The organism is Coraliomargarita algicola (assembly GCF_033878955.1).
Lineage (GTDB): Bacteria > Verrucomicrobiota > Verrucomicrobiia > Opitutales > Coraliomargaritaceae > Thalassobacterium > Thalassobacterium algicola.
Window position 1 is genome coordinate 576,714 of record NZ_CP138858.1, and the last position, 461,373, is coordinate 1,038,086.

Here is a 461,373-nt window from a genome sequence, read left to right on the forward strand (position 1 = left end):
AAAGGCCAAAGCCAATGTAGGTAAGCACATCGCCGCGGCCGCCGATCCAAAGTTGCCCCAGCCTCCGTAAATGCCTTCAGCCAACCCCACCTGACGTGCCGGGAACCATTCCCCGACCATACGAATACCAATCACGAAGCCTGCCCCCACGAAGCCCATCCCAAAACGGGCCAGCGCCAGTAATTGATAATTCGGAGCCAGCGCAAAGAGCGCACATAAGACACCGGAAGCAAGTAGCAGTAAACTGAAGGTTCTGCGCGGTCCGTAGCGATCGACTAACATACCAATCACGATTCGAGAAGGTATCGTTAGCGCGACATTCAAGATCAACAAGGCCTTCCACTGTAACTGTGTTAGATCAAAGGCCTCCTTAATCGCCATCACCATCGGCGCATGATTAAACCACACTACAAAAGTTATAAAAAACGCCACCCAGGTAAAGTGAAGCGTGCGTATGCTCGGATCTTTTAGATTGAGAATGTTGAATTTATTTTGGCTCATTATTTTTTAGCTTAGTTTGGTTGCATTGGTATAGGTAGGTGCTTGTAAAACCTGCGATATACCCAGCGCTCGCCATGCCAAGTAAGCCTAATGCACCCTAAATTGACCACGCATTCGGCTCATCCTATTTATGAATATTCTTAATGTATAATTTTAGATGTATGAATCGATAAGATTAAAATAAACGACAAACCAACACTTAGGGTAAGACCAGTAGTTTCAATGCCAGCAACGACAGCAGTGCAGTGGGAAGCCACAAACCCAAACCTAGCGCCAAAGGTCGCCAGCCGACTTGCTTCAGCATACTTGGCACCATGCCCAAACCAATCAGAAATAAGGCTGCTGCCAGCACACGTTGACTCCCAAAGAAAAGGCAATCTCCTACAGGCTTGATCTCTGGAAACAACCAAACCGCAGTGGCCATCCCCATAAAACCAAATATAAACCAAGGCATCGATAAATACGTCTGTCGCCCGCCTTTACTCGGCCGTGCCACCGAAGTAGGATTACAATAATAACCAGCCAAACACACGACTGGTAAAATCCACAGCGAACGGGCCAGCTTTACTGTCGTCGCAATCAACAGGGCATCTGGTCCATACGCCAAGCCCGCTCCCACCACCGAGCTGGTATCATGAATCGCCAGCGCAGCCCACCAGCCAAACTCCTGCTGGCTTAAACTAAAAAGGTGCCCCAACAGCGGAAATATAAGCAATGCCAACGCATTCAACGCAAACACAACCGCTAATGCCGTCGCACTATGCTGCGAGCGTGGCCGTAAAACTCCCGCCACTGCAGCAATTGCACTGCCACCGCAAATTGCCGTGCCGACGCAAATCAAAAGACCTGTTTCCGAAGGAACCCGGAGCAAACGGGTCAGCCAATGCCCACAAAACAATATCAGCCCGATACTGACAAAAGTAATTCCAAAACCGTCCAGCCCAGCCTGAGCGACCACTGGTAAATCAAGCCCCGCTCCCAACCCAATGATCGATATCTGTAAAAAGCGGTGTGACCAGTCACTCCAACGCTTGCAATCACGATTATAGCCCAGCAGGGCCATACCGATCCCCAGGCCCAATGCCACCGCACCGCTCACCTCAATGCATAGAATACATAATACCCATAGCGGAATGCTCCACTCACTGGTTATAATTTCCTTGCGCCTCAAAATCTGCATGCCGTCACTATACGATAAAGCCCCGCAAGCTGGTAATCGATAATTTCAATTTGCCATCAGCTTTATCTATACATAAGAGTGAAATTATGAAATCCACTCTGCCACGTCTGGACCCCGAATGGCTGTCCACCTTTCTGGCCATTGCTCAGCATGGAGGTGTATTAGCCGCATCACGGGCTTTGCACCTCTCTCAACCCACACTCTCCGCACGTATTCAACGCTTGGAAGATGCAGTCGGCCAAAGCTTATTTGACCGTTCCAGTCAGGGGATGCAACTGAACGAGGCGGGCAAGCGCCTGCTGCCTGTCGCGCAAAAGCTCCCCAACTTACTACGCGAAGCACTAGAAGCCGTAGATCCCCATACCACTCAATTGCTCAATAGCCCCATTCGACTCTCGGCCAGTTCCACCCTCTCCGATTTCGTTTTCCCCAAACTACTGGCTGAGTTTTTACAAACACATAGCAGCTCAGGCATAGAGCTACGCTCCGAGAACACAGACGAGGTGCTGGCAGCCGTCCGCAGTGGTCGCGTATCGCTCGGAGCAGTTGAAGGACTGACACGCGCCTCCGCAGGACTACACCTGGAGCCATTCGCGATTGATGAAATCATACCGATCTATGCCCCAGGCCAAGTAAACCGAGAGCTCAAGCAAATATTATCACAACCAGTCAGCCTGGAAATGTTGCCCCAGCTTCCCATCCTATGGCGAGAACCAGGCTCCGGCACACGAAGAGTGATAGAAGAGCATTTAACTCAACACGGCGTTCGGCTGCAATCATTGCAACCCAACTTCGTATTTGGAAGGACCATGGCGCTCAAGCATGCCACCTTAGCCGGCTTAGGCATTGCCTTCATGCCACGCAGGGTGCTGCAGCAAGAACTTGCCCTCAAACGGCTACGCCCCATCGAATCACTCGCGCTCTCAATCGAGCGGACATTCAGCTGGGTCATTCCGCCCGGCGAGCTACCACCAGGACTCTACGCCTTCTATCGCTGGGTAAACGCCTATTTCCAAACTTGAACAAGTAGCAATCCCCACCGAACAAACATAAAAACAGAATCTGTAGTTTGCAATTTTGATTCCACCCGTAAGATTGGGAGCTTATGAAAGCACTCTATATACTTACCTTCACATTCGTCTCTCTATTCTCGGCAGCATCGCTGAGCGCTCACTGCCAAGTACCATGCGGCATCTACGGCGACGAACTGAAATTCGGCGAGCTAGAACAACATGTCGAAACAATCGCAAAAGCAGCTAAGAGTATTCGCGAAATCGCAGGTAAAGAGACACTCAGTGCGCAGGACCAACAGCAATTGATCCGTTGGACCAATAACAAAGAAAGCCATGCGCAAAAGATCATTGATGAAACGGCCAATTACTTCCTAGCACAGCGCATCAAGCCCGGCGCAGACCACTACGCTGAAAAATTGGAAGTGCTGCACCACATCATCGTCTACTCAATGAAATCCAAGCAAAGTGTAGAGGCCGAACCGGTTGAAACACTCTCCGCCAAGCTCGCCGCCTTTAAGGGGCTCTACCTCGACCACAGCCACGAGCATCACACACACTAATGCTCTTCGCTGGCACAGGAATTAACTAAATATATAAAGATCAGCCATACACACGATCTGATCTTTCGATCAGATTCACCTAGCTTGTGACTTCTGGCACCAATCTCGCTACTCGGTGAAAAACAATTTCACATGAGTCGCGCTTACACATCCCTGCTTCAGTCTATCGTTTCAGTTCTCACGCTTTGCATTGGCTTCAGTGCTGAACTTCAGGCGGTCGCAATGGAGTGGCCAGAATCAATCACCTATCCTGCCGACATCACCGTTCACATCATCCGGGAAGCTCCCACAACGGAAGGCAGCCTTTATCACAGCAATCACTTTGAACTGATCTCAGACCACCCCCTCTCGCGCAAAGCACTGTGCGATGTGCTACGGGTGTTAGAAGCCAGTTATGCCAGCCTCCTAGCACTCCCCTTAGGCTTTGAATACCTGCCATCAAAACAGCGACGTGTGGTCAAGCTAGTAGATAGCCAACAGCACTATATAGATAGCGGCGGTATTTTAGGCTCGGGAGGTGTTTACCTATCCGAAAGTCGAGAAGCTGTTGTCAGATTCGAGACCCTAGGTGCAAAACGCTCTAAAGAGGGACGCATTACTTCCATCCAAAACCTCGGACTCATCGCCCACGAAGTCACCCATCAAATCCAGCACGACTGGTTGGATGTGCTGCCCATTTGGCTCATCGAAGGCATGGCAGTTTATCTAGAATCAGTGCCCTTCCAACAGGGCACTCTACTTTTTAAAAATATGCACTTTCGGTCGGAAAAACACATCCGCCGTTGCAGCGAAAATCAATACTGGATCACGGACATCCAGAAACTCATGACCCTCGACCGCGACGAGTGGAATCAACACTTTCAAAATCATCCCTCCGCACACAACCAACATTACGTCTCCGCCTTTCTGCTCACTTACTACTTTTTACACATGTCAGGGGATGAACCCGGGAGCCATCTCCGCACCTACATCCAAGCCATGAAAGTAGCCGATCATCCCGAAGCGCAGCAAAGCGCACTCACTCAACTCATGAGCGGACGCACCTACCAGATGCTCGAAAACGATCTCATTACAGCCTACGCACAAGCAGGCCTGCAAATTCAAGCACTCATCGACGCCTCATTCTAGCAAGTGATCTCCCATTAAAGAGCTGCCGCATCGGGCGACATTCAAATCTTGTCCCCAAGCGCACGATGCGCTCTACTCTTAGCATGCGTCTTACCAGCCAAGAACGTAAAAGCCTATCGGTGATCTTGCTGATCTTATTGATTGCCACCATCGGTTGGTGGATTTTTTGAGTTTTTACTCTAAATTTGCTTCGTATAGTAGTCATCACTGACTAAGCATCTAAACATGCAATTACTATTCATCGGAGGCACAGGAAACATCAGCGCAGCCAGCGTCCGTCTGGCCTTGCAACAGGGGCACACAGTGACCCTACTCAATCGTGGCACACGTTCACTTGCCGACTATGACATCCATGGTGCCGAATCGATCATAACAGATATTAATGACGAAGCCGCCACGCGCGCCGCACTCGGCAAGCGCAGCTTTGATGTGGTCGCCAATTTCATCGCGTTCAAACCATCTGATATCCTGCGCGACATCCGACTATTTTCAGGGCGCTGTGCACAGTACATTTTCATCAGCTCCGCCAGCGCCTATCAAAAGCCACTGGCTCAACCGATCATCACCGAATCGACACCACTCAAGAACCCGTACTGGGATTACTCTCGGGATAAAATTGCCTGCGAAAATGCCTGCACAACCGCCTACCGTGAGAGCGACTTCCCCATTACCATAGTCCGCCCTTCTCTCACCTACGAAACCGTGATTCCCACTGCCATTGGCGGGTGGAATGATTACACGATCGTCGAACGCATGCGTCAACGACGTCCTGTTGTCGTGCATGGAGATGGCAACAATTTATGGACAATCACCCACGCCACTGATTTCGCCAAAGGCTTCGTTGGCCTACTCGGCAACCAACAGGCGCTTGGTGAAGCCTTCCATATTACCTCGGACGAATTACTGACTTGGAACCAAATCTACGACGCAGTGGGGATTGCCGCAGGAACTGGTCCGGTCGAAAAGATACATATTCCCTCCAGTTTTATCGCCAAACTAGAGCCGCGCATGGAGGGCAGCCTACTCGGCGACAAAGCTGTCAGCACTCTCTTTGATAACACAAAAATCAAACGTGTAGTGCCTGGCTTTCAAGCCACCACCTCCTTCCAAACCGGCATCCGACGCACCCTCGAGTGGTTCGAAGAGCAACCAGAACGCATGCAAACCAATCAAGCCTGCCACGATCGACTCGACAAAATCATCGCGGCCTACCAGCCGACATTCGACGCTCTAAAGCCAATCTAATCACGCCCAGTCACCGCACACGCTGCGCTTGAATCGCTGGGCGCACATAGCCACCATGCGTCGCAAGTAGTTGCTGTGCGCATTTGGCATCGATGCCAGTACGCGCCATCACGATGGCGACTTTCATATTCCCTTCCGCCTGCTCCAAAAGTTGTGTCGCCGCAGCCTCACTATTCAAAGCACCAGCTTGCATCACGATGCGTCGCGCGCGTAATTTAAGTTTCTGATTCGAGGCAATCATATCCACCATGTGGCCTGCATACACCTTTCCCATTCGAATCATAACTGTGGTTGTGAGCATATTGAGAACAATCTTTTGTGCCGTCCCGGCTTTCATTCGGGTCGAGCCAGCAATAATCTCGGCACCGGTAGCCACCTCGATGGGAAACTCTGCCCAATCACTCAAAGCAGCTGCTTGATTACAGGACAATGAGACAGTCAATGCCCCCACTTTTCGGGCCACCTGAAGCGCTCCGATACAATAGGGAGTACGTCCACTCGCAGCAATCGCCACGACGACATCCCGGTCGGTTAATCCTCGAAGCAGTAGATCGCGTCCTCCTTGAGCAGCATCATCTTCAGCCCCCTCCGCCGGATACATGAGCGCAGAGTCTCCCCCGGCGATCACGCCTTGCACTGTCTCAAACGGCACACCGAATGTTGGCGGACACTCGGAAGCATCTAACACCCCGAGCCGTCCACTCGTACCAGCACCAACATAAAAGAGACGCCCCCCCGCAACTAAACGCGGAAAGATTCCTTCAATCGCCGCAGCGATACTCTCGGCCGCCATAGAAACCGCAATGACAGCTTGCTGATTGGACTTGGCTATCAATTGAACGATTTCCAACGAATCCATGGTATCCAACTCATTCAACGCCGGGTCCCCCGCCTCGGTGCCAAGAATTGCAAGATTCAATCCTGGTGGTGCTGCGTTTGGCACTGACTTGGATACAGACTGCGCGCTGCTGTCGACCTCTGTCAATCGTGTCGATTCGATAAAGGTCTGCTCAAAACGAAGCCCGAATGCAACTTCGTCCTGCCGTCCCAATTGACGCATCAAAAAACGGGCTCCGCCATAAACCGGCGGAAGCTTTGGGAAAATGCAATTCACTGCATCGTCTAAATCCTGATCCAACAACTGCGCCTTAAATGCTCGGCGAATCTCAGGCGAACGCCACATTCCGCCGACCAGAACCACTGAGATCGGCCCACTTGCTGTGGCTCCTTTAGATACAATCGAATAGGCATCACCCAGCAACTGCGCAAGGGCCGCGGCAACATCAGAAACAATTTGAATCGCAACAGGATCTCCTTCACTCGCTGCCACACAGACCAGTGGCGCCAATCTAGAGATACATTTTTTACCTTCGCGATAGACCTGTGGAATTAAGTCAGGAGCCGACTCTACACCGCATAATTGGAAAACCCGTTCCGTCAGACTCGTCGCCTCCCCAACACCATCATGGGCAGCCATCACCGCTTGCAAAGCACGTCGACCTATATCATAGCCCCCGCCCGCATCACCAATCAGGTATCCCCAACCGCCGACTCTCAATTCTCGCCCTTGAGCATCCATACCGTAAACAACTGTGCCGGTGCCTGCGATTAATACCAAAGCAGGCATTTCAACGCCTCCACTCCAAAGCGCTCCAAGCGCATCGTGCATGACCTGCACACGCTGCGAGCAGTGAAAAACCCTCGTGACCAGCGACTCAAATCGAGCCGTGATTTCTGGATTCGATCCCCCGGCCAGCCCCACGAAAATCCCAGCCACAGAGTCCATAGAAATGTGAGCATGTAACTCATCATAAACCTGTTGTAAAACCTGCAGCGCAGCCACCTCCGCCCCGTTTGGGTTGAGCGAACGATTCAACAAAACGTGCGCCACCACTTGCCCATTCGCTCGGAATGCGACGGCCTCAGTCTTACTACCACCACCATCGATCGAAAGATAAAGCGCCTCCGATGCTTCAGTTCCGGACGAATTTATATCTGTTTTTAAATGATTCATAACATTTTGCCAAATGCATCCTAGCGGGTTCTCCAACTCACAGTAGTAGACGAGTCAGGCATAAAAAAAGCTTCACGCACAAAACGTGAAGCTTGAAAACATCGCCCGAGCGATGTTTAAAGTTTAGCTGCAATTGATGGCGACGCCTTGAAAGAGATCTTCTTCTTAGCTTTCACATTGACCGAAGATCCATCCAGTGGATTACGCCCTTTACGAGGCGCAGAGGCACCCAAGTAAAAATTACCCACTCCTGGCAATGGAGCCACTACCGATGGCTTCACAGCGGCTTCGCCCTTCTTAGGTTTTTTCACGGCTTTAGCGGCCTTTTTGAGCACCTTCAGGTATACCGCTCCGACGGCATCCAATGTGCGTGTTGCCTCCGCTTTACTTTCTAGACCAAGCTCCTTCTGGAGCGCTTCGACAAGTTCAATCTTTGACATAGTTTTTTTATTGTTTGGGTTAAAAGTCGCCGCACCAGCGACAACAGAAAACAACAACATAAGCATATCTTGTTTAAAAACCAAGCATTTATAACACCCTTGTAACATGCCCGTCCTCACATGAGCTCAGCCTCTGTTAAAGTTTGAATTCAGCCACCAAATTTCTTTTTCTCTCCGTTAGATATGAATATAATACCGAGCTTTAGCGGGCAACACTCTTGGAATTTCACACGCCGAGGCGGCATTTTCCAAGTGCAACTCGATACCGTCGAAGACCTGCGCGCACTCAGCACACTGGACCCGAAGCTCTGGGTGGCCCTCAGCTGCCCGGTGAACGATCTCGAAATCGATCGCCGCACACTCACGCTCATCGACCACGATGCCGATGGACGCGTGCGCATTGAAGAAATGCTAACCGCAGTGCAATGGACACTCGCACGTTTATCTAACCCGGAGTCCCTCTTCCAAGGAGGCGAACTACCGCTAGCCGCCATCAACTGCGACGATCCCGAAGGCGAAAAATTGCTGGCATCTGCCAAGCGTATACTAGCCAATATGGGCGTCCCCGATGCGCCGACAATCTCCGTCGACCAAGCCGCCAACACCGAACAAATTTATGGTAAGTCGCGGCTCAACGGTGACGGCGTCATCGCCAAAGACGCCAGCAACGATCCTGAAATCCAAACTCTCATCGCAGAGATCATGGATTGCCTGGGCGCAGAAATCGACCGCAGTGGTGAGCCCGGCATCACCAAAGCCAAGCTGGACGCCTTCTTTGAACAAATGAACAGCTACGAAATTTGGTGGCGGCAAGGTGAAGTCGACACCGCACAAGGGGAAGATGTGTTTCCACTCGGCGACGCCACCCCCGATGCATTCAAGCACTTCATCGCAGTAGAAAAAAAGATCGATGACTTCTTTGCCCGTTGCCAACTCGCTGCCTTTGATCAGCGCGCGGAAACACCACTCAACCCCGGAGTCTCGCTTTATACGGAGATCGCAAATACAGACTTCTCACTACCCCGTAAGGACATTGAAGCCTTACCGCTGGCACGTGTATCGCCCAGCTCAACGGTCCCCATCCTGCAGGGGATTAACCCAGAGTGGCGCACACGTATGCGCACCCTCTGCGACAAGGTCATCCGTCCACTCGGCATCGGCCCTGGAGACACACTGGAAATCGAAGAATGGCAAGCTGTCAAAACACGCTTCGAAGCCTACCGGCTATGGCGACAATCCAAACCAGAAACTGGCATCGAAAAGCTAAAAATCAAACGTGTGCGCGCTCTATTGGCCTCCAACTTACGCGAAAAAATCTATGCTCTACTAGAAGAAGACGCCCGACTGGCCCCCGAAATGAAAGCGATTGATAGCGTTGAAAAACTGGCACGTTATCACCGCGACTTGATTCAACTGCTCAGGAATTTCGTTAATTTTTCCGAATTCTACGACGAACAAGTCTCCGCCATTTTTCAGGCCGGTGAGCTCTACCTGGACGGTCGTGAGTGCCGCCTTTGTCTGCGGGTCGACGACCCAACCAAGCATGCCGTATTAGCCACACTCTCGCGCGCATTTGTCGCCTACTGTGAATGCCGCCGCAAAGACTCGCCCACTAAATTCCACATCGCCGCCGTCTTCTCTGCAGGCGACTCTTCCAATTTAATCGTTGGACGCAACGGTGTCTTTCGCGATCGCAAAGGCCTGCTTTGGGATACAACTATCGTCCGCTTAATTGAAAACCCAATCAGTATTCACGAAGCCTTCCTCATGCCCTATGTCAGGGTCGGTCGCTTTATCGGCGAAAAAATCGAGAAATGGGCCGTGACACGGGACAAGGCGATGCAAAAACAAATGGAAACAGGCGTCGACTCCATTGCAAGCGAGCCCAACAACACGGAGTCCAAAAACACACCAGCCATCGGCGGTGTCGCCACCATGCTCGCCGCCGGAGGTATCGCACTCGGCGCGTTTGGCGCAGGACTCGCCTCACTCTTTAATACCATGAAAGCATTGACCTGGTGGGAGCTCCCCCTGGTCATCCTGGGAGTCATTCTCATGATCTCGCTGCCTTCAATGGTGATCGCGTGGCTCAAAATTCGCAAACGCACACTCGCTCCCCTACTCGACGCTTCGGGCTGGGCCGTCAATGGACGCACCTTAATTTCTGCCAAGCTCGGACGCGTCTTAACGAAACGCGCCACGCTGCCGATCAGCTCGCAATGCCAATTCGATGAACGCAGCGGCGCACGCAGCGGACTCTGGGCCGCACTAGGACTCACCCTGACCATAAGTCTTATCGTCTGGCTCTATATACTTATTTGAGAAAAATTCACTCAATCTGGAACATATAGACAACTTCGTATTAGCATTTTTCATGCTAGATCAACAAATCCGCTTGCGAAATCAGATTTTTCAGCATTAGATGCGCGAAGTGAGTCACATTAAACACATATTCAATGAGCTACATTTCAAACTCGTGCGAGTCATCGCCGAAGGCGGTATGGGCATTGTCTATGAAGCAGAACAAAAAGGTGCGGGCAAGTTTGTAAAGCGCGTCGCGGTCAAATTAATCCGCGAAGAATACTCAAAAATTGAAGAATTTCGCAGCAATTTTGTAGGTGAAGCTCGCCTGGTGGCAGACTTGATCCACACCAACATCGTACAAACCTACCATTTAGGCGAAATCAGTGGCCAATACTTCATGACGATGGAGTACGTCGACGGGATCACACTCGAAGACTTTATCGTACGCCATCGCGAAACCAATCAGTTGGTCCCGACGGACCTGGCTGCTTTTATTGTTTCTCGCATCTGCCGCGGACTTTCACACGCCCATCAACGCTGCGATAAATCAGGCCGAAACCTCGGGATCGTGCATCGCGACGTCAATCCGCGCAACATCATGCTGGCACGTGAAGGCGACGTCAAGCTAACCGACTTTGGAATCGCCAAAGCTTTCGATTTGATGTACAATGAAGAAGGCGAAGTCATTGCTGGTAAGGATGAATATCTCTCGCCCGAACAAGCTCGCCGCGAGATTACCGACGCACGCGCCGATCTATTTAGCTGCGCCATTCTCCTCTCCGAACTTCTACTAGGAGAGAATATTTTTGAGGCCAATCGCGAGGAAGCCACCCGCAAGAATATACTGGAGCTCAGCATTCCCGATTTCACGGAATTACGCAGCGAGATCGACCCACGCTTGGATGATATTCTCCAGCGCGCCTTTAAGCGCGACCGCGAGAAGCGCTACCAAAGCGCCCAAGCAATGCTCACAGCCTTAGAAATGTTTTTATACGGCGACGGCTACGGCCCCACAAACGAAAAGCTGGCCGCCTACATGCTAGACCTCTTCAATGAGGATGGCGAAACCGCATCAGAGAGATGGAAAACAGGCACGACCCCCGGCCTAGAACAAAACGAATCTGATTAACGCAATCAATCGCTCACACTATGAGTTCACAGGGGTTTCAACAAGTACAGAAGCAAACGCAATCACTCGTCTTAGCGCCACAACTGCGCAATTCGTTGAAGATTCTGCAGGCACCCGCTGTCGAGCTACGCACTTCGATTCTGGAAGAGCTACAAGCCAACCCGCTACTTGAAGAACTACCGATCGACAGCATTAGTGTCGAAGAACATCGAGAGTCAAATAACGAAAACGAACGTGAAGCCGATGAAGAACTCGACTTCAACGCAGAGGATTTCAGCGCCCTCGAAAAAATGAGCGAGGAAATGCGCGAGCATTATTCTCAGGAAAACAACGCCCAATCCCACACTTCAGAAGACGACGAGCGACGCGATTTTTTCTTAAATTCGTTGACCGAAAACGTTTCACTCCAACAGCACTTAATTGGCCAAGCCGAGCTCACGGACTGCAGCGAGCAAGAACTCGAAGCGCTACTCTATCTGATCGGCAGCTTGGATGACAATGGCTACCTAACCGAAACCATTTCAAATATCGCGCTCACGACACGTATCCCCTACGGCACAGTAACCAGCGCAGCTGCCACCCTCAAAACCTTCGACCCACCCGGCATCGGAACCGAAAACCTGGAAGACTGCCTCGCCACTCAACTCGAACTACGCGGCCGTGGTGACTCATTGGCAGCGAAAATTCTACGCGAACATTTCGACCTCCTGGTTCGCCGTCGCGTGCCAGAGCTCAAGCGCAAGACCGGCGCCAATCCCGAAGACATTCAAGATGCGATCGAAGAGATCTCGACACTTGAACCCGCCCCGGGCAAACGCTTCAGTCCCGATAGCAACAGCGTCATTCAGCCCGACGTAACCGTCTACCAAGACGAATACGACGAATGGCAAGTCGTCCTCAATAGCGACTACATCCCACGTCTGCGCATTAGCAATACCTACAAGGAAATGCTAGCCAAAGGCACGCTCAGCAAACAGGAAAAAGAATTCATGCTCGAACGTATGCGCTCCGGCAAGTTCCTGATCAATTCAATCGAACAACGCCAGCAAACCATCGAACGCATCACCCGTGAAATACTCAAATTTCAAAACGAGTTTTTCGAGGTCGGCGTCTCTAAATTGCGCCCACTCACAATGAACACAATCGCGGAAACCGTGGGCGTACACGAAACCACCGTGAGTCGCGCCATCGCGAATAAATACATTCGCACGCCCCACGGCGTCTTCGCTTTCAAATATTTCTTCACTCCTGGCTACAAGGCTGGCAACGGCGAATCTGTCTCCAATAAGACCATTAAAGATATGATCAGCCAAATCATCGAAGAAGAAAGCCCGGCCAAACCTTTCAGCGACCAAAAGATCGTAGATAAGCTCAAAGCCAAAGACATTAAAATCGCCCGCCGCACCGTCGCTAAATACCGAGAGGAACTCGGCATTTTACCCACCAATTTGCGCCGCCGCTACGACTAAGCGCAAGATTGAGAGAAAAGCTGAGAAACACCTCTTACAGCTACAGCCTCATATTCTCAACTAGCGATGTGACGCCAGTCACGCCTACTGATCGACACTCGATGGGCCCCAATCACACATCGACCGCGCTCGCGCAAATTTGTCAGGTTGAAACAGAAATCCAGGAGTGATTCGCCACAACAAAGTCTCAGCAAACTGCTAAACATTGCCAAAGCGCCCACTACACTTCCAGCAAGGCACTACCAATGGCATCACAGACAAGACGCCCACGGTGAGTCAGAGCATAATGACTGCCCTGCGACCGTAACAGCCCTTCACCTTCGAAAGACTTCAGTTTCGCTTCCAAGTCCAAACGATTGCTCGCATGATCAAATCGCTCACTAATCAGCTGCAAATCGACACCTTGATTCATGCGTAGACCAAAGATAACCGCATCGGCCATCAGCAGATCGTGATCGAGCTCGACACGCTCATTTTTCGGCCACTGCCTGGACTCCATAGCACGACACCACTCATCAAGATTGGCCGGACGTTGATAGCGCTCTCCCCCATATTGACTAGCCGCCGAAGGACCACAGCCGACCCACTCGTGCATGCGCCACGTATTCATATTATGGAGACACTCCGCGCCCTGCTGTGCAAAATTAGAGATCTCATACTGCTGGTAACCAAGCTCAGCTAGCAACTCCCACCCACGCTCATAGAAGCGCAGCTCTTTATCCTCATCGATTGATACCTTGCCCTGCGAAAGTTTCACATAGAGAGCGGTATCCTCCTCGAAAGTCAGGCAATAGGTGGAAAGATGTGAAGGGCCAAGTCGAGCTGCTTCGCGTATGTCCGCCTCCCATTGCTCAATACTCTGATTCGGAATCGCAAACATCAGATCAAGATTTGCCTGCGCAAACCCTGCGGCCTGCACGCGCTCCCAGGCTGTGTAAATTTGCTTTGGATTGTGCAGACGTCCCAACGATTCGAGCAACTTGGGGTCAAAGCTTTGCACGCCCATCGAAATGCGCGTCACCCCGAGATCACGCAGCACCTCCAGCTTATCCGCCTTCACCGTCGATGGAGCCATTTCAATTGTCCACTCTACAGGCGGCTGTCCCAGACGCTCTAATAGGGAGCGTCCGAGCCGCTCCAGATCTTTAGCCGCCAATAAGCCTGGCGTGCCACCGCCCCAAAATATCGTATCAACTGCACGATCCTGAGGCAGCTGCGCAAACTCCAGCTCCATTGCTGCAAGGTAACGATCCAAATCCCCACGACGTGGCTTCTCTTGGTAAAATGCACAAAAATCACAAGTCGAGGCACAAAAAGGCACATGGCAGTAAATGCCGATAGCTTGCGCAGTTTGACTGGGAATCATCAAGAAATAATCTACTCTGCGATCACCCCACGGCGATACTGGGTGTAGCCATTCTTCATCGAACTATATGGGTCAATGGCACTGCCCTTAAATTGCTTGTAACGCTGCATAATCTCAGGACTCTTCGCAATAAACTCGGTGCCCGAAAGCGCTAAACGCCACTCCCAGTTCCAATCGTCAATCAAGCTGAAGGGCTCCTTCAAAGGATTGACTGAACGGTCACCAATCAAACCACCTAGGTCACGCAAGTTCGAAGGCCCCAGCAAAGGCAAGACCAAGTATGGCCCTTCAGCGATGCCCCATGCGCCCAAAGCTTGCCCCACATCCTCGGGCTTGATCGGCTCAAAGCCGTTCACTGAATCTGCGGGTGTCATAATCCCCCCGATCCCCATGGTGGAATTAATCGCAAAACGCCCGGTTTCCACCCAAGCACCCTTCAATCGGCCCTGCAGTAAGTTGCCCGCCAGACGCACCGGATACTTTAAATTATCGAAAAAATTGCTCGCCCCCCGCTCAATCGGATCGGGTGTGATCGCAGTGTAGCCATCCACCACCGGCTGCAGCACATTCATGTAAACGAAGTCATTAAACTCGAAGGTGTAACGATTCACCGCCTCCAGTGGATCATAGATACTGGAGCTCGTGGTGACATCTTCATTGTAGAAGTCTTCGTCAGACAACTTGCCCTGTGCCGAGAGCGTGTGCACACATACCAGGCCTAGCAATGTAGCCCCAACCAAGCAGGATTTAGATTTTGGTGTCTTCATTGATCTCATCTTTTTGGAGTAGTTCTTTAAGTCGAGTAATCAGTTCTGCGCCGCTGCCCTTACGGAAATGATCATCTAATTGCTCCCGATAATTCGAAACAACGCTCACGTTCTCTGCGACAATGTCGTAAATCTGCCAACCGGAGTCCATTTCACGCAGACGGTAAAGCACATATAAAGTCTTATCATCCAATACGATCGTCGACTGAATCTCCATCCGCGTCGACGAGGTCGAAGTAACCTCTCCCAAGGTCACTTTAGGCCGTTTTTTACCATTTAAACCTTTAACATAAGCCTTAAGCACCAACTGCTTAATCAAATCCAGAACCTGAGCTTGCTCGCCCGCAGTCATCAAATTCCAATTACGGCCGATCGCGCGCCGGATGATCACATCCAGATCATAACTCGCCTCAATCACTTGACGCACTTTGGCCTGTTTCGCTTCGTCAGATAGACTCGCACAACAGTCCGCATAAATCACATCCAGCGCCGCATCAATGGTCCCTTGTAGCTTGGCACGCTGCGCTTCTTCAGCCGAGACAGGCGCGCTCGCCATTCCCAAAATCAGACCCAGCAGTAAAATTGCCTTATATAAATAATGTCGCATAAGAGTGTGGGTAAGTCTAATCTGACTGCTCGTCAATACCTCCGAGCGCAAATCGGCTAATCAAGCTTTCGATATCAAGGGCCGACTCCGTATCGACAATCTCGTAGCCAGGCTCCATCGGCATGCCCCCGCCCGGCGATAAGTTAATGTAGCGGTCCCCAATCAGGCCTGCGGTTTTGATCGAAGCAATGGTGTCTTCGTCCAACTCCAGCGAATTAGGTAACTCGATCGTCACAATCGCATCGAAGCGCTCATTCAAGACCACCTGTTTAACAGTGCCCACGCGCACCCCGGCGATCTCAACACGGCTGCCCGCATTCACACCACTCGCACTGCTGAAACGAGCGGTGATCGTGTAACTATCACTGCCAAAAAAACGAGCGCCACCCACCTGAATCGCTAAGTAAAGCACTGCGATCAGCCCCAGGAGCACAAAACAGCCCACGAAAAATTCAATGGTTCGATTATTCATAAATTACTGCGCACCTCCATGCGATGCAGATGATTTTCGGCCATAATTAGCCTTGCTAAGAAATCCGGAAAGCGCCAACGTCGCATCCGAATTCAAATCCTCTGGTTGACCAAAAAATTGTATCTTCCCCCCGTCCAGCCAAGCCACCCGGTCGCTAATCTCAAATACCTCGGGAATATCATGACTCACCAATAAAGCCGTAAATCCAAAACGCTCACGATAGTCCGCAATCATCTCAAACACACTGAACTTACGCTCCGGGTCCAGCCCAGTCGTAGGCTCATCGAAGAGCACAAGCTGTGGCTTGGTGATCAAGGCTCGTCCCAAAGCCACCCGCTTCTTCATCCCCCCGGAAAGTTCCCCGGGAAAACGGTCCGCCGAATCACTCAGCTCCAGATGCCCCAACATTTCATCCACTCGCTGCTTCACCTCAGCTCGCCCCAGTCGGCTCGCCTCCCGCAAGGGCAAGGCCACATTATCAAAGGCAGTCAACGAATCAAACAACGCATTGTTCTGAAACATATAACTAAACGATACGCCCCCATCACTATTCGCACGTCGACGACTGTGCGCAATCGCTTTGCCCTCCAGCTCAATCGTACCTGCATCTGCCCTCAGCAAGTTCGCAATACACTTTAAGAGCACCGACTTACCGATACCACTCTTGCCTATGATCGTCGTCACCGATGCCGCTGCGACGTCCAAATCGACCCCGTCCAGCACATGCTTATCGCCAAAGTGCTTCTTAAGACCGCGAATTTTTAGAAAGGCATCCATACTAGAGAAGAAAAGAAGTAATTAAATAGTCCGCAGCCAACACTGTCACACTGGACCAAACCACCGCACGTGTCGCCGATTCACTAACACCCCGCACCCCGGGATAGGACGCCTTACGGTGCGTATTAAATCCCCGATAGGCACAAATCGATATCGTTAACAGCCCAAAAACCAGCGCCTTGATATAACCACCCTGCACGTCGGCCCAAGTCACACTTTCAAAGACACGATTCCAATACACGCCCGCATCCAAATGCAACAGCACCGAGCCCGTCAAATAGCCCCCGAAGATCCCGATTAAATCAAAAACTGCAGTCAAAATCGGGAAACAAATCAAAGTCGCCACCAAACGCGGCCCCACCAAAAATCCCAAAGGATCGATACTCATAGTCTGCAAAGCATCAATCTGCTCATCATTACGCTGTATTCCCAGCTCCGAAGCCATGGCAGAACCCGCCTGCCCCACCACCATCAAGGCAGTTAATACCGGCCCCAACTCACGTATCAGGGAAAGCGCCACCGCAGTGCCCAGCGCCGACTCCGCACCAAATTTCACCAAGGTGTAATAAAGCTGCAGCCCCATCACCAAGCCCGTAAACAAGCCCACCGTCGCGACAATCGGCAAGCAACGCACCCCGATTTCATGAATCGCCAGCGTCAACTTAGCCAAACGCCCACGCTGCACGAAAAAACCACGCAGAGCCCCCAAGCCAAAGAGAGAGATTTCTCCCATCTCAAAGACTACACCAAGTGCCAAGCGTCCAAGCGTGCGTATCATGATAAAAGGTTTTACAAGTAGAAAAGCTGCATCCAAACAACGAACGAAGACTTATGACACAAGTTTCCCAGTCATTGGAAGCCGAACTTTATAAAATATTCAAATCCACTGCGGCCCAAGTCCAGCAGCACATTAAAACGTAGCCGGGTTGCCCCCTCGCTCGGCCCACTCCGCGCGCAGCGCTGACCGATACACAAAACAGCTCATAAGATGCAGAGCACCACGCTGGGCGCCCCCGTCCGTCGCCAGTTCCGCGACGCGGCAAGTGCTTGCTCTACAAGTGGTACGGGCGCTGGGATTCGAACCCAGGACCGTCGGTTTAGAAAACCGATGCTCTATCCAACTGAGCTACACCCGCATCTACCTGACAAGCAGCGACTTCAACAACGAAAAAGGCAAGTAAAAATTAGCATTTGTCACCCATTTTTATAACCCGCGAAATTAAGAGCATGTCTAAAGCATCAAATTCAGCAGTTTTTCAAAATGTGGCAGAATGCCAGTATCGTAATGAGTCATCGGGCGGCTACTATGTTTTGGTAAAGAGGTCAGGCAAGCAAATCCGTCGATCATTGAAGACAAAAGATCCTCCCCCACACCATTTAATCTTAACCGCGCTCATATTCGAACCACCAGAGTCCACAAGCACCCCGCGGGTATAAGCGGACACACCACATTTCACGCTCAGTCAGCTCCGCAATGCCCAGTATAGATAAGAAAAAATCATTTTGCTCTACAATCATTCTGCAATTAAATCCCAGAATACGCCCCCCAAAAAAACGGCAAACGTCATGCGATGACTCTCCCCCCAAAAACAGCCTCTCCACCGCTACCACAAACGCTTTGCCAAGTCGGCTTCGATAACGGCTTCCACCGAGTCGTCGAGCGCAGATAAAAAATCCATACCAGTAGCAGCTTCCACAGCATCGATTGTCACCAAAGACGCGGCTAACTTTCCTTCAGGATCCATGCCCTGCTCCATAATGACGGCCAATGCACGCAGACCATCCGGCTCCACCACGTCCACGATAATTTTGAAGAACGCCGCCGGAATCACCACACCACTACTCAACTGCCGGCTTGAAGCATCATAGATTGGCCCGGTGAGCACCCAGACCTCTCCGTAGTCTCGCAGATAACGTTTAGCCACCATTTGCTCCAACTCCTTCCAGGGCCCTTGATTGAGTTCAGGCCGCTGAGGTACGATATTGCTCATCAAAAAAGTCTCTTTCTGTGCACGCTCCCCAAAGACCATGTCGATCGCATAATTCGGAGCCATGTGCCCGCGATCATAACCTGAATTACTATAGGCATAATGATCCACCCGCGCGCGCGTGCGTCGATCAACATCAAAACTCTCAGGCCTCTCCGACGTATTTACGTTTTCATTACGCTGCAGACGATAGGCGACCCAATCCGGATTTCGCAATGACTCATTGTAACCGACCAGGTAGCCCTCGTTCTTTAAAATTTTGACCGGCCGATCACTCACAGGCACCCCCGCAAAAGTATAACAATCCGCCCCCTCGATATCACCCACAGACACCACATTGCCTAAAGAAGCTGGCATTTGCGAAATTACCCAGTTCAAGATTTCATCCACATCACCATTCGTCTGTTTCAGTTCGATCAGAAAGTCTAAGCCTGCAATTGCAATCTCCTGCGAACGCCGCTGCACCCCCTCATCTTGCTTCGAATACCAGAAACCAAAAATAACGGTCGCCACTACAAAAAGTAAGAGCATCAGTTTACATTTGCGCCAAAGTCGCCCCAGCAGCCCCAGCTGCCGAACCCGTCGTTTAATGGTTCCTCCTCGTGTCATAATCAAAAAAACACGACACAAAAAGCCATAAACTGACGAACGCAATCAACGAACTCTGGAAAATCCACCGACTCCCTCCTCAGGCTCACACACCATCTGTAGTGATGGCATATAACTTGACCGACTCAAACGGGGCATCCGCTTCGCTCAGCAGGCTGCAACAAGGCGGCAGGTTTATTTCCAATCAATGCTCGCGGACCAGGTGTCCAAGTCGACAAAGACCGAAGCGTGCACGAAGTCACGTGTATACTTCCAGCCATTACGCTGCGCATCCCCCATCGGGGGCCCCAAGGGTTTATCAAATTCCGGATACGTGACAAAGGTGCCGGTATCATTCCCCTGATAGCTCCATGTATAACAGAAATATGAATATGGTTCCGCGACCAGTAGATAGCAGGCCAACGGGAATGTGATAGCTGCGCGAGCCATTTGCACACGTTCCTCGCGCGATTTCTGCATAATTTCTTGATCCCGCCAATCAAAGCCAGGCCATGCTTTGATCGCTAACAGCTTACCAGACTTGGCAATGGCCTGTAGCACCTCAATATCCTCGGCCAGTGCCTCTTTCTTGCCAGGTTTGGCGCTGACAAAATGCTCTTTCATGGCGCCATCCGTCACCTGTAAGAGTCTGGCACCGACATTCTCAGGGTCCATTGAAACACCGTTCTGAATGAGAATGCTAGATGAGCCAACTTGGCGACGCGTCTCCTCAACCATCGCGCAGAGCCCATTGTTCAACGCTTCGATCTTTTCGGGCGTCAACACCTTGCGCCGACTATGATTACTAAACTTGCCGATGGCATCGATAAACACACCGTCAGCCCCCAATTCGTGAACGGCTCTGCTGGCTGTGTCCGACCACCAACGCTGGACCTCCGGCTGTGACAGATCACTGAACGTGCTGTTGAAAATACGCAGAAGTTCCCCGTCCTTACTGAGCAGTTCGCCGCCCGGCGGAAAATCATCGATCGCATCATACCCGCCGATCTTTATGGTGGAATTCCAGTAGAACAGCACCTTCGCCTCCGGGTTGCGCTTTTTTATTTCTTCCACGGCAAGCGCGAACCCCTTTTCTGTGCTGCCGTGCTTCCGCTTGGCGTGACCTTTTTCAATCGTGATTAAATCGAAATTTTCAGCGAGAAAATCCAGTTGTTCCGGAGTAAAATCATCCGACATATTTGCCAAATGGGCATAGACAGGAACGGTATCCCAATCAAACGGAACATTGTGCGCAGCACTCACGAGCACAGTAGACGGCAAAAGCAAAGCTAAGGAGATCTTCAACAATTTCTTCATAAATCAACTTTCTATGGGGTGTTCGTTCCTAGATTCACTTTGATCTCATAATTAAAAGCGAGCACATCCTATCCTTTATGCAACGCGTCCTGACATTCATAATTGGACGTTGGATGTTGGACGTTGGACGTTCGATGTTGGACGTTCGATGTTCCCATCCCCACCGCTGGTTTGCTTCGTATAAATCGGTGTTTCGATGAAAAGCATGCGCTTAAACTACGTCCTTGGCACAGCTCGTCGAGGACTAAGTCAATGACACACCACAAAGGTAATGACATGCCTCGTGTTTAGCCTCCTGCCTGCCATAACTAGGCTAACAATGCCCCAGCTCACCCAAAGCGCAAAGTTGGTCGGCTCCGGAATTACCGTTGCGGTTATTGCCCTTAGACCATCAGAAATCTGATCATCATATTTAATCATAAAAATGTAATCATCCACCGTTAGCGTGGATCCATTACTAACATTATCAAAAGTATGCCCATCCCACATCCCGTACTCAATTAGGACAAACGTATCTCCCTTCGACAGCGCGGTTCCTTCATCTAAAAGAATAGATAGTGTCACAGTTCCCAGTGTCTCAGTAAAGGCCTCCGTATACGAGTTATAAACGGTGCCTAGGCCTAAGTTTGGCGTTGAAATGGTTCCTGAATCCACAACGCCAGCACCGTTGTCGCCAATCGTAAAGCTGATGTTAGCAACATCGTATTGCTCTAGTGCGAAGGAAATCCCCAAACCAGTCTCATCAATCTCGATACGACCACCACGCCCTAAATTAATGTTCCCGACTGCACCTTCGTCCTCAACGCCCCACCCGACGATAATAGAATTAGACACGCCAACCACCGTATTCACACCGTCCACACTGAGTGTCCCCACTCCGCCTTCATAGCCCAAATTCACAGAATCGAATTGCCCCGTCCCTCCAGAGAAGAACGAGAGGCTCCCCTCCTCAAACAAGCCAATATACGCTCCCTGCGACACATTCAAAGTAGCGTTGTCTGAAACATGCACTTCGCCATATCCCTCATCACCGACAATAAAATACCCACTACTCACACTCGCGTTGTCACTAATAGTAGCCACACCTCTGGAACCGGAATTCCGCCCCAATGTGATATCATCGCCAGCGGTAACAATCGCCGAGCCGGTCACATTCCATTCTCCCTCGCCAGAATAACCTATATAAACATCATCTGTAGCATCGATCTTTACATTATCTGATAGGTTCATAACTGCTGAACCATTGACCCCAATTTTAACATCCTCGCGCGCTGTTACAGTTACATTTTCACTCAAGTTTACGACCCCAGTGCCGCTATTGCCTGATGCGATCGTAAACTGCTCAGAAATAAAACTAGCATATCCATCAGCTTCCAGCGTCCCACTCCCATTAGGACCAATAAAGATAGACGCGGTGGCTTCAGCTTGACTGTTATCACCCATGATTAAACTGCCTTTGCTCGCGTTACCGATGATCAAATTATAACTGGCGCTCACGCTCGCTGCTTCCAAGAGCGTAATTGTACCCTCCGATCCGGTTTCATACGCAACATATATATCTACAGCACTAATTGACGACTGCCCCAAAGCCGTAAGTTCCCCCTCACCAAATTCATTTTGTCCGACAAAAAACTTATCTGATACAAATTGCGCCTCATCGTCCATAAACGCCTCACCAAATCCATTCTGACCGATTACAATACGGTCAGTGGTGCTTATACTTGATTCTCCATCAATAGAGAGAGAACCGATATCTGATACTTCAGGAGCAATCGCAACTTTGGCTGTAGAGTCGGTATAATCGCCGAGATACAGCACCGCGGCATCTGCAAACACGCTACTCAACAACACAGCAACACTCCCAAGGATCATACGCTTAGCGTATGATTCAATTGATAAACAATGAATTATGTACATTTTCTGATACATCTTTTACGGTAATGATGAAAGCCGTGAAAACCGCCAATCTGGTCTCACAACCCAATGAAAGAGGCGGAACAATAACACTCTCCAACTGAATGGAAGATGAACCTTAACAAAAAATGCCTCAAAAAATACTGACGGAAGTTCGAAAGATGTCATGTCATTCCCCTTGTGCTGAGATTCTCACGATGCTCGCTGAGTTTGTAACGCGTGCAGGTCATGAATCGTAACGATCGCAGCATCTTTGATGAAGCGAAGTGGACGGCTATCGAATGCCAGCAGAGCTGCCCGAATTTCCTACGATTGGCTTTCCCTCCTCGCCTCTTGTTCCGCTAAAAATCGCTCTTTGAATTGACAAACTAGACGACTGGTCTAATTAGTGCATTCAAATGAGCGAACAAGACACCAGAGAGCGTATTCTAGATGCGGGGGTTGAGATCATGCTGGAACGGAGTTTTCACTCAGTGGGGCTGAATCAATTACTCTCTGCGGTGAATGTGCCCAAGGGCTCGTTTTACCACTATTTCAAGTCCAAGGAACAGTTTGGTGTCGAGGTGCTACGCCACTACTCCAAGCAAGCGAACAGCAAGCGCCATCAAATCCTCGCGAATCTTGAGATCTCAGAAAACCCGGTCGAACGCCTGGTTTTCATGCTCAACGCAGGGATCGAAGACATTCACGATGGAGGTTGCAAGTGCCCTTGCTTGCTGCAAAAGGTGGCCATCGAAGTTGTCAACACCAGCGAGAGCATGCGCGAGGCGCTGGCCGATGGCTTTGGCGAAATGATTGCGATCTTCAAAGAAGTCGTAGACGAAGCAGTCTCCAAACAATACCTATCCCAAGAACTGAATACAGAATCTGAAGCACAGTTCATCCTCGATCTCTGGGCAGGCGCACAGCAGCGCACTGCCATCATCCGCGATGTCGCTCCCCTGCGCCATGCAGTCGCTATCATCCGCGAGCGTTTAGCACGAAAAATATAGATTCCCTCTTTTTACGGAATAAGTAGACGACTGGTCTACTCGTATTCATTCAAATCAACATTCTTAATCACCAAAAACGAAAACATACAAAATAATGAACAATATCACACTACATACACTTGAGACTGCACCTGAAGCTAGCAAAGCGCTACTCGAAGGATCCATCAAAGCCTTCGGAATGATTCCGAACCTACATGCCGTCATGGCAGAGGCCCCGGGGCTATTGGAAGGCTACCAAGTGCTACACAAGTTGTTTCAAAATTCGTCCTTCGACAAGGATGAGCTCACGGTTGTATGGCAGACGATCAACGTGGAGCACGAGTGCCACTACTGCGTGCCGGCTCACAGCTTCATTGCGAATTCGATGGGCGTGGATTCCGCAATAACAGAAGCACTCAGAAACCGCACCGCAATGCCCAATGAAAAGCTTCAAGTCTTGCACGACACGACGCTCGCCATGGTGCGAGGTCGCGGACAGATCACTGAGGAAGAAACCCAGCGATTCTATGATGCGGGCTATGCACAACGTCAGTTGTTCGAAATCGTGCTAGGTCTTTCACAAAAAGTGATGAGCAACTACGTGAATCACATTGCGGCAACTCCAGTGGACGCGCCCTTCCAAAAATTTGCATGGGAGAAATAGTCGTCGTAGAAGCTAGAGCATAGCAGCGGGTTACCCCGCAAAAACTGAAGAGGATGCGGCGAAGGCCTCTGAACGTTTGATAAATCTGCACGCTACGACACTTCACAAATCAGTGGCGTCAAACGCCTCACAGCGTTCAAAACGGGGCAGCTCATTACATTTGTGGTCTACTTGCGATCGATGGTGGCCCCGCCAGTTGAACGCATCTAACTCCTTTGCGCCCTCCGCGAACTCGAGTGAGCGCAGGGAACGGGCGGTTAAAATACATTTTTCATCGTTTGGCATTGAACGTGGTCCTACTCGCGTTGCGCCCGGTCTTGTTGCTTCGCTCCGAACGACGTTCCCATGCCCACCGCTGGCTTGCTTCGTATAAATCGGTGTTTCGATGAGAAGCATTTAGCAAAACTACGTCAATAGCGCAGCCCATCAAGAACTAAGTCAATAACCCACCACAAAGGTAATTACATGACCTGTTTTTCAGCCCCTCATTCTTGCTCCGTGAGAGGTTAAACTCAGACGCGACACGCTGCCTCTCAAACCATGGATTGACTCATTCAATCGATAAGTTTTTCGTTTACACCGTTCGCTAATATTTAGGGTTCGATATGATTCAATCTTTCGCAGACGCCGACACACAAGTGCTTTTCCAGACGGAGAAGAATCGAAGGTTTGCTGCGATCGGTCGCATTGCCCTGCGGAAGCTCATTCAAATGAACCGAGCCAGTGACCTCGCGGATCTATCGGTGCCGCCAGGGAACCGTCTGGAGGCACTCAAAGGTAGTTTAATTGGATTTCATTCCATTCGAATTAACAGGCTATGGCGCATTGTCTTTCGCTGGACAGAACAAGGACCTGCAGACGTCCAAATTCAAGACTATCATTGACAATGCCCCTATAACGTCATACGTTACACCCCATGAATCCGCCGATCACACCGGGAGAAATCTTACTTGAAGAATACCTAGAACCAATGGGCATTTCACAAAACGCTATGGCACGCGCAATTGGAGTTGCCCCACGGGCAATCAATGAAATTGTGCACGGTAAACGCTCAATCACGCCGCAAATGTCGATCCGCTTCGGGGCGTTTTTCAAACAGTCAGAAGACTTCTGGCACGGCATCCAAGTCGAGTGCGATTTCCGCGCCTTACGCAAAGAAGCGCCCCGCCTCACAAAATATGTCCAAACCGCCGAATCGCTAATGGTCTGCCAAGATTGAAAGCTATTTTGGCACAGCGACACTAGAGGATAAAATCAGAGGCTCCCAACGAGATCATCGTTTTAACATCCACAAACAAAACACTCGACCGTTACACTCAGACGCGGCAAGCTGCCATTTTAATGATGAATCGCCCTTCTATTATCACTAATTCCTCAACAACAGCTTCGGTGCTGCACCGCACGCAACCACAAAGGTAATGACATGACCCGTTTCTCCGCTGAGAATCAAGCCGTGCCCGCTGCGGTCTTCACAAGTGAAGCCCCTACATAGGATCAGTAGCCAGCGCGATGTAACTCGCACGACGCGGGCGTGCACCCGAGGGCATAAAAAACAAGTCCGCCCCTACTTACGACTGACGAACCACCTCCTCGGCAAGCCGAGACTCCTCCTTAACCAAGGAGGAGAGTTTATACCCTTTCAATATACGACGTTCGATGTTCGATGTTCGAAGTTCAACGTGGTCCGGTTCGCGTTGCGCCCGGTCTCGTCGCTGCGCTCGGAACGATGTTCCCTACCCTTCATCGATCAGCTTCTTGAGCAACTGATCCAGCATGGCGGGATTGGCGAGGGCTTCAATCTCGCCAATGTCATTGCTCTGCTTGAGAGCTTCTTAACGAACCTCGACGACTCGCTGCTCTTGTGAGAATGCGTTTTCGATGTCGCTCCATCTTTGATTGAGCATTGTGAGCAAATCGCGAGTGCGACAGTTACCTAGACGAAGCCAAAGTAGACGACCTGTATCTTTGGGGCGCATGGCGAGGATAAAAAAGTCCTCGTCCTTGCTGATCATGATTCGTTATTCTTCGATGGCGAGATTCCACAAAGTCAAATCGTCGACTCGTCCCAAATCACGCTCTAAGGCGTGAACCGCATCATAATCTCGGCCTCGTAACCAACGCGCGAGTGTCCCCGGCAATTGGACATCTATAAGAAACTTCATGCAGCTCCGGCGATGACTACGCGATCGGTTTGACGTGCCGCATACGTAAGGGCAGCCACAATATCATCAGCCTCAAGGAATGGATAATCTTCGAGAATTTCCTCATTACTTGCACCGGCAGCAATCAAGGCGAGTATGTCACTGACACGCAAGCGGTAGCCACGGATGCAAGGGCGTCCTCCACACTTCCCAGACTCGATTGTAATGCGCTCAATTAATTCCATAAGCTATAAATGTAGGTTAAATCAGAAATCCTGCAAGTGGTAAGTCTCAAGCAAGAAATCATCAGACATAGGGGCGTCACTTGTCTGAGGTCATGAGCTTGCCGAATGGTGACGCAGGCCGCAGTAAGTGAAGCCCGGACGCTCCATCAATCAGCTTCTTGACTAGCTCGTGCAGTTCTTTGAATTGGATGAGCCCTAACTCTGCGTTTTTGCGCCTTTGCGTGAGCCGATTTCTGAGCCTGACTGACGTCCATACACACCCTGCTCTTCCGCGCATTCTAATACTTGCTCGGGGTATTTCGTCGCGACGCGCATCAAGACCTTCGCACTCGGTGGCGGTTGACGACGCCCCTGCTCCCAACCGCGGACGGTCCCAACGGGTGTATCGAGTAACTTCGCGAAGGCTTCCTGTGTCAGTCCGAGTTTAATACGCGCATGCGCCACTTCGTTCTCAGGGTTCACCACACGCACACGCGCCGGTGCCAGGTCGCCCTTCTCAATCGCCTTCATCTGACAGATCGAATCTTTCAGTTCTTTAAATAGTTCTGTGTCCATGGTCGTGCTCCTTTTTTAGTCTTCAATCAGCTCTCTAAGTATCTTGATCTCGGCCTTGCTTAAATTGTCCTGTTTGTTTTTCGGGTAAGCCAATAGGAAGAAAATAACCTCCGGCGTGCTTCGATAGTAAATGACTCGAAAGCCTCCACTCTTCCCGCCACCTTTCCGAGCTAAACGAATCTTCCGAAGTCCCCCACTACCTGCAATCAGATCACCCTTATTCGAATTCTCCAAAAGTTCGGCTTGTAACTGTTTCAGCTCATCATCTTCAAAAAGCCCACCGCTGGCTTGCTTTGTAAAGATCGGTGTTTCGATGAAAAGCATTCACCCAAACTACGTCATTGGCGCAGAAAGTCAACAGCTAAGTCAATGACGCACCACAAAAGTAATGACATGACCCGTTTTCAACCCATGACCCGTTTTCAACCCACATCCCGTTGGTCGTGTGGGCCGTCCAGAAGACGTCGCGGCATCGGTCGATCTATTGCTGAGCGATGATTCATCGTGGGTCACTGGCGCGATCTGGGATGTCGACGGTGGTGTCATGGCGGGCCGCTGTTAGATCTCGAAGTGCGGGGAGTGAGCTCTCTGAACAAACCGAGTGCCCGTTGCTTAGCAGCTCGGGCACTCGTTCCTTTAGAAAGTAAGTAACTTAGCAAAGGCCTCCTGCGTGAGCCCAAGCTCCTGATGCGCCTTCGTCACCTCATTTTCCGGATTGACCACACGCACACGCGTTGGCGCCAGATCACCCTGCTCAATCGCCTTCATCTGACGGATCGCATCCATAGCAGGGTCCATCCATAGCAGGGTCAGTCCACGTTTTCTTGATACATTAACTGTTCCCAGAGCATCCATAGCAGGGTCAGTCCACGTTTTCTTGATACATTAACTGTTCCCAGAGAGGCAGATAAAAGATGACCTTTTGTTTTCGGGTCGTGACAAATCACGGCCGAACTAGCTCTTTGCCCGAGGTGGAACCAGTTCATCCGCCTGAGATTGCTCCGAAACCTCAACCTTTGGCATCTCCTTAATCGGATATGGCAGTAAGCAAGTGCGCGTAAATTCGCACAATCGCTTCCATTTGAATTCAGTAAACTCGCCTCTGGCTTGCGGTAGAAAATCCGTATCGAAAAGCCCCAGAACCGTTTCCGAGCTCGTCCCCGTCGGAGAAGTATACGTCTCCTCCCACTGCTGCACCTCGCCCTCATTGGACTGCAGATGAAACTCTAACCAGAAGAGCATCATCAAGAGAGAATATTCACCTTCAGGATAATGGGACTCTGTTGGGCCATCGGCGATTTCTTTCGGTTTCAACTTATTCGGGTAAAGCGCCTTCAACAGTCTATAAGTGTTTCGCAGGCGCACCAACTGCCGTGGATTCGAAAAATTAAAGCAGCTGCTCAACTGAATAAACGCAGCCACCTCCTCATCACTCTCTCGCATGTGTTCGCGCTGCAAGCGGTTCCACTCCTCAAGCTCAGCTTGCTTCCGAGCCTCCTGCTCCGCCTGAGCTTGCTTCTGCTTTTCCAGTTCCGCCGCAGCCTTTTCATTCTCAGCCAACCGCTGCGCTTCATCCAACTGCTCATCCAGATCTGGCACTTCTTCACGCATCAGATCACCAAAAGGCGCCATCCCCTCTTGAAACGCATCTGGGTCGAATCCACTCGGCCCCATCCCGCCCTCGAGCGGCTCAGTCACAACAGGCGGACTCGCCTTCTGCACCCGTTGCTCTTTTGGAAACAACTTGTCATCGATAAAAGTCTCCAAGCCCTTAGACGAAGGCGTGTCCAAACGAATCGGAATCTGTATAATTTTACCTAAATAATCACGAGCAACATCCTCTTTAGTGCGACCATGCGCCACATCCGCGTAATCTTTGTAAGCCTCGCCCATCGCCTTGAAAGCAATCCGTTCATCGATCCCCACGATCACGATCACCCCATCCAAATCTGCAATCAGCCGAATCGCATCAAAAGTCTCGGAAATGGTCTTCGTATGGCAGCGATCTAAATCATCCACGAACATGATCAAACGTCTGGCCCTCCGATCAGGCTTAAGAAGTTCAACGCCTCGTTTCTTCGGCACCGCCGAAGTCGCTTTCTCAGCCGCCTTCGACTCATCGACAGATTGAGCCACGGCCTTCGACAGCCGAATATTGCAAAGCCCTTCCAACTGCTCACGAATCACCGGAATCTGCCCCAACTCCTGGCGATAGGACGGCAACTTAAAAAACGTCGCCAGCTCCGTCGCAATCGGGTGCGACCAAAGCGCTTGGCCTTCCTTAAAAAGCTGAATCGCAAAATAACAGCCCAAGCCAATCACCCCCGTTCCCAAAATCCCAGTTTCGGTAACATCTTCTTGAATGCCCCAAATGCCCGCTAAAAAAACGATCAAAACACCGAACAATTTCACCAACAGCCAAACCGTTTCGCGCCGCTTCGTCCCCCACAGAAAATTTAGCTGAATCCGAACCTTTTCGAGCCCCTTCACAGGCTTCGTCAAACGCGGCGACTCAGGCCGATAACTCCCATCGCTCAACAAACCATTAACCACCTCCTGCGCCAACCCCGCCCGAATGTCCTTCGTATGCTCATACTCCCAAGCATTGAACCAGCCAAAAAGAAACTCGTATGCCGCATAACTGCCTCGGGTCTCCTCAGAGCTCAGCTCTTTCTGCAAAAGCTGCATCACCGAACTTTTCCCAGACCCCCAATGCCCGAAAAGCCCAACCGTAATCGGCGTGCCCTGCTCCGGCATCGACAACATGTTGGCCAACCCTTTCACCAACCCATCACGATTCAACTTATCCTCTTCGGCTGGACGTTCCGCCGAGGTCGTCGCAGCCCCCGTTGGAATCGTAGGCAAAACCGAATCGGGCGCCTCAGAGCTGGATTCATCCGTTTCAGCAGACTCCGCCTTCCGTTTATACTTCGACTTGGACTTGGAAACGCCTTCTTTATTTCCAACCTCTTGATTCTGAGCGAGCCAATCGTCCAACCAAATCTCACAAGCATCTTTCGAAGGCGAACCATGTAAAAACTCCATCCACATGCGCAGCAACTCAGCCCCACCCCTGACCGATTCAAAAGCCTTGCCGATCTCAGAAGTCACCACTTGCTCCAGATCAACCGACTGTCCCTCAAACAAAGGACGCTGAAAAAAGGACCAATCAAGCGTCTCCGACGAACGTTTCAGCAACCAGCCATAGTCATTTCCCATCGCTGAAACGAAAGCAGGCCAGGCAGAAGAAGAGGCAGTTTTTGCGGCTCTAGCGCTGTCACTAGCGGCAGTGTATAGCGCGTCGCCAGCGTAGGCGGCGTCGCCGGCAGCTTTTGCAGCGTAGGCGGGACAGGGAGGATCAGTGTCGCCAATTGCGCTGGAAGCAGCGTAGGCAGCAGTGTAAACGACAGCGGAGGTGGCTCCAGCACCGCTGCTACCCAAGCTAGCCGCCAAAGCAGCTGCCCAAACAGATCTCACTGACCTCGCAGCATCTTCACCCCAAAAGTTAAAATGCCCGGCACTCCCCACCAAAGGAAAAACCCGGATTGCACAGCGTGCCGCAAAAGCAACCTGTGCCTCGTGCGGTAACTGCTCGAGTTCTTTCCGACTAGGAACCTGCTCTTCAGATTGTGACATTATGACTAATCCGTTAGCATGCTTTCAGGGCTTCAAAAGATGTCATGTCATTACCTTTGTGGTTGTCCGGGGAGCGGCAATGGGGTTGGCATCTAAATTTAATAATTTAGTTGTTCTATGCATGGTTCGAGGCCATCTTGACGAGTCTGAGAGTAACGGTCGAGCGTTTTTGATAATTTGCCGGAGAAGTTTGAAAGGATCAAAAAGAGGGCATTCCGTAGGTTTCTATATTCTAGCTGGGGACCTCAAATTGGAGCCATGTCGTTATGTTTGCAATCCTTCCAGAGACCGGGCGCCCATCGGAGTCGAAATGATTACCGTCGTCGATCAAAGGTTCACTTCATAGCGGGTGCTGCGTCCGCCTCCGATCGAGGTGAGCACTCCCTGTTGCAAGAGCTCCTGCAGGTCGCGGGTCGCGGTTGGTTTCGAGACACCTGTGAGTCGCTGATACTTACTTGCGTTGACGCCACTTTCGAAACTACTTGGTCCTGCATCCAGCATCCGCCGAACGACTTTAAGTTGACGCTCCGAAAGTGCTTCGCGGTATCGGTCAAAGAATCGGGCCTTCTTCAGCACAAAGTCGATGCGCGCCTGCGATTCGTCTAAGGCTCGCAACAGCAGATCAACAAAGTAACGTAGCCAGTCGGTCACCTCGTTGCTGCGTTGTGCGCGTTGCAATGCCGCATAATAACTCGTTTTGTCGGCTTCAATTGCCTGAGAAAGACTCATTAACAACGGACGCCCCGCTCCCTGAAACAAGGCCTTTTCTGCCACTGCGCGCCCGACCCGACCATTGCCATCCTCGAAAGGATGGATCGACTCAAAATATAGGTGAGCCAGCCCCGCGCGTATCGGTGCATGACGGATTTGATCGCGACTTGTATTAAACCATTCAACAAAGCCTTTGATTTCAGCGGGCACTAAGTCTGAAGGGGGCGCTTCGTAGAGCACTATCGGCTCATGTAAACTGCAATAATGAGCCAAATATACACGCTAATCGGCTCATTAGAACCAAGCCGATAGGCACAAGCGATGAATTTCTGTCTTAGCCACTTCCGAATTTTGCCTACTAGCCGCATCTCATTTTCCGAAGTTCAAAGCCCAGACGCCACTATCCAAACCCAGAAAAATCGTCATCGCCTCGATTTCTGTTTCCAGTTCACGGCGAAATTTCAATGAGCTTGTCGGTTCACTGACGAATTCGATCTCTACCTGGAGCCGCTCATCGATCACCTTGGCATTTGCCCAACCGATTACCTGTTCCACGCGTTTATAAATTTCCATGAACCATTCCCTTGTGTTTGCGTAAGTAATGCCCTCAACTATTGGCTCTACCGAACTTTCATCCTTTCCTGAATCTCAGAGAGCGCAATCAACTGGGCTATTTCATGAGCAAGGTGCGTGCTGAAATACAGTCCAGGTGAGCTAAAGCGTGGCAGAGAAACTTCAGCTGTCGCACTTCCATACAAATGATTCTCAACAGTGCACTTCACACAATCGACTATTTCCTTATTTATGCTAGGATCATTTCCGTAATAATAACTGAATCCTCCTGATTTCGTTTCTCGCATCAACTGTCCTACTTTACGGACAATTGGATTCGTCTCGAAATCTGATTCAATCGATATATTATCAAACCAGGCTTGGATAATCTCACGCTTCTCATGCTCAGACAGAGTATCAAACTCGTCTACCGAAAAACCACATTCCACAGGGTTAAACCCCTCTGCAACTCTTCCTTGAGTCTTCTTCTGAGAAATCACATCGCCAATAATAGCATCTACAATTGTCAGGTAAATCGAACCAGACAGGCCTTTAAAATACTTTGAACCAAGAACGATAAAAGGAAAACCACAACCATGTGCAACGCGTAATTTAAGCTCTAGCTTTGACTTCCTCAATTCGTTATTCTTTTTGCCAGAACCAACTTGATAATTCGCCCCGAGGTTAACCCCTTGGTATAAACCATCAAATTCAATAGCCAGTATAGGCTCATCAGCCTTATTACATATAACGTAGTCTACGCTTGTCTTCTTCAGGTGTTCATACTGCTCATCCGTGAGTTTAAAAGTAGTATAGTCAGGGCCCAGAAATTCCCCCCGCCCATTAATCAAGTTCAGGAATGGTAGGTTGTGGTAGATATGATAAGAATCCCCCCAAGTCTTCTCCAGCTTCTGGAAAAACTTCCTCTCTTCTTTACTCCCGAAAACTGATTTCTTAACGGACATACTATAGCCTACCCCTCATCAATCAGCTTCTTGAGCAGCTGATCCAGCATGGCGGGATTGGCTTTGCCTTTGGTGGCTTTCATGACGGGGCCCTTCAAAGCGTTGAGTGCCTTTTCGTTGCCGTCCTTAAACTGGCCGACGGCTTTGGCGTTACCGGCGATGGCTTCGCGGCAGAGGGCTTCGATCTCGCCGGTGTCGTTGCTTTGCTTGAGGCCTTTCTTCTCGACGATGGCGTCGGGCATCTCGCCGGTCTGGAACATTTCAGTGAAGACTTCTTTGCCGATCTGTTTGGAAATCACACCTTCGTCGATGATCTTGGCGAGGGTGGCGATATGTGCCGGTGTGAGCTTTGACTGACTGACGGAGTGCGCGGATTCACCATGCTCGGAAACGGCGGACAGCTCGCGGAGCAAGTCGTTGGTGATGTAGTTGGCGATTTGCTTGGGCGCGTTATGCGTCTTGAGGGCTTCTTCAAAGAATTCGCTCAGTTCGCGGTCCACACAGAGCACGGAGGTAATGGTGAACGGCAAGCCAAGCTCTTCTTGGTAGCGGCGTTGTTTGTCTAATGGACGCTCGGGCAGCTCGGCTTCGAGCTCGGCCACGCGGGCGCGGTCCATTTGCACGGGCATCAAATCGGGGTCTGGGAAATAGCGGTAGTCGTGGGCCTCTTCTTTGCTGCGCAGGGAGAAGCTGGTGCCGCTCTCGACATCCCAACGGCGGGTTTCTTGGGTGATGCTACCGCCCTCTTCCAGAATCTCGGTCTGGCGCTCGATCTCGTATTCGATGGCGGCTTTGACGTTGGAGATGGAGTTGAGGTTTTTCATCTCGGTGCGGGTGCCGAGCTTGTCGGAACCGACGGGACGTAGGGAGACGTTGGCATCGCAACGCATTTGGCCCTTCTCCATGTCGCAGTCAGAGATACCAGCATAGACGATCATGTTGCGCAAGCAGTTGAGGAAGGCGACGGCCTCGGCGGAGGAGCTCATGTCGGGCTCGGTCACGATCTCGGCCAGAGGCACGCCCGCGCGGTTAAAATCAATCACGGTTTCGAAGGCTTCGTGGGTGAGCTTGCCGGGGTCTTCTTCGAGGTGGATACGGTTGAGCGCAACCCAGCGGTGCTCGCCTTCGACATTGCGCGACGGGCCGGGGAGTTCGATCTCGACCTTACCGCCGATGCAGAGGGGCTCTTCGTTTTGCGTGAGCTGGTAGTTCTTGGGCGAGTCGGGATAGAAATAGTTTTTACGATCCCACTTGCAGACCTCCGCGATCTCGCAGCCAAGCATCAGGCCGAGCTTGGCACACTTCTCGATCGCGGTGTGGTTGAGCACCGGCAAGGTGCCTGGGAGGCCAAGCACGACGGCGTCGGTCAGTGTGTTCGGCGCGGCGCCATATTCGTAAGGTGCCGCGGTGAACATTTTCGTGCGGGTTTTGATTTGAACGTGAATTTCAAGTCCGATGACTGCTTCGTATTGCATGATAATAAATAACTGATGAGTGATGACTGATGAATAATCATTCTGTCAGCACTCATACTTTTGAATTATAAAGTTGGTGTTTGCTGCGCGTAGTCGTGGGCTTTTTCGAAGGCGTTGGCGACGGCGAACATGTCGGCTTCGCCGAAGGCTTTGCCGATGACTTGCAGGCCGATCGGCAGGCCGCTTTCAGTGAATCCGCTGGGCACGGAAATCGCAGGCAGGCCGGCGAGATTGACCGAGATGGTGTAGACATCGCTCAAATACATGGCGAGTGGATCGTCGGCGCGCTCGCCGCGTTTGAAGGCGGGCGTCGGCGAGGTGGGCGTGAGAATGGCGTCGACTTGTTCGAAGGCTTTTTCGAAATCGCCGAGGATCAAACGACGCACTTTCTGCGCGCGCAAATAATAGGCGTCGTAGTAACCGGAGCTAAGCACGTAGGTGCCGAGAATGATGCGGCGCTTGACTTCGTCGCCGAAGCCTTCGCCACGGCTCTTGGTGAACAGTGTCATGGCGTCCTTGGCCTCTTCGCTGCGGTGGCTGTAGCGCACACCGTCGAATCGGGCCAAGTTGGAGGAGGCTTCCGCAGTCGCGACGATGTAGTAAACCGGCACCGCTAGCTCAGAGTGCGGCAAAGAAATGTCTACGATTTCACAGCCTTGGCTCTTATACCAGTCGATGGCTTTTTCGATGTTGGCCTTCACTTCGGGGTCGATGCCTTCGCCGAAGAATTCCTGCGGCACGCCGAGTTTCCAAGGGCCCTTCTTGGTTTTGAGGGCTTCTGAGTAATTGGTTTCCCCCTGCGGTGCGATCGAAGTGGAATCGAGATCGTCCTTGCCGAGCATCGCTTCCATCAGGATGGCGGCGTCTTCAACCGTGCGAGCAAAGGGGCCGACTTGATCGAGCGAGGACGCGAAAGCGACCAGGCCGTAGCGCGAAATGAGTCCGTAAGTAGGCTTCATGCCGACCACACCACAGAGCGCGGCGGGTTGACGAATGGAGCCACCGGTATCGGTGCCGAGAGTGGCGATCGCCTCCCCTGCTGCCATCGCGGCAGCGCTGCCACCAGAGGAACCGCCGGGGATGGTTTCCAGGTCCCAGGGATTGGCGGTGGTTTGATAGGCCGAGTTCTCGGTCGAGGAACCCATGGCAAACTCGTCCATATTCAAGCGCCCCCAGATCACGGCACCTGCTTCACGCAGCTTGACGATGCAAGTCGCATCGTAGGGAGACACGTAGTTCTCCAGCATCTTGGAGGCGCAGCGTAGGGGCTGGTCTTTGACCGCCAGCGTGTCTTTGATACCGATCGGAATGCCATCGAGCGGGCCAAGAGCCTTGCCCGCCGCACGACGCTCGTCGGACGCCTTCGCCTGGGCCAGTGCGTCCTCCGTGTCGGTGGATAGAAAGGCTTTCACCTGTGCGTCGACCGCAGCGGTGCGATCGATCACCGCTTGGGTGATTTCGACGGATGTAGTTTCACCAGCTGCCAACATGGCAGCAAGTTCGGAAATGGTTTTGAAATGAAGGTCGGACATTCTATGGATGAATAATGACTAATAAATAATGGCGAAGAATACCTGCATTTATTCGACGACTTTGGGCACGACGACTTGGTTGTCGCGCGACTCGGGAGCCATTTTAGTCAGCACCTCGGGCGCGTAGGTTTCGCCGGGCTCATCGCCTTCGCGCCAGACATTAAAGACGCGGTGCGCGTGGGCCATCGGCTCGACGCCATCGACGTCGACTGCATTGAGCTTATCAAAGTAGCCCAGGATGTCATCCAGCTGAGTTCCCAGCTTGGCTTTCTCTGCGTCGGTCATATCCAGACGCGCTAAGTTGGCAACGTAATCGATATCGATATGTGGTGTTTCGGACATAATGCCTATCTTTGAAACGGAACGCACGCGCACAGGCAAGGGCACAAAGTAAAAAAATACGAAGAAGCGATTTAGCGGGATGCAGGCTTGCCCAATAGGCACTAGGTCCACATTATAGGCTAACGAATAATGAGTTCTACCCACAATCAATATCAAAGTCTAAGCCCCTGTCACCTACTGATATGCGAAGACAATGAAGAAAACCTACTTCTAATAGAGGCGCTGGCCGCCTCCTTTGGCTGCAATACCACGGCTGCGATCAATGGGCAGGAAGCCATCGAACGTTGTAGCGAGGCTCAATATGATGCCATTTTAATGGACTTAGCGATGCCCATCATCAGTGGACTGGAAGCGTCCAAACGAATTCGTACCAGTGATAATTTAAATAAAAATACCCCGATCATCGCGGTCACTGCGGAAGTCAGCCCACTCGCACAAAGCGCGAGCGTAAGCTTTGGCATCAATAAATACATCAGCAAACCAATAGACGCAGGCCTCCTACACCAAACGATCCAAAACTTAATTAGGTAGCACGGCAAAGCGCAATGCGAATGATGCCGTCCCCCTAAGAACGCTAAGCTTTAACCCACTTTTCGACGCGGCAATCAAAACCACCGAGGTCGACTAAATGACGCGCTTCGAGTGTTAAAGAACCGTCAGGGCTATCTAATTTGAGCGGATTAATAAAGACGAGACGCCCACCGGGCCGCAGGGTCTTCGCTGCAATTTGGTAAAATTCGGAGATGAGGCCTTTTAAATCTTCAATCCGCACACGGCGCCCCAAGGGCGGGTTTGCAATAATCAAACTGATGCTGCCGGAAGCGATATTTGCGACTTTGGCATAATTACGGAAATCTCCACGATGTAGGGTGAGCACTTCATCGGGGACGCCGGCAGCTTCGAAATTCTGACGTGCGATCTCGATAGCGCTCTCATCCAAGTCGGTGGCTATAATCGCATTAACCGCGCCTAAGCGAGCACGCTCGATGAGCTCCAGACCTGATCCACAAAACGGGTCCCAGATAAACTCGTCTGCTTGAATACCTGCCATTTGAGCCATCGCCGCAGCCAGCGGAGGATGGGTAGACGCCGGCACATCACCAACACGATAAGTGAAGCGTGGATCCGGCAAGACACGAGGTCGAAGCTCAACCGATTGCCCCACTTTTTCTGGATAAACCTCGATCGCCCATGGAGATTTACGCGGATCATTGAGCAAGTCCGGGCAAAGCGCAAAGGCGGCATTTACGATCGCCTGCACTTTACGCGGCGGCACTTTGGCGCGCATGAATTGCAAACGATAGCGAGCTTGTCCTTGGGTCAATTGACGACACAGCATTTGCGATCGTTCGGATGCAATCATCTCAGCCATGGTCTCGGTATGCTTGGCTTCGTCGCCCGCGACGACACCGAGCACGAAATTTATCGAGCCGAAGGTGCGCAGTTCATAAAGCTCCGATAAAGTGAAGGGACGCAATGCCGAAACCGCCACACAACCGGGACTGGTGCGAACGATCTTAAAACGACGCTTCAGCTTCGGATGCGCAAGGAGTTCATCGCGCACAAAGAGCTCCATGCCACGGCGGGTGCGCAAATGGATACGAAGCTTACGTGTATCTTTAATTTTCGCATCCAGGCGAATGCTCGCGGGTGCTTCTTTGCGAGCAAGTTGCGCTTTGACCTTTTGCTCTGCGAGGTGTAGAGCGTCGTGTTCGTCATGCAGGGCTTCGAGCTTCTTCAGAGTGGCTTCACCGCCGATTTTGCTCAAAGTTTGGCTGAGAGTTTTGACTTCACGCTCCCCGCTAGGCTGATCCAATAGTTCTAAAACGGCTTGCTCGCTCTTATGGCGCTCACCAAGCTTCGGCAGCGCATTGATCGCATAGCGTCGTATTTTCTCTTCGGGATCATGCAAGAGACTCGTCAGCCAGTCACGCGTCTGTTGTCTTTGAGTTTGGGTCGCTTTCTCAAGCGCCACCACGCCCAGCGCTCGAACCAATCCCACACGTGCACGCCGCAACTCCGCGCTGCCCGCGTTAAAGAGCGGCACTTCACGCTCCCACAAAGTCTCCCAGGATTCGGTGCGTAATTGCTTGTAAACTTCTTTGGCGGGATTGGCGGATGGCTTCATAAGAAAAAATAGTGAGTCGGCAACATGGGGCTCAAGTCAACAAGGTCAATAGGCGTTCACACTGAAAACATTCCAACCACCGCGAGACGCTCATCCACAGACGTAGATATCGAAGCGATTACTTTTGCCTTCTAAAGTATAACTGGGCGGCGTATTCGCCAGCTGTGGCGCAATGCGTGGGCGCTTCACCACGACACGTTTCCGTGCGCAGGAACATGCCAGGTCCAGCAGCTCATCAGCATCTGGATCGCTACCCACGAGTTGATGAAAAACATGCATCTCCTTTTTGACCTGAGCACTTTTGCTGCGAACCGGGAACATAGGATCTAAATATACAACATCAGGTCGATTCAACTCATCAAGCGCTTGCAGATGTGTCGCCGCATCTGAATCAACGAGCAGCATGCGCGCCAAGATGTCTAACAATGAATCGTCATGTTCAGCGCCCCACTCCTGAGCCACACGCAGCCCATCCTCCAGCAAGGCGCGGACTTCGGGCACGCGCTCGGTCATACGCAAGCGGCAGCCCAAACTCGCGAGCACAAAAGCATCGCCTCCCAGACCTGCGGTGGCATCGAACACCGTCGGCGTTGGACCAGAGTGAAGCCCCACGGCTTTGGCGATCATCTGCCCTTTACCCCCTCCTTTATGACGGCGGTAGCTAACTGTGGGACTGTAAAAATCTGCTCGAATACTAAGCAAACTCGCCTCATTGAGTTGCAACAAGGAAAGACCTTGGTCCGAAAAAAGAAAAAGATAGCTGGGCTGCTCCGCATGCGGCTCGATCTGCGAGCGAAGATACCGTTCAAGCATTCGTGCCTTCGCATTGGCCAGCTCAGAAGCATCCAAGCAAGGGATCGAAAATCGCTCTGCCAGTGCGCCCGCACGAGCGACTTGAGCAGAGCTGAGTGATATGATTTTAGAAACTTTCATTCGTTAACAACAGGCACGAGTCGTATCACCAGGTCGGGACCATTGAGAACAACATAGAGAAAACCATCCGGACCAGTGGCCACATCGCGCACCCGACCTTCGCCTTTAAGAATGACTTCATCACGGATGACTTGATCCCCCGCCAAGACTAAACGGTGTAGTTCTTGCGAGGCCAAGCCACCCACAAAGAGGTCATTTTTCCAATCGGGAAACTGATCGCCCTCGTAGAAATCAATCCCGCACACGGCGATCGACGGCGTCCAATAATGGAGCGGTTGTTCCATACCCGGTAAGGCAGTCTTTCCGGTGATAGGCTTACCGTTATAATTCATACCATAGGTAATCACTGGCCAACCATAATTACGACCACGCCGAATACGGTTGATCTCATCCCCCCCGCGTGGGCCATGCTCAGACTCAAATATAGCGCCCGTCACCGGGTGCGCATCCAAGCCCTGTGGATTGCGATTACCATAGGTCCAGATCGATGGATACGCATCGGCAATTTCAACAAAGGGGTTATCCGCAGGCACACGGCCGTCGTCGTGAATCCGGTGAATCTTGCCGTTGGGACGCGTCAGGTCCTGAGCCTGATCCTGGGCACCACGATCTCCGATACTGAAGTAAAGATAGCCATCTTGAAAAACAAAGCGTGTGCCAAAGTGAACACCCGAGCTGCGGTGAAACTCCGCCGGCACCTCAAAGATCAGCTCCTCATCCTGCCAACGCTCCTCGACGATACGGCCACGCACGATTTGAGTCATACAGTTTTTAGGATGATCAGCATCACGCGCAGATGCCGAAAAAGCGAGATAGACCCAGCCATTCTTTGAATAATCTGGATGTGCCGCCACCTCCAACAAACCGCCCTGCCCCTGCGTCACGACCTCGGGCGTGCCGACAATCGGTGCCCCCAGTTCGCCATCTTTCCAGACACGCAGCTGACCTGAGCGCTCCGTAATAAGCGCTTCCCTGGCTGAAAGAAAATAAATCGACCACGGAAGCTGAAGCCCCTCGATCACTGGCTCAACACGAAACTGATAACCGCCGGCACTATAAACCTCTCCCTCTTTAACCACTGGCGAGATACCAGCAGCCTCCACAGAGCGTTGCCTCATCTCATCGATGTAGATCTGCAAGGAACGAATTTCGGGCACCGAGAGACTCGAACCAAATCCAGGCATACCTGTAATCTCATCACCAGTTTGCACATACTCGATAAAATCACGTCCCTGGCCGACCACCTGCCACTCGTCGGCATCCAGTAACGAGCGGCCCAAGCCCCCGCGTAAATTTTCGCCATGACAACTCATACAATGTTGTCGGTAGAGCGTTTCCACCGCGCCTGTCCCGATACGGTTTTGCCCCCAAATAGAACACGGGAGAAATAGAAATAGTAATGAGAGTCGTCGCATAATTCCGAAGCTTGCGCGTCTTGGCAAAATTTGCAAAAAGATTGCGAGGGCGCAGATTGAAAGCCTATATACTAAGAATGAATACGATGAATCAAATGGGCAACTGGTTATTGCCAGCGGGGCAATTCGAGCCCACCGATCTATGGCAACTGGCCATAGTCGGGCTTTCACTCCTGATTTTTTCACGCATCTTCGATGTCGATGCAGAAGCGTATTCAGGGAATAAAAAATGGGGCCCCATTTTTTGGATGAGAACGAATGTAGGCTTCATCGCGACATGGCTCCTCCCTCATCTGCTGTATCGCGCTCCTTTCCACCGATCACACAGCGGCCTATTTTCGATTTTTAACGCTACTAGGAGGCAGCTGGATCGTAATTGGCTTACTTGCGAGTTTCATCAAGGATTCATTTCTAGCCCGATCTGTCGCAATGGTCGGTTATTTAATCACAGCCATCTACGCCATGGCGCAATTAGATGGACTGAGTGAGAACTTACAGGATTTTCACATCGAAATGGGAACACTCTCAGTTTCTGCCTGGGGCATCGTCACGGGATTAATTGCATTCGGCATTACGATGTGGATTAGCTTGGGACTGACACGGCTGCTCGAAACACGAATCCAAACAGTGCCCCGCCTCAGCGCGTCACTGCGCGTGCTGATCGTGAAAATGATCCGCATCCTATTTATCTTCATCGCGACCATGATTGCGCTGAGTTCAATGGGCGTGAATCTATCCTCGCTCACAGTCTTGGGTGGCGCTGTCGGCTTAGGCTTAGGCTTCGGACTACAAAAAGTAGTCTCCAATTTTGTCAGCGGCATCATTTTGCTCTTGGATAATTCCATCAAACCAGGCGACGTAATTGAAATCGAAGGCACCTATGGCTGGATCAATAACCTACGCGCACGCTACGCATCCGTCATCACTCGCGATGGCACAGAGCATTTAATTCCCAACGAAGATTTAATTACACAACGCGTAATCAATTGGTCATTCACCGACGAGCTGGTACGCATGCGTGTGCCCGTCGGAGTATCCTACAACGCAGACCCACACGAATGCATTGCGCTGATGCTGGAAGCCGCCAAGGGACATGAGCGCGTGCTGGAAGACCCCAAGCCCGTCTGCCTGCTTAAAGAGTTTGGAGATAGCTCGTTGAACCTAGAGCTTCGCTTTTGGCTCAGCGATCCGGCCAACGGAGTCGGCAGTGTAAAGAGCCAAGTGCTACTCAAGATATGGGACCTTTTTAAAGAAAACAATATTGAGATTCCATTTCCGCAGCGCGACTTACACATACGCTCAAGTGATGTCGACTTGGTTCCGCGCAACGCCCCCAATCCTGATTAAATATGGCAAAAATTTCCAAACTCCGACTCGACGAACTCTTAGTCGTCAAAGGTCTGGCCGACTCCCGCTCACAGGCCAAAGCACTCATTCTGGCCGGAAAAGTCAAAATTGGCACCGAACGCCTCGATAAGCCCGGACGTAGTTTACCTGAAGACAGTCAAGTCTGGGTGGAAACCCCACCCCGCTTTGTCAGCCGAGGCGGAGAGAAACTGGAAGGCTTTCTCGACAAATTCGAGATTTCCATGGAGGGGCTACGCTTCCTCGACGTAGGCGCTTCAACTGGCGGCTTTACTGATTGCTCGCTACAGCGCGGTGCCATAAGTGCCACCTGTGTCGACGTCGGGCGTGCACAAATGCATAATAAATTAATCCAAGACGAGCGCGTCACCAATCTGGAAAAGACCAATGCCCGCCACCTACAAATCGGCGACCTCCCCTACGACAGCTACCCACGCATCGTAATGGACCTCTCATTCATTTCGCTGACGAAGGTCTTACCGGCAGTCTGGCAATTTTTAGCAGCAGGTGGCTACCTGATCGCACTGGTGAAACCACAATTCGAAGCAGAAAAGCACGAAGTCGATGCAGGACGTGGAATCATCCGCGATGAAGCGATCCACCAGCGAGTCTTATCACAGATCAAAGATTTTGCCCTGCGTGAACTCCCCGGTGCAGAACTCATTGGCAGTATGGATTCGCCCATCAAAGGGACCGACGGCAACCGGGAGTTCCTACTCGGTCTCCGGCGCAGCGGCGAATAAGCCCCTCGGCAGCCCCTCTGTCCCCACACTAAAAACAGCCAAGCAATCAATTTTAAGCAACTTTCGCTTTGACAGCAGCCGCTGGTCGAATTGTTTCTTAGATCAAATGGAAAACGCTCCTTATCAAAAACTGCTCTCACCTATGCATATCATCATCGGATTAGTGCTTACACTCTTGGTGTACATTATGATGTCTTGCTTGCTGGTTCCTTTCACCTTCTCACCGGACGCAACCATCGCGCAGCTACAAGCTTGCCTCACTGCAGTTCCCATCGCAGCGGTATTCTGGTTCTCCTACCACATGTTCATGGTTGTTTTGATGGATCAAAAGAAACAAAAAGCCGAAGCCACTAAATAAGCGCATTCTACTTTTTTAACATTCTTTAGTTCTCAACTCTTTCTTAAAGCCGTCCATTATGGACGGCTTTTTTTTGCTGAATGATTATGCCGCTTCGAAAAATCTTCAAACGATTGGAACGCGCATTACTAGAAAGAGTAGTCATACCCATTCGAAAAATGTTTGGTCCTAATAGATATGTCTTTTGTAACCTCGGTTCTCGGAACCGGGGCGATGCCGCCCCCCCCCGACTGTGTCCTGCATAGCCGAAGGCGACGCACGGAAACAAAGTTTCGAGGCTACGCAAAGGCCAATCTTATAGATCATATATTCTTAGAAGTGGTATCAGAAGACAGAGGCCAGAGATGAATATCAATCAGTTATGGCACTTCCTGTCTCGCCAAAATGGCGCATACCGTGATTTTCATAACGAAGGGATTCACAGTGACTCGCTTCTGTTTTCTGAACTCCGACTTCTGAATTAAGAATTACACATCGTCCAATTCAGCGAGCGCATTCTCGCGCTTCTTTTTCTCCACGCGCGCGCCCACCCAGATGGCCATCTCATAGAGACCATACATAAAGCCCGTAGTGAGCGGCAAGGAGACGAAGTCGCCACCAGGCGTCAAGAAAGCCGAAAAGACCATTAAGGCAACAAAGACCACACGGCGCGCCGACTTCAGCTTCTCGACCGGGATCACGCCCAAATAAACAAGGATCACTATAATCAGCGGGAATTGAAAAAAGGCCCCCGTCGCCAACGAAAACCAAACCACCATACTATAATATTCGGAAGCCGCCCATAGCAGGTCGAAACCAAAATATAAATTCAGACGAACCGAAAACGCCAGCGTCAAAGGGAGGATCAAATAGAATGCGAAAGCCACCCCGGATATAAAAAGCAAGAAGGCAGCAAAACATGCAGGGCGTAATACAGTTCGTTCCTGATCCGTAAGCCCCGGCGCGACAAATGCCGCCAAGAAATATAAAACAAAGGGCATCGAGAGAGTCAGACCTGATAACAGAGCGATTTGGATAAAAACCGAAATCACTCCCATCGGACGATAAGTAATTAAATTAGCATTGGCTAATTCCACCGAACCATAGGCACGCACAATCGGGAATTTCAAAATTTCTGCAATGTCGCCGATAAACAAAGTCGCCAACACAACACCCAATACAAATGCCAAAAGACTACGCGCTACAGTCCAGCGAAAGTCCTCCAAGTGCTCCAGAAAGCTCATACCTTCGCCTTCGAAAGCATCGGCTTCTTCCTCTTCATGATTATCGTCATCTAAATATTGAGTCATCTAGTTCAAATTCCTAATCGGCATACTGCATATCGGGCAAACTCCAATCTGATAATTTTAAATAAATCTTAATAGAGTACGTAAGCTGTTAGCATCACTGAGCAATCTTTATCGAGTAAGATGCTAATCCATTGACAGGCAGCGCGAAATGTCTTTTCTACGAATTTTTCTCTAACTCCGTTGCCTACGGCAATGGAATTATCACAACTCGGTCCACAAAAAGATCGTAATCTTATGCCAGCTAAAAAAGCAAAAAAAGCCACCAAGAAGGCCGCAAAGCGCAAGAGCGCATCCGCGGTAAAATACAGCTACGACTTCGGTCAGAAGACCGATGGTAGCTCAAAACTCCGAGAGCTCCTCGGCGGTAAGGGTGCCAATCTCGCAGAGATGGCTCGTATCGGCCTCCCGGTTCCCCCCGGTTTCACGATCACGACAGAAGTCTGCACTTACTTCTACGACAATGGTCGCCAATACCCCAAAACCCTCGAGAAGGAAGTCAAAGCTTCCGTAGCACAAATCGAAAAAGAAGTCGGCAAAAAATTAGGAGCCGACAAAAACCCCCTACTTCTATCTGTCCGTTCCGGTGCTCGCGAATCGATGCCAGGAATGATGGATACCATCCTTAACTTGGGATTGAACGATAAGACCGTGAAGGCACTCGCCAGCGAGTCCGGCAACGAAGCTTTCGCTTACGATTGCTATCGTCGTTTCATCCAAATGTATGGTGACGTCGTCATGGGCGTGCAGGCCGTGAATGAAAACGATCACTGCCCCTTCGAAAGCTGCCTCGAAAAGCTACGCGAAGAAGCAGGTGTCAAACTCGACAACGAACTCACAGCAGAAGACCTCAAGGAACTGATCAAGCGCTACAAGGCGATTATCAAAAAACGCACAGGCACTGCATTTCCTCAAGATGCTTATGAGCAACTCTGGGGTTCCATCGGTGCGGTCTTCAACTCATGGCAGAATGAGCGCGCGATCCTATACCGTCAAAAATACGGTATCCCAGCAGCATGGGGCACAGCGGTGAACGTTCAAGCCATGGTCTTCGGCAACATGGGCGACAATTGCGCCACTGGTGTTGCCTTCACACGCGACCCAGCTAACGGTGAGAAAGTCTTCTACGGCGAATACCTCATCAACGCTCAAGGTGAAGACGTGGTGGCCGGTATCCGCACCCCCAACGCGATTGCTCAACTCAAGGAAGAAATGCCCAAGGCACACGCAGACCTCGAAGCGGTTCGCAAGAAACTTGAGAAGCACTTCAAGGACATGCAAGACTTCGAGTTCACCGTTGAAAACGGCAAGCTGTGGATGCTGCAAACACGTAACGGTAAACGCACGGGCCTCGCAGCTGTGCGTATCGCCGTGGAACTGGTTAAGGAAAAACTGATCGATCAAAAGACCGCTCTTAAGAAGATCCCTGCCGATTCCATCTCCTCTCTACTGGTTGCGGTTTTTGACCCAGCAGCCGTGAAGAAAGCCAAGGTGCTCACAACAGGTCTTCCAGCTGGCCCAGGTGCCGCTGCCGGTAAGATCTGCTTCACAGCTCCCGACGCAGAAGCAGTTGCCGCCAAGGGTGGCCACGCAATCCTCTGCCGTGTGGAAACCACACCGGAAGACCTTCGTGGAATGATCGCTGCCGACGGCATCCTCACTTCTCGTGGTGGTGTCTCCTCACACGCAGCTCTGGTCGCGCGTCAGATGAACAAGGTCTGCGTCTGTGGTGCTTCTGAAGTAGTGATCAACTACGCCAACGAAACACTCACCATCGGCGACAAGACCTTCAAAAATGGTGACGACATCTCCATCGACGGCACAACTGGTGAAATCTTCGCCGGTGCAGTTGACACCGCTCCCTCCGAAGTGGATCAAGTCCTCAACGGTAAGCTCAAAGCTGAAGACAGTTATACATTCCAAATGTATGACCAAGTCATGAAGTGGGCTGACAAGCATCGCAAGCTTGGCGTTCGCACCAATGCGGACTCACCGGATCAAGCCGCTTCGGCGATCGCTTACGGTGCCGAAGGTATCGGCCTTTGCCGCACTGAGCACATGTTCTTCGAAGGTGATCGTATCACTTTCATGCGCCAAATGATCCTCGCTTCTGACGAAGCAGAGCGTCGTAAAGCTCTCAAGAAGCTTCTCCCATTCCAACGTAAGGACTTCAACGGTCTCTTCAAAGCAATGGGCGGTCTTCCTGTAACTGTGCGCCTATTGGACCCACCTCTTCACGAGTTCTTGCCACATGACGAATCCTCCAAGCGTGAGCTTGCGAACTCGCTTGGCGTCGACATCGATGTGATCTCCAACCGTGTGCACGCGCTCCACGAATCCAACCCAATGCTGGGTCACCGTGGTTGCCGTCTGGGTATCTCCTATCCTGAAATCACAGAGATGCAAGCACGTGCCATCTTCGAGGCCGCCGCCGCTTGCTACAAGCTCAAGAAGCCTATCAAGGTAATTCCTGAAGTGATGATTCCTCTCGTCGGTTTTGCTGATGAGCTCAAGAATCAAGTCGCAGTGGTACACCGCGTGGCCGCCGAAGTCATGGAAAAGAAGAAGGTTCAATTCAAGTACCTCGTCGGCACTATGATCGAAGTGCCTCGTGGCGCATTGACCGCAGACGAAGTGGCTGAAACAGCGGAGTTCTTCTCCTTTGGCACCAATGACCTCACACAAACGGGTCTCGGAATGAGCCGTGATGATGCAGGCACATTCCTTGGTAAATACAAGGACCTGGACATCCTGCCACAAAATCCATTCGCATCGATCGATGCAGCGGGTGTGGGCCAACTGGTTGAAATCGGAGCCAAGAAGGGTCGCAGCACCAAGAAGGACCTTAAGCTCGGCATCTGTGGCGAGCACGGCGGCGATCCAGCCTCCATCGAGTTCTTCCACAGCGTTGGCCTCGACTACGTCAGCTGCTCTCCCCCACGCGTGCCCGTCGCACGCTTGGCGGCCGCACAAGCTGCGCTCAAGTAGTCTGAACTAAGTTCACTTACAAACAAAAGCCCTTCCGTTCAATCGGAAGGGCCTTTTTTTTAATCGCGCATGCCGCGATTAGAGCAGTCCTCAGAAGTTTACTGAGATATTAACGGATGATTTTTCGTTTAAATGTAGCGGACCCACGAAGCGATTTCGAGTTGCGGCAGCGCTGTAACTGTCGGTCGAAACGGCTTCGCCGATCCGCTACACACGTAGAAGTTATACCAATTCGAAAAAAGTTTGGTCCTAATATATATATTTTTTTTGTAACCTCGGTTCTAGGAACCGGGGCGATGCCGATCGCTCCCCGAAACAAAGTTTCGAGGCTACGCAAAGGCCAAGCTTATAGATCATATATTCTTAGAAGTGGTATTATATCAGCTTTTCTTTCAACATGGCTCTACCATAACTAACTGATTAACAATGGATAGCTTCTGTCCATCGAGCTCTGAATTCTGAATACAATTCAGATTAAAAAGAAAAACTAACGCGTGAAATAAACCTCCGCAGATACTTGCCCTGGTATACTATAACTGCCGACCAAGACCCGAGACTGCGGAAGGTATTGCATATAATTAAACGATCACACGGAGTTCGAAGCAGCTACGAAAAATCAACCACCGGCACGAACTGCTTGATACCCACGCGCAATGAGTTCAGCGCAAACTCGATCACACACATCACCTTGCAACTCGACTACGCGCCCCTTCAAAGTGCCCCCACAGGCGCATATCTTTTTCAGCTCAAAAGTCATTGCCTCAAGAGTGCTCAAAGGAATGTGTGAGGGAAACTCTTTTAGGGTGGTCACGGTTTTCCCACCACGTCCCGCTTTTTCCCGCCGCACTTCAACTCGGCCCTTAGACTTTTTCTTACTGGAGTTCTTTTTAGACAATGAAGGTTGAGGCTTCAACTCACCTGCGGGCAGACCAGTCGCAGTAAGCTCTGCAAAAGGATTCGCACCAAATGAATCGTCAGCTTCAGTGGAAATTTTTCCTTTTTTATGTGCACTCATAATTGATGCGGGATTGTTGGATCTGCGAGCCATGCGAGTGCTTTCACATAGCTTCGTTGGGATAGATAATGTTTAAGCTTGATCGGTGTGTCCGAGGCATTTGCGACGCGATCCAGACGGGCCAAGACGAGAACCATCGTCTCCCCCGCATCAATCGCCCGCTGCCCAGTGATGCCCTCTAGGTCTAATTGTAATTGCTCCGTATCCATAGGATATAAGCAATGCTCTGAAGCGAGAAGCGCAAGAATGTTTAACCCACTTCTTCTTTGAGCAGGTCACTTAATTCTTTTAACAACTCAGGGTCTTGCGGCGTCGTCAAACTCTTGAGTTCCTCATCGATTTTCGCTTCCTGAGGCGGACGGAAGATGCCAAGCGTCAAATGAATTAACCAATGCAAGACCCCCTCACTCTGTGGATCATTCAGATACATCAGTTCGCGGCAAAGATAAGCAGAGTCATGCAAACGAATCAGCAAACGAGGTTGATGATTACAAAAATAGTGCAAGCACTTGATCACTTCTGGTATCAGGCGAGTTTCTACCACACTCGGCATTTCCATTCGCTTGCTCGATAAACGACTCCGCTTACGACGCCGCTCGTGATACTCTTGCACCGAATTCAACTCATGTTGCTTGATGCGATTGAGTGTAAATGAAAGTGCTTCGGGTAAATGAAAACCGCGATGCCCGAGGCGATATGGAAAATATCGAGTTAATCCCTTCTCGTCACCATGGGCAAAAACGTTTTGCAGACTTCTATAGCAGCCCCCGATCCACGCTTTGTCAGAAAGGCGATCTAGAAACTCCATCAGATCGACAAAGGTAAGAATCTCCTCTGCCTCACATAGTTCCCGTAGATCGTTGTCCAAATTGGCCAAGGCGACAGGATAGTCCTGATACAAACCGAACTCCTCGACGAAGCGCATACGCTGATGATATGCCTGCTTATCAATGCCATCAAACGAGCCCAGCTCATTGCACTCTTCTTCGAAGAGAAAAGTCGCTTCGCAAATCTCCAAGAGTTGAGTGGCGCATCTCAAATCCAGCTTCTCGACCTCGATGAGCTCCTCAAAACTGAGGTAAATGTAACGGGCAATGGTGTCTCCTTTAACAGAACCCGGCCTAGACCATGCTTTAGTTCCAGTATTACGAGCGAGTGCGGAAACACTTAAATCCTCAAAAGGAGAACCTTGAGCACGATAAGCGGCCTTATCCCAACGAGCCGCCAACTTTTCAATCGGGCTTAACGCGCCTCCATGCTCTATCTGATCCTTCTTCATGAGCCCCATAGTAAGGCATCCTAACCCTAAAGACTAGAACAAATTACGTCGCACTGGCTAAATCAGCCCCCGCGTTACGATTGGTCTGCGCCATCGCATTCACATTATGAGCCAACATTTCTTCCGCCAAGTCATTATAGTCCTTACCGACCCCTTCAGCGACTTCGCGACTCTCGACCAAGCAGACCGGCAATCCTAATGTAACGGCACGTCGAACAATAGTGGCGTCGCGGATACAAGCATCGTAAATCTTCGCCTCATTAGAGACCAGTCGCTGCTTCTTAAATTGATTAAGTCGCAGTTGCATACGCATCTTAGGCACACCAATATCAACGTTCGCTTTAATCGAATTGAAGATCACTCCAGAGACACGAGCAAAATTACCCATTTCAGGCACACGGAAACCTGCTGAACGGCGGTAGAACAGAAGTAACTTTTCGATCATCAAGGTAAACCCTATCAACGACAGCGCATCTGGATTAGCAGGTACATAGAGTTCATCCGCGCTGAAGATTCCGAGTTGCGATGCGTTCAGAATATTGGGAGGGCAATCGTAAAGTATAAAATCATAGTCATCTTCGACCTCACGAATCTGCTCATTGAAGATTAAATAATGCGGATTCTGAGGGTCGATCTTATACTCGTTCTCAATATCGATCAGGTTAAAAGTGGTAGGTAATAAATCCAAACCGGGCAATTGCGCATTCCCCTGATTATCACGCACCACGTCTTTCACGATAATGTCCTTAATACGATCATCACCCGGATCGAAAATCGAAAAGACCGATCCACGCTTCTCCATGTTAATACGGTTCCAGCGTTCGATACGCAATAGCCAGATACTGGAGTTCGACTGCGTGTCGAGGTCACACAGTAAAACACGCTTGCCACGCTGAGCAAGGCATGAGGCTACGTTGACTATGAGCGAAGTCTTCCCGACCCCACCTTTGTAGTTAATGAATGCTAACTTACGTGCCATAATTTGAACTTTCCAGTATGTGTAAAAATCGTGATGTGAAACGGATATAAAGTATCTTAAAACTTAGAATCAAACTCGTCCATTGTGGGCAATTCTTCAGAGAAACCCACTGCAAAATCGCCAAATTCCTGATCTCCATCAGTGCCGGTGCGCAAGGCTGGCTCTTTCTGATTCGATAAAATTCTCTCTGAGATTGCGTTATCGATATAAATTTCGGCCCAATAGCCATTCTCAACCTCATAGTCATCCGGCACGTAACCATACTTATCTAGAATCTCAAGTATCAGCGACGAATCTGGAGTTGCAGAGAATCCGCTCAACATACCACGCTCTTCATGTGCATTGACGGCTTCGTCTACAATAAATGGAGGTACAATCCCATCGTATGAAGGATGAATATTGTGTTGCGATGCCCACTGAATCCAACGATCGCGATCAACCGAACGCTCAGTCTTGGAGAGCGCCTCGTAATAGTAAACTTTGCGACGCGTGAGACGGCGGACCAGTGCACAAGCCTTGACATCCCCATGTTCAATTTCGAGCCAATCGCCACGACGTGGTTCTTCGATAGGATTACGAGTTTGTGAGATATCCTCGGGCGCTTCAACAAAGTCTTTACCGCCAGTGAAACAATATTTCACATCAGTTTCACCGTGACGCATCACGTCCAACTTCCCCTTTTTAATTAGCTCCTCTTGAAACTTCTCCGCATCACTACGGGAAGAAGCCCACATATATTGAGTGATAGTGGTGGTGACCTTAAATTTACGTTGAATGGACATGTTGTTTATTTAGAGTGATTGATATTGTTATGATATAGATTAAAAGCGTCTTTCTTAACTGGCCGCTTGTTCAGAAGCCGTGGAATCATCGGCCTCATCGCCTGAATCGAGTCCGGGGATTGCATGAAGCATATCGGACGCGGATTGAAAACGGTCTTCAGTGTCGTAGGCCAGTGCCTGCTTCACCCAAGCATCCCAACGGGGATTGATCCCATTGACTGCCTGAGTCGGCAAGTCCAGCGATAGACTATGACGGCCGGTGAGCATACGGTAAGTGATTAAACCCACTGTATAAAGATTACTTGCGATGTCAGGCTGCTTGCCTGCCCGCTGTTCTGGACTGTAATACTCAAACGAGTTTAGCAGCGAAGGTAATGCACGACTAAAGCCTGGAAGTGGATCAAAAGGAGTCGGCTCCAGACGCACATCGTTACGAAGGAGATGAAAATCATCCCAAGCATGCCCAATCAGGTCCGTAACTCCGAGTTCAGAAATCTTCACGCCTTCGTCAGTGATCAAAACATTCGCAGGCTTCAGATCCGCATGTATAATACCTTCGTTGTGGGCATGATCCAAGCCCAGCAACAGATAATACAAGTAATAATTGACCTCTTCTTCACTGAGCGGCCCTTTATTATTACGCATGAGATCCTCAAGAGTGCGAATGGTCACTTTATCCGCAGTGAGCTCCCCCTCGATATATTCCATACGCAACCAATAAAACATGTCCTCTTCACCGAGATCATCGATGCGCAAAATATTCGGATGATCCAACCGAGTCTGAATACGTGCCGCCTGTTTAAAGACAGTCGCTCCATCTTCACCATTAAAGCCTTTAGGAATCACCTTAACCGCAAACTGCTTCCCAAGCATCTCGTGCTGAGCGAGATATACCTCTCCAATCGCACCTTTACCAATAAACTTTGCAATCTGCAAATTACCCAAGCTCATGCCCGGTTGAAGCGAGCTTAGCTCGTCGGTGAATCCCATACCTGAAATATCCATAATCATTGGGGCAAAATATTAAGTTAGAGTAGTTAAGTAGACTAGTAGATTTTTTAATTAAAAACGTTTCTTAGGCTTTGAAGGTGCCTTGAGTCGAGATGGCGCATTCGGAGCTTTTGCAGCAGGAGATGAGCCAGGTTTCTTCGGTGGCGTAATCCCTGGACGACCGGGCTTACGCGGCGGCATCGGCCGCGATGGCGCAGGCTTTGAAACTGGGGCAGGCTTCTCGGGAATCGCAGCGGGTTCCTCATCATCAATCTCTCCATTCAAGAATTGAATAATTGGGTCGTCTGGATTCCCAGTCTTAAGTTTCTCAGGGCGAGCGGGTTTGGCCGGCATTTCCTGAACTGGCGCTAGAGTTGACTCTGTCACAGGCTCTGGATGCTCCGCCACAGGCATGGGCTGCTCTGCGGCGAGCTCAGCCTCAGCCGTATGTTCAACCGCAACAGGCACTTCCTCGGCAGCATCTTGGGACTCTTCCACCTCTGGTAAAAACTCATCCGCAGATGCAATCAGCGATAAACTCACAACCAAAACAAAGTCAAACGTAATAAAGTTAATGAGGAAAAGCGTCACCGCATCACTTAAGCCGCAAACATTTGCAAAAGCTAGAATAGGCAATAGTGCTGGAATTAACAGCAAGCCATAAATCAAAATCTTATCCGAAGTTTGATTTAATTCTTGATGACGCGCCTTTGCCAGACCAAACGCTGTCATAGAACGCGCAATCGGGACGATCATTAAGAATCCCGCCAAAATAGATGAGAGTAAAGCAGCATTGGTCTTAATCCCAGAACTCACTCCACAGGCAGTCAGAAAAAAGATAAGCCCGTAAATCCCAGCATCAATCAAAGCCGCCTTCGTATTAGGCTGATCGCCACGTGCTAGCAAATTGCGAGTGATAAAGCCCACAGCCGGGCCCACCAGCACCCAAACGGCCATAGTCAAAAAGAGCGGCGCAGTGCTGACCGAATTATTAATGTGCGATGCGTAGAGGTAAGTCGCAAAAAATCCATGCAACATGATGACGACGCCCGCAATTGCCATCGTCTTAGCACTCACGACAAAGCGCTCTTCGGCCAGTTTCATTGCCTTTTTAAACAAGATGACAGCAACGGCCCCCGCCAGCAGGAAGTTCAGAACAAAAGACGCATACGTCACCATCTGAAAGCTTGTAATCGGGCCAGACTCGGACACAGGTTCCACCTCAACGGGCTGCAACAGAGCTGACTTTACTGGCTCACCCGCAGTCGACTTCAGAACTGGAGCTACTGCCTTTGGCTGCGCAGGCGGAGGGGTAACATCCCGGGTCTGCGAAAGCAGTGAGACTTTACCAGTTGTTTTCTTCGGTTCAACCTTCAGCTGCGCCTGCTTCGTTTGAGCCTTAGCTTTCGCCTTCGCTTTGACTTCAACTTTCGGCTCCACCTTAGCCTTAGCTTCCGCGACGGTTTCAACTTTTGACAGAACTGGAGTCGGCGCAAGAAGTGGTTGGCGGCCATCATTCGACTCCGAAGTTTTAACTGGTGGAATTGAAGTGAGTAATGTTGCTTTCTCAGACATAATAGTTGCGGAGGAACCGCTGACACATAGGGGATGCTGCAGTATGGCCCTGACAACTAGGCCTCGTAAAGTCACAATATCGTCAAGATGAGGTTTTTACACTTTCTTAAATCACTTATCCAACACAAAACGTAATTTCCCCTTAAAAAATAGTTAATAATCCGAGAATTTATAAGCGATATACCCCATCAATACGCATCTAACACGACAAATCATAAGCTACTTACAGACATAAATTACGTATACAATAAGGCGAAAGTTGATAAAACTAACAACTAAAATACGTAATCAAAGCATCGACCTACATCCATTCACGTCCTATATTTAGCACAAATCGGCCCCTAATCGGCCTCTGGCGACTCCATTCACCCCATCTTCAGACAGCGTACAACTCAGGCAAACAGCCTAGCCGACCGAACTGCATCAACTAGGTCGTCGATAAAACGTAATTCACTCTCAAATGTATGAAATTCGCTTCAGGCTCGAAAAGTAACTCGACGCGGCGCAAGGCATCAGCAACGTTGAAACGATGTCCTCTGGTCTGGAAGCAATTGCAAATGAATTAAGACGCTTACAACGCGATGGTGTCAATCGGGTCTTTGTTGAAGACGACACCATGCGCCTGATTACGTCCCGAGCCACCGAACAGGCCCGAGACACATCCGCCGCCGGCAACTCGCGAAGCCAGAGAGGCCCCGCATCTACCCAACACAGCGATCTAAAAGAACTGATCAACAACGCGCCACCGCCTCCTCCCCAAAGGGCCACCGAGGCTCCCAAGGCTCCACCGCTACCCGAGCCCCCCGAAATCACACTGCCCCCCGGCGATGCCACCACGCAACTCGCCTGGCTCAAGGAACAAGTGCTGGCCTGCGAAGTGTGTCAAAAGCACCTAAGCCCAGAAGGCAAAGTCGTCTTTGGCGCAGGGTCTCCCGAAGCAGATATCTTTTTCTGCGGCGAGGCCCCCGGCACCGAAGAAGAACGCACAGGGGAACCGGCCGTCGGCAAAGCAGGGCAACTACTCTGCAAAATAATCAGCGCCATGGGACTGTCACGGCAGCAGGTCTACATTACCAACATCTTAAAATGGCGCCCTGAGCACGACAAACCCTACGGCAACCGCCCCCCCACACCCGAGGAGATGCACTTCTCACTCCCCTACCTGAGAGCTCAAATAGAGATCATCAAACCCAAAGTGATTATTGCGCTGGGTAATGCAGCCGTGACGGGCCTACTCGGGCCCGATCCCGAGCGTAAGCTAGGATCCGTGCGAGGCACGTGGGCCTCTTTCGACAATATTCCAGTCATGATCACCTTTCACCCCTCCTACTTATTGCGTAACGGCACCCTCAAAACAAAACGAATGGCCTGGGAGGACATGCTCCAAGTCATGGTAAAATGCGAGCTGGATATCAGCGACAAACAACGAAGCTTTTTCCTCCCCAAAGCATAGTCGCGTAGAATAAATTTCTGACATGGCGCAAACTAAGATACAACGACACTACCCGATCGCGGGACTCGAATTTCGGGATTTTTGGGATATTTGTAGCCGCTTCCAAACCGTACATTCAGAGTATAAATACGTCTATTTCACAGTCGACGGCTTCGAATCTTTCATCGTGTTGGACGAACCTGAAGTTTCCAAAGTTCTTCAACGGCTAAAAGGCAAAGAAGAACGCGTGCGTAAATACTCTGCCCGCTTCTACACCAGTCGCACCCAGCACAGCGAAGGCTACGGAGTCTCCGAATTACAATATCGCCCCGTATCCTATGATCGCTACCGACAAGGCTTAAGCTTCTACAGCGACTCTGTAGCCAAAGCGAACTACTACCAATTCGAAGAAGAAGTCTACACAAACTACCCCTTCATTGAAGACAACGAGCCCGAAGTCGAATTCGGTAAGCCCTGCGAAGTACTCGCCCTGGTGATCGATATTCGCGGCTTCAGCATCTTTTGTGAAAAACCAGAAATCGAATCGCCCTATATTTGCGGGCTCATGTCGGCATTCTACCACATGGTCAATCGCGCCCTTCAACGCTTTCCACCGGAAATGACCAAATTCCTAGGCGACGGAGTGCTCGCAATCTGGGAGACCAGCCCAGCCGACCGCGAGATCGCAGTGCGCGAAGCACTCAACGCAGCGCTCAACCTCCGCCACACCTGGTCCATCGTCAAGGACAGTCCCCACTTCACCCACGGCGCGCCCCAGGATATCGGAGCCGGAATCTGCTTCGGCCTCGCGAGTCACCTCGAAGTGGGCAACGACTATATCGGACGCCCCATCAACATCGCCAGCCGCCTCTGCAGCGCCTGTCCCGGCGATCGCGTCTACGTGGATCGCGCAGTGCCCAACCTTCCGCTGGAAATCAAAAAACAAGAATACGTCACTCACATCAAACCATATGGGCGTCACAACGTATGGGCTTACTCCACCAAACCACAATAGCTGTCAGTTTTCAGTGACAAACATCGACTCATTTGCTAATCAAATTAATTTCATCTAATTACTATGCTTAACGGAATCTCTCCTCTCATCAGTCCCGAACTCTTGAACGCCCTGTATCGCATGGGCCACGGCGACGAAATTTTACTCGCAGACGCCCACTTCCCAGGCGACAGCTTTGGACAGCGCGTAATTCGCGCGGATGGCTTGAGCATCCCGCAACTACTAGAAGCCATCCTGCCGCTCATGCCGCTCGACCCTTATGTCGATGCCCCCCTCGCCATGATGGCCGCCGTCCCCGGTGACTCACTAGACCCCACCGTCGAGGAAGCCTATCGCAAAGCCATCGGCAAAGCCGGCGTCGACCTCAAGGTAAACATCGAACGCGTCGAACGCTTCGCCTTTTACGACCGCGCAAAAACAAACTACGCCGTCGTCATGACAGGCGAAATGGCCAAATACGGCAACCTGATCCTAAAAAAGGGCCTAGCCAATATCTAGGCCCAGCTCGTTCATCCTAGAGGACAGAGGACAGAGGACAGAGGACAGAGGACAGAGGACAGAGGCATTATAAGGCCAGCTCTGAATCTGCAAGCAGTCATGGCAGTTCTCGTCTCGCCAAAATGGCACATGCATCGACCCTCACAACTAATTATCAGTGAACGGCTTCTAATCCCTAACCACTAAATTCAGACATCTGAATTTTGAATTAAGGTTAATTCACCTGAGTTTCGAGGTATTGCTTAACCTCCTCAGTCGCATCCAAATACTCGGCCAATACTTGTATTAGGTCCACAGTGTCCCCCCGCCCCTGCCGCCTTCGAAACCAAGCTCAACAAAGCCCGCTAAAGCAAACAAGGCATGATGCAGGAGTTACTGACGGGTAAAACCCGTCTAGTAACTCCTGCATCAAATGGATAATTGAGAGTTGATAATTGATAATTACTTACGACGAAAGTGCACATCATCCCACACCTTATGAAATTATACATTATCAACTATCCATTCTCAATTAACAACAGGGTGGATAATTGATAATTAGCTGACGCACTGAACACATGGAGAACTGAAATTGATGAAAGAGAATGTAATCAAAAACAAGAGCTTCGCCTTCGCGCTGCGAGTGGTGAAGTTGGCGCAGTATTTGCAAAAGGAAAAGCAGGAGTATGTGTTATCCAAGCAAGTGCTACGTTCGGGCACAGCGGTGGGAGCACTCGTTCGTGAAGCTGAACACGCTCAGAGCAAAGCTGACTTCATTAACAAGATGAGCATTGCCCTCAAAGAAGCTAACGAAACCGAATACTGGATCGACCTACTCCACCAATCCGATTATATCGACGACAGTAATTACCATTCAATCCAGCCAGATATAGAAGAACTGCTCAAATTGCTGATCAGTATCGTGAAAACGAGCAGAGCCAAATAATTATCCATTCTCAACTATCCATTATCAATTTGCGTAGCATGACATTATCCATTCTCAATTCTCCACTATCAATTATCAACTCTCCACTATCCATTAATACTGCCGGAAAGACGAGGTTGGTGTGAGTGTCGCTCAACTTGACCTGACAACCGCAAGAACACCAAGTGAATACATCGCTTGGTTTAGTCCCATTTTGGAGCAAATCAGCGAAAGGGAAGACAATCGCGAAGCTGCACTGCTACATGAGAACGAATATAAGTTCTTTTATGAGGAACTTTTCCCACTCTACTGCCTGCTCAAGCTCAAAGAACAGGATTGGAGCGAAGCAAGGTTTCAGCCGATCAAGGGCAACCAGAGCTACGATGTCAAAGTAGAGGGACTCCCGATTGAATTCCTAGAGATTACGACAACGAATTTTGATGGTGATGAGCGCTTTCGAATGCAGCAGTTAATGACTGAAGGCTCTGTCGATGCGCTCAACCCAATTTGCCACGACGAGCGAGGCAGACCTGTCGGGATTCAGAACGAAGGTGAAATGCGGGATCATCAACAACTCATAGTCGAAGAAACTCAAAAAATTCACGAGAGAATTACCCGTAAAAACTCAAGAACCTACCCTTCCAAAACAGCGCTGCTCGTTTACTACAATGATTACAAGTGCTACCCCAGCGAAACGGACAGGTCAGCCTTTGAAGCGCTCGTTAATGAACTTCATCCGCAGTGGAGCGAAAATTTCACTGCCCTCTTTCTCGTTGGTGCAAAAGGCGAGCAGACCTTCGAGTGGCTGACTCAAGATATTAGATAAATGAAAAAAATTCCATTCACCCCCCAAAAAGACTTTCTAGCCAGACTATCAAACGCAGGCTCTCTGCAAGCACTTTCAGAGCTCATTTGGAATGGTTTGGATGCGGGTTCCGATACCATTGAAGTTGAACTAGAGCGGAACGGGATGGAGGGCCTCGAAGAGTTGCGAGTCATCGACAGAGGAACTGGCATCTACTATCCACATCTGGATTCCCTGTTTGGCGATCTCGGTGATTCTTGGAAAAAGAATAAGACACGCGAGAACGGCCGAGCCATCCATGGCAAAAAAGGGCAAGGCCGACTCAAAGCTTTCGCACTCGGGAATGAAGTCCGCTGGAGAAGCACTTACCTTGAAGACTCAAAGAAACGGGCATACACGATCCATGGACGAGACGGCGAGCTGCAGGCATCCGATCCTGTTACGGTCGATGAGAACAAACCTGTGGGCACAGAGGTGATTGTTAGTTCAATCGTAAAAAGCCACGGAGCCTTGCTTGACGAAAGCGCCCCTTCCGAAATCGCTAAGATATTTGCGCCCTACCTAAGCCAGTATCCAAATGTCAGTATCGTATACGATGGAGCAACAGTAGATCCATCTGCTCATCAAATTTGCACAAAAGACATATACCTCGACCCCATACAGCTAAGCGATGGTAAGACGGTCAACGTATCTGTATCGGTGGTCGAATGGAACATTGAGACGAAGCGCGAAATTCATCTCTGTGATGCAAATGGAGTCTCACTCTACGAGACAAGTGCATTGGGTCGGATCAGGGCACCTGGCTTCCATTTTACGGCTTACATCAAATCGGACTATTTCGTTGAACTCGACCAAGAAGGTAAGCTGATTCTGGACGATTTACTGCCGGATGTGGACTTAGTGCTAAAGAATTCAAAAAAGGCCATTAGTAAGTATTTCCGTCGCCGTCTAGCCGAACGTCAAAGTGGTGCAGTCGAAAGATGGAAAGCTGAGGAAATTTACCCTTTCGAAGAGAAGGAGCAAATCGACCCAGTCGAAGAGGCTGAGCGTCAAGTTTTCGACATCCTAGCCATCAATGTTGAGTCATACTTACCTTCGTTCGACGACGCAGACAAGAAGACGAGGAAGTTCACATTTAAACTTATTGCTCAGGCGCTGAAGCAGAATCCTGAGTCCGTCCAAGAAATTATCAGCGGCGTCCTCAACCTAAAAAAGGAAGACCAAGAAGACCTCGCAGAGCTGATGCGTCAGACGTCTCTAACTTCGATCATAAGCACTGCAAAGACAGTGGCTAATCGACTCAATTTCCTAATCGGCCTTGAGGATCTACTTTTCGACAAAGAATCGAAAAAAAATTACTGGAGAGGGATCAACTGCACAAAATCTTGGAGAATGAAGCTTGGATCTTTGATGAAGAGTTCGCGCTATCAGGCAGTGAAAAGCGACTCGACGAAGTCTTGGAAATACACATCGGAGAGCTTGGAGATCGTGGTGAACCCGTCCTTCGAGAGGGTGACAGAGAGGGACGCGTGGATCTAATGCTAAGCAGAGTCATTCAACCGCGCCACGAAGAACGCGATCACTTGGTGGTAGAGCTAAAACGCCCAAAACAAAAAATAACATCAACTGTCCTTAATCAGGTCGAAAGTTATGCGATCGCGGTAGCTCACGACGAGCGCTTCCATACCGCAAAAACGAAGTGGCGCTTTATCGCAGTCTCCAATCAATTTGATGAACATGCCCGGCGAAAAGCCCGGCAACGTAATAAACCCGAGGGGCTCGTTTTCGATGACGCTGACTTAAATATAGAAGTCTGGGCATTTGAATGGACTGAGATCATTGCCAATGCACGTGCGCGCTTACAGTTCATCAATCAAACACTTAACTACGAAGCAGACCGAGAAAGTTCGAAAGCATATCTAAAGAAGGCGCATTCGAGGTTCATCCCTGAACTCACTGAAGATGATATTAATGAACAAGAAGAGGTCACTGTGGTAGGCACTGAAAGTATATTTTAAACGTATTCTACTATTTTTAATTGGTAAGAGCATAATGTCCGTAAAAATACAAACGAAAGCAAAGGACTTCCCTACAGGTAACTCATTTAGAGTATCTAATATAACTACAGATTTAAGCTATACTTTGGTTGAACTTGCTCATGCAGCAATCACAGTCGGTCACGGTCATAACTGGAATCTAATCCTAGGTAATTCAATTGGCGGGCAGATGGAGCTAATGTGGAAATTAACTGCATTTCTAACTGCCGTTGAAGAGCGACGTCATCACGACTGGGGAGGACCAACTAGTAGGCTCACACAAACAGAACGAATGGCACGGATGGACCCCTCTGAACGTCGCGCATTGAACTACCACTTAGGCATGACTCTGTCATGCGCTTGGTCTAGGAAGCAACTAGGAACTCCTTGGCTACAACATTTAGATATCTACGGAGAACAATATGACACGGTGCTACTTGACGGACGTTCACGCCCCGATCTCATTGGGCGAACATCATCAGGGGATTGGGTAGTCATAGAAAGCAAAGGATACTCAAGTAAACCCAGTAGCAGCACCGATCCATTAAAGTGCACCATCAGTAAAGCTAAAGCTCAGGCGCAACGGGTCGTAACTATCGGAAGAGACACTCCAAGTATACTGATAGCATCATTTGCCTACTTTTATAAGGGTCGTCGAGGACACAGATTCACACACCCTGCGATAGCGATGGAAGTGTATGATCCCCCGACATTTGAGGACGACGGCGAAAAGAATACAGAAGTAGTAAATCCGATATATTTACCTAAATGGTCATCAGGACAGTTTCTGACTGACTATTACTCTAAATGGTCACCATTCTTCTCAAATAAGGACCAACTATCTGAAGACGGAAATTTGCTGCTTCGCAAGTTCGAGAACTTTGGAATCACGATCGGGATTAATAGTGAGCTGTTATGGCTTCTCCAATCATCGGAAAGACAGGAAAATTACTCCGATAAAATTGCTCAAATTCTGTCAAACTCAAACGATTTGAATAGCAAAGACACATACTCTCCTGGTGATGGAATTAGCCTTACGATGGAAAGTGAATGGCTAGAACGCTTCTCAAAAAAATAAAACTAAATAATGACGGTTCAACTACTCATTCCCGCGGCTACTGCTAAACCCACACACACATGAACATGTCAAGCGATTCTCCTTCAACCTTTGAATCGATCTTTTTTAAAGATAAGGTTGCGGTCAAAATGAGTGTTCCCGACTATCAACGCGCCTTCTCATGGGAGGAAAAGCAGATTGAATTGTTCGTGTTAGATCTCAGTAAAAACATGAACGACAGTAATGGGTATTACTTCGGGCACTTCATTGCAGAAGATCTAGGACAGCACTGGGAAATCGTCGATGGACAACAACGCATAACCACCTTTGTGCTATTTCTAATGGTGTGCCAAGAGCTTTCACCAGAAGGTTCACATGCATCCGTCTATTCGTTAATCGACCGTTTCTCAACAGTCAGCTACGATGTTGAAGCACTGAAAGCGATTCGCGCCAACTTGGGGAGTTTCCTTAAGGCTAATCAACAGTTTGATGGAAAAAATCCGCCGTCTGACGAATTTATCATTAAAGGCCTTTCATTGCAGGATACTTTCATCCGTTCCAAGAGTGCCTTTACCCGTTCTCAAAGAAGGATGGTGCTAGCGTTATTACAGTTCACAAAGGCATTCATAAATAAGAAACTGAATCGAGACATGATCTCGAATTACATCGATGTGATCATGAAGGCGCACTGCTCGTATCACCGAACAACTGACAAGTCGGTAGCCGTCAATATTTTTGAAATGCACAATACTCGTGGCATGCCCTTAACCACTCTCGAAATCCTGAAAGCTACTCTGATGAAATTTGTCTTTGATCATGGTGGCGTGGATAGCAAAGCAGATGTAGAGAAAATCCAGAGTGAGTTTGGAGCTATCTACGGAATGGAAGAAGCATTAGCGACTAAAAGCTTCCGTGGAGAGATGACAATAGAACAGCTTCTCCGCCTACATCTCAGAGTTGTGGACGATGGCACAAAAAAGGCGGCAGATGACTTTCAGTATCCTCCGCCGAATGCCAATTCTGAGGCACTTATCAACTATGTAAATACAAAGCTGCGCTACAGCGACCGCAACAACGGCCATCCTAGGACATCTGAAGAAGGCACTAAGTATGCGCATAATCTAGCAAAAGAGTTAAGGAAGTCGGTGCATATTATGAGTGAGCGCTTACCCGCCTGGGACCATGATGGGGATTTGGTTGGCGACGTATTGATTCTAGAGCGAGAGTTGAGCTGTCAGTTCTTCCTTATAATCTGCCGTAGTTTAGCAAGTCATCCAGAAGGCACCGATGGGAAGGTGGAAGAGTCGACATTGTTGCTCTGGGAGAAACTACTGTTCACTCGAGATTTCCACGGGAAGTATTACAATCTAAAAGGCAGCAGAGATAATTTCCCTGTCTTGTTTACGTCACTGATATCAGGCGAGAAAGAGGTAGCAGAAGTCATTAAAGGTTACTTGAATGAGGGCTTCCGTTCAGATCGAACAAGTAACCTTCAAAGCATTGTCACCACCTATATAAAAGAGCATAAAGACCGCATATTGAACAACGCTTTCTACACTTGGAAATCAAAGATGATTTATGCCATCTACAAGTACGAAATAAGCAAGGGGTCGAACATTCGTGAAGTAATGAAAGGCACAATCTCTGTGGAACACATTCTACCTCAAGATTGGCAATGGGCTTGGATTGACGGTGTCGAAGACCCCGTCAATCTATCACAGGATCAGAAAGACTCCCTTCTCAAAGAAGTAGGAAGCTATATAAATGGCTTGGGCAACTTATTGCTACTTACACCCAACGAAAATACCTCAGTAGGAAACAACCATCCAGCAGACAAAACTTACAAATGCGACGGAGGGTCATATGAAAGCCATAACAGCAATCGAGAGGCATGGAGATCGTCAGAGAACTGGAAGAACCTAATCGATATACGCGGCGATGAAATATTCAATTTCATGCTCCAAAATCTAATTGGCGACTCTAGAGCACCAGAGCCCTCAACAACGCCATCTACAACTGCTATGAGTATCATGCCCATCAAAAGCTAGTCACATTCTCAATTATCCACTATCCATTCTCCATTAATCCCCATGGCCGAATCTCAACAAACCGAATACAAGCAGACCTGGCGGGACGAGTATCTGAAATGGATCTCGGGCTTCGCCAATGCGGAAGGCGGCGTGCTAGTGATCGGGCGCGATGACGCGGGCAAAGTGGTCGGTCTGAAGGATGCCAAGAAATTACTGGAAGACATCCCCAACAAAGTGCGTGATCTGCTGGGGATTCTGGTCGCAGTCAACTTGCGCACGGAGGGGAAGCTGGAGTATCTTGAAATCGAAGTAGAGCCCTACCCCAACCCGATCAGCCACAAGGGGAAATACTACCTGCCCAGCGGCAGCACCTTGCAAGAACTCAAGGGTGCGGCGTTGGATCGCTTCATCCTACGCGCACAGGGCAAGACCTGGGATGGTGTGCCCGTGCCCCATGTCGGGGTGGCGGATCTCTCCAGCGCGGCCATCGCGAGCTTTCGCAAACTGGCGACTGCCAGCGGACGTCTGGAACGTAAGCTCTTGGACGAGCCCGCCCCGATCTTGATTGAGAAGCTAAAACTCACGGAGGGTGACTACCTGAAGCGTGCGGCGGTTTTGCTGTTCCATGAAGACCCGGAACGCTTTGTCACTGGGGCCTTTGTCAAAGTCGGCTTTTTTCGTTCGGAGTCGGATCTCGTCTACCATGATGAAATCCACGGTGATCTGTTCACGCAGACAGCACAGACTGTTGACCTGATACGCACCAAATACCTAAAAGCAGCGATACACTACGAAGGCTTGCAGCGCATCGAGACCTACCCGATTCCCTACGATGCCCTCCGCGAGGCCGTCCTCAACGCTCTGATTCACAGGGACTACGCCATCACAGCACCCATCCAGATCAAAGTCTTCGCGGACCGTCTAAAAATCTGGAATCCGGCCGTCCTCCCCTATGGCTGGGATCTCGCCAAACTGCTTGGCGACCACGCCTCTCACCCCTTCAATCCCGATATTGCTAACGCCTTTTTTAGAGCTGGTGAAATCGAATCCTGGGGACGCGGCATCCAACGAATTTTCGAAGCCTGCCGGCAGGGCTACGCGCCAGCACCCGTCATCAGGCTCTCAGGCCACGATCTTTGGACAGAGTTCCCCTTCTCCCCAAAGTATCTCAAGTTGATTGATGCAAGTTCAGGAGAAAAGGTGGGTGAAAAGGTGGGTGAAAAATTATCCGAAAACCGCCAAAAGATACTCGAATCAATTCAACTGGACCCAAAAGTGTCACAAAAGAAGTTAGCCGAGATTCTAGGTATCGCGACCAAAAATATAGAAACCAACATCAGCTACCTAAAACAACATGGATACCTCAGGCGAGTCGGCCCAGCGAAGGGCGGCCACTGGGAGCTATTAAAATGAAGTCACCTCAATTATCCATTTCCCATTATCAATTCTTCATTTCTCACCATGCCAGAACAACCAAGATCTGAACGTCGCCCCCATGAGCGGGTCATCAAGCTTTTCACCGACACGAGTCATCCGGATTGCCTCGGTTACCGTTTTCTTGGCGACTGGCACCAGAAGGAGAATAACCGCGATATCGAGACTGAGCGACTTCAGGCAAATTTGATGTTTCTATTATGAATCCGAAACACAGCAGGCGGTCAATCAATGCCTTGGCATGGCCATTGGTATCCGATAAACCCAATGAGTCCAAACGCACAGAATAAAGATTAACAATGAACGACACAGAATCGAAGCATCTGTCAAAGACGCACCAGTGCCCCAATTTCCCAGCGCAGGGCGTCAGCCTTTATTTGGACGACTGTTCTACCCTATTCCGAGAATTCCCCACCTGGCGTTTGGAAATTCAGCGTGAAGCAACGCAGGCCGACTTGGAGACGAATCACCATCTGGAAGAAATTGGAGAAGCCCTTTGGACAACCATGCTGGAAGTCAGCCATTGTCCCTATTGCGGGCTTGAATTACCCCAGCATTGGGACCAGCGACCCGAAGATTTAGGTCGCTCAGTGCACTTTGACGAATCCGGCTGGCACTGTCGGAAGATGTAAGCAGTTAACCATCAGTAGCGAGGCTCTGTAGACCCCGTTTGCGCCTTCAAAAGTCAAAGGTAATATCTTTCCTTGAGTTAAACTGTGTCCGACAGGGAAACTTCGAAAAGAAACGGATGGCAAAGCTCTACGGAGTCTCTGTCCCCGCGACCAGCCTCTGCGAAAAAGCGCTCACTCATACCTAGACAGTGAAAATTCTGCGCTTTACCCCGAGTGAACCTTTGTTCACTTTAAAATTCATGGACAATTCATCCACAAATGACGAGGAAAACGAAGCCATTGAGCGCGTTCTACATATTGCTCAATTACGGGCCGAGGTCGAGAATGTTGCAGGCAGCCCGATCGTCGGGGAAGGTGGCGTCGGCGGGAATCTGAAAACTCAAGAGGCCTTTTGGGAGCACATTCACGCCTTTGAAACGGCACCCGAGATGTCGCTCAACGATGCGCTACTGGAGCGGCGCGGTTTTCGTGCACCGCCGCTCGAACAACTCTTGACGGACGAGGCTCTGCATACGGCCCTCTGGAAATTGCTACATACCTTAGCTTCCATGCGCGTATTTTTTCATTGCAGCGATCACCTGTCCGACCGCGCGTTCTATTGTCTACTACTCAACGAAGTGCTCACAGCAGAGACTCAAATCATGCCCGATGGCTCAGAATGGAACTGCCGCTACGACATGACCGAATTCGCAAGCGAGGACGTGCCTGAGGCCAACGAAATCTACCTCAAATATTACGCCGACGATGCCGAGCGTGAATACTGGAACCACCAATTCCCCGACGACACGATGCCGGGCAAGGCCGAACGACCTTACGACCGTGACCGCTTCTTACCGATCCCTCCGGAAGAACAGGAATCGCATACTTAAACAAACCCACGCTCTAATCCCCGATCGCAACCAACGCATGATTCAAGGAATAACCACATTCATATAGCAGGAACTTCTGAAGCTCAAAACTGAGAATGCGCAACGAGAACGAGCGATCACTTGCCCAAACGACCGAGACTCCGTGGCTCAACCTCCGTCGGAGGTCTTTAGGATCTTGATAAAGGCATCCTGCGGAATCGATACGCTACCGATGTTTTTCATGCGCTTCTTGCCCTCTTTTTGTTTCTCGAGGAGCTTACGCTTACGGGAAATATCACCACCGTAACACTTTGCAGTCACGTCTTTGCGATAGGCGCTAATGGTTTCGCGGGCCACAATGTTACTGCCAATACCGGCTTGGATTGCGATCTTGAACATCTGCTTGGGCAGGATCTCTTTCAAACGCTTACATAGTACGCGCCCGCGTCCCTCGGCTTTGTCCAAGTGCACGATCGACGAGAAGGCGTCGACTGGCTCTCCATTGACCCGAATATCGAGTCGGCAGAGCTTCGCTTGCTCATAGCCCGCCATTTCGTAATCCATCGAGCCGTAGCCGTGAGTGATGCTCTTGAGACGATCATTGAAGTCGACCAAGATTTCATTCAGCGGCAAGCGACAAACCAACATCACGCGCTGCCCATCGATGGTCTCGGTGTGTTCGCAAATGCCACGCTTCTCGGAGACCAAGGCCAGCACATCACCAATGGAGCCAGACGGAATGTGAATGGAAGCATTGATCATCGGCTCTTCGATAAATTCGATTTCACCGGGGTCTGGTAAATTCACTGGATTATGAACTTCAATCTGAACACCGTCCGTTTTAGTCACCAAATACACGACACTCGGATAGGTCGAGATCACATCAAGATCATACTCACGGCGAATGCGCTCTTGGATAATCTCCATGTGCAGCAAACCAAGGAAGCCACAGCGGAAGCCAAAACCGAGAGCGACCGAGTTTTCCGACTGATACACAAAGGCGGCGTCGTTCAGGCGAAGTTTCCCCATACCTGCCTTCAATTTATTGTAGTCGTTGGTGTCGATCGGATAAATACCACTGAAGACCATCGGGCTGACTTCCTTATAGCCGGGCAACATCTCCTTAGTGGGATTGGCGCTATGCGTAATCGTATCCCCCAGCTTGAGGTCGGCGACGTCACGCAGATTTGTCACCACATAGCCGACATCACCAGCCTTGAGCATGTCCTGCTTAGTCATCGCAGGCGAAAACTTGCCCACTTCCTTCACCAGCATTTTACGCTCATCACTCATGGTGATGATCGAATCGTTCATCTTCACCTCACCGGAAAACACACGAACATAGCAAATCACCCCCTTATACGCATCATAAATGCAGTCGAAAATAAGCATGCGCAAGCCATCGACCTCGGCCCAACGAGGCTGAGGCACACGAGCGACGGCCGCTTCCAACAGATCTTCGATGCCGATTCCGGTTTTACCACTGGTCAAAACCGCCTCATCAGCTGGAATCGCTAAAACATCCTCTAACTGCACCATGATCGAGGGCACATCCGCACTCGGCAGGTCCACTTTATTGATCACGGGAATAATCTCCAAGCCTTGCTCCAGCGCCAAGTGAGCATTCGCGACGGTCTGTGCTTCGATACCTTGCGCGGCATCGATCAGAAGCATCGCCCCTTCACACGCGGCCAAACTGCGGGAAACTTCATAAGAGAAATCCACGTGCCCGGGGGTATCAATCAAATTAAACGCGTAGTCCTGCCCGTCCTTAGCACGATAGACCATTGAGACCGGGTGGCTCTTAATTGTTATTCCACGCTCACGCTCAAGGTCCATAGAATCGAGCAGTTGCGCCTTCATGTCACGCATTTCGACCGTGCGCGTCTTTTCGAGAATACGGTCCGACAAGGTCGTTTTACCGTGGTCGACGTGGGCGATGATGCAGAAGTTGCGAGTATGGTTGAGATCAGTCATAAGATGGGAACGGGCTAAAATCACGTTCTAATAGAAAAGTTCAACCTTCTTTCTCGAAAACAAACTTTACCTGCACGGTCGATTCTGGAAACGTCGCCCCATATGTCAGAAATATCTAAGCTTAATATCCTGGTGGTCGGCTCCGGTGGCCGCGAGCACGCCCTTGTCCAAAAATGCCTGCAAAGCCCTCTAGCAGGTAAAGTGATCGCCGCCCCCGGTAACGGCGGCATGGCTTCGGAAGTCGAATGCTTCAATCTCTGCGTCGAAGACATCCCAGCGCTGGTCGAATTGGCACAAGAGCAAAACATCGGGCTGGTCGTAGTCGGCCCCGAAGTGCCGCTCAGCCTCGGCCTCGTGGATGCCCTGGCCGCCGTCGGCATCCCTGCCTACGGCCCCAACAAGGACGGCGCCCAACTCGAATCGAGCAAAGCCTTTTGCAAAGACTTTTTCGCACGTCACAACATCCCCACCGCCGCCTACGGCACCTTTACCGAAGTTGAGCCCGCCCTAGCCTACTTGGAAGAGCACCCGGCTCCCATCGTGATTAAGGCCAGTGGCCTGGCAGCGGGCAAAGGCGTCATCATGGCAGAAACCCAAGAGGAAGCTGTCGCCGCGGTCAAAGACATGTTGGAAGGCGATGCCTTCGGCAGCAGTGGCAAGGAGATCGTGATCGAGGAAACACTCTACGGCGAAGAAGCATCGATCCACGTGATCGCATCGGGTGAACATTTTGTGTGTCTGCCCCCCAGCCAAGACCACAAACGTGTGGGCGAAGGCGACACAGGACTCAACACCGGGGGTATGGGAGCCTACACCCCGACCAGTAAAGTCACCCCTGAAATGCAGGCCGAAATCGAAGAGCAGGTGATTAAGCCCACGCTGGCAGGACTTAAAGCCGATGGCATCGACTATCGCGGCACTCTCTACGCGGGCCTAATGCTAACAGATAAGGGCGTCAAAGTGCTGGAATACAATGTTCGCTTCGGCGATCCAGAGACTCAAGTGCTACTGCCCATGGTGGCCGACGATCTCGTACCAGTGCTGCTAGCCTCGGCCAAGGGCGAGGCACTGCCCGCAAAATTACAATATCACGAAGGCGCTGCCATCGTCATCGTGCTAGCTGCCGGCGGCTATCCTGGCAGTTATGCCAAGGGACAGGAAATCACTTTCCCCGCGACACTTCCGGCTAGCAGTGCCATCGTCCATGCAGGCACCAGCCGCGATATCGACGGCACCATCCGCACCGCGGGCGGTCGCGTACTCGGTGTCAGCGGGCAGGCGCCCACCCTGCAAGCCGCCGTCGATTTAGCCTACTCGGTTTGCGATCAAGTCGAGTTCCAAGATAAATATCTGCGCCGTGACATCGGGCACCGCGAGCTCAACCGATAGCTTTACAAAGCGTCAAAAGCATACAGTCTCTACACAGCACGCTCTTGATGGCACTTGCCATCAAGAGCGTCCTTCACCTCGACTCGACCTCAACCACCAACGGATATGGCTGATAAACGTAATTTGATTCTGACGATTTGCACCGGCAACATATGCCGCAGTCCGATGGCAGAAAAACTCCTGCAACATGCCCTCGCCGCGGAAGGTGCGCCCCTCGACCAACTCGAAGTCGCCTCCGCAGGCGTCGCCGCAGGCTATGGCGACCCAGCGTCGGCCAACTCAGTAGCAGCAGTCAAAAAGGTTCAGCTCGACCTGAGCAATCATAAGAGCCAGCCCGTGACTCAAGATTTAATCGACCGCGCCTTCCTCATCCTGGGGATGACTCAATCGCACATCGACATCCTGCAGCACTACCACAGCCAGCTTCCAGAGCGAGTACACCTGTTCCGCGAATTCATGGGAGAAGACGAAGATCCCGAAATACCGGACCCTTACGGTCAAAACTTCGCAGCCTACGCGGCCTGCTTCGATTCAATGGCCGAAGCCATCCCATCGTTGATCACGTATTTAAAACAGGAATATAAAGGCTGAGCGACGCGAGGATTAGGCTAGCTGTGATGCCCCGATAAAGGGCAAGCAGCACAGCTCACTGCGATACCGCAATCGGCATCGCAGCGAGCAAGTAATTCAAAGCATTATGACGTCGCGGTCGAATCGTCTTCGGCGTCAACGACCGGTGTCGCCTCCGCTGGCTGCTCTTCGACTGGCGTTACGACCTTAGATTCTGGCGCGACCTTAGGAGCCTTCGGCTTGCGGGCTTTAAGTTCTTTAGGCTTCGCCTCTGGCATGGGGGGAGCCGCAAACAGACGCCCATCACCATATTCAGTGACGTAGCCTTCAGTAATCAACCAACGCAGGTCGAGCATCAATTGCCCGAGTTTCCTCTCATCCTCCTGGCTCAGCGCCGCCTTAGGTGTCGCCTCCGTGGAAGCTGTGGCTCCTTCAGCCAATACTGGAGCTTCTGGAGCGTCTGCACTAGACGCAGTCTCCGCGCCCTCTGCAGTTACCTCCTCTTCGGACGACTCAGTTTTTGCCTCGGCCTCCGCCTTTGCTTTCGCCTGGGCCTCCGCCTTTGCTTTCGCTTCCGCCTCCGCTTTAGCCTTCGCAGCCGCTTCAACTTCAGCCTCAGTCATTTTTAGCGCTTCAGGCTTCTGCTTCTCCGTATCGATGCCGATATACTCTTTCGGCAACTTCGACGCGGGCATGTCTGGATGCTGCTCGATAAACTCGATCAAATCACGAATCGAATCAGTGAACGATGTTTTGCTATCGCGGAATTTACGCTTCACCGCGCACACATAAGAGACCCCCTTGGAGCCCTTCTTATATACCGCAAACTTGTGACGACGTAGGCGCCCGCGAATATTATTGGCCGAATCCAATGGAAAGTGGTTTTGGCTCTCCACATAGGCTTCCACCGAGCGACGGATGTCCCCTTGCGGCAAACGCTCAATATCACGCCCGGCAAAACGAATCGAATCTCCCGAGCCGACGACCTTATCTTTGCGATGTTGCAGTAGAAAATGACGCGCCGCCTCTAAACTCTCAAAAGATTCGGGTTCGCCCTCTTGACGATCTTTCACCGTATAGCGCGCCCCCTTCTTCATCGACTCGAGCCATGCCTCAATTTGCTCGGGGTCCTTCACGCCTTCAAGCTTCGATGTAAAGCGTTCGAAAGACATGCCTGTGATACGAGCAGCATAGTGACGTTGGAGAAACTCCTGATAGCGATGGTAATTGGGCGGTCCAATCAGCTCACCAGTGATGGTGCAACGACTGACCATCTGAAAATTCCCCTTAGGCGGATCAATTTCAATCTCTTCAATATCAAAAAACTGATCCAAGTGATTCGAAATTACATAATTGATCGCATCCTCTTCAGTTTCGAAAGGCAAATGCCCCGGCACAGAATAGTAGAGCTGCTTCACTTCACCACCTTTAGCAGGCTTAGGCGAAACCACTACGATGTAACGATCTGGCTTTTCAAGTAACAGGTGCGCGATATCGAACAACTGGTATGTGCGCGCGCTGGAGCGCAAACGGTTAATCAAAGCTTCAAAAGCCTCATCCTGGGGATAGAGATCCACCTTAACAGTGGGCTGAAAATATGCAGCTGCCGCAGGACGTCCACGACCGCCTTCGCGACTATCACGTCCGTCACGTCCGTCACGACGCCCACGGCCAGCGTTTTGGTTCCCACGACGATCTACCTGACCGTCCCGCTCTCCGGCACCGCCGGGCCCCCCACGACGTGCGCCGCCGGAACGGCGATCACGGGCAGCACCGCCTCCGCGCTTGCCCTTGCCTCCCTTGCTTGGCGAATCGTAATTCTTCAGGCGTGCAGGTTTAGCGTTTTCGTCCGCCCAATTAGGACCGAAGTCGAGGCCGGAGAGTGCGTTAAGGTCGAGAGCTTGTTTCGAAGCCTCAGATTTGTTTTTTACTGGTTTTTCAGCCATGACGGTCTGGGATAAACGCGACCAATGAAAGCTTGGGCACGTGAGTTAGTTTGATGAATGTTGAGTTGATAGGGGAAAATATTTGAAGATACAAGCATGTGAACTGCCTTTTTTATAAGAAAATTTCATTTTTTTGAAATTTGTGATTGATCTACGAAAATACACACGTATCACCTTCGAACTTCGCTACGAAAAACGTAGTCCATCGGTCGAGTGGTGGAATTGGCAGACACGCATGATTAAGGGTCATGTGCCGCGAGGCGTGAGGGTTCAAGTCCCTCCTCGACCACCAGGCTTCGTCTGGAACTTGTTCCAGCAAACGAAGCCTGTCGCGGCGTAACGAAGTGTAGCCGGACAACGAAGCCCCATGAAGACTACGCCCGGGCAAGCCAGTTAGCTTCGTCTGGAACTTGTTCCAGCAAACGAAGCCTGTCGCGGCGTAACGAAGTGTAGCCGGACAACGAAGCCCCATGAAGACTACGCCCGGGCAAGCCAGTTAGCTTCGTCTGGAACTTGTTCCAGCAAACGAAGCCTGTCGCGGCGTAACGAAGTGTAGCCGGACCACGAAGCCCCATGAAGACTACGTCTGGGCAAGCCAATTAGCTTCGTCTGGAACTTGTTCCAGCAAACGAAGCCTGTCGCGGCGTAACGAAGTGTAGCCGGACCACGAAGCCCCATGAAGACTACGCCTGGGCAAGCCAATTAGCTTCGTCTGGAACTTGTTCCAGCAAACGAAGCCTGTCGCGGCGTAACGAAGTGTAGCCGGACCACGAAGCTCCAAGGAGACTACGCCCAGGCAAGCCAGATATTAAGGAGAGACTTGACAGACCTGCTAAGCTTTCAACCGATGAAGCACCAAAAAACGAAGACCTCCCCAAAATCGGAAGTAAAGACACAGAAAGTAGAGCCTTGGAAGAAGCGCTATCCGTCTCGTCAGGAAGTCATCGCAGACATGGTGCGGCGCCGTAGCCAACCCACCGCCGAGAAGTAGAGGATTTGGTAGGCTCAGACCACGAAAGCGATTTGAGACGAGCGATCAGCTCCCCTGCCATTGGATAACCGTCAGTTCGGACCGAAAAGACCTCTGAGCGAACCGAAAATAGCAGTGCAATGCCCGGATCCAAAGCTGTATTGGCTTACATGTAATCGGCGCACAACAGCATGCGATTACTTCACTTCAGAGAACTTCCAGCACCCAGCTCAACTCTTTAAAGACAGGCGTGCCACCTTTCCAGTTTTGAGAACCTAATCTTAAACGATCGGTTTTAGTAATCCCATTATCATTGAACTTCGATGATATTGAGATCGCAGGCGCTAATTCCAATTGTTGAAGACCATTCCAGTTTTCCAATGGATCTCCGGACGCGTTCTTGAAATCACTGGGCTGGAAGGTGAAGGTTTCGAGTTGATTATGCCCAGCCAGTTTGACCGATGTGGCATGTGAATCGATTCGAATGACCATTGTATTCGGCTCAGCAGATTGAACCTTCAAAGCCAGTTTAACAGTTGGTGTATCACTTTCAGGTGCCTGCCACATAGGATGATACAGCTTATTGGTTTTAAGTGCCCAATTCGTAGGATCGTAAGTAAACCACTCTTGTTTCCAATCACCTGTAAAGTCTTCAATCACCGTGCTTTCTTTCAGGGTGGCGTTGACCTTTGCCTCTTGTAAGTCTTCAGCGGTGACCATTTCAACCAATGATGAGATATTCATCGTATCCACGGTGAAGGAGCTGTAATAATAATTGGTCGCAGACTCTGGTGCATCCAGTTTGTAGGTCACATTGGCATAGGCCCAGAGAGGCATTTCTGTCGAATAGAGCGGTAGCTTGCCGCTCCAAAAACTACCATGGTCTTTGGCAGTCGCATGGTGCCAAAATTTATACCTCGGATTTAAGTCTTCATCCTTCGAGCGCGAGGGGCCGCCTTGCTGTGTGTAGTAAATATCAACAGAAGCGATTTCCTGAGAGTCGTCGACCTTCACACTGAATTCCGGAATACCGCCCTTCGCATTCAAATTAAGAATGGTTTGCGGCATTGCAGGCGGCTTGGTGGTCCCTTGGAGGTAGTGATCAATAAACCTAAAGCCTGAAATAATATATTGCCCACTATCCTGGTGATTATGCTGGGGTCCGGAGCTGATGCCGTAATCTTCGCTCTTAATTAAAGATACTGCTTCTGGCAGGTCATACAATTCACCGTGAAAATCATTGGATGGGCTGATGAAAAAGGTCGGACAAGTGATGTGACTGAGATTCACACAGTCGCCGAGCGTCGCGTTATAAATTTCGCTACTGTTCTGATAATCACTGATCCCTCCACAGGTGGGTACCGCGACTTTCAGGCGATCATCGGCTGCAGCAGTCAGCACAGTAATCTTCCCTCCCATGGAGTGTCCGTAGATCCCGATCCGATCTGGGTCGACATTGGGTTGTTCTTCCAGGAACGTGATGGCGCGTCGCGCGGCGACGGTAGCCAGAAACCAAAGGCTATTTCTGGGTGAATCAATCGCATCTAAAGTGAGCTCATGCGGGGCAATTTTCGAGGACGCACTATCAGGGTGGCGACAGGGAGCGTGGTAGCCATCGACAGCACCCCAGTCTGTAGTGAGTTTATAATCGGGGTGGTCTGTTTGATTATCCCAGAAAAGTTTCACCGTGCCGGGATTTACTTTATACTGAGAAGACGACAAGCGTCCGGCCCAAGAGATCGAGATCGTTGCGTAGCCGCGCTTAGCATTCGAAATACTTGCCCTGGCATCGGCATACTGACCACCACCATGCACATTGACAAGTGCCGGCAAATTAGTCCCGCCGACAGGATAGCCAAAGATCGCGGCGACCATCGCCTTCTGGCCCTTAAAGGTGCCGGCGCAATAACGCACAACCTTGAGCACTGTCCCCTCCTCTTCCCATGCTGCGAGTATCTCGATGTCCAATGGATCTTTACGCGGGTCAAAATCCTGCCACAGCTCTTCAAAGGTGCTGGGAGCGCGAGCACCGGGTTGCAATGAAGTGAGTGTATTAGCTGAAAGCGATACAGTAAAACTGATAAAGGCTAGATATATAATTCGGAGGTTCATTTTATTCTTGGGAGCAAATACAATACGAACTGTGTTGACTTGCGGGTCTTGAAATTTTGAAGGCGCGGCTTGTGAGCAAAAAGTTAAGCGAATGAAACTGGCTAGCGACTATTCAACATAAACGTGCTTCTGCTTAATCTCACCAACCGCAAAGGATTCAACATGGCCATCCACAAAAGCGACATTCCCTCGACCATTGTGACGATCACTGAACCCAGTCAAAGAGCTCTCAGAAATATAATCGTCGGCAGTAGAGGGAGTATATACCTTACTACCGACCGATACAAAATAATCGTTTCCCCACCCCTTACGTGAGTCTTTTTGAATCGTATCCGCGATCAACATCGTTTCATTAGGACGTTGCATAGTAATTGATCTTATTGGCGATGCTCTGATGCCATCCCCATCCAAATCTCTGGCATCCGGAACTAAAGCTGGATTCCAACCGTATGAATAGGTCGATTTCCGGACCCCATCAAACTCCATAATGTAATCCGCCGAAGGGCAATTCACCACCTCATAGATACGGTTTTGCCCTTCCCCGCCCACATAGGGAGCGATTTGATCCACCCAAGTAAGCGTAGGATCGTCGCCACCGCCAGAATACAGACTCACAAAATTTCCGTTATGATCGGAAGCATAAGCCGTCGCCCCTAAGGCTAATTGGCGCAAATGAGTGACGCATTTAGCAACCTGAGAAGCTTCGCGCACTTTGCCCACAGAGGGGATGATAATTGCTGCCAGGATGCCGACAATCGCAATCACGGTGAGTAGTTCAATCAATGTAAAGGCAGCGACTCTTTGCTGCTTAATTCTAGGATATTTAAAGGAGTATGAGGTCATTATTATTGTTGGGGTTTTAAAATTTATAGTCCGCTTGAAAGCAGAGGTCCGCGCTTACATATTCATTACGGTGAATCTAATATTCATAGTCATTTTAATAGAGTTTTAGTCTCTTAGGCCTTCTTCCCATGCGATATATTTGGAAAGAAGCGTTTGATATTTCTCAGGTTCTTCGGTGCTTAGATCTGTGATTTCAGTCTCTTCTGCTGAAAGCTTATAGAGGCTCCAATGCTTGGCATCGTCCGTGACGAGTTTGTAGCCCTCGTCGATAATATATCGATGCGAACCGCGCTGCATAAAGATAGGGTCACGCTTCTTTAAGGCTTGATCCTGCAGCACATCGACAAAGCTATCCCCGTAGAGTTTACGTTCGGACTTGCTCTCAAAGGTTTCCGGATAGCTCGCGCCGGCCAGTTCGATCAATGTCGGCATGACATCGGACAAATGAGAAAACTTATCGGTAAATCGACCGGGATTCTTGATTCCCTTGGGCCAGTGCACGATCATTGGGGTTCGAGAACCACCATTGTAGGCACTTAATTTAAACAAACGATAGGGGGTATTAGAAACGTTGGCCCAGTCACTGCCCGGTGAGACGTAGGTGCCGACGCCCCCAATATTATCCACCATTTGTCGCGAGCCTACTTTTTCGCATCCGTTGTCTGAGCAAAACATTATCAGCGTATTTTCATAAACACCCGCTGACTTCAGCTTTTCGATCACTTCACCCACTTTTTGATCCACGCGATCGATCATTGCGGCATAGGTCTGCATGACGGCGATCTGTTGCGCTTTCTCGGACTCACTCAATTGATCCCAGTCATTATGCGTGGCTGGTGAAAGCGGTGACGTCTCCGGATCAAGAAGCCCGATCTCTTGTTGTTTTTCATAGCGGGCCTTACGAATTGCACCGTAGCCAGCATCATACACACCGTCGTATTTAGCGATATCCTCAGGCCAGGCGAGCAATGGATCGTGCGGGGCACTGTAGGGAAGATACAGAAAGAACGGCCGACCGCTTTTTTCTTTTTCCCACTCATCCAGATACTCGAGCGCCTTGCTAGTAAAAGCATCGGTGGTATAAAAGCCTTTCGGAAAGTAATGCTGATAGTTCGGATCTCTAGTATTAAAAGTTAAGTCATCATCACACCAAAAACGATCACGTCCTTTACTCGCGGGCTCGGGTTCTCCCTCACGCTTGAGGCCCGGATTGAAATGGTTACTCATACCATCCCGCAGACCGTAGTAGTGATCGAATCCGCGATCAAATAGACTGATCGTGGAATGGTGCTTTCCCGAAGCGTAAGTATGGTAGCCTGCTGCGCCTAAAACATGGCCTAAAGTCGGGTTACTATAATTATGTAAGGCTTTGTAATTCGAAGCCCCCATCAGCAAGCTGACGCGGCTGGCACCACACTTAGCATCATTATAGAACCGCCGAAAGCGTATGCCTTGCTCCGCCAGTTTATCGAGATTGGGAGTCTTCACTTCCCCCCCATACGCACCGATGTCCGAGAAACCCAGATCATCCACCATGATCAAGACGATATTAGGCTTCGCCTGCCCAGCAACGACATTTAGCCAGGCGACGAATATAATCAGAATACTATAAAGAACTTTATACATTATCTACTAGCGGTAAGGTGTGAGTGTAATGCGCTTAACGCCAAATCCTCGGCCCATCAGTTTGCGGGGAGCCAGCTCCAAATGATTCACACCCACTTTAGTTATGTCCAAAACTCCCAAGGTGGCCACAAAATTGCGCTGACGCGGAGGGCCCGGTTGAAATGATTTATTCGAATCAAAACCGGATTCAAAACTCACAAAAGTGATGCTTTCATCGCCACAGGAGAGCACCCACTCGGAGTCAGCTGCATCATTTCCAGCCGAATACTCGATACTCACCAAATACTCACCGGCTGCCAAAACATTGAGCTCCCAGACCGCTTTTGCGTCTTCAGAATTCCACTCCTCCACATAATAATCATGCTTCCACTCTCCAAACTTCTCCATCCAGCGTGATTCCTCAATAGCGCAATCCTCGACGGTGGACATTTCAGCGAGCAAGGTCGCCGTTGTGATACCATCGATTTGAGTCGCTTGATTGCTGACTTGCACCGGGCCATCGAATGTCAATTTAACGACGGGAATTAAAGGCATCTCACGACCGACCTGCGATTCTAGATTCACTTCCAAAACAGTGCCTTTTTGCTGATAAGCGACTGTAGATGAATCATGCAGTAGACTCGCTCCGGTGACATTGGCCCTTAAATCTGCCAGACGGAGTATCCCCTCAACGGGCCAGTCAAACACGTGTAGATAGAGCTCATTTCCTTTTGTGGTGATATCCCCCCAACTAAAGCCCTGGTCAAAAGGTGACGCGCTCGCTCCATAGATCGCCTCCCCATTCTCAGCGAGCCACTCCCCCGAAGCCGTGAGTGCTTCAACCACCGGGGCTGGAATCGTGCCATCGCCCTTGGGGCCGACGTTCAGCATATAAGAACCGCCACGAGCGACCACCTGAACGAGACGCTCACAAATCAATTTGGGTGACTTCCAGTTTTGATCATACCAGGCGTAGGACCAGGAGTCATTGGTCGTATCCACCGTTTCCCAAACGCCCACATCCGGACGCACAGGAGGGATGTGCATATCGCCAAGCGATACGTAGTCACCATATCCACCGCCGATTCGGCTGTTGATCAGGCAATCGGGTTGCAAATCAGTTACGAGCTCTACCAGCTTCGCACTGTATTTTTTGGGCATCGAGCCTGGAGTATCAAACCAAATAACTGCAATGTCTCCATAGTTTGTGAGTAACTCCGTGACCTGCGGCACGACCTTTTCGTTGAAATAAATATCAAAGTCTTCCGGCGTATATCCGGCGGGGCGCTCCCCCTTATAATTACCTCCGTAGGGCTCTGTCCAATCCTGATTCTGTGAATAATAGAAACCGAATCGTATCCCTTCCTCCGCACAAGCATCCGCCAATTGCTTCATCAAATCCCGTTTATAGGGAGTCGCCTTGGTCACGGTAAAATCACTCGCAGCGGAATCAAAGAGTGCAAAACCATCATGATGCTTCGATGTAATCACAATGGTCTTCATACCCGCCGCCTTTGCGAGCTGGACCATCGCTTTGGCATCAAACTTTTGGGGATTAAACTGACTCGCATACGCCTTATAATCATCTACGGGGATCTCCGCCATGTGCATGATCCATTCCCCAATCCCGTAGTAAGTCTTGCCATTCCAGATACCGCCCATGTCGGAATAGAGGCCCCAATGAATGAACATCGCGTATTTGTCTTCAACAAACCACTTCAGACTAGGGTGACCGGCATTGATTGCGACCGTATCCTCACCCCACATTTCCTCCATTCCTTTTTCTTTGTCTGCGGCGTTAAGCAGTGGATAGCTGCTCAAGAGGAGCGCGAATGCAGTCGCGCAGGACTTCCATGAGATCGTCGATGTTTTCATTAATATAAATTGTGTTCAGGCTATTTTGTGAGTTGAAGCGTTTCCAATACGTCCCCGTTCTCATTAATGAGCCGAAATACAGTTTTCAGCCCCTGCCCGTCCGGGCTAAAAGTTAATTCGCCAAAGGCCCAGGAGCGGCTCTCCAAGCCAAACAGTTGATCCTCTGTATTTTTACCAAAGGCTCCCGGTCCGGGGACTCCACCCATGGTCGCAACTTCAAGCTCGTAAATCTTCTGACCATTCGGCCGCGGAATCTCAAACCCGCGCGCACCATGACGATCGCCTGATAAAAGTAGCACCAGTGAATCTGATTTGGCATCGATCCATTGGAAGATTTCTTCACGACCTTCAGTATCCCAAGTGCCCCAACTGTCTTTGCCGTCTGAAATATAATCACTCCACATCGTGCCACCACTAATGACAATGCAAGGAGAGGTGGACTCTGCCAGTTGCTGCTTCAGCCATTGTGTTTGAGTCTCCCCCAGAAAAGAATGCAACTGTCCACGTTGGGCATTTACCCGGCAGGAACGCGTGTCGAGAGCGATGTAATGAACAGGGCCGATCTTGGTCTGAAAATAGATCCCTTCCCGCTCAACATCCCGTTGAGGATTGTTCCACTGCATTCTCCAGGATTTACGCAGACCCGCGACATCAATCGGCTTCTTCTGATTGTTGAACGCTCCAGAGGTATCGTTCCCCCAATAATCATGATCATCCCAAGTCGCAGTAATCGGGACAGTCGCCGACAACTGTTGCCACGGAGCGGACAGATCGCGCAAGAGATAGTCGACATTGATCATCTGCAGATCATCCTTACGCCCGTCGACAGCCGAGTCTCCCAATATCCACATGGCACGATTTCCGCGCTCATGGATGAGTTGCATCAACTCAGGCCGATACATACCCACCTTATGAAAACAGGTGCCAAAAGCCATGCGAAACGGCTGCTCCAAGCGCTCAGTCGGCGCAGTGACAAAGCGCCCCTCCCCTAAGCGAACACCATCGGAAGCTATCACTTGATAGCGGTAAGCGGTATCCGGTGAAAGGCCCTCGCAACGCACAGAATGTACCCTCGCGGCCTCACTCGCGATATAAGTGATCGATGTATCAGAATCGACAGCTGTCAGCAGCACTTTGACAACATCAGGCTCCGGCAGGTGCATCCACACCGCCACACCCGAAGCGCTTAGATCCCCAAGCAGCGGGCCACCGATCTTCCGACGGTTGAATTGCCGACAAACCTGCGCCACCGCTTGCTCGGGTGAATCTCCAATCATCGCCGTGCGGCAGGCTGTATAAAAATCCTGCACAACCCTCGGCTGCTTCATGTATTGATTCATGATCCGTAGATCAATCTCCAGAGTGCCAATGTGCGCGTCCTTTAAAGAGACAATACGCGGTGGCGCAGTGATTTGACTGCCATAGCCCACGAGTGTGCCACCTATTGCTGTGGCGGCTAAAGCAAGGAACTCTCGTCTCGGAAGAGAATGGTAATGATTCATACAAATACAGGGGTAATTAAACAAGGCACTGAAGTATGAATCATATACGAAAAGCAAAAAAATCCTATCGCGCATTTAAGCGAGATTTCCCCCTTAAGTGTATCCAAGACAAACTTATCTTGATACATCCTTTAGCCATGCATGCGCATACATAAGAAAGGCGCAGTGCCGAAGCACTACGCCTTAACTTCATCAACCCCGTATAAAAACTATACGCTTATTTTACGGCGACGAACCATCGCCACCGACAAAACCAACGCACCAGAGAGAAGTGCAAAAGATGAAGGCTCTGGAATCGCAGCGAGATCAAATCCATTCATTGCTAAGAAAGTGCTATTAACAGCTGTGTATGTAATCTGCGCCATACCCGTGGCATCTGAGGTCAGCAAGAAATCAAACTGGAAGTCAGAAACATTAGTCATTCCCACGTTAACTGTGCTGCTTCTTCCCTGAGTAAAAATAGTCGACCCAGAGGCATCTGTCGTAAAAAGGAAAGAATTGTTCCCCCCATCCACATGGTAAGATGTTAGGGTAAAATCTTGATTCGCCTCTAGGCCAGTCAAGGTCAGCGTCATACGACTCCCCGCACCGATACCGCCGTTCTCAGGGCGAACGTCCATGCCAATATTATCATTATAGAAGTCATTCAAATTGGAATCCGTACGACCGTATGCTTGCTTCGTATCATCAGGATCCGCAGTGCCACCATTGTCATTCGCATCCGGCCAGGTAATCTCGACACCGACATTGTAAGTGCCCCCTAAACCACCTTCGGAGAAACTGATCCCATTGAAAGTTTGAAGATTCCCGGTCGTCGGAGATTCGTGATCAGAGAAAAAGTCGAGGTAACTTGAGTCAGCTCCTGTGGGGCCCTGACCTGTAGCCGAATCAGAACGACCGAAGTTTACGTTCATTTCCGCCTGCGCCAATGCAGGAAAGAGAATCGAAGCTGTGAGGGGAATCAGCATTTTTACTTGAGATTTCATGATAAGGGTAATGTGAATTGTGATACTAAGTTAGCAGAATTTCTCCGAACTACCCCAATCATACAGTAATAAAAAAATAAAACTATCGCGCATCTTCGCGAGAAATCGCATTCTGATCATTACCAGTCAGAAGCAATCGACTAGATCAGCCCCCAAATAGGCACAGTAGACTCCCCCCAGAGCGTGGCCATGGAATCAGCGCGAGCCACACGAGCCAGTAAATCAGGCACTTTATTACCTCCAATTCCAGCACCAATGACCTGAATATTTTGTTGAGGAAAGGCTGTGGCCACAGCATTCGAAACAAGGCTAACATACCCACCCGGATCGGCTCCAAATCTCGTAATCGAATCACCAAAAAATACGAGTATTTCATTGTTTTTCAATCCTGGCTCTTTGCCGCAAACTTGCGCGCAAAATGCAGCGAGCAGCATGCTAAATACAAATAGAGAAGTCCTAATCATTATAAAAAAATAGAGCGCTGGAAAATCCCAGCGCTCTTTGTTGAAATGGACATAAGTCCTTGTTAAGACTGACTAACGGCGACGCTTCGTCAGTCTTAGAGCCAAGACCCCTAATCCACCGAAAAGAGCAAAGCTGGAAGGCTCGGGAATCTGCACAACATCAAGCGCAATATTATGCGTCAAAGAATGCAAACGAACCCGATCATCAGGACCCGCGGTCACAGTCTCCGAAACAGCATCACCCACATTGATTGTAAAGCTCGACGCCGTGATATTTAACCCCAAATCACTAAAGCTATAACCACCAGTCGTAGTTGGTTGGCCAAAGTATGTATTCGTGCCATCGGTGATTGTAAGCTGTGTGTCATTGGCAGCTACACTTGACAACGTAAGCGTCGAGAACCCCACTGTCGCGGCATTCAGCGTTGGATCCGTCACTCCAGTGATACTCCCAGAAATGTAGTTCGTAAAATCGACATTCAAATTTGAGATGGCGATAGTTAATCCTTCGAACTGATCCGCATCAAATCTTTGTGTATCCAACCATCCAGTATCCGTAGCGTCTTCGCCTGCGGGTATATAACCTACGCCAAAACCACCAGAATTAGGTTCCGGATTAAGAAAGCCATCCGTAGCGGTATATGTGACAATATATGAAAAATCAATGCCGGTAGACGCATCTGAAAACGAATAAGTGACCGCATCAACGGAACTGGAGCCGTCATCAACGATCCCTGAATCCAGACTATTGCCACTTGGGTTATAAGCGGTACTGCCACTCGTATTCGTGTCCGAGCTGAGATCAAAATTAGGATTAAAGGTCACAACTTCCGCATGGCTCAGGGACACACAGGAAAGTAGTACAATTGGGATATAGGTATGTTTCATAGTAATAGAATTATGAGAAGGTTAAAACAAAGCATTATACATTAAATGTAATAATCAGAGCATCATAACACGTATGAAGAAACATTTGCTATCGCGCATTTACGCGCACGAACGAACGAGTCAGAATTATTTAATCTGCTGATAATTCGAACTGGCGATTAGATCATGACTCTTTACATTAATAAACCACGCAGTGCTTCCCCTCGGCAAAGTAGCAGTCACTGTCCACTTCGTATCTGACTTCGAAATCGAAGCACTCGATTCTACCCACGAGCGCTGCCCGGTACCCCCCGTATCGGTAGTCGAAACCAATACTGCACTGTCCAGTGTTTTCGTAGAGCTAAAGGTCACCTTCACGAGGTCTGCTTGCAAGGATGCCTCTATTTCCACACACCACGGACCGACTCCACCAACTACACTCTCCGCAAAGGCATAGCCCTCCGATCGCCTTTGCGGCGCCCGATGACCATGCCCCATCTCAGGCACAAGCGCCACCATGTGCTCACCAGAGACCCTGCCATAACACGCAGCAAAATGATTCATGGGGAAATGTTGGTCCTCCGGCCAAGATAGCCATAGTGTCGGCATAGCAACTTTGTGCATGTGCAACATCGGATCCCAAACCTCATGATACGTTTCGTTTTCAATCAAGGCCCGACCATACTGATTCGCAGCTTCCGCCAAGTCACCGCATCCATAGGTCGGGATGGCAAAGGCAAAACGATTGTCGATACCAATCACCGTGCTAGTGATCACCCCACCCCAGGAAATCCCCATCAAACCAACACGTTCGGGGTCTACACCTTTCACTGAACGAATCAATGAATTCGCTAAAATCGTATCCGCCACGGCATGATACATCCATTGGTTCTCCAAGGGCTCATCTGAGTCACGATAAATTCCATTTCTCGCTGGCCCAGCCCATTCGTGTCGTTCCCATCGCTTATCGCGACGTTGGTCCGTCTGCCCTTCAACTGCAATACTGATCGTAGCATAGCCCCGCATTGTCCACTCTTTGACCCAGTCCTTAAAGGCAGTGCCACCACCACCACCACCACCACCATGCACTAATACCATCGCAGGCACATCTTCGGTCACATTCTCAGGCATACCAATCCATGCAAACACCTTAGTGGGCTTTCCCTTCCAATCCAAGGCGTCATAATATATTGCGGCTAATGGGTCTGTCGAATCAAAGCCTTCAGCTCGATACATCTCTGGAGCGCTGGATAAATCAGCTAGGGCAGCTACTTTAGTGCGCTGCGCCTCAAAATCAATTTGTCTTGTCTCGATTAAACTTAGCTCCTCATCAAGCTTAACCAAGCGATCTTTCGAATTAACGGAGCAAGTCATCAAAAAAAGCCCGAAGCAAAGTATCACGATTCTTTTCATTTTAGATTTATAATGACAATACGTTCAGAACGAAAAAGGGCGCTGGGGAAACCCAGCGCCCTTACAGGTAAATGAGACTTTTGCTAATAACTATTTACGGCGGCGCAGTAATACAGCACCTAGAGCAAATGCACTTGCAATAAGTGAATAGCTGGAAGACTCCGGAATCGCGACCCCATCAACAATAATACCAAATGCTCGTGCACGAGAACCATCTAAATCGGTGTTGATAAAGCGAAAGTCGAACGTCGCATCCGCAAAACTGTCACCAACATTATCAAAAGTAAACGAGGTGATTGCCGTCCCGCTCGCTCCAAGCGATGTCCCAGAAAAATCATAGGAAGTGCCTGTAGTATCAAAGGCGTCTCCCGTGTCTTCCGCTCCAAGAAAACCACCAACTACCTCCTGATTTGAATCACCAAGCTGAACCTGTGCATAATCAGCCGCAGTCGCGAAAATGAAATAAATAGTCCCAGAATTGTATCCAGCGGTATTAATAGTTCCGGAAAGATCTGACGCACGAATGCCAGTATTTGTGTCAAAGTTTGTGGTGCCATCAGGTAGCGTTAAATCAACCTGAGCAAGAGTAGATGAAGACACTGTATCTGCAGGGAAGGTCGGAGTGGAAATTGAAGAGCCAGCAGAGGCATACACATTCGCAGAGCCAGAAGCAGTTGTCGTCACACCAATTCCATTAAAAAATTTATACTCCGATACCGTACCATCTCCTAGTGTAATCGGACCGACAGTGGAGCTATTCACATTAGTGCCACTCGCACTGGCACTGCCAGCAGTGAGATCAATAATCACAGAACCAGCTAAGTTTTGCTGGTCTGAGAGACGTAAAGAAGAGCCATGTGCAATATCAGCCGCAGTCACAACTGAAGCACTAAGTAGTGTAAATGATGTTATGAATAGAATTTCTTTTTTCATAATGGGGTTTTGATTTTAATGAAGGTGAGGTTAGAGTAGAATTGTTTCCAATTTACTTATTTAGAATACAGAATAATGCACAATTAGGCTATCGCGAATTCGCGCGACATGCCGTAATCAGCGTCCATTCATGATCTTTCTCTGATACGCAGCATTGGTCTCCGGCATAGAGGCGATGGCTTTCTTGAGCGCTTCGTAAGTCTGCTGTTGTTCAGCCGTGAGTTGATTCAATGGAATCGGACTGAGTTCTTCGCGATCTTTAGCGATATCATAAAAGAGTCCGTTTCCATATAGCTTATAATGCTGATTCTGCACCCCGATGAGTTCTTCATTGCCGAGTTCATCAGGAATCCAGCTCCAGGACTTTGGCCAATAATATTGAAAGATCCAGTCACGGGGCGCGCGCGCGCCAGCTTCCCCGATGCACTGCGGCCAAAAACTACGCCCATCGAGCTGAACTTCGGGCAGATCCGCGCCAGCAATTTCGGCGAGCGTCGGCAAGACATCGGAAAAATCGATCATATCGCTAGACCGTGCACCAGCCGCGATATATTTCGGGTTCCAAACAATCAATGGAGAGTGTGTGCCACGGTCATGAGGCACGCCTTTCTTACCAGACACGGTTTCCCCGAATGATTCATACTGAAGCACTCGATTGGTGCCATTGTCGGTGCAGAAAAGCACGATCGTATTGTCGGCCACTCCCGCTTGCTTCAGCCCATCGACCACTCGCCCAACACACTTATCCATGTATTGGATCATGTCTTTGAAGTTCTCCTGCTGGTTCGTATTCTCGCGATTGACGCTATCAGGTGTGGGCTTAAACGGACCGTGAACCAGCAGCATCGGATAATACACAAAGAACGGGCCTTCCCTATTCTGATCTACGAAATCTAAAATGGATTCGACGCACAGATCGGGACCGTAGTCATCATCAGCAAAGGTGACATGTTCCCCATTCACATCAAAATTAGGTTTCCAATAGCGGGAGCCATGGCCAAATTGCGTATTCCACAGGATCCACGAATCAAAGCCAGCCTCGCTGGTCGGCGTGCCACCCTTGCCGTCAAGTTGCCACTTCCCTGCAGCATGAGTGGCATACCCGGCTCGCTGCAGCATGTGCGCAAAGGTAGTTTCTGTCGACGGTAGGACTCCAAATGCTTCGTAATTACGAATACCACTGCGCCCAGTCATAATCTTCACACGGCTGGGCGTGCATTTGGGAGTCGAATACGCATGCTCAAAGGTAATGCCTTCGTCCGCCAGTTGATCCAGCCGTGGCGTCCATGACTCGCGCGCACCATAGGCCCCAAAATTGTTATCATAGGCGACATCATCGGCCATGATCAGCACAATATTGGGACGCTCTGCAGCCTGCAGACTAAACGCGCTGAACAAAGCGGCTACGACAAATATTTTCTGAATGATTAAACGCATCGCTAGCCAATTATTTGAGTTGAATATTTAACTTCAGACTATCTCCCTGAGCCAACTTCACCGTGCGATAGCGACTGCCATACTTGGACTCGGAAACGGCCTCGGGTTGGCTGGAGTTTAACTCCGCGAGCTCCGCGGGGAATTTCAGATCGAAGAGCGCATCACGCACCGCGTTCAACTCTAGTTCAATCGTCTGATCCTGCAGATTCCAATTGGCGGATGTGCGCACACCTGAGCGTGTCAACATATCGCGAAAGGAGCCCTCGCCCCACGCTTCAGGCACGGCTGGCAAAATACGCAACATATCAGAAGTCGAACCGCACAGCATCTCCATCACCGCCGCTGGTATCCCAAAGTTGGCATCCATCTGAAAGGGCGCAGAGCGTCCATACTTATGATCGAGCGTCACGCCCATCTTGCGCCAGTCATTATGATAGGTAAACAAGTTTTGGCCCAGGCAACTGCGCGCCAGAATATTGAGCGCTTCCAAAGCGCCCGCTCCATCGCCCAAGCGAGCATAGACATTCGCCATGTGAGCCAGCGACCAACCGGTCTGGGACTGGAGTCCGATCACCAGGCGCTTCTCAATCGCCACACGGCAGGCTTCGTAAATTTCCGGATTAGTCTCTTCAGTCACTTCAGTGCCCGGGAATAAGGGGTAGATGTGCGACTGATGCCGGTGCTCATAATTATCATCGAAATCAGGATGCATCCATTCACGGATGGCGCCATCTTCGTTCACTTGATACTCGGGCATATCTGCGAGCATTTCTTTCCAACGCTGCACACCGGCCGCTTCCACATTCAGATGTTCACATGCTTCGACCAGGTTATGGAAAACTTCCTTGGCAACCGCGACCGCGATGGTGGAATTGATCTGAACCTTGATCTTATAAACGTGCCCGGTTTTCGGATCTTCGATCATTTTATCTGCAGGCTGATTCTCAGGAGACTGTGCCGGCAGAAACATGTTTTTACCCTGCTCATCTTTGACGATGTAATCCTCATAGAACAAGGCGACCTCCTTCATAAACGGAATCGCACGCTCTCGCAGGAACTGCTCATCCCCAGTGAAAAGATAATAATCATAGTAAAACGAAGCCAACCAACCCGCGGCATCCGTCCAATAAATCACGTGGGGGCCAGTATGCCGTAACACCCCTGACTCCGGCGACATGAACGGTGGAATAAAAATCCCCCGACAGCCGTAAAGCTGCTGTGCATTGTGGCGAAACTCATCCAGGTGCGCATCAAAGTAATCAAAAAAGCCCATCATCGATTCCTTCAAATTACCCGGTAAAGCCTGCCAATACGCCATCTGCAGGTTCTCATTATTTCCGAGAAAAGCACTCCATGGTGGCCGGTAGTCCCCGTTCCAAATGCCTTGCAGGTTGGCAGGATACCCGCCCGATCGACTGCTGGAAATCAACAAATAGCGCCCATAGTCGAAGAGTTTCTGCACCAACTCAGGCGATGCCGGATTCTGATACGCATCCAGCAGCAGGTATTCATTCGGAGTGTCCTGTGGCCCGGCTGGGTTCAGGTTGACCTCCATCACATCAAACTTCTCACGGTGTAAGGGCGCATGACGCGCAAACAAGGTATCGTAATCCCCCTCAAGGGCCGCCAACTGTCTCTTTAAACGTGACACCGCAGCGCTCGCGGGCTCATTAGCAAAGAGTGCAACGATCAAAACGACCTCATCCGCGCCGGCGAAGCGGATCTTTTGACCATCCACTTCCGTGCTTCCCTCTCGCGTCAATACACGCAAAACCCCACCAAACTCACCGCCGTCGGAGCCATCTGCACGAAATTCGACAAATTCACCCGACACCTGCGTCTGGTAAGTGAAGCCCGGATCAAAATCTTTGCCCTGCTGATCAATCGCATCTTTCAGATCATGGATATTCAGCGTCACGCTCCCATCCACAGCACCCGCTTGATCCGCGGTAATCGACATCACCGAAACATCATCGGGAATCGATACAAACAGTTTTCGAGAGAAGCGAGTCTCACCATCCCGCCATGTCACCTCCACTTCACCGGTCTCAAAGTCTACAGTGCGCAGATATTCTTCAAACATCTGATTGGTCTCCGTGATGAGATCCATGTCAAAGGCCGGATGGTAACGCGCATTTGTCAGATTGAAGCCCACATCCTTCAGCTGACTGCGGTAGTGCTCATTCGCTTCGCGATATTTCCCCTCCAACAGCAACTGTCTGACCACTGGCAGCTCGGCCGAGACATCGGGCAATTCGCCCACGCGCCCCTGATACCACAGCTTATTGTGATTAAACAAAACACGCTCCTGATGCACGGATCCATAAACCAAGGCACCAATCGTCCCATTGCCTGAGGGCAGCGCCTCACGCCACTGTTCAGCCGGCTGGATCATGCTCATGCCACGTCCAGATGAAGCGGCACTCACCGAAGTGATCATAGCCATTATAATTAGGCCTGAAGTTATTGTCTTTTTTAGCATAGATTTTTCCTGACTCGCAATGTCCTCAATCAACAATGCGCTTAAGCAGAGCTACAAGCCCGGCGCTGGTTTATATTATTTAAGATTACACGTGGATTGATCACTCTTCAGCAAGGACCAGCTGGTCCCAAAAACACCTGCCGCTGAAGTCTTTTGATGTGCTGATTTGCAGAGTGATTTTCCGATTCTCCCCGCTATTAAAATAGGTGCTTAGCTGAACCCATTCGCCGCCCCGCGCGTCGGCGCTCAATGCCAGCTTACAGTTCTCATTAAAAGGCTCCAAAGCATCTACGATCACTTGCCCCTCTGAATCTGGGCTTAGTTTCATCCAAGCACTCAAATGGTAGCGTTTATGTGGCTCCAGAGCGATACTTTGTGTAAGCGGTCGCATCGCTTTATCTGCCTGATACCACAGAGCATAATAACCGTCAGCAGGATCCTCTAGGCTGCGATTTAAATGACTAATATGCCGTCCTTGCCACCAGGATATGGTCTGTTCCACGCCTTGTTCAAAAGAGCCATTGATGACCAAATTATCTGATGGGCCGCTGCGTGTGACTTTTATAGAGGAAATAGCATTGTCGCAGCCAAGAACACTCAAATCGATACAGTCATTTTCAAAGCGCCAGACATTGCCTAAGAAATTGTCTTCTTCAAAACACTCCACCACGGTGCCGGGAGCGACTTCAAGTGATGAAATCGCATCATTCTCGATCCCCTGTTTAGCTAAACCTGCCGTGGTATAAGCGCCAAGATCAAGCGTCCCCAGCATCCGGTTGAAATGGATATCCCGATGAAAGGTAGGCAACGGAACACCTCGCGATTGTTCCACCTTCCGGATGGTCCCATCCTCGTTAAAGTAAATCGGATCGAAACAAATAGACCGGTTATGTTCGATTCCGCCCGACAGAGCCCCACTGTGGTAAAACAAATACCACTGACCTTTGTATTCTACGCAAGAACCGTGAGTCGTTAATACACTGGTTTTATCCAACAGGACGCCTTTACTCTCCCAAGGGCCCAAAGGGTGCTCACTCATGGCATAATTCATTCGATGTCCACCGCTCGAATTGTCCGGGTAGATTAAATAATAAATCGCATTCCGCTTAAAGACATAGGGACCTTCGCGTAAGTCGTGCAGTCCTTCCTGCGCAAGCATCGCCCCTTCAATTTCCATCATATTATCCTTGAGCTTACCAGCGTAGACAGGAGCCGGGCCGCCATGGTAGAGGTAGGCCTGTCCGTCATCATCGATGAATACACATGGATCAATCTGCGGAGTCAGCCCTTCGATATAACCCTGCACCTCAAAGCCTGAAGCTGGGTCTTGACTGGTGGCGACCCCGATCTTCCAGGTTTTACGATGATCATTGCCGCTGGGATGCGGAAAGTAGAAGTAATAGGTGCCATCTTTATACGCACAGTCAGGAGCCCACATATAGCCGCCCCGCTCGCGTCCCCACGGGACATCATCCGAATGAAGAATTTCGCCATGATCCACCCATGTAATCAAATCATCCGTGGAAAACACATGATACCCGTCCATCGTGGCATAGCCCGCCGGCGGTGATGTATCAGTGGAAGGATACACGTAAAGTCGCCCATCTTTCCAAACATGGGCAGATGGATCCGCCGTAAACATATGACTCACGATCGGATTGGAACGCCGCGGCGGATCTGCCATCAAGCTGCCCACGCCCGCCAGCAGCAAAACAAGTATATGTTTTGTATATTTCATACATTCAATCGATCTGAACTAACATAATTCAAAACCCGACTGGCTTAGTGCAGTTGGACTCCTTCGACATCGACCATCACGATTTTCTCCCGTGCATCGGGCGAACGGGTCGTCATTGTCACATTCTTAAATTCTACATTTTTAGCGTGACGGATGTAGGCCCCCCATGCGGGCAGCACGCCAAAGAAGAATTGCTCCGGATAGCGCGCAATATCTTCAGCCACTTCACGCTGCGCATCCTGTTCGCTACCGTGACCGGGGTATGAAATTTCGATATTTTCCAAGTGCACATTTTCAATCAAGTGCTCGGGAATACCGGTAATCATAATCGGTCCGGCTTTGGACTTTTCTTCGTCCGTAATGCCAGGCGTCCGATTCAACTTCAGGTTCTTATAGGGAGCTGCGATGGTTTTGGCGCGATCCTCGATCGTGACCTCTGCATACACATCGCGAATCCGAACATTTCTAAATTGTCCCACCGGCACACCTTCCGGTTCGACATCGGCGCCCTGTCCTCGATCGCTGTTATTATCCTTGGTAAAATCCCGTCCACGATTCCCCAACCGGAGAAAGATCGGATTGCCAACGTTCTTCATCACTATCCGCGAAATATCTACATTTTCCAGAATACCGCCGTCCACCACTTGCAATTTGATCGCGCCCATCGGGCTATCGTAAAAATAACAATTGCTCACATTCACGTCGATAAATCCGCCACGCGAAGAGGTGCCAAATTTCAAAGCTGCCGTATTGCTGGAGACCGAACAGTTGCGAATCGTAATATTGCGGCATGGGTTCAAACTACTCTTCAAGCAGATGGCGTCATCACCGGCGATTATGTCAGAATTTTCGATCAGCACATTTTCACAACCATCGAGATCCAGACCGTCGTTATTATAATTGTTGTTCCGCATCCGCAGCGTCACACCATTGAAATGCACCTCTTTACAATCCACTAGGTGCAAGCCCCAGAAAGCGGGATTCTTGTAGGTGACACCAGAAAACTTCAGGTATTTACAATTCTCGAACCGCATCAGGCGGGGACGTGGCAGGCGTCCATTCTTCAGGCTCCCGTCCTTTGCCCGTGGAAAAGCCAGGTGTGTTCCGCGGCCATCAATGACACCAAGCCCCTCGATCGTGATATTAGAAGCGTCTTCTGCATATAACAAACAGTGAGGCCCGCCCTCCCGGGCTTCGCGTAGTTTGCCGACCGGGTAATCCGCCAGGTCCTGGCTTCCCAGAATGGAAGCCCCATAGTCCAATGACAGGACGATGTCACTTTTCAGGTGAAGCGTCCCCGTCTGGTAGTCGCCGGGTGGCAGCCAAACTGTGCCGCCGCCAGCAGCACTGCAAGCATCGATCGCAGCTTGCAGTGCCTCTGTTTCCATCGCGATACCATCCCCCACTGCCCCGAAATCCTTGACGTTATATACCGCCGCCGACGAAGCAGAGAAGCCAGCAAGTAGCACATAAAAAATGAAGTATAATGTTTTCACAATCGGGGCAGCAATGGATGGATTAATCTGACTTACAGTTCGTCGCTCACGAAGTTTTCGACATTGACCTGAACAAACTTTTGCCGCGCATCCGGAGCGCGGGTGCTCATATTCACGTTCTTAAACTCGACGTTCTTGGCATGACGGATGTAGAGGCCCCAGGATGGTAACACTCCAAAGAAAAACTGCTCCGGATAGCGAGCAATGTCCTCAGCCACTTCAACTTGAGCCTGCTCGGCAGTGCCACCACCGGGATAGCTGATCTCGATATTTTCCAATAACACATCCTCAATCATGTGGCCGGGAATTCCGGAAATCATCATGCCTTGGCGATCCAATTTGTCACCGCTCACGGTCGCCTTGATATCGCTGATATGGATCCCCTTAATGTAGCCGACAGGTGCGCCTTCCGGCTCCACATCTTTCGCCTGAATCTGTTCGGTTGGCTTTTCGTAGGTGCGCCCACGGTTCGCCAATCGAATGAAGATAGGTCCTTCCACATCATCCATCACGATGTTGGAAATTCTAACATCTTCAATGAATCCACCATCTACAGCGAGGAGCTTAATGGCTCCCATACGAGTTCCGGAGAAATCACAATCGGTCACCAGGATATTCTTAAAGCCACCACGCGATGAAGTGCCGAGTTTGAAAGCAGAAGTATGACTGATGGCACGGGTGTTGCGAACGACTACATTTTCAACGACTCGTGTTGTCGTGCTCTTTGGGCAAATACTATCATCTCCGGTGCGAATGTCGCAGTCTTCAATGAGAACATTCTTACAACCATCCAAGTCGAAGCCATCATTATTACGGTTAACGACGCTATCGATCGTGACATTACGTGCGACGATGTTGTCGCAATCGACCAAGTGAGTGCACCATGAGGCCGCATTTTTAAATGTCACATCCTCAAAATGCACCCCGACGCAATCGACAAAACGAATCAACATAGGACGATCATGATAGGCAGTGCGTTCACCGACCGGGAAATTTTCTCGGTGACCACGGCCGTTAATAGTGCCACCGCCAGTGATACGAATATTCTTAGCATTTTCAGCATAGACGAGGCATTCATCAAATGCAGGGGCTTCAATCGCGCCCTGAATATCGCGCGCGTAATCATCGAGCGATAAACTACCAAGCAGCTCGGCCTCGGGCTCTAGGCGCAGCTCGATATTACTCTTTAATTTAATCGTTCCAGTTACGTATTGTCCGGCGGGAACGAGCACAACACCTCCTCCAGTGTCAGCACAGGCATCGATCGTGGCTTGCAAGGCCTTCGTGTTTAACGCGACACCATCACCGATGGCTCCGTAGTCCTTCACATTATAAATCGACGTTGTTCTGGTAGCGCAACCAGTCGCAAGCCCGGCTGCCAGTAGCAACAATGATACTATTAGTTTTTTCATCATGATATTTTGTTTATTTAAATTCTACGTTGTTAAGTTTTACGACCACCGTGTTCGGCCAGGAGCGATTATTATAGATCCGCTGCGCACGCATTACTGAGACCTCCAAACCGTTTTCGGTTTGCTGGAAAGTAGACTGCGGTTCTGCGTCCGGCTGATACTCCAGGAACTGGCTATTCTGCCCCAAAACGGATATTTCCGTCGTCGAGGTTGCTCTCAAATCTTTCAACAGGATATGCTTACGTTCGCCGTATTTCCACCGATTTTTCCCATTTGAAAATTGAGTCATAAAGGCGTAAACCGAGCTCCCGTCCTTTGACTGTGTATAATAAATGCCGTCATCGCCAATAATCTCACAGGGACGGACATCATGAATCGATTCACCATTGATAAACATCCAAAGCGCCAACTCCCGGAATCGGCGATCCTGCTCAAAGGGAATCACCCCCAAGGGATCCGGTCCGACGTTGATCAATAAATTGCCCCCCTTGGCACGCGTTTCGATCAACATATTGATCAGTTGCCCACCAGATTTATAATTCTCGTTGGTTGGTTTAAACTGCCATTGATTCCCTAAGGTAAAGCATGATTCCCACGGCCCGGGCAGTGGCTCTTTAGGCAGCTTTTGCTCTGGCGTCTCCATCTCACCACGAGTCACTAAACACTCCGGTTGCAACTGATGAATATACTGCGTGAGTTCTTCCATCCCTCTTCCGTCGAAGAACACCACATCAATGTCACCGTAGTTCGTAAATAACTCATCCAACTGCTGCTTGTTATAATCGCCCAACTCAGTCAGACCATCGCTCATACGGCCCGCCGAACGACGAATATCCAAACCATTATTATACTGGAAAATAAAATCCTCTGGCGAAAAATAGAAACCGACTTTGATACCGTGGCGGCGGCAAGCGTCCACATAGGCCCGGACAATATCCTGCGCATATGGGGTGTTCATAATATTAAAATCAGTGGTCTTGGTATCCCACATGCAAAAGCCATTGTGATGCTTCGTCGTGAAAACCATGTATTTCACCCCCGCAAGCTTGGCGATTTCCATCCATGCATCTGGATCGTAATTTCTCGGATTAAAGGTCTTCGGCAGCTCATTGACATAGCGATTCACATAATCATCCGAGGCCCCCACCATCGAATGGCTGATCACCGAGCCTAATTGCGAATCCAATGACCAATGCACAAACATACCCAGCCCCCAGTCCATGAAAGCTTCTTCGCGCTGTGGGTCATTGAGCAAGGGCCCACGACTATACACTTGCAAAGCAAGGGCATCGTTCGCCGTCGTCCCGAGGATAGCAGCCAACGCGAGCAGTTTAATTAGTATTTTTTTCATCGAGGTATCCAACTGTATCCAAAACAAACAACAGTATCGGTGAAGAGAGGGTAAGCAGAGTATCCCATCATACTAACACCGACAGCCATTGACCACCATCGCGCGTTTGCTCGATAAATGCTGATAATTACGCATGAACGAGGTTTTCGCTCATCTGCGTAAAGAACTACCCCATCAGCCTAACTAAAATTTAGAGATCTAACACCCCCGTCAGACTTGCACTCCAAAATACTATTTTAAACTCAGCCCGAGGCCTTCCAACCACACGCGACACTCCGGCATCCAATTGACATCCTTCAGCCCATGTCCGCCTGTTTCTGAAACGATGAGGTAAGTGGAAACACCTGCGGCCTTCAGCCCTTGCTCATAGGCAATCCCACCGGGATAAAAGCTATGGTCATCCTTGGCATAAACGAGAAAAGTCGGCGCGATATCGGCCGTCATGGGAAACTCTTCGACCAATACAGGCTCCTGCTGTGCCCCTTGACCTTTGTAGAAATAGGCTCCGGAAAAGATCACGACGAACTGGGGTTCACAACTTTCGCGATCGGCGGCATCCACAGCTACATACGCAGGTGTAGCATAGTGCTGACTCAAACGAGCCACCAAGTGACCGCCCGCAGAAGAACCCACCACACCCAGTTGGTCCGGATCCACGTTCCAACGCTTTGCATTGTGGCGCACTAAGCGCATCGCACGTTGCACATCTTTAAAGGCGGCTTCACGATCGCCTGGAACAGTGTAACGCAGCATAAAAACCGAGATCCCTTGGGCATTTAACCATTCAATAATCTCTGGCCGCGGTGTCAGGTGTTTATAGCTCCCCCCAGGGCTATAAACCACCGCCGGCGTGGGCGCATGACTCTCCGCGAGATACACGACCAGATTGGCATCTTTGACATTCTCATAGCGAATTTTGCCGCGTCGTGTAATATCCAAGCGGGGTTGAATCGCCGAATAATCGCCCGTATCGTCTGGCCAGAGACGAAGCACTTCATGAGTGCCGACAATAGGATCCTCAACGGCATCGGCCTTCCTGGCTGAATCTGGCGCGTTCGCTTCAATCAATTCAATCGATTTATTGGCAAACTCTGTCCCTAAGGTTTCATAGCCTTCAACGGAGTAATGCAGGTCATTCACGATAACTTCACCTCGAGCGTTCAACCCATCGTTCAAACTGTCCGTATCAACCAAAGCCGCACGTGGGTTCGCTTTGACGACAGCAGCTTGCGCATCGCGCACCAGCATCCAATCCGGATACTTCTCACCTTTCAGGTCAAAATCGCTGAGACGACCTATCACGACATTGATATCGTCACGGCCTAAGTCCCCTGACAATTGCTCAATCAAGCCCTGCAAACTCGCGGCATAGACAGACCCGTATTGCTCGCGGGCATCGCGCTCCCCTTGCATCCAGACGAAGGTGATGCTGGCAAGCTCCTGCCCCTCCGTCGCCTCTTTGACCATCGTCATTAACTGGTCGTAAAGATCCCCCGTAGCTTTCGGTTCATCCCCTTGCGCTGGCTTCCAATTTTTATACCACCGGCGAATCGGCAGTCCACCCTGAGCGTGCTTCACTACAATGACATTATCTTTGCCCAAAGCAGCCTCCACCGCCGGAGTGAATGAAATCGCAGGATCAAGCCGCGCCATATTGGACTGCCCTGACAGGATAAAAAGATGCTTCTGCGCATTAGCGGCACTGACCGCAAGCAGAGCGATGAATAGGATTTGTATAATTTTTTTCATTGATTGTTCATTCGGGCTAAGGCCCTTTCTTTCCAAAGCACTATATCCACATCGTTATTCATACGAACTCCTGCCGTGCTACGACCGCGTGCAACATCAGACTCTAGTTGTTGAAGCAAACGGTTGGCAATTTCCGGATGGGAATTATATAGATTGATCGTTTCGCCGGGATCACGCTCCATGTCATAAAGCTGCGCCATTGGAGCACCTGCCTGAATCGCCTGTGCTTCCTTTGGGGCAGTCCACCCTCCGGAGCCCCTGGCTAACAGTAATTTCCACTTACCGGCACGATATGCAAAGTAACCGTCGATAGAGTGATGCACCACACCGGCACGCGTCGACACAATCGATCGTCCAGTCAAGGCAGGCAGAAAACTGATACTATCTTCGCCCGCCCCTGCTGGGATCGTCGCTCCCGACAGCTCGGCGGCAGTCGCCATCAAATCCGTCAAACAAAGCAATTCATCACTCTTAGCCCCTGCTGACACAACTGCTGGCCAACGCACGATAAATGGCACACGATGGCCCCCATCCCAAAGATCTGCCTTGGACCCTCGAAATTGGGCACTGACAAAATGCCCGGCCTTTTCAAGCGCTCGGTAATTGGCTCGATTTGCGGAACACCCATTATCACTGGTGACGATAACAATCGTATTTTGCCCCAATCCTGCCTGATCAATCGCCTCGGTAATTTGCCCTATGACAGCATCCGTCTGCATCACAAAATCAGCGTAGGCCCCGAGCTGGCTACGTCCCTGCCAGTCCTCGGCAGGAAGGATCGGCGTATGCGGTGAAGTCAATGCGATATACATAAAGAAGGGCTCCGTCACAGTTTGCTGCTGAATATATTGAACCGATTTTTGAGCAATATCTGGCAATACATTCACTGCTTCAAAGTCCGCCTCTGCTGGCCCCGGCCGATGAAATTGCTTTACTGTAGTGCACTCCCCCACGAAGCGATTGTTTTCAATATAAATATACGGCGGCATATCCAGTGAGGCTGAGATTCCATAAAAATAGTCAAAGCCATGATCCACCGGTCCGTCGGTAATCACCCCCTGCCAGTCGACATTATTACCGTTGCCGCTCGCGACTTTATCATTGGTCGTTGGAATTCCAAGCCCGAGGTGCCACTTCCCGATGGCAGCTGTATGATAGCCCTGTGCTTTCAATAATTCCGCAACGGTCAAGCGATCATCCGCAAGCAAGGGTGCGCTAAAACCATACAACACATGCTTCTGCAAGCGAGTGCGCCAATTGTAACGCCCAGTCAAAATACCGTAACGCGTGGGCGTGCACACTGAAGAACTGCTATGCACATCGGTAAAGATCATACCGTCTGCCGCCAATTGATCCATGTGTGGTGTCGGAATCTGACTTCGCTCCGGGTTCATACACTGCACGTCACCGTAACCAAGATCATCGGCAAGAATGTAAACGATGTTCGGCCGGGTTGCCCCTTGAGCTATCGTGCCGAAGCAAAGCAATAGAACTGCAATATAGAATTGTTTCACCGTTTTAATGATACAGTTATTCTAGTTCGAATAAGTGGAATATTCATCAATTCCTCTGGGTCTTTATGATATTTCTTGGTGCATACATGCCTGCTGACGCAGCTCTAAGGTGTGGAGCTGGATACATCCTGTATAAAGTCGACATTCTCAAAACGTAGGACAATCGCGTTTGGCCAGTTCCGCCAGTTATACAGGCGTTGCTGCCGTGGCACGTCCATACTGAGGCCCTCCGCGCTGTTCTCGAAGTGAATCGTCAAATCGATCCTGTCGCTGTAGCGCTCTTGGCGATGATCCTGACCGAGAATAGTGACCTTGGTCTCTGCATTGGCGATCAAATCAGGCAGCACAAATTGCTTACGTGTCGAACGTGGCCAAATCCGATTGTTGGGATCGGGTTGTGCTTCCGTAAATTGAGTGATGATCGCGTAGGTGTATTTTCCGTCCTTAGATTGCGTATAATACGCGTCCTTACTACCAGCGACCACACACGGACGAATGTTATGAATCGCTTCATCGTTCACAAACATCCACAGAGCTAGCTCACGAAAACGCTCCTCTTGCTCAATCGGAATCGTTCCGTCTGGTTTGGGCCCCACATTAATCAACAGATTGCCGCCTTTGGCCCGCGTTTCGACCAGCATGTTAATCAGTGTGCTGCCCGACTTTAAATTGTCATTGGTCGGTTTATACTGCCATTGATTGCCAAGCGTGAAGCAGGTCTCCCATGGTCCGGGGATCGGATCCTTGGGCAGTCGTTGCTCCGGCGTCACCATCTCCCCACGCGTGACGAGCACGTTCGGATCCAGTTCGTGACAATACTCCGCAAGCTCTGCCTTATGCCCGCCGTCAAGGAACAAGGCATCGATCGGGCCATAGTTGGTGAGTAGTTCTTTAATTTGAACTTTGGTGAATTCGATCAGCTCTTTGCGTTTCTCACTGGGCATCTTCCCACCGCGAGCAGGATAGCCCTCCCGATAATTCCATGCAAAATCTTCGGGAGAATAGTAAAAACCGACCTTGATTCCATAGCGGCGACAGGCATCGACATAGGCTTTCACGATGTCCTTTTGATACGGCGTATTTGCAATATCAAAGTCTGTGACCGCCGAGTCCCACAGGCAAAAACCGCTGTGGTGCTTCGTTGTGAGCACCATGTATTTCACCCCAGCGAGCTTGGCGAGCTGCATCCACTCGTCCGGATCATAGCGTTTCGGGTTAAAGGTCTGGGGCAGTTCGTGAATCACGCGCTCCAGATGCTTATCGGAGGCCATGTCCATGTGGTGACTAATCACCGAGCCCAACTGCGAGTCATGCGCCCAGTGCACAAAGAGCCCGAGCCCCCAATCCATAAATTCTGCTTCCCGCTCGGGCAGATTTCGCAGCTCGCCCGCCATCTTCGGCTTGCTGTAGCCCTGGGCACTAGCCGTCGAGCTGAGGCCGATCATCGCAAAGCCAACCAATAGAAAAAGGTAGACTCTACGGCGAAGTTGTTGGGGCAATATCATCATTAGTTATGAATTATAAATAAGTTAAGGTTGGCTCGTTAATTCCTCTGTATCCTGAGGCGCATTCATAAAGTGAGCATTCTCAACATCAGTTGCTTTTAATTGCTTGGTCTCTACTGGCAGCCACAAGGAAACTGCGGGCACATAGGTGATGACTAAGAGTGCGACAATCATTGAGGCAAAGAACGGCAGCATGGTTTTGGTGACTTTTGCAATTGTGGTCTGCCCCACTCCGCAGCCGATAAAGAGGCAGGTGCCGACTGGCGGCGTGCACAGTCCGATACAGAGGTTGGCAATCATCATGATACCGAAGTGCACCTCATGCATACCAAGCGCCGAGACGACTGGCAGAAAGATCGGAGTAAAGATCAGCACCGCCGGCGTCATATCCATAAAAGTGCCCACGCAGAGCAGCAGCAGATTTATGGTCAGCAAAATTAAGATTGGATTATCCGAGAGCCCGAGCAGAACCGCACTCACAGTCTGCGGGATGTTTGCCATGGTCATAATCCAGCTCATCCCGGAACTGGCCCCAATCAATAACATGACGACCGCGGTGGTAATACCTGTCTGTAGCAGCAACTCCGGAAGTTCTCTGAGCTTGATTTCGCGGTAGTAGAGCACCGTCAAAAGGAAGGCATAGACGACAGCGATCGCGGCGGCTTCCGTCGCGGTAAAGATGCCCGCGAGAATGCCACCGATCACCACAACAATCAGAAAGAGGCTGAGAAAGGCGCGCTTAAAACCGATCAACATCTGCCGGATCGTTGAACGCGGCTCTCGTGGATACTTTTTAGTGTAAGCAAACGCACCACAGACGAGCATGATGAAAAGGCCTGAAATAATTCCCGGTAGAATCCCCGCCATGAACATGGCTGCAATCGACACTGAGCCCGCGGCGACTGAGTAAACAATCATGATGTTACTCGGCGGAATCAGCAGCCCGGTCGTCGCGGCTGTGGTGGTGACGGATACATTGAACTCGCGGTTGTAACCCTTGCGATTCATCTCGGGAATCATGAAGCCGCCGACCGATGAGACCGCAGCCGCGGCCGAGCCCGAAATAGAGCCAAAGAGCATGCAGGTGAGCGTATTGACATAAGCTAAGCCACCGGGCAAAAAGCCAACCAAGGTAGCGGCAAAATCAATGAGTCGCCGCGCCATGCCGCCGCGCCCCATCAGGTGCCCCGAAAGAATGAAAAAGGGGATGGCCAATAGCGCGAAGCTATTCACGCCGTTCACCATATTAGCGGCCACCACAATGGTCGGATCGGCGCCCTCGGCGAGAATCGCCACAAAGGTCGCCAGTGCAATCGACACAGCGATTGGCACGTTCATGGCCAAGAGTAGCAGGAAGATCGCAATTAAGATCAATGCAGTTGTGCCCATTACTCAGCCCCTCCTTCAGCACTTACCTGGTTCCGATAAGCCGTAGGCGCACCCAGAACTTCGATAATATTCTCTAGCGTGAACAAGGCCATAAACACCCCCGCGATCGGCAATGCCAGATAGACATGGCCCATCTTGATGCCTAAGGCCGGAGTGGTTTGCTCCAAAATCAAGGCGTCGGAGACGACCTGCCAGCCACCGATCAAAAAGATCGAGACCGCAAAAAACAGCACCAATAAATGTGCGACCACTGCCATCAATTTTCGTATTTCGGGATGTAACTTTTCCACGAAATAATCCACTCCGAGGTGACTCTTCTGCCCGAAGGCCACCGCACCGCCCAGCAGGGACACCCAAACCAACAGGAATCGAGCCAGCTCCTCAGTCCAGTTGGCCTGCTCGCCCATCACGTAGCGTGTAAACACCCCCCAGACGACGTCCAGGACCAGTAGCGCAACCGCCAGGATCAGCAGCCCGTTGAGCGCAGTAGTCATCCACTGCTTAAATTTTAATAGAGCTTGTCGCATTAGTTCACTTGGGAAATTTGTTGAAGTAGCATGCGCACATCCGGGTGTTCGACTGCGTTGAGCATCGGCTGCACTTTTGCCTGAAAAAGTGCGGTATCGACTTCGTAAATATGCACGCCTTCAGCAGCCGCCTGCTCCATCGCCAGCTTGGTTTTCTGATTCCAGAGTTCGCGTTGATAGTCCGAGGACTCTTGCGCCACCTGCTGCACCCATCCCTGCACCTGCGGCGAAAGTTGCTTCCAGACCTTTGAACTCATCAGCAGCATATCGGGAATACGGGTATGCCCATCGAGTGAGAAATGCTTACACACTTCATAGTGCTTGTTGGAGTAGAAACTTGGGACGTTGTTCTCCGCACCATCGACGGTGCCTTGAGCCAGCGCGGAGTAGAGCTCGCCCCATGCAATCGGTGTCGGCGAGCCTCCCAGCGCTTTGACCATATCAATGGCGGTGGCACTGTTCATGACCCGGATCTTCATTCCGGTTAAGTCATCCGGAGTGCGGATGGGCTTATCCTTGGTGTAAAAATTACGACTGCCGGCATCATAATAGCAGAGTCCGCGTAGATATTTGGCCTCGCCCTTTTCCATCAGCTCATGACCGATTTCACCGTTCAGCACTTGCCAGTAATGCTCGGAATCGCGAAAGACATAAGGCAGGCTGAATGCAGCCATCGATGGGATGAAGTTTTCCAGTGCCGCGACAGACTGACAAGTCATGGCAAGCGAGCCGTTCTGAAGTTGTTCTATGCTCTGCACTTCAGCTCCCAGAACTGCACTCGGATAGATATCGATCGTGACTGAACCACCGGAAAGCTCCTCCAATCGCTCCTTCATAAAGACCAATGATTGATGCACTGGATGTGCCGTATCAAGCCCGTGCCCTAGCTTGAGCACGGTTTGTGACGCAACTCCCCCACCGCTCTTTTGAGCACGTAGAAAGAGCGCAAAGCCACTCGTGGCCAATAAAGCACCGATGAAGATGCCTGCGATCAGGGTCGATAAAGTTTTATTCATAGTCGGGGAGACTTATTCGGGGTAGCTGCCATTCTCTAACACATCGAGTCCACGGCCAGTATGTTTATAGAAATAGGGATATACGCCTTCGGCATTGTTCATATAGTCTTGCGCCGAGCCCCAGAATGAACCGTTCATAATGCCGCGATACTTCGAGGTGTAAGGGCGGCCTTCGATGCGTGCAATCGTCTCCTTTAACATCAGACGGGTGCGCCACATATCCATCAGGCGCACATGCATGAACATCGTGTCCCAAATCCCATATTCCGCTTTATGCGCTTCGCTCAGGATCTTTTCCAGTTCGGCCAGTGCGAGCTTTAGATGATTGGCAAACACTTGAGGGTTCTGATCGACGAGGTATGCATCCACGCCCTGAACGACTTGATCCAGCATACGGCTGCCATACATGTGCACCGCGACCTGATAGGTGAAGTGCGCCTGGTAAAAATTCCGGCGGTCGACAGGAATGCGCGACTCCAGCGCCTTGGTTTCACGCCAGAGCGCGGGAAAGAATTCAGCGGTCTCGGTGAGGGGTCCTTTGGTCTGCTTCATTTGGTTCGCAAAGCCCGACACATTGCGAATGTCTTCGCCGTTCTCGATGGCGCTGCTGTATTTCTTCAGCACTTCCTGAGTCAGGTATTGAAGCAGATGCTCCCCCCGGGCCCCTCTCCAACGGGTTGGATCAGGCATATTCTCACGCAGGTAAGGAATGTCATAGTAATGCAGGCGCAAGGCTGCTAAATCGGCTGCCAATTCAGGTGAAAACTGCTTCGCATACCATTGCTGCAAGTATGCGTGCATCGCTTTATCGGCAGGTTGACTCAAATAAGGCTCTGCATCCCAAAGGAAATCATTGATCGCCTGCACAGACATCGCTGCGGGGCGAATACCGCTCACATTAATGATCGCATACTTAGTGGCACCACGCTCCACATAACGACGCAATTCATTATAAATACGGGCTGGCGGCACGGCCTCCGTGGTGCGGTTTTGCGTATTCATCATCATCATGACATGATAATAAAGCCCGTCACCTGGCGATAAATCGGAGCCATCGCCCTTGTCGCGCATATACCCACGACCATCATCGGCGAACATCTTGCAGACACCGTCTGGTATTTGCAGGATCCCATCATTGTAAAAGCGGCCCAGCTCATTCCACAGCGCAGCCACAATGGTGGCATCGGGATCAAACTCGCGCACGATTTCCGTCTGCTTCTGCATGGCAGCTGCAATCACATCCGCGCGGCCCTGATCATCTTTTGGCGCAGCAGGATCGCTGTGCCAGAAGGCCCCATCCGATTCGCCGCGAAAGCCGACGATCCATGCCACCTTCTTATCAGCCAATGCTTGCGCCGATTTCCGCCAGGCATCTTCCAGGATATCCTTGTGGGTGACATAGGAAAACGGCAGGCCCTTCGGCCAATCCATCATGTTCAATCCCAAGGGAGAAATATGGTGAAAGGTGATAATGACGTCGCGGCGTTTGCAAAGATCATAGACCGTGGCATCTGAATACGAAGACGACTCAGGGATCAGCATGTTTCCCTTGGTGCGGAGCAAGGTTTCGATAATTTTATCCATCCACTCCATGGAGATCACGTTGCCGCCGAGCGGATCGCGGTGCATTCCGTCGTGCAATTCTTCATCGTTGATGAACCAACCGCGGTTCTCAAAAGTCGGTTTCTTCGAAATATATTCATCCGCCGAAGTAAAGCTCACCTCAGTGCGTTTTTCAGGAATGCTATCGGTAAAGACATACATGGGGTCGATGCCGAGCACCTCTTCGCAAAAAGTATAGATGGCAAAGATCGTGCCACGTGTGTCGCCACCGATCGCAGCAATTCCCGGGTTGTTCTTCACCTGAGCCAAGCGCAACACGTGTTGCTCCGCTCCCGCGGGAACTTGAGCATCCACCAGCGAGCTGGTATTTTCCACGGAACCAAAAATGATGACCGGCCCCGTCCAACTGCTGCGTGTGTTATTCTTAAAAATCACCGGCGGATAGCCAAACACCTTATACCAATCGCGCTCCGCATCACGGATGGCTTCTTGAATCGCAGGATTTTCGAAATCGGCCGCCGTAACCACCCACGGAGTATCACCGTTGATGGTCAGACCATCCATCGATTTAGCAGTCAGATTCGTGGTGACCAGCACGCACATTAAAAAGTGAATCCATTTCATGATATAATTCTCAAATGATTAAAAGGCTCCGCTTTGGCGGAAGAGGTTTAGGTAATAATTATCTGCCTGCGGAATGACGCCGTGCCGATCACGGATGGCTTTTCTGAGTCCACGAATGCTGGCGTAGTATTGTTCATCTGTGCCCTCGCCTGCCGCATACAATGCTTCCGCTTGAGCCAAGGCCTCGGACAAATCCGGAGCAGGCTTTTGCAGCTGTTTAAGCGCCGCCGAGGCTTCATGCCCCAACTGGATCAAGGCATAGAGACCTGGCCGGAAGGGATAGGCATGCTTGAGATACGATGAATCGGCATGACTGGACGACACCTCCCGATAAGACGGCAGTTTCTCAGACATCACTAGAAAGCCCTCGCTGTCGGTCATGCAAAAAACCGCATGAGAGGTGCCCGGCGGCACCCGCCCCTCAATACGACCGCCAGTAATCTCAGCGGGTGCTTCAAACCACATTTCACGACGTCCGCGTGAAAGCTCAAACTCGCCGCCGTTCACTGTGTAAAGCAGTTTAGCATCCACAATGCTCGATGTATCCTTGCCTGTTTCAACTTCGACCCAGATACGGTCACGGTCTTCACCGCGCGCGAGAACTTCGGGGATTTTGTCCTGATGTTCGTGGCTCTCAATCGTCGGATTTTTATAAGGGTAGCTCACCCCAGCCGCATCCAGAAAGGCATCCAGTTCACTCAATAATTCTTGAGTCAATTCCGGCATGGCATCGGCCAGGTTATTCGCCTCCCCCACATCCGCCATTGAGCCATCCTCATGATACAGCCGATAGAGCGAAACCATGGGGTCTTTATTATTCCCCGGCCCAAGATTACGATACACCTTCCAGGGGCCCTTGCGCATTGCAGCGCCAGAGGACAATTCGATCGGAAAATAGAAATAGATGCTCTCACGTGTGGTGCCATCCGCAAAACGAGCCACTGTGTCTGTGCCTTCAAATAATGGGCGAATATTACATCCATCCAGTTTTGGATTATCCGACTCAGGCAATCCAACCAGATCGACAAAAGTAGGATATAAATCGATTAAAGAAATCGGAGTATCGCAAACAGAGCCTTCGGGAACATTAGGACCACTGACAATGAATGGAATGCGCACGCCCCCTTCATGTATGTCCTGTTTCCCTTCACGCAGCGGGAAATTATCAGTGACAGTGCCCCCCGCGCGGCGCACGAGTCCCCCATTGTCCGAACTCACGATGATATAGGTATTATCAATGAGCTTGTGTCCGGGGTTACGGGGATCCTCCGTATCTTCCAAATAGCTAATTACCTCGCCAATCATCCAGTCGAGTTCATCCACCATCGTGGCATAATACGGATCTGTTTTGCCGCCCAGCCCCACATTAATCGTTCCCGGATCCGTCGGAAAATCCAGGCCCATTTTCTTGCAATAATACTCCAGACGTTCGCGGTCCCGGGTTTGGATCGGCCCATGCACGTAATAGGTGCAGTAATTCAGGAAAAAAGGCTCTGCGTGATGCTTCTCGAGCCACTTGAGCGCGACATCGAGCGTCTTGTCAAAAGGCCGCCCATCGTCACCTAATTGAAAGGGATCATCGGGGTCTTCAGTCGCCCAGCCTGTGATACGGTCAGGCTTCATCGTTTTCGCCAAACCGTTGTGCTGATTACGCAGCTGATTCCTAGGGCCCCAAATATCCGGATCCGGATAGTAAGTGCCCCCTTTTCCCAAGTCATCGACATAGCCAAGATCAAACCCATAGTCACCTGGAAACGGATACCCGTTACTACGCCCACCCAAATGCCATTTCCCGACATGGCCCGTCGTATAACCCGCCCGTTTCAGCTCTTTGGGAATGGTCATTTCCGTCAGCGGTAAGCGATAACGATAGAATGGATTTATATAGGTAAAATTGGGTGAATACGCCCGCGGCAACTTGCCCCCCATCACATGATAAATCCCCGTTTGGGCTGGATATTGTCCCGAGATATAGGCCGCCCGCGAAGGAGCACAAGTCGGCGATGGCGAATATGCCTGCATAAATTTACGCCCCCGCTGCGCCAACTTATCTAAATTAGGCGTCTCAAAAGGAGTCTCACCATCCACATCCATGCAGACAGGATCCTGCCAACCAAAATCATCAGTTAAGATGTGCACAATATTCGGTTTAGGCCGCTCGCTATCTCCAATTGCAGCCCGTCCCTCCGCTGCGTATAAATCTGCACACAGGGCAGCACATAGCGAAAAAATAAAAAGACAAAAACACTGGGGATTGTTACGGGGGTATAGCATAATTCCAAAGAGTGATACTACCCCATTACCCGCTCCTCAACAATCGCGCATTCGCTGGATAATACCAAGTATTTATTTTCCCTACGGGCTCGCGACAAACAGAGAAGAGCTTGCAAGTCGCAGGCTTGCGCTTCAATGTAAACAGACCCACTACACACTGGATCTATAGTAGTATTTGTATCTCCGCCCCTAGCGATCCACGACCAACATCGGTTCCTGCTTGAAGAACTTACACCCAATAAAAGCCATCTGCACATGCATCCTTTTGCTTGTACTTATACAAGCAAGTGGCGCAGAGTCCTCACAACCGTTCACGGAACTCTGGCTGCATGAACTGGAGGCACTAAAGCAACAAACTGAAGCCGAATTGAACGGACTGGCCCATCCCAGCCTCAATAGTGGCGTGGGTGCGGTCGGGGACCGATCCAAAGCTTATGCAGACGACGGAAACCATTATGAGTGGGTACAAATCGATCTAGAAGGCAGCTACATAATAGATACGATATTTATTATACCCACCTTGTGGCGCGATACGCGCTTCGGATTTGTCAATGACGCCTTTCCTCAGGAATTTCGTATTCTAATCGGTAATGCAGCCCATCCAGAGGGTAAGGTCATCTTTACCTACAATGCAGACGAAGCTCCCTTCACAGGGATCACGCCAATGCAAATCCCTGTGGATTCTGAAAGCGCCTCATGGGTGAGAGTGGAAACAAATCACCTCACACAGCGCGCCCTCGATGGCATGTATATCTTTCAGCTATCTGAAATCATGGTCTTCGAGGGCAACGAAGACCGCGCGCTGCGTAAACCCGTGTTGGCATCGTCTCCAGTCTATGAGAGCGCGACACGTAATGCGGGAACACTTGTCGACGGGATCTTGCCTTACCTAATTAATTCTGCGGCAGAAGAGCACAGCCGCGCTTATGTCAGTAGTATCGATGTTGGCGAAAAGCCGTCTCTTACGATCGACCTATTGGAAACCACTGAAATAACAGGTATCCGACTCCATGCAACCGATCAAGCAGACACAGTCCCAACTGCACACGCGGGTGAATTTGGCCTCCCACCGCATTTCATTGTCGAAACCGCCAATCAGGAAGATTTCAGCGATGCCGAAATAGTCTTAGATGTAAAACTGAACTCTATCTTTGAGATGGGCCCCGTGCTCAGCTGGAACTTCGCCAAACCGTCAAACGCTCGCTACATTCGACTAACCGCACTCACGCCCTATTATCATGGAAGGGAAAACCAAGACTCGCGTGTTAGTTTTGCCGAGATCGAAGTGCTTCAGCAGGGGCTCAACATTGCGCGGAATAAGCCCATCAGTACTAACTACGTCAGTGAGACCAGTGACTCCACGCTCAGCGCACTCGTCGATGGCATGAATATCTATGGCCATATTCTGCCACAGAAACAATGGTTAGAGGAATTAGCACGCCGCCATGAACTCTCTACCCTTCTCCAAGAGTTACAAGTAGAGCTACAAAAACGCTATACACAGCAGAAGTTATTTCTCAGATGGGCCATCATAGCAGCGATCTTTATGGCACTCGCGATTGTATTCACAATCCCCTACTACAAGATGCTCAGCTACCGAAAGGAAGTTCACATCCGCCAGCGTATTGCGGCCAATCTACACGATGAATTGGGGGCTAACCTGCATGCCATCGGAATGTTAGGCGATGTTGCAGAACGTTCCATAAGCACTCCCGAACGCCTCGTCGAAGCGGTCCGTCGCATTCGCGCATTGACCGAGCGCACAGGAGAAGCCGCACGCCACTGCACCAACATGCTAGAGGCAGACAATATCTGTCAAGACATCGTATTTGAAATCCAGCAAGATACACAACGCCTCCTAGGCGACCACGAAACTCACTTAAGAATCTATGGTGAAGAAGAACTTGAAACTCTGCCCCGCCGTGCTCGTATCGACCTATATCTTTTTTTTAAAGAGAGCCTTACAAATATTAACCGACATGCACAGGCCACCAAAGTATATATACGCATTGCAGCGAATCACAACAGCGTAAGACTCTCCGTTATAGATAATGGCTGTGGCATGAATGCTCCCCCAAAATCCCTACTACGTAGAGCCCGCTTAATGCGAGCCGCCATTCAAACCAAGCCCGTAAACCCTCACGGCACTCATATTCGACTCATAATAAAATTCAAAAGAACCAAACTCTTCCTATGACCAAAAAACATCAAATCATGCTGATCGAAGACAACCAGGAATTCCGTTCTGTATTGGAATTCTCGTTATCTGGAGAGTCGGATATGGAAATCGGACGTCAATGTAGCTCGGCCGAATTTGCGCTCCGTGTGCTGGAAAATGACTCCGCGGCAAAAGCACCTACCCTCATCTTGTTAGATCTAAATTTGACCGGTATGACTGGCCTCGAAGCACTGCCTGCGTTGAAGGAAATGGCACCACAGACTCCTATCATTATTTTGAGTCAATCCAACAGAGAGACAGACGTCTTAACCGCGATCGCTAAAGGTGCTTCGGGATATCTGCTCAAATCTTCCACCGTCGATCAAATTATTGATGCCATTCGCGAAGTCATCGCAGGCGGCTCATCACTCGATCCTAAAGTCGCCTCTTACTTGCTCAAGCAAATCAGAGCGCATGCCCCGGACGATGATGTAAACACCATACTCACCACCCGCGAACGCGAAGTTCTCGAACAACTCGCAGAAGGCTACGTTAAGAAAGAAATTTCAGATAAACTCGGCATTTCCTACCGAACAGTAGACACCCACATCCGTCATATTTACGAAAAGCTGCATGTAAACAATGGCCCGGCAGCAGTCAACGTCGCCCACAAGCTCGGCCTATTTCAATAGCCCGAACGGGTTTGTCACAGCCGTTCGAGGCTCGACTCACTTACTCTGCCAGAGACACCCGAAGGTCTTTCACGACCTCAGTAATAATACGCACACCTAAGCGCCCCTTACCGCGGCGACCATCGTAATTCCTCAGAAAAACCAGGTCACGCACCTCGGGCTCGCTGTACCATTTTTTACTGTAGAGTAAATCCCCTGCGGCATCTCGAAAAACCACCGAAACAAAACCTGCTTCGGCTAGTTCCGGCTTAATCGTCAAACGCTCTCCAGGCTCGATCTTCTGAGGCTGGCGATCTTCAATTTGAAAATACAAAGTTTCGTTGGCAAAGCTCACCAGTCGAAATGAATTCCGCGGAAACTCACTCAAGGAATCCTCCAAAGTATAAATTCGATAATCAAAATCACTCGACTCATCAGTTTCGGGTGAGATGACCACCAAGACACGCCCACCATTTTGCTGGATCACCGTTTCGCCACAGACTTGATACTGTGCCTCCTCGGAAACTCCGGGCTCAAGGCTGGCTACTTTCTTAAATAGCTGAAAGCGTTCCGGTCCCGAATAAACATAGGGCTTGGTGCGGCTAAGATTACGCATTTCAATCAGCTCGTATTGATCGCCATTCCGATAGGTACACCTCCTCGACGCCGCGCTTGGCCCAATCGTAGCAAGTGAAGACAACACGAACCTGATCAGCATCGCTCTGAGCAGAGACTTTCAGGGCCGAAGCCATGGTTATACAGAAAAAGAGGAGTATAGATCGAATCAACATCACGGGGTAGAATTTAGAGCCATTTAAAACTGACTATTTTGAAACGACGACCAAACAAATTGTTCGTTACGCTTAAATCTTCGGGGGCTGTGAATGCATCATTAGCTTCATCGACGTATGCAGGCAGACGTTGTACCACAACCTCGCAACTAGCCTGACTGGCGATTTCCCCATTGAGATTTCGACTCTCCCCATAAGCACGTATCCGGAATGTATCCGAGCGAGGAACCAATTTGGGAGCGATCACTTGTAAAATATCGGCTTGCTCGATGAATCCGTTAATGCCGCCCGCGGTAAAGCCAGTTCCCCCATCTGCATTCTGATAATACGTGGAATAATCTGCCGGCACACCCTCATTGCTCTCGATATCTTCATTCAAGACAGTGGCTTTGATGGCTGCCTGTAGCGCCCCCAGACGCCCCGTTTCACCAGTATCCAAGCGCCGATTCACAAAATCACTCAAGCTCATGAATGGCCCACGTAAGCGCACCTGTTTTACAATCTCAGCCGCTAAACCAGTGTCATCAGATTCATCGTCTGGCGTGCCTTGATCGTCCCAAATCAAGTTCGGATTCACTCGAGCAAATCCAGCCCATGCATCACTGGCATCTCCATTCGGACGTTGCGACTTAAGAAAGGGCACGCCCGCCCCCGAATCCGTTGCTTCAGATAAACTATCAGCCGCGAAATAATCGACCGGCAGATCTCGATTACCATCCAATATAGCTGCCCATGCAGCCACTGATGTAGAGTTCACATTGAACCCACCCTGCATCAGTATCGATGCAGCGATTTCCTTATAGCCCTCACCGTCAGCAAGCTCGCCCGCGAGACTATTGGAAGTCGCTCCCGACGCGATGTTAGGGAGTAAATTGGCATTTCCATATCGATCCGAATCTTGATCAAAAAAGCGAGTCAGTGCGTCTTCTAAATCCTCACTGGCAGTATAAGCCCCTGAATTATAACTGTAGGCTGGTGCAATCCCCGAGAAATAATATTTATCCCATAGTGCGTCGTTCAGCAACCAGGTTGAATCATAGCGCTCAACTGTCTGAGGCCCCAGCATGTCCCCATACAATTCATCCTGTGGTAAGCGAGGATTTGCATAGGAATTTCCCACCGCACGTGGATTTTCAAAAATATAGGGCGTCAACATGCCATTCCTCAACTGCGCCAAAGACGTCATCGGATCCGATGGCAGCGAAAATGCAGGAATGTAGTTACTACCAGCAGAACTATACTCATAGCCCCAAAAGCCAGAATCGCCAAATGACTCAGGTAACATGACATTCAGAGAGGGCTCGGAAATTAGATGTAAGTAACGATTCCGCTGTGGAAAGACACGGATGTCACCGATTGAACTGACTGACAGTGGATTGAAAGCCGCCATAATCTCCGTGGGCTCGGCAGTCGTATTAGTTGGCTTCATCAAATAATCCAAATAGCCTAACCAAGATTTTCTGGATGATAAACTGGCCCCATCAAAAGTAAGCTCAACCACATCGACTTGCTCTCCTGCAGAGGCCGCCGAGTTTGTCTGAATAGAGACAAATTGAGTTTTCAAGTGAGTTGAACGTTGGGTGCCAGTGCGTGCATTCGCGAGGTCGTCGTCATCAACAAGATAAGAAGTCGACCTGAAACGTCCGTTCTGAGCATCAGTCCCTGCCGTCTTTGTAGTGATCCCTAAGTTTACTTTGATAGTCGCAGCGCTCACTCCATCCACTAGAATCTCTCCTGCTTCGGGGTGTAGCCTTAAAATATTGCCACTCGTCGCGGTAATATTAGTCACGCCGGGGTAGCAATCTCCATTCGTGCCAGAAGCAGAGAACAAGCGTACTTCGCCAGGCGCAAGCACTACATCACCCGCTGGATCCATCAAAAATGAATACAATTTATCCGATGAGCCATCCCAACCGTTTTCGATTAAATAATCCGTAAGTAGCACCTCGCCGATGGCTCGTGGCCCATTATTATCAGTCACCTCGAACTCAATTGTGACTGGAATTTCCTCATTATATTCAACTTTATAGTTCTCAAACCGAATGCTCTTATCATAAGGATTCCAGAGATAATAGACTGGGTCGAAAGCGAAAGCGATCTTAGCAGTGTCGGCGACAGAGTCATACTCATAGGACGCCACCGAAAAAATTAAACGATACCCCAACATCACGGGTGTATAATTTCCACGGCTCAAATGATACAAATAGCGGCCCCCAGAATCTGTAAACTCCTGAACAAACGGATCGCCCCCCTTTGCAAATCTCCCTTCGAGAAAATCATATGCATTGCTTGCACTCTGCACCTCTGGATTATTGGGATAGAAAGGCTGTGCATTCAGGGTGAGGTTGCCTGAACTCTGCTCTAAACGCTTATATAAATTATAGTAATCCCGCAATAAATGCCAAGTCGGACCACGCGCTTTATTGACCGTAGAAGCTGTGCCATACGGAAAATGCGCATACACATAGCGACTATAAAAATCATGTCCCGGCGCCTGGCTGATCGCACCAGTGAGTGTATTTTCCACTTCCCGATTTCCACTATCACCGACAAAATCTGAATTATTGAAATAGCTCAGCCCGTTGGGACCTTGCAGCGCACCATCCATTTCAAATGCCAACGACAAGTCTTGTTTGAAGCCCCCATTGCGGACATCAGTCATCAGGCTGTGGGAATAAATCGTGAAGTCGTGGCGATTTGCATTCACCCAAGCATCATCCTCCGAGGCGGGGAACTCCAGATCCTCATCACTTTGCACCTTCTGCATGGCTCGAAACAAGTCATCATTCGCAGCCGATGAAATTGGATATGTAATTGCAGATGCCATCCCATCCCCCATCAGCCCTAAATCAGCACCGTAATTGGAACCAAATACCAAAGGATTCGAATAGGTCCCACTATTGACGACGAGATCCGATGCTGCTGGCAAGGGCTTCACCGAGGCTTTGACGCCTTCATCTTCAATCCAGTAAGCATAAGCGACATCCTCACCCGAGCTTTCCACTAGCGGAACCCGCACATCCTCGCGGTCCTCTTCCATATCAAAGAGAATGATACTCTCATTGGCATTCAAGGCTGTGCTCACATATCCAACTTGATCACTCACTCCATCGCTGTTTCCCGAAACGAGCCATTCAATAAAACCATCAGCACTTGAGCCGCTCGGTTCATCATGTGATGCCGTAGGATTCATGTGATCCGTCGCCGAATTATTCCAAACCCCCAACCAACGGCGATTGCCATCAGCAGCCTCAAGCCCGGCACTGCCAGTGCTGGAAAGAATCGAAGCAGTCGCAGTAATGCGCTGATCGGCACCAGCGGCCAACTGCAACTTCCCTAGAGCGACTTGCATAGCAAGAAGTGCTGTTTGCTCCGCTTTGATCTTCTCGCTTGAGATGACAGAACCTTGTTGTTCCACCTGAACTAATGTCGTAATGGACAATAATAGCAAAAGGATAAAAGCCATTAGGCTCAAAGCGATCACCAAGGCGAAGCCATCGTTTCTGTTCGGCACTTCACGCAAATTGACTATCTTTGAATACATTTTCGCGCTTTTGGGGGTATAAATAATAGGAGAAGCAGAAGCTAAACTTTCAAGGCTGATAATCTAGCAGAATACATATATTTGTCTATCGCGAGTTCTCGCGACGATTCAAATAGAAGCTATATATAGAGCGAATCTGAGAGCAATGACGCATCCATTCCTATCGATATTATAGAAAGGACACGCACTCTCACATCGCATCTATTCTAAGCTATCACGCAGCTCGGAAAATACATCTCCCGTCGGCTCTGCAGGCAGTGTTGCCAGCCACGCAGTCAGCTTTTGCTGCAACTGTAGAACTGTTTCCGGGTGTGCCTCCGCCAAGTTTTCGGACTCTAAAGGATCTGCAACAATATCGTAGAGCTCCATATTGGAGGGGTCACCATTCGTCAGGAATTTCCAATGGTCTGAAACAACGACATAATTCGCCCAATGAGAGGATGCTTCCGGCTTAGTGCGGCGAGTTTCAGATTTCCAAAACAAATCTTTCTCCCGTCCCGTTGTGGATTCTCCCAACAAGGTCGCAACCTGGTTGATGCCATCCGGCTCATATCCTTCGGCTAAGTCAGCACCTGCGATACTACAAAATGTTGGCAACAAATCGACCGCAGAAATCATTGACTGATCATCAATCGCCCCTTCAGGGATCTTCCCGGGCCAGCGTGCGATAAACGGAACATTGATCCCACCTTGATATAATGCGGCCTTATAGCCCTTGCGGCCTCCAGTGAGTCCCTTGGAAGCGGCGATACCGAAGCCGACTCCAGTTGCAGAATCATAGCTCATTGTTAATTCCTGCCCCTCACGTGCCCGTGCGGGCCCATTATCCGAACTAAAGATCACCAGCGTGTCGTCCGCTAGATCCAGCGCATCCAAAGCATCCAACACCTCGCCGATACGCTCATCAGCATACGCAAGCGTAGCCGCATAGATACTGTCGCCATCGTCCTCAAGCTCGGGAAACATTTGACGGTATTTAGGAATGACGTGGAACGGTGTGTGCGGCTCATGAATCCATAAGTTTATGAAAAAGGGCCGCTCTTCTGCTTTGGCCTTTTCCATAAATGCGATTGCCCGCCGAGCATCGTGATCATAGGGCATTTGTTCGCCCGATGCGTTAAAAGTGCCGTATTCATCATAACCATATTCTGAAGCCGGAGGCGAATCAGGGATCATATTGTTGGAAACATGCCACTTGCCGAAGTGAGCTGTTCGATAGCCCGCGGATTGCAGCATACGGGGAAGCATCGGTGCCGCTGGGTCCACCCAATCCGGCATGCCTCTTCGCGCATTATCCTTCACCCAGGCAAAGTGACCATCGACATTATATCGAGCAGGAAAGTGTCCGGTCATCACCGCCGTGCGACTCGGTGAACACACACCACTCGCGACGGTAAAACGATGGAAGTCAGTCCCCCCGACTGCAAGGCGATCAATATTGGGCGTCCTCACATACGGATGTCCATGACAACTCAGGTCTTCCCAGCCCCAATCATCGGCAAAAATAAACAAAATATTCGGTCGACTCGCGACAGCCTCGGAAGCTTCGACATGCGAGTATGGGAGGCTGGTGGACACCAAACTCGCAATCAGGGTGATAATCATGGGGATTTTTTTCATAAAAATTATAATAAGTTTTAAACAAATGAAGACAGTCAGTTATAGCGTTATAGCGTCCTAACGACCTCCACATCTAAGTGGTAAAAACAACGGGGTATCGTGCTCTAGATAAATACGTTCTGCAAAATTGTAAACTCTCTATCGGAGGTGAATGGTCATGCTTACACTTTGATTTTCATCCAAATTCAGCACTCGATATTGATCACCCAATTCTGACGATTGCACCTGACCGAGCTGATCACTCTCAATCGACTGAATCGCGCGGGGCAATTTTAGCGTAAACTCGGTGGCGCGCCCTGCAGTGAGTTGCAAACGGATCTCCTTCTTCGACAGATCCCACTGCGCCGAGGTAGTCACTCCCACCCGGGTCTGCAGGTCTTTAAATTGACCGGCCTCCCATTTTGTTGGCAATGCGGGTAATATACGGAGCATATCGACAGTCGAGCCACAAAGCATTTCAGTAATCGCGGCTGTAATACCAAAATTGGCATCCATTTGAAAAGGTGCTGACTGCCCCCATTTGAACGGCAAAGTCACGCCCATACTGCGCCAGTCGTTGTGGTAAGTGAAGAAATTCTTCCCCAGGCAACTGCGGGTTAAGATATCCAACGCTTCGAGTGCTTTATCGCCATCACCCAGGCGCGCATAAACATTGGCCATGTGGGCCAAGGACCAACCGGTTTGAGACTGAAGACCAATCACCAGACGTTTTTCAATCGCCACGCGTGCGGCCTCGTAGATCTCAGGATCCGATTCTTCTGTCACCTCATTACCTGGAAAGACCGGATAGATATGAGATTGATGGCGGTGCTCATAGTTGTCTGTAAAATCCGGATGCATCCACTCACGCAGCGCCCCGTCTTCGTTGATCTGATATTCGGGCATCAGAGCTAGCATTTTCTTCCAGCGAGCCACACCCTCCGCTTCGACATTTAGTATTTCGCACGAGCGGATCAGATTAGTCAGCACTTCTTTGCAAATTGCCACCGCGATCGTGGAATTCATCTGCACCTTAATCTTGGTCACACGCCCGGTTTTCGGATCCTCGATCATCATATCTGCGGGTTGATTCTCCGGAGACTGGGAAGGAAAAAACACATAGGTTCCATCCTCGCCTAGGACCGCATAATCTTCATAGAACAAGGCGACTTCCTTCATGAAAGGAATCGCACGCTCTTCCAGAAATTCGGCATCTCCAGTGAAAAGATAATAATCGTAGTAGAAGGATGCCAACCACCCAGCCGCATCTGTCCAGTGCACCACGTGCGGGGCCGTCATCCGCATCACGCCGGACTCCGGAGACATAAAAGGAGGAATGTAAATACCCTCAGTGCCCCATAATTGTTTAGCATTATAGCGAAACTCATCCAAATGCGCATCGAAATAGTCATAAAAGGCCATCATCGACTCCTGTAAATTCCCTGGTAAAGCCTGCCAATAGTTCATCTGCAAATTTTCGTTAATGCCATACAAGCCGCTCCAAGGCGCGCGGTAATCACCATTCCAAATACCTTGCAATCCGGGAGGATAACCACCCGCGGTGCTACTGGAAATCAACAGATAGCGCCCGTAATCAAAGAGTTTTTCCAAAAGCTCTGTCGAGGCCGCATTGCCTGAATAGGCATCCAGGAGCAAGTGTTCGTTTGAAGTAGAACGATCCTCAGTAGTGTTGATATCAATACCGATCGAATTGAATTTAGCTCGATGCATTTCCGCATGACGCTCAAATAGGGCCGCGTAATTAGGCTTTAAGTTAGCCAGTTGATCTTTCAAACGCGGAACCGCGGTCTCACTCGCTTCATTTGCATAGATGGCTATTAATAAAACCACCTCATCTACATTGTTAAAGTGCAAGTGTGTCTCATCAGTCACATTAAGCACAGCCTTCGCCTTGCCATCTTTAAATGCAACCGCACGCAGCACTCCGCCAAATTCACCCCCATCGGAGCCATCAGCCATAAACTCAACAAATCCATCCTCCGCGACTGTCTTGTATTTAAAACCCGGATCGAAGTAATCACCGTTCTGCTGAATCGCATCTTTGAGGTCGTGAATATCCAAAGTCACATCCCCACTCACCGAGCCTGCTTGATTGGCACGAATCTGCATGACCGATATCCCATCTGGAATAGAAACAAACAAGCTGCGTGCATATTCCGTATCCCCATCACGCCAATTAACAACAACCTCGCCCGTCTCAAAATCCACTGTCCGTGAATAGTCTTTGAAAATCTGCTGCGTTTCGGTGGTGAGCAACACATCAAAAGCCGGATGATACATCGCGTTTCTGGCAGAGAAGCCCTTCTCACCCAGCTTCTTCCGATAATAATCGTTCGCTTCAAGGTATTCGCCATCCAACATCAGCTGACGCACCACAGGCAGCTCTGCCGACATATCAGGCACTTCGTCGATCTTTCCTCCATACCAGAGCTCGTTATGGTTAAAGAGCACTCGCTCAGCATTCACCGCCCCATAAACCAACGCGCCCACGGTTCCATTTCCCGAGGGTAAAGCCTCCCGCCACTGGTCTGCCGGTGTGAGTAGCGTCATGCCACGTCGATAAGAGACCTCAGCTTGTCCAATCGAAAGTAAAGATGTTGAGAAGAGAGCAGTTCCAGCTAGTATTTTGGAGATACGATTGAGCATGTTAATTATGGGGTATAAATTTCAATATCCACGCATGGAGCGGATAGGGTAAGCTCAGTTTACACCCACAGTAACAATCGCACAATCGAGCAAATACGCGAGATAAGTGAAAAACCTACTGTCACTATCATTACTGTATCCAAAAAATAATGACGTAACAAATACACCCCAGTCCTGCTGGTAATTAGCTCACAGACATTAAGCACTTTATCTCTAACTCTCAGCTAGGAGTTTCACATCCAACACTGTGTCGGTTGCGAGGGTGATTAGCTGTTCCAATTCGATGATGCACTGGTCGTTGACCTGTTTTAAAACCGCCGCGATTGCTCCCCCCCGATAACTAACTTCAACCTTTTGAGGTCTCAGCCCCCGTGGCACCAATTGCAGTGTTTTCATCGAAAGGCTGCCCCAGTTCAGCTTGAGTTGCGCATGCATCGTGTCGGCACTAAGCTGCTGACGATACGTCCCCCAACCTTCGGCGGCAGTAAATGGAGCCTTAAAATTCTCCGGATGGATCTTTGGATTAAAACCGATGGCTCCCTTCGGCCCATGATAGGTAAAACCGCATACCGTGAGAAAGATACCATAAGATGCCATTGAGCGTGCATAGTGGTCGCCACATTCGATCTCATTATACGGATTGCGCTTCGCCGCACCATAGCGATCGTGGACCGCCTTCATGATCGCGAGACCTTTTTCCAGCAACGAACTATCGGGAGCGGCTTCGGCCACCATGTGCCAAGCGACTTGATATTCAAAGCCGTTCATACACTCGTTGAAATAGCCCCCCGGACCTGTCCACATTTCGGGGTTCTCCACACTACGCAGCGTATCGCCGGGGATGGCGTCTTTCGCACCTCCTTTTGGCCATGTCGTCATCAGGAGGCCCGCTTCGCCCTCCATTGCATACCAGCGAAAAGCTTCTTCAATTTCCCGATGTTTGAGCGCATAGCTACCCGCATCAGGGGCAAAGTTGTATTTCCAAATGCTCTCGAGCGCAGAAACCGTTTCTTTCTTCGGAATCACACGTCCCAATCCCACCTGATGCATCCAGGACTGGCCGAGCACTTGATCGATATGACAACCGACATTCGTATTAAACCCTTTACCGACAGGCGGCCCCGGCTTGTGGATGAAGTATTCACCATCAAACAAATCGCTCACAATATTTTGGTAACCTTGGTCCAGAATCTTGCGGCATTTATTCGCGAAAGCATCGTCACCGACTTCGATCGCCATTGCCTCCCCGGCAGCTAAAGCCCCCAGATACATACTACTCATCCACGCAAATTTACCGGTCCACGCCGCATCGAGTGTATTTTCCTGTGCACCGGTCATGATCCCGTCCTCGTCCGGATCTTTCGTCATCAGGTATTCAATCGACTGCTTCACACGCGGCCACAGGCGCTTCAAAAAGGCATCATCAGCGGACATCTGGTGCTCGCGATAGACGCGTAGGATCGTGCCCGCCTGACCATCTTCCGCAACCTTCTGTCTGGAATGGCCCCGATAGCCAATGCCGCCCGTTTCTTCGATAAAGGCCTGCCCGTAATCTGTCTTTTCCCGCAGACTGCGCTCCAATTCCGGGAAGATGCGCCCCATCGCTTGAGCGTAGTGAAACACATGCGTGCAGGTGCCTTCACAGCAATCCACACCTTCCCATGCCCAGGGACGCCCGTCATCAAACCAGTGAAAAGTTTGTGTGGCTAAACAATCCAGCGCAATCATGCTGCGATCGAGCAACCAATAAGGCAGTGAACTGTCATACCAGGTTCGATTCCAAAGCAAGGTGCCATCAATCAGTTCTTCACTTTTCCCGGCAATATACTCTGCCACTTCGCCAGCAGACTTGAACCAAGGCAGATAATGTCGATTGCCGAACGTTTGCCCGACGTGCCCTTCCCGCCTTTGATGGTAAGGAAAATACCAAGTGACCAGACAGGTGATGACTTGGCTTTCACCGGGCGCGAGCTCTATCGATGCCATCATACCGCCAACCAGCAATTCATCTAATGGTCGAGTCACTGCAGCCGTATCGGCTTGATCGAGTTCAGTAAATAATTGCTTCGCATCCTGCGGCTTGCCGATCGACGGCGCAGCGCTCACCCGAACGTTCGCGTCCGACAAAATGGTGAGTGCGCTTGAGCCGTAGCCATGCTCTTTGGTTATGGCTTGCGAACCTGCTACAGTGCTCAACACGGAAGTGCGCAGTGGGCTCTGTTGCAATTGGTTCCTGCGCTGACCGAATGCAGCCTCTACAGTGTATGGGCAGACGGCATTTTGCAAATAGCCCCCCAGATCCACCTTCAACTTCGCATCCGAAGTATTCGTTACGGTGTAGCGCATGGTGGTAGCCGGCAGCGCGGAGTCCTTAGTCCTTAAAGGAATAAAGGGACTGAAGGCTTCGAGCTGCACTTTCGCAGGAAAATCCGAATCCCGGTAAGTCACGCGCCCGACAGGATACTCCCCTCGAAAAGTCACTCCGGGGAATCCTTTACCATCCAGTGACCGCACGAATGATTGCTCGCCCGACTGCACCCGGATCGCAAAACCTTGAGCCACTTGTTCACCATTTTGATGTGTGTATTCCTCCCCCACAGCCACTGGATGCGGGTAGTGCCCTCCCATAGTCATGGCACTCATCTTCATCTCATGCTTTTCGCGCTTGTAGTTGGATTTAAAAATATCCCAATGCCAGAGCCGTCCATCTCCCGCCAGATACAATTGACCACAGCCGATACCACCAATCGGCATACCAATATATTTCAATTCCTCGCCTGAAAAAACCTCAGCGGCCCCGCGCTTGGTGAGCGCAGCAATCCAATTAGCGCTCAGTTTTTTATCGGCTGGTATCAGTTGTTCAAAGTCTTTCGCAGTAAAAGGCCCTGCCATTACAGGCAAACGACCAATCAACAGAAGAGCGGAGCTCAGTCCGCCCGCTTGAATAAATTTTCGGCGACTGATTGCAGTCATCGAACTGCTTTGTGCAGAGCTGTCGCCAGTAGTTTTTAGGGGGTAATGATCTACACTCATAAATAATGGGGCTCTTTAGAGCACCTACAAGCTACGTTCTTTCTTCGCTAATTCTTCTAAGATAACCGCAGCCACCCGTTCGGCAATCGCCTGCGAACCCTTCGGTTTAAAATGCACGTTCTTTGGCTGTTGCCACTCCGCCAGATTCGGCAGGCAATAAGCATGCAGGTCGTTTACTCGAATCTGGTATTCCGCCATAATTTTCACCGCGATGGCATTATATTCAACCGGTGCGTCTGGTGTGCGTAAAGGATTGAGCGTCCCTGGCACCACGGGAGTCGTGGTCGCAAAGATCAATTGAGCATCACTCTTAACTAGCTCTCTGACAATTTCCCGCAAATTTCGCTCATACTCCTGTGGTGTCGACTGTTGAGGGTCCTGCGGGTCGTTCGACTTCTCGTTCGTATGTGCACGTTTCACATGCTTCAAATCGTGCAAGCCCCAATTGAAGTGAATCACGTCCCATTGATGTGACTGCAACATTGGTTGACTGACCTTCAGTCCTACGACAGTGCCATTACAGTTGCGCGGACGCGTACCATCTGCACTCATCGGACGGTATACGTTGGCTTTACCTTGCAATAACTCGCGCACCTGACGCGTATAGCCGATCGAAATTGAATCCCCCAGAATCAATACATTCGGAAGCGCTGCATCTGGCATAAACACCCAATCGGTGTTTCGGTCGAGCTCTGCATCCGAGCCTGCCTCAGGCATCGCATGTAAACTGAGGGTGCAAGTACAAAGAAATACAACTAGACCTATCGAGAATCGTTCAATTACGTTTTTCATAATATCAGGGAAAAAGAAAAAAGCACGCTGTGTAAACAGCGTGCTCGAGAGTATCTCAATCAATGAAAAGCATTCGGCTATCGACGACGAGCTAGTCCAAGAAGCGCCATTCCAACCACGCCGAAAAGTAGCGCGGAAGTCGCAGGCTCTGGAATCGATGTCACCTCAAATACAATCGAACTGCCCAGATCACTTAGACGAATCGCTCCATTCGCATCATGCGTTGCCGTAAAGTTAATTAGATTATCCGTAACACCCGCCAAGAAGATATCTTGATTCTCTGCTGCTAACTCAATCCCTGAAGGCGATGTTCCACTGGTCTCACCAGCAGTGTAGTAAACGATATCCGATGAACCGTTGTTTACAGTCAGAATAGAATCTGTGAAACTTTCAGCTAGAAAATAGGTGAATCCAGCAGATGTGACGCTGGCGTTAACAGGCCCCGTGATGCCTCCAATCGTTCCATCGAGGTACCCACTGGTATCTATAGTGATACTACCAAAGGCAATCGTCATAGACTCGCCTGGGTTGAGTTGAAGTCGATTATTGGAACCCTCTTGGTCGACAACACCACTGTAGTTCAGGTCAAAGCTAAATGCGAGCCCTGTAGTTGCGTCCGAGAACGAATAGCTGGTAGATGCCGTGCCATCGCTGATTGCTGACTCAACTGGAGTGGCCGTGTTCGCTGAAATCGCGTATGGATTCGAGACTGCATCATCATCAAGATTGAATTCCGGATTGTAAGTGATACTCGTAGCAGACGATACGAGGGGGGCAGCTAGGGTAACGACAAAAGCGCCGACTAATGGTTTAGTTATCATAGTTTTCATGGGGTTTTATTGGGTCGTATGTTCTTTGATCGATTGATCACGAAAAAACTTTGCTAGAACTGATAATAAGCAAACTAAGTGCTTTTGAACATCGCGCAATCACACGAGACATGGAACATTTCCAGAGCGCCTTCGCGCGGACGAAAGACTCTCTTGAATTCGTGCCACATTGAGAAACATTAAACGACAACGGTTTCCAAAGTCTCTCCACGCTCATTGATTAAATGGAAGGTCGCCTGAGGGACATCATTTACCGTTTTAAATACAAACTCACCAAAGGCCCAGGAACCACTGCGAAGACCGAATAATTGTGCCGACCGATCCTTACCGAAGGGCCCTGGCCCCGGCACTCCGCCCAGTGTGGCCGCCTCGAACTCGTAGATCTTCTTATTGCCCGGTCTTGGTATCGCGAAACCGCGTGCCCCGTGACGATCGCCGGAAAGGAGGATTACTTTACTGTCTTCTTTAGCATCAATCAGCTGAAAAATTTCTTCCCGTCCCTCAGTGTCCCAAGTCCCCCAACTGTCCTTACCGGCGGAAATATAATCGGTCCACATGGTGCCGCTACTGAGCAAAATATAAGACGCAGTCGATTCTTGGAGCGTTTGCTTCAACCAATTCATCTGTTCTTCGCCGAGGAAGGAGTTCAGTTTCCCCCGCTCTTCAATGATCCGGCAGGACCGAGTATCCAGCGCAATAAAATGCACCGGGCCGATGTGTGTATCGTAGTAGATGCCCTTGCGCTCGACCTCCCGATCCGGATTGTTCCATTGGGTTTGCCACATTTGACGCAAGCCTTCGACATCAATCGACTGGCCTCTGGTTTCAGTGCCACTCGCGTCGTCGTGCCAATAGTCATGATCATCCCATGATGTGAATACAGGAACATTGGCCACCATCTGCTGCCATGGTGGCGACAGGTCGCGTAATACATAATCCACATTGATTAGATCGTAATCACACTTGCGGTCGTCGACAGCACAATCCCCTAGCACCAGCATCGCACGATTGCCTCGCTCTTGCACTAGTTGCATCAGTTCCGGACGATATAAACCGACTTTATGAAAACAGGTGCCGAAAGCGATCTGGAAGCTCTCCTCTGAGAAGTCCTCTGGAACGGTCATAAAATCGCCACTACCGAGCCGGCGTCCCTTGGAGTCAGTCACGACGTAGCTATAGCCTGTATCCGCCTGCAGGCCCTCACAACGCACCCAGTGAAAGCGCTCGCCAGGCTCCGAAGTAAACTTTTTAGACGGTCCACCCGCACGTGGACTCACCGAAACTTCTACCCCCAAGGGTTCCGGCAAGTGCATCCACACGGCGACACTGGTCGCGGTCAAATCGCCCAACATGGGGCCACCGACTTTGACTCGCTTATCACTACGACAGAGCTCAGCAAGCGTCGCCACAGGATTGGGCCCTGTCAGCGCCGCCCGTGCCTTGGTATAGAAATCCTGCACTGCCTGCGGTTGTGTGCGGTATTGATTCATGATCCGCAAATCGATCTCCAAGGTTCCTTTGTGCGCATCCCGTAATGAAACGATTCGAGAGTTTTCTTCAGCCCAAACAGGCCGTGCCACCAAGCCCGCCGCCGCCATGCCGGCATAGGCCAGAAAGTTTCTACGACCAATCACTGGGCCGGACGCAGCTAATATGTTGTCATACGATTTCTGATTCACGCTTTGCATTGATTTCTTCATTTGATTTATAATTTAAGATAATTGCGCTTGGTTCACTAGGAGCTGTGTCACTTAAAATTCTTAGTTTAATATTACCTGCTTAGCTCAGCTTGATTTCGATTTGCTGCCCGGCCTGCAAGTTCTGAGCGTCCTTGAAAGTAATCTGTATATCCCCGTCTATCATCTCAAAATCAGATGACACAGTTGCCCCCGCCAGACTCACATTGACAACTGCTGGAGGCTGCTCTGATGGCGCAAGCAAAACCAATTGTTTTAGGCTCAACTGCCCCTCGCGCAGGTCGATGGTAGCCGTCATTTTTTGCTGCTTCTTTACCTGCGTAAAGACGCCATAGCCCTCAGCTACAGTAAAGAAACTGGCGTGATCTTCAACTTGCCAGCGTGGTTTAAAGCCAATCACCCCGGCAGGGCCATCATAGTTAAAGCCCTGCAAGGCGAGTAGCGCCGACCAGACACTCAAGGAACGGCCATAGAATTTACCACACTCATCATCACCGAATGGGTTACCTGTGTAACCACAAGGCCCCCCACTGTTTGTGATTCCTTCGGTTCTTAATTGGCCATCATAGCGGTCATAGATCGCCTTGATCACCATCAGCCCTTCACGCTGCAGGCCATTATGAATCATCGACACGCCTGCCCCGTATTCAAAGCCAGTCATCACCTCATCTGCATAGCGCATACTCGGCACTGGCTGCGGTTCCTTGGGCCAGGTAAGAATCTTCAGACCGGCATCATCCAAGGTCGCAAATTGTCGTGGTTTGAGCGAGATGCCGTGAAAGTTCGAACAAAAGTTGTATTTGAGCAAAGAGGCCATCGCTTTGGTTCTGCGCTCCTGCGGATAGTTCGAGTCGATCCCGATTTGATCCGCCCACCACTCACCAAGAAGCTGGTCGATATGACAGCCATCAAAATAGTCACCGCTCCGCTGTTTGCCACGAGCCTGAATATAATATTCCCCATTCCACAGGCGTTCATTCTGTAGTTGTTTTCCGGATGCGCGTATCGCTCGCAGTGCTTTGGCTTTTGCTGTTGCTCCTTGAATATCAGCCATACGAGCCACTGCTTCGAGACTGCTCAGATACATACTGCCAATCCACGAAGAACAGCCAAACATATGTCCATCCAGTGTATTGTCCTGCCGCCCTTCCATGAAGCCATCTTTATCTGGATCCCACTGCTCAATGGCCCAATCGATGGCCTTTTCAATCTTCGGCCACTGCTGTGCTAACCAACTGTTATCCGGACTGCACAAATGTTCGCGATAGGCATTCAGCAAGGTGCCAAAGTGCCCGTCCGTGGCCCGGCCACTCAGAGAACTATGACGCATCACAATGCGCCCCTCTGGAGACATGACTGCAAAATCTTCTTCCCGCATCTTACGTCCCAACTCCGGGAACAAGCGCGCATGCCCCTGCGCGTAGTGCCAGACATGTGTGCAGTTTCCAGCGCAACAACCCACACCTTCATACGCACCGAAATAACCGTCCGCCGCCCACCAGCAGGTTTGACTCCGTAAGACTGCCAACTGCGAACCCATACGATCGAGCAGCCATACAGGTAGATTTGATGCGTAAAATGCGTCGTGAAAACGTTTTGTTCTGCGGGTTAGATCATCCAGATTTTCCCATAGATAATCAGCCACATCGACGGCATTGGACCACCAGTTTTGATACATATTACCAGAATGCGTCCAGGACTCCTTCTCCCCTTGCTTCGCCTTCGGCATATACCAAGTCAGTGTAAACCTAAGCGACTTGGATTCCCCCGGTGCCAGCTTCAGTGGCGCTGACAGTGCACCGCTGAGTGTTTGATTTGCCGCCGATGGCTTCGCAGTCAATCCCCCCTTCAATTGCCCCTCTTTCGCAAAGGTATCATAAAGCGATTTTTCAGATTCCCATGCGGCCTGTCCGGTAGCGTCAACTGCCTCGGTCTTTAGGACCATATCCGAATCCGAACCCGTTTGCGTCATGTGCAGCCACGCCGCTTTTCCGTTCTGCTCTATGCGATTCTGATTCTGCCCGTATGCCTCTTTCGATCCACGCATTCCGGTGCTGTAACCAACCATATTCTTCTGAACGGCCAGAATATCCACTGTCACAGGAGACGCGGATGGATTACTCACTTTTACCGTATAAATCGCACAGGGAATCGCCGAGCTCTTGGCATCCATTGGCGTCAATGGATTAAATACTTCCAGTTCCACCTCCACAGGTAGAGCAGAATCCTCAAACTGATAGTTTGCGAAGGGATATTCACCGATAAAGCGAAGCGACGACATAGCTGCAAACGGTCCCACCGGCTGAGTCTGCAGAGCGCGAAGAATCGGTTCTCCACCTTTTGACTGCACCCGCACTGCAATAAACGCTTCCGTCTTACGATGCTCGCTGGTATTGCAGGCAATCTGCCAAATCGCGGGTTCAGCCGAACCATTAAACTGAATCCCCCCGGCGCCGATCCCACCGACCGTAAAAGAGATGGCCTCCAACATCTTGTCCCGATAGACTTTGCTGCTGCCCCGGGCGGTCAGCGCCGGGTCGTTCAACAACTTCTGCTCCCCCGACTCACGGGCTTGCTCCAATCCAGCTAAATACTGACTCGCCTCACGCCCCACCTCATTAAGTCGAGCACCCCAGCCCGCCGCAATTAGATGGCTACGGATCTCATCAATGCCTAAGCCAATATCGTAATAGGCCACTTCATCCAACTCCACCAATGCCTCGCGACGCTCCTTCTTTGCAATCGCGCCGAAAGTCATCGGCACCATCTCTTTAGAATCATCGTAATACTTAAAATGAAAAGCTCCCCCAGTGAGGGCACATTCATGCCCATCCACATAGATTCGAAGATCCAGGTGTTCGCTCATCACCACTAGATGATACCAACGTCCTAGCTCCACCGGCTTACCTGTTGGGAGGTTCACAACCGTATTCACACGCCCGTTGTGCGTATACGTCAACGCAGAGAGATCGCGCTGAACACCCACCACATAATTGATCAAACCTTCTGATGCTCTGGAAATAATGACTGGATCATACTCACCGTCAGGTAATGCATTCACTCTAAAGAACAACTCAAGCGTAGCGGCGCCACGACCAACCGGCTTCAAGTTCGGAACCGTGACATGCATACCAGGTGCCAAACTCAAGGCCTGGCCATCCATCGCACCTTTAACAAACTGTAACTTCGAAGGGCTCTTGGCCGCAAAATTACCTAAGACATCTGAAAGATCACCATCAAAGCGCCAGTAGGCACGAATTGATTGATGTCCGGAAACGAGATCAGCGTAATTTTTGCGCTCCCCCACCATAGCCAGAGCGGGCCCTGCGGCCATGCCAGCAGCTGCAGTGCTCGCAGCGACGAGAAAGCGTCGGCGCGACATACATGCCATTGAATTCAAAGTAATATTATTTGCAGGAGTAGAATTTCGATGAGTCGATTTCATGTAACAGCGTAATAGCTCAAAATACTCACCAAACAGTGAGAACAGGGGGAGGGATAAAGCGATCAATCACTATAGACTACCTACCGCAAATTGAACATCGCGTATCCTCGCGAGAATATGGCCTCCGACGACTGATTTCCACCGATTTGCTTCTACGAAACATCAGAGCTCTCAGGTCTACAATAGTATAAAAACCAAAGACTAAAACCCCAATAACTCATTGACTTAGAATTTTTTACGAAAATTAAAATCAAAAACATCGCGTGATTGCGCGATCATTTAAAGCTTCCATGAGTTCGAGCTAAGCTTTCTTCTATTTATAATAATTCACCTAATGTTGCTAGAAGCAACTACCACAAAACTCTATAACTACGGCCGTATAAGTAATCTTGCTATGAGTCATAGAGAACCAACTACCCCCGACTGAGACAATCATAGTCTAATTATTTATATCATCCCCGTTAACGTCCATCCGCATCACCCCCTATATAGCGGAGACAGACTTTCATGCACTGCAATTGTAATAACTCAAACGAATCATGAAACCATTCATTTACATATTAGCTGCTTCAATTTCGACCATAGCTTGCACTGCAACCACAGATTCAAACAACTCAAACGACGAAGCCCAAAGACTCGAAGAAGGTTATATAGATCTGTTTGCTCGAGGTGATTTCTCAGAATGGACGACGGTCAAAGGCGAGCCCGTAAAAGGATGGTTCATTGAAGAAGGTAGGATACATCGTCCTGAAATCACTAATGGCCAAAAGCGACCCGACAGTATCATAAGTAAGCAGCATTACACCAACTTCGAACTCAGATTCGACTGGAATATAAGTAAAGGTGGTAATTCTGGCATCAAGTATCGTAGCCAAGGCGACCTCGGCCTAGAGTATCAGGTGCTCGACGATGGTGTCCATCAAGACCCCCAACTCTCTGCCGGTATTTATGCGCTAGTGCCTGCGGCCAAAGACAAACCATTTAATCCAGGCGGCCAGTGGAATTCCGGTCGAATTATCGCCAACGGAAACCACATCGAGCATTGGATCAATGATGTAAAAGTCGCAGAAATCGAGATTGGGAGCACTGCTTGGAAGCAAGCTTTTGAGAACAGTAAATACAAGAAACATACCGGCTTCGGGACCTGGACAGGTCCCATCTATCTCCAAGACCATAATGATGCAGTCTCCTTCCGAAACGTCCGTATCCGAGAACTGTAAATCACCCAACTTTATTCCGAACCTACTATCGCAGTGACACAGCCAACTGATACCCAAACGACATTTTCAGCCATAATCCGTAGCCTCAATATGCAGAAACTCACCTCACCACTTCTAGCGAGCTTCCTTCTTCTAGCAGCTTGCTCCAAAGATTCCAAGCAGGCACGCCCAGCACCTGAGCCTCTTCCTTCCGCTGCGACGCATACTGAAACAAACCACGCTGAGACAGGCACTCAGCCCACGGCAGTTCTAGTCTCCGATGACAATTCAGTGATCAACCCACGTGCCTACAGCTACGGGTATTGGATGAATGGCTTCCGCAAGAATCCAGACGATCATTCCGCTGACCAGCTCGCACTTGAAACCGGTTATTTTGGCCTCTTACTGGATCTGAATAATTTAACCGATGCCCGATTCGGCCCAATGCAAGGGCAGGACTATACCTCTGGACTGGCCAGCGACCCAGCTAACATTATAGCACTTCCAGAGGCTGAACTTTTATTACAAATCGCCAGCGAAGGACGCGTCTTCACTGCCACGCACAGTTTGACCGGACCACACAGTGACGCGCGGCGCCTACAGCGCACCATGCTGTGGGAATCGGGCCGCTATTTACAAAACTGGGAAATTCAACATCTCATTTTTGAGGACGAAGAAGGCAATACATTGAGCAGCGATGCGAGCCTGCAGGTCGTTGCTTGGCCCGACTCACTCAGTTTAACTGCGAAAATCACTCCGAAACAACCGTTCGTCGATGGCCCCAACTTTGGTATCGTCGATAATGGCTACAGCATCGTGGAAAAAGCCTACGAACTGGACAGTGCCAGCAGACGGGATTCTGAAAACTTCACACTCGAGGGCTGGGTCAAGGTTCCAAGTAACCCTCAAAAAACAAGCCGTGGATGGTTGATCAGTAAGAACGGCGGACGAGATGAAGACGGGCAAATGGGCTTCTACTTTGATGGTCGCCGCATTCAGGCTGGAATGAACATTGGCGGTGGCGCCCGCAACAGGCACCTGCTCCCCGAGTCCAGATCCAGACGCTTCGACTTGGACAACTGGCACTATCTTGCCCTTAGCTACGATGGCGAAATGATGCACTTCTACGTCGACGGGCATCTTCAAAACAGCAAGGTCATCAAGCAGGAACGTAAACCTGGAAACGCCCCGATTCGACTGGGAAGCTCAGACGAACAATCCGAGGAAATCGCCTACGGAATCTTCGATCAAATCCGCCTCTGGGATCGCGCACTTCCTCACTCCGAAATTAAAGCGCATAGCGCTCAACCGGAAGCCCTAGCTAGCAAAGATGGTCTTGAATACGAGAAAACCTTCGACAGCTCGTTTGACCCAAAGCCCATTCAATACCTGTGGAAGAACATCACCACACGTATCAAATTAAGCACTACAGATGACTCATGGGAAGCACGCTCGCCTGCGATAGAACAATGGAAAATCGAACAAACAAAAAAACTGACACTGACCTGTGATTTAACACCAGACACAAACATCGAGGACTATGCACCCGTCATCGTCCACACAGATGATGATCAGCAAATCACTTCGGTATTCAACACAGAGTTCAACTGCCAAGTCGCTGAAATTAAAACACTGAAGCGTAGTTGGGAAACAGGCTACACCGACATTCGTAACTACGACGAATTTATCCTTGAGGTTGACAATAGCAGCGAAGACGCACGTGAGACTCCTTTTATGCTCTACCTCCGTAGCGTTGCCAACATCACCGGACTGATGCCAATACTCTGCTACGAAGATGGCACTCCCACTGGAATCCCTGTCCAGCTCAGCAAAAACTGGCACGAGCGCGAACTCGGCTCCTACCTGCGTGCCTACACTCAGCTCCCCAACTTGCCGGGTAAACAAACTTACAAGCTGCGGATCGCTTATGGATTCTACGGCACCCTCCCCTCCGCATCACATGCACAGCTCTCGCTCGTCGGCTATGGTGGCAATAATCGCTGGGATCAACTCGCCATCGGTTGCTGGGGTGAAACCATTTGCTTCGATGTCGACCGCAGCTGTGTAGATGTTGCCGTCACCGACGTGCGCATGCTGATGGCACGCACCGGTGCTGATGGCCGCAAATGGGCATGGACCACTGCCGGCTGGGGCGGCGATTGGCTCTATACCCAAGATAATAACGGCAATCGCCATCACCCGGCCGCTCTCAAGACAGCCTATCTCGCCCACGGTCCATCCCTTACCGATGTGCGCTATGATGGATACTACGGCCAGCAGCATGAAATCGCGTTTGAGGCAAAAGTGCAGACCCTCCGAACCGACGACTACGCTCGCACCTTTCAAAAATTCAGCTACTCCTTTGACCAGCAAGTTTCAGCCCAGGAAGCATGGCTCTTCAAAATGGGTCGCACAGGTAATTACGCCCACCCCAAGGTCGCCTATGGCAATGCCGCAGGACTCATCTCAGAAATCGAAGCGCCTACAACACTTAAGAGCAATGATAAGCTCTTAACGAACACCCAGTTCACTGGAGAAGCCCCCTGGTGGGTCAGCTTTCCGGGCGGAGTGCAAACAAGAGATGATGGTAAAGGCAATGGCTATCGAGCACTCGTCATCCGCGACTACAAAGCAAGCTTCGGCGGAAAGGTCTACACCCGACCAAACTTCAGCATCCCCGTCCATCAGATCAATCAAGACGGCAGCGCCAATCTTGATTTCCTTCTCAAGGCGCCCGAGGGCGTCGAAAACTTCCAACCGGGCGACCGCATCGAAATGAACCTCGAATGGATTACCCTCCACCGAGAGGCAGACGATTACTACGGCTCCAACGAAGCCTACCGCAAACATCTCATCGAGAACCCCAGCTCCTGGAAGACCACCTACCGGGAAGCCATCGGCAACGATCTGGAAGTGGCTGTCACTGGCGGCACATTGCTCAATCAGTATCCGATTCAAATCCAGGCAAATGCCGAGCGAATCGACCTTGAGATCAAAGGCGGCGTCGGCTACGTTCCGATTCGATTCCAAGGCCTCAGCAGCGCAAGCGGCTACAAACTCTATCAGATCGTCGATGGCAAAGCCACCCCACTTGATCAATCCGTACACGGAAACGACTTTTGGCAAACCGATTACGATACTAAAAGCAACAGCTACAGTCGCGTCTACAACCTCCCTCTGGACGGATTAGAACGCTCAACCTGGCAACTCAGACAAGACTAGCCTTCGCACAGCTTGAAACTACATAAATCATCATTTGCAGCACACCGATTTTGTATTAAGTCTCCTAAGGATACGTAAGGTGGAAGATTCACTCAGCACGGTACAATGCACTGAAAAGTAGATCCCCGCAGTGCCCATCACGATGTATCTCACAAAACTTCGTAGTTTGCAGCGCCTGCTCAAAGTCGGGCAGTGCACGCGCACTTAAGCCTGCCGAGAACGCAAAGAATTGATACAACACTTTGAGCCACAACTTAGCGCGCAGTCGACGCCAACCAGCGCTAGGCAGACAAAAATCTGATAACAACCAATACGCCTGTTCACTGGCACAAGCATTGAGTTTCGATACCGATGCCCGCATCAAACTGTCCTCAAAATTGTCCAGGAAAAATAAAGTCACAATCAAATCATAAGATGCCTCAACGAGTGCCGCATCCATTAAAGGCTCCACTTTAAACACAATCCGCTCTGAAAACAGCCCTGCTTGGCGCAGGCGTGTTTGCGCCCGAAGCACCATGGCTTGGCTCGGCTCCACGACTGTGATACTTGCCTCGGGAAACAATTGTACAAATTGCAGCAAAAACGAGCCATCCCCCTCTCCCGCAATCAAAACACGTTGTGGCTCCATCAATCCTGCCAAGCGCATCAGCTGCCCCGTGCGCGCACGCTGCAAGGCGGTCCCCATAGGTACAGCTTTCAATGCACTGATAAAACGGAGCGATGCGCGAGTAATTCATACTGGCGTAGCAATCTGAAGATAATCGACAGAAAGCAAGCTCGGCCGACTCGCCTGCGTGCAGTCTGTTGACTCAAATGGATCTAATTTACTCAAAACGGATTCTCGACATCTAGAGGTGAAGGCCTAATTTCGGGCTCTTTTCAACCATGAAACCAAGCACTAAGCCTAATCGCCCATTCTTCTCATCTGGACCTTGCAGCAAGCGTCCTGGTTGGTCGCTCGACGCGCTCAACGACGCGCTGGTCGGCCGCTCGCACCGCGCAAAGCCTGCCAAGGCACGCATCGAGGAAGTGATCGACAAATCCGCTTCGATCCTAGGCCTCCCCGAGGGCTATGTCTGTGGCATCGTGCCCGCATCCGACACAGGCGCAGTGGAAATGGCGATGTGGTCGCTGCTAGGCGAGCGCGGCGTGGAAATGTGCGCCTGGGAGTCGTTCGGCTCCGGTTGGGTGAGCGACGTCCTCAAACAACTCAAGCTCGATAATGTCACTAAACACGAGGCTGACTACGGCCTACTGCCCGATTTTTCGAAGGTAAACTGCGATAACGACGTCGTCTTTACCTACAATGGCACCACCTCCGGGGTGAAAGTCCCCAACCTCAATTGGATTCCTGCGGACCGCAAAGGTTTGACGATTTGCGACGCCACTTCCGCCGTCTTTGCGATGGACCTCGACTATAGCAAATTGGATGTAGTGACCTGGTCCTGGCAAAAAGTCATGGGCGGGGAAGGTGCACACGGCATGATCGTATTGAGCCCACGCGCCATCGAACGTTTAGAAAGCTACACTCCAGCTTGGCCCATGCCCAAAATTTTCCGTATGACCAAAGGAGGCAAATTGATCAGCGGCATCTTTAGCGGTGCCACGATCAATACAGTCTCCATGCTCTGTATCGAAGACGCAGTCGACGGCCTGCGCTGGGCAGAAAGTATTGGTGGCTTGCCCACTCTCATCGCGCGCTCAGAAGCCAATCTCAAAGCAATCGCCGACTGGGTGGCTAAGACCGATTGGATCGATTTCCTCGCTCAAGACCCAAGCACGATATCCAATACATCGATCTGCTTGAAGATCACCGCCGATTGGTATCAAGCGCTGCCAGCCGATGAACAAGCTGCCAAGGCGAAGCAACTGGTCAACTTACTGGATCAAGAAGGCGTCGGATATGATTTCGGCAGCTATCGGGACGCCCCCGCAGGCCTCCGCATCTGGGGCGGTGCAACCGTCGACACCGCCGATATAGAAGCCCTGCTACCATGGCTCGACTGGGCATTTGCTGAGATTCAAAAATAAACAACAAATTACAGCCGATACTGTTTTATGACGGCGACTGCGGATTGTGCAATCGCTCGATACAGTTTTTGCGACAACGAGATCGGTGCGAAGTCTTATACTTCGCACCGATTCAAGGTGAGACGGCTCGACAATGCCTGTCCGCAGATCTGCGAACAACACTCTCGACTGTCATCTATCAACGGCCAAGCCCCAATGGGCAGCCTAAGATCTTACTCCGTTCGGAAGCGGTCCTATGCGCGCTGATTGACACTCAAAGCTCTTGGAGCTGGCTAGCCATCTGTGTGCGATGCCTCCCCTGCACTTGGCGTGATGCCACTTATCATTGGATCGCGACGAACCGACATCGTTTCGGAGGCAAGCCAAGCTGCCCTCTACCCACGCCCAGAGAACACAGCCATTTTTTACCCTAGTAACAAAAACATGGCGCAGACACGCCACAATTGTGCGATTCTAACCGACCCAATCGAAGGACGCATGGGATTCGAGCTCTTCCACCGTTGTGAAGCCCAAAAGCACCTTCTTGAGACCATCATAGCGGAGTGGACGATAGCCCACTTTCTTAGCGGCAATCGCCAACTCGGCATCACTGGCCCCCGCTAATATGAGGCCACGCATCTCTTCGGTGATGAGTGCCATCTCGTGAAAGGCAATCCGACCGCGGTAACCGGAATTGCGACAATGTTGGCAGCCCTGTCCTTCGTAGAAGATGGGTGATTCAACTTCTTTGTAATCGTAGAAAAACTTGCGCAGCACTTCTTCGTCGGGCGTATAAGCGCGCTTACAGTGCTCACAGATACGGGCCGAAAGACGCTGAGCCAGCACCGCCAGCAGCGAAGGTGCGACCATATAGGGCTCAATCCCGAGCTCGACTAAGCGCACCACGGCTTGGATCGCGTTATTCGTGTGAAGTGTGGAAAAAACCAAGTGCCCGGTGAGCGCCGCTTCAGTCGCGATTTTAGCGGTCTCCAAGTCGCGTGTTTCCCCCACCAGAATCACGTCAGGGTCTTGACGCAATAAAGAGCGCAAGAGCGAGGCAAAGTTCAGATCAATCTGAGTGTTGATCTGCGACTGAATAATGCCCTCCATCTGAGTCTCGACGGGGTCCTCAATGGTGCAGATGTTGATCTCCGGCGTATTGATCTCATGCAGTGCCGCATAGAGCGTGCTCGACTTGCCAGAGCCCGTCGGGCCGGTCACATAAATCATGCCGTTGGGGTTACGAATCACTTGCTTAAAGGGCTCGAGAATCGACTGCGAAATCAGCATCTGATCCAGCGAGCGAAAGTCCTTTTTACCCGTCAACGCGAGGATACGTAACACCAGCTTTTCGCCATAAATCGTGGGAATGACCGACACCCGAAAGTTCACCTGTTCGGTGCCAAGTGGCACCGAAAAACGTCCATCCTGCGGGAAGCGTGACTCCGCAATATTTAGATGACTGAGAATTTTAATGCGCGACTTGAGCGGGGCGTGCAATGCAGCCGCAATCGTAAAAGCATGCTGCAGGCGACCATCGATCCGAAAGCGGATATTGGTAGAATCTTCACGCGGCTCCATGTGGATATCCGATGCACGCTCTTTAATCGCTAAATACAGGAGTGCATCGCAGAGACCGATGATAGACTTCGACTCTCCCATGCCCTCCAGCTCTTCAGGGTTGAGCTTTGCTAGAATCGCGCCCTGACTCTGCTCCAGCAGTTCGATCAGCTCCTCAACACTTTTATCGGTGCTGTAATGCAGATCGATCGCAGCATGCACCTCCGAGCTCAGACAAAATACGGGGCTAATCTCCTTGCCGGTAATCGCCGCCAAGCGATCGATCAAAGGCTGATTGTGAGGATCCGGCATCGCCACAGTCAGCGCCGACTCGATCTCATACAGCGGCATGACGTTTCCCTTGCGCGCGATTTCGACGGGTATACTAAAAATCGCTTCTTCACTAATTATCGTGGAGAGCGGATCTACGTATGCGGATTCGATACGGTTACTCCACAGGCGGCAGCCAACTTCCTTACTGATGAGCTCTTCCTCGATCAAGTATTCGACCAAGTCCAGAGTGTTCTCATCCGCACTGAGCAGTGCGCGATCATACGCCTCATTCGAGAGCGTAACATGGTAATTTTGCAGCAACTGTTCGCGAATCGTCATACAGATTTCTTTTTCTTCTTTCGCATTTGCTTACCAAACATTTTATCAATTTCAGTCGCATCCACCAACTCACGACCAAAGACAGAATCCCTACGGTCAGTAGCCACTTCCTCCATGATTTCTTTAAGAGAATAACGCACCCCCTGTGGCACGTTTCGATGTGGCTGCTCTGTCTCTTCACTCATATACGATCACTCAAGCCAGGGCTTATTCGCCCCAAATCTCCTCGATTAAATGGTTAATCGTCTCCACGACAATTTCCTTCTTCATATCCTTGCGCAGGTAGTACGAAGCCCCGTATTCCACACTGGTTTCCACCGCTTGCCGGGAAGCGACTGATGAGGCCATCACAACAATGGCTTCTTCATCGAATTCGACAATTTCTTTCAAAGCTTCTAAGCCTTCTTTCACCGGCATATTCACATCCATCAGGACAAATTCCGGCTTCCAACGTTTATAAAGATCAATCCCTTCCTGCCCATTGGCGGCTTCGTAAATGCGCTCGAAACCGAGTTGTTTCAAGATCAGCTTAAGATATGCACGCAAATGAGCTTCGTCATCTACAATCAAGGCTGTAATAGGTCGGCTCATATTTACATCAGTTATTTAAAAGTGCTACACACTGTCGAGCATGAATCTGGGTAAAATCCCCTAGCTGATATCCTGGATTAATATAAAGGAGGTGCCTTTACCCAGTTCGCTCTTAACTTGAATCTGCATACCAAGGCGATCACACATTTGCTTCACGATATAGAGGCCGAGCCCCAAGGAGGGTTCATTGTCAGTCGGCTTCGAGGACAAGCGGACGAATTTACCAAATAACTTGGCCTGATCCTCATTTTTAATACCACAGCCGGTATCCTTGATTTCGAGCTCTAGCCGCGAGTCGACCCGGCGCGTATGGATCGTAACCTGACCGAACTTCGGCGTATACTTCACGGCATTGCTGATCAAATTACTGACACAGACATCGAGCCAATCGCGGTGGCTCTGCAGATGTAAGCCATCACTACTCGCCAAGTCCAAGCTGATACTAATATTCTTTTGCCTGGCCTGCCGCATAAATTGCTCTGCCACCGCCTCCACCACCTCGTTCAGAACTAGGTCCTCTGTTTTTACTGGGCCGTGAAAGCTCTCCATGCGCGACACATCCAGCAAGCGTTCCGTCAAATCCAACATTCGCACACCACACTTCTTAATATCGCCGACAAACTCATCCTGCGAAAAATCATCGAAGCTGTCTTCGGCCAAATCACACAAGCCAATGACCGTATTCAGTGGATTGCGTAAATCATGCGCAAGAACACCGATAAAGTCGTCTTTCTCTTTATTCAGCCCTTCCAACAATCGATTGGCCATCGCCAACTCTTCAGCCGTCGCGAGTAGTTTAAACTTCTGCGTTTCGATCAAGGAGTTGGTCTCGCTCAATGCTTTATTCTGCTCCTCGAGTCGTCGCTGCTGTCGCTTGATCGCCGCGATGCAAATGTAAGCAACGATACTGGTCACCACCAGCGCCAGCACGATATTAATCAACAACTGCTCTTTGATTGGTGCCAGCATGGCCGACTCGCTTTGCTCGACGATCAGATACCAATGAAGCTCTGGGACGTAGCGACAGTGTAATAAACGGTTCTCACCGTCACGCGAATAGCTCAACTGGCTCCCTTCATCATTCAGCAGGGTCGACACATGGCCCTGCAGCCCCTCGATGTCATTCAGATGCTTATACTTAAGCAACGGACTGTTCATCGGCCGCAGCACAATATTGCCCTCTGCATCGGTGAAATAGATCTGCCGCTCGTATTTCGCTTCGTAGCGGCTGATCAAATTATTAACGCTATTGACGGTGAGCCCCACACCTGTGGCTCCGATAAAATTGCCATCATAATCAAAGGTCCGATAGTTGATAAAGATCGTCATCTCATCGGCATTGGCCAGGTCGGCATCTACATTAATCTCGTAGGGCGCCTCCATGTCACGCACACGGTAATACCACGCATCCCGTGGCTCGTCTTCGCGGACCGTTTTTAATAAACCATAGGCATGGTAATACTTCTGCGTCTGCTCGGATACGAAGAACGACGTCACAGTGGCATACTTGATTTTGATCTCATGCAAATATCGGGTGATCGCATCGTCCTCCAATTCTCCGTTCATCGCCCAATCCCGCAGAAAGGTATCGTGCGCCATTAACGAAGCGATAAATACCGGCCGCAAGAGATCGCGTTGTATTTCTGAATACACATTGTCCGAGGTCAGGGGCAAGGTGCTCTCCGAGATCGTCTCACGTATATTTCCGCGAGTGACGAGATAGCTGCTAATACTGATCAACAAAAAGCCGGAGAGTAGAAGCAGGCTGACAAACCACGCCCAGCCAAAGCGCTTTGAAAAAATATTACCGGCCATTTAAAAAGGTTGCTGATTTTCGTCCGCGCTCATCTCGGGACGCTTGCCGTCTTTGTTAAAACGCATAGAAAGGAGCGTAGAAACGCCCTTTTCCGGCATGGTGACGCCAAAGACTGTATCCGCGTTAGAGATGGTGCGTTTGTTGTGTGTGATAATCAAGAACTGAGATTTATCCGTGAAACCATGCAGCGTATCACAGAAACGACCAATGTTAGCATCATCCAGCGCGGCGTCAATCTCATCGAGCACACAGAACGGGCTGGGCTTTACCATGTAGATGGCAAACAGCAGCGCGACCGCAGCCATGGTGCGCTGCCCACCTGATAGGAGTGTCACACTCTTTAGACGCGTGCCCGGGGGACGGGCGATGATGTCGATGCCAGACTCCAAGGGGTCTTCGGAATCGACCAACAAGAGATCGGAATCTCCACCACCCGAAATTTTACCATATGTGAATGCGAAGTTTTTCTTAACCTGCTCGAATGTCTCACGGAAAAGAGCCTGCGAGGTATCGTTAATTTGGTCGATGGTCTCGACCAGTTTGTTCTTCGAATTATTCAGGTCTTCACTTTGCCCCTGTAGGAAATCATGCCGCTCTTTCAAATCGGCATACTCACTAATCGCATCGAGGTTCACCGGCCCCATGTTGGAAATACGTCCCTTTAACTCGCCGACTTCTGCCTCGATAGTGGACCAATCAGTCTGGTCCATCTCGGCCAGCTCTTCTTCGCTAGGATCGCGGCGCTCTTGCTTCGGTTGCGCTGCAATCTTATCCGGGTCATCCATTTCGTCGAGATTGACACGCTTTTCAAACTCAACGTTACCCTCCCACAGTTCTGCTTTCCAATCGACTTGCGAGAGATCGACCTGATATTCATCCAAGGCAGTATTCTGAATAAAACCAAGCTGAGAACGCTCTTCGGCAAGACGAATTTCTAGCTTGGTCAACTCTTTATCAAAGCTACGACTCTCATTGCGTCGCCCCGAAAGGCCTTCGTCGATTTCATTGATAATCGCATCAATGCCTTGTAACTGTTCGCGATCCTTATCCAGCTCATCGTTGGCGATCTCCAGAGTCTTGGCCAGCTCTTCACTCTTGTTGGCGTGGTGTTCGCTGGACTGCTTCAACTGCGCGATCTGCTCGTTGATGGTATCGATCTCTTGATTACGACGCAAAATACGATGCTCCAAACTGGCAGTCTCACGCTGTACCTCGCTCAATGCGCGGTCGACCGACTCCAGTCGTTGCTTCTTCTCCGCGAGCTCGAGTCGCACATCGGAGAGCGCCTCACGCTTGGCATCTCGCTCTTGCCGGGCCTGATCGATGGCCACTTCCAAATCACTGCCTCCCTGGCGCTCGTCTTTGAGAGTTTGCTCCGCACCAGCAAGCTCCTCTTTGGCCGCTTCCAATTCAGCAATGGAATCACCATGTTTCTCATCCAGACGGAAAAGTTCATCTTCGGCCTGGCTGCGCGTGCGTGCGTTGTGTTCGATCTTCTGCGTTTGATTGCGCTCTTCGGCCACCAAGCCAGACACCTCGCTCGCCAGATCGCCCAGTCGTTTGCGCTGCGCTTCCACAGTCGCCTCGGCCACATTACGACGTTCATCAAGCGTATCCGCCTGCTCACGCAGCTCTTCGAGTGCTGCTCGCTCCGTCCCAATCTCTTGGCGCAGACTCCGAATTTCAGACTCCCGCTCCAACACACTGGAAGATTTTTTCCCCGTGGTGCGTCCACCGTGTATCAGCCCACGACAATCGACGATCTCGCCATCGCGGGTAGCCACCAATAGAAAATTGAAGTCAGGATGCGTCTTCCAATACTCAACAAATGAATCCAGACGATCCGCAAAGTAGCACCCCGTCAGCAAACGATCGACCGCATTTTGCAGATTCGGATCACGCACGGTGACTACGGCTTGCGCCGCAACCAAGCCCGCAGGTAATTCAACTGCCTTCGCTTCGGTGGCGGCAGGCAGATCAATCTGCAAGCAAGCCCGCCCCATAAAGTCAGCATCCAACTTACCGATCACCGACAGTGCTTTGTTAGAATCCCCGACGTAAAGCGCATCCGCAGCAGAGCCGAGCAGTGTCTTCAATGCGGTCGTATATGTGCTATCAACTTTCAGCTCCTTGGAGATGATCGAGACACTGTTTTTAGAGACCACATCACTGAGCTTATCCCCCAGAATGGCCTTGGCTCCCTCGCCGAAGCCCTCGAACTTGGCTTGCAAGCTTTCGAGCACATTTAACTGGGCCGTCTTACGCGCAATGCCGCGGTCTTGCTCCTGAATACGCTCCTGCAGGCTGCGATACTGCGTTAATATTTCGCGTGAATCAGCACGGGCTTCCTCCACCGCTTGCTCGCAGCTGGCTTGCTCCGCACGACGCTTTTCGAGCAGACGCTGGATCTCAGCCAGTCCCTGTTCCAGCGCCACCACTTCTTCTTTCAAATTCATCGCACTCTCAGTGAGTGAGGCGTGCTTGACCTGGTATGTCTTAAGGTTGACTTCAAGCGTAGTGCAACGCGAGCGTGCACGATTGATACGATTCTCCGCAGTCAACAGGTCCTGCCGGCGCTTTTGTAGCTCCCCCTCCATCGCGCCGAGTTGCTCCTGAGCCACTGCCAACTCTTGATTGCGCTCGCGAAAGATACGGTCGGAATCGTCGACCACTTCCAAGTGCATTTGCTTGTTTTCACTCTCGTCTTTGGCACGGGTAGCCAGCTCTGCCTTTTGCTTTTCCAGATCGGCAATCTCCTTCTGATACTCGGCAATACGCGCCACCATGTCCTTAGAACGAATGGTGGAAAACTCGGCCTGATTCTCGGCATTTTCTTTTTCAGAGCGCAGATTATACACCCGTTGCTGCAACTCTTCCATTTTCTGAGAGAGCCCCGCACGCTGCGCTTTCTTTTCCATCAAGATCGACTCATCGCGCTCTAGCGAAGTGGTGTGCGCCTCGACCTTCTTACGTAGCTCGGTGGCACGTTCCGCCACCTGCGTGATCGACTGACTTAAGTCAGAATGCCGATATGCGCTGTTAGCGAGATCCAGATGCGTCAACCGATGCTTGATGCGTTGATAACGGAGCGCCTTACTGGCTTGGCGTTTGAGCGAACCGATCTGGCGCGCGACCTCCTCAATCACGTCCGTTACACGGGCGAGATTGGCATCCACCAGCGCCAGCTTACTCAGAGCCTCCTTGCGCTGCGCTTTATAGAGAGTGATCCCTGCCGCTTCTTCGAAAATAGTACGTCGCTCGGCCGGATTGGTAGACAGGATCTGGTCGATCTGCCCCTGCAACATAAATGAATAAGACACACGCCCCACCCCGGTATTCGCAAACAGACGTTGAATATCCTTCAGGCGGGAGACCTTGCCATTGATATAATAATCACTGCCACCGTCGCGACTCACACGCCGTGAAATAGCGACTTCATTGAACTGTGTGCCCAGCTCCGCCTCACAGTCGGTAAACGTCAATTTAACTTCGCAGGTCGGCAAGCCCTTGCGCTTATCCGTGCCCTCGAAAATCACGTCCTGCATCGAGGCACCACGCAAAGCCTTGGCACTTTGCTCTCCAAGCACCCAACGAATCGCGTCCACGATATTACTTTTACCACAACCATTCGGGCCAACCACTGCGGTCACACCTTGGCGCAAGTCCAGGCGAGTGCGGTCGGCAAAACTCTTAAAGCCACTAATGACAATCTCTTTAAGATACATATTCTATTTTTGGATGCGGTTGCGGGGGGAGAAAAGCCGTTAACAACAAAGTGCCAAAGATCGCCCCGCAACTCTAAAAGCCTGTCTATGCATGCTTTACTGCATGACACAGAAATCAATATTCGCGCTCACCATAGAGTGCGGTGCCCACTCGGATCTGCGTCGAACCAGCTGCAATCGCGACTTCGAGGTCGCCCGTCATCCCCATCGAGAGCTCCGGCAGCGCCACATCAAAGCGCTCAGACAATGCATCCCGTAGCATGCGCAAGCGTTCAAAAGCGACACGCGCCACCTCAAGATCCTCACTCAGCGGCGCAATCGTCATCAGACCGTCCACTCGCAAATGCTCCAAGCCCAATGCCACTTCTAACACCGAGTCAGCCTCAGCCACCTTAAAGCCGTGCTTATTAGGGTCTTCCCCGGTATTACACTGCAACATGATCGCCAGCGACTTCCCCTGCTCTTCCGCAAAACGATCCAAACGGCGCAACAGCTTCAGCGAATCCACCGACTGGATTCGATCAAAAATAGCCACCGCATTTTGAGCTTTATTACTCTGCAAATGACCAATTAGCTCCCATTGGACCCGCGCCTCGCATGAGCCGCGCTTATCCGCTGCTTCTTGCACTCGATTCTCACCCACAGCACACATACCACTGCGCACCGCATACTCAACCGCAGCAAGCGGGTGATTCTTCGTTACAGGCAAGAGAGTAACGGAATCTAAAGGGCGACCACTACACTCACATGCACGCACGATTCGAGCTCGCACTGCCGATAAGTTTTTCTCAAAACTGGAGTAATCAATCATTAGTAAATCAGAAAACTTGTTAATAAAAATAGACTCATTAGTATTGCTTAATTTATTGTTGCATTCCGATAAGTCCTAATTATACAACTATCTCATGCACGTCGAAAATTTCAAAATATTCTCAGATTTAGTTGAGAGCGAGAGCTTTTCTCGCGCCGCCAAACTCAATGGTATCACCCAATCCGCGGTGAGCCAGCAATTGCGGGCGATGGAAAAACATTTCAGCATACTAATCGTCGATCGTAGTCAAAAGCAATTCCGACTGACACGCGAGGGGCAAAAACTTTACGAGTCCGCCAAGGAAATTCTCTATCTCTACGACAAGCTCAACAGCGAACTCCAAGAGATGAAGAAAGTCATTAGTGGCACCATTCACATTTCGACAGTTTATAGTATCGGCCTGCACGAGCTGCCTCCGTATGTGAAAGCATTTCTATCCAAATACCCGGAAGTCAATATCCGGGTGGAATACCGCCGCGCCAACAACGTTTACGAGGACATCCTCACCAACTCCATCGACCTCGGTCTGGTTGCCTATCCCCAAAAACATAAGCAGCTGGAAGTACTTCCCTTCCACGACGATATTTTAGTGCTCGTCGTCAGCCCGGATCACCCCTTGGCGAGCAAGAAGAACGTAACACTTGAAGAAATCGCTGAGCAAAAATTCATTGGCTTTGAGCCCGACATCCCCACCCGCAAGGCGACCGACCAGATCTTTCGCGAGGCCAACCTCGAGATGGAGCCCGTCATGGAGTTTGACAACGTCGAAACCGTCAAACGCGCTGTCGAGATCAATGCAGGTATCGCCATCCTTCCGCAGACCACAGTCAGCCGCGAAGAAGCACAAGGCCTGCTCAAGGTAATCAAATTCAAAAATAAGGTCTATAAACGCCCACTGGCACTGATCCACCGCAAGGGCCGCGTCCTGACTCCAGCGATGAAGAAGTTGATCGATCTACTCACATCGAAAGATCTGAATAGTCTGGAAAACGACACCGAAGAGGTTTAAGCAGACACGGCAGACCGCGCAACAGCTCGGGCTTCAGCGATGGAGACGCAACACCGAGTTTCGCACTCTGTGCCCCATACGCTTAAAGGGACTCCACAAGCGCCCGTGAAGCGAAACAGGCACGCGCTCCATCCCGGGAAACCCGAGCGTATCGGGCTGCTGCGTGGGGCGCTCCTCTAAGCTCGGCCAATAAGCGGTGCGAAACAGCCAATCCCACACGCTCAAGGAAATGCCAAAATTCACCCCCTGCCGACGTGCCTCCGGCAAATCATGCATGTGATGCCATATATGCATACGCGAGGAATTGAGCAAATAGCGCAAAGGCCCCCAGCTCAGATCAAGATTACTATGGTTCAAGTGCCCGATCAGCGTATTGAGCACCGCAATAATCAAAAGCACCGTGGGATCGACCCCCAAGACCACCAAGGGAAAGTAAGTGATCGATTGGTAGACCACGATTTCCATCCAGTGAAAGCGGAAATTCCCGATCCAATCCATTTCCGTAATACTATGATGAATCTTGTGAAACTCCCATAGCGCCGGCACGCGGTGCAGCAGGTTGTGCACGCACCAGTCCAGCCAGTCTTTCAGCACAAAATAAAAAAGCCCCTGCGCCCAAAGAGGCCAGGCAGCCAACAGGTTCCAAGCCTGCGCCGACTCCATGGCCGGCAACCACCAGCGAGTCAACCACACGCTGACATAGGCGAACAGGATTGAGAAATAATGCCCATTGAAAAACAACCAAAACAAATCTTGAAAGAACTCGGCTCGCAAAAAGCGCTGTCCCTGCCGCCAGGGCCGCATGCGCTCCGCCAAGGCACAAAACAGTGAGACGACCATCAGCCAGAAAAAATAGCTGCGCGTATTCCAAATAACGTCCCACATCAGCTGTAATAATGAATAAAAATGCGCCTCAGGCTGGAGCCATTACTCAAGAATCAGCTCGGGACTGGGAATCCCAAGGTCAAAGCTCGCACGGGGCACAAATTTCACACCACTCACTTCAGTGAAACGCATTTGCTCACCAATTTGCCCATCCTGCATCGCAAAAGTGCGATGCCCGGATGCCAGCAGCACACCATCAACATCAACTAAATTATCCAAACTTAGAAACTTTTCAGGCCCCGGACCATTAGGTGCCACCAAAGGATTCGTCACAATGTAATACCCTCCCCGTGTAAGTTTGGTCTCCGGATCGATTAAGAGCACATAATAATCGTCCGGTGAATCGCCCGCGTCCTGCGTGTAGGTAATTTTGACCTGAGCATAGTCCTGGCCCTCAAAGGCTATGCTTTCAGGAAGTCGCTCAAAGATCGCATTCTCATCATTGAAGACAAAAGGAATACCGATGAAGTAGTAAGGCGTCAGCGACCAAAACTGCACTGGCGGCGCAAACTGACTGCCCTTAGGAGCGATCCAGTATTGGCCTTCATACATGCCGAAACGAATATCCTTCCCCGGCACCTCGTGCATCACATTTAAATTCGTAGGATCCACAGTTTGCACCGTATCTACAATCGCCTGCGGGCCCTTATCGCTCATATGGTACGTCCAACGAAATTGCAGTAAACCATTATTATACCAGCGTTCCGTGCCACCATGCGCCTGGATCGAGTCCATCACCAACTCACGCCCCGGATTTCCTGCGGCCACGTGGCTAGACGCCTTGTCCTTAGTTTCATTGCAGCCCAACAGCCAAAGGCTGCACAAGGCGGTTGTCGTCAGTGTTAAAAGCTTTTTCATAATAGATCAGTGCTCCCTTAGACGTTTCAACAAGCCATCTATTCCCAGAATATTCAAAGTCTCCCAAAGAGTTCAAGCACATGGACCTGACGTTGCCAGATGCAGCCTCCAACGCAGCCCGTGCCCTTGGAGCTCATCTCATTTGTAACCTACGCCAGCGCTCGCTGAGCAGTTCGAAATAGGCCTGCTGGCTCGCTTTCGAGAGACCACTGCCAAGAATTCGTGGCTCCCATGGCACCGCCTCGAGTTGATGCAGCACGCGGTCTATCATTCGTAGATTCAGCCCGCAAACTTCCTTCCCCAAATACTCCAACAAGCTGTCGCGATCCCAGCCTGCGCGCCGCCCAGCTAGCGATAAGGCGCTCTCGCTAGCGTCCTTTCGGGTAATCGCGTGATTCATCATGCCATAAGCAGGTGATAACTCGATGAGGTTCCCATTCTGTAAAAGTGCCCATTTCTTTAAGTGGAGGCCGCGATTCCCCGACAGCCAGCCAAACAACACACGATGGAAGAAGCGCATCAACTGAATCTTAGGATTTGTGCAGTATTGGCGTATCAATTCAGCAATCGCCTCCAGCGAACCCTCATATTTAGCCGTGCGAGCTTTCCCCAGCAGTTGGCAGGCAGATTCCACTCGTAAACGCTGACTATTAGAGGCGCCCGTGCGGTCGAAACGCTCGGCCCACAGAACGGCCCGTCCATCCGTCGTCCGCAGCCGCCCCACCGAAGCCACCGCCAGCCCCGCGTCCTGCGCCAATTGAGTGGTCAACAGCTGATTTTCTACCTGCCCGACAGTGTCCGGAGACTCCGGTGTCAGTCGATAGCTACCATTAAGCTTCACCAGCTTAAACGCCGATTGCTTGCGCGAATACACCGCACTCGCACTGGCTCCAGAACTCGCCAGTGAATGGGGGAAACCCGCCGCCGAATTAAACTCAGCCAGTTCACTCTCGCGGTATGGCAAGGCGTCTAATTCAGGCTGTATCCGTGCCCGGTTCAAGGATTTGAGGCCCTCAGCGGTACGCCCCAAGGGCAGCGACTCAGAGCCACTCGGCAAGACTGAAATCAGCCCTGGCACATCCGCCCCCACCGCAGCCAGCAGCCCCCATTCACTCGAATCCGTAACGGGCGCAGCACGCCATTGCTCCAGCTGCATACCTTCAGGTAGTAAGCAACTCAACTCGGGCGGCAAGGTCTCCCAAGAAAGCCCCTCACACGCCACCGGCCAATTCAGGAATACTGGAGCCCCCTGGTAGCCATCCGCATAAAAAAAACGGATGCCGACTGCATCACGCTGCAACTCTCCCGCATAGACCTGCCCGACAAATAATCGCAAACTATCCATTCAGCTGCACCTCGACGCCTAAGGGACTTTTTGCCTGCAACTGAATCCTCAGGGCATCCAAAACCGCCACCAGATTACGCAAGCTGAAATCGTCGCGACCTGATTCTATTTTATAAATCACAGATGCGCTCACACCGCACAAATCCTGCAATTCGAGCTGCGTCAAACCCTGCGCCTTACGCGCCGCCGACACCATCTTTCCAAAATTAGTATTTTTCATTGTTATAAAAAGGATTATCACCGATCCATCGATTCATCATGCAAGCAAGATGATTAGATACTAATTATTCATTTTAAAAGAACAGATTTTTAATATCTCAACCCAGCGAAGATGCAATTAAGTGATAAAAATCCTACAACCATTTCAATTAAACCGATTATTGTTAATCTAAGAGGGCATTCAACTTAAATAAAGCCTCTCAAAACCCCTTATTTGTATTCACACAAGGTGAAATACTCGCCGCTGTGTAGGTGTAGTTTACGATCGTCTTTAACAAAGCGCTCAAGCAGCGCATCCCGCCCTGCCAGTGACTTTAATTCGCAATCATGCTGCTGAATGAAATCGGCCATTCGTTCGCTATCGATGCTCCATGCGATTGGCTCTCCAATCAGCTTTAAGTGATAATACAACAAACTTGGGATGGTATTTCTCTGGCTATTTCTCGGCTCCAGGGTCGAGAATAGAAACAGACTGCCCGCTCCGGTCAGCGCTCGGATGGACTTAAACAGAACATGCACCGCCTGCTCGGGCAAATACATCATCACCCCTTCGCAGATAAATAAGGTCTTACGCTCTGGCTCAAATCCGGCGAAATGACTCAGTTCGTGCTGCAGGGTCTGGTGCGCGAAGTCGACACTCAGAAAGTGCATATTAGACGCGCCCCCCGGATTCAGCCCCGCGACTTTGGCCTTCTGAGTGGCAGGATGGTCGATTTCAATGAAATTGACATGTGGATACCTTTTGTGAAATCGCCACGACAAGGTATCGAAGCCTGCGCCAAGCATGACCACTTGGGTGACGCTATCCTCTTCAATCGCCTGTTGGCTAATCGCTTCCACGTGCCGTTTGCGCAAAATATAATGCAGCGTAATGCCTGGCAAAACCAAGCGCTCACGAAACTTGACCGACCATGTAAACATCGGCGTAGCCAACTGTTTCAGGCGCTTGCGGCCCTCTTCAGTGCCCTGCAAGATTTGTTGCCCCAGCTCGACCACCTCATCTTCAACTAAATAGCTATAAGGCGAGGCTTGGGCCACGTGTAAAATGCCCTGTAGCACGGTATATGCGGTGGAACTGGCTTGATCATTCTTCACTGTGTCTGTTCTCCATAAAAGGTGATGCTTGTATCCGTATACTTGAGCTGACCTTCAAGCTGTAATTGATCCAAAAATGCAACCGTCTCCTCCAGCCGGGTGCTGGCCATATAAGCAAATGCAGTGGTCCTTATTTTTGCCTTAGAATCTTGTGGGGATTTATTCAAAGGCAGCGCATGTGCTTTAACTTTATTAAGGAAAAAATTGAGCCGATAATCAGTGGACCCATGGGCATAGGCAAAGGCGCGGTCATCGACATCACGCAGACGTTTACTTAAGATCGAAAGCAAGCTGCGCAGGTATTCCGGATCATCGTGGGCCTTATCCCAAAAGGTCTTACGGTTGAGCACCACCAGTTCTGTATTCTTCGCGGCCGTGGCATCCGCCGATCTGGCTTGCTCATCTATCAAGGACAATTCACCAAACAGAGAGCCCGTGCTCAATGTAGCCAGGTTCAGCTGATCGTCCCCTTCCTTGCGGGAAATATCCACCGCACCTGCGCTGACAATATAAGCTTCGTCCCCCTGATCACCTTCACAAAAAATTGAATCTCCGGCGCTGAAGAGTAGGTCCTGAAAACAGCCACTGAATCGTTCCAGCAAGTCGCTTTTGCCCACCATACCGCCGAAGGCCCATTGATAAATTCGCTCCAGCTCGCTGACCATCGGCACGATGTGCGCGCCTGCCGGCTCATACCAAAGCTCATCTTCGAGCGCTTCAAAGCCCATACGCCGGTACATACTCTGCGCCTCACTCCTTGCGGTTACAATAATATGGCTCACGCCCCACGAATGCCCGACATCACAACTTAGCTTAAACAAAGCTCGAAACAGATCCCTACGGTTACGCCACTTTTTAGCGATCGCCAGCATACCAGAACAGCCCAACAAGGCCCGCTCGAGTCCCTGCGCCTGAGCTTGCTCGTTCGCACGTTCACGGTATTCACTAAAGTCGTAACTTTCGTCCGCCGGCAACAACACCTCGCTATCAAAGTTCGTACGCATAGTGCCCACAGGGGTCGCCCCCTCGTAAGCAATAATATTAGCGGTATTCGGCAGGGCATCAAATTGATCAATAATGATGTCTCCACTCACACTGCCATAAAGCCCTTCTTCGACCACATAAACCTGATAGCGCAGGCGATAGACATCACTGAGTTCTTTGGCAGTAGTCGCCACTTTGATTCGAATAGACATAGGCCATTAATAACGCAGACGAATCGTGACTATTACGAGTGCTGCGGACTGAGGGTGAAAGGTAGGTAGACAAGACTATTGAAGAATGAGTCGATAAAAGTAAAAGATGAAACGCAAAAAAAATAGATCCCGAATCGCCTCGGTAGGACTAAGCGGCAGTATCATGAATGGACCACAGCATACATCATTACCCGCATGCATAAATAAAGCCGCAGGTATCTCAGCTAAGCCTCGATGTCCTGCCTGGCTTGTAAAGTGAGCGCCACAAAGGCCTCGACTGCCGGTTGAGGCGCCTCCGCCCGGTAGTGTAGTTCAGTCGCAATGGACAAGTTTTGCGGACGCAGTGGGATAAAAACACAGCCTGCGGTAAACAGGCGTCGCACACAGCTCGGCACGATCGAGACTCCAAGCCCGGCAGCCATCATCGCAGCCGTGATGGGCATCTTGCTCAAAGTTTACCTACCAGCAAGCACGCCCACCGCCCAAATGAGGTATCCGCAACTGATCGGATCCATGTTTAGCTTATTTCAGCAGCATCGCTCCTTGCGGGATTCTGCCATCACGGGCGCGCTTTGGTTTGCCGCACTCAATGCCATGCGGACGACACTGGCGATTCACGTCATGGACGCACCGATGGCTTACACGGTGCAACAAGCAGACTTGTTTGGCCTAGTCGGTCTAGCTGGCATCTTCGGCGCGAGATTGTCGGGTCGCTTCGTGCACACACTGGGCTCGCGCAACTTAATCACCAGCGGCCTAGTCCTCATCCTGTTCGCCTTCGCCGTGCGAGTGCTCTGGGGAAATACCTTAATCGGCGAGGCATGGCACTCTTTGGCAGCGCCCTAATTGCCGCCGCATTAGTGCAACATTTGCTCAGCTATAAACACCATGCCCGCAGATACTAGCTTGGTGCGACCAATCAGTATAAGCGTACAACTGCATACTTGTGGAAGCTGACAGTTACATTACAACCTTCGAGGCGATTGACGACATCTATCAAAACATCTAAAAAAAACGGCACCTTCTTGCGATAAGCATGCAATGAAGTCCACTTAACCAGCGTTAATCAGTTTCAGCGAACCTGAATTCCACTCATCACAATATTCAAAACAGTATAAGACCATGATAGCAGCCAACATATCCCCGATCGGATGTGATTGAGCCGACAAGCGAACGCCATGGTGTTCCTGAATTGACAAAGCTCCATTGAACGAAAACCCACCATCCTCCTTGCGATAATTACTGAGCAGCACTGAAGCCAAACGATTCCCAGCGGCAACGATTTCTACATGCCTATAGCGGCCTTCCAATTGTAAATCAAGTTCTCGTAGAACCCACAATGAATCCCAATTAAAACACATATTGCTCATGGCCCCAAATTCTCCATTCTCATTCTGTAGCAGTAGTGTAGAATCAATGGCTTTTTCTGCGTGCGGAACAACACGTCCGGCGTCCAAATACCCAAACATCAGCTTAAATAAACCCGCCATCCCGACCGATGCATCCTTACAGCCTAAACGCAGTGGAAAGCCCGTCTCGGGGTCTAACAAATGTTGTTCCACCGCTTGAAACATCCCATCTAAAGCGGCTCGATCCGCTTCACTTTTTTCGAGATTCGCCGTCTTGAGAAATGCGGAAATGGCACGCGACCAACTCTCACCATGCATCCAAGGATTACTCCAATCCAAAGATAGGGTCCACGCGTAGGTGTCCACCTCTCTCAAATTGACAAACTGGGCTTTAACTTCAGGAAAATCCGGACGAGAATGTAGGTATTCAATCGCCTCCAAAGCGACTCCATTGCGCTGCCCCCAAATCGATTCCCAACTATGGCTGCCTATGCGATCTGCTTCCAACTCTAGCGGGTCGCGGAAAAGACCGTCGCTCGAATCCTGACAACTTTTAAAATATTCAACTGCTTCGCGGCGCTGTGCCGCGGAGATTTGATCCAGTAGCCCTAAGCGGTGCAGAATCTTTATCGCAATTCCAGAAGCATTCAGCGCATACGGGCGCTCCATCATCGAATGATACTTCCACCGCCCCCAGCCAGCTTCCTCATAACGAACCGATTCCATCCAATCGAGCAACCCACCTCGAATCTCACTAATATAGCTTTGCATCATTCTAAGATTCGCCTATATCTCGGACATCAAGAAAGTCTCAGTATCGAGAGCTCCATCGTAAATCTTGAAGCCGGCAATACTACCTGAGAAAGGACTACTTTTTCCGTGTGGGTTGATTCCGACAGCAGTCCCCTGCCATTGAATAACAAGATCGCCATTGAGTGCTCTGGGTTTCGCCCCAATCAATACCGCATCACTTTGCCGCGCTGGCACACGCACAAGTTGAACATTCCCATCATGAATTGAGAGCATGGCATGCTGCCAAACACCCGCTTCCACTCGCCCCGGCGTATCCACATAAACCCAACGCTCGCGATCACCGCTGCGCACCCGAACCATCGAGTAGAGCTTCCCTTTTTCTTTGAGTCCCAAAATCAAACCAGACGCATTCCCAACGATAAATTGCTCTTTTCCTCCTGTGCCATCCCATTTAAACCAAAACTCCAATGCCAAGTCTGGGCTTGCGTCCAGCACCTGGCAGGGAATCTCAAGCCAATGACTCCTGCTTCCATCGAAACGCAATGGATGCCGCACCGAACCGATTGCATCGGGTAAAAACTCAGGCACCTCTCTCGACTCTAAATACACTAATTTAGCATCGCCCCCCATTCCCGTTCGATCTGAAAATTTGCCGCGTGAATAAGCTCCTTCATCAAAGTGCCAATCGCCAACGAGATCTGCGGCATACGTATTCTCCGACACAGAAGATATCAAAATCGCCGCTAGAAAAAGCGGGGTTCGCAGACTAAGCATTAAGCTGTTTAATTTCATATTAATCTAGTAGTTTAAAGTCATCCGGATCGAGCACATTTGCGGTTACAGATAACCCCGCGAGATCCCCCCGATAGAAGTGAGAAAATTGTAAATACTCCATATGCTTACACCCAATCACAGGGATAGAATTAATCGATCGGAGCGTTACGCGAAGGGCCTTCTCTCCCACGAACTCGCCATTCACATATAAGCGCATGGTTGAACCATCATACACGGCAGCGACATGGCTCCATGCATCGATTGCGAGCGGTTCACTCGAATAGCACCTGAATAAGCCTCGTTGACTAAACAACTTACCATCGGCAGAGACTCCAAAATCGAACCCTCGATTTTGATCAGATAGAATATAGCCTGCAGACGTTTGTTGCTCAGGACGCACCCAAGCCTCTACCGTCACCACACCATGCGGGAAGCCTCGAACCTGAAGAAGTACTCGATCATCCTCTCCATCAAAGTGGTAGTAGCGCTCGTGCCCACGTGGAAGTGCTGCATCAGTTAATACGGAAGGAACCGCCTCAGGAACAGAAACGCCCCACTTGCGACCTCCACCTAGCGTCGCAATATTCCACCCCGCAATGTCGCGGGGATAAACCGCGTTCTCGTCATCCATCGGCAGATTGAATCCATAGATTTCTTCTTCAGGAACTTGCAGGGTCTTAACCTCCGCGGTGAACATCGCCTTCCCCCAGCTTTCATCAAAATCGCCCTCTCGTAAAAGTCCTGGCAGTGTCACCAGCTCATCTTCATCGGACTCAGCAAGACGAGTCGATTTAATCGCGAGCGGCTGCGACCAAAGATATCGACCGTCAGCCCGAGTCAGCCGCAAGACATACAGATCTATTGGCTGATCAGCCGGTCGCGGATCTAAAGTGAAATCAATGGCCACCTTCGTCTCCTTGAAACTTACGATCTCTTTTGCAGAAACAACACGTCCATTACAAAGCAACTCTGCCTTACCGACCCAACTCCAAGTATCAAAACTACTCGAAAACTTCAATTCACTCCCCGACGACTCCACTCGTAAGGATAATGGATCTAACAGGTCCCCTAAATCGACACGCACCGTGCGGTAATCGCACATGACACCCGGACGCACCACTACGGGGTATAACTCTCGCCATTCCAGACTCTCCAACGACTCCCCAGTCGCTTCATCCGCAACAGCGGTCCAGATCCGCATGTAACGCGGGGAATCCAAACCAGGATGCGTCAGACGATATGTCATCACAGTGTGTTCCTGCGATGACAGCTCCAGCGGTGAAAAAGCTTTAATTAAATTACCATCTAAATCAGTGATCTTCGTATAACAAACCTGCGCAGGAGTCGTATATGGAAAAGCTTGAAGCTCAATTGTCCAATCGTCACCCAGACGAACCTCATTCTTATAGCTTGCAAACACTTGCGGCGGACGTGGCGGCGCAACTTCCCCACGCCAGAGACGAATATATTCGCGATTAATTTTTAAGAGCGCACCTGGATCCCATTCGGAAGGTTCAAAATGCGTGTTCTCAATATAATCGTTCCAAGTAGTTAGGCATACCCAATCGGCCTCTTCCGCGATGGCAGACTCCCAGTTATCCCGAAGCGTGCCTGTGCCAAAAAATGGACGATAAAAAGCATTGTGTGAGCCGTTGTAACCTTGGGTAATACCGGCGACAAGCAGACCACTATCAGAACGTCCAGCTCGCGCTAGCGCCTCACGCCCATTCGACAAGCGTAGATCCATATTCTCCCGTGAGATTCCGTTACTACCAAAATCATATAAGCCGTCAAATGCAGTTAAATAGCGATCAATCAAATCGCGATCATCCCATAAAGTGCCTTCGCGTTGCGGTTGAACCAGCCAGTAGGCCTCATGTCCCTTCGCCTTCAATTGCTGCACGATTTCTTCACAATCCTCCGGGGAACGCCGCGGGTGGTAGATAAAAACTACTGGCTTTCCATCAATGTAACTATTGTTGGGGTGCGTCCCCCACTTTTCGAAATACTGTGCCATATGCTCCACCACTTCTTCAACAGGAAGACGCGCACCAAAACCATCCACGCACAGTGAGATTTTAAAGGGCAAGCCCTCGGCCGCCCGATACATGCGATTCATTGACCCCGCATATGCATTGGGATGCATAATATTCACCGTAAAACCATCGATGCCATACTGCATCGCAGAGAGGATTTGAGTGCGTGTCGTGCTCGTCAGCCCCTCATTTGCACTCGTTAACGGGCTCCCCAAGTTGGATCGGTCATCCAGGCGACGCCAACCCACATTGAAATTGTCTCGATAGTCAGTAAAGTTAAACCCCCACGCAATGTAATGGGCCCATACCATTTTAGCCGATCGTCCATCACCACCAAAGGATGCCTCCTCATTGGCATGCAGAAAAGTTCCGCCTCCAAGTAGCATCGCTCCGAACAGGAAGCACCATTTTATACAATTCATTCTTTTCATTTTAAATTTCACTTATTTTTCCACATGCCACAGGTCACGTGGCCCCCAGTCGCGATACTGCAAATCCTGCAACTGCGCTGTATCTTCAAACCACTCGAGATGCCCATCGGCATAGATAATATTGGCGGCACCATCCCCGTGAGTGCCTGCACTGTTTCCACCTCCTGACGTCCGGTCGCGAATCGAACCAGGCACCATATCAAACTGTATATTTTGAAAAGGATACCGGCCGGACTCAGACCAAACTCCATCGGCGATTAGGATAGTTCGCGCAGGGTGTGTCACATTGATGGGAGACACGGGCGGTTTATTCGTCCACGGCGCAATCCCAGCAAAGTAGTTACTGAAGCCATAACTGGCTGCCTTTCTAGCCTCAGGCGCATCTGGGAATTGACGAACACGTGCGGGACAGATAAAAACGCTCTTCCCATCATAAGCACCCCCATATGGTAAGCCTTCGTTGATCGGCAAAAATCCATCCAACTTTTTCGCCCAAACACCCGAAGGCTGACTGCCCGCCGTTGCATTCATATTCGGATAGCTGCCATATTGCTGAGTGAATAACTCGACACCAATATAAATTTGCCGCAGGTTGGAAGCACATGAAGTTTTCTCTGCAGACATACGAACCCCAGAGACCACTGGAATCAGTATTCCAGCTAAGACTCCAATTACAGCAATCACTACAAGTAACTCGATAAGAGTGAAAGCACTCGACACATCTTGGCGACGAGGAACACAAATAGAATAAAACCTCATACTTTAATATAGATCGTCAAATAGAATGCCTGAAAGCGCCCCGATAGGCACAATCAATCAGACGTCAGGAAAAACACCGACGCAAACTTAGCCGCAGCGAATCTAAGCAGGCTGCCCCTATTTCAAGAAGCGAGAGCGCCCCCCGAGACAATACACGATAGCCATCGCTCCCAGAATTAAAGAAGCACTATTCGGCTCTGGAACTGCTGCGACATTGATGGCCCACTGCGTCCCCACACTGCCACTACCATCCATAGTGATAGTTAAGTCACTCAAACCTGAAATATCGAAGATCGAATACGGATCATTCTCATTGGTCCCTTCTCCGGTAAACAATCCACTAATCGTATTATATGTGCCATAGCCGGCATCGAGCGCTTCATTCGTGTCATCATCAGCTGTACCCAAATAACTAATGGAGCTGATTCCACTCGTCGAAGAGAATGTCCACGTTTCGAAGCTTTCAACATCTCGCAACATCAGCAGCACCTGATTCTGAGCTCCCGGATCGGAGAATGTCAGCGTCCACGCCTGATCTGTTGTGGCTGAAATACGATCAACAGTATCATCACCGCCCAAAACACTAATCAACTGAGGATTTAACAAGGTCTCCGTGGTAAATGGAGTTAGCAAACCACTTGTGATATTGATTGTAACACCTTCTTCAACTGCAGATCCAGATGAAAGATTTACATTGGCAGCATTTACAGAACTACAGGCGAGTGAAAGGCCCAAAGTAGCTGCGAAAAGTGTAGTGGTAACATTTAGTTTGTTCATAATCATTTTATTATTTGGTTGGGGTTAGTAATAACTCAGACAGTGGCACTAAAGTCATGCATGCGTAAAGATTTTGCAGATGCGTGATCCATGCAAAAACATGTCATTATTCCGCAAGCAAGGACTAAATACTTGCCCAATATATGCATCGACCTAGTTATAGATTCAATGCCGCTACCACTTAGTCAGGAAATACCCATCGCAGACTGGAGAAACTTACGCAGCCAGCTAATGTGGGCCTATGAATCAGCACCTCCAGACAAAACCACGACTAATTCAACCAATTTGGAGTGGTCAGTTTGGATATTTCTAAGCGGCGGTGTCCAGTTGACAACTCAAGCAGGTGAATTTCATGCCACAAAAAACGACTGCTTGATTTTACCGCCCGGCGTCGACACCCGGCAATTCGACCCCAACACCTTAATCCGCTCCGTGCATTTCTCACTGCGCTGGCCGACCAATAAGCAATTTATAAAACTGAAGCATCCTATCGTATTGAGTGGTATCAATATAGATGAATTTAATGAGAAGACCAAAGATTTACTAAATATCGTCAACCAAGTCGCCCCCAACGCGGGCAATTTAATGTCCAAAAGGAGCATCTCTATCCGTAAATTTCTACGTATTGAAAGTGTATATGCAACATGGTTAGGCGCCCTCATTGGGCTACTCTTCGACGCACCAGGCGAAATCAGCATTCTAACATCGAGCGATGAACGAGCAGTCGCGGCACGAAACATACTAGATTCTGAAGAATTCGCCGAAGGTTTTCCCGCTGAAAAGCTAATCAAAGTATCCGGATTGAGCCGAAGCCAACTAGATCGCATTTTTAGTATACAGTTCGGCGTCACACCCAAAAATTACTTCGAGAAACGCAAACATACTTGCGCCTGCCGCGTGCTTCGCAGTTCCGAGGCTTCCATAAAAGAGATTGCGTTTCAATTCGGGTTTAAATCATCCTCACACTTTTCGCATTGGTTCAACCGCCACAGCGGTCAATTCCCCAACAACTATCGCCAAACAAATTTGCTCCCAAGCCACGAACTGGGCTAGCGATTTCAACCGGGACAGAATACCGGGCAAAACAAATCGCACTAAACCTCGATTGTAATCCCGTCGGATATTTATCCCAAAATTGCAATTTAAGCGTTTGATTTAGACCAGCCCATGCCCCCGGCCTGCTTCATTAAGACTGGTGGCCACCTAAGCGCGATCAATTCCCATCAAAAAGCTATCACGTTGTTTACTACATCGAAAAACTGGTATCTTGCTAATTCCTAATCGGGAACCTTTAACTGCATTCTGAATATCAAACCAATTCAGTGAACAGTTTGCCCCGAGGATGACCGCTTTAAGTGATTGTTTTGGAATTTCATAAAAATAGTGTGTGCCTCTCATTTTTTTACCACTAAGAGAGGGGAAAATTCTTACCTCACCTTCGTACTCCCAACTTTCAGCCTTATGGCAAAATTTTGCAATTATCGATTTCGTGAGATTTCCTTTAATATAATGCTCATCGTTGATCATGTTATCTTTAACACTAGGCCTTATATTTGTGTATTCAATCCGCTCAGTAATATCAGGTAAAAAATCTGAATGAAACTTTAAGGCAATACCTCTATGGCAGTCTGCATAATGACTCCAAATAACTGGATCATTATCTTTTGTGCTGAATGAGATAACTCCATGACGTTCTTGCAGAATACTCGTTTCCAATGCCCCATATGATTTTTCATTTTCAATATAAGGCATACAATCATGGGGATCATTCAATTCACTGATTCTACCGATTTTAAGTCTTCCAGTTTGTAAAGCTTGCAAGCCGAATTCAGCAGGCAGATAGCGATATAAGAAGCCATTTGTGCTGTTTTTGTTGATTTCTTCCATAGTTTTATCGTTATCGTTAGCGTCTGAAGATGATTTACAAAAAATGAAATTCCGAGTAATAGACGCAAGCCTCCTTCTGCTTGTATTATTTTGGGCAACTGCATCTGCTAGTGTTAGTTTTAGCAGTAGTGGAGGTGTCTTTGATTCCCTTAAAATTAATGATGAAATTAATTTTACAGTGACTTCAGCACTTGAAGACACTTCATTCTTACTAGTCTTAAACGATCTCTTCACGAGTCATACATTTTCACCAGACGAAGATTTTTTGCCAACCTTTGTCAATCAGCCTACGGCACTCATTAACGGATCGGTAGAATCATCATTAACTTTAGCTTGGTTGGTTCAAGAATCACAATGGGATGATGAATACTTTCCATTTACATCAGGCTACGACCCGCTGGACCTATCGGTAGCCTATATTTTTGATGATAGCATATCACTGACTCCTGGTGACACCATCACCCTAAATGTTGGAATGATTATCAAACAGTCTGGATTCGATATTCCTGAACCCGACAGTTTAAGTAGCTCGTTAGTCGCGCACCTCATCGCAGCTAGTTTTGATCAGCGAATCTCTGACGATCAGTTGATCTCTATTATTCCAGAAGCCTCTTTTGCGATTCCAATCGGGATGCTTTGTTTAGCCACCTGCACAGCACGCATGAGATCAAAGAGGCATCACGCAAACTGCTCCAAGCAACTGGCCTGCAATACCATGGCTGAATTCGAAGCTAAATGAGAAAAGCGATCTTGCCACGATTGATGCCCTGAGGGTGGAGGCGTAGCCCTACATGAGTCCACTACTGAAGCACTCGCGAGCACTCTACTGTGATTTCGATTCAGCTTTTAGTGTATAGTGCTGTATTTGTTGCGTATTTTACTCCACGAGAACACACTTAACAATTTATTAACTAATTTAAGGATTGAAACTAACTAACCATATAAATTAGCTAAATAAGAACACGAAGTAATAGACCGATTACCTAAGTTTTCCACCCCCCCAAACATACATTTGCATAAAAGAGCTCCCATCGCGATCAACCATCGCATGAAGCGCTTGATGATAACAGTTACGCCAGCAAGCAATGAAAACTATTATAACTGGTTTCTTAATTTCATCCATGAGCGGATTAACTGCTTTGGCATGCGCGAACCCCCTTGTTTATAAAAAGTATTTCACCATCCCGACCTGCGTCGCCTCTCTGGGCTGTCTGATCGGCTTCAACTTGTTTCTGTTCAATTTCACACACCACAATGTAACTCAAGCGATCAGGTGGGAGATGAATATGCTGGTGTCCGGCGCCAGTATTTACCTGTATTTTTTGCTACATGTGCATCGACTGATTCCAGTTCGAAAGAAAAAACTAGCACCCAAAGAGTAGAGCGGGCTCTGAGCTGAGATGCTCGGAGTATTTCCGAATGGTAAATTGCCCTGGCGGGGCGCGAAACGAGACTGAATTCTGCGGAATGAAGGGTGCTGAAAAAAAATGCCCGAAGAGGTCGATTTTGTTAGTCATCTGCCAATCAAATCGTTGTCTTCGTTGACATGAAAATAGCAATTTTAGGAATTGGTCTACGTTTCCCCCCGAACTGCAACAACCTTGATTCCTTGTGGCGCCTACTGGAATCAGGTGGCGACGCAATCGTCCCGGTCCCCAAGGATCGCTGGGACCCACGTCGTTTCACAGACACAGATCTGGAGCGTCCGAGCAAAAACTACGTGGCTAAAGGTGGCTATTTACGCGATAATCCACGCCTCTTCGACCCTGCGGTCTTCGGAATGTCTCCGCGTGAAGCACACGGGCTGGATCCTCAGCAGCGAGTGCTGTTAGAGACGACTTGGGAAGCCTTCGAAGATGCCGGCATCCCAATCGAACGGCAAGATGGTGCACGCACTGGAGTATTTGTCGGCGGCTTTTGTCTCGATCATTTACTACAGATCAATCATCCGGCGAATCGTCTGCTAGCATCATCGCACTCAGCCACCAGCGCGACGATGACAATTCTGGCGAACCGCCTATCCTATGTATTTAACCTCAGAGGCCCGAGCTTCACACTGGATACAGCCTGCTCCTCATCGCTCGTCGCACTACACTGCGCCTGCCAATCGCTAATCAGTGGAGAAACGACCATGGCTCTGGCAGGTGGGGTCAATATTATGATGCGGCCGGAGTTCCCACTGATGATGAGCAAGGGACGCTTCCTCTCGGACCATGCAAATTGTCGCGCCTTTGATGCTTCGGCTGCGGGCTATGTACGCGGCGAAGGCGCTGGCATGCTGCTGCTAAAACCACTGGATGCCGCACTCGCCGATGGCGATAGCATACATGCAGTGATCGAAGGCACGGGGGTGAACCAAGATGGACGCACGCCTGGCATCTCACTGCCCAATAGCGAAGCACAGGAAGAGTTGATGCGCGAAGTGTATGGGCGTGCAGGTGTTGCTCCTGCAGAGGTCGATTATGTCGAAGCTCACGGCACTGGCACCCAAGCGGGAGATCCGCTGGAAGCGCGCGCCTTGGATGCAGTCTTTCGCGAGGGCCGTGCAACGGAACAAAAGCTATTGGTGGGCTCGATCAAAACTAATTTCGGCCACACCGAGGCCGCGGCTGGTATCGCGGGCGTAATCAAGGCTGTGCTCGTGCTACAAAAACGCCAGGTACCGCCCACCCTGCACTTCAATACCCCGAATCCGAAAATACCCTTTTCGCAATATCTTTTCCGAGTGGTGGATGCCAACGAAACACTCCCAACCGCAGCCGAGAAGCCTGTCTTGCATGTGGGGGTCAACTCTTTTGGCTACGGCGGCACCAATGGCCACGTCGTGTTGGCCTCCGCCCCACAAGCACTCGCCACAAGGCCTGCTGACGCCCCGAGCAAAGAGCCTGACTTCACCCTATTCCCTCTCTCTGCCCGTAGTCCGGAAGCCTTACGTGAGAGCGCCAGTCGACTCGCGTTCTACGTGCGCCGCAACAAAACCGCCTCGCTGCGTGATTTATATTACAGCTTAGCGTATCGCAAGTCGCTGCTCAACTACCGGATAGGCATCGTCGCGTCCGACACCCAAGACTTGCGCCAGAAGCTCATGCTAGCCTCTAATGGTGATGAGCAAGACGGCATACGCATCGGCTCAGAACCCGTCGAAGCCACTGGACCGGTCTTTGTCTACACAGGCATGGGACCGCAATGGTGGGCGATGGGACGCGAACTGTTTGCAAGTAAACCGGTCTGCGCCCAAGTGCTGGACGAAGTAGAAGCGATCTTCCGCCCGTTGAGCGGTTGGTCGCTTAAGGAAGCGATGCTGGCAGATGAAGCCGACTCGCCGATGATGAAGACGGAGGTGGCACAACCCGCCAATTTAGTCATACAACTCGCACTCACCCGACTATGGCAACAATGGGGCATCGAACCCGCTGCCGTGATCGGCCACAGCGTGGGAGAAGTGACATCGGCACTAGTGGCGGGCGTTTATACCTTGGAAGAAGCCGTCCTGATCAGCTACCACCGCAGTCGCTTGCAAGCTAAAGAAGCCGGAAAAGGAGGCATGCTTGCCGTCGGTCTGCCGGAAGCGGAAGTAAATGACTTACTGAAAGGTCGCCCGGGAGTCTCCATCGCTGCAGTCAACAGTTTCTCATCGGTCACCCTGTCTGGTGATCATGATGAATTGAAGGCCATCGCAGCTGAGTTGGAAAAAGAAGAAATCTTCCACCGCAGCTTGCGAGTAGAAGTCGCCTACCACAGTCCACAAATGGACCCGATCGAGGCTCCCATCTTGGAAGCGCTCGCGAGTTTATCCCCGAAGCCAGCCCGCATCCCGCTCATTTCTACAGTCAGCGCAGGTCAGAGCTCTGGCACCGAGTGGACAGCCGATTATTGGTGGCGCAACGTCCGCCAACCAGTGCGTTTTGCCAGTGGCATTCAAGCACTGATCGAGCAAGGACACTCTCTATTTCTGGAAGTGGGGCCCCATCCCGTATTAGGAAATTCGATACAAGAGGTGGCCGCAGATTCTGGCAGCCGAAGTCGCACAGTATTTTCGCTCCGCCGCAAAGAGCCTGAGCGTAGCACGCTCCGAAACAACTTGGCCGCACTCTTCACATTAGGGGTCACCCCAGACTGGAGCGCGGTCGGCCCTGAGGGCGGTGCATTCGTGCGACTGCCAAACTACCCTTGGCAGCGCCAACTTTATTGGCAAGAGACCGCGGATTCGGAAATGGACCGTATCGGGCTCCCCGGCCCCGTCTATCAAAATACACGCATCCACGCCGCCCAGCCGACTTGGGAGGTGGAGATCAACGACGCCTTCTTCCCCTTTGTGAAAGATCACGGCGTGCAAGGGCAAACAGTCTTCCCAGGCATGGGCTACATCGAGAGCGCTCTCTTTTTACAAGATACCGTATTGGGTGAACCGGCAAGCTGCCTGCGCGATGTAGACTTCGAAGCAGTGCTGATTATGGATCGCAGCAAATTGCAGCATCTAGTCAGTTCCATCAACGCGCAAACGGGTGAATTTACCATCAGTAGTCGCGTCGAAGGGGATCCGGAAAGCACTCGTCGCCACGCCCGTGGGCGACTCTCACCACGCCCTTTGGAAAGTGATCCCAACTATTTCCCGGCAATAGATGACTGGCGGGCACGCTGCCAGCACGAAGTGCCGAGTTCTAGTTTCTACGATCGTCTGCGTCGACGTGGTTTGGAATACGGCCCCCACTTCCGTCCAGTGCAAACTGTCCAAACAGATGGCGTCCACTTCTTGGCCGAAATCGCAGGCATGCCGGGAACAGCGGATTCCACCCATCTCATACACCCGACACTTCTCGACGGGGCCCTGCAACCAGTGCTCTACGTCGCCAGAGGAGAACGCATGGTGCCGGTATCCATCGCATGCCTACGCTTCCACGCCTCTCCTAGCGCACATAAAATTATCGCCTTCGGTCGCCTGAATCACGAGACCGACACCAGCCTAAATGCTGATGTGTTTGTTTGCGACGAATCCGGTAAACCTCTGATCACCATCGAGGGTATCACCTGTCAATCGATCGGCGACTCAGGCAATGCACAATCTCTACCGCCCATCTACTTGCCTGAATGGCGAATCTCTGAAGCGCTGCCTGAGCCAGCCGCCTCCTTCGACTGGCACGCGTGGCAAATTATTCAGGACACCTCCGCAAGCACAGCAACAGAACGCGAGCAAGCATTGTGCGCAGCAGGCGCCCAAAAACTGCCCTGGTCCCCCGATGCCGAAGACTCCGAAAATCCCGTGGACACACAGTTGAAGGCGGCTCACCAGCTTCTGTATTTGCTTCCTTCTAACGACTGCGAGCAAGCGAGCCACTCCTACATTTGCGAGACCAACTTACGTTTCCTGGCCCTGCTGCAAGCATTGAAACGAAACGCCTACCAGGGCGATCTCATCATCGTCACCGATGCCTCGCCCGCGAATGCCAGCCCAACGAGCAACGCACTCGCGGCACTAGGCGCACTCGGGCAAAATGAAATCGATGGTCTACGCACTCGCTGCATTTATCTAGAGCCCAGCGAAAGCGAGCAACAGCTCAAATTACTGGAATCGGAACTGACCAGCCAAGCCAGTGGCGAAGTTTGGCTGCGGGCCGATGAACGCCGCACGGCCGGTCTCTCAAAACAAGTCCCGCAAGCTGCCGTCATCGCCCCCGAAGATGTGCCGCTATCGGAGGCGGTTCACCTGGTTACCGGAGACGGCAAAAAGCTAAGCGATCTCAACTACCAACGCTGCCAGCGTCCAAGCCCGCAAGCCGGGGAAGTGGAACTAAGAATCCACACATCGGCGCTCAACTACAAGGATCTCTTAAAAATCTACGGAAAGCTGCACCCGCTGGTCCTACGCGATACATTTTTTGGTGAAACCCTAGGCATGGAGGTCTACGCCGAGGTGCTGGCACTAGGCCCCGACACTTCAGGCGAACTCGCAGTCGGCGACCGTGTGATCGCCCTACTGCCCGATGCCTTTCGTTCATTCGCCACAATTCCGGAAACTTTCGTAGTCAAAGCGCCGAAGGGATGGGGTGCACGGGCTGCCTCGATTCCCGTGGTCTATTTGACCGCGGTGCACGGACTAGAGAAGCTCGCCCAGCTACAACCGGGCGAGCGCGTGCTAATACACCAAGCGACTGGAGGGCTCGGCCTAGCCGCCATAGACGTGGCACGCAAGGCTGGCGCAGAAATTTTTGCCACTGCAGGTAGCGAAGCAAAGCGTGAATGGCTGCAACAGGCAGGCATTGAGCAAGTCTTTCCTTCTCGCGACCTATCCTTTGTCGAGAGCATTCTGGCAGCAACTGATGGCGAAGGAGTCGATGTCGTGCTCAGCGCGCAAACTGGTTTGGCTCAAAAAGAAAGCCTCAACTTACTTAAAGCGGGCGGACGCTACATCGATGTCGGGAAGAAAGACATCATCGACGACAGTGGACTACCACTGCGTGCCTTCAACCGCAATCTGTTGTTTGCAGCGATCGACATCGACCGTCTCTTGGTAGAGCGACCAGCTTACATCCGCAGCCTGATGCAGGGCATCGTCGCGGACTTCGAAGCCGGCACTTATAAGGGCGTCGACACCGAACTTTTCCCAGCCGCAGAGATCGAAGACGCGCTGAACAAAATGGCGCAGAGCAAGCATCAGGGGAAGCTATTGATCGACTTCCAAAACGGCTCTGTCGAAACCCGTCCGCGCGAAGCAAATCGCTCTGTAGCCCGTAAGACAGGTGCCTATCTGATTACTGGCGGCACATCCGGCTTTGGATTGGAAACTGCAAAATGGCTCTCCCGCAAAGGTGCAGGCCGTGTGGTACTACTCAGTCGGCGCGGCGATGCCGTGCCCGGGCTGGATGAGAAGCGCGCGACCATCGAAGAAGAAGGCGCCGAAGTCGTGGTGCTCAAAGGTGACGCCACCAGCGTGGCCGACCTCCAGCGAGCCTATGAAGCAATGACTGCCGGCGGCTTAGAAGCAGCCGGAGTGATCCACGGCGCCATGGTGCTGGAAGATGCCTTTCTAGAGGAGATGGACGCCACACGCTTCACCACAGGCTTTCAGCCCAAAGTTGCCGGTGCCATCGCGCTAGCGGAGGTCTTCCGCGACGCCTCGCTGGACTTCTTGGTATTCTACTCCTCGATCTCAGCTTTGATAGGCAACCGCGGCCAGGCAAATTACGTCGCTGCCAATGCCTTCCTGGATGCCTACGCACTGCGCCTACGCCGAAGCGGCATGCCCGCGTATTCGATTAATTGGGGTGCGCTCAAGGAGTCTGGAGTGGTGGCACGTTCTTCAAATCTTGCGGGCGCGCTGGAAGCTGCTGGGGTCAAAGGGCTGGGCAACGAAGAAGCCTTGGCAGCTCTGGAAGTCGTCCTACGAGCCGATGCCCCGCGCGCCGCGGCAATCGAGCTCGACTGGCAAGTGTGGAAACAAGCCCACCCCAAGTTGGCACAAGACCCACGCTTCCTCGAACACGCCGAAGCCCGATCCCACGGCTTGGAAAACGAAACTGCCCAGAAATTACTTGCGGAAGTTATAGAGCTGAAACAGGATGAAAAATCCGTGCGACTCGAGCAGGAAATCGCCGAAGTTCTTTCCAACGTGCTCAAAGTATCCGCCGACAGCGTCAAGCCGGAAGCCAGACTGACCGACATGGGCGTCGACTCGCTGCTGATGCTAGAGCTCAGCCTAGGCCTCAAGGAAAGGACTGGCATTCCATTTACCGCGATGGAGCTCCTAAAAGGCCCCAGTGTCCGGGAGTTGGCCCAGCTATTGCTGGCTCGACTCAACGGTCAAGACGCGTGATCTACCCCTGTGATTAATTAACTCTCTAAATCTCGGTTTTTCCGACATCCAATACTCATCCCTCTCTCTAATATCGTGGAACAGTCTATATCAGGCATCGACAGTATCGTCTCTTTCTCCAATAATCAGGGTGCAAAAGGTCGCGGCACCCTAGTGCACGTCTCTCGGTCAATGGCGGTGTTCGAAGTTTATAACCCTTTCTCAATCGTACAGTTGAGTGAGGTTTTAAAAGAGATCGTGATCATGCGGGGCGAACGCATCATCTACCGCGGCAAAGGTGTGGTCACCAGTATCGTCACCACTGGTTTGATGACCATTGTTTCGGCCACCTTTACCGATAGCTGGAAAGATCCCGGTGCCCTACGACCGAACAAGACCCTGGAGGACGAAATCGAAAACTTCATCCAGGGCTGGGAAAAGGGACACGACCTCTCGGCGTCCTACCAGTTAGTGGTGAACAAAATGTCGAATTTCTTCGCGGAAATCAGTCGCTGGCTGGAGGAAGTAGAAGTCGCATTACTTGAGGATTTTGATAGGAATGACAGTGAAAGCATCCAGTTCAAAAATAGTGTCGAAAAGCCTGTGATCGAGAAAATGGCGGAGTTCTATCGACTCTTCGAAATCGAAGCTTCGAAGATACCGCAGGAAGAAGTCACTTTATATAAGGCCTTTGCCCGGCGCGAGCTACACCCATTTATCCTCTGCGCCCCATTCGCCCACCGTTCGTTTACCAAACCACTCGGATACGCCGGAGACTACGAGATGGTCAACATGATGCTCAAGGAATCTCCCAGCATCGGCAATAACGCCTACGCGCAGATCGTCAATGACCTGCACGTCAACGTTCCGGCCTGCATCGCCCACTGCAATCGGATCGACTTCCTCGTGGCATCATTGGGCGATGTCGTAGAACGCGTGCAGGAAGAAATGCGCGTCTGCAATATCCTCAATGTCGGTTGCGGGCCAGCGGTCGAAGTGCAACGCTTCATTCGTGACAACGAATTGTCGGAAGAATGCGTGTTCACCTTGATGGACTTTAGTGAGGAAACCCTCAACTACACCGATGGCCGGATCAAAGATGCCATGGCCCAATCAGGCCACAAACCTGTCGTCAATATGGTGAAACGCTCGATCGACGAACTACTAAAGGACGTCCACGACAGCAACGAAGAGATCGTGCCGACCTATGACCTGGTCTACTGCGCAGGTTTATTTGACTACTTCCCAGACAACGTCTGCCGCAATTTGATCAGCCTCTACTACCGCTGGGTCAAACCAGGTGGTCGTCTGATCGCAACCAACGTAACGCCAAGCAATCCAGAACGCTACACACAAGAACACCTCCTGGAATGGTATCTCATTTACCGAGACGAAGAAACAATGGCTTCGCTCGCCCCTCACGGCACCCAACCAGTCATCGAACTGGACGAAACAGGCGTCAACGTATTCCTGACGATTCATAAAGAAAACTAATGTCGACCGTTCACTCAGAAAGCTTGATGAAGGGACGACTTTCTGTTGGCAACATTCTCAACTGGTTCTCGCAACTACTAGGCCCTTCGGAGCCAGCAGACCCGGAGCTCATGGCCGCGTATCGAGAAACGGATACACAGCGCAGAGCCATGCGTCTGCACATCGGCATCTGGATTTCAGCGATCGGCATGATGGCTGGGGTCACGCTCGATTACTTTGTTTACCCCGAGCACCTCGGCGTGCTATTTACCATTCGCTTAGTTGCGACAGCGGCCCTGTTCCTACTGCTATTCATACTCTTCAAGGCCACGAATAACCGCTCACTGGTTAAGAACTTGGGGATCGGCATGGCGCTCGTGGATAATCTCGCGTTTATCTCGATGGTCTTTTACCTCGGGGGTGCAACCTCTCCCTACTACGCAGGCGTCAACCTAGTGCTACTGGGTATGTCGGTACTACTGCCTTGGACGCTCAAAGAAACTTTCTGGGTTTGCCTAGGCTCAATTGCCCTCTATGCGATCGCCTGTGCCATCGAAGGCAATCTCTTTGATACAGGAGTCTTCTCGATATTTTTTAACAACACCTACTTCCTCACCATTACCAGTGTGATCTGCGTCATATCAGCGCACCTACAGACTCGTGCCCGCTTTAGTGATTTCCAACTACGCCACAGCCTTGATAAGCGCAACCACGAGTTGCAAACACTTGACCGTTTAAAAACCAACTTCTTTTCAAACGTTACTCACGAATTACGCACCCCACTGGCGCTCATTCTGGGGCCCATCGACAACGTCTTAAAAGGTCGGGAAAAACTGACGGACCGACAGCATGAAAATTTACTCGTAGCACAGCGAAACTCACTGCGCTTGCTAAAACTAATTAACGACCTGCTGGACCTGACGCGCATGGAACAGGGAGACAACGTGCTCTCCAAGAAAACGATCAAACTACAAGCCTACTTGATAGAGATCATTGATTCCGTGCGCCACTTGGCGACAGCCAAAGGAGTCTCTCTGCGGGTAGAGCCTTCGACCGAATCCATCTACCTCGAAGCTGATCCAGCGCGCTTGGAGAAAGTCATTCTGAACCTACTGACCAATGCCATTAAGTTCACCAGTCGCGGCGGCTCCATCAAAGTGGGGCACAAACCGCTGCCCGATGAGAAGATCGCCATTTATGTCGAAGACAACGGAGCTGGCATCCATCAAGAAGACCTGAAAAGAATCTTCGATCGCTTTTATCAGGTTTCCGGAAAAGGTGGCTCCAGTGAACAGGGAGTCGGTATCGGCTTGGCCTTGGCTAAGGAACTGGTCGAACAACACGGCGGCCAATTAGAAGTCGAAAGCGAACCTCAAAAAGGCTCCTGCTTTACCATGATCCTTCCAGGCGCACTACCTTTGAGCAGTCGTTCGCCTGAAGTCTTACCGCACGCTCCCCTCAACGAGCCTCAACCAGCGGCCCCAGCGAAGGACCGCGAGGACCTCGACCAGCCGCTGCTACAGGCCTTCCGCTCCGCCGACCGTACGCTAGTGAATCGCAACACTGAAACCGATGAAATTTCCGTCTCAGGCAGCGGCGACCAAGTCGTATTGGTCATCGAAGACGAGCCTGACATGATGCGCTACATCACCGGTCTCTTAACCGAACATTTCAAACTGGTCAGTGCACGCGATGGACGCAATCTTGAGTATCTAATCGAGACCTACGACCCGCAGCTCATCCTGCTCGACTGGATGCTACCAGGCCGTGACGGGCTCACCCTCTGTCGCGAAATTCGCAACAATCGTAGCAACGATGCTCGAAAAGTCGTCATGCTCACCGCACGTGTCGACGAGGAATCTAAAGTCCATGCACTGGAAGCAGGCGCCGATGATTTCCTACTCAAGCCATTTAGCAGCATAGAGCTCATCACACGGATCGATAATTTAATCCGCAATGCGACTCTCCAGATCCGCCTCAAGCAGTCCAACCATGAGCTGAAGCAAACCCTGCAAAAACTGCAAGAAACTGAAGCACACTTAGTGCAAAGCGAAAAAATGAATGCGCTCGGTTCGCTATCTGCAGGATTGCTACACGAGATCAATAACCCATTGAACTACGTTTTTTCGGGAATTCAGATTCTGGAAATGGAGAGCGAAAGCTTTGATCCTGAGACACGTGAGATGATCGCAGACATCAAGGAAGGTCTGGTGCGTGTGAACGATGTGATGAAGGACCTCACCACCTTCGCCTACCCCGAAAAGCCAGGCCAGATCTCCGATTTCTCACTATTGGAAGCATTCAAATCCGCGCAAAAAATCACCTCCAAGGAAACAATGGGCGTGCATGTCGAAGTCCATTTGCCCAAGGAGTTTATCATCAAAGGACAAAAGACCCAATGGATGCATGTTTTCATTAATTTACTCACGAATGCCGGCAAAGCACTCATAGAGCATCCAACTGAAAGAGAAAAAGAAATTCAAGTCAGCGCAGAGCTCAAAGACGGCAAGATCGAATTAACTTTTCGCGACAACGGCATCGGCATTCCAGAAGCCGTTCGCAAACGCATCTTTGAGCCCTTCTTCACCACACGTGATGTCGGCAAAGGCATGGGCATGGGCTTATCAATTTGCCGCACCATTATCGAAAACCACGGCGGATCAATTTCAGTCGACTCAGAAGTTGACCACTTTACCATCTTCACTATCCATATTCCAGCAACGGAGACAAACGATCCAAAATGAGCAACACCGACTCCCCTACACTCCCCGGCATCCTATACGTGGATGACGAGACCCAAGCCCTCAAGTACTTTGCGATGGCTTTCAAAAAGAACTACCGCGTCTTCACGGCCGACAACGGCAAGACCGGACTCGAAATACTGGACGCGCATCATTCCGAAATTTCGATCATCGTATCCGACCAGCGCATGCCTGAAATGACAGGTGTCGACTTTCTCTCGCAAGTTCGCGCTCGTCACCCGAGCAAAGTGCGAATTCTCACCACCGCCTACTCGGACCTGGAAAGTGCCATCCGCTCGGTCAATGAAGGTAAGATTTACCAATACGTCACGAAGCCCTGGGATTTGCAGGACTTCAAGATGGTGCTGAAACGAGCCTACGACTACCACAGTATCCTCTCTGAGCGCGATCAGCTCATGGGGCTCAAGATGAGCACCCTGCAACGCATCATTTTAGCCGATCGCTTAAAGACCCTCACCGGTGTCGCTCATTCCGGCTGCATCAAAGAATCGGCGCTCTTTATCGACACACTTTTGGGGATAATTCAGGGCTTACCCCACAGCTTCGATCTGAACCCCGCATCCGGAGGCGCTGCCATGCTGCAACACGGGCTGGCCAAGTTCATGAAACAAGAGCGTAGCGCCAACGCCCAGATCCTGAAATCCTGGCAGTCTGCCGACTTCGAACTCGAGGCATGCATCGCAGCGCTGAGCACGCCAGCAACGGATGCAGATACCAGCGAAACGATACAACTGACCGTAGAACAAACCGGCGATTCTCTGACGATCCAGTGCTCCATAGGTACCGATAAACCGCAGCAAGTGCTCAACCAGTGTCTGGGCATCCTCTGCGAAGCGGAGCCCTCTCCGCTCGCGCTCAATTTCTTTCAACTGCTGGCAGCCGCACGACATGCTGGCAAATCTGTTACACTATGCCCGAAGGCTGGCGCAGAGGACAGCGATTTGCTCTCGATTTCCGCTCAAAGCAACGAAGATGCGGAACATTTGGAAGAAATACTTGCCAAACTCTATGATCGTTGGGATTCTGCAAGCTTGGGATTCTAATTTTCCCACGGCAACTCACAAGCCGATCTAGTTCATTTTTTCCGAACCGCTCGCGCGGACCAACCATGGTAGACGTAATTAAAAATCGCCCAGGCGTCCTTTTTGTGGACGACGAGGCAAACGCACTCAAGGTGTTTCGCAGAGCCTTTGAGCGGGATTTTCTAGTATTCACAGCCTCGTCTGTCGATGCGGGGTTGGAGCTACTCGAGTCGGAGACGCAAAAAATCAGTGTGGTGATTACCGACCAACGCATGCCACAGCGCAGCGGTATCGCCATGCTGTCAGAAGTCCGTCGGCTCTACCCCGAAAAAATACGCTTGCTGACCACCGCCTATACGCAAGTTGACACACTGGTCGACGCCATCAACGAAGGAGCAGTTTATAGCTTTATCTCTAAGCCCTGGGACCTCAACAAGCTGCGCCAGGAAATCCTCTCCGCGATTGAATCTTACTCCACCGCAAACGAGCAGCGCAGCCTACTCTCGGGACGTATCGAAGAGCTCAAACAAGCGGTACTCGATGAAAAAATCATGGAGATCGGCAATGTCGCGGTCAACCTCAGCCACTACGTCGATAACGCACTCTGCCCGATCGAATTACTCATATCCAAGATCGAGGCTGATTTGCATGATAGCTCGAATACACTGGCCAAAGCCGAAGACCGCGCGACCTACCTGGATTTTCTCAAACGCATCCGAATCCACATCCGCTCCACCAGTAGCCAGATTGCACGATTACACCAGGCCAACAGTCGCTTGAATCCCGAGAGCCTCACCAAAATAGAGCTCAACACCATCTTCCAGCAGGCCATGGCTTCGAATCAAGTATTGATGAATGGCAAAAATATCCGTATCGAACGTCTTCCAGGCCCTGCGGAATGCCATATATGGGGCGACCGCGAACGCTTGGTCGACCTCTTCAACTTCCTGCTCGCCGAAGAAGTCGTGTCGCTCCCAGAATCCTCCTGTGCCAGCATCGGCATTTCCCAGCTGCCAGAGCAGAACGCGATCCGGATCACAATGGAAGACCGGGGGCCCATTCCCAACGATGTATCTCCCTCTCACCTACTCTACCCCTTCAATGTTCGCAGCGGCGACCCACGCCAAATGGGCGTGTTTCTGATCTGCGCCTACTTCATCGTGCGCAGTCATGGTGGCCGCATGGAGACTCACCGACGCGAAGGCGGCGGAGTGCAATTCTTCTTCGACCTACCAATCAACCCTATGGACTCTACAAAAATCGATTTTCATAATTGAATTGTAGATTGACTATTTAACCATGAAATAGCATATTTTACATCTCTCTTACGCAACCAACTTTCATACCAAGCATTAGTTCATGTTATTAAAAAACGTTCTTGTCGTAGACGACGAACCACTGATGCGCGAAGCTCTAGACTTGAGCCTTCGGAGTGAATTTAAGGTGGTTAAAGCTAGTTCTGGAGCCGAAGCGCTCGAGTTGAGCGAACAACAAGACTTCCCTGTTGTCGTGCTGGACCTGCGCATGGAGGGGCTCGATGGAATCGCCACCCTGAAAAAGTTGCGTCAAAAGAATGCGCACCAGAAAATCATCATTTTGACCGCGCACCAGTCCATGGACTCTGCGATTCAAGCGATCAATCTTGGTGCACACGGCTACATGACGAAGCCCTGCAACTTTCACGAACTTAAATCCCTGCTGTCAAAAGCGCATGATCGCTACTACGAAGAACAAATGCGTACAGAAGAGTTGCGCAAACGTCTGTTGGAGATGCATGACGACCTCTTCTCCTTACTCTGCCACGAGTTTAATACACCCTTAAACGGAATCATCGGCTTTTCATCCATTCTCAAAGAAGAGCTTCAAGATGAAGAGAATAAGCGGATGGCCGGCTTTATTGAGGATTCAGCAGAGAATCTGCACAGCGTATTCGTCGAAATCCTCGATCATGTGCAAAGCAAACTACCAGCTCCAGCTGAAGCCAAGGACTCCTTTGCACTAGTCGATCTCAGCAACTACCTCGATTCAAAACGCGAGGACTGGAAACGCGAATTCGAACTTATTGGCAAAATCTGGCTAAGTGAACAACTGCTGCACGGCTCCTTTCATTCGATGACTGCGATCCTTTCAAAGCTGATCCTTGCCAGTTGCCCGGTGACCGCACCTTTACAGATTAAAGCGGAGAAGCTCTCCAATCAAATTGTGTTTCACTTCACCAACCTCGATCTAGAATCCCGTTTTGGATTTCTGGACGATGCCAATACCGTATTTTCCCCCTACAGCACGTCTAAATTTGCACGTCGCAGTTTCGACTCGGGCGTGGGCCTACACTTGGCGACCGCGAAGAATCTAGCCGAAACCGCGGGTATGAAATTAGTCGCTAAGAAAAACGAGAGCGGGCTCATCGATATCGACTTGTTGGCCGATTTTGCCGACAGCTAATTAGCGGGCAATCATCCCAATCACCACGGATATTCGACCCTGTTTAAACGCCCTCTTTGCCCGGCTCTGCCGTGTCGTCTTCCTCTTCGCCGTATTTCTCAAGCGTGTAGATAAAGAGATCCTCCAGTTTTTTACGAGCCCACGGGGTCTTACGCAAAAACTTGAGACTCGATTTGATCGAAGGATCATACATGAAGCAACGCACGGGCAGACGCTCTGCCAGCCCCTCCCAACCATAAAATCCCTGCAAACTCACCAGGATTTTTTCAAGGCTGAGTCCATGTAGTGGGTTGTTAATTTGCTGCATACCGGGAGAAGGTCCAAAGTCAGCCACGAAGTCAAGCGAAGGCGATTTCCTCCATGCCTGACAGCGTCCACTCAGTCACCGAGTAATGCATCCAAAGCGACGGAGACTGGCATTTGACCATCTTTGACTGCGGTGGCCATGCGTTGGATTTGCTGCCCATGCTCTGCCCGGTAGCGCTCCATAACGATGGATTGCAGCAGTGAATCGAACCAATCGACATTCTGCTCACGGCGACGTGCTTCAAAGACACCGCTCTCTGTGAGTTGATCGCGAAAGCCTTCGATCAATTGCCAAACTCTTTCGATGCCTTCGCAGTTCAGCGCGGAACAAGTCAGCGCTTTGGGCTTCCAACCCGGCGTAAATGGGTGCAGGAAGTGTAGGACCTTGGTGTATTCGACCTTCGCCAGCTTGGCGCGCATCTTATTATCGCCGTCGGCTTTGTTGACCACGATCGCATCTGCGAGCTCAATCACCCCTTTCTTAATCCCCTGTAGCTCATCACCTGCACCGGCGATTTGCAGTAAAAGAAAGAAGTCTGTCATCGTGCGCACCGCTGTTTCACTTTGGCCCACGCCTACGGTTTCGACTAAAATCACATCGTAGCCAGCCGCTTCGCACAGCAGGAGTGCCTCACGCGTGCGTGCAGCCACTCCACCGAGTGAATTGCCGGATGGCGAAGGCCGGATGAAGGCGTTTTCGTGTCGCGCGAGATCCTCCATGCGTGTCTTATCACCGAGAATACTGCCGCCCGTACGCGAGCTGCTAGGATCGACCGCGAGCACAGCTACCTTTTTACCACGGCCACAGAGCATCATCCCCAAGGCTTCAATAAAGGTGCTCTTCCCCGCCCCGGGCGTGCCCGTCAAGCCGACACGCAGCGCCCCACCGGTATTCGGAAGGATGGCCTGCATCAGTTCACGTGCGGGCGCACGGTGCTTGGGTGCTCGGCTTTCCACCAAAGTGATGGCTTGAGCAAGCGACGCTCGATCACTGGCACGAATGCCAGCGATGAGCTTCGGAAGGTCGGGCGGTTTACGCATAATCAGATTAGAGAAGGTCGAACGCTCAAGGTCCAACATCGAATATCGATTCGTTGAAACGAATGCCAAAGGGCAGATCGATTCAGCGTGGGACGTTGAAACTTGGACGTTCCTTACTTGCTATACTTCGAACTCCAATCCACTCCGCGCATGTCTTTCTTCTCCATGAAGGCTTCATGCATAGCGAAAGCGGTACGGAGCGTCTGTGGCGTATGGCCATCTTTGACATCGTCGAAATAGGCATGCAATTGATCATGATAATCCGGGTGAGCGCACTTATCCACGATTTCACGCGCACGCTCGGCGGGATCTTTACCACGCAAGTCCGCAATACCTTGATCGGTGATCAGCACTTGCACACTGTGCTCACTGTGGTCGAGGTGAGCGACCATGGGCACGATAGTGCTAATGGCGCCTCCCTTGGCGACCGAGGGACAAGTGAAGATAGAAATATACGCATTACGGGTAAAGTCGCCAGAGCCACCGATCCCGTTCATGAGGTTGTTCCCCATCACGTGTGTGGAGTTAATATTCCCCCATATGTCGGCTTCGATCGCTGTGTTGATCGAAATCACACCGATACGGCGCACCACTTCAGGGTGATTGGAAATTTCCTGCGGACGCAGCACCATGCGTTGCTTAAAGAACTCTAGGTCTTCATACACCTCCTTCAATACAGGTGGCGATACGGTCAATGAAGTGGCACTACCAAACTTAATATCACCACTCCGCATCAGGCCGATGACGCTATCCTGAATGACTTCGGAATACATCTCGAAGGGAGGAATATTCGGATTGGCCCCCAGCGCGCCAAGCACCGCGTTGGCAATATTACCTACGCCCGACTGAATCGGTAAAAACTCTTTAGGAATACGGCCGGCCTTTAGTTCGTCTGCGAGGAAGGTCGCCACGTTTTCACCGATTTTCTTAGTCACCTCATCGGTTTCCTTAAAGCCACCGACTTCATCCGGGCGGTTGGTTTTGACGATACCAACGATCTTTGCAGGGTCGACTTTCAACACGGGGCTACCACAGCGATCGGAGCAGCTATAGATCGGCACCTCACGACGATGCGGTGGATCCAATGGCTCATAAATATCGTGCAAGCCCTCAAGCCCAGCAGGGTGCGCTTCGTTGAGCTCGATCAGAATCTTGTCCGCCACATTACAGAATGTATTGGAAGCACCCACACTGGTGGTGAGCACAATCTCGCCCTCATCGCTAACCGCAGCCGCTTCAACCACGGCAAACTTAATCTTTCCAAGGAAACCATAGCGTGCGGCTTGTGGCAGCATCGAAAGGTGCATGTCGTAGAAGCAAGTTTCCCCCTTGTTAATCTGCGCCCGCAGGTCCTTGCAGCTTTGATAAGGTGTGCGAAAGAGCACCGCATTGGCACGTGCCAACTCGCCATCCAAGCTATCGCCGGTCGAGGCACCAGTCACCACGCCGATCTTAAAATCGCGTCCCGCTTCGTGCTCCTGTTTGGCACGAGCTGCAATGGCAGTCGGAATGTCCTTGGCAGCACCGGCTGGAGTGAATCCACTGAAACCGATGATGTCGCGGTTGTTAATAAGATCAGCTGCCTCTGCGGCAGTGATGATTGGATAGGTGCTTACTGTTGGCATGACTAATTAACTAATTGAGTGCTAAAGAATAGAAGTGAAAATGAAATGATGATTAATGAGTGCCGCCAAACATGGTCAGGAAGAATCCGGCGACAAGTGCCGTTCCGATCACCCCAGCAACATTAGGGCCCATCGCATGCATGAGCAGGAAGTTGCCTGGATCCGCTTTTTGGCCTTCCACTTGACTGACACGGGCGGCCATCGGCACGGCGCTCACACCTGCAGAACCGATGAGCGGATTGATCTTATTTTTGGAAAATAGATTCATAAACTTCGCCATAAGAATGCCGGACGCAGTGGCCACTGCAAACGCGCCCACACCGAGCACCAGAATACCGAGTGTTTCTGTGCGTAGGAAACGGTCACCAGTCATGGTAATCCCCACACTGGAACCGAGGAAAATGGTAATGATATTAATCAGCTCGTTCTGAGCGGCTTTATTGAGGCGTTCAGTCACCTTACACTCGCGCAGGAAGTTACCAAACATCAACATACCGATCAAAGGCGAGGCAGGTGGCACCAATAGAATACAAGCGATAGTCACGATCACACCGAATACAAGCTTCTCCAAGCGACTGACTGGACGCAGGCTCTTCATGCGAATTTTACGTTCCTTCTCAGTGGTGAGACCACGCATGATCGGCGGTTGAATGACTGGCACCAATGCCATGTAGCTGTAAGCTGCCACTGCAATGGGAGCGAGCAATTCAGGCGCCAGTGAATTGGCCAAGAAAATAGAAGTCGGCCCGTCGGCCCCCCCAATGATACCGATCGCTCCGGAGGCCTCAGTGGAAAAACCGAGTAACTGCGCCCCCATAAAGGTGCCGAAAACACCGAACTGTGCCGCAGCGCCGAGCAGCAATACACGTGGATTCGCGATGAGTGGCCCGAAGTCGGTCAAAGCACCGACCCCTAGGAAAATAAGTGGAGGAAAGATCTCCAGCAAGATCCCCATCTGAATGTAGTGAAAGAGTCCACCGGTGTGATCACTGTGCAGCTCACCCATGGCCTGTCCTTTCACCACATGCTCCCCCGCTTGAACAGAGTTTTCGACCACACGGCCCGAGGATTCTGCCCAAACAAGTGTATCACTCAAACGAAAGCTGTGCTCATTGAACTTAAGTTCTATCGGCTTCTTCTCGCTGACGACACTTTCTTGAGTGCGCAAAATGTAAAGTAAAGTGCCCTCGCCAAAGCCTTCGACGACTTCACCATCCAGAATCAACTGCAGTGTATCAGGATCCAAATCACCCACTGTTGTGGGCATGACTTTCTCCACCGCATTTAAATAAACACTCTGCCCTGCTTGCGCAGCGACATAGACGATCTCCCCGGCATCGGGGCTACGCACAATTGCCGCCGGCTTATTGATAATGCCCTGGGTCGGCAAATTGGCCAGAATGGCACCGAAGGCGATCGGCACCAGTAAAAGTGGCTCGAACTTTTTGTAGACAGCCAAGTAAAGGAGCACGCAAACGACTGCCCACATGACGAACATGCGCCAGTCGAGGTAGCCGAAGCCAGTGTTTCCGTAAAGTCGATGAAGGAGATCGATCATTGTAATGGGGATGTGGTGGAGAAGTAAAAATATAGGGAAAAGGGGGAATTGCCGTGGTGACCTGCGCCACCACGGCAATCAAAACGACAAAAGCACTCAGGCGACTTCGACTAATGCTTGACCTTCTTCGACGCCGTCGCCGGCCTTCGCAAGAATGGCAGTGACCTTGCCAGCGGCAGGGGCGACAACGATGGTGTTCATTTTCATCGCTTCGAGTGTAACCAGCTTTTGGCCTTCTTCGACGGCATCGCCGACGTTGACATCGATGGAGACTACGACCGCCGCCAATGGACTGGTCACCGCACCTCCAGCACCTGCAGCGACAGGTGCGGCTTTAGGCGCGGGCTTAGGCGCAGCTACCGGGGCCGCCACACGTGAGCTGCCTCCCGAACTGGCTCTACGTGGCGCGGGTGCAGCGACGGCTCCACCTTCGTCTAGAATTTCGACTTCAACTTCGTAGGTCTTGCCTTCGACTGTTATATTTAAGCGTTTCATGATAATTTAATGGTGTTTAATTTTAGTAAGTATTTAGCGAACTCTGTGTGAGGAGAAGATTTGACGACGCCCCTCTTGAGCCCAACCGGGCCCCGTCGAGCGAACCGAAACGACCCGGTGTGGACGATCCCCGATCACGGTGTGGACCGCCGCAGCGATCACCGCGAGCAGTGCCGGATCTTCAGAATCATCAGCCTCCACGGCTGCGGGAGCCGCGGCGGGGGCAGAGGTCGTGCTTACAGACGAATTCGCTGCTGGCTTCGAATTAGCCTCACTTGCTTTTTGGGCCGCCTCGGCAGCCTTGGCAGCATCACGTGCGGCTTGTTTAATAAAAAAAGCGCCGATGCACGATGTCACCGCAGCTAATAGCGCGAGGACGATCATCACAAAGAGGAAGCCAACAACGACGACGTTTGCCGTCGAAGGGCTCTCCACTGGCGCTGCAGCACTGACTTGTGCGAGCGTTGAATACATTGCAAACATGAGTATATACCTTTGGTTGAGTGCTAGAAGAGACGGTTTATAGCGGGATGTTACCGTGCTTCTTAGGTGGACGTGTATCACGCTTGTTTAGAGTATTACGCAGAGCCAGCGCGATTGCCGGACGTGTTTGCGAAGGCTCGATCACATCGGTAATCATCGCATTTGAAGCGGCTTGATACGGAGAGGAAAACTCGTTGCGATAGGCTTCACACAACTCGGCGGCCTTGGCCTTGGGATCGTCGGCCTCTTTGATTTCCTTGCGGAAGAGGATACGGGCAGCGCCCTCGCCCCCCATCACAGCGATTTCCGCAGTGGGCCATGCAAAGACCATATCGGCCCCAAGGTCAGCAGAGCACATCGCGAGATAAGCACCTCCATAGGCTTTGCGCATGATCAATGTGATCTTTGGCACAGTTGAAGCCGCGTATGCGAACAACATTTTGGCACCGTGACGGATGATGCCGCCCTGCTCTTGCGCAAGACCAGGCATAAAGCCGGGCACGTCGACCAACGTCACGATCGGGATGTTATAAATATTACATGTACGGATGAAACGAGCACCCTTGTCGGAACTGTCGATGTCGAGTGTGCCCGCTTTTACCATTGGATTATTGGCAACGATACCGACGACTAAACCTTCGATCCGAGCATAGCCCACTACGATATTGCGAGCAAAATCAGGCATGATCTCGAAGAAGTCACCGTCGTCGACCAAGCGGTCGATCACCGCCATCACATCCAGCGCTTCTTTGCCCGAAGCTGGCACGATCTCGTTCATCTGCGGATCTTCGCTCATGTCGAGATCAGGAAATTCGTGAGGGGGATCGCTGATGTTATTGCTAGGAAGGAAGGACAACAACTTGGCTGTCAGCTCCATGGCGTGCGAGTCATCGTCAGCGACCAGGTGAATGTTACCCGAGATGCTGGCATGAGCAGCAGCCGAAGCGAATTGCTCCAGTTGGGCAGTTTCCCCAGTGGCCGATTTAATGACGTCGGGACCACAGATAAACATGTTGGAATTTTCCTTAGTCATAATAAGGAAATCCGTAAGTGCGGGCGAATACGCCGCCCCACCTGCGCAAGGGCCGGCGATGACAGCAATTTGCGGCACCACACCGGAAAGCAACACATTCTTAAAGAAGACTTGCCCATAGCCGCTGAGCGAATCAACGCCCTCTTGGATACGTGCCCCCCCGGAGTCATTCACCCCAACCACAGGCATGCCTGCTTCGTGCGCGAAGTCCATCAGATCGCATATTTTCTTGGCGTGAATCCGGCCCAAAGAACCACCACTCACGGTAAAGTCCTGCGCATAGGCCGCAACCGCACGACCGTCGACCAGCCCCGAGCCACAGACGACACCGTCATATGGCAATTGCTTTTTTTCCATGCCAAAACGATGGCAGGAGTGCTGAGCATGCATGCCAAACTCTTGAAATGTGCCCGGTTCAAAAAACATTTCCAGGCGCTCGCGAGCTCCCATCAGTCCTTTTTCCTTACGCTTTGCTAGCTTATCTGCGCCCCCCGCATTGCGGGCAATTTGACGACGCTCTCTCAGTTCCTCGAGAAGTTTTGGATCAATAGCCATAATCTGTCTTTGTTAGTGTTGATGTTAAAATTTAGGTTTGTGCCGCCCGATCTCTATTTAGGTTGGCAAAATTCAGTTAGAACGCCATGAGTTGATTTAGGATGGAGAAACGCGACCAACTTGTTAGCAGCGCCATCGATCGGCACCTCATGGATCAAGCGCAAACCTGCATCCGAGGCTTTCTTCAGCTGCGCCTCGATGCCATCTGTCGCAAAAGCGACGTGGTGAATGCCCTCGCCGTTCTTCTCCAGAAACTTGGCGATCGGACTGTCCGGCGAAGTCGGCTCCAGCAACTCAATATGCACCTCGCCCGCCTCAAAGAAAGCCGTCTTCACTTTTTGAGACTCAACCTCCTCTTGCCCGTGACAATGCAGACCAAGCGCTTCTTCATAATACTTAATGGATTCTTCGAGGCTGTTAACCGCGATTCCGAGGTGATCAATTTTTGTAATCATAAGTTTTCCTTTTGGTTTATGCGCCTAGAATTACAAATTAGTAGAACTTACGTCAACATATTTTTATATTAAATTAGCTTATTGACAAAATTTAACTAATTCTATCAACTTCTAGTATCACATTTATTAATCACCATGAAAACGGATAAACAAGCCAACCAACCACTCCTCTCAGAGTTTCCTGCTACCAGCGCTGAAGAATGGCGCGACGCCGCCGAGAAACTATTAAAGGGCAAGCCTTTCGATAAGGTGATGACTCGTCAAACGCCCGAAGGCATTCGCCTGGAGCCCATTTTCCGCAAGGAAGTGCTCGCCGGACTCCCCGCAGCGGAGACCTTACCGGGCTTCGACGGATATCTGCGCGGAACCTCTGCAACAGGCTACCGCAACGAGCCTTGGGAAATCGCCCAAGAGCTCCCCTACGGCACACCGAGCGAGTTTAACGATGCAGCCCGAGCCGACTTAATGCGTGGCCAAAATGCGCTCAACGTGCTACTCGACATCGCCACACTGAAAGGCATGGACCCGGACACAGCAAAGTCTGGTGAAGTCGGTGCATGCGGCCTCTCAATCGCATGCCTCAAGGACATCGAAACCGCCTTCAATGAAATCATGCCCGAAGCTGTCAGCTTCCACATCCGCACCGGTTGTGCGGGTCTGACCGTCGGCGCGCTCTTCTTTGCGTGGCTTAAAAAGCAAGGTGCTGACCTAAAAAAGATCAAAGGCAGCCTGGGAATGGACCCGATCGCGGTCAAAGCGGCCTCGGGCCAATTACCTGCCAATATATCTGAACTGTTGAGCGAACAAGCCATCATGGCCAACTTCTGCTCTAAGGAGGCGCCTGGCATCCGCGCCGTCGGCATCTCCTCGCTCCCCTATCACCAAGCGGGCGCCTCTTCCGTCGAAGAACTCGCAATCTGCCTGGCGACCGGAGCCACTTATTTAAACGAAATGATCGAACGCGGGATGTCGGTCGACGACGCTGCACAGCAAATCCGCTTCAGTTTCTGCATCGGCCCGAACTTCTTTATGGAGATTGCCAAGCTGCGTGCGGCACGCGCACTGTGGGCACAGCTGGTCAAAGCCTTTGGCGGCAACGCCGAATCACAGAAGATCGTCATGCACGCTCGCACAGGGCTCTACAACAAGACCCAAAAAGACCCCTACGTCAATATGCTACGCACCACCACCGAGGCCCTCAGCGGCGCAATCGGAGGCGTCGACAGCATGTGCGTTGGCAACTTCGACGAAGTCACCCGTGAGCCTGACACCTTCAGCCGCCGTATCTCGCGCAACACCCAAATCATACTGCAAGAAGAGTGTGAACTGACCGCAGTAGTCGACCCCGCTGGTGGCTCATGGGCCGTCGAATGGTTGACCAATGAAGTCAGCGAGAAGACATGGGAACTATTCCAAGCCATCGAAGCCGAAGGCGGCATGGACCAAGCACTCAAGAGCGGCTTCATCGCAAAAACAATTGGCGCCACAGCCAAGCAGAACGAAGCCTTACTGGGCGCACGTCGCACCAGCTTAGTCGGCACCAACGTATATCCTAACTTGGAAGAAAAAGCGCTGGAATCCCGCATTCCCGACTATGCAGAAGTGCGCAAGCAACGTGCTCGCGAAATCGCAGCTGCACGTATGGAGCTGGACGAAGCCTCCGACGCCGCCGTGATGGAAGCACTCGGCAAGATTGTCGACTCCAGCGGCGACGATCTCATGCCGATCTTAATTCAGGCAGTCGAAGCCGGTGCCACCATTGGCGAAATCAGCAAAACCATCCGCGCCAGCGTCGCCCCCGGCGAAGCGATCACACCGCTGCCTACCACCCGCTTGGCCAGCAAATACGAGGCTCTGCGTAGCGCCTCCGCCCGTTTCGCGGAAAAGACAGGTCGCGCGCCAGCCATCTTCCTTACGAACTTGGGACCACTTCGCCGCCACAAGGCACGCGCCGACTTCATCAAAGGCTTTTTCCAAGCGGGCGGTTTCGAAGTCATCTCACCCGCGGGCTTTGACACACCAGCAGACGCCGTGTCCGCACTCACCGAGTCCGAAGCCGGCATCACAGTAGTCTGTGGCACCGACGACGACTATGTCGAAAAGTTTGCCGACTATGCCAAGGCGATCAAAGCCGCACTGCCCGAAATGCAAGTGCTACTGGCAGGCTTCCCAGGCGACAATGAGGCCGCCTATAAGGAAGCGGGCATGGATGACTACATCTTCATCAAGTCCGATAACTACGAACTAAACCGCCGCTACCTCACGGGGCTGGGCGTGCTCTAGAGATCATTAGTCATAAGTGATCATTCATCATTCATCAATTATCAGCCATCAATTACTATGAAACCTGATTTCAAAAACATCAGCTACGAAGCACCCAAGCCAGCCGCCACACGGGAAGAATGGAGTGCTCAGGTAGAAAAAGAAACCGGCAAGTCCGTCAAAGAGCTCGTGACCGAAACCATGGAGCAAATCGACGTCGACCCGCTCTACGGTAAGGATGCCTATCAAGGCATGGAGCACCTCGACTACACAGCCGGGGTAGCCCCCTTCCTACGTGGCCCCTACGCCACCATGTATGCCTTCCGCCCCTGGACCGTACGTCAATACGCCGGCTTCTCCACTGCGGAAGAGTCCAATGCCTTCTACCGCCGTAATATCGCCGCGGGGCAACAAGGCCTCTCGGTCGCCTTCGACCTCGCCACACACCGTGGCTACGACTCCGACCACCCACGTGTGACTGGGGATGTTGGTAAGGCCGGTGTTGCCATCGACTCGATCCTGGACATGAATGTGCTCTTCGATCAAATCGACCTCAGCAAGGTATCTGTTTCCATGACTATGAACGGCGCGGTGCTGCCCGTGCTGGCCTTCTACATCCTGGCTGGTCTGGAACAAGGCTGCAAACTGGAAGAGCTCGCCGGCACCATTCAGAACGACATCCTGAAGGAGTTCATGGTGCGCAACACCTACATTTATCCGCCCACACCATCGATGCGGATCATTGGCGACATCTTCGAGTTCACCTCGCAAAAGATGCCCAAGTTCAACTCGATCTCCATCTCTGGCTACCACATGCAAGAAGCCGGCGCCACCGCCGACCTCGAGATTGGTTACACCTTGGCAGACGGTCTGGAATACCTTCGCACCGGCACCGAGGCGGGCCTCGACATCGACGCCTTCGCACCACGTCTCTCCTTCTTCTGGGCCATCGGTAAGAACTACTTCATGGAAATCGCCAAGATGCGCGCCGCGCGTTGCCTCTGGGCGAAACTGGTCAAGCAGTTCAACCCCAAGAACCCGAAGTCACTGGCGCTACGCACACACTCCCAAACTTCCGGTTGGTCACTCACCGAGCAAGATCCGTTCAACAACGTGACACGGACTTGCATCGAGGCCATGGCCGCTGCTTGTGGACACACTCAATCGCTCCACACCAATGCCTTGGACGAAGCCATCGCTCTGCCGACCGACTTCTCTGCACGTATTGCGCGTAACACCCAGCTCTTCCTACAAGAAGAGACTGGCATGACTAGCTTCATCGACCCATGGGGCGGCAGCTACTATGTCGAAGCGCTCACTAAGGAGCTCATGGACAAAGCCTGGGCACACATCCAAGAGTGTGAGCAATACGGCGGCATGACCAAAGCGATCGAAGAAGGCATTCCAAAACTTCGGATCGAAGAAGCCGCCGCACGTCGCCAAGCACGGATCGACTCCGGCAAGGAAACCATCGTGGGCCTCAACAAGTATCGCCTCGAAAAAGAAGACCCACTGGAGATCCTCGACATCGACAACACCGCCGTGCGCGATTCACAAATTGAGCGCCTGAAAAAGCTCAAGGCCGAACGCGATAACGACGCTTGCCAAGCCGCCCTCAAAGCGATTACCCATAGCATGGAAACCGGCGAAGGTAACTTGCTGGAGCTGGCAGTGGAAGCCGCACGTTGCCGTGCCTCACTGGGAGAAATCTCCGACGCCGTCGAAAACGTAGTCGGCCGCTACAAGGCCAAGATCCGCTCCATCAGCGGCGTCTACGCCAAGGAATTCGGAACCACAACGATTATGGAAGAAGTTAAAGAACTCATCGAAAAGTTTGAAACGGAAGAAGGCCGCCGCCCTCGTATCATGATTGCGAAAATGGGCCAAGACGGTCACGACCGTGGTGCCAAAGTGGTGGCCACCGGCTATGCCGACTTAGGCTTCGATGTGGATATCGGCCCACTCTTCCAAACACCGGAAGAGACCGCGCGCCAAGCCGTGGAAAACGATTGCCACCTGGTCGCCATGTCCTCGCTGGCCGCAGGTCACAAGACCCTACTGCCCGAGCTGATCGCCGAACTTAAAAAGCTCGGCCGTGAAGACATCATGGTGGTCTGCGGTGGTGTCATTCCCGCGCAGGACTACGACTATCTCTACGAGCAAGGCGCCAAAGCCATCTTCGGCCCCGGCACCGTCATCCCTGACTCCGCCAAGAAAATGTTGGATCTGCTACTTGCAGAATAGTTCAACAAAAATTCAATTCCCCTAGCAAAGCTCCCGACTGCAGTCGGGAGCTTTTTTTGTGACCTAGGGGCATAAACGAGCACGCGACAGAAACTACAATACAAGTCCGAAAAGTTACCTCCCCCGGAGCTAATCACGTAATATGTAATGACATTGGCGTAAAAGCGGCCCGTATAGAGCCACGTCCCCCGAGGACTGTACACTTGAAATATCCGAAACAAGCGACATGTTCGCCACATTTTATGCCCGCGCTCACCCAACAACGTACGGATGGCTATAAGCCATTCTTGTTTCTTTTTTGCCTCTTTGCTCTCGCTTGGATCACACTACTACTGTTCGCGGGTGGCATGACGACGAGTATCCAGGCAGGCATGGCCTTTCTCGACTGGCCGCTCTCGAACGGCTCCATCAACCCGGATGGCTGGTTAAGCGAATCCGACAAAATGGCGGAGCACAGCCACCGTCTGCTGGGCATGAAGATCGGCCTACTCTCGCTCGGCTTGCTGCTATGGACTTATCTGCGCGAGTCGCGTAAATGGGTGCGCACCTTGGCACGCATTCTAGTATGGGTCGTCATATTACAAGGCGTGCTCGGGGGCTCGCGGGTGCGCTTCGACCAGCTCAATATCATGAGCGATCACAATATGCTCGCTCAGAGTTTTGCTGTCATGCATGCCTGCGGCGCGATGGTCGTATTAGGCCTCTTAGTGGCACTGACACTCGCCAACACGCGCCGCTGGATTGAAGGCCGCGCGGGCCTCGACGTAGTGCTACCTACAGGCGTGAAGCGATGGGGCATCGCCGCCACCATCACCCTATTTTTGCAAATACTCGTTGGTGCTATTATGCGACACGCAGGTGCCGGATTGGCGATTGCCACCTTTCCGCTGGCCTCCAGCAACAGTCTAATACCTGCCTACTGGAACTTTGGCGTCAGCATCCATTTCGCCCACCGCGTGGGGGCGGTCATTGTAACAGCGGTACTGCTGATCTTTCTGGGAAAGGTATGGGGCTCGCCCGCAGCCAAGCGCGCCTTGGGCTACGGCGCCTTAGTGTTGGCACTCATCCTTGGACTGCAAATTTTCCTAGGGGCACTGACGATTTGGACGGTCAAAAACCCCTACGCCGCCACCTTACACCAATTAGTAGGCGCTTTTCTCCTTGCCAGCACGTGGGGGCTAACTTTTCTAGCACACCACTCAGGGCGAGCTACCAACTCTCCCCACTCTAACTAGCGCCCCCTTTACAACTACCTTGAGCCTACCGAATACACATACCAAAGACATTGCCTCCGATTCTTCCGAAACGGCGTTCTCTTTGCGCTCAAGAGTCAATGGTTATTACGAACTCACCAAACCACGCCTGAGTTTTATGTCCGTGATCACGGCGGTCATTGGCTACCTATCCGCCGATCCCACTCGTGATTTTGGAGTCTTGGCTAGTTTACTCATAGGCACCTCACTCGCAGCAGGCGGTGCTGCAGTGCTCAATCAATGGCTGGAACGCGAGGCGGACGCGCAAATGGTGCGCACTAAAGATCGCCCCATCCCATCAGGACAAATCGCTCCTTATAATGCATTGATGTTTGGTACTGGTCTCAGCGTTTTTGGGACTTACTTACTCTACGCAGGCGCCAATCCGCTGGCGGGCCTGCTCACCGCGGCTACAATTGCCTCATATGTCCTGCTTTATACACCGCTAAAAAGGTTAACCACCTGGAATACCTTAGTCGGTGCCATCCCTGGCGCGCTGCCCCCACTCATCGGCTGGGCCGCTGCGGAAAACACAATCTCCACGCTCGGTTGGATACTATTCGCGATCCTCTTTCTCTGGCAAATGCCACACTTTTTTGCCATCGCATGGACCTACCGTAAGGACTACCAGCAAGGCGGCTTCATCATGCTGTCCAACTCAGACGAAAACGGCACACGGGTCGCCCGCCAGGCGTTTGCCTTTGCCATCGCTTTAGTGATTAGCACTCTCTTACCCACTTTACTAGGCTACGCGAGCTGGGGCTATGGTGCCGTAGCCATTATCGCAGGCTGCTATATCTTACGCCCGGCATGGAGATTTCTCAAAGCAGAAGTGCGCGACAGCGCCGCCCGCCGCTTGTTTATCGCATCAATTTTCTACCTACCGGCCTTACTAATCCCATTAGTGTTAGATCTTTGGTTAATCTAGCTTGCTCTTCGACAATCAAAATTCCTAACTAGGAAATGAAATTTCTAGTATTCATTCTAATTATCGCAGCAGGCGTTGGCTTTTGCTGGAAAAACGACCTGTATTCGCTGGACGACATCCAAGCGTATTTCAAGCAAGAGCAAGCTCCGCCTCCAGTGGAGAAAAAAGCAAGTCCAACGTATCACGATGCGGAGTCCGCATTTAAGCAGGACCAATTATTTGCGGTGTTATCGAAAGACTTCATTCCTTCAAAGACTTTTGATAAAACGTTTCAGAAAACGGCACTCGGCGGCCAAGCAAAAGGCAGCTACCCACCAGTCTATACGATCAAGTGTCTCGGACGTGAAACGAGGGAGACGTACATCTTCGTAGTGGGCTACCGATTCTACAATAAACTAATGATCAATGAAAAGTTGCAACCGAGCCAATTGGGTTCTTATAGAAAGTACCTTTCCGAAGAGGATTTTCGCAACGATCTCTTTAACGAGCGCTATCAATTTAAAATGATCGATTAGCCATCAGTCTGACCACCTTCTATGTCATTTACCGAATCCTTACCGACTCTAAACGCCTGCCTCAATGGCACGGCCACTGTGCTGCTGACTGCAGGCTTTATCTGCATCAAGTCCGGTCGCGAAAAAGCGCACCGCGCCTGCATGCTCAGCGCGTTTTCGATGTCTGTCATTTTTCTGTTTTTCTACGTGCTGCACAAATGGTTGGTGCAAGGAGTCCACACCCCCTTCGAGGGCGAAGGCGCCTGGCGTAGCTTCTATTATGTAATGCTGGCCAGCCACATTTTCTTAGCGATGTTGATTGTGCCCTTGATATTGACTACACTGACACTTGCAATCCGGGGTCAGAGAGAGCGGCACCGCGCATGGGCGCGCTGGACCTTCCCGATCTGGTATTACGTTTCCGTCACGGGCGTGTTGGTCTATTGCTTTCTTTACCTCTGGTGGTAATTAAGGCGACTCCACAGTCATCACACCGCGCATGCCAGCATACATGTGAGCGGGAAAAGAACAGAGATACTCATAGTCGCCGGGCTCTTCGGGAGCGGTGAACTCGATGGTATCGCTTTCACCCGGGCCTAGCAGTTGAGTATGCGCCACAATTTGCTGCGAAAAATCTGCTGGAATGTAATCTTGATCCCGGGCTGCGGCGGCCGCGGTGGCAAAAGCGGCTGCATCAGCCTCGGCTGTTAGAAAGACAACATTATGCCCCATCGCGGCCTTGGGCATGCGGCCCACATTGGTGAACGTCAAACGAACGGGACTGCCCGCCGGCACGGTGAAAGACTCTAAGTTAAATTTCATCCGATCATTCCCTGTCATTTCAATAACGGTCACCCCATCCACAACAGAAACGGGATTCGCCGGATCCGTCACGCCTGCTGGCACAGCTCCGGCGGCATTGTGATCATGCTGCGTATGCTCCGAATGATCGGATGTGGCATCACCACAACCCGTAAAAATAAGCGGAAGGACCAATAAGCTGAATGTAAGTCTCATAGCCTTCTAGTTAGCTCAAGTTATCGAATCGTCCAGCCCGAGATGTTAAAAATTTGGACACTCAAAGCAGCCCACTTACCTGCGCAGTCCAGTATAAGTATAACTGATCGTAAAAGTAGAGTGAAGAAATACTTGTCAGGCTCCATTACGACGCTTAATCCATGAGACTTGGCTTTCTTATAGCCCCCCTACCGACTATTCAATAACCTAAGAACTCACCTCACTTGTGAAGACCATTTCAAGCGGATTCTGCCGTTTCATTCAGTATTTTAGCGCACTCATCGTGGTCGCCTTTTTAGGTGGCTGCAATTTGGACACTCGCATGTCCACTTTCGTGACCAAGGGTCCGATCGCTGAGGAGCAGCTCAATCTATTCATGCTCACCGTGTGGGTGACAGGTATTATCTTCGTGATCGTCGGGGGTGTATTCGTCTATGCCGTCATTAAATTCCGCGAGCGCCCGAACGATGACCGCCCGATGCCCTCACAAGGCCACGGCAACCCGCTGGTGGAAATCGGCCTCATCGGTGCATCGATCTTGCTGCTCGCGATCATCGCGGTGCCCACACTTCGAGCCATCTGGTTCACGCAGGAAACACCGGACGATCCAGAAAGTCGCTTGGGCGCCTGGTATCAGGGCGACGATCTAGCGGAGGAAGAGGCAGAAAATCCTCTCATTATTAAAGTGATCGGCTATCAGTGGTGGTGGGCTTTTGAATATCCACAACTCGGCATTACGACTGCCAATGAAATGATCATCCCCGCAGGTAAAGTCGTGCACCTAGAGCTGCGCTCGATCGACGTGATTCACTCATTCTGGTTGCCACGCATCGCGGGTAAGGTCGACCTGATCCCCGGGCGCACCAACTCCATGTGGATCCAAGCAGGCGATAATTTTGCCAAGTGGAAAGAAAAACAAGGACTGGAAGGCGAAGGTCCGGAACTGCGTCAAGACTACGCGAAATACCTCGAAGAGGAGATCCACGATTATTACTACGGCCAATGCGCAGAATATTGCGGCGAGTCGCATGCGCGCATGTTGTTCCGCACCACAGCGGTCGACGATCAAGCATTTGCTGAATGGGTGGCCGACGAAAAGGCAGGCCATGGCACCCCCGACGGCAAGAGCTGGGATGAGTGGTATACCGCTTACGAAGAAAATCCTGAAGAGTTAACGGGGGATCTCAATGAAGGCCTGAAACTGTTTATGGGCCGCGCGAAGTGCGCGACCTGCCACACCGTGAATGGCAACCCGCGCGCGCTCGGCGTCGCAGGGCCCAACCTGACCAATATCGGCTCGCGCCAGTCGATTGCAGCCGGCTGGCTCAATCACCGTGCCGAAGATGGCAGCATCGATGTCGAAAAACAATACGACAATCTTTACAAATGGATCCACGAGCCCGAAGTCGTTAAGCCCGGCAACCTGATGTGGAAAGCCAATGGCGGTGGCATCGGCGAGTTGATCGATGAACACGGCGAGCCCGCGCTACTGACCGACGAAGAAGTCAGCAAGCTTTCACTTTACCTTCAATCTCTCAAGTAGGCCTTTCAGATGAGTCAAACGGAAACCGCAACACCCGCCCCTAAAACCAGCCACGGTCACCAACCGCACGTGCTCAAACCTGAGCGCAGTCGCTTGGGCCTAATGCGCCCGGACCATAGCAAGAGCGTCTTCATCGACTGGTTGACCACAGTGGACCACAAGAAGATCGGCATCATGTATGGTGCCATCGCACTATTCTTCCTGTTTATCGGCGGCATTGAAGCCTTGATCATTCGCACTCAGCTGATCGTGCCGGAGAACGACTTGATCTCGGCAGAGCGCTACAATCAGCTCTTTACTATGCACGGCACCACCATGATTTTCCTCGCGGTGATGCCCTTGAACTCGGCCTTCTTCAATTTCCTGATCCCCTTGCAGATCGGTGCGCGCGACGTCGCCTTCCCGCGCATCAACGCACTCAGCCTGTGGTCATTCGTGGCCGGCGCCCTGGTCATCAATTTTGGCTGGTTGTTGGAAGCGTTGCAATTGATGGGCCTCTTCTCCGCATCAGGCCCGACTGCGGGCATGACCGACTTGGCACCTTCGGGGGGCTGGTTTGGCTACGCTCCCTTGAGCAGTAAAGAATATTCAGGCGTCGGCACCGACTTCTGGATTATGGGCCTCCAGATTCTTGGGGTGGCCTCACTCACTGCATCCATGAATTTCATCGTCACCATCCTCAACATGCGCGCACCGGGCATGAAGATGATGCGCATGCCGGTCTTCACTTGGATGAGTTTGGTGGTGGCATTTTTGATCATCTTTGCCTTCCCAGCGATTACCATCGCCCTGGGACAACTGATGTTTGACCGCACTTTTGGCACCAACTTCTTTAATGTCGCCGGGGGCGGACAACCCATCCTGTGGCAGCACTTGTTCTGGATTTTTGGTCACCCGGAAGTTTACATTCTGGTGCTGCCTGCCATGGGCATCATTTCGGAAGTGCTGCCGACTTTCTCGAAGAAACCACTTTTCGGCTATTCCATCGTCATTTTCTCGGGCGCGGTGATCGGCTTCCTCGGCTTCGCAGTGTGGTCGCACCACATGTTCACCACAGGACTGGGCAAGGTGGCCACGGCGGCCTTCTCACTCTTAACCATGGCGATCGCGGTGCCCACCGGCGTTAAGATTTTCAACTGGGTCGGCACCATCTGGGGCGGTCGTATTCGTTTCACCGCTCCGATGATCTTCTCCTTGGGCTTCGTCTGGATGTTTATGATGGGGGGCTTCTCCGGCATCATGCACGCCGCAGCCCCGGCCGATGCGCAGCAGCAAGACAGCTATTTCGTGATTGCCCACTTCCACTACGTGATCATGGGCGGCATTTTCCTCGCACTCGTGTCGGGCATTTACTACTGGGTGCCCAAGGTATTCGGCAAAATGTGGACCGGCTCACTCAGCACATGGGTGGCAGTTCTCATCGTAGTCGGCCTGAATGTGACTTTCTTCCCGATGCACTTCCTCGGCCTGCTCGGCATGCCGCGCCGCACCCACACTTACCTGGAAGGCTTCGGCTGGTCCTCTTATAATTTGGTTTGCACCCTCGGCTCCTATATCCTCGCCATCGGCATCTTGCTACTGCTCGTCGACTTGATCCGCTGCCTGCGTCGTGGCGAACCGGCTGGCAACGATCCTTGGGACGCACGCACTCTGGAGTGGGCGACGACCTCACCTCCTCAGGTTTACAACTTTGCCAAGACTCCAGTCATCCCAGCACGTGACGCACTCTGGTCGCACAAACATGGCCCCGAAGGTAAAAAGATCACCTACGAGGACGATCATGGTCATGGCATTCACATGCCGAGTAATTCATGGATGCCTCTGATCGCATCGATTGGCTTCGTGCCACTCGGATTGGGCATGACTCTGAAACAAGCCGGCGTCCCTTACATGGGCTCGTTTGCCATCTTCGGCCTCTTCGTGATCACACTGGGCCTCGCGCTCTGGGCACTCGAAGGCCCTGGTGGCTTCCACCTACACCCTGATGAAGACGATGCATAGCGTCGGCATTTCCCAATTTTCAATTTCAAATTCTTAATTCTCTAAATGTCTGACACAGCTACAGCACATCACGACGACCACGCCAGTCTGAATATCGACAACAAGAAGCTACTCATGTGGCTCTTCCTCGGCTCGGACTGCATGTTTTTCGGCACGCTCATCTCGACTCACTTGATCTATCGCAAGATCTACCCCGAGTCCTTTGACCCCACGAGCCTCTTCAGTTTGGAGCTCACCTCGTTCTCGACCTTCATCCTGCTGATGAGCTCCTTCTTGATGGCGCTGGCAGTTTCGGCCATGCACAAAGGCGAGCTCAAGAGCTTCCGCCGCAATGTGCTGGGCGTCATCTTCTTCGGCCTCATCTTCCTCGGCTGCCAAGTCTATGAGTTCGCGCACTTCGTGCACGAGGGGCTTACCCTCTCGACGAATACTTTCGGATCCACCTTCTACATGATGACCGGCACCCACGGCGTGCACGTGGCGATCGGCGTATTTTGGCTCATCTGCATGTATTTCTACTCCCACACGGGCAAGATGGATGCACACGAGAGCGCTGTGGACGTCGAGATCGCAGGCCTTTACTGGCACTTTGTCGACATCGTCTGGATCGTCATTTTCACAGCCGTTTATCTGATCGAGTTCATTTGATCGATCCATTCGCACCTGATATTCTATTAAAAAATTTTGACCATGTCTGACGTACACTACGCTCCACTTCCTGTCTCTGAGAAATCGCACAAGGACAGCGAAACCGACAAGTATCATACCTTCGTCAACCTAGCGCTCGGCCTCGCCGCCATCACCGGAGTCGAACTGGTATTGGTTTACTTGCCCTTTAATTCGACCTTCATCTTCACGGTCCTATTGACGCTCTCCTTGTTTAAATTCGTAGCTGTGATCGCATGGTTCATGCACCTGCTCTACGACAAATTGCTGCTCACACTCGCATTCGGCACTGGCATGGCAATTGCCACCGGCACTTTTATCGCGCTCGGCTCCCTCATCTCCCGTAGCGACGTCGACTTAGATGCGATTACGGGATTTTAGTATCCAATTGAAGCGACAATCGGGACGATCCATTCGCCCGATTACGTTTGATGACAGTTTTCGAGGCTCAAGGCCAAGCGTCTGACTGATTCGAAGAGCGAAAACAAACTCGTATCTCACGATTTTTTTCATTCGCAACTGAGTCGCTCGGTCACATTCTCCGCTCGATGCAATTGCACTGGCACACTGAACCGCTCCTGTTAATCACCTTACTCGGTGTGGGCTGGTTATACGCGCTCGCAATCGGTCCCCTGCGCCTACGAATCGCATCCGATGCTCGCTTTTCACTACGGCAGTGCATCCTGTTCTATCTTGGGCTGGGGCTGACCTATCTGGCAGTCGGCTCCCCACTCGATCAAATTGGCGAACAATTCTTATTCTGCGCCCATATGGTGCAGCACATGTTACTAATCTATTGTAGCACCACACTGTTCATCTATGGCACCCCGGCCTGGTTGATCGATTGGATGCTCAAACCGGAGCCCTTGCGTAAACTAATGAGCCTGCTCACACACCCCGCATGCGGTGGCCTGCTCTTTACATTCGTCTATACCATCTGGCACGTGCCCACACTCTACGAGGCGGCACTTCACGACAAGCGCATTCACATTCTAGAGCACTGGACGATGTTTGCCCTCGGGTTAATCATGCTCTGGCCCTATTTAACCAACTCCACTCGCGTGCCACGCAGGAGCTACGGCGTATGCATGCTCGCAATCTTCCTTCTGATGGTCGGCCAGTTGCCCGTATTCGGCTTTCTCTCATTTGCCAACGAGGCTATTTACCCCACCTACGCATGGGCACCTCGTATCATTGATCTGGACCCGCTCAACGATCAAATTCTAGGCGGAATCATCATGAAAGTCGTGAATATGGGATTTTCACTTACAATTCTAGGAATATCCTTTTATCATTGGGCCAAAAGTGAGGAGGAAGACGCCCCAGCGGGTGCCCACTCCCTAGAACTCTAACTTTGCAACTTTCTAAATGACCTGGGAAATTTTATTCGTCTTCGCACTGCTTGGCTTTGCGATCATAAGCTTTGTTTGGGAGCGTATCTCAGCGGATTTAACGGCATTAACCGTGTTCGGTGTCTTGTTATTTGTCAGCGTACTGACCAATAGCGAAGCCCTCCCCACACTGGATCAACTACTGAGCGTATTTGGCAATTCGGCACCACTCACGATTGCAGGCATGTTCATTGTAAGTGCAGCGCTGGAACGTACTGGCGCAATCGACTTAATCACCGCCTACCTACGCAAACTGGTCAAATTCCCCTACCGCAGCTTTTTATTTATCATGATCCTGGGAGTTGGCGGCGTATCCGCCTTCGTCAATAACACCCCCGTGGTCATCGTGCTCATGCCAGTGATTCTATCACTCTCGCGGGACATGGGCGTCGCCTCCTCGAAGCTGTTAATTCCGCTTTCCTACGCATCGATATTTGGCGGCACCTGCACCCTGCTCGGCACCAGCACCAATCTGCTCGCTAGCGGCATATTGCTCGATGCCGGCCATGCACCGATTGGCATGTTCGAATTAGCCGCCGTAGGCCTCCCGATTTTAATGATCGGCACCATTTATTTGGTGCTCTTCGGGAACAAATTACTACCGCACCGCGAGACTCTCACCTCCATCCTAAGTGACGAAGAACGCAAGGAATTTATTACCGAAGCCTTCGTCCGTGCGGGCTCCGACCTACACGGCAAAACACCACTGGACAGCGGCATGTTAAAGGGACGTGGTATCCGCCTGCTCGAAATTGTGCGACATGGTGTCGCCGTCCAAGGTGACCCTAAAAAACAAATTCTACAATACGGGGATCGACTGGTCCTCGCCTGTCGTCCATCCGGTGTAGCCGAAGCACACTCCATGAAAGGCATCACCATTCAGACGGAACTCGCGGAAGGTCTGGAAACGATTGCCACCGATGAAGGGGCACTGGTTGAGGGGGTCATCTCCCCCCACGCTTCTATCGCGGGCCTGACTTTGGGTGAAATCAATTTCCGGCAGCGCTTTCGGATGGTCGTGGTAGCCGTGCACCGTAAAGGCACCAATCAACGGGAACGCCTATTTAGCCTACGTCTCAAGGCCGGTGACACCCTACTGATGATGGGCTCCACCAAGGCAATCGACTCGCTGGCCAACAGTGACGAAATCATTATTCTCGACCGTCCACGCGTGCCCGCCCGCAGCCTACGCGCCAAAATGCCCATCGCGATTGGAACGACCGCCTCAATTGTGACCCTCGCCACCTTTAACTTGGTGCCAATCGTCGCAGCAGTTTGCCTGGGTGTCGCCATCCTACTACTATCAGGCTGCATGAAGGCCAAGGATGCCTATGCATCAGTCGAATGGAGCATTCTAATCATAATTTTTGGCATGCTCGCGCTCGGGCAAGCAATGGACTCCACTGGAGCCAGTCTAATGATCGCGCAAAACATGACCGGATTAGTCTCTAGTTTCGCGCCAGAGCACTACCAAAACGTAATCATGCTAGCCTTGATTTACATTATCACATCCACTTTTACCGAATTCCTATCCAATAATGCAGCTGTCGCGCTGATGGTCCCAATCGCCCTGGGAATCGCCGCGACACTCGGCATCGACCCGCGCCCCTTTGTCGTCGCCAGCTGCATCGCTGCGTCCGCCAGCTTCGCGACTCCTATCGGCTATCAAACCAATACCTACGTATACGGCGTCGGCGGTTACCGCTTCTTCGACTTCACCAAGGTGGGATTGCCCCTAAATTTGATTTGCTTTGTCGTCACGCTCACAGTCGTGCCCATTTTCTGGAGCTTTTAAGCCACCGCGGCTCCCATCGAGCATCAAATATAATACATCTCCGCATCCGCGTCCTTTACGATAAAATCGTCGAGCGTGTATTCGCGCATCTTTGATTCAAAGCATTCGCCAATCTCGCTCCAGATCCCTGCCACGCGCTCGCCAGAGTGCCCCGCATCTTCGAAGCTGCGCTCAAGCAACTCACCGTCGACCGCTTCAACAATCTCGATTAACGTCACCTTCTTCGGATCGCGGGACAAAGCATAGCCTCCCTGCTTGCCACGTTTGCTGACAATCAAGCCGGCATTTCGCAATTCATTGAGAATTTGCACCAGATAATTCGCCGGAATCGCTTCCGCCGTCGCCAACGTCTCGATGTGCGCAAGTTTATCCTGACCGTGGGAACGACCAAGTTGAGCCAATACACGGCAGGCATATTCAAGTTTATGAGAGAGCTTCACACGGCTTAAGTTAGGCTCATGACTAAAGAAGTAAACTTAAAAGCAAAACAGTCTGAATCCATCTACCTTTTTCTGAATCGCGCGCTCCAAGTCGAGAGAAAAGCGACAGCTTAATTTTAAGCTCTTTTTGTAGGTATAAGCACCTACTAAATAAGCACTTAACGAAGCTCAAAAAAAACTCAAAATACGGCACTTTTTAGTAGCCAGTCACCGGCTCGATCCATATAAATTTACAGCTTATGCCAGAAGATACAACGCCCGAAAATTCAGAAACCAAAGACGCTGCTGCAGCGGCTAAAAATGAGGTCTACGACTCGTCGAAAATCCAGAAGCTCGAAGGTCTCGAAGGTGTGCGCAAGCGCCCCGATATGTATATCGGCGACACCAATGAACGCGGCCTCCACCACTGTGTGTTTGAGATCGTCGACAACTCGATCGACGAGGCGCTCGCCGGCTACTGCAGCAATATCACCGTCAGCATTCACAGCGACGGCTCCTGCTCCGTCGAAGATGACGGTCGTGGCATCCCGGTCGACATCCACCCGAAATACAACATCCCATCGCTGGAGCTAGTGATGACCAATCTCCACGCAGGGGGCAAATTCGGTAAAGGCGCCTATCAGGTCTCAGGCGGTCTACACGGCGTCGGTGCCAAGTGTGTGAACGCGGTTTCGGAATGGTTCGAAGTCGAAGTTCGCCGCGACGGCAAAGTCCACAAGATGGAATTTTCCCGCGGAAAAACGACTTCTAAAATGAAGATCATCGGCGATACCAAGCGCACCGGCACGCGAATCGCCTTCTCACCGGACCCGGAAATCTTCGAAACGACCCGAGAATTTAAGTTCGAATTGCTAGGTAAGCGTCTACGTGAGCTCGCCTTCCTGAACCCCGGCATCCAAATCACTTTTGTCGATGAACGTATCAACAAGACCGAGACCTTCATTTTCAAAGACGGCATCGCGGAATACGTCACCTACCTCAACGAAAACAAAAACGTACTCCACGCCGAGCCGATCAGCTTTCACGGTGAAGCCCCCACGCCCAACCCGGATCTGGATGCCAACATCGTCGTCGATATCGCCTTCCAATATAACGATAGCTACAACGACCAAATCTACGCCTACGCCAACTCGATCCACAATATCGAAGGCGGCACCCACCTCTCAGGCTTCCGCACCGCTCTCACGCGTGTGATCAACGCCTACGGTAAGGCCAATAACCTAATCAAGGACAAGGAGCCCAACCTCTCTGGTGAAGATGCCCGCGAAGGCCTCACAGCCATCGTTTCGGTCAAAGTTCCCGAGCCGCGCTTCGAAGGTCAAACCAAAACCAAACTTTCCAATGGTGAGGTCGACGGCATCGTGCAAAAGATCACAGGCGAGGAGCTTAAATACTATTTCGAAACGAATCCTCAGGTCGCTAAAAAGTTGATCGACAAGTGTCTCAACGCCGCCCGTGCCCGCGAGGCCGCCCGCAAAGCCCGCGAAACGGTGCGCAAGGGTGCCCTCTCCTCCGGTGGCCTGCCAGGCAAACTGGCGGACTGCTCCTCCAAGGACCCCGCCATGTCGGAACTCTATATTGTGGAGGGTGACTCTGCGGGTGGTTCGGCCAAGCAAGGCCGTGACCGCGCCACACAAGCCATCCTACCGATTCGTGGTAAGCTACTCAATGTGGAAAAAGCCCGCCTCGACAAGGTGCTGGGTAATAATGAAATTCGCACCCTCATCACTGCCGTCGGCACTGGTATCGGTGATCACGAGGGCGACGGCGCCTTCGATGCCACCAAGGCGCGTTATCACAAAATCATTTTGATGACCGATGCCGACGTGGACGGTGCCCACATTCGCACCCTCCTGCTTACTTTCATCTTCCGCCAAATGAAGGGTCTCATCGAAGCGGGCTATGTCTACATCGCACAACCGCCGCTGTATAAGATTAAGCGCAAGCGCCGTGAGCAATATGTCGACAATGACGCACAGCTCAACCGCATCCTATTGGAACTCGGTTCGGAAGACGTCACCTTGGATCGTCTGCGTGATAACACCGAACTCAGTGGCGATACCATCGACCGCTTAGTGGAATGTATGTCACGCCTGGAAATGATTGGCCGCGGCGTCACTCGCTATGGTTGCGACTTTGCCCAATACCTCGATCAACACGACGGCGTAGATTATAAACTACCACGCTACATCGTCCGTATCCGCACGGGTAATGACGAAGAATTCCGCTTCCTGAAAAACGATGACGATCGCATCGCCTTCCACACAGAATTTCAACTGACCGACGAAGACGGCACAGGAACCGTGATTCGCGAGATCCTCAGCGATGAAGGCATCAAGATTCAGCAACGTATTTCCCTACACGAGATCTACGAGTCCACAGAGATGGCCAAACTCATCCGCGAAATCGCCGATGCAGGTATGGACATCAAACAGTTCAGCAAATCCGAAGAAGCTCGCTACCAAATCATCGAAAACAAGGGTGATGAGAAAAAGGAGAACATTATCGAACTCCACTCCATCATCGAGTTGATCGAAAACATACGCACCATCGGACGCCGTGGCCTCAGTATTCAGCGCTACAAAGGTCTTGGTGAGATGAACCCGAAACAACTCTACGAAACCACGATGGATCCGAAAAAACGCCGTCTGCTCAAAGTCAATATCGCCGACGCCGCCGTCGCGGACGGCATCTTCTCCATGCTCATGGGTGAAGATGTTCCAAGCCGCCGCGCCTTCATCGAAGATAATGCGCTCAATGTAGCGCACCTCGACGTCTAACCATGGCGAATAGCTAAGAACCCATAGCGAAACGCACGATTGGCGACTCATCAGCCATCCGTCATTCGCGATCCATTATTATTTTAAACGAAGTTTAAAAATCTCATGTCCGAAGAACTCACACCACACAACCCCGAGCACACACGCCCCGAGGGCACGTCGATTATCGACATCATGCAGACGGCTTACATCGACTACTCGATGTCTGTCATCGTCAGTCGCGCGCTCCCCGACGCCCGCGACGGCCTCAAGCCCGTGCAACGACGTATCCTCTACGCAATGTTGCGTGAAGGCCTGCTACACAACCGCCCCTTCGATAAGTGCGCCGGTGTCGTCGGGGAAGTCCTGAAGAACTATCACCCCCACGGTGATAGCTCAGTTTACGACACACTCGTTCGCCTCGCCCAACACTGGGTCATGCGCTACCCACTCATCATCCCACAAGGTAACTTCGGCTCCATCGACGGTGACTCCGCCGCGGCCTATCGTTATACTGAGTGTAAACTCGAAGGCATCGCCGAAGATCTGCTCAAAGACATCGACGAAGACACCGTCGACTTCGTGCCGAACTATAAGGAAAGCTCCACCGAGCCCTCGGTGCTTCCTGCCGCATTGCCCAATCTCCTGATGAATGGCTCCACGGGGATTGCGGTCGGTATGACCACGAATATTCCGCCGCATAACTTAAACGAAGTCATTGATGCCACAGTCGCCATCATCGATAATCCCAAGATCGAACTCGATGAGTTGATCAAAATCATCCCCGGCCCCGACTTCCCTGGTGGCGGATTCATTCACGGAAAATCGGGTATCGAAAGCTACCTCAAAACTGGCCGCGGCATCGTCCGCACCCGTGGTATCGCCGAAGTCGTCGAGAATAAAGGCAAAGAAGAAATCATCATCTCGGCCATCCCTTATAACGTCAACCGCGCCTCCCTAGTCATCCGTATCGCCGACTTGATTAAGGAAAAAGCAATCGACGGCATCTCCGATCTGCGCGACGAGTCGACCGAGACGACACGCATCGTCATCGAACTCAAACGCGGCGCCATCCCACGCGTCATCATCAATCAACTCTACAAGAGCACACCACTGGAAAGCTCTTTCGGCGTCATTCTACTCGCGCTCGACAACCGTCGCCCCAAGCAGATGAACATCAAAGAGATGCTCACCTGCTACATCGACCACCGCCGCGATGTCATCTACCGCCGCACCGCCTTCCGTCTGCGCAAGGCCGAAGCACGCGCCCACATACTCGAAGGCTACAAGATCGCCCTCGATAACTTGGACGACTTTGTCAAAATCATCCGCGCCTCCAAGAATCGTGAAGAAGCCAAGCAAGAGCTGATGGCCAAGTATCCTCTCTCGGAGATTCAGACCACCGCCATCCTCGAACTGCGCCTCTATCAACTCACCGGCATGGAACGCGGTAAGATCGAAGAAGAGTACCTCGCTCTGATGGCGGTCATCGAAGAGCTGCGCTCCATCCTTGAAAGTGAGCAAAAGTTGCTCATGGTCATCAAGGAAGAGCTTGGCCAGATGAAAGAGAAATACGGCAACCCACGCCGCTCGACCATCCTCTCGATTGATGGCGACCTTTCCATGGAAGACATCATTCCAAACGAAGGCTGCATGATCACCATCACCCACAAGGGCTTCATGAAGCGCACTTCGCTGGATGAATACCGCTCACAGAAACGCGGCGGCAAGGGCGTGATTGGCTCCGGGCAATATGAAGATGACTTTGTCGAACACCTCTTCACCGCGTCGACTCACGATTACATAATGTTCTTCATGAATAACGGTCGAGTCTACGTAGAAAAGGTCTATCACATCCCTGAAGGCAGCCGCACTGCCAAAGGACGCGCCATCGCCAACATCATCGAACTACAAGCAGGCGAAAAGATTGCTGCGATGATTTGCGTCAAAGACTTCAACGAATCCGATCAACGCATCGTACTCGCCACCGAGCGGGGGGTCACTAAGAAGACCCTACTCTCCGACTACAAGAACCACCGCAAAGGCGGCCTGATCGGTATCAATATCGACGAAGGCGATAACCTGATCGGCGCACGCCTCACCAGCGGCAACGACGACATCCTGCTAGTCACCAGCAACGCTCAGTCGATCCGATTCCCAGAGACCGACCTGCGCGACCAAGGCCGTGCCACACGTGGCGTGCGCGGCATCAAGCTCAAGACTGAGGCCGACAAGGTGGTTGCGATCGAAATCGTCAATCCAAGCCCAACAGGCGAGCCAGCCGAAGGTGAAGAAACCGAGCCCAAGAAGCTACTGCTAATCGCAGGTGCCAACGGCCTCGGCAAGCGCACCGAGTTCAGCGACTACCGCGTCCAATCACGCGGCGGCTCCGGTATCATTGCCATCAAGTCCGACAAAGTCGCAGGCGCACTCAGCGTCACCGAAACGGACGAGATCATGATGTTCACCAAGAAGGGCCAAGCCGTCCGCAGTCCGATCAATACCGTTCGCGTGACCGGTCGTGCTGCCAGCGGCGTCAAACTAGTCAACCTAGCTGACAAGGATGAGTTAATCGGTATCAGCAAAGTCATCGCCACTGAGGAAGACCAATCCGGCGAAGACGCAGAAGGTGGCGAAGTCACCGACGTCGAGACTAGCGATGTGGTAGAGACCACGGACGACAGTTCCGCACAGCAGGACACAAACGAAGAGTCCTAAACCACTCGTGTATATGCCTCTCCAAAGCCGCCTCCAACGAGGCGGCTTTTTTATTTACCACCAAGCAAGTAATCATCCACACTAGGTCCGCGCTCTAAATCAAATTGTTAAAGATGAATGAACCACACAAAGCCCCACTCTTTGATCGCATTGGCGGTCGAGACGGACTCCTCAAATTACTGCGGTATTTCTACGCGGATGTACGGCAACATACAGTCATAGGCCCGATCTTCAAGGCCCACATACAAGACTGGCCAGCGCATATCGAAAACATTGCAGACTTTTGGTCAGGCATCACAGGAGGCCAGGCCAAATATCGTGGTGGCATGCCAATCAAACACCTATCCCTCGGTTTGGGCGAAGAACACTTTCAAGCTTGGCTTGGACTATGGAAACGCAATTGCAGCACCCATTTAGCACAAGCAGAAGCCACAGAGATGGCCGCCATTGCTGACAAAATTGGCCTCCGCCTAAAAGCTATCATTGCAAATCACAACAAACCGACACTCGATTTGTTTTCCTAAGGTCCAGTTCGGTGTCGATCAAGCGTCCCCCAAGGTCGCAACCTCCAACTGTCCGTACAAGCCTAACGCATAGGATAACGTCACACGGTAATCGCTACGCTGCAGGCCTTCGCCCCCTTTGTTGGATTGCGAACATCCGCCGAGAAAGCCCTGTGGAGTCAAATAGGTGCGAGCAGTCTCGCGGCAACGTAAGGCGCGCTCCAAATACTCTTCGGGTAAGAAGCCGTGCTTCGCAGCTAGAGCCATCGCAGCGGCCACCCCCACAGATCCAGAGGTATCGGCCGCGACTTCAGGTTCGTCAACAAAGCAAGCCCACATGCCATTCTCGAGTTGATATTGAGCCGCAAACTCAGCCAATGTGGTCAACTGTTGTTTCAAAATCTCCGAAGGCTTCGCCTGCAATTTTAACACCTGAACATGCCCGAGCATCTGCCAGCAGAGGCCACGCACCCAATTACGGTGCGTACGTCGCCCATCCGTATAATGGCGTAAATAAATACCCTCTTTTTGCACTAAACGGTTAAAAGTCTCAACCAACAGATTTTCTGCGATGGCCTCCCACTTTGGCTCATTGCGAAGTTGCGCGATCAAGACCATCGGATAAGCCACAGTATAGGCCCCTTCACTGGAAATCATCTCCTCATCCTGCACCTGACCATTTTTAGCAATCAATTGTCGCCAAAAATCCATAGCTAAATCCACCCAGGGATGCTGCGGGTCAATACGAGCGGCATGTGCGAAAGGTAGAGTCGTTTCAATAGTATCCAGCTCATTGGCCACCCGCATACTGCGTGGAGTCTCGTATTCAAGCACTCCGGATGAAAAGCCAAAATAGTCTAAATGTTGACGAATCGCAGCAGCAGCTCGCGAGTCCTCACCGAGATCCGCATAGGCCTGCAGGGCATCCAGCACGCAACCTTCCTTCCAGCTAAAAGTCTGTATCGAAGCCAATGAAGCTAGCGCATCCATAAAAGCATCCGCCGGTCCGGAGGCATCAATCAAGTGTGGCACATGCCACTCTAGACCGTCTCGTGCACTGGCATCGGGCGCAAATAACCATAAATATCCCTCGTTAGCTAATTTTAACTGAAGCGTAAGCGTACCGTCTTCTCCAAATGCCTCCTGCGGAATTGCAATTGCAATACGTTGATAGGGGTCGGAGCAAATGACCTCACACTCAGCTATAATCCGATCCTTGCTCTCATGATAAACTAAAATACGGTTCGAACCAGAGGTTGCCGGCTCGACGACAAAGACCAAAATCAACTCTACTGTGTCAATGGCAGCGGGTGCGGACTGCCATGTCAAACGCGTGAAGCCGTCATGCTCCAAAGCCATCAAAGGACGTTGCTTTGGGCCAGTGCGCCCTTGTAGCACTGAGACTGGAGTCGAATATTCTGAATCCGATGTAAAATATAGAGAGCGTTTAGTCATGATGTAGAAGTATATCGTGATTATTTAGAAGTTTCTGAAACCTGAGCCTTCAACCAGTCAGCGAGCAGGTCTGGCCAATGATGGACCGGTAGTGAACGCTGCTTTTGAAAGCCGAAGCCATGCCCACCCTGTTTAAATATATGCAATTCCGCTGGCACCTGGTTTGCTCGTAGAGCCAGATAAAAGCGAATGCTGTTTTCTGCTTTCACACCACGATCATCATCCGCATGCACAATAAATGTGGGCGGCGTTTCGGACGTCACTTGTAGTTCATTCGACATCAGTTCGACTAAGTCTGGCGAGGGCTCCTTACCCAGTAGATTGTTGCGCGAGCCTCGATGCGTAATGGCCGCATCCATACTGACTACCGGGTACAACATCACCAAGAAATCAGGGCGGCTCGACACCTGAACCACGGGATCCTCCGCGTCGGAATCGGCCGCGAGAAAGTGCGTCGCTGCCGTCGCAGCAAGATGCCCGCCCGCGGAAGAACCAAAGACCCCGATACGCTCGGGATCGAGTTGCCACTCTTCAGTTCGCGCACGTAAGGTCTGTATCGCGCGTTGCACATCTTGCATGGGTGCCGGATGCGGATAGCCTTTAGCGGGCAAACGATACTTCAAAACAGCAGCCGCATAGCCCTGCGCATTAAACCATTTCGCGATTGCATGGCCTTCATGATTCATGGCCAACCCACCGTAGCCTCCTCCGGGGCAAATCACAACCGCGCCACCATTAGAACTGCCCTCTTCGGGCAGACTGATAGTTAAGGTCGGAATATCTTGGGACTCAGTCCCCAGTGCGCCGGGTGCGCCCTCCGGCCAAAGCGGTAGTTCATGTGCGAGTAATAAAGCCGGCACAGATGAGAGGATGAGCAATAGAATCTTTAGCATAATTAGACAATTGTTGTTAACTTTTTAAGGTATAGGTTGAAGAATAAGGTGCTCACGAAATGCTCAAAACCTGGCGCTGTCCTATCCATGCGCGAATTTCTTGCACCACATTCTCCACAAAGAATAAAGCTCCATAGTAAATACGGTCATAGTCGAAATGATTGATCGCCTCAATAATCTCCGGCAACCACTTCTCAATGAGCGCATCGTCCTGAGACATCATAACAATCCAAGCGGCAGGAATCGCATGTAACAAGGTGCCCTTCTCTGCTTTAATCGCGGGTGAAGCCTCCGCCCATAATGCGAGCTCTCGCATCGCCACAACTTCAGCCTCGGCACTAGATGCCTGAGGCTCCCAACACTCCAACATACAACGCCAATCAGGTGTAAAAGTATACTCCTGCGATGTATCAAATGCCTGATAGCGCAACACACCGACTGCTGCCAGATTCCCCATACGCTGCAAGGCTTGCAGATACAGCGCTTTATGTGTCTGATTCTGCTCTAAGCGGTAGAGCAAACGCACGGCAAATTGAGCATGCGAAGAGAACCAAGATAAGCGACTATCCCATTCGATCGAAGTAAAACCTTCAGCAATCAACTGACGTCGCGTCTGCCCGCCCTCCTGCGGTGTATCCATACAATCAATATGTAACTGCTCACTGTCGTCTCCGTCTAGAAGTGCCAGAAGCTTAGTCACCAATGCAAGATGCACAGATGAAAGACACCCTTCCAACCCATCGAAATAGAGAAAGCTACCACGTTCGAAACCTGCCTGATCTCCGGGCAAAATCCAGCCATGATCACGAATCGCCTCTATATGTTTCTGAATACGCAAGCGACAGTCCTGACGTTCAGGTTCTGAAGGAATTTCAGACGATTGATATTCCCACAAAGCTAAAATCCACGGGATGCACTGATCATTGGAAGATGCCGGATAATGGCACTGTCCGTCCGCCCCCACTCCGCGTGCAATGACACCAGGCGTGCGACACACATCCTGAAGATGATATAAGCCAGCAACCAAACGCCGTATCTCGGCCCGCGTCGTATCGTTCGGTCGAGCATGGAAGCCTTGCAGCAAGCCCAAAAGATAGTCGCCAGTAAAAAATGCCCCATCTTCAATAGGCGACCACCATGCAAGCGCATTCGGCTTAAGCTCTGCGCATTCTTGGGGAGTCGGTAACATGACCTCACCATTCAGCCCAACATAGTCATAGAGAACCCCCTCTGCACTAATAAATCGCCGCCAAATATTATCATGCACATCAGCAGACACAGAATCTGCAATTCTAAGATACGACTCATACTCAATGTTCACTTGATGTGCCATGTCTGTTCCTTCGTGTGTGAATACTTTCGATCTTAAGAAATGCCTAGTCAGCTACGAATGCTAAGGAAAAACAGAAACTATTTCTTTAATGTGTCGATAAGGAATTGCTCCATCGATGCATAACGGGGGGCTTGGCTGCCCGCATGGACGAATTCATAGTCCATCCCTAACGCCTCTAACTTCTCAGAGAGAATGGCGCCGTAGTTCGCGCTGTGCGTCGCATCTTTGATAGCCTTCCCCTTCTCAGGTGTATTGCGGTAAAAAAGATACACAGGCGGATCGTCCGGAGTCAGTAACTCATAGGGCGAATACTCTGCGATCCAGTCCTTTACATTTTCACGATCAGCGAGAAAACTACGCATTTCGGAGGTCGGGTCGCTACGGTCCCAAATATAACCGAAGGCATGTCCACCGTAAATCCCATTAGGAATCCATTCAAGAATTTGCACAGGGTCCAGTGTCGTCTGTGCCCCTTCAACCGCCGCACACCAGACGCGAGTGGATTCGCGAAGCACAGAATCACTGGCATCAGGATCGGCCAAATCATCGTGAAATGCTAACCAGAGCGAGGTGCAAGCCCCAGCCGAGCCGCCAGTCAGGCCAATACGATTCTTATCAAGATTCCAAGCATTTGCTTGGCTGCGCACAAACTGCAAAGCACGAGCCGAGTCATAGTTGGGCACATCAACTGGAGGCTCTGGATAATCACCGCGCGGCTGAATCGGCCCAGTGCCGCGCTCACTGCCCGTGTCAATAATCGTCTGTGGGAGAAAACGGTAATTGATCGCAATATAGGAAATTCCAGCATCTAGATAAGGCTGAGGATTGGCGACTTTTGACTTATCCCCCCCAAGCCAGCCACCGCCATGAATGTGTAATACACAAGGGACGGGCTTCTCTGAATCCGCCAACCAAACATCCATTACATTACGCTCATCCGGGCCGTAAGGCACGTTGGCAAAGGTGGGTTGAGGACGCTTGGAAACGTCCAATTCATTGTCATCTGTAGTGCTCATAAAAACATCACCAGCCACATCCAATGGGGCCATAGCCAAAGACAAGTTGTGACCACCAGCCCCAGCTGCCACCTTAATCTCTATAATATTCTGGCCCGCTTTTAACGCGGTCGGCACATAGACAAAGCTCTTCGGATTGCCATGTCCGTAATCAATAACCGATATCAACTCCCCATTGAGCCAAACCTTCGCAAAATAATCAACTTGAACACCCAATAAGACCGATGCGCTTTCTTCACTCTCAACGACACCACGCACATAGGCAACCGTCGGCCGATCCAACTCAAAAAGCTCACGAAAGTCAAAAGACTGCCGCGGCACAAGATCCCCTTGCCATGCGACGGATTCCGTATCGAGCTCCGGCGCAAAGGAAACATCCAGCAGTGGAAGCGCATCCTTAGCCTCAGTCTCTAAAGTGTATGGCCCCGCCCACTTCCAGGCATCTAACGCCAGCGTTTTAAATTGCAGACGAGACAACATTTCGGGTCGTACCCCCCCTGCTCTGCCAAACTCCGATCAGCATGGCTCTCTCCAGCAAGCAGCAGGTAGCCCAGGTGAATCGGTCCATTCATCCGCGTTTCCGGATCCGATTCATTGGGCAGAACCACTGTCAATCGATGCTCCTGTGCGCTCAAATCCTGCGCAAGCGTTTTATAGAGATAACCTCCCCGCGTATTAGTAAAGATATGCGCGGGTGCGCCACCGTCCACATTCGCGTAAAAGGAGCCATAGGATGTATCCATCGCCGCATACAATCCCACGTGGGTGCCTCGAAAAGGAATAGTCAAGACTGCCCCCGGCGTATTGCTGTAGAGAACCCCATTGAAAAAACGATTCCACCATTTCGGCAACGAATTTTGAGTGCTCCAACCATCTACGTAGCTGTAACTTGTCAAGGGCACCATACGCCCATCCAACAACAATGATTTCGGGCTGAGCGGCTTCGGCAGATCATCTGAAAAAACCGCCTCCGGCTGATCCAAATAAGGCTCTAATGTATCAATTATCACCTCTGCGTACAATGTATTACCGGCCGCATTCGGGTGCACGTTATCTCCGAAAAATTGGCTCCAGTCCGCTCCCGTTTTTTCAAGTTCATGCTCCACCGCCTCTTGCAGATCGACCTCTAATAAGTGATAATGCCTGGCAACCTTACGGTGACGTTTCAAATTCACACCACCTTTAGCGGCCGCCTCCAAAACGATAATAGCCGGTGGATGCGGTAAACTTCTCAAGCGAACAATCAGGCTTTCCATATTGCGAATGGCATCCTCATCGCTCAATCCGGCGTCATTCACACAAAACTCCAGCACCACCAGATCAGGTTGATGCGCTATAACATCGCGTTCCAATCTAAAAACACCTAATTCGCTCCCAGTCGCACTCATCCCAGAGTTAACCACCGACACATCACTGGCAGGAAACTGCTGCTGCAGCCAAGGCCCAATCCATCCCTTGCCCGACTGTGTGATGGAGCCCCCCAAAGCCACATAACGTAGAGGAGCCCCGTCCTTCGCGCGTTGAAAGACCGCAGCCACATCCTCTCCAACAGCAAATGCCATCAGGTTTGAAAACAGAGCCACACTAGGCAGCATAAAAAACAGAATACGAGCAAAGGGAAGCATTCGACTGAAACGTTGGAGGTAATTACAGAGCAAGACTACGTCACGCTAGATCACTTTTACCAACAACCGCAACCCAAATTGATATACATTAATCAATCGTCAATAAAACTCATGGATGCCAGCCTCGCCCGCTCGTCGCTGCTGGATCAAACAGAATAGAATATGCCCCCAAACTCGCCTCCTCTATCATTCGGGCCTGGGGAATGACCTCAAGGTGCCCGTCCACAAAAACACAATAATGCTCACCAGCTATTCGAGTATACTTCTCAGCCTGAGTCGCGTCACCATAATTAATGTTACGAATCCGCATCCCCCCAGCATACTCATCTCCATACATAGCAGCTAAGCCCGAGGTTAATGCCAGCATTTTGGCAGGCAACTCAATCGTATTTATGTTACGATCATGCAAGCCCCAAGATCCAGATGAATAACCATTAATAGCAATGTTACGAGTTGGCCGCGCCTCGCCCACTTGCTTCAACGACAGATCCGTTGGGTCCCTAAAAACCGAAGCATAAATCCGCTCCGAATTAGACCAGCCATCCACATCTTCCCCTACGTAAGGCGCGACCACCTGCTGCCAACTCAGGGACGGGCTTCCAGGGACATCAGGATCGTAGCCATTTTTACTTGTTAATGGAAACTGATTATTATGATCCTGAACATAACTGATTAATCCGGTATGGACTTGGCGAAGATTGGATGCCAACTGAGCGCTACGAGCCGCATTCAACACTTTGCCAATGCCCGCATAAACCAAGGCAGCCAGAATTGCAATCACCGCAATGGATGCAAGCAACTCAATTAAAGTAAAGCCTCGACGAGAACAACTAGTGGGGACAGTCAGCATGTAATATGAGGTAATAATATGATATACGATGAACAACTAAGCGCCCCAACTATGGCAGCAACGATTCAAATCGCTCTGAGCGTTGCGCCAGAGTCGAGGCGCAATCCCCGTCAAGAAACTGAGCGGGCAATCGAACTTCTCCAGAAAAAGAATCTACAATATCAATCGACTCGGACGATCTAGGCAAATCCGCAGCGATATGACCAAAAGCGACGACCGACTCGAGCTTGTGTGCCTTCCCGCGCAGCAAAAAACCTGAACCGCGGTTATGATGACAGAGAACATTTGTATATTTCGTAACAGCATCATTGATATCCACAACTCCTGCCGATTGCGATCCATTGAAAGCAACCTCCGACTGATACACATGGACCTCACACTGCCCATGCGAACTAATCCCCTGATCGCCGTTAAAGAGCGCACGCACTCCTTCTAATTTAAAATTCGTACACCTATTATGAAAATTAAAGCCATCATTACCGGCAAAGGCTGTAGTCAAATTCCGAATAATGACATACTGCCCACCGGACGCATGAACAGCTGGTGATCTATCAGGCCCCGTGATGACAACGCGGGCGTTTTCAGGAGTGAGCCCCTCAGGAAAACGCACAATCATTTGACCAAGCTCATTATACTTCAATGAACCGCCATGCCAAGCAGGCTTCCCCCGCCCTTCCGGATGCTCCGCCCATACCGGAAGACCGTTCACAAACAATGGCGAAGTGACATAGTGGCGACTAAACTCGGGAATCTCCAAATTCAAACGATAAGCATCCCCCACGACCTCCCAAGGCCCCGAAGTGACGTCTCGTCCTAAATTGATAACAGCACCGTTTCCTTCAATAACAAGTGGAGTCACCTCAGTCCCCCCTTTGCGAATGACAACCTCTTCCCGATAAGTCATCCCTGCCTGCAAATGAATCGTGCCCCCGGGACCATCAACTTCCCGCATCGCGCGCTCGATCGTAGCAAACGGATACATCTTACTGCCGATAGCGCCATCATCACCAAGCGAAACATCTACATAGAAATCCGCAGAATTAGCCAGAGAATACACACTAGCCCAAGCTAGAAACAACATTAAGTGGGGTCGCAATTTCATATTAGACAGCTCAAGCGACATAACGCAGGAGATAAAAATTAAAGTAACAGCAAAAACTCTATAGTATTAATTTTATTGTCAACTCTTATTCTATTGTAATCCTATGATCGAAATGAAAAGCGCAAAAGATACTAAATATCGTCAGATCGCTGAGCAACTGATCCAAGAAATCCGCGATACGATGGGCCCAGGCGATAAGCTTCCGACTGAAGTGCAATTAGCCGAACGCTTTGGCGTACATTTCATGACCGTCCGAGGGGCGCTCAAACTCCTTCAAGAGGGCGGCGTGATCCAACGCCAACGGGCAATCGGGACGACCGTCCTCAATCCACTAGGCGGCAACTGGGTTGGAATCCTTTGCGAAATGAATGTCTTTTCCCCTCATAGCCACAGCCTCTTTCACCGAAGCGTGATCTATTACTTACGCAAATATCTGCGTGAACAAAAAATTCCGTCCCGAGTATCCATTGGCGAAACTGAACCGGGGTCCAAAGCCGAAAGCAACCTAACTTCGCTTGACTTCGTTGCAGACGTGGAAGCCAATCGCTTAGCAGGCGTCATTGCCCTATCCGTTAACCCCAATGAGGCTTGGCTACAAAAACTACACAAGCAGGGCATCCCAGTCATCGGTTCCAATCAAAGATTCCTTCACAATGTATCAACTGGAGGTGAAGCCGACACACAACGCGCAGTGCGAACCTTGTTAGACTACGGACGCACCCGAATTGCCTACATGGGATGGGTGGAATCAGCTAAGGCCGACGAGCTGCCACCGCACTTAGAAGAACTCAAACAGTGCTACCCAGAGAACCTACGTAAAGACTGGATCAAATACGACATTCACCCAGAAACCCCACTGGCAGGTGCTACCGAATTCCGAAAAATTTGGACATCATCGAAAGAAAAGCCAAACGGGTTAATCGTCAACGACGAGCACATGATGCCAGACCTTGAGCGCACCCTCAAAGAATTTGAAATTCGTGTCCCAGAAGACCTGCTAATTATACGCCATCGAACCCGCGGCAATACCACCCCCTGCAACTTACCTACAATCATAATGGAGACCGACCCACAACTCTATGCCTTCCGCATGGCGGATCTATTCATCCGACTCTACGCAGGTAAGAAACTCACAAGTGTCGATACCAACGTCAGTCGCACATTTATCGATGACGAGATCCGACGCCACCCTGCCGTAATGGCACCAGGATGGAACTCTGCCGACATGAGCCAGCACTCCACCTTTTAGACCTACGCAATCGCCACAAGAACCTAAAAAGCTCAAGCAAATGATTTAAAATTTTCTTCAAACTTGCATCGAAGGGGCAACCTTGACATTTACTCTAGATTAATAGGACTCAAAAGGACCATTCTATTATTCTTTATAACTTTTGCACAATGCCCATACAAACTCCAGTCCCATACGATGCACTGAAAGCAAGCCCTCAAGCTACCCCAAAAACACAATATTCGGATCGTGTTCTAGGCCAACAAGGTCTTTCTCTCAATTTTGGCAATAATCGCTTCGGATTCCAAAACTTCGGCATCGAACTGAGCTTCGAAGACAATACATGGCTACGCTGCGAGTGGGAAGTCATGGCAGCGGGCAACCGGGGCCTAGCCAAGCTCGACCACAACATCCAGCTCTCTCTATCACAAACTGAACTGGGCCCGAAGCAACACAGAATCGACCTACAAATCCTCAACAACGGCCATGAAACGAAGCGACTACGAGGCATTCGCTTCGGTCAACTTGGAGACCATGCAAACTTCCTCCAAGGCGGCGGGCATGCCCTTGGATGGGGCATGCGCTACGCGCATACTGGTAATCTACGCACCGAACGCTACCCCTTTTGTGCGGCCGACTACCCCTTCCTGCGTCAATTGCCACCTGAGGAACGCGTGCTAGGCGACACCGAAGACCAACCCTTCCCGGCACTCTTCCTCAGCAACGATATTTCCAAGGAAAGCCTAGTCTTTGCCTTCCTCTCGCAAGAACGCGCGGTCCCAGTTTTCAACTTCAAACGTAAGTATCATTTTACTACTGGAGTGTTCGATAAGTTCGAAATTCACTGGCACTTCCCACAGTCACAAGGCTATACGATCCCCGCCGGTGAAAGCTTCAGCCCCGAATCGCTTTATCTACAATTGAGCAAAAACGTCGAAGTCGACAAAGCCTTCGAAGATTACTTAAACTACCTGGAAACGCTTAAACCTAAGCAGGCACCACTCAGCCCGGTTTACAACTCCGCACTTCATTGCACCTGGAACTACGGAGTCTTTGAAGATCAACGCGAAGCGAGCTTAATAGATACCGCTCGCTTCATCGCTGAACAGCTCCCCGAGATCCAGTTTTTTCTAATCGACGACGGCTACCTACAACATGAAGAGAAATCGTCACGCGTACACCTCGATCGCTTCTACCCCACCCCCGAGGATGCAGTCCTGCTCCCCGAGAGCTGGCCACAAGGCATTCGCGGCTTTACCGACGAACTTCGCAACATGGGCCTACGCCCCGGTATCTGGTGGACACCTATGATCCAGTTGCCCTGCCGTCTACACGACGAGCACCCAGAATGGTTTCTACGTAAGCCTGACGGAGAACTCTTTCTAATCGGCAATAATCTCGCATACCTAGATTACTCAAACCCTGATGCACTCGCCTTCCTCGACCGCACACTCGCACATATACAAGGGCAATGGAATGTCGACGCGGTCAAAATCGACTTCTGGAGTCAAAATTTCGAAACCAACTTAGCCCAGCTGCAAAACCCCGAGTGCTCGGGAATCGACCTGCGGCGAAAGTTCTTTGAAATCGTACGCAAGGACCTGCCTGATGATGGCATCATTATGAGCTGTATCGCGATGGGAATGGGGAATCCTTTCCTCTCCGAATCCGTTGACACTTTCCGTTGCTCAATGGACATCCACGATGGCTACTGGGAAGATCAGATCAACAATAGCAACTGGATGCTGCCCACTCTAAGTTTCGGTGGTCGGCGCACGGGATGCCTACTAAACACAGACAGCATCGGCTTTAACCCGGAACTCCCGACTAACGAGACAAACTTTCGGCTCACATGGAGCTATATTACCATGGGCTTAATTGAAACTGGAGGCCGTCTCGAAAAACTGGATACGGAACAACTTAGCGCACTCAAAAAGCTACTAAAACGCTGCGATCGAGGATACCCCGTCCGCTGCCCCGACCTACGCACTTACACTGGCGACCACATCCGGAATCACTCTATGTCGATTTCCCAAGAGACAGCCCAACTGGACAAAAGGGAATCCGACAATCGATCGCCTTTTTCAACTGGCACGAACACCCACGCGCTGTCTCCATCGACCGCCGCTCAATCGGCCAAAGCGCTCAAGTAGTCGCCAAAGACTTTTGGAGCAATGAATCCACAGTATGGATCAACGACTTCATAACAATCATATTAGAGCCGCACTGCGCCCGCCTGTTCGACATTTACGAGGATGTTTAAGTATTTCGAAGGGACGACGGTACCAGCTTCTGCATGATAAACCAAGCTTAGAGTATATAGCTTCATATCGGTATTTAATGCTGTTCGTTGCTATGCCATGGATATCCCCCGTGATCCAGAACAAAACTAAAAAGGCTCCAGTCGCTGATCACAACTGGAGCCTTCCGTATTTAGAGCCTTAAACTAAAGATGAATCGCTTACTCACGAGACTTCAAACGGCGGCCACCAATCACAACCCACAAAGCTGCCATTCCCATAAAGATGGAAGCCAAACGAGCTTCAGGAATCGCTGTGATCTGGAGCAAGACATCCTTATTCCCCTCATCTACGAAAATATTGTATACCCATCCGTCAGGGCCGGAACCCAAGACAAGTCCATTGTCTGTTAAATTACCAGAATAGCTGACAATCGTGTAATCACCGATCGCATCCAAGCCGAGATCATTAAGATTTAAAATACCATCCAGAATCAAATCACCACCAACGTTGATCAAATCGACAGCGCCGCCCACACCAATATCAAAGGCAAGTATCGAATCACTCGCCAAAGTTAATCCGCGGCCACCATTAATCGTCAAAGTGCCAACTTCGCCAATCAAGCCAGGATTCAGCACACCGCCTCCGCTTGTGCCAGAAGTAAAGACCACATCACGTCCAATACTGCCAGTGCCGCCCAATACAGCCGCATCCGTGACAATTACATCTGGAGAGGATTGCGCAGTAAATGATCCGTTCACCAAAAGCGTACCTTCATTCACATAGGTATGCCCCGTATGTCCAATCGATGCACCCGACAAGACCAATACACCAGTGCCCTCTTTAATGATTTGGTTACCACCAGTCGTGCTACCACCAAACTCAAGCTGCAGTCCCGCATCGACCTCAAAACTGGCACTACGATTAAGCTGCAATGTTCCAGTAAATGTGAGATCGTGATCACCTGTTAAATTGAAAAGCGAGACATTAGAGTTCTCCCAACCGCCGTTCGTGGTGAAATTGTTACTATAGGAACGATCCGAATCAACAGCCTCAAGTTTCACGACGGAACCACCCTCGTTACTGTGATTAATATATAGCGCCCCGGTTCCCAACGCATCATCATGAGCCAACCTCAGCGTGATATCACCCGCAAAACCAGTATTAATATGAGTCTCCACATCGACTGAACTAGCACCAGCAAGTGTCAGCGTAGAGTTAGCGGTTCTCCAGTTAAATGAGGATATATCCGTTAATGAGCCGATAGTTACATTCACCCCCGCATCACCAACAAGCTTACTCGCCGTCCGAAGCGTGAAGGTGGGATCAGAGGAATTCCCCTTAATGCCTCCAGCAAAATCAAAAGTTCCATACGAATTTACATCAAAATTAATATGCTCATTGTTCGCCCCACCAGAAACATCAAAGACCACAGCATTATTAAATGTCACATCTACAGGATTATAAACGCTAAAGGGACGCGTGCCACTTGCTGCTGGAGCCCCCGTCACCGTCAGGTCGGAACCATTGAATGTCCATGCCCCAGAACCACTGAACTCAACAGATGTTATACTTGTAGGGCTGCCGAGATCCACGACCTCAGTCGAGGTTAAATCAAACAAAGCTTCGCCAGTCGGCACAGTGTCGCCCGACCAATTAGCGCCTTCGCTCCAGTCATCAGACGTGGAACCATCCCAAGTTGCATCCTGAGCGCACACAAAGGTCAGGGGAGTTAGAGTGACGAACAGCGGGTAGAGTAGGTATTTTTTCATATTCAATCATTACTATAGAGTAATATAGCCTTGATCAAGACAAAAAATGCTGATCACCTATATTTCCAACCATAAATCGCCCAAAATTAGCATCGAGAGAATCACTGATCCCTCCCCCAATTTTCTCCCAATCCCCATAGACATGCGAAAACTATTGATCCACATAATTTCACTCACAACATTCATCACGTTAAATGCTGAAGTTAAGGAACTTAACAACCTAACCAGCGTAGAGTATTGGACTAGCCACGAAGGACAAAGCGCTCAGGCAACAATCACTCAGTGGCCCGATCGTGTGGCCGTCACCTTCGAGGGGGAAAAAGACGAAAGTTTTCGAATTCTGCTAACTAAACCTCTAGATTTACCCGAATGGGCCACCGATTGGACCTTCATAATGGGCAATGATGGCGGCGTTGGACGCATCAATGTCTGGGCGCTCATTACAGACGCGACGGGGCAAGAGTTTCGCTATCGCCTGATTGATCCGACTCCCGAAATGAGCGCAGGCTACCCGGTCTTCAAACAAGGTTTCCGCAAAGTCCCCATCCGCTTACACACATTCGGCTTGAAACGCCCCCAAATTGGCAACAGCGAATCTGCCACCATCCGTGCATCCAATGGACATAAACTCCCCGTCGCCCCGCTACAGCTGAAAGGCCTGGAATTAGTCGCAGGCAGCCAAGAGTCCAAAGGCACACTTTCATTCGGTGAATTTAAACTCAGTGGTGTCATTGCCAAAGAGTCATCGCTCTACTACGCATTAGAAGGCACGGAGCACTTCGGCGAAGTCGACCCGATCCCCTACATCACATTAGCAGACTTCGGACATTTCTTTGGCGAGATCTATGACGTCGAGTGGGAAATGCGTGATCAATACGACGGCCAAGCCATCCTCAGCGGCCACAAGACTTTCCGCCTCACCGAGGACGACCCCACCAGCCCCTACGCGGTGCAATTGGAGCAACGCATCGAATTCCCCGTAAAGAAAAAAGGCACTTACTGGATCCGCTCCAAGCTGCGCTGGGCTAAATCTGCAAAGAAATTTCCAGATGAAATCATTGAGAAAGACTTTCGTCTGGATGTGATTCATAGCCAGTATGACAGCAATCCTAGCTTCGAAGTCGCAATGAATCGCCCGATCCGCCTTGCTCCGGAGCGCAGCAATTTCACTTATGAAGCCAACGAAGCCTTACAGCTTCCTGTCGTATTCCACCCGGCAAATGACTCCATGAGCCAAGCGGATAGCTATCGCGTCACCATTCAAGCCTTTGCTGGCACTGGCCCGATCACTGTATTCTCAGGCCCACTAAATACTAGCGATGCGACCACGGTTCTAGCCGACCTCGCCGAAAAAACGGAAGGGGCCTGGACCCTCAAAGCGGATCTCTTACAAGACGGACGCGTGGTCGATTCGAAAACTCAATTGTTTGGCCTCAAAGCGGGCAACCAGCACTTGGTCAAAGTTCCACAAACAGATGCACTGTCGCAGTCCACAGACCCCAGCGATGGCGAGTCTCTGATTATGCTCTATGCGCAACTCCCCGACAACATGCGCGAAAAAGCCACGGACCGGTGGGAAGCGATCGAACCTTATTTAAACCGTGTCCCTGAAGTGACCGACTTACTGGAAGTGCCAATCCGCTGGCGTCACTTGGAACCCCTTCCCGGCATTATCAACTGGACCTGGATCGACACCCTGATGGATGCGGCAGCCAAGCGCAGAATTAAGATCGTGTTAGCCCCCTCATTCGTCAGTAACGAGCCCGACTGGATACCACCGGCCTTCAAACAAAATGAAGAAGGTGCCGTCTTTGGGCACCGGCGCTACTTATATAAAGGGATGCGTTCAAACCTTTGGAATGCCGATGTGTTAAGAGCCAACGTAATGCGAGTGGTCTCTGCAATGGCGAAACGCTACGCGAATCATCCTGCGATGGGGGGGTATTTAGTGCTCACCGAACACCCCGGCGATCATCCTTACACCAACTGGATCGAAGGCTACGCTCCGGAAACTTTACAAGACTACCACCGCTACCTCCAAGCAAACTGGTCAGATCTCGACACGATCAACCAGCGCTGGAACACTCACTATGATTCATGGAAAGCCATCGGCGTGCCCACGAAAGAAGCCTCGCCCCGCCAGCATCTCGACTGGCTGACTTTTCGCTATGATAGTATTTCCGACTTACTCATGAATCAAGTCCGAGCCATTCGCCAAGCGGACCCCAAACACCTGCTTGAAGTTTACGGCGATGGACTCACACCCAAACAATATCAAGAACTCAAAAAGCATCGCGTCATTCGCGCCAACGGCGGCGCCCACACGCCGGAACTGAGCGGACTCACTAAGGCGGCCCTCGCCGTATATGACATGCAGGAACGAGCCGAAGAACATAGCGTCGGGCATTGGACTGCTTATGGCCCCTACCAATTGGATGCCACTGTTTTTAATATGCTCTTAGGCGGTGGTCAAAACGCACACATGAAAATGTTTACCCGCACCAATGTACCCTTTGAGGAACTACAAGGACCAAAATTCTCAATGGGTCGCTTTAAACAGTTTATACCGATTCTGAAAGAATTACGACAAGTCGGCAAACCGCCCATCGAAGCCTACGTTCTCAACAATATTAAAGCACGCTTGGAAAAAGCTCAAAGCACGACCTTTATCAGCTTCGCAACATCATCGGTAACACGAAGCATGCTGGAATCACACCTCATTGCACCTCTGGTCGAGCTCTCGACCGCAACTCAGGGGAAACTCATCTTTGCACTGTCAGACTTCGGCGACTCATATGAAGCGCCAGTCATTGATACACTCGTTCAATATGTAGAGAACGGTGGCACATTAGTCATGACAGCTGATGCCGGACGTCGCAGTGCCGACCTCCCCGACGAGGAATGGATCCTACTGCAACGCTTCGGATGGGAGGCTCCAAAAAAGAATGGACGATACGGCCGCAAAGAACGCGTCACAACGCTAGAAAATGACATTTTCAAAACAGCGGGACAGTCTTTTGAACTCAGCGGACAACGTTGGCTCACGCATGCAACAGACGCGGATATCGCCCGCTATCAAGACGGCAGTCCAGCACTCTCCCAGAAAACGTTTGGACAAGGTCGTGTCATTGTCCTCTGGTCCAATGGCTTAGTGCCTCCAGCCGATACAAAAAATGGCGTTAATTTTATTGGACAAATTGCAGACTCAATTGGAGTTCCCCGCCCTAGCTCAGCCAGCCACCCACGCATCTTTACTAATTTGCTCAAGCACAATACGGGGCCTTCCTATTACGGACTGGCTTACCATAGTGGTAGCCACATGCCCTGGGGCCAAGAAGGCCCCGCTCTAGACGCCCAAACCAAATGGACAGTACCAACTGGCAATTACCAAATTTCCGAACTCATTTCAGATCGCGACCTCGGCATTTTTTCCGCCAGTGAGCTAGAACACCATGGGATTCCATGTGAACTCGTTCGCCATGCTGTCGCCATCTATCGCATGACCCCTCAACCTTAATTTTCAATATCTCTATGTATTCCCTCAAATCCCACACCTCACTCAGACTAAGCCTTGGCGTCCTCTCCTGTCTGGCCCACAGCTTAACCGCAGCTCCAACTGCCCCAGCATCAGCAATCATAGTCCCCAACAGCAACTCGACTGCCGCCTGGACGATTCAGGCCGACCAGCAGGATACAATTAGCATGGAGGAAAAAGATGGAGTGCTGCAAATCGACTACTCCGTCGCGATCGAAGAGCCTTCGGTTGTCTATGAAAAAACTCGTTACAAAAAGTCATTCTACCTGAATCTGAAAAATCCAGTCCCGGCGGTCGAACGCAAGGGGCGCGTCGTTTTTGAAGCTCGCGGACAAGACGGTAGCACTCAGGACCGTCGCGGCACCGTCTTCATCCACCCCGTATTAGAAGACGCACATGGTGAACGTTTCTCATACGAACCCTATCGTGTAGGACTACTTGAGCGTGGCGAGAAAGATGACTGGGCCCAATGGACCACGCGCCCATTCTTAGCAGGTGAAGCCGGAGGCGCTGTCAGCGCGGTCTACACAGCGTCAGGTGGCGATAAAAATCGATGGCCCGATGGTGAACTCCAGCTGGTTGGCTTCGAGATCCAGCTCCAGAACAACAGCAGTGCCAACCAGCCTGGCACCAAAAATGGCACCATATATCTGGGGCGCATTCAGTTAGAAACCGAACAGGTCACCGAGTCCGCCCCTTGGACATATCTAGACACCCTACTCGACCAATCTGGAGACTTCGAGTTGGCATGGGAAGTCAGCCCGGCGTTCCAAGCACTCCCAGTCAGCGAACAAAGCATCCATGTGAATTTTGATGCCGAAGATGAAGCGAGTCGAAAACAAGTCATCCGCATGCCAGAAGCTGGCAAATGGTCCAACAGCTGGATTCGTTATCAAATACGCCAATCCAAGAGCCATAACTTAGTCCACTCGGGCGCATTTCGTTGGGAAGTCAATCAACCAGTCGATGCCAATCCCCCGATAACTCCCGCAGATCCGACTCAAGCACCCGTCATTGGCTACACTCGAATCAATCCAGACAAGAACGGCTCTGGTGTTTATACATCCGATGAAGCCTTTCAGGCTCACTTCCGTATTTTCTCTGATACAAACACAGCCACCCAATTGCAGTGGACTCTGAACACCTATGCTTACAAGGAAATCATCGAAAAAGGTGACGTTTCCTTAAAGGCAGAGTCCAATGACTATCAAGACATTTGGGTCGACCTTCCCCGACCGGCAGGACACAACGCCTTCCGTCTCGAATACGCCCTCCTCAATGCCGCAGGCAATATTGTAGACAGTGGCAGCCATGTTCTCGGCATCCAACTGCCCAAGGACGATAAACTCATTCGTGCTGGTGTCATCCCACATCGAGATAAAATCAAACAGCGTCCCTACAACCGAATCACTTTCCATGATGGTCATTCCAAAAAAGGAACCGCGGATATATTGGAACGCTTTCGCCACACACTGGAAGAGGCCGGCACATTGACTCGACACATTACATTCATGATCGACCTGGCCGAGTTTCAGATTCTACCGGGTGTCTATGATTTCAATCTACCCGACCAAATCTTAAATACCGCCGCCGACTACGGTTATGGCGTCACCATACGTCTAGCACATGCAGAGAGTAAGACCCCCTACCTCTGGCTTCCTTATACACGAGTGCGTGATTTCGATGGCAGTGTCATTGAAGGACACTACGTCTACCATGCCTTCTCGATGGCTGATGGCAGCTACAAGCAAAACTGGATCGACTCCTTCCGAGCCCTCTATGACCGCTACCAAGACCATTCTGGATTTGAAGGCTACTACCTAATGAAACCCAATGGCGAATGGGTGCTACCGGAAGAAATCTGGTATGGAAAAGTCGCCGACTACTCTTGGCGCGCGGAACGAGCCTTTAAAGATTATCTGCGCAAGACACTGGCTCTCTCGCTCGAAGATTTAAATCAACGCTGGGACACGGACTATGACAGCTGGGAAGCGGTGCAACAACCCAAACCAATGTGGGAATTAGGCAGCACACCAGACCTGCGTGCCGCATGGAAAGACTTCTCTGAATTCAAACAAGATCTCCAAGAACAATGGTGCATTGAACTCGGCCTCGGCATCCGCGAATTCGACCAGAATCGCATCATCATCTCTTACGGTGCTCCCTCCAGTTTAATCGCCAAAGACGGCAGCAAACCAATCGATTATGGGCATAACGGCGGCAACAATTACCTTAAAAATGAAGGTAAATTTATCAAGGCTTGGGATCAAGGCAAGGGCACGGGATGGGTCACAGAGCCCCACCATCCGCACCGCTGGGCAGCCTATGGTGATCCCGGAGATATGGGCTGGATTCTCGATTGGTCCGTCTTCGTCATGTCGGCCCAGGCTGGCGGCGGTGGAGCCAACCTTCACGTTTACTACCATCCGAATCCCAGCTATGATTTAGCCGCACATTTCGGAGGGGAATATGCCTACGATCGCATGCTCCACTACAAGCACATCCTCGCGGAACTGCACGGTTTGAAAATTGTCGAACCGATCAAGCAAGTCGCCACATTTTACGATCCCTTCACCATCATGACGAAGCATCGCACCACCTTCCATGGGCGCGAAGCCGACATGACCCGCTGGTTCGAACTACTGACGCAAGACTCCGTCCCCTCAGAGTCCTTTCGCGAAGACAAAGTCGACAACTATAAGGTCATCCTAAGCAACCCTCTGGACCAAGTGCTGAGCGACCAATCCGTCGACACCTTAACCGCAGCTGTTCGCAATGGAGCCACACTCATCACCGGTGCCACCACCGGGCGCTATAGCGCCAGCGGCGAAGGCAAAGACTACCCACTGCTTCGAAGCCTCGGCATTCCCCTCCCTGCCGGTGATTACACCATCCGAGGCGAATCCATTCGCGCTGACGTTCTACCTGCCTTTCAAGAAGCCCTGGGGCGTGAGAACATTGCCTTCTACACGCAAGACGATATGCGCCGCGAACTCGAAAGCGACGAGATCGCCGCACACTTCACCCAATGGCCCTATCGTTGGATTCCGGAAAGTGACTATTTCGGATACTTCGCGCATAACGACATAAAAGCAGGCGAAATCCTCGCCCACTTCCCCGATGGCGGCGTCGCGCTTTCAAAGCATCAGGTAGGCAAAGGTAATGTGCTAGTCTTCTGGGGAACTCCAGATACAACACCCAAACGTAACGATAACCTACTCGGAAAACTAAGCTCATGGCTGGGAGTGACCAACCCACAGGCTGACAACCCAATTCCCTATATGCTCGAAGGCGAGCACTTGGAGATGGATCGCAACTACGCCCTGCTGTATCAACCGGAGCCTGGCACCTATCAACAAAACTTGCCCAACCTTCCCGACGGCAAATGGTTCGTCGATGAACTCAACTCCGGTGATCGTCTCGGCTACTTCGATGGAGCCACACTTCGCCAAAGTGGCATTGAACTCGACTTCGAGCCCAAAGAGTCTCCTTTAAAGATTCTTCGCTTTATTCCAGCTGAAAAAATGGGATCATCCAATTGGTTAAAGAGATACCCCGACTACACGAAATAACATGCCAATGCACGCACCAGACTTCTCCAATCGAACGCCGCTCCCCGTCCCCTATTTGGCCGACATCCCAGCGGTGCTCTCCCTGCAACCGGGGCGCCAGCTCTTCGTGGATGATTACTTGATCGACCCACAGCATACCACGATGACGCGTGCATGGCATCAGCCGGTCAAACACACGGGCAATCCAGTCATGTCCGCTGAAAGCGAATGGGAAACCAAGGCTCCCTTCCCGCCTGGAGTGGTGGCTAAGTGTGGTGGCATCTGGTTCGATGATGCCGACCACTTATTCAAGATGTGGTATATGGCCGGCTATCTAGGCTCCATGTGCCTTGCCACCAGCAAGGACGGCCTTCATTGGGAGCGCCCAGAGTATGATGTCGTTCCAGGCTCCAACTTAATCTTGCCACCCGACATCCATCCGGATTCAGGAAGCGTCCTCATCGACCAAAACGCAAAAGGAGATGAGCCACGCTATAAGATGTTGCTCCGCCAGCCGGACATGCCCGATGTAGATAATTCGAAGGCACTACTCTACGGCTCTCAAGACGGTATCCACTGGGATCGTCTGGGCCAATCGGGCTCCATGCACGACCGCAGCACGGCCTACTACGATCCACTCCAAAAGAAATGGATTCAGAGCATCCGCTTGAATCATCCGACCGCCCATCGCACACGCTACTATCATGATGGTGAAAATTTCATTGAAAGCGCCCAATGGGCCCCCGATGAAACCGTTCCTTGGCTACGCACCGATTCGCTCGACCAAGGTAAATACAATCCTGCGCAACTGTATAATTTCGATGCGATCGCCTACGAAAGCCTCCTGATCGGCTTTCATCAAATCTTGCATGGGCCGGACAATCACGTCTGCGAACAAAGTGGCATGCCCAAATTAACCGAGCTCTACCTCAGCACCAGCCGCGACGGCCAACACTGGGACCGCACAAACCGCAGCCCACTCATCCCCGCCCATCGTGAATACGGCTCATGGGAATACGGTTACGTCGAGTCCAGCGCAGGCATGTGTTGCATCGTCGGCGACGAACTATGGCTCTACTACAGCGCCTACGCAGGCGATCCCAATCGAGTCACCAAAGATTGGCGCATCAGCGGAGTCTATGCCAACAGTGCAATCGGCCTAGCCAAGCTGCGTAGAGATGGATTCGCTTCCATGCGCCCCGGTGCCCCCAAAGGCATTCTACAGACCCGAGCATTTAAGCTCAATGGCAGTCATTTATTCGTAAATGCCAGCACTGCCGGCTCAAATATGACCGTCCAAGTCATCGATTCGCAGGGCAATCCGATGCCCGGCCTCAGCCACGAAGATTGCCTCGGCTTTCAAGGCAACAGCTGCTGCACCCAGATTCGTTGGAAGAACCAATCACTCAAAGAGCTGGAATCTCAACCCATCCGCCTCCAGTTCAAAATGGATCGAGGCGACCTCTACGCGTTCTGGCTAACCTATTCCGAATTAGGTAAAAGCGGAGGTTTTACCGCCGCCGGCGGCCCAGGACTTCATGGCGAAGTCGATCAGTGAACGAAGTTTTCAAGGCACATGAACTCGGATGCGAATGGTGTTCTCAACTTGGAGTTCACCCCAGGTTATTTTATCACCTTTAATCAAATCACCATTCAGACGAATTTCCGTTTCTTCAGTTCCCGATGTCCGCTCAATATCAATTCGTTTCCCGCGAAGAACCAAATTATTCAACTGAAAACACTTTGGAGAAAGTAATGGATTTAAACTAAAGCCATCCGTAAATACGCGCAGCCCCAAGTTGAGCTCAATCGCATCACAAAACCAGGCTTTGGCCGTAAAGGCTTGTTTACACCCGGGACTATCCGATGTCGGATCTGCGTTCAGTGTATTATGCGTCAATCCCTCGGGATAAGTGTGCTCATTCCAGTAACTGCTCACAATCGATTCAAATTCATCCGCAGCATCACTCTCCTGGCACTGATTCATGATATTCCAATAATATCGATCCACGGCTGGGTAATAGGCCCCAAACTGATTCCCGTCTGCCATGAATCCCGGCATCGTCGGTGGATACATGTAAAGCCCGCGTGCGAAACGAAAGTGCTCACGCATAAAACGACCAATCCGCGCAACGGAATCAGAACGCGGCTCCGTGCCAAAGGGCGAGACATAGAGTTGCCCAAAAAGCGGATAATAATGACGAGGCGACAAATCGCTTTCGGCAACTGAATCAAGCCAGTATCCTTGCACATCATCCCAGAGCACCTCTTCCAGATCCGCACAGACCCGGTCGCATTGATCTTGGTAATCTCCACACAACGCTTGAAGCGCCCGCAATGCCTGCAAATAGAGCGAATTGTTAATCAAGCTAATATCATCTTTGGTTTGCTCCAACAGTTTTGGATAATCCGGGAAAAACCCAATTCCCGCGCTCAGACTATTGTGTTGCGAACATGCTTCGCCTGCTTGGGTGACGATTTCACGGGCAAAGGACAAATGTCGGTCTAGAGTTTGCTGATCCCCTGTCGCCGCAAAATAATTGTAGAGCATCACTACGTATAAACACTGAGCACTGGGCGCCATCGGCAATAGTAATTTAAACTGACTGTCAAAACCATGAATGATGCCTCGCTCCGGATCTGCTGTCTCCCGATAGAAGTCGAGCATCTCGCGAACGACGTCCGTTTGACCACTCCATAGCAGCGCTTCGGCATGCACCATACTGTCCCAACCCCAGACCCAATAATGCTCTGAAGCGCGAATCGCCCCGGGGCAACCTTCCACGACGAGCGACATAACAGTGGGCACACTGTTGTTTAAAGCAGAGTCCAAGATAGGGTTTCCAGTGTCAAAGCACACCCCATTCTTCATGATCCGCTCATAATTCCGCAATGCTTGATCGATGCGGGAAGCGTAATGCTTTGGTTGCGGCTCACAATTGAATGCAACAAAAAATACGATCTCGTCGGCATGCTGTGTGCATTCCTGACAGTACATGAAATCATAATGCAAAGCATAGGTTTTCAACGGCTGATCGGCTCCCATGATGATCGAGGTCTCCGCAGAAGCATCGTTCACAACATCCACCACCGAACGTCGTAGCCAAGCGTCACTTCCGATTTCCCACGGACTGATTTGCCGGCCATCCATTTGCACAGCCAAGTGCCCGTGCAACAACTGACGCGCACGCACCGTACGGTCCTGCGGGTTCTCTAAAACGCGCACACGTTGGAAGAGACAACCCTGATCCAGCACCAGCTCATGCTGCAAGCAGACATCCCCCAATTGGCACTCCGAGACATAACCGAATGGTAGGTGCTTAGTTTGATTGAACTCTAGGTAATAAATACCTTCATCAATGATCACCTGAACACGTGCCAACTTATCAAAAGCGGCAATATTTGAAGCACGAAAGAAAGCCCCGCGATAAATATCCTGCTCCCCTTGAAAAGACAGCTCCGCCAGACCACCATGAGATGCCACACTCGCCCACACACGCCCCGATGCGTAGTGATTTAAAACTAAACCAAAGCTGCTTTCCGACTCTGGAACTCCATCATTAAATTTTGTGATCATCGGGTATTCTATCAGTTCTTTGAGGGCACCTCGTGAAGTTGCATATCCGTGTAGAAAAATTTCACAGCGCCTTGTACCTCTTTCGTCGAAAGCGTAAGCCGCAGCCCCATGGCAACGGCCTCTTCCGGCGCTTGGAACATTAAGCGATAACTCCCCCACTCGCCGGTCGGCTCTGATTGGGCAATACGCTCCCACTTCAACCACTTCCCCTTTGCATCCAGAAAAAACACTCCAGCCCCACCGGGCGCCCATTTACATTCACCATCGAGCACTCCTTTCATTTGAAAAGAAGCTTCAAGAGCAGCTCCACCCGCCACAGGCATCACCTGATTCCACTGGCCCGCGCCTCGATCCGGATGCGTGGATTCAATCCATAACGCCGTTTTTCCATCTTCGACCGTGACACCCCCTTGGATATTCCCGTCTGGATTCTTAGAAGGGTTCCGAAAAAGCCATGCCTCGATCCTACCTTCCTCATTGCTTTCTAAAGTGGGGTTCAAGAGCAAGTTCTTCGACTCATGCACGCCTTCTCCCATCAGGTAATAGCGCCCAAATTCAGATGAATCCAAATTATTACGGGAGGAGCCGTGTAAGGCCATCTGCACCCTGCGCGTCATTTCATCCACCTTGGCATCGTCAAACACGAAATCCATTCCAATACGAGTCCCCGCCTGTAGTTGGAATGCGGCCTCTTGCGTAGGCCGTATCCGCCCTTCCAAGACATAGCCATACTCGGTCTGCTTTCCCACAGCATCGATGTTGATGATCGGATCGAAACGCCCAAAGCGTTGCACATGTGCCGGTGCCAGCTCGCCACTTCGCACTGGAACGATCGCATTTTGCTCAACGCCAGGCGAATACACAGGTGTTTGCTCCGCAAGTGCACGTCCATCGAAGAAAAACTCTAATGCATCTTGCAGGTAGGCACGATGAACGTCCCCTTCCGCCACAGGTTTGAAATGATCGTCCTGCACCTCGATGTAGAAATAGATTCCGTCGTTTTCCCTCCATGCTGTCTTTACAGCAAACGATAAATCACTCGGCCCTTGCCAGGAGTTAGGATCGTAATACCCAACCGGCGGGCGACCGATGTAAACCTTATCAGCAGTGTCCGCCACTTCAGCAGCCAGCGACGTCCACTCTGCTCCATCACCATCAAGTTCGATCTCATACTCGACAAGAGGAATACCACGCGCCACTCCTTCGGAAGCAAAAGTAAGTTCGCTCGATGCCAACTCAGTCTCTTCACGATCTAAACTGGCTCGAACCATGTGCTCCCCACGCGCCAAGGCACCTGCCGTCAAAGTAAATGGAATTAATTCTTCAGCTCCAGCTGGGATTTTTACCGTTGGATCGTAGCTAAATTCCGAACCTGCCGAAACCAGGCTCAGCCTAGCGTTCAATTCCTCTGACAACAAATTGCGCACTCGAACAAAACCAGACTCCTGCTCACCTGGACTCAAGAGCGAGGGGAATTCCTCAAATGCTAGAAATGGCGCCTCACGAAATTCGGAAGTAATATCAAAAACGTAGACGGGTTCTCGCCCCAAATTAATGGTCAAGATATTGCCTTCCGATTTCCACGTCAGTGGGTTTCCGAGATAATCCATTCCATGATACAAACCTTCGCGTGCCACAATAAAGGAACGCGAGGAAGGCCCGTTTGCAAAGAGAGCGGCCGTCTGTGAGCCGTCCAGATCTGTCACTCTCACTGCCGCTGCCGTCGAGACAGACAATGGAATTAACTCAACCGACTCCTGCGTCGTCAGCACACTCGCCAATGCCGCATATGCAATGCCTTTCAGGCTAGGCGCTCCCGCCGATCCCCCAGGGTGCGGGTAAAAGACTGAAGACCCCATCAACATAAACCACTTCTCCACCCCCAACGCACAATCCAATAAAATCGCCTGTGTTTGCCATGCCGCTCCCACTGCTTCCGTGGTCAGAGCAATGGCATCGGCAGAAACAATCACCACACCATCTGAGAGTTGTCGCGCACGTGGATAGCGCGCTAATAAGTCCTCTTCAGTCAGCGGTCTACCATCAATACGACGTGGCTGGTGGATTCCGCACTCAGTGTTCCAAAGCGGCGGCACCTCATCTAAGTATTCCTTCAAGATTGTTTTGGTGCGCTCAATTTTACGATATTTCTGCCATTCAGCAACCGGAGCCCTCCCAATATAATTATGAAAGGATAAAATGTCGAAATAGCCAGCGCCACCGGCCGCTAACACGTCCTCCGTCCATTCGGGATAAGTCGTCACACCGCACAATCCTACGATTTTCGCTTCAGGGTCCAATTCGCGAATAATATCATGCGCGGTCACCAAAACATCGACATAGTCCGATGGGGGCATTCCATGCGCGTTCGGCTCGTTGAGGATTTCCCAGTATTTCACCCGCCCCTTATAGCGATCGACGATCGCGCGCAGCCAATGATTCCACTGAGGCTTCTCAGTAGGCGTCACATGCGGTGGGTCGTAAAAGGGACCGACCGTCAACATCATGTCCAAACCAACCTTCAGCGCTTTGTCCACACGAGCATCTAAGTGGTTATCAAAATTCGGTAACATAGTACCTTTCGCCTTCGGCAAATAAGGTATGTGACGCTCGATGCGACCACCGATGGCTAAGTCTTCGATGTGACGGGTAAAGATCTCGTGCCCGCCCAATGGAGAACTGGCAGGACGTTCCTCCATCGGAGCGACTGGGACAGTCACGCCCAGGGGAAATACTTCACGCGCGACAAGGGAGTCCTTGTCATCGGAAATGCTCACGAAGAGTTGATACACGTCATGCACCTCAGGAAAAGATACCAGCACGGTAGTCGCGCGAATGCCGGACTCCATCATAAGTTGTGTATCGAGCACAGTCTCCTCCCCCGCTCGGACGAGGCGGGTGTGCACATAGTGTGCACTTTGCTCGGCGATCTCGTTTGGCAAAGTGATCGTCACCGGAAGTTCGGAACCAGCCTCGAAATAACCATACGAATCACGCGGAATCTCAATTTCAATTTGATCGCGTAGACTTTTTTCAGTCAAAAATGCAAGATGTCGCACAGCTTGCTGAGCGGGGCCAAGAGCAGGTCTTCCTTGCTCATAATGCGCCCGAATTTCATCTGCTGAGAGTGGAGAATCATAGATCGCGAGTTCATCCAAATCAAAGAACAAGGTATTGTTACGATATGCCTGTGCACCAATCTTCAGCCCTTCACGTGATTCCTCCGGATGTAAGGCCGTGCGCCCACGGGGCGGTTCAGGCTGGCTATAGGCACCCTCGAATTTTTGTTCACCAGCCAATTCACCATCGCAGTATAGTCGAAGTGTCTGCCCGTCTAGAACCATAACCAAATGATGCCATACATTCATCACCAAGGGAGGCGCGACTAAGTTCACATCTCCGCCAAGCTCCTGACTACGGCCCAGCCTGGCATACACACCCGCTTCATCCGCAGAAATCGCCCACCCGGACCGAAAACCATTGCCCACAGAAAACAAATTCGCACGTCCTCGATCCCCCTCTTGGGGTGAATGAATCCGTACCCAAGACTCCACGACAAGTGCATCTGTATCCGTACGAAAGAAGAGCGACTCCATCACACTATTGCCAGTGCTCCTGAAGGTCAGCGCAGGCTTGCCCTGCCAACGGCCTTCCGTCCATTTAGGAAAATCAATTGCCACTTCCCCTTGCAATACATCATCATGATAGGGAGATGCATGGGTGATCACTAAGCCCGTGCTGTCTTGTCCAGTAAGGTCCGGAACAACATCGCTGATACGTTCGAACGTGTAATGCCGAACGGATGAATCAAGTGAGCCGACTTCTAACAACGATTGCGCATGTCCGTCAGACAAAACGAAATAAAAAGCAATCGCTAACAAGCGAAATATAGGAGTATTCATACAGGCATTCATAAAGTTCGGCTGGCGATGTATAGGCACAAATGCCCCCAACGCCTTCAGCGGAAAACCAAGGCAACAACAGTAGATAAAATGAGCACGGACTAGCGCGCCGCTAATCCGTGCCAGATCAAAATCAGTCGATCGATCTACTTCATGCGCTGCTTACGAGCACCGAAAACAAATAACGAGGCGACTCCTGAAAGCAGTAAGGCATAGCTGCCGGGCTCTGGAATTGCTGAGAAGTGATTCTGAATCTCGGTGCTGGTGAGTGCATCATCATACCAAGCGACGGAATCTAGGTCACCACTCCATGGACTATTTGCATTATAAACAAATGCACCGATTTTGAGCCCACTAACAAAACCATCAATAGAGTCATCTGAATCAAATTCGGCTCCAGTTAAAGCCTGAGAAATAGTTCCTGTTGATTGATTCCCAACCCACGCATCAATCGTGTATTTTGCATCATCTCCACTCCCTAGAGTGGGATCCGTATACACAATGTTGATCGCGACGTAATACGCACTGTCAGTAGAAATACTGCTCAAAGTTTCGATACTAGAACCATTTCCAAAACGAGCCTTCAAATCGCTGCCATCTTGGTAAACATAGAAGCGATCATTATTGTTACCACTGAAAATGTGCGCTTCAGAAGAACTCGCTTCAGACGGACGCATCAGAAATTCGAGCGTATAAGAATTACCAGTTGTGATCGATACAGACATTCCGGTCAAATAGTTACCAGAACCGGGGAGAGTTGCTGTCTCATCGGCAAAACTTACACTCCCTGTGGTCGTCAAATTATTACTACCTTCCTTATCATCGGTAGCCGTCGCAGCAAATGTGTATTGATTCACGAGGTTCGCATCTAATTGCTGCATCGCTTCCAAACCACTAGCACCCGAAATCGCATCTGCATGCGCGATGCTGGAGAAAAAGCACCCAGCGAGTATAGCTGTAAATGTGGTGCTTTGAATTGTATTCTTTTGTAGTATTTTCATATGTATTATGGGGGGTTAGTGTTTTGCTCTTTTGATTATGAGCAGGTGATGAATCAAAACTTTAAACAGAACTTAAATTATTCATTCCATTTCCGGCAAACTAGGATTGTAGATACGAATGGCAGCTAAAGACTCTGCCGAGTCACTATCGCGAGCCACCAAGGTCAGGGTATGCTTGCCTGGCTCAAATCCTTGAGCTGCCACCACTAAAGTTTCCGACACATAGTCGCTCACGGCAGGCGCTTGAAAAAGATCCGCGCAGTGTGCAACGGCTTTCCAAGTAATTCGGAAATCTTCTGGCGGCGCTTCCTTTGTCATCGAACGGGCACGGGCCAATTTCGACCAATCCTCTGGCTCAATCACCACACGACCGGATTTGGAAACAAAGCGCTCACCACTACTACCAATACCATCTGCACCCGTGACTGAACCAGTGACTTCGAACTTAAAATCAGTGAGTTCCTCATTGTAATCAAATATCCTCAACGACCAATCCTCCACTACAGGGGGTGTTTCGGATGACACACGCAAAACAGCCGGCCACCAGGTCCCAGGGTAAGCGGATGCTCGTGTGAAGGCCGTTGTTCCCAACAGCTCCGAAGGTTTGCGCCCATCTATATATATTTCAATGCCAGAGGTGTTTCCTTCGTTAATCCCTGCGACTAAGTCGATCTTATTACCCTCAAATTCCAGTTCTAAGCGATCCCCCTGCCATGCAAGATCCTGCCCAAGTTTGTAGGTTTTTACTTTCTCATTCCATACACTGGGATCAGCAAAATCTGGCTGATACTGAAGGTAGTCTTGTATCAAGTGCCTCATGACAAAGATCCCCCAATCATTCAGGTGAACAACATCACGAAGTAATGCCTGCGGCTCGATTTGATTGCGATGCAAGTATTGCTTCCAAGGGCTTAAAATATCAGCGAATTCGATTTGATAGCGCTCACAAAGATCCGGAAGAAAAACGCGATTATGCTGTAAAATTCTGGCAAACCTTTTGCTCTGCATCTGGGTCTCCTCATCCTCAAGCTGCGCGGGCAAAGTCGGATGATCATTTGTCAGTAAAATATCCGTCGTCGTATTTTCTAAAGCTTGGCGAATAATCGCTTCATATGGCTCTGGCACCCGAGTATAGTCATGAAAGATCATCAAGTCCGGATAAAAACTATTGATGTCAGTCGGAGCTGTTCTAACCAAGTATTCAGCACCGAAGCCCCCAATTGCACGATGCGCAAAGACAAAATCAACGTCTGGATAGCTGCGCTTTAAGTATTCCTGCACTGGCCAGGACCACTGTGCAGTGATTGATTGTCCATAAAACAAAACGCGAACTGTGTTCCGCTGCTGCGGCGAACTTTCAGTAATCAACGCCATGGATCGTGTTAAATAACGTCCGGGGTGGACTAACGCAGGATTTTCGGGCACCGGCCACTCGGGTGATTCTTCAGCACATACCGAGTGTGCTAGACTTAGCACAAGGCTAAAACCTAAAAGTAGTTTTTTCATCAATTTGGGGTTTCTCATAAGATTGGGGTTCACGGGGCAATGCGCCCTATTCAGCGCTAGAGCAAATTGACAAAAACTCAGGGTAACACATCGGGTAAACTGACTGCTTGATTCGCACTAAGACGCTCGAACGGGTTGAATATAATAAGGTTCACGGACTTTGCCTGCGATCAGGTCGTCCAACATTTCAAAGATCGCTTCAGCCATGGCCTTCGGGTCCAATTCCATTCGAAGTATCGCTCCCTCCCATTCAGAAAGTAGAAACGAGCCCGTATTCGCATGCGAACATACCGTAATATCCCTACCAGGTTCAATTCCGTTACGGGAGAAATAGGATAAGACGCCGCGACACATCACATCGTCCGAGATGAGCAATCCATCTGGACGCTGATCCGGATGAGTCCACCAACCAACGGAATCTAACCACTGTTCCGCATACGCACGCCCCAGTCCTTCGCGTGTCGTGTCGGGAGAATCCTCCCCTCGCATCGGTCGAACAACCCGATCAACAACATAGTCCAGCCCCTTGGCTTCAATGAATTTTTGAAATTTCTTATAATCATACTTTCGCGGTGTGATGAAGCCCACACGCGCACAGCCTGATTCGATCAAACTATCCAAGCCCATCGAAATAAGCGCATCGTAGTCTAAGACCACGGTGTGGGCAGATACTGATGTACTCTGACCGTCATCAGACGTCCCGATCACAGGAATATTCTGGCTACGCAACCAGGCTTCCTGCTCCTCGCTATTGCGCCCCATTAGAATAATTCCATCGATCTTATCATCCTGTAGAGCTTCAAGCAGATCTTTGTGCACCTGTGCCTCTCCAGCAACTTTTTGATCCGACATTTCAGGCACATCTAAAAAACACGAAAGACGCTTATCACTTCGATTCGCCAGGCGCGAACTTTGCTGCAGAAACATACGTCCGAATTCCGACCCCGAGGGAGAAAAAATATTTCCGCCGAAAACCAGTGCGATCCGCTGCTGAGCCAGTGTATCTGAAACATAAATCCCACTGCCCTGCACACAGCGCAATACTCCTTTGTTCTGCAAATGCACCAAACTTTTCGACAAAGTCGCTTTCGTCACCCCCAGCGATTCCATTAAAACACGCCCCGTCGGAAGCCTCCCCCCCGGCCCAAGCTCGTGAGCAAGATTCGTCAATGCAGCAATCACATGCGGTTGCTTATTGGGACCGCGAACAGAAATGGGCGAAAGTGATTTCATGACCAAACAAGATTAAGGAGCAATAGAGATAGGGAAATTTGCCTATACTAATTCATACGTCAACACAAAATTCGGAATCACTCAGGGAGAACAATAAACTCAGCCCATTCGAGACGTCCCTCCACTTCCGGGGGCACAAACTCGACCACATTAACATCGTCCAGCAAGACAGAATGCGGCACTTCATAGTGAGACAACAAACAGACCGCTTCCGGCAACTCTGGCCGATCTTGCCCAGGAAAAGCCCAATGGCGGCAATCCTCATAAACAGGGGCTTCCACAGAATCTACCAGCACGGCATTCACACGCATCGACATCCCTGCCAGGTGCCCATCAGACACTTCCTCGGAAAAACCAAGCCGCAAGACATAGCGCGACCGACTTGAAAGGCGTCCGATTGAGAGGCGCAAAGTCACATTCTCCGCCCAACGCCCGGGGTCCCACCCGATACTTGAATTTATCAATGGAATCGGCAAGACACGGCGCTGAGGCTCCCCCGGAGCTTGCACCTGTGGGTACGTAACTGGATGGCGTCGCACGACACGCTCCAAGGTATCAGCAGCACCCAAATGATTTAGCATTTCCAACATCAAACGCCGTTCGCCTGCTTCCCCCGCCTCACGATAACATTCGTTAAACAAATACACGCCATCAGCCCCTCGCTCCAAGGCCGCACTCGCCGCCCCATACAGGACATGATAATTCCCAAAAGAAGATCCCGGATAGGCCGCCACTCCACTCTCGACCATTGCAATAATTTTCACTCGATCCCCGACCAGACGTCGCCAGATCTCAATCGGGTAATCCAAATTAGCACAGGCTCCAAAATCCGAAAGAATGACCTGATCCACCAAGCCCAGCTCCGACCATCGAGCCACATCAAACCCCAGCGCTAGAGCGCTTTGAGGCTCTGCCGGCACACGATGCCGCAGCAGAATCGGATGCTCATAACGCAACTCAGCCCGCTTCCTCAAACGATCCACCTCGCCAATAAACTCGGTCAACACACTACGCCCAGCCGCCTCAGATCCAGGCGCAAACATGAATATCCAACGCATCCAATCCAACTCAAGCCCATCCATATCATAGCGATCAAAAAGCTCCTCAACCAGCGCAAGGTGATGCGCGCGCACTTGCTCGTGCGAATAATCAAAGGCTCCCTCAAAACTACGCTCAAATCGATACGGCGCACGGCGCAGTTGCGGGTTATCCTTCCAGAATCGAGTTGCGTGCGAATTAAAATGATCCTGATCAGGTTGCTCCACACCCTCCTGAGCAAAGCCACCATGACTCTGCAGACCGTGACAGTCATTCATCCGCATTGTTAAAAACGCCTCGACCCCATGGAAGCGCGTGCGATCCAGCCACACTTGCAAATGATCTACCCCCGCAGCCACCAAAGCCGCCATACCCGCCGCCTCCTGACAACGCTCGAAAAGCGGTTGATCCAGCCCAAGATTAGGATCCGCATCGTCAATCAAGGTTTCCCAAACTCGACTAGAAAACAAAGCGCGCTGCATATTCACGCAAAAAGCCAAGCCCGCCAGTTGACACCCCTGCGCATAAAAATCAACCACACGCTCCAAGCCCTCAACCGTCATATCCTCAATCGGATGACAACGAGTAAATGCCGAGTCATCCTGATTCACATAAACCCTTCGGCTGCTCATTTCAGACACCTTTCAAACACCGAGCAACAACCCAACATCCCAGCACCCTCTGGCGTCACTAGCCCTCCAACAGATGCGCACTCTCGCAAAATAATTTGACTCATCAATGAAAACTTCCCTATACCTATTATCATGTCAAATTCTTTTCAGTTAGCTTTTAACATTCAGAGATAGTCGCCCCCTCAGAACGATGCACAGTCGGACAAAAGCACTCACAAACACACGACACCTGCTCTTATACTCGCCCTTCGTCTAAATAGAGCCAAGCTGCGTCAAAATACAGCTCACCGTTGCCAATAAAGAAAACGAATGATCGCCCCTATCGACCTCCCCACCAAAGCTTCCCCACACCCCCATGCTCAGGCTCGCTCTAAACCACAAGCACTGGCTTCTTCTGGTTTCGCCCTAGTCATCGCGCTCTCACTGATGGCGTTTGTCGTCCTGCTAATGCTCACTCTCAGCACAATGCTACAAGTGGAGAGCCAGAGCAGCCACATTTCCAAACAGCAAACACTCGCGGAACAAAACGCATTACTGGCACTAAATGTCGCCATTGGTTCCTTACAAAAGCATGTAGGCGTCGACTCAATCAGCACAGCCAGCAGCAGCATGCTCGACACGGATCCAACCACGGCAGAGATTGAAGGACAAAACGAATGGCACTGGACGGGCGTCTGGGGCGCGGACGGCTCCGAGACTGCTTGGCTCGTCAGTGGCAACGAAGGCCGCGCGATCAGTGACACAAATTACTTAACTCCGGCATCAAACAACGAAAACTTTGTAAAGCTGACTAGCGACCGCACAGTCAGCGTGCCAACCGTAGAACTCGCAAATGGCCAATACGCCTACTGGGTGGGAGACGAGAGCACTAAAGCAAAAATCACACACCCTAGCGTACAAAGCGGCAGTAATGCACTCCAAACCGCAGGAAAAATAGACATCAGCCAACAAAGTGAGTTAGCATGGACCCAAGCACTATCGAACAACTTACGCAGCACCGCACTCAACCTCAACACTCTCTCAATCGGAGCTAGCAACGAGACCGAATCGACTTCCTTGATCACTCGTCAGCACGATTTAACAGCCCACAGCTACGGCCTACTAACAAATTCAAAAAGCGGAGGCCTCAAGCAGGATCTTACACTCAGCCTCTTCGCCCCTGCGACTCCACCAAGCGGACAAATATTTCCGCCACTCCTAGGCACATCAGCCACCGATGCAGACCCAGGCGGCCCGCCATGGGAGCAACTAGCAAGCTGGGTCGCATCATCACCCGCATCGGGTAGCGACCTGCCAGTGCGCCCACAGACAAACACACAGACGGGAATCTTCCCCGTGGTGACTCAATTACAATATTATTGGCTCCCACAACTCGGCCCTGGTCCAGACTACAAGATCTACATTCAAATCATGCCAGCAGTCACACTCTGGAACCCCTACGACCGAGCCCTCGAAAGCACCGACTATCGCTTGGATATCGGACAGAGCTTCCGCAACGCCACCGTCGCCAACGACTTTCGCGCCCATCGCTTTTTGTTTCACGGAACGGAACTGGAACTCGATCCACAAGACTACTACACCCCCGACCACATCGATTCCTCCGTATCTGGCAACCGGCGTCTGACTTCCCTCGGAAAGCAAGCACTGGGAATGCGCTTCAATATTCCAAACGTTCGCCTCGAGCCCGGCCAGGCGATCACCTTTTCGCCGGTCGGCAATCAAGAACTGCAAACTTTTGGTGACGCCTACGATGCCGCCAGCAATAGTAAGAAAGACTTCGTCCCCGCTCCGAGCGAAAATCAACTGGCTCCCGGATACCGATCCGAGGCGAGCTTTTACATCGACAGCGGACGACAACTCTCGCAAGCGCCGAATCCTACACTCGGCGATCCGCGCTTCTATATCGCAGCCCACCTATCCCCCAACCGTAGCTACCGTCTACTCAAACAAGACGATGATGAAGGAACAGTCCTGACTGAGGCCTTCGGCTTGTCTGGCAACAAACCTGAAGCAGCCCCGTTCGAAGATTTTCAAACATTTGTCGCGGGCAATCCAGTCATCGATAAAACAGGCAGCACCGGCTTCAAAAGCAGTTTAAACCTAGTTCAAGCAGGCTACGACGAATCCGTCAGTTGGCTGGCGCACTTAAACCCACGCGCCGCAGCCTTAGGCCCGGTCCCATTCCTATATCATGACCGTGACCTGCTCGACATTAAATATGATAGACTCAACAATCCCTCCGTTTTCCACACAGTCTATGTGGACGGCAACGAACAAGACACCGGAATGCCCATATTAAACAACGAAGCAGGCATCGGCTATAGCCACAACGAGCAAACCACAAACCGCGCCATTCTCTTTGAAAGTCCTCCCGCCCGCGATGCATTATTCAGTATCGGGCAACTCATGCACGCCCCACTCTACAATCGTAGTATCCCTGCGGATACAATTGAAGAAATTGCCCGCTATCGACTCAGTTGGGCACGCTTCGACAACTTTCTACCCGCCTACGCAATCGGAAGCAGCAAAGCAGATCCCTATATCCCACTGGATTCACTTTCTGTCGATTGGGCCGATTACCCACCACGTAGCGGTACCGATTTTGATTCCAGCGTCGTTACCTATTCCGGGCAACATGTTGACTACGCCTACCTACTAAACCAAGCACTTTGGGATGCGTATTTCTTTTCCAGCCTACCATCTAGCGTCAGCCGCCAGCCCAGCAACAAACGCATCATAGCACTGGACCCGTATCAAACAGACACACTCGCCAGTAATGACGTCGCCGCGCATTTCGTGATTGATGGTGCTTTTAACATCAACTCGACTTCAGAAGATGCGTGGCGCTCACAACTAGCCACATTCTTTGGCGAAAGTTTGCACCTTGATCAGCCCGAAGGCTCTCCATTTCTTCGTGTACATGACAATCCCGGCGAGCCCTTCCACGCTGATTCGGATGACGAATACGATGACGCGGCCTACCACGGCTACCGAACGCTCAACAGCGATCAAATCGCCAACCTCGCGCATCAAATCGTCAAACAAATCAAATGGCGCGGCCCCTTCACATCACTTGCGCAATTCATCAACCGGTCTCCAGATCGGGACGCGCCCACCACCTTGGACGTGGACGCCTTTCGACTCAGTGGTGCTCTCGACGCGGCCTTGAGCGAGGCAGATGCCATCACCGCGACCGAAGCAACAGAGCTGGGCATAGACATCAATCAAGCGACCATCAACAAAGCACTGATCAGTAGTTCGGTCGAGACGACACCGCAGACCGCTGCCGGATTCATTGAAAAAGCACAGGAAGGCTGGCGCACAGAGTCCATTCCTGGTTGGCTCTCTCAGCCTGACTTACTCGCTCGCTTAGGCGCAATTTTCACCACACGCTCCGACACCTTTAAGATTCGAGTCATGGGACAGTCCGACAATCAAGTTACAGGCGAAAGCGTCACCGTCTACGCCGAGGCAATCATCCAGCGACTCCCCGAATTTATCAATACAATTGACTCAGCCGATACCCCGCTCGACTCCCTCAGTGCGCAAGAAAATGCACGCTTTGGGCGACGCCTGGCACTGGTCGATTTCAAATGGATCCCACAGCCCTAGCACACCCCCTCCGCCCCAAGCACGTATGCACTTCTTCAATAGATACCTTTTTAAGCTACTCGTCGGCTTCACACTCTGTAGCCAAACACTCCACGCCCAAGAGTATCCGGTTATAAACTTCAAAGTCTACCTATGGCCAACAGATCGCCCTACGCCCTCAAAGGTAGAGCGCACAAAAGGTTCCGATGCGCAAGAGATCATGCGTGCCTATACACCGCCTAAGGTCGCCTACAGTCCCAACGGCGCCGACGAAGTGTCCTTCATTCAAATAGCCAAGAAACGGATATCCCCCAGCTACCGCTACCAAGGCCCCCAACCCTTGACTTTCTTCAACGTAGTCGAGAACGCACGCCAACCACTCGGCTCCACTCGCATCGCGGACGGTATGCGCGAAGTATTACTCTTACTCTTCCCAAACTCCGATGAGAGCCCAGGCTACCAAATACTCCCACTAGACATATCGAACGACACCATTCCCGACGGACAGGCTTTGATCTATAATCTCTCAGAGCAGCCCGTGGCCTGCTTATTTAACAAACAAAAAATTGCCTTACTCCCCAACACATCAGAATTAGCCAAACTAGGCCCCGAGCACGACTACGCAGCCATCATTCGCATCGGCGCTCAAGATCACAATGGCGAATGGAGCGAACAATACGCGCAACGCCTTTTCATCGACCCACAAGGCAGTGCCCTACTCATGATCTATAAACAGCCCGACCGCGGCAATGTCTTCCGAATCATGCAAATCAAGAATAACCGGTAGTCCACTGAAAGCCAATATATCTACAATCATAGATAATACAAAGCCCTCCCCCTGATGGGACTAAAAACCCCGTCAAAATACGAAGCACGTCAGCCCAAACTCGGATAGTCTCACACAAACTTACGCCAAAGGAAAATCACTCGCACACCAAACAAATTTAAGGCGATTGAACGGCGCTCAGCGTAAAGAAGCCAGAACAGGCTGGACGGGACGCCCCGCCACTAAAAGACCTGAATCATCCACAAATCCTTCCTCGCGGCCCATCAATTCCTCTACCATTGCGGCACGCCAATAGGCGAGACGCTTCTGACTCCCCGGATCATCAGATGCCGCAAGATCGTGAAGTTCATTAGGGTCCGACTTCAAATCAAACAATTGCTCTTCTCCGCCCGCACTATGCCAAATATACTTCTCACGGCCATCAGTGAGCCACTGCATACTTCCATCAAACATTGTATGCTCTCCGTGTATCCACGCCCGTAGCGGCGCATCCGAACGCTGCTCCGCTTGAGCGAGAAAACTCTTACCGTCAATATTCTCTGGTATTTCCAGTCCAGCACAGTCCAAAAGTGTGGGCATGATATCACGTAGTTCCAACGTCGTATCACAAACCTGCCCGCGAGGAAAATCGCGAGCACTCGGTGCTTTAAGAATCATAGGCAGCCGTGCGGATCCTTCATAAGGAAATCCCTTTCGAAACAAGTGATGGTCTCCCATCATTTCCCCGTGATCCGAGGTAAAAATAATCCATGTATCCTGACCAAAACCATATTCGTTCAGCGATTCTACAATACGGTTTATTTGGTGATCAATATGCGTCATATGCCCGTAATACCCCGCGCGGGCACGTTGCATGACATCTGGGCGAAAACGCGCACGAAAGGCATCTACATTATGACTGGATTCCTCCTTCAGGAATAGATCTGCCCAATCGCCAACAGGCGGATCCGGCATCTCCATATTGAGGTACTGCTCAAATGCCCAGGCCGGTGGGTCATAAGGCGGATGGGGACGATGAAAAGAAAGATAAAGAAAAAATGGATCTTCAGAATCATGCTTCGATAAAAAATCAATGCCACGCGTAGCCACCCAATTTGTTGGATGCAAGCGCTCCTCAAGAGGCCATGGACGAGCCACGACGGAATTACAACTCACTCCATGTTCAAAATAGTCCGCATCCTGACGTCCAGTTTGCTCACGCAACCATACCACGTAATCATCATCTAAATCCGGATTGTCTTTACGCTTACGAGCAAAATGAAGAAATCCATCATGCAGCTCGACCGATTGAAACCCCAATGGATTACGCTCAGGATACACATGCATTTTCCCCACAGCATGCGTGCGATAGCCCTGCTGGCTAAACTCTCCCGCCAGAGTGGTCTCATACTCCCAGGCAATTCCGTCGCAGTAGCCAACTCGCCCATGATTCACTGGCGTCAAGCCTGTCATCAAAGAGGCTCTGGCCGGAACGCATGTCGGACAAGCCGCATAAGCGCTGGAAAAACGCACACCTTGAAGTGCCAATTGATCTAAGGTCGGGGTATGTACCACTGCATGCCCATCGATCGAGAGACAGTCCGCTCGCCATTGATCCACATGTATAATAACAATGTTTGGAGAAGTTTTAGCCATTGAATCAAAAATGCACTGATATCCCTAAGAATCCAGATAAAATCATAACACTGAATGACCTGAATCCTCAAAATATTCGATCACTAATTAAGACCAGTAGGCTTGAAGACGAAAAACTCCAAACCTTGAAAAGAATCGAAGGCAATAGTATGACTCCACTTGAAGCCCCTCACACAAACTCTCGCCAGCCAAATCGGCGGTCCTCCCAGTTGTCGCTGGCGGCGCTGGATTGCTTGAGCAAGAGCAGCAAGAGTTCTTGTTTCTTCTCGGCATAATCCGGATGGTTCCAGAGGTTGTAGAGTTCATCGGGGTCGTTCTTCAGGTCGAAGAGTAAGCCGGTTTCGCCCCGCAAGTCGTAGGTCATGGCCCACTCTTGCGAGCGTATCTGGCGCTGCGAGGTGTAGGCGGGGTTGTCGAATTCAACGTAAGCCCATTCGCGGTGTCCGGCTTCGCCATCGCTCAGCACGGGGCGATAGGAACGCCTCTGCACACAACCGGGCGCTGCGACGCCAGCAAAGTCCAGTAAGGTGGGACACAGATCGACCGAAGAAAGAACAGCCGACGACGACTCGCCCCCGCGGATCTGCTGGGGGCAACGCCAGATCGTCGGCACTTTGACCAGTGACTCAAAGAGATAAGGGCCTTTCTGATTGAGCCCATGGTCGGCTAATAAATCGCCATGATCACTGAGAAAGACGACGATGGTATCTTCAGCCAAGCCCGTCTGCTCCAGCTGTGTCATGATCCGACCAATACAGTCATCCACAAAGCTGATCATCCCATAGGTGTAGGCGAACATCGTGCGAAAGTTCTCTTCACTATCCTGATACGACCAGGGCATGACTTCACTGCTTCCCTCCACCATTTCACGCATATAAGGCGGCAGGTCATCCAGTTCTCCATCACGTATCTTGGGCGCGTAATGTATCTTTGCCGGATCATACATACGGCTATAGGGATCCGGCGTGGTATAGGGATGATGCGGGTCGGGAAAGGAACACCAAAGAAAGAAGGGCTTCTCTGAGTCTCGATTTTCTAGATAATCAATCGTCTTATCCGCGATCACTGTGTTATAGTGATGCTCTACCGGGATGGACTGCTCCCAACAGCCATGCTTAAAGTCCTGAAGGTCTTCCGCAGGGGTATAGCTGGCATTTTCTGGCAACAGTTTTTCAGACATGCCCGGATATTCGCGATCCAGCTCATTTTTGTAATGACCATACGCATAGTCTCCATGTCCATCCACCAGGTAGACATGTTCTAATCCATAATACGGCAAGGGCATCGAATCATTTTCCTGCGAGTATTGTTTTTTCTCATACAGTTGGATCGGATCTTTCAGCTCGGGATTGGAAATCTCATGCGGGCCTGCAGAAATATGGATCTTCCCGATCGATGCGGTCTGATAACCATTCTGGCGCAGCACTTCGGGAAGCGTCACGCGGGAAGGCGGCAGTGTGAATCCGTTGTAGCGCAAGCCGTGTGCTTGTGGATACTGCCCGGTAAACATGGAGGCGCGGTTTGGCATGCAAACAGGATTCGCAACGAAGGATTGATCACAGCGCACTCCTTCCCTGGCGAGCCGGTCGATGTTCGGCGTCTTCACATCGGGATTGCCATAGCAAGCCAGATGATCTGCCCGCAACTGATCCATGACAAAACAAAGGATATTGGGAGCTTTCATACGATCTAGAATGTCAGGGTGACTAAAGAGACAGGCATACGGAAATTTCAGACAGGTCCGGCCCTTCCCATACAGCGCGCTGGGCTTGCTGCGATGAACGGGGTGGCTGACAATCCTGCACAAGCTCTGGCTGAGAAAGCAATATATCGGACAACCAAGGCAATTCGACTTGAGCTCCGGCAGGCAAAGTGTTCATGCGACATCTCACTTGCAGCGTCGCTTGCGCCTGATCTGCAATGAAACATACATTCGCCCCCTGGCAGCCGAAACGAAAACTCGTTTCAATGACCTTCTCCGAGGATGATTTAGCACGCGAATTGACAAAAGTTCGCCCCACGTGCTTCCCCGCCTCTTCCAAACCACCAACTCTAAAAGTCGCAAGTGTCTGTGGAGCCGTCAGTAGGTTTCTCCCCTCTTTTGTGAACACCGCGCGTAGCATGAATGCCTGTGGATCCACCACCAAGCGAAGCGCTCCGACTGCGATGATAAATGCGCCCTCCGTGGCACCATCTGGCTGAAGAGGCGCCGAAACAGAACTGGACCAATATGCCTCCGTGTCTTGCAATTCTTGCTGTAAACACTCGATCGAGTTTTGTATGTTGACACCAAACTGAAACACATTGCGGGCATCCGGGTCCGGCGCCTCCAATCCGTCATATTCAGCGGCATAGGTCGCTGCCATCGGCTGTGCGATTTTCAAATAGGCCTTGGCGGCATTCTTGAAGGATTCCTGTCCCTTTTGATAGAAAGCCAACCAGGCAAAAAATGCAGCCATATATTCGCGGCGCAGATCGCATTCATCAATGGCGCGCTGCAAACCGCTGCGAAATGCGATGTAGTCCGCCTCTTTAAAGTTCTCCTGATTCGAGTCCAACACTTGTAAGGCCTGTCGGTAAAGGGCTACGGCTTCGTTCTTCTCTGCGATGATGCGTTCGATCCAACGTGCGTCTGGATGAAGTGCTCGATCTTGATTGGCATAATCCATCGGCGAAAAACTCCATCGCACCACATGATCTTTCCGTAAGGCAATTAAATGACTCTGAGGGTTGAGTGGCGCTCCGCTCGGTGTTCGACAGGCCAAGGTGCCTTGTTCGTAGTAAGTTTTACATCCAGCTTCATAGAGATCTTTGTAAATCTCAACCGCGGCTTCCATCGCTGCCGAACCAAAGCGCTCCTTACAAAAGTCCTGAAAAATACTTGCGACTGGCAGGCCAGGCTCGTTGATCAAGCGGCAAAATGCATACACATTAATCTCGGTAAAATTGTCCAGACAGCTCCAGGTATCAATGGTCCGGTGTTGCGACATATGCCAATCAATCCGTGCCACAGCTCCCTGACAGCCGATCTCACGTGCTTTAAGTATTCGCATCTTGATATCTTCCACCATGGGAAAGGGAGTCCGCCCCACCGCATTATACTCCATCGGCAAAGAAAACTCGATATAGGTCGGCTGTTGTTGCGCCATCGGGCCAAGCACCCCATTGAAAGGGTAACTCGCCTGGTAATCTGGCTCCACTGCTTTGGCCATCAAGGTGGTGTCGGCCCCCAAGGCCCTCGCCGCTTTGAGATAGTGCCACATGTAGGTATTTTCATCATACACGAGTGGTATCCCTTCTTCACCCACACCATGATTTCGAAAAACCACTTCGCGGTCCAGTTCATCACAAACTTCGCGCACCGTGAGAAACATTTTCTCAAAGCGTTGCCAGAGTGGAAGGTGCCCACCGACCCCATTGGCGGTAATCCACTCACCGGGCTTTTGCTCTCCGGTACAGGAAAGGAAAATACCCTTGGTCTGAGGAAAGAGTTTAAACAGCTCCCGTGTATTCCAACGCAGCAATTCCCACAGTTCGGAGTTTTCGAAATTCACCCAATCGACACCATACTTCTCAACAAAGCCAAGCGGTAGTCGCAACTCCCGCCGCCATAGATAAAAATCGAGCCCATGCGAGCTCACCTGTTCGGAGGCCGCACGTATCGTGCCTTGATATTCTTCCATGAAGGCACGCGCCGCTTCGTCCACCGGTGGTACGCCCCACTCCGTGTGATCTACGAACTGATAGCGCTGCCACTCGGCCCCCATATAGGCAATCGAGCGAACATTAAAGCGCTTGGCATAGCGGCAAACACGTTCGACATTCTCAGGTGTGAGGCTGTTCACCTCGAGACAAGTAAAGGGAAAAGACATTGTATTGATTTCGTATATGCATTTATTATGTAAATCAATCATTTTTACCGACAAGATGTGAAATCACATACTAGTCTAGGCCACACATCATAAAGATCATGACTCAACCAACCAGACGCAGAGGACGCCCCGCAGACCGCCGCGAGGCGATTTATCAGGAACTTGTCCATCGAATCGTGCAAGGACACTATCCGCCGATGCAGCAGTTGCCGACTTTACGCGATATCGCATCAGAATTCAACGCCAGCTCCCGGACAGTCCAGGCGGTCTTTAAGGACCTGGCTGAATCTGGATTCACAGACCCACAAGGCGCACGTGGCACCTTTGTCCATGAAGATCCGCCTCACCTGCACCGTCACTTACTCATACACGATGGCACCGAACAAAAAAACAGATTTCGCACTGCCCTATTAGCCGAGGCCGACAAACTGAATCAAGCGGGCTGGTCGATTGAAATCGTCCACTTACCAGTCGACTCACAACGCTCAAGCTTGATTCAAGAATTGAGCCACCGAGTCGAGCGTCAACAGTATGCTGGAATCGCCTTCACGAGCGACATTAAAGAACTGATCCACACGCCGCTCTACACCACTCCTAGCGTGCCACGCGTGGTTCTCTCTCCACACATGCAAACCTTTAGCGGCCCCTATCAACCGGATTTCAAAAGCTCCCCCCTATTTAATCAGACACTTCATAAACTTCAACAACTAGGAGCACGCCGTGTCGGTGCCTTTCTGCATGCGACAAAGCACAAGAACATCACCCAATTACACAAGGGCCTGATCGCTCATCAATTTGAAACCAAAAATGCCTGGCTGCATTCGATTCACCATAGCATGGACTGGGAAGCCTATGCGGTCATGGAACTGTTGCTCTCACAGCCCCCAAGCAAACGCCCTGACACGCTCCTGATTTATGACGACCACCTAACTGAGATGGTGACCAAGGGCCTACATGATTTTGGTTCCAAGTTAAAGCCAATCACCGTTATTTCGCATTGCAACTTCCCAATGAAACCGAAAACGCACACACCGGTGATCTGGTTTGGTTACAACGCAAATGAAATTCTGCTACGAGCCTTTCAGCTCATAGAACAGGAACGCCGGCAACCATCACAACAAAGTCGCCAAATCAGACTCACGCCGTACTTCGAGGATGAGCGATAAGCTCGGCCCGCTGCATCAATCCAACACGCGATCTAACCAACGCCAGGCCATACGATCAAATTCAGGTGACCAGTCGTGACCGAGACCTGGCAATGGGACCATCGCCTTGTTCTCGCTGCCCAATTTCTCATAGATAGCCCACACTCCGGACACATATGAGACTGGATCGACCAAACCTCCATTCATCAGCACTGGACAGGTAATTTCGGGTGCAAAATTGACAGGGTCGAAATAAGGTAAGCAACGTCCCTCTGCAGTCGCAGGCATCGCTGGCGGCGCAGCGCGGTCCATGCCATCCCGAGCCCCAGCAAACGGCTCATTCAGATCATTGGCGCTCTTAAACCATTTCAAATAAGCCACATCCCCGCTATGCGGAATCGCAGGCACTGCGGCGGCAACACGTGGGTCTAAAGCGGCGGCCACGATCGAGAGGCGCCCCCCTTGGCTGCCCCCCACCACTACAATACGATCGGGATCTACATCGGGACGCGACAGCAGATAATTGATCGCCTGAACAACGTTGAGGTAGACATCGTAATAATAAAAATCCTCCACCGGCTCATAAACTTGCCCGTCATAATACCCCGGCAGACGTGGATACTCCTCTAGATCTACCTCCTGACCGTGCACTTGAATATCCATGGCAAGATAACCATGACGTGCATGTTCCAAAGGCCGCGGCCGGGCATTGAAACCTGCACCGGGCAGAACGAGCATGGCAGGAAATGGCCCCTCGCCTTCCGGCTTGGCCAACCAACCATGGATACGTTTGTCCCCTATACCATCGAAGCTCACCTTGCAGGATTCCACGACCTCCACGCGATGGCCTTGAGGATCGTAGTCGGCGGGAATAGCCGCATGGTCTAAATTGTATTGATTGATCGCGGCAGAGTTAAAGGTCTCCATCTCTCCAAGTTCTGCATTCAGAGACACAGACTGAAGCGCGGCCAAGCCCTTCGACCAAAATTCCATAAAGTCATTCGGGCGCGTATCTGTGATCGGCATTGAGCCCACCGCAAAACCAAAAGAGCAAATCCCAGGCACAGGATCCCCCAAGCCGGAATCCAAGCGCACGCGCAGGTCATAAAAACCGGGCGTCAATAACTTAGTAGGGATACGAATAATAAACCGATTTCCCGCAATGGCTTCAGCCTGCCCCTCGGCAAACGACGTCTTAAACTGATTGCGGTTCAGCGTCCAATCCAGCGCAACGGAGCGCAAGCCCGCACGACAGTGAATGACAATCTCATCGCTTGCCTGATCAAAAAGTAAATCTTCCGATTGGCTCGACCAAAAGGCCAGGCGACTATCATGAGGCGGTGATGGCTTATCGCCATATGGGCGGGCTAAATTTGATTCCATAGCATTTAGGTTAAGAGTGAAGCAAGCAGCTAACAATAAAGTTGTAATTGTGTTTTTCATGATTCCATTGATTCGATATCAGTTTCAGGTATTCGTTAAAGCTCTCCCAAAGCATCCGGTAGAACACGTTGCCCCGAAGGGCGAATGCTCACTGGCGGAGCAATCGTAGGTGCCCGCCCTTCGACCGATTCGATCTGGCACAAGAGGCGTTGACGCAGGCGCCCCGCAATGCCGCGATAGCCCTCTAAGTCGATCAAATTCTCAAGTTCCCATGGGTCGGCTTCAAGATCGTAGAGAAAGGCTTCGCGGTACGATTCCGCACAAGCATAACTCGGCAGTGTGCGCGCATCAGTTTGCACCGCATACTTCCAGCGCGGGGTTCGAATCGCCCGACCGGTGCCATTCATATTCTCGTATTCAACGTAAGCCTCGCGGTGCCGCTCATTCGGCTCGCGACGTAGCGCCGGTAAGATCGAAGCTCCTTGCATACTTTGTGGTATTTCTAGATTTGCAGCGTCTAGTAAAGTAGCAGGCAAGTCCACTAGGCTGACAGTCTCTTCACGCTCACCGCCAGCCATAAATCCGGGCCCATGAATCAACGCGGGGATACGAATCGAACTCTCGTGCGGCGTATGCTTGTATTCGTGCGCACGGGTACGAAAGTGACAACCGTGGTCACTGGCATAAACAATCACGGTATTCTCCAGTTGGCCTGTACTTTTCAAGGCGTCAACCAAACGCCCCAGCGCTTCATCCAAGCGTTTCACCATCCCACAATAGCCCGCCATTTGCTGATCGGCGCTGCCCTTCAGTGCGGCCAAATCCGGTGGCATCCAGCGAGAGGCATACTGCTCTCGATATCCATCTGGTGCGGGATAGGCATCCTGTGGATTCTGTTGATGCGGCTCGAGAAAGGATAAGAATAAAAAGTAAGGATTCTCACGCTTTTGGCTAATATAGCGAATCGCTGCATCGGTTTGCGCGTCGACCCGATAGCCAGGCAAGGAAACGGGCTCGCCCTGCTGATTAAAGAGCCGGCAGTCATAGGCATCAGATCCAATTTCCGGAGTATTCGCCGCCAGCCAATAAGCGTAGTCTCCCTGCTTAACCGTCGGCACCGGCTCAGCGCCGCCCAAGTGCCACTTACCGATATAAGCAGTATCATAGCCCGCGCGCTTAAAATGAGTCGCCAGCGTTTCGGCATCATCCGGCAGTGCCCCGCCGTCGAGGCCAAGCTGAGAGGCGTAGCGTCCGGTTTGCAAGGACGCACGGGCGGGAGTGCATACAGGCTGACAGGTGAAACAATTTTTCAAGAATGTTCCCGCACGTGCCAGCCGATCGAAATTAGGCGTTAAGCCCAAGGGATTGCCATGCAGCCCAACGGTATCGTAGCGCTGCTGATCCGTGAAAAAGACGACGACATTCATAATGGCACCCCAAGGCTGGATTAGTCCTCGAACTCGATGCGAAGCGTGTTGTCCTCGCTCAAGCGTTCCCAAGGGATTAACTCACTTTCAAGCAATTGCCCGTTGAGGCGAATCCGTGCCTGCGCGCCATTCCCAAGAGATTCAAAGTGAATCCGCTTTCCACGCAGCACGAAGTTGTGCAATCGAAACGGACGCTCACCTGCCAGCGGATTCAAGCTAAAGCCATTCAGATAAACCCGCAGTCCGAGGTGCAGTTCAATCGCATCACAAAACCAAGCCTTGGCGGCAAAGGCCTGCTTCCCGCCGGGATTGTCGGTGGCCGGGTCGGCATTAACAGTTTCGTGGGTAAGGCCCTCCGGATAGCTATGCTCCTTCCAGAAATAAGTCACGATTTGCTCAAAATCTTCGATCGCATCACGACAGCCCGACTGGTTCATCAGATTCCAGTAGTAGCGGTCTACAGACGGATAATAGGCGCCCAACTGATTGCCATCCGCCATAAATCCTGGCATCGTGGGCGGGAACATGTAGATGCCCTGCTCGAAGAGGAAATGCTCCCGCAAGAAACGACTCATACGCGGAATTTCAGTCGCCTTCGGCACTGCTCCAAAAGGAGACACATACAACTGCCCATACAGCGGGTAATATTTTCTAGGATCTTGATCCGCTTCCCCAACGGAATCGAGCCAGTAACCGACCTCGTCATCCCAGAGAATCGTTTCCATATCGCCCTGCACTTGCGCACACAGCTCGGTGTACTCACCAGTCAACGACTCCAAGGCCTGCAGCGCTTGTAAATAGAGCGAATTATTGATCATGCTGACATCTTCCGGCGTATGCCCCAGCATTTGTGGGTGATCCGGATAGAAGCCCAGTCCCGTGCTCAGGCGACTGTGTTTCGAGCAGGCCTCCCCTGCTCTGGCAACGATCTCCTTGGCAAAAGGCAGGTGCTTGTTCAGCGTCGCCTCATCCCCGGTTGCCGCAAAGTAATTATACAGCATCACTGTGTAGAGACACTGCGCGCTCGGTGCCATCGAATGCTTTAAACTAAAATCCGACTCCATCGCATGCGCGACACCATGAACCGGGTCCGCTGTATCGCGATAGAAATCAAGCATGTCACGAACGATCTGCGTATGCCCACTCCATAGATAAGCCTCCGCATGCACCATACTATCCCAGCCCCAGACCCAGTAGCTCTGCGAAGCCTTGATCGCTCCTGGGCGATCACCGATACACAAGGCCTTCACCATCGGCGCACAATTGTTCAGAGCCGAATCCAGCGTAGGGTTCCCGGTATCGAAACGTATCCCCTCCGCCAATTCCTGCGCATACTCCGACAGCTTGGCGTCCATGCGCGCTTCACAGTCTGCATCGACTGCTACACTAGGATTGAAGGCCACGTAAAAGACGGTCGACTCAGCTGCCTCCAGACTCTCCATGTAATTCATGAAAGTGCCATGCCGCGACTCGCTACGCACCGCTCGGCTCGATCCGACCACGATCCGTGTTTCCACCGCCTCTCCACTAGCCTGATCCGTCACGATCGATTGAAAACGTCCCGCCGAATCGATTTCCCATGTCGTGTGCGAACGTCCTGCAACCGGAGCCCAAAGATGATCGTGAAACAAAAGGCGCGCCCGCACAGAAAGCTTCTCCGGATTGGACAATACAGTCACCCGCTGAAACAAGACATTTTCATCCAGCACTAAATCATGCCGTAGACGCACGCCCGCCAACTCGCACTCCGACTGATAACCAAAGGGTAAGTGTCGTGTGCGCTTAAACTCAGGAAAATACGCCAGCCCATCCAGCACCACTTGAATCCGGAACAGCTTGTTAAAGGCCGAAGTTTCCGACCCCTTGAAAAAGTCGCGATCTTCGATGCGTTGCTGCCCGTAGTAATTCAAAGCACAGATGCCTCCATGCCCAGCCAGCGCAGCCGAAATACGTCCAGAATTGTAATGATTGATCGTCAGCCCGAATCCTTCGCGGACTTCGGGTACGGATGAAATATAGTGTGTAATCATATGTTAATCTTAAGATCCTTTACCTCAAGTTTATGGCGTTCACGCCAAACTAGTTAGCATTATTATGTCAATTAGGAGAATTGCCGAGGCTACTTGTGTTATTATTTTTATCTATTTAGTAAATCATAATAATCAAGAACAAAACTGAACGGTGAACTCTTGATAAATCGGAGCCACATAAACCAGAACCACTGAACCGCGAACGCTCTCAATATACCATCGGAAGAAAGCATAACCGAAATGCTCTAACCCGAGCACTGCAGACTGCACCGTGGGTCGGAGCAATAGATTTCGCGGGCGCTCATCGGTGCCACCGCTCCACCATCAATCGACTAACATCGCAGGACTATTCACAGCCTTTCTCATGACCGCCGTATTGATATAGCCATGAACCTGAACCAAGTCACCAGCCTTCAGGGCCTCAATTTTTGTGCGGTCCACTTGGCCTTGGAAATAGACATCTAGAAAGGTTCAAATATTAGGCCTGCAGTTGTCTAAATTTTATAAAGTCGCCTTGCGCTGCAACAAGCTCCACCGGAACCTCCTATTTAATAATTTCACCGCGAATCGCCTCGACCTCAGCGTCCGGCCGAGCATCTGCGCCCTTGGAACCGATCTTCAACATTGATTAATTGGTTAGGATACTACCACAGCACAGGACAGACCGCAATGGACGTCGAGCATTGCGATCGATAATTTAAACCGCTCCAGAACAAAAGAACTCCGCAACTTAATATATATTACAAAAAGCGAATTAAAATTATGTAATATAAAACTTGACCAAATAAATGCTTATCCTGCAGTATAGAGAATCGATGATCCCGAATTAGACTGATTAAACTCATCATGCCCTACCCCATTCCTCAGATACAACGGACGCCGACTGGCACCGCACAATTAATCGTTGATGGAAAACCACATCTTATTCTTGGGGGGGAACTACATAACTCCAGCGCCTCATCGCTAGATCACCTAGACGAGCACACCTGGGAACGCGCGCAGATGCACAACTGTAATACTTTGTTTGTTCCCGTCTATTGGGAGCTACTCGAGCCGAGCGAGGGACAATTTAATTTCAGTCTAGTTGAAGGCCTCATCCAAAGAGCCCGCACACACAAATTACGCCTAGTGCTGCTTTGGTTTGCCACTTGGAAGAACGGTCGATCCCACTACGCTCCGGCATGGGTAAAGACTGACACTGAGCGCTTCTTTCGAATGCAAGTCGCCCCCAACAAGACCTGCAGCTCCATTTCCCCTATGTGTGCCGACGCGTGCCAAGCCGATTCACGTGCTTTCTCGGCGCTAATGCAGCACCTTGCCCACTTCGACGCGGAAGATCACACAGTGATCATGGTGCAAGTCCAAAACGAGCCAGGCTTGCTAGGAGCGCCAAGAGATTTCTCTCCAGCGGCAAGCGCTGCATTCCAAACATTGGTCCCGTCGGAGTTATCTGCGGCTCTGCAAGAACGCAAAGAAAACGGCAACATCCGCCCCGAAATCTTGCGCGCACTCGCTGACGCCCAATCGCAACGCTCCGATCCACAGCAAGAAAATCTAACTTGGCCAGAACTATTTGGAGATGCGGCCTGCGAAGTATTCATGGCTTGGCACATCGCTAAGTATGTCAATCAGGTGGCTCAGGCCGGCCGAGCTCAATACGACCTCCCCTGTTATGCAAACTGCTGGCTAGTGCAGCACCCCAATCAACACCCGGGCGAGTATCCCAGTGGTGGCCCCGTCTCTCGCATGATGGATATTTGGCAAATCGCGGCACCGCATCTCGATGCCTTAGCGCCAGACATCTATCTCGACAACTTCGCATCCATATGCGCCGACTATACAACGCTTAGCAACCCTCTCATTATCCCAGAGGCAGCGGACACACACGGCGAAGCATCTGCTCATGCGGTTTACGCATTTGGACAACACAATGCGATCGGCTTCGCTCCTTTCGGAATCGACAGTCTAGACGATCCACGACTAGCCGAGACCTATCAACTTCTGTCGGATTTACACCCACTAATAACAGCTCATCATAACTCAGAAAAGATGACAGCCGTCCTCCAAGGAGGCTACAGCAATTCTGGTCTGGGTCCAGAGCCTGGAATCAATCGCTCTGACAGGGTAGTCATTACACTTGAGAATTATTATGCTGAGGTTTGCTACCACGAGCCACTGCAGCCTGGCTGCCCTCCTGCAGTCGCATTAATAATCGAAGAGACAGCTGACCAACTAATTGTGGCTGGCATGGGGAACGTCGATGTGAATTTTTCGGCCCGCCATTTAGCACAAACAGATCAAAAATTAAACGTTGATTACCTCAGTATCGAGGAGGGCAATTATCGTGATGGGACTTGGATCCCGGGACGGCGTCTCAATGGCGATGAATACGTCGTCCGACTGGGGGAAAAACCCACAGTTAGACGCGTCAGCCTATATCGCTACAGATAGTCGCCGCAAGAAGACCCAGAACGAAGTAGAGACGATTCAAATAGATTGAGGTACCTAAAGTGAAAATGAAAACTCAAAATCCAACAGCAATGGAAGCGCCCCAGTCCGAGTCACTCAATCCTGCATTGGATATTTCACTCACCCCAAAACGCTCTGTTCCCGAACAGCTAGCGGAACGGCTTCGTGAAAAAATACTCAGCGGCGAGATGCCAGCGGGCTTACGCTTGCCGACGACACAGCAACTGGCAAAACAATGGGGCACCTACGTCCCAGCAGTCCACGCCGCACTGTCTCAATTAGCAAAAGAAGGATTACTGGATCGCAGGCACCGCAAAGGGACATTCGTCAAAGAGTCCGAAAGCAAGCTATCTCGCATTGGAATTATGGCGTCCAATCAACTTTGGCATGATCAAGGAGAACTGCTCTTCAGCCGAGAACTCTTTTTAACCTTAGAGAAATACTTAATCAGTAAGAATATTCGAGCAACAGTTTGGTTTGAAAACAGGAAAGGCAAAAAATCGGGCACACCGCCGCCAGCCCTTAAAAAGGCGATCCAGAAAAATGAAGTGCAGGCAATCATCACTCTAAATGCGGGACAATACAATGCGGGGTGGCTAAACGAACTTCCCTTACCTGTCGCAGGAATCAACGCACAGCTCAAACATCACGTTTCATTTAGCGAAACCAGTTTTTACGAAAAGGCGCTCACTGCACTCAAAAAGGAAGGTTGCCAGACTGCAGCCTGCATATGCGCAATTCCACCCGAAAGCCCTGATCTAGAAAAGCACAGACAAGCATTTCAACTCGCGCTCGAAAAGCATCAAATCACAACTCGTCCCGAGTGGAACAGCAATACATATGAACATCCAAAGCATCATGATGAATATGGCTTTGAAAAATTCACACAATTATGGGGCAATCAGGAAAAGCCTGACGGCTTGATCGTTTACCCGGATACAACAGCCAAGGGAGTCATGCTCGGGTTGTCGACGCATGGGGTAGAAATCCCAAACGAACTATCTGTAGCTTTTCACAAAAACGCGGAAATACCATTCCTCTGCCCTTTTCCAATTAATATGGTCGAAAACTCATGCCTCGACTGCGTCGAAGCGCTAGTGAACCAACTGATACAAATTCATAATGGAGAAAGCCCCAACAATACAGAGCTAGAATACAAAGTCTCCCCCCAGTATACATATTAAAAATTCTCAAATGCTTCTAATCTATTAACACATAATAGGTTAACCACAAAACCGAAACCCAAGAAATAGGAACATAATCCCATGACAAAAAATACAACTAAATCCCCCTATATAAAATACTCAACTCTGCTTGCGTTCGCGATTGCGGCATGCTCTCAAGCTCATGCCGATACACTATTTAGCGATGGCAACTTCAGCAGCTTCCCAACAGGTTGGACCACATCCACACCGACAGATACCTCAATCACAGTGGTCGCCGAAGCTCCCGCCACTGGCAGCAACACCAACAGTCTGCATTTTGCTGATGACTCCACCTCAGGCAGAGCGACCGCTTCAGTCGACATCGACGGCGGCATTACATTAACAAGTGCGATGACTCTGGAATTCGATATTAACATGACAATGGTCATGCAAGACTCCACGCACACTGAATACAATCAACTGTTCATGCGTGTTTACGATAGCTCAGGCACAACAAATAGCGCACATGCTGCAACAGCTTTATTGTTTTCCCGTGCTAATGGTGCAGGTAGTGCAACATCCAGATTTGGTTTTGCGAATGGCAGCGGGATTACAAGTGGCTACTTCGACCCTGAATCATGGTATCACCTGTCGATTGCCTTTTCAGAAATTGGTGGCGCCGGCACAGTGGCGACATTGACTGGAAAAGATGGAGCAAAAGTCTACAATACTTCAAACTCGGAGGTGGCGTCGTTGAAAATCACCCAAGCCTTCGGCGGAAGCGTCAGCGACTTCAAATCCCTCTTTCTCGCTAGCGCGACCGACAATTCCTATTTCCTAGATGCTAATATCACCAACATGGCGACTAGCACAATTCCTGAACCGGCATCAGCCACACTGCTAACGAGCATGCTAGTCGGCATCTTCATGATCCATCGTCGCGCGAAGAGAGACTAAACGTTTCCATTTTATCCGAAGCGCTGCGCTTCCCCCAAGTGCCTCCGCTTTTCGACGTCCGCCAGAGTGCACGTCGAAAAGCTCAAGGATCTGCAAACCGTATCAGATTCACTCATTAAGTGTGCCCAAGCATCTATGACTCAAGCATTAGATCACGCACATGCCAACTAACTGGAAATAATAAACTTACCTACAAAACCGAGCCCATGTATATTCGCTACCACAGCCTAAAAATGACACCGACACTGATCATTTCTATTCTACTAACTGGCCTGATCACTTTCATAACATGCGGATGCCAATGCAATACGGATACAAGCGATGAACCTCAACGAGCAAAATGGCATGGAGAATCACTCGGCTATCCTGATTATCGGTTTCCCGTAAATACCTTTTTCAAAAAAGATACGCGCTTTCAGCCTGGAAGAAAAGTTTATGCTTGGTACATGCCAACGACCTCCGTGCTCCCCTCATGGGATGATGCCAGCGTTGAGATACGCGAGAATAACTTTATGTGTGAAATCCAAATGGCGCAATCAATGGGAATTGATGGCTTTAGCTTGGACATCATGCGAGCCAATGAGAACTACCATCGCTCGATTGAAGCGATGTTTCGTGCCGCCGAACGACTCAATACTGGCTTTAAACTCTTCTTCGAATTCGATTATGGAAAGCCGACTATGGAGGAACGTGCCACCGACATGCAGATGCTCATCCGAAAATACTCACAGCACCAAGCCTATGAGACAGTCGATGGCCGCCCCTTGGTTGCTGCCTATGCCCCTGATGGATGGCTTACCAAAGATGGCCAAGCGGATTATGCCGCAAGTAGTCAATGGTGGCAGGATAATGTCACATCTCCATTGCACAACAGCGGCATTGATATTTACTTCGTGCCAACCACATTCCGTCAAATTTGGAGCGGAGGAGTCGATGAAGAGACTAGCCGTGCGGAATTAATGGAATGGGGAGATACCATCGATGGACTATCGTTGTGGCAAATTCAACTATCTCCGATTGGAGGAGGCATACAGAATCTAGAGCAACTAGGGCAAGCAGTCCAAGCCGCTGATAAATCATGGATGAGTACCGTTTCCATGCAGTATTGGGTTGGAGCGGGCAAGAGCATTCCAAGTTGGTATTGGAGACCCGATGACCCCGAGACCGAGAAGACAAAGAACGGTCGCTATTACGAACACGCCGGCGGCAAAGGTCTCGACGCACAATGGAATTCAATTATAAACATCCAAAAGCCAGAATGGGTCATGATGCTAACATGGAACGATTATAATGAATCGTATTTCATGCCAGTCGACGACTTGCGTAAATATCGTAATGGCACAGGTCAGGCACCCTTTGGTTGGTACAAGTCCATGGCTGGATTGGGCGAACTGAATCGTTACTACATCCAATGGTACAAAACCGGATTACAGCCGGAAATAACGGAAGATACCCTCTTCTACTCTTATCGTACCAGTAGCCACAAATTAATCGCCGAGCGAGACCCACGCCCTCCCGTCGCCTTTGGCAATGGGCCAATCAGCGACGATATTTATATGACTACAATGCTAAAAACTCCCGCAGAAGTTCGGATCTATTCTGGAGAAGAAACAATGCAATATGAAGTGCCTGCAGGTGTTCACCACCTCGTGGTGCCCTTTCAGGCGGGACGGCAATTTTTTGCACTATGGCGGGATGGAGAGCAAATCGCCGCCGGTGAAGGGACTCCAGTAAATACAACGATCCAGTATTATGATTATTGGCCGACCACGGGATTTATTCAGGCAGGACTTATAAACTCAAAATGAATTTAAAGCCTCCAGGAATACTTGATAAAAACCCGGAGGCGGTGAACCGCCACCGAAGTCAGTCTTTCCACGGCAAGTCCTCGCTCGGCTTCACACTGATCGAGTTACTGGCAGTGATTGCCATAATTGGCATTCTGTCGTCCATACTGATGGTGGTCCTCTCGAAAGCCAGAAGCTCAGCTGAAGGAGTCAAATGCGTCAGCAACCTAAGACAGCTAGGAATCATCACAAGTCTCTACATGTCGGACCATCAGCAGATGTACCCCGAGGCAAACAATTGGGGCTATCAGCTACTTCCTTACCTGTCTCCTGGTGATCCTGGAACTCTTGAGTCTGGAATTGAGTATTATTCAACAGCCATACCGGAAGACAGCATCTTATTCTGCCCCAGCGTAGCCCCTGACACTCTTGATGGAAATACAATCAAATACAGGTATGGCAGTGGCATTATCGCCTACGGAATCAATGCAACTATAGTCGCATCCTACACAAATAGCCGAAAAACTCCAATGAGCCTAGAGGCATCCAACTCAAAGCTTAAGCCATCTAAATTGATGCTCTATGGCGAGGCCAACTTACTCAATCTCTTTTGGGGATCCGATGAGCGTTGTGCCACAGGAAGGCACGGAGCTGGGATGAATGTAATATTCTGCGACTTCCACGTGGAGCGAATCACTGATTCAGTCAGTGATCCACGGTTTCAAAACCTCTATTTCGGCTACGACAGATTTTAGTCAATGCGCCCAAAAGTTTAATGCCAGGCATTAACGCACAACCCCCTCAAGAATATGAAACAAAAATATCGCTCGTTCTTTGCATTGCTCTGTCTGACGATCGGCAACTTACCAGCTGCTCCACAACTTAACATCAGCACGGTGCCAACTGTTGGCGCCATCGGAAACTCGATCTCTCGCAATCAATATTCACCGATGAAATGGGGCGGACTGGTTGGTTTCAATCGACAATGGACTTCTTTCGGTGCCTTCGTCTTTTTCGCTTGTGGGGAAATCGCAATTCCCGACATCTATTCGTTCGAAGGATTCTCAGGCAAGACCGCCAGTGAAATTGACAGCCTATTACAGTCAGAAAACGCCACTGAGCCCTGGGCGTGGGACAAACGATTTCGATCGGAATAGCTGCCCGCAGACCAGACATCACAATTATAATCTCTTCCACCAACGATCTGCTATTGACATCACCAGCAGATATCAAATCGGGTCAAGCACTTGAGAACGCACTAAAAGGCATCAGGCTCAATATGATCCAACTACTCCCACACCTAAACGAGTTGCTGGTTTACGACAATTCAAAGTCCGTCAAGAAAGACGCTAGCCCCATTCCCGAATGCCTAATAAAAATCACCGAAGGTAAAATCGAAGGTGGCAACAGTAGTCTCCTACGTAAAGACTTCCCTGACTGGGCACAACCCATTGCCATGGAAGCCATCAACACATTCGTCGGGTAACTACTCTCCCCCCAAAAAAAGGTTCATATCGAGCTCAGCGATGGCATCCGAATTGGACCTTCGTAGTTGACGAACGAATCAACTAAAGCGAAGCCATCACACCACTGCTTTCTCGCCAGGCGATATCATATCCGACCTCAATCTTACCCATTTTGCTCAAATTGGAGCCTAGCATTGCCTCCACGACACGGCGCCCAGCCTCTTCGCCTCGTAAATTCACCGTGCTGAGACTAGGCTCCATCAGCTCACCAAAGTCGCGCCCACCAAAACCAACCACACTTAAATCTTGCGGCAGATGCAGCCCTAGATTTTTAGCAGCTCGGATAGCCTGAATTGCCAATACGTTGTCAAAACCAATGATCGCTGTAGGGCGATTGCCTGACCGAAGGATGTCTTGGCTGATCTCGTAAGCCAGCCCTGCATCGTAATTGGTGCAATAATCCGGACAGCTTTTGAAATCGATTCCTGCTTTCAATAATGCTCCCCCGATGCCACGTTTCTTATAACGATCCGAGTGCTCAAAGTGCCCACTAAGTAGAGCGATTCGCCGATGTCCCAATTGAAGGAGTCCATCGGCCAAAGCATAAGCAGCCTCCTCAATGTGATCCACCACGCTCGGGCCAGTTAGATCCGATTCCATCGCCATACAATAAGGCACAGCTCGTTGCCGCAACACAAGCAAGTCGCTGTCCACCAATAAGCGCGGCAGCACCATGACGCCTGCGATCGAGTTACAAAATTCGGCCGACCATTCCCCGGGTGTCTGACTACTGATAATCACATTCGCCCCCGCGGCAGCGGCGGCCACCTGCATGCCTCGCAATAGCTCTGCATTGTGAAAATGACTCACCTTCCACGGTTCGCGAATCAAAAAGACAACAGGCTTGGGGCGCGACTCAGCACGCGTTCGCACAAAAGTGCCCTTGCCCTTAATACGATAAATCAAATCTCGATTTTCAAGCTCTGCCAAAGCTTGTCGAATCGTGCCACGACTGACACCTAAGCGTTGCTGTAAGGCAGCTTCACTAGGCAGAACTTCTCCAGCGACGTACTTCGCTTTCTTCATTTCAAGGCTCAGTGCCTCGATCACTTTCAACCTCTGAGCAGGTGGTTTTGGTTCCATAATGTCATAAACTGTATATACAAGATATTCATCTGTAAACTTCTTTATTATTGCGATAAAAAGTGAACTATCAAAGATTCAGTAAAGCACGCGCACCTTTTCCTATATATACAAGTGGATAATGATGGCTCAAAACTAGGTGCCCCAGCTAAGCCTCCCCACACATCAAATCTCCCAAAAAATGAACTCTGTAAAAGTCAGCGTCGATTCGGTATCACTGCCCACTTATCCCGAAGCCTCCGCCGAGAAGCTACCCATGTTTGCCGAAAACCGTGTGCATCAACGCACCAGCGGTAAGCCCTACCCCAACCGTGTGGTGCTAAAAACACGCCGTGCCGCATGCTGCGAGCAAGCATATCAAATGATTCGCCTGGAAAACGAATTCCTAGCCATCGAGATCCTGCCTGAGCTGGGAGGGCGCATTTATTCCGCCAAGGATAAGACCACTGGCTATGACTTCTTTTACAAACAGAGTGTCATCAAACCTGCGCTCATCGGCGCGCTCGGCTCTTGGGTCTCTGGCGGCTTGGAGTTCAATTGGCCCTACCACCATCGCCCTTCCACTTTTATGCCGGTCGACTATGAAATCGAGAATGAGTCCGACGGCGCGATCACGGTCTGGCTCTCGGAACATGATCCGATCGAGCGCATGAAAGGCATGGTCGGCATCCGCCTACGCCCCGGACATGCGATCTTCGAGACTAGGATGCAGCTCACCAATCGCACCGCAGTTCCGCGCTCATTCCTATGGTGGGAAAACGCCGCCGTGCCAGTCAACAAAGACTACCAAATCTTCTTCCCGACTGATGTTTCGTATGTAAATTTCCACTACCATCGTTCCGTCACTACCTGGCCCAAGGCATCGGGTGTTTATAATGGCATTCGACTCGGGGAAGACATCGACATCCGCCAGCATGCGAATACCAAGAGCCCCACCTCCTACTTCTCAGCGGCTTCGAAATACGACTTCTTTGGTGGCTACGATCATGGTAAAGAATGCGGCGTTGTCCACGTAGCCGACCACCACGTCTCCCCGGGGAAGAAGCTCTTCACCTGGGCTTACAACCAACTGTCTAAAACTTGGGAACGCGCGCTAACCGACACCGACGGCGAATACGCCGAACTAATGGCAGGTAGCTACACCGACAATCAACCAGATTTTGCTTGGCTGGAACCTTATGAAACTAAGAAGTTCTCACAATTCTGGTATCCGATCCACAAAATAGGTGCCCCAATTTATGCCAATACGCGCTGTGCGCTCAATTTAGATAGTGAGCGAGCCACCCTTTCAATCCTGACGACTGCGAGCTATCCCGCAGCAAAAGTCCGAGTCAGCTCTGAAGGTAAGCCGCGACTCGATACAGTTTGCGAGCTCTCACCTGCTGCGGCGATTACACTGCCAATCCAGGGACAACTCAATGGAAATGCCCTCCGCATTGAAGTTTTCGCACAAGACGGAAAAAGCATCGCCCGCTACCAGAGTGTCGCAAAAGTCGCCGAAGAAATCCCAGCACCATGGACTGACATCCCAGGCCCATCACATTTCCATGGAGCTCAAGAACTGCACCTCGCAGGCTGTCACGTCGACCAATATCGTAGCCCCAAGGATTTACCGCACGTTTATTGGGAGGCAGCCTTGCAACGGGATCCTGACTATGCGCCCGCGTTGATTGACCTTGGAACGCTTCACTACAAGCAAGGTCAATACGCCCAAGCGCGCGAGCGTCTGGAGCAGGCAAAGGCTGTGCTCACGCGGCACAATGGCAATCCACGTAGTGGTGAAGTATTCTACATGTTAGGCTTGGTGCTCAAAGCACAAGGTGAAATCGATGCCGCCTACGATGCGTTCTATAAAGCGAGCTGGAATGAAGCCATGCGCTCAAAGGCGATGACTCAGATCGCCTGCATCGATGGTATACGCAGTGAATACACAAGCATGCTAGAACATGCCGAAGCCGCACTGGAACATGCAGCGGACAATCCGCTGGCCACTTCGCTAACGATCTTGGCCGAGCTCAAGCTAGGCAACAAGACGAGCGCACTTCACCGCATCGTAAGCGCCCGAAGTAGAGACCCCTTACAGCTCATGCTAGGCTACCTCGATCACTTAGCAAACGACTTAAGCCTTGCTGAATTTATAGAGGGTCTAAAGACAGCCCACTCTCAAAACGCACTCGATCTAGCCTTCGAGTTAATCGGAGCCGGCTTCCAAGCAGAAGCCACAGAATTACTAGCCAGCCTAAACAAGCCTGCAGATCCGATGGTGCACTACACGCTCGCCAGCTTATATCTCGAAGCCGGCGACAGCAGCGAGACACAAGCAGCCATCGCCCGAGGAGAAGCCATTAATGTGCCTCACACCTACCCCGCGCGACTGGAAGAAATGGCAGTATTACGGACCATCATCGCGCATTCCCCGGAGCACACAGCCAAAGCGCAATATTATTTAGCCTGTCTGCTGTATGATAAATCACAATACATTGAGGCGGCCAAACTCTGGCAACAATCCTTGGCACTCGATGCCAGCTTTGCCCCCAATTACCGTAATTTGGCCATCGCCTACTACAGCCATCTCGACCGCAAGAGCGAAGTGCTCCACTTGCTCCACGCCGCACTCAAGCTCAGCCCCACAGACGAGCAATTAATCTACGAGACTTGCTATGTGATGAGCAAGCTGGCGACAGCACCGGAAGAACGGCTTGCCCTGCTCAAAGCACACTGTGATCCAACCACGACCGAACGTGACGACATCATATTGGAATGGGCGCGCGCACTGACTCAATCAAACCAGCCCGCGGCCGCCCTCGAATTACTCAATAACTACCATTTCACCCCCTGCGAAGGCGGCGAACACGCGGTAGTAGAGCAATATATGTTTGCTCACCACCTACATGGCCGTAAGGCCTTTGCTCAGGGCAATTACGCAGAAGCACTGCAACATTTCCGCGATGCACAACAGCTCCCACAAAGCTTAGAAGCCGGCCTCTGGAGCGAAACATGGCTGGTGCCGCATCAACTTTTTGAGGCCAACTGTCTGGATGCACTCAAGCGACACGATGAAGCGCGGCCGCTCTACCAGCACATTTTGCAACTGGAGATTGATTACTTCTCTAATATGCATCTACCCGAACTCCCCGTTTATCAAGCGCGCGCGCTACAGGCTCTCGGAAAATTCGCTCGTGCGGAACAGATTCTACGCAACTGCTTACGCGAATGGAATCAGGCACTCAAGAACAGCGATGGCGGCTACTTCGGCACCACCCCATTCTTCATTAGCTACATCGAACAAGCCGAACAAGCCCGCAGTGCGCACTTCAAATATCTAATCGCCAAAGCAAAAGCAGCACTCGGCGATCGCAGCAGCGCACAGACCGATTTAACTCTAAGCCAAGCCAACGACCCCGCCCGACTCCATGCCTGGATCGACCTAAAAGAACTTAACGCTTAAAGCAAAAACACAAACTAAACATGACACATACAATCCAAACCAAACTAAACAATAAGCTACTTTGCCTCCTATGTTATAGCTTTTATTGCCTACTCTTATCTTCTCTGAATGCAGCAGCAGAAAATAGCATGACCACCGAAAACATTGAACACACCGATACACTGAAAATTGTTCGTAACATTCAATACAGCGAGGCCGCTGGAGAAAAAGGTTACGGCGATCTCTTCCTGCCGCAGGATGTTGAAAGCCCCCGCACAGTGCTACTCATCCACGGCGGTGCCTGGAAGCACATGACTCGCCAGCGCGTACAACAAGTCGCCGCCTTCATCGCCGAGCAAGGATACGCTGTCTTCAACGTCAGCTACCGCCTCTTGCCCCAAGCCCCCTACCCAGCCTGTGAAGTCGACTGTATTGACGCCGCTAAATTCCTATTGGAAGGCGAGCATCCCGCGATTCAAGCCCTCGACCGTAGCCAAATAGTCGTCGGAGGCTTATCCGCAGGAGGTCACCTCGCACTCGTCACCGGTCTCAAACTTCCGACCGAACAAATCGCGGGCATTCTTGATATCTGCGGCCCCACGGAACTCCATGCTCCCGAGCTAGAAGGACTCATGCGATCTTCGGGGCTCGCCAAAGATGAGCCCAATAAAATGGAAATATTCAAAGCAGCCTCCCCCACACTCTTGGCTGCCGAGAAAGAATCCCTCCCTCCACTCTTAGTCCTCCATTGCCAACAAGACGGCATCGTAAACATCAAACAAGCCTACCGCATCATGGATGTATGGAACCAGGCAGGAGCCAACCTACAGGCTTTTCTCTACGAAGGAAATCCGAAGGGCGGCCACAACATCTGGCGCACTGGCAAATCCGAGCCAGATCTGCATTACAAGCTAGAGCATCAAATCATCAGCTTTTTGAATAGCTTCTTTCAAAAGTAACAGGACGATAGAGCAATATTCAGAGAGAATCAGGGAAAGACCTTTTACTGCTACAGATTCATATTCTCTGGTAGCGATGTGACACCAGTCACGTCGGCAGTCGACAGGCCCCCCAGCACAGATCGACCTTGCTCGCGCAAGGGCGCTACAGATTCATATTCTCCGGTAGAGATGTGACGCCAGTCACGTCGGCAGTCGACAGACCCCAGCACAGATCGACCTTGCTCGCGCAAGGGCGCTACAGATTCATATTCTCTGGTAGCGATGTGACGCCAGTCACGTCGGCAGTCGACGAGGCCCCTACGTATGACCAACGCATACACGCACTTACTTTTGAGAAACGCTATAACGCTCGAAAAGTTTATCGGTCGATTCTTATCGAAGTATACGTTCCAAACTCAGTCACTCACCCCGATCGGACGGCACCACGGCCCAGCGCACCCCTGCCCCGTTCACGCTGAGTTCGTTGCCATCGGCTTCGATGCTTGCGATCGTGCCAGCAAAAAGTTCGATCCGCTGGCCGGCATAATCGATGATGCCTTGGAGTTGCCGTTCGCGGCGGGCCGCCAGCAGCAATTTGCTACGCCCATCTGCCTTACGGTAAAGTCTCCAGAGAATGGCGTCCGAATAGCATTTCACCTCTGGCTGCAGCCATGCCTCGATGTGATCAATCAGTTGAGAACCGGGCTCTAGGTCTGACAAATACAAGACATTGCCAGCGGTATTTCTGGCCCCATGCGCCTCTCCTTCGATGGAAACAAGCAAGCGTTCCGCTGGTCCGCGCAAGGGATACGACACTTCGATTTGCAAGGTGCGAAATTCAGGTAGTTGGCACTGCGCATCAATCCCTGACAAATACTGCGACAAGGTGGGCATCGGCAAGCCCATCATATCCGAGAACGCGGCGTTCAACGATTTACCAGAGCTGGTAAGTGCCGGAGGTGGTCCGACAAAAACCAAACGGCCACCGTGCTGAGCAAAATCCTGAAGAACCGCCCACGCCTGGTCGGGTAGCACCGAAGCATAGGGCAAAATCAGTATACGATAGCGCCCGAGACCGGTCTGCAAAGCCTCTCCATCCACTGTAGCATCGGCCAACAAACGACAGTCGACCCAATCAAAGGCGATACTACGCTCGACAAAACGGGACGACTGGTTGAGGCAAAATGCCTTATGAGCACTTGCGATATCCGGCCGATTGATGCCGCAAACAGTTTCCCAACCATGTAAAATCCCGACCTCGACGACAGGATCAAAGCCCTTCAAATCACGCAATTGCGCCCGATTGCGCTTGGTTTCCTGGACGGTCAGATCCCAAGTGTAATGCGCGGGGTAGCGTGTCACTTCCGAGCTCTCTCCGTAGAAAATATTAAACCAGCTGATCTTAAATAAGGAAATCAAGCGGGCATTATAGTCGACCATGGCATTGGTCGCTTTCCAGTGCCAGGTGTTGACCTCCGCCTCGCCGGAAGGCGTCAGCCGCCCCAAAGAGCTGCCCAAGGTGTAGGCATAGGCCACCGACTGAGGGTCCCACCAGCAGCAATCGGTGTAACCGGCATCCATTTGATCATTCAGGCGAAAGTAATCCACCGCGCCACAGCGATAATCATTGATCCCGCCCTCGCCCTGCCAGGTATGGTGGCTGCCGAGTATCAGGTCTTCACCAAACAGCGCACGAGCCTTAGCGATCAAATTCTGCTGGGCATGGAAAACGCCCTCGTTGAGCACTTCGTAATAGTCCAGTCGCACACGTACCGCCTCGGGCTCGCAGCCTCCCTCATCCAGCAGGTAGAGTTTGTCCCGCAGCGAATACCCTTTCTTCGACTCAAAGGCTTGTGCAAAAGCATCGCCATAGAGATAAGTGCCCCAATCCCCCTCGACGGCCGGCTCATCCCAGCCAACGCCGTCCAAATGTGAGTCGCGGTGCAATTCGAGGATGTGATCGTAGTAACGCCGACAGCCCTCCGACCAAAAATCGACACAGGCTCGCTCGGTAAATCGCGCATACACCACCAGCTCACCTTGGTTAAAATCCGTAAGCTGACCACTCAAGTGCGTGTGCATCCGGCGATCTGCAGGCTTCCCTTCGATGTAAAAATGCTGACGAAACGCATAACCATTCCGGTATATTTCCCCTTCCCCATCGACCTGACTGTCTGAGATGACCACAGCATGATACTGGCCATCACTGCTGCGCACCCATGCGGCCTCTACATCCAGATAATCTGATTTAACGCCATTGGTTTTCGGGTTTTCGAAGTGTAGTCGATAGCGCCCTTCGACCAGTTTTGTTTTAGCACGCACCAAGCGCGTGGCTTGAACACCTGCAAACATCCGCCCCATTTCCTGTGCCGCCTTCAAGTGAGGCTCGCAATCAATCACCACCTTGGCACCCAGTGCATGCGCGGCATCCGTCAACACGCGGACCGCCTGCACGACTTCTGGGTCACCAAAATTAAACGAGGTCAAGCGTAGGAAGGGGCGTAGCACTTCAAAGCCGCTATTGACCAAGTCCACGGCGACCTGCTTAAGCACTTCCGGATTGCGAATCATCGGGTCGCTAAGCGTCACCCCCATGCTTTGTTCGAAATTTCTCATAATTTATTCAGTCCCCACGGACGATGCAACCACACAGGACGCATCCTGTAGGATTGAGCGGAGCTGCGTTTCACCCAGCTCTAAGACAGCCCAAGTGCCACCGCACAATTGAAAGTCCCCACCCTCGTAGACAAAGTGTTCGTTCAACTCTGCATACAACGGGGCCATACAAACCAGCACGACAGAATCAGTATCAGCGCCTGAAAAGAGACGAAACGAGGCACGCCCAAAATGTTGTAGATCGGGGCGTGAGCTTGGCACAGACTGCAGGTGACGGAAGAACTGCTCGCGGGGGTCCAAGGCATTAAACCAAGTCACCGCCCCACGGCGCACCGCGATGATTTCGCCATCCGTATCCAAACACGTTTCACTGTCCTCGCGCTTAGCTACTGGAAAACGGAAGTCGGCCTGTTCCGGTTCCCAGTCAGCATAGCCGGGCACCGGCTTGTGGGAGGTCAGCCAACTATCGTAATCCGCAAAGTCCACCGGCTCAATCCCACACAGTTCGGCAAAGCGATCCGCAAGCGACACTCCGGTTTCCAAAATTCGAGATGGCGGCGTACCTATAAACACCACTTCCACCCCAGCCTGAATACAGGCTTCAACCGTGTGCCAAACTCCTGCCGGAATCAACGACGCATGCGGAAGGGCCAACCTTGGGTAGCGACGACCACCGAGAATAAGACAGCCATCCTCAACTTGCGCGGACTCGAGTGCCTCGCTGCTCACATAATCAAAGAAACGGCTATGTTTGAGTGCTTGCTCCGACAGGTTATAGTTACAAGTCATCCACAGGCGCACGTAGTGGTATTTTGAATACTCGTGATAGGCCTGACTTTCCCATGACAGCCAAACCGCCATTTCAGACTCCGGCAGCAGATCTGCAGGCAGGGCATCGCTCAAGGCCTGCAATTGTTGCGCGTTGCGCCCGAGATCTTTCCAATGGGAATCCCATGGAAAGGTGGGAAATCCTTCTGAATAGCGACCGAGAAAAATGCTGAACCAATCGATCCGATAAAGCATTTTCATTCTGGTATAATAGTCATACCAGGTTCGACGCTGAGACTCACTCCAGTCATTCAAATAGCTGGCGGGCTTATTCAGCTCCTTACGCAAGCTATCAGCCAAAGTGTAATTATAAACCGTTTCGGAATGACTGCTCATATCCCAGCCCGTATCCGTGAACGCCGCAGTCAGCAGTTTACCCAGTTTGAAATAATCGGCACAACCACAACGAATATCCATCGCCATTCCGGAATAGGTGTGATGGGTGCCAAGAAAACAATCCTCTCCAAATTGCTGCTTCGCTTGTTCATTAAAAGCAGCTTGCGCATTAAAATTCACCGCGCCTAGACTGGTATAATAATCACGACGGGTCTGTATCGCCTCTACTGATTCCCCCTGGTCAAGATCCAGCAAACGCTCTCTCAGATCGTACCCGTTTTCCTGCTGGAAAAAATCCATAAACCCGGCCCCAGCCTTGTAACCGCGCAATGAACCACCCTTGCCCGGTTCATCCCAGGCCACGCCGTCCAAAGGTACCGCAGCATAGCGCTCAAGCAAGTGCTGCTGCGCTTCCAGATAACTCGCAGACGCCACATCAGGATACTGAAAGGTCCGCATCGCCACATAGACACGAACTTTAGTGAACGCACCTTTTTGAATACGCCCACGAATTTTGACATAGGAAGTGCGTTGTCGTGGACGATACACACTGACCGTCGCATCGTCATCTAAAGAAGGATAGGCATACTGCGAGGTAAACGAATCCTGTTGATCCAGCACATAGTCTTCTTGCGGGATTCGGTGCACCTGTCCCGTCGCATCCCATCCGTAGACGGCAGAAATCTCTTCGACCGCGAAGGGCTCTCCCCCTTCATAGGCCGGACTGACCTCGAACTGACCACGGTAACAATCACTGTCCTTCGCGACGATTTGCCACATGGCCATATCAGGGCACTCTTCCGCGCTGCGCCCGCCCCAGTGTGCCCAATCCATATCCAGCACAAATTGGAGACCGCAGCGATGGGAGGCCTCTGCAGCCGCTTGAACAGCTGCAAGCACACGTGGCTCATGCAGGTTGTGGTGCATGTGCCGGGCAAAGCAAATGATGATGCCAAAGCCGTTATCAGCCGCGGACTGAATCGCAGATGCCATGTCTTCAAAGTCATGCAGCCATTCAGGAGAGAGGAAGAGGCCCATGGCCTGTTTCGAATGTTTCATAGAAATATTTCAATCAGACACGAACAGCCGAGTCTGGGTGGCGAAAGCCGTTTCAATCATTTGCCACTTCGGGCAAAAAGAGCACTTCAGCCCAAACCAGATCTCCCGGCACGGCAGGTGCGAGGCATTCCACTAAGTTACTACCGACCTGAATCCAGTCACTTGGGATGGTATAAAAACGAATCGAATCCACAAAAGCATTGTTCCAACCATGCTGTTGGTGCCCTTGAGTCTTGGAAATACTCGTGTAGTCGGGTGCTTCGCATAACTCAATCACTTGAGTATTCCAACGCAATTCCAGTTCATCCAGCGCGGACTCTGACACGCCCTTAAATCCGAGAATCAAGGTAGCCACAGCGCTGGTCGGCTTGGGACCAGTGAAAATACGCAGGCTGATCGACTGCTCCATGCGGGCGAAGTTGGCACCAATTTCCGGCACCGTGAGTGGCACTGGCAGCACGTTGTGCATGGGCCCGCCTGGTGCATTGATACTTGGATACGTCACCGCATGACGACGCTGGCACAGTTCCAAAGTATCCAATGAACCGACATGGGCCAACAGATGTTTCAATAAATCGGGCTCACCGGTTTCGCGGTAATTTTGGTTAAAAAAGTAAACGCCGTCTGCCCCCGCTTCGAGTGCGTTCGCAGCGGCACCGCATAGAAATTCATACTCGTGCATCGAAACACTCGGACAGGCATGAGCGAGTTCTCCGACATGCGAGATAATCTTCACACCATCGCCAAGCATCGCCCGCCAAATAGGCACTGGCAGTTCATACAGATTACTTCCAGTGAAGCTGGAAAGCGTCAGTAAATCGAGACAACCATCGCGCTTCCAAGTTAAGGGATCAAAGCCCAGCGCAAAGCAGGATTCCGGATGTGCCGGCACGCGATGCGCCAATTTGATCGGATGCCCCCAACGTTTCTCAGCGGCATCGGCTAAACGGCGAACTTCCCGGATAAATTCATTGAGCAATTGCATGCCCGACTGCTCGTGTCCGGGCGCAAAGTGCATCCCCCAACGCATCCAATCCAGCTCCAGCCCATACATATCGTAACGTTCGAAAAGCTCTTTGATCAGCGCCATGTGGTGTGCACGCACTTCTGGCTTCCCATAATCAAAAGCCCCTTCCCAACTGCGCTCCAAGCGATACGGAGCCCGACGCAGTTCAGGATGTTGACGCCAGAATTCACTAGACCAATGCAAGGCCCATTCAGCCTCTCCACCGTCAACAGCTTGGTTCTGCATATGCAGAAAGGTTTCCTTTAAGCCGTGGCAGTCATTCATCCGCATGCTCAGCCAACCTTCGACTTCGTGGTGACGACAACGTTGCAACCAGATCTCAAACTGATCCAAGCCTCGCTCTCGCAGCAACAGGTGATTATGGATACCATGACCTCGCTTGAGTGCCGGTTGATCTTCTCCCAGTGCCGGATCATAATCGCCCCAAAACGTTTCCCACACCTTTGATGGGAAAAGTGCGCGTTGCACATTCACACAAAACATAATGCCCGCCACTTGCGTGTCTTCGACATAAAAATCGACCAGACGGTTCAGGCCTGCCACACTCATATCCTCAGGCGGATGTTTACCGTAGAAGTGATGATTGTCTTCGTTGAAATAGATCGTTCGTTCCATCGTCCTTACACGCGTCACTTAGTTCGCGTAGTCCTCCATATAATAGCGCCCATCCGATACACCGCGAAAGTCATCGCTACGAAAAGGAGACGCTGGTAAGCCTGCATCATCGTAGAGATTACATACCGGATTTTCGGCCCAGGCATAACGCACCGCCACGGGGTCCGTCACCTGCGGCGACCAAACCACCACAGTATCTCCTTCGATTCGAGCATGGGCCCAATGCCACTTTTGATCTTTACCACAAATGGCAAAGCCCTGCACTTCGCTCTCGGGCAGCGGAAGCACTACAGGAATAGTTTTTGCCTTAGTGAATCGCTCAAAATAACGAACGTCTACTTCCTCAGGCAATGGTTTTGCCACTAAGCCCCCGGCCATGCCATCAAATAGAACACGAATGCGATCATGCTCAATCTCTATGCCTTGGTAAACTGGGCCAGAATAAGCGATATCTTGCTTGTAGGTTTTTGCCAGTGCCGCACGAGCCAAGCGCTCACCTTGATCTTTGCGGTTCAGCGGATGAATGTCCTCCGCCAATCCTGTATCAATCAGAACTGCTTGCCCGGTATTCGGCAGTTCCAGTGCCTTGGCTTGAGCCTCACGAAACTCAGCCCAAGAACTCTCACCGGGCTGGTCTTTGGAATGTTGATAATTCGCCAACTGGCAGAAATAAAAAGGAAAGTCCCCCATCCCCCATTGCGAACGCCAATCTTCGATCATAAGTGGAAAGGTCTTTTGATATTGCATGGCTCGGCCGGCATTACTCTCGCCTTGATACCAGATAGCGCCACGCATCGCATACGGCACTAAGGGAGCGATCATTCCATTGTATAATCGGCTCGCGACATAATGCACGCTGGGAGGCTTTGAGGGTGCTTTCGGAAGTGCAGCGCGTGCCTCTCCCGCGACCGGAGCTAATTCAAATTCAACCTTAGCATCCCATTCGCCACTCAGCAGCAGCTTGCGGGGCCCCATGGACATCTCCGACGGCTTGGCAACCACACCCCCGCGGTCAGCGTGACTGAACATGCGCACAACAAGACTGTGTTTGCCTGGCGCAATTTCGCTTTGCTTACGCAGCCAGAAGGATGCCTGCTGAAATGGCATATCTTCGCCCGGTTTAGTTTCTGCCTTGAGTTCGCCATCCCAATAAACCTGATGAAAGTCACCGACTCGGCCCAGTTTGACTTCGGCCCAACCATCGGCTGAGGGCCCCTCATCCAATTCGACAGTCTTACGAAACCACACCGCGCCATTGGCCGGCATTCCCTGTGGCTGCAGCATACCGGGTAAAGTTATGGTCGACCAATCCGAGGTATCTAACTCGCTATCTACCCATGCAGGGCGCTCATTGGCAGCGCGATCGGCTCTGCCATACGCTTGCTGCCATGCGAGATAGTCTGCAAAAAATGCTTTTTCAGCTGCTGGATAGCCATCGAAGCGCTGCCAGGCGGTCTCTTTTCCTTGCTTAAGATCGGGGTCTGTATCCAAAGCCTCGGAGCGCGTCCAACTCTCTACCATGGAGCCACCCCAAGCCGAACGAATCAGGCCGACGGGCACGCCCAGGCGATGCTGCACGGACTTACCAAAGTAGTAAGCAACTCCCCCGAAATTCTCAATCGTCTTTGGCGAAGCCACCAGCCATTGACCTTCCACATCTTCCATCGGATTCGCAGAGGCCTGCTTCTTGACCTTGAACTCACGTAACATCTCATTGCTCGGCAACGCTTTTTCTGCATCGACATTCAACGAATAAAATAAGCGCAATTCCATATTGGACTGCCCGCTACACAACCAAACTTCCCCCAACAATACATCTTCAATAGTCACGGTATTTTGACCAGAAACTTCGACCGTATGTGGGCCATGGTCTAAGCTGCTCAAATCCAAGTCTAAAGCCCATTTCCCCTGCTGATTGGCAGTGGTCTGCTCGACTCGTTCTCCGATCTGCACACGCACTTCCTCGCCCGCATCGGCCCAGCCCCAGATAGGCACGGCTGCGGCACGTTGTAGCACCATGTGATCGGAAAAAATGGCGGGCATCCTGACTTCAGCCCAGCTGCCTGCCGCTAGCGCGCAGCTAGCGAGGGCAATTGTGAATAGTTTGCACTTCATGGATAAACCTCTGCTTGGTAAAATTTGAGTTCAATTGATTTCACGTCGCCATTGCCAGCGGACTTCATGGTCGAGATTTCAATCGTATTGTTTTCACCGAAGCGAATCCATGGAGTCAGATTAATATCCCAAGCTTCTCCGATATTGTGATGATGACGACGCACCCAATTTCCATTAATGATCACACCAATCATTCCAGTTTGTGCATCCATCGAGAACATAACCTGCTTACCTTCTAAGTCTTTAGGAATAAAAACCTCACGACGTAGATTCAATGCATTGGTATAAGCACCAGGCAGCTCGACTGGTGCCTGATCGCGCAGGACGTCCGCACTCGGAATCCACTGCCCGGCCAAGTCGATAGTCGTTTCGGCATCTGGCACATAAGTGAGCCATGCGTTGCCACGCACACCATTCAGCGTGCCTTCACCGCGCCCCTCAATCACAAGTGTATGTGTCGTGCCAGCTTGCAGCACTTCCGGAAACAACTCACCACGCAGGCCACGATTACTCCAATCATGAATCAGCTCACCATCCAACCAGATGCGTGCTTCATCCACAAAAGTGGTACGGTACCAACTATGTAACCACAGCTCAATACGCCCGGCAGTCCAGTCGGCAGGCACGGTAAACTGCTTACGATACACCGCGTGTTTCACATCCGCATGTGCTGGTGTGTTCCAAACACGTAGCCCCATCTTTTCCCAATCGCTGTCGTCAAAAGATTTCGTTGACCACTCAGCTGGCATTTCAGTGCCTTCAACTGCACGCCACGCCCAGTCTTCTCCCATGGCCAAGGTATTCGGAAACTCAGGTGTTTTAAAATCCACCCCGGTATCTGCACCGCCTCCGCGCCACCAATGACACTGCAAGTCAAACCACGCCAAGGGGGCGTCCACAAGATCCTTGCGAGGTGTCAAATAAGCACGTGTCTCCAGTGGATTGAATTTTAGATTCGGCACCACAGCTCCCTCCAACGCGAGCTTTTCACCTGTCATCAAATCGATCACATAGCTAGGCGCTTCCCCGTCCGCGAATTGCAACTGCACTTCCGCAGCATGGTCTTCGCTGCGATTCCACATCGTCCACACATCGTAAAGGCCGTTGTTACTCACAAACTGACGCATGAAAACATTGCTATCATCTGTCTGCTGCAACTGAGCTGCAATCGAACGCACGCCCTCATGTTCCAACAGGTTGCTGATAAAAGCACTCATTGCGCGTATTTGGCTAGTGCTCTGCGCCAAAGGTGTGCTGATACGATCATTTAGCTTAGCGCCGTGCCACTTGGTGCCTACGTGGATGATCTTTCCTTTACCAAGTGGACGCAAACCGACAGCAACGGAGCCATCCTCCCACATCACAAGATTTTGCACGTCGTCAGCAACTGGCTTGAGGTGTAAGCCGTTGGCCGTGCGTTCGAGCCACTCACCCTGTTCAAATACAGTTTGCCCTGCTGCGAGCTGCACGTTCTGCCAGGAATCTTGTGTGATCTTACCTTCGTCATCATACTTTTCAGTTGCGATCACTTCGTAGCCAGTGAGTTCACTGATCGACCACACATTAGGCTCACGTAAGCTGTGACGGCCCGTATGCCCGAAGGTCACGAATGTGCCCCCAGCACGCACATAGGCTTCGATATCCTCTAGCATGTCTGGCGACATCACGGAAGTGTTGGCATCGATAATCATCTTGTAGCGTGCCGCATGGCCACGGTCAAAATCACCATCGGTAATGGCATCGTGATCATAATGCTCGATCAATCCGACCATCGAATTCGCACTCCAATAGCCCGTGCTTAGGTTGACATTCGGATCCAAGGTCCATGGGCCACGCCAGTAGAGGGGAATATTAGACGAGTGTAGCAAAGCAACGTCTGCGGGCTCGCTATGGTATTGCCCGAAGAGTTGGATCAGTGGCGCGTCGCGCTCAAACTCAGCACGAATATCATCGTGCCACATGACGGCGCCCACGTGAATAAAGTAGTCGATCCCCTGCACCCCCTCGGTGTGCCAACGGCCAATCAATTGCTTAAACTTCGTTAAATTGTAAGCGGGGCTGCCTGGTTCGAGGGAAAACGGTAAGCGCGAACTACGCGATAAGGCCGGCAAAAATTGAGAGAAGAAAGCCGACATGTAACCTGTGTTATGGAAACTAGCCCCCATGGGCTCCATGACTCCCTTCAAATGATCGACAAAATCGTCCGGATGCATAATCGCAATGTGGCGATTAGGATCTTCTTCCCGAATCATTTCCAAGCCCATCCTGACCGACTCTGTACGTGTCCATTGACGCCACTCCCAGAAATCAGCCCACTGCGCATTCAACGACTCTCCCAGCTCTGGATAATTTGCAGGCGGAGTGGATGACAAATACACACGATAGCCCAAGTAACCACTCGGCAACTCCAAGCTAATCTGATTCGTGCCTGCCTGCAATAAGCCCTCCATCGGGATCACCGCACGATGCGGTACACCATTGGCTAATCCTTCACGCAAAACTTCTTGCCCATTCACATGCGCCGCCACATCCAGCTTACTGCTGTAGCTCATATCCCACAGGTAGAGCCACGATTTTTCATTCGCCTCCAACCATGCTTGTGGCACTTCAAAGTCACGGCGATACACAGCCAGTTCTTTCGTAGGCAAAAATAGATTACGATCCGTGCCAGGCGCTTCGATCCCCGCCCAGTCCGAGTCATCATAGTCGACTTGCACCCAATCCGATTCGACGGCTTGATCCTTGCCAGGGAATTTCACTTTCCAAGTGCCGGTTAAATCAATTGCATCCTTACCCCAACCTGCAAAAGAAGCGACTTCGGGCACATGGATATCTTCCCAAGACGCAAATTCCTTAAGCCAGCTGGCATTCACCGCATTCAAATCGCTGGCATACTTTTCCTGAAGAAAGGCACGATAGGTGCGATCCGCAGCCGGCCCGTATTCCAAAAAGTAATCGTGCCCTGCATGCGCCAATTCCAGATGAGGCTCCATCCAAGCCACCAGATTTTCGTCATTCGCATATTTCGCGACAGCATCCTGTAAAATACTCAGCAGCCCACGCCGGCCTGCATTGTCCCCCCAAGCCAAGACACCGATCGCCCCACGGAATGGGTCACCGACTGCTTTAACCGTTCCAAGAAATTGAGGCATTTTCTGAACGGTATCTTCGCGCCAGCGATCCATCGCCCAATTAGTCATCCCCATGGTGGCCAGCGATGGGTGGATACTTGTCGCCACATTCTTTTCCTTTGCCCAAGCACGTGACCAATCCCACCAACCTTCATTTAATTGGCCATCCGCAGAGTCCAACTCCATCATACTAGACCAAAGGGCGACGCCGACTTCTTGCTCCGCCATGTAATCAAACTCCTTGGTAATATCATAATCCTTTAGATCGACTCCCTCGGGCGTCGTCCATGGACGATAGTAAAACTGAAAACCATGCTGATCCCAACGGTCCAGCCACATCGGCACTTTGGCATTAGAACTGGATGCGTAGCGCCCCAGGTCCGAGCCGAAGGCCTGCGTCAACAAATGACGCATCGTGCTCGCATCGGGAGCTGAGAACACATACAAGCGATTTCCCTCGCGCAGCGCAGAAACCGTAAGCAGGTCCGCTAACTGATAGCCCGAGACTGCAACGTCTTCGATCTCCCAGTCGACTGCCAGTAGCCCCGGCAGCGTTTGTAAATCTGATAAATACTTCGCATGTGTCAGTTCAGCCTTGGCCTCATCCTCACAAATGATCTCAACAACACGTCCTTGTCCATCAACCCATTGGCGCGCGGAAACGTTCCCATAACCACGCAACGACTGCGTATCGACAACAGCGGCTTCAGAAAAATTGCGAGCGCTCAAATCAAGCGCGCTCTTTTGATTCTCTTCGAGGCACGCAGTTTGTGCGAGCGACATGAGCCCCGCGAACAAAAGGCTGGAGCAGCGAACGATGGAAGAGCGTTGAATCTTAGCAGTAAGTAATTTTTCGAGGAATGAAGACATGGTAATAAAAGTAAACTGGCACAGCAAGGCCATGCCTCCCAATCCATGAGGATTGGGAGGCCGACAAAAATGAGGAAAAAGGGAGTCAGTCCTTACTTGTTAGACTCCCGGCGTGCACGGCGCATCATAGCAAGCATGCCCACCAGTCCAGCAGCAGCTAAACCACTGACAGAGGGTTCTGGAATCGCAGCAAATTGAACAGTCAAAGAGTTACCTGCTGCATCCCAAATATAACCATCGCCGCTGCCGTATGAGCTATCGAGCTCATAGCCCGCAGGACCGTTGAAGACAAAGCTGGCACCGTTATCGGTCCATGTGCCGTCGCCTTCAAAGAGTGAGTAGACCACGCCCGTTTCCACCGTGCTCAAGTTACTGAAATCAAAGGTCAGGACGCCGTTAATAGCCACTGCCGCAGAACCGAAGTCGATCACATCCACCGACGTACCACTGATATCATGGGCGAAGGTTGCACCGCTATTCGCAGTGAAGCCACCACTCATAGTGAAGGTGCCAACAGCACCTGTATCGCCGGCAGCGAAACGGCTGCCGGCTGCATCGGCCGTGACGGATCCAGTTACAAAACCTGTGCCCCCGAGCGTAGCACCCGCTGCAACACTCACTGCTCCAGTGCCAGTTGCGGAATTACTAGTATTCATCGCTAAGAGCGTTCCTGCACTTACAGTGGTGCCTCCATCGTAATCGTTACCCGTAGCGCGAGTGAAGCGAACCACCCCGGCACCAATTTTTTCGACGGCACCAGATGTTCCACCATCGTCAGAAATCTGACCACTGAAATCAACACGTCCACCACTGGCAGCCGTGACTTGGACATTATGCTGATACGTGGCATTGATGTAGAGGTCAATCTTACCAGAAAACTCTGAATTATCAGCACTGCCGCCACCGACCACTTTGGTCGAACCGGTATTACCAGCCATTTGGATTGTATTATCTACGGCAATCGCGGCATTCGTCAGCAATTGTACGGTATCGCTAGCAGCAGAGCTGTTTCCTAGTCGAACTGTTCCGATGCCTAGCGCCGTAGCATGTTCTACATAGACATTTCCACGAGTTAGGTCGGCACTATTCCCTCCCCCTAAACCAGAATTATCACCTGTGATATAGTAATTAGCTCCATTGACACCAGCATAGCCGACACGAAGTGCAGTCGTTTCCGTACCACTTGTTGTCGTCGAACCGCTATAAATAATACTCCCTCCGACATTCTGTTGAGAGAAACCAAGCCATTTTGCTTGCGTCCTATTCGATGCACTAAAATCAAAGTCACCACTCAATTCCAAAGTATTATCCGTGCTGTTGTTTACAGTGAGCTCACCATTCCCATTGGTACGAATACTATAATCAAGTATAAAGTCTGAGCCGATGACGACGTCATCAGAACCTGCTGAGAAATCGATAACAGGAACAGAGCTATTATTAAAATCGGCCGTATAAGCAATCGTCCCACCGATAAGTGTATAACCTCCCGATGTGAAAGATAAACCATCTTTTCCAGATCGTCCCCCAACAGCCACAGTACCGTCAACCGTCACGCTACCACCAGTCCCACCAAAGACAGCGTAATCGCCCGCCGTCCAAGTGCTCGTGGCATTCGTACCTCCGCTGGCATCATTCCAGTTGGCAGTAGTGCCCGGGTCCCAAGTTCCGGAACCACCGATCCCGGCAGTGTCCCCATTGGCATCCCAGTAGGCAGTAGATTGAGCTGACAGAGTCGCGCCAGCCATAACAAGACCAGTGGCCAAGCCAGTGGCAGTGCGCAAATGCGGCATTTTCATTGTAGTGTTCGGTAGGTTCATGTGGTTATCTTTCATTGGGGTTATTGTCTATTATTACTGAAGAAATTCTCCGGGGTGCTCCGTAAAATGGAATGGCAGTATCCTCTTCGAACAGGACTCGCCCATGATCTGTCGCTCTAACTGTTCAATCAAAGCCTGCGCATAAGCATGCTCACTGGTAATCGCCTGAAAGGATGGAAAGGGGCAGAGGTAGTCGTGCATCGCATTGCGATGAAAGGCGACCTTCAGCGTCTCAGGAACCGAAACACTCAGCTCCAACATCGCAGTGATCGCGCCCTCAACTACATTATCCGGTTCAACTATCAGGCCATCCGGCCGAGACTGCTGCTGCCAAAGTCGATGAAATTGTTGATACCCAAAACGCACCAAATCAGAACCACTTAAACCTTCTTCACCCTTGGGAATGCGAATCCAGTCATCCTCGACACGCAGGTTATGATGGGCCGCCGCATCGACAAAGGCAGAATAGTAATCCTGATAGGCAGCCACCATTCTATGAACCGTGATCAACCCGACAGTCTGGCAGCCCTGCTCGGCCAAATTGTGCATCACCTGATCGAACATTAGGCTGGTATCCCCACCTACTGCATAGGGAACATTGCTGGGGGTAATCGCAGATAAAGGCAGCGAAAGCGCCTTTGCCCATTTCAGGATGTGATCGTCGCAGTCTAGTAAAATCAGACCTTGTATTTCCTTACGCTCAGCGGCCAGCTCAACATCATGCCACATGCTCCCACGCTGATCCTTCAGGCGGGAATCGGTAAAGACCCGGACCGTAACATCCATCTCCTGAAGAATACTCTGTATTTCAACTAAAACACGACGCACAAACCACTTACTGGAATGTGCCATTGACTCCAAACTCATGTACAGCCCGACATTTCTCAGAGCGACCAATTCCTCTGCCACGAAGGTGCCCTTACCATGACGGCGTATTAGCAAACGGTCTTCAACCAACTCAGCCAAAGCGGAATGTACCACCGTCGGCGTCACTCCCCAAAGCGCGGACAACTTACGCGTCGAAGGAATTTCGACCCCAGGCTCCAACTCGCCGGACTCAATAGCCGCCTTCAAATGCTCGCGAATACGCACTTTGGGTAGATCCGAATTTCGGATCGTTAACTGGGATAAGACATCATTCATCAATGCTGAGAAGGCTAATCATGCTCGTGCAATCCGGCTCGTCAAGTTAAATAAAAACAGTTTGAACAGTTGCAACAGATAGAACAGTTCAGGGAACTGGTTGCACGCGAATACGGTGCACGACAGGCATTATCTGACCGCGAACCGAGCTCGCCAACAGATCGTCCACCTCACGCAATGCACGCCCTGCTCGTTCTAAGCCAGGTGCAGTCTCGGGTTGCGATTGCATCAACTCGTTCTGATTTTGACCGACGAATTGCTTCAAATAAAAGACCTCAAAGCGCTGTTTTTCACTCACTGCCGCATCGAGCTTTCGAAAGGCCGCTGAGAATGGATTTTCCAGAAACTCTGCGGCTAAATTGATTCCGTGCTCCAACTGATCTGAACTAAAGAGCTTAGATTCACTTCCCCAAGTCACCCTTGCTGACGGCGCACTCAAGCCAGAAACCTTCAGGACATAACGGTTTAGATCCTGATTAAAGGGCAAGAAAGGCAAAATACTAGTCACCGAATCCGGGCGATCTCCCAGACCACGAACGAAACAGAAGGGATAGCGCGTGCTCTCGATTTCCAGTCCTTCAGACGACGCGGACAAGATCCGATGCCCTGCAGTCGAGCTGCCGCGGCCACTTTGCAGATCGAGCTCTAGCGTGCCGATGGCCCCCTCACAGCCCAAAGCTTTCAAGAAGGCATAAGCCATAATCAAGTGCCCATTGGGCCCTGCATGCACGCCATCCGTAGGCCCCGCAACGGGATAACTCTCTCCCAAAGCTTGCTTCGCGCGGGCCATCACATCCAGCATAATGGTGTGCACGTCGGCAAAGTCAGCCCCCTCCTCCATCGCGACCTCAGCCGCCAACTCACTGAGCTGACCGAGCGTCTGATTATATTCCTCTGCACTAATGGCAGTTTTTGGATTACGAAAAGTAAATGTATCCACAACTCCGGGCCCTCCCAACACAACTCGCCTCACACCAGACTGCTTAAAGCGGCGAACGATCTCAACCAAGCTTTGCCGATAGGTCGCGGCGACCTCATCATTAAGATAATCGTATCGCCCATCGTTCATGCCGAAACAAGTCGTCACGATCGCCGGCTCAAAGCTCTGGGCCCCCGCCTCCATTAGCTTTGCGTAACGCCCCGCCGTCATACCGCCCCAACCACACTGCACGGCACGCACCGCAGGCTCCGGCTGACAAGCGAGTAAGTAGCTTTCAAGAAAGACGCTGTAGACGCCTTGCTGGGTAATCGAGTCCCCACAAATCGCCCAAACATCGCCCGGGCGAAAGATCGGCTCCGAGCGAGTGGCTGCCGCAACGGTCAGTCCAGATCCGACCAAAGCCAACAGCACGCGGCTCACATTCATTAAATAGCTAACTTTCATCATACTCTAGTAATCCACGCCCTGCGCAGCCTCCGCCTCTAGCACTTGATCCAAATAAACACCGACTTTCTCAGCCCAAAGCTCACCATGATTCTTCAAGCCTAGTTCGCTAAAGTGTACCCCCACTCGATTCTCCCCCAGCAATGTATCCGTATCAGGCCCGACCAACGCGATCCCCTCATCCCAAATACGTTGCTGCGCCAAACGCGTCGCCGGCGATAATGGGCGCTGACTCCCCGTGTAAGAAACCTGAGCCACCATCCAAGGGATATTCCATCCCGCAACTGAACGCGTCCCATCGATCACACGGGTGAGCGAATCGTAATAGGCTTCCGATGTGCCCTTAGCATCGGCTTCGCCCTGATGCCAGAGCAAGGCACGAAAGCCATTCGGCCCGAGCTGATGAATACGTGACATCAGCCAATAGAAAGGAAATTTCCCAGGCAGCCAGCGCTTCACAGGCGCCCCACCATGGCCCGTCACCGCAACGGCAACCGGCACCTGGTAACGCGCCACCATCGCATCACCAAAATATGTCCATGGACTGCCTCCCTGGCTACCATCCGTCGAGCCTGGTTGCGGATCTTCGCTCAAGCTCCAAGACTCGCCACTAAAACTAGATACCAAACCGGTCTGCGTGCGAGCTGTCAACTTGCGGCGTTCACCGTAGTTAGTGGAATTGGATTGTCCGCAAATAACAAAAACTTCTCCAACACCCACATGCTCGACATGAACATCCGCCAACACCTCTTCGCCGCGACGCGCCTGCATCTCCAGGCGATACCAACCTCCCGCAGGAAGATCCACCCATTCCGAAAAACTCGCTGCCACCGGCTTGCCGCCCAATTCCCGCCATCGATCCGGCAATTCACCACTTAATCCCGAACCCAAAAATCGATAGACCAGTGACTCCGTTCCAACTGGCACCGCCCCCGACAAAAGCACCTGCCCCTGCATTCGGCTCCGACGCTGAAACACCTGATAATCCTTGGGAGAAAACAAGGTCAACGCACCACTCACTGATGGCTTAGGCGATTGAAAAGCCAACTCTGCCATGCGGTAGCCTGGAACCGCATCCTCGCAGCGCTCTTTCAATTCGGCAGTCTCCTCATCAAGAATCGGCTTTGCTGTAATTGAAATCTCCCGCACCTCGTGAGGCTGAAGGGTCGCCTCCCACACCTGAAACAAGCCCTTTCGCCAGGCTTTTCCTGTCTCCTCACTCGGCCCCCAGATTCGGTCACCACCCTCAATCTGAACCTGCCACCACGCCGATACACCATCCTGATACCAAGTCGTATCCGACCACAATTGCACGGTTGGCGTACGGAGGCGTTCCCCACCCAAGGAAGCGACCGCACGCACAGTAGGATCGATCACCATCAACGCTTGCATCGGTTGGGAAGTCTTGTTTTCAACCCGGATCTGCACCCCCTCTGCTGCAAAATGATAGTGAACCGAAGCTCGCTCACCCTCTGCTCGTAGCGAATTCACATCCACTTGCTCGACCCGCTCCAAATCAACAGTTGTCCCCTGATAAAGAAAGAAGCCCCTAGAGCCGCCAAATGAATTTAGATCAGGTAAACCAGTTCCCAAACGCACAAAGCTGGGGCGATGCGAATTTGCCACCAAACCATAAAACTCACCCGGTTGAATAAATCGCAGATCCAGCAAACTGCCGTCTTGCCCGACTTGCGCTTCTATGATCGGGTCTCCCTTTATAGAAATCCGCCACCGCCCCAGTTCCTCACGAATCGTAACCGTCTCTGAAAATGCACTCACGGCCAACAAAGCCGCCGGCAGATGACAAAGCAGCAAAAAAACAACAAGCGGTAGCCTGTAGAACAAGGGAGACACCAAAGCAACTCGTTTCATTTAAATAGCGTTAGATGGGGATTTAACAGAACCTGACAAGACTGGGTTCATAATTTGAATTAGAAGACCAAGTCAAACACAATCAAAAACAGTATAAACAGGACGAACAGTTAGAACAGTTAAGATTGACTTCAATCCATTCGCGTAAATAGTCTTTTAATTCTACTCATCTCCCCCCCACATAACGTACCCACAATTAATCGATCTTATTGATGAATTCTCACATTAAATCGTTGCTGAATCATATCGCATCCGATCAGCCAACTCGAATTTTGGCATTCGGTTCCTCCAATACTGAACGACTCTGCCCCGGCATGCATTGGTTCGATTGCTTTGAAATGGCTCTACATCAGAACCACGGGCCCCGAGCGCATTGCATCAACGTCGGCGTCGGCGGCAATACCACTCGCCACTTACTGGCCCGTTTCGAAAGCGACGCCGCCTTCTATAAGCCACACGCAGCATTCCTGACAATCGGCGGCAATGACTGCAAACCTGAAGAAGAACTAGATGCTACAGAGTTCGAAGCCAACCTAAACGAGCTCTGGAAACGCTTCGATGCCATAGGCACTCATGTCATCTTCCAAACCTACTATGCCGTCATATCCGACGGCAGCGAGCGCTTCCAGAAATTCTACCTTTATATGGATCTCATCCGTAAAGTCGCTCGCGAACGAGACGCCACCTTAATCGACCACTTGGCTCGCTGGGAACCGTTACGCCAACAACGCCCCGATCTCTACAAGCCGCTGATGGGCGACGCCTTTCACCTGATCGCCCGCGGCAACAAGGTCGTCGGCCTCGACATCGCCCGCACCTTTGGTTGGCAAATGCGGCCAGAAATGGAACACTGGGCGGAAGCGTTCATGATCCAACAAACAATGGATCAGTTCAGCTAAACCAATCAACTGACCACGATGCCTGACTTGCGCCCCCAGCAAAACGCCCCTTCTAGCCACAGCTACAGTGGTGGCTTCGCCCTAGTCATCGCGCTCTCCCTGATGGCATTTATATTGCTACTGTTAATGTCGTTAACAGCTGTCGTTCGCGTAGAAACACAAAGCAGTAAAATTCAAACGGAAATATCGCTCGCGCGCTCCAATGCCTTGCTTGGCTTACAAATCGCCATTGGCGACCTGCAAAAGACCGCCGGCCCGGATCAAAGAGTGAGCGCGACAGCCGACCTCAGCGGCAGGCCCCCTCTCGACACGCAGCAGCATTGGACCGGAGTGTGGGATGTCAGCAACCAAGACCCGTTTACAACTCACAGCACTCCTCCCCTGTTACAATGGTTGGTCTCTGGCCTGGATACCTCCGGTGCCAAATTACAACCGAACAGCGTCGTCAACGACCCAGTGACTCTGATAGAAAACTCTATTGTTCCGGAAAATTCGGTCATCGCCGGACGCGTGCCGCTACAATCAGTCGACGCCGTCACCAATGGGCACTACGCCTTCTGGATCGGCGACGAAGGTGTCAAAGCTAAGATCAACACCATCGACCCGCACCATGACGGCAATAGTACGGAGTCATTCTTTTCACAATTATCCGCGCAGCGATTTGGAATCGAAGCCATTAGCAGCAGCGAAAGCGGTGACGACTTGGGTGCATTGATCTCGCCTCTGGAACCTCTGACGGCACACACACTCAAACGCCTACAAAGCGGCCAAGAATTCAGCTTTCTCCACACAGACCTGGAGGCCCTACAAGCCAATCGTATTCATGATATCACGACCTACAGCTATGGATTACTGACCGACACCCAAAATGGCGGCTTAAAAAAGGATCTCAGTCTCGCCTTCGAAATGGATCTCAGTGATTTCAACAGGTACAGGCATTTTCGCCGCTGATGGCGAGTCCGCACCTTACGTTGACGATCATCTCGTCAACTACCTGTTTACTTTCGATCAATTTCAAGCCCCCTTTCCTAAGATAGCTGACCCACTCGTACGCGGCCCAACCTGGCATCTATTACGAAACTACTATCGCCTCTATAAACAAGATGACCCGGATCGCTTCGAGGACTACAAAATAGGCAATCCACTTGGCGTCGAATCACAAGGCAGCGGTTTCAAGATCGCCGCACGTTCCTATTTCCCGATGACGGAGAAAAACCAGCCGCAGGCCTCCGAACTCCCGCAAGCCTACTATGACCTACATTTGGACCCGAACGTAAATAACACCTTCGAAGCCAACACAGGCACAGAACCCATCCTTCGCGTCACGGATATGGCAATTAGCCCACTAGTCACACGTGTCCAATATTTCTTAAGTCTCCAGGCTGTCAGAATCGATCCAGTTGCCCCTGAAACTGAAGTCAAATACCGCCTCGACCTCCTGCTAGACCCGGTTGTTACATTATGGAATCCTTATAATGTCGCCCTGAGCTACGACAAATTAAGAGTCACGGCGGAAGCCTTCAAGATTCCGATGGAAATATTCATCCGCGAACCAGACACACCCGAAGAGTCAATCAATACCTATTTAGGTCTGCTCGCGAATCCGGGTAGTGATCGCTCCACCATCTCATTGGACCTAACCGATACAGAAACTTTAGCTCCGGGGGAAATCAAAGTCTATGCGGACTCCGACCTGAGTCTGGCCTCCGGTAGAATTTCCGGCGAATTGCTTCCCTACACGAAGAGCATCATTGATCAAACCGGCTATCGTTTCACTAAAATTAACCAGCAGGACTCAGATCCTGGAACAGAGTTGTATTTGGCTCCCGATAGCGACATCCGCTTAGAAGCGTCCTCAAACAGTGGTCTTAGTTTATACACAACGCTCTACCGGAACTTATCATCCGGAGAAGAACGCACAGGTATTACACTCGGCTCGATTCGATCCACCTCCAACGAAAGCACAGAGTTTAATTGGCCCCCTGCGGACCCGCCCGAGTATATAAAAATTCAAGACATCAGCGACACGATGAGTCCCAGCAAGCACCCGGTAGGCGTATTCGACATACACCTACGCCCCGAGGACACAAATGTTCCCGTCCAATTCCTCACCCATTATAATCCACGTGCCACCAGCTTTCGCCAATACACAGGCATCTACTACGACGGTGAAGATGGCACTTCACCTGGCAATTACCGCTGCGAACTAGTCACGTTCTCCAATTGGAATAATCAGGAACTCGCGATTGCCAACGACGGAAGCGGTTACTGGGGCGAAAGCGTCGCAAGTGGACAAACGAAGGTAGTCCTCTTCGAACTCCCCACCACACCACTGCATTCTCTTGCGGCCTTCCAACACGTAAACAACATTTCCAACTATACACAAGAGCCCGCCTATATCGTGGGTAATTCACATGCCAGCCCTTTCATTCCACCCAATGCGGTCACCCGCACAATTGAAGTCGACTCGACTGGGCGCACACAAGTCGACTGGTCCTACCTCTGTAACTCTGCCCTATGGGACAGCTATTTCTTTTCCAGTATCGGCCCTCGCCCAGACCTCGATCTCTCTGACAATGAGTTCGAATCTATTTTCCAATATTACCTGGACGGCCAGCCTCTGCCCAATTCACGCATGCAATTCATTGGCTCCGACTCCAGCGCGACGCTCGCCGAATTATCCTCTTCTTCCAACAACAGCAAAATTGCTGCCGACGCCTATGCAAACATCGCCACTCACCTGATGGTCGATGGGGCCTTTAATATAAACTCCACTTCAATCGAAGCCTGGAAAGCTCTGCTCAGCTCACGCAACGGTTTGGACATTCGCTACCTGAGCGGAAACAGCAGCCAAATCGCCAGCAAGCAGGATAGCCCTTTCAGCCGAACCAGTCTCCCCAGTGGTGATGCCAACGATGATTGGTCAGGCTACCGCTCCCTCAGCGAATCCGAAGTCCAAAGCCTGGCAGAAGAAATCGTAGACCAAGTACTGCTACGTGGCCCATTTACTTCCCTTGCTGATTTTGTCAATCGACGCTTGGATAATGACCTCTCAAGCGCATTAAAAGGACCGCTTCAAGCTGCGATTGATCAAACTAGCATAAACAATCAGTTTTCTGATGAAGTCGTGCTATCAGACCTCGATAGCGACATGCAATATCCCAATCACGCCGTCGGTCCGATTGCTGCGGGTGCCCCCGGCTACTTACGCCAAAGCGACCTGCTCATGACCTTAGGCCCTGTCATGAGCGCGCGATCCGACACATTTACCATTCGCGCATATGGCGACTACATCCATCCGGTCACTGGCGAAAAAACAGAAGCACTCTGCGAAGCAGTCATTCAAAGAACCCCATATTACGTGAGCAATGCAAATGATCCTACCGATACAGTGCTGGATGCGACTAACGATAAATTCGGAAGACGTTTCGTAATCCGCTCCTTTCGCTGGCTTGATAACGATCAAATTTAAGAAGTATCTATGAAAAAATTTATTTGGATATTCGTATTGGTGACGCTCGCATTCTCGCTGAGTATCAGAGCTCAAACAGAAGACGACACAATCTCCATCCGCTTCAGCACTTTTGCATGGAAAGGTACCGATACCCGAGACCTGCATTACCTTAAAAACGGGCAACTTGAACCACTTCAAATTTCCCAGGCTTTCTACAAAGGGCCCTTTGACTATACTGGCCCCAACCCAATCGTCTTCTACAAAAAAATACGCTCCGAAGACGGCACGATGATCCCCACCCCCGTGGCTTCGGCTCCAATCAATCCGGCCTTCAAGGATGTCTTCCTTCTTTTTCTTAAATCCCCCAACGAATCCGCAGATTCAGAACAGCAGCTACACATTTTAAGCATCGACAATCAATTAGCAACCTTCCCCCAAGGGGCCTATCGCATATACAACCTAAGTGAGTATGAAGTCGGAGGCATTTTCTCAGATCAAAAGTTTACAATCCCAGGCAAAGGATTCAAAACCATTGATCTTAACGGTTCCGAGCATGTGGATGTGCGTATCCATTTTAGGTACGAAAATCAACGATGAGTGGATCTCACAAATCAACACCCGCTGGCGGCACGATACACTCACTCGAAATATTGTTTTCGTCACCGACGCCCCCAACAGTCGTCGCCCCAAACTAGAACTCAAAACAATCACTCAATACTTCACCGAGTAATCACAGTTATATATGGAAAATTCATCCATCGTCTTTCGCGGCTATACACCGATTCATTGCTGCTGTGATGCCACCTGGCGGCGTTTGCCCAATGGAGAGCAAGCGGTCTTCTTTATGACCGGCGGCAACTTCGAACCGGAAAGTTCAAACTTCGTTGTCATGTGTCGCAGCCACGACGAAGGCCAAACCTGGGGCGAACACGAAATTATTCACCAAAGCGAGGCCTGCAAAGCTGACCTCGAGAAGGTGCCTCACAATATGGACCCCAACTGGAAGGATCGCTGTGTGCCGGAAATCGCGACCACCATGTCTGAAGTCATTGTCGATGGGGATACAGTTTGTGTCTATCTCCAAATTCATGATGGCCACTTCGGGCACTGGCGCACTGCAGTCACACGCAGCACAGATAACGGTCATACTTGGAGCACTCCCGAACTGTTTGAAGCGAAGCCTAAACGCTCGATGATCCGCAATCTCTATCTGACAAGCTGGGGAGAATATCTACTGCCTTACCAATTCCAGCCGACCAATGGGGATTCCGAAGAGAGCTTCATGGACGACCCCAATAAATTGGCTCAAATCAACGGCGTGCTTATCGGAACTGGCAAGAATGGTCCCTGGGAGCAAGGTGGTGAAGTGCAAGGGCCTCATGGATGGGCCGAAGTCAATGTAATCGAACTCAGCAATGAACAACTCGTCATGCTCTGCCGCAGCGATGAAGGCTACCTCATGCGCAGTGAATCTAGCGACCGCGGGCGCAGTTGGACCGAATACGTAAAAACCGACATACCGAACCCCGGCAGCAAATTCCGGCTCTTCAAGCTGAAGCAAGGTGGCATCCTCTTACTTCACAATCCCAGCAATCAAGTCCATCACCCCAACACCAAGCACCGCTGCCCTACAGGCCGAAATCCGCTTTCCATATGGATATCCAACGATAACATGCAAAGTTGGAATTACCAAGAGGACGTCTGCACTTTTCCTGGTGCGCTCTCTTACCCAGACGGAGAAATCGAGGAATCCACCTCTGGCACCTACCTTCACTTTGCCTTCGATTACAATCGTCATGATGTAATCTACATGAAGGTCGAACTCCCCAATCAGTAGTCACTTTTATGAAAAACTCCAAGATTCCCTTTCATCAGAAACTTCAAAACGAAGCCGTCTTTGGCCCCTTTTCTAAAACTTCGGATCCCAATATGATCGAAGCCATGGGCATGGGCGGCATGGACTTCATCATTCTCGATCTGGAGCATGGGCCAAACGATGTCACTACGCTCGGCAACCTGGTCCGCGCCTGCGAATGCTCCGACACCACCGCCGTCGTGCGCTGCCTGCGTTCCGATCAAATCGGGCAGGCGCTCGATCTGGGCGCACGCGTCGTGCAGATCCCTCATGTCAATTGCGCAGCCGATGCAGAACGTGCCGTCGATGCAGCTCGCTTTGGCCCAATGGGACACCGCGGCGTCTGTCGCTATGTTAGAGCAGCCGGACATAGCTCCACCGACAAACACGACTACTTCCACAACGCAGCTGACATCACCGTGATCGCTCAAGTCGAAGGCACGGAAGGTCTCAAGAATTTGGATACCATCATCGAAGTGCCCGGCGTCGATATGATTTTTGTCGGTGTCTACGACCTCTCACAATCCCTCGGCATGACTGGACAGACCGAGGCCCCCGAAGTCGTCGCTGCGTTGAAAGAAGTGGTCGCGAAATGCAGCGCCAAGCACATCCCAGTCGGCACTTTTGTCGAATCCGTCGAGAGCGCACGCAAATACCGCAGCATGGGCATTCACTACCTGTGCTACTCAGTTGATGTCGGCATCCTGATGAGCGCTTGTCAAAACCTCACAATGGATATGCGCCAATAAAAGGCTCATTCAGCCCTCAGTTCCTTAGCCTTTAAAACTCCCCCCCCCCACAATTGATTCCTAAATATGTCACGCACTAAGAAACGGCACGTTTGCCTATCTCTATTATACTTATTAATCAGTATCGCACTGCATGGCGAACACCGCATCGAAAAGGACATCAACTATCGTCCCAAGGACTTGGAACTTCCCGCTGATGACATTCGCCGTACTCAATGCCAATTAGATCTTTCGATCCCGGAAAACACACCAGACTTCGCGACCATCATTTGGCTACACGGAGGTGGACTAGCGGGTGGAAAGCCCTGCTTCTCTCCGGTCAAAGATGAAAGCTTCGCACAGGTCGCCGTCAGCTACCGAGTCACTAGGCAGGCTCCCATCCCAGCCTGTATCGATGACGCAGCGGCGGCCACCGCCTGGGTCCTCGACAATATCGAACAATATGGCGGCGATCCCAAGCGTGTCTACGTGGCGGGGCACTCGGCCGGAGGCTATTTAGCTGCATTAGTGGGAATGGATTCCAAATGGCTCGCCGAATATGGGCACTCTCCCAATGATTTGGCAGGTATCATCCCAGTCAGCGGACAAGTCAGCACACACTTCAACGTCAAAAAACTCCTTGGCGACAAAGGGCCGAAGTATCGTATCGTCGTCGACGAATACGCTCCTATGCATTTCGCGGCCGCGGACTTGCCCCCCATCTGCTTAATCGTCGGAGACCCCGACATTGAATTCAAAAGTCGGGTAGAAGAAAATGAATTACTAGCAATCAGCCTGAAAAACATCGGACATCCCTTTACCGAATATCATCAACAGCCTGGCCGTGACCACGGCACAGTGCAACGCGACGCGGACTGGATTATACCGGGTTTTATAGAACGCGCCGAAGCATGGCGTCGCGAAGGCATGATCCAGCCCAACAAGAAAATCACCGGAGAAAAAGAAATCGCCAACATACTCGATGCCTACAGACGCTTCATGATCCGCATGGATGAGATGGGGGCCAACCGTCATTTCTTTGACCCTCACATGAGTCGACTCACGGATCTATTAGAACAAACTTTTAGCATCGATGGCGTGCCTTTTGTTGTGCAAGGACTCTCTACGAATGAAGAAGGAGAAAGTATTTTAGATATCGTCGTCGCAATGTATAGCGGCACCCATTACGGCATCCGCACCCTTCGTATTCAAGGAATCGTGCAAGACGAAAGCATCGCCAGCGCAATCAAAGAGAGTGCACTCATCCACAGCTGGAAACTCTACGGCCAAAGCAGCGGGCAATGGGTCAGTGACAAAGACGGTGACTACAGCTTAATCGTCAACGTGGACAAGATCGAAAAGAATGCCACCCCCGTCAGCTTCCCCATGTGGAACGGCCCCGAACTGCGATAAGCAAAGCACCGAGTCGATGAGCTAAATGCACTCGCGGCAGCGCTGCATTCGGATAGGTATGAGATTGATAAAAAATAAACGCACGCTAGCACGGGAGATCCTGATCACGTAAGACTCGCTGCCAATCATGGAAGAAATAGGGATAACTATTGAATAGTTGAGCAATTTCATGGTAGAGGCGACGGTGCCCCAAATGATTTGGATGTACAGGATTCCCCATCAAGGCGCAAAGGTCACCTCGACAGCTAGACTGCATCGACGCCTTCCACAAGGCATAGTGATCGACCAATAGCGTCTGCTCTTGTTCAGCGACCAATCGTAGCTTCGACACAAAATGAGCACGTAGCTCACTAGTCACTTGTTGGCCACCGCTCTCGTAAACTGCTTCTTCCTCCCCGGTATATTGATTCACAACGGGAACTGTCGTACGTAAAATAATCACACACTGGGGATTATGTGCGCGGATGCGGCGAATCGCTTCAATCACCTGCTGCTGAAAAACCTCAGGAGTGACTTTGACACAGTCATTTGATCCATAACCAATCAAAACAATGTCGGGATCAAAGCGTAACACATCACGTTCGAGCCGTGCTAAGCCCCCTGCCATCGAATCACCAGAACGTCCCGAATTAATCACCGTAGCCCCCTGCGGAAACAAAGAATAGAGCCCCATACTCAGCAGCCCCACCCAGTTGCAATGTCCATAAGTCCAGTGCATCTGTTGTGTATTTGAATCTCCCAAAGCCAAAATCGTGACGTGTTGCTCTTTAAGGTGCTCCATCTCAGGGGCGAGTTGATTCGGTTGTGTTTCCATTTTAGCGCAAACCGAGCATGCCCGTGCCTCGCATCCAATGCTCCGCAATCAGCGCATCACCCACTGGGCTAGGATGCACACCGTCCACCGTCCAATCAATTTCCGGTTTTTCTGCCATCGCATCCACGAAGGCGGCATGCAAAGGCACCGCAGGACAGATCGCATAGCGCTCCGCCAGCTCACGAGCCACTTGAATATAACCTTTGAGCATTTCAGAGATTTCGGGCGCACGCGGGGGGAAGATGCCGCAAGGCTCGCAGATCACGATACGACACTCCGGCAATTCTTCTTTGACCCGAGACAAGCATTGCTCGTAACTAGCGCGGAACTCGTCCAGCCCCACCGCATCGGACACACGGTCCGGATTAAAATGGTAGCCCACATCATTCACACCGACCTTCACAGAAAGCAGATCCGGCTTCAGCTCAATCACATCCTCTTGCCAGCGCGCCGCCATACGCCGCACGGTATCACCGCTAATCCCACGGTTCAGCACCTCGGGTGCCATACGACGCCCCGCCAACCACTGGCGAATCATCCGCACATAGCCATAGCCCCAGCCCTGAGGATCATCACGACACTGATAGTCTGTGATACTGTCTCCAATAAAAAGCCAGCGTTGCTGCCTCACTTGATCTGTAGTAAAATTTTTCATACATTTATGCCGCGTCACACTCATTTGGTATTATCAGGGGTTAGAATTCTTGCGAATGATTGCTATCATATAGCTCATGCGACTACGATCAAATCCCAGTTCTCAACAAAGAAAAGATAAGCTAGGTTCGTCAACAGAGAACCTATTCATCAAAAACAAATTTCCCAAAGAAGCATTCATGCCTTCGGCACAAAAGACTTCTCCTGTAAATTACAATTTTTCGCCGTAGCTTGATTCACCAAAACCTGCTGGCGGGCAGCAGGCGAATCAAAAACGGCTACTATCTCGCTGAATCTGTGCATGTGATCCAACGCTCCAAGAGCGCCCTCCATCCTTCGAGACACTCTCCCAGACTCCATCCCCTACACGTAATAACATCCAAAGCGAACCGTCTTTGCACTCAACGATCATGTGCTCATCGAAGGATTTATTCACATGCTGATCGCATTTGCCTAAATATTAAAAACTCTACCTATCGCCACGGCTGATCACAGCATAAGCAACCGCTGACGCCGACATATCGTAAAAAACCGGTTCTCCCCAAGCGACCCGTTCCGGAAACAAATTCCAAATCGAGATAGGTAAAACCCAGTCACCATTTGCCAGCACAGTAGGCTTATTCATCATAATACCGTCCCCTAGGCGTCTTGGTTTCGACCAACAAGTCTCCACCGCATCCGGATCGTCACACACAATTGGCCATACACCATGTATACTTAAATTATGACGCAAACTACCTTATGATAGTTGACTACAATAAATATGCTGTTTTGAGTAAAAAACAAGATGCGAAACTTTATTACACTCGGACTCCTGCTAACTACCAGCTACCTGCCTCTCATTCACGCAGCGGTCAAACTCCCTTCTATTTTTTCGAAGCACATGGTCCTACAACAGGGCGAGAGTGCTCCCATCTGGGGACAGGCAAGTCCCGGGGAACAGGTCACCGTATCGATCGCTCATCAACAGGCAGAAACGGTTGCCAACGCAGACGGACACTGGCGAATTGAATTACCCCAGCTGGGATTGGACGAGGGCCCCCACGTACTCGTGGTGGAAGGGACCAACCGACTGGAGATCGAAGATGTGGTGCTCGGCGAGGTCTGGCTGTGCTCGGGACAATCGAACATGGACTTTCAAGTGAGTAAATCAATCGGTGCTCAAGAGGAAATCAAACTGCCGGAGAATCGGCGTCTACGCCAATTCAAGGTAACGGGGCCCATTTCTGAATTTCCACAAAAGGACTGTCATGGTCGCTGGATCATTGCAGATCCGAAAACAGTGGGCAACTTCTCAGGCGTCGCCTATTATTTCGGGAAAAAAATATCCACCGAACTCGGACAAAACGTTGGCTTAATCAACGCTTCAGTCGGCGGCACCGCCATTGAAGCATGGACGAGTCTGGAGGCCCTATCTCAATCACCACAATTAAAAGAGTCCGCCGAAAAGTATCACAACGAACATTGGAAAATCTTCCCCAGGAAATTGAAGCAATTTTCAAATGACTGGACGACTTGGGTCAAAACGAATCAACGAGAAGTCGTAGAACCGACGAATCTAGAGCCCTACCTCAGCGCCGACTCCAGTGGATGGGACTCCGTCGAATTGCCCGGCCCAATCCTAAATTCCAAGCTCCCCCAAGCTGGCGTAATTTGGCTGCGACGCACGGTAGAGATCGAAGACTCCAACGCGAGCCAACGCTGGGGCTTGGAGCTCGGCGACACTACAGGGCTATGTGAAATCTATTGGAACGGTCACAAAATACGAACTGAAACAGTCATAGATCTGACAAAACAGAAGAGTCCCCTACGTGCCTCCATCTCCAACAACTGGATTAAGACTGGCAGCAATCAGCTAGCGATTCGCATGTATCAACCCAAAGAAGGTTTTGCCGTCGGCGACATCCAGCGCTTCCGCCTTTCCTTCCATCAATCCCGACAAGATCTAGATGGCATATGGAAAGTCAAAGTAGAAAGTGCACTCCCAGCATTGAGTCCCGAAGCCAGAGCGAACTATCCGGAAGTCCCACCCCAACCTAAAATCAGAACTGCAAGTTTAGCCGCTGCCTGGTTCAACACAAAGATCGCTCCCCTCATTCCCTATAGCCTACGCGGAGTCATCTGGTATCAAGGAGAATCCAATGCCGGGCGTGCCTACCAATACCGAGAAGCCTTTCCGCTGATGATTCGAGACTGGCGTGCGCGTTGGGGACTCGGCGACTTCCCATTTTACTTCGCTCAATTGGCTAACTATGGGGCTAAAACGAATGAACACCCCAATAGCCATTGGGCGCAACTGCGCGAAGCACAAACCTTAACTCTAAAACTGCCCAATACGGGCCAAGCCATCTTAACAGATCTAGGAGAGTCTAGAGACATTCACCCTCGTAACAAAAAGGATGTGGGCGAACGCCTGGCGGCCATCGCACTCGCCCGAGACTACGGGTTAAACATAGAATATGAAGGCCCGAGTTATGAATCGATGACGATCGAAAACTCAGGCATACGACTTCACTTCTCGAATATCTCAGAAAGTCTGGTAGCGCATCCTGTGCCTGAAAACTACATCGTTCAATCACGCGTGAACCAAACTGCTCCTTTGATTCGTCACAGCCCCAATAGTCAGCTCGAAAGCTTTGCCATCTGCGGCGAGGATCGTCAGTGGCACTGGGCCAATGCAAGTATCGAAGGAACTACAGTCTTCGTTCACTCCCCCGACGTGCCTGATCCAGTTGCCGTGAGGTACAACTGGGAATCCAACCCAAACGGTAATCTCTACAACAGTGCCGGTTTTCCCGCAGGCCCTTTCAGAACCGACGACTTTCCCCTCTCAACTCGAGACGCAAGGTATTAACGAATGACTCATAAGTCATTCGAGGCACACTAATCGGCATCTGATATCGCTGGAGAAAGCGTTCTTTTCATCTCCGAATTTTTTAACACTAAGATTCGATAAGCTTTACGACTGCCTGGCTTCATATAAATAAGTGTCGTACTACTATCCTCTGGATTCACGACGAGACGCTGTTCATGCCGCACCTTCCATTGCCCGGCATCATCTTCAGCTCCAATTCGGACCAAAACGGTAAAATCTTCGGCAGGGCCAAGCTTCGCGTGTAAGCTTTGCCCGCGTTCAATTAACAACTGTTGTTCGTTAAAGAGACAGGCAATTTTCGACTGAGTCAAATTATACACCTGCGATTGCCCCAGCGGCACGCGCTCCAACGAGTTATCAATCGGAAAAACATCATAGCTATAGCTTTTACCCTTAACGGGGAAAAAAAGTAACAGTGCGCGCTTCATTCCGACAGGGATCACAACCGAAGCGAGTAACTTACGTCGTTTTTCACCATTCGCCAGTGTGATTTCACGATAGAACTGCAAGGGGTTCGGTCCACGGTAGTGCAGTTCACTCGAAAGGCGTAGCTCATCCGCCATAATGTCCACGGCCTCCCCCACTCCATCAGGACTGTATTCAATAATTGGCCGCGTATAACCACCACCGCGCGGATGCTCGCCCACACTCGCCATGGGGCCTCCCGGCCAAACGTATACTTGAAATGGAACATCCACAATCTCTTCTTCGCTGGACTGGGCCTTAGCGACAAAGTTTATCATAGAGAAACATAAGAGAATTCGAATCAATTTCATATTCAGAGCTATGAATAGGGAATACAGAGGCATGAGCTTATTCAATCCAATGAAAATCGACAACGATGTATCGACGTCCAAATCGCTTATTTTCGTCATTCGTCAAATCAGCGATTTGAGTATCTGCAGCATCGGCAAGATTAAAAAATTGCGGCAGTCGCTGAACAGTGGCTTCACCAAAGACTTCCGCCTGAACTGCCCCGCTGATTGGATCATTCACACGACCACACACACGTATCTTAAAAGTATCCGAGCGAACCGTTAAACCTGCACCTAGACGTGATAAAAGATCCGCTTGCGTCAACCAGCCTGGAATATCCTCACTGCGCCATCCCACTTGCGCCTCCTGAATAAACCCAGAATCCGTCCGCACATCATCTACCGTGATCTCCTCAGTCGCTTGCTGCAGCGCACCATTGATTCTCGCATCCGCAACTGTAATTCCTAAATCAGCGGCCTCATCTGCTGTAATTTGATCGGCAGCCAATAAGGCAGCCGAGAGTGCACCTCGTACACGATAGGCATTCACGCCTCCATTCGGCATATCACTGGGCGCATCTTGATCTAACGAACGATTCACAAAGCGAGCCATCGAAGTAAATGGTCCACGCCGCTTGACTTCCTTTACGATCTGCCTCGCCAAATTCTTGATTTGCGGCGCAGTCAGCGTTCGATACCCCAAGTAAGCTTCCGGACTCTCCACATCATGGATGGATGGTTTAAATGGATCACCGCTCAGGTCATTGATACGCACATAAGGCGAACCCGTTTCCTGAGTCCCATTCAAACTCTCACCATAAAACGCAGCCAGCAAAGCTCGCCATGCATTCTCCGAAGTTGAGTTAACATTGAAGGCACCCTCTAACAAAAATTCAGCAGCAACATTTCCAGCGGACATCGTAGCTGTGGCCGTCGAATCCAGCGCAACGAATCTCTGGTTCGCTGGTGTTCGACTATTCGGAGTGGGCAAACTGGAGAAAAAGTAACCATCCCACAGTGCTTGATTGAGTAAATAAGAATAATCATAATGCCGACCTACATAGTTATACCAATACTCAGTAATCGGATATTCGGTCCAATCAAGATCGACACGGTCTAGTGGAATCATTGAATCTGCCAGACTACTACCAACCGCATAGGCAGGTATCAAATTATCAATACGCGACCACTGCATACGTTGCCGTGAAATATCATTATCAATGCTGCCGTCTTCATTCGCGTCCACCGCAGTCACTCCAGAATAATATAGGGGCGCGTGCATCAATTGACCAATGCTACGCAATTCATCCCGTGCCGGTGGGGACTCATATAGAACCGCTTGCTTCGGATATATGGTATTCGTGCTAAAGCCTACACTCGCCGCGCTCCCGCTGGAAGGGACACCGGTTGTAAATTCTAAGCCATCATTCAAGATGTTATTTTGAAAGCTCGGATTATTAATTTGAGAATTCTTAAAATCAGCAAACCCAGTATCATGAAAGGAAAGTGGGATTGGTCCCTGCATCCTGCCCCGTGGATTGAATTGCGACAACCACCGCACAGTAGGATCCTCAGCAATTTCAACAAAGTTTCTCAATATTTTAAAGCCGACACTACCATTCAAATCAGGGTAACCAAGTATATCACTCGACGAGCTCATAATCGTAGGGGCACCGTTCACAAACTGTCCTCCCATTCCGAAAAATTCGCTCAACACCTCCGAATCGCTACCAGATGTCTTCACTAATTGCACGCTCTGCGAGGCAGTCCGAAGCGCCGAAACTTTGAATTTCGGCGCCACAAACGGATCGATACTAGACAGGTCCCAACCAGTATCGATGTAATAACTCGAGGTGAGCCTAAATCCTGGCTCCAGTTCGTTATCACCTTCTGCAGCTCGATACAAACGTCCTTCAGGCCCACTACTGATAAACGCATCAATAGGATGGTTACCAGACGGAGCACTAAATGTAATTGCTTCGCCCGCCTCCAAACGCAGGTCGGCAATCGTAAAGCTCAATCCAGGCATGTCATTCAGCTGACTGCTCCTGTCCGTATTTATCAAATAAAAGATTTCATCCCCATCTTTTCTCTCATCCTTTTCACTATTAGATACGGAGGTGAAGCTGCCATCCCCATCCAAATCAAGGTAAAGACTCCAATTGCCAAAAACAATATCATGGTAGGAGTAGTGACTTGGATCAAACGGGCTGGAACGCCCGAAATCGACACGATAATTGCTCACTTCCAGAGCTTTATCATAAGGGTTCCATAAAGTGACTGATGGCATCACATCGAGTAAGACTTTTCGATCAGGCGCCGCACCATAACGTGGAAGCACGTAAAGTTGTGCCTGTGTCACCACTGGGAAAAAACCTGCTTGCTCATCGGTTGTAGCCCGAACGGGCAAATCACCTGCGGCACTCAAGCTCGTATCCACCCATGATTGAAGCTGCGTCCAAAGCGGACCTCCGGGATCATTCAGCGAAGAAACACTCGGATCGTCGAGCGGATCAAACATTTGCCCTGCTGGCATTTCCGAATGATCGAACAGAGCAAGTGTCAAATCTGTCTTAAGCCCGCCATCAACAGTATTTGAAAGCACGCCAAACGAACTCGGGGTCAAATCATGAGCCAAAGAATCAAACGTACTGGCATTCGCAACTGAAAGACTCTTCAACTGCTCCAGGCTGACAGCCTTTTTCCGCAGCACCGCTTGCTCCGCAATCAACGACATCCATTCCAAGCCCTCCATTTGAGTAATATCAAGCATCTGAGCAGAAATCAATGGCATGCTCGCGTCCGTATCTGCTTGATTGATTTTCGCCTTTCCCCCTTCGTCACTTACCCAATACGCATAAGCATCTTCACCATTGAATGTCCGCAGTGGCACCTCGACCACTCCCGCTTGAAGAAACTGCACAACTTCCGTCAGAGTCGATGCCGACAGGTCCAAATCATAGTCAATAAAAGCAGCATCACTCGGCGCGAGTCCTTCGTTACCACTGACCAACCAAGAAAGTAAGCTCCCATTCGTCGCGTCCCAAACTCCAGTCCAATACGCTTGCTCCCCACTATCGAACACTGGAGTCGCGACATCTACATCCATTATCAAGGCGTTCCCACTAATCCGTTGGTCCGGACCAGTCAATCGCTGCAATTCACCCATGGCAACCTGCAGCCCTAGCATCGCGTTGGCTTGTGCCTGTAAGCGCTTTGCTGAGCTCACACTATTTGAAACCTCAACTTGAACTAGCGTGGTGATCGAAATTAGCAGCAGCACCACAAAGGCCATCAAGCTCAAAGCCAGAATCAGCGCAAAACCACCCCTGCGGCCTAAATACTTCGACTTTGATTGCATTAATAAGAATAGACGTTGGCGATAAATCTAATCAACTTATGAGTGGCTGAGGAAAAGTCACTCGAATCACGGTGGGGTAAGCTGATTTCGACAAAGGATTTTACGATACTGCTACCATATGATATTATCAAGCTAAAAATCCCTTATCCCAGCGATATGAACCTCCGCCAATCGCTGGTGATTGCTTAGCCCACCCAGCGATTGGTTACGAACAAATACACTAATATTTAAATCAACTTCAATATGCCACGACCATTAATCACATGCGCTTACCTGTGTCTAATCTCGATCGCTCACATAGGGTTTGCGCTCTCCTCCGGCCCCCAGCCAGACCAAACTCGAGTCTATAAAACAATCGGCGAAAAAGACTTCGAGCTACATATTTTTTATCCGAAAGGTCATCAACCTGCCGAGGCCCGGGCAGCGATTGTCTTCTTTCACGGGGGTGCCTGGAATAGCGGCGATCCGAACCGTTTCTACCCTCAGTGTCAGTATTTGGCGGAACGAGGCATGGTTGCAATCTCAGCGAAATATCGATTGCGTGGTAGCGACGGAACGAGCCCTGCTGAATGCGTCACCGACGCAAAATCTGCCATCCGCTGGGTTCGCAGTCACGCCAGTGCACTTGGAGTCGACCCAAACCGCATTGCAGCTGGTGGGGGTTCGGCAGGCGGGCAAATGGCCGCAGCCACCGCCACAGCTACCGGATTCAATGATCCGAGCGACGACCTGAGCATCGACTGCCGACCCAACGCACTCGTGCTGTTCAATCCAGTCATCGACAACGGACCGGGGCCCAATGCATTCGCACACAATCGAGTCGTCAAATACTGGAAAGACTTTTCTCCCCTGCACAACATCTCGGAAAACACCCCCCCGACGATCATTCTCGTCGGATCCGAAGATGGCGCAAGTAAGCCTGCAGCATGCGAAGCATTTCAGCAACGGATGCAGGAAAATGGTCGCCGCTGTGACTTACTCATCTACGAAGGGCAAACGCACGGATTCTATTTTAAAAAGCCCAAATACCGGCCCATCACCAAGGAAGTGATGGCACAATTTCTTCTCTCAATCGGATTCATCGAAAACCGCGACAATGCGATGCCCCAATAACTCCTCAACACATTCAAAAACAAAAATAGGATGCCGCAGCATACTTTATGCTTCAAAATCCGGCGATGGGAGGTCGCGTTCCATTTCATCGATTCGATAGCCAAACCCAGAACCTGTAAGCGTAGACAAATCAATTTGACCATCACGGCGAGCATACAAGCCCGGATGGACGGCAGCTTCCGGTAAGGATGCATCTGGATAAAACTGAGGCGCATTCGACTCCAGCCCCATGATCGTGCCTGCGTGTGCAGCCAATTGCGCATGTGGGATCATCGCCAGCATCGGGTTCGTTAGATCCTGTACCATCAAGGTCATGCCGTGCGCCTTCGCCCAACACAATGACAGTAATGCGCCCGTTTGCGTCTTACAGGTTTTAAGGGCTACATTGTTCCATCCGAGCTGACGCCCAAGCCGAACCATACGCCAATCGTGGGCACTCTCGTCCATGAACAGTGGCTTGCGTGCTGCGATCGAATGCACATCGATCGGGTGCTCTTCCAGTTCATATGGAAAGGGCTGCTCGACATAAAGTAACATCCCATACACACGTGGCGCATCGACTCGTAGCTTGTCCAGCATTGCATTCACATATGCCGCATCCGGAGCCGTGCAATTATAATCCGCACAGAGCCAGCGCACTCCCAGTTCCATACCTAAGTGTCCAATCGCGACTAAACGTTGAAAGTCCCACTCCGCGTCATGTCCACGCAACTTCACTTTTAAACATGTCAACTGATCACGCAGAATCCAATCACGCAGTAAAACTGGATAGGCATCGTCTGGCTCACTTCCAGTTAACTCAGCAGCATCAATGGGGTCAGTTCCGCCCACTGAGTGCCATGCGGGCATTCGTGCGGCTGGATGAACTAAAAAATCGGCGGGGTACAATCCGGCAAAGGAAACACCTTTGGCATCGGGTTCCAAGTAGTGCGATAGATCCTGACTTAAGTGCTCTTGGTCTAAGCAATCGTAAACGCCGACCTCGTGCAAATTCCCATAGGCATCATAGAGTGCGATATCAAATGCCGAGGCACACACGAGGGCCGCTAACTGTGGTAATTGCTGTTCGCTCTCACGCTCGTCATTGAACGCGGCCCGCAATTCAGGCAAACGCGTTTCAATAAACTCATAGCCCATCTCGAAAGGATGCCCCACTAGATCGGACTCACTCCATGCTTGAGCGACCTGACAAGTAAACGCTTGCAGCGCGGACTCACGCGCCGCAAAGGAAATCGCCCCCGGCCACACCCACTGCACACTCAGGGGCGTCTCCCCCCAACCTTGCGCTGTCTTTTTCGTTACAGGGTCCTCAACTGTCAATGCCACTCGCGCACAAACCACCTCAGACATCGTCTCCTTGCCAAACTGATACGGCGTGCGCGTTTTAACAGGTAGGAAATAAACTTGTATCTTAGTAATTTGCATAACAGTACGGCTTTGAATCAGGAGACATCCCAGGCAAAGACTTTAACGCTATCATGCCCCCAAGTTTCATCAATGATCAGGCGAATTGCCTTCGTCTCAACATCCAAACTAAGTCGAACCAAACGCTGAAAACTATCGGTCTCACAGGCGACTTCCTGCCACTCACTCGACTCGTTTTCCGCCATGATACGAAAGCCCCGAACTAGTGTCGGCTCAGGCTTAATATCCCAGCCATCTCTGGGATACCACAAAGGCATGTTCGCCCATTTGCGTTTAAGGTTACTGTCAAAAACGATACGTGCTTGCGACAACTGCTGCGGCGATTCGAAACGATACTCAACCCATGCCCCCTTCGCTGCGATCCATGCATTCACCTCCCCCCGATCTTCATACTCGCGATCATGGCCATTGCGTAACAGCTCCGCATCCCCTGAGGACGCCAGAAGACTTGCGGAGCGTGAAGGTTCGGGAATCGCACGCGCAAGCCCAGGTAACCAGCAGTCGTCGGCTTGTAAGCTCGCCTGTAGTTCTTCTATGTGTAGTTGCCCACATTCACGTGGCGTGCAAGCTTCCCGGATGCTCAACGAAGCCGCCGTTCCGATCGCTTGCCCTAAGAGCGCACAAGTGGCCATCACCCGCGTAGTGCACAGCGCAATGTGTGTCGCGCTGATATTGCGCCCTGCCATCATCAAATTCTCAACGTTCTTCGAATATAAAGAACGAAATGGAATGCCATAAGGGCAATTTACTTTAAACCAATCATGAGAATATTCGCCTTTTCTCAAGGAGCCTTTGGAATCATGATCATCAATGGGCCATCCACCATAAGCGACGATATCTTCGAATGCATTCGGCTGCTGCACATCACTCTGACGCAACATGTGATCCCCGACATAGCGTAAGCTCTCCCGCTTTCCGGGCAGAAATCCAAACCACTCCAAGGCTAGATTCTCAGCACCGTGCTCGCCTTGATTTTTATAGTGATCGATGAGTCCGAGTCCCAGATTCAGTAACTCCTCTTTGATCTCCTCAGAGTCGTGAATGGTATCGTCTTCACCACCCAACTCGACAAAGAAACCATTGGCCCCGCTGACCGGCTTCAGATTAATTTTTTCTACATGCTTCGGCGCTTCCTCATCATTATGGAAAGTATGAATCCATGTCGGCGGCATAAAGCGCTGCGGACTCCCCAGATCGCGCCAGACAAAAATGAGGCTCATCCCCATCTTAGTTGAACTCGCGACATCGGGCGCCAGAGGCTCATCAAATTCAGCTGCCGCCTCACGACCATCACGCATTTCAGCGCCGGCAAAGGACGACAAAATGCTATCTCCGGAACAATCCGCAAAGACCTGAGCGGACACCTCAAACCATGTTTGGGTAGTCGATTGCCATGCTCTCAATGATTCCAGACGCCCTTCGCTGGCCTTGGCCTCGGTGCAGGAGCAATTCAAAAGTAGGGTTAGGTTTGGCTCAGCCTTCGCAATGCCATGCATCGCTAAATCCCACATCTGCCAATTACCGCTGGGATTACGATAGAGCGTCTCCAGCATTATTTCTTCAATAATTCCCGTCTCACGCACACTGCGATCCCACGAGCCATATGCTCCCTGAACAGGCACTCGAATTTCACTGGATGCGTTGCCACCTAAAACGGGACGATCATGCACAAGCACAGTTTTTGTGCCGTGACGAGCCGCAGCCACCGCCGCACATAGTCCAGCCAGCCCTCCCCCGACGACGCAAAACTCTGCTTCAACTTGAATGGTTTTCATATCTATAAATATTGAACAGCTTGCTGATACGTGGGGTGAATTTCATCCCCCGCCAATTTAAATAAACTTTGGTATAATTCACTGAGATCACGGCTGAAAGGACGAACCGGATAGGTCAATAAGGCACGTGCCAGCATAACAGGATCTTCTAAGGCCAGAGCATTACCTAGCATAGTCTGGTGCGAGGCTAGCGCAGATGTCATCCCCATCGCCACATCAGGAATTTGTAGTGGCTGATCATTCGCCGATGCGATTTTCTCTCCAATCAATACCTGCGAATATTCAACACACTGGTCGTCTCGTATGCCTGCGATGGCACCTTCATTCGGTCGCGAGGTGGCTAAGCGCATTTCGCGCACGCCTGCAATCGCGGCCATAATACGAACAAATATATTCTGATCCTGACGACGGAAAGTGCTGTCTTCTTTCCAATGATTTTCCCAAAAATCGTCGTCCAATTCTCGGTCGAGATATTGCTGGAACTTATTATCCATGTTCTGACGCACCTTTCGATTGGATTGAATAGCTGCCTCCACCTCGGCAACGGTTCGATTCGGGTTATGCTTCCTACAATTCACTAGAGCATCGTCATACATCAGATGAGCCAAGCCATCTCCTTCCGATGAGAAAACCATCACTCCATACTTCCGCCATAACTTCACTAAGGTGGTCACACTGTTAGTGATATTGTCTCGCGCAAATGAATCCCACCATGGTTGCAGCTCGCACATCTTCCAATTATCATCGATATGACGATTCAGTGCTTCCAAAATGGGCTCCCCCTGCCACTGTCCATCAATGATATAACTCAGGTGATTCACTCCCGCACAATCCACCACCAAATCTTCCGCCTCCTGGTCTTCACCAAAGATACGTGAGATGTCCGACAAGTGGTTAGTAAACCCCGCACAGACACCAAGGCAGCGAATCTTCGTATGATTATTCACCATCGCAGAGAGCACTGCGATCGGATTTACGAAATTGATCAACCAAGCGTTCGGGCACTGGACTTCCATACGCCGCGCAAGATTCATCAGCACAGGAGCAATTTTCACCGCCGAAACCGCACCATTGGGCGAAATGTTATCCGAACTGATAAAGCCACGATCAAAAGACTCATGATGCCCCAACATGTAGGACTTGGGAGCACTCGCGGGTAGAATCACTCCAACCATATCAGCCCCCAACAATGCCTCGTCCAGCGAGTTGCCCCAACGAATCTGGCAATTTGCTCGCGCTCTCTCTGGCGTCTTCAACAGCATGCGCCCCATCGCCTCCGCGCGTGTCAGGTCTAAATCATAGAGAAAAACCTCTCCATTATCGAGCACTCCAACATCCGCCATCGCAGCTCGTATGACTCCGAATAAGCGCAATGCTCCTCCACCAAAAAAACAAACTTTCATAATATTCTATTGTTAAATTTTATTCTACAGATTGCTATAAAAGCTGTAAGCTCGGCTCCATTGCACGGTCTCTCCTGAAGCAAGCTCCAAGTTTATAAATTGCTCGGGGCAGATATACAATGGGTTTACATGCATTATAATCTTCGATGCCTGGGGTGTCGTCTCGATCCCAACAGACAATGAAGACGCAGAATGCACCAACTGTAACGCTCCTGAATAAGACTCAGGTAATTCATCTATAAAGGCATCAGCTGCTTTCATTTTCGGAGTGATCTCACTAACTACAGAGAGTAAGCCCCCCTCCTGTTCGATTGCAGGCTTAGGGATATCAGCGGGTACATCAAAGGGTAGTTTCAGCTGATATCCCACCGCGGTCGTAACATCATCAAAATGTATAAAATTATGGGCATAATTCCGTGTCGAGAAGGAGTGGGTGCCCGTATTGGTTAATTGGTGTGTAATAATAACACGATGCCCCTCAAGCTCCACACTCGACTCAAGTGAGTAGCCATAACCGTTCACCACTGGCAACACCTGCCGAAACACCGCACTGGTGGACTGCCACTCCACACTGGTTTGCGCAAGCTCGATGACTTCATAATTATCAAAAAAGCGATACGGATCTTCTCTCCCGCGTCGCAATGTGCCCACGCCGACTTTCATAAAAGCATCCCCCACCTTCGCATCATCGTAGCCCGGAGGACCAAACTCACCTTGCCGGTATGCCAAATCAAACTCCATCGCCAAACCACCATTGTGCTTGATCGGGTTATGCTCCACAGGACTATAGAGATAATCATGCCCATCCATGACGACCCGAAGCACATTCGCAATGGGAGAAAAACGTAATCCTTGATAGTAAGGATCGACCGCATTTGGATCCATCACTTCGACAGTCAAGACTCCATTGTCTAAGACATGTACGGCCTGGTGTCGTACTTCAAACTCAGAGAATACCTGGCAAGCGCAAGTAAGGAAGCAGGAAAAAAAACAGAATAAACGAACAAGCTGCATTGGAACGGAATTAAGCGTCATGATGTTGGTTGGGCACGAGAGTTGTTGATCCAATAAATTAAAATCAATTCACTCAGGCTTAAGGCTCGACGGCCCATTTAACTAACCGCCGATTGGCACTATCGACTACATAGATCCACTCCCGACCATTTACATCCTTGATGGCGGCGATGCCCGAAGGCTGAGAAAATAAATACGTACGCTCATTTCCAGCTAGCCCCTGATTCAAGTCAAATGCGCCCAAGAGTTCTCCAGTCGCGTCGAATTTTAGAATATGATTCCGTGTCGGATCGGTGCACCAAACCACCCCGGCACTATCAACGGTAATCCCCAGTGGATTCCTCAAGTCGGTGTAGCCTGGAGGTGAACTTTTCGCACGATGCGTCTCCCAAACAGCCGTGCCATCGGCAGCGAGACGAGTTACAATACGAGACGATCCACCGGCTACCAAGAGCCCACCATCCTCCAGCTTCGCTAAGCCGTAGCTGGAGTCAGATGAATCATCCATACTAATAAATAGTTCGGGTGCCGAATCGGGCGACCATTTATACAAAGATACATTACTATTATTTTTTGCATCAGGATTCTTTAAGCGTAGGACGACTTTACCATCATCCATGACAGCGAGATCAGACGCATAAAAATACCCGCCCTCCCATAATGGACGCCCCTCATTTAGCTGCACCGGTGCCGCCCAACCTTCGTCGGTCAGCTTGCATACAAACAGGTTGATACCGCGAACGCGTGCATTCCAGTTGGAGCTAATATATAAATCTCCATTAGCTGCGAAAGCGAAAGATTCAAATGCGAGTTGCCCATCTTTAAATTCAGGGTCAAAGGCGACTTCAACTCGATCAGTCTCACCTGGCGTTAAGCGCATGAGCTTCCCATTGGACAAGAAGTACAGATCCCCCCCATACGGTTTCAATTGTGTGTCGTTAGTCACAATGGAGGCCGCATCTTGTGCTAAGGTGTGCATGAGATCAATCGATGCCCCCAGACTGTTGTCGCTCACGGCATACTTACGAATGGCAGCCCCCGCACGGTCATCCTGATAAGCAACCGTCAATTGACCATCGGGTGCAAATTCCAGCGCCGCGATAACCGCATCGACAGATTGCTTCCATACGGTCTCCCATGCTCCCCGCTCATTCAACACAAAAGCCTGAAGCTGATCTGAACGTTCATACCCGCCGACTAGCAGTTTCTTTTCCGCATTAAATGCTAACTGGCTCAATCCGCGCTCAAGTTCCAAGCGCTGAATTTCATCTCCATCAGCTGATAGTATCAATAAATCCTTAGCAAGTGCGACGAAGATCCTCCCGTCATCACCAACACAGGCTGCGGAAACATTGCCATCGATGAGTTTCCTCTGATAAAGCCCGTCCATCGTATAGACATACACAGCATGCTGCCCGGAGGTATGATATTTAAGTAAGACTTGGTCCGTGCCATAAGCACACAGTATCATCGCGCCCCCTGGGACATTAAATTCCTTATTCGCAAGCGGCATTAAACGCCCATGACTCGACTCAACCAACAAGGGACGATTCAGGCCCTCCTGTAATAGAATCTCCCCTTCCCCCGCAGCGACGAGATTCGATACATTTCCGAGCTTACGAGAAGGTTTCAAAGTCGATTTACGAAGATCCCCGACATACATACTATAAGGCCGGTATAGTGAAAGCAGTCGAAAATCATCATCGGCAACGAACTCCCCGACCTGCTGATCCGCACTCACCCAGAGGCGTCCCTCTGCATCATATGCAATGTCATTTATAGAAGACGCTCGCCAAGTATCAGTCACCACGGCTTCTTCGAGGCGGGGACGATCCGTGGTCAACTCAGGCACGCCATGATTCTCACTACGCTGCCAAAGCCCAGGCGGGTAACGTCCACTTAGATAATACACCTGCACGGCAACTTCACGTTCAAGTAGTCCACGCGCTTTCCAATACTCTCCTTTTTCGAAAGCGCTGATAGACGCATCCAAACAAGCCAACATGGCTAAATAATCTTCCTGCGAGAGCTCTGGCGCGATTAGTTTGGAAATTAAATCTTCACGCAAGTCTTTCGCAAATTCAATGATTGGCTGCAAGTCCTCCACATATCCTTCCGGCAACCTGATGTCCAAGGCCCCCAGTCCTTCACAATCCGGAGAGCGAAATGCATACATCATAAACGGCTCTAATTCCAAGTCCATGGACTTGGCAGAGACATTGACGGAATCACCACTTGAGGCCGAATAGATGCTTGCATCGCCCACAGTAAGTGAGGTCTGAACCTTCACGTTTAAACGATTGACCAAATAAAACCACAGCACGCCTTGCTCATCGCGATGAGTCCAAATCGCAACTGGATCGCGCGCGAGCTCCGATGGCTCAAAAGGCACATCCGGCAGCGAGCGAAACTCCCGCATGAATGGTTGCAGTAAAGACGGGGTGCCAAATATCCAGCCACTCCCGCCGTTTACGAAAAAACGAACATCTGAGTTTGCCATCGCTTGCGCGTACATACCACGCTCATTCAAGCCCGAAGGCATACACGAATCGAATGCCGAGTATGGCTCTCCTCCCAACTCAGACCAATCCAAGTTGCGATTGACTTCATAATAGGAACTATAGAGCGCATAAGCGCGTCCATCCATACGGCCGACTTCTTTCAATGATTCATCATGCAAGCGGTCAGCTTTGGATGCATCGCTGACGGGTATCGAAAAACGACGACCGTATCCTTGACTAGGCGGAATAATGACAATCTCACTCTGCTTTGCATAACGTTCCCAATCCATACCAACTTCGCGCATTTGCTGGAGAATGTCGGTACTCAGCGCATGCCGACTATCCAAACCGAACCAATTCAAGTAAAGTTTTGCATCGGGTTTCGCCTGCTGAATGCGCGCTAAGATCCTTTGGTGATAGTCGTAAATCTTATCGCAACGCCATTGCACCCAGCGCTCCCGGGCAGCTCCCATCAGGAAATTATAACGTTCAGCAAATCGATTTGGATCTTCCGCATCGCCTGGCACTTGCATGCCCGTATCGCTTTCAAAATACGAAATGGTCCAATCATCATAGCCCCAATTATAATTTGGCAAAGCATTCCAGCCCTGCCACTGCCAAGTAAACATCATACGCGATGAAATACCGGTAAAAGAGTCTACATCGCCCAAAGTGTCGGCCAATTCCCCCAAGATATCAATGTACAGCTGCTGCACTTTGGGATGTAATGCATTAAATACATAGGGCTCCCATGAATGTTTATACTTACCACGGCGATCCCGGATGATCATGTCTTTGACATCATCATCTCTAAATTTCACCTCTTTGACGGTCTTCCCATTTTCCTTCGATTCCTCTTCCCAAATCCCGATCACATGCTTCTCAAACCACTTTTGCCCTGTGATATGAAACTCTGGCAAAAACTTCTCGTTAAACTTCTCCGCAACCAGAGCACCTAAGCGAACCTCATTGTCTGGACGACTGAAATACCCGTCCAGGATTCGACTCGGATAGTGGTTTCCCTGATACACATTAATGGTCGGAAACATGAGATTGGCACCGATATGGCGGTTCCACTCTCCCCATCGATTAAAGGCATTCAAATCTTGGCGAATATCCCCCGATAGACCGCCAAAAAACTTCAACCAGCGGCCATTTTCTTCGAAGTAAAATCCAAGACTGCGACCACGCGTCTCTCCCAGTGGAGCCGCAGGCAATCCAGATTCAACCAAGTCGATCTGAATACTTGCTGCGGCAGCCTTCATTCCGGGAACCAAGTTTAGCACGGCAACCACCACTTCATCTTTTGCTTTCGCATAGAAGAAGGCTTGGTGCGTTTGCATGCTCATTGTCAGTGGATACTGGTCTCCGGTTTCCACTCCCCCCGTATTCGCCACGCTCAAAGCTAAATTACCTTTTCCTGAACCGTCGTTGACCCAGAAGCCCATACTCCGGCGATCATCGTCTGGATATGTGACCGTGATCCGGTATAGACGTTGCACCTCTGGCAAACTGAATTTATACGAAAAACCATCCAGCCCCCAGTAGCCATCCCCATCATTGCCTTCACCAGAAGATTCGCGATAGCTTCCGAAATCGGTTTCCACAACACGAGTTGCCCCATCCTTTTCCCAAAATTGCCCAGCTGGATACTCTGCACTACAATCAATAGAAATCACAGGGCTCACCGTTAATTCTGCAGGCGGCTTGTCCACCCCCTGTGGATCTACAATCACAAATGTGCCGGCCTTTAAATCCGCCGGTAATAAATCGATGCCATTCGCCTGCCCCACCAGATCATACACACCCTCGGGAGGCATGGTTAACTCAACTTGCTTTTCTACCGGTTCGGCAACCGCGGCAAACTGAAGTTCCCCAGCGGGAAACAAAGCCCCAGTCTCACGGTTCCGGAACTGCAATTGATAATGGCTTGCGACACTACTACCGCCCAGAAAGGTAAAAGGCACTTGTTCGCCAGCATGTGAAATGCGCTCGCCTGATAGATAACGTATCGTCCCAGTCGCATCCTCTGCTTTGCGAATTCTCCAACTATCTGGCAGATCTCCAGGCCAAGTCACACGATGGAATCGGATGGTATGCCTCCCCGCACTCAGCCAAAAATTGGCTTCTTTGAAGCCAATGACTTTATCAACGACATCCGCCTTGGTCGAAACAGAATGCCACAACACAGTCTCGCCATCAATGATTACATTGCGTGGCCATTCTATGGGCATTCCGTTAAACCACATCTCATACCAAGCATCTTCAGGAATCTCGATATCATACTCCGCCCACCCAGAAGCCTGATTGAGCTTCCCTTCTGCCTTCAACTCCTCAGGTTTGCTCCAACTAGGCCATTGTAAATGTGAATTGGAATAACTCCAGCCTTCACGTTTAATTTCGAATGATTCAGCTGCTGGCAATTGCCCACAGAAAAGAAATAGGGTAATGCATGCTGCCGTTTGAAGCAATAGACGATTCATCATAAGAGGTTCGCGAGGTATTATGGAGAAATTGAGGCAGATTCTATGAATATTATTGCTTCCAATAAATGCCTTCGGTGGTCAATTCCCAGTCATCAGTGCGAAAAACAGGCGCTGGTAGTCCATGCTTATTGACTAGATTGGCTCCACTGGGTTGAGGGAACCACGAATAACGAACTGCAACTGGATCACTCACTTCAGGACTAGAGACGAGCACAGTATCGCCCTCAATCACTGCATTTGCATGGACCCACTTTTGATCGCGACCAGCGATAGTAAAGCCCTGCAAGGAATCTCCGCCCGATGCATGCAAGCTACCCGCCGTATGATCAAAAGACAACCGGATCGCACCATCCTCAATCTGCTGAGATTTATAAATGGGGCTTAACTTGGGTGTACCCATCTTATAGACAGTGGCCAATGCCGCCCAGGCTAAACGCTGGCCCACCGGCAGCTTATTACGATAATGCACATCATCCGCAGGCGTCATTAAATCATTAGTCACCACCATCGCAGTATAAGGCACTTCGGAGAGTGACTTTAGCTGCTGCGACTTCAACTCAGACCCGACATCTTCCACGGGTTCACCCGTATACAGCTTTCCTGTTCCATAGGCGATTTGAACGTATAGGAATGGCAAAGTTTCATTGCCAAATAAGCTTCTCCAATTTTCGACTAACACTTTAAAGCGCTCACTGTAAGCGGCGGCGACCTGTGAGTCGCTTTCGCCTTGGTACCATAGAACGCCTTTGATTGGAAGCCTGCCTAATGGCTGGATCAAACTATCATAGTTCAACGCGATCCCATCGCGTGAGCGGGTGCTTGCCACAATGTTGGGCTCACGCGGCGGTGCAGTGCCATTAGCTTCTGCTTTAGCGCTCTCACGCTTCCACTTCGTGACTTGCCCATAGAGCTTGTTGATATGCAATAGTTCCGGCACACGCTGCTCAGTATACTCACGTTCCACATCCAGCAGCACTTGCAAGGATGGTATGCTGCGATGTGCTTCACGACTGATCCAATTAGAAATCATGGTACCACCACGGTTGGCGTTCACCAATCCAATGGGATAGTTCAACGCCTGCCCCACTTCCATACCGAATGCAAAAGGGATCGCGTTCCACTGTTTCAGGTTCTGTGCATCGCCGCCCGAGACAGCCTGCTTCCAGAAAAGCCCTTTTGTCCATGGTTTGCCGGCACGATCGACACCACGATCAAAAACATATGCCAATCGAACATTTGGATTATTCGCCTCCTCCAAAACTTCTTCACTGGCAGCAGAGAGCACACTGCCCCCCATGTTGGATTGCCCCGACAGCAGCCACACATCCCCAACCACTAAATCCTTCACACGCACAGCCTTGTGACCTTCCGATTCGACGCGAAGCTCTACTGGCGCATCTTCTACTCGCAGTGGTTCGAATATCACTTCCCAATAGCCCTCTGCATCAACCTGAGTGACTTGCTGCTGCTCAGCCAGAGTCACCACAACTTCTTCTCCTGGAAAGCCCATCCCCCAAACCGGCATGGGCTCACCTTGCTGCAGCACGCCACCATTTGCAAAGACTCCTGCGACATTGAAATCTGGTTCCAATGGAGCCGTTTCTTTGGCAAGGTCTCCGGAAATAAAAAATCCAGCCTTCAAATCAGCAGGCCGTAACCACTCGTCGGCAACTTTAGCCTGGAGTGAATAGAGACCCGCTTCAGGCATAACAAACTGCACGGATTTCTCTACAAATGCTTGATTTGCGGAAAACTCGACCTGACTCGCAAATGTGACTTCATCCGTCTTTTCATTTTTCCAGTATAAGTCGTATGCAATCGCGTGTTCTTGAGTGCCTGCTTGAAGCCGAATATTTAATTTCGACTTAGGCGCCTGTATGCGACTGTCATCGATCACTGCACGTAAACGCGCACCGGCACTTTGATCCGAGGGGCGCAATTCCCAGATAGAAGGTAATACCCCGGGAAAACCATAACGCTGAAAACGTATGTAATGACTACCTTTGCTCAGATATAGATTGGCCTCTTTAAATCGCACGCCATCCCGTGGTCCGGAATCCAACTTATCCTGGCCATATGCCAGCTGCAAGCGTGTGACGACGTCTCCGTCGATATAGATATCACGCGGCCATTCTGGAGGGCAGCCCCCCAGCCACAACTCATACCAGCCAGCCTCAACAATCTCGAAATCATACTCAGCCCAACCTGGTGTCCACAGACCTTTATTCTGCTTCCGATTCAGCTCCATCTCCGCGTCTGTCCTATAAAAGTCATTGCGATCATAGCTCCAACCATCACGTACAATAGACGTAACACTATCAGCTGCATGGACGCAAAGCATCGAGGTCGCCATGAGGCTTAGTAATAAAAGTAGATGTTTCATATTTGTTATAGGACGTGATATCAATACGAGTGTATTCACTATTTCTGCGGGACTGGTGAGAATGATAGATCTCCGGGAATCGTCATGAACCCCGTAAACCAAATTTGCATACTACCGCCCTGATTTTTAACCAGCAATCGGTTCTCCCCCTGCTTTAATGTCACTTTTACTGGCTTAGGCTTCCAACGTGTGTACCACATACCGGTCGCCTGCTGCTCCTTCAAATCACCTTCAGGCCGCAATTGCTCCCCGTTCAAGTAGGCATTCGCCCACCAGTCTGTGCCCAGGTAAAAGATCACCTCCTGCTCCTTCGGGCTGTTAATGAAAGTCTGCGCAAAGCCGAAATCCAAAGCGGTAATGCCACTGCGCTGTGAGAAATTGACGCCCTCAAACTCATGAGAGCCTACGACTTCATCGGTTTGCTGCCAACGCAATTCATTGCCATATTCATTCTGGTATACCGCATCGATCGAGGGGTCTGCTTGTGGTGGATACACCTTACTAGCTCCCTGCAACAAGGCATTCGAATTGGTCTCACCACGCAAGTGTGGCGTCCAACTGGACTTAAATGGACCAACGGTCGACCATAATGTAGTCGGCAAAGGTTGTAAGACAGGTGCCAAAATCCAGGCATAAAGACCATAATTCCCGGATCCTAGGATAGTGAAATCAACGGCGCCTGCCTCCAAATACATGCGAGGAAAAACAACTTTGCTCGGCTCATTCGCCACTGTCACAGTCAAAGGCACCGCCAAACGCTGACCATCCACGGAAACAGGCATCACGCAATTACGATCACCGACAAAACCAACGCTCAAGTCATAATAACCCGAAACTGGAATATCGATTTCCAGCGTTAAAGTATCGCTGGAATTGACCAATACTTGATCAAATTTCCAATTAGAATTGAACTCTTCCGAAGGCACTAGCGCGGCGGGCGTGTCGGACTTAACCGCTGGCTGTAAATCCACCGCACTTAGAAAAGGTCGATCCGCCTCAAAACGACCACTTAATGTATTCATCAAGATCATTGGGAAACGTGCCCGGACTTGATCCTGCGGGTAACTACCAAGCTTCTCATACACAGCCATCATGGATGCCGAGCTCAGAAAGGTTCGTGTGCGCCAGTATGCTTGATCCTGGTACGACTCCCACGCGTCATCCAAAACACTGGCATAGGCAGTCCGCTCATCCAAGCTGAATGTATCAATGAAATCGGATGATGTCATTTTTGATTCAAGCTCTTGCGCATAAGCTAAACGTGAACGTAGAAAATCAAGCCGTTCCTCGGGAACGATGGTATTTCCTGCGACAATATCAGCCCCCGCAAGCGCGGAGAAGGAGCGCAACTCGTAGGGCTCTAATTCTAAACGTAGCACGCCATCTTCTAGCTCGATCGTCTGCTGACGACTAAGGCGCAGCACTTCACTCGCCCCTTTGAAATCAAGTTCGAGAGTAACAGGGTATTGTTCTCGATTGACGACATAAAATAAATAGCGATCTGCTTCCTGACGTTCCCACACGGCAACTGGATCGCGTGCAAATTCAACGGGCGTAAAAGGTGCTCGCGGCAAGTGCGAATAATCAGCCATCCAATCTGAAAAATAATCGCGGCGCCCATACAGCATGGGATAGCCCCCGTCTCTGATGATCATGGTGTCTTGCTCCGCAAGTACCGTAGACAAGCGTTCGAGGCCATTACGCCCCGCGGCATCGGAACCGGAACAGTACCACCAGCGCTTGAGCGGCATTCCCAACTTAGCAAGCGGAAACTCTCTCCCCCATTCTTGATATCTGCCAAACTCCGAAAAGGCATTTACACCGCTTCGTCCGATAGCAATATAATCCACATCCGAAAACACATCGTAACTTTCCTGATCTTCTAGGTATGTGCGGGATTTACCACGTCCATAGCCCCCGGTCGGCAGTAACGCAATGTGATCATTATCAGCTAAAACTTCCGCATCGATGCCCATGCCATCCAGGCGTTCGACCATAGAATCTGACAAACTTGGGAAGTGCGCACTATCCAGATAAGCATTACCGCACAAGAAGAGTATCGCATCCTCATTGTCTTCCCGAATGCGTTCACTCAAACGCGTCAAGAAATCAGTCACTCGCACTTTACGCCATTCCACCCAGCGCTCTTTCATCGCAGGCGCAGTCAGGTAGCGGAAACGCGTCTCGAAACGTTTCGGGTCATCCAATGCTCCCGGCACCACGATCCCAGTGTCTTTAGTAAATTCTCGCATAGTCCAGTCTTCATAGCCCCAATTCAAACTGGTTAAGCCATACAGCCCATCCCAATTCCATGGTTCAATACGCCCCGCCATGCCTAGAAACGAAGAAGTATCGCTAATCTGATCAGCTAACTCACCATAAATTGCGATAAGTTTCTCCTGCACCTGAGGATGCAAAATATTCCAAGTAGGCATCAGTGCACTCGGGGTCTCAGCTGTCCCCGCACTAAAGCCCCACCAGTTGACGGTATACAAGTCCTGTGGATGTTCCGCTCCTTGCGTCATTACGACTTGATTAAAATAGCGCTGTTTGGCCAAGAAAATCTCCGCCACATAGTCCATGCCATACTTTTCACATAGCAAGGCACTCAAACGCGGTGAGCTATACGACTGTAGTAAATACCCGCCCAACTCAGTAGAATCATAAGTCGCCTCTTGATAAGCAGTTGCATTGGGCCAAAAGGCGTTCACCCCAATATAGGCACACCACTGCATGGTACGCTGTAGGCCGATATAATCTTGCACTGCTTTAGGAGCAGTTTTGGGCGTATTAAAATGCGTATTCCAGCGCTTGATCTCTTCCATGTACAAGGCATTTACACGCCCGCTCGCTACGACCGATTGCGCTGGCAACTGGCCCTCAACTTCATAAATACGTATCGCTGCAGCCCCCGCACGTTGGCCAATGCGTGAACTGGTCAGCCCGATATGAACTTGCTTCCCGTTGGGCCAAAAGACGATCTTCTCCGTCAACATCTCTTTTGAAAGTGGTAGATAACCACCAGTCTCATAAGCATACGCGGGAGGTAAATAGCCCACATTCTTGTCAGGGTCCAAGACATCGGTAATCGACACACAAACGGAACGCCAATCATCATCCGGATGGTCAATCTCAATGATGAGCGGCTGTCCCGGATTCGGAACATTCACCAGATAAGCAAAGCCAGAAAAGTTTTCGGCAAATTGCACTGGATGCGGGTTCACTTCCGGCCCCAAGCCATTACCACTTTCCCGATACTCACCCGCCCCACTGTCCACGACATTCGTCGCACCATTCGCTTCCCAGAAATTCTCTCCGATTTGAACAGGATCACCGTTGATTGTATTCCCCACACAATCAATCTCAGCGATCAATGATTGCGTGGCATCTTGATCGCTGTGATCGGCATTCTTCGAGGCCGTATCCACCACAAAATAAGTCACTGAAGGAAATGCCCCTGTATCTAAAATTTCACCTTCGGCTTTCACCACCAGCTGGTAGACGCCTTCCAGCTCCGTTGGAATCTCAACATCCTTCGAAACAAAAGATTCACTTTCAGGAAACGACACAAGCCCGACGACGTCCGTAAAATCGGTCATTAGGTTGACTCGATGCACCTCATACGCCGAAGCAGGCCCCGCGCCTGCGGTAAATGACATTCTCAAAGGCTCACCAAGACGCAACTCACGATGCCCGACCACTTCCGCCTTCAAACGGTCCTTAGCCGCATCGCTCGCCTTGCGAATTTCCCAAGAGCGTGGCATACCACTGGGATGGCCCATCCGCCCATTTCGCTGTAAACGCATAGTATGCTTCCCAGCCAGCAAGTTTAAGTTAGCGCTCTTGGTCCAACCTTCACTGGTAACAGATGATACGGGAATTTCTAACAACTCAGCCGCCGACTTGGGGCTTTCACCAAAGGAAAGTTCCACCCGCTCTCCATCAATATAAACCTGTCGCGCGTAATTGGGTAATTGCTCAAAATACAAACCATACCAGCCATCGGCACTTACCTCAAAATCATACTCTGCCCATTGAGAGGCAGGAATGGATCCCTTGCCTGAATCCTTCCAAGGTCGACTAAAGTGAATATCCCCACGATCATACTCCAGGAGCGGACCACCGATGCTGAAAGCACGAGGCGTGGCCTCATTAGCGTGTGACGATTTAGCTAGTAGTAGGCAACTAGCTATAACTGACATGAAAATAAAAGGGGTACGGATCATGATATATAAGCTGATAGACATAAAATTCTATCATATGATAGAAGTGTCAACCAAGATTTAGTTAAAGGCACAAAAAAAGCCAAGCACTCACGATCTGAATGCTTGGCAGTAATTTAAGATCTTAGGCGAAGACATGCTTAAGGAATAGAGATCACGGCCGCTTAAATTTAGCCAATTCGGGGGGCGTCAAGGAGAACCAAAAATCATGTTTTGCAGGTAACAAACGCAGCGTATTGGTTCCGGGGCGCAAATCTAAATGCCCATTTTCCACCCGATCCCCATTGAGCAGGATTTCTTGTAGACCACGGGCCTTAAATTCAACAGTTTTCGTGCCATTGCTTTCCAGCTCTGTCAACAATGCGATCCCGGGGCCGGGACATCTACCGCCATCGGGATGGCTCAACGTTGCGGGTTCAAATCCCAGATCCCCTTCCTTCACTGCCAGAACCACATGGTCCTGCAAATGATTCTCCGGACCATCAGGGGTGTTAAAAGTTTCTTCGGTCAGAAAATACACGCGCCCGAACGTGCCATCTTCCAAACGAAAATCAACCTGAACCGCCAACGGAAGCGCCCCACCCAATTGGTTATAGCCCGTAGGTTGCGGTGCCAGCGTTATCTCTTCACTCCAAACGCCACTGGACGCCAAATCTCCAATCACTTGCCACTCCTTACCAGCGTTAAAAAGCGGAGGCAAACGCCATGTCATCCGAACCTCTCGAATGGACTCTGCTCCTGCATTCTCCATTTGAAAAGAGAGCGTTTTTTGATCTCCAGACACAGCCAGCGTGCCTTTCAACCACGGAAAATCTTCTGCCCCAATCAAGCGAGGGACCCCCTCTTCCTCAGGCCAAGGCACTGCAAACCGCCAGCCCCCCAACGGCAAGGGGATTAACTCAACAGGGCGCCCATCGACCTTCACCACCGGCGCAACTTGCCCTGGGCTTCCGTTCAAACGGAGTTCTAACGGCACTTCAGCCCCTGCCAGCGCGGGGCCCGGGCGGAGCAGTGAAAAAGCTTCTGCACCGATAGGAGACAAATGGGCACGAGTAAACTGAATTCGATATGCCGCATATTCATCCTGACGACAATACCAGGCATCCTCGAGATGCGCGTGGGCCTCCAGTTGTTTCCCTAGCAACTCCCAGGTGTTTTTTCTCGCGTGGGTATTGGCGTGATACGCCCAGGTAATATTCGGCTCAAAAGCCTGTAAGTCAGGATCACTGTAAAATTTTTGAAAAGCTTCGTCCACCGGATTCCCGTCAGCGGGCAGGACATTCGCCCCGGAAATTTCCGAGTCCTTCTCATTCCGCCGCACAGGAACATGATGATAGCCTGCGCGAAGCAACATTTGGTACAACCGTCCCCGGGCATCTGGATCAAATGCACTCGCCTGCGAATTGCTCGGATAAGCAAAACAGTTTACCGGTCGATCCAAACGGCATTCCAAATCAATCCGTGGAAGCAGCATTTCACGCCAGGTTTGAGCCGGAGCGATACAGGAGAGACGGCTATGAGTGATCGAATGAGACTGCACGGTGTGGCCGCGCGTCAAAAGGTCGCGCTCGAAGGTATTCGGCTTCCTTCCAGTCATGACGTAGAAGGAACCTTTGAATCCATGTTTCTCCAGCAGGTCCGCCATTTTGATATCTGCCTGTGGCCCATCATCCCAACGGGTGGAAATCGCCCAGTTGGCCCCCTTCGGCAATGGAAGAGTTTCCAGCTCAGGGGAAGCCATTCCTTCGATATCGATGACTTGCCGGCAAAAGCCCGGAGGTAGTAAATCGTTCGAATTGCTTGATCGAGCGGGCGATATGTCAGCTTGCGCAAAGACTGGAAGTAGTCCGCAGACGAAAACCGCGGCTCTCCGGAAGACTTCCCTATCTCTTTTTCTTTTTTCACTCATAGGAATTTTCTTTTAGTTAAAGACACATAAAAAAGCCAAGCACTCATGATCTGAGTGCTTGGCAGTAATTTAAGATCTTAGGCGAATTTACCGCCCAAGAAAACGCTAAAAACCATATCAATTAGACGCAATTAACTACGAACGACGACGAGTCACAGCAAACATGCCAACTGCGAGCCCTAGAAGCATTGCGAATGTTGTTGGTTCTGGAATCACAGAGAGCACAGTCAGTTCTAGATTATCAGAGCCATAACTTGCCTGAAATTCATAATCTCCGGAGGTCACCGTCGCACCGTCCGCAAGATTCGCAAAGACGCCCGACAACGAGGTGCCTGCAGCGACAATCGTAATGGTATCATTGATACTTAAGCCCGTCGCAACACCTACAAAATTCAGGTTTACACCTGAACCAATCGTAGCCGTTGTTCCCGCATCGAGAAAACCACTCTTAGCAAAATCGTATTCAAATGCAGAACCATCCGAGAAGGTAAGCGTCGTGCCAGCACTTCCGACACCCGCCAAAGTCGCTCCAGAAGCCACCGAAATATTGGCACTCACCGAGCCGTCTACAACTAGAGTCCCCTCGTTCACAAAAGTACCATACAGGGCATCATTATTGCCAGAGATGGTCCAAGTACCAGCACCATCCTTATAAATACGGCCGCTGCCTCCGCTATCGAGCGAACCTGCAAGAATACCATCACCTGCACCACCAAGATACAAAGAGCGACCATTGGCTACTGAAACTGCACCAGTGTTGCTTAAGTTAAGAGTTCCAGACTCAGAATTAATGCGAGTACCTGTAACAACATTGCCGAAAAGCAGCTGACCACCAAAGGTGTTATCGCCGCTAACATTGACGATCGCACCATCCCCGCCGCCGCCGCTCAAGCCGTCGCCAGAAAGCGTCGTACGCTCATTGGCAATGTTGATGCCGCCGTGAAGTCGCAGCGTGCCGCCATTGTCGATCGTTAAGCCGGTCGTGGACGTACCGTCTCCCGCGCCCAGAGCACTGGAGCTGTGAACATTGAGGACCGCACCGTTCTTAATTGAGGTCCCCAAGGAATACGTATTCTCACCACTCAGCGTCTGCGTCATACTCGTAGAGCCATTCCCCACGACCAAGGCGACCTTTCCTGTCGTGCTGCCAATAGAATCCTGAATCACTCCACTAAAGCTATAGCTGGAATCACCAGCCAAGGTAATGGGACGATTATTGTTTACAATCATTCCCACCGTACCACCGCCTCCAGCATAGTCATTGAGCCCTCCAAGAGTCACACCGGGGTTCCCAAGACCAAGCACCGCACCAGAAGCAAGCGAAACATCATTATCCGCCCCAAAGGCCCCCCCAGTTACGTCTAAGCGTCCCTGCGACACAACAACGTTTCCCGTGTAGGTAGTTCCACTCGATGAATTCGCCAACGTCACACTTCCAGCACCATCGAACGTCAAATCGGCACTCCCAGATATTTGACTGTTTATTGTTAAATTATTGGCCGCATTATTTGTCCATGCCTGCGCACGATCCCCCACGTCAAGCGTGGCCACCGAAATGTAAGTAAAGTCTGCTCCACTATCCTGGACAATTCCTCCTCCACCCAGCGAAAGCGTCGCCCCATCCATAGTAAAATTACCATTCGCCGAACCAATCTGAATTCCATACACACTAGTCGTACCGACATTTGGCGCATAAGTGCTACCACCATAGCTACCGACATCAAAACGAGCAATATCGGTCAGCAAGCTGTCTGCCGGGGCCACACCGCCCGACCAATTATCGCCATCCGTCCAAGTAACAGACGTATCACCATCCCAACTAATGACATCCGCATGTGCGGACAAGGATGTGATTAAAGAAACAGTAACAGCCGATAGAATGTATCCACTGGTAGTCCGAAGACCAAGGTAGGTTTGGGGTGTATTTTTCATAATTTTGAGTAGAGCGAGACAAATACCTATCATATGATATTAAAATGCGTCAAGAAATATTTACTGAAGCTAACGATTACGATCAAAATTTTGTTAAAATAAATCTATAATTTCATTAATTCGAAAGGTAAACCAGTTATCAGTGCTACCCGGATGGCATTTAAATAGTAAGACATTCTCGCCAGCTTGCAGTTTGATTTGGGCAAGCGAAGGCTTCCATCCATTAAACTGGGCTCCATCGCGCTCGACCGCCAGCGAGTCACGCTCAGATTCAACCAAATGCCCATTCACATAAAGATTACACCACCAATCACAACCAATCAGCACCTCTACCAGGCAGTCGGCCAGAACATTAATGACGGTTCTAGCATATGCCAACCCAGCGGATTCGACTTCAGACAAAGCCGCCAAATTAACCGTCTCACCTTCTAAGTTTGGATTCGAACGCCAAGTAATTAAACATCCATCCACCCCGGTAAATACAGCTTGCTCGCTAAAGTCCTCTGTCTCGATTGGCAGTTTTTGCTGGAATGCCTGCTTAACTTGAGCATCCGTGCCATTGACCGTGCTATAAAAGAACGGAAAGGGTCCAGCAGTCAGCCAACAGCCAGGCCCCAAGGTTCTCCAACGTGCTTGCAAACGCCAACGGTCGATTTCAAAGGATCCAAATTCAAGCTGAGTCAATTGAAGCACATGCTCCCCCTGATCCAAACGAATCCCAGTCAGGCACAATTTAACCGGATAATGTCCACATTCAATGAATAAGTCTTCATCCCAAACCACCCCATCAAGTTGCGCCTTCAATTCTCCGGAACGTTCGGCCAGAACGGATATTTCTAAATCATACAGCCCCCAAGCTGGAGCCGAAAATTCGAGCACTTGCGAATTCGCTGCAGCTTGCCTCTCCTCCAACAGATGAACCATGGCCTCTGGCACCCCATGACGCCCCGTGTCACGCTCAATTAATAATGATGGCGGCAAGTTATCAGGAATCCCATCCGCCAGTTGAATCGCCAAAACCCGTGGACCTGCCAGCATCACCCCTGCTGCCGAATCACCGACAAGTCGAATCACCGCAGTACCATCGTGAGCTTGAACGAATTCACATGCGATGCCGCCATCCTGCCCCAAAACATGAGCTCGTAATATTTGTTGATGTATTCCGGCAATTTTAAAAGCCTGCTCAGTCCAATCCTTAATGTGAAAATACAATATATCCCCCGCACCCGTCGCAGGCCCAATTAGATGCTCCGCCTCCGTATACAGCGTACGCTCAGTATTTAAAATCGCCGCAGAATTAACAGCCATCCAATCCCCAATTGCCTCAAAACAAGCAATCTGCTCGACAGGCAAAGTCCCATCCCCCTGCGGCGCGATATTCAATAGGAAATTGCCACCAAAGCGGGCACAATGGATCAAATGATCCAAAAGAGTATCGACCGACTTCAACTTAGTATCCTCGGGACACCACCCCCAATGCTCGCCCACTGTCATACACGCCTCCCATCCACGCCCCGCAATCGGCGGTGCAATATATTGCTCCGGAGTCGTGATATCTTCCGGTAGCGCAGCGCGATCATTAATCAAGATGCCCGGCTGTAACTGACGTGCCATGGCATGCAACTCCTCCGCACGCCAAACCCGAGCCCGAATCCCGGCATCCCCTAAGCCAGGCACGACGCACCCATCATACCACAAATAGTCGACCTGACCATAGTGAGTGAGCAACTCGCGGACTTGCTCATGCGTCTCATTGACCATTTGCTCCCACTCATCAGGTGCTTGAGAAGGGGCGACATGAATCGCAGGCCACTGCCAGCTCATCACTGAATAATAGATACCAACTCGTAGACCAGCCCGCCGACACGCCTGAGTCACTTCTGCAACTAAATCTCGCTTCGCGGCCGTTCGCACACTGTTAAAATCGGTCGTCTGAGTGTCCCAAAGACAAAACCCCTCATGGTGTCGTGCGCCAAAAACTACATACCCAGCGCCCGCTCGTTTAGCGACATCCACCAAAGCGTCCGCATCAAATGCCCTCGCATCAAATTGATGCGCCAAACGATTATAAGTCTCGGTAGGAATCTCTTCCCATAACATCGCCCACTCACCTCTACCCAAAATCGAGTACAAGCCATAGTGCACGAACATGCCAAATCGTGCCTCATTAAACCATTCAAAACGCCGCGAATTTGACTGCGGCAAAACAGACACATCTGAATGTTCCATCAAATTTGTAGCCGCTCGTGGTGATATATTTTCCTTGTCCGTTCTAGGCATCAATTTGCGATTTAGCTGTGAGCTTGAAATGTTAAAAATTAAGTCGAAGGGCATGCACTACAGCGAAACCATAAACAATATCATATGATATAAATCAAAACTACTATCATATAATAGATACCCAGGTCAAGTTGAGATTAACCTAAATTTCAGAGAGACTATTCCATTCTAAAGCGAACAAGTATTGCAGCCCACATCCTCATTAGAGCCCCACTTTATCTTGCATACAACAAGACTAGAATGGCGGCCGTTTTCTAAGGTCTGAAATATGCAAAATCGCGCTCGACTCAAAGCGGTGCCGTACTATCGCGACAGACCAACTTTGGTTGAATCGTAATCGCCTTGGAAGAAAGTTTCTTCTTCTTAATCTGTCCGACTAACAGACGCAGAGCTTGACGGCCCACGTCAAGCGGATCCTGATCGACCGTTGTCAGTGAAGGCATAAACATACCTGCTAGATCCAAATTACCGCAGCCGACTACCGAGACATCCTGAGGCACACGCAAACCATGACGTACCAGTGCATTGATCGCACCAAAAGCAACATGGTCGGAAGCCGCGACTACAGCCGAAAAATCCACCTGATTCGATCGCAATTGATCAATTGCAGCAACTCCATCCTCAAAGCTAAAGCCTCCATCCAGAACCCATTCGGGTCGCACTTCAATGCCCGCAGCATCCATCGCTTCCAAATACCCCTGCAACCTCCCACGGGCCGGCTCGCTATCCATATAGCCTTTGATGCATGCAATCTTACGGTGGCCCAATTCCAACAAATGCTCCGCCGCCATTCGTCCAGCCACCACATTCTCCGTGCCAACAAACGCTGTTTTCAAATTTTCCAGTGGATTATCAAATAAAACAAAAGGAACTCGATGCTCCTGCAAAGTGCGAAAGATGCGATCATCAATGTTGGAGCTACTGGGACCAATGACCAGACCATCCACTCGATATTCCCGCAGTGCACTGATATGCTGTTCTAGAGTGCAAATCTCATGGTAACTTTGACACAGCAAGCATCGCAGCCCATTCAGTTGCGCCTCCATCTCCACACCTCGGATGATACTATTAAAAAATGACATCGAGGTTTCGGGCACGATAATTCCAATAATGTCCGTACGATTCGCTTTAAGCGCACGAACCAAAGCGTTCTTATGATAACCACTCTCACGGATCGCAGCCAAAATCCGTTCACGTGTCTCTTCACCGACCATATGCTCACGACCGTTTAAAACGTGACTCACAGCAGAGCGAGAGACCCCCAATTGCTGTGCTAACTTTGTCTGCGAAATACTCATAGCCACAGAATAGACTCATCATTTCGCAAATACAAGCCTGCGACTATCTTATGATCTAAGCTTCAAGCACCCTCGATCATTTCAGGTGGCCCCCTCGAATGCTAAAAACAGGCCTGCTCACTCAAGTGGAACTGTTCCCACCCATAATGCATGCACGGCGGCAATAAAGCCCCGCTCCCGCCACCAATGAACGAGCGCTTTTTGATCCGAATACACACTCACCAATAAACGACCACGTGCATCTAAATCGTCGGCAGTGAACTCGATGGGATAAAAAGCGGAGCCATCGCCAGCATTTTCAGGTCCTGCCCACCGGCCCACGGGCCGCTCTTGCGCCCCCACGCTGAGTCGGTAATTCACATCCAAATGCTGCGGGTCGAAGCTATGCAGCAATAAGGTCCAACGCGCTCCAGTTTTCATCGAATCGCCTAAACCATAAATGCGGAAATGAAGACTTCGCGGATGGTACCAGAAGGCCTGCCCGGGGCCGAAGGCCATGACTCCATCTGCAAACTCGGATGCGTGTATGCCGGGCAGGTGCGCAAGCACTTCATCATCTGCCGCGGCACGACTGCGCGTGCCAAAGGGCAACTTCGCACCACAGTGCACCGTCAGCACCCTCGACTTTCCTTGCAGTGCAGGGTGCGCCCAGGCCTGGGCATCCAACTGCCCAAAATGCGCATCACTTTGCGCTGCGGCATTCTCACTCACAGAGACTCCAGAAGCTTCAATCTCCGCCTCCACAGATTCGGCGGGCTCGATATCCTCAACCGAACAGCCCCAGAAACGATACCAGCCCTGCAAAGGGCCAAAGGCGAGTTGATGCGTCCCGGCCTCGAGCACTCCCAAGCTGCCCTTGGCATCGTCGACACGGGCGGCCTGCTTCAACTGCACCGAAAACTCAACGGATTGGGTCAACGCTGCATCCAAGTGCAAATAGCAATGCTGTTGCTCCCCCACGCCAAAGCTTTGCAACATCCAACGGCCATCACGACGGCTCGGCGACGCTGGCTTGGCCGTGCGCAGCGATAAATCACAGCGTCCACTCCAGCCACGCGGCACCTCCAATACCGTCACGCTGCGCCCGTCGTCGAGTGCTTTGATCGGCAGTGGCTCAAAAGGCCCCGCATCGCTCAATTCGGCGTCCCACACCGCGATGGGCGTGGCACGCTCTAAAGCCTGCTTCGCGGTCACACATAGCTGACCATCCGTAACAAGTACAGACAGCTCGCCGCGACAGGCCTCAGCATAATCATCGGGCGCATCTATATCTGCAGTCGCGAAATGCCATGGCTGCGTATAGTCGTAATAAAAATATGGCAGCGCCGAATCTTCACGAATCAACGCTTTGTAAGCGGACCGCTCCAGCACCACAGCATCACCAGCCTGCCCGGGCTTACCATTCACAGTAACCCCAACCCAATTATCACGCTGACGAAACAAACGCTCTGGCAGTGCAGGCACATGACGGTCGTAATAGGCTCGCACATCCGTGCTGGTGGCAAAAACAAGCTTTTCCGTCGCTGCAAGTTCTAACAACCGCCTGAGCCCGGCACGGTTATAAGCCGTCATATTAGCCGTGCCAAAGGTCCGCCCAAATTCAAACCCAGCCACAAAGAAAAATGGCGCATCCCCCACCGGACTCCCCCCGCGCACGGTATCCTGCAAGAACTGACGAAAACGCGTCGACTCTTCCCCCGAATCGGCCGCGCGCACCCAACGCGTAAAATGCGAAGGTGACAGCACAAAATCCCCCCAATGCGTCAAATGTGGCAGCAGTACTTGGTAGTGATTCATGATGATCCCCATCACTCCGGTTTCATCGCGTACACCCGCTTTGCGAAAATCATCTTCCGCCATCCAATAGGGCGCCGTCGGCATCCCCCAATGGTTAATGGCCCACTCTCCATCGGACCAATTCTGCTCAGCGCACAATGAATGAATCACACGTATCCCCATCGCTCGACACGCCTGCACCAATGGATTACACGGCGTATAGGTCGCGATCCGATCCAAGGGCTCATAGCCTTGGCCTTGCCACCACTGTTTCAGCCCTTGCAGACGCTTCTCGATCTCAGCTTGAGATAATGTCTCCCAATTCGGATCTTCATGCGCCAATTCGGGATCGACCTTACCCACGTCCGACGCCATCACATGGGGGTGAATCACATCGCCATGTAAACGCTCATACTCTGTCCAACGCGGATCAATGGCGGAAAAAGCCGGCCCACGCGCCCCACCTGTCAGGTTGATATAATAATCCGCGCCCACACGAGCTTCATGAATCAAATCTGCAAAGTCTTCAGAGGTGAACGCACCGACTGTGATTTGGCAAACAGCCCATTCCCGATCCACCACAGCCAGCGGCCGACTCAGGACCTCCCCACTTCCAGTGGGCTTAAATTCGACCACATACTGTCCACAGGCCTCTGCCGTCCAGCTCCATGACTCCCCGGATGCCACGTGCCGCGTAGAAACGACACCGAAGCCCCCCGCAAGTCCTGAGCAAATAGTGATTTCTCCGGAGACATTCGCAGAAATCACAGCTGCTTCTCCTAGGTGTAATAAGCCTCCAGGCTGAATATAAAGACGAACGGACGTGTCGGATGCGGGCATAATGGGCTAAGTCTGAATGCGTGAAAAAAACACTAACCGAATGCAACATTAGCCACAGAATCAACAAAAATGATATACATCAATTAAAATGATGTACACACGCCACCAGCACCGAGCCCCAAATCAAAGAACCGAAGATACGGAGATAGAATTAACGACTAATATTGAAAGGGACCATCATCTCGCAACTGGCATCGAATCCGAGGTATAACCGAAACTCGCCGGGTTCAATGACTCGATCCTGACTCCGGTTTACGAAAGACAAGCGTTCAGATGGAATCGTGTAGTCAACTGCTTCGCACTGCCCGACGTCTAAGTGACTTCGTAGAAAACCAACTAAAAAGCGCTTCGGACGTGAGCTCGATGAGACCAAATCTTCGGCATAAATCTGGAGCTGAGCCACGCCCGATCGCTGCCCAGTATTTGTGATCGATACATTCAGCTGTATGTCTTCGCCTGCCTGGTAATTGATCTTGTCGAGTGTGGCACCTTCTAGCTCGAAATCAGTATAGGATAAACCAGCGCCGAATGTAAACTGTGGCTCAGCATCCATATTCAAGTAGGCCCCCGCCCACGGACGCCCGACTCGTTTACGATTATAATAAATGGGAATTTGTCCCGTTGTCTTGGGAAAGCTAACAGGTAAGCGCCCCGTCGCATCCACACGCCCCACCAACACATCCAGTAGCCCGGTTCCCGACTCGACGCCCCCATGAAAGTTAAACACTAAGGCACTCGCACAGTCGATGACTCGTTCGAGCACCAGTGGGCGACCTGATGTCACGACGACAATCAACGGACACTCCAATTTCGCTAAACCTTCGACCAGTTCGACTTGTCCATCTGGCAATTCAATCTCTGTGATACAATGATTCTCACCACTTCGCGTCGCAGGCTCACCGACAAACACAATAACAGCATCTAAACGATTCACATCTTGAGCTTGTGCATAAGCTAACATCTGGTCCATCGATGCCCGCTCATCAGACATCAACAATTGATCGGAAGACCACTCCGCTCGGGCCGCATCTGAGTAGCTACACACGTCTTCAGGATTACCATCCATAGCCCAAGTTCCCAACAATGCATCGCGTTCATGCAACAAAGGGCCGACTAAAAGTAAGCTTTGCTCCTTCCGCCCTAACGGCAAAATCTCTTTTTCATTCTTGAGCAGAACCACACTTTCCTGCACCGCCTGGCGCGCCAGGCGACGAGCTTCCGTTTGAGTTTGCACAAGATCCGATGCGACCGAAACCGATGTCAGTGGAGACTCAAAAAGACCATAAGCTAACTTGATACGCAACACACGCCGCACAGCATCGTCGATTCGCTCCATCGGCAATTGCCCCGCAGCATGCAAGGCTTCCAAACAATCGAGATAGGTAGTGGTCACCATCTCCATATCCACACCTGCATGCATTGCAATCCGGGCGGCATCCGATTCATCAGCTGCGAGACCGTGCTCTATCATTTCCCAGACCGAGGCCCAATCACTCACCACAAAGCCCTGGAAGCGAAGTCGCTCTTTGAGTATTCCCGACAACAAGCGACGGCTACCAGAAGCACTCTCTCCGTTGATTTCGTTGAAAGCACTCATCACTGTCATGCAGCCTTCTGCAAGTGCACGCTCGAATGGAGGCACATATATATTGTATAGACTGTGCTCCGTGATTTCGGTCGTATTATAATCACGTCCACCTTCTGCCGCGCCGTAGCCGATAAAATGCTTCGCACAGGCAATCAACTTCCCTTGCGATTTCATCGAACCAGTCGCCACATTTTGATAGCCTCGAATCACCGCAGCACCACACTCGCCAACATAAAAAGGATCTTCACCATAACCTTCGACGACACGTCCCCAACGAGGATCACGCGCAATATCAAGCATCGGTGAAAAAGTCCAATGCACCCCAGCACGTGAAGCCTCCAAAGCGGCCATCGCGCTACAGGCTTCAATAAGCTCTAGATTCCACGCACATGCTTGCCCCAAGGGCACTGGAAAGACAGTTCGATGCCCGTGAATAATATCTCTTCCAAAAAGCAACGGCACTCCACGGCGACTCTCCTCCACTGCGACGCGTTGCAACTCATTGAGCTCTGCCACGGTGAGACATACCTGCGCCTCGCTTCCTGCAAACGGAGTCGAAGCCAGAATTAACGAGCCAACTTTTCCACCTCGAATACGTTCTCGCAGCGCATCCATATCTGCGCACTCTGCGGTCTCTTGACACAGTTGCCCAATCTTTTCGACTAAACTTAACTGCGATAATTTATCTTCAACAAGCCTCTCGTCTACCGCCCAGCTCATAAGTTTATTTACTGTTTTTACGATAGACACGCACGTAGTCTACATAGGCATACGATGGCAAGCGATCCGCAGGATTATCCTCAAAACGCCCCACAGCATGCCCCCAATGGTTTTTATTCCCCTTCGCGGGGTCCCCATTCGCGATTTCGACTGTTAAACGAATTCCATGCGTATCATCTGTCGAAATATAATCTTTATTACGATTCACCCAAAATGGCTCGCCATTTAAATAGTAGACTTGGATGTCTTTAGTCCAATAAAGCCCCCATGTATTCCATACATTTTCGTCAAAACTAGTTAAGCCATAGGGCCGAGGTGGTTTGACGCTTTTACCGCCATCTTTGATGTGGATTGCAGCATTGAACTTATCCATCATGCTATAATCGTCTCCCTGATAAGGCACATATTCCATCACATCAATTTCAGATCCAAGAGAGGCATCGCCCGCGTATGGATTATCAGAGAAGAGCCACAGAGCAAACCATGCGGCATGAGCTTTAAACTGTGAGACATTCGCACGCCACTCTATAAAGATCCCTTCATCTCCTGGGCCGAAAGTAACACTCTCCGACTGACTGTAGGTCCCCTTTTCTGAAGTCACCAAATAAGGCGCCAATCGTTTGCCATTTTCGTAACGCGTGCGCAGCGTCAAATGACCACGACCATCCAGGTAGGCTTCTTCAGGTGCCAACGTCGAATCGCGCCAAGTGCCATCCTTACGCCAAATAGCTCCAGGACGCCAATGCTCCGCAGGAGCGGCTCCCTTCTTGCCCTCAAACTCATCATGCCAGATCAACGACCACTCATCACTCAACAGAAAAGCGTCTGTCTGCAAGTGAGCATCCAACTCGTTGGCATTCGAAAACTCCATATTGTCAATATAGATAGGCGACATGCTTCCACCACTGGCGATGGATACAATACCAACGTGCGCCCAATAGATATTGTCATCAAAGCTCGGATCGCCTGCATAATCCCATGTAAAGTGATAACTCTTACCGCCCGCGGCATTTAAGTCCAACTCAAGATCGCTCGTAATATCAAAGGCCGCGCTACCGCCCTGCCCGCCATACATACGCACTTGTAACTTAGCCCAACCAGACTCCGGCAAACTACTTTGCGGCACATACACATCAAAAGACAATGTCGTGGCTGCTTTGATTTCATGAACCAAGTCTTTACGTATCGCAATTTGATTCCAAGCGTGGCCTTTAGTTCCAATCAACTCCAAGCACTTCGCACCATCCGTAATCGCAGCATGAGGTGCTCCCGAATCAACATCCACAAGTTTCAATACAGAGCTCTCAGAGGATTCCCAAGCGGTAGAGCGACTCTCAAAGGAATCTTGCCAAGCGTTGACAGACACGCACGCAGTAAAACTGCTCAAAATGATGGGGAGTATTTTCTTCATAAATAGTGTATCAGAGATGGTTTAGGCAAACTGCACAGATCGCCACATTTCGATACAATCAACCTCCGTCAGCTGAAGCGCAAGTTTGCGCACGTTGCGAATAGCACCGCCCCCACTCAACCCATTGAAGTGGCACGATCAAAGTGCATACCAGCTCGCTACCGATTCACCTAAAAAGTTGCGTTAAGTGCGATGCCATAACACCAGAGAGTGTCTATAGCTTCATCAGCAGATAACCATATGCCTGACACTCGACAACAATAACCGCCCCCTCATCTCGTAGCTCTAAACCGAACTGAGCCAAAAGATTGGCATTAGAAAGCTCCAGAGCGGCATTGAGTGTTGCCGACAAAGGCAGAGGGCTCAAATTGAAGATGGCTAAGATCCGCTCACCGGCCAACTCTCTCGTGAAACTCAGAATTCCTTCCGGTGCTGTAGTATCCAACCATTGTGTGCTGCCTTCAGATAGCGCCTTCTCACACTTACGCAAAGCAACCAGGGACTTCACAAACTCCAGCCGAGCTTTCCCTTTCTGAGTCAGCGCATTTGACCAATCGATGACATGGTTATGCCCATGCATACGATTCGACCATAAGGTGTGACGATTCGCATCGGCCACTTCCTGTCCATTGTAAAAGAACGGCATGCCATCCAAACTAAAACCAAGCACCAATGCCGCATGAATCGCTTCATTCGGACAAAGCACCTCTTGCCTCAATTCCTTATGATCATTACAGATATCGTGATTATCAAAGGCACGTAACAAACGCGCCCCCATTCTCTCCTCTCCGAAATTCTCCAAGAGTTCACGCAACTCACTAACAGGAACATTCTTCTCCAAAACATCATTCAAGAGATAGGTATATCGAAAGCCGTAGCTCACATCAAAGGCATACTCCTGTTCAGCAATACTTGGCGGCGCCGATTCCGCTAACATAAATAAATCCGGCTTCAAGGCTTCGATGCGACGCCTACCCTCGACCCAAAAATCAAGGGGGATTTTAGAGGAAACGTCGCAGCGATAGCCATCCACATCGAATTTTAGGATAAAATGCTCCATATTCTGCCACAAGTATTCGCGCAGCCCCACGTTCTCAAAATTTAGTATCGGAAAGTTCCAATCGTTGGTCAGAATCGAACCATCCTCATGATGCTTCAAAAACTCCGGATGTTCTGAGATGAAGACTGCAGACGGGCCACAATGCAAATAGACGAGGTCTAGAATAACTTTAAGCCCCAGCTCATGCGCCCGCCTGACAAATGAAATGAGATCATCCTCTGTTCCATACTCTGAATCGATTGTATAGTAGTCTTTCTGACGATACGGATTCTTGGGATTGCCCACAGCAGATTCTTTCTGACGAGGACTCCACCCGCTCACATCCATGTCATCATCTGCCTCAACCAGAGGACACAGATAGATGATTGAAAATCCTAAATTCGCGACATGATCCAGCAGCTTCTCAGCTGCTTTCAAAGTCCCGTCTGGCGTAAAGGCCCGCAAGAAGATCTGATAGATGGTCGCCCCCCGCGCCCAATCAGTCATGGGACGCAAAGCCGTTGAATAGGTTTTGCTCGGAGAAGGTTTCATTTCGTTCAATTGAGGTGTATGCATGCTTATAATGTCATGAAGGAGCAGAATTCCAACAATTCGAATGTTGCGATCTGCGTTAATAATACTGATCATAGATCAGCATGCCCAATAATACCCCCAATCAATCCGTACAGCGCACGGTGCAGATTCTTTACCTTTTAGCGGGACAAGAAGGCGGTCTCAGCGTCCGTCAAATTGCTGACCAAATAAAAACAAAACCAAACACCGCCTACCGTTTGATTCGCAGCATGGAATTAGAAAAGCTCGTCGAACGACGGACAGAGCCAATCCGCTTTATTCTAGGTCCAGCAGTCGCGCAATTGTACCATCTCAATCAGGAGCGACACTTGCTCAGTGAAGCCGATAGACTTTTACGATACTACCAAACTCAACAAAGACGGGCCTCTTTTGTCTTTTCAGAAATGGAAGGCACTAAATTCTATACACGACTCCGCACTCCCAGAGAGCGCCCCGGCGTCCTGATTCGTCACCGGGAAAGCGTCAACGCACTGTATGAGACCAGCTCCTCCCTACTCTTCATGGCCTATGCCAATCCACTCTTACTCAGTAAAATTGAACAGAGCTACCCTTTCGAAGAATACGGAAGTCTTTACTGGAAATCGCGGGCAGAACTGAACGAATGCTTAAGACTCACTCGTAAGCGAGGCTATTGCTTTCCACAAAGTCACGGCCCTCTCGGGACTCTAATCACACTATCCGCTCCCGTCTTCGACTCTGGCAATGAAATCATCGCAGCTGTGGGTGGATACATCTCGGATGAACCTGTCAGTCAACGCGAAATCAAACGCCTCATCGAGAACTGTTGCAAGTGCGCGCATCAATTGACCGAGCTGTCTCAAACATGAGCAGATTTTAGAGAAGCGGGTCTCCATCAAGAGCCACTCAATCGACCGAAGCCAATCCCTTCGCTTGCATTCGATACTCACTCGGGGCCAGCCCAGAATGCTTCTTGAACCAAGCGGTAAACTCCGACTGATACCCAAAACCGGCAAGGTAAGAAATTTCCTTCATCGACTGACTGGACGAGCTCAGTGCGGCTCTCGCAAAACTCAATCGCCGCTGTTCAAAGTAGCGCTTAGGCGTGACCGAAAAGTCAGCGATAAAAATACGATTCAGTTGAGCGGGGCTCAGGGCAAAGGCCGCAGCCAGCTCTTGCAGCTGGAATCCATGCTCGATTGCCCGCGCGTCCAGCCAGCGACGCATATCCATGGCACGCGAGTCCTTGTGCTGTGGCAAGTGCACTGTCACCCCTTCCCTTCGTAGCAAGCACCCTGAAACAGCGGCCAACCAGCGCTGAAAACTGCCCAGCACATCCGCATAGACTCCGAAGTCTGCCACTGCCTGTGGCAAGCGATTGTATGCATCCGGATAATGCTTGCGAACTAGCCTCAACATCGGGCCGCACAGCTTACGCCAAGAAGGATTGGCTGATGCCTCCTCCACGATGGGCCCCTCAAATTCCAAAAGCAGCTTGCCGGTGATCCAACGCGCCTCGAAGTGAATCGAAAGAATACGAAGCGAATCACTAAAACGGCGTCGACTGGTCCCCGGCGGCAACAGAACCCACTGCCCTTTGCCGGCCTCCACGTCACTCCCCCCGCCTCTAACCCGGACATGCCCTTCCTCAATAAGCCAAAAAGTAAAATAACTATTATGCATTTCTTCTCCGAAGGTCTGCGGAGGCCCTTCGTAAATCCACACCAAATATGCATCCAAATACTTCCAATCGGAAAAACTAAGTCTCAAACCATCCATGCACGAAATCCATAAAGGAATGATTAAATTAGTAAAAGCTCTTTCGTTGTGAAGTTTTCCCAAAGATAAAGCATGAAAAACACATGACTGATTTCACACACAATCCGCTTCGCTACTACGCAGCTCCCGAAAAAAAATTGAACCTGGATCTAAACGTTGATCTTTGCGTCTTTGCCGGCAATTCCGGCGGTATCATCGCCGCCATCTCGGCCAAGCGTAAAGGCCTTTCCGTCGCCCTGCTCGAACCAGGCTACCACTTGGGCGGACTCACTGCGGGAGGTCTCGGACTGACTGATATTGGAAACAAATTCGCCATCGGCGGCCTCTCCCGCGAATTTTATCGCCGCGTGGGCAAAAAATACAGCAAAGACGAAGCTTGGGTCTTTGCCCCTCATATCGCTGAAGAGGTCTATCGTGAATGGTTGGAAGAAATGGAAATCCCCTGCCATTTCGAGAGCTTCCTTACTGAGGTCGAGACTGTGGATAATCGCATCATCCGGATCCACACCGAAAACGGCATCACCGTCCAAGCAAAGCAATTTATCGACGCCAGCTACGAGGGCGATCTTATGGCCATGGCAGGCGTTAGCTACACCGTGGGACGTGAAAGCAACGAAACCTACAACGAAACCTACAACGGACGACAGTGCAGGCACAAACACCAGTTCGATTTCGACGTCGACCCCTACCTCGTCGAAGGCGATCCTTCGAGTGGTCTCCTACCAGGCATCGATGACGAAGCTTTTGTCCAAGGCGCCGGCGACCAGCGTGTGCAGGCTTATAACTTCCGCCTCTGCCTAACTGACGATCCCAAGAAGAGAATTCCCTTTACTAAGCCCGACGGCTACGACCGAAAGGACTATGAACTTCTCATCCGCTATTGCGAGGCGGGTTACATCCCGGAATTCGAGAAATTCGACCATCTGATCGACGGGATCTACGACATGAACAACCACGGGGCCGTCTCCACTGACTACATCGGCATGAACCATAACTTCCCCGAAGCCAGTTATGCACAACGAGAGGGCATTTTCCAAGCTCACGTACAATGGGTCAAGGGACTCATGTGGTTTTGGCTGACCGATCCAGCCGTCGATGATAGCTTCAAGCAGAGATATCGCCACTTTGGTTGGTCCAACGAAGACTTCACAAAAACTGGCGGCTTCTCCCACGCCCTCTACATTCGCGAAGCACGACGCCTCGTCGGTGAAATGGTCATGACCGAGCACCACTGTCAGGGCGACGAAACGATCGAAGATACCATTTCGCTGGCCGCCTATACAATGGACTCTCACAACTGTGCCCGGATCGTCGTCGACGGTAAGGTCCGCAATGAAGGCGACGTGCAGGTCCACTCCGGCCCCCCCTACCCAATTTCTTACCGCTGCATAATTCCCAAGCGCGGCGAGTGCACCAACCTCTACGTGCCGTTCTGCATCTCTGCCTCACACATCGCTTTCGGATCGATCCGTATGGAACCGGTCTTTATGATTCTGGCCGAATCCGCCGCCGAAGCTGCCAGCATCGCGATCGAGGATAACATCGACTCGCAGGATGTCCCCTACGCCAAACTCAAGGAACGCCTCATCACCGCAAAACAGGTCATCACTCCCGTGCCTCGTGTCGAGAACATCCAAAACGGCGAATAACACAAGAGCTGCCTAACGAACACTCAATGTATTTATGCTGTCAGAACGGAGCGTGATTTCGACTTGAGCGATGTGGCTGGCTTCATCCCATTCAACACGGAGCGCTTGACCTTCAAGATGTATGTCTGGCTCGACAGGACTCCAGAATCGAACATAAGCGCGACCAGGGCCCTGAATCTGGACGAGAAGCTTACGGTCGTTGACCAATTCAACATCGACCAGGCGAAGTCCAACCAATGCTGTCAAAACAGGCCAGCTAGGTAACGTATTCATGGAACGCACCTCAAGCTGTTGCACTCCCTGATTTGGCCGTTCCAACGGCACTACCAGCGAGGCCGGATACACAGCACCATTCAAATGAAGAACGGGAAACGCCCCCGATTCCAACCACTCAATACGATACTCGCATCTTCCAACTCTGAAATGGCTCAAAACAGCACCGGGTAAATCAATCTTGCCCGCAGGCATCAGGTTCAGACTATCCGGACTGAGATCGAGCCCCAAAATGCCCTCGAAGATACTTTGTATGCGCGTTGATAATGTTTCGCAGAACCAACCGCCCGCACCATGCTCCGCCTCCGACAACTCAGGGCGCATATTAAAGTTTTCCGGATAGCTGGCATATTTCCCATAATGATACTCAAAGCTATCACTTAAGGCACGAAGCCCCTCCGTATGCCCCCCCATGCGGAAAAGACGCGTTAGCCCCTGCAACCAGTGAATATAAATAAACTCAAAAGGTGAGTGAAAATGGCCACTCGCTAAGCAGGTCCGGAAGAGCTTCCAGCTAGCATCATAAAACCCTGAAAATGCAGCTTGGGCCAAACGTTGGGCCATAGTAGTATCAATCAACTCGTGCCCAAACATACCATACATAAAATGCAGACCGAACAAACTAAATTGCCGATGCTGTTGACGCGTCTCGGGGTTCACCGAATCGCAAAGTAATTCAACTTCTGGGTCGAAGAATAAAGGAATAAAAGATGCCCGCACACGGTTGGCTGTGGCATGCAACTGCTCGGCAAATTCGACATCGCCACGGCGCACACTCAGAATTTCCCAATTCCTAAGCGCTTCGTACCAAATGCCCGCTTCGTTGACAGTCCATGGGTGTCCACTGCGCCCCACATCCTTCATCGGATGATCAGGCCAATAACCACGCGTACGAATAAGTCCTGTCTCCGCATCACTCTCCGCGAGAATGCGCACAATATGCTCACGACCAGCCGAATACAAATCAGCAGGCGTTTCTTCGCCACTGTGCCAGCTCAAATGCCCAATCAAAGCGAGCCAGGATACATCGTTAAATGTCCAGTCAGGGAACGAATCGTCCATGCCACCATCTAGAAAAAAGTTCGTCCCAATTCCGCCCCTAGGCGTACGGCGCTGCGGATCGGCCAAAAAACGCAAAAAACCTTCGACCAACTCATAGTCGCCACAGTAAAGCAACGCCCGCATACTCATCAAACTGGTATGCGTATCGACGTAGCCTGACGGGCTTGCACTGTGACGTAGCCGATCTTTTCCAAGTTTTAGCGTTTCAGATAAAAGCGGTGCTGTCGCAAATATCACTTCGATGTTAGGCAGGCCCGGGATCTCAGCCACAGGGCAGCGTGCCTGGATAGATTTATAATGCGCATGGCAGCGTGCCTGCACACAACTGTGATCAGAACGCGCACGCTCAAAATTCGCTACAGCACTCTGCCGAGTGGTGCCTGCGGTCATTTGAAAGCGCAAGCAATCCGAGGCCTCAAAACGCCACTGATTCTCAGTCAACTGGACCGGCGCACGGTCCCCCCCGCCGACACAAAGGTATAAGTTCCCGACGATCGGACGATCCGGCACCAGTTCTCGATTCGCAAGCGACGCATTTTCTATCGTTAATAAATCCTGCTGCGACATTCCTTCTGGGAATGGAGGATAAAATCGAGAATAACAGACACGGTTGATCATATAACCAACATGAATAACGAGTGCCCCAACCAGATCGTCCCAACCGAGGATGTTCCAACGCATGGAGTCAGCCTGATTTCGAGCACTGAAATCGAAATTCACCCAAGCGGCCCCCTTACCACTCAGTTCTAGAAAAACTGAACGCTGCTCTAAACTGAGCAGACTTCGATTGGCACAGTTCCTCCCCCATTTGTTGTCGAAACCGTATGGCAATAAACTCACCTCCTCGAAGGCATGTGGCGCATCCCCCACTCCAAAGCGAATGACCTCAGCGGGAAACAAGGCTTGGCTGCTACGGTGCCCACTCTCCCAATTCCAGCAACAGAGCTGATCCAAAGCACCTGAAGCCTGCGAATAACGCACGCTCCAGGCCCCATTACATGCCCAGTAATAGGCCCCAGGCAGACCGCCGCGGCGAGCAAGCCCCAAGCCGTCCTCAGTCAGATAGAGTTGCCGAGGCCTGGGCGGCCAAAACCCTGCAGGCGCAGCCGCGTGGGTATGCGCTAGTAAATCCCAACTCGCACTTGGCGGAACCTGATAAAAGGCAGCTAGAATGTTATTCAAACTCGAAGCGAAAAAGCCACGGAAGATCGCCCCATAGGATCGATCAAGAAACTGGCTCTCCATATATTCGCGTATCGACAAATCCCAGACTGTATCTAGCTCCAGCGTGTAGCGCAGAAAACAATGACGCGTCAACGGATAGCTTTCAATTAAGTACCCAACCGTCCATTCCGGACGGAGGCAGCAGTCACGGGCTCCTGTATTATTAAGAGGAAACTTTCTCATCGCTGCGCTCCGGCTTGGGGTAAATCAATAACTTCGTTAATAGAAACGCTTTGATAGATTGACTGCTCTCCTTGACGCACCTCTACGGTCAAAGGCACATCATAAACCGCAGCGTCCAAATCTGACTTAACGACATACTGCGTCCCACCGTTCAAAAGTTGAATACTCGCGCTGTCACGCAGTGCCACATACTTACTGACTGCTGCGAAAGTATCGATCCAAAGATCATCTCTACAGTCATTCAACTGGTCGAGTAAATCCTGAAAGTCTTTCTCCTCATCTGGCAGTGGGTCATACCCGTTATAATCATCCAGAATGGAATGTATCATCAGGACACTCCATTGCCTCTTTTGTATCTGACCTGTCAGCCAAGCGCTAAATCGATCAATCTCGAAATTTCGCCCGATTCCGTACTGATAGGTGCGCGCATTTACATGATGCTGTAGCACGAATTCCAAGGCTCTTTGATCCCTGGAATTCCCTGAAAAACAAAACGTCTGTGGACGCTGTCCCGTCTGTGCCTCAATATAGCTCAAGGCATCAACGACTTCATGTTGTAGTAATTCCTCGCTGGCATTCTTAAGGTTTGCATGTGTAGAAGAATGGTTCCCCATTTCATGCCCATCCGCCGCAATCGATCGAATTTGCTCCCAAGAAGCAAACTGACGCTTCGACGGATGGGCTCGTTGCTTCAGAGCCATGTCCGTATACTTAGGAACGATAAAGAAAGTCGCACGAATACCACTCTCTTTCAACATAGGCTGCACCACAGTTGCATGATCCAGTAAACCATCGTCAAAGGTCAGGCTGATGGCTGCATCCTTATTGTCATGATATTCGCAGATTCGAATTTCTGGAACTTCAGCCAAGACGGATCCAGCAGTCAGAAAGAGCAAGGCAAGCTGAGCAACAGTACGACTTTGGTTGATTATTTTCATAATCATTAAGATTTCTCAACATTCCCCAACTTAGTGCCTCTATCAGCAATGAGGAGAGACGCTTCAGCACCAGACACAGTCACAACTGCCCAAGTGCCACCTTCTATTTGGAAATTGAATTCGGCTCCTGCAAAATTCTCGTGTAAAGTGCCATACATCGGGGCAATACAGACCAGCACTGCAGTTTCCGGATCTTTGCCTGCATACCAGCGGTAATAGCCTTTACCATAGTGGGTAACAGCAGGCACTCCGTCGGCGCAACTAGGCACATGTTTGTAAAAGTTCTCCCGTGGGTCTAGATTGGAGAACCAGGTGAGGTTGTCTCGGCGCACACCGATCGTATCACCCTCGATATCAATGAGGCATTCCGTCTGCGAATCCGCTTTCACCGGGAAGCGGAAATCCGCCTGATCTGGCTCCCAGTCTGTAAGCGAAGGCACGGGACGTTGCGATTTTAAAACCGCATCATACTGTGTATCGTCGACTTGCTTTACACCCGCCCATTGGCAGAATTCAGCGTCAATTTTCTCATCGCTGTCCCACAAGCGGCTCGGCGGTGGGCCGATGAATATCAGTTCGACTCCCGCTTCGCGACAGGCCTTCAATGTCTGCCAGATTGCGGTCGACACCATCGAAGCATAAGGAAGCGTCAAACGGCGGTAGGCCTTACCTGATAGTATAATTTGTCCGTCGCGCACCTCGGCATTTTCCAGTGCAGGCGTGCTCACATAATCGAAATGACGATTATGCTCCAAGCCTTGTTCTGACAAATTGTAATTACAAGTCATCCACAAACGCACGTAATGCGCACGCGCCGTGCCTTGAAAGACGGGGCTCTCCCAAGAAAACCAGACGGCCATCTCCGAATACGTATCCAAGTCCGCAGGCAATACGTCGCGGAAAGATTCCAGTTGCTTCGCATTGCGGGTCACATCCTTCCAATAAGGATCCCATGGAAATGTAGGGAAATTTTCAGCACAACGCCCGAGGAAAATCATGAACCATTCAATGCGATACAGCATCTTGAGCCGGGTATAATAGTCATACCAAACCGTGCGTGGCTTCTTGCTCCAGTCGTTGACATAACTAAGCGGTTGATCCAGCTCCTTGCGCAAGCTATCGACAAGGACGTAGTTGTAGATCGTCTCCGAATGCCCGCTAACATCCCAACCGGTATCGGTGAATGCCGCTGACAACACCTCCCCTAGCTTGAAGTAATCCATCACACCGCATCGAATGTCCATCGCCATACCGGCATAGGTATGGTGCGTGCCAAGAAATGCATCTTCACCATACTGTGCTTTAGCCTGTTGATTAAACATATACTGGGCGTGATAATTCATCTCAACTATGGCGGCATGATAATCGCGACGAGTCTGAACAGCCTGAGAGCTATCACCGCCATCGAGATCCATTAAGCGCTCACGTAAGTCGTAGCCATAAGTCTCAAGAAACTTAGCAAAAAAGCCTCGTCCTGCTTTATAAGCACGAAATGAGCCGCCCTTGCCAGGCTCGTCCCAACCGACGCCATCCATCGGCACCTCCGCATAAAATGAAAGCAAGTCGGCTTGAGCTTTTAGGTATTCAGGGCTGGATACATCCGGATACTTGGTGGAGCGCATCGCGGTATAGACTTTGACCCGGGTGTAATTTGCAGGCACCTCCCCCTTTAGTTCACAATAATAACCGCCTCCGCGAGGCTTCGACAGGCTCACAGTTTGGTCATCATCGAGCGTCGGCCAATTATAAGCGCTGCCATGCGAACTTTGCTCCACAGAATAGTCTTCCGGCGACAAGAAATGCACCTGCCCCTGAGCATCCCATGCATACACCGCAGAAATTTCCTCAACAATGACCGGAGCTTTGCCTTCGTATTTAACGGTCAACGCAAACTGACCTTCATGGCAGGCGCTCTCTCCCGATACAATCTGCCACAAAGCCATGTTTGGCTCACGTTCGACTGCACGATTCGCCCAGTGACACCAGTCCATATCCAAGGCAAATCTCATGCCATGTTTATGGCTCGTTTCTGCCGCAAACTGAATCGCTGCACGCACCGCTTCATCTTCCAAAGTTTGATGCATGTGACGGCCAAAGCCGATAATAATGCCAAAACCGCCTGCCGCGGCTTCAGCAAGCGCTTCTTCCATATCGGAATAATCGTGTAACCAATCCGGAGTCAGGAATAGGCCCATGGCCTGTTGTGATAGTTTCTCTTTAGTCATTATATTGGTATGTTAGAAATTAGAGTTTATTGATCTGTAATCGTTTTAAGTTTGAGGTATGGTCGCCGGGAATTCACCACATCAGTAAGAAATACAAGAGATCGATGATCCGCATGATACATCCAGGAAGTGTTAATCTTCGGCTCCCAGTGCTCGTCGATTTTCATACTAAAATGAACTCGAATATCATCACGATCCTCACCTGCCTGAGTTATCAGCTTCGTTTGCTTTCCATTAATCACAAATGTTTCATTTCCTAGAATACAGCCAACTTCATATTCACTCAGATTAATAATTCGAAAGGCACCCATGGGAAAGACGCCTAAATCCTGATTCAGCACCAGCGTTTCCAACTTCGGTGCGTGATCCCCTGCAGCAGTATCGACTGGGCGATTCACTTCGGTAAATAGTATTAAAACATCTGTGAGCCCTGGTTTAATAAAGGCACGTGCAAAAGGCTCCCGAAAGATGCTCCCCGGTTCGGCGCCAGGACGCTCTCGAAAAAAGACGATCGGATTTGGTCCAGTATACTCATAGGGACCATTCAGATTAGACTGTCCGACACGCACGCTTACGACCTCTTCACCATTCAAGTATTGGAGACCGTTTGCTTTTGTTGTATCCCATGCTAAGCAGCTAAAACGAACCGAAACGACTTCATCCCCCGCTTGCGCGCTCAGTAAACTAGGAGCCAACGCAACGAAGCAAAATAAAATCATATTGAATTTCATAATAGTTTAGTAATGGCTAGATCGAGGCCGAATCGAGCCAACGGAAAGAACGTATGACAAAACGTCGGCCAAATTTTTTATTGAGGCTACTGGTCAATTGATCCGCTGCCTTTGTAGCGGCTTCGTTCGCGTCGACATACTCAGGCAAACGTTGCACTACAGCCTCGCACAAAACACTCACTTTCTCTGCTGAAACTGGATGTATGGAGTCACCATAAACACGAATAGTGAATGTATCTGAACGGGCATTCAAAACGGGCCCTAGTGCCATCAGAAGATCACTCTGCATAACGTACCCCGTAGCAGCAGCAGATGTGTCGCACCTGTAGCCTGCTTGGGGTACGGTATATTTGAACTGCTCAAATCGGACTCAGTAACTACTTCTGAAAAATCACTATTGATATTAGTTGCATCGATTGCCGCCTGCAAAGGTCCCATCAGGCCCGTATCATCATCAGTCAGTCGACGATTAACGAAATCCGCCAGCGAAACGAAGGGCCCCCTTAGTTTGACTTGCTCGACGATAGCTTCTGCCAGATCCGATATGTGTTGATCCGATAAAGAACGAAAGCCGCGCCATGCATCCGCACTATCTCCCCCAGGTAAGGTCATACGACTGAATGGTGACGATTGAGCAGCCGCACTGGTGAGTGAATTCAGGTTCTGATATGCGACTTCAATTCCATTCGTAGAAGCAAGCAGTGCCTTCCAAGCTTCCACTGATGTGGAATTTACATTAAACGCCCCGTCAACGAGCAGATGCTCAGCTGATTTCAGATACGCGTCAGCCGCAATTTTGGAATCTGAATTCGTATCTACCAAATCATTACTAATACCCTCCAATGAATTCAGATTTATCACCATTCTGGAGTCTGGCAGCGGCGCACCATCCATATATCCCCCCAAAGCTGACTCAAAATCCTGACTTAAATCCTCGCGGGGTGTTAAGCTGGAAAAGAAATAATCATCCCATAGTGCACGATTACTAAAGTAAGACCAATCAACCTGCGTATACGCATCCATAATGGTTTCAACCGCCTGTTTAGGGGGAATAAATGGATTTGCATAAGAATTACCAATCACATAGGCAGGCTCCTGCGCATAACGAGAGATATTGTTAACATGCTGCAATGCTGCCAACGATTGCAACGGTGCCGTAGGCAACTCAAATAGAACAACATGTTCAGTCCCGTTCATATTATCCCAGCCCCAATAACTATTACCATTCGACGCGTTAACCGGAACATAGCTGGAGCTCCAATCAGTAAATGGTTTTATATTGTAAGACCAGTTACCAATCAGCGGAAAATCATAGCCATTATTATAGCCACCGGTGATGCGAACCGGACTGATTGCACGTGGGTTATATCGAGCAAGGAATTGAACTGGATGATCCATATCGATAGCACCAGTAGGCTTCAAATACGTATCGACTAGTCCCAATGGGTGTCGGTATGGCGACGTTGTATTGGCAATTTCTTCAACCAAACCATAATATGTGGGATCTTCCTCGGGCCAGTAGAATTCACGAACAGCAGTGGGATTACGAAAGGTTCCGATACTCGTATTAATAAAGGCATGACTCCCCCACTTCAAATCAGTGCGAACGTAAAGCCTATCGTCATACCCACCGATGTCCCCTCCACCCGATTCACCGTGAAAACGCAATTTTGACCCTGGTTCGATTAGGAGCTCCTCAACTGTATATGTGCCCTCCCCCTCAGTGACCTTAATTCGCTCGAAGCGAAAAAACTCCACCTCTGACTCAACGCTACCGCTATACGGCTCTAATGTCGCTTCAAGCCCCGTAGAGCTATTGTCAGTCGCAGTGACATGGGAAAAGACCTTAACTTGACCAGGCTCCAAGGTCTGACCTTTTAGCACACATACAAGACTAGCATCATCGGAATCCAGAGAACCGTCTGCACCGTCATTCACATAAGCCAACTTGAGTGTAAAACTTTGCAAAGGCCCGCCCGGTTCCTGATACTCGACCTCAATTGGAAGAATCAAAAATCTCCACTGGACCTTAAATTCATCGAAATTAAGCGCCACATTATAAGGATTCCAAATCGTGATTAACGGACTCGCCAATAAATCAACACGATAGTGAAAACTACTTTCAGTGGCGTCATCATACACCTTCACCGCCTGTAGGCTGAGAAATAATTGAAAACGGGTTAAAACCGGATGTATTTGCATATCAGTAGGTCGTGGTATGCGTTGTAGTCCACCGTTATAATAAAAATTAGAACGATTGATGTCGTAACCTAACTGTATATCATACAAAGCTCCACCAATATTATAATTAGCACTACTAGTGCCGTCAGGAGATTGCGGAAAAAATGGACGCGCTTCAATCGAATACTGGCTGCCATCCCAAACAACCCCTTTTGGCTGATATGTCTTATAGTCAACCAAGCGGTCAGGATCGTCCTGTAAATATAGTCGATAATAATTGCGAAGTAAATGCCAGGTGGGTCCGCGTATGCCATCACCATCCTGCGTATAATCATGCGTAAACAAATATTGGAGCTCATGACCTCCAATTGTTCCTTTATGTCCTGCCGGCAGTGATTCCCCACCTGCAGCAAAAGTTGAGTCTGCGTTAAAATCATCCAAGTCCATCTCGAAGGCTAAACTCAGGTCCTTTTTGAGACCACCTTCAGCGACATTGGCCAACACTCCATAACTGGCAGTCGTTAAATCATGTATACGATTTGCCGGTAAATGACTCAATTCCGAGTCAATCGCAGAAACCTGCGACAAGTTCGACAGTCGCTCAATTTGAGATTCAGTCGTCGTATCAAAAGGATCCAGATAATCACTTACTGTAGATGGATCGCTAGCTAAATCTGAAAGTCGAATTTTTTCAACCCCAGTCCGCTGTCCAGTCATCTGAGAAAAATGATAATTCGTATCCGTCTGACCACTAACACTGCGATAAGGATCGATTAAATTAACTTTAGCTTTCACCCCTTCGTCACCGATCCAGTAAGCATAATGACCAGTAGTCTGACTCACAGTTAAATCATCGATCGGCACAAGCTCAGCGACCACTTCATTCTCAGCATTTGCGACATCTTCGAGCAGCGTTACTGACATTGTCGAAGCAACATCAGGATCAGGATTCTCACCAGAGACCAACCAAATGGGACCCGTAGCTGGTATGAATTCCGTAAGAGGATCATGATTCTCGACATTCCAAACACCAGTCCAGTGCCCCTGATTATCGATGGTGCTATTGGAATACAGTTCAGCGGTTGCAGTCACGCGTTGGTCCGGGCCAGCCGTCCGTTGTAATTGATCCAATGCCAGTTGTAAACCCAACAGGGCATTCATACGTGCCGATAATTGAGATGACTGCACATTTGCACTATTGATCTCAACGCGCAGCAGCGTAACCAGGGAGAGACAGAGCAAAACCACAAAACTCATCAGAGACAATGCAAGGACTAATGCAAATCCGTTTTGAATCTGAATCTTCTGTCTATTCGCCGTCATTTTGGTATTTTCAATTCTGATACAATTCGGCCTATAAATCATTAGGCAGTATTGCCCCCCCTCTCAAAAGAGATTCTCGAACCAGCACATAATCAACTTTATTGACCGACAGCCCTTGCTCCAGAGCACTTGCCGCCATGGTACCCGCCGCTTGACCAATGGCCATTGCGATGGGACTGACACGGAATGCAGCCATTGCTTCGTGAGTCGCACTAATACAACGACCGGCAACAATTAAATTGTCCGGTTTGGCCAACAACAAGGAACGCATCGGTATTTGATAGCGGGTGTTCTCACCGAGGTGGTTCGAATTCGTCTCGGCTTTATCGGGCGAATGAATATCAATCGGATAGCCTCCGAGTGCAATCGGATCGGGAAAATTGGTTTCTTCCAGAACGTCGGCCGCGGTGAGTGTATAAAGCCCTTCGATTCGACGCGTCTCACGAATCCCGATCTGAGCGGCACTATCCATACGGATCGCTTGCTCAAAGCCGCGACAGTGCTTCTTTAAGAATTGGAAAATCTCTAAATTTTGGCGACGCCCCTCCATCTCTGCATGACTGAGGTGGTATGGATTCGTCCCATCCACCCCTTGAATACGGGATGTGTTTACGATAACGACTCCGGGTGTCGCCGTTTCGAAAAAGAGCACAAACTCGCGCGGCACATTCACCTCTCCACGTGCTTTAGCGGCTTTCCATGTGTTGGTGTAGGCTTTCAGGCTGACACGAGGGGTCACACGTAAGCGCTTAAGCCCCTCCTCCACTCCAAGGTCGAATTCAAAGTCATCAGGTCGCTCAAAGACATCCTGACGCACAGCCTCCATATCGACATTTCCGATTTTCAGATTCATCGTCATCGGCTGCATCGCTTCGTCCTCAGGGCGCCCCTTGGCAAAGGGTGCCCCCAATGCGGCGCAAAGATCGCCATCGCCCGTGCAATCGATAAAGACCTTAGCTTTATACTTCTGCAAACCAGCCTTATTACACAAGGTCACAGCAGTCGCTCGTTGCCCAGAGGCATCGGTCTTGGCTCCAGCGAAGTGAGTATGATACAAGATCACACCCCCAGCTTCAATGATCATCGCCTCCAACTCCACCTTGAGTGCCTCACTATCAAATGGCGTCACTGTGCTGCAATAAGTGACACTATCGGGAATATGGCCGGGACTTGCATCCTTTGCCATCAGTCGCTGCACCAGTTCTTCAGCCTGCCCCGCCACCACTTGGTCACCGGCAGGATTGTGAAAACTCATCATTGGGCCCACGCCCATCGCAGTGAGCGAACCACCGAGAAAGCCGTGTTTCTCAACTAACAAGACGCGCTGCCCCGCACGTGCAGCCGCTAGAGCGGCGTGAGCCCCGGAAGGCCCCCCGCCCATAACAATGACATCGAAACTGTCTTCGTAATTCATAATAACAACGCGCTTGCGCTTAATAGGCCTCGGGATACACCGCGATTTTAATCGACTCAATGGAGCGATCTTCGTGAGGACGCCAGTAAGGCACTAATTCGATATCGTTGGCTTCGCCAAATTTCACCCATGGGGTCACATTCAACTGAAAACGATTGGATGTGATACGATGGTAACGACGCACAAAGTGACCGTTGACCATAAAACCAACAAGGCTGTGTGAATCGGCGTCCAAGTAAATTTGTGGCGTTTCGAGCCCTTCAAATTCAGCCGGAATGTGCACCATGCGCTTCAGCAGTTTAGCATCGCCACTGTCACCGGGTAAAACAACGGAATCTTCAAAATCCAGAGAATTCATGCTAACTTGCCACTCACCACTCAGGTCCATTTCCGCCACGGGTGTTGGCCAGAGCCATAGCCATGCATTGCCTCGCACACCACATAAAGTGCTGTCGGCTTTAATGACGAGCGCCAACTCATGTGTGCTGCCAGCTTTGAAAGCCTCAGAGATGTAACCATCCATACCAAATTGCTTTTTCTTATGGATGCTTTGACCATTAAGGAAAATCTCGCCTTGCCCAGCAAAATAAGCTCCGGACTTAGACTCCAAGTTCAACGAAACATCGCCAGACCAGTCTTCGGGAATGGTAAAACGCTTGCGTAATATAATGGTTTTAGGCTCTGGCCATTCAGCCGTTTCCCAAGAGCTTAGATTTTTACGGGGCCAATTCGTAACATCGACACCTTTGGCGGTATAGTCGCTGAGCGCCTCGCCCGAATCGAGCAAATGACAAGCCCAGTCTTCCGTCAAATTAAGCATGTTGTCAAAGTCAACCAGCTGAGCGGGAGTCGTGTCCTCTCCTTTCTTGGTGCCACGCCACCAATTACGCTGTAACGCAAACCAGTCCGAAGGCGCAGATTCAATTTTCCCACGGGGGGTCATAAAGACACGGGTTTGTTCCGCCTCGAGGCTGACGTCAATCAAGCCATCGACAATCTCGACTGAACTCTCATCCAGCAGATCCAGGCACCAGACCGGAGCACGGTTCTTCATTTGAAGCTTCCCTGAGATCCCGCGAGAATCATCGCTATTCCACAACACCCAAATATCATAAAGACCGTTGTTGGAAACATATTGACGCACCAAGACGCCGTCCTGCTCAGCAGACCAATCGTAAGGATGTGTATCGACCTCTCTCCATTCCATCAATTGCACAAGCAGATTAGTCAAGGCGTCATCACCCCCATTTGGCAAAGCGTGTAAGCTTTCATAACTACGATGCGCCGGATCCAGACGATCCCGTATTTTTGTTCCGCTAAACTTACATCCAACTTGGACGATATAGCCCTGCCCCAAGCGGCGCACCCCTAAGGCAACGCTGCCGTCATCCCAAAGGAGCACGTCTTGCGCATCGGCAGCGACCTTACGTAGATGTAGGCCGTTGGCACGCATACCGTCCCAATCACCGGAGAGCACAGACTGCCCAGCTGCGAGAGTAAGTTTACCTGATTCGATCACCTTACCCTCCGCATCCATCGCGTCAATTCTCTCAACTGCATAGCCAGTCAATCGCTCAATCGGCCAGGCATCTGCCTCGGTGGTTGTGTGACGGCCGGTCTGCACATAAGTGATAAATGTGCCACCTTCGCGCACATACTGCTCGATCTCGTCCACCATCGACTCACTCATGATCGAAGTATTGGAGTCAAGGATCACGCGGTAAGCGGAAGCATCACCATTCGCAAAAGATGATTCGCTCAACGCATCCGTTGGATAATAATCACGAATGTAGCCAGGCGTATTCCAGCCCCAGTAACCGGCTGATAAGAGTTTATTTGGATCAAGCACCCAAGGAAAACCATTCAACCGTGTGCTCTCTGAGGAATAGAGACCAGCCACTTGTGCTTTTTCAGCATGATACTTTCCAATCAGCTCAAAGAGAGAAAGATTGTCTGTCAAATGTTGCCGAATTTCGGGGTCCCACATCAATGTGCCGATATGAATAAAATAATCGATCGCCTGCACGCCTTCGGTCAACCACAAGCCCTGGAATGACTTGAACCGTTTCAGATCCTGGGCCGGCCCACCTGGCTCCAACGAAAAAGGCAAATCGGCACCACGCATCATAGCAGGTAACATGTCGGCATAAAACCCTGACATATAACCTGTGTTATGGAAATTGGATCCATATTCACGTGCAAGCTCTTTGACATCGTCGAAATAAGCATCTGGTGCCATTTGAACCGCCTGACGGTTCGGGTAAACCTTACGGATGGTTTCCAAGCCGTGGCGCACCGCTTCTTTACGCAACCAACAGTGCCACATGGCAAAATCATACCACTGAGCATTACGCCCGGAATCGAAATAGGGATATCCCTGCGCTTGTTCACCGGAAAGGTATACCCGATAAGATAGTTTTCCCTTCGGCAAGCGTAAGGCTAAAAGGTTATCCCCAGCTTTGACTTGTTCTGTAACATCCACAGCCGACCAATGTGGTTGCATTAATTTAAGCTGTGCCTCATCAACCAATGTATCATTTAACACGGCTTTGTAGCTATCTTGAGATGCTAAGTTTAGATCCCAAACATAAAGCCAAACTCGCTCCTGCGCGTCGATCCAGTCCTGTGAAAGTTCGAAATGACGACGAAACACCGCTGGACGGCTAGGAGTCAGCAAGCTGTGATCGCCGCCCGGAGCCTGCATGCTGGACCAGCCAGAATCATCATGGTCGGAGCGGAACCACTCCTCAGGCGCAGGCTCTGAATCCAGTTTCTTCACCCAATACCGCTCATTGTAGTAAAGTAAATCATCCTTATCAGCATGCTCAGGTGGCAGCGTTTCGTAGGCGATTTTCCATTCCCCGGTCAAATCAAATGCATCCTCACTCCAACCAGCAAACGAAGCAATCTCCGGAACTCGAACAACATCCCAAGACGCGAAATCACTCCCCCAAGCGGCATTCAAAGCATCGAGATCTGCATAGATACTCTTTAAGTATTCTTGATACCCGGCATCCGCCACTGGCCCATACTCCAGGAAGATCGAGTGATTTAGATTCTTCAGCTCACCATGTGGTTCCAACACTGTTACCACATTTTCATTATCCTGATACTTGCGCAACATGGACTCCGCGATATCGAACTGGATCTGGTTAGCCTCTTTCGCGGACCAAGAAGAAGTGCCCCGCGTGCCGAAATACGGCGAACCGAGACGCATATAAGTCCCCGCGAATTGCGGCATCGGCTGCATTTGCTGGTCGCGATAGCGATTCATCAACCAAGTGCCCTCACTCCCCTCCGCAACTTTTATATTCAAACCAAGTGGTAATCCACGCTCTTCTGCCAAAGGAACCATCCACTCCCACCACATCTGGTTATCGAGTCCGCCGGCGGTATCCATCGAATGCACTCCGTTAAAAGCGACAAAGCCGATTTGTCCTGTCTTTTCAGCGAAGTCGAACTCCTCGAGGTAATCGTAAGGCCCCTCTCCCTGAGCGTCCACATAGTCCTTGGGAGCTGTCGTCCATGGCCGGAAATGTGCTCGGAAGCCCCATTTGTCCCAGCGATCCAGATACATGGGCACCTCCATCTCAGTGCTAAATGCCCAATCAGACCAATTTGCCTCATTCAAACCGGCAAGCAGCGCATCACGCGAATCCGATGCAAGAATCCGCACTACATTCCCATTTCGTGCTGTGAGTATATACCCTTGCTCTTCTGCATGTATTACCTTTGCCGTTTGTCCATCGACTTCATACGTCTGCACCGAAACCTTAGGCAGTAGAGACAGATCGGATAGATACTTAGCCTGCAAGAGCTCGGCCTTTTCCAGCGACTCCGATTCGATCGTTAATACCGTGGCTCCACTAGAAAGGACACCTTGCTCAGCAGAGACAGTTCCGAAACCACGTAAATCCCGCTCAGGGAAGATCTCTTGAACGTTAACATTCAACTGGTCGTTACTATCATTGCAAGCGACTAAAGTGAACAATGAGATTCCAGCGAGTAGAGAAGATAATATAGTAGACTTCATGGTGGATTATAAAAAGTTAAAATTCAGAGACTAATAACGACTAAGATAGGAAAGTTGGAATGCACCGTAACGACCATCGGTTCGTCCATCGAAGATGAGTCCGACCCCAGTCAGCTCATCTTTCGGAGAAATCGTATTGCTATTCACGCCCGCAGTCTGATCGTCGAGGTCGACTTGATATTCGGCTCCCCCCTCCGGCTTAAAATAGCCAGTGACGGTCCCCCTATTGGTTTCATCATCCCACTCAAGTACCAGACGTAGGCGCCCCACTCTCGCCTCATTCACATCGTAGTCATCGACAACATTGCCGCCGTCATTAATCACTGTGGCACCGGGCCCTTCCCAAAACTCAAAATCTCCACTGGAGCGCAAAGCGAACGTCCCCCACGAATCGATAAAGTAAGAGCCTTGCAAAGGGTCTGATGAAGTAAACCCGATCCCTAAAAAGGTGTCATTCTCAACGATCGTCGCAGTGAGCTCATAATACCCAGTCCGAAAACGACATGCCAGCATCGCGCCGCCACGCGTGTTTGTTCGCCCATCCGCATACATAAAATTCGAACCATCCATACCACCCACTAGCCATGGTAAACCCGATTTATCTTCATACGTTCGACTCAGCAATACATCCGAAGCCCCGTCGAACTGGTGATCAAAAAGAACTTTCTGCCCATTTACGCAGGTCGCTAATAGAAGCAGGATATAAATAAAAAAAGGGGTATTCTTCATATAGCAGTGGGATTCAATACACGCTTGAAAAGCGGATCATGAACTATTGGGACGCTTCCCGGTGAAAACAATATGCAGAGAAATCAGGAAAGCTCAGATTATTATAGAATAATTATTGTAGAATGATATTTCGCCCATTTAGGTCAAGGTCATTCGAAATAAAATCACCCCGAAAACACATGAAAACTAGTAGCCCGAAAAATCCGACACATACACTTGAGGCAGCACCTTCGAACTGACAGGAATCAGCGGCGTCAGCCTCGCTAAGGGCCCTGAGCTCTTAGCGAGGCTGACGAATGATCGCGGTAGACTCAAACCAGGGGATCTTCGATGGGAAACATCTCCCTGAGCTTTTCGGGTAAGGAATTAATAAGGCTCCGGATACACACGCATGTGGATCGATTTGACATCGCCTTCATCGGAAGCGCGCCAATAATGAACGAGCTCGATTTCATTGCTTTCACCGAAGCGTATCCACGGGGTCACATTCAATTGAAAACGATCCGCAGTAATTCGATGGTAGCGACGCACAAAATGTCCGTTCACCATAAAGCCCACCAAACCGCGGGCATCGGCATCCAGATAAATCTGCGGCGTATCCATTCCTTCAAAGCTCGCAGGCACGTCCACCTTACGTTTGAAGAGCTCCACACCTGAATATTTAGCAGGCAGTTCAATCGCCCCCTCCCAGTCGAGTGAATTCGAGCTCACTCGCCATTCACCAGCCAAATCAATCGAAACTGCTGGTGCCGGCCAAAGCCACAGCCATGCATTGCCACGCACACCGCAGAGCGTGCTGTCTGCCTGAATCACAACCGCCAGCTCATGCGTGCTGCCAGGCTTGAACGCATCACTAGTGAAGCCATCCATACCGTATTGCTTCTTATTGTGAATGCTCTTTCCATCGAGAAAGATCTCGCCCTCACCAACAAAATAAGAACCAGACTTCGATTCCAAGGTCAGCGTCACATCGCCCGACCAGTCTTCAGGAAGGGTGAATTCTTTCCGTAAAACGATGGTCTTAGGCTCGGGCCATTCGGCAGTCTTCCATGCGCTTAATTTTTTAATTGGCCAATCGGAAATTTCGACTCCTTTGGCCGTAAAACCACTGACGTGCTCACCGGATTCCAGCACGTGATAGGCCCAGCCATCAGTTAGATCCATCATATTGTCAAAGCTCACATTCGCCGCTGGCAAATCCTCACCACGTTTGGTGCCACGCCACCAGTTACGCTGCAGTGTAAACCAGTCAGCGGGTGCATTCTCGATCTGGCCACGAGGGGTCATAAAGACACGAGTTTGTTCCGGTTCCAGTGAAACATCGATTCCCCCATAGGTGAAACTCACAGTGCTTTCATCCACCATATCAAGGCACCAGGCAGGTGTTCTATCACGCAGTTGTAGTTTCCCGTCAATTGCCTTAGATTCATTCGTATTCCACAACACCCAGAAGTCGTAGAGCCCGTTATTGGAAAGGTAATGGCTCACAAGCACACCGTCATCCTCAGCTTCCCAAGCAAATGGATGCGAGGCCACATCCCGCCATTCCATCAACTGAACCAGAAGATTAGTCAGCGCGTCATCGCCGCCTTCCGGCAAAGCATGCAGACTTTCAAAACTGCGTTGTGCCGGCTCCAGACGATCCCGAATCTTTGTCGAACTAAACTTGCACCCCACCTGAACAATATAGCCCTTGCCCAATGGACGTATCCCCATTGCGACACTACCGTCATCCCATAAGAGAACATCCTGAGACTCCTCCGCAATTTTACGTAGATGTAAGCCGTTGGCACGAACACCTTCCCAATCACCGGAAAGAACGTCCTGCCCCGGAGATAATGTTAGTTTACCTGACTCGAGCACACGCCCATCTGCGGCCATGCTGTCGACTTTCTCGACACGGTATCCAGTCAATCGCTCGATCGGCCATGCGTCCGCCTCACTCGTGCTATGACGTCCAGTCTGCACGTAAGTTATAAAAGTGCCGCCCTCTCGAACATATTCCTCAATCTCGTCTACCATCGTCTCACTCATAATCGAGGTATTCGAATCGATGATCACCCGATAGGCTGCCGCATCACCATCAGAAAAAGAAGATTCACTCAAAGCATCACTCGGATAATAATCCCGTAAGTAGCCGCGCGCATTCCAAGACCAGTAACCTGATGAAAGCAGCTTGTTAGGGTCCAAGACCCAAGGAAAGCCATTCAGACGTGTGCTCTCTGAAGAATAGAGCCCCGCGACTTCGGCCTTCTCGGAATGATACTTCCCGATCAATTCAAACAGGTTTAAATTATCCTTCAAATGCTGACGAATCTCCGGATCCCACATAAGGGATCCAATATGGATAAAGTAATCGATAGCCTGCACACCTTCGCTCATCCACAGGCCTTGAAAAGATTTGAAGCGCTTCAAATCCTTAGCCGGGCCACCTGGCTCCAAAGAGAATGGAAGATCAGCACCTCGCATCAACGCTGGTAACATATCTGCATAGAATGCCGACATATACCCCGTATTATGGAAGTTGGAACCATATTCACGAGACAGTTCCTTAACATCATCAAAATAGGCATCTGGTGCCATTTGAACAATCTGACGATTTGGAAAGACCTTGCGAATGGTTTCATAACCTTGTCCGACTTCTTCTTTTCGTAACCAACAATGCCACATGGCAAAATCATACCACTGAATATTGCGGCCTTTTTCAAAGAAAGGATAGCCCTGTGGCGCGTCTTCAGAAAGATACACGCGGTAGGAAAGTTTCCCTTTCGGCAAACGGAGTGCCAGCAGATTATCACCTGCTTTCAATTGCTCGCTGACTTCCACGGCTGTCCAGTGAGGTTGCATCAATTCCAGCACCGACTCATCGACTAAGGTATCATTGACATAGGCCTGAAAGGTGTCGTTGGAGGCTAAATTCATATCCCACACGTAGAGCCAAACTTGCTCGCGTGCATCGAGCCAGTCTTGAGAGAGTTCGAAATGACGACGCATCACCCCTGGTCGACTAGGAGTTAACAAGTTCTGATCATCACCCGGAGTGTGCATCGACGACCAACTGGAGTCATCCAAATTCGAACGAAACCACTCCGCGGGAGCAGGCTCAGAATCAAGTTTCTTCACCCAATAGCGCTCATTATAATACAATAAGTCATCTTTCCCTTGATGTTGTGGGGCCAATGTTTCATAGGAAATCTTCCACTCACCTGTCAGGTCAAAGGCGTGTTCGCCCCAACCAGCAAAGGATGCAATCTCTGGCACACGAACTGTTGTCCAATCACTAAAATCAGTGTCCCAAGCGCGATTTAAGGCATTCAGATCCGTGTAAATGGTTTGTAGATAGGCCTGATATCCGGCATCAGCGACTGGCCCATACTCGAGAAAAATAGAGTGAGCGAGATTCTTCAACTCGCCGTGCGGCTCAAGAACAGTCACTACGTTCTCACGATCTTGGAACCTGCGAAGCACCGCCTCGACGAGATCAAACTGGACCTGATTGGCCTCATCGGCTGCCCAGGAAGTAGTGCCACGCGTGCCAAAATACGGTGAACCAATCCGCATATAGCTACCACCAAATTGCGGCATAGGCTGCATTTCTTGATCTCGATAGCGGTTCATCAACCAAGGGGCCTCACTGCCTGCAGCCACGGTAATACTAAACCCGTAGGGCAAACCACGTTCTTCAGCCAGAGGTAAGCTCCACTCCCACCACATAGAGTCGTCGAGTCCACCGGCCGTATCCATCGAATGCGGTCCATTAAAAGGAAGCAGACCGACATGGCCCATTTCTTCCGCAAACTCAAACTCTTGCAAGAAATCATAGCTGCCTCCACCCTGCGCTTGGATGTAATCTTTAGGCGCGCCATACCATGGCTTGAAGTGCGAGCGAAAGCCCCACTTGTCCCAACGATCCAGATACATGGGAACTTTTGTTTCAGTCGAGAAAGACCAGTCCGACCAATCTCCCTCCATCAGCCCAGCGATCGCTACGCCACGCTGCTCAGCGGAAAGGATGCGCACGAGATTTTCTTTACGCGCTGTGACAATATAACCTTGGCCTTCCGCATGAAAGACCTGAATAGCCTGTCCATTGAAATCATGTGCTTCAACGGTGACTTGAGGAAGTAGACCGAGATCAGAAAGATACTTCGCCTGCAGCAATTCCGCCTTCTCGGGAGACTCACATTCAATGGTCAGCAAGTTCGCGCCGCTGGCAAGCATGCCATCCGTTCCAGATACGGTTCCATAACCGCGCAGCTCCTTCGCTGGGAAATTTTCACGAACTGTAACAGAAAGCTTTGAAACCGTCTCATCATTGCAACCGCCCAGAGCCAGCGCGCTCACAGCGCACAGTAAAAAAGTAAAAAAGGTGGATTTTATCATTTGTATTGTTCTTTGAGGGATAAACTAGTTTGAACATTGAAGCATCTCAGAGTGATTCAACTGCCAGTCCACCAGACCAAGCTGACGTAAATCCTGAATAGCGCCCTCAACTTGCCCAGGTTTGTAAACTTTATTAATATCCACTTTAGCGTCATTAAAAGGCGAAGCCCCAGAACTGCCCACGAAGTTAACTTCCGTGCCAGTCGGCTTGACTGAAAACTCCGGGATATAGAAATAATTGGATACCAAGTTAATTGAAGGAGAGGTTCCTTCGATTATAATTCCCGGCGATGGATTACTCTTATGCTGGTAAAACTGACTCGCCACGAAATTCACTTCCCCGACGTAATTACGTATGTGGATAAAGCGGTCAGCTTTGACAAAGCCCAATGTCAACCGCCCCGCAACGTCACCAGCTTTTCCAGTGAGCACAATCGCTTCGGGCGGTGCTTGTTCTTCATAAAAATCACTTGCGACAAAAGACTGACTGTCTTCCACGAATATACTGTGCTTCGTCAAAGTTGCTAATCGAGTCATCACCCCAAGAAAACCGCCGCGGCTTTCACCACGCACCCAAAACGTGCCCTCATAACCAACCGTCTGCAGAATTGTCGCAGCTCCTGAATCAATAAACTGAAGGTTCCCCTCTGTATTGTGTAAGATAACAGTGTCATGTGCTGCCAATCCCTCTAACCTAATCCCAAGCTGAAAAGGAAGTTCCAAATACTTACCAGTTACATAGACGGTATCATAAATCACACGTGATCCTGACTCAGACGGAAGCTGACGAATATCCGCACCTTTTCCATCGAATACACCAATTTTATAAGTGCGCACCCGCCAACCTTCATCGCGGTCCTCTTTTCGTATCTCAAGCGCAGTACGTTTGATGCGGAAGGTATCCAAGCGCAAGGAGCCTCCGGCAGAGACGACAATCGCATCCGAGTCTGGATCGCCATCAAAATAAATTTCACTATAGACCGTCCCTCCACCGAAAGAATAATCACGACCTTCCAAGCGTAAGCTACGTGTCACGCGATATTTCCCATGTGGCAAATAAACCTGAGCATGTTTACCATGAGCTTTGGCCGCTGCTATCGCGGCCTCGATGGCAGCAGTGTCATCCGCCTGACCATCACCAAGCGCACCGAACTCTTCGACGACATCAAAATAGCGCGTTGGCACTTGAACCGAACGAGGCATAAATTCCATGTCGGCATGCAAGCTGAGCGGAGAGGCGTCCAAGAGCTCGGTTGTCACATAGCTATCAGAGTCCGATAAAAACAACCGCTCCACGCCTACAATCGAATTGGCCGCATGAACTATTTGTTGTCCACGCTTAGCGTTTATTGCGGCGTTCTTTTGTTCTGCATTCTCAAAACGGTTATCAAATAGGAGCATCGGAGCACCGGACGCTTTGATCGCGGACGCATCCTGCCAATCTACAACAAGGCAATTTTCAACCGTAAACGGCGATACAGAATTAATAAACTCCAGAAAAGTCCCCGAACCCACCGAAACCGTGCGGCGGATGCTGCTGGAGTGCTCGGGGTTGGCAAACACATCCAATTCATTATTCTCGAAGCGACTGTTACGGACATAAAAATTACCATTCACACACTCCACGCCCATGCGCGTATTGTCACGAAAGGTGCATCCATCGAAGGTAAAATTGTAGTCGTTAAATTTGTTGAAAGTGATGCCAGTGCCACAGTTTTCAAAAACCATATACTGAAATGTGGTCTCCGCACTCGCGCCTCCCAGGGTGTCATCCAAGTCGCCAAAGAGAATTCCATATTCAGTGAAATTTCGCATGGTAATGAATTCATGATACAAATGCGTTTCAAAGAGCATTTTTTCCGGCAGACGGTTATCATGATACATGCCGACCCGAGCCTTGTGACCACCGTCGAAGACCAGACCTTCCATTCGATAATGCAAGACGCCACGCATGCGGAGCATAACCGCACCTGGTTTACCATCATACTTCAAAACCGTATCCGCACCATGTCCATAGATCCCGATCCCCATCAGGCGTTTCTCGCGCGGATTCCCCTCCTGAGCCTTCATGAGTAGCAACTCGCGCGTAATGCGATATTCGCCAGGGGGAAAATACAGCACGCTACCAGGGCGCATGGCAGTCAATAGTGTTTGCAATGCATCGGTATCATCGGTCTCACCATCGCCAATCGCACCATGTTCCAAAACATTGACCCAGTCACTAGCAGGCACCCAATCAATGACGGGGATTTGAGCACGACCATGAAGCATCAATGAAGTTGCCATGAAAAGTAACAGGTAGTAACAAAAGTAAACAGGTGCTCTTGGGATAGAGATCGACATATTAATGGGCATTGAGGGCAACAGGCACAGAACCGTGATGGTTCAAACAAAAGGATGAACAACACTGTAAAAAAGCATGGCCTGCCTAAGCAGACCATGCTGTGTAAATCATAGGAAAGATATTATAGCTAATCAGCCTACCTTCAGCCAACTAGACAAGAATCCTAAAATAAAAAGAACTTATCGACGGCGACGCATCGAAACCAACCCGAATGCCAGTAGACCACCAACGAACGCAAAGCTGGAAGGCTCAGGAATCGAAGTTAGCGTTAGATACTGGTAGGAATTACCTTGATCTGTGCGCCCATCAAACTGCAGGATAATCCCAGTTAAATCAGAACCGACGCTAATGGAGTTACCATTGACGCCCACTGTCTGATCATCCAAATCCACTTGAATTTCAGAACCACCATCAGCTGTAAAGTAACCAGTAATCGTCCCTACATTCGTTGTATCATTCCAGTCTAGAACCATGCGTAAAGTACCTGTAATCGGATTTGTATTAGAGCCGCTGTAATCATCCCCGAGGTTGCCACCATCATTCGCATTATTATTTGCAATTCCTTCCCAGAACTCAAAATCTCCACTAGCCCGAAGTCCGATAGTTGCCCAAGATTCTGAGAAATAGCTACCAGCGACAGGATTTGAGGAGGTAAAACCAATACCAGAGAAGCCACTATCCACAGTAAGCCCCACCGATAACTCATATACACCCGTAGTAAAAGCATATGCAAGAGCTGCACCGCCTCTGGTACTTACATCTCCATCGGCATAAATGAAATTAGGCCCATCGCCAGAAGAGCCGCCCACAGACCAAGTCGCAGTGCCGCCATCAACAGTCGTGCCGTTCAATGCATCGGTCTCTTCACCGGCATAGTCGGTAAAGTCGTGATCAAAAATAGTTGTCTGCGCATTCGAAGCGGTCAACGCGTATAGTGTCAGTCCTAGAATTGAGATATGTTTCATACTAATGGTATTGTTTGGGTTGGGTATATATTACAAAGCTATCGACGACGAACCGTGACGAGTCCAAGCGCCAGGAGGCCACCGAGAAACGCGAAGCTAGAGGGCTCAGGAATGGCGGTCAGAGTGAAGGTTTCATAGCTCCCCCCTGCAGATGTAAACCCAACACCAAGCAAATCAGCACCGGGTGAAATTGTATTACCATTAATTCCTCCTGTATTAGAATCCAGATCAATCTGAATTTCAGAGCCTCCATCAGGAGTATAATAACCGACAATAGAGCCAGTATTGGTTGTATCGTCCCAATCCAGAATCATACGTAATGTTCCGTCTGTTTGACCATTAATTCCATAGGACGCAAGCGTACCCCCATCGTTTCCACCACCAGTCCCTAGTCCCTCGAAGAATTCAAACTCACCAGTAGATCCACCCCGAAGCCCAAATGAAGCAACTTGTTGCGAGTAATAGGAATTCGTAGGAACGGTCGCAGAAACTGAGAATCCAATAGTGCTCAAACTACCTGCATTAAGTGTAGCCGTAAGCTCATAGACCCCCGTGGTAAAGGTATAAGCCAACATAGCACTTCCGCGAGTGACATCGCCATTCGCATAAATGTAAGGAGCTTCCTCAGGGTCTTTACCTGTAAAACCTGCCACAGACCAAGTGGCACTGCCGCCATCGACAGTCGTGCCGCCTAGGCCATCTGTAGCCCCACCCGCATAATCGGTAAAGTCGTGATCGAAAATAATCGTCTGGGCATTGACCAAAGTTGCCGCAAATAATGTAAGTCCAAGAATTGGTATAGTTTTCATAATATTATTAGGTTGAGTTGTAGGTTTGAAGAAAAGTAAACGACAAGAAGCTATTTCAGATGACCTCTCACAATTGCTGGAGGACGCGGTTCATCAGGTTCCTCCATAAGCGCTTCGAGCTCGGAAAACATGACTTCAACGATTTCCTGTGAATCGTATTCAATGAGATTCAGACGGTTCGCCCAGTCATAGAGCGTATCGCTGCCTTTGTTCGACTGTGACACAATCTTCACATCTTTGCCGACAGCAGCGCCAAGATGTTCCATTTCCGCACAGACTCCGCGGGCAAGCATATCGTCTTTTATAATTAATGCTTCTGGCAGGCGACCGGCATTCTTTTCATAGAGGGATAACATCATCGCCCGCCCTTCGGCTTCATAGCGATCCGGTGATACGAAATCCGGACCAGGAAGACACTGCACCCAATCGGGATTAATAACAACGCCCTTAGCACGCGCAACCCGCTCAAAGACTTCTTGATGGAGCGGCAAGGTACCCAGCAGACCAACCGAACGAGCTCCCCTAGCTTCCATGGCTCTAAAGGACTGTTCCATAAAATCCTCCATGTCTAAGTCGATCAAACCATAGCCAGAGGTACTTTGACTCAAGACAACCATCGGAACTCCATACGAACGAAGTAACCGATCCTGCTTTGGATTCCGTATGTTCGCGGCAATAATACCATCGAGACGCCCACTTGAAAGTGCATCTTCCAAATCCTGATGAATGTAATCATCTTCATCGCGACCGAGTAGGGGCGTATTCAAATAGAAGGAAAAAGCCTCGTTATGCCGCAACGCCCGCTGCTCACATGCCTGCATCAATAATCGATAAAAAGGCGAACTACCCGCCCCAAAAATATTGCGCCCGAAAACCAAACCGATCCGTTTTTGATCGATCCTCGAGGAGACATAAATCCCACTTCCCCGCTTGCGACGGATTAGGCCCATCTCCTCCAAGCGCCCCAAACTCCTGTCAATCGTCGAAACCGTCACTCCAAACATCTTCGACAACTCAACAATCGTCGGCAACTTCATGCCCGCCCCATACTCGCGTGCCATAATCGCGATTTGTTCAACAATCTGCGTCTGCTTGCGAGAAGCTTTGGCCTGAGGTGCACTGGAATGAGGTGATGGCATAGAAAGAAGTCTTACAACGTAGTAATCATATAATAGCTAAATTATTGTAGAATAATTATTGTAGAATCAATTTGAGTATGCTCTAAGTCAAGAATATTTAACAAAAGCCACATGACAGTCGCCAGCCCTAAACCCAAGCCACTCGCCAGTCTCACTGCATTCGAGCAAAAGCAACTGCACAGAGCTGTTGCTCAAGCACGGAAAGATTACGACCGAGCCAATCACATGCTGCGCACACCTTTCGCAAGCCCCGGTTACCACACAACCTACAAGGGGGAAACCGTCCACGAAACACGACAATCACTGAAATTCGCAGTGGCACTACTGGACACGGGGCGCCCAGAAGACCTAAGTGATGCGATCGACATCTTGAATCAAGTAATCTCCCTGCAGGATCAAGATTCGAATAGCGAAACCTATGGAATCTGGCCTTGGTTTCTGGAAGAATCAATTCAAGAAATGGCTCCACCGGACTGGAACTGGGCAGATTTCTGCGGCACGCAACTGGTAGAAGCGCGACTGACGCACGCGGATCGTTTGCCGACCGAAGTTTTAGCCCGCATAGATGAGTCAATCCGACACGCCGCCAACTCCATCCAAAAGCGAAATGTCCCGATTAACTACACAAATATTGTGGTGATGGGTAGCTTCGTGGTACTCATGGCCGGAGAGATTCTTCAGGACAATAAATTTACCCGCTATGCCACAGAGCGCCTGAAAGAATTCCACAGCTTCACCATCAAACAAGGAACTTTCGCCGAATACAATAGCCCCCCTTACACTAACGTCACCTTAAACGAGCTGCGCCGCCTACAGCGTTATACTCAAAGCCCAGAACTGAAAGAACGGATCGACACACTCTACACCTTGGCGTGGCAAGAGATCGCCGAGTTTTACCACCCGCAGACTGGACAGTGGTCAGGGCCCCACAGCCGATGCTATGAAACATTACTAACACCTCAAATTGAAGGTAATATCCATCGGGCCCTGGGGATGGAGAATCCGGATGAAGTCCCAAGCTTGGAACAACACCGACTATCACACCGTTGCCCGGACTCACTCCGACACTACTTTACTCAGAACAGTCAGTCCCTCCAAGAGCCACGCACCCTAACGAAAATATTTTCTCAAGATCCCCCAAGGATTGTGGGCACTACTTATCTAGAACCGGCATTCTCACTTGGTAGCGTCAATTACAGCGACTTGTTCAATCAACGCCGCTCGCTCCTTGCCTATTGGGGCGATACTAAACAGGTCCGCTCGCTCCGTATGCGCTTCCTACATGATGACTACGACTTCACGGCCATGCAGTTTTATTCAGCACAAAACCTTGGCAATATTCTAGCAGGCATCGGCTTTGCGACCGACGGCGGCGACAGGCACCCTTACTTCGACCGCCTGACGGACGGACAGTTTGAAGCCAGTGATTTGCGATTACGCTTTGAAGCCGAGGGAGTGAGAATTGATCACACTAAAGCAAGCCAAGTCAATTGCGAAGAAGGCTATGGCATCTTTGAGTTAGATGGCCTTTATTTATCGCTCCAAATGATTGAGGCATATTTCGGGAAACACCGGGGACAAATGGAAATCACCCAAACTAGCGACCGATACATAATTGACATCGTATTTTATTCCGGCCCACGCAAGACCTTCTCTTTTCCCGAGCATGGCCACAAACAACAAGTCGCCATCGCATTTAATGCCTCCTTATCGAGCACCCCAGACACATCCGCCCCAACTACTGCCTCAGTCTGCTACGATAGCAGTGGCTGGACTCAATATACATGGAATGCGCTTGAAATCGAAGTGAAAACGACACCAGCGTCTTTGGAATACATGAAAAGAAGCGTCGAATAATTCGTAATCCCCGAATCCCCCAAACGATGAATTACCCCCACCTCACACACGCATCAAAACGAAAAGCATTCACCCTGATCGAACTGCTTATAGTCCTCACTATTATCGTCATTTTGGCATCTCTTCTACTCCCCGCAATGAGTCAAGGACGCGCAGCAGCTAATAATTCGAAGTGCCTGAACAACTTACGGAGCCTGGGCATCGCCTCTAAGCTTTACACGATGGAGGATTCGCGCCAAACGAATCCGAGCATGACCACCTGGCACGATGAACTCCTTCGCTATCTGGAGTATCCGGAGGACGTCACCACGTTAATCGACCTACAAAAACTACCTCCGGAAACAGCACAAAACATGGCTCTCTGGTGCCCAGCCTTGAATTTCAATGAGGCTGATTCAATTGTGCAAAGGGACAGAAGTTGTTATGGCATCAATATGAGCTACTTTGCGTCTGGCCACAACAACAATCCGGATAAACGGATAACGGCATTTGATGTTGGCGCAGATGCTGCGGAAATTATCGCGTTCCTCGACGCCACCAGCCGAAATGTCTTCCATTCAACGCCTTCCCGCATCGGCACAGGACGACACGGCGATAACGTCAATGTAGTTTTCGTAGATGGTCACGTCGAAAGTGTCCCTTACAACGGAACAGAGACTGAACTCGACCCGGAGTGGCGTAAAATGTTCGACGGGCCCAATCGATAACCCTCTCAACTCATCCCCAAACAAAAAAGCAAATATGTTATTCGGCACCAGCTACTATCCCGAAATCACCAACGAAAACGAATGGGCGCAAGACCTTAAGAATATGCGAACAGCCTGCCTGGACACGCTGCGCATACTCGAATTCGCCTGGAGTGCAATCGAACCCCGTGAGGGCCACTACCAATTCGACTGGCTGGATCGCTTTATGGATCTCGCACACTCGATGGAATTCAAAGTCATCATTGGCACACCAACAGCTACACCTCCGCCTTGGCTGACGACGCAGTATCCAGAAATCATGATCGTCAGTCGCGACGGTGTGTCGCACAAACCCGGTGGACGACGTGACGCGGACATCTGCAACGAAATTTACCAGCACTACTGCGTCGAAATCGCCAAAGTTCTCGCTGAACGCTACGGACAACACCCTGCCGTGATTGGCTGGCAAATTGACAACGAACTCATGGGCCCCGAAGCCGCCCCACCAGAAAGTCACAGCCGCTCCGCGACCTTTCGGTTCCGCCAATACCTCAAGCGGATACACGGTGATCTCGCCACCTTGAATCAACGCTGGGGGACCCGTTTTTGGAGCCAGGAATACAGCGATTGGGGCGAGATTGGGATCCCCGCCAACAAGCGCGCCACCATGGGGCAAGTGCTAGACCACTCGCGCTTTTTCAGCGAAAGCATTCGCCACTTCATCCAATTACAATATGAAGTCATTCGACCGATAGTCGCCTCAGCTCACTGGGTATCCACCAACTCCACTGGAGTTTTCAACAGCGGCATGGACCATCAAGACTGGGCAACCACTCTCGATACCGTCGGCTGGGATTCATATTTCTCAGAAACCTTTGGTAGTAATGCGCTGGTCCACGACCTCTTCCGCACGGCCAAACATCAACCCTTCTGGATCTTTGAAACAAATTCACTGCCAGAGCCAATCAAACCAGCCTTCTGGGCCGAAATGCTCGCGCACGGCGCCCAGGGCATCATCATGTGGCATTGGCGCAACCACCCGGCTAACGCAGAAAACGAGACGCAAACATTCTGCGACTGGGGCGGCACACCGGATCCGAGGCGCGTTGCGTTCATGCAGGATATTGCAGCACGTGCGGAATTCAAAAGTCCGATCCCTCAAAACTTCCCACGCGCAAAAGCAGCAATTCTTTACTGTCCGGATTGCACCCGCACCGCGCTCACACCCGACCCCTACATACACAGCCGAAGAGAAATCGCATACCAGGAGCGCCTATTGACGCCCTACCAAGTCCTCTCCCGTCTCGGCATCGCGGTCGACGTCATTCAACCGGGCACCTCCCTCGAAGCTTATGATCTCCTCGTCATGCCCTCCGCGCAGCTCCTTTCACTCGAGATGGCAGAGGCCATTCGCGACTTTGTGAGCCAAGGCGGAACCCTACTGGGTGTCGCCAAAACAATGCATAAAGATCAGTGGGGACATAATTACAATACGCCCGGCGAACCGCTGACTGATGTGCTTGGCTTTACCATGGCGCGCAACCGGACTTTACCCAGTGAAAGCGAACGCATTCAAGCGCAGCTGGGCGAAGTCATTATCGACTGCGATCCTTTTGTGGAAATGGTCACCGCCACGACGGCTCAAGTCGAAGCCAGCTTTGTGAACGGCCCCGCCCAAGGGCAGCCTGCCAGCTTGATTCATCGCTATGAAAAAGGAACGGTGTACTACGCAGCCGCCAATTCGGAGGCTCTAATCACTGACCTCGCCCAAAAGGCTGCACGAAACGCGCAAATTGACACCTACGAATCCCCGCACAAGCGAGCAGCCATTTACCCGGATCCACAAGGTGACTGCGTGTGGTTGTTCAATCACTCATCGGATACAATCCAAATCACCGAAACTCATATCCCCTCAGGCGAATATATTCAACTCACCCCGGATGAAGCGGAACGACTAAAATAGGAAAACGGCAGAATCCACATCCCCCACTAAGAACATGATTCAACCTAAAAAGACACTCAGTTTAGCACTTCTTCTCTGTACACAATTCTTGTGCGCAGCCGACTTCAGCCAATTGCAGTTGCACAACTCGGGGCGTGGCGGAAGCAACACCCCACACGGGCTCGCACGCTTCGATAGCGAAGTGCTGGCACACGCTCCGGATACCGTCATCATTTTCTTTGGCATGAATGACTCCATTAATGACAAAGCTTCCGTGCCATTGGATAAATTCCGGGCAAATCTCACAGAAATGGTGAGACGCTCCAAGGCAAATGACATCGCTCCTTTTCTCGTCACCGTCCACCCGATCATCGCCGAGCCTCTTTATGAGCGCCACCCAGACAAGCTCCAAAGCTTCTACCTCGATCGCGGCGGCGCCAATGCAATCATCGATCGCTATAACCCCGTTATCCGAGAGGTCGCCCAAGAAACCAACACGCCGCTCATCGATTTTGCAGTGGCCGCAGCTGAACACTTGAAAGACCCACAGGCTGCGCCGATCGTGGTCCCGGACGGCGTCCACTTGGCTCCTGCCGGCAAAAAACTATTGGGCGACACCATCGCATCTGCCCTGGCCAGCTATACCCCCCAACCTAAAAAAGTAGTCTGTTTTGGAGACAGCATCACACGCCTGGGATATGACACAGAGCTCTACCTGGCATTAGACCCGGACCGCTTCCAAGCATATACAACCTCAATCCCATCGGCCAAAGCACATCCGGACCTAGAGCCCCCGACTAAACTCTTTGATGGCAAATACGAAAACATCAGCCTGGACAGTATCGAATACCGTGGTGACGTCGACGTGTTGGTAGACTTAGACAAGACTTCCATGATTCATCAAATCGAAGTGGTTTACTTCAGTGCGAAAAATTACACCCTTTCAGAAATCAACCTGTATGCGGGGCTTCAGGAAAATAAAATGACACTCATAGAGTCCTTCCCCGTCGTCCCGCAGAAAGAAGAGAGAAAAGCCCGAACAGCGACCTTTCAGTTGAATAAAGAGCTCCGCTATTTCAAAATTCACTGTAAACGAGCAGAAAGCTCAGCACGCGTCCTGATTAGCGAAATTATGATAAATGGGAAGGACCATAACTCTAGCGAATGGTAGCTCCAACAGGATTGAACCCTCAAATAATAGGATAAATACTTGTTGAGGGGATATCCTTCCAGGCGTATGCAGTTTTGATTCGATACAGATATAATCTATTCGCAGCATCCGCGTAGCGGTTCTCTGATTTACAGGCAGAGCTAATATTGGCATGACATTCAGCTATTATGTCGAACTGCCCGCGCCCATTTAAATTTTTGCGATCCCGTCTGCTCCAAGTATTTGCGCCCTTAGCATGCGCCCTGGCACTGCATGCCAGCCCCCAGCACTTGGTGTTCACGTATCAAGGTGACCCAGCGACGAGCTTGACTGCGAACTGGCAATACATCAACGCCGACATCGCGGGAGTTAACGAGGCAAAAATCTACTACGATACAATCTCTCGAGCAGGTGATGTTGAAGCGTATGCATACTCTCGCACAGTCATGTCATCAAGAATCCCCGGTCTGGAAGATCGCGAGCTCTACCACGTGCGCCTGGATGCGCTTGAAGCAGCGACGACTTACTACTTGATTGTGGGCAATGCGGCGCAAGGTTACTCCGAGGAAGTCAAAATCCGTACACTACCAGGCGACGACAGTCCACTTCGTTTCGTCACCGGTGGAGACATGGGAACCAGCGAAGCAACCCGCATATTTCTGCGTCAGGCCGCTTCACACGCCCCACAATTTGCTGTGATCGGGGGCGACATCGCCTATGCCAACGGCAATCTTAAAAGCGTAGGATCTTGGGATCAATGGTTGCAATACTACACAGAAGAGATGCGAACTCCAGATGGGCTACAGATTCCACTAGTGCTCGCAATTGGGAATCATGAAGTAAAAGGCAGCTATAATAAACCGAAATCACACGCACCTTTTTACTTTGGCTTTTTTGCGCAAGACATCGAGCGCTCATATTTTTCGATCAAGTTTAGTCCACACTTTGCACTACTCGTCATGGATAGTGGACATATCGCCAGTCATGCCAGCCAAAGCGATTGGCTGGCCAGCACCCTCGAAAGCTATCAGAATATTGAGCACGTTGCCGCAGTCTATCATGTCCCCCTCTATCCGAGTCATCGCGGCTTCATGGACTGGTATTCGCGGGAAGGCCGCACACACTGGGCACCATTGTTTGATGAATTCGGACTAACTGTCGCCTTCGAAAATCACGATCACACGTTCAAACGTAGTCACTTGATAAAAAACGAAGCACCTACAACAGATGGCACGGGCACCCTTTATCTGGGGGATGGTTGCTGGGGCCGGGAACCACGCGGAATCGATTATAGACAACGCACCTACCTCAAAAAAAGCGGCAGCATTCAGCACTTTTGGCTAGTCGACGCCGCCCCCGAGGCAATGAAATATCAGGCAATCGACATCGACAACGAGGTCTTTGACATCTACCCCAGCTCGGCCACGGATGTCTCCTACCTCGCGGCTGCAGAGGCTGTATTTGCCAACAAAAAGCCTCATTATGATCTCCCATCAGAAGCGGTGAAGTTGAGCTCAATGAAATGCGGCGCGACCACTTGGTTCTCTGGGCAGGCACAAATTACGCTTAAAAACGTGTTGGACTTTCCCATCGTGGCCGACCTTCAAACCTTCTTCCCACATGATGTGAACCTGAAAAATATTGAGAATTATAGAGATCTATCTCTGCAAGCGGGTGAGCAAATTGAACTTCCACTCGAATTAACAACGACAGCCACAGAGGGCTACCCTCGCGACCAAGTAAATTTCTACCTTCGTGTCCATATGCGAGCGGAGGATCCCGCGACTGCAGCTGAAATCAAATTCGAAAAAACCTTTGGTATACGCGCCAAAGCACCGACGGAGTCAGCTCAGACAAACTAATCTATGCGGCGTCAGAAATGCGTATGCTTGGCATAATGCTCACTCGCCGAATGGACAGCGCGAAGCCGCCCCAGCAACTAGGCAACTATTGGGCGCTGGGGAGCTCTAGGTCGACCTCGACGTCTTCATCGTAATCAACGCCAGGCAGACTAAAACCAAAGAGGTTTAAAAAGTTCTCTTGATAGCCAGCATAGTCGGACTCCGAGAAGAGTGTCTCGCTGGTGATACTTGGCCAAATGTCGGCGACTGCTTGCTGCACATCGGCTTCCATCTCCCAATCGTCGACTCGAATGCGGCCCACATCATCGAGTTCAAGGTCATCACCATAAAGGCGATCATTGAGCAAACGCACCATTTGCTCGATGCAATCCTCATGTGTGCCCTTGGCCTTCATGATCTTAAACAGGATCGAAATATAAAGTGGCACCACAGGAATCGCGGAACTCGCTTGCGTCACGACAGCCTTATTGACGGCAACATAAGCAGCGCAATCATGCTTTGCAGTGATCGCAGCGGCGGCGCGTTCAACATCTTTCTTAGCCTGGCCAATGGTGCCGTTAGTATAAACGGGCCAAGTCAGCTCTGGCCCAATGTAGGAATAAGCCACACTCTTAGCCCCAGGTGCGAGCACGCCAGCTTGATCCAGCGCGTCCATCCAGAGCTCCCAGTCTTCGCCCCCCATCACTTTGATGGTATGCTCGACATCGTCCCCCTCAGCTGGCGCGATGGTCACCTCGCAGACTTCATTTTTATCGGTATCGAGACTACGATTCGTGAAAGATTCGCCAATCGGCTTCAAGACTGACTTATAAGTCTCGCCCGTCTTGGGATCGGTACGACGCGGAGAAGCGAGACTATAAACCACCAGATCAACCTGGCCAAGATCCGCCTTAATCGTCTCGATAGTCTGCGCCTTAATCTCATCAGAAAAGGCATCGCCATTGATACTCTTGGCATAGAGCCCAGCCTCATGAGCCGCCTTTTCAAAAGCAACAGAGTTGTACCAACCCGCACTCGCGGGCTTGCCCTTAATCGATGGACGCTCAAAGAACACCCCCAGCGTAGCCGCATCGTGACCGAATGCAGCTGCGATACGCGTCGAAAGACCATAGCCCGTGGAGCTACCGATCACGAGGACTTTTTTCGGACCACCAGACTTCTTCGCCGCCTTGGCAATTTCTACCTCTTGGCGAACTTTAGCTTCGCAGCCCTTTGGGTGCGCAGTAATACAAACAAATCCTCGAATACGTGGCTTAACTATCATAAGTCTATCAGTGAGTGGTTTAGGCGATAAAAGGCCCTATCAAAACAGGGATCGCCAAAGTGGCAACCGGTAATTCACGCATTAACCTTTGCCAATACCACTGGCTTCAAAGCCGATTTCACGCAGGGCTTCGAGATCTAACAAGTTGCGTCCGTCAAACAGGAAGGCTGGTAACTGCATCTGATCGTAGATCTTCTTGAAATCAAGTGCCTTGAATTCATCCCACTCAGTCAGCACCAGAATCGCGTGCGCGTCTTTGGTTGCTTCATAAGCATCGTCACAATAGCTGACGTATTTGTTGTCCGCATCGATTCCTAGATCACGCTGGATCTGAGCGACTTCGACTTTAGGATCATAAATCGCGATATTAGCCTGCTCTTCGAGTAGATCTTTACAAATATAGATGGCAGCCGACTCACGTGTGTCGTTGGTATCCTTCTTAAATGCGAAGCCTAGAACAGCGATTTTCTTATCCGACACCGTGTTGAACATCGTCGAAATCACGCGACGGCTGAAGCGATGCTTCTGATAGTCATTCATCTCAATCACGCTATTCCAGTAAGCGGCCACTTCGGGCAGACCAAAGTGCTCACACAGGTAAACCAAGTTGAGAATATCCTTTTGGAAGCAAGAGCCACCAAATCCAACCGATGACTTGAGAAACTTCGGGCCGATGCGGCTATCTGTGCCAATCGCATGCGCGACCTCGTCCACATTGGCTTCTGTCGCCTCACAGAGAGCAGAAATGGCATTGATCGAGGAAATACGCTGCGCAAGGAAAGCGTTCGCGGTCAGCTTAGACAACTCAGAGGACCAGAGATTTGTCGTGAGCACGCGCTCACGTGGCACCCAAGTCGCGTAGACATCGACCAATGCTTGGATCGCGGCCTTTCCCTCAGGCGTTTGATCGCCGCCAATCAAGACACGATCAGGTGCTTCGAGGTCCGCCATCGCGGTGCCTTCAGCCAAAAACTCTGGGTTGGACAGGATTTGAAATTTACGGCCATTGGAATTCGATTCCAAGATACGCTTGACCGACTCCGCAGTGCGCACCGGCAATGTGGACTTTTCGACCACAATTTTATCGTTTTCCGCCACTTCAGCAATTTTACGGGCACACTTCTCAATATAGCGAAGATCCGCCGCACGCCCAGCACCCACACCATAGGTCTTGGTTGGCGTGTTCACACTCAGGAAGATCATGTCTGCCTCACGAATCGCAGTATCGACATCGGTCGAGAAAAAGAGGTTTTTACCACGTGCCCCCGCGACGATCTCGTCCAAGCCTGGCTCAAACACCGGCAATTTATCCGAATTCCAAGCGTCAATTCGAGCTTGGTTAATATCCACAACCGTGACAGTGTGCCCACTGCACTTATGTGCGATCATGGCCATGGTAGGCCCGCCAACGTATCCTGCTCCGATGCAACAAATTTTCATGATCGATTTACGTATAGCATCTTATTACCCTGACAAGGGAATTTTATAATAACTAAGCACTCTTCATGGATTGTCGTGATGCACCTAAATATAATCTATCAAAAATCCACAGCATGTCCGCGATACTGATCTTCCTCAAAGCACCGCGTAGAGGCTACGTCAAAACACGACTCGCACATCATGTCGGCTCAGAGCGTGCCTTAAAAGTCTATCGCTCGCTGGTTGCGCGTCAGTGGTCGGCCCTGCCCCCAAATGCGAAGGTCGAAATTCACTACACCCCGCACGACGCTAGCTTCGAAATGCAGAAATGGCTAGGCGACGCCCACGCTTATTACCCCCAGTCCGACGGCGAATTAGGTGCACGACTGGAACATTCCATCGAACAAGCATTCAAACGCGGCGCCCAAACCGTCACCTGCATCGGCGGCGACTGCCCGCTACTCACGGCGACACACTTTGAGCAAGCACACCGCCTGCTCGACGCGGGGCACGACGTGGTCTTCGGCCCCAGCGAAGATGGTGGCTATTACTTAATCGCAGTCAAAACACCCCTGCCGCAATTATTTAAAGACATCCCATGGAGCACCCGCAATACCCTCAAAGCCTCACTGGTTCGAGCTGACAACTTAAAGCTCAAGGTAGGACTACTAGAGACGCTCTATGACATCGACGAAGTCAGCGAACTGGAACGCGCACTCGCGAACAAGTTGATTGAACCGTAGCACCACAACCCGCGCCAGGTAACGCACCACCAAAACTAGAGGCGATACACGAGCGCAAACTTGACAATGGACACTTGTTCACCTAAACAAGTGCTCACCATGAAAGACCTAACCACGCGCCAACAGGAAATTCTCACCTTTATCGAGCACTATGAATGGAGAAATGGCTACTGGCCGAGCATACGTGAGATCCAGGAAAAGTTTAATTTCAAAAGCACCAACGCGGTCATGGGGCACCTGCGGGCACTGGAAAAGAAGGAGTGCATCGAGCGTATCCCCGGTCAAGCTCGCACCTTTCGCATCAACCGTCCCGATGCCCCCGACATGAACGAGATACCGGATGATGCGACCGAAGTCGTTGATATTCCGGTCATGGGCGACATTGCAGCCGGCTACCCGGATCGCGTCGAACCCGCAGGCGAAATTGGTCGTCTGCAAGTCGATATCGCCAGCGCAGGTTACTCCAGTCGCCGCCGCAGTTTCGCGCTACAAGTCCGCGGCGACAGTATGGTCGACGCAGAGATCTATGAGGGCGACATGGTCGTGATTGAGCCACGCGAGCCACGCGATGGAGATATCGTCGCGGCTCTAATCGATGGCGAAACCACCCTCAAGCGCTATATGAAAAAAGGCGGCGAACCTCCCTACCTCAAAGCAGAAAATAAATTCTACCCCGAACTCTACCCCGTCACTGAGCTGACTGTTCAAGGCGTGGCAAAGGCAGTCGTACGCAGTTTATAATAATCATAGGCTTGGTACCGCCATTTACTTATTAATTTGAGTTGAAAAAATACAGAGATGCCACTCGCTGTGACTTCTTTCTCTTCACGTTCAACGACACTCAACACCAGCCAAATTCATAACATGCCCGTCACATTCGATCACACTCGCATTCGCGTATCCAACCTTGAAAAGTCCATTGACTGGTACTGCCAGACTTGCGGCTTCAAAGTCCTCAAGCGCACGGACAAATCCCCCAGCGGCAATCAGCTGGCGCATCTACAAATCCCAGGCAGTGCTCACAATTTGGAACTGACGCACTCACCTGACTACGAGGTCAAGGTCCCCGAAGACTTGGTCCACACCTGCATCCGAGTCGATGATATCATCGAATACTGCAACATGCTCGAAGGCTTGGACCTCACCCTCGACCTCTGGCCCTCGGACTGGCGCGAAAAATTCAAAGATGGCAAAAAAATGGCCTTCATCACCGACCCTGATGGCTACGAGGTTGAGATTTTGGAACATTAATTCTCGCCAGAACTCGGTAAAGGACGCAAAAGCAAGCCACTCAGGTTTCCACATTTAGCGAATCGCCGCAATACGCAGTAGGTAATCACACCTTGTTTGATGATGGATCCAGTATCAAGGTCATCATGAGAACAGGAAAAGATTTAATATTAGCAACTCGGGAATTCGCCCAAGACAACTCTGCCCAAAGCTGGTCGGCCATCTTTTCAACCGCCGCACTCATGCTGCTGGCCATGCTCGCCACGGTCTTACTTCCGAGCGTTTTACTGCAGCTGCCGGCCTCCATCCTACTCGGGCTGCTCATGGTGCGCATGTTCGTGATCTATCACGACCACCAGCATCATGCAATCTTACCACGCTCCAAGCTGGCCAAGGTTTTGATGCGCTACTGGGGCATTTTTGCAATGACCCCCAGCTGCATCTGGCAGCACTCTCACAACCATCACCACAACCATAATTCCAAACTTCGCAGCACACACATCGGCTCCTATCCGGTGATGACTACGGCGCGCTATAAAAACTCCTCCAAACAGGAGCGCAGGAAGTACCTAATGATGCGCCATCCCATCACAATCCTGTTTGGATACTTTACAGTGTTCATCCTGGGCATGTGCATCGTCCCCATGCTGGAGAACATTAAATCCAATAAAGATTCTCTATTTGCACTGATCATTCACGCTCTACTCTACACAGTAGTCACAGTCGCTCTAGGCTGGCAAGTGACTCTGTTGACACTATTCATCCCCTTCTTTATCGCCAGCGCACTAGGCTCCTACCTGTTCTACGCACAGCACAACTTCCCAATGGTCATCTTCCGGGAAAAAGAAGGCTGGTCCTACGAAGGCGCCGCGCTCGACTCCTCCAGCTACTGCAAGATGGGCCCCTTCATGAATTACATGACAGGCAATATCGGCTATCACCACATTCACCACTTGAATGCAAAGATCCCCTTTTATCGCCTGCCGGAAGTCTACGCGAAACTCCCCGAACTACAAACGCCTCGCGTCACCAGCTTACACCCCAAGGAGGTCCTTCGCTGCCTAAGCCTCAAGGTTTGGGACGTAGAGCAACAAAGACTGCTACCACTCAAGGAAGCATTCGCCAGCCACTAAAGCTTAAGCCTGCTTTTCTGATTCAAGCAGTATCTTATATTCGACGGAGTCGACCAATGCCTCCCAAGTCGCTTCGATGATATTATCACTGGCACCGACCGTGCCCCAGATTTCTTTACCATCTGTCGACTCAATTTGCACCCGTATGATTGCATCTGCGCCATGCTGACTATCAAGAATGCGCACCTTAAAATCGATCAATTCGACTTCCATAATCTCTGGAAATGCAGGTGCGATCGCTTTACGCAGCGCATCATCCAACGCGCCAACAGGCCCACTCGCCTCGGCTACGGTATGATGCACTTCATCGCCAATTTTCACCTTCACGGTCGCCTCAGATACCGTCCGCTTCAAAGAAGTCTGATGCCCCACCATCACGCGATAGCCGATCAGTTCAAATTCATCCTTTTTCCCCTTCAGAAAACGATTTAGCAGCAATTTAAAAGAAGCATCCGCCGCCTCATAACCGTAACCACGAAACTCAAGCTCTTTGAGCTCAGCTAGAAAGTCCTTCAACTCTGGAGAACGCGCGTCCAGATCCACACCAATCTCCTTGGCCTTCATCATCACACTGCTACGCCCTGACATATCAGAGACTAAGACTCGCGTGCGATTCCCCACCAACTCAGGCTCGATGTGTTCGTAGCTGTGTTTCACCTTAGCTGCGGCATCCGCATGCACTCCGCCCTTGTGAGCAAACGCAGCCGGCCCAACAAAGGGCGCCGAATTATCTGATGCACGATTGGCCATCTCATCCACAAAAAGCGATAGATCCCGCAACTTACTGAGGTTCGGGGCGCAATTGAGTTCTTGCCCCATCTTTAGGATCAGATTCGGCATAATCGTCGTCAGATTGCCATTACCATTGCGCTCGCCGACACCGTTGATCGTGCCTTGAACCAGCACTGCGCCCGCTTCGACACCCGCGAGTGACACCGCCACTCCCAGACCAGAATCATTATGACAGTGCACACCGACAGCCGTCCCCGGGAAGTGCGCAACAACCTGGCTGACAATATCCTGCACTTCCGAAACAAGTTTGCCGCCATTAGTATCACAGAGCGTGAGATTGATCGCCCCGCCCCGCTTAGCGGCCTCCAGAGTTTTCAATGCATATTCGGGGTTATCACAAAAACCGTCAAAAAAGTGTTCCGCATCATAAATCACTTCACGACCACTCTCCGTCAGGAAGCGAACCGAGTCTTCAATCATCTTGAGGTTCTCCTCCGCAGTGGTGCGCAGAATCTCAACAACATGCAGCAGCCAAGTCTTACCAAAAATCGTGACAACCGGCGTCTTCGCATCCAAAAGCAGTTGCAACTGTGGATCTTCCTCCGCCCGCAGGCTCGCCCGCCGTGTGGAGCCGAAGGCAGCAATTTTAGCATGTTTGAGCGTAAGCTTCTGAGCTTCCTCAAAGAAAGCCATATCGCGCGGATTCGAGCCCGGCCATCCGCCCTCAATATAATCAATACCAAACTGATCCAGCTTCTCAGCGACTCGGATCTTTCCAGCCACAGTAAAAGAAACACCCTCGCCCTGTGTGCCGTCGCGGAGTGTGGTATCGTATATTTTAATCGCTTGTGTCATAATGCTAGCAGAATTGGAAAGCGGAGAAAAACAATGACTCCAGGCAAGCGGCGCAAACCAAAAAATTGAATGCTTCACCACCTAGGGTGCGACTGCATCGTATATCCCGCCGCTCAAGCAGCTCAGCCCCGCGGCCATTCACATCCCCCGAGAAGCGTAGTCAGAAAACAGATGCCATAGATCAGCTCTGAATATCAATTAGTTATAGCACTTTCTGCATCGCCCCAATGGCGCATGCCACAATTTCCAGAACTAACTAATTTAAAGTGGCAGGCTCACAGGGATTTGAACCCCGACAAACGGTACCAAAAACCGTTGTGCTACCATTACACCATGAGCCTAATGAAAAATAAACTAATATAAGAACAATGCGTAAGCAATGGCTTCGCAAATCAAAAAAAAGCGCTCCGCCGAAACGAAGCGTTAAAAGAGTGGCAGGCTCACAGGGATTTGAACCCCGACAAACGGTACCAAAAACCGTTGTGCTACCATTACACCATGAGCCTAATGAAGATCGGGAGAGTAGAAATCATCCTGCCCTCGTCAAGCACTCTGTTCATTTTTTTTAAGACAGTTTCTGAAGCCATAAAATGGACTTGATGTTGACCTATGAATGACAAGGCCAGAATCTACACAAAACTTCAAAACTAGGCGGCAAGTGCCTAATTTATCATGAATACGACGATTTTACTCATTCTCACACCATTTATTACGGCCGGTATCGGCTGGCTGACCAATTGGGTAGCCATCCAGATGCTCTTCCACCCGCGGGTGCCCATGCGCATCTTTTTCTGGAAATGGCAGGGCCTCATTCCACGCCGTCAGCAACAACTCGCTGAAGAATCGGCCGAAATCATTGAACGCGAGATTCTGCAGCAACACATGATTCTAAACGAAATTCGAAAAATCGAACTCGGGCCCTACTTAGAAGAGGCAGCCCATAAAGTGGTCTGGCATCGCATCGGACCGCAACTCAAAGCCATTCCTCTACTAGGCAGCTTTATAAATGACGGCACACTCGCCAAATTCGAAGTCATCGCCGCAGCCTCCATGAAGGAAGAAGCCGGCCCTCTGATTGAAAAAGTGGCCACCCAGTTCGAATCCTCGGTCAATCTAAAACAAATGATCGAAGATAATATCGCGGCCTTCGATCTCGACCGACTGGAAAGCATCGTCAATCAAGTTGCCAAACGCGAGTTCAAAACCATCGAACGTCTCGGTGCGGTGCTAGGCTTTTTCATCGGCTGTATTCAAGTCCTACTCTATTGGGCGACGGGAGCAGTCCAGTTCTAGAACCACCTATTTCTTCTATGTGATCGCGGCCACACGCATCCACTAGGAAACTATTCAATCATGACCATGATCGACACCTCTAAACTTCTTTATTGCGACTCTCGCTATCAAGCCAAGCGCCGTCATTCACGCGTAATGAACGTCGGTGGCATACAAATTGGCGGCGACCAGCCAATCCGAGTGCAATCGATGACCACCACCAACACCCAGGACGTGGATGCCACGGTCGCCCAAACACTCGCATTGGCGGAAGCTGGCTGCGAAATTGTACGCATTACAGCCCCCAATAAACAAGCGGCCGCCGCTCTCGGCGAAATTTCCAAAAAATTACGGGCCGCCAAATGCGACGTCCCCCTAGTCGCCGACATCCACTTCCTGCCAGCCGCCGCGATGGAAGCTGCCAAGCACGTCGAAAAGGTGCGTATCAATCCTGGCAACTATGCCGACAAAAAGAAATTTGCGGTGCTCGAATACACCGACGCCGCCTATCAGGAAGAATTGGAGCGCCTATACGAGTCTTTTAGCCCCATCGTGTTGCGCTGCAAGGAACTCGGCCGCGCCATGCGTATCGGCACCAATCATGGCTCCCTCTCCGACCGACTGATGAATCGCTACGGCGACTCGCCGCTAGGCATGGTCGAGAGTGCGCTGGAATTTATTCGTATCGCGGAAAGCCACAATTACTACGACATCTGCCTCTCCATGAAGTCCAGCAACCCGAAGGTCATGATCGAAGCATACCGCCTGGCGGTCGCCCGCATGAACCAAGAAGGCATGAACTACCCACTCCACCTAGGCGTCACCGAAGCGGGTGACGGCGAAGACGCCCGGGTCAAAAGCGCCATCGGAATTGGCACACTGCTCAACGACGGCCTGGGCGATACGATTCGCGTCTCGTTAACCGAAGACCCGATCTACGAAGTGCCTGTGGCCCGCGACCTAGCCGAAAAAGCGATGTCACTCTGGCAAGAACAGGCCGACCGTCCGCTCCCTGAATTAACCAAAGATCGCATCGACCCCTTCGACTTTCGCAAGCGCGCCACGCGTCCGATTACACTCAGCGAACAATGCACACTCGGCGGAGAGTCCGTGCCCGCAGTTGTCGTTAAAACACAACACCGCATCAGCGAAATCACAGACATCGTGCAAGATGTCTGTCGCACCCAGACAAAGCTCAAAGATAGCAAACTCGAATGTCTACAGCTCAGTATTCAAACACCTGAGGATTTTCAGCATTTCAGCGCCATCCACGAAGCCCTCCACAGCGTCGTACAAGCTTTCGTGCTGGAGCTCTCAGACGCCATCGACATTGAACACCTGCAAGAATTCAAATGGCCGCACGGCCTATCAGGCACCATCTTACTACAAAAGATCGCTCGTGAAGATGCCTTTTACGCCGCCAATCTCTTACAATTTTGCCGTGATCAGAGTTTTATCTTCGCCCTCGATACCAGCGCCGAAGCCTTACGCGAAGAAATTGCGGCACAACTGAAGCCCATGGGCAGCGAAGCCCTCATCCTCACCAGCAGTTTGCCCGCGGAGGACATACACCCCGTCGGTAGCTATCGCGCCCTGGTTGAAGCGGCCGAAGGCTGCGTGCCCGACGCTCCGATCTGGCTACGCAATACGCTCTATAATACTCTCGCCCCCAAAGACTACTATTCAGATCGCCTGCTGGAGAGTAGCCTATTTACCGGCGCCCTACTTTGCGACGGTATCGGCGACATGGTCAGCATCGAAACAGAGCCACTACTAGAAAAAGGCACCACCCTCGCCTATAACATTTTACAAGGGGCTCGCGCACGCATCAGTAAGACAGAATTCGTCGCCTGCCCCAGTTGCGGCCGCACATTATTCGATCTACAAAGTGTCACTCAAAAAATCCGCGCCCGCACCGATCACTTAAAAGGCGTAACCATCGCAATCATGGGCTGCATCGTCAATGGCCCTGGCGAAATGGCCGATGCAGACTTTGGCTATGTCGGCGGCGCTCCCTCCAAGATCAACCTCTACGTAGGTAAAGAGTGCGTTAAATATAACGTGCCCGCAAGCGAAGCACTCGACCGGCTCATCGACCTGATCAAAGAGCACGGCAAGTGGGTCGAACCGACCTAATCAAACGTACCCAATTATGCCATACACAGAATTCATCAATTTCGGCATCGCCGCCGCTCCAGTTCAAGCCACGGCCACGGCGACACAGTGGGATGTGATCGTGCTCATTGGATCAATTCTCTTGGCTTTAGGGTTTTCTTTTCTGTGTTCCATCGCCGAAGCCGTCTTACTCAGCGTCACGCCCTCCTACATCGAAAGCCTGCGCTCCAAGCAACCACGCCGCGCACAACGCCTGCGAAAACTCAAACTTGAAAACGTGGACCGCTCCTTAGCGGCCATTCTCACACTCAACACCATTGCCCACACCGTCGGAGCCATCCTCTCTGGAGCCAAAGCGACAGTGGTGTTCGGCAGCGCCTGGTTCGGCTTATTTTCAGCGATCATGACCTTGATGATCCTCTTCTTATCCGAGATCGTGCCCAAAACGCTGGGCGCGCTGTATTGGAAGCAACTAGTCAAGCCCACGGCTCTTTTTGTCGAAAGCCTCATCTGGCTACTCTACCCCGTCGTATGGCTCTCCGAGCATCTGACTCAGTTCATATCCGGCGGCAAAAAGGGGCATGCCTTCAGTCGCGACGAACTCATCTCCATGACACGTATCGGCGAGGCGTCAGGCAACATGCCCAAAAGTGAATCCCGCATTCTAAAAAACCTATTCCGCCTGGAGACGCTTACCGCACAAGACATTATGACACCTCGCACGGTCATTGCCGCCATGCCGGAAAGCGATAGACTCGCGCAAGCCCTTGGAACAGTCACAGAGCAACCCTTCTCACGTATCCCCATCTACAAAGAGGATAAAGATCATATCAGCGGCTTCGTACTTCGAGACGACGTCCTCATGGCCAATGCACGTGGCCAAGATTCCGGCACACTCGACCAAATCCGTCGCGACATATTGAAAGTGCAAGACTCTGTATCACTAAGCGAGCTCTTCGACCTATTTCTACAAGCGCGCGCCCACATCGCGATGGTGCTCGACGAATACGGAGGTAGCAAGGGCTTAGTCACACTCGAAGATCTCGTCGAAACTCTAATCGGCATTGAGATCATCGATGAAACAGATGATGTCGTCGACATGCGTGCCTTGGCCCGCAAACGTTGGCAAAAACGCGCCCAAGCCATGGGCCTGTCAACCGACGAACACTAAAGACCTCCCAGAGCCACCACCTCGCGTATCAGCCAATCCCCCTCCTGCTTTTTCCAGTAGATTTGATATCGAACCGTGTCACGCAGCACCTCCTGCCCATCTAGCAACACACGACAGTTCGCAGTCACGCGCGACTTGGCCTCGGGATAATTTTCACTGATATCGACCTCGTGCTTCAAAATAGAAACATTCGCCGTATTCACCTGACTCCAAGCAGCTAAAAAAGCGCGTCCCAAGGCATCCGCTCCTTTAGGAAAAGAGCGCCCCGTGAGGTATTCGATCTTGGCATCCGAGGTCAAGACAGCCGTCAACTGGCGACTTCGCCCCATCGCCTCCAAAGTAGAAACCGCGCCATCCTTTTCGACCAGATCCACGACTTGCTTCAACTGCTGACGAATTGCACGCGCCTCCCAATCCACCTGCAAATAGAAGTAGCCGCACACGAGGAGCAGTAAAGCTGCGAGGATGGCACTAGTTTTCAACTTTGATCGCCCCCTTAGTATTTAAAGTTCAGTTCAAAAGTGAACATTTCTTTGTCCACCGCACCAGCATTGCCCACACCACCGTCACTCTCGTAATCACCATACTTGGCAAGCAGAGAGACGTATTGATTGATCCGATACGAAGCGACCAAGTCAATCTCCTTACCGCCATCCTGTCCAGCCGCGCCCGACGACTCAGAGTCGAACCAGTGATAGATGACCTTAACTGGAATGCCATTCCCGATCGGCAGCGTATAGCCTGCATAGAGGTAAAGATCCTCTAGCCCATTAGCAAAGCCTCCCGTCGGCAACAGCGCGTCTGCGAAACCATTAAACTTGTGCACGGTGGCAAGAGGCGTGCGAAACTCAGCCTGCATAATTTCAAAGCCCCCACCCAGTGTGACAGCCTCGATCTGAGTCGACACATCGGCCGCATAATAGGCAGCATCATAATCCTTGCTAGAGGCTCCGGCATCCGTCTGCTCGGCAAGGCTCGCGGCATAGGTAATGGGCAACTCATCCAACATTACGGTGCCAGTCACACGCAGCCCCAAGGTTTCGTTGGATGCGTCGGCATTGCTTGCTTCATCGCCGTCAATATCATAATAAAACGCAGTCGCGACAAACGCTTTTGAAAAACGATAAGCGACATTCAATCCATATGCCTTAAGCTCATTATGCAGCCCATTCACACTGTGCTGCTCAGCGAGGTAAAATGGTTTCACAGAAAGCTTCTCGATGCCTGAATACTCCGCTGTAACGGCATCAAATGTTTGAATATTCTGGCGCCAGCCGACATGACCAATAAAGCGGTGGTCATCGAGCGCATAGATCTGACGTCCCAACTTGATGTGACCGTACTCGGCATCTTGATACTGCAACCAGAGTTGATTAAGATCCGTGCCATCCCCCGCTTCGTCGAGGGGATGAATATCGTTCACCTGCCCGCCCACACGTGTCACAGTTTCCCCCTCAATCATAGCAGTAAAACCGCTCAAGTTCGGCGTTGTGTAGCCATAGCGTAGGCGCAAGGAGTGACCGTCGCGATCGTTTGCAGGCACAGCATTCTGCAAGTCAAACGATTCATAACGCAAACGCGCATCGAGGTTAAATTTACCGGGCACGGCAGATTCGAGTTTGTAAAAAGTCGTATCTAAAAAAGATTCGGCTGTATTGGCAACGACGCCAGTGACACTCGTAGCCAGCATGAAAGCAAGCGAGGTGGTTTGATATACGGATTTCATTTTTGGATTATTTGGTTTGGAAATGTGTGGAATCACACCCCCACATACGCACCAGCTATCATGCCAAAATTTAATAAGAACACGCATTGAACATGAGCATAATTCATATCTCTTGTGAATAAAACTAACGCGTCAATTAATCTAGTTTCGCACGTTCACGGCGAAAAAACCACAGCAAAGCATGTAGACCTACATGATTCGGTTACGTATCGCCTGTCCGGACTCGAAAGCTGCTAAATTTTCCAAAAAATGTCGAATAACGCTCAGAGACTCGCCTTGGTGCCCCCCCGCAGTATGCGGGGTTATATGGCAATTCGCTAAGCGCCGCAAGGGATGCGCCTGCGGCAAAGGCTCCGGATCCGTCACATCCAGCCAGGCGGAGTGTATATGATTCGAGCTTAACGCAGCCGCCAAGTCCGCCTGATTCACCGTCGTGCCCCGCCCTATATTATAAAAAGCTGCGCCCGCTTTCATCAAACTCAGGAATTTCGCATCCACAAAATTCGAAGTCTCTGTGCTATCTGGTAGTATATTAACCACATGATCCGCCTGCCCGAGAACCTCCGGCAAAGCATCCAAAGCAAGCGTGCGCACCCGCTCACGTCCAGTCGGCGTACGTCGCACCGCAGTCACATCCATCTTAAAAGGAGCCAGCAACTGTACAAACATTTCGCCGATCGCACCATAGCCCAATATCAACACCGACTGCCCGGCCAAAGGTCGGCAGCCCGCACGCAGCACGTTCCATTCCGGAGCACCATTTTCACATGTATTCCCCGCAAGAGCCGCCGGTAAATTACGACTTTGCGCCAACATAAAAGACATCAAATGCTCCGCACAGGGCAAATCGTAAACCGACGAACTATTCGCCACCACTATATTTCGTGCCTGCACCCCAGCCCGAAATTCAGCCGTATCATAGCGAGTATAGCCCGCACTGGTGATCTGCAAAAATTTCAAGTTCGGAGCTTTTAAAACATCCTCAGGCGTCGGTTGCCCCAGCGCAATGTCCGCTTCGTAGAGAGTTTCATCCGGCTCAGCCTCCGCCAGCACCGATGTCGCAGCCACCGGAGACTCGATAAACTCATGCCCCCGAAGCCCTTCCAGCAGCAGCTGTTGCTCTGCTTCGCCAAGAGTCAAATTACACCAAATTTTCATTTTCATCATATACACGCGTTCAAGCACAGCCCATGCCTCTTCAATTAATAATGAAACACCGAATAAATCGGTATATCTGGCAGCGTTTCGCGCCCCTTCAAATCATCGAGTTCGATCAGAAAAACCAACTCTTCAAGCGCAATCGAAAAGTGCATCTCTAGCAACTTAACCGCCGCCCCCACAGTGCCGCCCGTAGCAAGCACATCATCCACCACCAAAACCCGTTGCCCCGCCTGCAAAGCATCGCAGCTAATCTCCAGGACACTCGAGCCATACTCCAGTTCATACTCCTGAGCATGTGTCTGATGTGGCAACTTACCAGCCTTACGAATCAAAACCGTGCCCGCGCCCAAAGCATAGGCCAAAGCAGAAGCGAGAACAAAACCACGCGCCTCAATCCCAACAACCACATCGATCTCCTTCCCCTCATAGCGCCCTTTTAACTGATCAATCAAAGCCCGAAAAGCCGGGCCATGCGCCAGCAAAGGCGTAAAATCACGAAAGATAACGCCAGGCTTGGGAAAGTCTGGAGTCGTGCGAATGTAAGACTCGATATTCATAATAATTTCTTGAGGACAAAACAAGTAGCCTACCCAGATCCTCAGATCGATAAAGAACGAAGTCCAGCTTGTGACGAGATTCAAGCATCCCACTCCCAGCTTCCGCAGCTCCACCAATCAACAGATCCTAGAGCTTCAGGCAGTTTTCTCCTAGCACGGTCAGAGGTCAGAGGTCAGAGGTCAGAGGTCAGAGGTCAGAGGTCAGAGGTCAGTCTGACGGCGAATCATTTAGTTATAACAATAACTAAATGAGCCATTTTGGCGAGACAGGAAATGCCAAAACTTATTGACATTCATATCTGGCCTCGGTCTTCTGACAACTCATTTCAGGAGACGGGACAGTCATGTCCCGTATTTACAGCGCTTAGGCACTGACACAAACCGCTAAGCCTGCATCTCGTTCAGACTGTAAGACGTACACATAAAACATGGTTTGCTAAATACTGAGGCATCGCGTGAGACGAAGTCATTTACGCGCGCGCGTGTTCGGAGACATCATGACTCACCCGAACAATACTCGGCTTTCGAACAATTCAGCTCAAAGTGATTTAACTAACTAATTTTCAATGCATTAGTGAAACAAAATCAATAAGGTTGAACCCTTCTAAAAACCGTCTAACGTGCATCGAAAATACACTAATAAAACTGATCACAGAAAAATGAAAAATGGAAGAAAACTAGCACTCTGGGGCGCATGCTTACAGATCGCCCCAGTATTCGCTCTTCTGGTTGCCATATTAGGGCCAGCAATTAGTATCTTTGCCTCGTTCAGTCAGTTAACTGAATTTGGACAGAATGCACAAGAGTCATCCGATGCGTTGGCTAGTAATATGAGCATTGCTATGAGTTTAACTGCGATTGGAATTATTGCGGCATTCATTGGATTATTCTTAGGATTAATTTGCCTGCTGGTCGCACTCTTTTCGCATCGATACAGAGCACCATGGTTTTTCTGGTTTATGACCATTTATTCCCTTTTTAGCCTATTGGCATTTCCAGTCGGAACAGTAATCGGAATTATCGTGTTGGTTCACATCATTCCCCGTAAAGAAGAGTTCTGGTGTGATCAAGACGGAGCTGAACAACCCATTTGACGAGTCTAATTTGCGACAACCCTCATTAATCCACAATTCACGGGCTGGGTGCCAGTCCTTCACGATTCGCTAGAAAATGAAATGCCTCACATGGAACCTCGAATGGGCTTCCCCAACCAGCAAGCGGTTGCGGATCATCCGCGACAGAATAGGTGAGGCGGATCCGGACGTGGTATGCTACACCGAGATTAATCGATCCACCCTTCCAAAAGATGGATTCGCAATTGAAGCTGAATCCGATTACGGATACCCAACCACAGGCGAGAAGCGAAAAGTAATCCTATGGAGCAAGCAACCGTGGTCCGAGTTCGATGACGGAGGTGCGTCAGGGTTACCTTCGGGTCGCTTCGTTTCAGGGGTGACAGGTTCCATTCGTTTTGTCGGTGTCTGTATTCCCTGGCGAGACGCGCACGTGAGAACAGGGCGCAAAGACAGAGAAGCATGGGAGGATCACCTTTTGTATTGTCGCGAACTCGGGCAGATTCTTGATCGATATTCTCGAGATGGGATTCCGATCTGCGTGCTCGGAGACTACAATCAGAGAATACCGAAAGGGACTCAACCGCAGCGAGCCTTTAACGCGCTAACTGAAGCTATTCCTCGTCAGTTTGATATCGCTACAGAAGGAATTTTGGATCCCGACGGAAAGAGCCTGATCGACCATTATGCGGTTTCTCCCGAACTTAGAGTTGAGGCAATCGAAGTGTTGCATCGGTTCACGCCAGATGGAACGAGGCTTTCTGATCATGTTGGCGTCCTGACCACACTCAAAATCAACAAAGCGAAATCGAGTAGCCAGGAGCACTAAGTCCCCCAGCTTTTCCGACTCACGTCGTGATCAGGTTGTCGGCTTCGCCTCGAAACAGCAGAGGCTTCAAATACGCGATGCGCCGAGCGTTCGCCTTTGACTAAGACAACTCCCGAGCGCAGCGACAAGACCGGGCCGAAGGGAACCGGAACAAGTCGTCGGCGTAGCGAACGAAGCGATGTCCTCGCCTCTCCAACTCTTTGTCCTGTGCATCCAACACCAGATTCGACAGCAAGGGAGATAAGGCCCCCCCCCGACTCACTTCGTTCGCTCCCCTTCGGCGGGACTGTAAGCATCAGCTCCTCGGTCTGATCCACACTGCTTCCGCACGGAATCTCGCGATTACGCACTTGTGCTTCTCTAGTGATTGATTTGTTATTCAGGTCTTTCACTATGGACTTTAACCATATTAGTTTATCAACATGCCGAGCAGAGCATAAAAGATGAAGTGCGGGCTCTTGCTGCAAATCAAATGATGGCCTTCCTCACAGAAGGACAAACGCGGCATTTGAGCCAAATCCGAAAACATGTTGAAAGGAGAAGAATCGCTTCATCATTTATGGAGGAACGGCTCTTCCACTCCTTGTCCTTTTGGCGTTTTTCACCAGACCCAAAGTTACACACAGAGCACCCGGCGGAACGGCCTGCCCTTCTCTGTGGAAATTCCGAATGAGGAGACAGAGCAAGCGCTGATGGATTCCCGATCGGGGCACAATCTGGATCGCTTCGAATAGTGATTGCAATCAGGTCGGGATAGGCACAGAAGACTGACTGTTTTTCAGGGCATGAAATCCTCGGAGCTCACTGCCCACAGTTATTTCACTCGATTGTCAGCCTCTGACCTACTGATCTCTACATTTTCTTTATGAGCCAAGCACCTCTCTATAACTGGTTGAACGAACGCACTGCGGGTGCACTCTTACATGTCAGCTCGCTGCCGTCGGATACGGGGATCGGCAACTTGGGGGACGGTGCCTATCGCTACATCGATTTCTTGCACGCCTCGGGCATGTCGGTTTGGCAGATCTGTCCGCTGGGGCCGACTGGCTTTGGCGACTCGCCTTACCAGTGCTTCTCAGCCTTTGCGGGTAATCCATATTTCATCGACTTGAAACCACTCGTGGCGGAAGGCTTGGTCACGGACGAAGAGTATGCACGTCTCTCTGCACTGCCTCGGGATCATGTGGACTATGGCGCCGTGTACCATGCGATTTGGCCGATCCTGCGCAATGCCTACGAGCGCTTTAAGGCGTCCAAGAAAAAGCAATTTCTAGACTATGGTTCGATTGCCAAGTTTCGTCTGGCGCAGGGGGATTGGTTAGAGGACTTCGCACTTTTTTTGGCCCTGAAAGAAGATTTTGGTGGTCGCTGTTGGTTGGACTGGCCCGCTGACTTTCGCACAGCAGCCAGCGCCCGCACACAGGAGCTTTCGGAACAGGTATTGGATGCGGCTGATGCTCATGTCTTTTATCAGTATCTTTTTTACGCTCAATTGGCAAAATTGCGCGCCTATGCGGGCAGCCATGGGATCGAAATCATGGGAGATGCCCCGATTTTCGTCGCTCTTGACAGTGCGGATGTTTGGGCGAATCCAGAGCTCTTTCAGCTAAAGAAGAACGGTCGTCCCAGGGCGGTCGCCGGCGTGCCACCGGATTATTTCGCTGCGGATGGGCAACTCTGGGGCAATCCTCTCTATGACTGGAAAGTGCACGAAAAAACGGACTTCGCTTGGTGGATCAAACGCATCCAATCTAATTTGGAGTTTTATGATATTGTGCGCTTAGACCACTTTCGCGGCTTCGAATCTTATTGGTCGGTGCCGGCGGAGGAAACGACAGCACGCAATGGCACTTGGACGCCCTGCCCTGGCATGCAGTTATTTGAGGCAATCCGGGCGGCTTGCCCGGAGGCCAAGCTGATCGCAGAGGACTTGGGCATCATTACTGAAGATGTGCGCGCGCTGCGCGAAGCGACAGGTCTCCCTGGGATGGCTGTCTTACAGTTTGCATTTGGTGGCGAGGCGGACAACGCCTACTTGCCACACAATTACGACCGCAACTGTGTCGCCTATTCAGGCACACACGATAACGACACTACGATTGGATGGTATCAATCACTCGACGCAGCGACTCAAGACCATGTTCGCCGCTACCTGGGGGTTTCAGGCCAAGAGATCGCGTGGGACTTCATTCGTTTGGCTGTGAAATCCAGTGCACACTTAGCCGTGTTCCCGCTACAGGACTTGATGAGCTTGGGCAGTGAGGCGCGGCTAAACACCCCGGGGGCGCCGATCGGAAATTGGCAGTGGCGCTATCAACCCGAGCAGTTAGATGCACTGCAAGCTGAGAGTTCGCATTATTTGCGTGAACTGATTCGACTCTACGGGCGATAATCGTAGATCCGGCGACCGCTTTTACGGGCTTTTTACAAGCGCAGCAGTGCTCTGCTGTTAGGCTATCGAATTAGCGAGGCTGAGTGTTCTTTTTATTTGCCAGCATGGGTCATGCGCACACTATAATTTGCGGTAAACCGTCGCCATGATAGAAACTATTTTGATGGTGTTCGAATCCTCAAATATGCAAAAAGAATCAAATTTCTGGGCAAAGGAGATCCTCTCTGGAGACGTCGAAAAATGGCACCGCCGTTCAGCCTTAAAGCGTTTACGCTGGCGGGTCATCATCCGCATGACGCTTGGATTGAAACGCCTGGTTGACATCGTTGGTGCACTGGCGGCGATCGTGATTAGCTCTCCGATTTTTATACTGACAGCACTGGCGATCAAGTTGGATGATGGTGGACCTGTGCTTTTTAAACAGATTCGTGTGGGAGCCGGCGGCGAGTTGTTTGAGATTTGGAAGTTTCGTTCGATGGTTTTAAATGCCGACCAGATCAAAGATGAGATCTTGGAACAGAACGCGCATGGGGATAGTGGTGTGACCTTTAAGATGAAGGATGACCCGCGCATCACCAAGCCAGGTAAGTGGATTCGTAAGTTATCGATCGACGAGTTCCCCCAGTTTTTCAATGTATTGATCGGCAACATGTCATTGGTTGGGCCACGCCCCCCGGTGCCACGTGAGGTTGCACTTTACGGGGCTCGCCACCTGCGTCGTCTGCGTGCTAAGCCTGGAATCACTTGTCTATGGCAAATTGGCGGACGGGCGGATATTGATTTCGAAGGTCAAGTTCGTTTAGATTTGCAGTATATACATTCACAGGGCTTTTGGTCGGACTTGGTTATTTTAATAAAGACGGTGCCAGCGGTGTTGCTCGGGAAAGGAGCGTACTAATATGAGTGAAATTCCCGAACTCGAGCGAACAGGTCCCGCCGAATGGCGTTTATCTCTGCCGGACTGGGGGCGACTGGATACTGTATGGGAACGTCGTCAGCCGTTTGCGTTGTGGCACGTCGGCGAGCAAGCCCTACTCTTCCACTGGTTGGATGCTGCCGTCGACCAAGGCACGGAGAAAGTAGTGCTCTACATTTCGGACCGGCCAGGCGATGTGCGTAAAGCAGTGGAAAAAGCAACTCTCTGGCCGATTGAAATCGAGATTGTGACGGTGCCCAGTGTCGCAGGACTGGACTGCCACGACTGTATCAATCACCTCCCCCGAACACCTGCGCTCCAACAGGAACCGGATGCTGGATGGGGGCTGATCAAATATTGGCATCGCTTGGAGCAGGATTGGTTGGCTAGTTTTACAGAAGAAACAAAGAGTTATGGCATTTATGCGGCGATTGGGCGCAGTTGTGAGATTGCGCCCGACGCAAAACTGAATGCCCCCTTCTGGTTGGGAAATCATGTGTCCATTGGTCCGGGGGCGGTCATCGGCCCGGGCGCCGTGGTCGAAGATGGTTGTATCGTGGCTGGCAATAGTCGGCTCGAACGGGCGCACTTAGCCGCACACACTTACCTGGGACCAGAAACCGATCTGGTGGATAGCATCATTCACCGAAATAATTTATTGAACATGAAGCACGAAGCTTACGTGCGTGGCCTGGAAGGCTTTGTCGCTTCGAGTCTACAAGCCAAAAGCAGTCAATCCCCACAGAGTCAGCCACCTTCCCTGCGCGATCGACTACGTGCACTGCGCCTGCTGTGGCGTTGGCGTGCGCGGCCTCAAGCTAAAGGTGATTTTAGTGGAATCGACGGACATTCATGGCCCACGCTCTATAGCCGGGCCGTTGAAGATCGGGGGCCTTGGTTGCGCTTGGTCGTGAAGGGCAAACTCTCGCTTTTCGGTATCACGCCGCGCGAAGCGGCCTCCATTGCAGAGCTACCTGAAGAATGGCAATCCATTTTACGCAAAGCACCCTTGGGCGCCTTTAGCTATGCCGATGTAATGGGCAGTCCTGAACCGGGAGATATGGATGAAGCACTACACTGCGTGTATCATGCTACCACCGATGAAGCTCTGTGTCGTCAACTCTTTGACAACTGGTTAATGGAAATACTGGGAAATTAAACAACGAACCTAAGGTGATCGCATGAAAGGTATGGTATTTACAAATTTCCTCGAAATGGTCGAGGATCGCTATGGTATGGACATGGTGGACACGATCATCGAGGCATCGGACCTCCCCTCACAAGGAGCGTATACGGCGGTCGGCACTTATCCACACACTGAGATGGTGAGCTTACTGATTTCTTTGGAAAAAGAAACGGGAGTTTCTGTATCGGAACTCTTGGTGATCTATGGTAGCTACCTTTTCGAAAAACTGGCGACTGGATATCCGGTCATGCTAACCGACTGTCAGTGTAGTCGCGATTTGTTGATTCGTTTGGACGGAGTGGTGCATGTAGAAGTCGCTAAATTATATCCCGACGCGGAGTTGCCTCGCTTTAAAACAGTTGAACTACCGAATGGCGACTTGGAGATGACCTATCTATCGGATCGTCACTTAGAGGATTTGGCGGAAGGCTTACTTCATGGCAGCCTCAAGCATTTTAAAGATCAAGCAAGCATCACGCGACACCCGCAAGCAGATGGCAGTGTCATCTTCAAGATCTGCTATGACGCAAATACTGAGCGTTAATGGATGAGACTCTAAAGTGGGAACGTCGGCTCAAACGTGAGCGTGCTGCGCGTCGCGAAGCGGAGCGTTTACTAGAGGTTAAAAGTTATGATCTCTATAAAAAGACTTGTGAACTCGACGAACTGGTAACCAGCCAGCAACTCACAATTGAAGCGCGCACCCGGGACTTGGCACAAACCAGTGCTCAAGCCGTCATGCTGTTTGATGCGGTCAGCCATACGGATAACGGAGTCTTGATCACGGGGCCTGAGAATACAGTGATTTGGGCCAATAAGGCGACCCAGCGCATCTCCGGCTACAGTCCGGACGATTTGATTGGCCACAAGCCAGGTGATTTATTGCAAGGGCCGGATTCTTCCGAGGAAACCAGGCAATATATGCGTGATAAAATCACTGCGCGCGAGCCCTTCGAAGTTGAAATTCTAAATTACACGAAAAAGTCTAAAAGACCGTACTGGGCACATATCCAAGCCACGCCGGTCTTCGATGAGAACAAGACTTTCAAATATTTCATTGCGATCCAATCCGACATAACTGAAGCGCGAAAGACCAAGGAACGCTTGGACCAGGAAATCGATCGAGCCAATCAGCTCGCGGAAAAGGCAGAAGAAGCCAACCAGGCAAAAACCCGTTTCCTGGCCACGATGAGCCATGAACTCAGAACACCGCTCAATGGTATCATCGGCTATTCTCAGGTGTTGGAGAACGAGCGCACACTGGATGCTAAACAAGTGAATCAGATCCGCATCATACGTCGCAGCGGCGAGCATTTACTGGCACTGATCAACGACCTATTGGACGTTTCCAAAATCGAGCAAGGTGGACACCGGCTCAGCCCGACCCGCTTTGACTTAGAAGGAATGCTTAATAGCGTTCTAGATATTATACAATCAAAGGCCGATGAGAAACAATTGCTGCTACGCAAGCTGTATTCCACTCATGATTTACTCGCGAGTGATGCACGCATTTGCCTGATTGCAGATTCACGGGCCTTACGACAGGTATTATTAAATTTACTCGGAAATGCGATTAAGTTTACAGAAGAAGGTTCGGTTTCGCTGAATGTCGACTTACTCTGGCTCAAGGACGACCGAGGACGTGTACGATTTGAGGTCACAGACACGGGGCGTGGCATTCCCAGTGACAAACGCGCGCAGTTGTTTAAACCCTTCCGCCAAGTGGATGAGGCGCGTGATGTTGTCAACGGCTCAGGTTTAGGCCTGTATATTGCTCAGAAGTTCGTCATGTTGATGGGAGGCGAGATTCAAATCGAAAGCACCGTGCTCGAAGGGAGCTGTTTTTACTTCGAGCTGGAGCTCCCAATCGAAATATCGCAGGACTCCACGCCTTCAACTGCGGAGCCGAACGATTTCAAAGGTGACGGCTTCCCGCTCGCCTATTCAGGTGCGACGAAGCGCATACTGATCGTCGACGACGTCAAAGACAACCGCTTACTGCTGAATGATTTATTGGCGCCAGTTGGCTTTGAACTGGATGTGGCTGAAAATGGGCATGAAGCCTTGCGATTGATACAAAAAAATAAATACGACTTAGTGCTTAGCGATGTGATCATGCCATTTATGAGTGGCTATGAGCTGGTGGAAGCCGTGCGTGCGGACCCTAAAATCGCATCCACTCCAATCTTTGCGATATCTGCCAGTTTGATGCAGCTCTCTGCGATGGAGAAGCAGCGGATGCGTAAATTTGATAATTTCATCGCCAAACCAGTGAATGCGAACGAGCTCTTTGATGCCATTCGTGCGCCCCTGAAGATCGATTGGCTGTATTCCAACAGTGTCAAGCGTGTGCCGACCGCAGGCGCAGGGGATGATACCACAGCGGACACAGATGCGGATCTGCTCAAACACCCGATGGAAAAGACGAAACAAGAACTGTTAATGTTGGCTCGTATAGGTGATGTTAAATCTTTGCTGCAACGATTGCCCGACTTGCAAGAACTGGATGCCGCCGCTGCCATAAATGTTGAAACTTATTTGAAGAATTATAAAATGGATCAAGTGATTACCGAACTCGAATCGTCTTTTGGAAGGATGCCACATGCTTAAGCCTCGTACTATAATGCTGGTCGACGACAGTGCTGCCAGCATCGACGTTCTATTTGATATGCTCGACAGCCAGGGGCATCGTGTGCTGATTGCGGAAAACGGAGAAGCGGCGGTCAAACGCTGCCATTTGGCCAAGCCAGATATCATTTTCATGAATACCATATTGCCGGGCATCGATGGATTTGAATGCTGCCGACGCATTCAGGCAGATGAAGCAATCGCTGCAACTCCTGTGATTATGATGTCGGATGCAGCTGATGATGGAGAGCTGAGAAGCCAGGGTTTTAAGTCCGGGGCCTGTGCTTATATCTCTAAGCCAGTGATCCAGGAAGAAGTTTCAGCAATCTTAAAAAACCAATTCGAGCTGATCGAGTTGCGTGAACAAATCAAGACGGCGGATGGCACAGAGAATCGATCTATGGAGGAGTTTGATGTTGTGGTGGACTTCATCGCTCATGACATGAAGAGTCCGATCGTCTGCATCACAGGTTTCGCTGAGGAGATGGCGGAACAGTTCGAAGAGGTGGAAGTAGACCCAGAATGGCATGAGTTTCTGGGCTACATACATCGATCCGCAAACGACATCGACCTAATCCTTGAAGCGCTGGTCTTATTTAAAAACCTAAGAACGCGTGAGTGGCAAGAGCCGGAAACGATTACACTCGAAAGTCTGTTTGACGGTGTGGTCTCCCGTTACAATCAGTGTGAAAGCAACCTGCCACTGGAGTTGGACGCGAATTATAATGACCAGTCCGTGGTCACGCACCCGGCACTACTGGAAGAGCTGATCTATATTTTGTTCCGCAATTTTGCGAATTTAATAAAAACTGAAGGTCCCTTGCAGATCACAGTGGAGACAGAGCAGAGCCATAATGGCCACCCACTCTTACGCTTAAACAGCAACACCCGCGCGATGGCGGAGTCTGAGCTTTCCCACCTGCTGGAACCTTTACAGGGAACCACGCGTAAACGAGTGAAAGACGTCAATATCCAGATGCTATGTGTGCAAAAAATGATCGCCTACTTAGCAATCAACGCATGGGCCGAACACGGTCCGGATGAGTCCTTAACGGTCTGCCTGGATCTCGAAGCTGGAAACTAAGAACATGCACCAAGAGACCGCACTTTACATCACTGAATTCACGCTCACCACAGATGTGAAGCAAGTTTCGACGATCCGTGATCGCTTCGTTAATTTTTTGAGTTCGCAAGGGCTGAATGAAAGTGAAAAGGACGGTTGGAAGTTAGTTTTTACCGAGCTCGTCAATAATGCCATTGAACACGGCAGTAGCGCGCACCCAGAGCGGAAGATCTACGTGCGCTGGTGGGCCACCATGAATTCGGTCTGGCTGGAAACCGAAGATGCTGGCGAAGGCCCTCCCAAAGAAGTGATCGACAACCCTTGCTTGCCGAAAGATCCACTCGCTGAAGGCGGCCGCGGCCTGTTTATTATTCAAGAATTTGCGGACCAATTTGACCACTGGTATAGCTCGCGCGGCTATATGGCTAAAATATGTAAGTCTTATAAGCGCTTGAATAACGTGCTGCCGTTAAATCCGGAGATGGATGCCATCTTAGACGAGCTCTCCGATTGCTATGAAAACTTATCACTGTTCGATCGGATGGCCGCGAACTTATTACAAGATGAACGAATCGATCAGTTTGTGCAGTCTGGGCTGAATATGTTTATGGATGCCCGTGATTATTCGGCGATTCACCTGGAACTCTATCAACCTAATAAAAATTCAATTTACCAATGGATCAGCTCAATTGAGTCCTACGGGCTCTTCGGACATATCAATGCAGACGCGCTGGAATCACTCCAACTGAATGACTCGATCAACTGGTCTCCCAAGCGTCGAAATTGCCCCTTCAGTCATGCTGAAACGTATCCCGTCGGGTTTTGCGTCCCCATGTATGTAGGCGACGAAATTGTTGGCTTAATCGCAGTCGGGTGCGAGCAGGAAGACCACATAATTCTGTCCAACGACATTCGTAATTTGCGGGCCTTTGCCGATATTATATGCGTCTCCGTCAGTCGTGCCTTATTGGATATTGAAAAGGATGCGCGCAAGCGGCTCGCCACGGAGATGCACATTGCGACGGAATTACAACAGCAACTCTTACCAATCAACAAAGAGATCCCGCAAATCCCAGGCTATGAACTCTTTTTTAGCAGCCTGAGCGCGTTGGAGGTGGCCGGGGATTTTGTAGAGGTCCGTCAAAACAGTGCTGGAGAGTTTTTAGGCTGCGTGATTGATGTGATGGGCAAGGGCGTCTCTGCAGCGATTTTGGCAGGAATATTCCGCAGTCAGTTTATCGCTTATTCATTCCGAGGAGGCCTCTTGGCGACTTTCATTGAGGGCGTCAATCAATCGCTGGAAAGTCAACTGGGTGGAGCGACCATGTTCATCACCGCTTTCATTTTTAAGATTAACCCCGAGTCACACGAAGTCACCTATGCGGCGGCGGGGCATCCGCCGGCCCTACTCTTCCACGCAAACGGTGCGATGGATGAACTCGTCTCCACAGGACCGCCGATGGGCCTGTTCCCCGATATCGAATATGGGCAGAAGCAAATTCAAATTGCTCCCGGAGATCGTTTGATTGCTGTGACCGACGGCCTCTATGAATGGACCGAAGGAGACGATATCTTTGGCTGGGACGCCATGGTGGATTGGTTTTCCGCCAACCACCATTTGGATTCCGAAGCGCTTTGGAGCCGTTTACAAACGAAGATGCTACAATCCCGCGAATCACAATCACTAGAGCAAGAGGATGACGAAACGCTCTTAATTTTAACACGTCAATAATATGAAAAAAGTTTTAGTAGTCGATGATGACATTGTGATGTTCCGTCTCTTTCAAGTTCAAGTAAAACGAGCAGGCTGCGATGGCTATTTCTTTTGCGATGGAAAATCAGCCCTGGAGCAGTTGGAGGAAATACAGCCTGACCTTGCGGTCTTGGACTATAACCTCCCCGACCTGGATGGAGCAGAACTCTACAAACGTATTCGAGACACGGCAGGCTTAGAGAGTATTCCCATTGTTTTTGTAACTGGCTCGGTACAGGATGAAGATTTGAAGGCAATCAAATCACTCGGCGCAGATGCGGTGCTATCAAAACCCTTTAGTCCCCGCATTTTACAAAACCTCATCAAGAAGCTCTTGAACATCGGATGAAGAAAAAGACGCTTCACCTCTTTATATTCGCAGATGCGCTTGGTTGGGAACTGGTGCAACACTATGGCATCCTCAAGAAAGTGACGCCCCATCAAAAGAAATGTGAGACATTGTTCGGCTACTCCGCAACCTGCGATCCCACCATTCTAACTGGGGCTTCGCCACGTGAACACGGCCATTTTTCTTTCTTCGTAAAGTGTGATCCGCAGCAATCCCCTTTTAAGTTGATGAGTTTTTTTAAATGGATACCGGATCGAATCGGAGGCTACCATAAAATACGCAATCGACTGAGCCGCTACTTTGCGCGGTCGAAGGGCTATACCGGCTACTTCCAGCTCTACAGTGTCCCCTTTCGTTTTTTACCCTGGCTGGATTATACCGAGAAAAAAGATATCTACGAACCGGGAGGTATCATCGGTGGGCAAGCAACAATCTTTGAAACCTGGAAACAATCGGGAAAGCAATGGAACCGATCTAATTGGCGCAATGGCGATGCGGCCAACTATGCCGAAGTCGAGGCCCTCATACGTAAGGGCGAAGTGGAACTGGCCTATCTCTTCACTGCTGGGCTGGACGCTACCATGCATCGCTATGGACCATGGGCGCCACAAACGAAGGCCGCATTCCTAGAATTTGAGCAAAAGGTGGAGTCGCTCCAGGCGCTGGCCGAGCAGCATTACGATGATGTGCGCATCGCAATCTTTAGTGATCATGGTATGACTGAGGTCACCCGAAACTCAGATCTACGACGCCGCTGTGAGGCGTTGCCACTCAAATATGGCGTCGACTATGTCGCCGTTTGGGACTCAACCATGGTGCGTTTTTGGTTCTCCACGGAGGCCGCGCGCAAGCAGATTACCGAGCTACTGAATGCCGCCAGCGAAGGTTCGATCGTGAGCGAGGCACAGTTATCTGAATGGCGCTGTGATTTTCCGGATCAGCGCTATGGCGAACTGTTTTATTTATTAAAGCCCGGCGTGTTATTCGTACCTTCATTCCTGAACATGAGTCATGTACCAGGGATGCACGGCTACTCTCCCGACGATAAAGATAGCGCGGCCTCCTGGCTCGCAAATTTCGAAACCAATCCACCCGTGAACCGCTTAGAAGACATCTATGCGGTGATGCAAGCTGCCGCCCTCGATTAATGCCCCAACTGCCCCCCCATTATATTGCTGGTCACAAACAACCCGATACCGATTCAGTCGTCGCCGCCGAAGTCCTCGCTTGGCTTTATCGGGCCAATGCCGAGGACTCCGCGGAGGCGATCCCCGTGCGGCTAGGCCCCTTGAATCAACAAACCAGTTGGTTATTCGAACAGGCAGGCAGAACACCGCCGATACTGCGAGAGAGCTGCCTGTATACGGCGGAAGAAATCGCTCGTCCAGTTCCCTGTATCGACCGTGATACACCCTTACGCGAAGCATTGGAAACCATGCAGCGCAGTTTTAGTGATTTCGTCGTCGTGATTGATGAAGCGAAACATCCAATCGGGATTGTCAGCGATCGCACGCCGCGCACAAATTACTTACTTCAATGCAATATTGAGGACTTAATCGGGACCCTGCTAGACTTCGAACACATCATCAGTGGGCTGCCGCTCAGTCAATTAAACGACACAAAACAGCCCAAAGTTCACCGGCTGGAGGTGCCACTACACAAACATAGTATCACTGGCAAATGGGACCAAGACAGTGCCATTGTGATCGGCGACCGGGACCTCCTGTTAAATGACATCGAAAACAATCCGCCCGCAGCTGTGATCCTAACCGGAATTTCAGATATGCGGGCCCAGGAAATTACCGAACGCCTCCCCTGCCCGGTTTATCTCTATCGCGGCTCTGTCATCAGTATGATGACTCGTTTGCCGGGCTGTTTTCCTGCCTCGGAGGCGATGATTGAAGACTTCGCAGCAATCGATAGTCACATGCGAGAAGACGAGATTTCGCGCTGTATCAAGAAGGCCTCGGGCGGTTTATTGGTGTTGGATTCAAATGATTGTGTGATCGGAAGCATCTCCGCGATCGACCTGTTAAAACTCAAACGACCCAAGCTCAGCCTAGTCGATCACAGCGAACGCGGCCAGGCGATCCATGGCCTCGGCGATGCGGAAATCGTAGAGATCATCGATCATCACCGCCTCGGGGATGTGGAGACGATTCAGCCGCTCAGCATTGATGTCCGTCCACTCGGCTCGACCGCCTCCATTTTATATGAGCGTATCCAAGAGGCGGGACACGACATGCCAGCTGAGATCGCAATCCTCCTACTCGGGGCACTGTTATCGGATACACTGCTGTTGACATCGCCTACTTGCACCCAGTCGGACAAGCAGCGTGCCCAGCATTTAGCACGCATCGCAGGTGTTGAGCTCCATAGCTTTGGAATTGAAGTCTTGCGACAAAACGATGAATTGGCCGATGCCACCGCAGACTCCCTAGTTAGTCGCGACTGTAAACCCTTCACGTTCGAAGGCGTTCATTTCCTCGCGGCTCAGATAGAAACCGTCGACATGTCGACACTGACAGTCGCACGTGCGACGGAGTTGAGCCAAGCCTTTACACGGCAGGTCCAGCAATCGGGAGCTGCCTTTGGTGCATTAATGATTACGGATGTGTTGCAGAGCCAGAGTCGGATAATCATCGTCAGTGAAGATCCGCACTGGCAACATATTCACTTACCAGAAGACTTGCGGCAGAGTGAACAGCCTTGGCTACTGGATCATTTCGTTTCTCGTAAAAAACAACTCATTCCACTACTTTTAACCAATATCCGGCACGCTCAGTAAGCCACTTCCATGTTGAACGCACAGCCAAACAATCGCATTTTGCACATCCCCCGCCGCTTCAGTCAGGATGAATGGGGGGGCACTGAAGCCGTGATCACGAATCTATGCGCCTCACAGCTGGAGATGGGCATGCGTCCGGAAATCCACACCTCACTGGCCTTGTCTTCGACCCCGCAAGAGGACTTCAGAGGTTTCCCAGTGTATCGTTACAAATACTGCTACCCCTTTTTAGGCTTAAGCACGGCAGAAAAGCAGCAATTGGATAAAAAAGGTGGCAACCTACTCTCATGGCCGCTGTATCGCGCACTGCGCAATGCGGATCAGGTGCGTATCTATCACGCCCATGTGACCAAACGCACCGGTGCCTCGGTGCTCAAAGCGGCAAGGTTAGCAAAGCGGCCTTGTGTAGTCACACTACATGGCAACATGTTTGATGTGCCTCAGGCCGAAGCCGACGAGGTCGTTGCATCACAAAAAGGACATTTCGAATGGGGCCGTGTCTTTGGAGCCTACTTCGGCAGTCGTACGATGTTGGACGAGGTGGATGCCATTCTGTGCGTGGGCTACTCCGAATACGCAAAAGCCAAAGAGGCACTGGGCGCAGATCGCGTGCATTTCTTGCCCAATGGCGTGCACCCCGAACGCTTCGTCGCCAGTGACGCTGAACGTGCGGCAGCGCGAGCGGAGTTAGGATTCGCAGCAGACAGCTTTATCTACGGCTGCATTTCACGTTTGGACCCTCAAAAGAACCAACTGTTATTAATCGAGGCATTTACGGCGATCGCCAAGCAGAATCCCAAAGCGGGACTCCTCATTTGTGGGCCCATGACAAACGCCGACTACGCGGCGAAACTGGAAGCCGCGGCACAGGCATCCGGCTATGCGGAACGTATCCGGATCTTACCTCCGGTCACGCCGGACACCGCAGAGCATCGCGGTCGTTTTGCCGCACTGGATTGTTTTGTGCTGCCCTCGCGGCATGAGCCTTTCGGCATTGTAGTGCTGGAAGCATGGGCTGCGGGCAAGCCAGTGATCGCTGCCAACGTGGGCGGTCTCCAACGCCTGGTCCGTTCCGGCCGAACAGGGCTTAAGTTTGAGAGTGGCCAAGCCGAGGAATTGATTGCGTGCATGCGACAAATCGCTGAACAAGCCCAAGTCCGCGCTGACTTGATCCAGTCGGCACACGCAGAAGTCAAGGCGTCCTACACGTGGCCGCAAATCGCACAGCAACTCGAAACGATTTATCAACAAGTCGAAGCCAAATATCAATGAAGCCCATACCCGATAGCATTACTCTAGTCATGCGCTCCTACAACGAGGCATGGGCCATTGAAGACACCTTAAAGGCAGTCTGTGAGCAGGATTACACGGGGCAGATTGAACTCATCGTCATCGACAGTGGGTCCACTGATGGCTCCCACGAGATCATTCGAAACTATAAGCCTAAAGAATTTATCATCCTGGAACCAGGCACTTACGTGCCTGGCAAGGTGCTAAACCAGGGCTTTCGTTTAGCCCAGAATGAATGGGTTGTGTTTCTGAACTCCGATGCTACGCCCGATAATGCTCAGTGGCTCAAGCAATTACTGCAAGCTGCGGTGAATACCCCTCGGCTGGGCGCCGCCTTTAGTCGTCAAATACCGCGCAATGATTGCCAGGCAGTTTTTGCACATGATTATGATCGCTGCTTTGGACCGCATCGAGAATCGGATCAATGGGAGCACTTCTTCAGTATGGTGAGTTGTGTGGCACGGAAATCAGTGTGGAAAGAATACCCCATACGTGAAGATCTGCAGTATGCTGAAGACGACGAATGGACTCGCCGTATGAAAGACGCGGGCTACGAGACTTTACTGGTGGTGGAATCAGTGGTGATGCACTCTCACAATTACACGCCCGCTCAATCCTATAAACGCGCCAAGGGGGATGCGCTTGCAGTCGCCCAAGCGGGGAATGTGCCCGAGACCAGCCTATCATGGCCGCTCGGTGTTGTACTCCCCGCAGTTAAAGACAGCATAAAAGATTTTAAATATTGCCTGAAACAGAGGCGATTGAACGAGGTGTTACACGCCTTCCGTGTACGCTATCAACAAAGACTAGGCCGTATTGATGGCTATAAAGAAGGCATGTCAGATGGATAAGATTACTGCAGTCATACGCTATAAGGATTCTGCCCGGACCTTACCCGAGGTATTGGAAAGCATTCAGAAACAAACACATCCCGTGGATCAAATCGTGGCGGTCGACACTGGCAGCCGCGATGATTCGACACGGCTCCTGCTTGAAGCTGGAGCGAAAATTGTGAAGTGGTCACAGCCCTACCATCATTCGAAAGTCACTAATTTCGGTTTTTCTCATTGTGAAACACCCTTTGTACTGTGCCTGAGCTCACACACCGCAATGAGTGATGCTACGATCGTTGCTAAATTACTACATTCAATGGAAGATACGCAGGTCGCCGCCTCTAGTATCTGTTGGGATGACGACGACTATTACTCCGATCGAATCACTCAAGCAGAGATTGTAGACAAGGGACTGAAGCTCGGGTCGATTTATACGAATAGCTTGGGATTGGTTCGTAAGTCCTGCTGGGACGCCTACCACTTCGATGAGTCCATAAACGGCGTAGAAGATTACGAATGGGCGATCCATCAGCTACAGGCGGGATACAGCATCGCTCGTATTCAAGCCGAGATTAGCTATCAACGCAAGGGGCACAACCGCATCCTACGCGGCACGGCACGCGTGTTCTACATTGCGAATCGCTATCGACTGCCCGTGACTTGGTTGGGTATAAAGGAGAGCAGTGTAGCACTGGCACGTAATTTACCTGGAAAAATCATGCGAAAACCATCTGCAGTGGAAACATTCGATTACCATGCTCGCCGCCTCATGGGGGCGCTTTTTTGGCGCTTCATTGATCTCAATATCAACTAGCTCGCATTATGAATATCCTAGTTATCTCCAACCTGTATCCGCCTCATGGTATCGGCGGCTATGAAGAACGCTGCATGCAAACTGTCAATGCACTGCGAAAGCGGGGGCATACTGTGAATGTGCTCACATCGGATCACCAAGTGACCGATAGGGACGCAACAGGAGAAACAGGAATCTTTCGTCAATTAAAGGTGCATGGCTTCTATGGGCACCCCTGGCTGCCCATCCATCAGCTGTATAGTTTGGAGCAGGCCAACCAACGAAGCATGCAGTCACTCATCGAGCAACTGCAGCCCGATGTCGTACACGTCTGGAATATGGGGGGCATCAGTAAGTCCCTACTCCACACTCTGGAAAATGCCAATCGACCGCTGGTTTACGACATCTCTGATCATTGGATCGCACGCAGTTTAAAAGCCGATGTTTGGCTTTCGTGGTGGAACGACGACGGCTCCGTGCTACGTAAAGCTTGGCGTGGTATTGCGACTGTGACGGGTGCCCGAAAGTTGATTAGCCGAAAAGTGCCCACGGCTTCGGTTCGCTCACTCAAATTTAAACACATCTATTTTTGTAGCCAATACATGCGGGATACTACCGCCAAGCAGGGCTACCCCGTCTCGCATGCCAAGATTGCGTATTGTGGCGTCGAAGCCGAGCGCTTCCTAAGAAAGACTGAATATAACGCACCACGTAAATTTCTCTGGGTCGGCCGCTTAGCTCAGGACAAAGACCCGATGACAGCGCTCAAAGGCTTCCTACAGGCGCGGCAGAGCAGCGGACTCCCCCTCTGCCTCGACATCTATGGTCGAGGCGAAGCTGATTTTGTAGACACATTAAGAGCCGAAATAGCTAAGGCCCAGGCGGAAGAATTCGTACAGTTAAAATCTGCCACCCACGACGAAATGCGCGGCCTATATGCACAGTATGATGCCTATATTTTCTCTAGCAACTGGGGCGAACCCTTTGCATTGACTCCGCTGGAAGCCATGTCGGCAGGCGTGCCTGTCATTATGTGTCCGGATGGCGGCGATGCCGAGTTATTGCATGATGGGGATAATGCGATTCAATTTGCAGCGGCCTCACGTAGCTCTCTAGCTGGTGCCATTTTACGACTGTTGGATTTACCGGATCATGGGCGGAACATGAGCCGCATCGCACTACAAATCGTGCAGGAACGTTTTACTGTCAAAGTCATGACTGATACCATTGAAGGCATCCTCAAGCGAGCCGTAGGGCCGACGCATGATTGATATTATTAAAGCAATTATTATTGCGGGCGGCTACTTTGTCGTCGCGCCGATTGCGGGATTCATACTGTCAAAAGACCGTCGTCTGGAAGACTTGGCGATGTATGTACTGCTGTTTCTATTGGGGCTGAAGATCGACACAACGGTATTGATGCTAGGTTCGATTGAATGGTACCGCGGCGTCACTAAAGGCTATGAGTTTACCATGATGGAAGTGGTGGCGATCGGCTTGATTTTCGCGAGTTTCTTTAATGCCAAGCGAAAGTTTATATGGCTCCCGGCCGGCACGATACTTTGGTTCATGTATGTGGCTGCCAGTAGCCTCTCCTTAATCAGCGCGCTGGAGGTCAACTACGTTTTCATGAGCTTATTAAAGCACGTAAAAGCATGGCTCATCGTGTATGCACTGGCCAACTACGTACGCAGCCGACGTGAGGTGCATGTCGTGCTCACCGGTATCTCCATTATGTTGATCTATCAGTTCTTCATTGTCGCGAAGATGAAGTGGATCGATGGATTTTACCAAGTACGGGGCTTATTTGAACACCAGAATCCGCTGGCGATGTTTACCTATATGGCCGCGCTCCCCTTACTAGCAGTGGCGATGTCGCCCGCGGTCTCCAAGACTCGTGGTTTATTTTACTTTTGGGCCTATGCCTGTTCGAGTATCATCGTGTTGGCCTCACTCTCGCGTGCAGCGCTCGCATTTTTTGCCATGGGCTCCATCGCAACGGTTGCAGTTGGCTTTTTTGACCGCATCTCGATGCGACGCATGCTGACGGTAAGTGTAATGGCACTAGGAGGCGCTTTTATTTTAGCCATGACAGCGGACACTATAATTGCCCGTTTCAATGATGAAGGGAACAGTGCCAGTGGAGAAACTCGCGAGGTCATGAATTTGGCTTCAAAGGCAATGGTTCAGGATAAACCATTCGGCGTCGGTTGGAACAATTTTGGCAAAGCCATTAATCACCCCTACCCTTATGGCGATGTCATCGACGACTGGAACCGTGATCGCGGACAAAAAGTCGACTATGATTATGCCAAAGGTGTTGTGGAAAGTCATTATTGGCTGCTCAAAGCAGAAACTGGCTGGCTGAGTTATCTAACTTTCATGTTATTCATCATCCTGGTGACAGGGCGCACACTCCCACTCATAGTGATGCGTCGCGGTAGCCTCGAAGCTGCGGTTGCAGTAGGCATACTTGTGGGCTTCGGTATCACATATGTGCATAGTAGCCTCGAACGTGTGCTGACACAAACAAAGAACTTAGCGCTCTGGATGACATATATTGGCCTGCTGGGTGCTTTAATCAGACTACCGAAACGCACTCATAGTGAAACAACTCATGCAGAATGAATACACCTAAGTTGATACTCGTCGCAGGCATCTCAGGCTCAGGCAAATCCAGTTTTGTTCAGAGCCTGGCCGAATACATCGGCTCCGAACAGAGCATTGTATTATCACTGGATAATTACTACTGCGACCTCAGTCATTTGAGCGACGCTGAACGCAATCAACGCGACTTCGATCAGCCCGATGCGTGGGAAAAAGCTCGCCTACTTCGCGATATCAGTGACTTAAAACAAGGCAAAGAAATTGCGATGCCAATCTATAATTTTGATACACACTTAAGAATGCCCACATGTCAACGGGTGCAAGCAGCGAATTACATCATCGCCGAAGGTATCTTTGCGCTTTGTTATGAAAAATTAAATGAACTCGCGAATATTAAAATATTCGTCGAGATCGACGAAAACATTGCATTACAACGTCGAATACGACGGGATACCCGCGAACGTGGCCGCAGTCAGGAGTCGGTCATTGAGCAATTCACTACAACCGTACAACCCGGAAATCGACGTTATATTTTACCAAGTTCAAATCAGGCAGATCTCATAATACCTGGTCATTTTTCGGCTACGGAGCAATTAACCTTATTCACTGAATATCAGAAGGACTCTCACACATCTTAAAGATGCCTACATTAGTTTAAGAATTTCATCGACTCTACATTTCAATGAAGAACTGCACAATTGTATCCGCAGCGGACGGAAATTACTTCTGGGGGCTACTCCTACTCACCGCCTCGATCCGAAGAGCGAAGCTGCAATGCCCCGTACATTTATTAGTGCGCGATCTTACAGACGCTCAGATGGCCTCACTGCAAGCTTTGGGAAATGTGAGTATCGAGGAAATGGATTCCAGCAACTGCCTGAACCCTTGCACCTGGAAAGCCAGTGCTCTAATGGGAGCGACGACCGAGTACATCACCTGGATGGATGCGGACTGCTTAGTCATCGGTGATATCAGTGAGTTATTAATGCCTCGCAATGGAGAGTTTCAAATCCGCGTGCGTGGCCATCAGGAAAATGCCATGACTTATCACAAGCTCTATGCCCCGGGTGAAAAAGCAGGGCCACTGCCGGCTTCAGTCCTTGCAACTTGGCAGCAAGATGTGAACGAGCAATTGGAACCACGTCTGGACACCGCGATTGTCACTAATTGTTTCGTACTACATCGTCAACATCTCCCTTTCATCAAAAAGTGGCAGCAACAAATGGAAAAGGTGATGCCCCCGCAAGACTGTGGCGTCGTGAACCAAAATCAACCCGCATACTTTATGACGGATGAGTCGGTATTTTCTTCCCTAATCAGTTTTGCAGCTGCAGCTCCACCGATCTCCGATTTTCTACTCAATCAGATTCCGGAAAAGCATGTGGCTCATTTTGGTGTCAGGCCTAAGCCCTGGAACGGTTGGGCTCAGCCGACATGGTATGCTTATGATGAGGTCATGGAGACGGTGGACTATGCGCTCGCGCATTGCCCCATGTTGCCCGAATTACCCCCATCGCTGCAACGTAAACACCGACTGCGTTCTAAAATGGGCGCCAACGCCCGACAGATCATCCCACGGATGAAGCAATTTGTGCGAAAGATTAAGCCCTAGTATCCCAGCGGCGAGTTTCCGCCTACAGTCAACGGCCAGAAAACAGATCCACGACTGGGCCTGACTATTGGGGGGCTGACAATCTCAGTTCTTATAGCCAGGCACTCAAGGCTTGATTGAACTGCGCTTGAAATTGGGCGACACTATGCCCATCACGCACACGTGATTTCAAAGACTCTATCTGAGTTGAATCGGCTTGTCGAATGGCTTCCATCGCACGCAGTCCCCCCTCAATATCACGAAAAGGGAAGCGCCATGCTACGGGTAACCAATCACACATTCCATCACGATCCGTTGCCGCCACAGGAAGCCCACAGGCCAATGCTTCTAACATCGCAAGCGGCACGCCCTCGTAACGCGATGGCATTAACAACGCATCCAGAGCCGCATAAAGTGCTGTGGGTTCATTGGTCCAAGGCAGACAATGAACATTTGCATGCTCTGCGGCCCGAGCCTGCAAGGCCTCTTCGTCGGGCCCACTCCCGAGAAAAACCAAGTGCTCGTCGGGATGCTCTTGATGACGTCGCAGGAATAAATCCAAGGCACAATCTTGCCCCTTCTGTTTGAATTCAATGCGCCCGATCTGGCCCCAGATAAAAGCACCTTGAGCTAATGAAAATTGTGCGCGGGCACTGGCCTTGGTCGGCAAATCAGTCAATGGCTCCAACGGAATGCCGTTCTCCACAATTTGAATACGTCCCCGTGCTCCGTAGCGGAGCAGCATGTCACCCAGAGTTTTTGAAATTGTAATAAAACCATCAGGCACGGCATAAAGTCCACGACAGGTAAAATCTCTGAATAAGCCTAATTTCGCGCCCATTTCAGCATGATGGTGTGGCACCGGGATGTAACTGACTAAGGGACAAGGCAAGCGCCCCTGTAAGCGAAAAATGGAACAGCCCTGTTCGATATTACCCTGTATCACAAGAATAAGATCCGGCTTGTAAGTATCGATTTGTTTTAACAGTTCGCGCAAGGTATCGCCTTCGGCATAGCGACGCAGCGCTTGAAATTTCCGACTGCGCGTAGCCGCGCTATCGATTTGGAAACGAACATCCGGGTGATTGCTTTGAATGGCTTCCAGCCGATGACGGTTCTTCTGATTATCCGGATGCAGCAAAGCTAGCACCTCCCATTGAGCTGAAGCGACAATACCAGCCATGGCATAGGCCGCCATCACTTGGTGCCCACCGAAGTCAGGGTTATCGTCGATGACTAATAGGCGGGGCACATTCATACTTCTATTTGATAGCGTTTGATTAAATTATAAATCGTTTTTTCGCTCACACCCAACTGCACGGCAGTGGCGGCACGCTTACCGTGATTCTCAATCAAAGCAAGGCGCACCGCCTCACGTTCAATCTCCGCCAGGGTTTGCCCGGCCCAGGGGTTTACAGCCTCAGTGCTCTCGGTAGCATTACGCGTGTTCTCAAAAAGAGGTAGATGCTCAGGTAGAACCGTCTCATCCGCATCGACCAACGCGGCCACTCGTAGCATGACATTGCGCAACTCTCGTATATTCCCGGGCCAATCATACTTGAGCAATTGGTCTAACGCCACATCCGAAAACTGAGGAAAGCTCTCCTCTTCTCCCATAGCGTCCGCCAAAAATTTAACAGCAAGCACGGGAATCATTTCTCTACGGTCACTTAACGCGGGAAGTTCAATTTCAAATACATTTATACGGAAATATAAATCTTGGCGAAATTGCTTCGCCAGCATTGCTGCCTTCAACTCCTGATTGGTAGCCGACATCAAGCGCACGTTCACCTTAACCGCTTCAGTGCTTCCGACGGGAAAAAAACTCTGATTTTGCAAGAACAGTAAAAGCTTCGGCTGTAGCTCCATCGGCATTTCACCGATTTCATCCAGAAACAGCGTACCTCCATCGGCCATCTCAAAGAGACCCTTTTTGTCTTTAAAAGCCCCCGAGAAAGCTCCTTTTCGATATCCAAAGAGTTCTGACTCCAAGAGTTGAGCGGGGATGCTGGCGCAGCTGATTTCAATAAAAGCACCTTGACTACGAGGACTGCACTCATGCATGCATTTTGCTAAACGACTTTTACCAGTGCCTGAAGGGCCAGTCAATAAGAGCGAATGATCACTCGCAGCAATACGTACTAATTGCTTGCGCAACTTAGCAAAGCGAGCACCCGGTAATTCTTGTTCAAAGCGTTGTATGGGACTAGAATCGTTTGAGCTCATGGTATAGGAAGCATTGGGAGAAATTCATTAAGGGCACGATCAATACCGACCCCTGGGTTCAGAGGCTGGATCATGACCAATACGGGCTCCGCTCCGCCATATTGACGAAGCCAGCGCCGGAGTGTGGCTCGCAACCAATATTCCAAGGGGGCGTCGAAAACAATTTCACCGTTGGAATAGAAGAACAAGGCCTCACTACTGCCCCCTTGTCGTGTCAGTTTGAGCTGACGCGCACTGCCTCCTGCATAGGAAATTACCTGATCATCTACAATATCCCACCCTGCCCCGCGAAAACAATAGCGGGGATCGTGTACCGCTTGTCGATTATGGGTTCCATCGAGAATAGTAATGGCATAGCGCAAGCCCTTCCAGCTATAGATCCATTTGTAGCCATCGGCTGCTCCCAGTATGTCCGATTCAAAATCCGTCAATGGAACACTGCGAGCCGTAAAACCGGGACCAGATAGTGGAAATGCAGCCATTCGTACAGAGGCATCCTCCAATTCCAAGCTACGCATATAGCCAGCCGTGAAAATCAGCAAAAGCAGAGCACTAAATAGAAGTATGACTTGTTTTTGACGCATAACGTATAATTCTGGCAATCAAGCTAGAGATAAAAAGAATTGCTGCAATCAAGAGTGTCAGCCAGGGCAACCAATCACCTAACATGGGGTAGAGTAACCAGGCCAAGGCAGGCATCCATAGGCTGGATGAAAGAATCGCGACAATAACCATAAAGAGAGAGCCGCCAATAGGCAGTGAAAATAAAATAGCCACGGCAATATAGATAAAGGCCTGTAATTCTCCTACAATACCTAAACACAGAAGCAGACTCGCCAAAGTGACGAGTGATGTTTTGCTGGGCAGCCAGATCGGCGGCAAACGCTTCCACTGCAGTAGCACTGCGGATAGCCACAATAAAAATGAAACGAGCGCAAAACGCAGTGAGGGATCATACAACCAACCACGTAAAATAGGCTGGCAGAAGTATACCGCCGTTAAAGTAATGCCTCCCCACAGCATGGAAGCCGCATTGAATAAGGAAGGCTGCGATTCGCTACTGGGCATATTCATCGTCCTCCTCCACTTTAAATAAGCTCTGCAATACGAGCGCCAGACCATGATAGAGTCCGAGCAATAGGCCCAAGACTAGCAATGCACCCCAGGTATGAAATGCACCCGCGGCACGCTCTGCGCCAAAAGCTAAGCCCCAGCCAGAAATAATGATAATCCGAGTGGTATTGGCCACCCATGCCAGTACGGGTAAGAGTAAGAGCATACTCCAAAAAAGCCCACGTTGCGGAAAGCGGAGCAAGGTCAATGCCACTCCTCCACTAAGTAATACTTGTAGCAACTGCATGCCACCGCAAGCGGCTTCAATCGAAATGGGCAGACCATCAATTTCTAGCAAAGTGCCGCTGACCATGACATCCATCCCCAACAGATCGAATAATCTCCCCGTCACCGAAGCCCCACTCAAGCGAAACCACCAACTTAATGGCGTCAGCTCCAGAAGCACCCATGGAAACGCACCCGCGCACAAGATCCATAAACGTAGCTTAGGGATCGCACTTGGAGGGAAACAAAACAACACCGCCAATCCGGCCCAGCCACATGCCATCATCAACATCTGGTTAAATAATATTCCTAGCGACAAAGTTGCCACAGAGGCATACACCCAGACACGATTCGGCGATGGATTCTCAGTGGGCCCGGGTGTCTTGAGGGCCACATACCAAGCCAATGGCACTAAACCGATGATAATCACCACGTCCGGCGACATGCGCCACCAAGCCATGTTTAGCAACCAAATCGCAGGTAGCATTAACCCGAGTAATACCGTGGCTACCTGACTGCGATGCATTTCACTCATCCGCTGTGTTTAATTCGTTGAGCCAATCGCGAAAGATAGGTTCGTTAGGCGCTAAGCGCAATAGGACATTTAAAACCTTACGTGCACTTTCGTAGTCATTTCGATCAAGCGCTGATCGATATCTGAAAACACATCCTTCCACCGAATCCGCACCTAGACTATCATAGATTCTTTCCGCATCGTCCAGCTTCCCCTTCGCCAGTGCCGCACGAGCCAATAATTCTTTGCCTGACGTAGCCTCACTCAAGTCCTTACGCTTAGAGAAAATCTCATCCAAATAGGTCCAATCTTGCTGTTCTAAGGCGGCCAATGCCGCGAGATAAGCAGCTCGATAGCCGACTGCACCAGCGGTGTCCATTACGCGGCCTAATTGCGCCAGCCCCGCTTCGATTTGTCCCTCCAGTAACAATAACTCTCCGCTCAGACCTTGCACCGCAATATCCTCGGGGTAAGCCTGACTGTGCTTCAAACCGACCGCGCTACCATACAATGCAGCCTGAGACTTGGTATCTGCATACGGCAACCAATTGAGCGCAGGCTCACCAATATACAGAGCTTCAGGGACCGGACCAGACCAGATCCGATCGGCCGCGGCCATCCACCCGTTAGCGAGCAAAAGCGAGCCTATGGCATAATCTGAAGCGAGGAAACTTTCCATACGACTCAAGGGCTGATCTGCGTTGGGCGACAAGGTCGGACGATAAGTTTGCAGAAACCGTAGCCAACGGTGCACGCGTGGATTATCATCGAAGACGACACCGCGCGGCCACTTGCCCTCAACCCGCCACTCCAGCAGTGCAATTAAACAAGCCTTCAACTCTGGAGCGACGGCGTAATTGCCCGTAGGCATGCTACGTAGCACTGCCAGTGCGGCCGCCTCCTCTCTTTCACGTATCCGCTCCAAGCACCACAACCAATAGTAAGCTTCACTATTCGAGAGTATCGCAGGTGAGCGCAGATGATCATCCAAAAAATCAGCAGACAAAAATACATCATCCGGTGTCTCGGCGAGGGTTTGAGTGATAGTGCCCCACCATTCACCGAAAGCTGGCTCCAAAGCCTCTCCACGTGGCCGAGTCACACGCTCCCAAAACCAAATTTCCCACCAAGCTCTTTGATCCCCGCTGGCGATATAACTATCCCTCCATGTCTGTATAGCTTGAGGTAGTGCAGCTGATCGTAAGTAAAAATTAGCCAGTAAGTGCCCATAAAGCGGATTTTTCGGCTCGAGTAAGAAGGCTGCGATGTAGTGGCGACGTGCCTGAGTCATATTGCCCATCCGTTCCAAAAACTCCGCACTCATCGCCCGGAGCTCAGCCGAGCGAGGCATCGCGGCATAAGCAGTATTTAGCGCTTCAAGAATGGCTGCGTTATCCGAGCCAGACAGCAATGCGATCCGGACTTGGCGATTAACCTCGTGATTCCCCTGCCCTTGCCAGCTTTTCAACTCCTCAAGTGCGCCCTCGACATCCCCGGCTCGCGCGAGTTCATCAGCATAGAGCAATCGCCAGCGCAATGGCTGTTGGCGCCGCTCTTCGGGCCACTCTTGCTTAAGCTTTTGGGCAGGTTCGGGTGCATCTAAATGCATCTGAGCGCGCATCCACCAAAGCGCAGCCGATTCATTCTCCAACAGCACTGCTGGATATTTACCGACTAAAGATTCAAGCTGTAAATAAGCGTGACTCTCTATCGCCGCTTGCACCATTAATCGTGGCCAGTTTTGCTGCGCAGCACCCGCCTGTTGCGGATTAAAGTGACTATTAAGCAGCTCTAGGGCTTCCACAGATTGCCCTTGCTCCAGCAGCGTCGCGGCATCCTGATAAATGACCTCCCATGCCTCAAGGCGGGCGTTTGCTTCCCATTTAAGATACGCATAAACGCCAAACGCGGTTGCGCCAATGAGCACAACCGCGAGGCAAAAGAAGGGCAAGATTCGCTTCAGCATAGATTCGATAGTATTTCGCCGCTCCGTCTGCGATGCATCACGAAGCCAGCAAGGCAGAGCACTGCCATCATCATCCAGAACGCAGGTTCCGGATTCGCTAGATAGGCAACATTCATCGCACCAATATCGACGGCGAATACGATGTCGTTATAGTCTTTATCGCCACCATTATAGATATCTTCAAATCCAATCAGAAGATAAGGACTGTCAGGAATCGCAAAGGCGACCACATGTTGCAGTAAATCCGGATTTGTGGATGCATCGGCGGTGTAAGTATTAGAGCCGCCGTTGGCTCCATTTGAAATCAGAAAGAAATCAACAAACGAGCCCGCCTCATACACGCCAAGATCTACAAAATCCCCGGACACCAGAGGTGTGCTATCAGAGCGATCGATGCTGCTTTGAAACTCTGGGTCATTAACAAAAGCAGGATTCATAAACGTAGCCTGCGAAGATGCATCCGGAAAAATCAATAGATCAGTGGATGTTGCCCCGGTAGCATCCTGCGTGGTGTAGCCGAGTGTGTTACGATATCCCGCTCCCTCTGCGACAAAATATACACGCACTGCCGCATCGTTCTGTAGATGCAATGCATCTGGATCCAGAGAGATCGCTGCGATATCCGACAATGCTTGATACTCACTGAGGTTCGCATTGGCAAAATCCAAGAGCACGGGTAAGTCTTCGCTTTGAAACGTAGCTGAAGCCGCATCCGAGCCCGCCTCCATGACTGGCCCGGTAATTTCGAGTCCAAAAGGACGCGCACTATCTTGAAAGTCGGCTTCCGTTTGCGCGAAACCGATTTGATGGATGAAACTAGTTGCTAGGATGAGTTTTAGAATGTTTTTCATAGTTGAGAAACCATACAGCTGGCTGCATGCCAATCCATAAGCACAAAATATAACGCACTACCAATCAATGACTTAAATGTATATAATGTATAGCCAAACGATTCCATCTATAAATAAAGGTAATTATTACAAATCAACATGGCAAGAATTACATGAGTTTACGAACTTTGAATGCAATCCAGATAAAGGCAGGTGTGGCCGATAATGCCCCTCGAATTGCAAGCGGAACGAAGCCCCCTGCTGCAGGCATCGGAAGAAAATAAACCGTAGCCCACAAACACGGGGCAAATAACAACAAGGGAGCCGCCCCCCCCAGTATGTATTTGGAATAATTAATCATGCCCAAATTAAGGTAACGTAGCGCCATCGGCAGCACTAACAACCATCCGACTAGAATGGTTGGGATCAAGGTGCCGATCGCGACGCCGACGATTCCGAAGCTAAAAGCCAGCACCACACTAATGCCCAAATTCGAAATCCCGTCCAAGAGCGACAAGCCTAGCAATTTCTTTTCGTAGCCACACATCATGAGAATACGCTTGGTGCAACTATTGGTTAACTGCGATGAAAAGACAGCAAAGAGCAAAATCTGCCCCACCAGAATGGTATCTGACTCAATGCTCTCCATACCAGTCAATAATTGGATCAGTGGCTCCAGATACACGGCACACAGCCCATATAAGGGGGTGGTGATCAGGAAGGTCAGCTTCGACGTTTTTAGCAGCAGTTCCCGCAGGCCGGCGCTATCACCCGATGCGTTTAAATGCGCCGCTGCAGGGCTCAGTGCATCTTGAAGTTGGCGAGTAAACATATTGAGCATTTCAGCGACTTTGTAGCCGGCTTGATAGGCTGCGATCACGCCCACTCCCATAGTAAAACCTAACACCGCTTGGTCGCTCTTAGCCATCAATAGATTACTGAAGGTAATCAAATACGCTGCGATGGAAAAGCCCAACTGCGATTTGACGACTCGCCACTGGAATAGTCGTGGTGAGAGCGAAACTTGGGGCAAGCGGCGCATCGCCATAACCAGAGCCCCCATATTGGGCAACAAGGTAGTAAAGACACTGACCAATATGATCACCGGAAAACTGGCCTCAAAATAGAGTGCGACCACAATACCGATGAAGTTTAAAACGACCGAGCCCGTGTTCAGCCAGTTGGCAATATCGATCCGTTGTAAGCCTCTCAGAACTTCAGGAAATAGACCGAAGGGAAAGGTCAATGCAAGTCCTGCAAAGAAGATTAGATACGACAAACTGTACATGCCGTAATCTGAATCAGGCACTTCGATCGCTTCTAGAAAGGGCCCTCGTATCGCGAAGAAAAACAGCCCCAACAGCACAGCAAGCCCCACAAAGGTCCACAGCATCGTACTCAACAAACGACTCAGCTCATCCCACTCACCGGTGGCGCTTTTTTCCGCGACAGCTTTCTGTGCGGTAAAGCCAAAACCGAAATCGAGTAAAATACCATAGCCAAAGAGAGACCACAGTAAGGACCAAAAGCCAAACTCTGCGGCCGTCAGACCGCTAAACAGGAGGCGGAAGAGCACCACTCCAAGTAATAAACGCGTGATCGTGCGCACATAATTGCTGGCTGTATTACGCCAAAAATAGCGTTTCCAGATAGGTGTTTCGACTGGATTGATTACACTCATTATTGGCCAATTGGGAAGGATATCCCGGGACTTACCCCATCGATGGTTTCAACTGAATTAGAACCTTCACGTACTGCGATCGTTGTTGCCGCAGCATTGAATGCCACCCAGAAGTAGCGTTCCAAAAATTGGAATGGTCGGTCAGGCACCCATACGATATCAAATGGCTTGAGCTCCACATTGGTAGCCTTTCCAGCAAGTATGGACTTGAAATCCACCACCGCCACTTTCGGAGCCGAGTGTGAACCACGTATAATCAGCACTTTATCCAAATTTGCATCCGAACTTGGACCTCTGGCTTTAGCGATAGCTGCCACCAAGTTGAGATTGTCTTTATAACCGATCGCTTGCGGTTGTCTCACGGCACCCAAAACGTGTACGTTCTGTGAAAGCGATGAGGGCAAGTAAACATAATCCCCATCTCTTAGGTATATATTCTGGCTCATGTCACCCTCTTTGATTAAGGCCAGCAAGTCGATTGGTAGCACCTCGCCTTTACGTAACACGAAGCTGTTGCCCAAATCCGCCAGTTCCTCCGTCGAACCACTTTGACGTGAAGAAAATAGACCGCCTGCCAGCGAAATGCCCTCCAAGACAGTCGTCGGTTGACTTAAAGGATACAGCCCTGGCTTATTTAAACGCCCGAGTAACCAGGCACGCCGACTACGCACTTCGCGCAAGGTAACGTTGACACTGGGGCTGGTGTAATCACGGCGCAGTGCTTCTTCCAGTTTCTCGCTAAGTTCCGCCACAGTTAAACCATCGGCTTTAATACCGCCCGCTAAATCATAGTAAATACGCCCATCTGGCATCACGAATGTTCGTGAACGGCTGCCACCAATACCTGTAATTTCGATCTCCAACCAGTCACCCACTCCAATTTTATATGGCGCCAAGTTCGGTTGTAGCTCCGCCGGAGTCAACTGGCGCTTTTGCTCCATGGATTTAAAGATTTCCTCTTGTGTCCGACTCTCCTCGCTTACACGTGGATCAAATACATCAACCTCCCCAGTATGACGACAGCCTGAAGTCAGTAAGAGGAAGCAAGATACGAGCATCATGACTAATCGTATCATTATTCATCCCTCCAATCAGTTCGGCGAAGCCAAGGGTTGGTAATCGCATCCGGCACATTCTCGTCGACCCAAGTCGATGTCGCACTGCTAAGGAAGTTTTGCACAGCAGTATCGAGAATCTGTTCTGCTTTATACCAAGGCCGATCATTCACATACACGATGTCACCTGGTGCCAAAGGGAAGTCCGCCTCCTTGCCAGCTAGAATCGATTTAACATTGACGACAAATAGCTCGGGAGAGCTCATGCTGCCACGGATCACTAAAATACGATCAGGCCATGCCCCTTCGGTAAATCCATTGCGACGCGTGATGGCAGACACCAAAGTTGCACGGTTGGTAATTCCCTGTGCCCCCGGAGTCGACACCGAGCCGAAAACATAGTATTCACTAGACAGGTTTGAGGCCAAGTAAATGTAATCCTGAGGCTCCAGATAAACGTTCTGCGAGAGGTCCCCTTCAAAGTAAAGTTTGGCAAAATCCACATCCAAACGTTCCCCATTGCGTATAATAAAAGAGCGATCCAGATCGGCAATCTCCACTGTCGACTGTTCAAACAGGCCAGTCTCGATGCCGCGACTGCGTGCAATCGCTTCCAATAGCGTAATGGGGCGGTCCAGAGTGTAGACGCCTTTGTCCATGATTTTCCCCAGGATAACGTAGCGTTTACTTTTCAACTCCCAGGGTGTGATAATCAATCTGGGATCACGATGATATGTCCGTAGTTTCTCCTCAAGTTTGCTTCGCAGTTCATCGATCGTCAAACCACTCACATACAGGCTATTGACTTGCAGGTAGCTAATCGTGCCATCGGGAGCAATACGCAAACCGGAACGGTTCAAGGTATCGCTGCCATAGAAACGAATATCCACAACATCGCCCGGGCCCAGGGTATAACGCTCTCGCCAGGAAACTGGTGCAGGCGCGGCCTCCTCTTCCTGTGCAGCCGATTGACCGACGACGAACAAGAAAGAAAAAATCGCGAGGAAAACTATGCGTATCAGCCTAGTCATGACTTATCCGGCTCCGGAAATCGATTGGCCCATTGATTGAGTGCTGTTAATTCCACCCATTTAATCATTCGCGACAGTGTGCGATCTGCAGCGGCATCAAGTATCAACAATCCATTCGGCCCTCCAAGTAATTTACGCAACAAATCACTTTTATTACGGGTAATCTCGCGCCCTGCGACACTGGGTGAATTCAGCAGATAATACGCGTCCATCTTTCGCAGCGCGCGCAAATCCTGCACTGTAGGTGATGCCACTAGACGGACGAAGACCAAACTGTCTTCAGCTTGTGTAGCTTCATCCAGAGCTCGTGCCCACTGCTGAATGGCAGGATGCTGTTGCAAGGCCTCAATATCATCTGAGGGCGACTCATCGATATTATAAAAAGCCACCGTTTGACCTTCTGCATGCAGAAGATCCAACAAGGCCTGCCAAAACACAGATTCGTCGGGCCCAACTTCAGTGTGCGCAAATAAAAAGTGTTTGCGCTCGGTCCCTTCGCCGGAAATGGCATGTGATACCCAGAAATCTTTCAAGGCATGTTCATTAAAGTCCAATTCGCTGCGGGGGAATAAACGCCGCATCCACCAAGTTGTTTTGGGCGCAGCCGAAGTTACATAATTAAAAATTGGCAGCGTGGATGTTGCGATCGCTACTTCCAGGGGAGTCCGCGTACTGGGCTGTAGCAATTCACCCAGAATCGCAACCAACAGTGCGAGACATAAGCCGCTGACGAATCCAGCAAACGCCAGCAAGAAGGCTTTCACATATTGCGAGCTGACCACCACCTCGCCCAGAGTCGGGGTTTGAAAGATACGCCAATACCCCGGCGCTTTACTTTCGTAAAAAGCAGCCTCTTTATGACGGCTTTCGAGTAATCCTTGTGCATCGATAAGTAAATTACGGCGGCTCTTCAACTCAGAGAGTCGCAAGGCTTTTTCAGGCAAGTCCGCCACCTCCTCCTCACGCTCTGCTAAACGTAGCGACAAGTCTTCGACTAAATTTTCCAATTCCGTGCGTTCATTCTGAAGTGCAAGAATTTCAAGATACAAGTTGTTTCCCAAATCGCTACCGGTGAAATTTTTAAGATCTTCGACCGCGGCCGTGTCGACAGAGCTCAATTGCTTGTTTATGTATTCAATCTCGTAAAGTTTCTCCTTTACCATCGGATTCTCGTCGGTGTAACGGCCACGCAAGTAAGTAAGCTCTTCACGCTTCTTTTTTAAATCTGCTTCCAGTGGGCTTTGCGTGCGCAGCTCTTGACGATAACGAGCAATTTGCACCTCCTTCGTTCGAAGTGAAATGCGAGCATTGGCTAAACGGCTGCGAATTTGCTCGAGTGCCGACAAACTCGCTTGAGTCTGCTGATCGACATCTACGAAATTGTTTTTACGGGCAAACTCCAGAATTTGGCGATTCGCTTGCTCCAATTGTAATTCAATCGAGTCGAGTTGATCGGAGATGAAAGTCTCCATCTGACGCGCCTCTTCGCGTTGCAACTGATTGGTAAAGCGTATAATTTCGTCCGCCCAAATGGTGACCGTGTCAATGGCATCTTCAGGACTGATGCGTGAGTGCGCAGTTAAATAAAACAATGAAGTATTCTTCTGTTTAACAATCTCAACCATCGCCTTCACTTCACCAGCAGTGCGCTCAGGTGTGAGCCGCACCGCAGTGCCGGTGAGCACCGCAGTGGAATACGTGGTCGAAAGCAAAGTATCGTCACTCAACTCCCGTGGTTTAAAGGCCTGCCCCGCAAGGCTCGTCTGCACAGTATTGGCGACTTCAGATTTAATCAGCTGCAAAGATACAGTATATCGATTCTCTGCTTCGAGACTACCGACGATCCAGCCGAGAATCCCGAGCACCACCGAAAAGACAATGAACCACAACCAACGCTGACGTAAACCATAGAGTAGACGCAGCGGATCAATCGGGATCGGAAATCGAAAGGTGGCTGGTGTGGCTCGCGACGGTAGGCTCATGTATCAGATATATTCAATCAAACAACTAATATGCTCAGTTCTTAACTATAAGTGCACTTAGATAGCTCTGGCAAGTTAGCTTTGCAGCGATATCCCAATCAAACGAAGCCGCGTGCTGCAGGCCTCGCTCAATCCGCGCCTGCGCCTGCTCCGGGCTTTCCGCATGTAGCTGCTCCATGGCATGTGTCATGTCAGGCACCGAATGAGGATCGAAATAGATCGCAGCCTCTCCTCCTACCTCCGGCAAGCTACCACTGTCCGAGCTCACCACACGCACGCCACAGGCCAAAGCCTCGACAACCGGGAGGCCAAAGCCCTCAATCAGGCTGGGAAAAACCAGTGCCTCTGAAGCCGCATACCACAAGGGAAGCTCTGCCTCCTCCATGAACCCGGGCATCATAATGTCTTTTGCATAAGGCGAATCTGCGACGCGCTGCTGAATAACTTCGGCCCCATGCCAGGGCGCGCCGCCTAGCACCAATTGAATCTGGCAATCACAGCTTTGACGAAAAGCTTCATACGCTTCAATAAGCCGCACGTGGTTTTTGCCTGGATGCTCCAGACGTGAAACGAAAATGAAATACGGTTGATCCAAACCATGCTTGGCCCGAAAAGCGCTCAAAGATTCCGGGCTTTGCGGGCGATAGACCTCGCGGCTTAATCCATTGTGTATGACTTCAATTCCGTCTTCAGGTAATTTAAAAAAATCGATCAAGTCCTGCTTGGTAAAATGACTCACAGCAAGCACCGCCTGGCAGCGTCGCGCCAGCCAAGGAGAGAGTTGTCGCCCAAAGATACCACGAAGCACTCCATACTTATCACGTAAACGAAAAGGGGCACAATCATGGATGGTGACCAATTGCGGAATTTGCGGACAGGCCACAATGCGACGGTAGCTGGGGATGTGCAGCAAATCGTATGCGTGTTGCTTCAACAGCCCTGGCAATTTGAATTGATGCCAAAGTACATTTTGCACACCTGAAGTCGCACTGGCCGGTATCGAAATCCACTGTGCATCTTCAAAGTCTGGAAACAAATGACGATCCGCATCAAAACCAGCCAAGTCCAATTCAATCGTATCAAACTTTCGCATACGATTGGCCAGTTCGACCACATAGCGCCCCACTCCGGATAAGCCACCTTGGATCATGCCTGCTGATAAAAGTATTTTAGGGGGCTGGCTCATGTGCTTAGGCTGGTCGTGGTTGTTTTCGCGTGACATTGTTGACGAAGCGCTTCCAGTGCTTCGTCGGAGTTCGCATAGGTCGGAAACTGGGCGGATAAATGCATGGCATCAATAATTTTGACCACCACACCTGAGGGTTGTATGATGCCGAAAGCGACGCTGGCTTGTCGCGCATCACGTGCCAATTTGGCCAATAGGCCGATTGCAGAACTATCCATGAAAGTGACAGCTGATAAGTTTAAAAAGACTGCCTTGGAACGATCCTCAGGACGGGCGACGGAGTCGATCACGCTGCGTTCCACCGCGCCTGACCAGCTAAGCCACTGCGCATCCTCGGCAGAGACATCGCCCTTGCTGTGATCCGTGGAGGTCGCAGCAGCAGCAGCAGCAGCAGCTTCCGGAGGGCATCTCTGACTGGTAATCTTGCGCTGCCGATTGGCCAGCACGATCAGATAATAAAAATCCTTGGCATAGCGCTTCGCCAAACGCTTAGGATCGCTAAACATGCGCCAGCACCATTCCATGCCAGTCTTTTGAATCCAGCGCGGGGCACGTATTTGAGTGCCGCAAATAAAGTCCAGCGAGGCGCCAATGCCAATCGATAGTGGAACGCCTGCTTCTTGATAATGCTTGGAAATCCAATATTCCTGCTTGGGGCAGCCGACCGCGACTAAAAGTAAGTCCGGACGGGTCCTTTTGACATCCGCTAAAATTTCCTCGTTGGGCCAGGAGTCCACAGTGCCAAAGGGAGGCGAGAAAGTGCCCACAACATCCATTTTAGGATAACGTTCCGCAAGTATGGCCTTCGATTGGGCTAATGTAGTGGTATCCGAGCCCAGAAAATAGACTTTCCATTCGCGCCGATGTGCTTGTTCAAACAAGCGAAAGACCATATCCGAGCCTGCCACACGCTCAGGAAGCACCGGGTGAAAATAACGTGAAAGCCAGACCAATGGCATGCCGTCGCACACCACCCGGTCTGCGTGAAAAAGTATATCTTTTAGAGGCTCATTGTCATAGGCCTGCGCAATGAAGTCGACATTGGCGGTAATATAATAACTCGGCACTTTTGCCTCCACCGTTTCCACCGCATCATCGATGGTTTCATCCATGGTGATGACATGGAACGGTAAGCCTAAGAGAAAAGCAACCTGTCGTTCTGAATGACTCATAATGTCTTCAAGTAATTGGTTAATTTACGGCCGAGCTGCTCCCAACGATAGTTTTCTTTGACGACTTTTAGGCCATTCTGCTCCAGGCGCTGCCTCAGCGCAGTCTCCCGCAATACGCGCATTAAGGCATCTGCGAAAGCCCGTGGCTCATCCGCTAACAAGATCGCCTCTTCGGGCGGAATATCGAGCCCTTGCGCTCCGAGCGTGGTGGACACCACGGGGCAGCACATGCCTAGCGATTCGACAATTTTCAATCGTGTGCCTCCACCAATGCGCAGCGGCACCACCTGTGCCCAACTGGACTGATAGTAAGGTCGCACATCCGGGACCTCTCCCACCAACTCGACCCCCTCCAAGCGTCCCCAGGCTTCGGAGCGGGCATCAGGGGACTTCCCGATGATGCGCCAAATGGCATCTGGCATTTCCGCATGGATCAAAGGCCAGATATCCTGGGCAAACCAGTTAATCGCATCCACATTCGGTGAATAGTCCAGCGCACCACAAAAGAGAAAACTAGGCGCTTCGGTGAGCTGGCGCGGATGGGTGGAAGCATCGAAGAAGACTTCATTATACCCATTGGCCAGCACAAAGATTTTTTCAGATTCGCCCAACTTCGTTTGTAAGAAATCGCGGTCATCCCAACCGCACACAATCATACCTGCAATCGCCGCATAGGCTTCACGCTCAAGCCGGGCGATCTTACTCAAATTCTCTTTACGCAAGAGGCGATCCCGCAAGCCCAGCGGCAATGTGTTCAGCTCCTCGGTTTGAAACAGCCAATCCACCCGGCTACGATCCATTACGATCTGCGAATGATGGGGAAAGAGTCCTTTAATATAAGGCCATAGCACTAAATCGATAAAGATGATGCGCGCATACTCTTGTCCGGCGACAAAGTCTTGCAGCGTTTCAAAGACGCCATCGACTTGCCAGTGTGCAACCGTAGTGGGCAAGGGGTTCATCAGACGCTCTGGAAATAGCTTTGGCCAGGGCGCATTCTTAAATGGAATCGCCAGACGGCGTTGCGTATAAGCGGCAAACGGCTCCATGTCACGCGTGGGATCTTCCTGTAAACAGGCGAAATCGATCTCAAAAGACTTCGAGAGCTCTACGAATAAATGATACACGCGCTGATAGGTGCCCCGATCCACAGGAAACGGGATATAGGGCATAAATAAAAATGCACGTGGTTTATCAGACATAAGAAGTTTACTGGGTTAACTATAATAGCCCCACCAACGCGTGTAGTGTTGAGCGGCGGTTTGAATGTTCGCTAAAGAACGCCCCAGGAATCGGCCTGCGCTTGTCAAATCAGATGGCTCCGACAGTAGACTCAACAAGGCACGCTGCAAAGCACCACGTGGGTAGTCTTTACGGGGCGACAGGTGCCCCCCTCGTTTCATTTGATCGCGCAGGGCGAGCAAGTAGTTGCGCAGGCTGCTCGTTTCAGGGAAAAGTTTACCAGAGTAGCGAGTATAGTCTGAAGACTTACGAAATGACTGCCCCAGTCGCTGACTCTCCACTTCGAGAAAGCACGCACGCCAGATCTCAGTCAGCACTGTTTGAGTCGCGTGCAAGACATCCAGTTCCGGAGTTTGAGTCGGCTGGAGCTTAAAGGCCGTGCCCTCTTGATGTAGCTCCACGATGCGCGGGTCGATGCCTGTTTCCAATTGTAGCAAGGCCTGGCGCTCACGCACGTAGGGACGGTATTTACCTCGAATCGTCAACAAAGCGTCCCCCAACGCCAACTTGGCCTTCGCCTGATTACGATGCACCACGCTGAGGTTCTGGCCGGCGGCGAGATCCGCCTTCGCGAAAAATAAACCTGAACCACGGTTCCAGAGCAAGCGAGTCGCCTCAATCACTGCAATGCTCTCCGCCTGTGCGAGCGGTAAAAAAGGTGCCAGATAATCTTTGGGGCCCATGATTTGGGTATGCGCCGTCACCAGATCAAAAAACATCATTGATCCGGGAGTGGCCTCCAGATCCGTTCGAGGTAAGCACTTGCCCTCAACATCAATGCCCAAGCGCTCGCTTTCCTCGCGCTCCCACTGCTGAACCGCGTCATTTAAAACGACATTCCCCGGTTCATTAGTGAAAATGAAATAGTCTAAATCATTAAAAAACGCGGGAGCCCCCTTTGCATCGCTGGCAATGCCCCCTTCACCTCGACCATAACCACCGCCCAACACGATTGCCTCGGGACTAGCCGCACCTAAGCCTGAAAAATACGCGCGGGTCCGTTCAAAATGTGCTTCGAGTGCAACATGCAACGAATCTGGTAATGGCACAGCAGATAACTGGGCAGATGGCATACGTCTAAAGTTTAATGCGAGTTTATTCCGGTTCGATTTCTAAAATACGATGTAAGCGGAGTAACTCTAACACACTTAAGACGGTCGGCGTGGGCTTGCGTAGGGTCAGCTTCTGATCGACTTGCTTATAGAAAAACAACAAGGCACCGATGCCAGAGCTATCGATAAAATTCACCTGAGAGATATCGACCACAGCACGCTCGCGCCCTTCCAAGCTGAGCGCCTGCAAAGCTGCCTTAATTTCGGTGGCATTTGATGCATCCAAAGCTTCCACCGACAGGGTGACCTCCAGTGTTTTATCGGTAAATGCGGTACTGATCATAGGTATGTAATATTTACCGACAAATTAAATTAGGTGAAGTTAAGTGCAACTAAAAAGGATGATTCCAAGTGTCGGCTTACTTTTAACTAATAGATACACTCTAGTCTGTCCGCAGTATAATGACGTAGTTGAGCGTTTTTAATATTTATTTACGTTCGAGCCCGTAGACTTGAGAACACTGTACCGATAAACATACACATGCGTGCCCCCCCCCCCCCCCCACACACACACACGGAGTGTCGCTCAAATGACATTCTGATTGATTAGTTAAGAAAGAAACAGTTACGTATTTGATTCACTTGGGAATCGAAAGAAATATTATGCCAGCAGATAAGAAGAAGAAAATATTCGGAGCCAAAATGTTTCTTTTGGTCGCACTCATAGTGCTTGTCCTCGGTGCGATGGGTGCCGTCATCTACTACGTTTCTAAGAATTACCGCCAACTGGAAGACTTCAATGAAGCAGTGAGCGCATTCAATAGTCAGGACTGGGAACTAGCTGAGAAAAAACTCATGGCTGCCATCGCGGCGGATCCCAACAACGAAGATGTCGTTTCGAAGCTGGCAACCGTCAACGAAAAGCTAGGTAACTGGACCGAAGCAGGCCTGTTTTGGTCACGCGCTGCGGAATTAAATGCCTTCAAGCCTGAATATGCAGAACAAGCCGCCAACGCGTTCTTTCGCTCTGGCGATGTGCAATTGTTACAAGAAGAGCTCCGCTCTGCACAACCCTTTAAAACCGACCGACAGCGCTTGTTGATGGCATTCGTGTATGCTCAGTCAGAGCAGGTGGCCGCCGCTCAAAAAATGATTGATGAGCTGGCCTCCTCTGAGTCCGCAGCAACAGAACTAGGCAAACTAGTAAGCCTACTGATCGAAGAGAGCCCCGAACGCACACCGGAGGCACGCGCAAGCTTTGAAGCTTTGGCACAAGCTGAAGATCCCGCCATTGCACTCTACGCACTCTATACACTGGCCAACGACGCGATCGGGCGCGGCGAGATGCTAAAAGCGCAGGAGTATCTAGAGCGTCGAATGCCGCTCAATTCCAAATTGGCCACGATCAGCTTGGCGAATTTTTACTATATTCAAGGCAAGTCGCAAGAAGCTGCGGCCCTCTACCGCGAACAGGTCGATGAATTGACCCCGATCGAATCGATTCGCTATGCGGAATCTTTAATCGCGCTCAAGGAGGTTGAAGCGCTACAAGAGCTGGCAAAACGATATCGCGTGGGGCGACGGGCAGATATTTTGACCGGCTACTACATGGATGCACTACTGGCCTACGAAGCGGGAGATGGCGCCACCGTCTCGGCCAAGCTTGAGGCGCTGGGCGATGAATTACCAGTCACCCCCGTCGCACAGATGTTGTCAGTTTATGATGCCGTTCAACGCAAAGATGCAAAAGAAATCATTAATCTACTCAAAGCATTTCCCTATGATGCCCATGAGCGGCTAGCCACCTATGTCACTCTAATTCGACCATTGGTGTTGGAGCTAATGACCCAGAATAACTTAACCGAGGCAGCGCAAATCGCCGAACTACTCAACATTCGTAATTTTGAAGATGTCATCTTCACGCTGGCGCAAATTGGAAATGCGGCACAAAAACAACTGTTATCACGCATCGACTTAGATCAAGCGCTGGAGGCCTATCCCGAAGAGCCTCGGCTCTGGTCCATCGCAGCGGACTTCCACCTTCGCAATGAAAACTATTTAGAAGCACAGCAAGCCAGCCAGCGATTGCTAAAACTGATTCCCGGTAGCATCTCGGGCCAATTACAAAATATAGCAGCCTTGGAATCATTGAAGCAAATCGACCAAGCTGCCACTACCTTTGAAGCGCTGTACCACGCCCATCCCACCGATCGCAGGGTCCTGATCCAGTATCTGGCATTCTGCTCGCGCAATCAACTCGCTACGAATTTATCAGACTTGCTCAATGCACTTAAAGATCACTCCGAGCATTCCCCTGCGGGTGCCACAATGCTCGCCGAAGCTGAACTGGCCCAACTTGCTGGCGACCGCGAGAAATTGCATTCCGTACTCATACAAGTCGCCGAGGACCCTCAGTTAGTGGCCAACTCTGAAAATGCAGCCATACTCTATCGCACAGCACATATGCTCGCGACCAACGATTATGAAGCCCCGGCAATCAAAGTGTACCGTAAACTACTACCACTGGCTCCCAACTCAGTGCCAGTGCTCGTGAACCTCTCCGAACTCTATGCAACTCTAGCGGAGCAAAACTCGGACGACTCTGCTGCCCAAGAGGCTCTTAAGCTGGCACAACAAGCCTATACCGCCGCACCGGAATCAGCAATCGCTCGCGAATGTTACGCGATCAGACTCCATGAAAGCGGCGCGCACGAAGAAGCTCAGAAACTGCTTCTTAATTTAATTCAACAAGGTGCCGAGTCTGCACGGATTCGCGATGCGTGGAAGGGCTCAATGGAGCAAATGATACAAGCGCTCGCAGCCAAGAACGAGATCTACAACCGCTCCAACTTATGCCAGGCTTTGCTGAATGAGTTCCCCAACAATCCAATCGCCACTCAAAACTTACAAGCGATTCAACTGGAACTTCAACGCCGTGCCACCGAAGCAAAAGATGCAACTAAGGAAGCATCCCAATAAATCAATCACATGCTTGGTCACTCAAACAGTTTAGGTGAATTCTGGTGGCGCTTACGACGCTGGACACATGAATTCCCACTGACATGTCTCATCATCGTCGTCGTATTGCTCTATGCTGCGGCACAAATCGCATTTTTTACAACCTCCAGAGAAAATGCGATTCCGCTGTGGATATTAGCACTGGTGCTGGCATGGCGAGCCATGGAGTCCATGCAACATCGCGACGTTTTTGACCTGCGCTCCCAAATAGGTGCATGGATCCTGATCGCACTCGTGCCATTCGCATTACAACTACCCGGTGGAAGCGAGTTACGAATTGGAGTCCGTTGCGCCATGATGCTATTAGCGATGTCGGTGATCACTTATAGTAATGCATTGCAAGGTACTTTACGTCTGATGCCTGTGCTGCTGTTGACTCTGGTAATCATACCAGTGCAAGAACAGCTATTTCTAGCGGTGAGTTATCCTCTACGATTAATCTCCACTATGCTGACTGTAGAAACGCTGCAAATGTTCGGCGGCGACCTCTCCTATCACTTGACGACGATTCAATTGGGAGAAATTCAACTAGCCATTACAGATGCCTGCAGTGGCATTGCACAATTAGCCGTCTTATTACTGCTTGGATATATCGTAGTGCTCATGAAACAGCATCGCCATCTGGGCCTGGCGACTCTCCATTACCTCGCACTCTTGCCAGTGGTCATTTTTGCCAATGCCATCCGACTCGTCATCACCATATTATTGTTTTACGCCATCGGAGAAAAGGCTTTTGGAAACACCTACCATGCAAGTTTAGGCTATGTCTTTGTGATTTTAGCGACTTATTTGTTCTACGCAATTGGCGGACTCTTCCCAAGCCAAACTCCTTCCGAAGAAACGCCTGAAACGCAGAGAACCATTCAAACCAAAGATTGAATCATGCCTCGCTACTTAAGGTTCATTTTACTATTTATCGGCTTCGTTCCTTATGGAGCTAAACTTCCCTACATGTTCCTGGCATGGCGTGATTCGCCACAAGATCGCTTTGACTGGATTTTTGTCGCGCTATTCACAGTATTGTTCCCTCTGGTCTGGCTTCTGACACGCAAACGGCAGGAAGTCGCCACAGTGGATTATACTGTTTTAATTGTATTAATCCCGTCCTTGATCGGCTATGCGATCACGATGTATGCAGCAATTAATGCGCTCCAAATCATTTGCGGCATCTCTATCGCATTTTCAGTCTTTTGGCTGATATATGGGGGGCAAAACGCCTACCGGGTCTTGCCCAGCTTCGGTTTGCTGTTCCTCGGAGTGACCAGCACCACCTATTGGATTAATTACTATGTAGGCGATCCTGGCATGATGTCAGGCTACATCATTAAGTTTGCAACGGCTCTGATTCTACTGGCATGGCTCACTCTTAACATATTGTGGGAGCGCAAGGTTCAGACGCGTAGCCTGCTGTATTCCGGTGCGGTTTGTTTAACCTTGCTCTACATCTGGCAAAGCGAGGAATCCTCATCCGAGCAAGGCGCGCCCGTGGTACTCGAACTCTCAGCAGGCAAGTCAGGCACCTACCTAGGACAATCCCAGGAAGTGACCGAAAGTGACATCCGCTTCTTCGGTGAAGATAGTGAGATTGAAAAATATTACTATATCGGCGACTCCGACGGAATCTACATTTTAGCCCTCACATGCGGCAGTAAGATCAACTCGATTCATCCTGCCAGCCACTGCTTACGTACTTCAGGTTGGACGATTCACTCGGAAGAAATATTCAAGACTACGCTCGATGAGGACACTGTCTATATCAGCGAAATTGTGGCGGAGTCGCAAAACATGACCTATCTTTTTTGGGTTTGGTATACAAATCCAGAGTTCTCAACGGGAAGTTTTGTGCATTTTCGTAAGGAATGGAAACGCAACGTCACTTGGAATACGTATCAATTAATGATTCCTCTGAATGATAAAGAGGATCCCCAAGCATTGATTAAAGCACGCAAGGAAATACAGTCGCTGATCAAGACCCTCGCAGCCGACTAAGCGCCGTAAGCAACATCGAACGTTTATCCACTTTACAGATCATGATCGACCACGACATCCGCACACAAAGTCAATTGCTTGACGCAAAGCAACGCTTATTGGGGGCGATTCAAAATGACCGCGGTGTAGACCTTGCTGAAATTGATTATTTGAAAATTGAGATACAGGAAACGAAACAAGCGCGACGTTCCAACAGCATGCCCTTTTTCGGCATGGCCTTGGTGATCCTGATCTTTTCAGGTGCAGGTAATTCAGGAATGACCCAATTCTTTGGCGGTTTGGCTGGGGTCATCTTTCTGATCATTGCTGTTTTAATCGTTAAAAAGTATACTCAGAGCCTACGAACTTTAAGCAATAAACTGGCCTCGCTCCGATCCGCGACAGAGTCATCCACACTTGCCGAATAGATCTCCAAAAAGATTGACCAAATCCATTTACAATCTTGCTAGATGTCGACTGAAAGCCCGCATCACCCAAGCGTGCAGTGGCGCTTGAGTGACGGAATAAATATACCATGGCAGCTTAGGCGCAAATCCATGAATTGAGGCAATGATACAGTTGCTGGAAGGGAATAAGCGAAATTCGAATCGCCCAGGTGGCTCTACGGGGGCAGCCAAATACCCGCCAGAGATGTAATAGGCACAACGGCGCTTATTGTGTAGAGTCCAAGGCGTGGGCGTGAGCTCAAGAAGTTTCAAGCGCCTGAAAAATGTATAGAAGCGCACCACTCCATCGGCATCAGTTTCGGCATGGATCAAGTTTGCAAAGGTGCGACTCAGCCAGCGGCCGTATTCTTGCGATATTTGCTGCGCATCCAGCACCGCGGGGAGTGGCATCCGCTGCACGGATCGCACTCGTTTATCACGCCGAATTTGCTTCGCATCAACTGTTTGAACCTGAGTCCGTGGGTGAGATAATGGCTTGCCATCCTGATCGACCGCCTTGGCTAAAGAATCCTCTAAGCTCAGTAAACCACAAGAAATTCGCTCCAAGAGCGGATTGGGTCTAGCACGTAAATCATGCCGCAGACTCTCTTGTAAAGGACCGACCAACGCGACAGGCACTCGCCCAAAATGCGCCACCCAGCGTCTGGATAAAGCCAGTAGATGCCAGGGGATGTTAAACGCACGCACCGGTTTTCCGAGAATGGCTCCTGTATTAAGGATCAGTTCACGATAGGTCATAGGCGCATGGCCCCCGAGGTCATATATGGCCCCACCCCTAGACTCGGCTCTGTTAGACAACACTCGAATGCCTCACACACATTCTGGATATCGATCGAATGCGTCTTCGAACACACCCATGCGGGCAGGAGCATGATCGGCAATGCATTGACCAGATTGATCAACATTGAAAACGAGGAGCCGCCGGGCCCGAAAATTAGCCCAGCTCGCAGAACTGTCACTTTGACCGAGCGACTTTTCAACACATGCTCCACCTCTAAGCGACTACGCAGATGTGGCGACAAGTCTTCATCTCCCTCTGGCATTAAGCCGCTGAGGTATATGACATGTTTCAAGCCCGCGCTCTCAGCCGCACGTATAAAGTTGTCTGCAAGTAGCAAGTCAGTGTCCTCAAACGCGCCCTGCATCAAACGTGAAGAGGGAGCCATGGAATGCACCAGATAGAGCCCAAGCTCACAGCCTTTAAGTGCTTCTGACACTTGAGGGAGTGAATACAAATCACAATGGGTCCACTCAGTTGAGTGGGACTGCCCGGCCTGCGCGACGATATTAGGGCTGCGCGTAAGTGCGCGAAAACAAAACACCTCAGACAAGTGACGTCTGAGGTGTGTTCCTACGAAGCCGCTGGCACCTGCGACGGCGACCAATGGCTTGTTGGACTGAATCTTGTTCAAGGAGAGTTGGGTTGCTGGCCTTTATGCCAAATAACTATTCAACATCCAAATCGTCTTTTCATGCACTTGAATACGCGCAATCATCACGTCCTCGGTTTGGTCGTCACCGGCATCACCAGCTGCATCGCGGGCACTTTTCAGATCAGTTACCAACTTCTGGTTCAAAGTCAGCAAGTGCTGCACCATTTCTGTGGCGGATGAATCTTCGGCGATTTCCTTAGTACCGGCCATCTTTGCCAAATTGCCTAGGCCACCAGGCGCGAGTGCACCTAATGCACGAATACGCTCTGCAATCTCATCAATCGCGGCAAACAACTCAGTGTACTGCTCTTCAAATGCGGCATGCAGCGCAAAAAAGGAGGGGCCACGAACATTCCAATGGCAAATGTGCGTTTGAGCCAGCAGTGCATAGCTATCAGCAACAACCAGACGCAAGGCTTCAACCACGGGGGCTGATGTCTCTGCTGTTTTTACGGAGGGGGATTTTGATTTCTTTTTAGCCATGCACGAACCATAGCAAAGCGATTCATAAAATCAAACGAATGGGGAATTAAAATAAAGATTCTGCCTAATCTTCACCACTCACCTAAGACAAGTCGAACGTACCTCATAGCTCAACATCGCTGCGTCATAAGCTGCGCCGCATGCCTAAGGCTAAAGTCAACGCGCCCACCCCGAGTAGCAAAGCTCCGGCTGAAGCTTCAGGCACTGGAGCGACTTCCTCATTCTCGTCAATAAAAGCCTGTATTTCGCTTTGATAGTTCGGTAGAAAGCTGAGCCCACTAATCTCAGTTTCACCATCACTGAGTGTGCCCACAAACCAATTGATACCTACAATAGTTAACTCGCCCCCTTCAAGGATCATCGCGGGTGCCCCAGAGTCTCCAAGTGAAAACTGACTTTCATATACGATACCAGGATCATCAAATGTCATGACAATGGCATCTCCCGTCGAGCCTGCGAAAGTCTGCTCAGGATAAAATATATTAATATTATTATGACCGACCGCCATGTCCAAACTAGTTGCATAATCACCTTCAGAGCGACCAAAGGTCAGCGCATTGGGTCCTGTAATCGCGGTAGGGACTTCACTGCTAATGGTTGCCGTAGAAATGTTATAATACGCATAGTCATCAGGTAGGGATGTATCCAAAGTGCCCACACGAATATCTGTATCTCCTATCTGCATTGTCGTTTCGATCGACGCGGTAAACGAGCCACCTAGCGCGGAGTTTGTTTGATAAAAAGTTACTGATTGCCCCACATTGGGCGCGAAGTGATGTGCCGTAATAAATACATTGGGGCTAATCATCGTGACCCAGCGTCCACCATCATCTCCCGTAAACGCGGGCCCTTGACTGGTATTAGCAATGGCGACCCCGGACAGGTCCAGACCTGCTGCGAAAAATGACGCATCATCCATGAAACGGTCATTCGTCAAAGGCGTATAGTCAATTATGTTGATCGCTGCAAATATGCTTGCGGGTAGGCATAATCCCAGCGCCTGAATTAGTTTAAACGGCAAAGTCCACATACACCTATAAGTACACCATCAATAATAACAGTCAACAGGAGCCCTAATACGAGTTTGATTTAAAGCTCGGTATACTTCACACTGCGCCCTTTAGCCTTTTCGACGGGATACTTTTCTCCGTTTAGCTGCATCTTTTTTTCAATGATCGCAGCGATATCCAGGCCCGCAACATTGGCAAATTCGATGGCGTAGATAAACACGTCGGCCAATTCTTCTTCTACTTTTGTCCGTAACTTTCCGCTCGCAATGTCGCTGCGCGACGCCTCGCTGCCTTGCCAAAGGAAATGTTCCATCAGCTCGGCAGCTTCGGCAGAAATTGCCATCGAAAGGTTCTTGGGCGAGTGAAATTGCTCCCAGTCCCGCTCTTTGGCAAAAGCGAGCACACGGTCTTTGATTTCTTGAATCTGAGTGTCGCTGTCGTTCATCGCGGTAAGCTGAAGCGCGCTAGGCCTTGCGCTCGGGACGTGGAAATAAAATTGCCTTCTCCCCCAGAGCCTTACCTTCGAGCGTATTGCCCCACTCTAACTGCCCTTCGAGGCGATCAAAGTCATCCGCGCCAATCAGGCCACGAATCTTATTCGAAATCTCTGGCATCACTGGTGTGAGCATCACTACAGCCAACCGTAGTGCTTCGGCCATGGTCGCTAGCGAAGTGCGCAACGCTGCCTGATCGGCCGCCGCTTCGGACTTTGCCAATTTCCATGGTGCGCGCGTCTCTGCATAGCGGTTGATTCCGGAAACAAAAGTGAAAATACGGTCCAGCGCCTTATGGAACTGGAAGTCCTCAAACAGTGGGATCAGTTCGGCACCGGTCGTCGCCCAGAGTGCTTTTAACTCTTTTTCGGGCGTGTCCTCGATTTCAGCAGCAGGCACTTTGCCCTCGGCATAACGTCCACCCATGTTGAGCAGACGACTGACCAAATTACCCAAATCGTTGGCAAGATCACTATTATAGCGACTCATAAACAGCTCGATCGAAAACTCGGAGTCTTGTCCGACATTCATTTCGCGAGTCACGAAGTAGCGGAAGGCATCGGCTCCAAATTGATCAATTAAATCGAGCGGATTGACCACTTCCCCGGTGCTCTTCGACATTTTAGAGCCTGAGCTCAGCCACCAGCCATGGACAAGGAAGTGCTTAGGCAGTTCGATACCGAGCGCTTTGAGCATAATGGGCCAATAAACCGCATGTGGGGGCACCAGAATGTCTTTTCCAATGACATGATAATCCGCAGGCCAGTGTTGTTCGAACTCATCGGTTCCATAGCCCGCCGCAGTGATGTAGTTGGTCAAGGCATCAAACCAAACATAGGTGACAAAATCGGAGTCAAATGGTAGCTCAATCCCCCACTCCAGGCGCTCCTTCGGGCGGGAAATGCAGAGATCATTGAGCGGTTCTTTCAAAAACTGCAGCACATCTGCACTGCGAAAGCGGGGATAGATCATCTGCTCATTGGTCTTGATGGTATCCACCAACCAGTCTTGATACTGAGCCAGCTTAAAGAAGTAATTACTCTCCGTCACCTCAACGACGTCGCCATAGATTTCAGGCCACTTGCCGTCGACTTTTTCTTTCTCCGTCACAAACTGCTCCTGACGAACACTATAGAAGCCATTGTAGTCGGCCTTATAGATTTCCCCTTTGTCGTAGAGCTTCTGTAGAATGTCTTGCACCGCGGCTTTGTGCCGGTCCTGCGTGGTGCGAATATAATCGTCGTTGGAGATGTGCAGCGCAGTGCAAAGCCCTTGAAACTCCGTCGCCAGCCGATCGCACACTTCAATCGGTGCCACGCCTTCTTTTTGTGCCGACATCTGCACTTTTTGCCCGTGCTCATCGAGACCGGTCAGAAACTTGACCTCGTCGCCCATCAAGCGACGAAAGCGTGCGACGATATCCGTCAGCACCTTTTCGTAGGCATGCCCGAGGTGGGGGGAGCCATTGGCATAATCGATTGCGGTAGTGATGTAGAACTTTTTGCTCATAAGAAACCGTGGAACTTGGGTGATTTCCCCAAGGGGCGCAAGCGCGGGATTTGGTAAATGCAACTAAAGCCTGCGAGCAAGCCCGCTACCACTCCCCTAGGATATCTTCAACGATCAACTGACTCTTGCCGTAATAGAAATTGGGCTGCACCACCAAGCGCACTTTGCCCTCATTGTTCTGCTGGTAGCTAGGTAAGCCTCCCGCTTCGATCATACTGCGGTCCGCGTAATAAGCAGGCCACACACGCTCTCCGACTTGGAGCCGGAAGGGGCGAATGCTCTTAACGATAGCATTGACCGTGTAAAGGTGGGCGACATGAGGTGCTAGCTCGCTGTCGCTTAAATCACTTAAAAAGCCGCCATCCTTCAAATCCAGAGTGCCGAGATACTCAGAAACGTTCAACTTTCGCTCGTAATCAGGCGCGTCATCGCCACGGCTCAATTCACCGGTCGCAGCGAAAGCACCGACTTTGAAACGTGCCAACAGTGGCGAGTGGTCGGAATAACCACTGCCCGTTTCCCCTCCAGGGTTCCATTTGATCGGTCGCCCGATCGCATCGGTATTCAGCCCGGGTAAAATTAATTTTTCAAAGCTTCCGTCGATATAACTGATACCGGAGTCGTCGTAGAGCCCGGGAGTGAGGATTAAATGCATGAGCGTGCCGCGGTGCCCGCGCCAAACCTCTGAAAAACGCAACTCGGAGGGCAACTCAAACCATAGATTATAGAGGTCGTTCTGCACGAAGCTTTCGTCCCCGTCTGAACCTAGCACATCGTTGATGCCAGTCTCCATATCGGGATAGAGAATGGAATGATTATAGTGCGAGTTCAAATCGCCTGCGATAATGACATCGGCTTGAGGGTCTGCCGCCAAACGGGCGTCCAGCAAGCGGCGCAATACCAGCGCATTTTCCACCCGGATGTGCTCTCGCTCGGGATTGGAAGCCCCCGACTTCCAGTGATTGACATACACGTAGAGCGGATGCCCCTCCACGTCGATTTCAGCTTCTAAAATATCACGAGCCTGCACCAAGGGGTGCCGTTCCACACTCTGGATGGGGAATTTGGAAAAGATCGCGTTCGTATGTGCGATTCCGGAGTCCATACCACGTGAGGGGGAGGTCACGACTTGATAGCCCTTCAGTCCGGCATCTGCGAGCGATTTGAGCAACCAAGCTGCCGAGGGATAACCCGCATATTCCTCCGACCATTCCTCTCCCAACATTGACGCAATGCTCTGCGCTTGGTGGGTTTTCAAAAAGGCATCATAATCAGCAACTGTAGACTCAGGCGTGAAATCGGCCTCCAGCTCTTCAAACAGGATAATCTCAGGCCCCTCACCTGCATTCACATGCTGGAGCACCTCGGCGATGCCTTCCAACTTCGTCTGAAACTTGCGCCGGGTATAGGCTAAAGCACCGGCATCGGGCCCCATTTTATAGTCGTCAAACATCGCCACACCATCCACGTCGAAGAGGTTTTCGACGTTATAAGTGACCACTGTAAAACTCGTCTCCGGGGCGGAGCGTTGCATCGCAGCCTGCGGAACCGCGTCCGATTTCGCCTCTTTGCCTGTGCAAGCTGTGGCAAATAAACAAGATGCCGCCAAGAGCGGCATTAAGGTTTTATATTTTAGGGCAACCATGGGTATTTTCTGTAATTGGGAGCACGCTTTTCGTTCCAAGCTTTTCGCCCTTCTTCGCCCTCTTCGGTTAAATAATAGAGCAAAGTGGCATTCCCTGCGAGCTCTTGCAAGCCTTGCTGCCCGTCGACATCCGCGTTAAAGGCTGCTTTTAAACAACGAATCGACAGCGGGCTATGCTGCAAAATATCCTGCGCCCACTGCACCCCTTCTTGCTCCAGCTGTTCATAGGGCACGATTTTATTCACCAATCCCATATCCAGTGCTTCTTGAGCATTGTATTGGCGGCATAGATACCAAATCTCGCGCGCTTTCTTGTGCCCGACAATACGTGCCAGATAGCTGGAGCCAAAGCCTCCATCGAAACTTCCGACCTTCGGCCCGGTCTGCCCAAACACTGCATTGTCAGCTGCAATCGTCATATCACACACGACATGCAATACGTGTCCGCCACCGATCGCATACCCTGCCACCAGCGCGATCACCACTTTGGGCATAGAACGAATCAATTTTTGCAGATCCAGGACATTCAGGCGAGGCACCCCATCCTTCCCGACATAGCCCCCGGCCTTGTGCCCGCGAATTTTCTGATCACCGCCCGCACAGAAGGCAAACTTGCCATCGGTTTGCGGGTTAAACCCCGTCAAAAGCACCACGCCGATAGAGGTGTCGTCTTTGGCATCCGCAAAGGCCTCAATCATTTCAGCCACCGTATCTGGCGTGAAAGCATTGCGCCGATGTGGGCGATTGATCGTTACCTTGGCGATACCATCACATTTCTCATAAATGATATCTTCAAACTCGCGGACTTTTTTCCAATTCATGTTGCTAGCTAGAACGGAAAAATCGTCGATGACAACAGTCTTGCGCTCAATAATGTGGCGGTTTTTCGTCGGCAGGCATGTCGCCTGCATGTTGAGAGTTCAACTCCGCCACCGCAGCCAGTTGCGCTTTCTGCTCCTTGGCGACTTTGACCAAGGTATCAATTCGCTGACTCAGACGATACATTTCTGCGTCCTGTTCGGCCACGTGCTTTTCGAGAAACGCGATGCGCGTCTCTAAAGATTTTTGAGCTTCTGAGCTAATATTCATACAGTTGACGGCTAACGGAAGTGATAAAGATTGAATGATCTAGCGTTTACACTCTAAGATCCAAAAATTGAAAAAGGAGATACAATGGTTAGTTCTTCTGGGATTAGAGCGAAAGCTTTTTTCTCTGCAACCCTGTTTGACGGTGGCACAGTCGCTGGGAGACGATGCGGAAATCGTCCCCTTTGCTGAGGAGTTATTAAGGGAAAAAGCCTGTGTGGATTTTGACGCACTGCAGGATTTGGTCGAGTTCGCCTATGCCAAGTCACAAGAAGAGCCTCCCCCCGTGATCCATTTACCCCGCCCACACCCAGCGCTCCCAGCAATGCCCCGGTGTCCCCGGCACGGGTAAAGTTCGAATTACCCGAGTCGATGCCAGATCTCGGCCAGATCAACGAGACTTTAGACCCAGTCAATGCCGCCGATTTTATGCGGCAATTACTCGCCTCGATCCAAGAACTTGGCAGTAGCGACTTACACCTTTGCGCGGGAGCCCGCCCCTTCGTGAGGCACAATGGTGCCTTGCAATACCTGGATCAAAAGCCACTGGAAGCGGCTGCCTCCAAAGTGTTGAACACTGTCTTATTAAACCAGGTTCAGCGAGATGAATTCGAATCCAGTCACGATCTCGACCTCGCCCTGACTCTGGGGCTGCGTAAGCGCTACCGGGTAAACTTGATGCAACATAAAGAGGGCGTGGCGGGGACCTACAGGATTATTCCAAATAAAATCCCACGGCTGAAGGACTTGGGATTTGAGGATCTAGACCCCATCCGAAAATTACTGACCTACCCCAATGGCTTAATCTTAGTCGCAGGGGCAATCTGTTCGGGCAAGAGCGTGACACTTGCCGCTATGATCGACGATATCAACTGTACCCGCGAAGAGCATTTGATCGCGGTGGAAGAACCGATTGAAATTGTCCAAACTTCGAAGTCTTGCCAGATCACACAACGAGAAGTCGGTGTGCATACCCACAGTTTTGCGGGAGCCTTAAAGAGCGCGTTACGCCAAGACCCCGACATCATCGTCATTGGTGAACTGCGTGATTTAGAGACGATCGAAATGGCCATCACCGCCTCTGAAACAGGGCACCTGGTGATCGGCACCCTCCATACCAGTGATGCGGCCAACACCTTGAACCGTGTGCTCGACGTCTTCCCAGCCTCGCAGCAAACTCATATTCGCGTGATGCTCTCACACGCCTTGCGAGGGATCATTTGCCAAAGATTACTCCCCGCGACTGACGGGCATATGGCGCTAGCCTACGAATTATTGCTCAACAACACCGCCGTCCGCACCCTCATCCACGAAAATAAGCCCGAGGGCTTGGTCAATGTGATGGAAACCGGCTCTGCGGAAGGCATGCGACTAATGGACAAGTCCGTCTTATCACTCTGGGAGAGCGATCGTATCAGCGATGATGTGGCACTAAAAAACCTGAAAAGTGAAATGAAGCGTGCGCAACTACGTGAGCTCATCATGCTGCAAAAGCCGACCTATCTAACCACCTGAATGCCTCATGCCAGTCCTCGATAAGTATCTCAACCAGCTGCTGGAAAGAGAAGGATCTGACCTTCACCTATCGGTCGGCACCCCTGTGCGCGCACGTATTGCGGGATCGATTAAAGAGATTAGCGAGGACCCGCTCACCGAGGAAAACTTGAGAGCGATGCTGAAGGAGCTATGTGACGCCGAAAGATGGGCCGAATATGAAAGCTCCAAGGAATTGGACTTCGCTTACGGAATCGATACGGGCGATCGCTTTCGTGCCAATTATTTCTATAACCATTGGGGCATCGCTGCAGTGCTACGTTTAATTCCGGCAGAAATTAAATCCTTTAAATCCCTCCAGCTACCTGAGGTAATTCAAACACTTTGTTTCGCCCGATCAGGTCTGGTCTTCGTAACGGGCCCAACCGGTAGTGGTAAATCCACTACGCTTGCCGCCATGATCGACCTGATCAACGAGCAATCCTGCAAACACATCATTACCATCGAAGATCCGGTGGAGTTTGTGCACCGCAACAAGCAGAGCGTGATCGTGCATCGCGAAGTCGGCGAACACAGCCAGTCGTTTGCCGCAGCGCTGCGCGGTGCGATGCGCGCGGACCCCGACATCTTACTGGTCGGGGAAATGCGCGATGTGCAAACCATTCGACTCGCGCTCAATTGTGCTTCGATGGGCATGCTGGTGTTTGGCACCCTACACACGAATAATGCGCCGATGACGATTGATCGTGTCATTGACGCCTTTCCAGCTGACGAACAGAACCAAGTTAGAACAATGCTTGGATCTAGTCTCAATGGCGTGGTTTCACAGCTTTTATGCAAGAAACATGGCGGCGGACGTATTGCTGCGCACGAGATTTTGCTCAAGCACGATGCTCTGGCGACGTGCATACGAAGTGGGAAAATCAGTCGCATCCGGCAAATCATCGAAAGCAGCATGCAGGATGGCATGATCACCATGGATGCATCCCTGGAGCGCTTATTACAAAACAATCAGATCAGCACTGAAGAAGCCTACATGAAGGCCAGCAACAAGGGCACCTTTGAAAAATACATGCTGGCCCGCGAAGAGCACAATACGGGCAATTTCCCTGATGGCTATGAACTATAGCCGTCAAGCTGAGCTTACTTCAAATACGACTGCACCAATCGCTCGACTCGCTCCAAACGCAAGGGCTTCGACACGAATTCCGCCATGCCTAAACGCAAGCAGCGACTTTCAACATCTTCGCCCGTATTGGCGGTGACTGCGACAATGGGTGTATTTTTATTCAAGGTACTGTTGGTCACGATCTCACGCGTCGTGTCGAAACCATCCATGTTTGGCATGCTTAAATCCATTAGAATCAGATCAAATTTTTGTTTTTGGCAGGCACTGATTCCATTCAAACCATCGTCAGCGGTGTGAACCACCACCCCAAAGCGCTGTAACATTTTGAGTATGGTTAACTGATTGATTTTATTGTCCTCAACAATCAACACATGTGGCGCATCCCCCTCTATAATTGCAGCCTCTTCATCCTCACCCGCACACTCTGCTTCCAAATTATCAATGTCACGCAGCCCCACCGATACACCCAGTTGCTGGAGTGCGGGTGTCAGCATGTGTGCCGCATTTTTAACAAACTGCTGCTCGTCGGGGCTGAGCCGGTCAATCGGGTCACGCGACTCTAGGCAGAGCACTCCGATCAAATGATAATCCCAGAAAATACTTTCGCGTTGCAGGGAAAACATCCCCCGGTTTTGTCCGAAATACCCCTCTAGAGTCGACAAGTAATCCATCCGAATGGACTCCTCAGGCATGGGGTCCAATTGTTCAATCTGCCACTGAGCAATGGTGCAAATGCTAAGCTTGGACTCTTGCCATAGGCTCAAATAAGCCCGGTCTGCATTGACGCAGAGTGCAATGTGTTTCAAGGCACGTCGTAGCTGACGCTCACGGTCATACTGCGAGTCGGAGAGCAAGCGACTCAGTTGGAAAGTCGCTTTAATTGGGTCCAGTTGTTGAAACACGTCTAATTCTTTCTATTCTTTTGACTAGCCTTGATAACGAAAGAGGCTCATCGATTGTGGCGGCAAGTCGATTTTGATCGAGTATGGGCGTCCATCCCACTCGACAGGTTCTGCATGCACGCCACCATTGTTACCAAAACCAAGGCCACCATATTCCTTGGCATCCGTATTAAGGATCTCTTTCCAGAAGCCGGCATGGGGCACACCGACCCGGAAACCTTCACGTAAGACGGGCGTGAAATTCCCGACAGCAGCAATATCATCGCTCGCCTCCTTACCTCGGCGCAAAAAGGTTAAAATACTATTTTCTGCATCCGTGCAATTGATCCACTCAAAGCCCTTTGAGTCATTATCCCCCAAGGCTAAGCTCGGAATCTCTCGATATATTTTATTCAAGTCACGCACCACCATCTGTATGCCCTGGTGATCAGGATACTGCAGCAAGTGCCAATCCAGGCATTTATTGTAATTCCATTCTGAAGACTGTCCGAAGTCACTGCCCATGAAGAGTGTTTTCTTGCCCGGCCATATCCACATCAAACCATACAATAGGCGTAACTGATGCGCCTTATTTGAAATGGGCTCCCCTGGCATCTTAAGCAACATCGACTGTTTGCCGTGCACCACTTCGTCGTGCGAAAATACTTGGGTGAAATTCTCCGAATATTGGTAGAGCATGCCAAAGGACAGCTGGTGATGCTCATATTTACGATAAATCGGATCTTTTTGGAAATACGCGAGCGTATCGTGCATCCACCCCATATTCCATTTGATATCGAAACCGAGGCCGCCTTCCGTGGTGGGCTTCGTGACACCGGGGAATGAGGTCGACTCCTCGGCAATCATCAAGGTGCCGGGATAGTATTTGTGCACGAGGTCGTTGGTTTGGCGCAGAAACTCAATCGCTTCCAGGTTTTCACGCCCCCCGAATTTATTCGGGATCCACTGCCCTTCTTCACGCGAGTAATCCAGATAGAGCATCGAAGCCACGGCGTCGACTCGCAGGCCATCGATGTGGTAGCGCTCACACCAAGCCAACGCGGTCGCAATCAAGAAGCCACGCACTTCATTGCGACCATAATTGAAAATCAAAGTGCCCCAGTCCTGGTGGAAACCTTGCCGTGGGTCTGCGTGCTCATAAAGTGCTGTGCCATCAAATTGCGCCAAAGCAAAACTATCGGTCGGAAAGTGTGCGGGCACCCAGTCCATAATCACACCAATCCCATTCTGGTGCAGCGTATCCACTAAATACATGAAATCCTCAGGCCCCCCAAAACGATAGGTCGGCGCGAAGAAGCCGGTCACCTGATACCCCCAGGAGCCATCGAAGGGGTGCTCCGAAAGCGGCATAAACTCGACATGCGTGTAGTGCATGTCCTTCAGATACTCGACGAGCTCGTTGGCTAACTCACGGTAACCGAGTGGACGGGACGCATCCTCGACCACCGCTTTCCATGAGCCCACATGCATCTCATACACCGAGATCGGTTGATCCTTCCAAACCGTATTTGCACGGCGCTGAATCCAATCCGCATCCTGCCACTCGTAGTGATCCACATCGCAAATAATCGATGCATTATATGGGGGCGCTTCAAACGCCGTGCCATAAGGGTCCGTCTTGAGCAAGGGGAAGCCCTGCCGCGCACCAATCTCGTATTTATACTTCATACCTGGCTCCAAGCCAGGGATGAAGAGCTCCCAAATACCGGAAGCTCCCAAACTGCGCATCATGTGGTAGCGTCCATCCCAGTGATTAAAGTCACCCACCACCGATACGCGCTCCGCATTGGGCGCCCAGACCGCAAAGGATACGCCGAGCACGCCATTATGCGTGCGGACCTTCGCCCCCATCTTGCGGTGCACGAAGTGATCACTCCCCTCGCTGAATAAATAGACGTCGTCCTCAGAGAGCGTTGGCAAAAAACTGTAGGGATCGTAAAATTGGCGAATTTCCCCGTTATAGCGCTCGGTGCGCAGACGATATTGGAAAAAGTCACTACGATCTTCGATAATGCCCTCGAAAAGTCCATCCTTGGTCAAGCGTTGTAGCTGGTAACGTATGCTGTCGTCAGCCACATCGACCAATTCGCAGCTCTTGGCGTCGTCTAAATACGCGCGGACGATTAAACAATTCTTTTTACCTTTTTTGTGTGGGTGCATTCCCAACACTCCGTGGGGTTGGGCACATTTGACAGCAGTGATGGATTCAATTTCTTTTTGGGTAATTTTCACGAGCTCGATTGAATGCAATCTAATACAACATGCAAGTCTCTTACATGGGTGCATAGATTCCAATCACAGGAATCGCTCAAACTCCAATATCCTTAGGCAATTGCTGTATGCCCATACCGCCATCCAGCACCAATTGGGCGCCCACCAGCGTCGGGGCGCTCGCAGAAGCCAGGAACAACACCGTCCTAGCAATCTCTTCCTGCGAGCTAGGTGCAGCCGTCGGCACGTTTTTCCGACGGCGCGCTTCAACCCCTTCCGCGAGGTGATTCCAGCGCTCGGTCCACACATAACCAAGCACTAGGGAATTCACACGCACTCCAAAACCGGATAGCTCTTGTGCCATCGCACGCGTCATACCATCCAGCGCCGCCTTACTGATGTTATAGGCACTGCGCCCATGAATACCTTGATGCCCCGCGAGCGATGATATGTTTACGATCGCCCCCCCGCCCTGTTTTTTCTGATGTTGGGCGGCGAGTTGACAGCAGCGAAACGCGCCAAAGAGATTGACCTCCATCACTTCTCTGAAGAATTCCGGGCTCTGCCCGAGAAAGCCGTCTTCATTGATTCCGAGATGCGCCGCATTATTCACCAATACATCCGGCATCCAGCCCTGCGCCGCCAAGTGTGCAAACGCGGCATCGATCTCGGACGGCACCGACAGGTCAAATGCCAATTGAAGCAACTCAGCTTCGGGATACTCAGCTTGCAAGTGCTCATATGCACTCGGCACATTGGCCTCAGAGCCGTGCAAGATCACTCGCGCGCCGGCTTCCACAAAAGCGGCTGCAATGGTGAGACCGAGATTACGAGAGGAGCCCGTGACCAGCACGGTTTTGCCAGTAAATGAAAGTAATGCGGTGGTATCAATTTTCATGCGATTAAATCGACGGGAAGAGTGATTTGTCAGTGAGAACTAGTGGATAATCCGTTAAAGGAATTCGGAAACGAGTGCCCACATGGGCATCATCACAGATGAAGGGCTCCGCAAAGGCGGCCACCTCATGCACCTGTCCAGTCATCAGGTCGAGCAAGACAGGATGCTCAAACGTGAGCTCTGAGTCAGCCCAGAAAACGAGGTCCATCTCGCGAGCGGGCTTCTTCTGTTGAGGATCTTCGGTATTCCAAAAGGCCAACAAAGGCACGCCCTCTCGCACAAAAGAGACCGCCATCGGAGTCGCCAAGACGGCGCTCTGCTGCGGATGCGCTTCGTCAGGATTCATAAAGCGATAGAAGAGCTCGCGCTGTTCACTGGCGTCGTCAAAGAGTGAGCAGACACGCTGAAAGACTTCAAAGGAATACTTCGGCTCGTAAGTCGCGCCATTAATCAAGCCCATCATCACAGGCATCTTCACTTCGCCACCGGCTTGGCGATATGGACGCCCCATCAGATCGATCGCGTGAAAATACAAGGCCATATCGAAGCCGGTCTTTAAATCGACCAGAATACGGCGCGCCACCCACTTGGCCTGCACCACCTGGTCGGTGGCATAGAGCCCGAGCCAATCGTCATTGTGTCCCTCCGTTTGCGAAGGACAGCCGTTCTCGCCTTGCCAGACATCGATGGCCTTACCGCCCGAGTATTGCTTGAGCATCCGGCGCACCAGGTCGTGCATATTCTGCAAGTTAGCCTCCGGCACCGACTGGTAAGGATGAAAAGAGAACACGTCGATGGCGTCCGTCAAACCGGCCTTTAATGCCGCTTCCAAAAAGGGAGGGTCCATCTTCGACATGGCTCCACCTACGATTTTCGCCTCCGGAATGGATTGGCGCACAGCGGCGGCGGTCACCTTGACCAGTTCGGCATACTCCGCGCCGTTGGGCTTCGATGGATGCCAGAACTGGGGAATGTTGGGCTCGTTCCAGACTTCCCAGTAGCGCACGCGCCCACGAAAGCACTTGGCCAAGGCACGCACATAATTATCCCACGCCTCGCGCACCGCATCTCCGTAGTAGAGCGGCACATGCCCCACCGCTGACTCATGCGGCACATCAGGCATGTAGAGTTGATTGCCGAAAGTAATCGAGAAAAAGGGCTCGACCCCCACCGCCAAGAGCTGATCTACGATCTCCTCCAACCAGGTAAAGTCATAGATCCCCACTTCAAGCTCACAACGACTCCAGCCCGTTTGCACACGGGCCCATTTGGCACCAAGCTTTTCCAGCAGCGGATACACTGGCTCCGGATCAAACATGAAGCGATCCAGGGTCTCAAAGCCGACACCGATTTTTGACGACTTGATCTCCGTGGCCTTGCGTACGGACATCTTTCCTAGCACTGGCATGCCACAGGCAGCAAGATCAGTGAGTTGTTCTTGTTTCAGTTTCGGCACATCTTGCACCTCAACAAAGCGGGAGGGATTTAATTCTGTGGTCATAGTGGTGGCGCTCTATTTTTTGAAGATAAACCCGCTGTCCTTGGGGCGGATGTCCGTTAAGGTGCCCTTGTAGTGACGCAGGTCATGCGCCTGATAGGGGTGCGCTTTCATCGCTTCGATATCGATTTCGACACCTAAGCCCGGCACTTGCGGAATCGTCAGGCAACCATCCTCGAAGCCCGCTTCTTCTTGTGCAATCTCCGTGCGCCAGTTCACATCGGTCGCCATGGTTTCCAGGCGACGGATGTTCATCGTCGAGGCCGCAATGTGCAGTGTCGCCGCATTCGCGACCGGACCACAGGGGTTGTGCGGGCAACATGGCAAGAAATAGCCTTCGGCAGTTTCGGCGATTCGCTTCAGTTCCGACATGCCCCCCACATGAGTGACGTCCGGCTGCGCAAAGTCCGCACAGCGTGACTCAAAAAACGAGATGTAGTCCCAGCGGCTATACAAGCGCTCCCCCGCTGCAATTGGCACGCGACTGCGACGACGCACATCTGCCAGCGCTTCCAAATTACCCGGCGGAAGCGGCTCTTCAAACCAGCCCACATTATGCGCTGCAATCATATCTGCCGCACGCACCGCGGTCGGAACATCAAAGCGACCATGTCCTTCAATCAAAAGCTCCGCCTTACCATCCACCACCTCTGCCACAGCGGCCACACAGGCTTCAGCCTTTTTCAACTCCGCGGGCGTCAGTTCCAAGTAGGCCGCACCAAAGGGGTCCCACTTCAGCCCCTTATACCCGGCTTCCATCGCAAGCTTCGCTTTTGCCGCAAACTCCTCCGGCTCCTTCGCACCCGAAAACCAGGCGTTGGCGTAGCAGGTTATACGATCACGCACCGCACCACCAAACAGCTCATACACAGGCACCCCCAGGGCCTTGCCTTTAATATCCCACAGCGCCATTTCCAAGGCACCGAGTGCCGACATATAGACCGGCCCGCCACGGAAATACACTTCACGGTTCGCCTCATCCCAGATCGACTGAATCTCAAATGCATTGCGCCCGATCACATTACGCGCGATTTCCAGCATCGCTTCGACCACCGTCTTTTCACGATATTCCAATGAGGCCTCCCCCCACCCGTAAACACCTTCGTCGGTTTCCACTTTCAGGAAGACCCAATTGGTGCGAAAGCAATCGCAAATGTAAGGAGTAATCGCAGTAATTTTCATAATCAGTAAACTTTAGTGTAAAAACAGGTAAGCTGCTCGTTCGCCCCTCAGATAACAACATTATGCGATTTACAGCCGTTCGCATAAAGTTAACAAATATGTGCATGCCGACTTCCAACGACACAGCCCAGCCAGCCAATTGGCACGCCCTACACCCGAGTCTGGAACGCTGCTACATCGGCCCACCACAAGGCAAGTCAGGCACCTTTCCCGGCACCGTGTTTACCTTGTGCAAACTTCTCGCCGGCGCAGCAACAATGAGCAAAGACGGCCATCAAATCGAAACCGACTCCCAAACCGAGACCTGGATACTCTGCTCCCCCGGCACGCGAACCCAACACTTTAGCGACGATGCGAAAATCATCTCCATCCACATCTCGCTGGGTAACCCACAAAACGGAGCCGAATGGACGGGTGCCCCCCTGATTTGTGTGCCCACCGAAGCCGCAGCCGAAGCCACCCTTGCCCGTTTAGTTCACTGTCAGCCATTACAGGCCTGCTCCCCACGACAGCGACTTGATTTACAAAGCTTGGAGCTCCCCATCACCGCGCATCTGGAACTACAGCAACACAGCCTGGAACTATTTAATTGGGCCCTCCAACTCGCCAGTCGCCACGGCATGCACTATCAAGTGCCCCGCATTCAGGACCCACGTGTGCAAAACAGTCATCAAACACTTGCCAGTCTCAGCATCCGCCAAAGTTTTTCACGCCAGGAACTCGCCGCCCAAGAGGGGCTCACCGCCGGACAACTGGACCGCCTCTGGCGCGTAGAGCTGGACATCACGCCCAATCAATATCGTGACCGCCAACGCCTCACCTATGCCTGCGAACAACTCCGCCGCAAGGAGATCCCGATCAAAGTCATCGCCGCCGAACTCGGCTTCCGCCATCTCTCCCAATTTTCCAACTGGTTCAACAGCCGCCACGGCGAATCCCCCCGCAGCTTCCGCAAGCGCCCCGGCACCAGTTAGATTTAGATAAAATCCTTTTGCCTAATGGCACTTTTAACGCTCAATGGCCGTCATGCCTAGCCCACATCAGACTTTACTCGCTCCTTCCATCCTCGCTGGTGACCACGCCAACCTTCGCAGCAGCCTTAAGGTGATCGAAGAGGCAGGCCTACAGTGGGTGCACCTCGACATTATGGATGGTCACTTTGTGCCAAACCTAAGTTTTGGCCCGCAAACAGTCAAAGCACTGCGGCCCGACTCACAGCTCTTCTTCGACGTTCACTTGATGCTGGATAATCCGCACCTCTACATCGATGCCTTCCTGGATGCGGGTGCACAGCAAATCACCATCCATGTGGAGCCAGACTATCCCGTCGCCGACACACTTGCCTACATAAAATCCAAAGGCTGCAAATGTGGCGTGGTGCTCAATCCAGACACACCCGCGGAGGACGCGAAGGAGTTTTTACCCGCCTGCGACATTGTACTGTTAATGACTGTGCAGCCGGGCTTCGGTGGACAGAGCTTTCGCCATGATGTGCTACCCAAAATTGAGCAATTCGATGCCTGGCGCAGCGAACTCGGGCTAAACTATCGCTTAGAGATCGATGGCGGCGTGGACCTACAAACGGCTCCTCTATGCACCCAACGCGGCGCAGATTCCTTGGTTGCTGGGACCGCATTTTTCAAAGCCGCCGATCAGAGCGCATTCATCCAAAAGGTCACCTGCTAAACGTCGCGAGCGCTCGCGCCTGAGCCCTCGGGGCGGACGGCCTTCGTCTGCCGCTTCATCGCCTTGGAGATCACTTCCACGTAAACGCTTTCACCCCCCTGCTCCAGCGCTTGCCCGATCGCCTGCGACAAGGCACTCACATGCACCACCACCGCAGTCTCGGCTGTGATCCCCGCTTTGCAGTTGAAATCCCAAAAGTCCTGCCCTTCTGGTAACTTCTTCTTACGCTCGCGCTTGAGGTATTTATTCACCTCTGCGCGAATCGAGTCGACCAAGCGTTCGGGTTGGATTCTGTCATGTGTCAGAGGGAATGTTTTCTTCATAAGCAGACAAAGCCTCTAGCCAATCACATGAAAAGCAACCGCTAACTCTAATTGACCGCAGTTTCCCGCCGCCTACGCTTTATTCGAAATCCATACGCAACTATAGGGCTCTAGCACAATTTCCCCTTCGAGATCATTGTAGCTTTGGCCACTAATCAAATCACACCAAGTCTCCGTCGCGATTAGATTCAACTCCACCAATGGTATCGTTTGGCGTTGGTCGGATATGTTATTTAAGGCAAACAAAGATTGATCACGGTTCAAGCTCTCGCGCCAGAATGCGAATACCTGATCCGAGAAATGCAATGTATACTGAGTGGCATTTGGATGAAAAGCAGCTTGCTTGCGGCGAATCTCAATCAAGCGTTTCATCTCAGCGAAGACAGCCTTGTGATGACGCCCATCGTCTTCCAGTGCAGCGTTGAGCTCGTCGACTGGCCATTGGTAGCGATTGATCGTACGGGCACGGCCGGTTTGTGCCATGCCCTCGCGATTATTCTCTGTGCCGAGTAGACTATGGATATAAATCGCCGGCAAGCCCTCCAGAGCCAACATAATCGTATGCGCACAGATGTAACGCGCAGTTTGCAAACCATCGGCCTCCCCGCCGATGGTCTTGGCCATCGCACTGTAAAGCGAGATATTAGCCTCATACGGCGTGAGCTCCCCTTCGGGGGTGCGACGCATCGAAATCTCACCGCCACTATCACGCAAGTTAGCCACCAAGTCGTCCAACTCTTCGGCGGACAGCAGCCCCTCCGCCGGGCGCAGTCCTATGCCATCATGCGAAGCGATAAAGTTCAGATAGGCCCGCCCGCGACGGGCCGGCGGCATAGACATCATCCAGGTCTTTAAGTGCTTACAATTGCCACTCAAAATCGAGTTCAACAACAAGGGCGGCAGCGAAAAGTTATAGATCAAATGCGCCTCGTTGTCGTTGCCAAAGTAACTGAGATTCTCGCGGTTAGGCACATTTGTCTCTGTGATTAAAACTGCAGTGGGCTCTAAGTTTTCGATCACGATGCGCAATAACTTAATCAACTCGTGCGTCTGTGGCAAATGCACACAATTCGTGCCCGACTCTTTCCAAAGAAAAGCAATCGCATCCAAGCGGAAGTAACGAATCCCCTGCTCTACATAGTGACGAATGATACGCACGATCTCATAAAGCACCTCTGGATTCTTGTAATTCAGATCGACCTGATCCTCGCTAAAGGTACACCATACATGCTTCGCGCCATCGACTGTTTTGACCTCGGTCAATAGCGGCGTGCTGCGCGGACGGACCACCATCGAGAGATCTTCATAGTCAGTGCCCTCGATAAAATAATCACGACCGGGGTCGCGGCCTTTTAGGAAGTTCTGAAACCAACGGGACTGACTGGAGCAATGATTGATCACCAAGTCGGCCATCAGGTCAAAGTCCTCCGCGATCGATTGCAAGTCCTCCCAAGTGCCCAGCTTCGAGTCGACGGCCTTGTAATCAATCACCGAAAAACCATCGTCCGAACTATAAGGGTTAAACGGCAAGACGTGCACTGCGCTCAAAGTGTCCCGCAGATCTCGCACCAGAAAATTCTTTAATTCACGCAGAGGCTTGCGCGTTTCACTGATAATCGAGTCACCGTAGGTGATCATCATGATGTCTGACTGATCCCACTTACTGGTCCCCAATGCCACCGGCGCGACTTGCTCGGACATATGAGCCGCTTCCAATAAATGATCTGTAATCTCTTCGACACGCTCGGCACCGTAAATTTCGTTCACGTGCAAGGCCACACGCTGACGCACCCGCTGCGTCTTAGGGTGCAGCGCAGGATTCACGACGATCTCAGACCCGAACTCCTGACGATCATCTTCGACCGCTTCTTTGATCTGGTGCAAAATGTCAGGCACCGCCGCAATCACTCGTTTCCAACTTGGCATAAACGGCACATCCATCGACTTGCTCGGATCCAAAAATTCCTCGCCAGCGTTGAGAATGTTTTCGGCAAAGACTTCAACCGCCGATCCCTCGGTGTGACGATCGAACTTGAGCCCATTAATCATAGCATCACTGTGGTAGCTATCCACCAAGTCCAGTGCGATGCGGAAATATGCAGCCTTAATCGTGCGCACATGCTCATGCGAAAAGACCTGCCCCTGCGTTGCCATCTTACGATAGAGCGATTTGGTAATATCACAACTCATCTTAGACAGCCCGCGACTGCGATCTTCCAAAGATAAGTCTTGATGCTTGTGATCATACGTGTCCGCCACATCCACTTGGCAAATCTGGTTGGTCGAATAGTTGCGCTGCATCTCTGAAAGCACCCCCATCTCCAAGCCCCAATCGGATGGAATACGGATGTCTTCAATCACGTCACGTTGCATAGAAAATTCCCCGGCCAATGGGTAGTGAAAACTGTCCAGGTAGTCCAAGTATTCATTCGCACCGCAAACCTTCTTCAATGCCCGAATAAGTGGCGTGACTAATAAGCGACAAACCCGTCCATTCATCGAATTGTTAGCCACACGCGCATAGTAACCCTTGCAAAACTTATAACTAAAGGAAGGATTGGCCACCGGATAGATCAAGCGGGCCAGCATATCACGCTTATAAGTCGTAATATCGCAGTCGTGCAGCGCCACCGCCTCCGCCTTGCCAGCCGCCAGCACATAACCAAACATATACCATACGTTACGGCCCTTGCCCATCTCCTTAGGTGCCAGCCCCTTTTCCTTCAATAAGGCATCAATCTTACGCAAACGCGGACCGTCGTTCCACAGCACTTCCGGCTGTTGCGGTAAACGGCTGAAAAAGTCCAACGCGTGCCGATACTCCGCTTCATTCGCGCGGTCCAGCCCCACCACAATCTGATCCAAATAGGGAACCTCCGCAAGCTCATCGAGTATCGACGAGAGCGCAGGCATCTGCAGCTCTGAATATAATGAAGGCAAAACCAGCGCCATCGGTCGACGCTTGCGGAATTGCATGAGATCCGCCTCAAGCTTTTCCAGCGGACGGTTGTTAAGCTGATGCAGTGTCGTGATCAGTCCGTGTTGATGAAAATCTCCCATAGGTAATGTAGGTATTTAGCAGTATTCGTCTAAGATAGTTAAAACCGCCGCATTCCAACCTTTAGAGGTCGGATACGGGGCATGCACCACACGCGGTGCATTGGGTGTAATATGTGGACCATCCACATGTGGAATCACAACCGCGATATCCGCAGCTTCCAACATGGCCGTATCGTTGGCACTATCGCCGAGTGCCACCAGAACCCAATCTACATCGGGTTCGCGGTCTTGATAGTATTTCAATGCGGCCGCCGAGCCGTCAGCCTTGTCGGCGCTGCCCATCAAATGCCAAAAACGCCCCCCTTGCAACATACGGATGCCATGGCTGGCTAGCGCATCCGCAAAAGCCAATCGATGCAATTCCGTATCATTCCACGTAATCGGCTCCGTCGCCAAGCGTGAGCGCGAGCGTTGTGCTTGCGGTACCGAGAGTCCCGTGCGTTCGGCCAATTCCTGATCCGTCCAGTCGGCAAAGCCCTCAAAACGATAGCCCAACTGCCGCCGCAAATCGTGCGCAGCCAGTAAAATTTCGCTACGCGGAATTCCCTTAATCTCCACCGAATAATCCCCCGGGCGTTCTTTTCGAATCGCCAGCAAGCCACCATTTTCCGCCACGATCGGCGAATCCAAATCCAACGCCTTGGCTAAATCTTCCATTTCAGCCAATGTCTTACTCGAATTCAAAACCAAGGGCACACCCAAATTCCGCAAACGCAAAATCGCCGGTGCCGCTTGAGCCCACGAGTAACTATGGTCCAAAAAAGTTGCATCCAAATCAGTGACAAAGAGTAGTTTTTTTTGCTGCCCCATCCGACTCAGAATGCCCGGTCAATATTCCGCAGAACTTGCACCCTCACAAAAGCAGGCCGCAATCCATGTGCCTCTCTGCGCCGAAGCCGCAAAGAAAGCTGTTGAACAAGAATTCGCAGGTAAAAAGAAAACATGAATCATCACAGAGCAACTACCATGCCAGTTCGTAAAACAGCACGCAAGCCCCCCGAAGAGAGAGCCCCAAGCCAGGCCAATCGCAGCCGCAAGCAACAATAATAGCCCACACCCCAAACAAACGCCCCACAGCCAATCAAATACAATCCCCTACATTCGATGTTCGACCTTCCCCGTATCCACCCCGCAAACATTCGACGTTCAATGTTCAATGTTCCCAGCGTTCCATCTTATACCAATTCTAGAATAGTTTGATCCATTAGGAATTAACCGGTAGCGCAGCTCTGTATCGGACCACATTTAAGGAGATTTTGAGTCTTGATTGAAGCATGGGTAGGGAGCTTTCGCCGAAAGCGCCGTCTTCCAGATGATAATTTTGACCCGTATAAATCGTCACCGCCAGGCGATCCCACGTGGCGAATGGCAGTTTTGGCAAAACAGCCCTACCATATAACGAACTCTCTGAGTGCCTCTTGCAGGAGAGCCATTCGGCCTGTCTCGGAGAGCATCAGACGTTCGAGACAAATCGCCAACAGAACCTGAATACGCACAGAGAAGGTGCTGCGATACCGGTTCAAACATTCTTAGAAATGGTATTACGCACCTCGCGCAGGAAAAAGACACCCGCGTTCAAAGCCTGTCGCTGCGTCCCCGCCGCCACGCCTTCCTCCACCGCCCGCGTAAAAGGCTATGTGCGCGTAGTCTCACGTGACTTCGCCTCACGCGGTCACGCGACACCGATGCGCTGCGAAATAATGCTTCAACTGTCTCTTCAAAAACTTTCGTCCACCACCACTTTTTAAAAAGCGTTCTCTTCCCTGAGCATCTTCCCGGATAGTATACGCCTCATAATAAATGAGCTTCCAAGGTCTTCGAAAAGAAGTCGCTTTTGCTTCACCAGTATTATACCCATTCGAAAAAAGTTTGGTCCTAATAGATATGTCTTTTGTAACCTCGGTTCTCGGAACCGGGGCGATGCCGATCACCCCCCGAAACAAAGTTTCGAGGCTAGGCAAAGGCCAATCTTATAGATCATATATTCTTAGAAGTGGTATTATGCTCAAATAGACGGCAACGCAAATTGCCAGTATAACCGATGTAAAGCCCCTGATCGAGTTGAGACTGCAGCACGTAAACATAGAACATAACCGATCATCCCTAAAAGAATAACCGCCGCCTGCCACGTGAGCTCTGCTCTTTACGTGGTGAGGCGAAGCCTTTTTACGCCCCCAATACCTCAGCCCAACGAGGAAAATGTATGGTTTTCATAACAAATTTACTAGTGCTCAAACATTTACTTACTAGCAAGCGAAAACTCATTGAGTGCACGAATCGCCGGAAACGGGACATCGACTTACAGCATCCCAACTTACACAATTCACCTACATACAGCAACTTACAACTCGATCGAGTAGCGTAAGTCCTTTTTCATAAAAAGTGTTATCATTCACTCAAAGACATAACTATCGAAATCGAGCAAACGACCGACAAATCACTGCATTTCATCAAACGAAGTAAACCATGGACCAAAAACGCTCTATTCCGCTAAAACACTGACCTTGCAGAGGAAATGGCACTACAAATCCTCAAAACCTGAGTGCACGAATCGCCGGAGTTGATAACTATCCATAAATTCGACAACAAATCCACTAGATACTATAAATCAAATACTTATACATCAAAACAAACAGTTACTGTGGGATTCATCAAAAAGTGTTATCATTCACTCAGATTCAAAAACCACCGCTGAGTGCACGAATCGCCGGAAACAAAATCTTGATATTACACATAATTTTGACTTACCTACTGACTATTCAGTCAACCGCAATCCCCCGACAGAACTAAAGCCTCAGTCATACAAATCAAACGGTTCCATCGAAAAACACCTCACAATCAAACAAAACACCAACCCGAGTTATCATTCACTCAGTGAATGATATAACACTGATAGATGAAATTAATTATCCCAATACTGTTTCTAGCTTCAGTCGTAGTGGCGATGTCGAGCGAAGACCCGTTTGATTCCGAAGCCCATCGCACCCAAGCAGCAGTTTTGAAACTATTGGAGATTCAAGACGAAAAAGAATTGTCAGTAGCGATTGAACAAGGGATCGCTGAACACGGACCTAATTTCATATCCCAGAAATTCTATTGGATCGAGGACCATCTGCGTGGAGCATTTAAGCTACTCGCCATGGAGAAAGAAGAATGGAAGAAATTTTCACAGCTTTTTCTGAATTACGAGCAACTGAAAGAATCTACCCCTAGTGAAAAATGGATAGGTGCTGTGCTTAACGGTGAGCCACTCGAAGGAGTTGATTCATTTTTGAGAGCAGAAGGGAAGTATAGCTACCGTATCGATGAGATTTGGATGAATCGAAACCGCGACAAGATTGTCGTTTTTTATGACCAGCGCCCCGTCGCCCATCTCGGCCATTCATGGGGTCACCTCCTCCTTCTAAAACACAACGGATCATGGGTCATTGCTCGTGACTTCACCGAAGGGACGGTCATTGGCCTGTAAAATGAAAGATCTATCCAGTCGCACCTATCAACTCCTTTCGCGCTCCGCGCTTCAGTCGCGATAGTGTTCTACGATATATAAAAAAAATAAGATTCGATGCGTTAGGGGAAGTCTGATTATTTTGAGGGAAAGAGAAAAAGGAAATCGATCATGCTGAAAGAATATCCCCAGTCAGACTTAGCCGAGTCGGCTTGAAAAAGGAAAACAAAAGACTAAACCCAAACAGCCACAAGCGATCATAAAGCATGCCATTCAGAACCACTACCCCACCACTTCCAGTCGGATATATCCAGACGAGTGGTCAACTCCGTTCGTGCCTCACTTCGTGAGCACTCTCCACGTTCAGTAAATAAATATGAATGCTCACCATCCAAAGTCCAATCTGGCAAGAGCTTGGTCGTTAGTGAAACAATTCCTGACCATAAAAGCACTATTTCTATTCCTATTACAATTTCTCGTGTGGGTGAAAGTGTTATACCGATGGCTTCTGGAAAGAAGCATCCTATTTGAAGGAATAGCAATCCTGCTAGCGTTTGAATTGCTCGTGCTGGTAGTGATCCTTTCGTGGCGTATGAAAAGAGAAAATAAGCAGCAGGGAGAAGAAATAAATCGGTTAAAACCATATGAAAAAGAAGCTGAGGATAAAGAACATCAAGAAAGACTGAAGTATGATAAAAAATACATGAAAGAGACCGAGCCTGAGTTATACAGGGCGTTAGGAAACAAGGACTGAACCAGTCGGATCACTCAATGAGGTTCGCTGAAGCTCACTCACGAGTGTCCTCTACGTTCTGAAATAATTATGAAACAAAATTGGATTATACCCCTGATTGCTGCGACTCTCTTGATGGTTGGCTGCGATAATAACAAAACGGAAATCCTCAGCACGAGTGAGCTTGCGCGGGGGCTCAATTTGATCGTAGCTCAGCTAGAACTCCCAAAGGAGTCTCAGGAGAATCGGGAGCAATATTTCATTC

The 461,373-nt window shown here is 50.7% G+C and carries 338 protein-coding genes, 4 tRNA genes and 7 pseudogenes (2 of these 349 running past the window's edge); 137 read left to right on the plus strand and 212 right to left on the minus strand.

Translation table 11 applies throughout. The annotated features are described in order from the left end of the window. On the minus strand, positions 1 to 501 hold the beginning of the coding sequence (locus SH580_RS02240) for a NarK family nitrate/nitrite MFS transporter (RefSeq protein ID WP_319833381.1). The gene continues 975 nt to the left of window position 1, outside the view; the window shows 501 of its 1,476 coding nt (coding positions 1-501); the start codon lies at positions 499 to 501; its stop codon lies off the left edge, out of view. Between the two features lie 199 nt (positions 502 to 700). Beyond that, positions 701 to 1,681: a YeiH family protein gene (locus tag SH580_RS02245; RefSeq protein WP_319833382.1), complete on the minus strand. Its 981-nt coding sequence runs from the start codon at positions 1,679 to 1,681 to the stop codon at positions 701 to 703. Positions 1,682 to 1,767: 86 nt separating this feature from the next. On the opposite strand from SH580_RS02245, the gene SH580_RS02250 reads away from it, so the two are divergent. The 4 genes from SH580_RS02250 (at position 1,768) to SH580_RS02265 (ending at position 5,627) form a co-directional block, all read left to right on the plus strand. Continuing rightward, on the plus strand, positions 1,768 to 2,703 hold the full coding sequence (locus tag SH580_RS02250; protein WP_319833383.1) for a LysR family transcriptional regulator: 936 nt from the start codon (positions 1,768 to 1,770) through the stop codon (positions 2,701 to 2,703). Positions 2,704 to 2,786: 83 nt separating this feature from the next. Then, positions 2,787 to 3,254 (plus strand): superoxide dismutase [Ni], encoded by a 468-nt coding sequence (locus SH580_RS02255; RefSeq protein WP_319833384.1) that lies wholly within the window; start codon positions 2,787 to 2,789, stop codon positions 3,252 to 3,254. Between the two features lie 132 nt (positions 3,255 to 3,386). Continuing rightward, on the plus strand, positions 3,387 to 4,382 hold the full coding sequence (locus SH580_RS02260; protein WP_319833385.1) for a hypothetical protein: 996 nt from the start codon (positions 3,387 to 3,389) through the stop codon (positions 4,380 to 4,382). Between the two features lie 225 nt (positions 4,383 to 4,607). Continuing rightward, on the plus strand, positions 4,608 to 5,627 hold the full coding sequence (locus tag SH580_RS02265; RefSeq protein WP_319833386.1) for an SDR family oxidoreductase: 1,020 nt from the start codon (positions 4,608 to 4,610) through the stop codon (positions 5,625 to 5,627). Between the two features lie 10 nt (positions 5,628 to 5,637). On the opposite strand, the gene murQ is transcribed toward SH580_RS02265, so the two are convergent. Both murQ and SH580_RS02275 read right to left on the minus strand, forming a co-directional pair. After that, positions 5,638 to 7,641 (minus strand): N-acetylmuramic acid 6-phosphate etherase, encoded by a 2,004-nt coding sequence (gene murQ, locus SH580_RS02270; RefSeq protein WP_319833387.1) that lies wholly within the window; start codon positions 7,639 to 7,641, stop codon positions 5,638 to 5,640. Between the two features lie 116 nt (positions 7,642 to 7,757). Then, on the minus strand, positions 7,758 to 8,081 hold the full coding sequence (locus tag SH580_RS02275) for an HU family DNA-binding protein (protein WP_319833388.1): 324 nt from the start codon (positions 8,079 to 8,081) through the stop codon (positions 7,758 to 7,760). A 183-nt stretch (positions 8,082 to 8,264) separates the two neighbouring features. Between SH580_RS02275 and SH580_RS02280 the strand changes: the two genes are divergently transcribed. The 3 genes from SH580_RS02280 (at position 8,265) to rpoN (ending at position 12,983) form a co-directional block, all read left to right on the plus strand. Continuing rightward, positions 8,265 to 10,403, plus strand: coding sequence for a hypothetical protein (locus SH580_RS02280; protein ID WP_319833389.1), 2,139 nt, complete (start codon positions 8,265 to 8,267; stop codon positions 10,401 to 10,403). Positions 10,404 to 10,512: 109 nt separating this feature from the next. After that, positions 10,513 to 11,514 carry a serine/threonine protein kinase gene (locus SH580_RS02285; RefSeq protein ID WP_319833390.1) on the plus strand — a complete coding sequence of 334 codons (1,002 nt, stop codon included), beginning with the start codon at positions 10,513 to 10,515 and terminating at the stop codon, positions 11,512 to 11,514. A gap of 20 nt (positions 11,515 to 11,534) precedes the next feature. After that, the gene (gene rpoN, locus SH580_RS02290; RefSeq protein ID WP_319833391.1) at positions 11,535 to 12,983 is read left to right on the plus strand and encodes an RNA polymerase factor sigma-54; all 1,449 of its coding nucleotides are present in this window, start codon (positions 11,535 to 11,537) and stop codon (positions 12,981 to 12,983) included. A gap of 220 nt (positions 12,984 to 13,203) precedes the next feature. On the opposite strand, the gene hemW is transcribed toward rpoN, so the two are convergent. From hemW to SH580_RS02340, 10 genes are all read right to left on the minus strand, one after another. Then, positions 13,204 to 14,349 (minus strand): radical SAM family heme chaperone HemW, encoded by a 1,146-nt coding sequence (hemW, locus tag SH580_RS02295; RefSeq protein ID WP_319833392.1) that lies wholly within the window; start codon positions 14,347 to 14,349, stop codon positions 13,204 to 13,206. An 11-nt stretch (positions 14,350 to 14,360) separates the two neighbouring features. Then, positions 14,361 to 15,116 carry an MlaA family lipoprotein gene (locus tag SH580_RS02300; RefSeq protein WP_319833393.1) on the minus strand — a complete coding sequence of 252 codons (756 nt, stop codon included), beginning with the start codon at positions 15,114 to 15,116 and terminating at the stop codon, positions 14,361 to 14,363. Further along, a complete protein-coding gene (locus SH580_RS02305) occupies positions 15,097 to 15,723 on the minus strand; it encodes an MlaC/ttg2D family ABC transporter substrate-binding protein (RefSeq protein ID WP_319833394.1) in 627 nt (208 codons plus the stop codon). Before SH580_RS02305 ends, SH580_RS02300 begins: the two co-directional genes overlap by 20 nt. A gap of 16 nt (positions 15,724 to 15,739) precedes the next feature. Continuing rightward, positions 15,740 to 16,195 carry an outer membrane lipid asymmetry maintenance protein MlaD gene (gene mlaD / locus SH580_RS02310; RefSeq protein WP_319833395.1) on the minus strand — a complete coding sequence of 152 codons (456 nt, stop codon included), beginning with the start codon at positions 16,193 to 16,195 and terminating at the stop codon, positions 15,740 to 15,742. A gap of 3 nt (positions 16,196 to 16,198) precedes the next feature. Then, on the minus strand, positions 16,199 to 16,972 hold the full coding sequence (locus tag SH580_RS02315) for an ABC transporter ATP-binding protein (RefSeq protein ID WP_319833396.1): 774 nt from the start codon (positions 16,970 to 16,972) through the stop codon (positions 16,199 to 16,201). A 1-nt stretch (position 16,973) separates the two neighbouring features. After that, the gene (locus tag SH580_RS02320) at positions 16,974 to 17,750 is read right to left on the minus strand and encodes an MlaE family ABC transporter permease (protein ID WP_319833397.1); all 777 of its coding nucleotides are present in this window, start codon (positions 17,748 to 17,750) and stop codon (positions 16,974 to 16,976) included. A gap of 281 nt (positions 17,751 to 18,031) precedes the next feature. Further along, positions 18,032 to 18,108 (minus strand) — tRNA-Arg (locus SH580_RS02325). A 468-nt stretch (positions 18,109 to 18,576) separates the two neighbouring features. Continuing rightward, entirely contained in the window at positions 18,577 to 19,569 is a 993-nt protein-coding gene (locus SH580_RS02330) for a DNA/RNA non-specific endonuclease (protein ID WP_319833398.1), read from the minus strand. Positions 19,570 to 19,743: 174 nt separating this feature from the next. Beyond that, entirely contained in the window at positions 19,744 to 20,865 is a 1,122-nt protein-coding gene (locus SH580_RS02335) for a putative glycoside hydrolase (protein WP_319833399.1), read from the minus strand. Positions 20,866 to 21,114: 249 nt separating this feature from the next. Beyond that, the gene (locus SH580_RS02340) at positions 21,115 to 22,794 is read right to left on the minus strand and encodes a hypothetical protein (RefSeq protein ID WP_319833400.1); all 1,680 of its coding nucleotides are present in this window, start codon (positions 22,792 to 22,794) and stop codon (positions 21,115 to 21,117) included. Positions 22,795 to 23,177: 383 nt separating this feature from the next. On the opposite strand from SH580_RS02340, the gene SH580_RS02345 reads away from it, so the two are divergent. The 4 genes from SH580_RS02345 (at position 23,178) to SH580_RS02360 (ending at position 25,633) form a co-directional block, all read left to right on the plus strand. Continuing rightward, entirely contained in the window at positions 23,178 to 23,771 is a 594-nt protein-coding gene (locus tag SH580_RS02345) for a TetR/AcrR family transcriptional regulator (protein WP_319833401.1), read from the plus strand. Between the two features lie 94 nt (positions 23,772 to 23,865). Continuing rightward, the gene (locus SH580_RS02350) at positions 23,866 to 24,414 is read left to right on the plus strand and encodes a carboxymuconolactone decarboxylase family protein (RefSeq protein ID WP_319833402.1); all 549 of its coding nucleotides are present in this window, start codon (positions 23,866 to 23,868) and stop codon (positions 24,412 to 24,414) included. A 605-nt stretch (positions 24,415 to 25,019) separates the two neighbouring features. Further along, positions 25,020 to 25,298 (plus strand): type II toxin-antitoxin system RelE/ParE family toxin, encoded by a 279-nt coding sequence (locus tag SH580_RS02355; RefSeq protein WP_319833403.1) that lies wholly within the window; start codon positions 25,020 to 25,022, stop codon positions 25,296 to 25,298. A gap of 32 nt (positions 25,299 to 25,330) precedes the next feature. Further along, positions 25,331 to 25,633 carry a HigA family addiction module antitoxin gene (locus tag SH580_RS02360; RefSeq protein WP_319833404.1) on the plus strand — a complete coding sequence of 101 codons (303 nt, stop codon included), beginning with the start codon at positions 25,331 to 25,333 and terminating at the stop codon, positions 25,631 to 25,633. 613 nt (positions 25,634 to 26,246) lie between these two features. Here SH580_RS02360 and SH580_RS21945 read toward each other — a convergent pair. The 4 genes and pseudogenes from SH580_RS21945 to SH580_RS02385 form a co-directional block, all read right to left on the minus strand. Continuing rightward, positions 26,247 to 26,576: pseudogene (locus tag SH580_RS21945) on the minus strand (DUF5615 family PIN-like protein). Further along, the gene (locus SH580_RS02375; RefSeq protein ID WP_319833407.1) at positions 26,573 to 26,800 is read right to left on the minus strand and encodes a DUF433 domain-containing protein; all 228 of its coding nucleotides are present in this window, start codon (positions 26,798 to 26,800) and stop codon (positions 26,573 to 26,575) included. Before SH580_RS02375 ends, SH580_RS21945 begins: the two are co-directional and overlap by 4 nt. A 195-nt stretch (positions 26,801 to 26,995) precedes the next feature. After that, positions 26,996 to 27,355 carry a helix-turn-helix domain-containing protein gene (locus SH580_RS02380; protein WP_319833408.1) on the minus strand — a complete coding sequence of 120 codons (360 nt, stop codon included), beginning with the start codon at positions 27,353 to 27,355 and terminating at the stop codon, positions 26,996 to 26,998. A 15-nt stretch (positions 27,356 to 27,370) separates the two neighbouring features. Further along, entirely contained in the window at positions 27,371 to 27,679 is a 309-nt protein-coding gene (locus SH580_RS02385; protein WP_319833409.1) for a type II toxin-antitoxin system RelE/ParE family toxin, read from the minus strand. A gap of 106 nt (positions 27,680 to 27,785) precedes the next feature. Between SH580_RS02385 and SH580_RS02390 the strand changes: the two are divergent. After that, a pseudogene (locus SH580_RS02390) lies at positions 27,786 to 27,917 on the plus strand (SDR family oxidoreductase); the annotation flags it as partial. A gap of 74 nt (positions 27,918 to 27,991) precedes the next feature. Here the strand turns inward: SH580_RS02390 and SH580_RS02395 are convergent. From SH580_RS02395 to gatC, 8 genes are all read right to left on the minus strand, one after another. Further along, the gene (locus tag SH580_RS02395) at positions 27,992 to 28,210 is read right to left on the minus strand and encodes a hypothetical protein (RefSeq protein ID WP_319833410.1); all 219 of its coding nucleotides are present in this window, start codon (positions 28,208 to 28,210) and stop codon (positions 27,992 to 27,994) included. 99 nt (positions 28,211 to 28,309) lie between these two features. Beyond that, on the minus strand, positions 28,310 to 30,991 hold the full coding sequence (locus SH580_RS02400) for a KAP family P-loop NTPase fold protein (RefSeq protein WP_319833411.1): 2,682 nt from the start codon (positions 30,989 to 30,991) through the stop codon (positions 28,310 to 28,312). 327 nt (positions 30,992 to 31,318) lie between these two features. Beyond that, a complete protein-coding gene (locus SH580_RS02405) occupies positions 31,319 to 31,975 on the minus strand; it encodes a Fic family protein (RefSeq protein ID WP_319833412.1) in 657 nt (218 codons plus the stop codon). Positions 31,976 to 32,071: 96 nt separating this feature from the next. Beyond that, entirely contained in the window at positions 32,072 to 32,275 is a 204-nt protein-coding gene (locus tag SH580_RS02410; RefSeq protein WP_319833413.1) for a hypothetical protein, read from the minus strand. A 47-nt stretch (positions 32,276 to 32,322) separates the two neighbouring features. Then, on the minus strand, positions 32,323 to 33,219 hold the full coding sequence (locus SH580_RS02415; RefSeq protein WP_319833414.1) for a DUF2726 domain-containing protein: 897 nt from the start codon (positions 33,217 to 33,219) through the stop codon (positions 32,323 to 32,325). An 8-nt stretch (positions 33,220 to 33,227) separates the two neighbouring features. Then, complete coding sequence (gene gatB / locus SH580_RS02420) at positions 33,228 to 34,694, minus strand: Asp-tRNA(Asn)/Glu-tRNA(Gln) amidotransferase subunit GatB (protein ID WP_319833415.1); 1,467 nt, start codon at positions 34,692 to 34,694, stop codon at positions 33,228 to 33,230. A 65-nt stretch (positions 34,695 to 34,759) separates the two neighbouring features. Next, positions 34,760 to 36,226, minus strand: a complete 1,467-nt coding sequence (gatA, locus tag SH580_RS02425) for an Asp-tRNA(Asn)/Glu-tRNA(Gln) amidotransferase subunit GatA (RefSeq protein ID WP_319833416.1) — start codon at positions 36,224 to 36,226, stop codon at positions 34,760 to 34,762. A 48-nt stretch (positions 36,227 to 36,274) separates the two neighbouring features. After that, entirely contained in the window at positions 36,275 to 36,568 is a 294-nt protein-coding gene (gene gatC / locus SH580_RS02430) for an Asp-tRNA(Asn)/Glu-tRNA(Gln) amidotransferase subunit GatC (protein ID WP_319833417.1), read from the minus strand. 129 nt (positions 36,569 to 36,697) lie between these two features. Between gatC and SH580_RS02435 the strand changes: the two genes are divergently transcribed. Further along, positions 36,698 to 37,099, plus strand: a complete 402-nt coding sequence (locus SH580_RS02435; RefSeq protein WP_319833418.1) for a response regulator — start codon at positions 36,698 to 36,700, stop codon at positions 37,097 to 37,099. 43 nt (positions 37,100 to 37,142) lie between these two features. Here the strand turns inward: SH580_RS02435 and SH580_RS02440 are convergent, their stop codons facing one another. The 3 genes from SH580_RS02440 to SH580_RS02450 form a co-directional block, all read right to left on the minus strand. Further along, the gene (locus SH580_RS02440; RefSeq protein ID WP_319833419.1) at positions 37,143 to 38,696 is read right to left on the minus strand and encodes a TRM11 family SAM-dependent methyltransferase; all 1,554 of its coding nucleotides are present in this window, start codon (positions 38,694 to 38,696) and stop codon (positions 37,143 to 37,145) included. Positions 38,697 to 38,786: 90 nt separating this feature from the next. Continuing rightward, positions 38,787 to 39,509 (minus strand): class I SAM-dependent methyltransferase, encoded by a 723-nt coding sequence (locus SH580_RS02445; RefSeq protein ID WP_425607169.1) that lies wholly within the window; start codon positions 39,507 to 39,509, stop codon positions 38,787 to 38,789. A 116-nt stretch (positions 39,510 to 39,625) separates the two neighbouring features. Then, positions 39,626 to 41,044 (minus strand): PQQ-dependent sugar dehydrogenase, encoded by a 1,419-nt coding sequence (locus tag SH580_RS02450; RefSeq protein ID WP_319833421.1) that lies wholly within the window; start codon positions 41,042 to 41,044, stop codon positions 39,626 to 39,628. 429 nt (positions 41,045 to 41,473) lie between these two features. Here SH580_RS02450 and SH580_RS02455 point away from each other — a divergent pair, with 429 nt between their 5' ends. The 3 genes from SH580_RS02455 (at position 41,474) to SH580_RS02465 (ending at position 43,510) form a co-directional block, all read left to right on the plus strand. Continuing rightward, entirely contained in the window at positions 41,474 to 42,391 is a 918-nt protein-coding gene (locus tag SH580_RS02455) for a mechanosensitive ion channel family protein (protein ID WP_319833422.1), read from the plus strand. Positions 42,392 to 42,393: 2 nt separating this feature from the next. Further along, positions 42,394 to 43,152, plus strand: coding sequence for a TlyA family RNA methyltransferase (locus tag SH580_RS02460; protein ID WP_319833423.1), 759 nt, complete (start codon positions 42,394 to 42,396; stop codon positions 43,150 to 43,152). Between the two features lie 106 nt (positions 43,153 to 43,258). Beyond that, positions 43,259 to 43,510 carry a hypothetical protein gene (locus SH580_RS02465; RefSeq protein WP_319833424.1) on the plus strand — a complete coding sequence of 84 codons (252 nt, stop codon included), beginning with the start codon at positions 43,259 to 43,261 and terminating at the stop codon, positions 43,508 to 43,510. Between the two features lie 467 nt (positions 43,511 to 43,977). Here the strand turns inward: SH580_RS02465 and tatC are convergent, their stop codons facing one another. Then, the gene (gene tatC / locus SH580_RS02470; RefSeq protein WP_319833425.1) at positions 43,978 to 44,799 is read right to left on the minus strand and encodes a twin-arginine translocase subunit TatC; all 822 of its coding nucleotides are present in this window, start codon (positions 44,797 to 44,799) and stop codon (positions 43,978 to 43,980) included. Positions 44,800 to 45,033: 234 nt separating this feature from the next. Here tatC and ppdK point away from each other — a divergent pair, with 234 nt between their 5' ends. Next, positions 45,034 to 47,784, plus strand: a complete 2,751-nt coding sequence (gene ppdK / locus SH580_RS02475) for a pyruvate, phosphate dikinase (RefSeq protein ID WP_319833426.1) — start codon at positions 45,034 to 45,036, stop codon at positions 47,782 to 47,784. A 616-nt stretch (positions 47,785 to 48,400) separates the two neighbouring features. On the opposite strand, the gene SH580_RS02480 is transcribed toward ppdK, so the two are convergent. Genes SH580_RS02480 through SH580_RS02510 form a run of 7 tightly spaced genes read right to left on the minus strand, consistent with a single transcriptional unit; the run spans position 48,401 to position 54,404 of the window. Then, positions 48,401 to 48,799, minus strand: coding sequence for a translation initiation factor (locus tag SH580_RS02480; protein ID WP_319833427.1), 399 nt, complete (start codon positions 48,797 to 48,799; stop codon positions 48,401 to 48,403). Beyond that, on the minus strand, positions 48,796 to 49,008 hold the full coding sequence (locus SH580_RS02485) for a hypothetical protein (protein ID WP_319833428.1): 213 nt from the start codon (positions 49,006 to 49,008) through the stop codon (positions 48,796 to 48,798). The genes SH580_RS02480 and SH580_RS02485 overlap by 4 nt, the downstream gene beginning before the upstream one ends. Positions 49,009 to 49,049: 41 nt before the next feature. After that, positions 49,050 to 50,078, minus strand: a complete 1,029-nt coding sequence (locus SH580_RS02490) for a hypothetical protein (protein WP_319833429.1) — start codon at positions 50,076 to 50,078, stop codon at positions 49,050 to 49,052. A gap of 43 nt (positions 50,079 to 50,121) precedes the next feature. After that, a complete protein-coding gene (locus SH580_RS02495) occupies positions 50,122 to 51,057 on the minus strand; it encodes a ParA family protein (RefSeq protein WP_319833430.1) in 936 nt (311 codons plus the stop codon). Positions 51,058 to 51,113: 56 nt separating this feature from the next. Beyond that, positions 51,114 to 51,839: a hypothetical protein gene (locus SH580_RS02500; RefSeq protein ID WP_319833431.1), complete on the minus strand. Its 726-nt coding sequence runs from the start codon at positions 51,837 to 51,839 to the stop codon at positions 51,114 to 51,116. A 54-nt stretch (positions 51,840 to 51,893) separates the two neighbouring features. After that, positions 51,894 to 52,850, minus strand: a complete 957-nt coding sequence (locus SH580_RS02505; protein WP_319833432.1) for a serine/threonine protein kinase — start codon at positions 52,848 to 52,850, stop codon at positions 51,894 to 51,896. Between the two features lie 51 nt (positions 52,851 to 52,901). Next, positions 52,902 to 54,404 carry a hypothetical protein gene (locus SH580_RS02510; protein WP_319833433.1) on the minus strand — a complete coding sequence of 501 codons (1,503 nt, stop codon included), beginning with the start codon at positions 54,402 to 54,404 and terminating at the stop codon, positions 52,902 to 52,904. Between the two features lie 529 nt (positions 54,405 to 54,933). Here SH580_RS02510 and SH580_RS02515 point away from each other — a divergent pair. From SH580_RS02515 to SH580_RS02575, 13 genes are all read left to right on the plus strand, one after another. After that, positions 54,934 to 55,857, plus strand: coding sequence for a uracil-DNA glycosylase (locus SH580_RS02515; RefSeq protein WP_319833434.1), 924 nt, complete (start codon positions 54,934 to 54,936; stop codon positions 55,855 to 55,857). Positions 55,858 to 55,879: 22 nt separating this feature from the next. Next, entirely contained in the window at positions 55,880 to 56,851 is a 972-nt protein-coding gene (locus SH580_RS02520; RefSeq protein ID WP_319833435.1) for an adenylate/guanylate cyclase domain-containing protein, read from the plus strand. A gap of 63 nt (positions 56,852 to 56,914) precedes the next feature. Then, complete coding sequence (fucU, locus tag SH580_RS02525; RefSeq protein WP_319833436.1) at positions 56,915 to 57,349, plus strand: L-fucose mutarotase; 435 nt, start codon at positions 56,915 to 56,917, stop codon at positions 57,347 to 57,349. A gap of 574 nt (positions 57,350 to 57,923) precedes the next feature. Beyond that, positions 57,924 to 58,274 (plus strand): four helix bundle protein, encoded by a 351-nt coding sequence (locus tag SH580_RS02530; protein ID WP_319833437.1) that lies wholly within the window; start codon positions 57,924 to 57,926, stop codon positions 58,272 to 58,274. A 121-nt stretch (positions 58,275 to 58,395) separates the two neighbouring features. Next, complete coding sequence (locus tag SH580_RS02535) at positions 58,396 to 59,079, plus strand: hypothetical protein (protein WP_319833438.1); 684 nt, start codon at positions 58,396 to 58,398, stop codon at positions 59,077 to 59,079. Next, positions 59,080 to 60,597: an ATP-binding protein gene (locus SH580_RS02540; protein ID WP_319833439.1), complete on the plus strand. Its 1,518-nt coding sequence runs from the start codon at positions 59,080 to 59,082 to the stop codon at positions 60,595 to 60,597. It abuts the gene before it with no gap. Further along, complete coding sequence (locus SH580_RS02545) at positions 60,588 to 61,076, plus strand: hypothetical protein (protein WP_319833440.1); 489 nt, start codon at positions 60,588 to 60,590, stop codon at positions 61,074 to 61,076. Before SH580_RS02540 ends, SH580_RS02545 begins: the two co-directional genes overlap by 10 nt. A 34-nt stretch (positions 61,077 to 61,110) precedes the next feature. Next, a complete protein-coding gene (locus SH580_RS02550) occupies positions 61,111 to 62,172 on the plus strand; it encodes a hypothetical protein (protein WP_319833441.1) in 1,062 nt (353 codons plus the stop codon). Between the two features lie 65 nt (positions 62,173 to 62,237). Next, positions 62,238 to 64,199, plus strand: coding sequence for a DUF262 domain-containing protein (locus SH580_RS02555; RefSeq protein WP_319833442.1), 1,962 nt, complete (start codon positions 62,238 to 62,240; stop codon positions 64,197 to 64,199). A gap of 42 nt (positions 64,200 to 64,241) precedes the next feature. Next, a complete protein-coding gene (locus SH580_RS02560) occupies positions 64,242 to 65,594 on the plus strand; it encodes an ATP-binding protein (protein WP_319833443.1) in 1,353 nt (450 codons plus the stop codon). A gap of 48 nt (positions 65,595 to 65,642) precedes the next feature. Continuing rightward, the gene (locus SH580_RS02565; RefSeq protein WP_319833444.1) at positions 65,643 to 65,819 is read left to right on the plus strand and encodes a hypothetical protein; all 177 of its coding nucleotides are present in this window, start codon (positions 65,643 to 65,645) and stop codon (positions 65,817 to 65,819) included. Positions 65,820 to 65,914: 95 nt separating this feature from the next. Continuing rightward, positions 65,915 to 66,247, plus strand: coding sequence for a hypothetical protein (locus SH580_RS02570; RefSeq protein ID WP_319833445.1), 333 nt, complete (start codon positions 65,915 to 65,917; stop codon positions 66,245 to 66,247). A 239-nt stretch (positions 66,248 to 66,486) separates the two neighbouring features. Then, complete coding sequence (locus SH580_RS02575) at positions 66,487 to 67,116, plus strand: hypothetical protein (protein WP_319833446.1); 630 nt, start codon at positions 66,487 to 66,489, stop codon at positions 67,114 to 67,116. Between the two features lie 147 nt (positions 67,117 to 67,263). On the opposite strand, the gene lepA is transcribed toward SH580_RS02575, so the two are convergent. Further along, positions 67,264 to 69,072, minus strand: a complete 1,809-nt coding sequence (gene lepA / locus SH580_RS02580; RefSeq protein ID WP_319833447.1) for a translation elongation factor 4 — start codon at positions 69,070 to 69,072, stop codon at positions 67,264 to 67,266. Between the two features lie 102 nt (positions 69,073 to 69,174). Between lepA and purD the strand changes: the two genes are divergently transcribed. After that, entirely contained in the window at positions 69,175 to 70,461 is a 1,287-nt protein-coding gene (gene purD / locus SH580_RS02585; RefSeq protein WP_319833448.1) for a phosphoribosylamine--glycine ligase, read from the plus strand. 105 nt (positions 70,462 to 70,566) lie between these two features. After that, positions 70,567 to 71,052, plus strand: a complete 486-nt coding sequence (locus SH580_RS02590) for a low molecular weight protein arginine phosphatase (RefSeq protein WP_319833449.1) — start codon at positions 70,567 to 70,569, stop codon at positions 71,050 to 71,052. 104 nt (positions 71,053 to 71,156) lie between these two features. Here the strand turns inward: SH580_RS02590 and SH580_RS02595 are convergent, their stop codons facing one another. Then, positions 71,157 to 72,977, minus strand: a complete 1,821-nt coding sequence (locus tag SH580_RS02595) for a hypothetical protein (RefSeq protein WP_319833450.1) — start codon at positions 72,975 to 72,977, stop codon at positions 71,157 to 71,159. A 207-nt stretch (positions 72,978 to 73,184) separates the two neighbouring features. Here SH580_RS02595 and SH580_RS02600 point away from each other — a divergent pair. Together SH580_RS02600 and SH580_RS02605 are read left to right on the plus strand one after the other, a co-directional pair. Continuing rightward, a tRNA-Leu gene (locus SH580_RS02600) sits at positions 73,185 to 73,269 on the plus strand. 555 nt (positions 73,270 to 73,824) lie between these two features. Further along, positions 73,825 to 73,968 (plus strand): hypothetical protein, encoded by a 144-nt coding sequence (locus SH580_RS02605; RefSeq protein WP_319833451.1) that lies wholly within the window; start codon positions 73,825 to 73,827, stop codon positions 73,966 to 73,968. Positions 73,969 to 74,154: 186 nt separating this feature from the next. Here SH580_RS02605 and SH580_RS02610 read toward each other — a convergent pair whose 3' ends face one another. The 25 genes and pseudogenes from SH580_RS02610 to SH580_RS02725 form a co-directional block, all read right to left on the minus strand. Continuing rightward, the gene (locus tag SH580_RS02610; RefSeq protein ID WP_319833452.1) at positions 74,155 to 76,059 is read right to left on the minus strand and encodes an acetylxylan esterase; all 1,905 of its coding nucleotides are present in this window, start codon (positions 76,057 to 76,059) and stop codon (positions 74,155 to 74,157) included. Between the two features lie 108 nt (positions 76,060 to 76,167). Beyond that, positions 76,168 to 76,902, minus strand: coding sequence for a prepilin-type N-terminal cleavage/methylation domain-containing protein (locus tag SH580_RS02615; protein ID WP_319833453.1), 735 nt, complete (start codon positions 76,900 to 76,902; stop codon positions 76,168 to 76,170). A gap of 105 nt (positions 76,903 to 77,007) precedes the next feature. Next, positions 77,008 to 78,528 (minus strand): arylsulfatase, encoded by a 1,521-nt coding sequence (locus SH580_RS02620; protein ID WP_319833454.1) that lies wholly within the window; start codon positions 78,526 to 78,528, stop codon positions 77,008 to 77,010. A 6-nt stretch (positions 78,529 to 78,534) separates the two neighbouring features. Beyond that, positions 78,535 to 80,382 carry an alpha-L-fucosidase gene (locus SH580_RS02625; protein WP_319833455.1) on the minus strand — a complete coding sequence of 616 codons (1,848 nt, stop codon included), beginning with the start codon at positions 80,380 to 80,382 and terminating at the stop codon, positions 78,535 to 78,537. A gap of 20 nt (positions 80,383 to 80,402) precedes the next feature. Next, positions 80,403 to 81,884, minus strand: coding sequence for an alkaline phosphatase D family protein (locus SH580_RS02630; RefSeq protein ID WP_319833456.1), 1,482 nt, complete (start codon positions 81,882 to 81,884; stop codon positions 80,403 to 80,405). Positions 81,885 to 82,093: 209 nt separating this feature from the next. Next, the gene (locus SH580_RS02635) at positions 82,094 to 82,870 is read right to left on the minus strand and encodes a PEP-CTERM sorting domain-containing protein (RefSeq protein ID WP_319833457.1); all 777 of its coding nucleotides are present in this window, start codon (positions 82,868 to 82,870) and stop codon (positions 82,094 to 82,096) included. A gap of 140 nt (positions 82,871 to 83,010) precedes the next feature. Continuing rightward, a complete protein-coding gene (locus SH580_RS02640) occupies positions 83,011 to 83,334 on the minus strand; it encodes an SGNH/GDSL hydrolase family protein (protein WP_319833458.1) in 324 nt (107 codons plus the stop codon). Between the two features lie 72 nt (positions 83,335 to 83,406). Then, positions 83,407 to 84,222, minus strand: a complete 816-nt coding sequence (locus SH580_RS02645; RefSeq protein WP_319833459.1) for a PEP-CTERM sorting domain-containing protein — start codon at positions 84,220 to 84,222, stop codon at positions 83,407 to 83,409. Between the two features lie 126 nt (positions 84,223 to 84,348). Then, complete coding sequence (locus SH580_RS02650; RefSeq protein ID WP_319833460.1) at positions 84,349 to 85,614, minus strand: alpha/beta hydrolase family protein; 1,266 nt, start codon at positions 85,612 to 85,614, stop codon at positions 84,349 to 84,351. 90 nt (positions 85,615 to 85,704) lie between these two features. Then, positions 85,705 to 86,547, minus strand: a complete 843-nt coding sequence (locus SH580_RS02655) for a hypothetical protein (RefSeq protein WP_319833461.1) — start codon at positions 86,545 to 86,547, stop codon at positions 85,705 to 85,707. A gap of 117 nt (positions 86,548 to 86,664) precedes the next feature. Beyond that, a complete protein-coding gene (locus SH580_RS02660) occupies positions 86,665 to 87,984 on the minus strand; it encodes a sulfatase family protein (RefSeq protein WP_319833462.1) in 1,320 nt (439 codons plus the stop codon). Positions 87,985 to 87,994: 10 nt separating this feature from the next. Next, positions 87,995 to 90,430 (minus strand): glycosyl hydrolase family 95 catalytic domain-containing protein, encoded by a 2,436-nt coding sequence (locus tag SH580_RS02665; RefSeq protein ID WP_319833463.1) that lies wholly within the window; start codon positions 90,428 to 90,430, stop codon positions 87,995 to 87,997. Positions 90,431 to 90,566: 136 nt separating this feature from the next. Then, positions 90,567 to 91,238, minus strand: a complete 672-nt coding sequence (locus tag SH580_RS21950; RefSeq protein WP_345786244.1) for a carbohydrate binding domain-containing protein — start codon at positions 91,236 to 91,238, stop codon at positions 90,567 to 90,569. 45 nt (positions 91,239 to 91,283) lie between these two features. After that, positions 91,284 to 92,150: pseudogene (locus tag SH580_RS21955) on the minus strand (family 43 glycosylhydrolase); the annotation flags it as partial. Between the two features lie 98 nt (positions 92,151 to 92,248). Continuing rightward, the gene (locus SH580_RS02675) at positions 92,249 to 93,700 is read right to left on the minus strand and encodes a glycoside hydrolase family 28 protein (RefSeq protein ID WP_319833465.1); all 1,452 of its coding nucleotides are present in this window, start codon (positions 93,698 to 93,700) and stop codon (positions 92,249 to 92,251) included. A 32-nt stretch (positions 93,701 to 93,732) separates the two neighbouring features. Continuing rightward, positions 93,733 to 95,115, minus strand: coding sequence for a glycoside hydrolase family 28 protein (locus SH580_RS02680; RefSeq protein WP_319833466.1), 1,383 nt, complete (start codon positions 95,113 to 95,115; stop codon positions 93,733 to 93,735). Positions 95,116 to 95,125: 10 nt separating this feature from the next. Further along, entirely contained in the window at positions 95,126 to 96,463 is a 1,338-nt protein-coding gene (locus SH580_RS02685) for an alpha-L-fucosidase (RefSeq protein WP_319833467.1), read from the minus strand. 231 nt (positions 96,464 to 96,694) lie between these two features. Continuing rightward, a complete protein-coding gene (locus tag SH580_RS02690) occupies positions 96,695 to 98,212 on the minus strand; it encodes a sialate O-acetylesterase (RefSeq protein WP_319833468.1) in 1,518 nt (505 codons plus the stop codon). Further along, a complete protein-coding gene (locus SH580_RS02695; RefSeq protein ID WP_319833469.1) occupies positions 98,209 to 99,726 on the minus strand; it encodes a sulfatase family protein in 1,518 nt (505 codons plus the stop codon). Before SH580_RS02695 ends, SH580_RS02690 begins: the two co-directional genes overlap by 4 nt. Positions 99,727 to 99,830: 104 nt before the next feature. Further along, positions 99,831 to 101,234, minus strand: coding sequence for an alpha-L-fucosidase (locus tag SH580_RS02700; RefSeq protein WP_319833470.1), 1,404 nt, complete (start codon positions 101,232 to 101,234; stop codon positions 99,831 to 99,833). A 21-nt stretch (positions 101,235 to 101,255) separates the two neighbouring features. Then, complete coding sequence (locus tag SH580_RS02705; protein ID WP_308986083.1) at positions 101,256 to 102,620, minus strand: TRAP transporter large permease; 1,365 nt, start codon at positions 102,618 to 102,620, stop codon at positions 101,256 to 101,258. Continuing rightward, a complete protein-coding gene (locus tag SH580_RS02710; RefSeq protein WP_319833471.1) occupies positions 102,620 to 103,147 on the minus strand; it encodes a TRAP transporter small permease in 528 nt (175 codons plus the stop codon). The genes SH580_RS02705 and SH580_RS02710 overlap by 1 nt, the downstream gene beginning before the upstream one ends. Next, positions 103,147 to 104,163, minus strand: coding sequence for a TRAP transporter substrate-binding protein (locus SH580_RS02715; RefSeq protein ID WP_319833472.1), 1,017 nt, complete (start codon positions 104,161 to 104,163; stop codon positions 103,147 to 103,149). The genes SH580_RS02710 and SH580_RS02715 overlap by 1 nt, the downstream gene beginning before the upstream one ends. A gap of 12 nt (positions 104,164 to 104,175) precedes the next feature. After that, positions 104,176 to 106,350 (minus strand): glycosyl hydrolase 115 family protein, encoded by a 2,175-nt coding sequence (locus SH580_RS02720; protein ID WP_319833473.1) that lies wholly within the window; start codon positions 106,348 to 106,350, stop codon positions 104,176 to 104,178. A gap of 18 nt (positions 106,351 to 106,368) precedes the next feature. Then, complete coding sequence (locus SH580_RS02725; protein ID WP_319833474.1) at positions 106,369 to 108,489, minus strand: sulfatase; 2,121 nt, start codon at positions 108,487 to 108,489, stop codon at positions 106,369 to 106,371. Between the two features lie 400 nt (positions 108,490 to 108,889). Here SH580_RS02725 and SH580_RS02730 point away from each other — a divergent pair, with 400 nt between their 5' ends. After that, entirely contained in the window at positions 108,890 to 110,821 is a 1,932-nt protein-coding gene (locus SH580_RS02730; RefSeq protein ID WP_319833475.1) for a histidine kinase, read from the plus strand. Continuing rightward, positions 110,818 to 111,474 (plus strand): LuxR C-terminal-related transcriptional regulator, encoded by a 657-nt coding sequence (locus tag SH580_RS02735; protein ID WP_319833476.1) that lies wholly within the window; start codon positions 110,818 to 110,820, stop codon positions 111,472 to 111,474. Before SH580_RS02730 ends, SH580_RS02735 begins: the two co-directional genes overlap by 4 nt. 40 nt (positions 111,475 to 111,514) lie before the next feature. Here SH580_RS02735 and SH580_RS02740 read toward each other — a convergent pair whose 3' ends face one another. The 9 genes from SH580_RS02740 to SH580_RS02780 all read right to left on the minus strand — a co-directional run bounded on the left by SH580_RS02740 (position 111,515) and on the right by SH580_RS02780 (position 129,797). Next, positions 111,515 to 112,069 carry a hypothetical protein gene (locus SH580_RS02740; RefSeq protein WP_319833477.1) on the minus strand — a complete coding sequence of 185 codons (555 nt, stop codon included), beginning with the start codon at positions 112,067 to 112,069 and terminating at the stop codon, positions 111,515 to 111,517. Positions 112,070 to 112,257: 188 nt separating this feature from the next. Further along, positions 112,258 to 115,788 carry a hypothetical protein gene (locus SH580_RS02745; RefSeq protein ID WP_319833478.1) on the minus strand — a complete coding sequence of 1,177 codons (3,531 nt, stop codon included), beginning with the start codon at positions 115,786 to 115,788 and terminating at the stop codon, positions 112,258 to 112,260. Positions 115,789 to 115,989: 201 nt separating this feature from the next. After that, positions 115,990 to 117,408, minus strand: coding sequence for a sulfatase family protein (locus SH580_RS02750; RefSeq protein WP_319833479.1), 1,419 nt, complete (start codon positions 117,406 to 117,408; stop codon positions 115,990 to 115,992). Positions 117,409 to 117,546: 138 nt separating this feature from the next. After that, complete coding sequence (locus tag SH580_RS02755) at positions 117,547 to 120,054, minus strand: glycosyl hydrolase family 95 catalytic domain-containing protein (RefSeq protein WP_319833480.1); 2,508 nt, start codon at positions 120,052 to 120,054, stop codon at positions 117,547 to 117,549. A gap of 213 nt (positions 120,055 to 120,267) precedes the next feature. Beyond that, positions 120,268 to 123,087, minus strand: a complete 2,820-nt coding sequence (locus SH580_RS02760) for a GH116 family glycosyl-hydrolase (protein ID WP_319833481.1) — start codon at positions 123,085 to 123,087, stop codon at positions 120,268 to 120,270. 24 nt (positions 123,088 to 123,111) lie between these two features. Then, on the minus strand, positions 123,112 to 123,879 hold the full coding sequence (locus SH580_RS02765) for an SGNH/GDSL hydrolase family protein (protein ID WP_319833482.1): 768 nt from the start codon (positions 123,877 to 123,879) through the stop codon (positions 123,112 to 123,114). Between the two features lie 77 nt (positions 123,880 to 123,956). Beyond that, entirely contained in the window at positions 123,957 to 124,700 is a 744-nt protein-coding gene (locus SH580_RS02770; protein ID WP_319833483.1) for a PEP-CTERM sorting domain-containing protein, read from the minus strand. Between the two features lie 188 nt (positions 124,701 to 124,888). Beyond that, positions 124,889 to 126,409 (minus strand): alkaline phosphatase D family protein, encoded by a 1,521-nt coding sequence (locus SH580_RS02775; protein WP_319833484.1) that lies wholly within the window; start codon positions 126,407 to 126,409, stop codon positions 124,889 to 124,891. A 79-nt stretch (positions 126,410 to 126,488) separates the two neighbouring features. Further along, complete coding sequence (locus tag SH580_RS02780; protein WP_319835035.1) at positions 126,489 to 129,797, minus strand: GH116 family glycosyl-hydrolase; 3,309 nt, start codon at positions 129,795 to 129,797, stop codon at positions 126,489 to 126,491. A gap of 593 nt (positions 129,798 to 130,390) precedes the next feature. Here SH580_RS02780 and SH580_RS02785 point away from each other — a divergent pair. Both SH580_RS02785 and SH580_RS02790 read left to right on the plus strand, forming a co-directional pair. Then, entirely contained in the window at positions 130,391 to 131,071 is a 681-nt protein-coding gene (locus SH580_RS02785; protein ID WP_319833485.1) for a 3-keto-disaccharide hydrolase, read from the plus strand. Positions 131,072 to 131,161: 90 nt separating this feature from the next. Continuing rightward, on the plus strand, positions 131,162 to 134,272 hold the full coding sequence (locus SH580_RS02790; protein ID WP_319833486.1) for a LamG domain-containing protein: 3,111 nt from the start codon (positions 131,162 to 131,164) through the stop codon (positions 134,270 to 134,272). Between the two features lie 88 nt (positions 134,273 to 134,360). Here SH580_RS02790 and SH580_RS02795 read toward each other — a convergent pair whose 3' ends face one another. Continuing rightward, the gene (locus SH580_RS02795) at positions 134,361 to 134,972 is read right to left on the minus strand and encodes a class I SAM-dependent methyltransferase (RefSeq protein ID WP_319833487.1); all 612 of its coding nucleotides are present in this window, start codon (positions 134,970 to 134,972) and stop codon (positions 134,361 to 134,363) included. A gap of 185 nt (positions 134,973 to 135,157) precedes the next feature. Between SH580_RS02795 and SH580_RS02800 the strand changes: the two genes are divergently transcribed. Continuing rightward, complete coding sequence (locus SH580_RS02800) at positions 135,158 to 136,303, plus strand: phosphoserine transaminase (RefSeq protein ID WP_319833488.1); 1,146 nt, start codon at positions 135,158 to 135,160, stop codon at positions 136,301 to 136,303. Positions 136,304 to 136,323: 20 nt separating this feature from the next. After that, complete coding sequence (locus SH580_RS22110; RefSeq protein ID WP_425607171.1) at positions 136,324 to 136,716, plus strand: thiol-disulfide oxidoreductase DCC family protein; 393 nt, start codon at positions 136,324 to 136,326, stop codon at positions 136,714 to 136,716. Positions 136,717 to 136,756: 40 nt separating this feature from the next. Here SH580_RS22110 and SH580_RS02805 read toward each other — a convergent pair whose 3' ends face one another. The 6 genes from SH580_RS02805 to SH580_RS02830 all read right to left on the minus strand — a co-directional run bounded on the left by SH580_RS02805 (position 136,757) and on the right by SH580_RS02830 (position 145,397). Then, positions 136,757 to 138,454 carry a GspE/PulE family protein gene (locus SH580_RS02805; RefSeq protein WP_319833489.1) on the minus strand — a complete coding sequence of 566 codons (1,698 nt, stop codon included), beginning with the start codon at positions 138,452 to 138,454 and terminating at the stop codon, positions 136,757 to 136,759. Then, positions 138,451 to 138,639: a hypothetical protein gene (locus SH580_RS02810; RefSeq protein WP_319833490.1), complete on the minus strand. Its 189-nt coding sequence runs from the start codon at positions 138,637 to 138,639 to the stop codon at positions 138,451 to 138,453. The genes SH580_RS02805 and SH580_RS02810 overlap by 4 nt, the downstream gene beginning before the upstream one ends. 22 nt (positions 138,640 to 138,661) lie before the next feature. Continuing rightward, on the minus strand, positions 138,662 to 139,045 hold the full coding sequence (locus SH580_RS02815; RefSeq protein WP_319833491.1) for a response regulator: 384 nt from the start codon (positions 139,043 to 139,045) through the stop codon (positions 138,662 to 138,664). 60 nt (positions 139,046 to 139,105) lie between these two features. Continuing rightward, on the minus strand, positions 139,106 to 140,860 hold the full coding sequence (locus tag SH580_RS02820; protein ID WP_319833492.1) for a sensor histidine kinase: 1,755 nt from the start codon (positions 140,858 to 140,860) through the stop codon (positions 139,106 to 139,108). After that, complete coding sequence (gene smc / locus SH580_RS02825) at positions 140,861 to 144,586, minus strand: chromosome segregation protein SMC (RefSeq protein ID WP_319833493.1); 3,726 nt, start codon at positions 144,584 to 144,586, stop codon at positions 140,861 to 140,863. A 115-nt stretch (positions 144,587 to 144,701) separates the two neighbouring features. Then, positions 144,702 to 145,397, minus strand: a complete 696-nt coding sequence (locus SH580_RS02830; protein ID WP_319833494.1) for a YggS family pyridoxal phosphate-dependent enzyme — start codon at positions 145,395 to 145,397, stop codon at positions 144,702 to 144,704. Between the two features lie 94 nt (positions 145,398 to 145,491). On the opposite strand from SH580_RS02830, the gene SH580_RS02835 reads away from it, so the two are divergent. Beyond that, positions 145,492 to 146,406 carry a LysR family transcriptional regulator gene (locus tag SH580_RS02835; protein ID WP_319833495.1) on the plus strand — a complete coding sequence of 305 codons (915 nt, stop codon included), beginning with the start codon at positions 145,492 to 145,494 and terminating at the stop codon, positions 146,404 to 146,406. A gap of 33 nt (positions 146,407 to 146,439) precedes the next feature. Here the strand turns inward: SH580_RS02835 and SH580_RS02840 are convergent, their stop codons facing one another. The 7 genes from SH580_RS02840 to SH580_RS02870 all read right to left on the minus strand — a co-directional run bounded on the left by SH580_RS02840 (position 146,440) and on the right by SH580_RS02870 (position 152,447). Further along, the gene (locus SH580_RS02840; protein ID WP_319833496.1) at positions 146,440 to 147,291 is read right to left on the minus strand and encodes a sterol desaturase family protein; all 852 of its coding nucleotides are present in this window, start codon (positions 147,289 to 147,291) and stop codon (positions 146,440 to 146,442) included. 42 nt (positions 147,292 to 147,333) lie between these two features. Beyond that, complete coding sequence (locus tag SH580_RS02845) at positions 147,334 to 148,149, minus strand: hypothetical protein (RefSeq protein WP_319833497.1); 816 nt, start codon at positions 148,147 to 148,149, stop codon at positions 147,334 to 147,336. A 133-nt stretch (positions 148,150 to 148,282) separates the two neighbouring features. Beyond that, the gene (locus SH580_RS02850; RefSeq protein WP_319833498.1) at positions 148,283 to 149,494 is read right to left on the minus strand and encodes a type II toxin-antitoxin system HipA family toxin; all 1,212 of its coding nucleotides are present in this window, start codon (positions 149,492 to 149,494) and stop codon (positions 148,283 to 148,285) included. After that, entirely contained in the window at positions 149,487 to 149,714 is a 228-nt protein-coding gene (locus tag SH580_RS02855) for a helix-turn-helix domain-containing protein (protein WP_308950995.1), read from the minus strand. Before SH580_RS02855 ends, SH580_RS02850 begins: the two co-directional genes overlap by 8 nt. 209 nt (positions 149,715 to 149,923) lie before the next feature. Beyond that, positions 149,924 to 150,808 carry a class I SAM-dependent methyltransferase gene (locus SH580_RS02860; RefSeq protein WP_319833499.1) on the minus strand — a complete coding sequence of 295 codons (885 nt, stop codon included), beginning with the start codon at positions 150,806 to 150,808 and terminating at the stop codon, positions 149,924 to 149,926. After that, entirely contained in the window at positions 150,805 to 152,004 is a 1,200-nt protein-coding gene (locus SH580_RS02865) for an N-acyl amino acid synthase FeeM domain-containing protein (protein WP_319833500.1), read from the minus strand. Before SH580_RS02865 ends, SH580_RS02860 begins: the two co-directional genes overlap by 4 nt. Positions 152,005 to 152,228: 224 nt before the next feature. Then, positions 152,229 to 152,447 carry a LysR substrate-binding domain-containing protein gene (locus SH580_RS02870; RefSeq protein ID WP_319833501.1) on the minus strand — a complete coding sequence of 73 codons (219 nt, stop codon included), beginning with the start codon at positions 152,445 to 152,447 and terminating at the stop codon, positions 152,229 to 152,231. Between SH580_RS02870 and SH580_RS02875 the strand changes: the two genes are divergently transcribed. Further along, complete coding sequence (locus tag SH580_RS02875) at positions 152,440 to 152,850, plus strand: MFS transporter (RefSeq protein WP_319833502.1); 411 nt, start codon at positions 152,440 to 152,442, stop codon at positions 152,848 to 152,850. The two genes, SH580_RS02870 and SH580_RS02875, sit on opposite strands and share 8 nt — an antisense overlap. Positions 152,851 to 153,056: 206 nt before the next feature. Here SH580_RS02875 and SH580_RS02880 read toward each other — a convergent pair whose 3' ends face one another. The 6 genes and pseudogenes from SH580_RS02880 to SH580_RS02900 all read right to left on the minus strand — a co-directional run bounded on the left by SH580_RS02880 (position 153,057) and on the right by SH580_RS02900 (position 158,889). Further along, positions 153,057 to 154,127, minus strand: a complete 1,071-nt coding sequence (locus SH580_RS02880; RefSeq protein WP_319833503.1) for a hypothetical protein — start codon at positions 154,125 to 154,127, stop codon at positions 153,057 to 153,059. Between the two features lie 12 nt (positions 154,128 to 154,139). Next, a complete protein-coding gene (locus tag SH580_RS02885; protein ID WP_319833504.1) occupies positions 154,140 to 154,898 on the minus strand; it encodes a LamG-like jellyroll fold domain-containing protein in 759 nt (252 codons plus the stop codon). 1 nt (position 154,899) lies between these two features. Continuing rightward, positions 154,900 to 157,338 (minus strand): endo-1,3-alpha-glucanase family glycosylhydrolase, encoded by a 2,439-nt coding sequence (locus tag SH580_RS02890; protein WP_319833505.1) that lies wholly within the window; start codon positions 157,336 to 157,338, stop codon positions 154,900 to 154,902. Positions 157,339 to 157,359: 21 nt separating this feature from the next. Further along, positions 157,360 to 157,971 (minus strand): hypothetical protein, encoded by a 612-nt coding sequence (locus tag SH580_RS02895; protein WP_319833506.1) that lies wholly within the window; start codon positions 157,969 to 157,971, stop codon positions 157,360 to 157,362. A gap of 27 nt (positions 157,972 to 157,998) precedes the next feature. After that, a pseudogene (locus SH580_RS21960) lies at positions 157,999 to 158,106 on the minus strand (type IV pilin protein); the annotation flags it as partial. 117 nt (positions 158,107 to 158,223) lie between these two features. Then, complete coding sequence (locus SH580_RS02900; RefSeq protein ID WP_319833507.1) at positions 158,224 to 158,889, minus strand: hypothetical protein; 666 nt, start codon at positions 158,887 to 158,889, stop codon at positions 158,224 to 158,226. Between the two features lie 162 nt (positions 158,890 to 159,051). Between SH580_RS02900 and SH580_RS02905 the strand changes: the two genes are divergently transcribed. Continuing rightward, the gene (locus SH580_RS02905; RefSeq protein ID WP_319833508.1) at positions 159,052 to 159,936 is read left to right on the plus strand and encodes a helix-turn-helix domain-containing protein; all 885 of its coding nucleotides are present in this window, start codon (positions 159,052 to 159,054) and stop codon (positions 159,934 to 159,936) included. 150 nt (positions 159,937 to 160,086) lie between these two features. Here the strand turns inward: SH580_RS02905 and SH580_RS02910 are convergent, their stop codons facing one another. Next, positions 160,087 to 160,770: a DUF2971 domain-containing protein gene (locus SH580_RS02910; protein ID WP_319833509.1), complete on the minus strand. Its 684-nt coding sequence runs from the start codon at positions 160,768 to 160,770 to the stop codon at positions 160,087 to 160,089. 43 nt (positions 160,771 to 160,813) lie between these two features. On the opposite strand from SH580_RS02910, the gene SH580_RS02915 reads away from it, so the two are divergent. From SH580_RS02915 to SH580_RS22115, 8 genes and pseudogenes are all read left to right on the plus strand, one after another. Continuing rightward, positions 160,814 to 161,509, plus strand: coding sequence for a hypothetical protein (locus SH580_RS02915; protein ID WP_319833510.1), 696 nt, complete (start codon positions 160,814 to 160,816; stop codon positions 161,507 to 161,509). A 346-nt stretch (positions 161,510 to 161,855) separates the two neighbouring features. After that, a complete protein-coding gene (locus SH580_RS02920) occupies positions 161,856 to 162,152 on the plus strand; it encodes a hypothetical protein (RefSeq protein WP_319833511.1) in 297 nt (98 codons plus the stop codon). Between the two features lie 164 nt (positions 162,153 to 162,316). Beyond that, entirely contained in the window at positions 162,317 to 168,580 is a 6,264-nt protein-coding gene (locus tag SH580_RS02925) for an SDR family NAD(P)-dependent oxidoreductase (protein WP_319833512.1), read from the plus strand. A gap of 75 nt (positions 168,581 to 168,655) precedes the next feature. Then, positions 168,656 to 170,053 carry a class I SAM-dependent methyltransferase gene (locus SH580_RS02930; protein ID WP_319833513.1) on the plus strand — a complete coding sequence of 466 codons (1,398 nt, stop codon included), beginning with the start codon at positions 168,656 to 168,658 and terminating at the stop codon, positions 170,051 to 170,053. A gap of 26 nt (positions 170,054 to 170,079) precedes the next feature. Beyond that, a complete protein-coding gene (locus tag SH580_RS02935) occupies positions 170,080 to 172,776 on the plus strand; it encodes an ATP-binding protein (RefSeq protein ID WP_319833514.1) in 2,697 nt (898 codons plus the stop codon). Further along, positions 172,773 to 173,837, plus strand: a complete 1,065-nt coding sequence (locus SH580_RS02940; RefSeq protein ID WP_319833515.1) for a response regulator — start codon at positions 172,773 to 172,775, stop codon at positions 173,835 to 173,837. Before SH580_RS02935 ends, SH580_RS02940 begins: the two co-directional genes overlap by 4 nt. Before the next feature lie 65 nt (positions 173,838 to 173,902). Further along, on the plus strand, positions 173,903 to 175,093 hold the full coding sequence (locus tag SH580_RS02945) for a response regulator (RefSeq protein WP_319833516.1): 1,191 nt from the start codon (positions 173,903 to 173,905) through the stop codon (positions 175,091 to 175,093). Between the two features lie 82 nt (positions 175,094 to 175,175). Then, positions 175,176 to 175,751: pseudogene (locus tag SH580_RS22115) on the plus strand (response regulator); the annotation flags it as partial. A gap of 550 nt (positions 175,752 to 176,301) precedes the next feature. Here the strand turns inward: SH580_RS22115 and SH580_RS02955 are convergent. The 8 genes from SH580_RS02955 to mce all read right to left on the minus strand — a co-directional run bounded on the left by SH580_RS02955 (position 176,302) and on the right by mce (position 183,809). Beyond that, on the minus strand, positions 176,302 to 176,565 hold the full coding sequence (locus SH580_RS02955) for a VF530 family protein (protein ID WP_319833518.1): 264 nt from the start codon (positions 176,563 to 176,565) through the stop codon (positions 176,302 to 176,304). A 71-nt stretch (positions 176,566 to 176,636) separates the two neighbouring features. Then, positions 176,637 to 177,605, minus strand: coding sequence for a methylmalonyl Co-A mutase-associated GTPase MeaB (gene meaB / locus SH580_RS02960; RefSeq protein ID WP_319833519.1), 969 nt, complete (start codon positions 177,603 to 177,605; stop codon positions 176,637 to 176,639). A 113-nt stretch (positions 177,606 to 177,718) separates the two neighbouring features. Further along, a complete protein-coding gene (locus tag SH580_RS02965) occupies positions 177,719 to 179,230 on the minus strand; it encodes a butyryl-CoA:acetate CoA transferase (RefSeq protein ID WP_319833520.1) in 1,512 nt (503 codons plus the stop codon). A 52-nt stretch (positions 179,231 to 179,282) separates the two neighbouring features. Next, on the minus strand, positions 179,283 to 180,788 hold the full coding sequence (locus SH580_RS02970) for a sodium ion-translocating decarboxylase subunit beta (RefSeq protein WP_319833521.1): 1,506 nt from the start codon (positions 180,786 to 180,788) through the stop codon (positions 179,283 to 179,285). 96 nt (positions 180,789 to 180,884) lie between these two features. Beyond that, a complete protein-coding gene (locus tag SH580_RS02975) occupies positions 180,885 to 181,283 on the minus strand; it encodes a biotin/lipoyl-containing protein (protein ID WP_319833522.1) in 399 nt (132 codons plus the stop codon). A gap of 33 nt (positions 181,284 to 181,316) precedes the next feature. Then, the gene (locus SH580_RS02980; protein WP_319833523.1) at positions 181,317 to 181,757 is read right to left on the minus strand and encodes an OadG family transporter subunit; all 441 of its coding nucleotides are present in this window, start codon (positions 181,755 to 181,757) and stop codon (positions 181,317 to 181,319) included. 46 nt (positions 181,758 to 181,803) lie between these two features. Beyond that, positions 181,804 to 183,354 carry an acyl-CoA carboxylase subunit beta gene (locus SH580_RS02985; protein WP_319833524.1) on the minus strand — a complete coding sequence of 517 codons (1,551 nt, stop codon included), beginning with the start codon at positions 183,352 to 183,354 and terminating at the stop codon, positions 181,804 to 181,806. Positions 183,355 to 183,407: 53 nt separating this feature from the next. Further along, entirely contained in the window at positions 183,408 to 183,809 is a 402-nt protein-coding gene (mce, locus tag SH580_RS02990) for a methylmalonyl-CoA epimerase (RefSeq protein WP_319833525.1), read from the minus strand. A gap of 135 nt (positions 183,810 to 183,944) precedes the next feature. Between mce and SH580_RS02995 the strand changes: the two genes are divergently transcribed. From SH580_RS02995 to SH580_RS03020, 6 genes are all read left to right on the plus strand, one after another. After that, a complete protein-coding gene (locus tag SH580_RS02995) occupies positions 183,945 to 186,092 on the plus strand; it encodes a methylmalonyl-CoA mutase family protein (protein ID WP_319833526.1) in 2,148 nt (715 codons plus the stop codon). Between the two features lie 57 nt (positions 186,093 to 186,149). Continuing rightward, a complete protein-coding gene (scpA, locus tag SH580_RS03000; protein ID WP_319833527.1) occupies positions 186,150 to 188,315 on the plus strand; it encodes a methylmalonyl-CoA mutase in 2,166 nt (721 codons plus the stop codon). A gap of 203 nt (positions 188,316 to 188,518) precedes the next feature. Then, the gene (locus SH580_RS03005; protein ID WP_319833528.1) at positions 188,519 to 189,550 is read left to right on the plus strand and encodes a COX15/CtaA family protein; all 1,032 of its coding nucleotides are present in this window, start codon (positions 188,519 to 188,521) and stop codon (positions 189,548 to 189,550) included. A gap of 19 nt (positions 189,551 to 189,569) precedes the next feature. Further along, positions 189,570 to 190,496 carry a heme o synthase gene (cyoE, locus tag SH580_RS03010; protein WP_319833529.1) on the plus strand — a complete coding sequence of 309 codons (927 nt, stop codon included), beginning with the start codon at positions 189,570 to 189,572 and terminating at the stop codon, positions 190,494 to 190,496. 35 nt (positions 190,497 to 190,531) lie between these two features. Further along, complete coding sequence (locus SH580_RS03015) at positions 190,532 to 191,011, plus strand: hypothetical protein (RefSeq protein WP_319833530.1); 480 nt, start codon at positions 190,532 to 190,534, stop codon at positions 191,009 to 191,011. Between the two features lie 21 nt (positions 191,012 to 191,032). Further along, entirely contained in the window at positions 191,033 to 191,458 is a 426-nt protein-coding gene (locus tag SH580_RS03020; protein WP_319833531.1) for a DUF420 domain-containing protein, read from the plus strand. On the opposite strand, the gene SH580_RS03025 is transcribed toward SH580_RS03020, so the two are convergent. Further along, positions 191,459 to 192,007: a plastocyanin/azurin family copper-binding protein gene (locus tag SH580_RS03025; protein ID WP_319833532.1), complete on the minus strand. Its 549-nt coding sequence runs from the start codon at positions 192,005 to 192,007 to the stop codon at positions 191,459 to 191,461. A gap of 226 nt (positions 192,008 to 192,233) precedes the next feature. Between SH580_RS03025 and SH580_RS03030 the strand changes: the two genes are divergently transcribed. From SH580_RS03030 to SH580_RS03055, 6 genes are all read left to right on the plus strand, one after another. After that, a complete protein-coding gene (locus SH580_RS03030) occupies positions 192,234 to 193,550 on the plus strand; it encodes a cytochrome c oxidase subunit II (RefSeq protein ID WP_319833533.1) in 1,317 nt (438 codons plus the stop codon). Positions 193,551 to 193,559: 9 nt separating this feature from the next. Then, positions 193,560 to 195,551 carry a cytochrome c oxidase subunit I gene (gene ctaD / locus SH580_RS03035; RefSeq protein ID WP_319833534.1) on the plus strand — a complete coding sequence of 664 codons (1,992 nt, stop codon included), beginning with the start codon at positions 193,560 to 193,562 and terminating at the stop codon, positions 195,549 to 195,551. Between the two features lie 45 nt (positions 195,552 to 195,596). Continuing rightward, on the plus strand, positions 195,597 to 196,199 hold the full coding sequence (locus SH580_RS03040) for a cytochrome c oxidase subunit 3 (RefSeq protein WP_319833535.1): 603 nt from the start codon (positions 195,597 to 195,599) through the stop codon (positions 196,197 to 196,199). A gap of 42 nt (positions 196,200 to 196,241) precedes the next feature. After that, on the plus strand, positions 196,242 to 196,598 hold the full coding sequence (locus SH580_RS03045; RefSeq protein WP_319833536.1) for a cytochrome C oxidase subunit IV family protein: 357 nt from the start codon (positions 196,242 to 196,244) through the stop codon (positions 196,596 to 196,598). 167 nt (positions 196,599 to 196,765) lie between these two features. Beyond that, positions 196,766 to 197,569, plus strand: a complete 804-nt coding sequence (locus SH580_RS03050) for a cytochrome c oxidase assembly protein (RefSeq protein ID WP_319833537.1) — start codon at positions 196,766 to 196,768, stop codon at positions 197,567 to 197,569. A gap of 16 nt (positions 197,570 to 197,585) precedes the next feature. Further along, positions 197,586 to 199,403, plus strand: a complete 1,818-nt coding sequence (locus SH580_RS03055) for an SLC13 family permease (protein ID WP_319833538.1) — start codon at positions 197,586 to 197,588, stop codon at positions 199,401 to 199,403. Between the two features lie 23 nt (positions 199,404 to 199,426). Here the strand turns inward: SH580_RS03055 and SH580_RS03060 are convergent, their stop codons facing one another. Next, entirely contained in the window at positions 199,427 to 199,843 is a 417-nt protein-coding gene (locus SH580_RS03060) for an RrF2 family transcriptional regulator (RefSeq protein WP_319833539.1), read from the minus strand. 239 nt (positions 199,844 to 200,082) lie between these two features. On the opposite strand from SH580_RS03060, the gene gyrB reads away from it, so the two are divergent. The 3 genes from gyrB to SH580_RS03075 all read left to right on the plus strand — a co-directional run bounded on the left by gyrB (position 200,083) and on the right by SH580_RS03075 (position 205,844). Then, complete coding sequence (gene gyrB / locus SH580_RS03065) at positions 200,083 to 202,623, plus strand: DNA topoisomerase (ATP-hydrolyzing) subunit B (protein ID WP_319833540.1); 2,541 nt, start codon at positions 200,083 to 200,085, stop codon at positions 202,621 to 202,623. A 105-nt stretch (positions 202,624 to 202,728) separates the two neighbouring features. After that, entirely contained in the window at positions 202,729 to 205,320 is a 2,592-nt protein-coding gene (gene gyrA, locus SH580_RS03070) for a DNA gyrase subunit A (RefSeq protein ID WP_319833541.1), read from the plus strand. Positions 205,321 to 205,433: 113 nt separating this feature from the next. Then, positions 205,434 to 205,844 carry a group III truncated hemoglobin gene (locus SH580_RS03075; protein WP_319833542.1) on the plus strand — a complete coding sequence of 137 codons (411 nt, stop codon included), beginning with the start codon at positions 205,434 to 205,436 and terminating at the stop codon, positions 205,842 to 205,844. A gap of 18 nt (positions 205,845 to 205,862) precedes the next feature. Here the strand turns inward: SH580_RS03075 and SH580_RS03080 are convergent, their stop codons facing one another. The 7 genes from SH580_RS03080 to SH580_RS03110 form a co-directional block, all read right to left on the minus strand. Further along, a complete protein-coding gene (locus SH580_RS03080; RefSeq protein ID WP_319833543.1) occupies positions 205,863 to 207,278 on the minus strand; it encodes a glycoside hydrolase family 88 protein in 1,416 nt (471 codons plus the stop codon). Between the two features lie 20 nt (positions 207,279 to 207,298). Continuing rightward, on the minus strand, positions 207,299 to 208,171 hold the full coding sequence (locus SH580_RS03085; protein WP_319833544.1) for an alpha/beta hydrolase: 873 nt from the start codon (positions 208,169 to 208,171) through the stop codon (positions 207,299 to 207,301). A gap of 52 nt (positions 208,172 to 208,223) precedes the next feature. Further along, positions 208,224 to 209,504 carry a hypothetical protein gene (locus SH580_RS03090; protein ID WP_319833545.1) on the minus strand — a complete coding sequence of 427 codons (1,281 nt, stop codon included), beginning with the start codon at positions 209,502 to 209,504 and terminating at the stop codon, positions 208,224 to 208,226. A 77-nt stretch (positions 209,505 to 209,581) separates the two neighbouring features. Further along, on the minus strand, positions 209,582 to 211,000 hold the full coding sequence (locus SH580_RS03095) for an alpha/beta hydrolase (RefSeq protein WP_319833546.1): 1,419 nt from the start codon (positions 210,998 to 211,000) through the stop codon (positions 209,582 to 209,584). Continuing rightward, positions 210,964 to 212,145, minus strand: coding sequence for an SGNH/GDSL hydrolase family protein (locus SH580_RS03100; RefSeq protein WP_319833547.1), 1,182 nt, complete (start codon positions 212,143 to 212,145; stop codon positions 210,964 to 210,966). Before SH580_RS03100 ends, SH580_RS03095 begins: the two co-directional genes overlap by 37 nt. 109 nt (positions 212,146 to 212,254) lie before the next feature. Beyond that, positions 212,255 to 212,995 (minus strand): type II secretion system protein, encoded by a 741-nt coding sequence (locus SH580_RS03105; protein WP_319833548.1) that lies wholly within the window; start codon positions 212,993 to 212,995, stop codon positions 212,255 to 212,257. 49 nt (positions 212,996 to 213,044) lie between these two features. Further along, positions 213,045 to 214,097, minus strand: a complete 1,053-nt coding sequence (locus SH580_RS03110) for a hypothetical protein (RefSeq protein WP_319833549.1) — start codon at positions 214,095 to 214,097, stop codon at positions 213,045 to 213,047. Between the two features lie 112 nt (positions 214,098 to 214,209). Here SH580_RS03110 and SH580_RS03115 point away from each other — a divergent pair, with 112 nt between their 5' ends. Both SH580_RS03115 and SH580_RS03120 read left to right on the plus strand, forming a co-directional pair. Beyond that, positions 214,210 to 215,346 (plus strand): GntR family transcriptional regulator, encoded by a 1,137-nt coding sequence (locus tag SH580_RS03115; RefSeq protein WP_319833550.1) that lies wholly within the window; start codon positions 214,210 to 214,212, stop codon positions 215,344 to 215,346. A gap of 149 nt (positions 215,347 to 215,495) precedes the next feature. After that, positions 215,496 to 217,478 carry an alpha-galactosidase gene (locus SH580_RS03120; protein WP_319833551.1) on the plus strand — a complete coding sequence of 661 codons (1,983 nt, stop codon included), beginning with the start codon at positions 215,496 to 215,498 and terminating at the stop codon, positions 217,476 to 217,478. A gap of 308 nt (positions 217,479 to 217,786) precedes the next feature. On the opposite strand, the gene SH580_RS03125 is transcribed toward SH580_RS03120, so the two are convergent. Beyond that, positions 217,787 to 219,337 carry an autotransporter outer membrane beta-barrel domain-containing protein gene (locus SH580_RS03125; protein WP_319833552.1) on the minus strand — a complete coding sequence of 517 codons (1,551 nt, stop codon included), beginning with the start codon at positions 219,335 to 219,337 and terminating at the stop codon, positions 217,787 to 217,789. Positions 219,338 to 219,479: 142 nt separating this feature from the next. Between SH580_RS03125 and SH580_RS03130 the strand changes: the two genes are divergently transcribed. Genes SH580_RS03130 through SH580_RS03140 form a run of 3 tightly spaced genes read left to right on the plus strand, consistent with a single transcriptional unit; the run spans position 219,480 to position 227,981 of the window. Then, on the plus strand, positions 219,480 to 222,854 hold the full coding sequence (locus tag SH580_RS03130) for a beta-galactosidase (protein WP_319833553.1): 3,375 nt from the start codon (positions 219,480 to 219,482) through the stop codon (positions 222,852 to 222,854). Positions 222,855 to 222,868: 14 nt separating this feature from the next. Beyond that, positions 222,869 to 226,444 carry a beta-galactosidase gene (locus tag SH580_RS03135; RefSeq protein ID WP_319833554.1) on the plus strand — a complete coding sequence of 1,192 codons (3,576 nt, stop codon included), beginning with the start codon at positions 222,869 to 222,871 and terminating at the stop codon, positions 226,442 to 226,444. Position 226,445: 1 nt separating this feature from the next. Beyond that, positions 226,446 to 227,981 carry a hypothetical protein gene (locus SH580_RS03140; RefSeq protein ID WP_319833555.1) on the plus strand — a complete coding sequence of 512 codons (1,536 nt, stop codon included), beginning with the start codon at positions 226,446 to 226,448 and terminating at the stop codon, positions 227,979 to 227,981. 9 nt (positions 227,982 to 227,990) lie between these two features. Here the strand turns inward: SH580_RS03140 and SH580_RS03145 are convergent, their stop codons facing one another. The 6 genes from SH580_RS03145 to SH580_RS03170 form a co-directional block, all read right to left on the minus strand. Continuing rightward, positions 227,991 to 230,000 (minus strand): glucosidase family protein, encoded by a 2,010-nt coding sequence (locus SH580_RS03145; protein WP_319833556.1) that lies wholly within the window; start codon positions 229,998 to 230,000, stop codon positions 227,991 to 227,993. 11 nt (positions 230,001 to 230,011) lie between these two features. Beyond that, positions 230,012 to 233,902 (minus strand): LamG-like jellyroll fold domain-containing protein, encoded by a 3,891-nt coding sequence (locus SH580_RS03150; RefSeq protein ID WP_319833557.1) that lies wholly within the window; start codon positions 233,900 to 233,902, stop codon positions 230,012 to 230,014. Between the two features lie 146 nt (positions 233,903 to 234,048). Then, positions 234,049 to 234,903, minus strand: coding sequence for a PEP-CTERM sorting domain-containing protein (locus tag SH580_RS03155; RefSeq protein ID WP_319833558.1), 855 nt, complete (start codon positions 234,901 to 234,903; stop codon positions 234,049 to 234,051). Between the two features lie 81 nt (positions 234,904 to 234,984). Then, entirely contained in the window at positions 234,985 to 236,409 is a 1,425-nt protein-coding gene (locus SH580_RS03160; RefSeq protein ID WP_319833559.1) for an SGNH/GDSL hydrolase family protein, read from the minus strand. A gap of 117 nt (positions 236,410 to 236,526) precedes the next feature. Further along, complete coding sequence (locus tag SH580_RS03165) at positions 236,527 to 237,642, minus strand: substrate-binding domain-containing protein (protein WP_319833560.1); 1,116 nt, start codon at positions 237,640 to 237,642, stop codon at positions 236,527 to 236,529. Positions 237,643 to 237,719: 77 nt separating this feature from the next. Next, a complete protein-coding gene (locus SH580_RS03170) occupies positions 237,720 to 239,312 on the minus strand; it encodes a hypothetical protein (protein WP_319833561.1) in 1,593 nt (530 codons plus the stop codon). Between the two features lie 309 nt (positions 239,313 to 239,621). Here SH580_RS03170 and SH580_RS03175 point away from each other — a divergent pair, with 309 nt between their 5' ends. Both SH580_RS03175 and SH580_RS03180 read left to right on the plus strand, forming a co-directional pair. After that, positions 239,622 to 242,924, plus strand: a complete 3,303-nt coding sequence (locus SH580_RS03175) for a hypothetical protein (protein ID WP_319833562.1) — start codon at positions 239,622 to 239,624, stop codon at positions 242,922 to 242,924. A 25-nt stretch (positions 242,925 to 242,949) separates the two neighbouring features. Next, on the plus strand, positions 242,950 to 243,690 hold the full coding sequence (locus SH580_RS03180; RefSeq protein ID WP_319833563.1) for a hypothetical protein: 741 nt from the start codon (positions 242,950 to 242,952) through the stop codon (positions 243,688 to 243,690). A 177-nt stretch (positions 243,691 to 243,867) separates the two neighbouring features. On the opposite strand, the gene SH580_RS03185 is transcribed toward SH580_RS03180, so the two are convergent. The 3 genes from SH580_RS03185 to SH580_RS03195 form a co-directional block, all read right to left on the minus strand. Next, positions 243,868 to 245,325: an arylsulfatase gene (locus SH580_RS03185; RefSeq protein WP_319833564.1), complete on the minus strand. Its 1,458-nt coding sequence runs from the start codon at positions 245,323 to 245,325 to the stop codon at positions 243,868 to 243,870. Between the two features lie 169 nt (positions 245,326 to 245,494). Beyond that, a complete protein-coding gene (locus SH580_RS03190; protein WP_319833565.1) occupies positions 245,495 to 247,009 on the minus strand; it encodes a sulfatase family protein in 1,515 nt (504 codons plus the stop codon). 22 nt (positions 247,010 to 247,031) lie between these two features. Next, positions 247,032 to 249,197, minus strand: coding sequence for a hypothetical protein (locus tag SH580_RS03195; protein WP_319833566.1), 2,166 nt, complete (start codon positions 249,195 to 249,197; stop codon positions 247,032 to 247,034). A 98-nt stretch (positions 249,198 to 249,295) separates the two neighbouring features. Between SH580_RS03195 and SH580_RS03200 the strand changes: the two genes are divergently transcribed. After that, positions 249,296 to 250,363: a winged helix-turn-helix domain-containing protein gene (locus tag SH580_RS03200; protein WP_319833567.1), complete on the plus strand. Its 1,068-nt coding sequence runs from the start codon at positions 249,296 to 249,298 to the stop codon at positions 250,361 to 250,363. Between the two features lie 15 nt (positions 250,364 to 250,378). Here the strand turns inward: SH580_RS03200 and SH580_RS03205 are convergent, their stop codons facing one another. The 3 genes from SH580_RS03205 to SH580_RS03215 form a co-directional block, all read right to left on the minus strand. After that, positions 250,379 to 251,725, minus strand: coding sequence for an acetylxylan esterase (locus SH580_RS03205; protein WP_319833568.1), 1,347 nt, complete (start codon positions 251,723 to 251,725; stop codon positions 250,379 to 250,381). Positions 251,726 to 251,820: 95 nt separating this feature from the next. Then, a complete protein-coding gene (locus SH580_RS03210; protein WP_319833569.1) occupies positions 251,821 to 253,152 on the minus strand; it encodes a sulfatase-like hydrolase/transferase in 1,332 nt (443 codons plus the stop codon). 20 nt (positions 253,153 to 253,172) lie between these two features. Beyond that, the gene (locus SH580_RS03215; protein WP_319833570.1) at positions 253,173 to 255,182 is read right to left on the minus strand and encodes a glucosidase family protein; all 2,010 of its coding nucleotides are present in this window, start codon (positions 255,180 to 255,182) and stop codon (positions 253,173 to 253,175) included. A gap of 846 nt (positions 255,183 to 256,028) precedes the next feature. On the opposite strand from SH580_RS03215, the gene SH580_RS03220 reads away from it, so the two are divergent. The 7 genes from SH580_RS03220 to SH580_RS03250 all read left to right on the plus strand — a co-directional run bounded on the left by SH580_RS03220 (position 256,029) and on the right by SH580_RS03250 (position 263,026). Continuing rightward, entirely contained in the window at positions 256,029 to 257,633 is a 1,605-nt protein-coding gene (locus SH580_RS03220) for a GH35 family beta-galactosidase (RefSeq protein WP_319833571.1), read from the plus strand. A gap of 65 nt (positions 257,634 to 257,698) precedes the next feature. Then, positions 257,699 to 258,835 (plus strand): GntR family transcriptional regulator, encoded by a 1,137-nt coding sequence (locus SH580_RS03225; RefSeq protein ID WP_319833572.1) that lies wholly within the window; start codon positions 257,699 to 257,701, stop codon positions 258,833 to 258,835. An 81-nt stretch (positions 258,836 to 258,916) separates the two neighbouring features. Then, positions 258,917 to 259,753, plus strand: coding sequence for a hypothetical protein (locus tag SH580_RS03230; protein WP_319833573.1), 837 nt, complete (start codon positions 258,917 to 258,919; stop codon positions 259,751 to 259,753). A gap of 446 nt (positions 259,754 to 260,199) precedes the next feature. Further along, positions 260,200 to 261,561, plus strand: a complete 1,362-nt coding sequence (locus SH580_RS03235) for an endo-1,3-alpha-glucanase family glycosylhydrolase (protein ID WP_319833574.1) — start codon at positions 260,200 to 260,202, stop codon at positions 261,559 to 261,561. Then, the gene (locus SH580_RS03240) at positions 261,558 to 262,295 is read left to right on the plus strand and encodes a type II secretion system protein (protein WP_319833575.1); all 738 of its coding nucleotides are present in this window, start codon (positions 261,558 to 261,560) and stop codon (positions 262,293 to 262,295) included. The genes SH580_RS03235 and SH580_RS03240 overlap by 4 nt, the downstream gene beginning before the upstream one ends. 54 nt (positions 262,296 to 262,349) lie before the next feature. Beyond that, a complete protein-coding gene (locus tag SH580_RS03245) occupies positions 262,350 to 262,697 on the plus strand; it encodes a hypothetical protein (protein ID WP_319833576.1) in 348 nt (115 codons plus the stop codon). A 122-nt stretch (positions 262,698 to 262,819) separates the two neighbouring features. Next, positions 262,820 to 263,026, plus strand: coding sequence for a hypothetical protein (locus SH580_RS03250; protein WP_319833577.1), 207 nt, complete (start codon positions 262,820 to 262,822; stop codon positions 263,024 to 263,026). Positions 263,027 to 263,108: 82 nt separating this feature from the next. Here SH580_RS03250 and SH580_RS03255 read toward each other — a convergent pair whose 3' ends face one another. Then, positions 263,109 to 264,149: a substrate-binding domain-containing protein gene (locus tag SH580_RS03255; protein ID WP_319833578.1), complete on the minus strand. Its 1,041-nt coding sequence runs from the start codon at positions 264,147 to 264,149 to the stop codon at positions 263,109 to 263,111. 181 nt (positions 264,150 to 264,330) lie between these two features. On the opposite strand from SH580_RS03255, the gene SH580_RS03260 reads away from it, so the two are divergent. Further along, positions 264,331 to 267,597 (plus strand): DUF5107 domain-containing protein, encoded by a 3,267-nt coding sequence (locus SH580_RS03260; RefSeq protein WP_319833579.1) that lies wholly within the window; start codon positions 264,331 to 264,333, stop codon positions 267,595 to 267,597. 20 nt (positions 267,598 to 267,617) lie between these two features. After that, the gene (locus tag SH580_RS03265; protein ID WP_319833580.1) at positions 267,618 to 268,535 is read left to right on the plus strand and encodes an alpha/beta hydrolase; all 918 of its coding nucleotides are present in this window, start codon (positions 267,618 to 267,620) and stop codon (positions 268,533 to 268,535) included. A 402-nt stretch (positions 268,536 to 268,937) separates the two neighbouring features. On the opposite strand, the gene SH580_RS03270 is transcribed toward SH580_RS03265, so the two are convergent. The 9 genes from SH580_RS03270 to SH580_RS03310 form a co-directional block, all read right to left on the minus strand. Next, entirely contained in the window at positions 268,938 to 271,133 is a 2,196-nt protein-coding gene (locus tag SH580_RS03270; RefSeq protein WP_319833581.1) for a hypothetical protein, read from the minus strand. A gap of 3 nt (positions 271,134 to 271,136) precedes the next feature. Continuing rightward, positions 271,137 to 273,356, minus strand: a complete 2,220-nt coding sequence (locus SH580_RS03275; protein WP_319833582.1) for a hypothetical protein — start codon at positions 273,354 to 273,356, stop codon at positions 271,137 to 271,139. A 52-nt stretch (positions 273,357 to 273,408) separates the two neighbouring features. Then, positions 273,409 to 274,998 (minus strand): alpha-amylase family protein, encoded by a 1,590-nt coding sequence (locus tag SH580_RS03280; RefSeq protein ID WP_319833583.1) that lies wholly within the window; start codon positions 274,996 to 274,998, stop codon positions 273,409 to 273,411. An 18-nt stretch (positions 274,999 to 275,016) separates the two neighbouring features. Further along, positions 275,017 to 277,113 carry a sialate O-acetylesterase gene (locus tag SH580_RS03285; protein WP_319833584.1) on the minus strand — a complete coding sequence of 699 codons (2,097 nt, stop codon included), beginning with the start codon at positions 277,111 to 277,113 and terminating at the stop codon, positions 275,017 to 275,019. Continuing rightward, positions 277,110 to 281,114 carry a hypothetical protein gene (locus SH580_RS03290; protein WP_319833585.1) on the minus strand — a complete coding sequence of 1,335 codons (4,005 nt, stop codon included), beginning with the start codon at positions 281,112 to 281,114 and terminating at the stop codon, positions 277,110 to 277,112. The genes SH580_RS03285 and SH580_RS03290 overlap by 4 nt, the downstream gene beginning before the upstream one ends. Before the next feature lie 92 nt (positions 281,115 to 281,206). Then, the gene (locus SH580_RS03295) at positions 281,207 to 282,946 is read right to left on the minus strand and encodes a beta strand repeat-containing protein (protein WP_319833586.1); all 1,740 of its coding nucleotides are present in this window, start codon (positions 282,944 to 282,946) and stop codon (positions 281,207 to 281,209) included. An 18-nt stretch (positions 282,947 to 282,964) separates the two neighbouring features. Further along, on the minus strand, positions 282,965 to 284,074 hold the full coding sequence (locus tag SH580_RS03300; RefSeq protein WP_319833587.1) for a GntR family transcriptional regulator: 1,110 nt from the start codon (positions 284,072 to 284,074) through the stop codon (positions 282,965 to 282,967). An 88-nt stretch (positions 284,075 to 284,162) separates the two neighbouring features. Then, positions 284,163 to 285,461 carry an SGNH/GDSL hydrolase family protein gene (locus SH580_RS03305; protein WP_319833588.1) on the minus strand — a complete coding sequence of 433 codons (1,299 nt, stop codon included), beginning with the start codon at positions 285,459 to 285,461 and terminating at the stop codon, positions 284,163 to 284,165. Between the two features lie 3 nt (positions 285,462 to 285,464). Further along, entirely contained in the window at positions 285,465 to 287,330 is a 1,866-nt protein-coding gene (locus SH580_RS03310; protein ID WP_319833589.1) for a sialate O-acetylesterase, read from the minus strand. 212 nt (positions 287,331 to 287,542) lie between these two features. Here SH580_RS03310 and SH580_RS03315 point away from each other — a divergent pair, with 212 nt between their 5' ends. From SH580_RS03315 to SH580_RS03345, 7 genes are all read left to right on the plus strand, one after another. Further along, complete coding sequence (locus SH580_RS03315; protein WP_319833590.1) at positions 287,543 to 288,229, plus strand: SGNH/GDSL hydrolase family protein; 687 nt, start codon at positions 287,543 to 287,545, stop codon at positions 288,227 to 288,229. Positions 288,230 to 288,247: 18 nt separating this feature from the next. Next, a complete protein-coding gene (locus SH580_RS03320; protein WP_319833591.1) occupies positions 288,248 to 289,180 on the plus strand; it encodes a hypothetical protein in 933 nt (310 codons plus the stop codon). Beyond that, positions 289,146 to 291,701 carry a hypothetical protein gene (locus SH580_RS03325; protein ID WP_319833592.1) on the plus strand — a complete coding sequence of 852 codons (2,556 nt, stop codon included), beginning with the start codon at positions 289,146 to 289,148 and terminating at the stop codon, positions 291,699 to 291,701. Before SH580_RS03320 ends, SH580_RS03325 begins: the two co-directional genes overlap by 35 nt. Positions 291,702 to 291,710: 9 nt before the next feature. Continuing rightward, positions 291,711 to 292,280 carry a hypothetical protein gene (locus SH580_RS03330; RefSeq protein ID WP_319833593.1) on the plus strand — a complete coding sequence of 190 codons (570 nt, stop codon included), beginning with the start codon at positions 291,711 to 291,713 and terminating at the stop codon, positions 292,278 to 292,280. A gap of 145 nt (positions 292,281 to 292,425) precedes the next feature. After that, on the plus strand, positions 292,426 to 293,520 hold the full coding sequence (locus SH580_RS03335; protein WP_319833594.1) for an exo-alpha-sialidase: 1,095 nt from the start codon (positions 292,426 to 292,428) through the stop codon (positions 293,518 to 293,520). 8 nt (positions 293,521 to 293,528) lie between these two features. Next, on the plus strand, positions 293,529 to 294,287 hold the full coding sequence (locus SH580_RS03340; protein WP_319833595.1) for an HpcH/HpaI aldolase family protein: 759 nt from the start codon (positions 293,529 to 293,531) through the stop codon (positions 294,285 to 294,287). A gap of 66 nt (positions 294,288 to 294,353) precedes the next feature. Further along, a complete protein-coding gene (locus SH580_RS03345; RefSeq protein ID WP_319833596.1) occupies positions 294,354 to 295,679 on the plus strand; it encodes an alpha/beta hydrolase in 1,326 nt (441 codons plus the stop codon). 85 nt (positions 295,680 to 295,764) lie between these two features. On the opposite strand, the gene SH580_RS03350 is transcribed toward SH580_RS03345, so the two are convergent. Next, positions 295,765 to 296,493 carry an SGNH/GDSL hydrolase family protein gene (locus SH580_RS03350; RefSeq protein ID WP_319833597.1) on the minus strand — a complete coding sequence of 243 codons (729 nt, stop codon included), beginning with the start codon at positions 296,491 to 296,493 and terminating at the stop codon, positions 295,765 to 295,767. A gap of 1 nt (position 296,494) precedes the next feature. After that, the gene (locus SH580_RS03355) at positions 296,495 to 297,148 is read right to left on the minus strand and encodes an SGNH/GDSL hydrolase family protein (RefSeq protein ID WP_319833598.1); all 654 of its coding nucleotides are present in this window, start codon (positions 297,146 to 297,148) and stop codon (positions 296,495 to 296,497) included. A 786-nt stretch (positions 297,149 to 297,934) separates the two neighbouring features. Here SH580_RS03355 and SH580_RS03360 point away from each other — a divergent pair. Beyond that, positions 297,935 to 300,001, plus strand: coding sequence for a sialate O-acetylesterase (locus SH580_RS03360; RefSeq protein ID WP_319833599.1), 2,067 nt, complete (start codon positions 297,935 to 297,937; stop codon positions 299,999 to 300,001). 29 nt (positions 300,002 to 300,030) lie between these two features. On the opposite strand, the gene SH580_RS03365 is transcribed toward SH580_RS03360, so the two are convergent. Together SH580_RS03365 and SH580_RS03370 are read right to left on the minus strand one after the other, a co-directional pair. Next, the gene (locus SH580_RS03365; protein WP_319833600.1) at positions 300,031 to 300,765 is read right to left on the minus strand and encodes a hypothetical protein; all 735 of its coding nucleotides are present in this window, start codon (positions 300,763 to 300,765) and stop codon (positions 300,031 to 300,033) included. 70 nt (positions 300,766 to 300,835) lie between these two features. Next, entirely contained in the window at positions 300,836 to 304,138 is a 3,303-nt protein-coding gene (locus SH580_RS03370) for a hypothetical protein (RefSeq protein WP_319833601.1), read from the minus strand. Between the two features lie 243 nt (positions 304,139 to 304,381). Here SH580_RS03370 and SH580_RS03375 point away from each other — a divergent pair, with 243 nt between their 5' ends. Then, a complete protein-coding gene (locus SH580_RS03375) occupies positions 304,382 to 305,251 on the plus strand; it encodes an alpha/beta hydrolase (RefSeq protein WP_319833602.1) in 870 nt (289 codons plus the stop codon). Positions 305,252 to 305,296: 45 nt separating this feature from the next. Here SH580_RS03375 and SH580_RS03380 read toward each other — a convergent pair whose 3' ends face one another. From SH580_RS03380 to SH580_RS03450, 15 genes are all read right to left on the minus strand, one after another. After that, positions 305,297 to 306,676: an enolase C-terminal domain-like protein gene (locus SH580_RS03380; protein ID WP_319833603.1), complete on the minus strand. Its 1,380-nt coding sequence runs from the start codon at positions 306,674 to 306,676 to the stop codon at positions 305,297 to 305,299. A 17-nt stretch (positions 306,677 to 306,693) separates the two neighbouring features. Next, entirely contained in the window at positions 306,694 to 308,451 is a 1,758-nt protein-coding gene (locus tag SH580_RS03385) for an FAD-dependent oxidoreductase (RefSeq protein ID WP_319833604.1), read from the minus strand. A gap of 2 nt (positions 308,452 to 308,453) precedes the next feature. Continuing rightward, positions 308,454 to 309,854 carry a family 4 glycosyl hydrolase gene (locus tag SH580_RS03390; RefSeq protein WP_319833605.1) on the minus strand — a complete coding sequence of 467 codons (1,401 nt, stop codon included), beginning with the start codon at positions 309,852 to 309,854 and terminating at the stop codon, positions 308,454 to 308,456. A 24-nt stretch (positions 309,855 to 309,878) separates the two neighbouring features. Further along, positions 309,879 to 310,754, minus strand: a complete 876-nt coding sequence (locus SH580_RS03395; protein WP_319833606.1) for a hypothetical protein — start codon at positions 310,752 to 310,754, stop codon at positions 309,879 to 309,881. 193 nt (positions 310,755 to 310,947) lie between these two features. Next, positions 310,948 to 315,855 carry a hypothetical protein gene (locus SH580_RS03400; RefSeq protein ID WP_319833607.1) on the minus strand — a complete coding sequence of 1,636 codons (4,908 nt, stop codon included), beginning with the start codon at positions 315,853 to 315,855 and terminating at the stop codon, positions 310,948 to 310,950. 49 nt (positions 315,856 to 315,904) lie between these two features. Beyond that, complete coding sequence (locus SH580_RS03405) at positions 315,905 to 318,238, minus strand: sialate O-acetylesterase (RefSeq protein ID WP_319833608.1); 2,334 nt, start codon at positions 318,236 to 318,238, stop codon at positions 315,905 to 315,907. 38 nt (positions 318,239 to 318,276) lie between these two features. Beyond that, a complete protein-coding gene (locus SH580_RS03410; protein WP_319833609.1) occupies positions 318,277 to 322,440 on the minus strand; it encodes a carbohydrate-binding protein in 4,164 nt (1,387 codons plus the stop codon). A gap of 175 nt (positions 322,441 to 322,615) precedes the next feature. Further along, a complete protein-coding gene (locus SH580_RS03415; RefSeq protein WP_319833610.1) occupies positions 322,616 to 324,202 on the minus strand; it encodes a polysaccharide deacetylase family protein in 1,587 nt (528 codons plus the stop codon). A 303-nt stretch (positions 324,203 to 324,505) separates the two neighbouring features. Next, complete coding sequence (locus SH580_RS03420) at positions 324,506 to 326,302, minus strand: beta strand repeat-containing protein (protein ID WP_319833611.1); 1,797 nt, start codon at positions 326,300 to 326,302, stop codon at positions 324,506 to 324,508. Positions 326,303 to 326,395: 93 nt separating this feature from the next. Beyond that, a complete protein-coding gene (locus SH580_RS03425) occupies positions 326,396 to 328,531 on the minus strand; it encodes an alpha-L-fucosidase (protein WP_319833612.1) in 2,136 nt (711 codons plus the stop codon). A 338-nt stretch (positions 328,532 to 328,869) separates the two neighbouring features. Beyond that, positions 328,870 to 329,880 carry a LacI family DNA-binding transcriptional regulator gene (locus tag SH580_RS03430; protein ID WP_319833613.1) on the minus strand — a complete coding sequence of 337 codons (1,011 nt, stop codon included), beginning with the start codon at positions 329,878 to 329,880 and terminating at the stop codon, positions 328,870 to 328,872. Between the two features lie 117 nt (positions 329,881 to 329,997). Next, positions 329,998 to 332,496 (minus strand): hypothetical protein, encoded by a 2,499-nt coding sequence (locus SH580_RS03435; protein ID WP_319833614.1) that lies wholly within the window; start codon positions 332,494 to 332,496, stop codon positions 329,998 to 330,000. A gap of 151 nt (positions 332,497 to 332,647) precedes the next feature. Then, positions 332,648 to 334,804, minus strand: coding sequence for a glycoside hydrolase family 3 N-terminal domain-containing protein (locus tag SH580_RS03440; RefSeq protein ID WP_319833615.1), 2,157 nt, complete (start codon positions 334,802 to 334,804; stop codon positions 332,648 to 332,650). A 4-nt stretch (positions 334,805 to 334,808) separates the two neighbouring features. Then, positions 334,809 to 336,215 carry a glycoside hydrolase family 16 protein gene (locus tag SH580_RS03445; protein ID WP_319833616.1) on the minus strand — a complete coding sequence of 469 codons (1,407 nt, stop codon included), beginning with the start codon at positions 336,213 to 336,215 and terminating at the stop codon, positions 334,809 to 334,811. 214 nt (positions 336,216 to 336,429) lie between these two features. Next, positions 336,430 to 337,806, minus strand: a complete 1,377-nt coding sequence (locus SH580_RS03450; RefSeq protein ID WP_319833617.1) for an alpha-amylase family glycosyl hydrolase — start codon at positions 337,804 to 337,806, stop codon at positions 336,430 to 336,432. A 104-nt stretch (positions 337,807 to 337,910) separates the two neighbouring features. On the opposite strand from SH580_RS03450, the gene SH580_RS03455 reads away from it, so the two are divergent. Beyond that, complete coding sequence (locus SH580_RS03455) at positions 337,911 to 338,675, plus strand: helix-turn-helix domain-containing protein (protein ID WP_319833618.1); 765 nt, start codon at positions 337,911 to 337,913, stop codon at positions 338,673 to 338,675. Positions 338,676 to 338,712: 37 nt separating this feature from the next. Here the strand turns inward: SH580_RS03455 and SH580_RS03460 are convergent, their stop codons facing one another. Then, the gene (locus SH580_RS03460; protein WP_319833619.1) at positions 338,713 to 339,585 is read right to left on the minus strand and encodes a helix-turn-helix domain-containing protein; all 873 of its coding nucleotides are present in this window, start codon (positions 339,583 to 339,585) and stop codon (positions 338,713 to 338,715) included. An 83-nt stretch (positions 339,586 to 339,668) separates the two neighbouring features. On the opposite strand from SH580_RS03460, the gene SH580_RS03465 reads away from it, so the two are divergent. Then, on the plus strand, positions 339,669 to 341,234 hold the full coding sequence (locus SH580_RS03465) for an FAD-dependent oxidoreductase (RefSeq protein WP_319833620.1): 1,566 nt from the start codon (positions 339,669 to 339,671) through the stop codon (positions 341,232 to 341,234). 12 nt (positions 341,235 to 341,246) lie between these two features. On the opposite strand, the gene SH580_RS03470 is transcribed toward SH580_RS03465, so the two are convergent. The 14 genes from SH580_RS03470 to SH580_RS03535 form a co-directional block, all read right to left on the minus strand. After that, a complete protein-coding gene (locus SH580_RS03470; protein ID WP_319833621.1) occupies positions 341,247 to 343,976 on the minus strand; it encodes a glucosidase family protein in 2,730 nt (909 codons plus the stop codon). After that, the gene (locus tag SH580_RS03475) at positions 343,973 to 344,914 is read right to left on the minus strand and encodes a polysaccharide deacetylase family protein (RefSeq protein ID WP_319833622.1); all 942 of its coding nucleotides are present in this window, start codon (positions 344,912 to 344,914) and stop codon (positions 343,973 to 343,975) included. The genes SH580_RS03470 and SH580_RS03475 overlap by 4 nt, the downstream gene beginning before the upstream one ends. A gap of 5 nt (positions 344,915 to 344,919) precedes the next feature. Next, positions 344,920 to 347,139: a hypothetical protein gene (locus tag SH580_RS03480; RefSeq protein WP_319833623.1), complete on the minus strand. Its 2,220-nt coding sequence runs from the start codon at positions 347,137 to 347,139 to the stop codon at positions 344,920 to 344,922. Positions 347,140 to 347,165: 26 nt separating this feature from the next. Further along, positions 347,166 to 347,870 (minus strand): hypothetical protein, encoded by a 705-nt coding sequence (locus SH580_RS03485; RefSeq protein ID WP_319833624.1) that lies wholly within the window; start codon positions 347,868 to 347,870, stop codon positions 347,166 to 347,168. Between the two features lie 16 nt (positions 347,871 to 347,886). Further along, positions 347,887 to 348,141, minus strand: a complete 255-nt coding sequence (locus SH580_RS03490) for a hypothetical protein (RefSeq protein WP_319833625.1) — start codon at positions 348,139 to 348,141, stop codon at positions 347,887 to 347,889. Beyond that, entirely contained in the window at positions 348,141 to 351,416 is a 3,276-nt protein-coding gene (locus tag SH580_RS03495) for a hypothetical protein (protein WP_319833626.1), read from the minus strand. Before SH580_RS03495 ends, SH580_RS03490 begins: the two co-directional genes overlap by 1 nt. Further along, a complete protein-coding gene (locus tag SH580_RS03500) occupies positions 351,406 to 352,788 on the minus strand; it encodes an FAD-dependent oxidoreductase (RefSeq protein ID WP_319833627.1) in 1,383 nt (460 codons plus the stop codon). Before SH580_RS03500 ends, SH580_RS03495 begins: the two co-directional genes overlap by 11 nt. A gap of 19 nt (positions 352,789 to 352,807) precedes the next feature. Next, positions 352,808 to 356,821 (minus strand): beta-galactosidase, encoded by a 4,014-nt coding sequence (locus SH580_RS03505; protein WP_319833628.1) that lies wholly within the window; start codon positions 356,819 to 356,821, stop codon positions 352,808 to 352,810. Between the two features lie 30 nt (positions 356,822 to 356,851). Continuing rightward, positions 356,852 to 357,550, minus strand: a complete 699-nt coding sequence (locus SH580_RS03510; protein ID WP_319833629.1) for a hypothetical protein — start codon at positions 357,548 to 357,550, stop codon at positions 356,852 to 356,854. Between the two features lie 366 nt (positions 357,551 to 357,916). Beyond that, the gene (locus tag SH580_RS03515) at positions 357,917 to 361,933 is read right to left on the minus strand and encodes a type 1 glutamine amidotransferase family protein (protein WP_319833630.1); all 4,017 of its coding nucleotides are present in this window, start codon (positions 361,931 to 361,933) and stop codon (positions 357,917 to 357,919) included. 24 nt (positions 361,934 to 361,957) lie between these two features. Continuing rightward, a complete protein-coding gene (locus SH580_RS03520) occupies positions 361,958 to 364,219 on the minus strand; it encodes a right-handed parallel beta-helix repeat-containing protein (RefSeq protein WP_319833631.1) in 2,262 nt (753 codons plus the stop codon). A gap of 237 nt (positions 364,220 to 364,456) precedes the next feature. Beyond that, a complete protein-coding gene (locus SH580_RS03525; protein ID WP_319833632.1) occupies positions 364,457 to 365,242 on the minus strand; it encodes a hypothetical protein in 786 nt (261 codons plus the stop codon). A gap of 38 nt (positions 365,243 to 365,280) precedes the next feature. Beyond that, the gene (locus SH580_RS03530) at positions 365,281 to 366,051 is read right to left on the minus strand and encodes a hypothetical protein (protein ID WP_319833633.1); all 771 of its coding nucleotides are present in this window, start codon (positions 366,049 to 366,051) and stop codon (positions 365,281 to 365,283) included. Between the two features lie 50 nt (positions 366,052 to 366,101). After that, positions 366,102 to 367,190, minus strand: a complete 1,089-nt coding sequence (locus SH580_RS03535; protein WP_319833634.1) for a GntR family transcriptional regulator — start codon at positions 367,188 to 367,190, stop codon at positions 366,102 to 366,104. Positions 367,191 to 367,301: 111 nt separating this feature from the next. Between SH580_RS03535 and SH580_RS03540 the strand changes: the two genes are divergently transcribed. The 6 genes and pseudogenes from SH580_RS03540 (at position 367,302) to SH580_RS03560 (ending at position 374,687) form a co-directional block, all read left to right on the plus strand. Then, complete coding sequence (locus SH580_RS03540; protein WP_319833635.1) at positions 367,302 to 369,047, plus strand: DUF8769 domain-containing protein; 1,746 nt, start codon at positions 367,302 to 367,304, stop codon at positions 369,045 to 369,047. Between the two features lie 26 nt (positions 369,048 to 369,073). Further along, a pseudogene (locus SH580_RS22120) lies at positions 369,074 to 369,172 on the plus strand (prepilin-type N-terminal cleavage/methylation domain-containing protein); the annotation flags it as partial. 12 nt (positions 369,173 to 369,184) lie between these two features. Next, positions 369,185 to 369,754, plus strand: a complete 570-nt coding sequence (locus tag SH580_RS03545; RefSeq protein WP_319833636.1) for a hypothetical protein — start codon at positions 369,185 to 369,187, stop codon at positions 369,752 to 369,754. Between the two features lie 34 nt (positions 369,755 to 369,788). Further along, entirely contained in the window at positions 369,789 to 371,696 is a 1,908-nt protein-coding gene (locus SH580_RS03550) for a beta-galactosidase (RefSeq protein WP_319833637.1), read from the plus strand. A gap of 34 nt (positions 371,697 to 371,730) precedes the next feature. After that, positions 371,731 to 372,846 (plus strand): SGNH/GDSL hydrolase family protein, encoded by a 1,116-nt coding sequence (locus tag SH580_RS03555; protein ID WP_319833638.1) that lies wholly within the window; start codon positions 371,731 to 371,733, stop codon positions 372,844 to 372,846. Positions 372,847 to 373,043: 197 nt separating this feature from the next. Continuing rightward, positions 373,044 to 374,687 (plus strand): purple acid phosphatase family protein, encoded by a 1,644-nt coding sequence (locus SH580_RS03560; RefSeq protein ID WP_319833639.1) that lies wholly within the window; start codon positions 373,044 to 373,046, stop codon positions 374,685 to 374,687. Positions 374,688 to 374,772: 85 nt separating this feature from the next. On the opposite strand, the gene fabV is transcribed toward SH580_RS03560, so the two are convergent. Beyond that, complete coding sequence (gene fabV / locus SH580_RS03565; protein WP_319833640.1) at positions 374,773 to 375,951, minus strand: enoyl-ACP reductase FabV; 1,179 nt, start codon at positions 375,949 to 375,951, stop codon at positions 374,773 to 374,775. A gap of 81 nt (positions 375,952 to 376,032) precedes the next feature. Beyond that, entirely contained in the window at positions 376,033 to 377,391 is a 1,359-nt protein-coding gene (locus tag SH580_RS03570; RefSeq protein WP_319833641.1) for a UDP-glucose 6-dehydrogenase, read from the minus strand. Between the two features lie 113 nt (positions 377,392 to 377,504). Between SH580_RS03570 and SH580_RS03575 the strand changes: the two genes are divergently transcribed. From SH580_RS03575 to SH580_RS03590, 4 genes are all read left to right on the plus strand, one after another. Then, entirely contained in the window at positions 377,505 to 378,113 is a 609-nt protein-coding gene (locus SH580_RS03575) for a TIGR04282 family arsenosugar biosynthesis glycosyltransferase (protein WP_319833642.1), read from the plus strand. A 99-nt stretch (positions 378,114 to 378,212) separates the two neighbouring features. Next, positions 378,213 to 378,854: a transcriptional repressor LexA gene (lexA, locus tag SH580_RS03580; RefSeq protein WP_319833643.1), complete on the plus strand. Its 642-nt coding sequence runs from the start codon at positions 378,213 to 378,215 to the stop codon at positions 378,852 to 378,854. Between the two features lie 123 nt (positions 378,855 to 378,977). After that, a complete protein-coding gene (locus SH580_RS03585; RefSeq protein WP_319833644.1) occupies positions 378,978 to 379,364 on the plus strand; it encodes a VOC family protein in 387 nt (128 codons plus the stop codon). Positions 379,365 to 379,489: 125 nt separating this feature from the next. Further along, complete coding sequence (locus SH580_RS03590) at positions 379,490 to 380,476, plus strand: fatty acid desaturase family protein (protein ID WP_319833645.1); 987 nt, start codon at positions 379,490 to 379,492, stop codon at positions 380,474 to 380,476. Between the two features lie 3 nt (positions 380,477 to 380,479). Here SH580_RS03590 and cimA read toward each other — a convergent pair whose 3' ends face one another. The 3 genes from cimA to SH580_RS03605 all read right to left on the minus strand — a co-directional run bounded on the left by cimA (position 380,480) and on the right by SH580_RS03605 (position 382,569). Continuing rightward, a complete protein-coding gene (gene cimA, locus SH580_RS03595) occupies positions 380,480 to 382,063 on the minus strand; it encodes a citramalate synthase (protein WP_319833646.1) in 1,584 nt (527 codons plus the stop codon). A gap of 267 nt (positions 382,064 to 382,330) precedes the next feature. Further along, positions 382,331 to 382,404: transfer RNA gene (locus SH580_RS03600), tRNA-Gln, on the minus strand. 91 nt (positions 382,405 to 382,495) lie between these two features. Next, positions 382,496 to 382,569: transfer RNA gene (locus tag SH580_RS03605), tRNA-Gln, on the minus strand. Positions 382,570 to 382,735: 166 nt separating this feature from the next. Between SH580_RS03605 and SH580_RS03610 the strand changes: the two genes are divergently transcribed. Genes SH580_RS03610 through SH580_RS03620 form a run of 3 tightly spaced genes read left to right on the plus strand, consistent with a single transcriptional unit; the run spans position 382,736 to position 386,621 of the window. Beyond that, entirely contained in the window at positions 382,736 to 383,356 is a 621-nt protein-coding gene (locus SH580_RS03610) for a DUF445 domain-containing protein (protein ID WP_319833647.1), read from the plus strand. A gap of 60 nt (positions 383,357 to 383,416) precedes the next feature. Beyond that, positions 383,417 to 385,471, plus strand: coding sequence for a (E)-4-hydroxy-3-methylbut-2-enyl-diphosphate synthase (ispG, locus tag SH580_RS03615; protein WP_345786212.1), 2,055 nt, complete (start codon positions 383,417 to 383,419; stop codon positions 385,469 to 385,471). Positions 385,472 to 385,487: 16 nt separating this feature from the next. Continuing rightward, positions 385,488 to 386,621: a hemolysin family protein gene (locus tag SH580_RS03620; protein ID WP_319833649.1), complete on the plus strand. Its 1,134-nt coding sequence runs from the start codon at positions 385,488 to 385,490 to the stop codon at positions 386,619 to 386,621. Here the strand turns inward: SH580_RS03620 and SH580_RS03625 are convergent. The 4 genes from SH580_RS03625 to SH580_RS03640 all read right to left on the minus strand — a co-directional run bounded on the left by SH580_RS03625 (position 386,618) and on the right by SH580_RS03640 (position 390,065). Further along, positions 386,618 to 387,103, minus strand: a complete 486-nt coding sequence (locus SH580_RS03625) for a hypothetical protein (RefSeq protein ID WP_319833650.1) — start codon at positions 387,101 to 387,103, stop codon at positions 386,618 to 386,620. The genes SH580_RS03620 and SH580_RS03625 overlap by 4 nt on opposite strands. 14 nt (positions 387,104 to 387,117) lie before the next feature. After that, a complete protein-coding gene (locus SH580_RS03630; RefSeq protein WP_319833651.1) occupies positions 387,118 to 388,347 on the minus strand; it encodes an alginate export family protein in 1,230 nt (409 codons plus the stop codon). 189 nt (positions 388,348 to 388,536) lie between these two features. Then, positions 388,537 to 389,514, minus strand: coding sequence for a D-2-hydroxyacid dehydrogenase (locus SH580_RS03635; protein ID WP_319833652.1), 978 nt, complete (start codon positions 389,512 to 389,514; stop codon positions 388,537 to 388,539). 35 nt (positions 389,515 to 389,549) lie between these two features. Continuing rightward, a complete protein-coding gene (locus SH580_RS03640; RefSeq protein WP_319833653.1) occupies positions 389,550 to 390,065 on the minus strand; it encodes an adenine phosphoribosyltransferase in 516 nt (171 codons plus the stop codon). A 620-nt stretch (positions 390,066 to 390,685) separates the two neighbouring features. On the opposite strand from SH580_RS03640, the gene SH580_RS03645 reads away from it, so the two are divergent. Together SH580_RS03645 and SH580_RS03650 are read left to right on the plus strand one after the other, a co-directional pair. Further along, positions 390,686 to 391,159, plus strand: a complete 474-nt coding sequence (locus SH580_RS03645; RefSeq protein WP_319833654.1) for a MotA/TolQ/ExbB proton channel family protein — start codon at positions 390,686 to 390,688, stop codon at positions 391,157 to 391,159. A gap of 76 nt (positions 391,160 to 391,235) precedes the next feature. After that, the gene (locus tag SH580_RS03650; protein ID WP_319833655.1) at positions 391,236 to 391,967 is read left to right on the plus strand and encodes an endonuclease/exonuclease/phosphatase family protein; all 732 of its coding nucleotides are present in this window, start codon (positions 391,236 to 391,238) and stop codon (positions 391,965 to 391,967) included. A gap of 154 nt (positions 391,968 to 392,121) precedes the next feature. On the opposite strand, the pseudogene SH580_RS21965 reads toward SH580_RS03650, so the two are convergent. Next, positions 392,122 to 392,223: pseudogene (locus tag SH580_RS21965) on the minus strand (group II intron reverse transcriptase/maturase); the annotation flags it as partial. A gap of 609 nt (positions 392,224 to 392,832) precedes the next feature. Between SH580_RS21965 and malQ the strand changes: the two are divergent. From malQ to SH580_RS03735, 17 genes are all read left to right on the plus strand, one after another. Continuing rightward, a complete protein-coding gene (gene malQ, locus SH580_RS03655) occupies positions 392,833 to 394,359 on the plus strand; it encodes a 4-alpha-glucanotransferase (protein ID WP_319833656.1) in 1,527 nt (508 codons plus the stop codon). Positions 394,360 to 394,543: 184 nt separating this feature from the next. Beyond that, complete coding sequence (locus SH580_RS03660) at positions 394,544 to 395,257, plus strand: sugar transferase (RefSeq protein WP_319833657.1); 714 nt, start codon at positions 394,544 to 394,546, stop codon at positions 395,255 to 395,257. A gap of 1 nt (position 395,258) precedes the next feature. Then, positions 395,259 to 396,434, plus strand: a complete 1,176-nt coding sequence (locus SH580_RS03665) for a hypothetical protein (protein WP_319833658.1) — start codon at positions 395,259 to 395,261, stop codon at positions 396,432 to 396,434. Positions 396,435 to 396,456: 22 nt separating this feature from the next. Beyond that, positions 396,457 to 397,005 carry a heme NO-binding domain-containing protein gene (locus SH580_RS03670; protein WP_319833659.1) on the plus strand — a complete coding sequence of 183 codons (549 nt, stop codon included), beginning with the start codon at positions 396,457 to 396,459 and terminating at the stop codon, positions 397,003 to 397,005. Further along, positions 397,005 to 399,071, plus strand: coding sequence for an ATP-binding protein (locus SH580_RS03675; RefSeq protein ID WP_319833660.1), 2,067 nt, complete (start codon positions 397,005 to 397,007; stop codon positions 399,069 to 399,071). Before SH580_RS03670 ends, SH580_RS03675 begins: the two co-directional genes overlap by 1 nt. Beyond that, positions 399,064 to 400,173 (plus strand): ATP-binding response regulator, encoded by a 1,110-nt coding sequence (locus tag SH580_RS03680; RefSeq protein WP_319833661.1) that lies wholly within the window; start codon positions 399,064 to 399,066, stop codon positions 400,171 to 400,173. Before SH580_RS03675 ends, SH580_RS03680 begins: the two co-directional genes overlap by 8 nt. A gap of 4 nt (positions 400,174 to 400,177) precedes the next feature. Beyond that, entirely contained in the window at positions 400,178 to 401,884 is a 1,707-nt protein-coding gene (locus tag SH580_RS03685) for a SpoIIE family protein phosphatase (RefSeq protein ID WP_319833662.1), read from the plus strand. 1 nt (position 401,885) lies between these two features. Then, positions 401,886 to 402,254, plus strand: coding sequence for a response regulator (locus SH580_RS03690; protein WP_319833663.1), 369 nt, complete (start codon positions 401,886 to 401,888; stop codon positions 402,252 to 402,254). Next, entirely contained in the window at positions 402,251 to 403,402 is a 1,152-nt protein-coding gene (locus SH580_RS03695) for an alkaline phosphatase family protein (RefSeq protein WP_319833664.1), read from the plus strand. The genes SH580_RS03690 and SH580_RS03695 overlap by 4 nt, the downstream gene beginning before the upstream one ends. Further along, positions 403,402 to 405,042 carry a DHHA2 domain-containing protein gene (locus tag SH580_RS03700; protein ID WP_319833665.1) on the plus strand — a complete coding sequence of 547 codons (1,641 nt, stop codon included), beginning with the start codon at positions 403,402 to 403,404 and terminating at the stop codon, positions 405,040 to 405,042. Before SH580_RS03695 ends, SH580_RS03700 begins: the two co-directional genes overlap by 1 nt. A 9-nt stretch (positions 405,043 to 405,051) precedes the next feature. Beyond that, a complete protein-coding gene (locus SH580_RS03705) occupies positions 405,052 to 406,314 on the plus strand; it encodes a glycosyltransferase family 4 protein (RefSeq protein ID WP_319833666.1) in 1,263 nt (420 codons plus the stop codon). Then, the gene (locus SH580_RS03710; protein ID WP_319833667.1) at positions 406,311 to 407,183 is read left to right on the plus strand and encodes a glycosyltransferase family 2 protein; all 873 of its coding nucleotides are present in this window, start codon (positions 406,311 to 406,313) and stop codon (positions 407,181 to 407,183) included. The genes SH580_RS03705 and SH580_RS03710 overlap by 4 nt, the downstream gene beginning before the upstream one ends. Next, positions 407,176 to 407,979: a glycosyltransferase family 2 protein gene (locus SH580_RS03715; RefSeq protein ID WP_319833668.1), complete on the plus strand. Its 804-nt coding sequence runs from the start codon at positions 407,176 to 407,178 to the stop codon at positions 407,977 to 407,979. The genes SH580_RS03710 and SH580_RS03715 overlap by 8 nt, the downstream gene beginning before the upstream one ends. A gap of 8 nt (positions 407,980 to 407,987) precedes the next feature. Beyond that, positions 407,988 to 409,229 carry a glycosyltransferase family 4 protein gene (locus tag SH580_RS03720; protein ID WP_319833669.1) on the plus strand — a complete coding sequence of 414 codons (1,242 nt, stop codon included), beginning with the start codon at positions 407,988 to 407,990 and terminating at the stop codon, positions 409,227 to 409,229. After that, positions 409,222 to 410,586, plus strand: a complete 1,365-nt coding sequence (locus SH580_RS03725) for an O-antigen ligase family protein (RefSeq protein ID WP_319833670.1) — start codon at positions 409,222 to 409,224, stop codon at positions 410,584 to 410,586. Before SH580_RS03720 ends, SH580_RS03725 begins: the two co-directional genes overlap by 8 nt. Further along, positions 410,583 to 411,203: a uridine kinase gene (udk, locus tag SH580_RS03730; RefSeq protein WP_319833671.1), complete on the plus strand. Its 621-nt coding sequence runs from the start codon at positions 410,583 to 410,585 to the stop codon at positions 411,201 to 411,203. The genes SH580_RS03725 and udk overlap by 4 nt, the downstream gene beginning before the upstream one ends. Positions 411,204 to 411,247: 44 nt before the next feature. After that, complete coding sequence (locus tag SH580_RS03735) at positions 411,248 to 412,177, plus strand: hypothetical protein (protein WP_319833672.1); 930 nt, start codon at positions 411,248 to 411,250, stop codon at positions 412,175 to 412,177. Positions 412,178 to 412,268: 91 nt separating this feature from the next. Here the strand turns inward: SH580_RS03735 and SH580_RS03740 are convergent, their stop codons facing one another. The 16 genes from SH580_RS03740 to SH580_RS03815 all read right to left on the minus strand — a co-directional run bounded on the left by SH580_RS03740 (position 412,269) and on the right by SH580_RS03815 (position 429,774). Further along, a complete protein-coding gene (locus SH580_RS03740; RefSeq protein ID WP_319833673.1) occupies positions 412,269 to 413,414 on the minus strand; it encodes a glycosyltransferase family 4 protein in 1,146 nt (381 codons plus the stop codon). Next, positions 413,411 to 414,382 carry a sigma-54 interaction domain-containing protein gene (locus SH580_RS03745; RefSeq protein WP_319833674.1) on the minus strand — a complete coding sequence of 324 codons (972 nt, stop codon included), beginning with the start codon at positions 414,380 to 414,382 and terminating at the stop codon, positions 413,411 to 413,413. The genes SH580_RS03740 and SH580_RS03745 overlap by 4 nt, the downstream gene beginning before the upstream one ends. Beyond that, complete coding sequence (locus SH580_RS03750) at positions 414,379 to 414,966, minus strand: exosortase-associated EpsI family protein (protein WP_319833675.1); 588 nt, start codon at positions 414,964 to 414,966, stop codon at positions 414,379 to 414,381. Before SH580_RS03750 ends, SH580_RS03745 begins: the two co-directional genes overlap by 4 nt. Then, positions 414,935 to 415,450, minus strand: coding sequence for a hypothetical protein (locus SH580_RS03755; RefSeq protein ID WP_319833676.1), 516 nt, complete (start codon positions 415,448 to 415,450; stop codon positions 414,935 to 414,937). The genes SH580_RS03750 and SH580_RS03755 overlap by 32 nt, the downstream gene beginning before the upstream one ends. Continuing rightward, positions 415,440 to 416,255 (minus strand): archaeosortase/exosortase family protein, encoded by an 816-nt coding sequence (locus SH580_RS03760; protein WP_319833677.1) that lies wholly within the window; start codon positions 416,253 to 416,255, stop codon positions 415,440 to 415,442. Before SH580_RS03760 ends, SH580_RS03755 begins: the two co-directional genes overlap by 11 nt. Then, a complete protein-coding gene (locus SH580_RS03765; protein ID WP_319833678.1) occupies positions 416,248 to 418,200 on the minus strand; it encodes a tetratricopeptide repeat protein in 1,953 nt (650 codons plus the stop codon). The genes SH580_RS03760 and SH580_RS03765 overlap by 8 nt, the downstream gene beginning before the upstream one ends. Then, positions 418,194 to 419,051, minus strand: a complete 858-nt coding sequence (locus SH580_RS03770; protein ID WP_319833679.1) for a DUF4114 domain-containing protein — start codon at positions 419,049 to 419,051, stop codon at positions 418,194 to 418,196. Before SH580_RS03770 ends, SH580_RS03765 begins: the two co-directional genes overlap by 7 nt. 148 nt (positions 419,052 to 419,199) lie before the next feature. Next, on the minus strand, positions 419,200 to 420,711 hold the full coding sequence (locus SH580_RS03775; RefSeq protein WP_319833680.1) for a lipopolysaccharide biosynthesis protein: 1,512 nt from the start codon (positions 420,709 to 420,711) through the stop codon (positions 419,200 to 419,202). After that, a complete protein-coding gene (locus SH580_RS03780; protein ID WP_319833681.1) occupies positions 420,711 to 421,772 on the minus strand; it encodes an SLBB domain-containing protein in 1,062 nt (353 codons plus the stop codon). The genes SH580_RS03775 and SH580_RS03780 overlap by 1 nt, the downstream gene beginning before the upstream one ends. A 14-nt stretch (positions 421,773 to 421,786) precedes the next feature. After that, on the minus strand, positions 421,787 to 422,797 hold the full coding sequence (locus SH580_RS03785; protein ID WP_319833682.1) for a polysaccharide biosynthesis/export family protein: 1,011 nt from the start codon (positions 422,795 to 422,797) through the stop codon (positions 421,787 to 421,789). Further along, positions 422,794 to 424,779: a GumC family protein gene (locus tag SH580_RS03790; protein WP_319833683.1), complete on the minus strand. Its 1,986-nt coding sequence runs from the start codon at positions 424,777 to 424,779 to the stop codon at positions 422,794 to 422,796. Before SH580_RS03790 ends, SH580_RS03785 begins: the two co-directional genes overlap by 4 nt. A 34-nt stretch (positions 424,780 to 424,813) precedes the next feature. Further along, on the minus strand, positions 424,814 to 425,965 hold the full coding sequence (locus SH580_RS03795) for a glycosyltransferase family 4 protein (RefSeq protein WP_319833684.1): 1,152 nt from the start codon (positions 425,963 to 425,965) through the stop codon (positions 424,814 to 424,816). Next, positions 425,962 to 427,137, minus strand: coding sequence for a WecB/TagA/CpsF family glycosyltransferase (locus tag SH580_RS03800; protein WP_319833685.1), 1,176 nt, complete (start codon positions 427,135 to 427,137; stop codon positions 425,962 to 425,964). Before SH580_RS03800 ends, SH580_RS03795 begins: the two co-directional genes overlap by 4 nt. After that, positions 427,134 to 428,339 carry a glycosyltransferase family 4 protein gene (locus tag SH580_RS03805; RefSeq protein ID WP_319833686.1) on the minus strand — a complete coding sequence of 402 codons (1,206 nt, stop codon included), beginning with the start codon at positions 428,337 to 428,339 and terminating at the stop codon, positions 427,134 to 427,136. The genes SH580_RS03800 and SH580_RS03805 overlap by 4 nt, the downstream gene beginning before the upstream one ends. Positions 428,340 to 428,354: 15 nt before the next feature. Beyond that, positions 428,355 to 429,452, minus strand: coding sequence for a hypothetical protein (locus SH580_RS03810; protein WP_319833687.1), 1,098 nt, complete (start codon positions 429,450 to 429,452; stop codon positions 428,355 to 428,357). Positions 429,453 to 429,474: 22 nt separating this feature from the next. Further along, complete coding sequence (locus tag SH580_RS03815) at positions 429,475 to 429,774, minus strand: STAS domain-containing protein (protein ID WP_319833688.1); 300 nt, start codon at positions 429,772 to 429,774, stop codon at positions 429,475 to 429,477. Between the two features lie 320 nt (positions 429,775 to 430,094). Between SH580_RS03815 and SH580_RS03820 the strand changes: the two genes are divergently transcribed. From SH580_RS03820 to SH580_RS03835, 4 genes are read left to right on the plus strand one after another with little or no spacing between them, the layout of a single operon-like run. Further along, positions 430,095 to 432,410: a tetratricopeptide repeat protein gene (locus SH580_RS03820; protein WP_319833689.1), complete on the plus strand. Its 2,316-nt coding sequence runs from the start codon at positions 430,095 to 430,097 to the stop codon at positions 432,408 to 432,410. 9 nt (positions 432,411 to 432,419) lie between these two features. Further along, positions 432,420 to 433,328, plus strand: coding sequence for an exosortase/archaeosortase family protein (locus SH580_RS03825; protein WP_319833690.1), 909 nt, complete (start codon positions 432,420 to 432,422; stop codon positions 433,326 to 433,328). 3 nt (positions 433,329 to 433,331) lie between these two features. Beyond that, positions 433,332 to 434,438 carry an FUSC family protein gene (locus SH580_RS03830; RefSeq protein ID WP_319833691.1) on the plus strand — a complete coding sequence of 369 codons (1,107 nt, stop codon included), beginning with the start codon at positions 433,332 to 433,334 and terminating at the stop codon, positions 434,436 to 434,438. A 41-nt stretch (positions 434,439 to 434,479) separates the two neighbouring features. After that, on the plus strand, positions 434,480 to 434,845 hold the full coding sequence (locus SH580_RS03835; protein ID WP_319833692.1) for a hypothetical protein: 366 nt from the start codon (positions 434,480 to 434,482) through the stop codon (positions 434,843 to 434,845). Between the two features lie 27 nt (positions 434,846 to 434,872). On the opposite strand, the gene SH580_RS03840 is transcribed toward SH580_RS03835, so the two are convergent. The 9 genes from SH580_RS03840 to SH580_RS03880 all read right to left on the minus strand — a co-directional run bounded on the left by SH580_RS03840 (position 434,873) and on the right by SH580_RS03880 (position 442,547). Next, on the minus strand, positions 434,873 to 435,622 hold the full coding sequence (locus SH580_RS03840) for a Rossmann-fold NAD(P)-binding domain-containing protein (RefSeq protein ID WP_319833693.1): 750 nt from the start codon (positions 435,620 to 435,622) through the stop codon (positions 434,873 to 434,875). After that, positions 435,619 to 436,296 carry an NAD(P)H-binding protein gene (locus SH580_RS03845; RefSeq protein WP_319833694.1) on the minus strand — a complete coding sequence of 226 codons (678 nt, stop codon included), beginning with the start codon at positions 436,294 to 436,296 and terminating at the stop codon, positions 435,619 to 435,621. The genes SH580_RS03840 and SH580_RS03845 overlap by 4 nt, the downstream gene beginning before the upstream one ends. 21 nt (positions 436,297 to 436,317) lie before the next feature. After that, on the minus strand, positions 436,318 to 436,800 hold the full coding sequence (locus SH580_RS03850; RefSeq protein WP_319833695.1) for a Dps family protein: 483 nt from the start codon (positions 436,798 to 436,800) through the stop codon (positions 436,318 to 436,320). A gap of 124 nt (positions 436,801 to 436,924) precedes the next feature. Beyond that, entirely contained in the window at positions 436,925 to 437,821 is an 897-nt protein-coding gene (locus SH580_RS03855; protein ID WP_319833696.1) for a hypothetical protein, read from the minus strand. A gap of 68 nt (positions 437,822 to 437,889) precedes the next feature. Beyond that, positions 437,890 to 438,255: a nucleotide pyrophosphohydrolase gene (locus tag SH580_RS03860; protein ID WP_319833697.1), complete on the minus strand. Its 366-nt coding sequence runs from the start codon at positions 438,253 to 438,255 to the stop codon at positions 437,890 to 437,892. Between the two features lie 19 nt (positions 438,256 to 438,274). After that, a complete protein-coding gene (gene metG / locus SH580_RS03865; protein ID WP_319833698.1) occupies positions 438,275 to 439,813 on the minus strand; it encodes a methionine--tRNA ligase in 1,539 nt (512 codons plus the stop codon). 85 nt (positions 439,814 to 439,898) lie between these two features. Next, positions 439,899 to 441,458 carry an endonuclease/exonuclease/phosphatase family protein gene (locus tag SH580_RS03870; protein ID WP_319833699.1) on the minus strand — a complete coding sequence of 520 codons (1,560 nt, stop codon included), beginning with the start codon at positions 441,456 to 441,458 and terminating at the stop codon, positions 439,899 to 439,901. After that, the gene (gene menB / locus SH580_RS03875; protein WP_319833700.1) at positions 441,446 to 442,279 is read right to left on the minus strand and encodes a 1,4-dihydroxy-2-naphthoyl-CoA synthase; all 834 of its coding nucleotides are present in this window, start codon (positions 442,277 to 442,279) and stop codon (positions 441,446 to 441,448) included. Before menB ends, SH580_RS03870 begins: the two co-directional genes overlap by 13 nt. A gap of 46 nt (positions 442,280 to 442,325) precedes the next feature. After that, positions 442,326 to 442,547 carry a SlyX family protein gene (locus SH580_RS03880; protein WP_319833701.1) on the minus strand — a complete coding sequence of 74 codons (222 nt, stop codon included), beginning with the start codon at positions 442,545 to 442,547 and terminating at the stop codon, positions 442,326 to 442,328. Between the two features lie 369 nt (positions 442,548 to 442,916). Here SH580_RS03880 and SH580_RS03885 point away from each other — a divergent pair, with 369 nt between their 5' ends. Both SH580_RS03885 and SH580_RS03890 read left to right on the plus strand, forming a co-directional pair. Then, positions 442,917 to 444,059: a type IV pilus twitching motility protein PilT gene (locus tag SH580_RS03885; RefSeq protein ID WP_319833702.1), complete on the plus strand. Its 1,143-nt coding sequence runs from the start codon at positions 442,917 to 442,919 to the stop codon at positions 444,057 to 444,059. A 7-nt stretch (positions 444,060 to 444,066) separates the two neighbouring features. Further along, entirely contained in the window at positions 444,067 to 445,167 is a 1,101-nt protein-coding gene (locus SH580_RS03890) for a type IV pilus twitching motility protein PilT (protein WP_319833703.1), read from the plus strand. Between the two features lie 14 nt (positions 445,168 to 445,181). Here SH580_RS03890 and SH580_RS03895 read toward each other — a convergent pair whose 3' ends face one another. Genes SH580_RS03895 through SH580_RS03915 form a run of 5 tightly spaced genes read right to left on the minus strand, consistent with a single transcriptional unit; the run spans position 445,182 to position 451,858 of the window. Continuing rightward, the gene (locus tag SH580_RS03895; RefSeq protein ID WP_319833704.1) at positions 445,182 to 446,069 is read right to left on the minus strand and encodes a response regulator; all 888 of its coding nucleotides are present in this window, start codon (positions 446,067 to 446,069) and stop codon (positions 445,182 to 445,184) included. Between the two features lie 24 nt (positions 446,070 to 446,093). Further along, positions 446,094 to 448,355: a 1,4-alpha-glucan branching protein GlgB gene (gene glgB, locus SH580_RS03900; protein WP_425607120.1), complete on the minus strand. Its 2,262-nt coding sequence runs from the start codon at positions 448,353 to 448,355 to the stop codon at positions 446,094 to 446,096. A 22-nt stretch (positions 448,356 to 448,377) separates the two neighbouring features. After that, positions 448,378 to 449,178, minus strand: a complete 801-nt coding sequence (locus SH580_RS03905) for an SDR family NAD(P)-dependent oxidoreductase (RefSeq protein WP_319833706.1) — start codon at positions 449,176 to 449,178, stop codon at positions 448,378 to 448,380. Between the two features lie 4 nt (positions 449,179 to 449,182). After that, the gene (locus tag SH580_RS03910; RefSeq protein ID WP_319833707.1) at positions 449,183 to 450,679 is read right to left on the minus strand and encodes a GH39 family glycosyl hydrolase; all 1,497 of its coding nucleotides are present in this window, start codon (positions 450,677 to 450,679) and stop codon (positions 449,183 to 449,185) included. Between the two features lie 12 nt (positions 450,680 to 450,691). Then, entirely contained in the window at positions 450,692 to 451,858 is a 1,167-nt protein-coding gene (locus tag SH580_RS03915) for a mandelate racemase/muconate lactonizing enzyme family protein (protein WP_319833708.1), read from the minus strand. 104 nt (positions 451,859 to 451,962) lie between these two features. Here SH580_RS03915 and SH580_RS03920 point away from each other — a divergent pair, with 104 nt between their 5' ends. Both SH580_RS03920 and rpe read left to right on the plus strand, forming a co-directional pair. After that, positions 451,963 to 452,832, plus strand: a complete 870-nt coding sequence (locus tag SH580_RS03920) for a helix-turn-helix domain-containing protein (protein ID WP_319833709.1) — start codon at positions 451,963 to 451,965, stop codon at positions 452,830 to 452,832. A gap of 52 nt (positions 452,833 to 452,884) precedes the next feature. Further along, positions 452,885 to 453,544, plus strand: coding sequence for a ribulose-phosphate 3-epimerase (gene rpe, locus SH580_RS03925; RefSeq protein WP_319833710.1), 660 nt, complete (start codon positions 452,885 to 452,887; stop codon positions 453,542 to 453,544). On the opposite strand, the gene SH580_RS03930 is transcribed toward rpe, so the two are convergent. From SH580_RS03930 to SH580_RS21970, 4 genes are all read right to left on the minus strand, one after another. Next, positions 453,541 to 453,867, minus strand: a complete 327-nt coding sequence (locus SH580_RS03930) for a DUF6172 family protein (protein ID WP_319833711.1) — start codon at positions 453,865 to 453,867, stop codon at positions 453,541 to 453,543. The two genes, rpe and SH580_RS03930, sit on opposite strands and share 4 nt — an antisense overlap. Before the next feature lie 72 nt (positions 453,868 to 453,939). Further along, complete coding sequence (locus tag SH580_RS03935; RefSeq protein WP_319833712.1) at positions 453,940 to 456,927, minus strand: alpha-amylase family glycosyl hydrolase; 2,988 nt, start codon at positions 456,925 to 456,927, stop codon at positions 453,940 to 453,942. Between the two features lie 15 nt (positions 456,928 to 456,942). Continuing rightward, entirely contained in the window at positions 456,943 to 457,737 is a 795-nt protein-coding gene (locus SH580_RS03940) for an HAD-IIB family hydrolase (RefSeq protein WP_319833713.1), read from the minus strand. A 1,167-nt stretch (positions 457,738 to 458,904) separates the two neighbouring features. Then, the gene (locus SH580_RS21970; protein WP_345786213.1) at positions 458,905 to 459,018 is read right to left on the minus strand and encodes a GIY-YIG nuclease family protein; all 114 of its coding nucleotides are present in this window, start codon (positions 459,016 to 459,018) and stop codon (positions 458,905 to 458,907) included. Between the two features lie 805 nt (positions 459,019 to 459,823). Between SH580_RS21970 and SH580_RS03945 the strand changes: the two genes are divergently transcribed. The 3 genes from SH580_RS03945 to SH580_RS03955 form a co-directional block, all read left to right on the plus strand. Then, complete coding sequence (locus SH580_RS03945; RefSeq protein WP_319833714.1) at positions 459,824 to 460,396, plus strand: hypothetical protein; 573 nt, start codon at positions 459,824 to 459,826, stop codon at positions 460,394 to 460,396. A gap of 355 nt (positions 460,397 to 460,751) precedes the next feature. Next, positions 460,752 to 461,129, plus strand: a complete 378-nt coding sequence (locus tag SH580_RS03950; RefSeq protein ID WP_319833715.1) for a hypothetical protein — start codon at positions 460,752 to 460,754, stop codon at positions 461,127 to 461,129. Between the two features lie 69 nt (positions 461,130 to 461,198). Beyond that, positions 461,199 to 461,373, plus strand: partial view of a hypothetical protein gene (locus tag SH580_RS03955; protein ID WP_319833716.1) — the start only. 419 nt of this gene lie beyond the right edge of the window; 175 of the gene's 594 nt are visible here — the first part of the coding sequence; it begins with the start codon at positions 461,199 to 461,201; its stop codon lies off the right edge, out of view.

Excerpts from the sequence above, each read along its gene's own strand:
- SH580_RS02245 (WP_319833382.1), bottom strand. The coding sequence starts at position 1,681 with ATGCAGATTTTGAGGCGCAAGGAAATTATAACCAGTGAGTGGAGCATT.
- SH580_RS02250 (WP_319833383.1), top strand. The coding sequence starts at position 1,768 with ATGAAATCCACTCTGCCACGTCTGGACCCCGAATGGCTGTCCACCTTT.
- SH580_RS02255 (WP_319833384.1), top strand. The coding sequence starts at position 2,787 with ATGAAAGCACTCTATATACTTACCTTCACATTCGTCTCTCTATTCTCG.
- SH580_RS02260 (WP_319833385.1), top strand. The coding sequence starts at position 3,387 with ATGAGTCGCGCTTACACATCCCTGCTTCAGTCTATCGTTTCAGTTCTC.
- SH580_RS02265 (WP_319833386.1), top strand. The coding sequence starts at position 4,608 with ATGCAATTACTATTCATCGGAGGCACAGGAAACATCAGCGCAGCCAGC.
- murQ (WP_319833387.1), bottom strand. The coding sequence starts at position 7,641 with ATGAATCATTTAAAAACAGATATAAATTCGTCCGGAACTGAAGCATCG.
- SH580_RS02275 (WP_319833388.1), bottom strand. The coding sequence starts at position 8,081 with ATGTCAAAGATTGAACTTGTCGAAGCGCTCCAGAAGGAGCTTGGTCTA.
- SH580_RS02280 (WP_319833389.1), top strand. The coding sequence starts at position 8,265 with ATGAATATAATACCGAGCTTTAGCGGGCAACACTCTTGGAATTTCACA.
- rpoN (WP_319833391.1), top strand. The coding sequence starts at position 11,535 with ATGAGTTCACAGGGGTTTCAACAAGTACAGAAGCAAACGCAATCACTC.
- hemW (WP_319833392.1), bottom strand. The coding sequence starts at position 14,349 with ATGATTCCCAGTCAAACTGCGCAAGCTATCGGCATTTACTGCCATGTG.
- SH580_RS02300 (WP_319833393.1), bottom strand. The coding sequence starts at position 15,116 with ATGAAGACACCAAAATCTAAATCCTGCTTGGTTGGGGCTACATTGCTA.
- SH580_RS02305 (WP_319833394.1), bottom strand. The coding sequence starts at position 15,723 with ATGCGACATTATTTATATAAGGCAATTTTACTGCTGGGTCTGATTTTG.
- mlaD (WP_319833395.1), bottom strand. The coding sequence starts at position 16,195 with ATGAATAATCGAACCATTGAATTTTTCGTGGGCTGTTTTGTGCTCCTG.
- SH580_RS02315 (WP_319833396.1), bottom strand. The coding sequence starts at position 16,972 with ATGGATGCCTTTCTAAAAATTCGCGGTCTTAAGAAGCACTTTGGCGAT.
- SH580_RS02320 (WP_319833397.1), bottom strand. The coding sequence starts at position 17,750 with ATGATACGCACGCTTGGACGCTTGGCACTTGGTGTAGTCTTTGAGATG.
- SH580_RS02330 (WP_319833398.1), bottom strand. The coding sequence starts at position 19,569 with ATGACACGAGGAGGAACCATTAAACGACGGGTTCGGCAGCTGGGGCTG.
- SH580_RS02335 (WP_319833399.1), bottom strand. The coding sequence starts at position 20,865 with ATGAAGAAATTGTTGAAGATCTCCTTAGCTTTGCTTTTGCCGTCTACT.
- SH580_RS02340 (WP_319833400.1), bottom strand. The coding sequence starts at position 22,794 with ATGTATCAGAAAATGTACATAATTCATTGTTTATCAATTGAATCATAC.
- SH580_RS02345 (WP_319833401.1), top strand. The coding sequence starts at position 23,178 with ATGAGCGAACAAGACACCAGAGAGCGTATTCTAGATGCGGGGGTTGAG.
- SH580_RS02350 (WP_319833402.1), top strand. The coding sequence starts at position 23,866 with ATGAACAATATCACACTACATACACTTGAGACTGCACCTGAAGCTAGC.
- SH580_RS02355 (WP_319833403.1), top strand. The coding sequence starts at position 25,020 with ATGATTCAATCTTTCGCAGACGCCGACACACAAGTGCTTTTCCAGACG.
- SH580_RS02360 (WP_319833404.1), top strand. The coding sequence starts at position 25,331 with ATGAATCCGCCGATCACACCGGGAGAAATCTTACTTGAAGAATACCTA.
- SH580_RS02375 (WP_319833407.1), bottom strand. The coding sequence starts at position 26,800 with ATGGAATTAATTGAGCGCATTACAATCGAGTCTGGGAAGTGTGGAGGA.
- SH580_RS02380 (WP_319833408.1), bottom strand. The coding sequence starts at position 27,355 with ATGGACACAGAACTATTTAAAGAACTGAAAGATTCGATCTGTCAGATG.
- SH580_RS02385 (WP_319833409.1), bottom strand. The coding sequence starts at position 27,679 with ATGCTTTTCATCGAAACACCGATCTTTACAAAGCAAGCCAGCGGTGGG.
- SH580_RS02395 (WP_319833410.1), bottom strand. The coding sequence starts at position 28,210 with ATGGATGCTCTGGGAACAGTTAATGTATCAAGAAAACGTGGACTGACC.
- SH580_RS02400 (WP_319833411.1), bottom strand. The coding sequence starts at position 30,991 with ATGTCACAATCTGAAGAGCAGGTTCCTAGTCGGAAAGAACTCGAGCAG.
- SH580_RS02410 (WP_319833413.1), bottom strand. The coding sequence starts at position 32,275 with ATGGAAATTTATAAACGCGTGGAACAGGTAATCGGTTGGGCAAATGCC.
- SH580_RS02415 (WP_319833414.1), bottom strand. The coding sequence starts at position 33,219 with ATGTCCGTTAAGAAATCAGTTTTCGGGAGTAAAGAAGAGAGGAAGTTT.
- gatB (WP_319833415.1), bottom strand. The coding sequence starts at position 34,694 with ATGCAATACGAAGCAGTCATCGGACTTGAAATTCACGTTCAAATCAAA.
- gatA (WP_319833416.1), bottom strand. The coding sequence starts at position 36,226 with ATGTCCGACCTTCATTTCAAAACCATTTCCGAACTTGCTGCCATGTTG.
- gatC (WP_319833417.1), bottom strand. The coding sequence starts at position 36,568 with ATGTCCGAAACACCACATATCGATATCGATTACGTTGCCAACTTAGCG.
- SH580_RS02435 (WP_319833418.1), top strand. The coding sequence starts at position 36,698 with ATGAGTTCTACCCACAATCAATATCAAAGTCTAAGCCCCTGTCACCTA.
- SH580_RS02440 (WP_319833419.1), bottom strand. The coding sequence starts at position 38,696 with ATGAAGCCATCCGCCAATCCCGCCAAAGAAGTTTACAAGCAATTACGC.
- SH580_RS02445 (WP_425607169.1), bottom strand. The coding sequence starts at position 39,509 with ATGCTTGAACGGTATCTTCGCTCGCAGATCGAGCCGCATGCGGAGCAG.
- SH580_RS02450 (WP_319833421.1), bottom strand. The coding sequence starts at position 41,044 with ATGCGACGACTCTCATTACTATTTCTATTTCTCCCGTGTTCTATTTGG.
- SH580_RS02455 (WP_319833422.1), top strand. The coding sequence starts at position 41,474 with ATGGTCGGTTATTTAATCACAGCCATCTACGCCATGGCGCAATTAGAT.
- SH580_RS02460 (WP_319833423.1), top strand. The coding sequence starts at position 42,394 with ATGGCAAAAATTTCCAAACTCCGACTCGACGAACTCTTAGTCGTCAAA.
- SH580_RS02465 (WP_319833424.1), top strand. The coding sequence starts at position 43,259 with ATGGAAAACGCTCCTTATCAAAAACTGCTCTCACCTATGCATATCATC.
- tatC (WP_319833425.1), bottom strand. The coding sequence starts at position 44,799 with ATGACTCAATATTTAGATGACGATAATCATGAAGAGGAAGAAGCCGAT.
- ppdK (WP_319833426.1), top strand. The coding sequence starts at position 45,034 with ATGCCAGCTAAAAAAGCAAAAAAAGCCACCAAGAAGGCCGCAAAGCGC.
- SH580_RS02480 (WP_319833427.1), bottom strand. The coding sequence starts at position 48,799 with ATGAGTGCACATAAAAAAGGAAAAATTTCCACTGAAGCTGACGATTCA.
- SH580_RS02485 (WP_319833428.1), bottom strand. The coding sequence starts at position 49,008 with ATGGATACGGAGCAATTACAATTAGACCTAGAGGGCATCACTGGGCAG.
- SH580_RS02490 (WP_319833429.1), bottom strand. The coding sequence starts at position 50,078 with ATGAAGAAGGATCAGATAGAGCATGGAGGCGCGTTAAGCCCGATTGAA.
- SH580_RS02495 (WP_319833430.1), bottom strand. The coding sequence starts at position 51,057 with ATGGCACGTAAGTTAGCATTCATTAACTACAAAGGTGGGGTCGGGAAG.
- SH580_RS02500 (WP_319833431.1), bottom strand. The coding sequence starts at position 51,839 with ATGTCCATTCAACGTAAATTTAAGGTCACCACCACTATCACTCAATAT.
- SH580_RS02505 (WP_319833432.1), bottom strand. The coding sequence starts at position 52,850 with ATGATTATGGATATTTCAGGTATGGGATTCACCGACGAGCTAAGCTCG.
- SH580_RS02510 (WP_319833433.1), bottom strand. The coding sequence starts at position 54,404 with ATGTCTGAGAAAGCAACATTACTCACTTCAATTCCACCAGTTAAAACT.
- SH580_RS02515 (WP_319833434.1), top strand. The coding sequence starts at position 54,934 with ATGTCCTCTGGTCTGGAAGCAATTGCAAATGAATTAAGACGCTTACAA.
- SH580_RS02520 (WP_319833435.1), top strand. The coding sequence starts at position 55,880 with ATGGCGCAAACTAAGATACAACGACACTACCCGATCGCGGGACTCGAA.
- fucU (WP_319833436.1), top strand. The coding sequence starts at position 56,915 with ATGCTTAACGGAATCTCTCCTCTCATCAGTCCCGAACTCTTGAACGCC.
- SH580_RS02530 (WP_319833437.1), top strand. The coding sequence starts at position 57,924 with ATGAAAGAGAATGTAATCAAAAACAAGAGCTTCGCCTTCGCGCTGCGA.
- SH580_RS02540 (WP_319833439.1), top strand. The coding sequence starts at position 59,080 with ATGAAAAAAATTCCATTCACCCCCCAAAAAGACTTTCTAGCCAGACTA.
- SH580_RS02550 (WP_319833441.1), top strand. The coding sequence starts at position 61,111 with ATGTCCGTAAAAATACAAACGAAAGCAAAGGACTTCCCTACAGGTAAC.
- SH580_RS02555 (WP_319833442.1), top strand. The coding sequence starts at position 62,238 with ATGTCAAGCGATTCTCCTTCAACCTTTGAATCGATCTTTTTTAAAGAT.
- SH580_RS02560 (WP_319833443.1), top strand. The coding sequence starts at position 64,242 with ATGGCCGAATCTCAACAAACCGAATACAAGCAGACCTGGCGGGACGAG.
- SH580_RS02565 (WP_319833444.1), top strand. The coding sequence starts at position 65,643 with ATGCCAGAACAACCAAGATCTGAACGTCGCCCCCATGAGCGGGTCATC.
- SH580_RS02570 (WP_319833445.1), top strand. The coding sequence starts at position 65,915 with ATGAACGACACAGAATCGAAGCATCTGTCAAAGACGCACCAGTGCCCC.
- SH580_RS02575 (WP_319833446.1), top strand. The coding sequence starts at position 66,487 with ATGGACAATTCATCCACAAATGACGAGGAAAACGAAGCCATTGAGCGC.
- lepA (WP_319833447.1), bottom strand. The coding sequence starts at position 69,072 with ATGACTGATCTCAACCATACTCGCAACTTCTGCATCATCGCCCACGTC.
- purD (WP_319833448.1), top strand. The coding sequence starts at position 69,175 with ATGTCAGAAATATCTAAGCTTAATATCCTGGTGGTCGGCTCCGGTGGC.
- SH580_RS02590 (WP_319833449.1), top strand. The coding sequence starts at position 70,567 with ATGGCTGATAAACGTAATTTGATTCTGACGATTTGCACCGGCAACATA.
- SH580_RS02595 (WP_319833450.1), bottom strand. The coding sequence starts at position 72,977 with ATGGCTGAAAAACCAGTAAAAAACAAATCTGAGGCTTCGAAACAAGCT.
- SH580_RS02605 (WP_319833451.1), top strand. The coding sequence starts at position 73,825 with ATGAAGCACCAAAAAACGAAGACCTCCCCAAAATCGGAAGTAAAGACA.
- SH580_RS02610 (WP_319833452.1), bottom strand. The coding sequence starts at position 76,059 with ATGAACCTCCGAATTATATATCTAGCCTTTATCAGTTTTACTGTATCG.
- SH580_RS02615 (WP_319833453.1), bottom strand. The coding sequence starts at position 76,902 with ATGACCTCATACTCCTTTAAATATCCTAGAATTAAGCAGCAAAGAGTC.
- SH580_RS02620 (WP_319833454.1), bottom strand. The coding sequence starts at position 78,528 with ATGTATAAAGTTCTTTATAGTATTCTGATTATATTCGTCGCCTGGCTA.
- SH580_RS02625 (WP_319833455.1), bottom strand. The coding sequence starts at position 80,382 with ATGAAAACATCGACGATCTCATGGAAGTCCTGCGCGACTGCATTCGCG.
- SH580_RS02630 (WP_319833456.1), bottom strand. The coding sequence starts at position 81,884 with ATGAATCATTACCATTCTCTTCCGAGACGAGAGTTCCTTGCTTTAGCC.
- SH580_RS02635 (WP_319833457.1), bottom strand. The coding sequence starts at position 82,870 with ATGAAATCTCAAGTAAAAATGCTGATTCCCCTCACAGCTTCGATTCTC.
- SH580_RS02640 (WP_319833458.1), bottom strand. The coding sequence starts at position 83,334 with ATGATTAGGACTTCTCTATTTGTATTTAGCATGCTGCTCGCTGCATTT.
- SH580_RS02645 (WP_319833459.1), bottom strand. The coding sequence starts at position 84,222 with ATGAAACATACCTATATCCCAATTGTACTACTTTCCTGTGTGTCCCTG.
- SH580_RS02650 (WP_319833460.1), bottom strand. The coding sequence starts at position 85,614 with ATGAAAAGAATCGTGATACTTTGCTTCGGGCTTTTTTTGATGACTTGC.
- SH580_RS02655 (WP_319833461.1), bottom strand. The coding sequence starts at position 86,547 with ATGAAAAAAGAAATTCTATTCATAACATCATTTACACTACTTAGTGCT.
- SH580_RS02660 (WP_319833462.1), bottom strand. The coding sequence starts at position 87,984 with ATGCGTTTAATCATTCAGAAAATATTTGTCGTAGCCGCTTTGTTCAGC.
- SH580_RS02665 (WP_319833463.1), bottom strand. The coding sequence starts at position 90,430 with ATGGCTATGATCACTTCGGTGAGTGCCGCTTCATCTGGACGTGGCATG.
- SH580_RS21950 (WP_345786244.1), bottom strand. The coding sequence starts at position 91,238 with ATGCTGGGGACGCTTGATCTTGGCGCTTATACCACGGCAGGTTTAGCT.
- SH580_RS02680 (WP_319833466.1), bottom strand. The coding sequence starts at position 95,115 with ATGATGAAAAAACTAATAGTATCATTGTTGCTACTGGCAGCCGGGCTT.
- SH580_RS02685 (WP_319833467.1), bottom strand. The coding sequence starts at position 96,463 with ATGAAAAAAATACTAATTAAACTGCTCGCGTTGGCTGCTATCCTCGGG.
- SH580_RS02690 (WP_319833468.1), bottom strand. The coding sequence starts at position 98,212 with ATGAAAAAAATTATACAAATCCTATTCATCGCTCTGCTTGCGGTCAGT.
- SH580_RS02700 (WP_319833470.1), bottom strand. The coding sequence starts at position 101,234 with ATGATGATATTGCCCCAACAACTTCGCCGTAGAGTCTACCTTTTTCTA.
- SH580_RS02705 (WP_308986083.1), bottom strand. The coding sequence starts at position 102,620 with ATGGGCACAACTGCATTGATCTTAATTGCGATCTTCCTGCTACTCTTG.
- SH580_RS02710 (WP_319833471.1), bottom strand. The coding sequence starts at position 103,147 with ATGCGACAAGCTCTATTAAAATTTAAGCAGTGGATGACTACTGCGCTC.
- SH580_RS02715 (WP_319833472.1), bottom strand. The coding sequence starts at position 104,163 with ATGAATAAAACTTTATCGACCCTGATCGCAGGCATCTTCATCGGTGCT.
- SH580_RS02720 (WP_319833473.1), bottom strand. The coding sequence starts at position 106,350 with ATGAAATGGATTCACTTTTTAATGTGCGTGCTGGTCACCACGAATCTG.
- SH580_RS02735 (WP_319833476.1), top strand. The coding sequence starts at position 110,818 with ATGACCAAAAAACATCAAATCATGCTGATCGAAGACAACCAGGAATTC.
- SH580_RS02740 (WP_319833477.1), bottom strand. The coding sequence starts at position 112,069 with ATGCGTAATCTTAGCCGCACCAAGCCCTATGTTTATTCGGGACCGGAA.
- SH580_RS02745 (WP_319833478.1), bottom strand. The coding sequence starts at position 115,788 with ATGTATTCAAAGATAGTCAATTTGCGTGAAGTGCCGAACAGAAACGAT.
- SH580_RS02750 (WP_319833479.1), bottom strand. The coding sequence starts at position 117,408 with ATGAAAAAAATCCCCATGATTATCACCCTGATTGCGAGTTTGGTGTCC.
- SH580_RS02755 (WP_319833480.1), bottom strand. The coding sequence starts at position 120,054 with ATGCTCAATCGTATCTCCAAAATACTAGCTGGAACTGCTCTCTTCTCA.
- SH580_RS02760 (WP_319833481.1), bottom strand. The coding sequence starts at position 123,087 with ATGAGTGTAGATCATTACCCCCTAAAAACTACTGGCGACAGCTCTGCA.
- SH580_RS02765 (WP_319833482.1), bottom strand. The coding sequence starts at position 123,879 with ATGAAAAACGTAATTGAACGATTCTCGATAGGTCTAGTTGTATTTCTT.
- SH580_RS02770 (WP_319833483.1), bottom strand. The coding sequence starts at position 124,700 with ATGATAACTAAACCATTAGTCGGCGCTTTTGTCGTTACCCTAGCTGCC.
- SH580_RS02775 (WP_319833484.1), bottom strand. The coding sequence starts at position 126,409 with ATGAAGAAATCAATGCAAAGCGTGAATCAGAAATCGTATGACAACATA.
- SH580_RS02780 (WP_319835035.1), bottom strand. The coding sequence starts at position 129,797 with ATGGCATGTATGTCGCGCCGACGCTTTCTCGTCGCTGCGAGCACTGCA.
- SH580_RS02785 (WP_319833485.1), top strand. The coding sequence starts at position 130,391 with ATGAAACCATTCATTTACATATTAGCTGCTTCAATTTCGACCATAGCT.
- SH580_RS02790 (WP_319833486.1), top strand. The coding sequence starts at position 131,162 with ATGCAGAAACTCACCTCACCACTTCTAGCGAGCTTCCTTCTTCTAGCA.
- SH580_RS02800 (WP_319833488.1), top strand. The coding sequence starts at position 135,158 with ATGAAACCAAGCACTAAGCCTAATCGCCCATTCTTCTCATCTGGACCT.
- SH580_RS02805 (WP_319833489.1), bottom strand. The coding sequence starts at position 138,454 with ATGACGATTCGCGAACAGTTGCTGCAAAATTACCATGTTACGCTCTCG.
- SH580_RS02810 (WP_319833490.1), bottom strand. The coding sequence starts at position 138,639 with ATGAGTGAAGAGACAGAGCAGCCACATCGAAACGTGCCACAGGGGGTG.
- SH580_RS02815 (WP_319833491.1), bottom strand. The coding sequence starts at position 139,045 with ATGAGCCGACCTATTACAGCCTTGATTGTAGATGACGAAGCTCATTTG.
- SH580_RS02820 (WP_319833492.1), bottom strand. The coding sequence starts at position 140,860 with ATGGCCGGTAATATTTTTTCAAAGCGCTTTGGCTGGGCGTGGTTTGTC.
- smc (WP_319833493.1), bottom strand. The coding sequence starts at position 144,586 with ATGTATCTTAAAGAGATTGTCATTAGTGGCTTTAAGAGTTTTGCCGAC.
- SH580_RS02830 (WP_319833494.1), bottom strand. The coding sequence starts at position 145,397 with ATGATTGATTACTCCAGTTTTGAGAAAAACTTATCGGCAGTGCGAGCT.
- SH580_RS02835 (WP_319833495.1), top strand. The coding sequence starts at position 145,492 with ATGCACGTCGAAAATTTCAAAATATTCTCAGATTTAGTTGAGAGCGAG.
- SH580_RS02840 (WP_319833496.1), bottom strand. The coding sequence starts at position 147,291 with ATGTGGGACGTTATTTGGAATACGCGCAGCTATTTTTTCTGGCTGATG.
- SH580_RS02845 (WP_319833497.1), bottom strand. The coding sequence starts at position 148,149 with ATGAAAAAGCTTTTAACACTGACGACAACCGCCTTGTGCAGCCTTTGG.
- SH580_RS02850 (WP_319833498.1), bottom strand. The coding sequence starts at position 149,494 with ATGGATAGTTTGCGATTATTTGTCGGGCAGGTCTATGCGGGAGAGTTG.
- SH580_RS02855 (WP_308950995.1), bottom strand. The coding sequence starts at position 149,714 with ATGAAAAATACTAATTTTGGAAAGATGGTGTCGGCGGCGCGTAAGGCG.
- SH580_RS02865 (WP_319833500.1), bottom strand. The coding sequence starts at position 152,004 with ATGTCTATTCGAATCAAAGTGGCGACTACTGCCAAAGAACTCAGTGAT.
- SH580_RS02875 (WP_319833502.1), top strand. The coding sequence starts at position 152,440 with ATGGGCATCTTGCTCAAAGTTTACCTACCAGCAAGCACGCCCACCGCC.
- SH580_RS02870 (WP_319833501.1), bottom strand. The coding sequence starts at position 152,447 with ATGCCCATCACGGCTGCGATGATGGCTGCCGGGCTTGGAGTCTCGATC.
- SH580_RS02880 (WP_319833503.1), bottom strand. The coding sequence starts at position 154,127 with ATGATGCAAAGCTATATTAGTGAGATTCGAGGTGGGTTGCTCGATTGG.
- SH580_RS02885 (WP_319833504.1), bottom strand. The coding sequence starts at position 154,898 with ATGAAATTAAACAGCTTAATGCTTAGTCTGCGAACCCCGCTTTTTCTA.
- SH580_RS02890 (WP_319833505.1), bottom strand. The coding sequence starts at position 157,338 with ATGAATTGTATAAAATGGTGCTTCCTGTTCGGAGCGATGCTACTTGGA.
- SH580_RS02895 (WP_319833506.1), bottom strand. The coding sequence starts at position 157,971 with ATGTCTGCAGAGAAAACTTCATGTGCTTCCAACCTGCGGCAAATTTAT.
- SH580_RS02900 (WP_319833507.1), bottom strand. The coding sequence starts at position 158,889 with ATGATTATGAACAAACTAAATGTTACCACTACACTTTTCGCAGCTACT.
- SH580_RS02905 (WP_319833508.1), top strand. The coding sequence starts at position 159,052 with ATGCCGCTACCACTTAGTCAGGAAATACCCATCGCAGACTGGAGAAAC.
- SH580_RS02910 (WP_319833509.1), bottom strand. The coding sequence starts at position 160,770 with ATGGAAGAAATCAACAAAAACAGCACAAATGGCTTCTTATATCGCTAT.
- SH580_RS02915 (WP_319833510.1), top strand. The coding sequence starts at position 160,814 with ATGAAATTCCGAGTAATAGACGCAAGCCTCCTTCTGCTTGTATTATTT.
- SH580_RS02920 (WP_319833511.1), top strand. The coding sequence starts at position 161,856 with ATGAAAACTATTATAACTGGTTTCTTAATTTCATCCATGAGCGGATTA.
- SH580_RS02925 (WP_319833512.1), top strand. The coding sequence starts at position 162,317 with ATGAAAATAGCAATTTTAGGAATTGGTCTACGTTTCCCCCCGAACTGC.
- SH580_RS02935 (WP_319833514.1), top strand. The coding sequence starts at position 170,080 with ATGAAGGGACGACTTTCTGTTGGCAACATTCTCAACTGGTTCTCGCAA.
- SH580_RS02940 (WP_319833515.1), top strand. The coding sequence starts at position 172,773 with ATGAGCAACACCGACTCCCCTACACTCCCCGGCATCCTATACGTGGAT.
- SH580_RS02945 (WP_319833516.1), top strand. The coding sequence starts at position 173,903 with ATGGTAGACGTAATTAAAAATCGCCCAGGCGTCCTTTTTGTGGACGAC.
- SH580_RS02955 (WP_319833518.1), bottom strand. The coding sequence starts at position 176,565 with ATGCAGCAAATTAACAACCCACTACATGGACTCAGCCTTGAAAAAATC.
- meaB (WP_319833519.1), bottom strand. The coding sequence starts at position 177,605 with ATGCGTAAACCGCCCGACCTTCCGAAGCTCATCGCTGGCATTCGTGCC.
- SH580_RS02965 (WP_319833520.1), bottom strand. The coding sequence starts at position 179,230 with ATGCCAACAGTAAGCACCTATCCAATCATCACTGCCGCAGAGGCAGCT.
- SH580_RS02970 (WP_319833521.1), bottom strand. The coding sequence starts at position 180,788 with ATGATCGATCTCCTTCATCGACTTTACGGAAACACTGGCTTCGGCTAC.
- SH580_RS02975 (WP_319833522.1), bottom strand. The coding sequence starts at position 181,283 with ATGAAACGCTTAAATATAACAGTCGAAGGCAAGACCTACGAAGTTGAA.
- SH580_RS02980 (WP_319833523.1), bottom strand. The coding sequence starts at position 181,757 with ATGTATTCAACGCTCGCACAAGTCAGTGCTGCAGCGCCAGTGGAGAGC.
- SH580_RS02985 (WP_319833524.1), bottom strand. The coding sequence starts at position 183,354 with ATGGCTATTGATCCAAAACTTCTCGAGGAACTGAGAGAGCGTCGTCAA.
- mce (WP_319833525.1), bottom strand. The coding sequence starts at position 183,809 with ATGATTACAAAAATTGATCACCTCGGAATCGCGGTTAACAGCCTCGAA.
- SH580_RS02995 (WP_319833526.1), top strand. The coding sequence starts at position 183,945 with ATGAAAACGGATAAACAAGCCAACCAACCACTCCTCTCAGAGTTTCCT.
- scpA (WP_319833527.1), top strand. The coding sequence starts at position 186,150 with ATGAAACCTGATTTCAAAAACATCAGCTACGAAGCACCCAAGCCAGCC.
- SH580_RS03015 (WP_319833530.1), top strand. The coding sequence starts at position 190,532 with ATGAAATTTCTAGTATTCATTCTAATTATCGCAGCAGGCGTTGGCTTT.
- SH580_RS03020 (WP_319833531.1), top strand. The coding sequence starts at position 191,033 with ATGTCATTTACCGAATCCTTACCGACTCTAAACGCCTGCCTCAATGGC.
- SH580_RS03025 (WP_319833532.1), bottom strand. The coding sequence starts at position 192,007 with ATGAGACTTACATTCAGCTTATTGGTCCTTCCGCTTATTTTTACGGGT.
- ctaD (WP_319833534.1), top strand. The coding sequence starts at position 193,560 with ATGAGTCAAACGGAAACCGCAACACCCGCCCCTAAAACCAGCCACGGT.
- SH580_RS03040 (WP_319833535.1), top strand. The coding sequence starts at position 195,597 with ATGTCTGACACAGCTACAGCACATCACGACGACCACGCCAGTCTGAAT.
- SH580_RS03045 (WP_319833536.1), top strand. The coding sequence starts at position 196,242 with ATGTCTGACGTACACTACGCTCCACTTCCTGTCTCTGAGAAATCGCAC.
- SH580_RS03050 (WP_319833537.1), top strand. The coding sequence starts at position 196,766 with ATGCAATTGCACTGGCACACTGAACCGCTCCTGTTAATCACCTTACTC.
- SH580_RS03055 (WP_319833538.1), top strand. The coding sequence starts at position 197,586 with ATGACCTGGGAAATTTTATTCGTCTTCGCACTGCTTGGCTTTGCGATC.
- gyrB (WP_319833540.1), top strand. The coding sequence starts at position 200,083 with ATGCCAGAAGATACAACGCCCGAAAATTCAGAAACCAAAGACGCTGCT.
- gyrA (WP_319833541.1), top strand. The coding sequence starts at position 202,729 with ATGTCCGAAGAACTCACACCACACAACCCCGAGCACACACGCCCCGAG.
- SH580_RS03075 (WP_319833542.1), top strand. The coding sequence starts at position 205,434 with ATGAATGAACCACACAAAGCCCCACTCTTTGATCGCATTGGCGGTCGA.
- SH580_RS03080 (WP_319833543.1), bottom strand. The coding sequence starts at position 207,278 with ATGACTAAACGCTCTCTATATTTTACATCGGATTCAGAATATTCGACT.
- SH580_RS03085 (WP_319833544.1), bottom strand. The coding sequence starts at position 208,171 with ATGCTAAAGATTCTATTGCTCATCCTCTCATCTGTGCCGGCTTTATTA.
- SH580_RS03090 (WP_319833545.1), bottom strand. The coding sequence starts at position 209,504 with ATGGCACATCAAGTGAACATTGAGTATGAGTCGTATCTTAGAATTGCA.
- SH580_RS03095 (WP_319833546.1), bottom strand. The coding sequence starts at position 211,000 with ATGTTGTCTCGTCTGCAATTTAAAACGCTGGCGTTAGATGCCTGGAAG.
- SH580_RS03100 (WP_319833547.1), bottom strand. The coding sequence starts at position 212,145 with ATGCTTCCCTTTGCTCGTATTCTGTTTTTTATGCTGCCTAGTGTGGCT.
- SH580_RS03105 (WP_319833548.1), bottom strand. The coding sequence starts at position 212,995 with ATGCTGACTGTCCCCACTAGTTGTTCTCGTCGAGGCTTTACTTTAATT.
- SH580_RS03110 (WP_319833549.1), bottom strand. The coding sequence starts at position 214,097 with ATGAAATTGCGACCCCACTTAATGTTGTTTCTAGCTTGGGCTAGTGTG.
- SH580_RS03115 (WP_319833550.1), top strand. The coding sequence starts at position 214,210 with ATGAAAAGCGCAAAAGATACTAAATATCGTCAGATCGCTGAGCAACTG.
- SH580_RS03120 (WP_319833551.1), top strand. The coding sequence starts at position 215,496 with ATGCCCATACAAACTCCAGTCCCATACGATGCACTGAAAGCAAGCCCT.
- SH580_RS03125 (WP_319833552.1), bottom strand. The coding sequence starts at position 219,337 with ATGAAAAAATACCTACTCTACCCGCTGTTCGTCACTCTAACTCCCCTG.
- SH580_RS03130 (WP_319833553.1), top strand. The coding sequence starts at position 219,480 with ATGCGAAAACTATTGATCCACATAATTTCACTCACAACATTCATCACG.
- SH580_RS03135 (WP_319833554.1), top strand. The coding sequence starts at position 222,869 with ATGTATTCCCTCAAATCCCACACCTCACTCAGACTAAGCCTTGGCGTC.
- SH580_RS03140 (WP_319833555.1), top strand. The coding sequence starts at position 226,446 with ATGCCAATGCACGCACCAGACTTCTCCAATCGAACGCCGCTCCCCGTC.
- SH580_RS03145 (WP_319833556.1), bottom strand. The coding sequence starts at position 230,000 with ATGATCACAAAATTTAATGATGGAGTTCCAGAGTCGGAAAGCAGCTTT.
- SH580_RS03150 (WP_319833557.1), bottom strand. The coding sequence starts at position 233,902 with ATGAATACTCCTATATTTCGCTTGTTAGCGATTGCTTTTTATTTCGTT.
- SH580_RS03155 (WP_319833558.1), bottom strand. The coding sequence starts at position 234,903 with ATGAAAATACTACAAAAGAATACAATTCAAAGCACCACATTTACAGCT.
- SH580_RS03160 (WP_319833559.1), bottom strand. The coding sequence starts at position 236,409 with ATGAAAAAACTACTTTTAGGTTTTAGCCTTGTGCTAAGTCTAGCACAC.
- SH580_RS03165 (WP_319833560.1), bottom strand. The coding sequence starts at position 237,642 with ATGAAATCACTTTCGCCCATTTCTGTTCGCGGTCCCAATAAGCAACCG.
- SH580_RS03170 (WP_319833561.1), bottom strand. The coding sequence starts at position 239,312 with ATGAGCAGCCGAAGGGTTTATGTGAATCAGGATGACTCGGCATTTACT.
- SH580_RS03175 (WP_319833562.1), top strand. The coding sequence starts at position 239,622 with ATGATCGCCCCTATCGACCTCCCCACCAAAGCTTCCCCACACCCCCAT.
- SH580_RS03180 (WP_319833563.1), top strand. The coding sequence starts at position 242,950 with ATGCACTTCTTCAATAGATACCTTTTTAAGCTACTCGTCGGCTTCACA.
- SH580_RS03185 (WP_319833564.1), bottom strand. The coding sequence starts at position 245,325 with ATGGCTAAAACTTCTCCAAACATTGTTATTATACATGTGGATCAATGG.
- SH580_RS03190 (WP_319833565.1), bottom strand. The coding sequence starts at position 247,009 with ATGAAAGCTCCCAATATCCTTTGTTTTGTCATGGATCAGTTGCGGGCA.
- SH580_RS03195 (WP_319833566.1), bottom strand. The coding sequence starts at position 249,197 with ATGTCTTTTCCCTTTACTTGTCTCGAGGTGAACAGCCTCACACCTGAG.
- SH580_RS03200 (WP_319833567.1), top strand. The coding sequence starts at position 249,296 with ATGACTCAACCAACCAGACGCAGAGGACGCCCCGCAGACCGCCGCGAG.
- SH580_RS03205 (WP_319833568.1), bottom strand. The coding sequence starts at position 251,725 with ATGGAATCAAATTTAGCCCGCCCATATGGCGATAAGCCATCACCGCCT.
- SH580_RS03210 (WP_319833569.1), bottom strand. The coding sequence starts at position 253,152 with ATGAATGTCGTCGTCTTTTTCACGGATCAGCAGCGCTACGATACCGTT.
- SH580_RS03215 (WP_319833570.1), bottom strand. The coding sequence starts at position 255,182 with ATGATTACACACTATATTTCATCCGTACCCGAAGTCCGCGAAGGATTC.
- SH580_RS03220 (WP_319833571.1), top strand. The coding sequence starts at position 256,029 with ATGCCCTACCCCATTCCTCAGATACAACGGACGCCGACTGGCACCGCA.
- SH580_RS03225 (WP_319833572.1), top strand. The coding sequence starts at position 257,699 with ATGAAAACTCAAAATCCAACAGCAATGGAAGCGCCCCAGTCCGAGTCA.
- SH580_RS03230 (WP_319833573.1), top strand. The coding sequence starts at position 258,917 with ATGACAAAAAATACAACTAAATCCCCCTATATAAAATACTCAACTCTG.
- SH580_RS03235 (WP_319833574.1), top strand. The coding sequence starts at position 260,200 with ATGCCAACGACCTCCGTGCTCCCCTCATGGGATGATGCCAGCGTTGAG.
- SH580_RS03240 (WP_319833575.1), top strand. The coding sequence starts at position 261,558 with ATGAATTTAAAGCCTCCAGGAATACTTGATAAAAACCCGGAGGCGGTG.
- SH580_RS03245 (WP_319833576.1), top strand. The coding sequence starts at position 262,350 with ATGAAACAAAAATATCGCTCGTTCTTTGCATTGCTCTGTCTGACGATC.
- SH580_RS03250 (WP_319833577.1), top strand. The coding sequence starts at position 262,820 with ATGATCCAACTACTCCCACACCTAAACGAGTTGCTGGTTTACGACAAT.
- SH580_RS03255 (WP_319833578.1), bottom strand. The coding sequence starts at position 264,149 with ATGGAACCAAAACCACCTGCTCAGAGGTTGAAAGTGATCGAGGCACTG.
- SH580_RS03260 (WP_319833579.1), top strand. The coding sequence starts at position 264,331 with ATGAACTCTGTAAAAGTCAGCGTCGATTCGGTATCACTGCCCACTTAT.
- SH580_RS03265 (WP_319833580.1), top strand. The coding sequence starts at position 267,618 with ATGACACATACAATCCAAACCAAACTAAACAATAAGCTACTTTGCCTC.
- SH580_RS03270 (WP_319833581.1), bottom strand. The coding sequence starts at position 271,133 with ATGAGAAATTTCGAACAAAGCATGGGGGTGACGCTTAGCGACCCGATG.
- SH580_RS03275 (WP_319833582.1), bottom strand. The coding sequence starts at position 273,356 with ATGAAACATTCGAAACAGGCCATGGGCCTCTTCCTCTCTCCTGAATGG.
- SH580_RS03280 (WP_319833583.1), bottom strand. The coding sequence starts at position 274,998 with ATGGAACGAACGATCTATTTCAACGAAGACAATCATCACTTCTACGGT.
- SH580_RS03285 (WP_319833584.1), bottom strand. The coding sequence starts at position 277,113 with ATGAAGTGCAAACTATTCACAATTGCCCTCGCTAGCTGCGCGCTAGCG.
- SH580_RS03290 (WP_319833585.1), bottom strand. The coding sequence starts at position 281,114 with ATGTCTTCATTCCTCGAAAAATTACTTACTGCTAAGATTCAACGCTCT.
- SH580_RS03295 (WP_319833586.1), bottom strand. The coding sequence starts at position 282,946 with ATGAAAGATAACCACATGAACCTACCGAACACTACAATGAAAATGCCG.
- SH580_RS03300 (WP_319833587.1), bottom strand. The coding sequence starts at position 284,074 with ATGAATGATGTCTTATCCCAGTTAACGATCCGAAATTCGGATCTACCC.
- SH580_RS03305 (WP_319833588.1), bottom strand. The coding sequence starts at position 285,461 with ATGATGAAAGTTAGCTATTTAATGAATGTGAGCCGCGTGCTGTTGGCT.
- SH580_RS03310 (WP_319833589.1), bottom strand. The coding sequence starts at position 287,330 with ATGAAACGAGTTGCTTTGGTGTCTCCCTTGTTCTACAGGCTACCGCTT.
- SH580_RS03315 (WP_319833590.1), top strand. The coding sequence starts at position 287,543 with ATGAATTCTCACATTAAATCGTTGCTGAATCATATCGCATCCGATCAG.
- SH580_RS03320 (WP_319833591.1), top strand. The coding sequence starts at position 288,248 with ATGCCTGACTTGCGCCCCCAGCAAAACGCCCCTTCTAGCCACAGCTAC.
- SH580_RS03330 (WP_319833593.1), top strand. The coding sequence starts at position 291,711 with ATGAAAAAATTTATTTGGATATTCGTATTGGTGACGCTCGCATTCTCG.
- SH580_RS03335 (WP_319833594.1), top strand. The coding sequence starts at position 292,426 with ATGGAAAATTCATCCATCGTCTTTCGCGGCTATACACCGATTCATTGC.
- SH580_RS03340 (WP_319833595.1), top strand. The coding sequence starts at position 293,529 with ATGAAAAACTCCAAGATTCCCTTTCATCAGAAACTTCAAAACGAAGCC.
- SH580_RS03345 (WP_319833596.1), top strand. The coding sequence starts at position 294,354 with ATGTCACGCACTAAGAAACGGCACGTTTGCCTATCTCTATTATACTTA.
- SH580_RS03350 (WP_319833597.1), bottom strand. The coding sequence starts at position 296,493 with ATGGAAACACAACCGAATCAACTCGCCCCTGAGATGGAGCACCTTAAA.
- SH580_RS03355 (WP_319833598.1), bottom strand. The coding sequence starts at position 297,148 with ATGAAAAATTTTACTACAGATCAAGTGAGGCAGCAACGCTGGCTTTTT.
- SH580_RS03360 (WP_319833599.1), top strand. The coding sequence starts at position 297,935 with ATGCGAAACTTTATTACACTCGGACTCCTGCTAACTACCAGCTACCTG.
- SH580_RS03365 (WP_319833600.1), bottom strand. The coding sequence starts at position 300,765 with ATGATAAACTTTGTCGCTAAGGCCCAGTCCAGCGAAGAAGAGATTGTG.
- SH580_RS03370 (WP_319833601.1), bottom strand. The coding sequence starts at position 304,138 with ATGCAATCAAAGTCGAAGTATTTAGGCCGCAGGGGTGGTTTTGCGCTG.
- SH580_RS03375 (WP_319833602.1), top strand. The coding sequence starts at position 304,382 with ATGCCACGACCATTAATCACATGCGCTTACCTGTGTCTAATCTCGATC.
- SH580_RS03380 (WP_319833603.1), bottom strand. The coding sequence starts at position 306,676 with ATGCAAATTACTAAGATACAAGTTTATTTCCTACCTGTTAAAACGCGC.
- SH580_RS03385 (WP_319833604.1), bottom strand. The coding sequence starts at position 308,451 with ATGAAAACCATTCAAGTTGAAGCAGAGTTTTGCGTCGTCGGGGGAGGG.
- SH580_RS03390 (WP_319833605.1), bottom strand. The coding sequence starts at position 309,854 with ATGAAAGTTTGTTTTTTTGGTGGAGGAGCATTGCGCTTATTCGGAGTC.
- SH580_RS03400 (WP_319833607.1), bottom strand. The coding sequence starts at position 315,855 with ATGATGAATCGTCTATTGCTTCAAACGGCAGCATGCATTACCCTATTT.
- SH580_RS03405 (WP_319833608.1), bottom strand. The coding sequence starts at position 318,238 with ATGAAACATCTACTTTTATTACTAAGCCTCATGGCGACCTCGATGCTT.
- SH580_RS03410 (WP_319833609.1), bottom strand. The coding sequence starts at position 322,440 with ATGTCAGTTATAGCTAGTTGCCTACTACTAGCTAAATCGTCACACGCT.
- SH580_RS03415 (WP_319833610.1), bottom strand. The coding sequence starts at position 324,202 with ATGGCTTCCCCTGAGCTGGAAACTCTTCCATTGCCGAAGGGGGCCAAC.
- SH580_RS03420 (WP_319833611.1), bottom strand. The coding sequence starts at position 326,302 with ATGAAAAATACACCCCAAACCTACCTTGGTCTTCGGACTACCAGTGGA.
- SH580_RS03425 (WP_319833612.1), bottom strand. The coding sequence starts at position 328,531 with ATGGAACATTCAGATGTGTCTGTTTTGCCGCAGTCAAATTCGCGGCGT.
- SH580_RS03430 (WP_319833613.1), bottom strand. The coding sequence starts at position 329,880 with ATGAGTATTTCGCAGACAAAGTTAGCACAGCAATTGGGGGTCTCTCGC.
- SH580_RS03435 (WP_319833614.1), bottom strand. The coding sequence starts at position 332,496 with ATGCCCGCATCCGACACGTCCGTTCGTCTTTATATTCAGCCTGGAGGC.
- SH580_RS03440 (WP_319833615.1), bottom strand. The coding sequence starts at position 334,804 with ATGAGCTGGGCGGTAGACGAGAGGCTTGTTGAAGATAAATTATCGCAG.
- SH580_RS03445 (WP_319833616.1), bottom strand. The coding sequence starts at position 336,215 with ATGAAGAAAATACTCCCCATCATTTTGAGCAGTTTTACTGCGTGCGTG.
- SH580_RS03450 (WP_319833617.1), bottom strand. The coding sequence starts at position 337,806 with ATGAAACCTTCTCCGAGCAAAACCTATTCAACGGCTTTGCGTCCCATG.
- SH580_RS03455 (WP_319833618.1), top strand. The coding sequence starts at position 337,911 with ATGCCCAATAATACCCCCAATCAATCCGTACAGCGCACGGTGCAGATT.
- SH580_RS03460 (WP_319833619.1), bottom strand. The coding sequence starts at position 339,585 with ATGGATGGTTTGAGACTTAGTTTTTCCGATTGGAAGTATTTGGATGCA.
- SH580_RS03465 (WP_319833620.1), top strand. The coding sequence starts at position 339,669 with ATGACTGATTTCACACACAATCCGCTTCGCTACTACGCAGCTCCCGAA.
- SH580_RS03470 (WP_319833621.1), bottom strand. The coding sequence starts at position 343,976 with ATGAGAAAGTTTCCTCTTAATAATACAGGAGCCCGTGACTGCTGCCTC.
- SH580_RS03475 (WP_319833622.1), bottom strand. The coding sequence starts at position 344,914 with ATGAAAATAATCAACCAAAGTCGTACTGTTGCTCAGCTTGCCTTGCTC.
- SH580_RS03480 (WP_319833623.1), bottom strand. The coding sequence starts at position 347,139 with ATGACTAAAGAGAAACTATCACAACAGGCCATGGGCCTATTCCTGACT.
- SH580_RS03485 (WP_319833624.1), bottom strand. The coding sequence starts at position 347,870 with ATGAAATTCAATATGATTTTATTTTGCTTCGTTGCGTTGGCTCCTAGT.
- SH580_RS03490 (WP_319833625.1), bottom strand. The coding sequence starts at position 348,141 with ATGGCACTAGGGCCCGTTTTGAATGCCCGTTCAGATACATTCACTATT.
- SH580_RS03495 (WP_319833626.1), bottom strand. The coding sequence starts at position 351,416 with ATGATTTATAGGCCGAATTGTATCAGAATTGAAAATACCAAAATGACG.
- SH580_RS03500 (WP_319833627.1), bottom strand. The coding sequence starts at position 352,788 with ATGAATTACGAAGACAGTTTCGATGTCATTGTTATGGGCGGGGGGCCT.
- SH580_RS03505 (WP_319833628.1), bottom strand. The coding sequence starts at position 356,821 with ATGAAGTCTACTATATTATCTTCTCTACTCGCTGGAATCTCATTGTTC.
- SH580_RS03510 (WP_319833629.1), bottom strand. The coding sequence starts at position 357,550 with ATGAAGAATACCCCTTTTTTTATTTATATCCTGCTTCTATTAGCGACC.
- SH580_RS03515 (WP_319833630.1), bottom strand. The coding sequence starts at position 361,933 with ATGATAAAATCCACCTTTTTTACTTTTTTACTGTGCGCTGTGAGCGCG.
- SH580_RS03520 (WP_319833631.1), bottom strand. The coding sequence starts at position 364,219 with ATGGCAACTTCATTGATGCTTCATGGTCGTGCTCAAATCCCCGTCATT.
- SH580_RS03525 (WP_319833632.1), bottom strand. The coding sequence starts at position 365,242 with ATGAAACATATCTCAATTCTAGGACTGACACTATACGCGTTGACCGCT.
- SH580_RS03530 (WP_319833633.1), bottom strand. The coding sequence starts at position 366,051 with ATGAAAACTATACCAATTCTTGGACTTACATTATTTGCGGCAACTTTG.
- SH580_RS03535 (WP_319833634.1), bottom strand. The coding sequence starts at position 367,190 with ATGCCATCACCTCATTCCAGTGCACCTCAGGCCAAAGCTTCTCGCAAG.
- SH580_RS03540 (WP_319833635.1), top strand. The coding sequence starts at position 367,302 with ATGACAGTCGCCAGCCCTAAACCCAAGCCACTCGCCAGTCTCACTGCA.
- SH580_RS03545 (WP_319833636.1), top strand. The coding sequence starts at position 369,185 with ATGAGTCAAGGACGCGCAGCAGCTAATAATTCGAAGTGCCTGAACAAC.
- SH580_RS03550 (WP_319833637.1), top strand. The coding sequence starts at position 369,789 with ATGTTATTCGGCACCAGCTACTATCCCGAAATCACCAACGAAAACGAA.
- SH580_RS03555 (WP_319833638.1), top strand. The coding sequence starts at position 371,731 with ATGATTCAACCTAAAAAGACACTCAGTTTAGCACTTCTTCTCTGTACA.
- fabV (WP_319833640.1), bottom strand. The coding sequence starts at position 375,951 with ATGATAGTTAAGCCACGTATTCGAGGATTTGTTTGTATTACTGCGCAC.
- SH580_RS03570 (WP_319833641.1), bottom strand. The coding sequence starts at position 377,391 with ATGAAAATTTGTTGCATCGGAGCAGGATACGTTGGCGGGCCTACCATG.
- SH580_RS03575 (WP_319833642.1), top strand. The coding sequence starts at position 377,505 with ATGTCCGCGATACTGATCTTCCTCAAAGCACCGCGTAGAGGCTACGTC.
- lexA (WP_319833643.1), top strand. The coding sequence starts at position 378,213 with ATGAAAGACCTAACCACGCGCCAACAGGAAATTCTCACCTTTATCGAG.
- SH580_RS03585 (WP_319833644.1), top strand. The coding sequence starts at position 378,978 with ATGCCCGTCACATTCGATCACACTCGCATTCGCGTATCCAACCTTGAA.
- SH580_RS03590 (WP_319833645.1), top strand. The coding sequence starts at position 379,490 with ATGAGAACAGGAAAAGATTTAATATTAGCAACTCGGGAATTCGCCCAA.
- cimA (WP_319833646.1), bottom strand. The coding sequence starts at position 382,063 with ATGACACAAGCGATTAAAATATACGATACCACACTCCGCGACGGCACA.
- SH580_RS03610 (WP_319833647.1), top strand. The coding sequence starts at position 382,736 with ATGAATACGACGATTTTACTCATTCTCACACCATTTATTACGGCCGGT.
- ispG (WP_345786212.1), top strand. The coding sequence starts at position 383,417 with ATGACCATGATCGACACCTCTAAACTTCTTTATTGCGACTCTCGCTAT.
- SH580_RS03620 (WP_319833649.1), top strand. The coding sequence starts at position 385,488 with ATGCCATACACAGAATTCATCAATTTCGGCATCGCCGCCGCTCCAGTT.
- SH580_RS03630 (WP_319833651.1), bottom strand. The coding sequence starts at position 388,347 with ATGAAATCCGTATATCAAACCACCTCGCTTGCTTTCATGCTGGCTACG.
- SH580_RS03635 (WP_319833652.1), bottom strand. The coding sequence starts at position 389,514 with ATGATGAAAATGAAAATTTGGTGTAATTTGACTCTTGGCGAAGCAGAG.
- SH580_RS03640 (WP_319833653.1), bottom strand. The coding sequence starts at position 390,065 with ATGAATATCGAGTCTTACATTCGCACGACTCCAGACTTTCCCAAGCCT.
- SH580_RS03650 (WP_319833655.1), top strand. The coding sequence starts at position 391,236 with ATGAAATGCCTCACATGGAACCTCGAATGGGCTTCCCCAACCAGCAAG.
- malQ (WP_319833656.1), top strand. The coding sequence starts at position 392,833 with ATGAGCCAAGCACCTCTCTATAACTGGTTGAACGAACGCACTGCGGGT.
- SH580_RS03660 (WP_319833657.1), top strand. The coding sequence starts at position 394,544 with ATGCAAAAAGAATCAAATTTCTGGGCAAAGGAGATCCTCTCTGGAGAC.
- SH580_RS03665 (WP_319833658.1), top strand. The coding sequence starts at position 395,259 with ATGAGTGAAATTCCCGAACTCGAGCGAACAGGTCCCGCCGAATGGCGT.
- SH580_RS03670 (WP_319833659.1), top strand. The coding sequence starts at position 396,457 with ATGAAAGGTATGGTATTTACAAATTTCCTCGAAATGGTCGAGGATCGC.
- SH580_RS03675 (WP_319833660.1), top strand. The coding sequence starts at position 397,005 with ATGGATGAGACTCTAAAGTGGGAACGTCGGCTCAAACGTGAGCGTGCT.
- SH580_RS03680 (WP_319833661.1), top strand. The coding sequence starts at position 399,064 with ATGCTTAAGCCTCGTACTATAATGCTGGTCGACGACAGTGCTGCCAGC.
- SH580_RS03685 (WP_319833662.1), top strand. The coding sequence starts at position 400,178 with ATGCACCAAGAGACCGCACTTTACATCACTGAATTCACGCTCACCACA.
- SH580_RS03690 (WP_319833663.1), top strand. The coding sequence starts at position 401,886 with ATGAAAAAAGTTTTAGTAGTCGATGATGACATTGTGATGTTCCGTCTC.
- SH580_RS03695 (WP_319833664.1), top strand. The coding sequence starts at position 402,251 with ATGAAGAAAAAGACGCTTCACCTCTTTATATTCGCAGATGCGCTTGGT.
- SH580_RS03700 (WP_319833665.1), top strand. The coding sequence starts at position 403,402 with ATGCCCCAACTGCCCCCCCATTATATTGCTGGTCACAAACAACCCGAT.
- SH580_RS03705 (WP_319833666.1), top strand. The coding sequence starts at position 405,052 with ATGTTGAACGCACAGCCAAACAATCGCATTTTGCACATCCCCCGCCGC.
- SH580_RS03710 (WP_319833667.1), top strand. The coding sequence starts at position 406,311 with ATGAAGCCCATACCCGATAGCATTACTCTAGTCATGCGCTCCTACAAC.
- SH580_RS03715 (WP_319833668.1), top strand. The coding sequence starts at position 407,176 with ATGGATAAGATTACTGCAGTCATACGCTATAAGGATTCTGCCCGGACC.
- SH580_RS03720 (WP_319833669.1), top strand. The coding sequence starts at position 407,988 with ATGAATATCCTAGTTATCTCCAACCTGTATCCGCCTCATGGTATCGGC.
- SH580_RS03725 (WP_319833670.1), top strand. The coding sequence starts at position 409,222 with ATGATTGATATTATTAAAGCAATTATTATTGCGGGCGGCTACTTTGTC.
- udk (WP_319833671.1), top strand. The coding sequence starts at position 410,583 with ATGAATACACCTAAGTTGATACTCGTCGCAGGCATCTCAGGCTCAGGC.
- SH580_RS03735 (WP_319833672.1), top strand. The coding sequence starts at position 411,248 with ATGAAGAACTGCACAATTGTATCCGCAGCGGACGGAAATTACTTCTGG.
- SH580_RS03740 (WP_319833673.1), bottom strand. The coding sequence starts at position 413,414 with ATGAATGTGCCCCGCCTATTAGTCATCGACGATAACCCTGACTTCGGT.
- SH580_RS03745 (WP_319833674.1), bottom strand. The coding sequence starts at position 414,382 with ATGAGCTCAAACGATTCTAGTCCCATACAACGCTTTGAACAAGAATTA.
- SH580_RS03750 (WP_319833675.1), bottom strand. The coding sequence starts at position 414,966 with ATGCGTCAAAAACAAGTCATACTTCTATTTAGTGCTCTGCTTTTGCTG.
- SH580_RS03755 (WP_319833676.1), bottom strand. The coding sequence starts at position 415,450 with ATGCCCAGTAGCGAATCGCAGCCTTCCTTATTCAATGCGGCTTCCATG.
- SH580_RS03760 (WP_319833677.1), bottom strand. The coding sequence starts at position 416,255 with ATGAGTGAAATGCATCGCAGTCAGGTAGCCACGGTATTACTCGGGTTA.
- SH580_RS03765 (WP_319833678.1), bottom strand. The coding sequence starts at position 418,200 with ATGCTGAAGCGAATCTTGCCCTTCTTTTGCCTCGCGGTTGTGCTCATT.
- SH580_RS03770 (WP_319833679.1), bottom strand. The coding sequence starts at position 419,051 with ATGAAAAACATTCTAAAACTCATCCTAGCAACTAGTTTCATCCATCAA.
- SH580_RS03775 (WP_319833680.1), bottom strand. The coding sequence starts at position 420,711 with ATGAGTGTAATCAATCCAGTCGAAACACCTATCTGGAAACGCTATTTT.
- SH580_RS03780 (WP_319833681.1), bottom strand. The coding sequence starts at position 421,772 with ATGATGCTCGTATCTTGCTTCCTCTTACTGACTTCAGGCTGTCGTCAT.
- SH580_RS03785 (WP_319833682.1), bottom strand. The coding sequence starts at position 422,797 with ATGACTAGGCTGATACGCATAGTTTTCCTCGCGATTTTTTCTTTCTTG.
- SH580_RS03790 (WP_319833683.1), bottom strand. The coding sequence starts at position 424,779 with ATGAGCCTACCGTCGCGAGCCACACCAGCCACCTTTCGATTTCCGATC.
- SH580_RS03795 (WP_319833684.1), bottom strand. The coding sequence starts at position 425,965 with ATGAGCCAGCCCCCTAAAATACTTTTATCAGCAGGCATGATCCAAGGT.
- SH580_RS03800 (WP_319833685.1), bottom strand. The coding sequence starts at position 427,137 with ATGAGTCATTCAGAACGACAGGTTGCTTTTCTCTTAGGCTTACCGTTC.
- SH580_RS03805 (WP_319833686.1), bottom strand. The coding sequence starts at position 428,339 with ATGTCTGATAAACCACGTGCATTTTTATTTATGCCCTATATCCCGTTT.
- SH580_RS03810 (WP_319833687.1), bottom strand. The coding sequence starts at position 429,452 with ATGCCATCTGCCCAGTTATCTGCTGTGCCATTACCAGATTCGTTGCAT.
- SH580_RS03815 (WP_319833688.1), bottom strand. The coding sequence starts at position 429,774 with ATGATCAGTACCGCATTTACCGATAAAACACTGGAGGTCACCCTGTCG.
- SH580_RS03820 (WP_319833689.1), top strand. The coding sequence starts at position 430,095 with ATGCCAGCAGATAAGAAGAAGAAAATATTCGGAGCCAAAATGTTTCTT.
- SH580_RS03825 (WP_319833690.1), top strand. The coding sequence starts at position 432,420 with ATGCTTGGTCACTCAAACAGTTTAGGTGAATTCTGGTGGCGCTTACGA.
- SH580_RS03830 (WP_319833691.1), top strand. The coding sequence starts at position 433,332 with ATGCCTCGCTACTTAAGGTTCATTTTACTATTTATCGGCTTCGTTCCT.
- SH580_RS03835 (WP_319833692.1), top strand. The coding sequence starts at position 434,480 with ATGATCGACCACGACATCCGCACACAAAGTCAATTGCTTGACGCAAAG.
- SH580_RS03840 (WP_319833693.1), bottom strand. The coding sequence starts at position 435,622 with ATGACCTATCGTGAACTGATCCTTAATACAGGAGCCATTCTCGGAAAA.
- SH580_RS03850 (WP_319833695.1), bottom strand. The coding sequence starts at position 436,800 with ATGGCTAAAAAGAAATCAAAATCCCCCTCCGTAAAAACAGCAGAGACA.
- SH580_RS03860 (WP_319833697.1), bottom strand. The coding sequence starts at position 438,255 with ATGAACGACAGCGACACTCAGATTCAAGAAATCAAAGACCGTGTGCTC.
- metG (WP_319833698.1), bottom strand. The coding sequence starts at position 439,813 with ATGAGCAAAAAGTTCTACATCACTACCGCAATCGATTATGCCAATGGC.
- SH580_RS03870 (WP_319833699.1), bottom strand. The coding sequence starts at position 441,458 with ATGGTTGCCCTAAAATATAAAACCTTAATGCCGCTCTTGGCGGCATCT.
- menB (WP_319833700.1), bottom strand. The coding sequence starts at position 442,279 with ATGAATTGGAAAAAAGTCCGCGAGTTTGAAGATATCATTTATGAGAAA.
- SH580_RS03880 (WP_319833701.1), bottom strand. The coding sequence starts at position 442,547 with ATGAATATTAGCTCAGAAGCTCAAAAATCTTTAGAGACGCGCATCGCG.
- SH580_RS03885 (WP_319833702.1), top strand. The coding sequence starts at position 442,917 with ATGCCAGATCTCGGCCAGATCAACGAGACTTTAGACCCAGTCAATGCC.
- SH580_RS03890 (WP_319833703.1), top strand. The coding sequence starts at position 444,067 with ATGCCAGTCCTCGATAAGTATCTCAACCAGCTGCTGGAAAGAGAAGGA.
- glgB (WP_425607120.1), bottom strand. The coding sequence starts at position 448,355 with ATGCACCCATGTAAGAGACTTGCATGTTGTATTAGATTGCATTCAATC.
- SH580_RS03905 (WP_319833706.1), bottom strand. The coding sequence starts at position 449,178 with ATGAAAATTGATACCACCGCATTACTTTCATTTACTGGCAAAACCGTG.
- SH580_RS03910 (WP_319833707.1), bottom strand. The coding sequence starts at position 450,679 with ATGACCACAGAATTAAATCCCTCCCGCTTTGTTGAGGTGCAAGATGTG.
- SH580_RS03915 (WP_319833708.1), bottom strand. The coding sequence starts at position 451,858 with ATGAAAATTACTGCGATTACTCCTTACATTTGCGATTGCTTTCGCACC.
- SH580_RS03920 (WP_319833709.1), top strand. The coding sequence starts at position 451,963 with ATGCCGACTTCCAACGACACAGCCCAGCCAGCCAATTGGCACGCCCTA.
- rpe (WP_319833710.1), top strand. The coding sequence starts at position 452,885 with ATGCCTAGCCCACATCAGACTTTACTCGCTCCTTCCATCCTCGCTGGT.
- SH580_RS03930 (WP_319833711.1), bottom strand. The coding sequence starts at position 453,867 with ATGAAGAAAACATTCCCTCTGACACATGACAGAATCCAACCCGAACGC.
- SH580_RS03935 (WP_319833712.1), bottom strand. The coding sequence starts at position 456,927 with ATGGGAGATTTTCATCAACACGGACTGATCACGACACTGCATCAGCTT.
- SH580_RS03940 (WP_319833713.1), bottom strand. The coding sequence starts at position 457,737 with ATGGGGCAGCAAAAAAAACTACTCTTTGTCACTGATTTGGATGCAACT.
- SH580_RS21970 (WP_345786213.1), bottom strand. The coding sequence starts at position 459,018 with ATGTTCTATGTTTACGTGCTGCAGTCTCAACTCGATCAGGGGCTTTAC.
- SH580_RS03945 (WP_319833714.1), top strand. The coding sequence starts at position 459,824 with ATGAAATTAATTATCCCAATACTGTTTCTAGCTTCAGTCGTAGTGGCG.
- SH580_RS03950 (WP_319833715.1), top strand. The coding sequence starts at position 460,752 with ATGAATGCTCACCATCCAAAGTCCAATCTGGCAAGAGCTTGGTCGTTA.